Annotated in this window: 405 protein-coding genes, 2 tRNA genes and 14 pseudogenes (1 of these 421 only partly in view); 213 read left to right on the plus strand and 208 right to left on the minus strand. The window is 62.7% G+C overall.

All coding sequences use genetic code 11. The features are described from left to right. Positions 1 to 306: the beginning of a non-homologous end joining protein Ku gene (gene ku, locus HCN58_RS00505; RefSeq protein ID WP_171577430.1), read on the minus strand. The gene continues 579 nt to the left of window position 1, outside the view; 306 of the gene's 885 nt are visible here — the first part of the coding sequence; its start codon is at positions 304 to 306; its stop codon lies beyond the left edge, outside the window. Between the two features lie 97 nt (positions 307 to 403). On the opposite strand from ku, the gene ligD reads away from it, so the two are divergent. Continuing rightward, on the plus strand, positions 404 to 3,085 hold the full coding sequence (gene ligD / locus HCN58_RS00510) for a DNA ligase D (protein WP_171577431.1): 2,682 nt from the start codon (positions 404 to 406) through the stop codon (positions 3,083 to 3,085). Positions 3,086 to 3,307: 222 nt separating this feature from the next. On the opposite strand, the gene HCN58_RS00515 is transcribed toward ligD, so the two are convergent. Then, positions 3,308 to 3,472, minus strand: coding sequence for a DUF3309 family protein (locus tag HCN58_RS00515; protein WP_065752791.1), 165 nt, complete (start codon positions 3,470 to 3,472; stop codon positions 3,308 to 3,310). A gap of 167 nt (positions 3,473 to 3,639) precedes the next feature. Between HCN58_RS00515 and HCN58_RS00520 the strand changes: the two genes are divergently transcribed. Then, complete coding sequence (locus HCN58_RS00520) at positions 3,640 to 3,948, plus strand: polyhydroxyalkanoic acid system family protein (RefSeq protein WP_171577432.1); 309 nt, start codon at positions 3,640 to 3,642, stop codon at positions 3,946 to 3,948. 3 nt (positions 3,949 to 3,951) lie between these two features. Here HCN58_RS00520 and treY read toward each other — a convergent pair whose 3' ends face one another. The 5 genes from treY to treS are packed head-to-tail and all read right to left on the minus strand — an operon-like array spanning position 3,952 to position 16,013. Beyond that, a complete protein-coding gene (gene treY, locus HCN58_RS00525) occupies positions 3,952 to 6,741 on the minus strand; it encodes a malto-oligosyltrehalose synthase (RefSeq protein WP_171577433.1) in 2,790 nt (929 codons plus the stop codon). Between the two features lie 4 nt (positions 6,742 to 6,745). After that, complete coding sequence (treZ, locus tag HCN58_RS00530; protein ID WP_171577434.1) at positions 6,746 to 8,497, minus strand: malto-oligosyltrehalose trehalohydrolase; 1,752 nt, start codon at positions 8,495 to 8,497, stop codon at positions 6,746 to 6,748. Then, the gene (glgX, locus tag HCN58_RS00535; protein WP_171577435.1) at positions 8,494 to 10,569 is read right to left on the minus strand and encodes a glycogen debranching protein GlgX; all 2,076 of its coding nucleotides are present in this window, start codon (positions 10,567 to 10,569) and stop codon (positions 8,494 to 8,496) included. Before glgX ends, treZ begins: the two co-directional genes overlap by 4 nt. A gap of 3 nt (positions 10,570 to 10,572) precedes the next feature. Then, complete coding sequence (gene glgB / locus HCN58_RS00540) at positions 10,573 to 12,720, minus strand: 1,4-alpha-glucan branching protein GlgB (protein ID WP_171577436.1); 2,148 nt, start codon at positions 12,718 to 12,720, stop codon at positions 10,573 to 10,575. After that, the gene (gene treS, locus HCN58_RS00545; RefSeq protein WP_171577971.1) at positions 12,717 to 16,013 is read right to left on the minus strand and encodes a maltose alpha-D-glucosyltransferase; all 3,297 of its coding nucleotides are present in this window, start codon (positions 16,011 to 16,013) and stop codon (positions 12,717 to 12,719) included. Before treS ends, glgB begins: the two co-directional genes overlap by 4 nt. Before the next feature lie 294 nt (positions 16,014 to 16,307). On the opposite strand from treS, the gene malQ reads away from it, so the two are divergent. After that, positions 16,308 to 18,254 (plus strand): 4-alpha-glucanotransferase, encoded by a 1,947-nt coding sequence (gene malQ, locus HCN58_RS00550; protein WP_171577437.1) that lies wholly within the window; start codon positions 16,308 to 16,310, stop codon positions 18,252 to 18,254. Positions 18,255 to 18,324: 70 nt separating this feature from the next. After that, entirely contained in the window at positions 18,325 to 20,124 is a 1,800-nt protein-coding gene (locus HCN58_RS00555; protein ID WP_171577438.1) for a glycoside hydrolase family 15 protein, read from the plus strand. Between the two features lie 369 nt (positions 20,125 to 20,493). Here HCN58_RS00555 and HCN58_RS00560 read toward each other — a convergent pair whose 3' ends face one another. From HCN58_RS00560 to HCN58_RS37325, 8 genes and pseudogenes are all read right to left on the minus strand, one after another. Next, positions 20,494 to 21,297: a Cof-type HAD-IIB family hydrolase gene (locus HCN58_RS00560; protein ID WP_171577439.1), complete on the minus strand. Its 804-nt coding sequence runs from the start codon at positions 21,295 to 21,297 to the stop codon at positions 20,494 to 20,496. Continuing rightward, on the minus strand, positions 21,294 to 21,782 hold the full coding sequence (locus HCN58_RS00565) for a gluconokinase (RefSeq protein WP_171577972.1): 489 nt from the start codon (positions 21,780 to 21,782) through the stop codon (positions 21,294 to 21,296). The genes HCN58_RS00560 and HCN58_RS00565 overlap by 4 nt, the downstream gene beginning before the upstream one ends. A 22-nt stretch (positions 21,783 to 21,804) precedes the next feature. Then, positions 21,805 to 22,560, minus strand: coding sequence for a 6-phosphogluconolactonase (gene pgl, locus HCN58_RS00570; protein WP_171577440.1), 756 nt, complete (start codon positions 22,558 to 22,560; stop codon positions 21,805 to 21,807). Between the two features lie 3 nt (positions 22,561 to 22,563). Then, positions 22,564 to 24,075 carry a glucose-6-phosphate dehydrogenase gene (gene zwf / locus HCN58_RS00575; protein WP_171577441.1) on the minus strand — a complete coding sequence of 504 codons (1,512 nt, stop codon included), beginning with the start codon at positions 24,073 to 24,075 and terminating at the stop codon, positions 22,564 to 22,566. A 6-nt stretch (positions 24,076 to 24,081) separates the two neighbouring features. Next, a complete protein-coding gene (gene gnd / locus HCN58_RS00580; RefSeq protein ID WP_171577442.1) occupies positions 24,082 to 25,077 on the minus strand; it encodes a phosphogluconate dehydrogenase (NAD(+)-dependent, decarboxylating) in 996 nt (331 codons plus the stop codon). A 12-nt stretch (positions 25,078 to 25,089) separates the two neighbouring features. Continuing rightward, positions 25,090 to 27,936 carry a bifunctional transaldolase/phosoglucose isomerase gene (locus HCN58_RS00585; RefSeq protein WP_171577443.1) on the minus strand — a complete coding sequence of 949 codons (2,847 nt, stop codon included), beginning with the start codon at positions 27,934 to 27,936 and terminating at the stop codon, positions 25,090 to 25,092. 544 nt (positions 27,937 to 28,480) lie between these two features. Then, positions 28,481 to 28,928: pseudogene (locus HCN58_RS37010) on the minus strand (DsrE family protein). 89 nt (positions 28,929 to 29,017) lie between these two features. After that, positions 29,018 to 29,155, minus strand: coding sequence for a hypothetical protein (locus HCN58_RS37325; protein WP_376701129.1), 138 nt, complete (start codon positions 29,153 to 29,155; stop codon positions 29,018 to 29,020). Positions 29,156 to 30,056: 901 nt separating this feature from the next. Here HCN58_RS37325 and HCN58_RS00600 point away from each other — a divergent pair. Genes HCN58_RS00600 through HCN58_RS00610 form a run of 3 tightly spaced genes read left to right on the plus strand, consistent with a single transcriptional unit; the run spans position 30,057 to position 34,832 of the window. Next, on the plus strand, positions 30,057 to 32,000 hold the full coding sequence (locus HCN58_RS00600) for a PrkA family serine protein kinase (RefSeq protein ID WP_171577444.1): 1,944 nt from the start codon (positions 30,057 to 30,059) through the stop codon (positions 31,998 to 32,000). A 13-nt stretch (positions 32,001 to 32,013) separates the two neighbouring features. After that, positions 32,014 to 33,291 carry a YeaH/YhbH family protein gene (locus HCN58_RS00605; protein ID WP_171577445.1) on the plus strand — a complete coding sequence of 426 codons (1,278 nt, stop codon included), beginning with the start codon at positions 32,014 to 32,016 and terminating at the stop codon, positions 33,289 to 33,291. Continuing rightward, positions 33,288 to 34,832, plus strand: a complete 1,545-nt coding sequence (locus HCN58_RS00610; protein ID WP_171577446.1) for a SpoVR family protein — start codon at positions 33,288 to 33,290, stop codon at positions 34,830 to 34,832. The genes HCN58_RS00605 and HCN58_RS00610 overlap by 4 nt, the downstream gene beginning before the upstream one ends. Positions 34,833 to 35,036: 204 nt before the next feature. Here HCN58_RS00610 and HCN58_RS00615 read toward each other — a convergent pair whose 3' ends face one another. The 4 genes from HCN58_RS00615 to chrA form a co-directional block, all read right to left on the minus strand. Then, entirely contained in the window at positions 35,037 to 36,092 is a 1,056-nt protein-coding gene (locus HCN58_RS00615) for a 2-oxoacid:ferredoxin oxidoreductase subunit beta (protein ID WP_171577447.1), read from the minus strand. Then, positions 36,089 to 37,939, minus strand: a complete 1,851-nt coding sequence (locus HCN58_RS00620; protein WP_171577448.1) for a 2-oxoacid:acceptor oxidoreductase subunit alpha — start codon at positions 37,937 to 37,939, stop codon at positions 36,089 to 36,091. The genes HCN58_RS00615 and HCN58_RS00620 overlap by 4 nt, the downstream gene beginning before the upstream one ends. After that, positions 37,909 to 39,708 carry an FAD-dependent oxidoreductase gene (locus HCN58_RS00625; RefSeq protein ID WP_171577449.1) on the minus strand — a complete coding sequence of 600 codons (1,800 nt, stop codon included), beginning with the start codon at positions 39,706 to 39,708 and terminating at the stop codon, positions 37,909 to 37,911. Before HCN58_RS00625 ends, HCN58_RS00620 begins: the two co-directional genes overlap by 31 nt. Positions 39,709 to 39,961: 253 nt before the next feature. Beyond that, positions 39,962 to 41,164, minus strand: coding sequence for a chromate efflux transporter (chrA, locus tag HCN58_RS00630; protein ID WP_235983286.1), 1,203 nt, complete (start codon positions 41,162 to 41,164; stop codon positions 39,962 to 39,964). A 93-nt stretch (positions 41,165 to 41,257) separates the two neighbouring features. On the opposite strand from chrA, the gene HCN58_RS00635 reads away from it, so the two are divergent. Beyond that, the gene (locus tag HCN58_RS00635) at positions 41,258 to 41,473 is read left to right on the plus strand and encodes a hypothetical protein (RefSeq protein WP_171577451.1); all 216 of its coding nucleotides are present in this window, start codon (positions 41,258 to 41,260) and stop codon (positions 41,471 to 41,473) included. Between the two features lie 147 nt (positions 41,474 to 41,620). Next, positions 41,621 to 42,733, plus strand: a complete 1,113-nt coding sequence (locus tag HCN58_RS00640; RefSeq protein WP_171577452.1) for an acyltransferase family protein — start codon at positions 41,621 to 41,623, stop codon at positions 42,731 to 42,733. A gap of 98 nt (positions 42,734 to 42,831) precedes the next feature. On the opposite strand, the gene HCN58_RS00645 is transcribed toward HCN58_RS00640, so the two are convergent. From HCN58_RS00645 to pqqA, 7 genes are all read right to left on the minus strand, one after another. After that, positions 42,832 to 43,497, minus strand: a complete 666-nt coding sequence (locus HCN58_RS00645) for a DUF4286 family protein (RefSeq protein ID WP_171577453.1) — start codon at positions 43,495 to 43,497, stop codon at positions 42,832 to 42,834. An 11-nt stretch (positions 43,498 to 43,508) separates the two neighbouring features. Then, a complete protein-coding gene (gene pip, locus HCN58_RS00650; RefSeq protein ID WP_171577454.1) occupies positions 43,509 to 44,498 on the minus strand; it encodes a prolyl aminopeptidase in 990 nt (329 codons plus the stop codon). Continuing rightward, positions 44,488 to 45,696 (minus strand): pyrroloquinoline quinone biosynthesis protein PqqE, encoded by a 1,209-nt coding sequence (gene pqqE / locus HCN58_RS00655; protein ID WP_171577455.1) that lies wholly within the window; start codon positions 45,694 to 45,696, stop codon positions 44,488 to 44,490. Before pqqE ends, pip begins: the two co-directional genes overlap by 11 nt. After that, positions 45,693 to 46,004 (minus strand): pyrroloquinoline quinone biosynthesis peptide chaperone PqqD, encoded by a 312-nt coding sequence (gene pqqD / locus HCN58_RS00660; RefSeq protein ID WP_171577456.1) that lies wholly within the window; start codon positions 46,002 to 46,004, stop codon positions 45,693 to 45,695. The genes pqqE and pqqD overlap by 4 nt, the downstream gene beginning before the upstream one ends. A 20-nt stretch (positions 46,005 to 46,024) precedes the next feature. Beyond that, complete coding sequence (pqqC, locus tag HCN58_RS00665; protein ID WP_171577973.1) at positions 46,025 to 46,780, minus strand: pyrroloquinoline-quinone synthase PqqC; 756 nt, start codon at positions 46,778 to 46,780, stop codon at positions 46,025 to 46,027. A 20-nt stretch (positions 46,781 to 46,800) separates the two neighbouring features. Then, entirely contained in the window at positions 46,801 to 47,730 is a 930-nt protein-coding gene (gene pqqB / locus HCN58_RS00670) for a pyrroloquinoline quinone biosynthesis protein PqqB (protein ID WP_171577457.1), read from the minus strand. 142 nt (positions 47,731 to 47,872) lie between these two features. After that, positions 47,873 to 47,953, minus strand: a complete 81-nt coding sequence (gene pqqA, locus HCN58_RS00675) for a pyrroloquinoline quinone precursor peptide PqqA (RefSeq protein ID WP_171577974.1) — start codon at positions 47,951 to 47,953, stop codon at positions 47,873 to 47,875. 294 nt (positions 47,954 to 48,247) lie between these two features. Between pqqA and HCN58_RS00680 the strand changes: the two genes are divergently transcribed. The 7 genes from HCN58_RS00680 to HCN58_RS00710 all read left to right on the plus strand — a co-directional run bounded on the left by HCN58_RS00680 (position 48,248) and on the right by HCN58_RS00710 (position 54,464). Continuing rightward, positions 48,248 to 48,505 carry a DUF6894 family protein gene (locus HCN58_RS00680; RefSeq protein WP_171577458.1) on the plus strand — a complete coding sequence of 86 codons (258 nt, stop codon included), beginning with the start codon at positions 48,248 to 48,250 and terminating at the stop codon, positions 48,503 to 48,505. Positions 48,506 to 48,761: 256 nt separating this feature from the next. Further along, positions 48,762 to 50,084, plus strand: coding sequence for a PQQ-dependent sugar dehydrogenase (locus HCN58_RS00685; RefSeq protein ID WP_235983287.1), 1,323 nt, complete (start codon positions 48,762 to 48,764; stop codon positions 50,082 to 50,084). A gap of 114 nt (positions 50,085 to 50,198) precedes the next feature. After that, on the plus strand, positions 50,199 to 50,765 hold the full coding sequence (locus HCN58_RS00690) for a c-type cytochrome (protein WP_171577459.1): 567 nt from the start codon (positions 50,199 to 50,201) through the stop codon (positions 50,763 to 50,765). A gap of 203 nt (positions 50,766 to 50,968) precedes the next feature. Beyond that, positions 50,969 to 52,360 carry an amidase family protein gene (locus tag HCN58_RS00695; protein ID WP_171577460.1) on the plus strand — a complete coding sequence of 464 codons (1,392 nt, stop codon included), beginning with the start codon at positions 50,969 to 50,971 and terminating at the stop codon, positions 52,358 to 52,360. A 67-nt stretch (positions 52,361 to 52,427) separates the two neighbouring features. After that, positions 52,428 to 52,904, plus strand: coding sequence for a glutathione peroxidase (locus tag HCN58_RS00700; protein ID WP_171577461.1), 477 nt, complete (start codon positions 52,428 to 52,430; stop codon positions 52,902 to 52,904). Positions 52,905 to 52,921: 17 nt separating this feature from the next. Beyond that, positions 52,922 to 53,170, plus strand: a complete 249-nt coding sequence (locus HCN58_RS00705) for a DUF3297 family protein (RefSeq protein WP_057861239.1) — start codon at positions 52,922 to 52,924, stop codon at positions 53,168 to 53,170. Positions 53,171 to 53,294: 124 nt separating this feature from the next. Beyond that, positions 53,295 to 54,464 (plus strand): mandelate racemase/muconate lactonizing enzyme family protein, encoded by a 1,170-nt coding sequence (locus HCN58_RS00710; protein ID WP_171577462.1) that lies wholly within the window; start codon positions 53,295 to 53,297, stop codon positions 54,462 to 54,464. A gap of 178 nt (positions 54,465 to 54,642) precedes the next feature. On the opposite strand, the gene HCN58_RS00715 is transcribed toward HCN58_RS00710, so the two are convergent. The 4 genes from HCN58_RS00715 to HCN58_RS00730 form a co-directional block, all read right to left on the minus strand. Continuing rightward, a complete protein-coding gene (locus HCN58_RS00715) occupies positions 54,643 to 55,074 on the minus strand; it encodes a GNAT family N-acetyltransferase (protein WP_171577463.1) in 432 nt (143 codons plus the stop codon). Next, a complete protein-coding gene (locus tag HCN58_RS37015) occupies positions 55,071 to 55,571 on the minus strand; it encodes a DUF418 domain-containing protein (RefSeq protein ID WP_311966753.1) in 501 nt (166 codons plus the stop codon). The genes HCN58_RS00715 and HCN58_RS37015 overlap by 4 nt, the downstream gene beginning before the upstream one ends. A gap of 728 nt (positions 55,572 to 56,299) precedes the next feature. Then, on the minus strand, positions 56,300 to 57,652 hold the full coding sequence (locus HCN58_RS00725) for a malonyl-CoA decarboxylase (protein WP_171577464.1): 1,353 nt from the start codon (positions 57,650 to 57,652) through the stop codon (positions 56,300 to 56,302). A 186-nt stretch (positions 57,653 to 57,838) separates the two neighbouring features. Continuing rightward, positions 57,839 to 58,639 carry an AraC family transcriptional regulator gene (locus HCN58_RS00730; protein ID WP_235983289.1) on the minus strand — a complete coding sequence of 267 codons (801 nt, stop codon included), beginning with the start codon at positions 58,637 to 58,639 and terminating at the stop codon, positions 57,839 to 57,841. Between the two features lie 68 nt (positions 58,640 to 58,707). Here HCN58_RS00730 and HCN58_RS00735 point away from each other — a divergent pair, with 68 nt between their 5' ends. The 5 genes and pseudogenes from HCN58_RS00735 to HCN58_RS00755 form a co-directional block, all read left to right on the plus strand. Further along, on the plus strand, positions 58,708 to 59,889 hold the full coding sequence (locus tag HCN58_RS00735) for an MFS transporter (RefSeq protein ID WP_171577466.1): 1,182 nt from the start codon (positions 58,708 to 58,710) through the stop codon (positions 59,887 to 59,889). A gap of 166 nt (positions 59,890 to 60,055) precedes the next feature. Further along, complete coding sequence (locus HCN58_RS00740; protein WP_235983290.1) at positions 60,056 to 60,472, plus strand: hypothetical protein; 417 nt, start codon at positions 60,056 to 60,058, stop codon at positions 60,470 to 60,472. Next, entirely contained in the window at positions 60,472 to 61,143 is a 672-nt protein-coding gene (locus HCN58_RS00745) for an OmpA family protein (RefSeq protein ID WP_171577467.1), read from the plus strand. The genes HCN58_RS00740 and HCN58_RS00745 overlap by 1 nt, the downstream gene beginning before the upstream one ends. Before the next feature lie 113 nt (positions 61,144 to 61,256). Further along, positions 61,257 to 62,003 (plus strand): ABC transporter substrate-binding protein, encoded by a 747-nt coding sequence (locus tag HCN58_RS00750; RefSeq protein WP_376701137.1) that lies wholly within the window; start codon positions 61,257 to 61,259, stop codon positions 62,001 to 62,003. Between the two features lie 40 nt (positions 62,004 to 62,043). After that, a pseudogene (locus tag HCN58_RS00755) lies at positions 62,044 to 62,151 on the plus strand (IS630 family transposase); the annotation flags it as partial. A 55-nt stretch (positions 62,152 to 62,206) separates the two neighbouring features. Here HCN58_RS00755 and HCN58_RS00760 read toward each other — a convergent pair. Next, positions 62,207 to 62,857: a glutathione S-transferase family protein gene (locus HCN58_RS00760; protein ID WP_171577469.1), complete on the minus strand. Its 651-nt coding sequence runs from the start codon at positions 62,855 to 62,857 to the stop codon at positions 62,207 to 62,209. Positions 62,858 to 63,550: 693 nt separating this feature from the next. Here HCN58_RS00760 and HCN58_RS00765 point away from each other — a divergent pair. Both HCN58_RS00765 and HCN58_RS00770 read left to right on the plus strand, forming a co-directional pair. Further along, the gene (locus HCN58_RS00765; RefSeq protein WP_171577470.1) at positions 63,551 to 64,363 is read left to right on the plus strand and encodes a formate/nitrite transporter family protein; all 813 of its coding nucleotides are present in this window, start codon (positions 63,551 to 63,553) and stop codon (positions 64,361 to 64,363) included. Between the two features lie 161 nt (positions 64,364 to 64,524). Beyond that, the gene (locus HCN58_RS00770; RefSeq protein ID WP_171577471.1) at positions 64,525 to 66,264 is read left to right on the plus strand and encodes a bifunctional protein-serine/threonine kinase/phosphatase; all 1,740 of its coding nucleotides are present in this window, start codon (positions 64,525 to 64,527) and stop codon (positions 66,262 to 66,264) included. A gap of 152 nt (positions 66,265 to 66,416) precedes the next feature. On the opposite strand, the gene HCN58_RS00775 is transcribed toward HCN58_RS00770, so the two are convergent. Together HCN58_RS00775 and HCN58_RS00780 are read right to left on the minus strand one after the other, a co-directional pair. Continuing rightward, complete coding sequence (locus HCN58_RS00775) at positions 66,417 to 67,211, minus strand: substrate-binding domain-containing protein (protein WP_171577472.1); 795 nt, start codon at positions 67,209 to 67,211, stop codon at positions 66,417 to 66,419. A 269-nt stretch (positions 67,212 to 67,480) separates the two neighbouring features. Further along, positions 67,481 to 68,704 (minus strand): polyhydroxyalkanoate depolymerase, encoded by a 1,224-nt coding sequence (locus HCN58_RS00780; protein WP_171577473.1) that lies wholly within the window; start codon positions 68,702 to 68,704, stop codon positions 67,481 to 67,483. Positions 68,705 to 68,883: 179 nt separating this feature from the next. Here HCN58_RS00780 and HCN58_RS00785 point away from each other — a divergent pair, with 179 nt between their 5' ends. From HCN58_RS00785 to HCN58_RS00795, 3 genes are all read left to right on the plus strand, one after another. After that, positions 68,884 to 69,537 carry a glutathione S-transferase family protein gene (locus HCN58_RS00785; protein ID WP_171577474.1) on the plus strand — a complete coding sequence of 218 codons (654 nt, stop codon included), beginning with the start codon at positions 68,884 to 68,886 and terminating at the stop codon, positions 69,535 to 69,537. Between the two features lie 307 nt (positions 69,538 to 69,844). Continuing rightward, complete coding sequence (locus HCN58_RS00790) at positions 69,845 to 70,279, plus strand: cupin domain-containing protein (RefSeq protein WP_171577475.1); 435 nt, start codon at positions 69,845 to 69,847, stop codon at positions 70,277 to 70,279. Positions 70,280 to 70,284: 5 nt separating this feature from the next. Then, entirely contained in the window at positions 70,285 to 70,422 is a 138-nt protein-coding gene (locus HCN58_RS00795; protein WP_171577476.1) for a hypothetical protein, read from the plus strand. Positions 70,423 to 70,501: 79 nt separating this feature from the next. Here HCN58_RS00795 and HCN58_RS00800 read toward each other — a convergent pair whose 3' ends face one another. Continuing rightward, positions 70,502 to 70,735, minus strand: coding sequence for a hypothetical protein (locus tag HCN58_RS00800; protein WP_171577477.1), 234 nt, complete (start codon positions 70,733 to 70,735; stop codon positions 70,502 to 70,504). A gap of 197 nt (positions 70,736 to 70,932) precedes the next feature. On the opposite strand from HCN58_RS00800, the gene HCN58_RS00805 reads away from it, so the two are divergent. Beyond that, positions 70,933 to 71,328, plus strand: a complete 396-nt coding sequence (locus HCN58_RS00805) for a hypothetical protein (RefSeq protein ID WP_376701130.1) — start codon at positions 70,933 to 70,935, stop codon at positions 71,326 to 71,328. A gap of 14 nt (positions 71,329 to 71,342) precedes the next feature. Here HCN58_RS00805 and HCN58_RS00810 read toward each other — a convergent pair whose 3' ends face one another. Beyond that, positions 71,343 to 72,449, minus strand: a complete 1,107-nt coding sequence (locus HCN58_RS00810; RefSeq protein ID WP_171577478.1) for a mandelate racemase/muconate lactonizing enzyme family protein — start codon at positions 72,447 to 72,449, stop codon at positions 71,343 to 71,345. 118 nt (positions 72,450 to 72,567) lie between these two features. Between HCN58_RS00810 and HCN58_RS00815 the strand changes: the two genes are divergently transcribed. The 6 genes from HCN58_RS00815 to HCN58_RS00840 all read left to right on the plus strand — a co-directional run bounded on the left by HCN58_RS00815 (position 72,568) and on the right by HCN58_RS00840 (position 78,385). Continuing rightward, entirely contained in the window at positions 72,568 to 73,401 is an 834-nt protein-coding gene (locus HCN58_RS00815; RefSeq protein WP_171577479.1) for an AraC family transcriptional regulator, read from the plus strand. 293 nt (positions 73,402 to 73,694) lie between these two features. After that, on the plus strand, positions 73,695 to 74,621 hold the full coding sequence (locus HCN58_RS00820) for an SMP-30/gluconolactonase/LRE family protein (protein ID WP_171577480.1): 927 nt from the start codon (positions 73,695 to 73,697) through the stop codon (positions 74,619 to 74,621). A gap of 114 nt (positions 74,622 to 74,735) precedes the next feature. Beyond that, a complete protein-coding gene (locus HCN58_RS00825) occupies positions 74,736 to 75,329 on the plus strand; it encodes a GNAT family N-acetyltransferase (RefSeq protein WP_171577481.1) in 594 nt (197 codons plus the stop codon). A 25-nt stretch (positions 75,330 to 75,354) separates the two neighbouring features. Beyond that, positions 75,355 to 76,998, plus strand: coding sequence for a GMC family oxidoreductase (locus HCN58_RS00830; protein ID WP_171577482.1), 1,644 nt, complete (start codon positions 75,355 to 75,357; stop codon positions 76,996 to 76,998). Positions 76,999 to 77,014: 16 nt separating this feature from the next. Continuing rightward, entirely contained in the window at positions 77,015 to 77,440 is a 426-nt protein-coding gene (locus HCN58_RS00835) for a hypothetical protein (protein ID WP_171577483.1), read from the plus strand. A 156-nt stretch (positions 77,441 to 77,596) separates the two neighbouring features. After that, positions 77,597 to 78,385, plus strand: a complete 789-nt coding sequence (locus tag HCN58_RS00840; protein WP_171577977.1) for a Crp/Fnr family transcriptional regulator — start codon at positions 77,597 to 77,599, stop codon at positions 78,383 to 78,385. A gap of 387 nt (positions 78,386 to 78,772) precedes the next feature. On the opposite strand, the gene HCN58_RS00845 is transcribed toward HCN58_RS00840, so the two are convergent. Next, on the minus strand, positions 78,773 to 79,312 hold the full coding sequence (locus HCN58_RS00845; RefSeq protein ID WP_171577484.1) for a DUF2380 domain-containing protein: 540 nt from the start codon (positions 79,310 to 79,312) through the stop codon (positions 78,773 to 78,775). 18 nt (positions 79,313 to 79,330) lie between these two features. Between HCN58_RS00845 and HCN58_RS00850 the strand changes: the two genes are divergently transcribed. Beyond that, positions 79,331 to 79,654, plus strand: coding sequence for a hypothetical protein (locus HCN58_RS00850; RefSeq protein WP_171577485.1), 324 nt, complete (start codon positions 79,331 to 79,333; stop codon positions 79,652 to 79,654). Positions 79,655 to 79,659: 5 nt separating this feature from the next. Continuing rightward, positions 79,660 to 79,932, plus strand: coding sequence for a lysozyme inhibitor LprI family protein (locus tag HCN58_RS37330; protein ID WP_376701138.1), 273 nt, complete (start codon positions 79,660 to 79,662; stop codon positions 79,930 to 79,932). Between the two features lie 128 nt (positions 79,933 to 80,060). On the opposite strand, the gene HCN58_RS00860 is transcribed toward HCN58_RS37330, so the two are convergent. From HCN58_RS00860 to HCN58_RS00870, 3 genes are read right to left on the minus strand one after another with little or no spacing between them, the layout of a single operon-like run. Next, positions 80,061 to 81,041 (minus strand): PDR/VanB family oxidoreductase, encoded by a 981-nt coding sequence (locus tag HCN58_RS00860; protein WP_171577487.1) that lies wholly within the window; start codon positions 81,039 to 81,041, stop codon positions 80,061 to 80,063. 9 nt (positions 81,042 to 81,050) lie between these two features. After that, positions 81,051 to 81,803, minus strand: a complete 753-nt coding sequence (locus HCN58_RS00865) for a GntR family transcriptional regulator (protein ID WP_171577488.1) — start codon at positions 81,801 to 81,803, stop codon at positions 81,051 to 81,053. A 4-nt stretch (positions 81,804 to 81,807) separates the two neighbouring features. After that, positions 81,808 to 82,857: an aromatic ring-hydroxylating dioxygenase subunit alpha gene (locus HCN58_RS00870; protein WP_171577489.1), complete on the minus strand. Its 1,050-nt coding sequence runs from the start codon at positions 82,855 to 82,857 to the stop codon at positions 81,808 to 81,810. 333 nt (positions 82,858 to 83,190) lie between these two features. On the opposite strand from HCN58_RS00870, the pseudogene HCN58_RS37335 reads away from it, so the two are divergent. After that, positions 83,191 to 83,436, plus strand: a pseudogene (locus HCN58_RS37335) (methyltransferase family protein); the annotation flags it as partial. A gap of 124 nt (positions 83,437 to 83,560) precedes the next feature. Beyond that, positions 83,561 to 84,205, plus strand: coding sequence for a methyltransferase (locus tag HCN58_RS00875; RefSeq protein WP_171577490.1), 645 nt, complete (start codon positions 83,561 to 83,563; stop codon positions 84,203 to 84,205). 53 nt (positions 84,206 to 84,258) lie between these two features. Here HCN58_RS00875 and HCN58_RS00880 read toward each other — a convergent pair whose 3' ends face one another. The 3 genes from HCN58_RS00880 to HCN58_RS00890 all read right to left on the minus strand — a co-directional run bounded on the left by HCN58_RS00880 (position 84,259) and on the right by HCN58_RS00890 (position 87,027). Continuing rightward, the gene (locus HCN58_RS00880) at positions 84,259 to 85,761 is read right to left on the minus strand and encodes a flavin-containing monooxygenase (RefSeq protein WP_171577491.1); all 1,503 of its coding nucleotides are present in this window, start codon (positions 85,759 to 85,761) and stop codon (positions 84,259 to 84,261) included. Between the two features lie 81 nt (positions 85,762 to 85,842). Beyond that, a complete protein-coding gene (locus tag HCN58_RS00885; RefSeq protein ID WP_171577492.1) occupies positions 85,843 to 86,685 on the minus strand; it encodes an AAA family ATPase in 843 nt (280 codons plus the stop codon). A gap of 99 nt (positions 86,686 to 86,784) precedes the next feature. Further along, positions 86,785 to 87,027, minus strand: a complete 243-nt coding sequence (locus HCN58_RS00890) for a GlsB/YeaQ/YmgE family stress response membrane protein (protein WP_171577493.1) — start codon at positions 87,025 to 87,027, stop codon at positions 86,785 to 86,787. A 141-nt stretch (positions 87,028 to 87,168) separates the two neighbouring features. On the opposite strand from HCN58_RS00890, the gene HCN58_RS00895 reads away from it, so the two are divergent. The 3 genes from HCN58_RS00895 to sseA all read left to right on the plus strand — a co-directional run bounded on the left by HCN58_RS00895 (position 87,169) and on the right by sseA (position 89,872). Next, complete coding sequence (locus tag HCN58_RS00895; protein WP_171577494.1) at positions 87,169 to 88,344, plus strand: vWA domain-containing protein; 1,176 nt, start codon at positions 87,169 to 87,171, stop codon at positions 88,342 to 88,344. Between the two features lie 136 nt (positions 88,345 to 88,480). After that, positions 88,481 to 88,894, plus strand: a complete 414-nt coding sequence (locus HCN58_RS00900; RefSeq protein WP_171577495.1) for a rhodanese-like domain-containing protein — start codon at positions 88,481 to 88,483, stop codon at positions 88,892 to 88,894. 123 nt (positions 88,895 to 89,017) lie between these two features. Continuing rightward, complete coding sequence (sseA, locus tag HCN58_RS00905; RefSeq protein WP_171577496.1) at positions 89,018 to 89,872, plus strand: 3-mercaptopyruvate sulfurtransferase; 855 nt, start codon at positions 89,018 to 89,020, stop codon at positions 89,870 to 89,872. Positions 89,873 to 89,890: 18 nt separating this feature from the next. On the opposite strand, the gene HCN58_RS00910 is transcribed toward sseA, so the two are convergent. Continuing rightward, positions 89,891 to 90,712, minus strand: coding sequence for a hypothetical protein (locus HCN58_RS00910; protein ID WP_171577497.1), 822 nt, complete (start codon positions 90,710 to 90,712; stop codon positions 89,891 to 89,893). A 345-nt stretch (positions 90,713 to 91,057) separates the two neighbouring features. On the opposite strand from HCN58_RS00910, the gene HCN58_RS00915 reads away from it, so the two are divergent. Further along, positions 91,058 to 92,341 (plus strand): L,D-transpeptidase, encoded by a 1,284-nt coding sequence (locus tag HCN58_RS00915; protein ID WP_171577978.1) that lies wholly within the window; start codon positions 91,058 to 91,060, stop codon positions 92,339 to 92,341. A 198-nt stretch (positions 92,342 to 92,539) separates the two neighbouring features. Further along, positions 92,540 to 93,508 (plus strand): NAD-dependent epimerase/dehydratase family protein, encoded by a 969-nt coding sequence (locus tag HCN58_RS00920; protein WP_171577498.1) that lies wholly within the window; start codon positions 92,540 to 92,542, stop codon positions 93,506 to 93,508. Positions 93,509 to 93,520: 12 nt separating this feature from the next. Here HCN58_RS00920 and HCN58_RS00925 read toward each other — a convergent pair whose 3' ends face one another. Continuing rightward, positions 93,521 to 94,480, minus strand: a complete 960-nt coding sequence (locus tag HCN58_RS00925) for a D-2-hydroxyacid dehydrogenase family protein (RefSeq protein ID WP_171577499.1) — start codon at positions 94,478 to 94,480, stop codon at positions 93,521 to 93,523. Between the two features lie 191 nt (positions 94,481 to 94,671). Beyond that, entirely contained in the window at positions 94,672 to 94,884 is a 213-nt protein-coding gene (locus tag HCN58_RS00930) for a hypothetical protein (protein WP_171577500.1), read from the minus strand. A gap of 232 nt (positions 94,885 to 95,116) precedes the next feature. Between HCN58_RS00930 and ettA the strand changes: the two genes are divergently transcribed. The 3 genes from ettA (at position 95,117) to HCN58_RS00945 (ending at position 98,871) form a co-directional block, all read left to right on the plus strand. Then, positions 95,117 to 96,766 carry an energy-dependent translational throttle protein EttA gene (gene ettA, locus HCN58_RS00935; protein ID WP_171577501.1) on the plus strand — a complete coding sequence of 550 codons (1,650 nt, stop codon included), beginning with the start codon at positions 95,117 to 95,119 and terminating at the stop codon, positions 96,764 to 96,766. Positions 96,767 to 97,013: 247 nt separating this feature from the next. Next, positions 97,014 to 97,604 carry a TIGR00645 family protein gene (locus HCN58_RS00940; RefSeq protein WP_171577502.1) on the plus strand — a complete coding sequence of 197 codons (591 nt, stop codon included), beginning with the start codon at positions 97,014 to 97,016 and terminating at the stop codon, positions 97,602 to 97,604. A 73-nt stretch (positions 97,605 to 97,677) separates the two neighbouring features. Next, positions 97,678 to 98,871: a lytic murein transglycosylase gene (locus HCN58_RS00945; protein WP_235983328.1), complete on the plus strand. Its 1,194-nt coding sequence runs from the start codon at positions 97,678 to 97,680 to the stop codon at positions 98,869 to 98,871. Positions 98,872 to 99,054: 183 nt separating this feature from the next. On the opposite strand, the gene HCN58_RS00950 is transcribed toward HCN58_RS00945, so the two are convergent. Together HCN58_RS00950 and HCN58_RS00955 are read right to left on the minus strand one after the other, a co-directional pair. After that, positions 99,055 to 99,327 carry a hypothetical protein gene (locus HCN58_RS00950; protein ID WP_171577504.1) on the minus strand — a complete coding sequence of 91 codons (273 nt, stop codon included), beginning with the start codon at positions 99,325 to 99,327 and terminating at the stop codon, positions 99,055 to 99,057. Positions 99,328 to 99,560: 233 nt separating this feature from the next. Continuing rightward, a complete protein-coding gene (locus HCN58_RS00955; RefSeq protein ID WP_171577505.1) occupies positions 99,561 to 99,872 on the minus strand; it encodes a hypothetical protein in 312 nt (103 codons plus the stop codon). Between the two features lie 76 nt (positions 99,873 to 99,948). Here HCN58_RS00955 and HCN58_RS00960 point away from each other — a divergent pair, with 76 nt between their 5' ends. The 3 genes from HCN58_RS00960 to bfr all read left to right on the plus strand — a co-directional run bounded on the left by HCN58_RS00960 (position 99,949) and on the right by bfr (position 101,411). Next, complete coding sequence (locus HCN58_RS00960; RefSeq protein WP_210265822.1) at positions 99,949 to 100,332, plus strand: hypothetical protein; 384 nt, start codon at positions 99,949 to 99,951, stop codon at positions 100,330 to 100,332. Positions 100,333 to 100,510: 178 nt separating this feature from the next. After that, a complete protein-coding gene (locus HCN58_RS00965) occupies positions 100,511 to 100,786 on the plus strand; it encodes a (2Fe-2S)-binding protein (RefSeq protein WP_171577506.1) in 276 nt (91 codons plus the stop codon). A gap of 139 nt (positions 100,787 to 100,925) precedes the next feature. After that, complete coding sequence (gene bfr, locus HCN58_RS00970) at positions 100,926 to 101,411, plus strand: bacterioferritin (protein WP_171577507.1); 486 nt, start codon at positions 100,926 to 100,928, stop codon at positions 101,409 to 101,411. 163 nt (positions 101,412 to 101,574) lie between these two features. On the opposite strand, the gene HCN58_RS00975 is transcribed toward bfr, so the two are convergent. Together HCN58_RS00975 and HCN58_RS00980 are read right to left on the minus strand one after the other, a co-directional pair. Further along, the gene (locus HCN58_RS00975; RefSeq protein WP_171577508.1) at positions 101,575 to 102,177 is read right to left on the minus strand and encodes an MSMEG_1061 family FMN-dependent PPOX-type flavoprotein; all 603 of its coding nucleotides are present in this window, start codon (positions 102,175 to 102,177) and stop codon (positions 101,575 to 101,577) included. 180 nt (positions 102,178 to 102,357) lie between these two features. Then, positions 102,358 to 102,711, minus strand: a complete 354-nt coding sequence (locus HCN58_RS00980; RefSeq protein WP_171577509.1) for a hypothetical protein — start codon at positions 102,709 to 102,711, stop codon at positions 102,358 to 102,360. A gap of 371 nt (positions 102,712 to 103,082) precedes the next feature. Here HCN58_RS00980 and HCN58_RS00985 point away from each other — a divergent pair, with 371 nt between their 5' ends. Then, positions 103,083 to 103,748 carry a hypothetical protein gene (locus tag HCN58_RS00985; protein WP_171577510.1) on the plus strand — a complete coding sequence of 222 codons (666 nt, stop codon included), beginning with the start codon at positions 103,083 to 103,085 and terminating at the stop codon, positions 103,746 to 103,748. Between the two features lie 257 nt (positions 103,749 to 104,005). Here HCN58_RS00985 and HCN58_RS37020 read toward each other — a convergent pair. The 3 genes and pseudogenes from HCN58_RS37020 to HCN58_RS01000 all read right to left on the minus strand — a co-directional run. After that, positions 104,006 to 104,230: pseudogene (locus HCN58_RS37020) on the minus strand (hypothetical protein); the annotation flags it as partial. Then, the gene (locus HCN58_RS00995; protein WP_171577511.1) at positions 104,166 to 105,230 is read right to left on the minus strand and encodes an alpha/beta fold hydrolase; all 1,065 of its coding nucleotides are present in this window, start codon (positions 105,228 to 105,230) and stop codon (positions 104,166 to 104,168) included. The gene HCN58_RS00995 and the pseudogene HCN58_RS37020, both read right to left, overlap by 65 nt. Positions 105,231 to 105,345: 115 nt before the next feature. Beyond that, positions 105,346 to 105,585 carry a DUF2188 domain-containing protein gene (locus HCN58_RS01000; RefSeq protein WP_171577512.1) on the minus strand — a complete coding sequence of 80 codons (240 nt, stop codon included), beginning with the start codon at positions 105,583 to 105,585 and terminating at the stop codon, positions 105,346 to 105,348. Positions 105,586 to 105,715: 130 nt separating this feature from the next. Between HCN58_RS01000 and HCN58_RS01005 the strand changes: the two genes are divergently transcribed. Further along, positions 105,716 to 105,982: a DUF2277 domain-containing protein gene (locus tag HCN58_RS01005; protein ID WP_171577513.1), complete on the plus strand. Its 267-nt coding sequence runs from the start codon at positions 105,716 to 105,718 to the stop codon at positions 105,980 to 105,982. A 9-nt stretch (positions 105,983 to 105,991) separates the two neighbouring features. Here the strand turns inward: HCN58_RS01005 and HCN58_RS01010 are convergent, their stop codons facing one another. The 3 genes from HCN58_RS01010 to HCN58_RS01020 all read right to left on the minus strand — a co-directional run bounded on the left by HCN58_RS01010 (position 105,992) and on the right by HCN58_RS01020 (position 108,379). Continuing rightward, complete coding sequence (locus HCN58_RS01010; protein ID WP_171577514.1) at positions 105,992 to 107,164, minus strand: cytochrome P450; 1,173 nt, start codon at positions 107,162 to 107,164, stop codon at positions 105,992 to 105,994. A 7-nt stretch (positions 107,165 to 107,171) separates the two neighbouring features. Next, positions 107,172 to 107,939, minus strand: coding sequence for an SDR family NAD(P)-dependent oxidoreductase (locus HCN58_RS01015; RefSeq protein ID WP_171577515.1), 768 nt, complete (start codon positions 107,937 to 107,939; stop codon positions 107,172 to 107,174). 185 nt (positions 107,940 to 108,124) lie between these two features. Then, positions 108,125 to 108,379 (minus strand): hypothetical protein, encoded by a 255-nt coding sequence (locus tag HCN58_RS01020; RefSeq protein ID WP_171577516.1) that lies wholly within the window; start codon positions 108,377 to 108,379, stop codon positions 108,125 to 108,127. Positions 108,380 to 108,558: 179 nt separating this feature from the next. Between HCN58_RS01020 and HCN58_RS01025 the strand changes: the two genes are divergently transcribed. Beyond that, positions 108,559 to 109,107, plus strand: coding sequence for a DUF2380 domain-containing protein (locus HCN58_RS01025; RefSeq protein ID WP_171577517.1), 549 nt, complete (start codon positions 108,559 to 108,561; stop codon positions 109,105 to 109,107). Between the two features lie 78 nt (positions 109,108 to 109,185). Here HCN58_RS01025 and HCN58_RS01030 read toward each other — a convergent pair whose 3' ends face one another. After that, a complete protein-coding gene (locus HCN58_RS01030; protein WP_171577518.1) occupies positions 109,186 to 109,575 on the minus strand; it encodes a RidA family protein in 390 nt (129 codons plus the stop codon). A 373-nt stretch (positions 109,576 to 109,948) separates the two neighbouring features. On the opposite strand from HCN58_RS01030, the gene HCN58_RS01035 reads away from it, so the two are divergent. Further along, positions 109,949 to 110,389 (plus strand): hypothetical protein, encoded by a 441-nt coding sequence (locus tag HCN58_RS01035; RefSeq protein ID WP_171577519.1) that lies wholly within the window; start codon positions 109,949 to 109,951, stop codon positions 110,387 to 110,389. 132 nt (positions 110,390 to 110,521) lie between these two features. Here HCN58_RS01035 and HCN58_RS01040 read toward each other — a convergent pair whose 3' ends face one another. Both HCN58_RS01040 and HCN58_RS01045 read right to left on the minus strand, forming a co-directional pair. Continuing rightward, positions 110,522 to 111,025 (minus strand): DUF1993 domain-containing protein, encoded by a 504-nt coding sequence (locus tag HCN58_RS01040; RefSeq protein WP_171577520.1) that lies wholly within the window; start codon positions 111,023 to 111,025, stop codon positions 110,522 to 110,524. Positions 111,026 to 111,254: 229 nt separating this feature from the next. Next, entirely contained in the window at positions 111,255 to 112,601 is a 1,347-nt protein-coding gene (locus tag HCN58_RS01045; protein WP_171577521.1) for a lytic murein transglycosylase, read from the minus strand. A gap of 358 nt (positions 112,602 to 112,959) precedes the next feature. On the opposite strand from HCN58_RS01045, the gene HCN58_RS01050 reads away from it, so the two are divergent. The 5 genes from HCN58_RS01050 (at position 112,960) to HCN58_RS01070 (ending at position 118,156) form a co-directional block, all read left to right on the plus strand. After that, positions 112,960 to 113,829, plus strand: a complete 870-nt coding sequence (locus HCN58_RS01050; protein ID WP_171577522.1) for an FAD binding domain-containing protein — start codon at positions 112,960 to 112,962, stop codon at positions 113,827 to 113,829. A gap of 3 nt (positions 113,830 to 113,832) precedes the next feature. Beyond that, on the plus strand, positions 113,833 to 114,309 hold the full coding sequence (locus tag HCN58_RS01055; RefSeq protein ID WP_171577523.1) for a (2Fe-2S)-binding protein: 477 nt from the start codon (positions 113,833 to 113,835) through the stop codon (positions 114,307 to 114,309). Between the two features lie 18 nt (positions 114,310 to 114,327). Next, positions 114,328 to 116,610, plus strand: coding sequence for a xanthine dehydrogenase family protein molybdopterin-binding subunit (locus tag HCN58_RS01060; protein ID WP_171577524.1), 2,283 nt, complete (start codon positions 114,328 to 114,330; stop codon positions 116,608 to 116,610). Between the two features lie 139 nt (positions 116,611 to 116,749). Further along, on the plus strand, positions 116,750 to 117,316 hold the full coding sequence (locus tag HCN58_RS01065) for a DinB family protein (RefSeq protein ID WP_171577525.1): 567 nt from the start codon (positions 116,750 to 116,752) through the stop codon (positions 117,314 to 117,316). A gap of 396 nt (positions 117,317 to 117,712) precedes the next feature. Then, positions 117,713 to 118,156, plus strand: a complete 444-nt coding sequence (locus tag HCN58_RS01070; RefSeq protein WP_171577526.1) for a VOC family protein — start codon at positions 117,713 to 117,715, stop codon at positions 118,154 to 118,156. A 143-nt stretch (positions 118,157 to 118,299) separates the two neighbouring features. On the opposite strand, the gene HCN58_RS01075 is transcribed toward HCN58_RS01070, so the two are convergent. The 3 genes from HCN58_RS01075 to HCN58_RS01085 form a co-directional block, all read right to left on the minus strand. Continuing rightward, entirely contained in the window at positions 118,300 to 118,575 is a 276-nt protein-coding gene (locus HCN58_RS01075; protein ID WP_171577527.1) for a hypothetical protein, read from the minus strand. Between the two features lie 403 nt (positions 118,576 to 118,978). Continuing rightward, the gene (locus HCN58_RS01080) at positions 118,979 to 119,233 is read right to left on the minus strand and encodes a hypothetical protein (protein ID WP_171577528.1); all 255 of its coding nucleotides are present in this window, start codon (positions 119,231 to 119,233) and stop codon (positions 118,979 to 118,981) included. Between the two features lie 756 nt (positions 119,234 to 119,989). Further along, positions 119,990 to 121,435, minus strand: a complete 1,446-nt coding sequence (locus tag HCN58_RS01085) for a helix-turn-helix domain-containing protein (protein WP_171577529.1) — start codon at positions 121,433 to 121,435, stop codon at positions 119,990 to 119,992. A 209-nt stretch (positions 121,436 to 121,644) separates the two neighbouring features. Between HCN58_RS01085 and HCN58_RS01090 the strand changes: the two genes are divergently transcribed. From HCN58_RS01090 to HCN58_RS01100, 3 genes are all read left to right on the plus strand, one after another. Further along, positions 121,645 to 123,282 (plus strand): isocitrate lyase, encoded by a 1,638-nt coding sequence (locus HCN58_RS01090; protein ID WP_171577530.1) that lies wholly within the window; start codon positions 121,645 to 121,647, stop codon positions 123,280 to 123,282. Positions 123,283 to 123,373: 91 nt separating this feature from the next. Further along, positions 123,374 to 123,583: a DUF4170 domain-containing protein gene (locus HCN58_RS01095; protein ID WP_028347002.1), complete on the plus strand. Its 210-nt coding sequence runs from the start codon at positions 123,374 to 123,376 to the stop codon at positions 123,581 to 123,583. Between the two features lie 320 nt (positions 123,584 to 123,903). Next, positions 123,904 to 124,458, plus strand: coding sequence for a hypothetical protein (locus HCN58_RS01100; RefSeq protein WP_171577531.1), 555 nt, complete (start codon positions 123,904 to 123,906; stop codon positions 124,456 to 124,458). Here the strand turns inward: HCN58_RS01100 and HCN58_RS01105 are convergent. Then, positions 124,455 to 125,345, minus strand: a complete 891-nt coding sequence (locus HCN58_RS01105) for a metallophosphoesterase family protein (RefSeq protein WP_171577532.1) — start codon at positions 125,343 to 125,345, stop codon at positions 124,455 to 124,457. The two genes, HCN58_RS01100 and HCN58_RS01105, sit on opposite strands and share 4 nt — an antisense overlap. Before the next feature lie 95 nt (positions 125,346 to 125,440). On the opposite strand from HCN58_RS01105, the gene HCN58_RS01110 reads away from it, so the two are divergent. From HCN58_RS01110 to HCN58_RS01125, 4 genes are all read left to right on the plus strand, one after another. Further along, on the plus strand, positions 125,441 to 125,929 hold the full coding sequence (locus HCN58_RS01110; protein WP_171577533.1) for an NUDIX domain-containing protein: 489 nt from the start codon (positions 125,441 to 125,443) through the stop codon (positions 125,927 to 125,929). Positions 125,930 to 125,989: 60 nt separating this feature from the next. Next, positions 125,990 to 127,141: a hypothetical protein gene (locus HCN58_RS01115; protein WP_235983291.1), complete on the plus strand. Its 1,152-nt coding sequence runs from the start codon at positions 125,990 to 125,992 to the stop codon at positions 127,139 to 127,141. Between the two features lie 46 nt (positions 127,142 to 127,187). Further along, positions 127,188 to 128,123: a glycosyltransferase family 2 protein gene (locus tag HCN58_RS01120; RefSeq protein ID WP_171577534.1), complete on the plus strand. Its 936-nt coding sequence runs from the start codon at positions 127,188 to 127,190 to the stop codon at positions 128,121 to 128,123. Positions 128,124 to 128,192: 69 nt separating this feature from the next. Then, entirely contained in the window at positions 128,193 to 128,705 is a 513-nt protein-coding gene (locus HCN58_RS01125; RefSeq protein WP_171577535.1) for a GNAT family N-acetyltransferase, read from the plus strand. A 31-nt stretch (positions 128,706 to 128,736) separates the two neighbouring features. Here HCN58_RS01125 and HCN58_RS01130 read toward each other — a convergent pair whose 3' ends face one another. The 3 genes from HCN58_RS01130 to HCN58_RS01140 all read right to left on the minus strand — a co-directional run bounded on the left by HCN58_RS01130 (position 128,737) and on the right by HCN58_RS01140 (position 133,582). Continuing rightward, positions 128,737 to 130,533 (minus strand): cation:proton antiporter domain-containing protein, encoded by a 1,797-nt coding sequence (locus tag HCN58_RS01130; RefSeq protein WP_171577536.1) that lies wholly within the window; start codon positions 130,531 to 130,533, stop codon positions 128,737 to 128,739. 129 nt (positions 130,534 to 130,662) lie between these two features. Continuing rightward, entirely contained in the window at positions 130,663 to 132,975 is a 2,313-nt protein-coding gene (locus HCN58_RS01135) for a TonB-dependent receptor (RefSeq protein WP_376701131.1), read from the minus strand. 187 nt (positions 132,976 to 133,162) lie between these two features. Further along, on the minus strand, positions 133,163 to 133,582 hold the full coding sequence (locus tag HCN58_RS01140) for a DUF2946 family protein (RefSeq protein ID WP_171577538.1): 420 nt from the start codon (positions 133,580 to 133,582) through the stop codon (positions 133,163 to 133,165). Between the two features lie 268 nt (positions 133,583 to 133,850). Here HCN58_RS01140 and zigA point away from each other — a divergent pair, with 268 nt between their 5' ends. After that, the gene (zigA, locus tag HCN58_RS01145; RefSeq protein ID WP_171577539.1) at positions 133,851 to 135,059 is read left to right on the plus strand and encodes a zinc metallochaperone GTPase ZigA; all 1,209 of its coding nucleotides are present in this window, start codon (positions 133,851 to 133,853) and stop codon (positions 135,057 to 135,059) included. Positions 135,060 to 135,083: 24 nt separating this feature from the next. Here the strand turns inward: zigA and HCN58_RS01150 are convergent, their stop codons facing one another. Genes HCN58_RS01150 through HCN58_RS01165 form a run of 4 tightly spaced genes read right to left on the minus strand, consistent with a single transcriptional unit; the run spans position 135,084 to position 141,906 of the window. Then, a complete protein-coding gene (locus HCN58_RS01150; protein ID WP_171577540.1) occupies positions 135,084 to 137,147 on the minus strand; it encodes a hypothetical protein in 2,064 nt (687 codons plus the stop codon). 3 nt (positions 137,148 to 137,150) lie between these two features. Continuing rightward, on the minus strand, positions 137,151 to 139,961 hold the full coding sequence (locus HCN58_RS01155) for a DUF4159 domain-containing protein (RefSeq protein ID WP_171577981.1): 2,811 nt from the start codon (positions 139,959 to 139,961) through the stop codon (positions 137,151 to 137,153). Then, entirely contained in the window at positions 139,961 to 140,905 is a 945-nt protein-coding gene (locus HCN58_RS01160; protein WP_171577541.1) for a DUF58 domain-containing protein, read from the minus strand. Before HCN58_RS01160 ends, HCN58_RS01155 begins: the two co-directional genes overlap by 1 nt. Continuing rightward, complete coding sequence (locus HCN58_RS01165; protein WP_171577542.1) at positions 140,905 to 141,906, minus strand: AAA family ATPase; 1,002 nt, start codon at positions 141,904 to 141,906, stop codon at positions 140,905 to 140,907. Before HCN58_RS01165 ends, HCN58_RS01160 begins: the two co-directional genes overlap by 1 nt. Before the next feature lie 259 nt (positions 141,907 to 142,165). Between HCN58_RS01165 and HCN58_RS01170 the strand changes: the two genes are divergently transcribed. The 5 genes from HCN58_RS01170 to HCN58_RS01190 are packed head-to-tail and all read left to right on the plus strand — an operon-like array spanning position 142,166 to position 145,752. Further along, entirely contained in the window at positions 142,166 to 142,807 is a 642-nt protein-coding gene (locus tag HCN58_RS01170; RefSeq protein ID WP_171577543.1) for a DUF1285 domain-containing protein, read from the plus strand. An 8-nt stretch (positions 142,808 to 142,815) separates the two neighbouring features. After that, positions 142,816 to 143,478, plus strand: coding sequence for a CoA pyrophosphatase (locus tag HCN58_RS01175; protein WP_376701132.1), 663 nt, complete (start codon positions 142,816 to 142,818; stop codon positions 143,476 to 143,478). Then, positions 143,475 to 143,738 (plus strand): DUF6111 family protein, encoded by a 264-nt coding sequence (locus tag HCN58_RS01180; RefSeq protein ID WP_171577545.1) that lies wholly within the window; start codon positions 143,475 to 143,477, stop codon positions 143,736 to 143,738. The genes HCN58_RS01175 and HCN58_RS01180 overlap by 4 nt, the downstream gene beginning before the upstream one ends. After that, positions 143,735 to 144,994 carry a CCA tRNA nucleotidyltransferase gene (locus tag HCN58_RS01185; RefSeq protein ID WP_171577546.1) on the plus strand — a complete coding sequence of 420 codons (1,260 nt, stop codon included), beginning with the start codon at positions 143,735 to 143,737 and terminating at the stop codon, positions 144,992 to 144,994. The genes HCN58_RS01180 and HCN58_RS01185 overlap by 4 nt, the downstream gene beginning before the upstream one ends. Further along, positions 144,991 to 145,752 carry a TSUP family transporter gene (locus HCN58_RS01190; RefSeq protein ID WP_171577547.1) on the plus strand — a complete coding sequence of 254 codons (762 nt, stop codon included), beginning with the start codon at positions 144,991 to 144,993 and terminating at the stop codon, positions 145,750 to 145,752. Before HCN58_RS01185 ends, HCN58_RS01190 begins: the two co-directional genes overlap by 4 nt. Before the next feature lie 227 nt (positions 145,753 to 145,979). Here HCN58_RS01190 and HCN58_RS01195 read toward each other — a convergent pair whose 3' ends face one another. The 8 genes from HCN58_RS01195 to HCN58_RS01230 form a co-directional block, all read right to left on the minus strand. After that, positions 145,980 to 146,708, minus strand: a complete 729-nt coding sequence (locus HCN58_RS01195) for an HAD family hydrolase (RefSeq protein ID WP_171577548.1) — start codon at positions 146,706 to 146,708, stop codon at positions 145,980 to 145,982. Positions 146,709 to 146,852: 144 nt separating this feature from the next. Then, entirely contained in the window at positions 146,853 to 147,098 is a 246-nt protein-coding gene (locus tag HCN58_RS01200; protein ID WP_171577549.1) for a YodC family protein, read from the minus strand. 69 nt (positions 147,099 to 147,167) lie between these two features. After that, on the minus strand, positions 147,168 to 148,055 hold the full coding sequence (gene hemF / locus HCN58_RS01205) for an oxygen-dependent coproporphyrinogen oxidase (RefSeq protein WP_171577550.1): 888 nt from the start codon (positions 148,053 to 148,055) through the stop codon (positions 147,168 to 147,170). Between the two features lie 6 nt (positions 148,056 to 148,061). Further along, a complete protein-coding gene (locus HCN58_RS01210; RefSeq protein WP_171577551.1) occupies positions 148,062 to 148,427 on the minus strand; it encodes a 6-carboxytetrahydropterin synthase in 366 nt (121 codons plus the stop codon). A gap of 15 nt (positions 148,428 to 148,442) precedes the next feature. Continuing rightward, positions 148,443 to 149,075 carry a 7-carboxy-7-deazaguanine synthase gene (gene queE / locus HCN58_RS01215; RefSeq protein WP_171577552.1) on the minus strand — a complete coding sequence of 211 codons (633 nt, stop codon included), beginning with the start codon at positions 149,073 to 149,075 and terminating at the stop codon, positions 148,443 to 148,445. Further along, a complete protein-coding gene (locus tag HCN58_RS01220; RefSeq protein WP_171577553.1) occupies positions 149,072 to 149,557 on the minus strand; it encodes a tRNA (cytidine(34)-2'-O)-methyltransferase in 486 nt (161 codons plus the stop codon). Before HCN58_RS01220 ends, queE begins: the two co-directional genes overlap by 4 nt. Before the next feature lie 5 nt (positions 149,558 to 149,562). Further along, positions 149,563 to 149,847 (minus strand): type II toxin-antitoxin system RelE/ParE family toxin, encoded by a 285-nt coding sequence (locus HCN58_RS01225; protein ID WP_171577554.1) that lies wholly within the window; start codon positions 149,845 to 149,847, stop codon positions 149,563 to 149,565. Further along, the gene (locus HCN58_RS01230; protein WP_171577555.1) at positions 149,844 to 150,074 is read right to left on the minus strand and encodes a hypothetical protein; all 231 of its coding nucleotides are present in this window, start codon (positions 150,072 to 150,074) and stop codon (positions 149,844 to 149,846) included. Before HCN58_RS01230 ends, HCN58_RS01225 begins: the two co-directional genes overlap by 4 nt. A gap of 418 nt (positions 150,075 to 150,492) precedes the next feature. Here HCN58_RS01230 and petA point away from each other — a divergent pair, with 418 nt between their 5' ends. From petA to HCN58_RS01250, 4 genes are all read left to right on the plus strand, one after another. Beyond that, complete coding sequence (gene petA, locus HCN58_RS01235) at positions 150,493 to 151,023, plus strand: ubiquinol-cytochrome c reductase iron-sulfur subunit (protein ID WP_171577556.1); 531 nt, start codon at positions 150,493 to 150,495, stop codon at positions 151,021 to 151,023. Positions 151,024 to 151,089: 66 nt separating this feature from the next. Beyond that, the gene (locus tag HCN58_RS01240; protein WP_171577557.1) at positions 151,090 to 153,162 is read left to right on the plus strand and encodes a cytochrome c1; all 2,073 of its coding nucleotides are present in this window, start codon (positions 151,090 to 151,092) and stop codon (positions 153,160 to 153,162) included. 276 nt (positions 153,163 to 153,438) lie between these two features. Beyond that, positions 153,439 to 154,113: a dienelactone hydrolase family protein gene (locus tag HCN58_RS01245; RefSeq protein WP_171577558.1), complete on the plus strand. Its 675-nt coding sequence runs from the start codon at positions 153,439 to 153,441 to the stop codon at positions 154,111 to 154,113. A gap of 45 nt (positions 154,114 to 154,158) precedes the next feature. Then, positions 154,159 to 155,061, plus strand: coding sequence for an NAD-dependent epimerase/dehydratase family protein (locus HCN58_RS01250; RefSeq protein WP_171577559.1), 903 nt, complete (start codon positions 154,159 to 154,161; stop codon positions 155,059 to 155,061). Between the two features lie 165 nt (positions 155,062 to 155,226). On the opposite strand, the gene HCN58_RS01255 is transcribed toward HCN58_RS01250, so the two are convergent. Continuing rightward, positions 155,227 to 156,228 (minus strand): VOC family protein, encoded by a 1,002-nt coding sequence (locus tag HCN58_RS01255; protein ID WP_171577560.1) that lies wholly within the window; start codon positions 156,226 to 156,228, stop codon positions 155,227 to 155,229. A 326-nt stretch (positions 156,229 to 156,554) separates the two neighbouring features. On the opposite strand from HCN58_RS01255, the gene HCN58_RS01260 reads away from it, so the two are divergent. Together HCN58_RS01260 and HCN58_RS01265 are read left to right on the plus strand one after the other, a co-directional pair. After that, positions 156,555 to 158,720 carry an anthranilate synthase component I gene (locus HCN58_RS01260; protein WP_171577561.1) on the plus strand — a complete coding sequence of 722 codons (2,166 nt, stop codon included), beginning with the start codon at positions 156,555 to 156,557 and terminating at the stop codon, positions 158,718 to 158,720. A 15-nt stretch (positions 158,721 to 158,735) separates the two neighbouring features. Further along, the gene (locus tag HCN58_RS01265; protein WP_057841738.1) at positions 158,736 to 159,275 is read left to right on the plus strand and encodes an adenine phosphoribosyltransferase; all 540 of its coding nucleotides are present in this window, start codon (positions 158,736 to 158,738) and stop codon (positions 159,273 to 159,275) included. A gap of 149 nt (positions 159,276 to 159,424) precedes the next feature. On the opposite strand, the gene HCN58_RS01270 is transcribed toward HCN58_RS01265, so the two are convergent. The 9 genes from HCN58_RS01270 to HCN58_RS01310 all read right to left on the minus strand — a co-directional run bounded on the left by HCN58_RS01270 (position 159,425) and on the right by HCN58_RS01310 (position 169,660). Further along, entirely contained in the window at positions 159,425 to 159,757 is a 333-nt protein-coding gene (locus HCN58_RS01270; protein ID WP_171577562.1) for a GIY-YIG nuclease family protein, read from the minus strand. 97 nt (positions 159,758 to 159,854) lie between these two features. After that, entirely contained in the window at positions 159,855 to 160,523 is a 669-nt protein-coding gene (locus HCN58_RS01275) for a P-loop NTPase family protein (RefSeq protein ID WP_171577563.1), read from the minus strand. 59 nt (positions 160,524 to 160,582) lie between these two features. Then, entirely contained in the window at positions 160,583 to 161,335 is a 753-nt protein-coding gene (locus HCN58_RS01280; RefSeq protein ID WP_171577564.1) for a P-loop NTPase family protein, read from the minus strand. A 165-nt stretch (positions 161,336 to 161,500) separates the two neighbouring features. Beyond that, the gene (locus tag HCN58_RS01285; protein WP_171577565.1) at positions 161,501 to 162,694 is read right to left on the minus strand and encodes a M48 family metalloprotease; all 1,194 of its coding nucleotides are present in this window, start codon (positions 162,692 to 162,694) and stop codon (positions 161,501 to 161,503) included. 145 nt (positions 162,695 to 162,839) lie between these two features. Continuing rightward, on the minus strand, positions 162,840 to 163,400 hold the full coding sequence (locus tag HCN58_RS01290; protein WP_171577566.1) for a LemA family protein: 561 nt from the start codon (positions 163,398 to 163,400) through the stop codon (positions 162,840 to 162,842). A gap of 215 nt (positions 163,401 to 163,615) precedes the next feature. Beyond that, positions 163,616 to 164,584 (minus strand): small ribosomal subunit Rsm22 family protein, encoded by a 969-nt coding sequence (locus HCN58_RS01295; protein WP_171577567.1) that lies wholly within the window; start codon positions 164,582 to 164,584, stop codon positions 163,616 to 163,618. Positions 164,585 to 164,715: 131 nt separating this feature from the next. Continuing rightward, positions 164,716 to 168,180 carry a chromosome segregation protein SMC gene (gene smc / locus HCN58_RS01300; RefSeq protein ID WP_171577568.1) on the minus strand — a complete coding sequence of 1,155 codons (3,465 nt, stop codon included), beginning with the start codon at positions 168,178 to 168,180 and terminating at the stop codon, positions 164,716 to 164,718. Between the two features lie 226 nt (positions 168,181 to 168,406). Then, complete coding sequence (locus HCN58_RS01305) at positions 168,407 to 169,063, minus strand: DsbA family protein (protein WP_171577569.1); 657 nt, start codon at positions 169,061 to 169,063, stop codon at positions 168,407 to 168,409. Between the two features lie 117 nt (positions 169,064 to 169,180). Then, a complete protein-coding gene (locus HCN58_RS01310) occupies positions 169,181 to 169,660 on the minus strand; it encodes a DUF721 domain-containing protein (RefSeq protein ID WP_171577570.1) in 480 nt (159 codons plus the stop codon). Positions 169,661 to 169,830: 170 nt separating this feature from the next. On the opposite strand from HCN58_RS01310, the gene mutY reads away from it, so the two are divergent. Further along, positions 169,831 to 170,928 (plus strand): A/G-specific adenine glycosylase, encoded by a 1,098-nt coding sequence (mutY, locus tag HCN58_RS01315; RefSeq protein WP_171577571.1) that lies wholly within the window; start codon positions 169,831 to 169,833, stop codon positions 170,926 to 170,928. Positions 170,929 to 170,969: 41 nt separating this feature from the next. Here the strand turns inward: mutY and HCN58_RS01320 are convergent, their stop codons facing one another. Next, the gene (locus tag HCN58_RS01320) at positions 170,970 to 171,239 is read right to left on the minus strand and encodes a DUF2798 domain-containing protein (RefSeq protein ID WP_171577572.1); all 270 of its coding nucleotides are present in this window, start codon (positions 171,237 to 171,239) and stop codon (positions 170,970 to 170,972) included. A gap of 287 nt (positions 171,240 to 171,526) precedes the next feature. On the opposite strand from HCN58_RS01320, the gene HCN58_RS01325 reads away from it, so the two are divergent. Beyond that, the gene (locus tag HCN58_RS01325) at positions 171,527 to 171,982 is read left to right on the plus strand and encodes a PaaI family thioesterase (protein WP_171577573.1); all 456 of its coding nucleotides are present in this window, start codon (positions 171,527 to 171,529) and stop codon (positions 171,980 to 171,982) included. On the opposite strand, the gene HCN58_RS01330 is transcribed toward HCN58_RS01325, so the two are convergent. Then, on the minus strand, positions 171,951 to 173,237 hold the full coding sequence (locus HCN58_RS01330; protein ID WP_171577574.1) for a flavin-dependent oxidoreductase: 1,287 nt from the start codon (positions 173,235 to 173,237) through the stop codon (positions 171,951 to 171,953). The two genes, HCN58_RS01325 and HCN58_RS01330, sit on opposite strands and share 32 nt — an antisense overlap. 168 nt (positions 173,238 to 173,405) lie before the next feature. On the opposite strand from HCN58_RS01330, the gene HCN58_RS01335 reads away from it, so the two are divergent. Next, on the plus strand, positions 173,406 to 174,023 hold the full coding sequence (locus HCN58_RS01335) for a glutathione S-transferase family protein (protein WP_171577575.1): 618 nt from the start codon (positions 173,406 to 173,408) through the stop codon (positions 174,021 to 174,023). A 205-nt stretch (positions 174,024 to 174,228) separates the two neighbouring features. Here HCN58_RS01335 and HCN58_RS01340 read toward each other — a convergent pair whose 3' ends face one another. After that, on the minus strand, positions 174,229 to 175,149 hold the full coding sequence (locus tag HCN58_RS01340; RefSeq protein ID WP_171577576.1) for a LysR family transcriptional regulator: 921 nt from the start codon (positions 175,147 to 175,149) through the stop codon (positions 174,229 to 174,231). 89 nt (positions 175,150 to 175,238) lie between these two features. On the opposite strand from HCN58_RS01340, the gene HCN58_RS01345 reads away from it, so the two are divergent. Further along, positions 175,239 to 175,670 carry a nuclear transport factor 2 family protein gene (locus tag HCN58_RS01345; protein WP_171577577.1) on the plus strand — a complete coding sequence of 144 codons (432 nt, stop codon included), beginning with the start codon at positions 175,239 to 175,241 and terminating at the stop codon, positions 175,668 to 175,670. A 210-nt stretch (positions 175,671 to 175,880) separates the two neighbouring features. Here the strand turns inward: HCN58_RS01345 and HCN58_RS01350 are convergent, their stop codons facing one another. The 3 genes from HCN58_RS01350 to HCN58_RS01360 form a co-directional block, all read right to left on the minus strand. Continuing rightward, positions 175,881 to 176,567, minus strand: a complete 687-nt coding sequence (locus HCN58_RS01350; RefSeq protein ID WP_171577578.1) for a glutathione S-transferase family protein — start codon at positions 176,565 to 176,567, stop codon at positions 175,881 to 175,883. Between the two features lie 127 nt (positions 176,568 to 176,694). Further along, the gene (locus tag HCN58_RS01355) at positions 176,695 to 176,991 is read right to left on the minus strand and encodes a hypothetical protein (protein ID WP_311966754.1); all 297 of its coding nucleotides are present in this window, start codon (positions 176,989 to 176,991) and stop codon (positions 176,695 to 176,697) included. A gap of 274 nt (positions 176,992 to 177,265) precedes the next feature. Beyond that, positions 177,266 to 178,399, minus strand: a complete 1,134-nt coding sequence (locus HCN58_RS01360; RefSeq protein WP_171577580.1) for a site-specific DNA-methyltransferase — start codon at positions 178,397 to 178,399, stop codon at positions 177,266 to 177,268. A 278-nt stretch (positions 178,400 to 178,677) separates the two neighbouring features. On the opposite strand from HCN58_RS01360, the gene ypfJ reads away from it, so the two are divergent. Together ypfJ and moaB are read left to right on the plus strand one after the other, a co-directional pair. Continuing rightward, entirely contained in the window at positions 178,678 to 179,613 is a 936-nt protein-coding gene (ypfJ, locus tag HCN58_RS01365) for a KPN_02809 family neutral zinc metallopeptidase (protein ID WP_171577581.1), read from the plus strand. A 140-nt stretch (positions 179,614 to 179,753) separates the two neighbouring features. After that, positions 179,754 to 180,317 carry a molybdenum cofactor biosynthesis protein B gene (gene moaB / locus HCN58_RS01370; protein ID WP_171577582.1) on the plus strand — a complete coding sequence of 188 codons (564 nt, stop codon included), beginning with the start codon at positions 179,754 to 179,756 and terminating at the stop codon, positions 180,315 to 180,317. Between the two features lie 95 nt (positions 180,318 to 180,412). Here moaB and HCN58_RS01375 read toward each other — a convergent pair whose 3' ends face one another. Next, a complete protein-coding gene (locus tag HCN58_RS01375; protein ID WP_311966755.1) occupies positions 180,413 to 181,342 on the minus strand; it encodes a bifunctional helix-turn-helix transcriptional regulator/GNAT family N-acetyltransferase in 930 nt (309 codons plus the stop codon). A 132-nt stretch (positions 181,343 to 181,474) separates the two neighbouring features. Then, positions 181,475 to 182,047, minus strand: coding sequence for a glycosyltransferase family protein (locus HCN58_RS01380; RefSeq protein WP_171577584.1), 573 nt, complete (start codon positions 182,045 to 182,047; stop codon positions 181,475 to 181,477). A 190-nt stretch (positions 182,048 to 182,237) separates the two neighbouring features. On the opposite strand from HCN58_RS01380, the gene HCN58_RS01385 reads away from it, so the two are divergent. From HCN58_RS01385 to HCN58_RS01405, 5 genes are all read left to right on the plus strand, one after another. Then, complete coding sequence (locus tag HCN58_RS01385) at positions 182,238 to 183,398, plus strand: PA0069 family radical SAM protein (RefSeq protein WP_171577585.1); 1,161 nt, start codon at positions 182,238 to 182,240, stop codon at positions 183,396 to 183,398. 136 nt (positions 183,399 to 183,534) lie between these two features. Then, positions 183,535 to 183,984 carry a VOC family protein gene (locus HCN58_RS01390; RefSeq protein ID WP_171577586.1) on the plus strand — a complete coding sequence of 150 codons (450 nt, stop codon included), beginning with the start codon at positions 183,535 to 183,537 and terminating at the stop codon, positions 183,982 to 183,984. Positions 183,985 to 184,160: 176 nt separating this feature from the next. Next, on the plus strand, positions 184,161 to 184,559 hold the full coding sequence (locus tag HCN58_RS37340; RefSeq protein ID WP_376701133.1) for a GNAT family N-acetyltransferase: 399 nt from the start codon (positions 184,161 to 184,163) through the stop codon (positions 184,557 to 184,559). 75 nt (positions 184,560 to 184,634) lie between these two features. After that, entirely contained in the window at positions 184,635 to 185,420 is a 786-nt protein-coding gene (gene rnhB / locus HCN58_RS01400) for a ribonuclease HII (RefSeq protein ID WP_171577588.1), read from the plus strand. An 80-nt stretch (positions 185,421 to 185,500) separates the two neighbouring features. After that, positions 185,501 to 187,003 carry a glycosyltransferase family 39 protein gene (locus HCN58_RS01405; protein WP_171577589.1) on the plus strand — a complete coding sequence of 501 codons (1,503 nt, stop codon included), beginning with the start codon at positions 185,501 to 185,503 and terminating at the stop codon, positions 187,001 to 187,003. A gap of 170 nt (positions 187,004 to 187,173) precedes the next feature. Here HCN58_RS01405 and HCN58_RS01410 read toward each other — a convergent pair whose 3' ends face one another. Continuing rightward, entirely contained in the window at positions 187,174 to 187,998 is an 825-nt protein-coding gene (locus HCN58_RS01410; protein WP_171577982.1) for a uracil-DNA glycosylase, read from the minus strand. Positions 187,999 to 188,131: 133 nt separating this feature from the next. Between HCN58_RS01410 and HCN58_RS01415 the strand changes: the two genes are divergently transcribed. The 3 genes from HCN58_RS01415 to HCN58_RS01425 all read left to right on the plus strand — a co-directional run bounded on the left by HCN58_RS01415 (position 188,132) and on the right by HCN58_RS01425 (position 192,751). Then, positions 188,132 to 189,790, plus strand: a complete 1,659-nt coding sequence (locus HCN58_RS01415) for an electron transfer flavoprotein-ubiquinone oxidoreductase (protein WP_171577590.1) — start codon at positions 188,132 to 188,134, stop codon at positions 189,788 to 189,790. 267 nt (positions 189,791 to 190,057) lie between these two features. Continuing rightward, the gene (locus HCN58_RS01420) at positions 190,058 to 191,839 is read left to right on the plus strand and encodes a tetratricopeptide repeat protein (protein ID WP_171577591.1); all 1,782 of its coding nucleotides are present in this window, start codon (positions 190,058 to 190,060) and stop codon (positions 191,837 to 191,839) included. Between the two features lie 27 nt (positions 191,840 to 191,866). Continuing rightward, a complete protein-coding gene (locus HCN58_RS01425) occupies positions 191,867 to 192,751 on the plus strand; it encodes a 4-(cytidine 5'-diphospho)-2-C-methyl-D-erythritol kinase (protein ID WP_171577592.1) in 885 nt (294 codons plus the stop codon). 94 nt (positions 192,752 to 192,845) lie between these two features. On the opposite strand, the gene HCN58_RS01430 is transcribed toward HCN58_RS01425, so the two are convergent. Next, positions 192,846 to 193,475 carry a LysE family translocator gene (locus tag HCN58_RS01430; protein ID WP_171577593.1) on the minus strand — a complete coding sequence of 210 codons (630 nt, stop codon included), beginning with the start codon at positions 193,473 to 193,475 and terminating at the stop codon, positions 192,846 to 192,848. Positions 193,476 to 193,578: 103 nt separating this feature from the next. Beyond that, the gene (locus HCN58_RS01435) at positions 193,579 to 194,589 is read right to left on the minus strand and encodes a polyprenyl synthetase family protein (RefSeq protein ID WP_028346936.1); all 1,011 of its coding nucleotides are present in this window, start codon (positions 194,587 to 194,589) and stop codon (positions 193,579 to 193,581) included. A gap of 133 nt (positions 194,590 to 194,722) precedes the next feature. Between HCN58_RS01435 and HCN58_RS01440 the strand changes: the two genes are divergently transcribed. From HCN58_RS01440 to HCN58_RS01470, 7 genes are all read left to right on the plus strand, one after another. Next, the gene (locus HCN58_RS01440; protein WP_171577594.1) at positions 194,723 to 194,950 is read left to right on the plus strand and encodes a putative signal transducing protein; all 228 of its coding nucleotides are present in this window, start codon (positions 194,723 to 194,725) and stop codon (positions 194,948 to 194,950) included. Next, positions 194,943 to 195,710 (plus strand): tRNA1(Val) (adenine(37)-N6)-methyltransferase, encoded by a 768-nt coding sequence (locus HCN58_RS01445; RefSeq protein ID WP_171577595.1) that lies wholly within the window; start codon positions 194,943 to 194,945, stop codon positions 195,708 to 195,710. Before HCN58_RS01440 ends, HCN58_RS01445 begins: the two co-directional genes overlap by 8 nt. A 243-nt stretch (positions 195,711 to 195,953) precedes the next feature. Continuing rightward, on the plus strand, positions 195,954 to 196,859 hold the full coding sequence (locus HCN58_RS01450; protein WP_171577596.1) for a S49 family peptidase: 906 nt from the start codon (positions 195,954 to 195,956) through the stop codon (positions 196,857 to 196,859). 111 nt (positions 196,860 to 196,970) lie between these two features. Then, the gene (locus HCN58_RS01455) at positions 196,971 to 197,162 is read left to right on the plus strand and encodes a hypothetical protein (protein ID WP_028346932.1); all 192 of its coding nucleotides are present in this window, start codon (positions 196,971 to 196,973) and stop codon (positions 197,160 to 197,162) included. Between the two features lie 205 nt (positions 197,163 to 197,367). Next, positions 197,368 to 198,303 carry a glycine--tRNA ligase subunit alpha gene (locus HCN58_RS01460; protein WP_171577597.1) on the plus strand — a complete coding sequence of 312 codons (936 nt, stop codon included), beginning with the start codon at positions 197,368 to 197,370 and terminating at the stop codon, positions 198,301 to 198,303. Next, a complete protein-coding gene (gene glyS / locus HCN58_RS01465) occupies positions 198,303 to 200,402 on the plus strand; it encodes a glycine--tRNA ligase subunit beta (RefSeq protein WP_171577598.1) in 2,100 nt (699 codons plus the stop codon). The genes HCN58_RS01460 and glyS overlap by 1 nt, the downstream gene beginning before the upstream one ends. Before the next feature lie 3 nt (positions 200,403 to 200,405). After that, complete coding sequence (locus tag HCN58_RS01470; RefSeq protein WP_171577599.1) at positions 200,406 to 201,008, plus strand: class I SAM-dependent methyltransferase; 603 nt, start codon at positions 200,406 to 200,408, stop codon at positions 201,006 to 201,008. A gap of 269 nt (positions 201,009 to 201,277) precedes the next feature. On the opposite strand, the gene HCN58_RS01475 is transcribed toward HCN58_RS01470, so the two are convergent. Next, a complete protein-coding gene (locus HCN58_RS01475; protein WP_171577600.1) occupies positions 201,278 to 201,640 on the minus strand; it encodes a DUF1236 domain-containing protein in 363 nt (120 codons plus the stop codon). A 235-nt stretch (positions 201,641 to 201,875) separates the two neighbouring features. Here HCN58_RS01475 and HCN58_RS01480 point away from each other — a divergent pair, with 235 nt between their 5' ends. The 3 genes from HCN58_RS01480 to HCN58_RS01490 all read left to right on the plus strand — a co-directional run bounded on the left by HCN58_RS01480 (position 201,876) and on the right by HCN58_RS01490 (position 206,753). Beyond that, complete coding sequence (locus tag HCN58_RS01480) at positions 201,876 to 202,031, plus strand: DUF3096 domain-containing protein (RefSeq protein ID WP_083519361.1); 156 nt, start codon at positions 201,876 to 201,878, stop codon at positions 202,029 to 202,031. A 91-nt stretch (positions 202,032 to 202,122) separates the two neighbouring features. Beyond that, entirely contained in the window at positions 202,123 to 204,993 is a 2,871-nt protein-coding gene (gene ppdK / locus HCN58_RS01485; RefSeq protein ID WP_171577601.1) for a pyruvate, phosphate dikinase, read from the plus strand. Positions 204,994 to 205,322: 329 nt separating this feature from the next. Beyond that, positions 205,323 to 206,753, plus strand: a complete 1,431-nt coding sequence (locus HCN58_RS01490; RefSeq protein ID WP_171577602.1) for a cell wall hydrolase — start codon at positions 205,323 to 205,325, stop codon at positions 206,751 to 206,753. A 47-nt stretch (positions 206,754 to 206,800) separates the two neighbouring features. On the opposite strand, the gene HCN58_RS01495 is transcribed toward HCN58_RS01490, so the two are convergent. Next, the gene (locus HCN58_RS01495) at positions 206,801 to 207,019 is read right to left on the minus strand and encodes a hypothetical protein (RefSeq protein ID WP_171577603.1); all 219 of its coding nucleotides are present in this window, start codon (positions 207,017 to 207,019) and stop codon (positions 206,801 to 206,803) included. A 53-nt stretch (positions 207,020 to 207,072) separates the two neighbouring features. Here HCN58_RS01495 and HCN58_RS01500 point away from each other — a divergent pair, with 53 nt between their 5' ends. The 5 genes from HCN58_RS01500 (at position 207,073) to HCN58_RS01520 (ending at position 212,396) form a co-directional block, all read left to right on the plus strand. Continuing rightward, positions 207,073 to 208,320: an MFS transporter gene (locus HCN58_RS01500; protein WP_171577604.1), complete on the plus strand. Its 1,248-nt coding sequence runs from the start codon at positions 207,073 to 207,075 to the stop codon at positions 208,318 to 208,320. Positions 208,321 to 208,363: 43 nt separating this feature from the next. Next, positions 208,364 to 209,350, plus strand: coding sequence for an acrylyl-CoA reductase (NADPH) (gene acuI, locus HCN58_RS01505; RefSeq protein WP_171577605.1), 987 nt, complete (start codon positions 208,364 to 208,366; stop codon positions 209,348 to 209,350). A gap of 107 nt (positions 209,351 to 209,457) precedes the next feature. Further along, a complete protein-coding gene (locus tag HCN58_RS01510; RefSeq protein WP_171577606.1) occupies positions 209,458 to 210,075 on the plus strand; it encodes a hypothetical protein in 618 nt (205 codons plus the stop codon). A 228-nt stretch (positions 210,076 to 210,303) separates the two neighbouring features. Further along, positions 210,304 to 210,537 carry a DUF6894 family protein gene (locus HCN58_RS01515; protein ID WP_171577607.1) on the plus strand — a complete coding sequence of 78 codons (234 nt, stop codon included), beginning with the start codon at positions 210,304 to 210,306 and terminating at the stop codon, positions 210,535 to 210,537. A 170-nt stretch (positions 210,538 to 210,707) separates the two neighbouring features. Next, positions 210,708 to 212,396, plus strand: coding sequence for a methyl-accepting chemotaxis protein (locus tag HCN58_RS01520; protein WP_171577608.1), 1,689 nt, complete (start codon positions 210,708 to 210,710; stop codon positions 212,394 to 212,396). On the opposite strand, the gene HCN58_RS01525 is transcribed toward HCN58_RS01520, so the two are convergent. From HCN58_RS01525 to ygfZ, 5 genes are all read right to left on the minus strand, one after another. Continuing rightward, entirely contained in the window at positions 212,397 to 215,096 is a 2,700-nt protein-coding gene (locus HCN58_RS01525) for a DUF2339 domain-containing protein (RefSeq protein WP_171577609.1), read from the minus strand. It abuts the gene before it with no gap. A gap of 308 nt (positions 215,097 to 215,404) precedes the next feature. Beyond that, the gene (locus tag HCN58_RS01530) at positions 215,405 to 215,911 is read right to left on the minus strand and encodes a tyrosine phosphatase family protein (RefSeq protein WP_171577610.1); all 507 of its coding nucleotides are present in this window, start codon (positions 215,909 to 215,911) and stop codon (positions 215,405 to 215,407) included. Between the two features lie 150 nt (positions 215,912 to 216,061). Next, a complete protein-coding gene (locus HCN58_RS01535) occupies positions 216,062 to 216,673 on the minus strand; it encodes a YfbR-like 5'-deoxynucleotidase (protein ID WP_171577611.1) in 612 nt (203 codons plus the stop codon). Further along, positions 216,670 to 217,296: a DNA-3-methyladenine glycosylase I gene (locus tag HCN58_RS01540; RefSeq protein WP_171577612.1), complete on the minus strand. Its 627-nt coding sequence runs from the start codon at positions 217,294 to 217,296 to the stop codon at positions 216,670 to 216,672. The genes HCN58_RS01535 and HCN58_RS01540 overlap by 4 nt, the downstream gene beginning before the upstream one ends. After that, positions 217,293 to 218,174 carry a CAF17-like 4Fe-4S cluster assembly/insertion protein YgfZ gene (gene ygfZ / locus HCN58_RS01545; RefSeq protein WP_171577613.1) on the minus strand — a complete coding sequence of 294 codons (882 nt, stop codon included), beginning with the start codon at positions 218,172 to 218,174 and terminating at the stop codon, positions 217,293 to 217,295. The genes HCN58_RS01540 and ygfZ overlap by 4 nt, the downstream gene beginning before the upstream one ends. A gap of 150 nt (positions 218,175 to 218,324) precedes the next feature. On the opposite strand from ygfZ, the gene HCN58_RS01550 reads away from it, so the two are divergent. Beyond that, a complete protein-coding gene (locus HCN58_RS01550) occupies positions 218,325 to 219,659 on the plus strand; it encodes a dihydroorotase (RefSeq protein WP_171577614.1) in 1,335 nt (444 codons plus the stop codon). A 140-nt stretch (positions 219,660 to 219,799) separates the two neighbouring features. Here the strand turns inward: HCN58_RS01550 and HCN58_RS01555 are convergent, their stop codons facing one another. The 5 genes from HCN58_RS01555 to HCN58_RS01575 form a co-directional block, all read right to left on the minus strand. Next, a complete protein-coding gene (locus tag HCN58_RS01555; protein WP_171577615.1) occupies positions 219,800 to 220,066 on the minus strand; it encodes a hypothetical protein in 267 nt (88 codons plus the stop codon). A gap of 153 nt (positions 220,067 to 220,219) precedes the next feature. Further along, positions 220,220 to 220,855 carry an HAD family hydrolase gene (locus HCN58_RS01560; protein WP_171577616.1) on the minus strand — a complete coding sequence of 212 codons (636 nt, stop codon included), beginning with the start codon at positions 220,853 to 220,855 and terminating at the stop codon, positions 220,220 to 220,222. A gap of 5 nt (positions 220,856 to 220,860) precedes the next feature. Continuing rightward, complete coding sequence (locus HCN58_RS01565) at positions 220,861 to 221,238, minus strand: TIGR02301 family protein (RefSeq protein ID WP_171577617.1); 378 nt, start codon at positions 221,236 to 221,238, stop codon at positions 220,861 to 220,863. A gap of 61 nt (positions 221,239 to 221,299) precedes the next feature. Next, complete coding sequence (locus tag HCN58_RS01570; protein ID WP_171577618.1) at positions 221,300 to 221,719, minus strand: NUDIX hydrolase; 420 nt, start codon at positions 221,717 to 221,719, stop codon at positions 221,300 to 221,302. A gap of 101 nt (positions 221,720 to 221,820) precedes the next feature. Continuing rightward, a complete protein-coding gene (locus HCN58_RS01575) occupies positions 221,821 to 222,333 on the minus strand; it encodes a hypothetical protein (RefSeq protein ID WP_376701134.1) in 513 nt (170 codons plus the stop codon). 62 nt (positions 222,334 to 222,395) lie between these two features. Here HCN58_RS01575 and HCN58_RS01580 point away from each other — a divergent pair, with 62 nt between their 5' ends. Beyond that, a complete protein-coding gene (locus HCN58_RS01580) occupies positions 222,396 to 223,163 on the plus strand; it encodes an SOS response-associated peptidase (RefSeq protein WP_171577620.1) in 768 nt (255 codons plus the stop codon). A gap of 150 nt (positions 223,164 to 223,313) precedes the next feature. Here HCN58_RS01580 and HCN58_RS01585 read toward each other — a convergent pair whose 3' ends face one another. From HCN58_RS01585 to HCN58_RS01600, 4 genes are read right to left on the minus strand one after another with little or no spacing between them, the layout of a single operon-like run. Then, complete coding sequence (locus tag HCN58_RS01585; protein WP_171577621.1) at positions 223,314 to 223,895, minus strand: NUDIX hydrolase; 582 nt, start codon at positions 223,893 to 223,895, stop codon at positions 223,314 to 223,316. Positions 223,896 to 223,910: 15 nt separating this feature from the next. Continuing rightward, on the minus strand, positions 223,911 to 224,348 hold the full coding sequence (locus HCN58_RS01590) for a GNAT family acetyltransferase (protein WP_171577983.1): 438 nt from the start codon (positions 224,346 to 224,348) through the stop codon (positions 223,911 to 223,913). Positions 224,349 to 224,368: 20 nt separating this feature from the next. Continuing rightward, on the minus strand, positions 224,369 to 225,796 hold the full coding sequence (locus tag HCN58_RS01595) for an FAD-binding oxidoreductase (RefSeq protein ID WP_171577622.1): 1,428 nt from the start codon (positions 225,794 to 225,796) through the stop codon (positions 224,369 to 224,371). A 10-nt stretch (positions 225,797 to 225,806) separates the two neighbouring features. Beyond that, positions 225,807 to 226,799: an L-threonylcarbamoyladenylate synthase gene (locus tag HCN58_RS01600; RefSeq protein WP_171577623.1), complete on the minus strand. Its 993-nt coding sequence runs from the start codon at positions 226,797 to 226,799 to the stop codon at positions 225,807 to 225,809. 69 nt (positions 226,800 to 226,868) lie between these two features. Here HCN58_RS01600 and HCN58_RS01605 point away from each other — a divergent pair. Next, a tRNA-Pro gene (locus tag HCN58_RS01605) sits at positions 226,869 to 226,945 on the plus strand. Between the two features lie 521 nt (positions 226,946 to 227,466). Here the strand turns inward: HCN58_RS01605 and HCN58_RS01610 are convergent. Then, positions 227,467 to 228,198, minus strand: a complete 732-nt coding sequence (locus tag HCN58_RS01610; protein ID WP_171577624.1) for a CPBP family intramembrane glutamic endopeptidase — start codon at positions 228,196 to 228,198, stop codon at positions 227,467 to 227,469. Positions 228,199 to 228,237: 39 nt separating this feature from the next. Next, positions 228,238 to 229,191, minus strand: coding sequence for a LysR substrate-binding domain-containing protein (locus HCN58_RS01615; protein WP_171577625.1), 954 nt, complete (start codon positions 229,189 to 229,191; stop codon positions 228,238 to 228,240). A gap of 182 nt (positions 229,192 to 229,373) precedes the next feature. Here HCN58_RS01615 and HCN58_RS01620 point away from each other — a divergent pair, with 182 nt between their 5' ends. Then, a complete protein-coding gene (locus HCN58_RS01620; RefSeq protein ID WP_171577626.1) occupies positions 229,374 to 231,125 on the plus strand; it encodes an acyl-CoA dehydrogenase family protein in 1,752 nt (583 codons plus the stop codon). 3 nt (positions 231,126 to 231,128) lie between these two features. Then, positions 231,129 to 231,911 carry a 2-keto-4-pentenoate hydratase gene (locus HCN58_RS01625; RefSeq protein WP_171577627.1) on the plus strand — a complete coding sequence of 261 codons (783 nt, stop codon included), beginning with the start codon at positions 231,129 to 231,131 and terminating at the stop codon, positions 231,909 to 231,911. Positions 231,912 to 232,041: 130 nt separating this feature from the next. On the opposite strand, the gene HCN58_RS01630 is transcribed toward HCN58_RS01625, so the two are convergent. Further along, complete coding sequence (locus HCN58_RS01630) at positions 232,042 to 232,356, minus strand: hypothetical protein (protein WP_171577628.1); 315 nt, start codon at positions 232,354 to 232,356, stop codon at positions 232,042 to 232,044. A 228-nt stretch (positions 232,357 to 232,584) separates the two neighbouring features. Between HCN58_RS01630 and HCN58_RS01635 the strand changes: the two genes are divergently transcribed. The 3 genes from HCN58_RS01635 (at position 232,585) to HCN58_RS01645 (ending at position 235,326) form a co-directional block, all read left to right on the plus strand. Next, the gene (locus tag HCN58_RS01635) at positions 232,585 to 232,785 is read left to right on the plus strand and encodes a hypothetical protein (RefSeq protein WP_171577629.1); all 201 of its coding nucleotides are present in this window, start codon (positions 232,585 to 232,587) and stop codon (positions 232,783 to 232,785) included. Positions 232,786 to 233,606: 821 nt separating this feature from the next. Next, entirely contained in the window at positions 233,607 to 233,849 is a 243-nt protein-coding gene (locus HCN58_RS01640; protein ID WP_171577630.1) for a hypothetical protein, read from the plus strand. A 427-nt stretch (positions 233,850 to 234,276) separates the two neighbouring features. After that, positions 234,277 to 235,326 (plus strand): MBL fold metallo-hydrolase, encoded by a 1,050-nt coding sequence (locus tag HCN58_RS01645; RefSeq protein ID WP_171577631.1) that lies wholly within the window; start codon positions 234,277 to 234,279, stop codon positions 235,324 to 235,326. An 8-nt stretch (positions 235,327 to 235,334) separates the two neighbouring features. Here HCN58_RS01645 and HCN58_RS01650 read toward each other — a convergent pair whose 3' ends face one another. The 7 genes from HCN58_RS01650 to HCN58_RS01680 form a co-directional block, all read right to left on the minus strand. After that, a complete protein-coding gene (locus HCN58_RS01650) occupies positions 235,335 to 236,303 on the minus strand; it encodes an ABC transporter ATP-binding protein (RefSeq protein WP_171577632.1) in 969 nt (322 codons plus the stop codon). Beyond that, positions 236,300 to 237,292: an ABC transporter ATP-binding protein gene (locus HCN58_RS01655; protein WP_171577633.1), complete on the minus strand. Its 993-nt coding sequence runs from the start codon at positions 237,290 to 237,292 to the stop codon at positions 236,300 to 236,302. The genes HCN58_RS01650 and HCN58_RS01655 overlap by 4 nt, the downstream gene beginning before the upstream one ends. Beyond that, complete coding sequence (locus HCN58_RS01660; protein WP_171577634.1) at positions 237,292 to 238,212, minus strand: ABC transporter permease; 921 nt, start codon at positions 238,210 to 238,212, stop codon at positions 237,292 to 237,294. Before HCN58_RS01660 ends, HCN58_RS01655 begins: the two co-directional genes overlap by 1 nt. Further along, entirely contained in the window at positions 238,178 to 239,137 is a 960-nt protein-coding gene (locus HCN58_RS01665) for an ABC transporter permease (RefSeq protein WP_171577635.1), read from the minus strand. The genes HCN58_RS01660 and HCN58_RS01665 overlap by 35 nt, the downstream gene beginning before the upstream one ends. Before the next feature lie 26 nt (positions 239,138 to 239,163). Then, entirely contained in the window at positions 239,164 to 240,954 is a 1,791-nt protein-coding gene (locus HCN58_RS01670) for a peptide ABC transporter substrate-binding protein (protein WP_171577636.1), read from the minus strand. Positions 240,955 to 241,213: 259 nt separating this feature from the next. After that, a complete protein-coding gene (locus HCN58_RS01675) occupies positions 241,214 to 242,632 on the minus strand; it encodes a M20 family metallopeptidase (RefSeq protein ID WP_171577637.1) in 1,419 nt (472 codons plus the stop codon). Continuing rightward, positions 242,625 to 243,971 carry a multidrug effflux MFS transporter gene (locus HCN58_RS01680; RefSeq protein ID WP_171577638.1) on the minus strand — a complete coding sequence of 449 codons (1,347 nt, stop codon included), beginning with the start codon at positions 243,969 to 243,971 and terminating at the stop codon, positions 242,625 to 242,627. Before HCN58_RS01680 ends, HCN58_RS01675 begins: the two co-directional genes overlap by 8 nt. Positions 243,972 to 244,209: 238 nt before the next feature. On the opposite strand from HCN58_RS01680, the gene hemC reads away from it, so the two are divergent. Beyond that, a complete protein-coding gene (gene hemC / locus HCN58_RS01685; protein WP_171577984.1) occupies positions 244,210 to 245,196 on the plus strand; it encodes a hydroxymethylbilane synthase in 987 nt (328 codons plus the stop codon). A 158-nt stretch (positions 245,197 to 245,354) separates the two neighbouring features. Here hemC and HCN58_RS01690 read toward each other — a convergent pair whose 3' ends face one another. The 4 genes and pseudogenes from HCN58_RS01690 to HCN58_RS01705 form a co-directional block, all read right to left on the minus strand. Next, on the minus strand, positions 245,355 to 247,889 hold the full coding sequence (locus HCN58_RS01690; protein WP_171577639.1) for a branched-chain amino acid ABC transporter ATP-binding protein/permease: 2,535 nt from the start codon (positions 247,887 to 247,889) through the stop codon (positions 245,355 to 245,357). After that, positions 247,886 to 248,761, minus strand: a complete 876-nt coding sequence (locus HCN58_RS01695; protein WP_171577640.1) for a branched-chain amino acid ABC transporter permease — start codon at positions 248,759 to 248,761, stop codon at positions 247,886 to 247,888. The genes HCN58_RS01690 and HCN58_RS01695 overlap by 4 nt, the downstream gene beginning before the upstream one ends. A gap of 89 nt (positions 248,762 to 248,850) precedes the next feature. Continuing rightward, positions 248,851 to 250,094 (minus strand): annotated as a pseudogene (locus tag HCN58_RS01700) (ABC transporter substrate-binding protein). A 187-nt stretch (positions 250,095 to 250,281) separates the two neighbouring features. Continuing rightward, positions 250,282 to 251,238, minus strand: a complete 957-nt coding sequence (locus HCN58_RS01705) for an IclR family transcriptional regulator (protein WP_210265826.1) — start codon at positions 251,236 to 251,238, stop codon at positions 250,282 to 250,284. A 142-nt stretch (positions 251,239 to 251,380) separates the two neighbouring features. Between HCN58_RS01705 and HCN58_RS01710 the strand changes: the two genes are divergently transcribed. From HCN58_RS01710 to HCN58_RS01720, 3 genes are read left to right on the plus strand one after another with little or no spacing between them, the layout of a single operon-like run. After that, positions 251,381 to 253,180: a thiamine pyrophosphate-binding protein gene (locus HCN58_RS01710; RefSeq protein WP_171577641.1), complete on the plus strand. Its 1,800-nt coding sequence runs from the start codon at positions 251,381 to 251,383 to the stop codon at positions 253,178 to 253,180. A 20-nt stretch (positions 253,181 to 253,200) separates the two neighbouring features. Further along, complete coding sequence (locus HCN58_RS01715) at positions 253,201 to 253,905, plus strand: SDR family oxidoreductase (RefSeq protein WP_171577642.1); 705 nt, start codon at positions 253,201 to 253,203, stop codon at positions 253,903 to 253,905. A gap of 17 nt (positions 253,906 to 253,922) precedes the next feature. Further along, the gene (locus HCN58_RS01720) at positions 253,923 to 254,306 is read left to right on the plus strand and encodes a cupin domain-containing protein (RefSeq protein ID WP_171577643.1); all 384 of its coding nucleotides are present in this window, start codon (positions 253,923 to 253,925) and stop codon (positions 254,304 to 254,306) included. Between the two features lie 38 nt (positions 254,307 to 254,344). Here HCN58_RS01720 and HCN58_RS01725 read toward each other — a convergent pair whose 3' ends face one another. From HCN58_RS01725 to HCN58_RS01745, 5 genes are all read right to left on the minus strand, one after another. Next, complete coding sequence (locus HCN58_RS01725) at positions 254,345 to 254,569, minus strand: hypothetical protein (protein WP_171577644.1); 225 nt, start codon at positions 254,567 to 254,569, stop codon at positions 254,345 to 254,347. A gap of 515 nt (positions 254,570 to 255,084) precedes the next feature. Next, positions 255,085 to 255,480 carry an ester cyclase gene (locus tag HCN58_RS01730; protein ID WP_171577645.1) on the minus strand — a complete coding sequence of 132 codons (396 nt, stop codon included), beginning with the start codon at positions 255,478 to 255,480 and terminating at the stop codon, positions 255,085 to 255,087. A gap of 96 nt (positions 255,481 to 255,576) precedes the next feature. Further along, positions 255,577 to 256,377: an SDR family NAD(P)-dependent oxidoreductase gene (locus HCN58_RS01735; protein ID WP_171577646.1), complete on the minus strand. Its 801-nt coding sequence runs from the start codon at positions 256,375 to 256,377 to the stop codon at positions 255,577 to 255,579. Position 256,378: 1 nt separating this feature from the next. Continuing rightward, positions 256,379 to 256,933 carry a carboxymuconolactone decarboxylase family protein gene (locus HCN58_RS01740; RefSeq protein WP_171577647.1) on the minus strand — a complete coding sequence of 185 codons (555 nt, stop codon included), beginning with the start codon at positions 256,931 to 256,933 and terminating at the stop codon, positions 256,379 to 256,381. A 40-nt stretch (positions 256,934 to 256,973) separates the two neighbouring features. Further along, positions 256,974 to 257,915 (minus strand): hotdog family protein, encoded by a 942-nt coding sequence (locus HCN58_RS01745; RefSeq protein ID WP_171577648.1) that lies wholly within the window; start codon positions 257,913 to 257,915, stop codon positions 256,974 to 256,976. 195 nt (positions 257,916 to 258,110) lie between these two features. On the opposite strand from HCN58_RS01745, the gene HCN58_RS01750 reads away from it, so the two are divergent. The 3 genes from HCN58_RS01750 (at position 258,111) to HCN58_RS01760 (ending at position 263,963) form a co-directional block, all read left to right on the plus strand. Then, positions 258,111 to 261,584, plus strand: coding sequence for an indolepyruvate ferredoxin oxidoreductase family protein (locus HCN58_RS01750; protein ID WP_171577649.1), 3,474 nt, complete (start codon positions 258,111 to 258,113; stop codon positions 261,582 to 261,584). A 141-nt stretch (positions 261,585 to 261,725) separates the two neighbouring features. Next, positions 261,726 to 262,202 carry a class I SAM-dependent methyltransferase gene (locus HCN58_RS01755; protein ID WP_171577650.1) on the plus strand — a complete coding sequence of 159 codons (477 nt, stop codon included), beginning with the start codon at positions 261,726 to 261,728 and terminating at the stop codon, positions 262,200 to 262,202. A 183-nt stretch (positions 262,203 to 262,385) separates the two neighbouring features. Next, positions 262,386 to 263,963: an alkaline phosphatase D family protein gene (locus HCN58_RS01760; protein ID WP_171577651.1), complete on the plus strand. Its 1,578-nt coding sequence runs from the start codon at positions 262,386 to 262,388 to the stop codon at positions 263,961 to 263,963. Between the two features lie 10 nt (positions 263,964 to 263,973). Here HCN58_RS01760 and HCN58_RS01765 read toward each other — a convergent pair whose 3' ends face one another. Continuing rightward, a complete protein-coding gene (locus tag HCN58_RS01765; RefSeq protein ID WP_171577355.1) occupies positions 263,974 to 264,150 on the minus strand; it encodes a hypothetical protein in 177 nt (58 codons plus the stop codon). 232 nt (positions 264,151 to 264,382) lie between these two features. Between HCN58_RS01765 and HCN58_RS01770 the strand changes: the two genes are divergently transcribed. Further along, positions 264,383 to 265,555, plus strand: a complete 1,173-nt coding sequence (locus HCN58_RS01770; RefSeq protein ID WP_171577652.1) for a thiolase family protein — start codon at positions 264,383 to 264,385, stop codon at positions 265,553 to 265,555. Positions 265,556 to 265,661: 106 nt separating this feature from the next. Here HCN58_RS01770 and HCN58_RS01775 read toward each other — a convergent pair whose 3' ends face one another. Beyond that, positions 265,662 to 265,889 (minus strand): hypothetical protein, encoded by a 228-nt coding sequence (locus tag HCN58_RS01775; protein WP_171577653.1) that lies wholly within the window; start codon positions 265,887 to 265,889, stop codon positions 265,662 to 265,664. Between the two features lie 306 nt (positions 265,890 to 266,195). On the opposite strand from HCN58_RS01775, the pseudogene HCN58_RS01780 reads away from it, so the two are divergent. Further along, positions 266,196 to 267,476, plus strand: a pseudogene (locus HCN58_RS01780) (amidohydrolase family protein). A gap of 10 nt (positions 267,477 to 267,486) precedes the next feature. On the opposite strand, the gene HCN58_RS01785 reads toward HCN58_RS01780, so the two are convergent. Together HCN58_RS01785 and HCN58_RS01790 are read right to left on the minus strand one after the other, a co-directional pair. Further along, positions 267,487 to 268,365, minus strand: a complete 879-nt coding sequence (locus HCN58_RS01785; protein ID WP_171577654.1) for a DMT family transporter — start codon at positions 268,363 to 268,365, stop codon at positions 267,487 to 267,489. A gap of 7 nt (positions 268,366 to 268,372) precedes the next feature. Continuing rightward, positions 268,373 to 270,055, minus strand: coding sequence for an FAD-dependent oxidoreductase (locus HCN58_RS01790; RefSeq protein WP_235983294.1), 1,683 nt, complete (start codon positions 270,053 to 270,055; stop codon positions 268,373 to 268,375). A 35-nt stretch (positions 270,056 to 270,090) separates the two neighbouring features. Between HCN58_RS01790 and HCN58_RS01795 the strand changes: the two genes are divergently transcribed. After that, a complete protein-coding gene (locus HCN58_RS01795; protein ID WP_171577655.1) occupies positions 270,091 to 271,077 on the plus strand; it encodes a Bug family tripartite tricarboxylate transporter substrate binding protein in 987 nt (328 codons plus the stop codon). Between the two features lie 158 nt (positions 271,078 to 271,235). On the opposite strand, the gene HCN58_RS01800 is transcribed toward HCN58_RS01795, so the two are convergent. Both HCN58_RS01800 and HCN58_RS01805 read right to left on the minus strand, forming a co-directional pair. Further along, positions 271,236 to 272,477 (minus strand): aminotransferase-like domain-containing protein, encoded by a 1,242-nt coding sequence (locus HCN58_RS01800; protein WP_171577656.1) that lies wholly within the window; start codon positions 272,475 to 272,477, stop codon positions 271,236 to 271,238. Positions 272,478 to 272,558: 81 nt separating this feature from the next. After that, positions 272,559 to 273,101: a DUF3124 domain-containing protein gene (locus HCN58_RS01805; protein ID WP_376701136.1), complete on the minus strand. Its 543-nt coding sequence runs from the start codon at positions 273,099 to 273,101 to the stop codon at positions 272,559 to 272,561. Between the two features lie 58 nt (positions 273,102 to 273,159). Here HCN58_RS01805 and HCN58_RS01810 point away from each other — a divergent pair, with 58 nt between their 5' ends. The 4 genes from HCN58_RS01810 (at position 273,160) to HCN58_RS01825 (ending at position 278,647) form a co-directional block, all read left to right on the plus strand. Further along, on the plus strand, positions 273,160 to 274,887 hold the full coding sequence (locus HCN58_RS01810; protein WP_171577658.1) for a cation:proton antiporter domain-containing protein: 1,728 nt from the start codon (positions 273,160 to 273,162) through the stop codon (positions 274,885 to 274,887). Positions 274,888 to 275,106: 219 nt separating this feature from the next. After that, positions 275,107 to 276,183, plus strand: a complete 1,077-nt coding sequence (gene ribB, locus HCN58_RS01815) for a 3,4-dihydroxy-2-butanone-4-phosphate synthase (RefSeq protein WP_171577659.1) — start codon at positions 275,107 to 275,109, stop codon at positions 276,181 to 276,183. 208 nt (positions 276,184 to 276,391) lie between these two features. Further along, positions 276,392 to 277,606, plus strand: coding sequence for an acyl-CoA dehydrogenase (locus tag HCN58_RS01820; RefSeq protein ID WP_171577660.1), 1,215 nt, complete (start codon positions 276,392 to 276,394; stop codon positions 277,604 to 277,606). 120 nt (positions 277,607 to 277,726) lie between these two features. After that, positions 277,727 to 278,647, plus strand: a complete 921-nt coding sequence (locus HCN58_RS01825; protein WP_171577661.1) for an MBL fold metallo-hydrolase — start codon at positions 277,727 to 277,729, stop codon at positions 278,645 to 278,647. Between the two features lie 161 nt (positions 278,648 to 278,808). On the opposite strand, the gene HCN58_RS01830 is transcribed toward HCN58_RS01825, so the two are convergent. Beyond that, on the minus strand, positions 278,809 to 279,657 hold the full coding sequence (locus HCN58_RS01830; protein WP_171577662.1) for a DUF1499 domain-containing protein: 849 nt from the start codon (positions 279,655 to 279,657) through the stop codon (positions 278,809 to 278,811). Positions 279,658 to 280,322: 665 nt separating this feature from the next. On the opposite strand from HCN58_RS01830, the gene HCN58_RS01835 reads away from it, so the two are divergent. After that, on the plus strand, positions 280,323 to 281,336 hold the full coding sequence (locus HCN58_RS01835) for an SEL1-like repeat protein (RefSeq protein ID WP_210265827.1): 1,014 nt from the start codon (positions 280,323 to 280,325) through the stop codon (positions 281,334 to 281,336). A 107-nt stretch (positions 281,337 to 281,443) separates the two neighbouring features. Here HCN58_RS01835 and HCN58_RS01840 read toward each other — a convergent pair whose 3' ends face one another. Beyond that, positions 281,444 to 283,072, minus strand: a complete 1,629-nt coding sequence (locus tag HCN58_RS01840; protein ID WP_171577663.1) for a fatty-acid--CoA ligase — start codon at positions 283,070 to 283,072, stop codon at positions 281,444 to 281,446. Positions 283,073 to 283,149: 77 nt separating this feature from the next. Between HCN58_RS01840 and HCN58_RS01845 the strand changes: the two genes are divergently transcribed. After that, positions 283,150 to 284,298, plus strand: coding sequence for an extensin family protein (locus tag HCN58_RS01845; protein WP_171577664.1), 1,149 nt, complete (start codon positions 283,150 to 283,152; stop codon positions 284,296 to 284,298). A gap of 28 nt (positions 284,299 to 284,326) precedes the next feature. On the opposite strand, the gene HCN58_RS01850 is transcribed toward HCN58_RS01845, so the two are convergent. Next, positions 284,327 to 285,016 carry a L,D-transpeptidase gene (locus HCN58_RS01850; protein ID WP_171577665.1) on the minus strand — a complete coding sequence of 230 codons (690 nt, stop codon included), beginning with the start codon at positions 285,014 to 285,016 and terminating at the stop codon, positions 284,327 to 284,329. Between the two features lie 339 nt (positions 285,017 to 285,355). On the opposite strand from HCN58_RS01850, the gene HCN58_RS01855 reads away from it, so the two are divergent. Continuing rightward, positions 285,356 to 286,333 (plus strand): magnesium transporter CorA family protein, encoded by a 978-nt coding sequence (locus HCN58_RS01855; RefSeq protein WP_171577666.1) that lies wholly within the window; start codon positions 285,356 to 285,358, stop codon positions 286,331 to 286,333. Positions 286,334 to 286,464: 131 nt separating this feature from the next. Further along, complete coding sequence (locus HCN58_RS01860) at positions 286,465 to 286,686, plus strand: hypothetical protein (RefSeq protein ID WP_171577667.1); 222 nt, start codon at positions 286,465 to 286,467, stop codon at positions 286,684 to 286,686. Positions 286,687 to 286,868: 182 nt separating this feature from the next. Here the strand turns inward: HCN58_RS01860 and HCN58_RS01865 are convergent, their stop codons facing one another. After that, complete coding sequence (locus tag HCN58_RS01865; RefSeq protein ID WP_171577668.1) at positions 286,869 to 287,621, minus strand: SDR family NAD(P)-dependent oxidoreductase; 753 nt, start codon at positions 287,619 to 287,621, stop codon at positions 286,869 to 286,871. A 141-nt stretch (positions 287,622 to 287,762) separates the two neighbouring features. Continuing rightward, a complete protein-coding gene (pdxH, locus tag HCN58_RS01870; protein ID WP_171577669.1) occupies positions 287,763 to 288,404 on the minus strand; it encodes a pyridoxamine 5'-phosphate oxidase in 642 nt (213 codons plus the stop codon). A 122-nt stretch (positions 288,405 to 288,526) separates the two neighbouring features. Between pdxH and HCN58_RS01875 the strand changes: the two genes are divergently transcribed. Together HCN58_RS01875 and HCN58_RS01880 are read left to right on the plus strand one after the other, a co-directional pair. Then, positions 288,527 to 288,934: an RT0821/Lpp0805 family surface protein gene (locus tag HCN58_RS01875; protein WP_171577670.1), complete on the plus strand. Its 408-nt coding sequence runs from the start codon at positions 288,527 to 288,529 to the stop codon at positions 288,932 to 288,934. 126 nt (positions 288,935 to 289,060) lie between these two features. Further along, on the plus strand, positions 289,061 to 290,026 hold the full coding sequence (locus tag HCN58_RS01880) for a DnaJ C-terminal domain-containing protein (protein WP_171577671.1): 966 nt from the start codon (positions 289,061 to 289,063) through the stop codon (positions 290,024 to 290,026). Positions 290,027 to 290,475: 449 nt separating this feature from the next. Here HCN58_RS01880 and HCN58_RS01885 read toward each other — a convergent pair whose 3' ends face one another. Next, entirely contained in the window at positions 290,476 to 291,246 is a 771-nt protein-coding gene (locus tag HCN58_RS01885) for an anti-sigma factor family protein (RefSeq protein ID WP_171577672.1), read from the minus strand. 56 nt (positions 291,247 to 291,302) lie between these two features. Beyond that, complete coding sequence (locus HCN58_RS01890; RefSeq protein ID WP_171577673.1) at positions 291,303 to 291,791, minus strand: RNA polymerase sigma factor; 489 nt, start codon at positions 291,789 to 291,791, stop codon at positions 291,303 to 291,305. Positions 291,792 to 291,994: 203 nt separating this feature from the next. On the opposite strand from HCN58_RS01890, the gene fabI reads away from it, so the two are divergent. The 4 genes from fabI (at position 291,995) to HCN58_RS01910 (ending at position 295,963) form a co-directional block, all read left to right on the plus strand. Next, positions 291,995 to 292,825, plus strand: coding sequence for an enoyl-ACP reductase FabI (gene fabI, locus HCN58_RS01895; protein WP_171577674.1), 831 nt, complete (start codon positions 291,995 to 291,997; stop codon positions 292,823 to 292,825). 12 nt (positions 292,826 to 292,837) lie between these two features. Further along, positions 292,838 to 293,437, plus strand: coding sequence for a histidine phosphatase family protein (locus HCN58_RS01900; RefSeq protein ID WP_171577675.1), 600 nt, complete (start codon positions 292,838 to 292,840; stop codon positions 293,435 to 293,437). Positions 293,438 to 293,617: 180 nt separating this feature from the next. Further along, positions 293,618 to 294,703 carry a chorismate synthase gene (aroC, locus tag HCN58_RS01905; protein WP_171577676.1) on the plus strand — a complete coding sequence of 362 codons (1,086 nt, stop codon included), beginning with the start codon at positions 293,618 to 293,620 and terminating at the stop codon, positions 294,701 to 294,703. A 75-nt stretch (positions 294,704 to 294,778) separates the two neighbouring features. Continuing rightward, on the plus strand, positions 294,779 to 295,963 hold the full coding sequence (locus HCN58_RS01910; RefSeq protein WP_171577677.1) for an adenylate/guanylate cyclase domain-containing protein: 1,185 nt from the start codon (positions 294,779 to 294,781) through the stop codon (positions 295,961 to 295,963). Between the two features lie 313 nt (positions 295,964 to 296,276). On the opposite strand, the gene clpS is transcribed toward HCN58_RS01910, so the two are convergent. The 3 genes from clpS to HCN58_RS01925 all read right to left on the minus strand — a co-directional run bounded on the left by clpS (position 296,277) and on the right by HCN58_RS01925 (position 297,942). Continuing rightward, positions 296,277 to 296,582, minus strand: coding sequence for an ATP-dependent Clp protease adapter ClpS (gene clpS / locus HCN58_RS01915; protein ID WP_171577678.1), 306 nt, complete (start codon positions 296,580 to 296,582; stop codon positions 296,277 to 296,279). Positions 296,583 to 296,628: 46 nt separating this feature from the next. Then, positions 296,629 to 297,471 (minus strand): SEL1-like repeat protein, encoded by an 843-nt coding sequence (locus HCN58_RS01920; protein WP_171577679.1) that lies wholly within the window; start codon positions 297,469 to 297,471, stop codon positions 296,629 to 296,631. Between the two features lie 78 nt (positions 297,472 to 297,549). Beyond that, positions 297,550 to 297,942 carry a hypothetical protein gene (locus HCN58_RS01925; protein ID WP_171577680.1) on the minus strand — a complete coding sequence of 131 codons (393 nt, stop codon included), beginning with the start codon at positions 297,940 to 297,942 and terminating at the stop codon, positions 297,550 to 297,552. Positions 297,943 to 298,177: 235 nt separating this feature from the next. Between HCN58_RS01925 and HCN58_RS01930 the strand changes: the two genes are divergently transcribed. Next, the gene (locus HCN58_RS01930; protein ID WP_171577681.1) at positions 298,178 to 299,050 is read left to right on the plus strand and encodes a DUF1194 domain-containing protein; all 873 of its coding nucleotides are present in this window, start codon (positions 298,178 to 298,180) and stop codon (positions 299,048 to 299,050) included. Between the two features lie 105 nt (positions 299,051 to 299,155). Here HCN58_RS01930 and HCN58_RS01935 read toward each other — a convergent pair whose 3' ends face one another. From HCN58_RS01935 to HCN58_RS01975, 9 genes are all read right to left on the minus strand, one after another. Then, a complete protein-coding gene (locus HCN58_RS01935; protein WP_171577682.1) occupies positions 299,156 to 300,403 on the minus strand; it encodes a class I SAM-dependent RNA methyltransferase in 1,248 nt (415 codons plus the stop codon). After that, entirely contained in the window at positions 300,396 to 301,151 is a 756-nt protein-coding gene (locus tag HCN58_RS01940) for a TlyA family RNA methyltransferase (RefSeq protein ID WP_171577683.1), read from the minus strand. The genes HCN58_RS01935 and HCN58_RS01940 overlap by 8 nt, the downstream gene beginning before the upstream one ends. Positions 301,152 to 301,153: 2 nt before the next feature. Further along, positions 301,154 to 301,717, minus strand: a complete 564-nt coding sequence (locus tag HCN58_RS01945; protein WP_171577684.1) for a nucleoside 2-deoxyribosyltransferase — start codon at positions 301,715 to 301,717, stop codon at positions 301,154 to 301,156. Positions 301,718 to 301,970: 253 nt separating this feature from the next. Continuing rightward, a complete protein-coding gene (gene dxs, locus HCN58_RS01950; protein ID WP_171577685.1) occupies positions 301,971 to 303,896 on the minus strand; it encodes a 1-deoxy-D-xylulose-5-phosphate synthase in 1,926 nt (641 codons plus the stop codon). A 349-nt stretch (positions 303,897 to 304,245) separates the two neighbouring features. Next, positions 304,246 to 305,544: a hypothetical protein gene (locus HCN58_RS01955; protein ID WP_171577686.1), complete on the minus strand. Its 1,299-nt coding sequence runs from the start codon at positions 305,542 to 305,544 to the stop codon at positions 304,246 to 304,248. A 148-nt stretch (positions 305,545 to 305,692) separates the two neighbouring features. Beyond that, positions 305,693 to 305,944, minus strand: coding sequence for an exodeoxyribonuclease VII small subunit (locus HCN58_RS01960; protein WP_028346794.1), 252 nt, complete (start codon positions 305,942 to 305,944; stop codon positions 305,693 to 305,695). 127 nt (positions 305,945 to 306,071) lie between these two features. Then, positions 306,072 to 306,998, minus strand: coding sequence for a histone deacetylase family protein (locus HCN58_RS01965; RefSeq protein ID WP_171577687.1), 927 nt, complete (start codon positions 306,996 to 306,998; stop codon positions 306,072 to 306,074). An 88-nt stretch (positions 306,999 to 307,086) separates the two neighbouring features. Further along, a complete protein-coding gene (locus HCN58_RS01970; RefSeq protein ID WP_171577688.1) occupies positions 307,087 to 308,751 on the minus strand; it encodes a bifunctional metallophosphatase/5'-nucleotidase in 1,665 nt (554 codons plus the stop codon). 139 nt (positions 308,752 to 308,890) lie between these two features. Beyond that, a complete protein-coding gene (locus HCN58_RS01975) occupies positions 308,891 to 309,655 on the minus strand; it encodes a crotonase/enoyl-CoA hydratase family protein (protein ID WP_171577988.1) in 765 nt (254 codons plus the stop codon). A gap of 130 nt (positions 309,656 to 309,785) precedes the next feature. Between HCN58_RS01975 and HCN58_RS01980 the strand changes: the two genes are divergently transcribed. Then, on the plus strand, positions 309,786 to 310,739 hold the full coding sequence (locus HCN58_RS01980) for a ring-cleaving dioxygenase (RefSeq protein ID WP_171577689.1): 954 nt from the start codon (positions 309,786 to 309,788) through the stop codon (positions 310,737 to 310,739). Between the two features lie 101 nt (positions 310,740 to 310,840). On the opposite strand, the gene HCN58_RS01985 is transcribed toward HCN58_RS01980, so the two are convergent. Further along, on the minus strand, positions 310,841 to 311,056 hold the full coding sequence (locus HCN58_RS01985) for a hypothetical protein (protein ID WP_171577690.1): 216 nt from the start codon (positions 311,054 to 311,056) through the stop codon (positions 310,841 to 310,843). Between the two features lie 714 nt (positions 311,057 to 311,770). On the opposite strand from HCN58_RS01985, the gene HCN58_RS01990 reads away from it, so the two are divergent. Together HCN58_RS01990 and HCN58_RS01995 are read left to right on the plus strand one after the other, a co-directional pair. Continuing rightward, positions 311,771 to 311,962 carry a hypothetical protein gene (locus tag HCN58_RS01990; RefSeq protein WP_171577691.1) on the plus strand — a complete coding sequence of 64 codons (192 nt, stop codon included), beginning with the start codon at positions 311,771 to 311,773 and terminating at the stop codon, positions 311,960 to 311,962. Then, a complete protein-coding gene (locus HCN58_RS01995; protein ID WP_171577692.1) occupies positions 311,959 to 313,059 on the plus strand; it encodes a hypothetical protein in 1,101 nt (366 codons plus the stop codon). The genes HCN58_RS01990 and HCN58_RS01995 overlap by 4 nt, the downstream gene beginning before the upstream one ends. 166 nt (positions 313,060 to 313,225) lie before the next feature. On the opposite strand, the gene HCN58_RS35265 is transcribed toward HCN58_RS01995, so the two are convergent. Continuing rightward, the gene (locus HCN58_RS35265) at positions 313,226 to 314,491 is read right to left on the minus strand and encodes a ribonuclease E domain-containing protein (RefSeq protein ID WP_210265829.1); all 1,266 of its coding nucleotides are present in this window, start codon (positions 314,489 to 314,491) and stop codon (positions 313,226 to 313,228) included. Between the two features lie 376 nt (positions 314,492 to 314,867). On the opposite strand from HCN58_RS35265, the pseudogene HCN58_RS02005 reads away from it, so the two are divergent. Then, positions 314,868 to 315,056: pseudogene (locus HCN58_RS02005) on the plus strand (IS110 family transposase); the annotation flags it as partial. Between the two features lie 177 nt (positions 315,057 to 315,233). Here the strand turns inward: HCN58_RS02005 and HCN58_RS02010 are convergent. Further along, positions 315,234 to 317,015, minus strand: a complete 1,782-nt coding sequence (locus HCN58_RS02010; protein ID WP_171577693.1) for an acyl-CoA dehydrogenase family protein — start codon at positions 317,013 to 317,015, stop codon at positions 315,234 to 315,236. Between the two features lie 280 nt (positions 317,016 to 317,295). Here HCN58_RS02010 and HCN58_RS02015 point away from each other — a divergent pair. Further along, positions 317,296 to 317,370 (plus strand) — tRNA-Gln (locus tag HCN58_RS02015). A 7-nt stretch (positions 317,371 to 317,377) separates the two neighbouring features. On the opposite strand, the gene HCN58_RS02020 is transcribed toward HCN58_RS02015, so the two are convergent. From HCN58_RS02020 to HCN58_RS35270, 4 genes are all read right to left on the minus strand, one after another. Then, positions 317,378 to 317,863: a hypothetical protein gene (locus HCN58_RS02020; RefSeq protein WP_171577694.1), complete on the minus strand. Its 486-nt coding sequence runs from the start codon at positions 317,861 to 317,863 to the stop codon at positions 317,378 to 317,380. A 281-nt stretch (positions 317,864 to 318,144) separates the two neighbouring features. Beyond that, positions 318,145 to 318,594 (minus strand): hypothetical protein, encoded by a 450-nt coding sequence (locus tag HCN58_RS02025; protein WP_171577695.1) that lies wholly within the window; start codon positions 318,592 to 318,594, stop codon positions 318,145 to 318,147. Positions 318,595 to 319,591: 997 nt separating this feature from the next. Next, the gene (locus HCN58_RS02030) at positions 319,592 to 322,213 is read right to left on the minus strand and encodes an ATP-binding protein (RefSeq protein ID WP_171577696.1); all 2,622 of its coding nucleotides are present in this window, start codon (positions 322,211 to 322,213) and stop codon (positions 319,592 to 319,594) included. After that, entirely contained in the window at positions 322,210 to 323,583 is a 1,374-nt protein-coding gene (locus tag HCN58_RS35270; protein WP_210265830.1) for a BTAD domain-containing putative transcriptional regulator, read from the minus strand. The genes HCN58_RS02030 and HCN58_RS35270 overlap by 4 nt, the downstream gene beginning before the upstream one ends. A gap of 245 nt (positions 323,584 to 323,828) precedes the next feature. Here HCN58_RS35270 and HCN58_RS02040 point away from each other — a divergent pair, with 245 nt between their 5' ends. The 5 genes from HCN58_RS02040 (at position 323,829) to HCN58_RS02060 (ending at position 327,687) form a co-directional block, all read left to right on the plus strand. Further along, positions 323,829 to 324,992 carry a helix-turn-helix transcriptional regulator gene (locus tag HCN58_RS02040; protein WP_171577697.1) on the plus strand — a complete coding sequence of 388 codons (1,164 nt, stop codon included), beginning with the start codon at positions 323,829 to 323,831 and terminating at the stop codon, positions 324,990 to 324,992. 363 nt (positions 324,993 to 325,355) lie between these two features. Beyond that, complete coding sequence (locus HCN58_RS02045) at positions 325,356 to 326,303, plus strand: bile acid:sodium symporter family protein (RefSeq protein ID WP_171577698.1); 948 nt, start codon at positions 325,356 to 325,358, stop codon at positions 326,301 to 326,303. Positions 326,304 to 326,432: 129 nt separating this feature from the next. Further along, a complete protein-coding gene (locus HCN58_RS02050) occupies positions 326,433 to 326,654 on the plus strand; it encodes a hypothetical protein (RefSeq protein ID WP_171577699.1) in 222 nt (73 codons plus the stop codon). Positions 326,655 to 326,728: 74 nt separating this feature from the next. Continuing rightward, positions 326,729 to 327,076 carry a hypothetical protein gene (locus HCN58_RS02055; RefSeq protein ID WP_171577700.1) on the plus strand — a complete coding sequence of 116 codons (348 nt, stop codon included), beginning with the start codon at positions 326,729 to 326,731 and terminating at the stop codon, positions 327,074 to 327,076. Positions 327,077 to 327,159: 83 nt separating this feature from the next. After that, positions 327,160 to 327,687, plus strand: a complete 528-nt coding sequence (locus HCN58_RS02060; protein ID WP_171577701.1) for a DUF6647 family protein — start codon at positions 327,160 to 327,162, stop codon at positions 327,685 to 327,687. 14 nt (positions 327,688 to 327,701) lie between these two features. Here the strand turns inward: HCN58_RS02060 and HCN58_RS02065 are convergent, their stop codons facing one another. Together HCN58_RS02065 and HCN58_RS02070 are read right to left on the minus strand one after the other, a co-directional pair. Further along, on the minus strand, positions 327,702 to 327,917 hold the full coding sequence (locus HCN58_RS02065) for a hypothetical protein (RefSeq protein ID WP_171577702.1): 216 nt from the start codon (positions 327,915 to 327,917) through the stop codon (positions 327,702 to 327,704). Positions 327,918 to 328,447: 530 nt separating this feature from the next. Continuing rightward, entirely contained in the window at positions 328,448 to 328,723 is a 276-nt protein-coding gene (locus HCN58_RS02070) for a tyrosine-type recombinase/integrase (RefSeq protein WP_235983296.1), read from the minus strand. On the opposite strand from HCN58_RS02070, the gene HCN58_RS35515 reads away from it, so the two are divergent. Continuing rightward, positions 328,637 to 328,876 carry a hypothetical protein gene (locus HCN58_RS35515; RefSeq protein ID WP_235983355.1) on the plus strand — a complete coding sequence of 80 codons (240 nt, stop codon included), beginning with the start codon at positions 328,637 to 328,639 and terminating at the stop codon, positions 328,874 to 328,876. The genes HCN58_RS02070 and HCN58_RS35515 overlap by 87 nt on opposite strands. Before the next feature lie 67 nt (positions 328,877 to 328,943). On the opposite strand, the gene HCN58_RS02075 is transcribed toward HCN58_RS35515, so the two are convergent. The 10 genes from HCN58_RS02075 to coxB form a co-directional block, all read right to left on the minus strand. Further along, on the minus strand, positions 328,944 to 329,306 hold the full coding sequence (locus HCN58_RS02075) for a c-type cytochrome (protein WP_171577703.1): 363 nt from the start codon (positions 329,304 to 329,306) through the stop codon (positions 328,944 to 328,946). A 132-nt stretch (positions 329,307 to 329,438) separates the two neighbouring features. Next, positions 329,439 to 329,801 carry a c-type cytochrome gene (locus HCN58_RS37025; protein WP_311966758.1) on the minus strand — a complete coding sequence of 121 codons (363 nt, stop codon included), beginning with the start codon at positions 329,799 to 329,801 and terminating at the stop codon, positions 329,439 to 329,441. Positions 329,802 to 330,073: 272 nt separating this feature from the next. Further along, on the minus strand, positions 330,074 to 330,871 hold the full coding sequence (locus HCN58_RS02085) for a substrate-binding domain-containing protein (protein WP_235983341.1): 798 nt from the start codon (positions 330,869 to 330,871) through the stop codon (positions 330,074 to 330,076). Positions 330,872 to 330,896: 25 nt separating this feature from the next. Next, positions 330,897 to 332,777: a methanol/ethanol family PQQ-dependent dehydrogenase gene (locus HCN58_RS02090; protein WP_171577706.1), complete on the minus strand. Its 1,881-nt coding sequence runs from the start codon at positions 332,775 to 332,777 to the stop codon at positions 330,897 to 330,899. A 107-nt stretch (positions 332,778 to 332,884) separates the two neighbouring features. Next, entirely contained in the window at positions 332,885 to 333,634 is a 750-nt protein-coding gene (locus HCN58_RS02095) for a GlcG/HbpS family heme-binding protein (RefSeq protein ID WP_171577989.1), read from the minus strand. Between the two features lie 85 nt (positions 333,635 to 333,719). Continuing rightward, a complete protein-coding gene (locus HCN58_RS02100; RefSeq protein WP_171577707.1) occupies positions 333,720 to 334,652 on the minus strand; it encodes a cytochrome c oxidase assembly protein in 933 nt (310 codons plus the stop codon). After that, on the minus strand, positions 334,640 to 334,993 hold the full coding sequence (locus HCN58_RS02105) for a hypothetical protein (RefSeq protein ID WP_171577708.1): 354 nt from the start codon (positions 334,991 to 334,993) through the stop codon (positions 334,640 to 334,642). The genes HCN58_RS02100 and HCN58_RS02105 overlap by 13 nt, the downstream gene beginning before the upstream one ends. Beyond that, positions 334,990 to 335,589: a cytochrome c oxidase subunit 3 gene (locus HCN58_RS02110; RefSeq protein WP_171577709.1), complete on the minus strand. Its 600-nt coding sequence runs from the start codon at positions 335,587 to 335,589 to the stop codon at positions 334,990 to 334,992. The genes HCN58_RS02105 and HCN58_RS02110 overlap by 4 nt, the downstream gene beginning before the upstream one ends. Then, positions 335,586 to 337,505 (minus strand): cytochrome c oxidase subunit I, encoded by a 1,920-nt coding sequence (gene ctaD / locus HCN58_RS02115; protein WP_171577710.1) that lies wholly within the window; start codon positions 337,503 to 337,505, stop codon positions 335,586 to 335,588. The genes HCN58_RS02110 and ctaD overlap by 4 nt, the downstream gene beginning before the upstream one ends. Continuing rightward, a complete protein-coding gene (gene coxB, locus HCN58_RS02120; RefSeq protein ID WP_171577711.1) occupies positions 337,502 to 338,512 on the minus strand; it encodes a cytochrome c oxidase subunit II in 1,011 nt (336 codons plus the stop codon). The genes ctaD and coxB overlap by 4 nt, the downstream gene beginning before the upstream one ends. Positions 338,513 to 339,222: 710 nt before the next feature. Between coxB and HCN58_RS02125 the strand changes: the two genes are divergently transcribed. From HCN58_RS02125 to HCN58_RS02140, 4 genes and pseudogenes are all read left to right on the plus strand, one after another. Then, complete coding sequence (locus HCN58_RS02125; protein WP_171577712.1) at positions 339,223 to 339,900, plus strand: trimeric intracellular cation channel family protein; 678 nt, start codon at positions 339,223 to 339,225, stop codon at positions 339,898 to 339,900. 684 nt (positions 339,901 to 340,584) lie between these two features. Further along, entirely contained in the window at positions 340,585 to 340,863 is a 279-nt protein-coding gene (locus HCN58_RS35520; RefSeq protein ID WP_235983298.1) for a tautomerase family protein, read from the plus strand. 24 nt (positions 340,864 to 340,887) lie between these two features. Further along, positions 340,888 to 341,369 (plus strand): annotated as a pseudogene (locus HCN58_RS02135) (YybH family protein). Between the two features lie 1,284 nt (positions 341,370 to 342,653). Further along, positions 342,654 to 345,086, plus strand: coding sequence for a bifunctional diguanylate cyclase/phosphodiesterase (locus HCN58_RS02140; RefSeq protein ID WP_171577990.1), 2,433 nt, complete (start codon positions 342,654 to 342,656; stop codon positions 345,084 to 345,086). A gap of 800 nt (positions 345,087 to 345,886) precedes the next feature. On the opposite strand, the gene HCN58_RS02145 is transcribed toward HCN58_RS02140, so the two are convergent. Continuing rightward, the gene (locus HCN58_RS02145; RefSeq protein WP_171577713.1) at positions 345,887 to 346,621 is read right to left on the minus strand and encodes a YbaY family lipoprotein; all 735 of its coding nucleotides are present in this window, start codon (positions 346,619 to 346,621) and stop codon (positions 345,887 to 345,889) included. 498 nt (positions 346,622 to 347,119) lie between these two features. Between HCN58_RS02145 and HCN58_RS02150 the strand changes: the two genes are divergently transcribed. After that, on the plus strand, positions 347,120 to 347,578 hold the full coding sequence (locus tag HCN58_RS02150) for a TerB family tellurite resistance protein (protein ID WP_171577714.1): 459 nt from the start codon (positions 347,120 to 347,122) through the stop codon (positions 347,576 to 347,578). Between the two features lie 315 nt (positions 347,579 to 347,893). Then, the gene (locus tag HCN58_RS02155) at positions 347,894 to 348,616 is read left to right on the plus strand and encodes a tellurite resistance TerB family protein (RefSeq protein WP_171577715.1); all 723 of its coding nucleotides are present in this window, start codon (positions 347,894 to 347,896) and stop codon (positions 348,614 to 348,616) included. 724 nt (positions 348,617 to 349,340) lie between these two features. Here HCN58_RS02155 and HCN58_RS02160 read toward each other — a convergent pair. The 3 genes from HCN58_RS02160 to HCN58_RS02170 form a co-directional block, all read right to left on the minus strand. Beyond that, positions 349,341 to 349,550 carry a sodium/glutamate symporter gene (locus HCN58_RS02160; protein WP_235983299.1) on the minus strand — a complete coding sequence of 70 codons (210 nt, stop codon included), beginning with the start codon at positions 349,548 to 349,550 and terminating at the stop codon, positions 349,341 to 349,343. 61 nt (positions 349,551 to 349,611) lie between these two features. Further along, positions 349,612 to 351,774: an alkyl/aryl-sulfatase gene (locus HCN58_RS02165; protein ID WP_171577716.1), complete on the minus strand. Its 2,163-nt coding sequence runs from the start codon at positions 351,772 to 351,774 to the stop codon at positions 349,612 to 349,614. A gap of 231 nt (positions 351,775 to 352,005) precedes the next feature. Further along, positions 352,006 to 353,019: a SphA family protein gene (locus HCN58_RS02170; RefSeq protein ID WP_171577717.1), complete on the minus strand. Its 1,014-nt coding sequence runs from the start codon at positions 353,017 to 353,019 to the stop codon at positions 352,006 to 352,008. Positions 353,020 to 353,337: 318 nt separating this feature from the next. Here HCN58_RS02170 and HCN58_RS02175 point away from each other — a divergent pair, with 318 nt between their 5' ends. From HCN58_RS02175 to HCN58_RS02185, 3 genes are all read left to right on the plus strand, one after another. Further along, positions 353,338 to 354,093, plus strand: a complete 756-nt coding sequence (locus tag HCN58_RS02175) for a carbonic anhydrase family protein (RefSeq protein ID WP_171577718.1) — start codon at positions 353,338 to 353,340, stop codon at positions 354,091 to 354,093. Positions 354,094 to 354,465: 372 nt separating this feature from the next. Further along, positions 354,466 to 357,654 (plus strand): ABC transporter substrate-binding protein, encoded by a 3,189-nt coding sequence (locus HCN58_RS02180; protein ID WP_171577719.1) that lies wholly within the window; start codon positions 354,466 to 354,468, stop codon positions 357,652 to 357,654. Positions 357,655 to 358,114: 460 nt separating this feature from the next. Next, positions 358,115 to 360,415: an MHYT domain-containing protein gene (locus tag HCN58_RS02185; RefSeq protein WP_171577720.1), complete on the plus strand. Its 2,301-nt coding sequence runs from the start codon at positions 358,115 to 358,117 to the stop codon at positions 360,413 to 360,415. A 63-nt stretch (positions 360,416 to 360,478) separates the two neighbouring features. Here the strand turns inward: HCN58_RS02185 and HCN58_RS02190 are convergent, their stop codons facing one another. The 3 genes from HCN58_RS02190 to HCN58_RS02200 form a co-directional block, all read right to left on the minus strand. Further along, the gene (locus HCN58_RS02190; RefSeq protein WP_171577721.1) at positions 360,479 to 361,714 is read right to left on the minus strand and encodes an Nramp family divalent metal transporter; all 1,236 of its coding nucleotides are present in this window, start codon (positions 361,712 to 361,714) and stop codon (positions 360,479 to 360,481) included. Positions 361,715 to 361,971: 257 nt separating this feature from the next. Then, positions 361,972 to 363,168 carry an acetyl-CoA C-acyltransferase gene (locus HCN58_RS02195; protein ID WP_171577722.1) on the minus strand — a complete coding sequence of 399 codons (1,197 nt, stop codon included), beginning with the start codon at positions 363,166 to 363,168 and terminating at the stop codon, positions 361,972 to 361,974. A gap of 355 nt (positions 363,169 to 363,523) precedes the next feature. Next, the gene (locus HCN58_RS02200; protein ID WP_235983300.1) at positions 363,524 to 364,378 is read right to left on the minus strand and encodes a response regulator transcription factor; all 855 of its coding nucleotides are present in this window, start codon (positions 364,376 to 364,378) and stop codon (positions 363,524 to 363,526) included. Positions 364,379 to 364,717: 339 nt separating this feature from the next. Between HCN58_RS02200 and HCN58_RS02205 the strand changes: the two genes are divergently transcribed. The 3 genes from HCN58_RS02205 to HCN58_RS02215 all read left to right on the plus strand — a co-directional run bounded on the left by HCN58_RS02205 (position 364,718) and on the right by HCN58_RS02215 (position 368,227). Then, on the plus strand, positions 364,718 to 364,882 hold the full coding sequence (locus tag HCN58_RS02205; RefSeq protein ID WP_171577356.1) for a hypothetical protein: 165 nt from the start codon (positions 364,718 to 364,720) through the stop codon (positions 364,880 to 364,882). A gap of 667 nt (positions 364,883 to 365,549) precedes the next feature. Beyond that, positions 365,550 to 367,547, plus strand: coding sequence for a VTT domain-containing protein (locus tag HCN58_RS02210; RefSeq protein ID WP_235983301.1), 1,998 nt, complete (start codon positions 365,550 to 365,552; stop codon positions 367,545 to 367,547). Further along, complete coding sequence (locus tag HCN58_RS02215) at positions 367,547 to 368,227, plus strand: endonuclease/exonuclease/phosphatase family protein (RefSeq protein WP_171577723.1); 681 nt, start codon at positions 367,547 to 367,549, stop codon at positions 368,225 to 368,227. The genes HCN58_RS02210 and HCN58_RS02215 overlap by 1 nt, the downstream gene beginning before the upstream one ends. A gap of 13 nt (positions 368,228 to 368,240) precedes the next feature. Here HCN58_RS02215 and HCN58_RS02220 read toward each other — a convergent pair whose 3' ends face one another. Beyond that, positions 368,241 to 368,432 carry a hypothetical protein gene (locus HCN58_RS02220; protein ID WP_171577724.1) on the minus strand — a complete coding sequence of 64 codons (192 nt, stop codon included), beginning with the start codon at positions 368,430 to 368,432 and terminating at the stop codon, positions 368,241 to 368,243. A gap of 201 nt (positions 368,433 to 368,633) precedes the next feature. On the opposite strand from HCN58_RS02220, the gene HCN58_RS02225 reads away from it, so the two are divergent. Then, the gene (locus HCN58_RS02225; protein ID WP_171577725.1) at positions 368,634 to 370,223 is read left to right on the plus strand and encodes an alpha-amylase family glycosyl hydrolase; all 1,590 of its coding nucleotides are present in this window, start codon (positions 368,634 to 368,636) and stop codon (positions 370,221 to 370,223) included. Between the two features lie 78 nt (positions 370,224 to 370,301). After that, complete coding sequence (locus tag HCN58_RS02230) at positions 370,302 to 371,921, plus strand: alpha-amylase family glycosyl hydrolase (RefSeq protein ID WP_311966759.1); 1,620 nt, start codon at positions 370,302 to 370,304, stop codon at positions 371,919 to 371,921. A gap of 190 nt (positions 371,922 to 372,111) precedes the next feature. Here the strand turns inward: HCN58_RS02230 and HCN58_RS02235 are convergent, their stop codons facing one another. Beyond that, entirely contained in the window at positions 372,112 to 373,137 is a 1,026-nt protein-coding gene (locus tag HCN58_RS02235) for a YihY/virulence factor BrkB family protein (RefSeq protein ID WP_235983302.1), read from the minus strand. 122 nt (positions 373,138 to 373,259) lie between these two features. Beyond that, positions 373,260 to 374,189, minus strand: coding sequence for a dihydrodipicolinate synthase family protein (locus HCN58_RS02240; protein WP_171577727.1), 930 nt, complete (start codon positions 374,187 to 374,189; stop codon positions 373,260 to 373,262). 108 nt (positions 374,190 to 374,297) lie between these two features. Here HCN58_RS02240 and HCN58_RS02245 point away from each other — a divergent pair, with 108 nt between their 5' ends. The 5 genes from HCN58_RS02245 to HCN58_RS02265 all read left to right on the plus strand — a co-directional run bounded on the left by HCN58_RS02245 (position 374,298) and on the right by HCN58_RS02265 (position 382,042). Further along, the gene (locus tag HCN58_RS02245) at positions 374,298 to 375,482 is read left to right on the plus strand and encodes a CaiB/BaiF CoA transferase family protein (protein ID WP_171577728.1); all 1,185 of its coding nucleotides are present in this window, start codon (positions 374,298 to 374,300) and stop codon (positions 375,480 to 375,482) included. 932 nt (positions 375,483 to 376,414) lie between these two features. Continuing rightward, positions 376,415 to 377,176, plus strand: a complete 762-nt coding sequence (locus HCN58_RS02250) for an SDR family NAD(P)-dependent oxidoreductase (protein ID WP_171577729.1) — start codon at positions 376,415 to 376,417, stop codon at positions 377,174 to 377,176. Between the two features lie 33 nt (positions 377,177 to 377,209). Then, positions 377,210 to 378,046 carry an enoyl-CoA hydratase family protein gene (locus HCN58_RS02255; RefSeq protein ID WP_171577730.1) on the plus strand — a complete coding sequence of 279 codons (837 nt, stop codon included), beginning with the start codon at positions 377,210 to 377,212 and terminating at the stop codon, positions 378,044 to 378,046. A 178-nt stretch (positions 378,047 to 378,224) separates the two neighbouring features. Beyond that, entirely contained in the window at positions 378,225 to 380,573 is a 2,349-nt protein-coding gene (locus HCN58_RS02260) for a bifunctional salicylyl-CoA 5-hydroxylase/oxidoreductase (RefSeq protein WP_171577731.1), read from the plus strand. 215 nt (positions 380,574 to 380,788) lie between these two features. Continuing rightward, on the plus strand, positions 380,789 to 382,042 hold the full coding sequence (locus HCN58_RS02265) for a flavin-dependent oxidoreductase (RefSeq protein ID WP_171577732.1): 1,254 nt from the start codon (positions 380,789 to 380,791) through the stop codon (positions 382,040 to 382,042). Positions 382,043 to 382,062: 20 nt separating this feature from the next. Here the strand turns inward: HCN58_RS02265 and HCN58_RS02270 are convergent, their stop codons facing one another. Both HCN58_RS02270 and HCN58_RS02275 read right to left on the minus strand, forming a co-directional pair. Beyond that, on the minus strand, positions 382,063 to 382,518 hold the full coding sequence (locus HCN58_RS02270) for a cupin domain-containing protein (protein ID WP_171577733.1): 456 nt from the start codon (positions 382,516 to 382,518) through the stop codon (positions 382,063 to 382,065). Between the two features lie 19 nt (positions 382,519 to 382,537). Further along, a complete protein-coding gene (locus tag HCN58_RS02275; RefSeq protein ID WP_171577734.1) occupies positions 382,538 to 383,713 on the minus strand; it encodes an ABC transporter substrate-binding protein in 1,176 nt (391 codons plus the stop codon). 213 nt (positions 383,714 to 383,926) lie between these two features. Between HCN58_RS02275 and HCN58_RS02280 the strand changes: the two genes are divergently transcribed. Both HCN58_RS02280 and HCN58_RS02285 read left to right on the plus strand, forming a co-directional pair. Then, entirely contained in the window at positions 383,927 to 384,421 is a 495-nt protein-coding gene (locus tag HCN58_RS02280; protein WP_171577735.1) for a MarR family winged helix-turn-helix transcriptional regulator, read from the plus strand. Between the two features lie 24 nt (positions 384,422 to 384,445). Further along, positions 384,446 to 385,270 (plus strand): alpha/beta hydrolase, encoded by an 825-nt coding sequence (locus HCN58_RS02285; RefSeq protein WP_235983303.1) that lies wholly within the window; start codon positions 384,446 to 384,448, stop codon positions 385,268 to 385,270. Here the strand turns inward: HCN58_RS02285 and HCN58_RS02290 are convergent. Continuing rightward, positions 385,267 to 385,395 (minus strand): annotated as a pseudogene (locus tag HCN58_RS02290) (helix-turn-helix domain-containing protein); the annotation flags it as partial. The gene HCN58_RS02285 and the pseudogene HCN58_RS02290 overlap by 4 nt on opposite strands. Between HCN58_RS02290 and HCN58_RS35275 the strand changes: the two are divergent. The 3 genes from HCN58_RS35275 (at position 385,342) to HCN58_RS02300 (ending at position 387,820) form a co-directional block, all read left to right on the plus strand. Further along, on the plus strand, positions 385,342 to 385,482 hold the full coding sequence (locus HCN58_RS35275) for a hypothetical protein (protein WP_210265864.1): 141 nt from the start codon (positions 385,342 to 385,344) through the stop codon (positions 385,480 to 385,482). The pseudogene HCN58_RS02290 and the gene HCN58_RS35275 overlap by 54 nt on opposite strands. Before the next feature lie 162 nt (positions 385,483 to 385,644). After that, positions 385,645 to 387,336 carry a benzoate-CoA ligase family protein gene (locus HCN58_RS02295; protein ID WP_171577736.1) on the plus strand — a complete coding sequence of 564 codons (1,692 nt, stop codon included), beginning with the start codon at positions 385,645 to 385,647 and terminating at the stop codon, positions 387,334 to 387,336. A gap of 25 nt (positions 387,337 to 387,361) precedes the next feature. After that, on the plus strand, positions 387,362 to 387,820 hold the full coding sequence (locus HCN58_RS02300) for a RidA family protein (protein WP_171577737.1): 459 nt from the start codon (positions 387,362 to 387,364) through the stop codon (positions 387,818 to 387,820). 8 nt (positions 387,821 to 387,828) lie between these two features. Here the strand turns inward: HCN58_RS02300 and HCN58_RS02305 are convergent, their stop codons facing one another. Further along, on the minus strand, positions 387,829 to 389,349 hold the full coding sequence (locus tag HCN58_RS02305; RefSeq protein ID WP_171577738.1) for a mannitol dehydrogenase family protein: 1,521 nt from the start codon (positions 389,347 to 389,349) through the stop codon (positions 387,829 to 387,831). Positions 389,350 to 389,473: 124 nt separating this feature from the next. On the opposite strand from HCN58_RS02305, the gene HCN58_RS02310 reads away from it, so the two are divergent. The 6 genes from HCN58_RS02310 (at position 389,474) to uxuA (ending at position 395,612) form a co-directional block, all read left to right on the plus strand. Then, entirely contained in the window at positions 389,474 to 390,211 is a 738-nt protein-coding gene (locus HCN58_RS02310; RefSeq protein ID WP_171577739.1) for a FadR/GntR family transcriptional regulator, read from the plus strand. Positions 390,212 to 390,278: 67 nt separating this feature from the next. Then, entirely contained in the window at positions 390,279 to 391,271 is a 993-nt protein-coding gene (locus HCN58_RS02315) for a sialic acid TRAP transporter substrate-binding protein SiaP (RefSeq protein WP_171577740.1), read from the plus strand. A gap of 86 nt (positions 391,272 to 391,357) precedes the next feature. Further along, positions 391,358 to 391,936, plus strand: coding sequence for a TRAP transporter small permease (locus HCN58_RS02320; protein WP_171577741.1), 579 nt, complete (start codon positions 391,358 to 391,360; stop codon positions 391,934 to 391,936). A 4-nt stretch (positions 391,937 to 391,940) separates the two neighbouring features. Then, positions 391,941 to 393,347 (plus strand): TRAP transporter large permease, encoded by a 1,407-nt coding sequence (locus HCN58_RS02325; RefSeq protein ID WP_171577742.1) that lies wholly within the window; start codon positions 391,941 to 391,943, stop codon positions 393,345 to 393,347. Then, positions 393,344 to 394,390: an L-idonate 5-dehydrogenase gene (locus HCN58_RS02330; RefSeq protein ID WP_171577743.1), complete on the plus strand. Its 1,047-nt coding sequence runs from the start codon at positions 393,344 to 393,346 to the stop codon at positions 394,388 to 394,390. The genes HCN58_RS02325 and HCN58_RS02330 overlap by 4 nt, the downstream gene beginning before the upstream one ends. Before the next feature lie 31 nt (positions 394,391 to 394,421). Beyond that, a complete protein-coding gene (gene uxuA, locus HCN58_RS02335) occupies positions 394,422 to 395,612 on the plus strand; it encodes a mannonate dehydratase (RefSeq protein WP_171577996.1) in 1,191 nt (396 codons plus the stop codon). A 109-nt stretch (positions 395,613 to 395,721) separates the two neighbouring features. Here uxuA and HCN58_RS02340 read toward each other — a convergent pair whose 3' ends face one another. Then, positions 395,722 to 396,564 (minus strand): HD domain-containing protein, encoded by an 843-nt coding sequence (locus HCN58_RS02340; RefSeq protein WP_171577744.1) that lies wholly within the window; start codon positions 396,562 to 396,564, stop codon positions 395,722 to 395,724. A 353-nt stretch (positions 396,565 to 396,917) separates the two neighbouring features. On the opposite strand from HCN58_RS02340, the gene HCN58_RS02345 reads away from it, so the two are divergent. Beyond that, positions 396,918 to 398,186 (plus strand): SulP family inorganic anion transporter, encoded by a 1,269-nt coding sequence (locus HCN58_RS02345; protein WP_171577745.1) that lies wholly within the window; start codon positions 396,918 to 396,920, stop codon positions 398,184 to 398,186. On the opposite strand, the gene HCN58_RS02350 is transcribed toward HCN58_RS02345, so the two are convergent. The 4 genes from HCN58_RS02350 to HCN58_RS02365 form a co-directional block, all read right to left on the minus strand. Beyond that, the gene (locus HCN58_RS02350; protein ID WP_171577746.1) at positions 398,183 to 398,764 is read right to left on the minus strand and encodes a DUF2889 domain-containing protein; all 582 of its coding nucleotides are present in this window, start codon (positions 398,762 to 398,764) and stop codon (positions 398,183 to 398,185) included. The two genes, HCN58_RS02345 and HCN58_RS02350, sit on opposite strands and share 4 nt — an antisense overlap. Positions 398,765 to 398,793: 29 nt before the next feature. Beyond that, positions 398,794 to 399,771 (minus strand): NADPH:quinone oxidoreductase family protein, encoded by a 978-nt coding sequence (locus HCN58_RS02355; RefSeq protein WP_171577747.1) that lies wholly within the window; start codon positions 399,769 to 399,771, stop codon positions 398,794 to 398,796. 84 nt (positions 399,772 to 399,855) lie between these two features. Beyond that, positions 399,856 to 400,929: an LLM class flavin-dependent oxidoreductase gene (locus HCN58_RS02360; RefSeq protein ID WP_171577748.1), complete on the minus strand. Its 1,074-nt coding sequence runs from the start codon at positions 400,927 to 400,929 to the stop codon at positions 399,856 to 399,858. 80 nt (positions 400,930 to 401,009) lie between these two features. Further along, the gene (locus tag HCN58_RS02365; protein WP_210265831.1) at positions 401,010 to 401,768 is read right to left on the minus strand and encodes a FadR/GntR family transcriptional regulator; all 759 of its coding nucleotides are present in this window, start codon (positions 401,766 to 401,768) and stop codon (positions 401,010 to 401,012) included. A 155-nt stretch (positions 401,769 to 401,923) separates the two neighbouring features. On the opposite strand from HCN58_RS02365, the gene HCN58_RS02370 reads away from it, so the two are divergent. From HCN58_RS02370 to uraD, 8 genes are all read left to right on the plus strand, one after another. Continuing rightward, on the plus strand, positions 401,924 to 403,288 hold the full coding sequence (locus tag HCN58_RS02370; RefSeq protein ID WP_171577749.1) for an ABC transporter substrate-binding protein: 1,365 nt from the start codon (positions 401,924 to 401,926) through the stop codon (positions 403,286 to 403,288). Next, on the plus strand, positions 403,285 to 404,184 hold the full coding sequence (locus tag HCN58_RS02375; RefSeq protein WP_171577750.1) for a carbohydrate ABC transporter permease: 900 nt from the start codon (positions 403,285 to 403,287) through the stop codon (positions 404,182 to 404,184). Before HCN58_RS02370 ends, HCN58_RS02375 begins: the two co-directional genes overlap by 4 nt. Positions 404,185 to 404,192: 8 nt before the next feature. Beyond that, on the plus strand, positions 404,193 to 405,020 hold the full coding sequence (locus HCN58_RS02380) for a carbohydrate ABC transporter permease (protein ID WP_171577751.1): 828 nt from the start codon (positions 404,193 to 404,195) through the stop codon (positions 405,018 to 405,020). A 5-nt stretch (positions 405,021 to 405,025) separates the two neighbouring features. Beyond that, positions 405,026 to 405,817, plus strand: a complete 792-nt coding sequence (locus tag HCN58_RS02385) for a shikimate dehydrogenase family protein (protein WP_171577752.1) — start codon at positions 405,026 to 405,028, stop codon at positions 405,815 to 405,817. Positions 405,818 to 405,977: 160 nt separating this feature from the next. Then, positions 405,978 to 407,120: a mechanosensitive ion channel family protein gene (locus HCN58_RS02390; RefSeq protein WP_171577753.1), complete on the plus strand. Its 1,143-nt coding sequence runs from the start codon at positions 405,978 to 405,980 to the stop codon at positions 407,118 to 407,120. Positions 407,121 to 407,260: 140 nt separating this feature from the next. Continuing rightward, positions 407,261 to 407,674, plus strand: coding sequence for a DUF3830 family protein (locus HCN58_RS02395; protein WP_171577754.1), 414 nt, complete (start codon positions 407,261 to 407,263; stop codon positions 407,672 to 407,674). A 1-nt stretch (position 407,675) separates the two neighbouring features. Next, complete coding sequence (puuE, locus tag HCN58_RS02400) at positions 407,676 to 408,614, plus strand: allantoinase PuuE (RefSeq protein ID WP_171577755.1); 939 nt, start codon at positions 407,676 to 407,678, stop codon at positions 408,612 to 408,614. A gap of 11 nt (positions 408,615 to 408,625) precedes the next feature. Continuing rightward, complete coding sequence (gene uraD / locus HCN58_RS02405) at positions 408,626 to 409,507, plus strand: 2-oxo-4-hydroxy-4-carboxy-5-ureidoimidazoline decarboxylase (RefSeq protein ID WP_171577756.1); 882 nt, start codon at positions 408,626 to 408,628, stop codon at positions 409,505 to 409,507. 143 nt (positions 409,508 to 409,650) lie between these two features. On the opposite strand, the gene HCN58_RS02410 is transcribed toward uraD, so the two are convergent. After that, complete coding sequence (locus HCN58_RS02410; protein ID WP_171577757.1) at positions 409,651 to 411,045, minus strand: nucleobase:cation symporter-2 family protein; 1,395 nt, start codon at positions 411,043 to 411,045, stop codon at positions 409,651 to 409,653. A gap of 169 nt (positions 411,046 to 411,214) precedes the next feature. Here HCN58_RS02410 and pucL point away from each other — a divergent pair, with 169 nt between their 5' ends. Both pucL and HCN58_RS02420 read left to right on the plus strand, forming a co-directional pair. Beyond that, a complete protein-coding gene (gene pucL, locus HCN58_RS02415; RefSeq protein ID WP_171577758.1) occupies positions 411,215 to 412,057 on the plus strand; it encodes a factor-independent urate hydroxylase in 843 nt (280 codons plus the stop codon). Between the two features lie 55 nt (positions 412,058 to 412,112). Next, positions 412,113 to 413,393: an allantoate amidohydrolase gene (locus HCN58_RS02420; RefSeq protein WP_171577759.1), complete on the plus strand. Its 1,281-nt coding sequence runs from the start codon at positions 412,113 to 412,115 to the stop codon at positions 413,391 to 413,393. Between the two features lie 5 nt (positions 413,394 to 413,398). Here the strand turns inward: HCN58_RS02420 and HCN58_RS02425 are convergent, their stop codons facing one another. Beyond that, positions 413,399 to 414,004 (minus strand): YybH family protein, encoded by a 606-nt coding sequence (locus HCN58_RS02425; RefSeq protein WP_235983305.1) that lies wholly within the window; start codon positions 414,002 to 414,004, stop codon positions 413,399 to 413,401. Between the two features lie 100 nt (positions 414,005 to 414,104). Here HCN58_RS02425 and HCN58_RS02430 point away from each other — a divergent pair, with 100 nt between their 5' ends. The 3 genes from HCN58_RS02430 to HCN58_RS02440 all read left to right on the plus strand — a co-directional run bounded on the left by HCN58_RS02430 (position 414,105) and on the right by HCN58_RS02440 (position 417,642). Beyond that, positions 414,105 to 415,106, plus strand: a complete 1,002-nt coding sequence (locus tag HCN58_RS02430) for a LysR family transcriptional regulator (RefSeq protein WP_171577760.1) — start codon at positions 414,105 to 414,107, stop codon at positions 415,104 to 415,106. A gap of 176 nt (positions 415,107 to 415,282) precedes the next feature. Further along, on the plus strand, positions 415,283 to 415,993 hold the full coding sequence (locus tag HCN58_RS02435) for a cysteine hydrolase family protein (protein ID WP_171577761.1): 711 nt from the start codon (positions 415,283 to 415,285) through the stop codon (positions 415,991 to 415,993). Beyond that, a complete protein-coding gene (locus tag HCN58_RS02440; RefSeq protein WP_171577762.1) occupies positions 415,990 to 417,642 on the plus strand; it encodes a regulator in 1,653 nt (550 codons plus the stop codon). Before HCN58_RS02435 ends, HCN58_RS02440 begins: the two co-directional genes overlap by 4 nt. Positions 417,643 to 417,754: 112 nt before the next feature. On the opposite strand, the gene HCN58_RS02445 is transcribed toward HCN58_RS02440, so the two are convergent. Next, a complete protein-coding gene (locus tag HCN58_RS02445; protein ID WP_171577763.1) occupies positions 417,755 to 418,609 on the minus strand; it encodes a VOC family protein in 855 nt (284 codons plus the stop codon). A gap of 73 nt (positions 418,610 to 418,682) precedes the next feature. Here HCN58_RS02445 and HCN58_RS02450 point away from each other — a divergent pair, with 73 nt between their 5' ends. After that, a complete protein-coding gene (locus HCN58_RS02450) occupies positions 418,683 to 419,987 on the plus strand; it encodes an NAD(P)/FAD-dependent oxidoreductase (RefSeq protein WP_171577764.1) in 1,305 nt (434 codons plus the stop codon). 48 nt (positions 419,988 to 420,035) lie between these two features. On the opposite strand, the gene HCN58_RS02455 is transcribed toward HCN58_RS02450, so the two are convergent. Genes HCN58_RS02455 through HCN58_RS02470 form a run of 4 tightly spaced genes read right to left on the minus strand, consistent with a single transcriptional unit; the run spans position 420,036 to position 425,117 of the window. Next, positions 420,036 to 421,667, minus strand: a complete 1,632-nt coding sequence (locus HCN58_RS02455) for an ABC transporter ATP-binding protein (RefSeq protein WP_171577765.1) — start codon at positions 421,665 to 421,667, stop codon at positions 420,036 to 420,038. After that, complete coding sequence (locus tag HCN58_RS02460) at positions 421,664 to 422,494, minus strand: ABC transporter permease (protein ID WP_171577766.1); 831 nt, start codon at positions 422,492 to 422,494, stop codon at positions 421,664 to 421,666. The genes HCN58_RS02455 and HCN58_RS02460 overlap by 4 nt, the downstream gene beginning before the upstream one ends. A gap of 4 nt (positions 422,495 to 422,498) precedes the next feature. Beyond that, on the minus strand, positions 422,499 to 423,476 hold the full coding sequence (locus HCN58_RS02465; protein ID WP_171577767.1) for an ABC transporter permease: 978 nt from the start codon (positions 423,474 to 423,476) through the stop codon (positions 422,499 to 422,501). Between the two features lie 24 nt (positions 423,477 to 423,500). After that, positions 423,501 to 425,117 carry an ABC transporter substrate-binding protein gene (locus HCN58_RS02470; RefSeq protein WP_171577768.1) on the minus strand — a complete coding sequence of 539 codons (1,617 nt, stop codon included), beginning with the start codon at positions 425,115 to 425,117 and terminating at the stop codon, positions 423,501 to 423,503. Positions 425,118 to 425,543: 426 nt separating this feature from the next. Here HCN58_RS02470 and HCN58_RS02475 point away from each other — a divergent pair, with 426 nt between their 5' ends. Continuing rightward, positions 425,544 to 425,843: an HU family DNA-binding protein gene (locus HCN58_RS02475; RefSeq protein WP_057851696.1), complete on the plus strand. Its 300-nt coding sequence runs from the start codon at positions 425,544 to 425,546 to the stop codon at positions 425,841 to 425,843. Between the two features lie 191 nt (positions 425,844 to 426,034). Here HCN58_RS02475 and HCN58_RS02480 read toward each other — a convergent pair whose 3' ends face one another. Then, positions 426,035 to 426,802, minus strand: a complete 768-nt coding sequence (locus HCN58_RS02480; protein WP_235983307.1) for an SDR family oxidoreductase — start codon at positions 426,800 to 426,802, stop codon at positions 426,035 to 426,037. A 297-nt stretch (positions 426,803 to 427,099) separates the two neighbouring features. Between HCN58_RS02480 and HCN58_RS02485 the strand changes: the two are divergent. From HCN58_RS02485 to HCN58_RS02525, 10 genes and pseudogenes are all read left to right on the plus strand, one after another. Then, positions 427,100 to 427,957 (plus strand): annotated as a pseudogene (locus HCN58_RS02485) (ABC transporter substrate-binding protein); the annotation flags it as partial. Beyond that, positions 427,955 to 428,513, plus strand: a pseudogene (locus HCN58_RS02490) (ABC transporter permease); the annotation flags it as partial. The pseudogenes HCN58_RS02485 and HCN58_RS02490, both read left to right, overlap by 3 nt. After that, positions 428,507 to 429,303: pseudogene (locus HCN58_RS02495) on the plus strand (ABC transporter ATP-binding protein). The pseudogenes HCN58_RS02490 and HCN58_RS02495, both read left to right, overlap by 7 nt. Then, a pseudogene (locus HCN58_RS02500) lies at positions 429,297 to 429,896 on the plus strand (acyl-CoA dehydrogenase family protein); the annotation flags it as partial. The pseudogenes HCN58_RS02495 and HCN58_RS02500, both read left to right, overlap by 7 nt. A gap of 7 nt (positions 429,897 to 429,903) precedes the next feature. Beyond that, positions 429,904 to 430,050, plus strand: a pseudogene (locus HCN58_RS37350) (ABC transporter substrate-binding protein); the annotation flags it as partial. Between the two features lie 193 nt (positions 430,051 to 430,243). Next, a complete protein-coding gene (locus HCN58_RS02505; protein ID WP_171577771.1) occupies positions 430,244 to 431,089 on the plus strand; it encodes a CmcJ/NvfI family oxidoreductase in 846 nt (281 codons plus the stop codon). 216 nt (positions 431,090 to 431,305) lie between these two features. Further along, complete coding sequence (locus HCN58_RS02510; RefSeq protein WP_171577772.1) at positions 431,306 to 432,541, plus strand: MFS transporter; 1,236 nt, start codon at positions 431,306 to 431,308, stop codon at positions 432,539 to 432,541. A 143-nt stretch (positions 432,542 to 432,684) separates the two neighbouring features. Then, on the plus strand, positions 432,685 to 434,349 hold the full coding sequence (locus tag HCN58_RS02515; RefSeq protein ID WP_171577773.1) for a hydantoinase B/oxoprolinase family protein: 1,665 nt from the start codon (positions 432,685 to 432,687) through the stop codon (positions 434,347 to 434,349). Positions 434,350 to 434,351: 2 nt separating this feature from the next. After that, positions 434,352 to 436,394: a hydantoinase/oxoprolinase family protein gene (locus HCN58_RS02520; RefSeq protein WP_171577774.1), complete on the plus strand. Its 2,043-nt coding sequence runs from the start codon at positions 434,352 to 434,354 to the stop codon at positions 436,392 to 436,394. Between the two features lie 228 nt (positions 436,395 to 436,622). Next, complete coding sequence (locus tag HCN58_RS02525) at positions 436,623 to 437,864, plus strand: ABC transporter substrate-binding protein (RefSeq protein ID WP_171577775.1); 1,242 nt, start codon at positions 436,623 to 436,625, stop codon at positions 437,862 to 437,864. 106 nt (positions 437,865 to 437,970) lie between these two features. Here HCN58_RS02525 and HCN58_RS02530 read toward each other — a convergent pair whose 3' ends face one another. Further along, positions 437,971 to 439,185 (minus strand): mandelate racemase/muconate lactonizing enzyme family protein, encoded by a 1,215-nt coding sequence (locus HCN58_RS02530; protein WP_171577776.1) that lies wholly within the window; start codon positions 439,183 to 439,185, stop codon positions 437,971 to 437,973. Positions 439,186 to 439,447: 262 nt separating this feature from the next. Further along, complete coding sequence (locus tag HCN58_RS02535) at positions 439,448 to 440,689, minus strand: amidohydrolase family protein (RefSeq protein ID WP_171577777.1); 1,242 nt, start codon at positions 440,687 to 440,689, stop codon at positions 439,448 to 439,450. Between the two features lie 152 nt (positions 440,690 to 440,841). Here HCN58_RS02535 and HCN58_RS02540 point away from each other — a divergent pair, with 152 nt between their 5' ends. After that, entirely contained in the window at positions 440,842 to 441,261 is a 420-nt protein-coding gene (locus HCN58_RS02540) for a nuclear transport factor 2-like protein (protein WP_171577778.1), read from the plus strand. Positions 441,262 to 441,359: 98 nt separating this feature from the next. Here the strand turns inward: HCN58_RS02540 and HCN58_RS02545 are convergent, their stop codons facing one another. Then, the gene (locus tag HCN58_RS02545; protein WP_171577779.1) at positions 441,360 to 442,118 is read right to left on the minus strand and encodes a GntR family transcriptional regulator; all 759 of its coding nucleotides are present in this window, start codon (positions 442,116 to 442,118) and stop codon (positions 441,360 to 441,362) included. A 206-nt stretch (positions 442,119 to 442,324) separates the two neighbouring features. On the opposite strand from HCN58_RS02545, the gene HCN58_RS02550 reads away from it, so the two are divergent. The 5 genes from HCN58_RS02550 to HCN58_RS02570 all read left to right on the plus strand — a co-directional run bounded on the left by HCN58_RS02550 (position 442,325) and on the right by HCN58_RS02570 (position 450,121). Continuing rightward, complete coding sequence (locus tag HCN58_RS02550) at positions 442,325 to 443,188, plus strand: ABC transporter ATP-binding protein (RefSeq protein WP_171577999.1); 864 nt, start codon at positions 442,325 to 442,327, stop codon at positions 443,186 to 443,188. Between the two features lie 2 nt (positions 443,189 to 443,190). Continuing rightward, positions 443,191 to 443,967 carry an ABC transporter permease gene (locus HCN58_RS02555; protein ID WP_171577780.1) on the plus strand — a complete coding sequence of 259 codons (777 nt, stop codon included), beginning with the start codon at positions 443,191 to 443,193 and terminating at the stop codon, positions 443,965 to 443,967. A gap of 44 nt (positions 443,968 to 444,011) precedes the next feature. Beyond that, positions 444,012 to 445,037, plus strand: coding sequence for an ABC transporter substrate-binding protein (locus tag HCN58_RS02560; protein WP_171577781.1), 1,026 nt, complete (start codon positions 444,012 to 444,014; stop codon positions 445,035 to 445,037). 115 nt (positions 445,038 to 445,152) lie between these two features. Continuing rightward, positions 445,153 to 446,595: an amidohydrolase family protein gene (locus tag HCN58_RS02565; protein WP_171577782.1), complete on the plus strand. Its 1,443-nt coding sequence runs from the start codon at positions 445,153 to 445,155 to the stop codon at positions 446,593 to 446,595. A gap of 205 nt (positions 446,596 to 446,800) precedes the next feature. Beyond that, positions 446,801 to 450,121, plus strand: a complete 3,321-nt coding sequence (locus HCN58_RS02570; protein WP_171577783.1) for a carboxyl transferase domain-containing protein — start codon at positions 446,801 to 446,803, stop codon at positions 450,119 to 450,121. Positions 450,122 to 451,122: 1,001 nt separating this feature from the next. Here HCN58_RS02570 and HCN58_RS02575 read toward each other — a convergent pair. Further along, positions 451,123 to 452,751, minus strand: a complete 1,629-nt coding sequence (locus tag HCN58_RS02575; RefSeq protein ID WP_235983308.1) for a flavin-containing monooxygenase — start codon at positions 452,749 to 452,751, stop codon at positions 451,123 to 451,125. A gap of 169 nt (positions 452,752 to 452,920) precedes the next feature. Between HCN58_RS02575 and HCN58_RS02580 the strand changes: the two genes are divergently transcribed. Next, a complete protein-coding gene (locus tag HCN58_RS02580; protein WP_171577784.1) occupies positions 452,921 to 454,519 on the plus strand; it encodes a GMC family oxidoreductase in 1,599 nt (532 codons plus the stop codon). A gap of 7 nt (positions 454,520 to 454,526) precedes the next feature. Continuing rightward, positions 454,527 to 454,976, plus strand: a complete 450-nt coding sequence (locus HCN58_RS02585) for a gluconate 2-dehydrogenase subunit 3 family protein (RefSeq protein ID WP_171577785.1) — start codon at positions 454,527 to 454,529, stop codon at positions 454,974 to 454,976. Positions 454,977 to 455,007 lie beyond the last annotated feature (31 nt).

The raw sequence follows: 455,007 nt of genomic DNA on the forward strand, positions 1-455,007 counted from the left end.
ATCCCTAGGCACGAAACTGTCGATCTCGATCGTGTGATTGCTCTCGATCTGGACGGCTTCCAGTTCCTCCTTTTCGATCTCGACATATTGGCCCTTTTTCAGCTCATAGCCGCGTCCTTTTTGGTCGCTCTCAACGATGTCGCCGGTCTCGGCATCGATCATCTGCTGTTTCAGCCGGTTGCCGGTCTCCTTGTTGATCATGTGAAAACGGGTTTTCTCGACCGATGTCGAGGCCGGATACAGCACGACCGGGCATGACACCAACGAGAGTTTTAGCGAGCCTTTCCAGTAGGCGCGGGGGGCCATTGCAATCTCCGGGCGCGGTTGGGTTTGGGAACTTCAACGGTTAGTATGGGTTTTCGTTCCGGGTGTGCCGCGGGGCGGTTTTGATTGAGGTGTGGCCGTGGCGTTGAAGAAACTCAGCACGTACCGCAAGAAGCGCGATTTTGGCAAAACGGCGGAGCCCTCCGGCGACGTCAAGGTCGCGCCCGCCCGAGAGCGGCGGTTCGTGATTCAGAAGCATGATGCAAGCCGGCTGCATTACGATCTCAGGCTGGAATTCAACGGCGTGTTCAAATCCTGGGCCGTCACCAAGGGGCCGTCGCTCGACCCCCACGACAAGCGGCTGGCGGTAGAGGTCGAGGACCACCCGCTCGATTACGGTGACTTTGAAGGCACCATTCCGGAAGGCCAATACGGCGGCGGCACCGTGATGCTGTGGGATCGTGGCTACTGGGAATCCGATGATCCCGACCGCGGCTTCAGAAAGGGTGACCTGAAATTCACCCTGCATGGCGACAAACTGCATGGCAGCTGGGTGTTGGTGCGGATGAAAGGCGACCGCTATGGCGGCCAGCGCACTAACTGGCTCCTGATCAAGCATCGCGACGAATTTGTGAAGGAGGGTGAGGCCAACGATATTCTCGACCAGGACCGTTCCGTCGCCTCGGGACGGACGATGGAGCAGATCGCGCAAGGCAAGGGCAGGGCGCCGAAGCCGTTCATGCTGGTCGGAAAAACCAAGGCCGACGCGGTCTGGCAATCGAACCGTGGCGACGCCGCCGAGGCGCGGACCGTGCGGAAGACAGCCGCCTTGCGGGCCGCGCCGGAGATCAAGACGCGCGCGCCCGCGCCGGCCGTAAAGCCGAAGAAGGTCGCGGCGATGCCGGATTTCGTCGCGCCGCAGCTTTGCACGGTGGTCGAGCGGCCGCCTAGCGGCGAGGGCTGGTGTCATGAGATCAAGTTCGACGGCTACCGAGTACAATTGCGCGTCGAAAATGGCGATGCGGTGCTCTATACCCGAAAGGGTCTCGACTGGACTGACAAATTCAAGGCGATCGCGGAGGAAGCGAAATCGCTTCCCGACGTGCTGATCGACGGCGAGATCGTCGCGCTCGACCATAACGGCGCGCCCAATTTCTCGACCCTCCAGGCGGCGCTATCGGACGGCGACAGCGGGAGCCTGATCTTCTATGCGTTCGACCTGCTGCTTGCCGACGGCGAAGATCTTCGCAGGCTGCCGCTCGGCGACCGCAAGGCGCGGCTGAAGGAATTGCTGGAGGCGCAAAAGGGCAAGGACAAGCAGATCCGCTATGTCGAGCATTTTGAAAGCGGGGGCGACGCCGTCCTGCAATCAGCCTGCAAGCTCGAACTGGAAGGCATCGTCTCCAAGAAGCTCGATGCGCCCTATCGCTCCGGCCGCACTGAAAGCTGGACCAAGGCGAAATGCCGCGCGGGGCACGAGGTGGTGCTGGGCGGCTGGAAGACCACCAACGGCAAATTCCGCTCGCTGATGGCTGGCGTCTACCGCGGCGATCATCTCGCCTTTGTCGGCATGGTCGGCACCGGTTTCGGGCAGGACAAGGTCCGCCGCATCATGCCGGCGCTGAAGGCGGCGGCCTCCGACAAGAACCCGTTCGGCGGCAAGAACGCGCCGAAGAAAACCCGCGACGTGCATTGGCTGAAGCCCGAACTGGTCGCCGAAATCGAATTCGCAGGCTTTACCGCGGACGGAAATATTCGTCAGGCCGCGTTCAAGGGCCTGCGGCAGGACAAACCGGCCGAGGAAGTGGAGGCGGAGACCCCGTCCAAGGCGGGCATCGCGCAGCCGAAGCCGGGAAGATTGAAAGCCAAGGTCAAGACCAAGGCCAAGACCGCGACCGCGCGGCCTGCGGCCGACAAGGCCGCCGAAGCCATGGGCGTGGTGATCTCGAAGCCTGACAAGGAGATGTGGCCCGATGCCGGCGACGGCGAGCCCGTGACCAAGCTCGATCTCGCCAAATATTTCGAAGCCGTTGGCGAATGGATGATCGGCCATCTCAAGGGCCGCCCTTGCTCCATCGTACGGGCGCCGGACGGCATCCACGGCGAAAAATTCTTCCAGCGGCATGCCATGCAGGGCATGTCCAACCTGCTCGATCTCGCCAACGTCTCAGGCGACCGCAAGCCCTATGTGCAGATCGACCGCATCGAGGGGTTGGCGGCGGTGGCGCAGATCGGCGGCCTGGAGCTGCATCCCTGGAATTGCGCGCCCAATGCCTACGATACGCCGGGCCGGCTGGTGTTCGATCTCGATCCTGCTCCAGATGTCGACTTTGCGGAAGTGATCGAGGCGGCAAAAGACATGCGCCAGCGCCTGACCGCTGTTGGCCTCGAAAGCTTCTGCAAGACCACCGGCGGCAAGGGGCTGCACGTGGTGACGCCGCTGCTTCATGGCGCACGGGACAAGGTCTCGTGGAAGGAGGCCAAGGCGTTCGCGCAAGGTATTTGCCGGTGGATGGCGAACGATGATCCCGAGCGCTATCTGCTCAATATGTCGAAGAAGCTGCGCAAGGGAAAGATCTTCCTCGACTATCTCCGCAACGATCGGATGTCGACCGCGGTCGCTGCCTTGTCGCCACGTGCACGCGAAGGTGCCACCGTATCGATGCCGCTGACCTGGACTCAGGTGCGCGGCGATCTCGATCCGAGGAAGTACACGATCCGCACCGTGCCGTCGTTGCTGGCGAAGACGAAAGCGTGGGACGGCTACGATGACGCGGCAACGTCGATCAAGCCGGCGATCAAGAAGCTGGCGGGGAAGTAAACTTGTCATGCCCCGCGAAGGCGGGGCATCCAATACGCCGCGGCCGCTCGATCGACCAAGAACGTCTCTGGAATACTGGATCACCCGCTTTCGCGGGTGATGACGGTCTTCGTGGCTTCCGTAGGGGAGGCAAAGCGAAGCGTGCCCACCACTGTCCGTGCAACAAGAAAGGTGGGCACGGCGCTAGCGCGCCCTTGCCCACCCTACGATTCTGCGCGTTGTCTACAGCTTGCCAAGCAGCAGCAGGATCAACAGGATCACAATCACCAGACCCAGTCCGCCGCCGCCGTAATAGCCAGTGCCATAGAACGGACCGCCGCCGATGCCGCTGAAGCCGCCAAGCAGGGCGATGATGAGAATGATCAGGATGATGGTGCCGATGGACATAAACCTCTCCTCAGCCCGAACGGGGCGTTCTGCACATTCTGCCCTTCACAGGGAACAACGGCCGTGAGTCATCTAAGTTCCGTTTTGCGTTGCGATAATGCGTGCGGTCCTTACTTTCGAACTGCGTGGAAATTACATGCTGTTAAATCGAGGAGGATTTTTCAGCGATGACCAAACCGCTCGTGGTATCCATTCCGCATAGTCTTGGTCGCGAGGAGGCGATGCGCCGCCTCAAGACAGGACTTTCACGCGCCGCTTCCAGCGTGCCGATGCTGACCGTCGACGAGGAGCGCTGGGAAGACAACCGCATGATCTTCCGCGTGCGCGCCCTTGGGCAAGGCGCGGTAGGCCATGTCGACGTCGCCGAAGATCATGTGCAGGTGGAGGTCGTGTTGCCGTGGTTGCTGCAGCGCTTTGCGGAAGTGGCTCAGGCCGCGATCCGCAGTCGCGGCCAACTGCTGCTGACAAAGAAATAAACGCTAGGCGCCCTTGCGCTTCCGCGCCGGTGCCAGCGCGCCATTGAATCTGGCCTTCAGTGCGGCCACCGGCAGATGTGTCAATAGATCGGACAGACGTAATTGCGTGGCATCGGCGTCGGAAAATCCCTCGATCGAATAGCCGCCGATGTTCAAGGCTGCGTCATAGGTCTCCGGCCGCGGCCAGCTTCGACCGTTGTCGGTAAATGGTGCGAACCACCGCGTGACAACCGTGATCGCAGCCTCGCGGCCTCGCCGCCGAGCGAACGCGATGAAATGGTCGCGACGCGGTCCGCCGACTTCCAAAGGTTCATAGTCGCCATCGGTGAATACATCGGCGAGCTCGGTTCGCAGCTGCAGCAGATACCGTGTCCAGGCCAGTTTCAGATGACCGCTTGGCCATTTCTCGACCAGTCGATCCAAATCGGGATTCTTGAGCGCGTCCAGGCGCCCCGCGCGTTCGGCAAAGTCGACGGGCCGCCGGTTGTCGGGATCGACCAGCGAAAAATCCCAAAGTTCCGTGCCCTGATAGAAGTCCGGCACGCCCGGTATCGTCGCTTTCAGCGTGATCTGGCTGAGCGAGTTCAGCGCGCCCAGCAACGAGAGCCGCGGCGCCAGTGTCTGCAGGGAGCTCAGGAATTCACCCGAGAGCGAAGGATCGAGAATTTTCGCAATGAAGCTCTTGACGCCCGCCTCGTAGGCCGCGTGGGGATTGAGCCAGCTCGTTTCCTGCTTGCCCTCGCGCGCGGCCTTCAGCGCATATTCCTGCATCCGGTCCACAAACGACGCGTCGTCCGGCTGCCATGCGCCCGCCAGCGCTTGATACAGCATGTATTCGAATGTCGCCGACGGCGCGCGCAAATCGCCATCGACGAGCAGATGCGGCGCGTTGAGCAGCTTCCATCGCGCTACCGTGCTGGTCCATTCCCCCGGAATTTCCGAAAGCGCCGTGATGCGCGCACGCGCATCCTCGCCGCGCTTGGTGTCATGCGTCGCCGTCGCCGTCATGCCGTGCGGCGATGCGCCGTCGCGAGACCGCATCATCCCATGAAATTCGTCGGCCGAAAGCGCCTGTGCCGCGGGGTCGCCGCCGACCTCGTTGAGCGCGAGCAGGCGGTGGTAGCGGTAGAACGTCGTGTCCTCCAGCGACTTTGCCATCATTGGTCCGGTGAACTGTTGCACCTTCAATGCAAACCGGCGCACCCGCGGCGCGCTGTGGCGCGTGCGTCCGGGCTTGGTCAGGTCCATTGTCAGGGCGTCGCGCAGGAAGTCGAAGATGCCGTCGTCGGCGGCAAACCAGTCGGCGCGCGCCCGTTCGATCGTCCCCGATATCAACTGGCGATCATGCGCGGACGGGCCCGACGCTGTCAGGTAGGTGCGGTACACCGGAAAGTGCAGCACGTAGAGTTCGAGCGCCTGCCGCAGGCCGTCGGCGGAATAGTCGCGGGTGGAATAATGCCCGCTGGCAATCCGCGCCAAGAGGCGCGTCAGCACCGTGAACTCGCTGGTCAGCAGCGTCTCCAGCACGCGTCGCTTGGCTTCCCGCAAGATCGGTTCGAGCTGCGGCGAACGGTTGCTGATCTGCCGCCATATCTCGTCGAGCGGCTCCAGGCCGCTTCCATTGGTCAGCACACGGGTGATCGCGTTCAGCCACTCATAGCCGGTGGTGCCGTGAACGCCGGCGAACGGCGGCAGCGTTTCGTGCTCGCCGAGAATTTTCTCGACCACCACATAGAAGGGCCTGCTCCGCCCGCCGTGCGCCTCGCGAATCAGCCGGCGCAGGCGCTGGCAATACTGGACGGGATCGCGCAGGCCATCGATGTGATCGAGCCGCAACCCCTGAAGCTTTCCCTCCGCAATCAGTCGTTTCACCAGGCGATGGGTCGCCTCGAAGGTGCCGGCGTCCTCGACGCGCAAGCCCGCCAGTGTGTTGATGTCGAAGAAGCGTCTGTAGTTGATGTCGCTGGAAGCGAGCCGCCAGTGGCCGAGCTTGTAGTGCTGACGTTCGAGCAGATGATGCAGCGCAAGCGTCGCAGCGGCGCGATCGGGTCCGGCGCGATAGGCCGCAAGCCCACGCGCGATGATCCCGGCGGCTTCAGTGATGCCCTTCAATTCGGACTTGAAGACAGGTGCTTCCCTGCGGTTGGGACGTCGCGGTCCCTGATAACGGGAGGCCAGCGCAAGCATGGCCCTGGCAGGCGCGCTTTCCTCCGCGCCCGCTTCCTTGACGATCATACGCAGGATTTCGCCATAACGTTCCGGCGCGATCGGCAGCCGATGCTCAAAGTACCAGGCCGAAAAACTGCCTTCGCCGGCGTCATAGCGCAATTCGATCTCGCCGTTTTCCAGCGCCTGACCGTAGGACGAGCCGATGATGGGCAGCAGCACCCCGCCGCGGGCGCGATACGGCAATTGTTCCCAGTCAATATCGAAGGAGGCCGCGTGCGGCGAGGCGGGACCCCATTCCAGCACGTCGAGCCACCACGGATTATCAGCGCAATGCACGCCCACGTGGTTGGGTACGAAATCCAGGACCAGCCCGAGATCGTGTTGCCGCAGCGTAGCGCTCAGCCGCTCGAAGCCGGGTCCGCCGCCGAGCTCGGGATTGAACTGGGCGTGGTCAATGACGTCGTAGCCATGTGCGCTGCCCTTGCGGGCGCGCATGAAAGGCGACGCATAGAGATGGGTGATGCCGAGCGCCTTCAGGTAGGGTACCACGGCAGCGGCGGCGTCGAAATCGAAATCCGCCGACAGTTGCAGGCGGTAGGTCGCGATCGGGATCGCCGGGGGCATTTTCCTATCCGATGCGCCAGTGCACCGTCCATGGCGGGACGCTGTCGCCCAACTCGCTGCCCCAGATCAGGGTTCCTGCAGCTTCGCCGTGGCTGACAGCTTTTTCCGACGGGTTGGCGGTGAGGCGAAGCGTCGTGCCATCGCCCATGCGCCAGTCGGCTGTCAGCAATCCGTTGCTTTCGGCGTCTGCTCTTCCAAAGGCTGCACCCGTCAGCCGCGGTACAATCTCCTGCCGCCGGACCTGCAGCAGTTTTCGCACCATGGTCAGACGCTTCCGTCCCGCCGGCGCGTCGCGGCCATCCCAGTCGAGCACGGCGGAATCCCGTGTCGAAGCGGCAAGCGCGTCGGGGACTTCGTCGCCATATTCTGCATAGGCCCAGGCCAGTTCGACGCGGCGGCCCTTCCGAACCGCGTCGGCGAGTTCGCCGCCGAAATCGCAGAAGAACGGGAAGGGGACGGTTGAACCCCATTCCTCGCCCATGAACAGCATGGGGATGTGCGGCGCGATCAGCAGGACCTGAAGCGCCGCCTCGATCATCCGCGCGTCGGCGTTGCCTTCTAGCCGGTCGCCCAGCGCACGATTACCGATCTGGTCGTGGTTCTGCAGGAAGTTGATGAAGGCGGTCGGCGCCAGATGGCCGCTTGGCTCGCCACGCCTGACGCCGCGAAAAGCGGATGGCTCGCCCTGGTAGACGAAACCTGATGACAGCGAGCGGGCGATATCCGAGATCGGCGAACGCTGATAGTCGCCATAATAGCCCTGCTTCTCGCCGGTCATCAGCACGCGCCAGGCGTGATGGTAGTCGTCGTTCCATTGTGCGCGGTATTTGCCTTGTGGTGGGTCCCCCACCGGGTCCAGAATGCTGGCGCGGTTGTCGCCGTTCTCCAGCACGAGGTGAATGTGCCGGCCGGTTTCCGCGGCCAATTGGCCGGCAGCAGCGCTGATGTCGTGCAGCAGTGACAGCCCGCCCGGCTCGACGATCGAGTTGACGGCATCGAGCCGCAGTCCATCGAAGCGATAGTCGCGCAGCCAGGAGAGCGCGTTCTCGATCGCAAAGGCGCGGACTTCCTTCACGCGATAGTCGATCGCGTTGCCCCACGGCGTATGCGCTTCGGTGAAGAAGGAAGGCGCATAGCGGCCGAGATAATTTCCCTCGGGGCCGAAATGGTTGTAGACCACGTCGAGCATCACCATCAGCCCGCGCAGATGCGCCTCGTCGATCAGCGCCTTGAGATCTTCGGGACGGCCATAGGCGCTGTCGGGCGCGTACCACAAGACGCCGTCATAGCCCCAGTTGCGGGAACCGGCGAAATCCGCCAGCGGCATCAATTCCAATGCGGTGATCCCGGTAGCCACGAGGTGATCGAGCCTGTCGATCATCGCGCGATAGCTGCCTTCACGGGTGAAGGTGCCGACATGGGCCTCGACGATAACCGCCTCCTGCCACGGCCGTCCGCGCCAGCTTGCGGCCCGCCACGGATAGGCGTCATGGTCGATCACTTCGCTCGGGCCGAAAATGTCCTCGGGCTGAAACAGCGAAGCTGGATCGGGGACATCGAGTTCGTCATCGATGCGGAATTTGTAGCGCGCGCCGGCCTTGACACCGGCAATATCGACCGTGAACCAGCCGTCCTCGCCGCGCCTCATCGCGTGAGGTTGCTCCAGCATCACCTCGACGTGTTTCGCCGCCGGCGCCCACAGCCGAAACCGCGTGCCGTAGTTTGTCAAAAGCGGGCCGAATTGCCGGTCATTCATGCCGCGCCCGCAAAGGCAAGCACCGACCGCGGCGGCGCGCTGGTTTCGGCGCCCGAAGCGAATTCGGCGGCGGCCAGCACGTTCTCGGTGGTGTTCAGTATCTGCTGCCAGTTCTTGTATTCGGGCATCTGCGGCAACTTGAAAGCAATCTCTTCGGGCGCAGCGTTCAGCACGATAAAGATCGGCGGCTGCCCTTGTTCCAAGGGCCCCAGTACGTAGGCGAGGAACCGTCCTTCCGGAAAATTCCAGTCGGCCTCCTGCATCTCCTCGGCCGCCGGCGTCAGCCACAGCACGCCGTAGGAGCCGTCCTTGCGTCGCCCGGAGAGCCAGCGCTGGTAGCGCAGTTGCGGGAAGCGCCGGCGCAGCGCGGTCATATGACCGACGAAATCAGTGAGGTCGTCGCCTGGCTTCCCGAGATTGTCCCAATTGACCCAGCCGATCTCATTGTCCTGGCAATAGGCATTGTTGTTGCCGTTCTGCGAATTGCCGACCTCATCGCCGGCCAGCAGCAGGGGCGTCCCCTGCGCGAGGAACAGGCAGGCGAGCTGGTTCTTGCGAAGCTGCCGGCGCAGCGCCACGATCGCGGCGTCGGTGGTCGGGCCCTCATGGCCGCAATTGTTGCTGTGGTTGTCGTTGGAGCCGTCGCGGTTGTCCTCGCCGTTGGCCTCGTTGTGCTTCTCGTTGTAGCTGAACAGGTCGGCCAGCGTGAAACCGTCATGGACGGTGATGTGGTTGATGCTGGCACGGGTTGCGCGGTTATCGTGGTGGAACAGATCGGATGAGGCGGTCATGCGGCGCGAGACGTCGCCGATCAGGCTGCCTTCGCCGCTCCAGTAGCGCCGCAACGCGCTGCGATAACGGTCATTCCATTCCGACCATTGCGAGGGAAACGCGCCGACCTGATAGCCGCCCAGGCCGAGATCCCACGGCTCGGCGACGAGCTTGGCGGTTGCCAGCACCGGGTCCTGCCGCACGGCCGTGAGGAACGCAGAATTGCGGTCGAAACCGTTCGGCCCGCGCGCCAGCGTGGTGGCGAGGTCGAAGCGGAAGCCATCGACGTGGCAAACCTCGACCCAGTAGCGCAGCGAATCCATCACCATCTGCAGCACGCGCGGATGGGTGAGGTTGACCGAGCTGCCGCAGCCTGTGAAGTCGTCATAGTAGCGCGGATGCTCCTTGTTGAGCCAATAATAGGACGCGTTGTCGATACCGCGGAAACACAGCGTCGGGCCGAGATGATTGCCCTCAGCAGTATGGTTATAGACGACGTCGAGCATCACCTCGATGCCGGCGTCGTGCAGCCGCGCCACCGTGGTGCGGAACGCATCGAGGGCGTTGTCCTGCGCATAGCGCGGCTCCGGCGCGAAGAACGCAAGCGTGTTGTAGCCCCAGTAGTTCGCAAGCTTCCGTTCCACCAGCACCCGGTCGTCGATCAGCCCGTGGATCGGCAATAACTCGATGGTGGTGACGCCGAGCTTCTTGAGATGGCCGATCATCGCCGGCGAGCACAGCCCGCCATAGGTGCCGCGCCAGCCCGGCGCGACATCGTCGCGCTTCTGTGTCAGGCCTTTGACGTGGGCCTCGTAGATGATGGTGTCTTCCCAGGCGATGTTTGGCCGAATCTCGCGGCGGCCCCAGTTGAAGCTCTCGTCGACCACGACCGCCTTCGGCATGCCGCGCGCATTGTCGCGGCGGTCGAACGAAAGATCCTCGCGCGCGCTCCCCGTTCGATAGCCGAAATGCGCGTCGCTCCACACCAGCCGGCCGGCAAGCCGCTTGGCATAGGGATCGAGCAACAGCTTGTTGGCGTTGAAGCGGTGCCCCCGCTCGGGCGCGTAGGGACCGTGGACGCGGTAGCCGTAGAGCTGTCCGGGCGAGACGTCGTTGAGATAGCCGTGCCAGACGTCCTCGTTGCGCTCGGGCAATTCGATCCGCTCGAGCTCGCGGCGGCCCTGGCCGTCGAACAGGCAAAGCTCGACCTTTTCCGCGTTGGCCGAGAACAGCGCAAAGTTGGTGCCCCTGCCGTCCCAGCTTGCTCCGAGGCGGGCGGGGCTTCCCGCGGACAATCGCATGCGTCAGCTTTCCGGTACGAGAAAGATCGCAGCCAGAGGCGGAATGGTGAGGCTGAGTTCGGGGATGTTACCTTCCAGGGTCTGGACTTCGCCGACGTTGCCGACATTGCTGCCGCCATAGTGCGCAGCGTCGGAATTGAGCGCTTCCTTCCATTTACCGGCGAACGGCACTCGGACGCGGTAATTATTATAGACGTTCGGCGAGAAGTTCACGACCACGAGGCAGCGCGCGTGCGCATCGAAACCCTTGCGCAGCCAGGCAAAGACGTTGCCGCCGGAATCATGGGTGATGACCCACTCAAATCCCGCCTGGTTGCAATCCATCTGGTGCAGCGCCGGAACGCTGCGATAGAGCCGGTTGAGGTCGCGGATCAGGTTCTGGATGCCGCTATGGCGGTGCTGCGCCAACAGGTGCCAGTCAAGCGAATGATCGTGATTCCATTCGCGCTCCTGGCCGAATTCGCAGCCCATGAACAGGAGCTTCTTGCCGGGATGGCCGAACATGAAGCTGTAATAGGCGCGCAAGTTCGCAAAGCGCTGCCATTCGTCGCCCGGCATACGGCCGAGGATCGACCGCTTGCCGTGCACGACTTCGTCGTGGGACAGCGGCAGAATGAAATTCTCTGAAAATGCGTAATGCAGGCCGAACAGCACGTCGCCGTGATGATGCTTCCGGTATATCGGATCCTTGCCGATATATTTCAGCGTGTCGTGCATCCAGCCCATGTTCCATTTGAAGCCGAAGCCGAGCCCGCCATATTCGACCGGCTGCGAGACCTGCGGCCATGCGGTGGATTCCTCCGCAGCCGTGGTGGCTTCCGGAAAATGCCCAAACACTTCGATGTTGAAGCGGCGCAGGAACTCGATAGCTTCGAGGTTTTCTCTCCCGCCATGCCGGTTCGGAATCCACTCGCCGGCGGGCCGGCTGTAGTCGAGGTAGAGCATCGAGGCGACGGCATCGACGCGCAGGCCGTCGACACCGTAGCGATCGAGCCAGAACAGCGCGTTGGAAACCAGGAAATTGACCACTTCGGTGCGGCCGTAATTATAGATCAGCGTGCCCCAGTCGAGATGGCGACCCTGCAGCGGATTCGCGTGCTCGTAGAGCGCGGTGCCGTCGAAATAGCCGAGCCCATGCGGATCGTCGGGAAAATGTCCGGGCACCCAGTCGAGCCATACGCCGAGCCCCTCGCGATGGCAGGCATCGACGAGAGCGGAAAAATCTTCCGGCGTGCCGAACCGGCTGGTCGGCGCGTAGAGGCCGGTCGGCTGATAGCCCCAGGAGCCATCGAACGGATGTTCGCTGACGGGCAGAAACTCGAGATGGGTAAAGCCCATATCCTTCGCGTAGGCCGGAAGCTGTTCGGCGAGGTCGCGATAGCTCAGCCATTCATTGCCGTTCTTGCGCCGCCAGGAGCCGAGGTGAACCTCGTAGATCGAGATCGGCGCCTCCAGCGCGTTGATGCCCGATGGCGCCGGGCGCGGATGCGGAATTCTGCTTTCGTCGACGACGATCGAGGCCGTCGAGGGCCGGACCTCCGCCGCAAAGGCCACCGGATCGGATTTCAGCGGCAGATGCCGTCCGTCGGAACCGGTGATGTCGAACTTGTAGCGGTCCCCGGCACGGGCATGGGGCACGAACAGTTCCCAATAGCCGACGCCGCGCACCCGCATTGGATGCCGCCGCGCATTCCAGAAATTGAAATCGCCGACCACGTTGACGCCCTTGGCGTTCGGCGCCAGTACCACGAATGCCACGCCGTCGACGCCGTCGAGCATCATTGGATGCGCGCCGAGCTTGTCGTAGATCCGCCGGTGGGTGCCTTCGCCCAGGAGATAGAGGTCGAAGTCGCTGAGCACAGGCGGGAAGCGGTAGGGGTCGTCGAGATCAACGACGTTTTCGCCGAAGCGGGCGCGGAGCTGGTAGCGTTTCGATCCGTTCGGCAGCGCGCCCGCAAACAGCCCGGCATCGTGAATCCGCTGCAGCGGCGCCGTCTCGCCATGCTCGCAGATCGCCTCCACGTTGGAAGCTTCGGGGATGAAAGCGCGCACCACGCTGCGGCCGTCTTCACTGTGCAAGCCGAGGTAATGAAACGGATCGGAATGCTTGCCTTCGATGATGGCGTAGGCCTCGGCGGGTAGCTTGGTCATGAGGCCTCGAAAGACGGTTGCGACAACATTCTGATGATTCCGGCCAGTGGCACGCGCAGCCATTCCGGCCGGAATGACAGTTCGTGTTCGATCTCGCTCAAGGCCTTCTCGAGCAGGAAGAAGGTCAGCAGGCTCTCTGCCGTCGTCGGATTGGCAGGCCACAGCCGTTGGTCGGTCATGGCTTCACGGTAGGCGACGAGAAATGCGGTTGTTGCCCGGTCCCGCCAGTCGCCAAGCGCCGCGCCGAGCTTGCCGGGCTCATCGTGGGCTACTTTGAGCGCGCGCTCAAGGGCTGCGGTTGCCGAATAATCGATCGAGCGGATCAGGCTTGCGATGTCGCGTGCTGCAGGCGCCTTGCGGCGGCGTTCGGCGATACTGCGCCGCGGCGCGCCTTCGAAGTCGACGATGAAGATGTCGTCCTTGACGATCAGCAACTGACTGAGATCGAGGTCGCCATGGCAGCGGATGTTGGCGGCGTCGGCCTCGCGTAGCAGCAGCGTTTCCAGCCAATCCGGCAGGACCGGCTGCAACGCCAGCACCTGGTCGGCCAGCGCTCGATCGGCTTCCTTCAGCGTGTCTCGCCGCTGCCGAAGCGCATCGAAAACGCGCCCGGCGCTGAGCATCAGATCGTCGATCCAGAGCTGCACGTCGTCGCGGCCGGTCGGCTCCGGCGCGAATTCGGCCAGCTCTCCGTTGCTGGCGAGCGCAACATGCAGCTCGGCCACGCGCCGTCCGGCCTGCGACATGTAACGCAAATAGGGGATCTCTTCCTCGCGCTCCCCGGGATGCACGCTGGTCGCCAATAGACGCTGCTCCTCGACGAAACGATCGAGGTAGGCCGCACTCACGGTCCAGAGGTCGCCCTGATTGGCGATGAAGGCGTGAACGACGCCGACCGCGCTCTTCTCATTGCCCTCGACCAGTTCGACGCTGCCGAGCAGCGCCGGTGTGTTGGCAAAGTTGACGGTATCGGTGAGGAAGCGCCCCATCTCGATCTCGGGACTGATGCCTGGCTGAAGCGTGCGGTAGATCTTCACCACATAGTCGTTGTCCACCAGGGCGGTGCTGCGCGGCTGCTCGGAATCGACGGTGCGGATGTGCTCGGGCTGCCGGATCGGCTTGTCGCCGAAGCGGCTGGTCGGCCGGAACTCGAGCCGCAAACCCTGTTCGCTCTCATCGACCGTCAGCGATTGCTGCAGGTTACGCAAAAATAACGCAACGAAGATCGGGTCGGTAGCGACGTCGAGCAGCGTACCCTCGCGCGCGCCCTGGCGAACAGCGGCCAGCGCATGCGGATTGTAGCGCTCGCGGTCGAAGCGCACCCATTCGATCTGCATCGGCAGCACGTACCGCGTGGTAACACCGCGCTGCGTCGTTTCGAAAAAGGCGAGCCATGGCCGGTTGTCGCCGATGTCGCAGAACGGAATTGCCGACGTCAGTTTCGGATGGATCGCCTTGGCCGAGCGTTCCGGGTACCAGCGGCTGCGCGCCAGATGTCCCGGCAGCACGTCGCGCTCGAACACGCCGCGCTCGCGCGCCAGCGACACCCAGGTCGCGTTCAGCGGCACGACCAACGTCTCGAACTCGGGGACCGCGCGCTGCGGCACCGGCGCCGATTTGTCGCGCTCCTGCAGTTCGAACCAGTAGAAGCCGTAAGGCGACAGCGTGATCATGTAGGGCAACTCGCCGATCGCGGGGAAGCGGGTGCGTCCGAGCATTTCCAGCGGGATACGGTCCTTGAAGGCGGAGAGATCCAGTTCGGTCGCCTGAGCCGATCGCGACAGGTTGGCGACGCACAGGATCACCTCGTCCCGGTACTGGCGCACATAGCACAGTACCGAGCGGTTCTCCGGGCGGATAAACGTCATGCTGCCGCGGCCGAAGGCCAGCGTCGATTTGCGGACCGCGATCAGCCGCTTGGTGGCAGAAAGCAGTGAGGAGAGGCTGCGCGACTGCGCCTCGACGTTGACGGACTCGTAGCCATAGACCGGGTCCATGATGGTCGGCGCGTAGAGCCGCGCGGGGTCGGCACGGGAGAAGCCGCCATTGCGGTCCGGCGTCCACTGCATCGGGGTGCGGACGCCGTTGCGGTCGCCGAGATAGATGTTGTCGCCCATGCCGATCTCATCGCCGTAATAGATGATCGGCGTGCCCGGAAACGAGAACAGGAGCGAGTTCATCAGCTCGATCTTGCGCCGGTCGTTGTCCATCAAGGGCGCGAGCCGCCGGCGGATGCCGACATTGATGCGGGCGCGGGGGTCGTTGGCGTAGGTCGACCACAGATAGTCGCGCTCGACGTCGGTGACCATTTCCAGCGTCAATTCGTCATGATTGCGCAGGAACAGCGCCCATTGGCAGTTGCTCGGGATATCCGGCGTCTGGCGCAGGATGTCGGTGATGGGAAATCGGTCTTCCTGCGCGATCGCCATGTAGATGCGCGGCATCAGCGGAAAGTGATAGGCCATGTGGCATTCATCGCCACGGCCGAAATATTCCTGCACGTCCTCGGGCCATTGATTCGCCTCGGCCAGCAGCACCTTGCCTTTTGCGTAGGCATCGAGTTCGCTGCGCAGCCGCTTGATGACGGCATGCGTCTCCGGCAGGTTCTCGTTGTTGGTGCCGTCGCGCTCGCAGAGATAGGGAATGGCGTCGAGACGAAAGCCGTCGACGCCGGTGTCGAGCCAGCGCTTCATCACCTGCACCAGCGCGCTCACCACGCGCGGATTGTCGAAATTGAGGTCCGGCTGGTGCGAGAAGAAGCGGTGCCAGTAGAACTGGCCGGCTTCCGGATCCCAGGTCCAGTTCGACTTCTCTGTATCAGTGAAAATGATCCGCGTGCCCTGGTATTTCTGGTCGGTATCGCTCCAGACATACCAGTTGCGGGCGCTCGACTTCGGGTCCGAGCGGCGGGCGCGCTTGAACCAGTCGTGCTGGTCGGACGTGTGGTTGATGACGAGTTCGGTGATCACGCGCAGGCCGCGCTTTTTGGCTTCCTGGATGAAGCGCTTGAAATCCTTCATCGTCCCGAAATCGGGATTGATGTCGCCGTAGTCGGCGATGTCGTAGCCGTCATCGCGGCCGGGGGAGGGGTAAAACGGCAACAGCCACAATGTGGTGACGCCAAGATCCTGCAGATAGCCGAGTTTCTCGGTCAGCCCGGCGAAGTCGCCGATGCCGTCATTGTTACTGTCCGCGAACGCCTTGACGTGGAGCTGGTAGATGATGGCATCCTTGTACCAGAGCTCGTCGGTGGCGGTGTCGGCCGCTGGTATTTCCTTTGCTTCCAGCAAAATCTCGCCGCCTTTATCCAGCGGATAGGTACCGTCGATAGTAAGGGAGACGCCGGCGTTGGAGCTCTCGGCGGTTTGCGCTTTTTTGTTCACGGTGATGCCATTGCCATGGAAATGACGTCCCCGTTTCGTTTGCAGAAAGGGAGACGTTCCGGACATAGATAGAAAGCCACTCGCCCCGCTTTGGTTCCAGTGGAACCGTTGGCGGGCCCGAGCGTTACACAGCTTCTATCTCCTTCCCGTAATTGGACAATTTCGCGACATCGGTTTGATGTTTGCGTGCAAAGTACGTGCCGAATGGATCTTTTTGCTCAAGCCAAGGCCCAGGGAATCCAGACCGAGTTCGTGGATGGTCAGGGCCGTCGCCGTGTGACAGACGCCGCCGCTCTCAAAATTATCCTGGATGCCCTGCCGCCGCAGGTGCCGGGGCCGCTGGTTGGCCACCCGGTCGTGGTCCGGTCCGGACGGCCGTCGCGAACCGAAATCCCTGCAGCCAGGCTCCCGGTGGAGTGGAAAATCGTGGCGGATTCAGGAGTTATCGCCAAGGGCGAGAACTCGGATCATGCCATCGACTGGCCCAGGGACCTGCCGCTCGGCATCTACCGGCTGCAGGTGAGCGATACCGCGAGCGCGGAGAATGTGCCGCTGATTTCGGCGCCGGAACGGGCGTTTGGCGGCGAGTTCGACCGCTGCTGGCTGCTCGCGGCCCAGCTTTACGCCGTTCGCTCGGCGCGCAATTGGGGCATGGGCGACTTCACCGACCTTGCGAGCTTGATCGAACTCGCCGATCAACTCGGCGCGGACGGCGTCGGCCTCAATCCGCTACACGTCCTGTTCGACGATCGCCCGGGCGATTGCAGCCCGTATTCGCCAAACAGCCGGTTGTTTCTCAACGCGCTCTACATCGACGTCGAAAAGCTTCCCGAATACCAGCTCGATTCCGAAACAAGCGAGGCGCTGGCGCCGTTGCGGGCAGGCGACATCGTCGATTATGTCGGCGTCGCCGGTTTGAAGTGGCGCGCGCTTCGTTCCGCCTTTGCTGCCTTCAAGGCCGACGCCAAGCCGGCCCGCCAACAGGATTTCGACCAATTCCGCACCGAGCGCGGCACATTGCTGTCACACTTTGCCTGCTTCGAGGTACTCCGGCACAAATTCGGCAAGCCGTGGTGGCAATGGCCCGAAGAGTGGCGTCAGCCGGACGATGCCAGATGCGCCGCCTTGCGCGAGGGCGCGGACGCCGGTGAAATCGAATTCGTCGAATTTGTGCAGTGGACCGCCGACCGGCAGCTCGGCGCTGCCAGCGATCTGGCGAAGAAGCTCGGCATGAAGGTCGGGCTCTATCTCGATGTCGCAGTCGGCGTGCAGGCCGACGGGTTCGATGCCTGGAATGAACAGGTCGCGATCTCCCGCCATCTGGGCGTCGGCGCGCCACCCGATCCGCTCAACACCGCCGGCCAGAGCTGGGGCCTCGCCGGCTTTAATGCGGCAGGGCTCGAGCGGCAGTCCTTTGCGCCGTATCGCGACATGCTGCGCGCCTCGATGCGGCACGCCGGCGCGATCCGGCTGGATCATGTGCTGGGCCTGAAACGGCTCTATCTGGTGCCGCAGGGCTTCACCGCACGCGACGGTGTCTATGTGCAGATGCCGTTCGAGGCGCTGCTCGCGGTGACCGCGCTGGAAAGCCTCGCCCATCGCTGCGTCGTGATCGGCGAAGATCTCGGCACGGTGCCGGAAGGATTTCGCGACCAGATCGCCGATTGGGGCATCTGGTCATATCTCGTGATGATGTTCGAGCGCGACGACCACGGATCGTTCCGCAACATCGATCATTACCTGACCAATGCGCTCGTCACCTTCAACACCCATGATCTCTCGACCTATGCCGGCTGGCGCTCGTTCGGCGATCTCGAGCTGAAGCGCTCGCTCGGGATCGATCCGGGCGAGAGCGACGAGGCGCGCTGGCACGCGCTTGCCATGCTGGACGACGTGCTGCGGCATCACGCCATCGACCGCAACGATCTTTATTCGGTCGCGAATTTCCTGGCGCGGACCAAATCGCGGCTGCTCGCGGTCTCACTGGAGGATCTGCTCGGGGTGGTCGACCAGCCCAATATCCCCGGCACCGTCAACGAGCATCCGAACTGGCGGCGGCGGCTTCCGGTGCCGATCGAAGAGATGGCGTCCACAGTCGACGTCGTCGCACTCAAGGCGGCAACCCATGAGCGGTCACGCGCCGCGATCTGACGAGCTCGAGGACGAGGTAAGCGGGATGACAGTTGGAAGAAATGCCGTTCCGCTCTGGTGGTGAATCATCTTGTCGTGCCGGATCGAAGACTACGGGTTGATCGGCGATTGCGAGACCGCGGCACTGGTCGGCCGTGACGGATCGATCGATTGGCTGTGCTGGCCGGCCTTCGATTCCGACGCGTGCTTTGCGGCCCTTCTCGGTACCCACAAGCACGGCCGCTGGCTGATCGCACCAGCGGAGGAGGTCACCGGCACGTCGCGGCGCTATTGGGACCATACTCTGATCCTGGAGACACGGTTCGAGACGGCTGACGGCGCGGTCGATCTGATCGATTTCATGCCGCCGCGCGGCAACGCCTCCGATGTGGTGCGGCTGGTGCGCGGCGTGCGCGGGCGGGTCAGGATGCATATGCAACTGGTGATCCGCTTCGGCTTCGGCATCGACATTCCCTGGGTCAAGAAGAGCGAGGACGGCTCCGCGTTGCTCGCGATCTGCGGGCAGGACATGACGGTGTTGCGCACGCCGGTCGAAACCCGCGGCGAGGATTTGACGACGGTGGCCGATTTCGAGGTCGGCGAGGGCGATACCGTTCCCTTCGTGCTCACCTACGGTCCGTCGCATCTGCCGGTGCCGAAGCCGATCGACCCGTCATATGCGTTGAAGGATACCGAGGCGTTCTGGAGCGAATGGTGCAGCCGCTGCAGCTATCAAAGCGAATATCGCGATCTCGTGATGCGCTCGCTGATCACGCTGAAGGCGCAGACCTATGCCCCGACCGGCGGCATCGTCGCTGCGCCGACGACCTCGCTGCCGGAAAAGCTCGGCGGCGCCAGGAATTGGGATTATCGCTTCTGCTGGCTGCGCGACGCCACCTTCACGCTGCTGGCGCTGATGAACTCGGGTTATACCGAAGAAGCCTCCGCCTGGCACCGTTGGCTGCTGCGGGCAGCGGCGGGTTCTCCCGCCAACATGCAGATCATGTACGGAATCATGGGACACCGGCGTCTGCTGGAATGGGAGGCCACGTGGCTGCCCGGCTATGAAGGGGCACGTCCCGTGCGGGTCGGCAACGCCGCGCATGCGCAGCTACAGCTCGACGTCTACGGTGAATTGATCGACGCCTTTCACCAGTGGCGTGTGGCCAAGCTCGAAATGGATGAAACCAGCTGGGCGTTGGAATGCGCCGTGCTGCAGCACCTTGCCGGACGGTGGGACCAGCCGGATCACGGCATCTGGGAGCGCCGCGGCGCGGGCAAGCATTATGTCTCATCGAAGGTAATGACCTGGGTGGCGTTCGACCGCGGAATCAAGAGCGCCGAGACGTTCGGCCTCAAGGCGCCGCTGGTGAAGTGGCGGGTGCTGCGCGACGCCATTCACCGCGACGTCTGCGCCAAGGGATTTGATCCCGAACTGAACGCGTTCGTCGAGTCATACGGCTCAAAAATGCTCGACGCCAGCATCCTGTTGCTGCCGTCGGTGGGATTTCTGCCGCCTGAAGATCCCCGCGTGCGGGGCACGTTGGAGGCGACCGAACGGCATCTCATGCGCGATGGCTTCGTGCTGCGGCACGATCCTCGTGAAGCGGAGAAACAGCCGGCTGAAGGCGCGTTCCTCGCCTGCACGCTGTGGCTGGCGGATGCCTATGTTCTGGCGGGTGAGTTCGCCAAGGCGCAAGACCTGTTTGACCGCGTCGTCGCCGTCGCCAACGACCTCGGCCTCCTGGCTGAGGAGTACGATACGGCGGCCCGCCGCCAGACCGGCAATTTCCCGCAAGCCCTCACGCATATCGCGCTGATCAACACCGCGCACAATCTTAGCCTAGCGAAGAAGTCGACCGAGAAGCCGGCGATGCAGCGCTCGAAATAGCGGTCGAGGCCGGTAGGGTGGGTAAAGGCGCGCAGTGCCGTGCCCACCATCTCACGTCTTGCTCGAAAATGGTGGGCACGCTTCCGCCTTCCTCGTTGAGCTACGGTCGACAAGTCGCTTTGCCCACCCTTCCGCGCTCGCTATGACGGTAAGGCCGCGCGGTGGCGGCCACGAAAGTCGCGCGAGCCGGCACCCGTCTTCGCCGCGGCAGGTTCGGGCTGGGGAGCCTGCCTTCATGGGAGGAGACGGCGGTCGGGCACCGGCTCGCGCTTGCCGATCGTGCCGGCCGACAGAAACGGATTCGCCGCGCGAAGACTTTGAGAATTGCGCGATTTGTCCTTGAGGCGGGCTTGATACGCCGGCTCTTGCCTAACCGAGCCGCAGCACCGTCTCAATCGCGCGCGCAAACCCGTCGTGCTCGTTACTTTCGGTTACATGCGTCGCGTGCTTCTTGATGCCTTCGGCCGCGTTGCCCATCGCAAACGAGATGCCGCTTCGGGCAAACATCGGAAGGTCGTTCTCCATGTCGCCGATGGTCGCGACCGCTGCGGCCGAAATGCCGAGCCGCCTGATCATGGCGTCCACGAAGGTGCCCTTGTCCTGACCGGGCGGCGTGACGTCGAGATAATAGGTCTGCGAGCGGACCGCGGTCGCCGCCCGGCCGACGGCCTCCTGCATCGCCACCTCGCAGCGCTGCAACAGCTCGGCGTCCGAACTGGCACCGACGATCTTGCAGGCTTCCGCGAGATGCGGCTTGAAGTCGGCGATGATCGTCGGGTCGGCCTTGATGGCCCGCTTCTCGTGCGGGACATACTCGCCATCGGGATTGCGCGTGTACCAGCGCTGATTGGTGAACAGCCACATATCGACGCCGAAGGCATTGAGCACGTCGAGGCTGCGCTGCGCCACGGTTGCGCCGATCAGATGCTGCTCGATCGGCTTCAATTTGTCATCGACGATCGAGCTGCCGTTAAAGGCACCGACCGGAAGCGTGATCGAAAGCGGCTCGATCAGAAAGCCCATGCCGATGGTCGGCCGGCTGGAGACGATGGTGAAACCGATGCCGGCCGCATGCAGCTTGCGCACGGCCGCCTTGGCGCCATCGGTCAGGACCTTGTCGTGCGTCAACAGGGTGCCGTCGACGTCGGAAACAACGAGCGCAATACGTGTCATTGGGGGACCAGGTTCAATTGACCGACGATGTCATCCACGATGTTCTCGACCGTAGCATCGATCGATACCCTGATCGGCCGCTCGCCCGCGCCCGGCGGCTCCAGCGTCCTGAACTGGCTGGCGAGCAGGCCCGGCGGCATGAAATGTCCCTTGCGGGTGGCAAGCCGGGCCGCGATCAGATCCTGCGTTCCATCAAGAAAGACGATGCGAACATCGTCGCGGCCGTGTACGAGGATATCGCGATAGGCGCGCTTCAACGCCGAGCAGGCGATCACGGCATGCTCGCTGGATGCGCAAACGCGGTCGATCTCGTCGGCAATCGCCTGCAGCCATGGCCAGCGGTCTTCGTCGGTCAGCGGATGGCCGGCGCTCATCTTCGCAACGTTGGCTGGCGGGTGGAATTGGTCGCCGTCCTCGTAGCGCCAGCCGAGGCGCCTGGCGAGATGAGCGGCGATGGTGCTCTTGCCCGAACCGGAAACGCCCATCACCACCAGCGCGCAAGGAGTCCTATCGCCCACCAAAATCCTCCGGAAGCGCTTCCCGGTCCACCAGCCAGACCGTCTCGCCGGTGGATCGCGCGCGGTTGGCAGGCAGGTTCTCGCGGGCAAAGAGGCGCGTCAAGATCGCGCGCTTCCCGGCGCCCGCAATCTCGAACAGCATTTCGCGGCAGGAGCCAAGGATGGGCAGCGTGAGGGTAATCCGCGGGACGAACGGCTCGACATTCGCGCGTGGCACGCCGACTACCCAGCGCGCGGTCTCCTCGAGCGCCGGATCGCCGGGAAATAGCGAGGCGGTGTGGCCATCGGGACCTACACCCATCAGCACGAGATCGAACACGGGGCGGCTTTGATCGAGCGTGTCTGCCCCATAGAACGATTGCAGTTCCTGTTCGTACAGCGCGGCGCACCGGTCGGGATCCGCCGGGTCGGCGGTCGCGGTCGGAATCAGATGGATGTTCGCCGCCGGCGCGCATCGATCCAGGAAAGTCCTCCGCGCCATGCCCATGTTGTTGAGTGGATCGTCCGCCGGCACAAAGCGCTCGTCGCCGATGAACCAGTGCACGCGCTGCCACGGGATGCGGCTTCGATAGGCGTCGGTGGCGAGCACTTGATAAAGCTGTCTCGGGCTCGATCCGCCAGTCAGGCAAATCGCCACGCGGCCGCTATTGGCCCCGATCCTGGCCAGCACGCGTTCGGCCGCGGCCTCGGCCAGTGCGGCCGGATCGGCGACCGCAATCACGCGGCGATTGTCGTTCGCTGTCATCGCTCACCCAAGCTTTCGCCAGCTTCGGCCGTCGCGTTCAAGCAAATCGTTGGCTTCTTCCGGTCCTTCGCTGCCGGGTTCGTAAACCTTCAGTCCTTTGCCGCCGGCCTTCTTCCAGGCATCGAGGAACGGCTGCACCGCCTGCCACCCGGCCTCGACGCTGTCGGCGCGCTGAAACAGGATGTTGTCGCCGATCATGCAGTCGTAGATCAGCGTCTCGTAGCCGGTGGAAGGCTCGGCCTTGAAGTAGTCCTTGTAGCGGAACTTCATCTCGACCCCGTCGATGTTGATGTTCGGCCCCGGCACCTTGGTGTTGAATTGAAGCGCGATCCCCTCGGTCGGCTCGGTCGAGATGATGAGATAATTCTGCGACAGCCGGTCCACTGGCGTGTCCCGGAACATCGCAAACGGCGCCTGCTTGAACTTGATTGCGATTTCGGTGCGCTTGACGCCGAGCGCCTTACCGGTGCGGAGATAAAAAGGCACGCCGGCCCAGCGCCAATTGTCGATGGTCAGCTTCAGCGCGGCATAAGTCTCGGTGGTGCTGCCAGGCTTGACTTCGGGGGTCTTGCGATAGTCCTCGATTTCGACATCGCCGATCTTGCCGCCCCGATATTGACCGCGCACCGAATTCTGCAACGCCTCTTGCTCGCTCTGCATCTGGATCGCAGCGAGCACATCCGCCTTTTCCGTGCGAACCGAATGTGCATCGAACCGGATCGGCGGCTCCATGGCGACGAGCGAAAGCAACTGAAAGAGATGGTTGGGCACCATGTCGCGCAATGCGCCGGTAGCATCGTAGAAACTGCCGCGATGGCCGACGCCGAGCTTTTCGTCGACCGTGATCTGAATATGGTCGATGTGGTTGCGGTTCCAGATCGGCTCGAACATGCCGTTGGCAAAGCGCAGCACCAGAATGTTCTGCACCGTCTCCTTGCCGAGATAATGGTCGATCCGGTAGATTTGGTGCTCATCGACGAGCTTGAGCAGTTCACCGTTGAGCGCTTTTGCCGAAGCGAGGTCGGTGCCGAACGGCTTTTCGACCACCAGTCGCCGCCATGCGCCGTTCTCCGCCAGCATGCCTGTGCGGCCAAGCTCGCGGCTGATTGGCAGGAAAGCGTTGGGCGGCGTTGCGAGATAAAAAAGGCGATTGCCGCCGGTATTGCGAGCGGCTTCCAATTTATCGAGCTGTTTGCTCATCGCATCGAACGAGGCCGGGTCTTTGGGATCGGCCTCGATACAAGTTACGCATTCAAGCAGACGTTGCGCAATTGCATCGTCCACCGGTCGCGTCGCGAACTGGCGCAAGCCTTTCACCAGGCTGCCACGAAGTTCATCGTTTGTCATGCCCTTACGGGCAACGCCGACCACGCAGAACTTGTCCGGCAGCAGATTGGATGCCTCGAGGTTATAGAGCGCGGGGATCACCAGCCGATGCGTGAGATCCCCGGTGACGCCGAAAATGACGAAGGAGCAGGGATCGGGCTTCTTCTGTGTCGTTTGACCCATCTCCATGACTGCTCACGCCTTCAAAGTGGGCTTCTTCGGCGGCTCCTTGTGGCCACCGAAGCCGGCCCGCATCGCGGAAAGAATCTTTTCCGCAAAGGTGTGATCCTTGCGCGAACGGAAGCGCGCATAGAGTGCCGCCGTCAGCACTTCCGCCGGCACGGCCTCGTCGATCGCAGCGTTGACCGTCCATCGGCCTTCGCCGGAATCTTCGACAAAGCCGGAGTAGGTGTCGAGTGTCTGGTTTTCCGCGAGCGCGGAAGCGGTGAGATCGAGCAGCCAGGAGGGGATCACGCTGCCGCGCCGCCACACCTCGGCGATGTCGGCCATGTCGAACTCGAAGCGATGCTCAGGCGGCAGCGCGTCGATATTGGCGTTCTTCAGGATGTCAAAGCCCTCGGCATAGGCCTGCATCAGGCCGTATTCGATGCCGTTATGGATCATCTTGACGAAGTGTCCGGCGCCCGACGGGCCGGCGTGGATATAGCCCTGCTCGACGCGCGGGTCGCGGCCCTCACGCCCCGATGTGCGCGGGATGTCGCCGACGCCCGGCGCCAGCGTCTTGAAGATCGGATCGAGCTGGTCGACGACCGTCTTGTCGCCGCCGATCATCATGCAATACCCGCGCTCGATGCCCCAGACGCCGCCGCTGGTGCCGACGTCGAGATAGTGGATGCCTTTTGCCTTCAGTGCCGCGCCGCGGCGGACGTCGTCCTGCCAGAACGTGTTGCCGCCATCGATGATGACGTCGCCGGGCTGCATCAGCTTTGCGAGCGCCTCGATGGTTGCCTCGGTGATCTTGCCGGCCGGCAGCATCACCCAGGCCGTGCGCGGCTTCTCCAGCTTCGCCACGAAATCTTCCAGCGTGTCAGCGCCGGTTGCGCCTTCGCCGGCGAGGCTGGCCACCGCCTTGGCGTCCTTGTCATAGACCACAGCGGTGTGGCCGTTCTTCATCAGCCGGCGGACGATGTTGCCGCCCATCCGGCCGAGGCCGATCATGCCGAGTTGCATAGCTTGACTTCCCTAGCTGAGCGCTTCTGCGATTGCGGCATCGAGCGCAGACAGCCCCGATCCGAGATCGCCCTTGAGATGGACGCGCAGCGCACGCCTGCCGCGTTCGGTGAGCACGTCGAAATCGCCACGCGCCTGCGCCGCCTTGATGATGCCGAAACTCGCCTTCTGTCCGGGTACCGGCAAGTCGTCCGCGTCGTCGGCCGTGATCTGCAGGAACACGCCGCTGTCGGGACCGCCTTTGTAGGCCTGCCCGGTCGAGTGCAGGAAGCGCGGGCCGAATTCGGCGCAGGTCGCCAGATGATGCGTGTCGCGCACCGCAAGCCGCATCTTTTGCAACGAGCCGATCGTGCCGGGATTGCGCGCGATATAGGCGAGCAGGGCGACATAGTCGCCGGTGTCGGAGCGTGAAAGATGCGCTTTGATCCAGGAGCCGAGCGTGCCGTCGGCGCCGGCCTTGCGCAACTCGGCCGCGTTGTGCTCGTCGGTGTAGAGATCAGCCTCGTCGGTCGAAATGACCGGCTCCTCCGCCGGCAGCGATCCGGTCTTCTCGAACGCACCCGTCAACTCGCGGGTCTTGATCTTGGCCGCTTCCACATCGGGCTGGTTGAACGGATTAATGCCGAGGATCGCACCCGCGACGGCGGTCGCCATCTCAAACCGAAAAAATTCCTGGCCGATATGGTCGATCGACTTCATGACGATGCGGACCACGGGATGCCCGGCCGCCTCGAGTGCCTTAAGCCTGTCGTCATGCGAGGCATCGTCCTCGCCTTCGGTCCGGATATCGATGAAGAAGCGGTCGTCGCCGTAAAGTAAGGGATCGCCCAGCGGCTCGCCGTCGATCGGGATCAGGCCCTTCCCCTCCTTGCCAGTGGATTCGGCGATCAGTTGTTCGGCCCAGGCGCCAAAATCGGCGACCTTCTCCGACGAGGCAATCGTCACCTTGTCGCGGCCTTCGAGGCCGGCGAGGCCCAGCGCCAGTCCTAGCTGCACGCCCGGATTTTCATGCGGCGGCACATCAGCGCCGCAGGAGCGCACCATCGCGAGCGCGTGCGTGACCAGACTGCGAACGTCGATGCCGGCGGCAGCCGCCGGCACCAGTCCGAACGGCGACAGCACGGAATAGCGTCCGCCGATCGTGGGATCGCCGTGAAATATCCGCGCAAAGCCCTGCTTGATCGCCATCTTCTCCAGCGACGATCCAGGATCGGTGACCGCGATGAAGCGATGGCCGGCCTTGTCCTTGCCGATCGTCTTGGAAATGCGATCGAAGAAATAATCCTTCATCACGTTCGGCTCGGTGGTGCCGCCGGATTTGCTGGAGACGATGAACAGCGTGTGGGCGAGATCGATGGTATCCTCCATCGCGCGCACCTGTGCGGGATCGGTCGAATCCAGCACATGCAGCTTCGGAAAGCCGGACTTCTTCGGGAACGTTTCCGCCAGCACTTCCGGCCCGAGGCTCGAGCCGCCCATGCCGAGCACGACCGCGTCACTGAAATTCTGCCCCTTCACGCGGCGGGCAAAATCCTCGTAGTCGGCGACGTTGGCGGCAGCCGCGCTGTTCAGCCAGCCCAACCACTTGTTCTCGTCGTCATCAGTCCAGACCGATTTGTCCTTCTGCCACAGCCTTCGGATTTTGGCCGACGCGCGCCACTCCTCGGCGCTCTTCTCGACAGCCTTGCGGATGCCATCGCCGAGCGCGAGTTGCTGCTGGTCGATGCCGCCGCCGAGCGAGGTCGCGCGCTTGTATGCGACCGCGCCATAGAGCTTGTCGGCAGAGTCCGCGAACAGCTTGACACCGTCCTTGACCAGCTCGGCCGTGATGGCGTCGAGCGAGACGCCGGATTTTTCGAGCTCTTCCAGCACGCGGCTCGCATCTTCTATATTCTCTTCGAGGCTGTCCCTCACCTTGCCATGGTCGCGGAACGCATCGAGCGTTGCCGGCGGCACGGTGTTGACGGTGTTGGGACCGATCAATTCCTCGACATACAGCACGTCGCTGTAGTCCTTGTTCTTGGTGCCGGTGGACGCCCACAACAGCCGCTGCGGCTTGGCGCCCTTGGCCGCAAGCTTCTCCCAGCGGTGCCCTGCGAACCGCCGCTTGTAGTCCTGGTAGGCGAGCTTGGCGTTGGCGATCGCGACCTTGCCCTTCAGCGCGCTCAGCCGCTCCTTTTCGCTCGGGTCATTGGCTTTCGCAATCTTCTCGTCGAGCTGCTTGTCCACCGCGGTATCGATGCGGCTGACGAAGAAAGAGGCGACGCTGGCGACGGATGCGGGATCGCCGCCCTTGGCGACGTATTTTTCCAGGCCGGCGATGTAGGCCTCCGCCACCTCGCGATAGACGTCTTGCGAGAACAACAGTGTAATGTTGATGCTGATGCCTTCGCCGATCAGGTGTTCGATCGCGGGCAGCCCTTCCGGTGTGGCCGGCACCTTCACCATCAAGTTCTGACGCTTGACGTCCTTCCAGAGCCGTTGGGCTTCCGCAATAGTCCCCTTGGTGTCCATCGCCAGATAGGGCGAGACCTCGAGGCTGACGAAACCGTCATTGCCGTTCAAACGGTCGTACACCGGGCGCAGCACATCGGCGGCGTTCTGGATGTCCTCGACGGCGAGCGCCTCGAACAGGGCGGCGACGGGGCGGTCGCCCGCTTTCAGGGCGCGGCTGATGGCGCCGTCATATTCGTCCGAACTGCCGATCGCTTTTTCGAAGATCGAGGGATTCGACGTCACGCCCTTGACGCCGTCGGTATCGATCAGCGCCTTGAGGTCGCCCTTATCGACGAAGCCGCGGGCGAGGAAGTCCAGCCAGATTGCCTGGCCATGATTTTCGAGTGCTTTGACGGGATTCATGGTGCCTGTTCTGTTCGATCGGTCGATTTTTGGGCTTCCGGCAGCTTTCGGGGGCAGGGCCGGAAAGTCAACATTTGGTTGGGTATGCACCGGATGGAAGGGGGCTGTCCGGGACAATAACGCCATTCGCTCCGGTTCGATCCCGGAAAATGGCTGCTCTTGCCCGCGGCGATACTGGCGGATCGGTCGAACCAGCCTTCGAAATGGCGACATCAACGGGCAGATGCACGAAGTCGTGAAGGAGGCGTCATGAGCCGTCCTTTCTCGCCCCCGGGACTGTCTCGCGATTTTGTGCGGCCTGATTGCCCTCGGCCCGACCACGGCAGAAGCGGCCGGTACATTTGCGGGTTCACGCGCAAAATATTCCGCAAGCCGTTGCAGGGGAACGCATCCCACATGTCGGCGTGCGAGCGGGCGCGCCGGCGTCGTCGCAACTGGATCAGAACACAAGAAGTATTCAGCGCGATGGAGCGGGCGAAAGTGCGGCGACCAAATTGTCCAAATGAGCGATTGACGTGAATTGTTCGCGTCAATCGGCGGCGTCTCAAGGCCTCAGGTAAGGATAGTCCTGCATTGCAGCTCGGCGATCCGCACCACGCCGCCACGATCGGCGGCAATAAAGCCCGGCAGCAAATCCTTCAGCGCGACGTTCTGCGACTTCATGGAGTTGCCACAGGCAGCGAGCTTACTCCCGGCCTTGGAGAATTGACCGACACGCCGGGAAAGGTCGGGATTGACGGAAGCCGAATGAAACGCGCGCAGCGCCTGGCCGTGTAATCACCAGCGCGATCGTGACATGGTCGGGACCCCGACCCCATCGAGATGATTCTGGATGTTGCCGAGCACGAAAATGACCTTGTCGAGATCGTTGAGGTGATAGACGACTTTCAAATTTGCCGAAGGTGCAGCTTCGGTAGTCGCGCCGGCGCGAGAGGCGGCAAAGGCTGCACCGAGCGCTGAATCGCGCCCCACAGGATATTGCGCCGGTGCATGGCATCCTCCCAGCTCGAAGAATGTGGCTTCTATTTGTGCCTGAGGGCCGCAAGTTCCTTGTGATCGGTCACCAGTTCGACGCATTCGTTCAAGTCCGCGCGATCGACACGAAAAATACTGTCGTCAGCGCCAGCAACCAGATCGTTGCTGGCATTGTCGCCGACTTGTTGCGCTCCCAGATCCTGAACCGCTCCAACCGGATCAGCGCGGATCTATCGTCCTTCATCGCCACTTCAATGCCGCCGCCTTCGCAATCGACGCCGCAGCGGAGACGAATTTCGCCGCCAGTGTTTTCGGCGACAATGTGATTGCAATAGCCGCTGGAATCGAAATTGCCCGCGCGGTGGCGCTATTTGAAGCCGAGGCGGAAGGAATAATTGACGGTCTTGTCTTTCCGGCGCGTCTTCGGCCGTCACCAAAAGCTTCATCGTGCTGACTTTCTGCTTCGGATGCTGCGCCAGATGGTTGGCGTCATAACGATGCACGAAGCAGGTATACGTCTTTTGGCTGAGCAGGCCGCCGAACATCCGCCCGCCGCATGCGGTGGCCCTGGCTTTGACGCCATCCTGGGCGTGACGGGCATTGGCTCCGACGGAGGCGACGGCGGCGACAGTGATATTTTATGGCAGACTCGGATTAAACGCGCGGCCCCTTACTTTAGTTGCAGGTGGGCCGGGATGCGTTCAACGCCAGATTCACGGAATGAACGGGTGTTAATCTCGGCCTTTGTGGCTGACCGGCCCTCCGGACATGACAAAAAAGGCCGCCATTCTCGCACGTTTGGGCCGCTCAGAATCCGGAATTCCTCCGCTTTGTCCTGTCAGATTTGCCAGTCCGCCGCCGATTCGAGCAGCGCAGTGCTCAGAATCCCTAAAAAACCCCTTGCCGTCTGCTCGGTACTAGCCCGGTGCTGAATGTTGCAGCACGGATACATCAGGAGTGAAATGGCACCGTATCATTACGAGGCTGAGGCCGGTAGCACGACTATTGCATTGCATTGTGAAGTCGCTCGCGTGTCCAATCGTCATATGTGCTGATGGTGATTCGCGAACGGAAGCTGTGACGCTCCGATACTGGAACCCTAGTGGTGCGTCCGGCATTTACAGGTGACCATGGAGAGACGGATCATGTACAACGATTCTCTGTTCAATGCTTTCGCCCGGTCCTTCGAAGCTAGAAGCCAGACCGATATGTCGATGGCGGAATATCTCGAGTCGTGTCGAAACGATCCGATGCGATATGCCAATGCGACCGAACGACTACTAGCTGCGATCGGCGAGCCTCAGATGATTGACACGGCCAAGGACCCTCGCCTTGGCCGCATCTTTTTGAATCGCACGATGCGGCTCTATCCGGCCTTCGCGGGCTTCTACGGCATGGAAGACACGATCGAGCGCATCGTCGGGTTCTTCCGCCACGCGGCCCAGGGCCTCGAAGAGCGCAAGCAGATACTCTATCTGCTCGGGCCAGTCGGCGGCGGAAAGTCGTCGCTTGCCGAGCGTCTCAAATCATTGATGGAAGTCCATCCCATCTACGTCTTGAAGGCCGGCGACGAACTTAGCCCCGTGTTCGAAAGCCCGCTCAGCCTGTTCGATCCGGATTCACTGGGTCCGATGCTCGAAGAGAAGTACGGCATTCCGCGCCGCCGCCTCAGCGGCTTGATGAGCCCGTGGTGCTACAAGCGCCTTGAATCCTTTGGCGGCGACATCTCGCAATTCCGCGTCGCCAAGATCCAGCCGTCGCGGTTGCGGCAGATCGCGATTGCAAAGACCGAGCCCGGAGATGAAAACAACCAGGACATCTCGTCACTGGTCGGCAAGGTCGACATCCGAAAGCTGGAGACCTTCGCCCAGAACGATCCCGACGCTTACAGCTATTCGGGCGGCCTCAATCGCGCCAACCAGGGCATTCTCGAATTCGTCGAGATGTTCAAGGCGCCGATCAAGATGCTGCATCCGTTGCTGACGGCGACGCAGGAGGGCAACTATATCGGGACTGAGAATATCGGTGCGATCCCCTTCACCGGCGTCATTCTCGCCCACTCCAACGAGGCCGAATGGCAAAGCTTCAAGGCCAACAAGAACAATGAGGCCTTCATCGACCGCATCTGCGTCATCAAGGTGCCGTACGTCCTGCGGGTTACAGAAGAACAGAAGATCTACGAGAAGCTGATCCAGAGCTCCGAACTTGCCACCGCACCGTGCGCTCCGGCCACGCTGGAAACGATGGCGCGCTTCTCGGTGATGTCGCGGTTGCGCAAGCACGAGAATTCGACCGTGTTCGCCAAGATGCGGATCTACGACGGTGAAAGCCTGAAGGAATCCGATCCGAAGGCGCGCAGCGTTCAGGAATACAGGGATGCTGCAGGCGTTGATGAAGGCATGGACGGCGTTTCGACCCGCTTCGCCTTCAAGGTTCTCGCCGCGACCTTCAACCATGACACCAACGAGGTCGGGGCCGACGCGGTCCACCTGATGTACACGCTGGAGCAGGCGATCCGGCGCGAGCAGCTTCCCGACGAAGTCGAGAAGCGTTACCTCGAGTTCATCAAGGCCGAACTGGCGCCGCGCTACGCCGAATTCATCGGGCATGAGATCCAGAAGGCCTACCTGGAATCCTATGCGGATTACGGCCAGAACCTCTTCGATCGTTACGTCGACTACGCCGATGCCTGGATCGAGGATCAGGACTTCAAGGATCCCGACACCGGACAACTGCTCGATCGCGACCTGCTCAATCAGGAGCTGACCAAGATCGAAAAGCCGGCCGGGATTGCCAATCCCAAGGACTTCCGCAACGAGGTCGTCAAGTTCTCGCTGCGGTCGCGCGCCCAGAACGGCGGCAAAAACCCGTCTTGGACCAGTTACGAGAAGATCCGGGAAGTGATAGAGAAGCGGATATTCTCCCAGGTCGAGGACCTGCTTCCCGTCATTTCATTCGGCTCCAAGAAGGACGGTGAGACCGAGAAGAAACACGGTGAGTTTGTCGCGCGCATGGTCGAGCGCGGCTATACCGAGCGGCAAGTCCGCAGACTGGTCGAGTGGTACATGCGCGTAAAACAGGCTGGCTGAGGCGGATGAAAAAGTGGCCATTCACATCGTCGACCGGCGCCTGAATCCGGGCAGCAAGAGTCTTGAGAATCGCCAGCGCTTTCTGCGCAGGGCCAAGGCGCTGGTCCAGGGGGCCGTTAAGAAATCGTCGCAGAGCCGGGACATCAAGGATGTCCTGGAAGGCGGCGAGGTCAGCGTCCCGATCGACGGCATGGACGAGCCGCGCTTTCGCCGCGAAGGCGGCACGCGCGACATGGTGCTGCCTGGAAACAAGAAGTTCGTCGAAGGCGATATCCTGCCGCGCCCGAACCAGAGCGGCGGCAAAGGAAGAGGCGCGGGCGAGGGCGACAGCGAAGATACGTTCCGCTTCGTTCTCAGTCGCGACGAGTTTGTCGACCTGTTCCTGGATGACCTGGAATTGCCTGATCTTGCCAAGCGAAAGCTGGCCGAGGTGGAGAGCGAAGGCATTCGCCGGGCGGGGTACACGACATCCGGATCGCCCGCCAACATCTCGGTGAGCCGAACGGTAAGCCGTGCCCTGGCGCGGCGCGTCGCGCTACGGCGGCCTCGGCCGGAGGTGCTGGAGACCCTCGAAGCGGAGCTTTTGAATTGCAGCGAGGAGCGTCGCGCCGAGCTCATGGCCGAGATCGAGGCCCTGAAGACCAAGATGCGCCGCATACCGTTCATCGACCCGATCGACATCCGCTACCGGCGTTTCGAGACGGTGCCGAAGCCCGTGGCGCAAGCCGTCATGTTCTGCCTGATGGACGTCTCCGGTTCAATGACCGAGCATATGAAGGATCTCGCCAAGCGCTTCTATATGCTGCTCTACGTCTTCCTGAAGCGGCGGTATCGCCACGTCGAGATCGTCTTCATCCGGCATACCGACCGGGCCGAAGAGGTCGACGAGCAGACATTCTTTTACGGGCCGGCTTCCGGCGGCACGCTGGTCTCGAGCGCGTTGCAGGCGATGCATGATATTGTACGGTCGCGGTTCAAGCCGGCGGACTGGAACATCTATGCCGCGCAGGCTTCCGACGGCGACAATTCCTACGCGGACGGCGAGGTTACGGGTCGGCTCCTAACCGACATGATCCTGCCGGTCACTCAGTTTTTTGCCTATCTGGAAGTTGGCCAGGAAAACGGCTTGTCCTACGACATGCCTAATTCGGCGCTGTGGACCCTTTACGAGGGCCTGCGCGCCAGCGGCGCGCCGCTGTCGATGCGCAAGGTCAACGAACGCAGCGAGATCTTCCCGGTGTTTCACGATCTCTTCCAGCGTCGTGGCCCGCAGGAAAGGACAGCATCATGACCGCGACCGACCAGTTGCTGTTTGAGGGCGCCGACTGGGACTTCCGGACGCTGCAGCGGATCTGCGACGCCTGCGAGCAGGTTGCGCGGGACGAATTGGGGCTCGACGTCTATCCCAATCAGATCGAGGTCATCACCGCCGAGCAGATGCTGGATGCCTATTCGTCGGTCGGCATGCCTCTGTTCTACAAGCATTGGTCGTTCGGCAAGCACTTTGCCTTTCAGGAGGCGTCCTATCGCAAGGGGCTGATGGGGCTGGCCTACGAGATCGTGATCAACTCGTCGCCATGCATTTCCTACCTGATGGAGGAAAACACCGCGACGATGCAGGCGCTCGTGATCGCGCATGCCGCCTTCGGTCACAATCACTTCTTCAAAAACAACTATCTGTTCAAGCAGTGGACCGACGCCGACGGCATTCTCGATTATCTCGAATTCGCCAAGCGCTACGTGGCGCACTGCGAGGAGCGCCATGGCCGGCAGGCGGTTGAGCATACGCTCGATGCCGCGCACGCCTTGATGTCGCACGGCATCGATCGCTATCCCGGCAAGAAGAGTCTCGACCTTCGCGCGGAAGAAAAGCGGGCGGGAAGGCGCCGTGCCCACGAGGAGAGCGCCTTCAACGATTTGTGGCGCACCGTTCCGACCGGTCCGGCCAAGAGCGGCGCGGTACTGGACGTCGAGCGCCGTCGACAGATGCTTGGTCTGCCGCAGGAAAACCTGCTGTATTTTCTCGAGAAGACGGCGCCGCGGCTGAAGCCCTGGCAACGCGAGATATTGCGGATCGTGCGGCACATCGCGCAGTATTTCTATCCGCAGAGTCAGACCAAGGTGATGAACGAGGGCACGGCGACGTACGTGCATTATCGCATCATTAGTCGGCTGCACGAGCAAGGGCGGCTGACGGACGGCAACTTCCTGGAATTCCTGCAGTCGCACACCAACGTCGTGTTCCAGCCCGAGTTCGACGATCCGCGCTATTCCGGCTTCAACCCGTATGCGCTGGGATTTGCGATGATGCAGGATATCGAGCGGATCGTTACCGATCCGGACGACGAGGATCGCGAGTGGTTCCCCGATATCGCCGGTAAGTGCGATGCGATGGGCGTGCTGCGCGACATCTGGGCCAATTATCGTGATGAGAGCTTCATCAGCCAGTTCATGAGCCCGCGGCTGATGCGGCACTTCCGCCTGTTCCACCTGCATGACGATCCGGAGGATCGCGCCGGTATTCTGGTCGACGCCATCCACAACGAGCGCGGCTACCGCCGGCTGCGGCGCGAATTGGCGCGGCAGTACGACGTCGGTTTCATCGATCCCAACATCGAAGTCGTCGATGTCGATCTTGCAGGCGATCGTCGCCTGATGTTGCGCCATACCGTGGTAAAGGGTGCCCAGCTCACGGAGGCCGACACCAAGCGCGTGCTGCAGCACCTTGCCGATCTCTGGAGCTACGACGTGTCGCTCGTCGAGGCCGATGCGTCCGGCACGGTCTTGAAGGAGTATGTCGCAAACCCGCGGAAGGTCGCCGCGGCAGCCTAGCTCGCTTTACTGCCTCGTGAGTCCCTCATGGTGAGGAGCGCCAACGGTCCGCGCGGCGCGGCCCGATGACAGTCTCCGCGCGTCTCCGGACGATGTTTCGCATCGCTCGGAGCCCATGAGGTCCCGCGTGTGGCCTGCATCCTTCGAGACGCCCGCTCTGCGGGCTCTCAGGATGAGGGGTTGAGCAGCTTTGACGCAGTAGAGCTACCGCAGGCTGGCGTTGATCTTTTCCAGCGCCGCCGAGCCGGGGCAAAGGTCCTTGGCTTCCAGCTTGTTGAGCGGCGTCTCGACGGTTTCGAGATGGGCATGCAGGTCTTCCGCGTCGGGATCGACATAGAGCAGCCCAGTGACGACCTGACCCTTGGCGGCATGTTTCTGCAGGAAGGTCATGGCCGCCAGCCGGTCGTTGGCGTCGTAATCGGCGTCGATCTTGCGCAGCGCGAGCCGCGTGCCGTCGTGTTGTTCCACCACTTGCACCGTGCCCGGCGCATATTCGACTGTGATCGGGTCGCGGCCGGTGAGCACGTCGAGACGGTTCACTGCGTCATTGTGCTCGCGGACGTAATCAAAACTCTTGGTCGAGCCGGCATGGTTGTTGAAGGCGATGCAGGGGCTGATGACGTCGATGAACGCCGCGCCCTTGTGCCGGATGGCGGCTGCGATCAGCGGCACGAGCTGGCTCTTGTCGCCGGAGAAGCTGCGCGCCACGAAGCTCGCGCCGAGCTGAAGGGCGATCGCCACCAGGTCGATGGCGTTGTCGGTGTTCATCACGCCCTTTTTCGACTTCGAGCCGCGATCGGCGGTCGCCGAGAACTGGCCCTTGGTCAGGCCGTAGACGCCGTTATTCTCGACGATATAGGTCATGTTGACCCCGCGCCGGATCGAATGCGCGAACTGGCCGAAGCCGATCGAGGCGCTATCGCCGTCGCCGGACACGCCGAGATAGATCAGATCGCGGTTGGCGAGGTTGGCGCCAGTCAGCACCGACGGCATGCGGCCATGCACCGAATTGAAACCGTGCGAATTGCCGAGGAAATAATCCGGGGTCTTCGACGAGCAGCCGATGCCGGAAATCTTGGCCACCCGGTGCGGCTCGATCGATAGTTCGTAGCAGGCCTCGATGATCGAGGCGGTGATCGAGTCGTGGCCGCAGCCGGCGCACAGGGTCGAGATCTTCCCCTCGTAATCGCGGTGGGTATAGCCGAGCTCGTTCTTCTTCAGGCCGGGATGATGGAACTTTGGCTTTGCAATGTAGGTCATGACACGGCCTTGCGGAGAGGGGTCACTTTCAGATGGTCCTGGTGATCGCCGATCGCGTTGGCGATGAAGCGCGCGGTGATCGGGGTGCCGTCATAGTGCAGGATCGGCACCAGCCGGACTGGATCGATGCCGTTCTCGTTGACGATCAACTGCCGCAACTGGGCGTCGCGGTTCTGCTCGACGACGTAAACGAAATCATGATCGGCGATGAAGCTCGCAACGCTGGAGTGGAACGGGAAGGCGCGGATGCGCAGGCGATCGAGCTGATGCCCGCGCGCCTCCAATAGTCCGATCGCCTCGTCCATCGCAGGCGAGGTCGAGCCGAAATAGATCACGCCATATTTGGTCGGCTTGGCGGCATTGGCCTGCAACGGCCGCGGCACCATGTCCTGCGCGGTCTCGAACTTGCGCACCAGCCGCTGCATGTTGTCGGCGTAGATGGCGCCTTCTTCCGAATAGCGCGCGTAACGGTCGCGCGAGGTGCCGCGGGTGAAGAACGAGCCCTTGATGGGGTGCGTGCCCGGATAGGTGCGGTAGGGAATGCCGTCGCCGTCGACATCGAGATAGCGGCCGAAGTCGCGGCCAGGCTCATCGAGCATCGCAGCGGTCATCACCTTGCCGCGGTCATACTGCCTCGCATCGTCCCATTTCAGCGGGCGGCACAGCCGGTGGTTCATGCCGATGTCGAGATCGAGCATCACGAAGATCGTCGTCTGCAGCCGCTCGGCGAGATCGAACGATTGCGCCGCGAATTCGAACGCTTCGGCCGGGTCTTCCGGGAACAGCAGGACGTGCTTGGTATCGCCATGCGAAGCGTAGGCGCAGGCGATGATGTCGCATTGTTGGGTGCGCGTCGGCATGCCGGTCGAGGGGCCGGCGCGCTGGATGTTCATGATCACGGCCGGAATTTCCGCGAAATAGGACAGGCCGATAAATTCGGTCATCAAGGAAATGCCGGGACCGGAGGTTGCGGTGAAGGCCCGCGCGCCGTTCCAGGAGGCGCCGATCACGATGCCGATGGACGCGAGCTCATCCTCGCCCTGCACAATCGCGTACTTCGCCTTGCCGGTCTCGGGGTCATGCCGCAGCTTCTTGCAGTGGCTCGTGAAGGCTTCCGCCACCGACGAGGACGGCGTGATCGGATACCAGGCGCAGACGGTGGCGCCCCCGTAGACCGCGCCAAGCGCCGCCGCGCTGTTGCCCTCCATGAAGATGCGGTCGCCGACCTTGTCGGACTTCTTCACCTGCAAACCGATCGGGCATTTCAGGTTCTGCAGCGCCCAGTCGCGGCCGAGATGCAGCGCGTGGACGTTCGACGACAACAGCTTTTCCTTGCCTTTGTACTGCTCCCCGATCAGTTGCTCGACCAGTTTCGGGTCGAGGTCAAGCAGCGCGCAGAGCGCGCCGAGATAGATGATGTTCTTGAAGAGCTGGCGCTGGCGCGGATCGGTATAGGTCGAGTTGGTGATCGCGGTCAGCGGCACGCCGATCACGGTGATGTCGCTGCGGAATTTCGACGACGGCATCGGCTTGGTGGAATCGTAGAACAAATAGCCGCCGGGCTCGATCGAAGCGACGTCCTTGTCCCAGGTCTGCGGGTTCATAGCCACCATCAAGTCGACGCCGCCGCGGGCGCCGAGATGGCCGGCTTCGGTCACCCGCACCTCGTACCAGGTCGGAAGTCCCTGGATGTTCGAGGGGAAGATGTTGCGCGGAGAAACCGGCACGCCGTGGCGCAGGATCGAGCGCGCGAACAGTTCGTTGGCGCTGGCCGAACCGGAGCCGTTGACGTTGGCGAAGCGGACGACGAAGTCGTTTACGCTGCTGATCGGGCTTTGGTCTGGCATGTTGATCCCGCGAGAGTCATGTCGATGAGATACTTTTGCATGTCCCAGGCGCCGGTGGGGCAACGCTCGGCGCACAGCCCGCAATGCAGGCAGACGTCCTCGTCCTTGACCATGACGCGGCCGGTCTTGAGACCCTCGGCGACATAGAGCGCCTGGTCGTGATGCGGCGACGGCGCTTTCAGCCGCTGCCGCAGGTCCTCTTCCTCGCCGTTCTCTGTGAACGTGATGCAGTCCATCGGGCAGATATCGACGCAAGCGTCGCATTCGATGCAGGCCGGCGCCGAGAACACCGTTTGCACGTCACAATTCAGGCAGCGCTGCGCCTCGCCAAGCGCGAGCTTGACGTCATAGCCGAGCTCGACCTCGGTCTTGATGTCTTTCAGCGCGATCACCTTGTCGCGATGCGGCACCTTGTAGCGCTTGTCGCCGGAGACGTCGTTGTCGTAGCTCCACTCATGGATGCCCATCTTCTGCGAGGAGACATGCACCTCGGGCAGCGGACGCTCGTTGATGTCTTCGCCCGAGAGCATCTTGTGGATCGACAGCGCCGCGTCGTGGCCGTGCGCCACCGCCCAGATGATGTTCTTCGGGCCGAAGGCGGCATCGCCCCCGAAGAACACTTTCGGATTGGTCGATGCAAAAGTCTTGGGATCGACCTGCGGCATGTTCCACTTGTCGAACTCGATCCCGCAGTCGCGCTCGATCCAGGGGAACGCGTTCTCCTGGCCGACGGCGACCAGCACGTCGTCGCAAGGGATGGTCTGGTCAGGCTCGCCCGAAGGCACCAGGTTACGTCGGCCCTTGGCATCGTATTCGGCCTTCACCTTCTGGAAGGTGACGCCGATGAGCTTGCCGTTCACATGTTTGAATGCGATCGGCACCATGTAGTTGAGGATCGGGATATCCTCGTGAAGGGCGTCTTCCTTTTCCCAAGGGCTTGCCTTCATCTCCTCGAAGCCGGAGCGCACGATCACTTTCACGTCCTCGCCGCCGAGCCGGCGCGCGGTGCGGCAGCAATCCATCGCGGTGTTGCCGCCGCCGAGCACGATCACGCGGCGGCCGATCTTCTCGACATGGCCGAACGAGACTGAAGCCAGCCATTCGATGCCGATATGGACGTTGGCGGTGGCTTCCTTGCGGCCGGGGAGATCGAGCTCGCGGCCGCGCGGTGCGCCGGAGCCGATGAAGATTGCGTCGTAGTTCTCGCCCAGCAGCTTCTTCAGGCTGTCGACGCGGTGGCCGCCCTTGAACTCGACGCCGAGGTTGAGGATGTAGCCGGTTTCCTCGTCGATGACCGTGTCAGGCAGGCGGAATTTTGGAATCTGGCTCCGCATCATACCGCCCGCCTTCGGATCGGAATCGAACACGGTGCAGTGATAGCCGAGCGGCGCGAGATCCCGCGCCACCGCAAGCGACGCCGGCCCGCCGCCGACCAGCGCGATGCGCTTGCCGTTCTTCGCGAGTGGCTTCGGCATGCGGTGCTTGACGTCGTCCTTGAAATCAGCGGCAACGCGCTTCAGGCGGCAGATCGCGACGGGAGTTTCCTCGACGCGGCCGCGCCGGCAGGCCGGCTCGCATGGACGATCGCAGGTGCGTCCCAGAATTCCGGGAAATACATTCGATTGCCAATTGATCATATAGGCGTCGCTATAACGCCCCTCGGCAATCAAACGGATATATTCGGGAACCGGTGTGTGTGCGGGGCAGGCCCATTGGCAATCAACCACTTTGTGAAAGTAGTCTGGCGCCGAGATATCAGTCGGTTTCATTCCTACCTTGTCCGCGCAAGCTTAGGGAACGCGGCCTTATTTTGCCTGCGAACGCTTAATGAGCGTTCTTGTGGTTTTTGAATTGGATCATAGGCTTATCTTATTAGAGCCATTCCAGACGCGGCACAAAGGCAATTTTGCGCGATCTCCAGCTTTCAATCGCATGGAGACGTGGACTTAGCGTCGCAGCGTTAATGCGGCACTGCAGCATGTGCAGTGCAGCTTTGATTTAATGCTGACGAACGGCCAGACGTCAGATCAGTCGCAGCGCAGCTCCAACCGACGCAAGAATGACGACGACAATCCATGGCGGCAGCTTCCAGACCGTCAGCAGCAGGAAACCCGCCAGCGCCACGGCGAAGTCACGTGGCGTGAGCACGGCGCTGGTCCAGACCGGATTGTAGAGCGCGGCGCCAAGGATGCCGACGACAGCGGCATTGGTGCCACGCATCGCGGCCTGGGCCGTGGGGCGCAGGCGTAGCGCGTCCCAGAACGGAAGCATGCCGTAGACCAGCAGCAGTCCCGGCAGGGACAAGGCGATGAGCGCAACCGAAGCGCCGGCGAGCCCATTGGGGGCGGGCTCTGCGACGGCACCGAGATAGGCCGCAAAGGTGAAGAGCGGTCCGGGCACCGCCTGCGCCATGCCATAGCCAGCCAGGAAATCCGCGTTGCTGACCCAGCCCGGCGTCACGACTTCTGCCTGCAACAGCGGCAGCACGACATGGCCGCCGCCGAACACCAGGGCGCCGGAACGATAGAAGGCATCGAACAGGGCAAGACCTTGCGAGCCGGTCTTGGCGGCCACCAGTGGCGTGACCAGGAACAGCACCATAAAAATCACGAGCGCGATTACGCCATGTCGATGCGATACCGAAAAGCCGAGATGGCCGGAAGGCGCGGGCCGCCCATCTCTCCGGCACAGCCAGAGTCCGGCCAAGGCTCCGAGCGCGATGGCGCCGATCTGTCCGAACGATCCACCGACGAAAACCACGATGGCAACGACGGCGAGTGCGATTGCGGCGCGTTCGCGGTCCGGCGTCAGGCTGCTCGCCATACCCCAGATGGCCTGTGCGACAACAGCAACCGCCACCAGCTTCAGTCCGTGGAGAATGCCTTCGGCAAGCGGGCCAGTGAGGACGCTCGCACCGAGCGCGAAGGCGAAGAGAATGATTGCCGAGGGCGTGGTGAAAGCGAACCACGCCGCTAACCCGCCGAGCAGGCCGTTGCCGCGCAACACGCCAAGCGTGAAGCCGACCTGGCTGGACGCCGGGCCCGGCAGGAATTGGCAGAGCGCAACGATATCAGCGTAACTGCTTTCGCTGAGCCATTTCCGCCGTTCGACGAATTCCGTCCTGAAGTAACCGAGATGTGCGATCGGCCCGCCGAACGATGTGAGCCCCAGCTTGAGGAAAGCGATGAAAACCTCGGCGACAGTGCCCGCGGACTTTTCCGCCATGCATCTCAACTCCATGGTCGCCCGAAGATATCGGGAACCGGCAATGTCACCAAGTGTTTGTTCAGAAGACCTTTAGCAAAGGAGTAACTGCGCATGGCATCCTCAGCCGATCGGTCGCCCCAGCACCATACCCAGAAGATGAAGAAGCGCTTTCAGGAGACCATCACGCATTTGAGAGAAGACATCGGGAAGGTCGATGAACCGCAATTGAAAGCGATGTTCGAGACTTCGGCGGAAGTTCTCACCGGACTTGCGAAGGCCTTCGACGACTACGAGAAGAAGAACGAAGCCGCTTGGCGCAAGCACTAGTCTTCTAGCGCATATTCGAGCCGAGCAATCCTTGCCATAAACCAACCTCGGCCGCCGGTTTACTCGATATTGCGTTAACACGGCCTTCACGGGTGGTTTCTACGGTCGCGACATTGCCATTTGTTCCCGTTCTGGAACGTTCCGACCATGCCGCCATCAGCTACCCCAACTTCGCGTGTCGAAGCGCTCGATCTGCTGCGGCTCGTCGCGGTGTTGGGCGTCGTGCTGTACCATTTCGGTTTCTGGGGCCCGGCCTCGCATGGCGTGCCGCAGGTGGCGCTCCCTTGGCTGACGCCGATTGCCAAATACGGCTTTCTCGGTGTGCCGGCCTTCTTTGTCATCTCTGGCTTCGTGATCGCCTATTCGGCCGAGGGCCGCACGGCAACCGGTTTTGCCATCGCCCGGTTCAGCCGCATCTATCCGACCTTTGTCTTTTGCATGACGCTGACCTTCCTGGTCATCGTGTTTCTTGGGCCGCCGCACTTCGACGCCTCCGCCCAGTGGCTCGCCAATCTGTTCATCGCGGCGCCCGCCCTCGGTCCGCCGTATATGGATACGTCGTACTGGTCGCTGGTGATCGAAGTGATGTTCTACGGATGGGTCGCGCTCCTGATCGCGGCCGGATTGTTTCCGCGCAGGATCGATACGATCATTCTGGTTGGGCTTGGCATCACCTTCGCCAACAAGCTAACCATGAACGCGCCGCTCATCGAAAAGCTGTTCTTGACGGACGATAGCGGCTTCTTCGCCGTCGGGCTTTTGATCTATCAATTCTACCGCGGGCGTCGCGGCCCGATTCTCTACGGCATGCTCGCGCTGTCGATCAGCACTGCAGTCTTTCAGTCCATCCACAAGCTCGTGAAGCTGGCTCCGCACACCGGTGGCACCTTCAGTGAATGGGCGGTGGCAGCGATCTGCCTTGGATCGATCGCGGTGATATTCCTGGCAACGCAGGTTCGCCGCGTGCCGCTGCCTGCAGGCGTTACGCTGGCCGTGGGCGGCCTGACCTATCCGCTCTACCTGCTGCACATGCAACTCGGCTACGTGCTGTTCGATCGTTGGGCACCAGCCAATTCCGTGCCATTGGTCGTGACGATCGTTCTGACCACGACGCTGCTGGCATGGGCCGTGTGGCGTTATGTCGAAGGACCGGCGCAGCGCTGGACGAGGGAATTCCTGACGGGGCAGGCCAGCAGACTCGGATGGCCTCTGAAGCTGCGCACAGCGGTCGGAAGCGGGGCAGGTGGCGGAGCCGCCTAGAGCCATTTCCGTTCCGATTGAATCGGAACGGGGCTCTAGATTGTCGGTTAGACGCGTTTTCCTGACGCGGACCGGTCGCCACACCGCTGGAAAACGCTCTAGCGGCCGATATCGCTCTTGGCGATATCCCACATCAGCCGGTAAACACCGCTCGAGATCATGAGCGGCTTCAATGCCGCGTTGTCCACAAATCGCGCGACCGCGGGCGGGATTGCGCTCTCGTCGGTGCCGTCGATCAGCACAAACCAGTCGCCGGCGCCGGGATTGGGCGTTGATGGATCGTCGGTGATCGGCTTCGACAGCGCCGGATCGCTCTCGAGCAGATGCAGGGAGATGATCCCGTCGAGTTGAGCGGGATCGAGCTGCTCATGCAACGCGGCGCGCAACTTGTCCTCGCCTCCCGAAGGTCGCAGACGGATGATGCCGAGCGCCGCGCCGCGGCCGGTGCCTTGGCTGATCGTGATGCGAGCGACCGCGCGGATCATGTTCTTGAAGCGAGCGATGTTGGTCATCGACCACGCGGTCTGGTTTGCCAGCGCGGCACGGTAGGCCGGGCTGTCCAGCACCTCAAAAGTTTCGGTGGAATAGAGGCTGAGATATTTCGGATTGCCGTCATGCGCGACATAGCGGCGCGCCTCGAGAAAGCCATCGATGGCAACGCGCTCTTCGAGGTGTTCGCGGTCGTACCAACGATTGAACTCGGCTTCGTGCTCGGCATCGATATTCATCGACGTCAGCAGCATGCCCTTTCCGGCAATCGGCATTTTCTTGTTTCCTATTTGTTGCCAGTTCTCGAAGCTATGTCCGCGATCGCCTTCATCACGGCGTCGCGGACGCCGGTATCGTACAGCGTGTGGCCGGCGCCCTCGACCAAGCGGACTTCGGCTTCCTGCCACACGGCGGCAAGCGCATGCGAGGTCGCAGGCGGGCACAGCAGATCGTAACGGCCCTGCACGATGATGCCGGGAATGCCGGCAAGCCTGGCCGCTTCGGCCATCAATTGATCCGGCTTCATGAAGCAGTCATTGGCGAAGTAGTGCGCTTCCATGAAGGGGGTGGCGGGCATGTTACGCGACGAATTCAGCGCCGCCAGGTCGAGACGTGTGCGGTTCGGCGTGTGTTCGGAAAGAATGCGTTCGGTTTCGCCCCATGCAAGCGCGGCAGGAATATGCACGTCGGGATTGGAATTGAGGATGCGACGGAAATAGGCCGGCAGCGGTTGCGCACGATCCTCTTCCGGCAACACGCTCATGAAGTCGTCGTAAAGCCCGGGATAGAACCGCGGCAGCACTTTTAAAAAGCCGTTTTCGATTTCCGCGATCGTGCCGAGGAAAGTGGCGCGAAGCACGATGCCGCTGACGCGGTCGGGATGGGCTTCCGCATACGCCAACGCCAGCGTGGCGCCCCAGGAGCCGCCAACGATCATCCAGCGCTCAAACCCGAATTTCTCGCGGATCATTTCCATGTCCGCGATCAGATGCGGCAAGGTATTGGCTTCGCGGCCTCCCTTCGGGCGGCTGCGGCCGGCACCGCGCTGGTCGAACAGCACGGCGTGGAAGCGCTCCGGATCGAACAGCCGGCGATGGTCCGGCTGGCAGCCGCTGCCGGGCCCGCCATGCAGATAGACCGCGGGAATGCCACTGAGCCGGCCGACGCTTTCAACATAGATATCGTGCCCGTCGCCGACCGCGAGCTGCTCCGACGTCAGCGGCGCAAAGGGGTCGGCGCGTTTGATGGATTTGCCGGCATCGGCATCAGGCGCCATGCTCGCCTTCTGTCTCCAGCGTGCCGCCGGCGAAATTGCGGTAGAGGAAGCGGTCCTGATGCGCGGCAGCCTCGCGTTCGGCATCCTTGAAAATCTGCTCGTGCATCGGCGACAGCGTGCAGGCGGGATCGGTATTGCCGGCGTCACCCGTCAGCGCAAATGCCTGGCAGCGGCAGCCGCCGAAATCGATCTCGCGAAACTCGCAGCTCTTGCACGGCTCGGGCATCCAGCCGGTGCCGCGGTAGCGGTTGAAGGCTTCGGAATTCTGCCAGATCCAGGCGATCGAATGGTTTGAGCGGACGGATTCGAATTCGAGCCCGGTGATGCTCTCGGCTGCATGGCAGGGCAGAACCTTGCCGGCGGGCGAGATGTTGAAAAACTGCCGGCCCCAGCCGCCCATGCACTTCTTCGGCCGCAGCGCGTAATAATCCGGTACCACATAGTCGATGGCGAGAATGCCCTTCAGGCGCGTCGCGGCTTCCTCGACGATGCGGCTAGTCTCCTCGATCTGTTCGAGCGTCGGCATCAGGGCGGCGCGGTTCTTCAAGGCCCAGCCGTAATACTGGACGTTGGCGACTTCCAGCCGGTCGGCATCGAGATCGACCGCCATCTGGATGATGTCGGAAAGCTGGTGCAGGTTCTGGCGGTGCATGACCGCGTTGACCGTCAGCGGCAGGTCGAGCTCGCGCGTCCACTTCGCGGCTTCGATCTTCTTCTCATGCGCATTTTTCAATCCGGCAACGCGGTCGGCCACCTGGGGCTCGTTGCCCTGGAAACTGATCTGCACGTGGCAGAGGCCGGCATCGGCGAGCGCCGATAGTTTTTCCTTGGTCAGCAGCACCGCCGAGGTAATGAGGTTGCTGTACAGCCCGACATCGGTTGCGTGCTGCACCAGCTCCACCAGGTCCTTGCGCGCGGTCGGCTCGCCGCCGGAGAAATGAAGCTGCAGCACGCCGATTTCGGCCAGCTCGCTTAGAACCCTCTTCCATTCCTCGGTGGTGAGTTCGCTGCCGCCGCGGTCGAGTTCGATCGGGTTCGAGCAATAGGGGCACTGCAGCGGGCAGCGGTGTGTCAGTTCGGCGAGTACGGCAAGCGGAATGCCGAACGTCTCCGCGGTCGAACGCTTCTGCTCGAGCACCGCGAGCCCGTCACTTGGCGCGGCGCTGGCTGTTTTGCCGTCTGCGAAAATATCGCTCATGACGTCTTCTCACGCGCTTCGGTCAGAAAGCCCTTGTCGGCGAGGTCCTGCAGCATGGCGACGACGTCGGTTAAAATCGCCTCGCGTGGGGCGGTGTATTTGGCTGCAAGCTGGTCGACCATATCTGCAACGCTGCGCACGCCGTCGCAAAGTTGCAGCACTTCCACTGCGATCTCATCCGGCGCCAATACCCGCTCCGGCGCCAGAAGTACCCAGACCTGCCGCGTCTCATCGAACTTCAGCCGGGCGTGCCGCGGCAATTTCGGCCGGCTCGCCTCGCTGACGCTGATGTTGCGGCTCAAAGCCATCGATCACTAGTCCCTTCTTATCAGTCCCCTTTGGGCACGAACGCGCCGGGCGGTATATGGCCGTCGACATAGGCGTGATACAGCGCGTCGAGCTGGACCCATAGCACATTGGTCTTGAAGATCAGCGCGTTGCAGACCGCCTCGCGTTCCGCCGGCGTCTTCGCGTTGGCCTTGACATAGTCCAGCGCGAAGCCCGCATCGCGCGGGGCCTGCGTCAGGCGCCGGCTGAAATAGCTCATGATGTCGGGGTTGACGAAATCATAGTGCTGCAGCATCCCGGAGATGCGCTCCTCATGCAGGTTCGGCGCGAACAGTTCGGTAAGCGAGGAGGCGATCGCCTCCAGCGGCGTCTTGTCGCGGCAGAAATGCACATAGGCCTCCACCGCAAACCGCGTTGCCGGCAGGATGCCTTCGGTCGATTCGACATAGGCGCTGTCGAGGCCGAGGCCTTCGGTCAGCTTCAGCCAGCGCTCGATGCCGCCTTCGGTACCCACGTCCCCATCGTGATCCTCGATCCGGTGCCGCCATTCGATCCGGGTCGCACGGTCGCGAAACCGCGAGATCACCATCGCATCCTTCAACGGGATCGTGCTCTGGTAATAATAGCGGTTCAGCGCCCAGGCCTGCACCTGTCCCTTGTTGAGCTTGCCGCCGTGCAGCAGCCGATGGAACGGATGCAGGCTGTGATAGCGCGTCGCACCGATATGGCGGAGCGCCGCCTCCAGTTCCTCGGCGCTGTTGAGCGTGATGCCCTTGCCGATCGATAGGGCGGTCATTCCGGGTGCAGCGACGACGTTCACAGATTGATCTCCGTTCCGTCAGCGGGGATGTGCCAGCCCGCCTGTTCCACGGCCTTGCGCTCGTCCGAACCGCGCAGCAGAGCGGGGTTGGAGTTATTGATATGCAGGAACACCTTCGTTCCGACGTCGAGACCGGCGAGGCTCTCGATCGCGCCATGATTACCCGACATCGAAATATGGCCCATGTTTTGTCCCGTCTTGGTGCCGAGGCCTTGGACGATTAATTCATCGTCGCGCCACACGGTGCCGTCGAAAAACAGCAATGCAGCGCCCGAAAGCCGCGATTTGAGATCGTCGGTCACGCGTGCGCAGGCGGCCAGGAAAAAGAAATACTTGCCGCTTCGTTTGTCCAGAATCCGCAAGCCCAGCGTGTCGCCCGCGCCGTCGCCGCCTGCCGGATGCGCCTTGCCTTCGAGATACCACGCGCCCTTGCCGGGAACCGCGAACGGAAGCACCTCAATGCCTGACGGCTTACCGTTGGGCAACGCCGGCTCGAATGCCCTCTCGACCTCGATCGGCCGCTGCTTCACGTTTTGCTCGTTCAGCACATTGAAGATGCTGTTGGATTTGAGAATCGCAAGTACCCGTTCATGCGCATAAAGCGTGAAGGGTGAACCTTCGCGCATCGACAGCAGCCCTGCGACCGCATCAATTTCGCCGTTGGTCAGGATCACGCCGGCAATCGGGCTGTGCCTGAGCTGTCCCGCTCGGGGATGAAGCTGCGGCGTTGCGGTCACCTGCTGACGCAGGTCTGGTGAGGCGTTGACGAGAAACCAGTGCTCGCCATCGGCGCTGACCGCGATCGAGGCCTGGGTGCTCCGCAATTCGGGATGGTCGCTTCGTGCTTTCCGGCACACCGGACATCCGCAATTCCACTGCGGAACGCCGCCGCCAGCCGCGGCGCCCAGGACGACGACGCGAAGCATGATCCGTCTCCTGGAGATTCGATACTTACCGATGCAAACCAAAAACGTCACGAGGTGGCTGCCGGCCTCGGACACGGCTCCGCACTCGGGAACGTGTCAGGCCCGGAAGTCCACCTGCGTGAGATTTGATGCGCGCTGCCGCTTACTTGCGGGTGGCGCACATGTACATGTTGATTTCCATGCCGACCGAAACTTCGGCGATTCTCGGCGCTTTCCAGGCCATTTGTCTCTCCCTTTGCTGCCGGGCGTACTCCGCCCTCGCCCGTTAACCTAACCCGGATCGGAAACTTCGCCAGTTAAATTTCACAGGGAACTCCGATACTTTATGCTGCGTCGCGAAAGAGTTTCACGGAGTCGTGTGGGGCTCCCGGTCAAAACAATGTGGGATCAAGCAGTTTCGTGGTTGTCCGGATCGTCGCGAACAACAATTCTCCCGATGGAGCGCACCGGCTCCAGACAATTTGTGAGGAATGGGCCTTCGGTCGCGGGCCCAAAAGCGAAGTTTAAGGTTCCGCCGATGCCGCGATATTACTTTAACACCCGTATCGGCGATGAGCTGATTTCCGATCCCGACGGCGAAGTGCTCAGGGATCCCGACCGCGCCTGGGAAATGGCGCGCGCCATGATCCGGGAACTGCTCAAGACCGATGGCGCCGACGGTGCGCTGCTCAGCGCCACCATCGAAGTCACCGACGACGACGGCGAGATCGTGCTGGAGTTTCCGTTCGCCGAAGCGATTCTCGATGCGCCCGGCGGTTCGGTCACGAGGCATTAGCCTGGGTCATCCCGGGGCGCGCGAAGCAGGAATCTCGAGATTCCGGGTCTGGTTCTTCGGACGATCCCGGAATGACACGGGCCAGTGTCGACACCGCTCATGTCGCTCCAAGTCCGACCGCGCAACTTCCGTGGGCCATGTTTTCCGGGTTGCACTTCGACGGGAAAATATCGGAGAGTGCCGGCCGGGAAAGCCTCCGGCGCCGGCATCATGCGAGCCCGCGCGAAGAGAAAGGCTTCCGCCAGGGAGAACGCCCATGATAAGTTATTTATCGGTGCCGCGCAGCCTGTTGCTGTCCGGTGCATTCTTCACTGCCCTCACGCTAAGCGCCGCTGCCCAGCAGTCCGCCGAACCGCCGGCCGCCGCCCAGCAGCCGCCCGCCCAACTTCCGGCCGCCGGCGCGCCGCCCGCCGGTACTGCGGCCTCGCCCTCGCTTCCGCCGGGATCGCCGCTGCTCGGACGTCCCGCGGGCAGCGATGCCGCCGCCAAGCTGGCGCCGATCGCACCGCCGCCGATCCCCGCGGCGCCGGACAAACTGCCGACGGCGAAGCTCAAGGTGCCGGCCGGTTTCAACATCGAGGTCTATGCCGCCGGCATGGCGAATGCCCGCTCGCTCGCGGTCGGCGACAAGGGCACGGTGTTCGTCGGCAGCCGCCTCGTCGACAAGGTCTATGCCATCGTTAACAAGGACGGCAAACGCGAGGTCAAGGTGCTGGCTTCCGGCCTCTACCGACCGAACGGCGTCGCTTTCAAGGATGGCACGCTCTACATCGCCGAACTGTCCAAGGTCTCCAAGATCGAAGAGGTCGAGGACAATCTGGATAACCCGCCGAAGCCGACCGTGATCTTCGACAAGCTGCCAAAGGACGAAGCCCATGGCTGGAAATTCATCGGCATCGGTCCAGACAACAAGCTCTACGTTCCGGTCGGTCAGCCCGGCAACAACGTGCTGCATGACGACGATCACGGCCTGATCCGGCGGATGAATCTCGACGGTTCGGGCGCGGAAGTGATCGCCCGCGGCGTGCGCAACACTGTCGGCTTCGACTGGCATCCGGAGACCAAGCAGCTCTACTTCACCGACAATGGCCGCGACTGGATGTCGGAGGACGTGCCGGAGGACGAGCTCAACCGCATGACCCAGGTCGGCGACCATTTCGGCGCGCCGTTCTGCCTGCAGGGCAACATCGTCGATCCCGAATTCGGCTGGGGTAAATCCTGCAGCGAATACACCGCGCCCGTCGGCCTGTTAGGCCCGCATTCCGCGGCGCTCGGCATGCGCTTCTACACCGGCAACATGTTCCCGAAGGCCTACAAGAACGTGGCCATCATCGCCCGGCACGGCTCATGGAACCGCTCCAAGAAAGTGGGCGGCGATGTCGTCATTGCCAAGCTGAACAAGGACGGCACCATGAAGTCGCTGGAGCCGTTCATCACGGGCTTCCTCGAGGACAACAAATATAACGGCCGCCCAGTCGATGTGCTGCCGATGAAGGACGGTTCGCTGCTGGTCTCCGACGACTACAACGGCGCCGTCTATCGCATCACCTACGGCAAGCAGAAGATGGCGGGGAAGTAACCCAGCAAAAACCGTCATTGCGAGCGAAGCGAAGCAATCCATTCCTCCACTTGCGGAGACGTGGATTGCTTCGTCGCTGCGCTCCTCGCGATGGCGGAGTTGCGGAGTAGGTGGATGCATAAAACCATAATGGCACTTGCGTTTGTCGTGATCACAACATTCGCGTCCGCCGAGCCCATCGAACAACGCATCGCGCCGTGCCTTGCCTGTCACGGTGAAAAGGGCCAGTCCGAAACCGAAAACACGCCCTCGCTCGGCGCGCAGCAGGCGCCTTATGCATTGATCCAGCTTTTCATGTTCCGCGAGAAGCTGCGCGTCTTCGAGCCGATGAACGAAATGGCGAAGGCGCTGACTGACGAGGATCTCCGCCTGTTTTCCGACTTCATTGCCAAGATGCCGAAGCCTGTGCCGCCAGGAGAAAACGGCGAGCCGGCGCGGATGCAGCGCGGCCAGGCGCTGGTGCAGCAGCACCGCTGCGACAGTTGCCACAACCCCGACCTCTCCGGCAAGGAAAACGTCCCGCGCATCGCCAACCAGCGCGAGGACTACCTCGCTAGGACACTTGGCGAGTACAAGGACAACAGCCGCCACGGCTATGACGCCAGCATGGCCGACGTGATGGCGCCGATTTCGCCGGAGCAGATCGCTGATCTCGCCTATTTCATCGCCCGCATGCGCTAGTTTTTAGTCACCTCGCCCCGTTCTTGCGGGGAGAGGTCGGCGCGTAGCGCCGGGTGAGGGGGCTCTCCACTGCGGGGCTCGCGGATAGTGCCCCTCCCCCCGCAAGAGCGGGGCGAGGGAGCACTGCTCGCCCGCAGTGCACTCCCCCGCTGGCATTGCCCTGCGCCCGGCGCTACAAGGGCGGCAATCGGATGGAGTTTTGCATGCAGGATTTATGGCGCCTGTCGGCGGCGGAAATGGCCGCGCTGATCAGCTCGAAAAAAGTCTCCGCCAGGGAAGCGGCGGCCGCGGCGCTGGCGCGGCTCGATGCGGTCAATCCCAAAATCAATGCCGTCGTCGACCACAGGCCCGAAGACGTGCTGGCGCAGGCTGGCGCTATCGATGCTGCGATCGCGCGCGGCGAAGATGCCGGTCCGCTGGGCGGCGTGCCCGTTACGGTGAAGGTCAATATCGATCAGCAAGGCTTTGCCACCACCAACGGGCTCAAGCTGCAGCGCGACGCCATCGCGAAAGCCAATAGCCCGGTGATCGACAATTTGCGCAAGTCCGGCGCCGTCATTCTCGGGCGCACCAATTGCCCGGCGTTCTCCTATCGCTGGTTCACCACCAATCTCATCCATGGCGACACCAAGAACCCGCGCGACCCCGGCATCACCCCGGGCGGCTCGTCCGGCGGTGCGGGCGCTGCGGTCGCGGCCGGCATCGGTCATATCGCGCACGGCACCGATATTGCGGGATCGATCCGCTATCCCGCCTACGCCTGCGGCGTGCACGGTCTGCGACCGACCATGGGGCGCATCGCGGCGTTCAACGCGGCGCTCCCCGAACGGCCGATCGGGCCGCAGATCAGCGCCGTGTCAGGCCCGCTGGCCCGCACCATCGGCGATATCAGGATCGCGCTGGCGGCGATGTCGGCGCGGGACTATCGCGATCCCTGGTGGGTGCCGGCGCCGCTCGAAGGGCCGGCGATGCCGAAGCGCGTCGCGATGTGTCTCAACCCTGACGGCCTTGATCCCGTACCTGAAGTGAAAGCCGCGGTGGCGGACGCCGGCAAGCGGCTTGAGCGCGCGGGCTGGACTGTTGAGGAAATCGCCGACACGCCGCCGCTGCGCGAGGCCGCCGATCTCCAGACAAAACTTTGGCTCGGCGACGGCTATGAGGCGCAGCTGGAAGCGGCCGAGCGCGAAGGCGATCCGGGCGCACTGGCCTGCCTGCGCGGCAACCGCGCCAAGGTGTATCCGTTCGACCTGTCGAAAGCGCTGACGCGGCGCGCGACGCTGACTCGCGAATGGCTGGCGTTTTTCGAACAATATGCCGTGCTGCTGATGCCGGTCTCAGGCGAACTGCCGTTCCCCGATCAGCTCGACCGCAAGGACGACGCGTCGTTTACGCGCGTCTGGCATGCGCAATTGCCGCAGATCGCCATTCCCTTCATGGGGCTGCCCGGGCTAACGGTTTCGACCGGGCTAGTGGGGCGCGTTCCCGTCGGCGTGCAACTGGTTTCCGGGCGTTACCGCGAAGATCTGTGCCTCGCTGCGGGCGAAGCGATCGAAGCCGGTGGGACGCCCTCGGCGGCGATCGATCCTGCCGGCTAGAGCGTGATCCCGAAAAGTGGGTACCGGTTTTCGGATAAGATCATGCTCCGGTAACAAATGGAAGGCCATGCCAGGCGTTTATGATTTTACGGCGCAGTCGCTTGCCGGCGAAGACATTCCGCTGAAGCGGTTCGAGGGTCAGGTGCTTCTGATCGTCAACACCGCGAGCGCCTGCGGGTTCACGCCGCAATACAACGGCCTGGAGCAATTGCATCGTGAACTGGCGTCGCGCGGCTTTGCGGTGCTCGGCTTTCCCTGCAACCAGTTCGGTGGGCAGGAGCCGGGCGACGCCAGGCAGATCGAGCAATTCTGTGCGGGCAAATATGGTGTGACATTTCCGATGTTCGCCAAGATCGACGTCAACGGCAGCCATGCGCATCCGTTGTTCAACCATCTGAAAAACGCGAAATCGGGATTGTTGGGCTCGTCGATCAAATGGAATTTTACCAAATTCCTGGTCGACCGGTCGGGTAAGGTGGTCGGGCGTTACGCGCCGACCGCGACGCCCGAGGGAATCAGAAAAGAAATCGAGGCACTGCTGTGAGCGAGACCAACAAAGCGATGAGCGATCAATTCCCCGACCGTCTCTCGGTCGATCCGAACAGCCCATACTACAATGCCGAGATCCTCGCGCGCGACGTCGGCATTCGCTTCAAGGGCGTCGAGAAAACCAATGTCGAGGAATATTGCATCAGCGAGGGCTGGGTGCGGGTCACCGCGGGCAATGCAAAGGACCGCTACGGCAATCCGCTGACGATCAAGGTGCACGGCCCGGTCGAGCCGTATTTCCGCGACAAGGCGAAGTCCTGAGCCGAGTCCATATCAAACGTCATTGCGAGGAGCGAAGCGACGAAGCAATCCATCCATCCCTGCGCGCGGCCCGATGGATTGCTTCGCTTCGCTCGCAATGACGGCAGCGACTGAAAGCCGAACCATGTCCGTCCGCATCGTCGACGTCCGCGAAATCACAAAACCGATCTCCTCGCCGATCCGCAACGCCTATATCGATTTCACCAAAATGACGACGAGCCTCGTTGCCGTCGTCACCGACGCTGTTCGCGACGGCAAGCGCGTCGTCGGCTACGGCTTCAATTCCAACGGCCGTTACGGGCAGGGCGGTCTGATCCGCGAGCGCTTTGCGCCGCGGCTGAAGGAGGCAGATCCCAAGAGCCTGCTCGATGCCTCCGGTAGCAATCTCGATCCTGACAGGGTCTGGACGGCCATGATGTCGAACGAGAAACCCGGCGGCCATGGCGAGCGCTCGGTCGCGGTCGGCACCATCGACATGGCGGTGTGGGACGCAGTGGCGAAGATCGCGGGCAAGCCGCTGTTTAGATTGCTCGCCGAGCGACATGGCCGCGAGGCCAATCCGCGCGTGTTCGTCTATGCCGCTGGCGGTTACTATTATCCGGGCAAGGACCTGTCGGTACTGCGCGGCGAGATGCGGGGCTATCTCGACCGCGGCTACAATGTCGTGAAAATGAAGATCGGCGGCGCGCCGATCGCGGAAGACCGCGAGCGCATCGAAGCCGTGTTGAAGGAGATCGGCAAGGACGCGCAGCTCGCCGTCGACGCCAACGGCCGGTTCGATCTGGAAACGGCGATCGCCTACGCAAAGATGCTGCGGGAGTATCCGCTGTTCTGGTACGAGGAGGCGGGCGATCCCCTCGATTTCGCGCTGCAGGCGGCGCTCGCCGAATTCTATCCCGCACCCATGGCGACCGGTGAGAATCTCTTCAGCCATCAGGACGCCAAAAATCTGATCCGCTATGGCGCCATGCGGCCCGATCGCGACTGGCTGCAGTTCGACTGCGCGCTATCCTATGGTCTGTGCGAATACCAGCGCACTCTGGCGGTGCTGAAAACGCACGGCTGGTCGCCGAGCCGCTGCATTCCCCACGGTGGCCACCAGATGTCGCTCAATATTGCCGCCGGCCTTGGCCTCGGCGGCAATGAGAGCTATCCCGACCTGTTCCAGCCCTATGGCGGCTTCCCGGATGGTGTCCGCGTCGAGAACGGCCACATCACCATGCCCGATCTGCCGGGCATCGGGTTCGAGGGAAAATCCGATCTCTACAAGGAAATGAAGGCGCTGGCGGCCTGAGCAGGCTGTCATCGTCCGCGAATTGTGCGCCGTAGCTCGTCAGAGCGAAGGCGGACGATCAGTACGCCGCAGCCTCTCCGTTCTACCTCTGACGCCAGCGATTATTGGATGCCCGCTGGAGCCTGTCATCGGGCCCGCCGAAGGCGAGACCCGGTGGCGGGCATGACGAGGCTCACGATCAGTTCTCCGACAACAGCCCTTTCTCGATGGCTGATTGCCGGTTCCTGAAGATCGCCATGGCCGTCTTCATCCGCAGGAAGCCGAACTTCGCATACAACGGCTCGCGGCCCGCGACCGCATAGAGAATGATCTTGGCGTGTGACTTCGATTGGGCAAGCAGTCTTTCGATGATCTGCTTTCCGAGGCCGAGCCCCTGATGGCTGGGCAGCACGGCAACGTCGCAGAGATAGGCGCAATCGCGTCCGTCAGCCAGAACGCGGCCGGCGCCGACGAGGCGGCCGTTGTCGCGGGCAAAGCAGCAGAACATGCTGTTGCCGAACACCACTTCGAGATCGTCCGCATTCTTGTTGCCGAGCGGCGCGGCCCGATAGAGCGCTTCGAGTTCCTGCCAATCCACGCCCGCCCGGTCGTCGGTCCAGATGATCGTCATCGCACGGCCTCAAGTTTCAACAGCGACATCGGTTGCGGCAGTCCATACATCAGCGTGCGCCACAGCCACTCGACAGGGCCGTATCGGTAATGACGCAGCCACCAGGCGCTGAAAAACACCTGTCCGATGTAGATGGCGATACCGATCGCGAGCGCGTGGGCAACACCGAGCCGGCCGAACAGGCCAAGGCCGTAGCCGTAGAAGACCCAGCCGAAGATGAGGGATTGCATGAGATAGTTGGTGAATGCCATCCGCCCCAACGGCGCAGCCCAGCCGAGCAGCCTCTTTCCGCTGTTGAGGCGATGCCGATGATACCAGCGCCATAGCCCAGCGCCAGCAGAACCGTGCCGAGGGGTTCTACCAGGGCGCCGATCCGGCCGGCCGCGATAAAGCCGGCGGCGTGGCAAAGGGTCAATGCCGCGCCAAGGCCGATGCAGCCGGCGGCGATCGAGAAGAGCAGATGGCGAGGCGGCTGTCGCAGAATGCCAGTGCGCCATGCGAAGGCTCCGAGCAGAAACAACCCGATGGTGCGCGGAAAGATATAGGCGTGCAGGGGAACGAAAAGGGGAATCTCGCGGAGCCGGAGCGCCAGCACGTCGAGGAAGCTGCCCGTCGGATAGATGCGATGCGCCTCGGCGACGGCCTGCGTCATCGCGGCTGCGCTGGGCCACAATCCTGACACCGGAAAGGCCTGCATCGCCAGATACAGCCCGAGAGACGCCAGCGCGGCGACACCCACCAGCCAGCGCGGTCCGAACAGCAACGGCAGGACAATCAGGCCGGCGAGCGCATATTCGGTGAGAATATCGCCATTCCAGATCAGACACAGAAGGAGCCCGAACGCCAGCAACACGGTGAGCCGGCGCACGAGAAGCGCCGTGCGGCGCTCGCTGTTCGCAAGCCGCTCGAACTGGATAGCAAGGCCTGTGCCGAACAGCAGCGAAAACAGTGCAAACGCCTTCATCTCGACGGCGAACGTCAAAATCGTTTCGATGGCGTGATCGACCGGCGATGCCGCGGGCTCGCGGGCAACAAATTGCTCGAGGATCGAAACGCGAAATTCCGTAACGACGTTGATTGCCATAACGCCGAGCAGGGCAACGCCGCGCAGCACATCAATGGCGTCGATCCGCTCCGAGGGGCTTATCGGCCGGGGAGATGCGCCGCCATCGGAAGCCATTGCAATACGATTTCAATTCAGCGGCCAATGGAATCCGCGGCCGGTCTACGACAGCCGCATATCCAGCAACCGCCGTCCCTCGGTCTTGAGCAGTTTCTTCACCGCGCTGGAGGCGGCGATTTCGCCCTGATTGGCGTAGGCCTCGTGGTTCTTCTCGATGTCCTCCAGCCGGTAGAGGTAATTGACCATGATGCCGGCGGATTCCCGCAGGCCCTTGGGCGAGAGATCGCCGAGCCAGTCGATCTTCTCCAGCCGCGCGCCGTTGCCGATGTGGAAGCGGGCCACCGAATCGACCAGCCGGCCCTTCGGTGTACGGGCCTTCAGGAAATAATGCGCCGCCAGCGGCTCCAGCACGGCGCGCAATTGCGCAGTCAGTTCGGCATTCTCGAACCAGTCCGGCTTGTCGAGGGCTTCCAGCAGCGTCCGCTCCTCGTCGCTGACCGGAACATCATCGGCCTGTTTCAGCCATTGCATGAAGCCCGGCACCGGCGACAGCGTGATGAACGTATCCAGCTTCGGCAATTCGCGCCGCAACTCTTCGACCACCTGCTTGATCAGGAAGCTGCCGAAGGAAATGCCGCCAAGCCCCTTTTGCGTGTTCGAGATCGAATAGAACACGGCCGTGCGCGCACGCTCGATCGGCACCGGCTGACGCTCGGCCGCAAGCAGCGGCGCGATCGCAGTCGGAATCGTCTCGGTCAGCGCGACCTCGACGAAGATCAGCGGCTCGTCGTTGAGCTGGGGATGGAAGAAGGCGTAGCAGCGCCGGTCGGCCGGGTCGATGCGGCGGCGCAAATCGTTCCAGTCGCGGATTTCGTGCACGGCCTCATAGCGAATGATCTGTTCCAGAATATTGGCCGGCGTCGACCAGTCTATCCTCCGCAGCACGAGAAATCCCCTGTTGAACCAAGAAGACAGCAAATGCACCACGTCGCGGTCGAGCGCGGCCAGATCCTTGTTGCCCTTCATCAGGGAAAGCAGGTCGGCGCGCATCGCCACCAGTTCGCTGGTGCCGCCGGGCGCGCGGTTGAGGCGGCGGATCAGCTCCTGCCGGCGCGGCTCTGAAGCAAAATGAAGGTCGCTGGCATCGCTGTCGTTCGGCTGGCTGCGCCAGCTCTCGATCGCCTGCGACAGCTTCTCGCGGTCGGGGCCGAAGTTGCGGGCCAGCGTTTCGAAAAAGGTGAGCCGGCCTGCAGCGTCGAGGTCGTGGTAGCGATCGAGCACCTCGCGGGCCATCGCGGTACCGGAGGCTTCGCCGCGGCCCGACAATAGCGCCTCGCATAATTCGATCAGCTCCGAAGCATCCTGGCCGTCGTCGGACGGCCCGGTGCGCCGCAGCAGCGTGCGGCCGCGTTCAGATATTGTCGCGAGAAGATCGGAGAAAAAGGCGTTGGCCATGTGGCAGGTCGAATCCAGCGGGGGTTTTGCGGAATCTTACATCGGATTTAGGCCGGTGCCGATCACAATCAAGATGATCGGGTCGTCATACCCCGCGCATGCGGGTATTCAGTACGGTTAATCATCGTCCCTCGAATACTGGATTACCCGCTTCGCTGACAATGACGACAATACAATGTCGTTACCTCACTCTTTGCCGGCGAATTCCGTCGGCGTTTTGCCGGTAACCTGCCGGAAAGCGTGGGAAAACGCCGGCACGCTGGCATAGCCCAAATCCGAGGCAAGCTGCTTGACCGAGACGACGGCATCGGTCGACAGCTTTTCGATCGCCGTCGCAATCCGGGCGCGCTGGCACCAGCTCTTGAAGCTCAATTGCGTCTCCGACGAGAACAGCCGCGATAGCGTCCGCACCGAGGTGCCGACCTCGCGCGCCAGCGTTTCGATTTCATGGTCGGCGGTTGGGTCGTTAAGCACGATGTCCGCGACGCGCCGGCAGCGCGGCTCGCGCGGCAGCGGGATGAAGGTCGTGGAATCTTCCGCCTGGTCGAGCTCCATCATGGCCAGTCGCAGCAGAAGCTCGGTTCGCTCGCGATCGCCGCGATCGTCGAACAAAGCGAGGATAGTCTGGTGCAGCAGCGGCGACACCCGCACCACGAACTCCGCATCCAGGCCGTGGCTGCGCACTTCGCGCTGCAGCCAGTCGAGTTCGAAATAGAGCGTCCGCATCTCAATATCGGCGAGCACGTCGATCGCGTGCTCCGCTAGCGCGGGGACCCACACTGCGCGGTCCGGCGGCACCAGCCAGCGGCCCTTCGGCGTCGTCACCTGCATCGTGCCCCTCGCCGCGTAGACGAGCTGCGCCTCGCGGTGCATGTGGGTGTCGAGCCGGATGCCCTTCCTGTAGCTGTTGGCGATCATGTGGATGCCGTCACCTGTCGAGATGCGGCGCCCGATAATGGCGGCAATTGGCTTTTCGGCGATATTCATTGGCGACATCCCGTCAGGACTACCCCGTATAACCTATTTCGGAAAATTGCGGGATTCGGGAATCGACCATGAACAGCCCCAGCCGGGTGATCACTTTCGTCAACGCCGCCCATTTCATCGACCATTATGCGATGCTGATCTTTGCCGCCGCCGTCATCATCATGGGCCCGGCGCTCGGCATGGCCTATTCGGAACTATTACCTTACGCCACCCCGGGATTCGTCGCGTTCGGCGCGGGCTCGCTCGTTACCGGCTGGCTCGGCGATCGCTGGAGCCGGCGGCACATGATGGTGATTTTCTTTTTGGGCATCGGCGCGTCGATGATCGCGGTCGGCTTCGTGCAAACGCCGCTGCAACTCGGCGCAGCGCTGCTGGCAATCGGCCTGTTCGCCGCGATCTACCATCCGGTCGGTACTGCGATGATTGTGTCCTATGCCGACAGGCTCGGCCGCGAGATGGGCCTGAACGGCGTCTGGGGCAATCTCGGCGTGGCGTCCTCGGCGCTGGTCACCGGCGTGATCGGGCAATATCTCGGCTGGCGCTGGGCCTTCATCGCGCCGGGAATCGTCACAATCCTGATCGGCGCGGCCTTTGCGCTGATGGTCGTGCACGAGGACCGGACCGGCAGCAAGCAGGCGGCGGCGCAGGCGCGGGTGGCGAAGCAGGATATGTGGCGGGTGTTTTTGGCGCTATTGATCGTGGTGATCGCGATATCCACCACCTTCAACGCCATCACGGTCGCGATGCCGAAACTGTTCGCCGAGCGGCTGGCCGGCATGACCAACAGCCCGGCGCTGCTCGGGGTAATCGCGGCCGGCGTCTATGTGTTCGGCGCGATGACGCAATATACCATCGGCAAGCTGATCGACCATTATTCGCTGAAGACCGTGATGCTGCCGCTGTCGTTTCTGCTGGCGCCGTTCATGTATTTCGCGGCGACGCTGTCGAACCTGCCGCTGATCATCGCTTCCATCGGCATCGTGATGGGCGCGTTCGGCCAGGTCACCGTCAACGACGCCATGGTCGGCAAGTACACCACCGAGGAATGGCGCTCGCGCGCCTATTCGGTGCGCTACTTCGTCGGGTTCACCGCAGCCGGCGCCTCCGTCGGCCTGGTGGCCTGGCTCTATGAAAAGGGCGGCTTCGTCACCATGCTGCAGGCGTTCGGCGCGCTGTGCCTTTTGGTGATCGTGGCGGCGATCATCCTGCCGCGCGAGATCAAGGTGCCGGCGGCGCAGACCGCGCCGTGACGGCATTCGACACCATGCAGATGGTGGTTTGGAACCTCCCTCGCGCAAGGGGGCGCGTGCTTGCGCCGCCCGCGACGATTTGTTGCGGCGCAATAGCCCGCCTGAGCGGCCGTGAACTCAAATAGAGCACTTGACCATCGCCACCCTCCTTGTGTGAGGTGAGCGCATGACCCGAATCCGGCTTTTCCTTTGCATCATTGCGATATCAGCGCCTTCGCTGGCGGCGGCGCAGTCCATGAAATTCGAGGAGGCCGCGGCCATGCTGGCCGCGAGCTGCGGCAAGGACATCGACGACAATTGCCGTGGCGTCAATCTCGACGCGACGCGCCTGAAGGAGTGCCTGGGTCGAAATCAGGACGTGGTATCAGCGAAATGCAAGGCCGATTATCCCCAGGCTTTCGGCGCCATCCAGCAGCGCATTACCGCGCGCACCTCCCTTGTAAAACTGTGCAATTGGGAATTGAACCATCTGTGCGGCGACGTCCGGCAGGATCCCGTCAAGGGACTGCAGTGTCTGCTGGATTCGACCAAGAAGGCGACCCCGAACTGCAACAAGGCGATCAGCGCTGCGGGGTATCGCTGATGCGTTCGGGAAGAAAGCTGCGCGCCATCGGCCTGTTGTTGGGCGCCTTGTGCCTGGTTGCCTGGCCAATGGCTGCGGCGCGCGCGCAAACGGCTGCGTCGACGGCCGATATCATTGAGAAGCTTGCCGTTGAAGCCGAGTCGGATATCGATCTGGCCGCCCTGCGCCAACAGGCCGCCGACCGCATCAAAGCAAGAGCGGACGCCCAGCCGCAAAAGCGGCCGCCGATCGCGCCTCAATTGTCGAAATTGCCGCAAATCCGTTTCGACGTCGTATTCGACCAGGACTCCTCGCTGATCCGGCCGGCCTCCTATCAGACCATCGGCAGCATCGCCGACGCGCTCACAGATCCGAAGACGCGCCCTTATCGCTATCTGATCGTCGATCATGTCGAATCCGCCGGAAGGCGCGACCACAACCTCATCCTGAGCCAGCGGCGCGCCGAATCGATCCGGGACGTGCTGGTGAACACCTTCAAGGTGTCGCCGAAACGGCTTCAGGCGCTGGGACTCGGCGAGGAACAGTTGCAGGATATCAATCGCCCGGCGTCGCCTGCCAATGCGCGCGTCCAGATCATTGCGATCGGCAAGTTCGAAACGGCCGAGCCGGCCAAGCCGGCGACGCCGGCGGCACAAAAAGGACCGGCTGCGGCAAAGAAAAAGAAGCGCTGATCATCCGTAAAACGGGTAAGCGCGCCGCCAGCCATCGGCTGGGGAAGGAGCTCCCGATGTTCAATCAACTCTCGCCGGCAACGGCTACTCTCTTTCTGGGATTGACGGTGATGATGACGATGCCCGCTGCAGCGGATGCCTTGAAGGACGAGATCGCGCCGACCGGCAAGCTGCGGGTGGCGATCGCGATCAGCCCGGCCGGCGGCGCGTTCTGGTCGACCAGGACCGAAACCGGCTATGCCGGCGTGCCGGTCGATCTCGGCAGGGAGATGGCGGCGCAGCTCGGCGTCCCCGTCGAATATGTCGTGCACAACAATTCCGGGCAGATCGTCGATGCGGTGTCAAAGGGCACCTGGGACATCACCTTCCTGCCGAAAGATCCCGAACGCGAGGGCAGGATGTCGTTTGGGCCGATCTACGAGGTTGCGGACGCGACCTACATCGTCAAGCCAGGCTCGACGGTCACGAATTTCGCATCGTTGGATCAACCCGGGATCAAGGTCGCCGCGGTCAACAACACGACCACGATGCGCGGCGCGATCGCGCATCTGAAGAATGCTGAGGTCACCGGCTACCAGACCTATGACGAAATCTTCGGCCTGCTCAAGAACGGCGAGATCGACGCGTTCGCGCTGTCGCGCGACCAGCTTAACGCCATGGCAAAGCAGATTCCGGGCACGCGCGTGCTGGACGAAACCTTCAAGCAGACCGTGACGGCGGTGGCAGTGCCGCCCAATCATCCGCTGTCGCTGGCGTTTGCGCTCAAGTTTCTGAACGAAGCGATCTCCGACGGCACGCTGCGCAAGGCCTACGACAATAACGGACTTAAGGATCGGCCGGTGCGGACGCAGACCAAATAGCTGGGACTCGCCTCCTGACGGCGATCTATCCCCACGTCACTTGGAAGGCAGGGTCATTGGCCGCTGCATGCAGCGCCACCGCCATCAGGAGTTCATCCGCTTTCTGAACACCGTCGAGCGCGAGGTCCCGGCCGGCAAGGCTGTGCCCGCCATCGCTTCACGGCCTTAAGGTGACGGAATCTTTGACCCTGAGCGGACGGCTATCAGCCGCTCGACGCGGCGGTGAAAACCGCCAATTGAGCGTCGAAAGCACGCTTGAAGGCGGGCCGCGCTTCGCCGCGGGCGACATAGGCGGAGAGGTTCGGATATTCGTCCAGTATTCCCGATCCCTTCGACCTGAACAGCACCGCCGCCATCAGAAGGTCGCCCGCGTTGAACGCGCCATCGAGCCATTCGGCATCGCCAAGGCGAATGGAAAGTTCGCCCAGCGGTTTACGGGCGCGATCCTCGACAATACGCAGGCGCGCCTCGTACCAGGACTTGTCGCGCTCCTCGCGCATGGCGATTTCGCGATCGACAAGCGGCGGCTCCACCGTGTTAAGCGCGGCAAACATCCATGAGATCGCGCGCGCCCGGGCATTCGCATCGTCTGGCAGCAGGCCCGCATGGCGCTGCGCGATATGAAACACGATCGCCCCCGACTCGAACAGAGCGAGATCGCCTTCTTCATAGGTCGGAATCTGCCCGAAAGGATGCAGCGCAAGATGCGCGGGTTCCTTCATCTCACGGAACGAGACAAGACGAACGTCGTAGGGCTGGCCCACTTCCTCAAGCGCCCAGCGAACGCGCATGTCACGCGCCAGGCCTCTGCCGCGATCGGGCGACTGCTTGAAGGCGGTGATGGTGGGGGTCATCGGGAGGCTCCGGGCGACGGCATGATGCCGTCCAGCGTGACATGGGTGATGGCGATGATCTTCCGCATTGTCTCTCTCCGGGTTCTGCGTACCCGAGGACGAACGACCGGCGGGCCTCACGACACGCGCTCGAATTTTTCTCGCGGGCCGCCAACGCCCGCAAACCACCCATCTCGGTCCCCTGGAGGGTCCGCTCGTCGGCTGGGGATCATCCGTCAGATTCTCAGCACTAGTGAGGCGGCACGCCAGGCGCCAACATCTGTGCAACTGCACAAATACAAGGCATGTCGCCTGTCCCTGGGCCGCGCAACTGTGGATTAAACTCGTAGAATCACGAGGTATTTCCGAGCTAACCCCCGAAATCGGGGTTGGCACATCGATTGCTTATTTGCTTCTCAGTCAATGACGACTGCCGTCCTACGGATGCCGAAGCCAGCGTTGGCGAAGGCACAGGGATCAAGCGACCTCACCGAGGCGCTTGGAGCAGTCATCGGGACCATTTGCCACGAATTGCGCATCTCTGTTTCTGATCGAGCGTGACCGTGTCACCGGCCGTGCCGAGGCAGACCTGTTTGGTCCTGCGGAAGGCGACGCCCGGCACGCGCGCGAGGACGGCTTGGCTCACTTTACATCGGCGCGGCTGTGGTCGCCGGCGCTGGATTGAACCGTTTTTTGCGAACAAGGGGAACTGTAATGGCCTATCTCGTGCCTTCGGAATTCGTGACCAAGATGGTCGATGCCGGAGAATCCAAGATCTTCATGTCGACGCGCGACACGGTCATCCGCGCCTACATGGCGGGAGCCATTCTGGCGCTCGCCGCCGCCTTTGCCGTTACGGTCAACGTGTCGACCGGCGTTCCGATCGTCGGCGCCGCGCTGTTTCCGGTCGGCTTTTGCATGCTGTATTTGTTCGGCTTCGATCTCCTGACCGGCGTGTTCGTTCTGTCCCCGTTGGCCTGGATCGACAGGCGTCCGGGCGTGACGCTGGGCGGCGTGCTGCGCAACTGGACGCTGGTGTTCATCGGCAATTTTCTCGGCGCCTTCACCGTCGCCGTGATGATGGCGATCGTCTTCACTTTCGGTTTCACCTCACCACCCGACAAGGTCGGCCAGGTGATCGGAACGATCGGCGAGGGCCGCACCGTCGGTTACGCGGCGCATGGCGCAGGCGGCATGCTGACGCTGTTCGTTCGCGGCATGCTGTGCAACTGGATGGTCTCGGCCGGCGTCGTCGGTGCGATGATTTCGACCACTGTCAGCGGCAAGGTGATCGCGATGTGGATGCCGATCATGCTGTTCTTCTTCATGACGTTCGAGCATTCGATCGTGAACATGTTCCTGTTCCCGTCGGGCCTCCTGCTCGGCGGCAAGTTCACGATCATGGATTACCTGATCTGGAACGAGATCCCGACCGTGGTCGGCAATCTCGTCGGCGGCCTCGCCTTCACCGGCCTGACGCTCTACGCCACGCACGTCAAGACCGCGCCGAAGCGCGTCGCCGCCTGACCGGCGATTGACTCGAGCGGGCCTCGACCGTCCATAGCGTTTTCGAGCGAAGTGGATACCGGTTCGCGTGAAGAAAACGCGTCAAAACAGAAGTCTAGAGTTCGGTTCTGATTCAATCAGAACCGAAGCACTAGTCGAGACCCTGCTCACTGGTCGTGAACATGCCGCGCGAACTGAAAATCTCGGTTGGGCAATATTCTGACAAAGGTCGCAAGGAGACCAATCAGGATTTTCACGGCGTTCTGATTCCGGAAGAGCCGCTCCTCAGTCTGAAGGGCATCGCCATCGTGCTGGCGGACGGGATCAGCAGTAGCAGTGTCAGCCGGGTCGCGAGCGAGTCGGCTGTCAAAGGATTTCTCACCGACTATTACTGCACCTCGGAATCCTGGTCGGTGCGCACGTCGGCGCAGCGCGTGCTGGAGGCAACCAATTCCTGGCTGCACTCTCAGACCCGGCGAAGCCAATACTCCTATGACAAGGACAGGGGATACGTCTGCACGCTGAGCGCAATGGTCCTCAAGTCGACCACCGGCCACATCTTTCACGTGGGCGACAGCCGGATCTACCGCCTGTCCGGTAACTCGCTCGAACAATTGACCAACGACCACCGCGTCGTCATTTCGTCCGAGCAGAGCTATCTCGGCCGCGCGCTCGGCGTGAACCCGCAGGTCGAAATCGACCATCTTACGTTCAGGATCGAGAAAGGCGACACTTTCGTGCTGGTCACCGACGGCATCTACGAGTATGTCGGCGACCGCGTCATTGCAAGGGCGATCAACGATAGCGCCGCCGATCTCGATCAGGCGGCCAAGGCGATCGTCGAAATGGCGTTCGATCTCGGCAGCACGGACAATCTCACCGTCCAGATCGTCCGCGTCGATGAGGTGCCGGACGGCGGGGCGAGCGAAGTGTTCGCGCAACCGCATGAACTGCCGCTGCCGCCGCTTTTGGAGGCGCGGGCGGTGTTTGACGGCTACCGAATTGTCCGCGAGCTGCACGGCTCCAGCCGCAGCCACATCTATCTGGCCGTCGACATCGAAACCGACGCGGTGGTCACCATCAAGATCCCGTCGATCGATTTGCGCGATGATCCCGCTTACCTGAAGCGGTTCATGATGGAGGAGTGGGTGGCGCGGCGGATCGACAGCCCGCATGTGCTGAAACCGTGCCTGCTGCAGCGCAAGCGCAACTTCCTCTATGTCGCGACCGAATACATCGAGGGGCAGACGCTGACGCAATGGATGATCGACAATCCGAAGCCAAGCCTGGAAACCGTGCGCGGCATCGTCGAGCAGATCGCCAAGGGCTTGCGCGCCTTCCACCGCAAGGAGATGCTGCACCAGGACATCAGGCCCGACAACATCATGATCGACGCCACGGGAACGGTGAAGATCATAGATTTCGGTTCGACGAAGATCACGGGCGTAGTCGAGGCCGAGCCATCGGGCATGCGCAATGACATTCTTGGTACCCAGCAATACACCGCGCCCGAATATTTTCTCGGCGAGCCGGCGACGATGCGCTCCGACCTGTTTTCACTCGGCGTCATCACCTATCAGATGTTGACCGGAAAACTGCCCTACGGTGCGCAGATCGCAAACGCGCGGACGCGCTCGCAATTCAACAAGCTGGTCTACCGCCCGGCGTCCCATGGCGACCGAGAATTGCCGCAATGGATCGACGGCACGCTCGAGAAAGCCGTGCACCCCAATCCCAACAAGCGCTACGACAGCTTCTCCGAATTATTGTTCGACCTGCGCCATCCCAATGCGAACTATCTCTCGACGTCATCGACGCCGCTGATCGAGCGCAATCCGCTGCTGTTCTGGAAAAGCACAACGGTGGTGCTGGCACTGGCCGTGATCGTGCTGCTCGCCATCCAGCACGGCGTGCACTGGTAGCGTCTGATGATTCTTCACTGAAATTGTCTCCTGTCCCGGACGCGGTGCAGCGTGAAACGCTGCTCCGCAGAGCCGGGACGGATCAGCAGCGCATCACGCCGCAAGAGCGGCGCCCTGCGCAGCATCCGGGGAACGCATCCGGCTTCAGGAGTTTAATTCGTGGTCCCCGCCGCAATCGGGTCCATGCCGCTCTTGACGATCTCGGTACGCGCGGTGGGTGAGGCGAGGAACTTGATCAGCGCCTTGCCGGCGTCGGGCTCCTTCGAGACCGTGGCGATTCCTGCGGAGAACACCGTGATCTTCTGCAATTCGTCCGGCAGCGGGCCGACGATTTCGATGCCTTCCACCGGCTTCAATTCGCTGATCTGCTGGAAGCCGATCTCGGCGTCGCCGCGCGCGACGATCTCGCCGACCGGCGTGGCCGGGATTTTCCGCGCCTTGTCCTTCATCTCGTCGGCAATGCCGAGCTTGCCGAACATCTCGGTCGAGACATAGACGCCGCTGGCGCTGTCGGAATAGGCGACCGTCTTCACCGCGAGCAGGACGCGCTTGAGCGCGTCGGCCGTGCTGATATCGGGCTTCGGCATGCCCGACTTGACCGCAACGCCGATCGGCGACTTGACGAGATCGACTTTGCTGTCGGCGATCGCCTTGCCGTTCTTGACGAGATCGTCGAGCGCATAGCCGACCATGATCAGGACGTCCGCAGGCTCGCCGCGCTCCAGCCGCACCGGAATGGCATTGGTCGTCGTGCCCATCGACGGCCCGTACGCGGTCAGCACCTTGTGGCCTGTGGCGCGCTCGAATTCGGGCACTAGCGCCTTGTAGGCAGCCGTCAGCCCTCCCGAGATCATCACCCGTACCTCGGCGGCAGAGGCTGTGGCAGATAGCAGGATGGCGCTGAGAATGCCGAGTGTGAGCGCGCGGAGATTTGCAGAAAGTCGCATGGTGGTTCCTCCCGGACGACTCTTGAACGTCGGCCTTGAGAGGATGTTAGCGTGAGGAGCAAAGGACAGCTAGTTCGTCAATGGTGGTCCGTTCCCTCTCCCGCTTGCCGGCCGCTTGCCGGGGAGGGCTAGGGTGGGGGTGCCGCCTCATAACGGATGCCGGCATTCCGCGAGAGATTTCCCCCACCCGCCGTGCTCTTCGAGCACGTCGACCTAACAGCGAGCTTCGCTCGTCTCGACCGCCCGCAAGCGGGAGAGGTGTATACAGATCACGCATTCACATGCACGAAATCCCTGAGCAGCGGGTAGATCTCGTTGTTCCAGCGCTTTCCCGAAAACACGCCGTAATGGCCGACGCCGGCCTGCATGTGGTGCACCTTGCGATAGGCGCGCACGCCGGTGCAGAGGTCTTGCGCGGCCAGCGTCTGGCCAATCGAACAGATGTCGTCCTTTTCGCCTTCGACCGTCATCAGCCCCATGCGCCGGATCGCGGCCGGGTTCACCGGCCGGCCGCGATGCATCAATTTGCCCTGCGGCAACAGGTGCTCCTGGAACACGTCGCGCACGGTCTCGATGTAGAACTCAGCGGGCAGGTCCATCACGGCGAAATATTCGTCATAGAAGGTCTTTATGATTTCGGCCTTTTCCTTCTCGCCCTTGGCGAGATGATTGGCGAGCTCGATATGCTGCTTGATGTGGCGCTCCAGATTCATCGAGACGAAGGCGGTGAGCTGCACGAAGCCGGGATAGACTTTTCGGAACGCGCCCTTGCACTGCACCGGCACGTAATTGATCAGGTTCTTTTCGAACCAGTTGATCGGCTTGCTCTTGGCGAACTCATTGACCTTTGTGGGCTGGATCCGCGTGTCGATCGGGCCGGCCATCAGGGTCAATGTGGCCGGGCGGGCAGGGTGATTGTCTTCCGACATCACGGCGGCGGCGGCCAGCGCCGATACCGACGGCTGGCAGATCGCTACCACGTGCGCGCGGGGGCCGATCTTGTCCAGGAACGTGATCACATGGTCGGTGTAATCCTCCAGCCCGAAGCGGCCGGCATGAAGCGGAATGTCGCGCGGGTTGTGCCAGTCGGTGATGTAGACGTCGTGGTCCTGCAGCAGCGTTTTCACGGTGGCGCGGAGCAGCGTCGCGAAATGCCCGGACATCGGCGCCACCAGCAACAGCCGCGGCTGCTCCGGTGCGTTCTCCTTCTTGAAGTGCAGCAGCGAGCCGAACGGGGTGGCGAAGGTAACTTCCTCAGTTACTTCCAGCTCCTGATTGCCGACCAGCAGCCGGTCGATGCCATAGGCAGGCCGGGCATAGGTGAGGGAAGAGCGCGAGATCAGTTCGAGCGAGGCAGCCAGTCGTCCGAACAATTTGTCCGAGACACCCTGCGGCACGAGATTGAGATAATTCAGGGTCGCCGCGGCCCCGGTCCGCCATGGCGCCGTCAGGTCCATGTGGTTCTGATAGGCCTGGTACATCATTGACATCATTCACATCAGCCCCTGTCCGGTGATGCCATGCAATATCGACGCCACAGTCGGCCCGGCCGCCTCTAAAACTGGCACGTGGCTTGCTGCGCAAATGCCCGACGCACAGGCATTGGGCGGCGGCGCGGTCGGCCGTCCTCGCCTCGGCAAAGGCATTTTGGGGTTCGAGGGGAAGGGGCCATATGGCAAAGACCACGCTGACCATCTCCAGCAAGAATTACTCGTCCTGGTCGCTGCGCGGCTGGCTGTTGGCGAAATTCTCCGGCCTGGAGTTCGAGGAGGTCGTCACCGCTCCCGACGATGCGTCGGCGCGGGCTGAAATCCTGTTGCTGTCGTCGTCAATCCTGGTGCCGTGCCTGCGCCATGACGGGGCCACCGTCTGGGACACGCTGGCGATTGCCGAATACCTCAACGAAATCATGCCGAACGCCGGCCTGGTGCCCGCCGACCGCGTCCAACGCGCCCATTGCCGATCGATCTGCGGCGAAATCCATTCCGGCTTCACCACGCTGCGCGCCTCGCTGCCGGTCAACCTGAAAGGCCATTTCCCGGGCTTCAAGATCTGGTCGCGCGCGCAGGCCGATATCGATCGGGTTTGCACCATCTGGGGCGAATGCCTCGCGGAATCAGGCGGGCCGTTCCTGTTCGGCGAGCGCACCATGGCGGATGCGATGTACGCGCCCGTCGTCACCCGTTTCATGACCTATGACGTGAAGCTCGAACCCGCGCTCGCGGCCTATGCCGGGACCATCATGGCAATGCCGGAAATGCAGGCATGGATCGAAGCTGCCAAGGCCGAGCCCGCCGATATCGAAGAACTCGAGGTCGAATATTAGGCAGGCCCGGCGCACCCTTGCCCGCCTGAAGGGCTCAGGCAACGGGCAGGCTTGCTCAACCCCGTGTCGGTCGTGACCTGTGTGCGGCCGGCCCCTTGGCCACTTTCGCACGTCGCTGAAGCCGGATTTCTGTCTCCACCCAAGCGGTTCACTGCGTGGATGCCGACTCGGTAGCTCCATAGCAACGCGACTGGCGCGGATTTCGCATAGCAACATGCAGCCGTGAACGCGACGATGCGAGGCTGCCGAAAATTTGGACGCTCTCCGCCTGGCCGCGTTCTCGCGAACAGGAACCGTGGAGGCTTCAATGAACAAGCAGGCTGTCGTCAGCAAATTTTCTCACGTCAAACCCGGGGATACCGAATTCAAAGGCGGAGGTCTGCGCGACTTCTTCCTGTATCGCGATCTCGGCATCGCCGACGCCACCGGCGGGCAGGTGATCTGTCATCTGGTCAAGGCCAATCCCGATTTGCCGCCGGAAGAGGGCACCGGCTGGCACAAGCACGAATGCGAATTCCAGATCGTCATCATGACCAAGGGCTGGGCGCGCTTCATGTATGAGGACAAGTCGACCTTGGTGCAGGCCGGCGATGTCGTGCACCAACGGCCCGGCATCATGCATTACCTCTACGATTATTCGGAGGACATGGAGTACCTCGAGATCGTCAGCCCCGCCGACTTCAAGACCGTCGACGTGCCGCCGGCCGCCGACAAGGTGCCGCCGCCCACTCCTTGGAGGTGACCGCCATGTCATCCCCTGAGGAATTAACCTTTGTCGTCGGCCGCTGGCTGCGGCCGATCGTTGTGGTGCTTGATGTGGTGCGCCGGCTGGGATGGCGTCCGGTATCTAGCCGTGAACAGGAGCGTACGGCCTTAAATCAGTGATTCGGGCGCGGTTCGTTCCATCGCTGTTCCGAACCTTAAAGCTCCGCGCGCGCCCGTCGCGTTTTGACACATTGGCGGCTCAGGGCCTGTCTGCGGCGTTTTCAGATCTCGGCCGCGGCAGCCGCCAGCCGACCACAGTGGCCTCGACCATGCCGCCGGTCCTGTCGTTGCGCCATTGACCGTCGATCCAGCGGCAGGCGAAGGGCAGTTGATAGGTTCCGCTGTGATCCTCGCAAAGAACTTCCACCGGCAGGTTCGGCGGCGGGTCCCCGTTGCCGTCGAACTGTGCCAGTCGTTTTTCACGCGTTGCCATACAATCAATCTCCACTGCCGCAGCCGGCAAACACACCAGTTCGAGGTCGCGGCGAAATCCATCCATTGTTAACGGGATGAAGCACAACGCCGGAATGAGGTATCAGTATGGTATCTCTGCAGACGGGGGTTTGCTTCGTGCAAATTGCCGTGATGGACGTTCCCCCTGCGTGAGATGCTTTTGGAACGAGGATTTTGATGATTGCTCCGACGCCCAGGATCACCATCGTCGCTTTCGCGCTGCTGATGGCTTTGTTGCCAGCGACCGTCCACGCGCAGGACGTTCCCGGCATCGAGATCTGCACCGTCGAAAAAACCATGGAACGGCGCACCTCTTGCCTGCAGAGCAATGTCGATTTCCTGCAGAAGACGATCACCAAGCTGACGACCGACCATCAGCAGAAGCTGGATGCCGCCAACCGGCAGATCGAGGCGCTGAAGAACGCGGTCATTGGCTTGCAGAAGCTCGTCGTCGAGTTGCAGGTGGCGCAGAACAAGGCGGCGGAGGATGCCAAGAAGGCCGCAACGCCGGCTGCGAAGGATGCCGCACCTGCTGCAAAGGATGCGGCGCCGGCGAAGGACGGCACGAAGTAGCGGCCATCGGGCGGTTATGACACGCAGTATTGCTCCATGACGGCCTTGTCCGGCTCATAGCCGAGCCCCGGTCCCTGTGGCACTTCGATGTTGCCATTGGCATCGACGTCGATGCGGCCGCGCCACAGGCATGCGGCGCGTTTCATGGAGAACACTTCGACAAAGGTCGCGTCGTCGCGCAGCGACATCAACTGCAGCGTCGCCAGGAAGCCCGGGCCGAAATACGGTGAATGCGGTGCAAGCCTGACGCCGAGTTCGTCGGCCAATGCAGCTACCTTCAGATATTCGGTGATGCCCCCGACCTTTATGACGGAGGGTTGCGCATGGCTCACCGCGCCGGCCGTTATCATCTGCCTGAACTGATGAACGGTGCAGGCATTCTCGCCGGCCGCCACATTAAGCCCGCCCTTGATCCGCACTTCGGCCAGTGCTGCAAAATCCTCCGGGGGCCAGACCGGTTCCTCAAGGAACATCGGCGCAGCGTCGCGGCAGGAATGCGCGAAGGCAATTGCATCCTCGCCATTCAGCGGACAGTTCAGGTCGACCATCAGCGGAACTCCGGGACCGATCTCCTGCCGTGCAGCAAATACCGCAGGCGTTGTGGTCTCATGAAGCTTGATCGCCTTGTAGCCCTGCCGCAGCACCGTCTCGCATTCGCGTGCGATCAGCTCGGGCTTGCCGATCCGCAACAGGCTTGCATAGGCGGGAATCCGCGTGCGCCTGGCCTCGCCGATCAGCCGGTACAACGGCACGCCCTTCGCCTTGGCGGCAAGGTCCCACAGGGCAATATCGAGCGCCGATATCGCGAACATGGTGATGCCATAGCGGCCGAACAGATGCAGGTTGCGCTGGATCTGTTCCATGAAGGCGGGAATGCCCGCCGCTTCGGGAACCTCAAGGCCCATCGCCTGCGGCGCGATCATTTCCTCGATGGCGGCGTAGCTGGTTCGCGGGCAGACATAGGCAAAGGCATCGCCCCAGCCGGTGATGCCGGCATCGGTGGAAACCTCGATCATGACGATTTCCAGCGCCGAGATAGCAGAAGCGCCTTGCTTGAAACTAGCCACCCCAGCGTCATACGGAATCCGGATGTGGTGGGCCCGAACCTTTGTGATGAGCATGGTACCCTCCCAAAGCGTTCCCTACCTTGTCAGTGGCACGATCGAAGAGCAAGGACTGTCAAATGAAGCGGGGCGCAACGGCCGATAATACGAAAGCTTCGCATGAGAGCTGTCAGTCATGAATCCAGCCCAGAAAGCGCTCTGGTACATCGAAAGCCATCTCGCCGAGCCGCTGACGCTCGACGACATCGCCGATGTTGCCGGCGTCTCGCGTTTCCATCTGGTGCGGGCGTTTGCCGCCGCGACCGGCTTTTCGGTCATGCGTTATGTGCGCGTCCGCCGTCTGACCAAGGCCGCGCAGGCGCTGGCCGCCGGTGCGCCCGATATTCTAAGTCTTGCGCTGGATGCGGACTACAGCTCTCACGAAGCTTTCACCCGCGCGTTCCGCGACCATTTCGGAACAACGCCCGAAGCGGTTCGCGCCGCAACGTGCCTTGATCATCTCAAGCTTCGGGAGCCAATCATGATGGATTCAACCCTGCTCGATACGCTCACGCCACCGCGTTTCGAAACTTCCGAGCCGTTGCTCATCGCCGGCATCAGCGAACGCTGCACGCACGAGAACGGCGGCGCCGGCATTCCGAACCAGTGGCAGAAGTTTCACCAAACCGTCGACGCCATCCCGGATCGGGTCGGCAAGGTAGCCTATGGTGTCTGCTGCAATGGCGACGATTCCGGCTTCGATTACATCGCAGGCGTCGAAGTCGCCGATTTCTCCGACCTGCCGCGCGAGTTCGCCCGCGTGCGCATTCCAGAGCAGAAGTATGCGGTGTTCACCCACGCGGACCACATCTCGACCATTCGCCGCACCGTCAACACGATCTGGAATCACTGGCTGCCGGTGTCCGGCATGAAGGCGGCAGATGCGCCGAGCTTCGAGCGGTATGACGAGAATTTCGATCCGGCCACCGGCAATGGCGGGCTGGAGATCTGGATTCCGGTGCGGGAGTAGGCAAGGGCAGTCGTAGGATGGGTGGACGACTTGTCCGCCGTAGCTCGCTAGAGCGACGGCGGAAGCGATACCCATCACCCCTTGCGGGCCGCGATTTGATGGGTTTCGCTTGCGCTCTACCCATCCTACGCTGGTGTCGGACCAATCTTCCGCATTGCTGCCCTGCGCCGCAGGATTGCCCGCGGTTGCTTGGCAAGCGATATCGACTTTGCCATAACATCCGCAACGAAATGTTGCGCGTGCGGGATCGAACCTGAAATCCGCCTGCAGCCAAGAGCCAGCCGGGAGGATTCATGGCCGATATCCGCGTTCTCGCCACCGATCTGGAGTTTCCGGAAGGCCCGGTCGTCATGCCCGACGGCTCGGTAGTGCTGGTCGAAATCCGTGGGAAACGGCTGACGCGGGTTCATCCAGACGGGCGCAAGGAGGTGGTCGCGCAAATTCCCGGCGGCCCCAATGGCGCCGCGCTTGGCCCCGACGGCAAGATGTACATCTGCAACAATGGCGGCTTTAGCTGGATTCCGACCGGCAAGATGATCATGCCGGGCCCGCAGCCCGACGACTATCAGGGCGGCTCGATCCAGCGGGTGGATCTGCAGAGCGGCAAGGTCGAGACCGTCGTCGATAGATGCGGCGAGCACGCTCTGCGGGGGCCCAACGACCTGGTGTTCGACAAGCACGGCGGGCTCTGGTTCTCTGACCTGGGCAAGCGCCGCGCCCGCGAGATGGATGTCGGCGCGTTCTATTATCTCAAGCCGGGCATGAAGGAGATCGTCGAGGCCGTGCACGGCGTGCTGCCCGCCAACGGCATAGGTCTGTCGCCGGACGAGAAGACGGTCTACATCGCGGAGACGCCGACGGCGCGGCTGTGGGCCTACGAAATTTCCGAGCCGGGTACCATCAAGCCGCGCGATGTGATCTATCGCGGCGAGCGCGGCAAGCCGATCGCGGGGCTTGGCGGTTATCAGATGTTCGACTCGATGGCGGTGGAGGCAAACGGCAACGTCTGCGTGGCGACGCTGGTGTCGGGCTGTATCTCGGTAATCGCGCCTGACGGTACGCTGGTCGAGCAGGTTCCGACCGGCGACCGCGTCACCACCAATATCGCCTTCGGCGGGCCGGAGCTGAAGACGGCGTATATCACGCTGTCGGGCAAGGGCGAACTGATCGCGATGGATTGGGCGCGTCCGGGGCTTCCGCTGAATTTTTTGAACAGGTGAACCATCCACGCCATTGCGAGCGCAGCGAAGCAATCCATGCCGCCACACGGGGATGGATGGATTGCTTCGTCGCTTCGCCCCTCGCAATGACAGTGGAGAAGGCGGAGTAGTAAAATGGCCTTTCTTGAACCGGCTACCCTCCAGGGCAAGTACGCCCGGCTGGAGCCGCTGTCGCACGATCACATCGACGGGCTCACGGAAGCCGTGAGGGACGGCGAGCTGTGGAAGCTCTGGTACACCGCCATTCCGACCACCGAAAACATGAAAAAGGAAATCGATCGCCGGCTCGGCCTGTTCGCGGCCGGCACGATGCTGCCGTTCACGGTGTTCGACGCCGAGGGCAAGATCGCGGGCATGACAACCTATATGAACGTTGATGCCGCCAACCGCCGCGTCGAGATCGGCTCGACCTGGTACGCCAAGCGCGTGCAGCGCAGTGCGGTCAATACGCAGTGCAAATTGCTGCTGCTGACGCATGCGTTCGAGAAGTTGAATTGCATTGCGGTGGAGTTCCGCACGCATTTCTTCAATCACCAGAGCCGCCGCGGCATCGAGCGCCTCGGCGCCAAGCTGGACGGTATCCTGCGCAGCCACCAGATCGCGCCAAACGGCACGTTGCGTGACACCGTGGTTTACAGCATCATTGCCAGCGAATGGCCGACGGTGAAGGCGCATCTCACTTATCAACTCAACGAAAAGCCGCGGTAAGTAAAGGCACGCCAGAAAAGAGACGATGGAAACGTTCGATTATGTGATTATCGGCGCGGGCTCCGCAGGCAGCGTGCTCGCCAACCGGCTTAGCGAAGATCCCGGAAGCCGCATCTGCGTGCTCGAAGCGGGCGGCAAGGATTGGCATCCCTACATCTATCTGCCGGCCGGCTTCATCAAGACGTTCCACATGAAGAGCGTCAACTGGGCCTATCAGCAGGAGCCGGGGCCATGGACCGGCGGGCGCAGCATCTACGCGCCGCGCGGCAAGACGCTTGGCGGCTCCTCGTCGATCAACGGCCATATCTACAACCGCGGCCAGCGCCAGGATTTCGACACCTGGGCGCAGCTCGGCAATCGCGGCTGGGGCTATCCGGACGTGCTGCCCTATTTCAAGCGGCTGGAGTGCCGCGTCGGCGAATGCGACGAGACCTATCGCGGACGCGAAGGCAGCCTGACCGTCACCACCATGGATTGGCAGGATCCGCTGTGCGAGGCGTTCATGGAGGGCGCCGTCAGCCTCGGCATCCCCAAAAATCCCGATTACAACGGCGCGATCCAGGAGGGCGTCTCCTATTGCCAGCGCACCATCCAGAATGGATTGCGCATGAGCGCGGCCAAGGCGTTCCTACATCCGGCGCGGAAGCGGGGGAATGTCGATGTGCGGACGCACGCGCACGTCACCAACATCATCTTCGAGGGCAAGCGCGCGGTCGGCGTGCGCTATCTCAGAGGCGGCAAGGGTGGCGTGCCCGTCGAGGTGCGCGCCAACAAGGAAGTCATTCTGTCCGGCGGCGCCTATAACTCGCCGCAGGTGCTGCAATTGTCCGGCGTCGGCTCGCCGGAATTGTTGCAGGCGCACGGCATCGAAGTGCGCCATGCGCTGGCGGGCGTCGGCGAGGGCTTGCAGGATCATTACGCGCCGCGATCGGTGGCGCGGGTCAAGAACATCAAGACCATCAACGAACTTCGGCGCGGATTGAGCCTCTGGGTCGAGGCGCTGAAATGGGCGACGACACGGCGTGGGCTGCTCTCGTTGTCGCCGACCATGGTATATTGCTTTTGGCACTCCGGCGAGACCACCGAGAGCTCCGATCTGCAGCTCACCTTTACCCCGGCAAGCTACAAGGAAGGCGTGCAGGGCCAGCTCGAGGACGAGCCCGGCATGACGGTTGCCTCATGGCAGCAGCGCCCCGAGAGCCGCGGCTATGTCCGCATCCGCTCCGCCGATCCATTCGCGCCGCCGATCATCCAGACCAATTATCTGGTGGAAGAGCTCGACCGCCGCGTCGTCGTCGCCGGCATGAAGCTGGCGCGCCGGCTGCTCGCGTCCAAGCCGCTCGCGCCCTATTACGCCTATGAGGATTTCCCGGGACCGAAGGTGCAGAGCGACGACGAGTTCCTCGCCGCCGCCACCGAGCGCGGCACCACCACGTTCCATCCCGGCTGCACCTGCCGCATGGGTCCGGCAGACGCCAAATGGGCCGTGGTCGATGACCAGTTGCGCGTGCACGGACTGCAGGGCCTGCGAGTCGTCGATGCCTCCATCATGCCGCGCATGATCTCCGCCAATCTCAACGCCTCGACGCTGATGATCGCAGACAAGGCGTCGGATATGATCCGCGGGAAGACCGCGCTGGAGGCGGTCAGGTTCCGGGTGTCGGCCTAGCCTTGGCACGAGGCGCATGGCGTTCGCGGTCAAGGCCGAGATTTCCGATCCGCAGCGGAAGACGTTCGCGTTCACGGCACAAAAGACCATGTATGGCGGCAAGCACATCGCAGCAGGCGACACGGTTTTCGTGTTCGCGAGCCAGAACGAGGGCGGGCAGGGCCTTATTGCGCGCGGCGTTGTTATTTCGGCCGAAGCGATCGCCAGGAAGCGTGGCATCGTCAGGCAAACACCGCGTGTCAGTGTCACTCTCAGACGCACCGCGCTTGCGAAGCGGCCGCTGGGGCGGCGCGAACTCAAGCATTTCACCGACTGGAATGACGGCCGGCCCGAGACCGAACTCAATTTCAAGTTCTATCGTCAGGCAACGAACAAGATCGCCGGCATCTCGGACGAAGCGGCGGCGTTCCTCGGCGAGTTCTTCCAGGACGTGTACTCGTAAAGACGTAGATGTCCGCTTCTGACGGCCAAGCGGAATGCTTCGGATCGGTTACAGCATTACCGCTCGTGACCCCATCTCGGAAGTGGGGTGGCCAAGTTTGCTGCGCTGCGAAAAACAACTTCCGGTAAGCTGGCCTCACCGGCTCCAAAAGGAGATATGTCCATCATGCTGGACCGCATTCTCGATGCAGCAACCGACAACCTCAGGTTCGCGAAGATTCTTGTCCAAATGGGTCTCGATCCGAACAACGTGACCTGGGACGCCATCTTCAACCGCCTGCTGGAACTCTTTCTGCACAACATCACGCTTGCCAATATGTTCGCCCTGGTCGGCGCGATCTTCTTCGTCGCTACATTGCTGACGCACACGATGGTGCCGCTGCGGGTCGCGAACATGATCGGTTGCGCATTCTTCGCCATCTTCGGTGCGCTCACCGGAGCCGTCACGACCTTTCTTCTTTATCTCCTGATGATTCCCATCAATGCCTACCGTCTCCGTCAAATGCTCGCTCTCGTGAAGAAGGCGCGCACCGCAACACAGGGCGACATGTCGATGGAGTGGCTCAAGCCGTTCATGACCGACCGCAAGTATCGCAAGGGTGATATCTTGATGAAGAAAGGTGACGCAGCCAACGAAATGCTGCTGACCGTTACCGGCAAATTCCGGGTCATCGAAATCAACGTCGAACTTCCGCCGGGGCGTTTGATGGGCGAGCTTGGTTTCCTCACGCCCGACAACCGCCGGACCGCGACGATCGAATGTATCGAGGATGGCCGCGTCCTGACTATCAGCTACGAAAAGCTGCTCGAGATCTACTTCCAAAACCCGCAGTTCGGCTATTATTTCCTTGTCTTGACCAGCCAACGCCTGCTGGAAAATCTCGCGCGAGCCGAAGCCATCATCGCGCAGAACAAGATCGCGCCGCAGACGCCTTTCGCCAACTAACAGCGGTCCGGGGCGATTGATCCCGGCCGTCGCGTGCTCCGCCGCCGGCGTCCTAATTCCCACTGGCTTTGCGCGCATGGCGCAGAACTTGAATTCGGGATCTTTCCAAACGGATCGAGCGCCACATTGGTGAGCAGATTGGCAACAGTCCTCCCGCTCATCCTTCGCTTGGGAGGGCTTGAAGTCCGATCATTGCACGCTGCCCGCGGCCATCGCCGCTAAAGCGAAGCCGAAAACAAGAGCGTCTTGTTGCAGTGCATGAGCCTGTTGTTGGCCCTCAGCCGAACTGTCTATGAGCCGCCGCAAGGGCCGCTCTCGGGGGAGAAACGGACCTGACGAGCTGAGCGTTCGGATCGCTGCTTGTGACCCATTGCAGACGCGCGCGGCCTATTGCTGCGATCTGCTTTCAAGCAGCCGGTCGCGGACCTCCTCCGATACAAAGCGCTCCGCCCGCTGCCATGCCTCGTCATTGTCGCCGCGGAACGTGAAGAACTTCCGGAACAAGACGCGCTGGGATGTCGTATCGACGGCAACAGTCCACACCACCTGCACCAGCGTGCTCCTCTTATGAACGATGCCGATAATCAGGATCTGCGTGCCGGCCTGTGACGCCGCGCGCAGCCGATCGCCCAACGCGGGTCCCTCGGTCGGACAATTTGATGTGCAGGAGGAGGGCACGAGCTCAAAACGGCGGTCTGCCGTGACGTCGTCCCGCAGCGCGGTCATGAAAGCCCGCAATCGCTTTTCATGCGCGGCCGTCTGATCGGTGGGCTCGTTCGACGTGTCGATATAATTGAAATCGTCGACGGAGACAGCCAAGGCGTGGTCGGCGGTCGCGGCGGATGCATCTGAGATGAGGCTGGATCCGAACAGACCGGTGAACAGGCCGGCTGTGGTAAGAGCGTGCAACAGGGAGGCGTGGCGCATGGCGATGGCTCGATCTCCGTGGCTGAATTGCGTTGCGACTACAACCCTTTCCAAGCATCAATTGCTGCATTCCCTGCCGCTATCCGGCACCGTCGTTCAGACCAAGTCGCGCAAAATGTCCAAAGCGGATTTGACCAGAACATTAGAGGTCGCCAGCGGAAAGTCAGCTTACAAGTTAGTCATTCAAGGCTGTTTGAAGTGCTCGCATTGAAAGCGCCGACCAAATACGAGCTGGTCGTCAACCTCAAGACCGCTAGAATGCTCGGCCTCGACACTCAGCCAGGCAATATCAACGAGATGCGTTGCGCGATCGAAGCCGATAAGGCTGTCGATACCTATTGAACAGGTTGTATGGAAAGATCGTCGCGAAGCTCAAGCAGACCGAAGATCCTGACCATGACATCGAAGAACGAAAGGAGCTCTTAAAGCGGTTGGTTACGTCAGAACGCGCGTGGATCGCTTACCGCGAGGCAGAATGCTCTCATGCATCTGCCGCCATGTTGGGTGGAAGTGGACAAGGAACGATGCTTGCACAATGCAGGCTTTCGATGAGGGCGGATCGCGTCAACAACCTCTTTCGATTTTATAAGATCAGATTTCCCGACATCGCGAAAGAATAGTGGGCTATCGAAAGCGACAGGGTTCTTGTCACCGTCTGCTTTTGGCCGACTCGGGCCTCATCCGCGCCTGACTACGGCGCGGATTTATGAGTACGCGGCCTAGGCAAGACCGGCACCCGATCCAGGCGCTAGACGGCCTCAGGCCGGTACAGCGTATCGATGGTGACGACGCCGATCGCGCGCGATACGCACGGACATATCTTGCGGTTGTCCTGCTTCTGCTGATCGCTGAAGAACACGTCGCGGTGGTCGATCTCGCCTTCGACGGCGACGACGTCGACGGCGCAGACGCCGCATTCGCCGCGCTGGCAGTCGGATATCACCTCGAAGCCGGCGCCGTTCAGCGCATCCAGCATCGAGCTATTTTGCGGCACGACAAGCTCGGTCTCCGTATCCTTCAGCCGCACACGGAATTCCGCGGTTGGCTTCAGCCCGCTGGAGCCGAAAGTCTCGTAGCGCAGGTCGGCCGGCGCGCGTCCCGCATCATTCCAGGCCCGCTGCGCCGCCTCCAGCATCCGCATCGGCCCGCAGATCATGGCGATGGCATCCTCCGGCAGCGCGCGAAAGGTGGCGTCCAAGTCAAGCCGCGCGCCTTCGTCAGTGGCGTGCACCATCAGTCGATCGCCGAGCAGCACCGTCAATTCGTCGAGGAAAGCGGCATCGCCGCGTGATTTAACGGCGTAGTGCAGCGAGACGTCGATATTTCTCCGGCGCAACGCGGCAGCTATACCGGTGATCGGCGTGATGCCGATGCCACCGGCGATCAGGCAATAGTTCTTCCTGGTCCAGTCGATCTCGAGCAGCGACGTCGGATTTGAAGTCTCGATCCGTGCGCCAGCTTGCAGATTCCACATGCCGCGCGAGCCGCCGCGGCTGTCCGGGGCCAGCCGCACCGCGATCCGATAGTTGCTGGCATCGCTGTTCTCCACCAACGAATAGGAGCGCCGCGCCGGCTGCCCGTCGATCAGCACGGTGACGCCGATGTGGCTGCCGGCCGAGTAGGGTACCACCTGGCGGCTTTCCGGACGCAGGCGGAATTCGCGGATCGTCGGCGTCACGTCATTGACGGCATCGACTGTGCACCAGCTCCATTGCTCTGCAAAACGCATGGGCGATCCCTATTCGGCTGACGATTTGAGCAAGGCGAGAGCAGGCAGTAAATCGAGATTCGTGCGATTGCGAATGGCCAGCCGCAAATTGCGCGCGGCGAGGCGGGAATGCTCGCGCATCACGGCTTCGGCCCGCGCGCCTTCGCGGTTCTCGATAGCATCGACCACGATGCGGTGATGATCCTGCGCGATCAGCAGGATCTGGTGCGCTTCCGGCAATGCCGACTGCGCCATCACGAAAGCGCTTGGCGAGGCGAACGGCAGCGCGGAGACACGGTCGATCTCACGGATCAGCGGCGCGCTCGCCGACAATTCGTTGAGCAGCGCGTGAAAGCGCGCATTCATGGTCACATAGGCTGAAAACGCCTCGACTGAAATCGGATCCTGCCGAACCAGTTGGTCGAGATCGGCAAGGCACTCCTTGAGCGGCTCAAGGCTGCGCGCGCTGACGCCGCGCTCGGCGGCGAAGCGGGCGGCGAGGCCTTCCAGCGTGCCGCGCAGCTCGATCGAATCCAGAATGTCGCGCTCGGTAAACGCCTTCACCATGAAGCCGCCGGAAGGGATCGCCTGCAGCAGGCCTTCGTCCTCCAGCCGCACCAGCGCCAGCCGCACCGGCGTCCGCGACACGCCTGTGATATCGACCGCCTGCAGTTCGGAGATGCGTTCACCCGGGCGCAGCCGCCCCGACAGGATCAGGTCGCGCAGCGCGAGTTGCGCGCGCACGGTCTGCGAGACGGAGCGCTCAGCGTCGCGTTCGCTCATGGCCTCACTCCGCGGCTTGTGCGTTTTGCGGTGCCTTCTCGCGCGCGACCATGCGGTCGATCACGCGCCGCGCCCACATCGCTCCCGCATCGATATTGAGATTGTAGAAGGTACGGTCTGGATTTTCGTCCATCGCGCGCTGCTGCGCTTCGAGGATGATCTCGTCCTCGCGGAAGATATTCGAGACGCCTTCGCGGATTTCGGTGGTCAGCTTCTGCTCCGATGTCCGGTAATTGCGGACAAAAGCCCAGAAATAGTGACAGGTGGTCTCGGTCTCCGGCGTCATGGTATTGAGCACAAAACCGTTGACACCCTGCGAGCGGTCGCCCTCCGGGGCACCTGTACCGGCTGGCGCGACGCCGACGTCGATATTGACGGTGCCGGGGGCTTGAAAATGGATGATCTGCCAGCGGTCTACCGGCCCCGGCTTCTGCAACTGTGCGGCCCAGAACGGCGGCGCGTCGATGCCCCTCATCCAGCGGCTCACGGTGACCGTCTTGTCGCCATGGGTGACGTCAAATGGAGCTTCGGCGACGTGATCGTTGCCGATGCTGGAGCCATGCACGAAGGCTTCGTGGGTGAGATCCATCAGGTTATCGACCACGAGGCGGTAATCGCACTTTACGTGAATGGTCTTGCCATCGCCGGCCCAGGCGGGATCGTCGTTCCAGTGCATGTCAGACACCAGCGCGGGATCGGCCAGCGCCGGATCGCCCATCCACAGCCAGATGAAGCGGTGGCGCTCGACCACGGGATAGGAGCGCACGCAGGCGGAAGGATTGATGGTATCCTGCGAGGGCATGTAGGTGCAGCGGCCCTGCGCGTTGAATTTCAGCCCGTGATAGCCGCAGACCACGGTGTCGCCGTCGAGCCGTCCCTTCGAGAGCGGCACCAGCCGGTGCCAGCAGGCGTCCTCCAGCGCGCAGACCCGCCCGTTGGACTGGCGGTACATCACGACATGCTTGCCGCAGATCGTGCGCGGAAACAGCGCGTGCTTGATGTCGACATCCCAAGCGGCAGCGTACCAGGCATTGAGCGGGAATGAGGACGGCATGGCTGCACTCCTTACTGAGTGCAGGATGTATACAACAACGGCGCGAAGCCGGCAAGTACAGTGATATTAAGGTTATCTAATACCACCTACGTATACATTATGTTTGTGAATTGTCTCATTTTGCGAAGCCCAGTTAGCCGTCACCTTGATCGCAAGTCGACCGCGCAGCTTGACGGGCTTGCATGCGTGCTCGGCGCGAATAACAACTCCCGGCCGCGCTCCAGCGGCGACCAACGAAAGCGGTGTCGCCAATCGGCTCAGAGCGGCACGCGGCAAACTCGCAGGGGAGATCTCAGTCGAGGTTCGCAACAGCCCCACGGCAAAGGCGGCACGATGGCATCTCAAGTATCGGCCCACAGGCTATTCGATCTGATCCAGTCGCACCGTGTAACGGCGGTGATCTACGTGGCGGCGAAACTTGGACTTGCGGAGCTGTTGCGGGACGGCCCGCAGATGCCAGGCGCGCTCGCAAAGGCAACCGGCGCGGATGAACGTTCGCTCGGGCGTCTGCTCACCGCGCTCTCCACCATCGGCATATGTTCGCGAACCGGCGAAGGCGGCTACGCCTTGACGGAGGTGGGCGCCTGCCTCGACGGCGAAGCGGAGCAATCGTTCAAGGGCTGGGCGATCCTTGAAGCCGAGATGCTTTCAAAATCCTGGAGCGGGATGCTTGAATCCGTAATGACCGGCAAGACCTTCGGAATTGCAGGGCGTTGCCGACAGTTTCGAACTGATGGGGCGAACGCCTGGAAACGTCGACAAGTTCAATCTCGCGATGACCGAGCTCACGCGGCTGGTGACACCGGATATCCTGCGTTCCTACGATTTCAGCGGGATATGCCACCTGATGGACGTCGGCGGCGGCTCCGGCGAGCTGCTCGGCGCGATCGCGCAGCAAAACCGGAAAATGCGCGGCACCGTTTTCGACCTTCCGAGGTGCGCCGAGGCCGCCGGCAAACATCTTCGGCAGATCGGCGTCAGCGATCGCATCGAATTCGCCGCCGGCGATTTCTTCAAATCCGTCCCGGCCGTCGCTGACGCGATCATTCTCAAGAGCATAATTCATGATTGGAATGATGCGCGCAGCATCTCGATCCTGCGCAACTGCCATCAGTCGCTGCCTGACGGAGGCAAGTTGCTGCTGGTCGAGCGGCTGACGCCGGAGACGCCAACTGCCACGGAGGAGGACAAGGCGCACGCGATGAGCGATCTGAACATGCTTCGCGGGCCCGGAGGACTCGAGCGCACCAAGAAGCAGTATCGCGAATTGCTCAACCAAAGCGGCTTCGATCTGACCGGGGTTTATCCAGCCGGCCGCTTCAACGCGATGGAGGCGCGTCCCCGATGACATCTATCGAGTGACGGGATGTTGCGGTCACTCAGATCATCAGCCGACCGGCCTCAGCCGTAAGCGAACGCGTTGTCCTTCAGGTCGATCGCCGGAAATTCGTCCTTTTCCGCCCAGTAGTCCTGGTTGTGCTGCCATTCCGGCTTGTCGCCGCGCTTGGGCAGCAGGTGCATACCGCGCATCATGTAGCCGGGGTTGAAGTTCTCCGGATCGATCCAGGGCAACAGCGGCATGTTGTGGTCTTCGGGGCGAAGCTGTGGCGTCACCTTTTTCGCGCCGGTCTCTTTCATATGCGTGAGCAGCCGGCAGACGAAATCGGCGACCAGATCGACGCGCAGCGTCCAGCTCGCGCGGAAATAGCCGAACACCCAGACGAGGTTCGGCACGCCGGTGAACATCATGCCGCGATAGGTCACGGTATCGGCGAAGTCGAGCGGCTTGCCGTCGACAGCAAACTCGATGTCGCCGGTGGCGCAGAGATTGAAGCCGGTTGCGGTCACGATGATGTCGGCTTCCAGCTCCTTGCCGGATTTCAGCAGGATGCCCTTTTCGGTGAAGCTCTCGATCTCGTCGGTGACGACGGAAGCCTTGCCGGATTTGATGCCCTGGAACAGGTCTCCATCAGGAATGAAGGCGATGCGCTGCCGCCACGGCCGGTATTTTGGCGTGAAGTGGGTCGCGATGTCGTAGTCCTTGCCGAGATAGGCCTCGACCGCCGACAACAAATCCTTCTTCGCCGCTTCCGGCTCATGGAACGTCTTGCGGGTAAAGGCGTCCTGGTCGAACAGGATCTTGCGCCGGGTGATTTCGTGAATCCACTTTTCATCCACCTGCAATTGGCGCAGTTGCTCGGCGATCTCGATCGCATTGCGCCCGGTGCGAAAATAGGTCGGCGAACGCTGCAGCATGGTGACGTGCGCGCAATCGGGAGCGAGCGCCGGGATCAGGGTCGCCGCGGTCGCGCCCGAGCCGATCACGATGATGCGCTTGTTCTTGTAGTCGAGATCCTCGGGCCATTTCTGCGGATGGACGATCAAGCCCTTGAATTTGGCCATGTCCTTCCACTCCGGCGTATAGCCCTCGGTATGGCGGTAGTAGCCCTGGCACATCCAGAAGAAATTGGTGGTGAAGCGAAGCTGCTCGCCGGTGTCGGTGCGCGTGGCCTCGATGGTCCAGAGGTTTTCCTCGCTCGACCATTTGGCTGAAGTGATGGTGTGCTGGTAGCGGATGTGACGGGCGAGATCGTTCTCCTCGATCACTTCGCCCATGTATTTGAGAATTTCCTTGGCGCTCGCGATCGGTGCTGTCGTCCACGGCTTGAACCGGTAGCCGAAGGTGTGCAGATCGCTGTCGGAGCGGATGCCGGGATAGCGGTGGGTGGTCCAGGTGCCGCCGAATGTCTTCTGCGCCTCCAGCGCCACGAACGTCGTCCCCGGGCATTGCGTGGTGAGGTGATAGGCCGCGCCGACGCCGGAGATGCCGGCACCGGCGATCAGGACGTCGAAATGCTCGGTATGACCGAGTGATGTCTTATCGATCTGGGTTTGAACGTTCATCTTCCCTGTTCTTTTGTCATTTGTTGTTTTCCAAAACGAAACGCCAGAACCTTAGGTTCTGGCGCCGCAGTCGTCAGCGAATTACACTTCGCGGCGGCTGAGGAATGCCAGCCGTTCGAACAGGTGCACGTCCTGCTCGTTCTTGAGCAACGCGCCGTGCAGCGGCGGGATCAGCTTGCGCGGATCGCGCTCCCTGAGCATTTCCGGCGTGATGTCCTCGTTGAGCAGCAGCTTCAGCCAGTCGAGCAGCTCCGAGGTCGAAGGCTTCTTCTTCAGCCCCGGCACTTCGCGCACCTCGAAGAAGATGCGCAGCGCCTCTTCCACCAGGCGCTTCTTGATGCCGGGGAAGTGCACGTCGACGATCCGGACCATGGTGTCGGCGTCGGGAAACTTGATGTAGTGGAAGAAGCAGCGGCGCAGGAAGGCGTCCGGCAATTCCTTTTCGTTGTTCGAGGTGATCATCACGATCGGGCGCAGGCTCGCCTTGATGTTCTCGCCGGTCTCGTAGACGAAGAACTCCATGCGATCGAGTTCGAGCAGGAGGTCGTTCGGAAATTCGATGTCGGCCTTGTCGATCTCGTCGATCAAGAGCACCGGGCGCTTCTCATGGGTGAAGGCTTCCCACAACTTGCCGCGCTTGATGTAGTTCGAGATATCGGAGACGCGGGGGTCGCCGAGCTGGCTGTCGCGCAGCCGCGACACGGCGTCATATTCGTAAAGGCCCTGCTGCGCCTTGGTGGTCGACTTGATGTGCCAGGTCAACAGCGGTGCGCCGAGCGCTTTGGCGACTTCTTCCGCCAGCACGGTCTTGCCGGTGCCGGGCTCGCCCTTGATCAGCAGCGGGCGCTCGAGCACGATCGAGGCGTTGACGGCGACCTTGAGGTCGTCGGTGGCGACATAGTCCTTGGTGCCGGTAAATTTCATCTATTCGTTTGCCTTGTTGTTCGTTCGTCAGCCGCTGGCGGCCTGAACAGTAAACGACCGCCGGTCCGGCGGTCGCGATTGGAATTGAGGCGCTTGTCCTCAGCGTCTGATCAGCGACAGGATCACCAGAATGATCACCCCGCCGATCGTGGCGTTGACGATGTCGCGGACCCAGCCATGGCCGAGGCTGACGCCGAGCTGCGGCAGCAGCCAACTCGCCAGCAGCGCGCCGATGATGCCGATCAAGATATTGCCGATCAGCCCGAAGCCTGCGCCGCGTACGATCAGCCCGGCAAGCCAGCCCGCAATACCGCCGATGATCAGCGCCGCAACGATGCCCATTGAATTTCCCCAGCCGGAATAAACCCTTTACGGCTCAATTGTAATTGAAAAAGCCTCCCGGTCTAGGCCTGACAGCTATGCGCTGGCCTTTGGCATGCGTCGGCCCTTGACGTGTGCGGCCCGGCGGGCAATCTGTATCCCATGTTCCTGCAATTCTTCACATCGTTGCGCGACGCGCAGGTCCCGGTGACGCTGCGCGAATATCTGACGCTGATGGAGGCGCTCGACGCCGATCTCGCCGATCAGACGGTGGAGAATTTCTACTATCTCTCCCGGGCGGCGCTGGTGAAGGACGAGCGCAACCTCGACAAGTTCGACCGCGTTTTCGGCACCGTGTTCAAGGGGCTGGAAAACCTCTTGGACGCCATGGACAAGGCTGAGATCCCCGAGGAGTGGCTGAAGAAGCTCGCGGAGAAATACCTCACCGAGGAAGAGAAGAAGCAGATCGAAGCCATGGGCTGGGACAAGCTCATGGAGACGCTTCGCAAACGGCTTGAGGAACAGAAGGGCCGCCACCAGGGCGGCAATAAGTGGATCGGCACGGCAGGCACCTCGCCGTTCGGCGCCCATGGCTACAATCCGGAAGGCGTCAGAATCGGGCAGGAGAAGAACCGCAACAACCGCGCCGTGAAGGTCTGGGACAAGCGCGAATTCAAAGATCTCGACGGCAATGTCGAGCTCGGCATCCGCAACATCAAGATTGCGCTGCGCCGCCTGCGCAAGTTCGCCCGCACCGGCGCGCCCGACGAGCTCGATCTGGACACCACGATCCGGGAGACCGCCAACCACGGCTACCTCGACGTGCACATGCGGCCCGAGCGGCGTAACGCGGTCAAGGTTTTGGTGTTCTTCGATATTGGCGGCTCGATGGATTCCCACATCGAGCAGGTCGAGGAGCTGTTCTCGGCGGCGAAATCCGAGTTCAAGCACATGGAATATTTCTACTTCCACAATTGCCTCTATGAAGGCGTCTGGAAGCAGAACAAGCGCCGCTTCACCGACCGCACGCCGACCTGGGACGTGCTGCATAAATATCCGCACGACTACAAGGTGGTGTTCGTCGGCGACGCCTCGATGTCGCCGTACGAGATCATGGTGCCGGGCGGCTCGGTCGAGCACGTCAACGAGGAGGCCGGCTCGGTCTGGCTGGAACGTATCACGCGCACCTATCCGCATACGGTCTGGCTCAATCCGGTAGCGCAGAAGCACTGGGATTATTCGGAATCCACCACCATCATCCGCCGGCTGCTTTCGGATCGAATGTATCCGATCACGATCGAAGGCCTCGAAGGCGCGATGAAGGAATTGGTGCGGTAACGGCGGTTGCTGTCATTCCGGGGCGATGCGAAGCATCGAACCCGGAATCTGGAGCGAGTGAAATAACCTCTGGATTCCGGGTTCGCGCTGCGCGCGCCCCAGAATGACAGATCAAGAAGAACGAAAGGCGCAATCAATGCCCCAGACTATTCGCCGCGGCATCAAATCCCTGCTCGACGAAGCCAACGCCGCGATAGAAACCGTCAGCGCCGCCGACGCCATCAAGGCCGCGCAAGACCCCAACGTCGTGATCGTCGATATCCGCGATCCCCGCGAGATCGAGCGCGAGGGCAAAATCCCAGGCGCGTTCTCCTGCACCCGCGGCATGCTGGAATTCTGGATCGATCCGCAAAGCCCCTACGCCAAGCCGATCTTCCAGGAAGACAAGAAGTTCATTTTCCACTGCGCCGGCGGCCTCCGTTCGGCGCTCGCCGCCAAGACCGCGCAGGACATGGGCCTGAAGCCAGTCGCCCATATGGGCGGCGGCTTCGCCGCCTGGCGCGACGCCGGCGGCCCGGTCGAGAAGTGGGAGCCGAAGAAGAAGGGGTAACCGCCTCCAGTCATTCCGGGGCGCGCGAAGCGCGAACCCGGAATCTCGAGATTCCCCGACGCGCAATTGCGCATCTGAGGTCTGGTCCTTCGGACCATCCCGGAATGACAACAAGGAATTCTCATGCCCACTACAACCGACCCGCTCGTCTCCACCGAATGGCTCGCCGCGCACCTGAACGATCCGAACGTCAAGGTGGTCGACGCCTCGTTCAAGATGCCGGGCGTGCTGCCGCTGCCGAAGGACGATTATCTCGCCTCGCATATTCCGGGCGCGGTGTTCTTCGACGTCGACGCGGTGTCCGACCATTCCAACCCGCTGCCGCACATGTTTCCGTCCGCCGAGCAATTCGGCCGCGATGTCGGCGCGCTCGGGATCGGCAATGACGACACCGTCGTGGTCTATGATTCCGGCGGCTGGGTCGCCGCACCCCGGGTGTGGTGGATGTTCCTGTCGTTCGGCAAGGACGTGCGCGTGCTCGATGGCGGCTTGAAGAAGTGGATCGCGGAAGGCCGCAAGGTCGATAGCGGGCCGGTCGCGCCGAAGCCTTCGACGTTCAAGGCGACGTTCGATGCGCGGCGCGTGCGCAGCATGCAGCAATTGATCGCCAACCTCGCAACCCGCGCCGAGCAGGTGATCGATGCACGCGCCAATGAACGCTATCAGGGCAAGGTCGCCGAGCCGCGCCCGGGCCTTCGCTCCGGCCATATCCCTGGCAGCCTCAGCCTGCCCTACAACAATTTGTTCGACGCCGCGACCGGCACGATGAAGCCGCTCGACGAGTTGCGCGCCGCGTTCGCCGGCGCCGGCGTGAAGCTCGATGCGCCCACCGTCACGAGCTGCGGATCCGGCGTCAGCGCCGCCGTGCTGACGCTGGCGCTCTATCGTCTCGGTGTCGAGAACCCGGCGCTGTATGACGGCTCGTGGACGGAGTGGGGCGCAGCCGACGGCCCGCCGGTCGCGACCGGCCCGGCCTGATCCTTAAATTTTTGGACGCTACCTCGTCGCGCGCATCACCGGGAGCGGTAAGAACGGATTGGGTTGTTGCTGCTGCAGGGTCAGCGCTGCCTCACGTGCCAGACGCGCGCGGCGCGCCGCCGCAATTCGCCGTTTTTCGCGAGCCCGCTGTGCGGCAAGTTTCTTGATTGCGCGGCGGTCGGTTTTCGCGTCCGTGATAGATGTCTTTTCATTGATGAGAACAGCGGGACCGCCGAGCGTCGCGATCCTCGTCACAGCGGGGCTGCTTTCAGGTGAAGCCGCTTCCGTCGGCTCGGCCGGGGACGACGTCGCCACGGCCGAAGGTCCGGGCGTTTCCGCGACAGCGGCTAGCTTCACTTCCGTATTGGTTGCGGGCGCGTCGGTTGCCGCCGGAGAGACCGGCGCGGGCGGTGTGTCCGCGCTTGCCTCCTGCGCCGGAGGTTCCGGCTTGGTGGCTTCCTTGGTAGCTTCCTTGGCGGCTTCGGCCTGCATCGGCTCTGCCGGTTTCAGCACAGCCAGATTCCCAGACTCTACCGGACTGGCTTCCGGAGTTTGCCCGACGGCCGCCGGCGAGTCCGAGGCTGTTTCCGGAACGGTGGCGGCCGGGACATTGTCCGCGGGCTTTTCCACGGCCGGCGGCTCGACGCGCAGCAACGCCAATGTCGGCAGCGGGTCGTCGTTCTGGCGGGCGAACATGGGCTCGGGCGCCGCCCGCCGTGAGGGAAGATTGGCAAATTCCTCATGCGCGGCCCGCAACAGGGCGGCAGCGCCAAGACCAAAAACCAAGACCGACATCGAAAGCACGATCGCGGTGAACAAGAAACGAAAGCCGGGAAGCATGGACGCGAGTTCCACCCCTCCTTGATCGCTGGAGGGTTATTGATTGCCAAGGGGAACGCGGTGACCACTATGCGGCCGGATGCGCCGGGGCGGGGGCGCGCGCGAATCAAGCCGATTTGAGAGTATCTCAACGCCCGGCGGCTTTTTGTTACAAAATCTGCGTTTGAAGTCGCGCACTACACGCGAATGGCGATTTCCGGCGCGCTGAGGCATCTTTGCCGCAGCCTGGCAGCAATCACAAATGGCTGGTGCGGGCCGAATTTCGCGGATTTGTCTTGAATGCGCCGCGATCTTCCGTCATCTGCCGTTAACCGTCCGGTGGGGCTTGGGGTCTATACAAAGGCGATGATGAACAACCGCATTTTGACGATTTGTGCCGCCATGGCCGCTGGCATGGCGGGAACTTCGCTCGCCCACGCTCAGCAGGGCTATCCGGCGTCTCCGGGCCAGGTTTATTCGGCTACTCCGGGACCGTACGTGCCCGGTGGCTATGCGGTTGACGAACGCCGCCCCGGCGAACCTGATTTCGACGCATTGGAAGACGACGAGGCGCCGAACGCGCCGAGTTCGGCCGCGTTGCCGCCGCCCGGCCCGGTGCTATCGCCCAGCGATCCCCGCTATGGCCGCCCGGCCGCTGCCCCGGTCTATTCGGACCGTGGCGCCCCGATGCCCACGGGCCCGATCCTTTCTCCCGACGATCCGCGTTACGGCCGCCCTGCCGGTCCGCCGCCGGTGATCTATGCGGACCGCCCGCCCGGTTCGCAGCCGCCGGTGTATTCGGATCGCGGCGATACCCGCATTCCGGGCGCCGGTATCGTCTATCCGAACGACGACCGCGCTGGCCTGCGCCCCCCGGGGGCGATCGGCGCCGCACCGGCGCCCGCCGCGACCGGCGCGCTGCCGCAACCGCAGCAACCCGCCGCCGGCGCCCCCGCCGTTGGAGCCGATGGCAGGCCGGTGCAACTCGCTGCGCTGCCGCCGGAAGAACAGCCGGAAGTCGGCCCCGCGCAGCTTCCGCCGCACCTGCGCCGTCAGGAAGTGGCCTTTGCAACCAAGGAGCCCGCGGGCACCATCGTCGTCGATACCGCCAATACCCACCTCTATTACATCCTCGGTGGCGGGCGTGCGATCCGCTACGGCGTCCGCGTCGGCCGCGACGGCTTCACCTGGAACGGCGTGCAGAAGATCTCCCGCAAGGCCGAGTGGCCGGACTGGCATCCGCCGACCGAGATGATCGAGCGCCAGCCCTATCTGCCGCGCTTCATGGCCGGCGGCCCCGGCAACCCGCTTGGCGCGCGCGCGATGTATCTCGGTTCGACCGTCTACCGTATCCACGGCACCAACCAGCCCTCGACGATCGGCAAGTTCGTCTCCTCGGGCTGCATCGGCATGCTGAACGAGGACGTCTCCGACCTGTTCGAGCGCGCCAAGGTCGGCACCCGCGTCGTGGTGCTGCCTGGTGGCCCGCCGCCCGCCAACACCGCAACCGCGTCGGCCGCACCGCCGCCGCCGGGTGGCGCGCCGGCTGCCACAGCGGCCCCCGGACCGGCACAGGCCCAACTGGCGCCCGGCCCCGGCGGTCAGCCGACCGTCGTGCCGCCGCTGCCCGCGCCGGTCACAATTCGCTAGGTCCTCAGTCACAACGACGTTTCGAAGGCGCGCCCACAGCGCGCCTTTTCTGTTATCGATCCGCGCGCGATGCGGCTTGGCGTTTGCGGAACAAGCCCGGACTGAACCGCGGCCTTCAGCCACATTCGTGCGCTTGAATTCACATTTCCTTCTACTACCTGCCGGCCAGAATTGTGGGCAGCAACAGGAGGATTCCGTATGCGGATTTTCGTTGCAGGCGCCACTGGCGCCGTGGGCCGTCCGCTCGTCGCCGCGCTGATCGCGGCAGGTTACTCGGTCGTGGGAATGACGCATAGAGCTGGTAAGGCCGAGGCCATCAAACGGATGGGGGCGGAACCCGCCGTTGCCGATGGCCTGGATGCCGCGGCCGTTGAGGCTGCGGTCGCTTCCGCCAAGCCCGATATCGTCATCCATCAAATGACGGATTTGGCGGGCCTCACGGATTTGCGCCATTTCGATCGCGCCTTCGCCAAAACCAACGAGTTGCGTACACAGGGCACCGACATTCTTCTCGCCGCAGCGCGCAAGGCGGGCGCGAACCGCTTCATTGCCCAGAGTTTTGGCGGATGGGCCTACGACCGCAGCGGCGGCTCGGTGAAAACCGAGACAGACCCGTTTGATGCGGAGCCGCCGCAGGAGCTGCACCGGACCTTGCAAGCGATCCAGTATCTGGAGCAGACCGTCACCGGCTCGACGCTGCCCGAAGGCATCGCGCTGCGATACGGATATTTCTATGGCCCCGGCACCGGCATGCTCGCTCCCGCAATGCTCGACCAGTTGCGCCGCCGCCGTGTGCCCGTCATCGGCGATGGTGGCGGCTGGTGGTCGTTTATCCACGTCGACGATGCTGCGTCCGCAACCGTTGCGGCCATCGAGCATGCGAGGCCCGGCAACATCTACAACATCGTCGACGATGAGCCGGCCGAGGTTAAGGTGTGGCTGCCGGCCCTCGCGGCTACGGTCGGCGCCAGACCGCCATACCGTGTGCCGGCCTGGCTCGGCCGATTGCTGGCCGGCGAACACATGGTTGCGATGATGACGCAGGTGCGGGGAGGATCGAACGCCAAGGCCAAACGCGAGCTCGGCTGGCAGCCGGCGCATTCGTCCTGGCGTCAAGGATTTGCGGAAGCCGCCAGACAATCCACGGACCACAAAGCCGCGGCTTGAGAGCGGGCGCGCTCAGGCCAGCCGCTGCTTCGGCTCGCCCTTGAACCAGGCGTCGATGCCCTCGACCATCTGCTGATAGTGGTTTCGAAAACTGTCCTCGGTAACGTAGCCGAGATGTGGCGTAAGCACGATGTTGTCGAGCTTGCGGAACGGATGGTCGACCGGCAGCGGCTCGACCGAGAATACGTCGACCCCGGCGCCGGCGATCTTCCTTTGCGTCAGCACTTCCAACAGCGCGCCTTCATCGACGATCGGCCCGCGGGCGGTATTGACGAGGTAAGCGGTCGGCTTCATCCGCGCGAGATCGGCAGCCCCGACCAGCCCGCGCGAACGCTGGCTCAGCACCACATGGATGGTGACGATGTCGGCGGTCGAGAACAGCTCTTCCTTGCTCACATAGGTGACGCCGACTTCCTTGCATTTTTCCGGCGTCAGGTTCTGACTCCACGCGATCACGTTCATGCCGAAGGCCTGCGCCAGCTTTGATACTTTGGTGCCGAGCTTGCCGAGGCCGATCACGCCGAGCGTGCGGCCCTCGATTTCCACGCCGACGAATTTCTGCAGGGGCTCACCGGCATGCATGCGGGCGTTTTCGCGGCCGATATTGCGGGTCAGTTCCAGGATCAGGCCCATGGTCAGCGGCGCGGTTGGATCGCGGCCCCATTGCGTGCCGCACACCACCACCTTGCGGTCCTTGGCGGCTTCCATGTCGATCGCGGCATTGCGCAGGCCCGAGGTGATCAGCAGTTTCAGTTTGGGCAGGCTTGCAAACATGGTGCGCGGGAACGGGGTGCGCTCGCGCATCGCGCAGATGATCTCGAAATCCTTCAGCGCGCCGGCCGCGGCTTCCTCGTTCGCAAACGGCTGGTTGAACACCGTGACGTCGACGCGATCGATGACTTTGGACCAGTCGGCGACCTTAAGCGCCACATTGAGATAATCGTCGAGGATTGCACAGCGCAGCCGCGTCATTTGAGAGGTCCGTTGATGGCGAATATGACGGCGGATTGACCGTCAGGGCAGGTGGCCATGGTTGCGCGCAATCGAAAAGGGCGCAAGCGGACAAATAGCGTTTTCAAGCGAAGCATGCCCTCGGATTTGATTCGGGGGTGGGTACCGGTTCGCGTGAAGAAAACGCGTCAAAAAATGAGCTGCGGGCCGCCTCAATTAACCGGAAGAGCTCGGGTCGAATGGCCGAGATGCTTGGCGCGCCAGGCCGGTCCCGGGCCGCGCATGTAGTGCAGTTCCGGGCGGTAGGGGTTGAACGCCTTGGCAACGAACTGGCGCCAGAAAGCGCGGAGCTCTGCCACCGGTTTTGCCAGTCCGGCGTGTGCGTGAGCCGGGGCGGAAAGGGATGCCGAACCGATCGTAGCCATGACGGGGGGCCCTTGTTTTCAAAACGCCTTTTTCGGCGCTGAAAACGATTTTTCGCCCGATTTATTAAAAGATAGTTTCAATTGTCGGGATCTCGGCGGACATGGTGACCATCCCGTATTCATCCGTGGTGAACGGATGGAAAACGCCCTCCTGCGGTTGCCCTTTGGTGGCTGCGCCGCTACATCAGCGGCAGCAAATCTCCGCAAAATCCAACAGGTTCCAGGGATCGCGATGGCTCGCCAATTCATCTATTTCATGCAGGGTCTGACTAAGAGCTACCCGACCCGAAAGGTGCTCGATAACGTCCATCTGTCGTTTTACCCCGATGCCAAGATCGGCGTGCTCGGCGTCAACGGCTCCGGCAAGTCGACCCTGCTGCGGATCATGGCCGGCCTCGACAAGGAATATACCGGCGAGGCTTGGGTGGCCGAGGGTGCCCGCGTCGGTTATCTCGAGCAGGAGCCGCATCTCGACCCCAAGCTGACCGTCCGCGAAAACGTCATGCAGGGCGTCGCCAAGCAGAAGGCGATCCTCGATCGCTACAACGAGCTGGCGATGAACTATTCGGACGAGACCGCCGATGAGATGACCAAATTACAGGACGAGATCGAGGCCCAGGGCCTCTGGGATCTCGACAGCAAGGTCGACCAGGCGATGGACGCGCTGCGCTGTCCGCCCGACGATTCCGACGTCACGAAACTCTCCGGCGGCGAGCGCCGCCGCGTCGCACTGTGCAAATTGCTGCTGGACCAGCCAGATCTTTTGCTGCTGGACGAGCCGACCAACCATCTCGACGCCGAGTCGGTATCGTGGCTGGAAGGTCATCTCCGAAATTATCCCGGCGCGATCCTGATCGTGACCCACGACCGCTACTTCCTCGACAACGTCACGGGCTGGATCCTCGAACTCGACCGCGGCAAGGGCATTCCTTACGAGGGCAATTATTCGTCCTGGCTGGTGCAGAAGCAGAAGCGCCTCGAGCAGGAAGGCCGCGAGGAAGTCGCGCATCAGAAGACGCTGGCCCGCGAGCAGGAGTGGATCGCCTCCTCCCCGAAGGCGCGTCAGGCAAAGTCCAAGGCGCGCTATCAGCGCTATGAGGACTTGCTCAAGCAGGCGAGCGAGAAGCAGACCCAGACCGCGCAGATCACCATTCCCGTCGCCGAACGCCTCGGCCAGAACGTCGTCGATTTCGAAGGCCTCACCAAAGCTTTCGGCGACCGTATGCTGATCGAGGATCTCACCTTCAAGCTGCCGCCGGGCGGCATCGTCGGCGTGATTGGCCCCAACGGCGCCGGCAAGACCACGCTGTTCCGCATGATCACCGGTCAGGAAAAGCCGGACAAGGGCACCATCACTGTCGGCGAGAGCGTACACCTCGGCTACGTCGACCAGTCGCGCGACGATCTCGACGGCAAGAAGACGGTGTGGGAGGAGATTTCCGGCGGCAACGAACTGATCCTGCTCGGCAAGCGCGAGGTCAACTCGCGCGGCTATTGCTCCTCGTTCAACTTCAAGGGCGCCGACCAGCAGAAGAAGGTCGGCGCGTTGTCAGGCGGTGAGCGCAACCGCGTGCATCTGGCCAAGATGCTGAAATCAGGCGCCAACGTGCTGCTGCTCGACGAACCGACCAACGACCTCGACGTCGATACTCTGCGTGCGCTGGAAGAGGCGCTGGAGGACTTTGCCGGCTGCGCCGTGATCATCAGCCACGATCGCTGGTTCCTCGACCGTATCGCGACCCACATCCTGTCCTTCGAGGGCGACAGCCACGTCGAATGGTTCGAAGGCAACTTCCAGGATTACGAAAAAGACAAGATGCGCCGGCTCGGCCAGGACAGCATCATTCCGCATCGCGTGAAGTACAAGAAGCTGACGCGGTGAGTTCGGCAGGCGCTGAACGCCGCTGCATCGTCTTTGCATTCCCAACGCGGTCGTCTCGATCGCGAGATCAGGCTTGGGCAAACTTTTCACGCCGGCGCGTGCAAGACCGCCATTTTGCCGTGAAAGTCCGCTTAACGTGACGATCCCGTAATATGCGCTGCGGCCAGTTGTCGCTTCACAGCGCGGTCAGATTGCGTAGATATAGGCCTCCTTCCGGAATTCGAATCCCCGCAGTGAGCCCTCCTGAATGTCCCTTACGCCCGAAACGCCCATGCCGCCCGAAGCTCAGGGGAAGGCATTGCGTCCGATCCCGCTGCTGATCTTCAGCTCCCGCTGGCTGCAACTGCCGCTTTATATTGGCCTGATCGTCGCACAGGGCGTCTATGTGGTGCTGTTTCTGAAGGAGTTGTGGCACCTGTTCGCCCACGCCTTCGATTTCAGCGAGCAGCAGATCATGCTGGCGGTGCTGGGCCTGATCGACGTGGTGATGATTTCCAACCTGCTGGTGATGGTCATCGTCGGCGGCTACGAGACGTTCGTCTCCCGTCTCAATCTGGAAGGGCATCCCGATCAGCCGGAATGGCTCAGCCACGTCAACGCCAGCGTGCTCAAGATCAAGCTCGCGATGGCCATCATCGGCATCTCGTCGATCCATCTGTTGCGCACCTTCATCGAGGCCGGAGGATTGACCTCGGGCAAGAGCGGCTACACCGAAACCGGCGTGATGTGGCAGACCATCATCCACACGGTTTTCATTCTGTCGGCGATCGGCATTGCCTACGTCGACAAGTTGTCGAATGTTTCCACCGAACACGCCAAACAGGCCGTCTTGCATTGATGGGCGGCATGTCGATCGACAGGATTCCGGTTTGCGACAGAGGTTGATAGCCGCGGTTCTGATACTGGCAGCGATGACGCCAGGCGCGGTGCGCCCGGCCCACGCCGCCGACGCCGCCTTCACCCAATTCATTGCTTCGCTGTGGCCGGAGGCGCAGGCGGCCGGCGTGTCGCGCGCGACGTTCGACGCGGAGACGAGGGGGCTTGAGCCCGATTACAAATTGCCCGATCTCTTGCTGCCTGGCCGGCCGCCAACCGGCGCGCCGTCGCAGGCCGAGTTCGTGCAGGTGCCGGCCGATTACGTCAAGGAAGCTTCCATCGCGCGGCTGGCGGCGGAGGGGCAGAAGCTGATGCAGAAGCATCGCGCCGCGCTCGCCGAGATCGAAAAGCGCTTCGGCGTGCCCGCAAGCATTGTGCTCGCGATCTGGGGCCGCGAAACCGATTACGGCCGCTACCGGCTGCCTTACGACACGCTGCGCGTAGTCGCGACGCAGGCCTATGTCGGCCGCCGCAAGGACCAGTATCGCACCGAATTCATCCTGGCGCTCAAGCTGCTCGGCGAGGGCGCCGTGGCGCGCAGGGATTTTCGCTCATCCTGGGCCGGCGCCACCGGCTACACGCAATTCCTGCCGTCCGAATATTACAACCACGGCGTCGATCTCGACGGCGACGGCCGGGTCGACATCTGGCACTCGGTGCCGGACGCGCTGGCCTCCGCTGCGCGGCAGCTCGTCAACAAGGGTTGGCAGGCGGGCGTACGCTGGGCCTATGAGGTGAAGGCGCCCGCCAATGTCGATTGCACCATGGGCGTGCCCGAGGTGACCAAGCCGATCGCCGAATGGCTGCGCGCAGGATTTGTGCCGGTGCGCGGGCAGAAGTTGAGCGCGGCCGAGCAGGCGCAGCCGGCCTCGCTATTGCAGGTGGAGGGCATCTACGGCCCGTCGTTCCTGACCACGAAAAACTATTTTGTCATCAAGGAGTACAATTTCTCCGATCTGTACGTGCTGTTCGTCGGCCATCTCGCCGACCGCATGGTAAGCCCGCTGCCCTTCGCAACCCCATGGTCGGCCTCGACGCAATTGCGCTCGGCCGATGTCGAGGCCATGCAGCGCCATTTGACGCGCATCGGTCTCTACAAGGACAAGCTCGACGGCAAGGCCGGCATGCAGACCCGTGCGGCGCTCGGCGAGTATCAGAAGTCCGCGGGCCTGAAGGTGGATTGCTGGCCGAGTGAAGCGGTGCTGCGCTCGATGAACGGGGCGAGATAGCGCTGCTTTCCCGTAGCCCGGATGGAGCGTAGCGCAATCCGGGACAATTTCATCCGTGGATGAACCTACCCCGGATTTCGCTTCGCTCTATCCGGGTTACAGGTCGCGACAAACAAAAAGCCCGGCCGAAATATCGGCCGGGCTTCGGATCATGACGCGCGGCTCGCGCGCCGATCGATCAGATCAGTTGCAGACCTCGACGCGGCGAAAGCGCCACTCGTAGCCGTCCCAGAAGCGCTCGCGAACCATGCGGCACGCCGGATAGGGCGCTTCTTCCACATACACCGGACCGCCATAGGCCGGGCGGCTGGAGGCGATCGCGCCACCGATGATCGCGCCGCCGAGCAGGCCGGCCGCCACGCCTGCGGCAACGCCACGCTGTGCGCTCGCGGGCGTCGAGGCAAGCGAACCGGCAATCGTTGCAACCGCGACGAAGGCAGCAAATGTCTTCTTCATGTCCTGGGCTCTCCTGGAGTGACGCCTTCGGGCGCCGGGTTTAGGGGTGACTCACACGCTGTTTCGAACTGCCGCTTCGCTAAAAAGCGCACATGGGTCAATCGAAAGTAAACGTTCGCAGATGATTGTCGAAAAAAACGGTTTTTTCGGGCCGGAAATGATACGCATCCCCGCAAAGGCGGCGCCCTTCCGGGGTGTTGAGCGCAATTTAATGAAGATGAACGGCCGCTACGCTAGTCGCAGACCCTGACGTTGCGGACCCGCCAGCCATAGCCATCCCAGAACCGTTGCCGCTGCCAGATGCAGGACTCGCCGTAGCCGGGATCGACGACATAGGCCGGGCCGCCATAGCCGGGCGCGTAATAGCCCGGGCCGTAATAGTAGCCGTTCTGCGAAGCAATCGCGCCGCCGACAATGGCGCCGCCGATCAATCCGGCTGCGACCCCCGCGGCAACGCCGCGCTGCGCCTGGGCGGGAGCGGGAACAGCGACGGCCGAAACGGCCAACGCAGCGGCAGCGCCGAGCGCCATCAATGTCTTCTTCATGGCCTCACCTTTCTCGTGGAGCAAACGACATTAGGTTTTGTCCCGGCAAAAGTTCCACATTTCGCTTGAATGATCAATGAACGGCTCTGCCTCCGCGGGCGACGAAATGGTGAAGGGTCGGCGGATTTGCGGTGCAAAAATACCGAAAATTCCCCTGCCGGCGCTGAACAAGGGCGCGATGATGAACGGTTTTGCGGCATTCATGGTGGCGGCCGGCGGTGGGACGCTGATCTGCTACCTGCTGATGAGCCGGGTGCAAAACCGAAAACCTCGGCGCGAGAGCGCGGGCGGCGACACCTACGGCACAACATCCAGCGACAGTTCCTGCGGCGATGGCTGGAGCCTGCTGTCCTGGTTCGGCAGCGACACTTCGTCGTCGCATGATTCCAGTTCTTCCAGCGACAGTTCCGGTGGGGACAGCGGAGGAGGTGGCGGCGATGGCGGTGGGGGCGGCGATTGACGCCGGATCGCCGGCCAGTCAGCGCCGGTTTGATTTACCACAATACCGGGCTTTAGATTCATTCCAGTATTTCCCCGGCATCAGTTTGGAATTGCTTGAAAATGCGGCTTTTCCTTTTGCATCTCGGCGCGCTCTTAAATATCGATGAGGCCGCATCACCGAAGGTCCCACTGGTTTCATGATCGTCTGTTCCTGCAACGTATTGAGCGACCACGATGTCCGTAATGCCGTAAGTGCAGCTTCGGACCTGCCGCGAAATCCCAAACAGATTTACGGTTGCCTCGGCTGCAGCGCCGAATGCGGCCGCTGCGCCCGCACCATCAAAACCATTATCGACGAAGCGCTCGGCGCCTGCGCCAAGGAATGCTGCTCCGGTTGCCCTCATACGCGCCATGCCGCCAACGACGAGCCCGCGCAGGAAACCGCTTCGTCGTTCGCCCTCGCGGCCTGCTGAAAACCCTCTGCATCCATCGATTTCCGTCGTTCCCCACCGCTTTTTTTGCGGAACGGTTGCCCTTGGCTCCAAACTGATTTAGAAGCGTTCTAAATACAGGTGTCAGGCTGCGTTTGGCCTGAGGAAATCGGAGTGGACCATGCAGGGCGATCCCAAAGTCATCGACTATCTCAACAAGGGCCTGCGCAGCGAGCTCACCGCGATCAACCAGTATTGGCTGCACTACCGGCTCCTGAACAATTGGGGCCTTTTGGATTTTGCCAAGGTCTGGCGCAAGGAATCCATCGAGGAGATGGAGCACGCCGACAAGTTCACCGACCGGATTTTGTTCCTCGACGGCTTTCCCAACATGCAGGTGCTCGATCCCCTGCGCATCGGCCAGAACGTCAGGGAAATCATCGAATGCGATCTCGCAACCGAGATGACCGCGCGCACGCTCTATCAGGAAGCGGCGACCTACTGCCATGGCGTGAAGGATTACGTCTCGCGCGACTTGTTCGAGAGCGTGATGAAGGACGAGGAACATCACATCGACTTCCTCGAAACCCAGCTCGACCTGATCCAGCGCATCGGGCTCGAGCTCTACACGCAGAAGCATGTCGGCGGCTTGGAGAACGGGGACTAGCCGACATCTCGGAACAGGTTTCAGCCATGTCTCCGGGCTAAACAGAAGTGTGGGGATCCAGTTATTCCAGAGCGTCAGTAACTGAACCGAAGAGCCGCAGCGTACTGGATACCCCGCCTTCGCGGGGTATGACGACCGGATTCGGGTCACCAAAGATATCGCACTACAACTGCGTCCTGTAGCGCTCGTAAATCACTTCCTGGCTCTCGCGCTCGCCGAGCCCGGTCTGGTCGTGGATCACCTCGCCGATGCTCGGCATCACCGAACGCTCGACCTGCGTGGCCGCCCACAGTTTCGAGCGCATCAGCGCCTTGCCGCAGTGGAAATAGGCTTCCCGGACCTCGATGCGCAGCACCGCGCGCGGCGGCTTGCCGAATTCGATCATCGACGCCATCAGCTCCGGATCGACCGAGAGGCTGCCCTTGCCGCCGACGCGCAGCGTCTCGTCGATCCCGGGTACGAAGAAGATCAACTGCACGAAGCCCGAGCCCTCGACGATATTGCGAAAGCTGTCGATGCGGTTGTTGCCGGAGCGATCCGGCATCAGCAGCAGGTTCGGCCCGGCGACATGGACGAAGCCGGGATTGCCGCCGCGCGGCGACGCATCGACGCTGCCGTCCGAGCCTGATGTGGCCAGCACGCAGAACGGCGACATGCCGATGAATTTCTTCGCGTGGGCGTCGATCTCCGGCCGCGCCTTGGCGATCACGCGGGGCGTCGGAGCGGGATAGATCGTGGCGAGGTCGGAAGCGGCAAGATCGGACAAGGGATTCCTCCGGTCGATTTTTGACAGACTACCATCCCCGCATTTTCACGTCATCCCCAGGTTGGAAGGCTTCTGGCTTCTGGCTCCGTCATTGAGAGCGAAGCGAAGCAATCCACCTCTCCGCGCGGGATAGATGGATTGCTTCGTCGCTATCGCTCCTCGCAATGACGTTTCCTACCGTCAAACCGCGTCCGCCGGCACGAAGCAGTTGATGATGATGCTGCCGCGGTGGTGCACGTACCACACCACGGCTTCGCCGATCGGGTTGCCCTGGTCGCGAATGACCGCGCGCTCGGGCACCTGCATCCATTGGCCCTCGATCGGCACCCAATAAGTGCCGCCGCGAACGTCGTAGCTGGTGCGATGGCCGTCGGAAATATCGCAACAGGGCACGCCGCTCGGCGAGACCACCCGCTTGAACCACGCGCGGATATCGGGCGGGACATGATCGAACTGGCCCCTGTCGAGGGCGAGCGCTGTGCTGCCCAGTACCGAAAGGCAGACAAGCAAGCCGAATGGCGCAAGCCTTCGCATCCGATCCTCCGCTCTGTTTGTCTTGTCCGGGCGGGCACGCCACCCACGATTCGTAATCCGAGGACAATTCAAGCGGAGCCGGCTTGGGGATGCACGCTCAAATAATGAGCGATGTGTCGTTGCGAAATTGGTGCATGCGACATTCGGACTCTCTCGCTCGTCGCCCTGTACACAGTCTGATGCGAGCCACGGCTGGCTCAACCGTTGCACCGAACTGATTGCTGCATTGAAGTGTAGGAAAAGCACGAACGTGCTATCGATCTTGCGTGTGGATTCGTGGTGAGCTGCCGGGCGCAGCAAGCTGCCTAACATGCGGTCTAGTGGTTGGTGGAAGGAGCCGCTCTACGGTCATCGTCACGATTGGAAACGCGTTGGATACGAACAAGATTGCGATAGGCCTGCTTTCACCCGTGGGATTGCTGTTTGCGCTCCCCATATTGCTTTGGGCCTTCAGCTTCACCGAACTCTTCGGGCAGGAGAAATGCAGCATCGGTTCCATTAGCGACATCGAATACCAACGCATTCTGTCTCGGGCCGGCGCTCAAGGCTGGACGGTATGGCCCGGTCTGTCGAATGGGGCGTTTTGGCCGTCGGATAGTGGATTTCGAGGTCCGACAGCATCTTTCAACAGCAATCTCAATGATCAGCTTCTCTCATATGTCAGAGAGCTTGCTGGATCCGACGCGTCCATCGATCGCCAACTGGCTTCGGGCCATGCTGTTATGCGCAGCATGGGCGCAGAATACGTCCAGACTCAAGAAGTGCCGGACATGCGCCGGGATCGCGCCGCTTCGCGCGTTCGTTTCACATACTACCTGCCGCAGGTTCGGTTCGCGCCTGCATGTGTTCTTTGCCTGATATGGTGGTACACCACCATTGACCTGATCTTTTCTCATGACCTCGCCACCGATCGATACGAGTTGCAGGCAGTGAACGTTCTGCACGCTGGGCTGAAAGGTAGTCCCGACAAAGAGCGCGCGCGCAACGTCCCGTGGGGTAGTTGCCCCGAGTTTCGAAAATCCGGTCGCAATGGATGATTGGATTGAGCAATGTTAGCTGCGGGACCGCAGGTCGATGCGCGCGAAATCAAGGCTCCTTTGTCGCGCGCCGTTTGGTGGAAGCCTTCGGCGCGACATTCTCCCACGCCATTGTCAGCGCGCTTTTCAGCGTCGCCGCATCGGCCTTGGCGAGGCGCACATTTGGTGTAGCCCTGCTTGCCCCAACCGCCCGGTACTGGGCGGAAAATTTCGGGCTCCGCCTCAACCAGCATCGATTGTTGCTCAGGCGTCAGCTTCACCGTGCCCCAGTCTTCGTCGGGATGGCCTAGCGTTGCGAAGATGCGCTTGCCGACGCGGAAATCAGCCTTGCCGTGATGCGCGCTCTCCACCGCATCGAGAAGCGCGAGTGCGGTCCGGCGAAAACGGCTGGTTGACATGGCACGCTCGCTGCCGGGCCTACATCGCCCGCTGCGGCGCGCTCCGCAGCAACTCCTGCAGTTCCTGCTTGTAGAACTTCGCATTGGCCGTCGTGAGATGGCCGCGCGTCTCGCTGGAGGCGGGGATCAGTAACAGGCGGCCGTTCTTGACGCGCTTCATCGCCGCCTCGGTGACGCCGGTTTCCGGCGGATTGCGCTCGTCGTCGGCGGCATTTATCAGGAGCAGCGTGGCCTCGATCTTCTCCAGCGAGGGCGCCGGATTGTAATCGTGCGAGGCTTCCCACTGGTAGATGAAGTCGTTGGCGTCGGCGGTAACAGCGGTTGCCAGCCGGTCGTCGACCATCTTGTCGGCTTTCGCCGCCGTCGGCGCCAGTGCCTGATAGGCCAGCGTGCCGCCGCCGGTCGCGATGCCATAGGCGTTGATGGCATATTTCATCATGCGCGGCTGGGCGGTGTAATTGCCACCATTGTAGTCGGGATCGTTCCGGATGGTCTCCAGCATCATCCGCCGCAGCATCCAGTTGCGCGCCGCCATCTCGGTCGGCTGCGAGGCCATCGGCACCAGCGCGTCCATGAATTGCGGATATTTGCCGCCCCAGATCCAAGTGTGCATGCCGCCCATCGAGTTGCCGATGACGAGCCGCAGATGCTTTATGCCGAGTCCTTCCGTGACGAGGCGATGCTGCGCATCGACCATGTCCTCGTAATTGTATTTCGGAAACGTGGTTTTCAGGCCGTCGGAGGGCTTTGACGATTTGCCGTGGCCAACGCTATCAGGGATGATGATGTAGTGTTTCGTGACATCCAGCGGCTGGCCGGGGCCGAACAACTCGCCGCCGAAACCAGCCGTCAGCATGCTGGCCGCCGAGCCGCCCGAGCCGTGCAACACTAGCACCGGCTGCCCGGTCGGCTCGCCGATGGTGGTGTAGTGAAGCCGCAGCTCCGGCAGCGTTTCGCCGGTGTGGAATCTGAAATCTTTGGCGATCCATTCGCCCTGCTTGGGTGCGGGATAGTCGGCGGCGAAAGCAGTGATGGTGGTGAGGGCCAATGCGGCGGCCGAAAAGGCGGCATGCGAAAAATTCATCATGGTCTCCCCAAGGCTTACAGTTTTCCAAGCCTGCGGCTATCTTTGCGAACCGCTTGGTCGGGGAACCTAGCACACCGGCGATTTCTCCGTCACCACATTGCCGAACAATGCATTAGCCCTCCACCTCGGTTTCCGGCCGGTCGTTGCCCGCGGCGGTTTCCGAATGCCATCTTCCGTCAGCGGTTTCGTATTCGATCACCTCCGTACGACCCGGCACCCGCTGCTCGGCGGCTACGCGCCGGGCGGCTGCCAGCGCCGCGGCACGGTTCGGAAACGGCTCGGAAAACACGCCGTTGACGGTGTAGGCCCAGCCACCGTCATGTTCGACGATCTTGTAGGTCACATGGGTCATCGGGAACTCGCTGCTTGCAGGTGCCGACAGGGGTGAACGCGCCGCGTGTTTCATGACAGAATAGGCCACGCCGTCGGATTTTGCACCGGCCGTTCGTCCTTGATCGAAGACCTCTGCAGAAGAGAGAACCATGTGCCGCAACATCAAGACCCTGTTCAATTTCGATCCCCCAGCCACACCTGCGGAGATCCATGCTTCCGCCCTGCAATTCGTGCGAAAACTCTCCGGCTTCAATTCGCCGTCGCAGGCGAACGCCGAGGCGTTCAACCGCGCGGTTTCCGAAGTCTCCGACAGCGCGCGGCGCTTGCTGGCCTCGCTGCAGACCAACGCGCCGCCACGCGACCGCGAAATCGAGGCCGAGAAGGCGAGGGAGCGCTCGCGGGCGAGGTTTGGTTAGAGCTAGATTTCACCCTGCGTCCCACTTCACCGGCAAATTGAGCAACCCCCGAAACGCCCAGCCGCCGATCCGCACCGGTTCGCGCTCGTCCAGCTGCAGGCCTTTCAGCCGCGCGAACAGGCTCGGCAGCGCGACATCGGCCACCATCGCGCGGGAAGCAAACGCGCCGGCGCAATAATGCGGGCCGGCGCCGAAGGCGATGCTCTTCTGGTTATCGCGGTTTATGTCGAAACGATCCGGGTCGCTGAAGCAGGCCTCGTCGCGGTTGGCCGAGCCGAACATGAAAAACACGCGGTCCTCCGGCTCGAACTCGACGCCGTGATAATTCCACGGCTTTGCAACGCGGCGCGGCGACATCTGGATCGGCGCGATCCAGCGCGCATATTCCTCGAACACGTCGATCCACTTCGCTTTGCCCTCGCGCACCAGCGCGAGCTGCTCGGGATGCGTCAGCAACGCCCAGGTCGCGCCTGATATCGCATCGCGCGGCTCGTTCTGGCCGCCGGAGATCGCAAGCTTGATGTTGGCGCGGATGCTTTCCATGTTCTGGCCTGAAGCCAGCAGCACGCTCAGGATCGAGGTGTTGGGGTGTTTCTTCACCACCGGAATCATGTCGTCGATCGCGGCATCGATGCCGGCGGTCGCCGCATGGCAGCGCGCCTCGACTTCCTTGTTGCCGGTATAGTTGGCAATGCCGTCGATCATCGCCTGAGACCACGCGTCCATGTCCTGATAGCGCATGTTGGTCAGGCCGGTGACGTCCTTCAGGCATTCGGCCGACAGCGGCAGCGCGAACGCCTTGCAGAGATCGGCTTCGCCCTGCTGCGCGAGCTCGTCGAGGATGCGGTCGGCATGGCCCTGAAACTGCCGGATCCAGGTGTCGCGCACCGTGCGCGGCGACACGGCGGGAAACATCGCCTGCCGCTCTGTCATATGCGCCTCGCCGTCCTTGCGCATCATGTTGTGGCCCATCAGCACGTTCATCAGCCCGTTCGGCTGGTGCGAGGAGAATATGTCGATGCGCTTCTCCTGGGTGAAGATGTCATCGCGCCGGGTGAATACGGTCGAGCCGAGCTGCGGTACGAACGCGATCGGCGCCTCTTTGCGCATCTTCGCCAGCGCGGGATAGGGATCGGCCCAGAAGGCGGGGACATCGATGTCGAAATGCGGGGCGTTGGACATGATGACCTCACACCGCTCGATAGCCGCCGTCGACCATCACGATCGACCCGGAAACGTAAGCCGAAAGATCGGACGCCAGGAAGATCGCGGGCCCGACGATGTCTTCCGCGGTGCCGGCACGTCCCAGCGGCGTGTGATCCATGAAGGTTTTCACCAGTTCCGGGTTGTTGGCGCGGGCATTGGCGTTCAGTGGCGTTGCGATGAAGCCCGGGCCGATCGCATTGACGCGGACGCCTTCTTTGCCGAGTTCGGCGGCGAGCGCTTTGGTGAAGCCGAGCACGCCGTGCTTGGAGGCGGTATAGGCCGGCGAACTCGGCGTGCGCACATGCACGAAAGACTGTATCGAGCCGATATTGACGATGCGCCCCTTGCTCGCGCGCAAAGGTTCGAGGAAAGCATGCGTCACGTTGAAGACGCCGGTGAGGTTGATCGCGATGATGTCTTCCCAGTCGTTGATGACAGCCTCAGCCGCGCCCAGCATGCCGTTTCGGCGGACGATGCCGGCATTGTTGACGAGGATAGAGACCTGTCCGACCTTGTCGGCGATCCGCTTCGCCATCGCGACGCAATCCTCGCGTTTGGCCACGTCAAGCGCAAAGCTGTCTGCATTGCCGCCGGCGTCGCGGATCTCCTTCGCAGCCTCAGCCGCCGCCATCTCGTCCCTGTCGAGCAGCACGACCCGCGCGCCCTCGCGGGCGTAGCCGATCCCGATCGCGCGCCCGATACCGGAGCCTGCGCCGGTGATGACGGCGATGTGATTTTGGAGAAGTGGCATGGAGCGTTCCTCTTGCTTGGTTTTGCCAGAGGATAGCAAGCGCGCCCGCTTGTACAAGGTGGGAAGCGGAGACCACGTCACGACTTGTAGGGTGGGCAAAGCATCAGCGTGCCCACCATTCAGATCATCGGTTGGAGTGGTGGGCACGGCGCAAGAGCGCCTTTGCCCACCCTACACATGCCGGCTCAGAACGAACAGGTCCCGTTGCGCAACAGACCATCCTTGAACACCAGCGCATCGCCGAAAGTCGGCACTTCGCTGCCTATGATCACGATGTAATTCGCGGGATACGGCGCGGTCGGGATACTCTGGTCCCAGATCTGGCAGAAGCCGGTGTCCTGCCAGCGGATCAAGTTATACGAGGCCTGGGCCGGGCTCGAGGCGGCGAGCGCGGTGAAACCGATAGCGGCAACGGCGCAAAGAGCAAGAATGCGATGCATCTTCAATCTCCTGTTTGAAATACGGGGCTCAGCGCCCGATCACCGATTGAGTAGCGACGAGGGCGACAAGGTTCAAAGACGGAGCCGCGGAATGGGTTAGCGAAATCATCAACCCCTTGTTACAGTTCGGCCTCGTTGGCAGCGGAGCGATGCTGACTCGGAGTTGAAGGAGGCCAGACATGACGCAAACGGCAACCGGATGGCGCGCGTCGCGCCGGCGCAACGGCGCCAGCGCCGTGCTGACGATGCTGTGGGCGGTAGCCGCGCTGTCGTTTGCATCGGGCGGGTCGCCGGCCGCCGGGCCGATCGCGGTGGCCGTGGCGGATTTCGATTATTTTGATACCTCCGGCGAGGTTTTGGACCAGAGCGCGGAACATCAGGCCCGCGTGGCGTCGTTTGCCGCGTTGCTGCGCGACAATCTGGCAGCGCAGGGCGATTATCGCGTGGTGCCGATCGAGTGTCCCGATCATCCCTGCACTGCTACCAGCATGTCGCAGGACGTTTTCATCGCCGCCGCACGGAAGGCCGGCGCGCGGCTCGTGGTCTATGGCGGCATCCGCAAGATGAGCACGCTGGTGCAATGGGGCGAAATCCAGTTGCTCGATCTCGAAGCCGAGAAACTGTTGATGCGGCGAACGGTGACTTTCCGCGGCGACAACGATGCCGCCTATCGCCATGCTGCCGATTTCGTCGGCAATACGCTGAAGGAATCTATGCCGAAGCCGTGAGTATCTCGTAAGGCGGGTTAGGCGAAGCCGTAACCCACCGACAATCGGGAAGGCGGACTACGCTGGCGCTAATCCGCCCTACACTTTCGCCACTGATGCAACAGCCTCGATCTCGATCAGCATCTTCGGATCGGGCAGCGCCTGCACCACGCAGGTGGTGCGGGCGGGGTAGGGCGCGGGCCCGAACGCCGACGCATACAGTACGTTCATCGTGGCGACGTCGGATGCGCGTGTCAGCAGCACGTTGACCTTGACGAGATCGCGAAACGTAGCACCCGCCTCGTCGAGCACGCGCTTGATGTTGGCGACGACGAAGCCGAACTGCGCCTCGAAACCATCGGCCAGCGCGCCCTTGTCGTCAAAACCCGGAATGCCCGAGACGAACAGCAGGTCGCCGGTGCGGGTGGCAAAGGAGAGCGGCGGGGCCTTTACGCCGGCAGGCGGCGCAAAATGCTGGATGGGGGGCATGGGACACCTCATGAATGGGTCGGTGCCTTGAGCCTAACGCGCCGCTGCCTCGCTGGAAAGGCAGCGGCGCGCGCGCTTCACGACCCGCCGATAGGTTTGAAGGTCCCGCCCGTCAGGGAAGTTCGCTGGAGAGGAAATAGCGGGATATGAGAGCTGTGAGGGTAATGCAGTTCACAGGGCCCGAGTTTTTTGTTCGTGCAATCGTGATCAAATTGTGTCGGGCGCACGGCGCGGCAAGCGGTGCGCCGCGCTGGGCGCGAATATGCTTTGCCCCTTGCGCCGATCGGATACAATCCGATAGCTGCGACTCAATCTGCGCCGCAAAGCCCGCCCGACACTTTTCCGATTTGCAAGCCCTCCGGAGATACGATCCATGAAAATGCCATCCGCCGTTCGCGCCACCTTGCTTGCGTTTGCGGCCTTCGCCGGCGTTACCCTGTCCTCCGCCGCGCGTGCCGATGAAGGTTTCGTACAGCTCACGATCTACAAGGCGGGATGGATCATCGGCGGCTCCGGCGGCAGCGGTGTTCTGAATTTTCACGGGCGACGCTATCCGCTGTCGACCGGCGGGCTCGACTACGGCCTGGTGTTCGGCGGATCGAAGACGGTGCTGCGCGGCCGTGTCAGCAACATTTATCGCCCCTCCGATGTCGCCGGCGTTTACGGCGCGGCCGGCGCGGGCCTTGCGGTCGGCCGCGGCGCGCGGGCGATCGTGCTGACCAACCAGAAGGGCGCGGTGCTGGAATTGGCCGGGCACCAGGTCGGCTTGATGGCGAACGCCGATCTCAGCGGCCTCGCGATCACCATGCGGTAGAATTCGTAGGGTGGGCACGGCGCTTCGCTTTGCCCACCCTACGGCGCCGCTGCGTCGGGAACGACCGATGACCTCGTTGCGTTGATGGCGCAGTCGCCGCACCCTGCGGCGCACTCGCAGCGACGGCGATGATTACCTCACTCCGAGAAAATCCCGCTTGCCGATCTCCACGCCGTTGTGACGCAAAATGCCGTGGGCGGTGGCGGCGTGGAAGTAAAAATTCGGGAAGGCGAAGTTGACGAGATATTGCTGGCCCTTCACCGTCATGGTGTTGCTGGGGCCGATCGGGAAGGTCACCTCGCGCGTGTCGCTGCCGTCGAACTGCGACGGCTTGAACGCCTTCACATAATCGACCGTCCTCGCGATCCGCTGCTGCAATTCCTCAAAGCTCTTTTCGGTGTCGGGCGTCGACGGCACTTCGCTGCCAGTGAGCCGTGCGCAGGTTTTCGCGGCGAAATCGCAGACCGTCTGGATCTGGCGCGTCAGCGGATACATGTCGGGATAGAGCCGGGCATTGAGCAGCACTTCGGGCTGAATGTTCTTTGCCTTGCAGTGCGCTTCCGCCTTGGTGAGCAGGCCGGAAAGGCTGCCGAGAATCTGCAGGAAGGCCGGCACGGTTAGGTCGTGGAAAGACATGCGATGCTCTTTTCGTGATGTGGGAAATCACCTCAAGACGATGAGGTGTTGTTCGAGATGGGAGGGCGGGCGGCAAAATTCAACGCTTGCTGAGCGCCGAACGGGTCAATTATTCCCTCGCTGTCATCGCCCGCGAAGGCGGGGCGACCCTGTATTCCAGAGCAGTTGCGATTGAGCGGATCGGCCACGGCTTACTGGATTCCCCGCCTTCGCGGGGAATGACAGAGAACTACCGCGCCGGCATCACCAGGCCAGCGGGCTGCGCCTGGACGCTGGGCCCGCGCATCCGTGCCATGAGCTCCGCCGTCGGCCAGGAATCCGCAGGGAGTCCGTATTTGATCTGCATCGCCTTGACAGCCGTGCGGCTCAACTGCCCCATCACGCCGTCGACCTTGCCGACACTGAAGCCCGCGCGCACCAAAAGCTGCTGCAGCTCCTTCAGCTCGTTCAACGGCAGTTGCGCGACCGGCGCCGACGGCTGCCGCATCGGCGGGGCGCCGCCGATGCGGGTGGCGAGATAGCCGGCGGTGGTCGAATAGATCAGCGAGTTATTCCACTCGGTGTAAACAGCGAAATTCGCATACGCCAAAAACGCTGGCCCGGTGCGGCCCATCGGCAAGAGCAGCGAGGCCGGCAGGTCGTCGTTCGGCAGTGGCCGCCCGTCGGGATAGGTGACGCCGAGCTGGGCGAATTTGGCGCGCGGCAGTTTTATCGTCAGGTCAGCCTGCTCCCATGGAAAATTTTGCGGCGCGCGCACTTCCTGCAGCCACGGCTCGCCGCGCCGCCATTTCAATCCGTTGGCGATATAGTTCGCGGTCGAGCCGATCACGTCGGGCGCGCTGCGCAGCAAATTGCGATGGCCGTCGCCGTCATAGTCCACCGCGTAGTTGAAGTAATGCGTCGGCAGAAACTGGGTCTGCCCGAGCTCGCCGGCCCATGAACCGATCATCTCGCTTGCCGTAAGATCGCCGCGATCGATGATTTTCAACGCGGCGATGGTTTCCTTCTGAAACATCTCGGAGCGGCGGCAGTCGTAAGCCAGCGACACCAGCGAGCGCAGCGTATGCAGATTGCCTAACTCGGCCCCAAAACTGCTCTCCAGCCCCCAGAACGCGGCGATCACAGCCGGCGGCACGCCATATTCCTTCTCGGCGCGGTTGAACGCGGCCGCATGCATCCGGATTCGCGCCTGCGCATTTTTTGCCGCGCCATCGGACGCCCTGTTCCGTGCGAACTCGGTGAACATCTGGCCGAACACGCGCTGGCCGCGGTCGCGGTTGACGATGCCTTGGTCGTAGACGAGATAGGGCGCGGCTTCCGCCAGCGCGCGTTGCGACACGCCCTCCGCGGCGGCCTGCTGTTTCAGGTCGGCCAGGAAGCGGTCGAACGATAGGCCGTTGTGGCAGGCCGCCGCACGCGGCGAGCGCGGAGCGGCCGCCGGTTGCGGCTGGCCGGGTGCCGGCGCGACCACAGGTCTCGGTGCAGGACGGGTTGGGGCGGGGGCTGGTTGGGCGATGGCGAGGGATGAAAGGAACAGTGACGCCGCGGCAGCAAGGAGGAATTTCAAAAGCGGCATCCATGTCCCCGCGAAAATCGTGAATCCGAAGCTAAGTTTTAAACCGGCGGGGCGGATTAGCCAACGGGCCCTGTCAATTGCGAGCGCAAGCGAAGCAATTCATGCCTCAGCGCGGGGATACCTGGATTGCTTCGTCGCTGGCGCTCCTCGCAATGACGGATGGGGCGGGTTTCCGGCTCCCGCCTCGGAGCAATCCGCCGCGCAAGCCCCGTCGCGCGCATAGGAGCCTGCCGTATCAACCTGATCTCGCAGGCTGTTCCAACCGCTTTTCCCCGTGTAGGCTTGCCGTCTGCCCGACTTTTGAAGGTGAGCCGACAATCACTGGGGTGGGCGGAACGAGGGAGATGGCGGAAAGACCATGACGGAACTCCGATATTTGGCACCTGGCACGCTTGACGAAGCGGTCGGTGCATTCGCCGCGGCGGGCAGCGCCGCGCGCATCCTGGCCGGCGGCACCGATCTTCTGGTGCAGATGCGATCCGGGATTTTGAAACCCGGCGTGATCGTCGACATCAAGAAGATTCCTGAGATGACCGCGATCGAAGAGACCGCCGATGGTGGCTTTCGCATCGGCGCCGCCGTCTCCGGCATGGCGCTCGCCGAGCACAAGAATTTCGGCAAAGTCTGGCCCGGCGTGCTGGAGGCCGTCAACCTGATCGGTTCCAAGCAGGTGCAGGGCCGCGCGTCCGCGGGGGGCAATCTCTGCAACGGCTCGCCCGCCGGCGATAGTGTGCCGGCGATGGTCGCGGCCGGCGCTATCGTCACCGTGCAGGGCCCGGACGGCCGCCGCGAGATGAAGGTGGAGGACGTGCCCGCCGGTCCCGGCCGCACCAATTTTAAGCCCGGCGAGATCCTCGTCAGCTTTACGCTGCCGCCACGCCCGCCCGGATCGAGCGATGCTTACTTGCGCATGATCCCGCGCACCGAAATGGACATCGCGGTTGTCGGCTGCGGCGTCAGCCTCACCATGAAGGACGGCACCGTCACATCAGCCCGCGTCGGTCTCGGCGCAGTTGCGCCGACCGTGCTGCTGGTGGAGGACGCCGCAAAGGCGCTGATCGGCTCCAGACTCGACGACGCCGCGCTCGCGAAAGCAGCCAGCGCATGCTCGGCCGCCTGCCGCCCGATCGACGACAAGCGCGGCACCATCGCCTATCGCACCAAGGTAGCCGGCGTGCTGCTCAAGCGCACCGCTGCGATTGCCGCCAAACGCGCTACAGGAAAATAATTCATGGCCAAAGTTCACGTCACCACTACTATTAATGGCGAGCCGATGGAATTTCTGTGCGAGCCTGACGACACCATGCTCGACGCGCTGCGCGGGCCACTTAGCCTGACCGGCTCCAAGGAAGGCTGCGCGTCTGGGGATTGCGGTGCCTGCTCGATTACGCTCGACGATCGCCTCGTCTGCTCGTGCCTGATGCTCGCAGTGGAATCCGAGGGTCACGAGATCAGGACCATCGAGGGCCTGGCGCAGGGCGACAGACTGCATCCGCTGCAGCAGAAATTCCTGGAGATGGCCGCGCTTCAGTGCGGCATCTGCACGTCCGGCATGCTTGTCGCCTCCGACGCGCTCCTCAAGAAGAACCCCGACCCGACCGAGGAGGAAGTCCGCTTCTGGCTCGCCGGCAACCTCTGCCGGTGCACCGGCTATGACAAGATCGTCCGCGCGGTGATGGAAACCGCCGCCGAAATGCGCGCGCAATAAGTTTCGGGAGATAGCCCAATGAACCTCGTCACCAACAACAAGTGGATCGGCCAGCGCACCATCCGTCCTGACGGCATGGACAAGGTCACCGGCCGCGCCCAGTTCGCCGCCGACACCACCATGCCCGGCATGATCTGGGGCAAGATCTTGCGCAGCCCGCATCCGCATGCGCGCATCCGATCGATCGACACTTCGAAAGCCGAGAAGCTGCCGGGCGTGAAGGCGGTTGTCACCTCGAAAGACATCGTCGATTTCCCGATCGAGAAGGGCGCGGTGATGCTGGGCATCCAGGACATGCGCTGGATGTGCCGCAACGTGATGGCGCGCGACAAGGCGCTGTTCCCTGGACATCCCGTTGCGGCGGTGGCCGCGACAACTGAGGCGATCGCGGCGGAAGCCTGTAACCTGATCGAGATCGATTACGAGGTGCTGCCGTGGTCGATCGAGATCGATGACGCGATCAAGTCCGACGCGCCTGTTCTGCACGAGTTCAACAAATTCGACGGCAAGCCGTCCAACATCGTCGGCCGCCTCGAGCACAAGAAGGGCGACATCGCGGAAGGCTTCAAAAAGGCCGACATCGTCATCGAGCGCACCTTCACCACGCGGCCGGTGCACCAGGGCTATATCGAGCCGCATGCCTGCCTGATTTCGGTGGCGCCCGACGGCAAGACCACGATCTGGAGCTCGAGCCAGGGCCAGTTCATGGTCCGCGCGATGACGTCGATGCTATCAGGCATCCCGCAGAGCGACATCCGCGCCATCCCCGCCGAGATCGGCGGCGGTTTTGGCGGCAAGACCATCGTCTATCTCGAACCGCTCGCGACGCTGCTGGCGAAAAAATCCGGCCGCCCGGTGAAGATGGTGATGACGCGCGAGGAAGTGATGCGCGCGACCGGCCCCACATCAGGCTCGAAGAGCACGGTCAAGATCGGCGCCACCAGGGACGGCAAAATCGTCGCCGCACACGGCACCTTTTATCTGCAGGCTGGCGCCTTCCCGGGCTCGCCGATCCGCGGTGCGGCGGGTTGCAGCTTCACGCCATACGACATCCCGAACCTGCTCTCGGAAGGCTACGACGTTTGCTCCAACCGCTCCAAGGTCGCGGCCTATCGCGCGCCGGGCGCGCCGATCGGCGCCTATGCCGTGGAATGCGTGATGGACGAAGTCGCAGAACGCCTGAAGATGGACCCGCTCGACTTCCGCCTGAAGAACGCCGCGAAGCAAGGCACCAAAGCCGCGCACGGCCCGGTCTTCCCGCGCATCGGCTATATCGAGACGGTGGAAGCAGCGAAAGCCTCGCCGCATTACGCCGCGCCGCTCGGCGACGGCCACGGCAAGCTCAGGGGCAGGGGCGTCGCCTCCGGCTTCTGGTTTAATGCCGGCGGCGAATCCTCCGCGCAAGTCAACATCACGGAAGACGGCAACGTCGTCGTTACCACCGGCCACCCTGATATCGGCGGCTCGCGCGCCGGCATTGCCAACATCTGCGCCGAACTTCTTGGTATTGATTACCGTCGCGTCTCCGTCATCATCGGCGACACGCAGACCGTCGGCTTCTCCAATCTCACTGGCGGCAGCCGCGTGCTGTTTGCGTCGTCAATGGTGGTGACGCAGTCGACCGAAAAGATCATCCAGACCCTGCGCGAGCGCGCGGCCAAGATCTGGGAGATCGATCCCGAAGCGGTGAAGTGGGAGAACGGCGCGGCGCATCCGGTGAGCCCGAATGCCGGCCAGTTCGAACCGCTAACGCTGGAACAGCTCGCCGAGAAGGCGCCCGCGATGGGCGGACCCATTGGGGCCGGTGTGCAGCTCAACACGCAAGGCGCGGACGGCGGCTTCGGCACGCACATCTGCGACGTCGAGGTCGACGTCGATCTCGGCATTGCGCGCGTGATCCGCTACACCGCCGTGCAGGATGTCGGCCGCGCCATTCACCCCGGCTATGTCGAGGGCCAGCTCCAGGGCGGCGTCGCGCAGGGCATCGGCTGGGCGCTGAACGAGGAATACATCTACACGAAGGAAGGCAAGGTCGATAACCCCGGCTTCCTCGACTACCGCATGCCTGTCTGCTCGGACCTGCCGATGATCGACTGCATCATGGTCGAGATTCCAAACCCAAAACACCCGCAAGGCGTCAAGGGCGTCGGCGAAGTGCCGCTGGTCCCGGTGATGGCGGCGGTGGCGAACGCCATCTACAACGCGCTCGGCAAACGCTTCTACGCGCTCCCGATGTCGCCGCCGAAGGTGCTGGAGAAGCTGGAAAGCGCCGATGCCGCAGGCTGCGGAGTAGAAGCGTAGGGCGGATTAGCGATAGCGTAATCCGCCGCTCGCTATAAGAACAACGCCTAGCCCGGATGAGCGAAGCGATATCCGGGACCTTGACCATCCATTCCCCGCATATCGCTGCGCTCATGCGGGCTACTGGCTGGTAACGCAGATGAGCGACGTGCTTCCCTTCCGCGCCATGGCGTACAACAACGCCTGGGCAAACCACCGGCTGCTCACCGCCTGTCTCAGGCTGTCGCAGGATGAATTCACCGCGAAACGAACCGGCTTCTTTCCGAGCCTGCGCGCCACGCTCAACCACATCCTGATCATCGACCACTTCTACGTCGACGCGATGGAAGGTGGCGCGCTCGGGCCAGCCGCCTGGGCGGACGAGGAACCTTGTGCAACGGTTGCCGCGCTAAAGGAAGCGCAGGCCGCGGTCGATCGGCGTTTGCTCGGGGTTGTCGAAGCGCTCGACGCCGCCGGTTTGCAGCGCATCGTCTCGGTGCATCGCGGCGCCTCCATCCAGCGCGAACAGATGGACCGCTTGTTGCTGCATCTGTTCCAGCATCAGGTGCACCATCGCGGCCAGGCTCACGCCATGCTCAGCGGCACGTCGGTGAGCCCGCCGCAACTCGACGAGTTTTTCGCGGTGGGTGAGGCGCCGCTGCGGGCGGCGGAGTTCGCGGAGCTGGGTTGGACGGAGAAGAGGGTCTGGGGCGAGGCTGAAGGTTGAGCCGTTCCGATGAGACGGTCGGTGGGCAGCAGTAAGCAGTTTGCGTAGCCCGGATGAGCGAAGCGACATCCGGGATTCCACCGCTTCCGCATGTCGCTGCGCTCATGCGCCCTACTTGCTAAGTTTCTTCGGGTAATTCTTTCCGTGTGCCATTGCCATTGCGTTCGCGCCCAAGTTGAGATTGGATATCTCCGACACAGGTGGTTTAATCACAGCCGGCGCGCAGTGTGCCTATGCAGTGGATGTGTGTTCGGCCCCGATAAGAGATTCGATTGGGGTGGGCGCGCATTGGCGAGCGAATCTGGGCTCGCTCACAACGGCCAGCAAGCGTAGCCCGAATGAGCGCAGCGGCACCGGCTCTTTGCTCTCCCGGTCCCCGCATATCGCTGCACGCATATGGGCTACGTCCCGAATGAGAAAACAATCGTGAACGATCAAAATCCCCCTTCCACTTCCCCCTTCCACTCCATCCGCGCCGTCGACTACACCGTCATCTTCGTGCGCGACATGACCGCGATGCGCCGCTTCTATGAGGGCGTGCTCCGCTTTCCGCTGACGCGCGAATTGTCGGCGGGCTGGATCGAATATCAGATCGGCTGCAACACGCTCGCGCTGGCGCGGCCGAGCCGGACGGCGAAGGATGCGTCGGTGCCTACGGGGAGCGCTTCGCTGCAGCTTGCTTTCAAGGTTGCCGATGATGATGTCGACCGCTGCGCCGACGAGCTGGTGCGATATGGCGTCGATCTGCTCGAGCCGCCGACCGACCAGCCGTTCGGCCATCGCACGCTGTTCTTCAGGGATCCCGATGGGAATTTGCTGGAGGTGTATGCGGAGATCTAGCGGCGTACTGGAATGCGTAGTGCGGATGAGCGAAGCGATATCCGGGATTCACTGGTCCCGCATGTCGCGGAGCCTGCCATTGGGCGCGCATTCGCGCGACCGGTTGGCTCATGCGGGACTACAACAGCCTACTGCCGCAGCCCTCAGTTCAGCGTCAGCCACACCAGGTTAACGTCGCGCTGGCAGGTATTGCAGTGCGCTGGCTGATTAAAAGTGTTGGCGAGCTGCCATTCCTGCGCTTCGTTGCTCCATTGCGCCGTGGCGTGGCAGATGATGTCGTCGGAACCGCAGGCGTCGCAGACCGGCGTGGAGCGGGCGGCGCGATTCACCACCTTGCGCTCGATCGGCTGCGGCCGCTCCGGCGCAATCCGGTCCTGGACGATTTCGAACGGGTTCATCAGCTTGACGCGTCGCAACATAGGCCCTGCATCCATTCTCGCGAGTTTTGATTCGCTTTTTTCAAAACTAGCGAATCGGCCCGGCCGTTCCATCGCTAAATTGTGCAATACCCAAGATTTAACTTTGTCGTTTCGGAGAGGATTTCGTGCAAGCCGACGGCGAAAAGAGGCAAGCTATCGCTGGCGCCTTTCGCCAGCTCGTGTCCCGGGCGCGATGCCGCGCGCAGCGCTGCGCCGCAGAACCGGGACCTATACATCGCCGGGCAAGATAAATGGGCCCGGCTCTGCGGTGCACTACTTTGTGGCACACCGCGTCCAGGGCACGTAGCGGCGATGTCACGCCGTCAGCGCAAGCGATGCGGCCTTGCGAACGCGCGAAAAGCAAAACGGCCCGGCAGTGGCGCCGGGCCGGTCCATAAGCCGACTAATACTTCTTCTTGGTCGTGGCCGATCCAGTCGTCGTCTGATGACCCGGCGCGCTTTCCGAATGGCCGGGGCCCTTGGCGGTATTCTTCTGGTGTCCCGGCGCGTATTCCGACGCACCCGGCGCTGTCGAAGTCTTGCTCTTCTGCATCTTGTGTCCCGGGGCGTACTCGGATGAACCCGGCGACTTCGTGCCCTGCGCAAACGCGGCTGTCGTGAGCAGCACGGTCGAAATGGTAATCAATGTCTTCAGCATTGGTTGTTCTCTCCTGTTGCAGGAAACCAAGCAACGCGTCTCTCGCAGCGGTGTTCCACTTTTTCCCGCTTGGGTGTGGAAGACGCAATGCTGATGAACATTCCTTCATCTTTCTCGCTGGACTTCTATCCGACCTCATCCTGAGGAGGCGCGAAGCGCCGTCTCGAAGAATGTAGCCAAGATGTGGCAGCGGGGGCCTGCATGGAGACGGCGCGGAGCCTATCATCGGGCCGCGCTGCGCGGACCCGTTGGCGCCTGCTCACATAAGGGTTTAGAGCCCCACGGCCGTTTGCGCGTAAACAGAAGTTCTTCAACTCTTTCAACGCGAGTTGCCCTGTCCAGTCCTGCGCGAAAAAAGAAACCTGTTCTCGCGCGCCGCAAATCAGTCCTACAACTCGCGCCATCCCGGCCCGCAAGAGGGGCGTTGGCCATCGTATCACGAACATTGGGCCGGGCTGCGGTGAACGCGAAAGCGCCGGACGCGTGACAGGAATCGCAGGGCCGTTTTCCCGTGAGCGATGCCAGCGCGTCAGACGAACGGCGCTTGCTTCCGCCTTCGCTTGAGAGATCGACGGGCGGGTACCAGGCCCGGCGAAGTCTATAGGCCATATCCATCCGTCGTCCCTGCGAACGCAGGGACCCATAACCACAAATGTTCATGTTCTGCGAGGAGTGGCTACAGCTCTTCTCACGACGTCCGCCGGCGGCTATGGGTCCCTGCGTTCGCAGGGACGACATGGTGAGAGAGCGTGGCCCTCACAACTCCCGTGCGTTCGAAAACGCAAACGACGATACCCGCCGCGTGTTCTCGTCGAGGATCAGCGTCCGCGTGATCGGCGGCTCGGCGCGCTGGCTGCAGTTTTCGCGCTCGCAGAGCCGGCAGTTGACGCCGATCGGCGTCCCTTCCGCCTTCTCCAGATCCATCCCCGCGGCGTAGACGAGTTTGGACGCATGACGGATTTCGCAACCCAAACCGATCGCAAAGCGCGGCTGCGGTTGCGGGTGCGGGGCGATCGGCCGCCGCACCATCTGAGCGATGGAAAAATACCGCGTGCCGTCGGGCAGCTCGATCACCTGCTTGAGCAGGCGGTCCGGCGTGTCGAAGGTCGAATGCACGTTCCAAAGCGGACAGGTGCCGCCGAACTTCGAAAACGGGAACGTGCCGGAGGAGAATCGTTTGGAGACATTGCCGGCATTGTCGACGCGCAGCAGGAAGAACGGCACGCCGCGCGCGTTCGGCCGCTGCAGCGTGGTGAGGCGATGGCACACCTGCTCGAAGCCGGCATTGAAGCGCTGCGCGAGCACATGCACGTCGTAGTTCAGGTTTTCCGCCGCGGTGTGGAACGGCTGGTACGGCATCATCACGGCGGCCGCAAAGTAATTCGCCAACGTAATGCGGTAGAGCCGCCGCGGCGTGTCGTCGAGCGGGCCGGCGCGGTTGACGATCGCGTCGATGGCCGCGCTGCATTCGGCCAAACCGATCTGCAGCGCGAGTTGGAACGCGCGGCCCGAGCCGTCGACCAGTTCGGAGATCAAAAGCTGGCGACGATGGCGGTCGAAGCGGCGCAGCGTCTCGCGCATCACATCGACAGGCATGATGCGGGTGACGATCGAATGCTTTTCGCGCAAGCGCGCCGTGAGCGCTGCAAACAGCTCCTCCGCGGAGGCGTGAAGTTCGTCGCGCAAAGTTTCCGCGGCCTGTTCGAGCTCCGGAAAATAATTGCGGTTGGCTTCGATCAGGTCACGCACGCGCTCGATCGGGTTGGCCTCGAAGCGGGCGCCCTCGTCGCGATCGGCCATCTGCGCCGCGACCAAGGTCTCGCCGCGGCGCGCCTCGGTATAGGCCGCATAGAGCCGCTGCAGGGAATGCGTCACGCCCGGGCAGAGTTCGGCGAGGTCGCGCAGTTCCTGTTTCGGCAGATCGATCTGCCGGAACAGGGGATCGGAAAAAATCTCGTTCAGTTCCGCAAAGAACCGGTCCTCGTCGGCGGTAGCGAGATCGCGCAGGTCGAGGTCATAGGTCTCGGCCAGCCGCAGCAGGATCTGCGCCGTGACCGGGCGCTGGTTCCGTTCGATCAGGTTGATGTAGCTCGGCGAGATCCCGAGCCCCTCGGCGATCTGGGTCTGCGACAGCCCAAGCTGCTGGCGGATCCGTCGGAAACGGGGGCCGACGAACAGCTTCTTTCCGGATTCGGCGGCCATGGCAGGTTGCCCTATGACAAAATTTACAAAGTTACATTTACGACAAGTATGGATGTTACATGACATCACCAATAAAGATCAAGTACTCTATGCCTAAACGCGATTCTGGCGTTTAGCTCTCGGTACGTTCGCAATGCACTGTCAAGAATGTCGCAGAAGAGCAGCGAAGCCAACGCTGCAGATTTGTCGACACCGAAAGGATCATGTACATGAATTACCAGCCACGCGGGATCAGCGACCGGGCTATCCAGGGACCGGCTTCCTATCTGAGCGAGATCGGCGCTGCCGAGGCGCTCCTCAAGACCCAGCCGACCTGGAACGGCGTCACCGCCGAAGCCGTGGCGCGCATGCGTCTGCAGAACCGCTTCAAGACCGGCCTGGACATCGCTCGGTACACCGCGGCGTTGATGCGCAGCGATATGGCTGCCTATGACGCCGATCCCACCAAGTACACCCAGTCGCTCGGTTGCTGGCATGGCTTCATCGCGCAGCAGAAGCTGATTTCGGTCAAGAAGCATTTCGGAACGACCGATCGCCGCTATCTGTATCTCTCCGGCTGGATGATCGCCGCGCTTCGCTCCGAGTTCGGACCGCTTCCTGATCAGTCGATGCACGAGAAGACCTCGGTGCCGGCGCTGATCGAAGAGCTCTACACCTTCCTCCGTCAGGCGGATTCCCGTGAGCTCAACGATATCTTCCGCGCCCTCGACGCCGCTCGCAAGGCAGGCGACCAGGCGAAGGAAAAGGCGCTGATCGAAAAGATCGACAACTTCCAGACCCATGTCGTGCCCGTCATCGCCGACATTGACGCCGGCTTCGGCAATGCCGAGGCAACCTACCTGCTCGCCAAGAAGATGATCGAGGCGGGTGCGTGCGCTCTGCAGATCGAAAATCAGGTCTCCGACGAAAAGCAGTGCGGTCACCAGGACGGCAAGGTGACTGTGCCGCACGAGGTGTTCCTGGCGAAGATCCGGGCCTGCCGCCATGCCTTCCTCGAACTGGGTGTCGAAGACGGCATCATCGTGACCCGCACCGACTCGCTGGGTGCCGGTCTCACGCAGCAAATCGCTGTGAGCCACAAGCCCGGCGACATCGGCGATCAGTACAACAGCTTCCTGGATTGCGAGGAAGTGACAGCCGCCAACGCCAGGAATGGCGATGTCATCATCAGCCGCAACGGCAAGATGATGCGTCCGAAGCGGCTTGCCAGCAACCTCTATCAGTTCCGTGCCGGCACTGGCGAAGATCGCTGCGTGCTCGACTGCATCACCTCGCTGCAGAACGGTGCCGACCTGCTGTGGATCGAGACCGAGAAGCCGCATATCGAGCAGATCGCCAAGATGGTTGACCGCATTCGCGAGGCGGTTCCGAACGCGAAGCTGGCCTACAACAACTCGCCGTCGTTCAACTGGACGCTCCACTTCCGTTGGCAGGTGTACGACGCGATGAAGGAAGCCGGCAAGGATGTCAGCAAGTACAATCGAGCCGACCTGATGAAGCCGGAATATGACGATACACCGCTGGCCATTGAAGCCGACGAGCGCATCCGCACCTTCCAGGCCGATTCAGCAAAGCGTGCTGGCATCTTCCACCATCTGATCACGTTGCCGACCTATCACACGGCAGCTCTGTCGACTGATAATCTCGCGAGGGAGTATTTCGGCGAGCAGGGCATGCTGGGCTATGTGAAGAATGTTCAGCGCCAGGAGATCCGTCAGGGCATCGCCTGCGTCAAGCATCAGAACATGGCCGGCTCCGATATCGGCGACGATCACAAGGAATATTTCGCCGGTGAAGCCGCTCTGAAGGCGGGCGGCGTCCACAACACGATGAACCAGTTCGGCTAACGGTGGAATTGATCAGTCTGGGGTCTGATCGGATTGCAGACTGACTTTCATGCGGCTGGAGTAAGGTCAGCCGGACAACAGGAGACTGACAATGACCAAAGGCAGCAATTTCTGGGTGATCGGCGGCGAGTTCGGTTCGATGAACTTCCACAAGCTCGTCGAAGGCTCGGCCCAGGTCAGAGGCCCGTTCAAGACCCGCAAGGAAGCCGAAGAGTGCTGGAAGGAGGTCTCGGAAGAGAGCCGCCACAAGGCCGGCGTACGCTTCTCGATCGTCGAAGAGCCCTCGCGCGTCTCGGCCTGACCGGCTGCTGCCGACCCATCAGAAGAAACGTCCAAGGACAGGCGGCCCCATCCGGAATTCCGGCTGGGGCCGCTTGCGGTTTGCATGGGGACACTCTTCGCCGTCTCCCGCTCGCGGGACGCTCGCGGGCGAGAGCATAGGCGGCCTGCGGCCGCACGTCCTTGAAGAAAAACGCCGATGCGGAGCATCCGCTGCGGGGGTGCCGCCGCGGGGGATAAAGCCCGAGGGGTAACCCCTTGAAAATAAACAACCATTGCGCAAGGCATGGTTACTGCTAGGTTAAGCCCAGGCTAACCCTTGCAGGACAAAGGCGACTACCGATGTCAGATGCGCAAAATACCGGCAACGAAGCCCGCGACATGCGACCGACGCGGCTGCGCGATGCGCTCCGCCAAGCCCGCATCGAGGCCGCGGACAGGACCGGCGTCGTCGTCGAACTGCGCGATGCCGAGGTCGCCCGGCTCGAGATCCTGAACGAGGCGCTCGATCCGCTGTTCGCGGAGATACCGGAGCAGGTCGACCTGTTCGATCGGGGTGTCAGCCAGGGCGAGACGCCGCGGCTGTGGATCGACGTGGTCGCGCATATCGTGATGGGACGCGACAAGCGCATCTATCGCTTCGTGCAGGATACGCGCTTCGGTCGCATCGTGCTCGCCGAATCGCATGACGTGCCCGTCATCGTCGACGCCGTCACCGGCTACGTCGCGCGCCGCATGATCGAGCGCGAGCACGCGATGGTGGCGATGCCCGTTGCCGAACCCGTCGTGGAAAAGAAGCCACGCCGCCGCGGCTTCGGCATGTTCGTGTTCGGCTTCGTGCTGGGCGCGGTGGCGCTGTTCGCCCTCGCGCTGTATGCGAGCCTGAAAAACTTCTAAAGCAGCGTCGCCTGCTTGATCTGCTTGACACGGAAGTCGGCGTCGACGGCACGCACAGTCTGCACGCAGTGCCATTTGCCGCCATCGCGCGTGATCGAAAACAGGTTGTAGGCAGCGGCCGGATAATGCCGGTGCGCCAGCGCCGATGCCGAGGGCACGCCGACCGCAGGGATTTGGCGGCCGGCGCCTTCGAGCCACATCGTCGAATGGACGTGGTCATGGCCGTGCAGGACCAGTTCCGCGCCGCGCCGCTTCAGCACGGCGTGCAGCGCCTTCGAGTCGGTCAGCCGCTTGATCCGCGAAGTCGAATACAGGGGATGATGAACCAGTAGTACCCGGAATGCTTCATCCGGCGGCAACTGGGCAAGCTCGCGGTCGAGCGCATCAAGTTGCGCGCGGCCGAGCCGGCCGGTTGCCATCAATGGCAGCGTCGGCACCGCCGAGGAGACCCCGATCAGCACCAGCGGACCGCGCCGGCGCACGAATGGAAACGGCGTACCGTCTGCCGCGGCATCGCCACGCAGATATTGCTCGAATGTCGCGCCGAAATGATGCCGCGTCGCCCGCACATAGGCGTCGTGATTGCCGGGAACGACTGTCACCTGTTGCGGCGTGCCAACGCTTTCGAGCCAGGCCTGGGCCGGGATGAATTCCGCCTCCAGCGCCAGGTTGACGAGATCGCCGGTCACCGCGATGTGGTCCGGCCGCTGCGCCTGCATGTCGGCGACCAGTGCGTCCAACACCTCGCGACGGTGATATTTATGGCGGTTGCGCGTCCAGTTGAGATAGCCGAGCGCACGTTTGCCCGCGAGCTCGCGAAGCCGCGCCGCGGGCAGCGGCGGGAGATGCGGGTCCGACAGATGCGCCAGCGTGAAGGTATCGGTCATTCGCGCTCGGCCGCATTCTCTGTGATATAGAGCCATCGCATGATCATGTCGGCGATATAAGGATCAAACGTGATAGCTGTCCATCCGAGGCTTGCGTGACGGCGCTGCAGCACTTGCGAAAACGTCTGGAGCCGCAATTGCGGCGCGCCTTCCACCTTTATTGGCGAATGGCCCGCGGGATGACGCTCGGGGTTCGCGGCGTCGTGCTCGATGGCGACGACAAGGTGTTCCTGGTCAGGCACAGCTACGTCGTCGGCTGGCACCTGCCGGGCGGCGGCGTCGAGGTCGGCGAAACCTTTCTCGATGCCTTGCGAAGGGAGCTGGTGGAAGAGGGGCGGATCGAGCTGACCGGGGAGCCGGTGCTGCACGGCCTGTTCTTCAACGGCCACGTCTCCCGCCGCGACCATGTCGCGGTTTATGTCGTCCGGCAGTTCCGGCAGGACCGCCTGCCGGAGCCCAACCACGAGATCGTCGAGTGCGGGTTCTATGCGGCCGGCGCGCTGCCGCCGGAGACGACCAGGGGCACGCGGCTCCGGATCGCCGAAGTGCTCGACGGCACGAGGCCGATCGCGACCTGGCGCTGACACGTGGCGTAGTTGCTTCGCGCCATTGCAGCGCCTAGAAGCGGATAAACAGGATTCGACATGGTTAGGATGAAACTCTTCAGGCTCCTCTGCGGCTTCGGCTTGCTTGCGGTGCTGGCGAGCAATGTCTGGACGATATCGCGCTGGAGCGAAAGCCGCGGGGTTTATGACGACGTCTGCTATCTGCGGCAGGCGCATCTGTTCCAGAAATATGGCCTCGGCGGCATCGACACCAACGTCATCTTCGACGGCGACGACTACCTCAAGAACAAGCTGAAGGCGATCGACTACGCGGAATGGAACGATGTGAAGCGCGCCCCCTGCCACACCTGGATTCCTGCGACCGATAAATATGTCATGCAATACCCGCCGGGCACCGGGTTTGCACTGGCGCTGTTTCGCGAGGAGCTTCAGGTGATCTCGCTCTATGTGGTGACGAACGTGACGATCCTTGCCTTTGCGCTGCTTGCATTGTTTCGGGCACGCGACCCGGCTTCGCTCGCGCTGGCTGCGGTATTTGGCTTCGCAGCGCTCTACCTGATGATCAACCCGAGCAAGGCGAGCTATTCGGTGCCGCCGACCATGATGCTCTGCGCGGCCGCGGGCTTCCTGACTGCTAAGTATTTCGTTGAACGACCGCAGCGTAGGCTGCTGCTGATCACACAGCTGGGGCTGCTGGTCGGCCTCTCCGTCAATTTCCGTCTGCCGAACCTGTTTCTCGCCGCAGGCTATTGCCTTTATCTTTCCGGCGCGTTCCTGCTGGCGCGCAGCAAGGAGACTTTCCTGCGGGGGCTATCGTTCGGCATCGCTTTCCTGATCGGGATGGCGCCGACGTTGATCGCGAACGCGATTAATGCAGGTAGTCCGTTCTCGACCACCTATGGCGGCGTTGACGTCGTGCCGCCTGAGCTGAATCGGAGCGTACTCTTGAGCTATCTCGTTGATGTTCAATTCACCTTGCTGGCGATCTCTGTCGCCTGGACCGTCTGGCTCTGGCGTTTCGATCAGGGCCGCGCCAGACAGGTCGCCCTTCTGGTCGCCATAAACCTCGCGGTAAATCTGATTTTCTTCATGACCCATCCGATATTTACGCCATATTATATCATTCCGATCGACATGCTCTCGCTCTGGACCTTGCTGTTCGCAACGCTCGATCGGCGCGGCGAACGGGCCGCCGACAGTACGGCGTTTCCCCAACCGGCCAACGCCTGATTGCGATAAAGCGCGCTATGAACAGACTTAATTCGGTGAGCCGGCAATGACGACACCAACGCTGCGGATCGCGGTTCTGGTGCCCTGCTTCAATGAGGAAGCCGCAGTCGCCGCCGTGGTCTCCGATTTCCGCAAGGCGCTGCCTGCGGCTCAGATTTTCGTCTACGACAACAATTCCAGGGACCGCACCATCGAGGTCGCGCGCGCGGCCGGCGCCATCGTGCGCAGCGAGCGCCGCCAGGGCAAAGGGCATGTGGTACGGCGCATGTTCGCCGATGTCGACGCTGACGTCTATGTCCTGGTCGATGGCGACGCCACCTATGATGCGCCGAGCGCACCGCGCATGATCGATGCGCTGGTCAACGAGCACCTCGACATGGTGGTGGGCTTTCGCGTCGATCAATCGGTCACGGCCTACCGGCCCGGTCACCGCACCGGCAACTGGATGCTGACGAGCTTCCTCTCCGCGGTATTCGGCCAGGCGTTCAAGGATATCCTTTCCGGCTATCGCGTGTTCTCGCGCCGTTTCGTCAAATCCTTTCCGGTGCTGTCCGATGGTTTCGAGATCGAAACCGAGCTCAGCGTGCATGCGCTCGAACTGGCGCTGCCGGTGAAGGAAGTCGAGACGCCGTATTATGCCCGCCCCGAGGGATCGTTCAGCAAACTCAACACCTGGCGCGACGGTTTCCGGATCCTCGGCACCATCCTGAAGCTGTACCGGTCGGAAAAGCCGCTGCGGTTCTTCACGGTGATCGGCATCTTCCTGATGCTGGTCTCGATCGGCCTCGCGATCCCCGTGATCATCACCTATCTCGAAGAGGGCATCGTTCCACGGTTACCGACGGCGGTGCTGTCGATGGGCCTGATGATCGTGGCGGTGTTGTCGGTAAGCTCGGGGCTGGTGCTGGATACGGTGACGCGCGGCCGCCGAGAAATGAAGCTCCTGGCCTATTTGTCCCAGCCCGGTCTTGTCAGGGATTGAGGCAATACAGGGATTGCCATCTTCCAGCGATGGACCGCGCCGTCGCCAGATGCTATCCCGCGCCCCATCATGAGCGAACTTGACGTCACCATCCTGGCCGAAACACCAAAGGACGCGCAGGCGATCGAACGGCTGCACGAGCGCACGTTCGGTCCCGGCCGTTTCGTGCTGAGCGCCTACCGCCTGCGCGAGCATGTCGATCACCTGCTGGACCTCTCATTCACGGCGCGGATCGGCACATTGCTGGTCGGCTCGGTGCGCCAGTTGCCGATCTGCATCGGCGACACGCCGGCCCTGATGCTCGGGCCGTTGACGGTCGAGCCGCCGTTTCGCAGCCGCGGCGTCGGCCGAATGCTGCTCGATCGTTCGCTGCGGGATGCCAAGGCCAACGGCCATCGGTTGGTCATTCTGGTCGGCGACGAAGCCTATTACAGTCGCGTCGGCTTCAAGGTCATACCGAAGGGCAGGGTGATCATGCCGGGTCCCGTTGATTACAGCCGCCTGCTGGTGGCGGAGCTGGTTGAGGGCGCGTTCGACGGCGTGTCTGGCAATATCCGGCCGGACTGGAGCAAGGCGCGGTAGGACCTTTGGCGCGCGCTGCCGTCGTGATCCGTTACAAAAGCCGACGCCTTTTGGTACCGGTCGTCCGAATCGGCGCGGATCCTGCGCTTCCCGCCGCCTTCTGCAGTTCGTGCCGGAACTCCTCGCGCTTCTCGTGGATGGAGGCGACGACATGTCCCATCGCCACCCCGAGCCCGATCAGGGCAGCTTCCGACAACAGCAAGCTTGCCTCGATGGTCTCCGGCACGGCGTCGGTAACGCCAATCCGGTAGAGATGCCGCGCATGGTCGGCGTCGCGGGCGCGCGAAACCACCAGCATATCTTTCCTCAGCGCGCGGACCTGCGCGACAATTTCGTCGATGCCTTCAGGTTGGTTGATAGTGACAATGACCGCGGCGGCTTCCATGAGGCCGCAGCTCTTCAAGAACTCCGGGTTTGTCGCGTCGCCGTAAAAGACGGTGCGCCCCTGCCTTCGCTGCTCGGGGACAGCAGCAGCATCATTGTCGACCGCGATATATTTGAACTGGTGACGCTCGAGCATCGTGCAGACGACCTGTCCAACCCGGCCGTGCCCGACGACAATGGCATGACCACTGCCTCCGCTTGGCGCAACGGCGAGTTCGGGGTCGAGCGGCTTGTCTTCGCGCATCATCGGCGCCAGCCGTCGCGCGACATGAGACAGCGCAGGGGTGAGCATCATGGTCAGCGATGTCAGCGCGACCGTGAAGCTCGATACGTTGGCATCGATCAGACCGAGCGTCGTCGCCATTCCGATCCCCAAGAAAGCGAATTCGCCGCCGGGTCCCAACAGCAGCCCGACTTCGATAGAGGCCGGCCATGAGAGCCGAAACATCCGTGCCAGGAAGATAAGGATGATGGATTTTGCAGCGATCAGCCCGGCCGCACCCGCTATCAGCCAGACCGGGTCGCGCGCGAGTTCGCGGAAATCGATGTTCATACCGACGGTGAAGAAGAACAGGCCAAGCAGGAGGCCCTTGAACGGATCGATGGCGGTCTCGATCGCCTTGCGGAATTCCGTCTCGGCAAGCAGCAGTCCGGCGACAAAGGCGCCGAGCGCCATGGAGAAGCCGGCCACGGCAGCAGCAACTCCCGTTCCGACGATCACGAACAGCGTCGTGGCGACGAACAGGTCGCTCATGCCCACTGACGCCACCAGACGGAACAGGGGTCGCATGACGACGCGGCCGACGACGACGATCACTGCGAGCGCGATGGCTGCGTTGGTGAGCGCGAGAACTAGCGTCGCAACGACCGAACCGGATTCGCTCGCGCCAAGAATGGAGATAAAAAGCAGGAGAGGGGCGACCGCCAGGTCTTGCGCCAGCAGCGTCGCGAAGCTTGCCCGCCCCGCACTTGTGCTGAGTCGTCGTTGCCTGGAAAGGATCTCGACGACAATGGCTGTCGAGGATAAGGCAAGGCAGGCGCCGAGGATGAGGGCTACCGGAGCTTTGTTGCCTACAACGGCCGCGACCACGCCGATCGCTGCCGTGGAGAGTACGATCTGCAGGCTGCCCAGGCCAAATATCAGGCGGCGCATCGCCTTCAATCGATCGTAAGGTAGCTCCATGCCGATCAGGAACAGCAGGAACACGATGCCGAGATTTGCAATGCCGGAAACGTTTTTGGGATCGACTACGGTGAACCAGTAGAGAAGCGGAAAACTCTCGATGAACGATCCCAGTCCGAGAGGACCCAGGATGGCGCCGGCGCCGAGATAGCCGAGAACCGGATTGAGGCCGAACCGCCGCACCAAGGGAATGACGACGCCCGCGGTGCCGAGCAGAACGAGCGCATCGCTGTAGACGTGAACATTGATGGACAATGTCATCTATTCGTTGTGCATCCGCTTCCGGTGGGCGGGGGACACTGACGCAGGATTGCGACTGGTATCCCCCGTCATTCCCACCTGGACGTTAGCTGGTAGCACCAGCTAACGCCACCCGTCTGCGCATGCGGCTTAAAACTTCAGATTGGCAAACGCCCGCACGCCGAGGCCCGGCATCAGAACTTCGTCCTTGGTGTAGGAGACGTGATTGCGAATATTTTCGTTCAGGAGGTTGTTGCCGACCAGCCCGACCGTCATTTCCCGCGCGCCGAACCAGGACGGATCGAGCTTGGTCCGGTAGCTGACCTCCGCCTTCAGCAGGTTGTAGCCTGCGGTCGGCGTCTCGCCGATCGGGGCGATGTCGTTCTGCGCGAAGGCGTGCAGTAGGTTGATCCGCGTCAGCCAGTTGGCATCGCGCCAGAACAGCCCACCGCCGACACGCACCGGCGGAATCCGTGGAACATTGGTGCCGTCACTGAAGGTCGCGCGCACGACATCGAACTGGTTCTCGATGCCCCAGATGCCGCCATGGAGCGGCCCGACGTCCAATTGGCTCTGGAACTCGCCGCCGCGGAAGGTGGCGTCGCGTTGCGAATAGATCGCCTGGTTCAGCTCGAGTGGAAAGGCCGGATCGGCTGGGCCGACGCAGGCGACTTCCTCGCAGGTGTTGCCGGTGAGGCGGCGGTAAATGAAGCCATTGAATTTGGTGTAGTAGGCCGTCGCTTCGAATCTGAAGGGTCCGGTTGCCCGCCGCAATCCGATCTCGATCGTCTTGGCGGTTTCGAGACCCAGATTGGGATTGCCGATGTCGAAAGTCGCGGTTGCGTCATGTGCGCCACGCGAAAACAATTCGGCCGGCTTCGGCGCGCGCTCGACATATTGGGCGGTGATGCTGGCTACCAGTTCGCCTGGAAGATTCTGGATCAGGCCGATGCTCGCGCTCTTCGGCGTGAAGTTCAGGTTGCGCGCTACCGGCGGCCCGATGTCGCCCGGATTAGCGTTGAGGTCGAACACGTCAGGAATGAACGAAGGCGTCGTTCCGCTGAGGCTGACATGCTCGATGCGCCCAGCGATCTGCGCTTTTGTGGTCTCGGTGAACTTGAGTTCGTTGAAGACGTAGCCGGCAACCTTGGTGTTCTTGTTGGGGTCCCACAATCCGTTGAGCGGACTACCCGGATCATCCGGGCTCGGCGCCGTCAGTTGTTGGTGGCTCGCCTGCAGACCGAACGCCGTCGTGACTGCGGCAAAACGCGCATTGAATGGCGCCATCTGCACCTCGACGCGGCCTTCCTGCTCCTTGTTGGTGAAGGTCTGCCGCACGCCGAGACTGGAAGGGTCGGCCGGATCGGCAAGACCGATTTCGTTGTGCTTGTAATCGGTGGCGCCTGCCCAGAACCTGATGGCGTCGATCGCCGCCGCATCCGGCCGGTATTCGCCCTTGGCCGTGAACTTGGTCTGGCGCGCGTCGATGCGGGTCTGGTGATCCGAGCCGTCGATACCCGGAATCCGGTAGAGCGAATCGTTCTGCGTGACCGCAGCGCCGATGAAGCCGCCGTCGAAGATATAGGAGCCGCCGATCGAGGCGCCGTCGGATTGAGCGGATGAATTCGGTTGGCGGCCGTTCACCGGTCTCGTCTGGTCGAACAGGTAGGGATAGCCGGGGATGCTGTAATCGCCAGCCTTGCGGCCATAGGCATCGGCATGCAGCGCAAAATTGCCGCCGCCGGCATCGAGCAGGATGCCGCCCTCGACGCCGCGATCGACCGAACTGACGGCGGTCCGCGTCTCTACGGTGACGCAGGATGCGGATTGCGCATTCGCTAGCGGCGCTTTGACCGGCAGGCCGTAGCTCTGGAACGGCGCTGCCGGGCAGGAGGGCAGGGCTTCCGGAATTCGGTTATTGGTCGCGCTGACGACACCGCCGATCGAGGTCGAGCCGTAGCGCAATGCCGCGGGACCGCGCACGACTTCGACCTGATTTGTTGACAAGGGATCGATGGGGACAAAATGATCCTCGCCGAGATCGGAGGCGCCGCCGCCGCCGGTGCCGTTTTCGACGATGCCCACGCGGTTGACATCGAGTCCCCGGATGATCGGCCGGCTCGATGCGCCTGGCGCGAAGCTGGAGCCGGTGATGCCGGGCTTGGAAAACAGAAGATCGCCGAGCGTCGCGCCGCCGGAACGGCGGATTTCCTCGTTGGGCACGACGGTAACGGTTGCGAACTGGTCGGTCACGACGGGCAGCACGCCCTGCTGGGGCGCGGCGGCAACAGGTGCTGGTTGCGGCTCTGCCGCGCGCTCGCGGTTCTGGCCGGGCGCTGCGCGGGCGACGCGCGCCGGCGTTCGTGTGGGCACGGGTTTGCGCCGCACGATCGGGCTCGGCGCCGTCACGGTAATTTCGGGCAGTTGCGTCGAGGAAGGCGGCGCGGCCGCATCCTGAGCCATCGCACCATTGCCCATCGTGCAGAGCAATAGCCAACTTGCTCCACCGAAATGGAACGCTCGTTTCTTCTTTAATACCATTTGTTCCGATCCTGATCCCGTCGATGTGCGACGGACCGATTCCGATTTTCCCTCAGAAAACCGCGCCTGACGCGGCAATCTCTTGGGGAGTGAATTAATTCAATCGGCGTCAGGAGGCGGGTGGTGCGCGAGACTGAAATGCGAGATGGATCGAGCCGAGATGCACGAACTCGGCGCCGGTGGTCAGGTACAGAAGTTCGACAGCCCCCGGCAACTCCAGCACAGGCGGCGTGACGAACAGGAAATTCTTGGCCAGGGAGAGGACGGCGCAGACCGCGCAGACATTGGCCGTGTGCTGGTCGTCGTCGTGGCCCGCAGGCTGCTGCGGCTGAGCGGCTTCGGAGTGCGCATCTTGTGCCGCAAGAGGCGCGGCGGTCCCAAGCTTGGCGTCGGTCAGCCCGCTTTGAACGGCCGGTGTTGCCTGCATGGCCGCCGCGTGAAAATGCCCGCACGACAGCGCAAACTGGATCGCGAGCGCAAACAGCGCCAGCCGCGAGCCGTGCTTGAGGTGCTTTCGAAACCAGTTCACGACGATTGACGCCTTGTCCCCGGGGCCGGCTCAGGCATCTCGCCGTCCCAATGTTACATTATAACGTCGCGAAGCCAGCCGAGTGTCAATCGACATCCCGGCTGGCGTCGTGCAGGAGCCCTGACAATTTCGCCAGGTGTGAGATTCACGCAACATCAGCGCTTTCGCCCCGCGCACCTGCAACATGATCCGTCACCAACAGGGCCCCCTTGCATGCGTCTTCCTCCCCGGTTCGGGCCCCGTGAGCTAAAAAGGCTTTTCGATCTCCATGCGAAAACTCCCCGTCACCGTCTTGTCCGGCTTCCTCGGGGCTGGAAAGACAACTTTGATGAATCACGTGCTCAACAATCGCCAGGGCCTGAAGGTTGCGGTGATTGTGAACGACATGGGCGAAGTCAACATCGACGCAGACCTGGTCCGCGATGGCGGTGCGAACCTCTCACGGACTGACGAAAAGCTGGTCGAGATGACCAACGGCTGCATCTGCTGCACGCTGCGCGACGATTTGTTGAAGGAGGTGCGGGCGCTCGCCGAAAGTGAGCGGTTCGATTACCTACTGATCGAATCCACCGGCATCTCGGAGCCGCTGCCGGTCGCGGCGACCTTCGATTTCCGGTCCGAAGACGGAGAAAGTCTGTCGGACGTGGCAAGCCTCGATACGATGGTCACGGTCGTCGATGCCGTCAACCTGCTGAGGAACTATTCCTCTACCGTTTTTCTGGCGGATCGCGGCGAGTCGCTCGGGGAAGGCGACAGGCGGACCCTGGTGGATCTGCTCGTCGAGCAGATCGAATTTGCCGATGTGATCGTGCTCAACAAGATCGATGCGGCGTCGCCGGGAGAACGCGATTCTGCCCGAATGATTCTCCGCTCCCTCAATCCCGAGGCCGATATCATCGAGACCAATTTTTCCCATGCGCCGCTGCAGCGCATTCTCAATACCGGCCGCTTCGACTTCGCACGCGCGCAGCAACATCCGATGTGGTTCAAGGAACTCTATGGTTTCGCAGACCATAAGCCCGAGACCGAAGAATACGGCGTCAAGAACTTCGTCTATCGCGCGCGACGGCCGTTCGAGCCTGCGAAATTTCACCAATTCCTGAGAGAAAGCTGGCCGGGCGTCATTCGCGCCAAGGGACATTTCTGGATAGCAACGCGCCCGCAATGGCTCGGCGAGTTGAGCCAGGCCGGTGCCATCGTCCGAACCGAAGGGCTGGGCTTCTGGTGGGCGAATGTGCCGGCAGATCGCTGGCCGGACGATCCGTTCTGGCGACAATCGCTCAAGAAGAACTGGAGCGAGGCCTACGGTGATCGCCGGCAGGAGATCGTGTTCATCGGCACGAATATGGATCAGGACGCGATCACGGCGCGTCTCGATGCGTGCCTTGTTTCGGGAAAGCCGGGAATGCACATTGCGGAATGGTCCGGGCTTGCCGATCCATTTCCGAAATGGCGACGCGCGGACGAGGCTGCGTAGGACCCATCGACCAGACAGGCGCCGTCAGCGTCCTTCGCGCACCCAGGTCGCAGCGAACGCGCCGAGTAGCAGCAACAACCCGACCAGTCCCGCAAACATCGGCAGCACGCCGACGCCTTTGACCACGCTGGCGTCGCGCATTTTGACGCCCATCCAGCCGTCGCCGTGGAAGATGCCGGAGGCGCGCACCGGCACGACGCGGGGCAGGTCGACGCTTCCGCTATCGGCGACGCGGCGGGCGTCGCCGCCGGTGGCCTGCGCCAAGGGCTTCAGCATTTCGGTCGTCGAGGTGACTTCCGAAAATTCCTTCGGGTTGGTCGGCCCGACATTGATCAGGGCTTTCAGCGCGCCGTCGGTTGCCTGCCACAGCCCGAGCTCGTTGGCGGGAATGGTCGAGCGCCAGGTACCGGGCTCGCTTGCCGTCAGCGTCAGCTCCTTGGTGGCGCCGCTCGGCGAGGTCACCGTTACCGGCGGCACGTTGTCGGCCATGGTCTGGCGCAGCACCACAAGGTCCTTGCCCTGGATTTGAAGACGCAGCGCTTCCTCGTCGAGATCAGGCTGCTTCATCAGCCAGTGCGACATCCGCCGCAATAGGTCCAGATGCGGGCCGCCGCCCTCATAGCCGCGCGCCCACAGCCAGATGTGGTCCGACAACAGAAGCGCGACGCGGCCTTCGCCGAAGCGCGACAGCAGCAGCAGCGGCTTGCCGTCAACGCCGGTCATCACGGGGGAGCCGATCGCGTTGCGCGTATCGACGGTACGGAAGAAGCGGCTCCAGCGCGGTGGCTCGCTGGCGGAGCCTTCGAGGCCGCGCGTCACCGGATGACGCTTACCGGCGTCGCTCAGATGCGCGTAGAACGGCTTTTCGGTGACGCCGACCGGCTCGGCCGGCAGCACCGTATCCAGCGGCGTGCGCCAGATGCTGGTGGTGGAGGCGTAATCGGGACCGGCCGATACCAGCACCGCACCGCCGGCGCGGACATAGCGCGCGATATTATCGAAATAGGCGATCGGCAGCACGCCCTGACGGGCGTAGCGGTCAAAGATGATCAACTGGAATTCGTTGATCCTCTGCTGGAACAATTCGCGCGTCGGAAACGCAATCAGCGACAATTCGTTGATCGGCGTGCCGTCCTGCTTCTCCGGCGGGCGCAGAATGGTGAAGTGCACAAGATCGATACTGGCGTCCGACTTCAGCAAATTGCGCCAGGTGCGTTCGCCGGAATGCGGCTCGCCGGAAACCAGCAGCACGCGCAGCTTGTCACGCACGCCCTCGATCGCGACCACCGCGCGATTATTCACCAGCGTCAGCTCGTTCTCGATCGGCGAAGCCTCGATCTCGACGATGTTGGGGCCGGCATGCTTGATGTCGACCTCGACATTGGAGGTCTGGCCGCTCGAGAGATTGCGCTCGCTGATCACCTCGCCGTCGCGGCGAATGACGACCTTTGCGCGCTGGCCGGTGACGCCCTGGTCGTCGAGTCGGTAAGTGATGGTCTGCGGCTGTCCGACGATGCCGAAACGCGGCGCGGCCGAAATCGCGATACGGCGGTCGCGCTCGTCCTTAGCCCCGGTGATGAGCGCATGCACCGGCGCCTGGAAGCCGACGGCGGCGGCGTTAGCTGGAATGTCGTGCACCCGGCCATCGGTGATCAGGAACGCGCCGGCGACGCGGTCGACCGGAACGTCCGACAGCGCCGAGGCCAGCGCGCCGAACAGTTTCGTGCCATCGGTTTCGCCGTCGGCCTGTCCGGCCTCGACGACGCGGACTTCAAGCCCCTTGATCTTCTTCAGCGTGTCGACCAGCGCTTCCTGCGCCTTGGCCGTCTCCTGGTTGCGCGTGCCGAAATTCTGGCTGGGGCTCTTGTCGACGACGACGGCAGCGACCGAGGACAGCGGCTCGCGGTCCTCGCGGGTGAAGGAGGGATTGGCGAGCGCCAGCAGGATCAGCGCCAGCGCCGCGACGCGCACCGCGGCCCCGCGCGCGCGGCCGAGCAGCAGCAGCGCCGATATCGCGACGATCGCAGCCAGCGCGATCCAGAGCACGAGCGTCGGAACGAGGGGCGTGAACGCGATACCGTACTGCATGCTCTATTGCCCCAATCGCTCGAGCAGGGCGGGCACGTGGACCTGGTCGGCCTTGTAGTTGCCGGTCAGGGTGTACATCACGATGTTGACGCCGGATCGGAACGCGAATTCGCGCTGGCGCGGCTCGCCCGGTGTCAGCGGCAGCATCGGCTGTCCATCCGGACGGTGCGCCCAGGCGCCGGCGAGATCGTTCGAGGTGATGATGATGGGCGAGACGCCGTCGCCGCCGCGCGCCGGACGCGAGGCTGCGTCGTCGTCATCCTCGCGCGGCAAAGTCTCGACCCAAGTCTGGCCGGTGTTGAAGCGACCGGGGAAATCGCGCAGCAGGTAAAACGTCTTGGTCAACACGTGCTCGCGCGGCACCGGCTCGAGCTCGGGCACGTCGAGCGAGGAGAGAATTTCACGCAAGGTTTGCATGCCCGGCGTCTGCGACGCGCCGTTCTCGCCCGGCGGCGCCTCGACGGCGTCGCGGGTGTCGAACAGCACCGTGCCGCCCTGTTTCATATAGGCGTCGATGCGGTTGATGGCGTCCTGCGGCGGCTTCGGCGCGCCCGGCACCACCGGCCAGTAGATCAGCGGGAAAAACGCCAGTTCGTCCTTTGCGGGATCGATGCCGACGGGATCGCCGGCCTCGAGCGCCGTGCGCTGCGCCAGGAATAGCGTCAGTCCGGCCATGCCAGCCTTGACGATGGAATCGACATCGGCATTTCCGGTGACGACATAGGCAAGGCGCGTCTGCGACACCGACTTGATGGCGAACTCATCATTGCTCTGGGCGCGCGTTGGCGAAGGCGCGATCGAAGTCACGGACAGGATCAGGGCCAGCAGAACAGTGGCAGCCGCGGCGCGCCGCCGCCACAGAGCGGCAAGGCCCGCGCCCAGCATCGCGACCACGACCGCGTCGATCAGGAATAGCACCAGCGACGACGACAGCAGGATGCCGCGCAAGTCACGCGGTTCGGCATTGGTGTAGCTGGCGCGCTGCGCGCGCAAGGAGGATGTATCGAGCGGCGCGATGCGATCGGCCGCGGCCAGCGTGTTAACCGCGATCGGGCCATCGGCCGGGCCGTAGAAACCCGGTGGATGTTCTGAAGTAGCGCGGTCGCGATAATCCGCTGGCATCGGTTTGGCCGTGGATGGCGGTGGGCCGAATGCGCCGAAACCGTCGAGTGTGCGCAGCGGCGCCACGGTCTCGACACTGGTCGCCTCGCTCGCAACGCCAGCCCCGGGCTTCGAGGTGTAGCCGGACATGTCAACCAGCCGGCGCAGCATTTCGACGAAGCTGCCGGACATCGGCAGGTCCGACCAGCGCGAGTCGGCGCCGACATGGAACAGGCTGAGGACGCCCCTGCCGCGATGCTCGCCGGTCACCAGTGGCGTGCCATCTTCCAGCGACGCCCAGGTCTTGGTGGCGAGCACCGCATCCGGCTCCGCCAGCACCTGCCGGTTCACGGTGACATCCTTGGGCACTGCAAGACCCGCGAACGGAGCGTCGGCGGCGAAGGACGCCAGATGCTGCGGCTTTTCCCAGGTCAGGCTGCCGCCGAGAATGCGGCCGCCGCGACGCAGTTTCACCGGTACCAAATCGTCATCGGCCTGCGCCAGGCGCGGACCTGCGAAACGTACCAGCACGCCGCCCTGGTCGATCCATGCGTTCAGCCGCTCGCGGATTTCCGGCGACAGGGTGCCGACATCGGCGAGCACGATCATCGGCAGCCGTTGATCGAGGAATTGCGCGATCACCTGTTGCGGCGCGCCGCGGTCGCCGAGCCGCACGTCGGCGAATGGCGACAAGGCGCGGGTAAGATAGAAGGTCGATGCCAACAGCGGCTGGGCGGTATCGCTGGTGGCGCCGGTGACGACGCCGACGGCGCGCCGCCGCCATCGTTTGTCGAGCAATTGCACCGCGCCGGCCGATCGTTCACCCGAAATTTCCAGCCTCGAAATGTCGTTGCGCAGTTCGACCGGCAGATCGAACGCCGCTTCGCTTTCGCGATCCTGCATGCCAAAAGCGTAGCGCGCTTCGCCGATCGGGGAGCCCTTGGCGTCGATCGCACGAACCACGCCGGCGGCGACGCCGCTGGTGGTGCGCAGCACTTTGACCGTCATCTTCGCCGCGGCGTTTTCGGCGGCGACCAGGGCCTGCGCAGGCGCCGCGCCGCCCTCGAACACCGTCAGTTTGCGCTCGCCAATGGTTTTGGCGAGATTTTCGACGAATTCGGCGCCGCGCCCGGTATCGACGCCGTCGGACAGCCACGCGATCTCGGCATCTCCGGTGGCCTTCAGGAAGCGGTCGAGCGCGCCAAGCGTGTCGACGCGGTCGATCGAATGGGGCTTTGGCGCGATCTGGCGCAGTGCGACGCGCGCAGTGCCGGCCGGCATCAGCGTAATATCGCGCGCAGGCTCGGAGAGCGGAACCAGCGCCACGCCACGGCGGTCGTTCTCGGCGTTGGCGATCAGTTCGTCAGCGGCCTTGATCCGCGTGTCCCAGCTTGCTGCCGCGCTCCAGCCGTCGTCGAGCAGAATCACCAAGGGCGCATTGCTGCCGCCAACCCCGGTCTGCGGATTCCAGATCGGGCCTGCGGCCGCAAGAATGACCAGGGCGGCGGCGGCGAGGCGCAGCGCCGTCAGCCACCACGGCGTCCGCGATGGGGTTTCTTCCCTCGGCCTGATGTCGAACAGCAGCCGTGTCGGCGGAAATTCGATCCGCCTCGGCCGCGGCGGCATCACGCGCAACAGCCACCACAGCACCGGCAGGCTCAACAGGCCCAACAGAAGCAGTGGTTGCGCAAAGCTTAGGGGGATGCCCGCTATCATGCGCTACGCCCCGCCTTTACAGTTGAGCCGCGCCCGCTTCCCTTGGCGGCCATCATGCCCGAATGCAGGAACAGCAGCAGTTCGGCGGCGGACCGGCTGGTGGTGTGGGTCGAGAACAACCAGTCGAGCCGGTTGGTCTCGCTGCGGATCTCGTCGCGATGCAGTGCGACCCGCGCGACATAGTCGCTGACCCAGCTCTCGGCGCGGCCGGCGGTGATGACGCCAAAACCTTCCGGCTCGACGAATTCGACCCGGCCGGCATAGGGAAAGGTTTCTTCGGCAGGATCGACGACCTGGATCAGCGTGCCATGGGCACCGGATGCTGAAAGCCCTGCAAGCATCGTCCTGATTTCGCTCATCGGCGACCAGAAGTCGGACAGCACGACAATTTCCGCCAGCGCCGACGGCACGAAAGAGGGCGGCAGGCTGGCGCGCACCGCATCGTCGTGCAGCATCGCCTGCGCCATCTTGTCAATCACGTTGCGGCTGGCGGTCGGGGTCATCAGGCCGGGAATGCCGACGCGTTCTCCGCCCGCAACCAAGAGCTCGGCGAGCGCAAATGTAACGATCAGGCCACGCTCCAGCTTGGAGTCGCGGGCACCCTTGGATGCAAACGCCATCGACGGCGAGCGGTCGGGCCACAGCCAGATCGTATGCGCAGCCTCCCATTCCTGCTCGCGGACGTAGAGATGATCGTCGCGCGCCGAGCGCCGCCAGTCGACGTTCTGCGACGGCTCGCCGGAGACGAAGCGGCGGTATTGCCAAAAGCTCTCGCCGGCGCCGGCGCGGCGCCTGCCGTGCAGGCCATGGATCACGTTGGCAGCGATGCGGCGGGCGTCGAGCACGAGACGAGGAAGCGATGCGGCGAGCATTCGGCTTTCGCCATCGGCACGTCGGATCGCAACAATCTCCCTGCTCTCGTGGCTGGTCTCTGCGGCCATCAACCAATCCGCGTCTTCAATTGTCTGATTACGTCGGGAATGGTGCGGCCCTCCGCGCGCGCCGAGAAGGTCAGCGCCATGCGGTGCTTGAGGACGGGTTCGGCGAGATCGAGCACGTCGTCGATCGAGGGCGCAAGGCGGCCGTCGAGCAAGGCGCGCGCACGGACCGCCAGCATCAGCGATTGGCTGGCGCGCGGACCAGGGCCCCAGGCGATCAGCTTGTCGCCGCCGTCTTCCGTGTTGGGACGTGCGGCGCGCACCAGCGACAGGATCGCCTCAACGACGCTGTCGCCGACCGGCAGGCGCCGCACCAGCCGCTGGGCCGCGATCAGGGTTTCCGCGTCCATCGAAGCCTTGGCGAGTGTCTCTTCCGCGCCCGTCGTTTCGAACAGGATTCGGCGTTCGGCGTCACGGTCGGGATAGTCGACGTCGATCTCCATCAGGAAGCGGTCGAGCTGCGCCTCGGGCAATGGGTAGGTGCCTTCCTGCTCCAGCGGGTTTTGCGTGGCGAGCACGTGGAACGGTTTTGGGAGATCATGCCGCGCGCCTGCAACAGTGATGTGCTGTTCCTGCATGGCTTGCAGCAGCGCCGATTGCGTGCGCGGGCTGGCGCGGTTGATCTCGTCTGCCATCAGGAGCTGTGCAAAGACCGGTCCGGAGATGAAACGGAACGACCGCTTGCCGGAATTGCTCTCGTCCAGCACCTCGGCGCCCAGAATATCCGACGGCATCAGGTCGGGCGTAAACTGGATGCGCTTGGCGTCCAGCCCGAGCGTGATGCCCAAGGTTTCGACAAGCTTGGTCTTGGCGAGGCCGGGAACACCGATCAACAGCGCGTGGCCGCCGGACAGGATCGTGACCAAGGTGTTTTCGATCACCCGCTCCTGGCCGAAGATGACGGTGGAGATCGCTTCCTTCGCGGCGCGGATCTGGCCGGCGACCTGCTCCGCCGACCGGACGATCGCGTCCTCGAGTTTCTCGACACCGTCTGCACCCGCCATGACTTTCTCCTTCAACCACCTAATCGCTTCATGACACCGCTGGTTGCGTCGTCATGCCACGAACTCATGCTAAACCTGTGCAAAGGCCATGCATTCGTTGAATTAAACTATCCCCACATTATCGGTATTTCGGGGTATGAACGGCATCACGATGTGGCGACTTGATCGGCAATAGTACGGACACAAATCGCCGGGAACACATATCTCGGTATATGTGCACCAATCGTGCCAATCGGGGCGCCGAGACTCAGGGCAAACAATGGCGAAGCAAGGGCAAACCAGCGGCCAGCGGCACGGGGGCAAGGATTCTGACAGCAAGGATCTCGAAGGGCTGACGGTCGCCGCCAGGGAAGCGGTCAATCGCACCCCGGCCGGAAAGGGACTGCCTCCAGTCCATCTGTGGAATCCGCCGTTCTGCGGCGATCTCGACATACGAATCGCCAGCGATGGTACGTGGTTCTACATGGGGACGCCAATCGGGCGGCCGGCGTTGGTGCGGCTGTTTTCGACCATCCTCAAGCGCGAGGAGGGCAAGCACTTTCTCGTGACTCCCGTCGAGAAGGTCGGTATCCGCGTCGACGATGCGCCGTTCCTGGCGGTGGAGATGCAAAACGAGGCCGGCGATCGCGGCCGGCTGTTGCGCTTCCGCACCAACGTTGACGACTGGGTGCTATGCGATTCCGCCCATCGCCTGCGCTTCGAGATGGCCGACGACGGCGGGCTGACGCCCTATCTGCACGTCCGCGCCGATCTGTGGGCGAAAGTGACGCGTGCGCTCTATTACGATCTGGTTGACATGGGAGAAGAGCGGGTGGTCGATGGTCAGCCGATGTTCGGCATCGAGTCCGGCGGCGAGTTCTTTGCCATGGCGGACGCGAAGCAGGTGAGGGACGCGGTTTGAACGAGCCGATGCTGAAGAAGATGGAGGCGGCTCCGATCAACTCGACGGAGTTCTTCGCGCGGACCAAGACCCGGTTAAACTTCGACGTGCCGCCCGGCCTGGTCGATCCCAACATCATTCCGAAGACGGGCGATGCGGGCAACGACCGCATGCTCGAGATCGTGGCGCGCGAGCAGCCGGTCCGTCCGGCGGCGGTCTTGATCCCGGTAGTCAATCACCGCGAGCCAACGGTGTTGCTGACGCAGCGCTCGCCGCATCTTTCCAGCCACGCTGGCCAGATTTCCTTTCCGGGCGGCAAGATCGATGCAACCGACGCTTCCCCGCTCGACGCCGCCTTGCGCGAGGCGGAAGAGGAAATAGGCCTCAAGCGCGAGTTCATTGAGCCGATCGGCTATCTCGACCTCTATGGAACCGCCTTCGGATTTCGCATCCTGCCGACGGTGGCGCGTGTGAAGCCCGGCTTTGACCTGACGATCAACGAAGGCGAGGTGGTCGATGCCTTCGAGGTGCCGCTGGCGTTTCTGATGAATCCCGAGAACCATCAGATCCATGCCAAGGAATTCCGCGGCATCGAGCGCTCCTTTTACGCCATGCCGTTCGCCGAGCGCTACATCTGGGGCGCGACCGCAGGAATCTTGCGCGTGCTGTATGAGCGGATTTATCTCGCATGATCCGTCCGATTCTGACCGAAATCGGAATTTTCCTGATCCCGTTCGCGGTCTATGCGCTGTTCCTGGTTGCCACCCGTTCCGGCGTCTTCGCGTCCTCCTCCTGGCCGGTGCATCTTGTCGCCAAACTGGTGCTGGGATCGCTGCTCTTGGTCGTGATCAGCTTCGTCCTGCTCGCGCAATTCTCCGGCGCGCCGCCGAATTCGACCTACATTCCCGCGCATATCGAAAACGGCAAGCTGGTTCCCGGAGTTGAGAAATGAGCGAGGCACGCGTGCTGTCGGACGCGCCCTGGCTCAGATCAGGTCCAGCCGCGCGCGTGCTTGCGTTGCTCAATGGCGATGGCGAGGAAGCCCGCGTGATCGGCGGCGCCGTGCGCAATGCGCTTCTGAAAATTCCCCTCGGCGACATCGATATCGCGACGACCGCGTTGCCCGACGAGGTCGTCCGCCGCGCCAAGGCGGCCGGCATCAAATGCGTCCCGACCGGGATTGACCACGGCACGGTCACGCTGGTCGTCGAATCCCATCCATTCGAGGTCACGACCTTGCGCGAGGATACCGAGACCTTTGGCCGCAAGGCCAGGGTTGCGTTCGGGCGCGACTGGGTTCGCGACGCGGAACGGCGCGACTTCACGATCAACGGGCTTTCGGTCGATGCCGAGGGCGTCGTGCATGACCATGTCGGCGGGCTTGCCGATATCGAAGCCAAGCGCGTGCGCTTCATCGGCGATGCCGGCCAGCGTATTGCCGAGGATTATTTGCGCATCCTGCGCTTCTTCCGCATGCATGCCGCCTACGGGGCGGGCGAGCCCGACCGTGCCGGATATCTCGCGTGCATCGACGGGCGTGCGGGGCTTTCCAACCTTTCCGCCGAACGCGTGCGCATGGAGATATTGAAGCTGTTGGTCGCTGAAGGAGCCGCGGTTGCGTTGCAGGCGATGGCGGATGCCGGCCTGCTGCTGCTGATCTTCGGCGGCGTCACCTACACGGCGACGTTCGCGGCGATGATCGCGGCCGAACGGGCGCTGGGGCTGTCGCCGAGCGCCGTGCGTCGGCTCGCTGCGCTCACGGTCGCCGTTACCGAGGACGCCAGGCGCGTCTCGGCACGGCTTCGTCTTTCCAATGCGGAAGCCAAAGCGCTGGATTCGATGGGCCATCGCTGGTGGCGGCTTGCGAGCAAAGACGACGCGCGAGCGCGGCAGCTTCTCTATCGGCTCGGCGAGGATCCCTATCGCGACCGGCTTATGCTGGCATGGGCGCGGGCAGGCGGCGTCGGTTATGGTGCCGCGCGATGGCATGAGCTCGCAACGTTGCCGCAGCGCTGGAGCGCGCCGAAATTTCCACTGAAGGCGGCCGACTTTATCTCCCGCGGCATTGCCGAGGGTCCCGGCCTTGGTCACGTGCTGACGCTTGCGGAAGACGCCTGGTTGGCCGCGGATTTTCCGCTTGAACCATCGGCGCTTGCCGCAATTGCCGACCAGGCCGCCGCCCGTTTCACCCGAGATCACCGGTTGTGAATATTCTGGGCGGCTTCGCCGACATTTCGCTCGGTCAACTCGTGCTGGTTGGCGGCATAGCGCTATTGGCCTCCGTTGTCGGCGGGCTTGCCGGCTATGGCACCGGCGCCTTGATGCCGCTGGTGCTGGTGCCGCTGGTTGGCGCCGAGCCGGTGGTGCCGATCATCGCGATCTCAGCGATCTTCACCAATATCAGCCGCTTCGTGGCGTATTTCCGCTACGCCGACCGGCGGCGCGCGTTGATCGTGGTCGGCGGCGCCATGCTGAGTACGGCGCTCGGCGCCTATGGGTACACGCGGCTGACCAGCGGCGGCGCGGCATTCGTGATCGGCAGCATGCTGATCCTGAGCGTGCCGCTACGCCGGCTGGCCAAGCACCGTGACATCAGGATCGGCGATACCGGCCTCGGTGTCAGCGCAGCAGGTTATGGCGTGGTGGTCGGCGGCACATCCGGTTCGGGGGTGATCCTGCTGTCGTTATTGATGGCGTCCGGTCTTGAGGGGGCTGCCGTGATCGCTACCGACGCGGTGATCTCGGTCGTGACTGGTCTGATCAAGATTTCGGTGTTCGGCCTTGCAGGCGTCGTTACCGCGCAAGTATTGGCTTTCGCCCTCCTGATCGGCGCCATCGCGATTCCCGGCGCGTTCCTCGCCAAGGCCTTCGTCGAGCGCATGCCGGTGCATGTCCACACCGCGATCCTGGACGCCGCCGTGATTGTCGGCGGCGTCGTTATGATAGCCGCGGCGCTGCGGCACTGAAGGGGTCAACGCATGAGCGATGCCGTGCGGATCGGGAAGCAGTTGATGTTCGGTAAGTTGCGGACCAGCGCAACGCTGCACAGGAAGCCGACCGGACGGTACTTCACCCGAATTCGTTCCATCTGATGCAGCGCCAGGCTGCTGAACGCGCTGACCCGGCTGGCCAGATCGTCCAGTTGAGCATGTGATGGCGGCGGCGAGCCGACAACGGAATTTCAGACGCTCTGCTAGCCCCTGTAGGGCAGAAGTTCCGTCAGCGAGCGGATGATGCGGTCGGGCTTCACGGTTGAATCCGGCGGCAGGCCATCGCCATGCACGTCGATCCAGATAGCATAGATGCCGAGCCGCTGCGGCGCCACGACTTCCCATTCGAGGTTGTCGCCGATCATCCAGGTCTCGGGCGCGGTGACGCCGAGCGCCTGCATCGCGTGCAGATAGGCGCGCTCGTCCGGCTTGCCGAACCCATGCTCGCCCTCGATCTGGATGTGATCGAAGCGGTGCGACAGCGCAAAGCGTTCGACCTTGGCGCGCTGCGCGCCCGCGGCGCCGTTCGTCACCAGCGCCAGCTTGACGCCGCGGGCCTTCAGTTCGTCGATGGCATCATGCGCGCCGGGGAAGACGAACATTTCTTCTTCGCGGTAGGCGGTGAAGCGATCGGCGAGCCGTATCGCGAGGTCTTCAGGCAGCACGTGGCCGCCCTCGGCGAGCGCAGTAAATCCGTTCCTGACGGTGACGCGCCGCGCCTCATCCAGTTTCAGCCGCCATTCGGCTTCGGCAACGGCCCAGAATTTGCGCGCTGAATCCAGAACGGCGGCGGCGACCTGCTGCGAGGTCAGCGGCCCGAATTCGGCGGCAAATTCGGACGTTACATTGTGCCAGGCGATCTCGGGACGTCCATAGGCCGACAGGATGGTGTCGTCCATGTCGATCAGCATCGCGCGGGGCAGGTGGGTCATTGTTTGGCGGTCATCTCACTTCGAGCGGCATCGGCCGCGGCAAGCAGCGGCGGACTTGCCGCGAATATCAGATCACCCGCACCGGGTCCAATTCCCCGAAACGACGCCGCCGGACCATTAAATCCCGGCGGCGTCAAAAGTCCCTTACGCAACCTTGTTGGCTCGGTCGTCCTCTTCTTCGTCTTCCTCTTCGTCTTCGTCGTCTTCTTCCTCGTCGTCGGACGTCTCGGCTTCGGCGAGCTCTAGGACGGCAAGCGGCAGCGTCTCGCGGAACAGATCCCCTTCATTGCCCATCCATACGCACGCAACGTTGCCGTCTTTGACCTCCACCACAGTGAGAGGATGGCCGCCGGACTTCAGAATGACGACGTCGCCTGGTTTCAAATCCATGATCTACTCCTTGGATTGCATGACACGAATCGCACCCTAGCGATCAGTCATGACAACGCGATCATGCGATCATGGCCACTTTACCTCTGGCGGCATCGACGAGAGAATGGAATCCACATTGCCGCCGGTCTTTAGCCCGAAAATCGTGCCGCGGTCGTAGAGCAGGTTGAACTCGACGTAGCGCCCGCGCCGGATCAACTGTTCCTCGCGCTCGGCAGCATTCCAGGGAAGGGCGAAATTGCGGCGGACCAGTTCGGGATAGATTTTCAGGAAGGCGCGGCCGACCTCCTGGGTGAAGGCAAGGTCGGCGTCCCAATCGCCGGAATCGTGCCAGTCGTAGAAGATGCCACCGATACCGCGCGCTTCCTTGCGATGCGGCAAATAAAAATATTCGTCGCACCATTTTTTATATTTGTCGTAGTCGGCGACGCTGTTCGATCCGCCGCAGGCCTCTTTCATCGCCTTATGGAAGGCCAGCGTATCGGGGTCTTTCTGCGTGCGCCGGCGGTCGAGCACCGGCGTCAGATCCGCCCCGCCGCCGAACCACGCCTTGGTGGTGACCACGAAGCGGGTGTTCATGTGCACCGCCGGCACATGCGGGTTGCGCATGTGCGCGATCAGCGAAATGCCCGACGCCCAGAACCTGGGATCGTCGGCTGCGCCCGGAATTTGTGCGCGGAACTCGGGTGCGAACTCGCCATGCACGGTCGAGCAGTGCACGCCGACTTTTTCGAACAGCCGCCCGCGCATCATTGACATCAGGCCGCCGCCGCCGGGCTTGCCAGTGTGGTCGGTGCGATCCCAGGGCGTGCGCACGAAGCGCCCAGCCTCGCCGGGATAGAGGGCAGGCGGCGCGTCGACTTCGAGCCGCTCGAAAGCCGCGCAGATGTCGTTGCGCAATGCTTCGAACCAACTCCGCGCCTTCGTTTTGCGGTCCTCGATGAGGGACATATCCATTGGCGTTCAGCCCTGCGGTCCGAAATAAGTGCAGCTCTCGTTACAACTGTCGCGGTGAACGCTGACGCGTGTGACCTTGCCGGCGTGCTGGACCCGCTCGAAGATGTAGCGTGAAATATTTTCCAGCGTCGGCGTCCCCACCGCCTCGACCTTGTTGAGGAGCTTGTGGTCGAGTGCTTTCCGGACCTCTTCCATGCTGCGCTCCAGCAGGCCGAGATCGAGCACCATGCCGGTTTCCGGGTCGGGCGTTCCACGCACGCTCACTTCGGCGCGAAAAGAGTGGCCGTGAATTTCCTCGCTGGCCGCGCCGAAGGTCGTGCCCTTGAGGGAATGCGCAGCTTCAAAGCGAAACGATTTCGTCAGTTCCCACATCTGAAAATCTAAATCCTATCTGATGCCGAGTGTCTTGTGCGTCTGCAGGCTGAGGCGCCATTGCGGATGGCGCAGGCAGTAGTCGATCGCACGCGCGGTGTTTTCGAGCACGTCGGGTCCATCCATCGGCTGCAGCGAAAAGCGCTCGAAATCGAGCCTCGCAAAATCATCCGGCGCCGCGCCTGCCTGAGGATAGACCAGTTTCAATTCGTGGCCGCGGCGCACCACGAGATCGGCGCCGACCTTCGGGCTGACGCAGACCCAGTCCATTCCCTCGGGCGGTTCGATCGTGCCGTTGGTCTCGATGCCGATCGCAAAGCCGCGCGCATGCAGCGCATCGATGAAGGGCGGATCGACCTGCAGCAGGGGCTCGCCGCCGGTCAGGACCACGTAGCGGTTGGTATTCTCGCCGGTCCATTGCCCGGCGATGACATCGGCGAGTTCATCCGCTGTGGCATAGCGGCCGCCGAGCGTGCCGTCGGTGCCGACAAAGTCGGTATCGCAGAACTGGCAGGTGGCGCTCACGCGGTCTTGTTCGCGACCGCTCCAGAGGTTGCAGCCGGAAAAACGGCAAAACACTGCCGCGCGGCCGGCATGCGCGCCTTCGCCCTGCAACGTCAGAAATATTTCCTTGACCGCGTAGCTCACACCTTCTCCTCGGACCCGATCTCGCCAGCAATCGGATGACCTGTCTGACGCATCGCCTCGCCTAATGCCATGGCGGCCGCCATCGCCACATTGAGCGAACGCAAGCCCGGCCTGATCGGGATCACCAGCCGGGCATCGGCCGCAGCGACGACCTCGTCGGTAACTCCTGCGGATTCCCGCCCGAACAGCAGGACGTCGTCACTTCGATAGCGGAAATCCAGATAGGAACCGGCTGCTTTGGTCGTAAACAGCACCAAGCGGGAACCAGCCTCGTTACGCCATTGCTCGAATTTTGACCATGAGTCGTGGCGGATAAGGGCGACGTGATCGAGGTAGTCCATTCCCGCCCGGCGGAAATGCCGGTCGGACGTCGGGAATCCCGCCGGCTCAATGATATGGGCGGTCGCGCCCAGGCAGGCACACAGGCGCAGAATCGTCCCGGTGTTCTGGGGGATATCGGGTTGGAAAAGCGCGATGTGCATTCGAATCAAATTTGCTCATCCACAGGACGGCGCGCGGAATGCCGGATGTGAACGATCCAGACATTGGCGTCCTCGACGAAATAACCGGTACGGATATCGCGCGACCAGGCGGCTCCGCAATTCCGGCGCTCTTGCATTGCGAATTCCCAGATAAGGCCGCGCGGCGATAAAGCGCATGTGTCAAATATCGCTAGACCCACCCGGTCAGCGGCGGCCGGATTCTCATTCGCGATATATTCCATGATTTCCCGGAGGTCGTCCCGCGCGCGGGGCGTAAACCGGAGCGTCATGAACCGTGTTGCTTGAAAAGAGCGGCGATCTCGCCTGCCGATACGGCCTCACCACGCTTGGCTTGGGCGACGCCCTCTTGAATCGCCGCCCACTCGTCGTCATCGGGACGATAAAGCTCGCCCTCGCGGGCTTCCAGAGCAAGCAACATCTGGGCGGCATCTTCCTGCCGTTCCCGCGGCCAGGTCAGCACACGCTCGATAACCTCTTTCACCTGATCCTCTGTCATAGCCAAATCTTATCATGCAGTCTGTCGGCGGTACATATTCCTGGGCCGAGCCGAGGAAGGAAACCGGCCGCTGGCTGCCGGATTCGCAAGAAAATTCTGGATCTCCGGGTATCTCGAAGTCGGCCATATCATCCGTACGGCGCGAGGCCGCCCGGCGGGTTTCATGAAATGACTGAATAATCACGCTCCGGCGCGGATTTAGTGCATTGCACGCTTGCGAGCCGATAGCGGGCTTGCGCTCTCACGGCAAGGGTGCCAATAGAACGATTCTGGACTGCTTGTTCCGCCGGAATGGGGGAGGAAAAGCGGTTTTTTCTGCCGCCGCGGGGGCCGCGGGCGCCGGCAGCCTCTTCCGGACCGCGCCTTCCGCGCCTCCGGGGCGGTTCCGCTGGCTGCAGATAAGAAAGGGCTTGGAATCGTGACGACAGCGTCTTCGGCGGACCATCCGACACGCCGTGATTTCCTTTTTGTTGCAACGGGAGCCGTCGCCGCCGTAGGCGCCGCTGCCACGGTGTGGCCGCTGGTTTCCCAGATGAATCCGGATGCCTCGACGATCGCGGCCGGCGCGCCGATTGAGGTCGACCTGACCCCGATCGCCGAAGGACAGGACATCAAGGTGTTCTGGCGCGGCAAGCCGATCTACATCAGCCACCGGACCAAGAAGCAGATCGAAGAGGCCCGCAAGGTGCCGGTATCGAGCCTGCCCGATCCGCAGAGTGACGAGCAGCGGGTCAAGTCGGGCCATGATCAGTGGCTGGTGGTGGTCGGCATCTGCACGCATCTCGGCTGTATCCCGATCGCCCATGAGGGCGCTTACGACGGCTTCTTCTGCCCTTGCCACGGTTCGGTGTACGACACCTCGGGCCGCATCCGTCAGGGACCCGCGCCGGCCAACCTGGCGGTGCCGCCTTATTCATTCGTTTCCGACACCAAAATCCAGATCGGCTAAGGGCTCGGACGCCAGTCCGAGACCCCTTATGTCGTCGCGTCGTCTTACTTCCTCAGGATCGCATCAATGAGCGGACCATCCGATTTCCAGCCGACCAATCCCGCCTTGAAGTGGATCGAACGGCGCCTCCCGATCATGGGACTCATGCATTCCTCGTTCGTGGCGTATCCGACGCCGCGTAACCTGAACTACTGGTGGACCTTCGGCGCCATCCTTTCGATGATGCTAGGTGTGCAGATCCTGACCGGCGTGATCCTGGCGATGCACTACACGCCGCATGCCGATCTCGCGTTCAAATCGGTCGAGCTGATCGTCCGCGACGTCAACTATGGCTGGCTGCTGCGTAACATCCACGCCAGCGGCGCCTCGATGTTCTTCTTCGCGGTCTACATCCACATGTTCCGCGGCCTCTATTACGGGTCGTACAAGGAGCCGCGTGAAGTGCTGTGGATCCTTGGCGTCATTATTTATCTCCTGATGATGGCGACCGGTTTTATGGGCTACGTGCTGCCGTGGGGCCAGATGAGCTTCTGGGGCGCCACCGTCATCACCAACCTGTTCTCCGCCGTGCCGTATTTCGGCGAGAGCATCGTGACGCTGCTGTGGGGCGGCTATGCCGTCGGCAATCCGACGCTGAACCGCTTCTTCTCGCTGCACTATCTGCTGCCGTTCGTGATCGCCGGCGTGGTCGTGCTGCACATCTGGGCGCTGCATGTGGCGGGCCAGAACAATCCGGCCGGCGTCGAGGCGAAGACCGAAAAGGACACGGTGCCGTTCACGCCTTACGCGACCATCAAGGACATGTTCGGCGTCTCCTGCTTCTTGCTGTTCTTCGCCTGGTTCATCTTCTACATGCCGAACTATCTCGGCGATGCCGACAACTACATCCCGGCCAATCCCGGCGTGACGCCTGCGCACATCGTCCCGGAATGGTACTACCTGCCGTTCTACGCGATCCTGCGTTCGATCCCGAACAAGCTGGCTGGCGTCGTCGCGATGTTCGGCGCGATCATCATCCTGGCGTTCCTGCCCTGGCTCGACAGCGCCAAGACGCGCTCGTCGAAGTACCGCCCGCTGGCCAAGCAGTTCTTCTGGATGTTCGTGGTCGTCTGCATCGGGCTCGGCTATCTCGGCGCCCAGCCGCCGGAAGGCATCTATGTGATCGTCGGCCGTATTCTGACTGTCTGCTACTTCGCCTATTTCCTGATCCTGCTGCCGCTGCTCTCCCGGATCGAGAAGCCGCGTCCGGTGCCGAATTCGATCGCCGATGACGTGCTCGCCAAGACCGGCGGCAAGGCGGCGCCGATGGTGTCGACCGTAATCGCGCTGATGGTTGCCGGCGGATTGCTCGTCGGCGGTGCGCAGAATGCGCGCGCTGAGGACCACGGCGACAAGCCGCCCGGGCAGAAGTGGTCGTTCTCCGGTCCCTTCGGCAAGTTCGATCGCGGTGCCTTGCAGCGCGGCCTGAAGGTCTACAAGGAGGTCTGTTCCTCCTGCCATGGCCTGTCCTATGTCGCCTTCCGCAATCTCGCCGAAGCGGGCGGTCCCGGCTATTCGGTGGCCCAGGCCCAAGCGTTCGCTTCCGACTACAAGATCAAGGACGGCCCGAACGACCAGGGCGAGATGTTCGAGCGGCCGGGCCGGCCCGCCGACTATTTCCCGTCGCCGTTCCCGAACGAGCAGGCTGCGCGTGCCGCCAATGGCGGTGCAGCACCGCCGGATCTCTCGCTGATCGCCAAGGCGCGTTCCTACAAGCGCGGCTTCCCGATGTTCCTGATCGACTTCTTCACCCAGTATCAGGAGCAGGGCCCGGACTACGTTGCCGCGGTGCTGCAGGGCTATGAGGACATGCCGCCGGCCGGCTTCACACTGCCGGAAGGGTCGCACTACAACAAATATTTCCCCGGCCATGCCATCAAGATGCCGAAGCCGCTGAACGACGGCCAGGTCACCTATGACGACGGCTCGCCGGCAACGGTTGCGCAATACGCCAAGGACGTCACCACGTTCCTGATGTGGGCCGCGGAGCCGCATATGGAGGCGCGCAAGGCGCTCGGCATGCAGGTGTTCGTGTTCCTGATCCTGCTCACCGTGCTGCTGTACTTCACCAAGAAGAAGGTTTGGGCCAACGCCCACTGATAGACGCTCTTCATTGCGAAATTCGGAAAAGCCCCTGCGGGGGCTTTTTTGTTGTCGGGCACAAAGTTCGAGTCCCGGACGCGGTGCAGCGCTTCTTGAGCGGTGCACCGCAGAGCCGGGATCCACATTTTCATTGCGGCCATCGGCCCCGGCTCTGCAGCGCATGGCTTTCGCGCTGCGCAGCGTCCGGGGCACGAGAGATAGCAACCGGATTGCGTCCTGACGCCACTGCGGACAAAATGCCGGCAATCGGTCAGACATATCCCGGAGGAACTCATGGGTACTACCATCACCTTCAAGCGCCCGGACGGTAAAGATGCCAGCGGCTATCTCACCAACGCTGCGCGCGGCAATGCGCCGGGCGTGGTCGTGATCCAGGAATGGTGGGGCCTTCAGGACCAGATCAAGGGCTTGTGCGACCGGTTTGCCGTGGCGGGCTTCGATGCGCTTGCGCCGGATCTCTACAACGGCAAGGTGGTGCCGTATCACGACACGGATGCCGCCGGCAAAGAGATGAACTCGCTGGATTTCATGGATGCCACTACGCAGACCGTGCGGGGCGCCGCGCAATATCTGTCGCGCAACGGCGCCAAGGTCGGGCTGACCGGCTTTTGCCTCGGCGGCGCGGTGACCATCATCGGCGCCACCAAAATTCCGGAGCTTGCGGCCGGCGTGGTGTTCTACGGCATTCCGCCGGAGCAGGCGGCAAAGCCTGCGGACGTGAAGATTCCGCTGCAGGCGCATTTCGCCGACAAGGACGACTGGTGCACGCCGCAGGTGGTCGATGCCTTCGAGCAGAGCATGAAGGCCGCCGGCAAGTCGCTCGAACTGTTCCGCTATGACGCCGAGCACGCTTTCGTCAATGAGCAGCGGCAATCCGTCCATGATCGTCAGGCCGCAGAACTCGCCTGGGGCAGGGCCACGGAATTCTTCAAGAAGCATCTGGGATGAGACGCCCGCTCCGATTCGCCAAAAAGGCGCGCTTGAGGTTCAGGAATGAAAATCTTCTGCACGGGCGCATCGGGCTATATCGGCGGATCGGTTGCGGCTCATCTCATCGCCGCCGGACATCAGGTGACCGGATTGGTTCGCTCGCCTGAAAAAGCGGAAGCGGTTCGTGCGCGAGGCGTCCATCCCTTGCTGGGAACGCTCGACGACAGGGACATCCTGACGCAAGCCGCGCAGCGCGCCGACGTGGTTGTCAATGCTGCGAGCGCCGATCACGGAGACGCGGTCGAGAGCCTGCTCGGCGCGCTCGCCGGAAGCGGCAAGCCACTGATCCACACATCGGGATCGAGCATCGTCGGCACGCGCGCCAAGGGCGAGCGCTCCGATGCGATCTTCGATGAAGACACGCCAAATACCCCATCGCCCGCGCGCGCGGCGCGAGTTGCGCTGAACGAGTTCATTTTGTCCCATCGCGATAAGGGATGTCGGCCAGTCATCATCTGCCCGAGCCTGATCTATGGCCCAGGCCTTGGCGCGGGACCTGATAGCGTGCAGGTGCCGTTGCTGATTAATCTCGCAAAAAAGCGCGGCAACGCGGCACATGCGGGGCCCGGCGAGAACATCTGGTCAAACGTGCATATCGACGACCTCGTGACGCTCTACGCGCTTGCGATCGAGAAGGCTCCGGCCGGCGCGTTCTATTTCGCCGAGAACGGCGAGAATTCGATGCGCGAGGCATGCGAGGCCATCAACCGCATGCTGGGTTTTGCGGAACTGCCAACGGCGATGTCGATGCAGGAGGCTGCCGCCGAATGGGGCGAGCGCACGGCAGAGGATACGATGGCGTCGAACAGCCGTGTGCGGGCAAAGCGCGCGCGGCAAGAACTCGGATGGCAGCCGGCCGCACGTGGCCTAATCGAGGAGATCGAGCACGGGTGCTATCGGGAGTAGCACCGCAGACTCAACTATCATCACTGCGAAAGCAGGACCCATACGCCGCGGCCTGTTGTTTTGGAAAATGCTTTTCGACGACTTCGCGCAACGACTACTCCATATGGTTATGGGTCCCTGCGTTCGCAGGGACGACGTGGGGTCGTTCGGCGGCGCTTCCGGCCGCTAATTCTTCCCGCGCACGCCGTCCCACCACGCGCACGTCCCCGACATCAGCTTGTAATTGCCCTCCATCACCTGCACGGGCGCACGCAGTCCTGATGCGGCGGCGCGCAGGCGCATCTCGCGCGCGACCGCGCGATCTTCCGGCGGCAGCCAGATGCGCTCATGTCCCCACAGGCTCGGGCCGTCATGCATCTCGACCGGCTGCCACGTCGCGGGATCGATCTCGCGGCCGCCCCAGCCGCATTCGATCATGAAGGACGACGGCGTTTTGGCGTAGAACGAGGTCATGAAATCGTTGGTGTGACGGCCGAGCGTGACGCCGACGCGGTCCTCCTGCGTCAGCGCGATGTCATAGCATTGGCCGACGTCGTCGAGCGAGAACAGCTCCACCATCAGATGGTGCATGCCGTTCCTGCCGGTCTCGATCAGTGCGAGGCTGTGATGCCTTGCGTTGACGTGGAAGAAATAGGCGCGGAACGGTTTTGAGATGTAGTCGGAAAGTCCGAAGCCCAGCACGTCGACGTAAAACGCCATGACAGGCTCGATGTTCTCGACCGTCAGCACGGCATGTCCCAGCCCAAGCGGGCCGGTGCGGAAGCCCGAGATCGAACGCCCCGGCACGAACGGGGCGTCGTCGATCTCGGCGCCGTAAAACGCCTCCAGCCGGTTGCCGGCGGGGTCGCGAAACGAAATCAGGCTGCGCACGCGCCGCGCGTCGGCCAGCGTCTGCGGTTCGGCCACGACATGCACGCCGGCCTGTTCTAGCCTGGTCGCCAGCGCGTCCAGCGCTGTGCTGTTAGCGACCTCCCAGCCGAAGAAGCGCGTGCCTTCGCCCATCGCGCGGTCGATGACGATGCGCTGCTTGCGGTCGTCCATTCGGAACGCCAAGAGCGAATTGCCGCGCTCGACCGCCTGCAGGCCGACGAGACCGGTCCCGAACTGCCGCCAGTCCTCGAGATCGGCCGATCCGAAACCGGCATATCCCAGAGCCTGCAGTGCCATCCGTGCCTCCATGGTTTGCAATCTTTGCGCGTTGTAAGCGCCGATGCTTGCTCAAATCCTACGCAAGTTTGGCGCCGACCGACACCCAAAGTTGGGCTGGGGGCGGGCGTTCCGGCCCGTCCCTCCCTTGACATCGCCCCCGCCGGATGGTGATTAGGCTTCCATGAGCACCGTTGCTACCCCCTCCCGTCTGTGGTGGCGCACCTCTTAAAGAGGTGGCCGGTGCGATTTCATTTTTTCAATCGTCGAAGGTCGCCATCGCAGTGCGACGGTCCCTTCGTTTGTCCTGTGTGGCGCTCCCTCCCGAAGTTTCGTAAGAGGATCACATGAACAGGACAGCCTTCTCCCTGCCGGAACACAGCGAATACCGGACCAGCGGCGGCCTCGCGATCTCGCGCGCCGTCGAACAGTTCACCGGCAACGCCAAGCGGCTGGACGAATTGATCGAACTGCTCGATCGCCGCCGTGGCGTGGTGCTTTCCTCCGGCACCACTGTGCCGGGCCGCTACGAAAGTTTTGACCTCGGCTTTGCCGATCCGCCGCTGGGGCTGGAAACGGCTGGCTCGAACTTCTCTCTGAGCGCGTTGAACGCGCGCGGCGAGGTGCTGATCGCGTTTCTGGGCGACGTGCTGCGCGAGCCCTGCGTCGTCATTTCGGAGCGAAGCCCGACGCGGCTGGCCGGCCACATCATCCGCGGCGCCGCACCGGTCGAGGAAGACCAGCGCACCCGCCGCGCCAGCGTGATGTCGCTGGTGCGCGATCTCGTCGCTGCGCTGTCGGCCAATGACGATCCGCTGCTCGGCCTGTTCGGCGCCTTTGCCTACGACCTTGTGTTCCAGATCGAGGACCTCGTGCAGAAGCGGGCGCGGGAGGCCGACCAGCGCGACATCGTGCTCTACGTGCCGGATCGCCTTTTGGCCTACGACCGCGCCACCGGCCGTGGCGTCGTGCTGAGCTACGATTTCTCTTGGAAGGGGAAGTCCACCCAGGGGCTGCCGCGCGACACCGCCGCGAGCGTTTACGCCAAAACGCCGCGACAGGGATTCGCCGATCACGCGCCCGGCGAATATCAAGCAACGGTCGAGGTCGCGCGTGCGGCGTTTGCGCGCGGCGATCTGTTCGAGGCAGTGCCCGGGCAACTGTTCGCCGAGCCGTGCGAGCGCTCGCCGGCCGAAGTGTTCCAGCGGCTGTGCCGCATCAACCCGTCGCCCTATGGCGCGCTGATGAATCTCGGGGACGGCGAATTTCTGGTGTCGGCCTCGCCGGAAATGTTCGTGCGCTCCGACGGCCGCCGCGTCGAGACCTGCCCGATTTCGGGCACCATCGCGCGCGGCGTCGATGCGATCGGCGATGCCGAGCAGATCCGGCAATTGTTGAACTCGGAGAAGGACGAATTCGAGCTCAACATGTGCACCGACGTCGACCGCAACGACAAGGCGCGCGTTTGCATCCCCGGCACGATCAAGGTGCTGGCGCGGCGGCAGATAGAGACCTATTCGAAGCTGTTCCACACCGTCGACCATGTCGAAGGCATGCTGCGGCCTGGCTTCGATGCGCTGGATGCGTTCCTGACCCATGCCTGGGCGGTCACTGTGACAGGTGCGCCGAAATTGTGGGCCATGCAGTTCGTCGAGGACAATGAGCGTTCGTCGCGGCGCTGGTACGCCGGCGCGATCGGCGCGGTGAATTTCGACGGCAGCATCAATACCGGCCTCACCATCCGCACCATCCGCATGAAGGATGGGCTGGCCGAAGTGCGCGTCGGCGCCACCTGCCTGTTCGATTCCGATCCGGCGGCCGAAGACCGCGAGTGCCAGGTCAAGGCGGCCGCGCTGTTCCAGGCGCTGCGTGGCGACGCGCCGAAGCCACTCTCGACCTTTGCACCCGACGCCACCGGTTCGGGCCGCAAGGTGCTCTTGATCGATCACGACGACAGTTTTGTTCATATGCTGGCGGATTATTTCCGGCAGGTCGGCGCAAGCGTAACCGTGGTCCGGCACGTGCATGCGCAGGAGATGCTGAAGCGGAAGGGCTGGGATCTCCTGGTATTGTCGCCGGGCCCGGGTCGCCCTGAAGATTTTGGAATCGCGAAGACCATCGGAACGGCGCTGGACAGAAAACTGCCGATCTTCGGCGTCTGCCTCGGCGTGCAGGCGATCGGCGAATATTTTGGCGGCCAGCTCGGTCAGCTTACCCAGCCAGCGCACGGACGGCCGTCGCGGGTTCAGGTACGCGGCGGACGGCTGATGCAGAACCTGCCGAATGAAATCGTGATCGGCCGCTATCATTCGCTCTATGTCGAGCGCGGCAGCGTGCCCGATGTTCTCGAAGTCACCGCGACCACCGAGGACGGCGTCGCGATGGCGATCGAACACAGGACCCTGCCGGTCGGCGGCGTGCAGTTTCACCCGGAATCGCTGATGTCGCTCGGCGGCGAGGTGGGGCTGCGTATCGTCGAGAACGCCTTTCGTCTGAACGTACCCGTTAATTGAGATTGCGAGAGACCGATGACATTCGATCACGACATCAAGGCCACCGTCCGCACCATTCCGGATTACCCGAAAAAGGGCATCCTGTTTCGCGACATCACGACGCTGCTGGCGGATGCGCGCGCCTTTCGTCGCGCCGTCGATGAGCTGGTGCAGCCCTGGGCGGGATTGAAAATCGACAAGGTCGCCGGCATCGAGGCGAGGGGCTTCATCCTCGGCGGTGCGGTGGCGCATCAGGTGTCCGCTGGCTTCGTGCCGATCCGGAAAAAAGGCAAGCTGCCGCACACCACCGTGCGGATCGCCTATTCGCTGGAATACGGCCTCGACGAGATGGAAATGCACGCCGACGCCGTCCATCCCGGCGAACGCGTCATCCTGGTCGATGATCTCATCGCCACCGGCGGCACCGCGGAGGGCGCGGTGAAGTTGCTGCGCCAGATCGGCGCCAACGTGGTCGCGGCCTGCTTCATCATCGATCTGCCCGATCTCGGCGGCGCCGCCAAGCTGCGCGCGATGGAAGTGCCGGTGCGTACGCTGATGGCGTTTGAGGGGCATTGAGCTTCGAAGGCGGTTGGCACGTTCCCCGGATGCTGCGCAGCGCGCCGCGTTTGCGGCGTGGTGCGCTGCTGATCCGGGGTCTCCCGACAGGTGTGGTCCCGGCTCTGCGGAGAAGCGTTGCACGCTGCACCGCGTCCGGGACACGATCATCAAACCGCTTCGGCGCCGAACTGCGATCGCCAATGCAGCGCGCGCTCTTTCAAAAGCGCGTCGCGGATATAGGGCGTCTCGTCCTCTTCCAGGCGCTCGCATGCCTCAAACGTCAGGCTATCGGGTCCGTGCGCGGCCCAGGCCGCCTGCAGGCTGCGGCAGGTGTGGCTGCCCTGCCGTAGCGAGAACCAGATGCGGTTCTGGATTTTTTCGAGATTAGGCGCCTGGCCGACCCACGTCTCGGAAGTCGCCCTGCAGCGGATGACGAAGACGCCCGCGATGGTCTGCCGCTCCTTGTAGGCGGCAATGGCTGCCTTTCTATCCGATGTCACGGGATGCCTCGTGGATGAGCTCGGGTCCGGCGAGGCAATAACAAACCGGCGGTCTGGCGTCAATATTACCCGGGTAATATTTGGACTTGCGAACACCTCACGATCGCTGTGGGAACAGGCTGAACTCAAGCTCCCGAAAACTGGTGTAGTTCCTGCGGATCCACTGGTGCAGCTCGCTCGACGAGTCCCGCTCGTTGCGCAAGTAGTCGGTGAAGGAAAAGGTCAGCCGGTCGACATAGGTCTTCAGGAACGAGGGCAGCGCCGATATGCGCAGCACCCGCCCCAGGCCCATCGCCTCGGGCAGTTCGCCACGCACCACATACTCGTTGTCGACCGCAATCAGCGCTTTCAATGGGATCTGCTCGCGTAACGTTGGATAGGCACGTGCGGAAACACGGTCGGTATCGGCCACGAACAGGATGATCGGCGCGACACCACGCCGTGCGGCCTCTTTGAGAAAGCCGATCTCGTTGGTCATCTTGAAGAACTCGTCAAACGCATGAAAGCCCAAGTCGATCACCTTGGCGATGCCGTCGTTGACGATCAGGCGGTCCATGAGCTGCATCTTGCCATAGGTGTCCATCACGTCGGCTGTCTCCGTGATGCGCGGCAGATATTCGAGCAGCGATGGTTCCTTCAGGTTGATGTCGAAGGAAGATACCGTCCCATCCTTCAGCAGCAGGAACTCGCTCAACAGGCGCGCGAGCAGAGTCTTGCCGACCAGCGGCCGGGGCGAGCAGATGATATAGACAGGCGTGGCGCTCATCACCCGCTATATCAAAGGAATTTTTCGGCTAATCCAGCCCCGTCGCGGCGGCTATCCGACTATTTTTCGCCGCCGCGCACGCCAGGCTTAGCGCCGACGAGATCGGTCAGCTTGATGCGGTCGAACTCGCTCCAGACGTTGGCGAGCCAGTGCCGGACATAGCCGCGCAGCACGAACGAATAGTTCGCGGCCTCGTCGTCCTTGCCTTTGTTGGCGACGAATTTGAGGAACGGCACCGAGGAAACCTCAACCTGCTCGTAGGCCATTTCATTGAGCTTGGGGATCGTGAGGTCGGTAGCGTCCTTGATACGGTGAAAGTAGGAGTTGTAGGTCGATTGATCCCACTGGAAGAACTGGGTGTCGTTGATGAAGTTCTTCACCAGGAAATATTTGGCGCCGTGCATGAAGTTCGCGGTCTCGGCGATTTCGTCCAGCGAGGCGATCGAGGGGCCCAGTATATGGAACACGGCAAAGGTGATCTGACCGGCCTTCGCAGCATCGAGAAAGCCGATGTCGCGCAGCGAGGCCAGCGCCGGCGACAGCAGTCCGGCGCGGACGTCGATCACGGTGACGGAGGGGCTGACCGCGTTCAGCGTATCGAAGATCTTCATCTGATCCGACGTCGTCGTCATGTCGACGATCTCGGTGATGTCGGGGTGGAAGCGCTTCAGGGTGCCGCGGGGCGATTCGGTGTCGAATGCCCGGGTCGGCACGTTATTGGCGCTGAAATAATCCAGGAGCGTCCGCGACACGGTCGTCTTGCCGACTCCGCCCTTGTCCGCGCCCACCACAATCACGACTGGCTTTGCCATGGAATTCCCTTGAACAGCAGTTCCGACCGCGGGAGCGGCCGGCATGCCCCATTGCCTGCTTTGGGCGCGAACATGGCAGAAACAAGGGAGAATTCAATTCATTAGACGGCCGTTGCCACTATTCGCACGGAATTTGTTAATCCGGCGCGTCGGCAGGGTGGCTGTTTAGCGATGCGGGCCCCAAGGGCCCTCCGAGGGGCCGGGACGCGCGCCCGGAACGCCGGCGGGCTCGCCGGCGTCGCCCCACGGGCCGCGGGAAACCGGCGATTGGAGTTGCTCCGTGGCCGATTCCTCCGACTCATCGGAGTCATCCGCCGGACCCGACGGGAGAGGGAGCAGGCCGGGATCATGGCCACCGGCAAACTGCACCAGCGCTTTCACGCGTGCATCCACCGATGGATGGGTCGCGAACAGGTCGGCAAACCCTTCACGCGGATTGTCGACGCAGAGCTCCATTACCGCAGACGTTGCGCCCGGCAGCTCGCCGCGATTCTCGATCTTGCGCAGCGCCGTGATCATCGCGTCGGGGTTCTTAGTCAGTTCGACCGAGCCGGCGTCGGCCAATAGTTCGCGCGACCGTGACAGCGCCAGCTTGACGACTTGCGACAACAGCCAGGCCAGCAGGATCAGCACCACCGCGATGATGATCGCAATGATGGCGCCGCCGCCGCCCTTGCTGTCGCGGTCGGACGACGATGAAGAGGACGACGAGGAAGACGACGATGACGACCAGTCGCTTCCGCTCGAATTCCACGACAGGTTGGTGAACATGCGAAAGAACAATTCGCCGAAAAAGCCGATCACGCCGGCGATGATGACGGCGACCACCATCAGCTGTACGTCGCCATTGCGGATATGCGTGAGCTCGTGGCCCAGCACGGCCTCGATTTCCTGGTCGTTGAGCGCCTGCAGAAGGCCCGATGTTACCGTGATGGAATATTGCCGCCGGTTGAGGCCGGTGGCGAAGGCGTTCAGTGCCGGGCTGTCCATCACCTTCAGCTTCGGCATCGGGATGCCGCGCGAGATGCAGAGATTTTCCAGGAGATTGTAGAGCCGCGGCTGCTGCTGCCGCGTCACGCTCTCGCCGCCGGTCACGGCATCGATCATGTTCTGGTGGAAGAAATAGGCGATTACGATCCACAGCGCGGCGGCGATCGTGGCGTAGGGGAAGGCTGCGATCAGGTCGCGCGACGCATACATCAGGTAATAATCGAGCGATTTGTCGCTGTGCATCAGCGCTTCTGCGACCAGTGCGCCGGCAAAGACCAATACATAGATCAGTAGAAACAGACCGGCGAGCAGCAGCATCGAACGAAATTTGTTCGATGCGATATGCGTGTAGAGACCATACGCCGCCATAATGCGTTACCACGCGTCATTCCGGGGCGATGCGGAGCATCGAACCCCAATGTGCAATTGCACATTGTGGAATCTCGAGATTCCGGGTCTGGTCCTTCGGACCATCCCGGAATGACGGAGAACGAGGGTCATGGGCCGTGGTGTCCTAGAACTTCACGCTCGGCACCGTCTCGACTTCGGTGCGGCTGGCGCCGAGGTCGAAGAATTCCTTGCGGGTAAAGCCGAACATGCCGGCAAACAGTGCCGCCGGAAGCTGCTGGATGCCGGTGTTGTATTCCTGGACGGCGTTGTTGAAGAAGCGGCGGCTCGCCGCGATCTTGTTTTCGAGGTCGGAGAGTTCACTGGCGAGCTGCTGGAAGTTGGCGTTGGCCTTGAGGTCCGGATAGGCCTCCGACAGCGCGATCAGGCGCCCTAGCGCACCGCTCAACTGATTCTCCGCGGCCGACACCTGCGCCGGTCCCTGCGCCGACATCGCGGAATTGCGGGCCTTGATGACGTCGTCGAGCGTGCCGCGCTCGTGCGAGGCGTAGCCCTTCACGGTCTCGACCAGGTTCGGGACCAGATCGTGACGCTGCTTGAGCTGCACGTCGATGTCGGCAAAAGCCTGGCCGACGCGTTGGCTGAGCGCGACCAGGCGGTTATATGCAGCGAAGGCAAACAGCACGATGATGACGATGACGCCGAGAATGATCCAGCCGGTCGACATGACAGACAGCTCCTGTGGGACGAAAAGACAGGGAAACTAGACGAAAAACCGGGCGTGCGGCGGCCCGGCTGCAGGTGGGGCATGCGTTAGTCGGAAATGGGACGGGATTAGTTCAAGGGGCAACACTCCGCGGTCGTTCCGGGGCGATGCAAAGCATCGAACCCGGAATCTCGAGATTCCGGGTCTGCTCCTTCGGACCATCCGGAATGACAGCGTCAAGTGATGGCGTCGCCCCATCGCCAGCGGCGGGCACTGGCATAGTCGGCCTTGGCGCGGCGGGGCACTTTTCTAAAGGCGAGGCCATCCGGTGTGCAAAGCTTTGCCGTTACGTCCACCTTGCTGACGACGGGTTGCGCAAGCACCCGCGACGCGCGCCTGACAACCGCCGCGCGCGTCAGCGCGACATAGGCGAATTTTTCGTCCTCGTACGGCAGCGCCGCGCCCTTGACCTGCTTGTGCGCGCGGGAGCGCTGCAGGCGCTGGGTGAAATGGCACCAGTCCGGCGCTTGTAGCGGGCATTGGCTGTCGTGCGGGCAGGGGGCGGCGACATGTGCGCCCAGCGCGATCAGGTGCGCGCGCAGCGCGATGATCCGCGCATACCCGGCAGGCGTGCCGGGTTCGACCACGAGCAGCGTATCATGGGTCTTCTGCCACATCAGTTCGGCAAGCGCGCGTTGCTCGGCGTCGCCGATCTCGCCGATCATGTAGCTTGCCACGACCAGGTCGGCTGCATCCGCTTTGACAAGCGCGGCGCGGGCTTCGCCGCGTTCGTAAGCGATGCCGCGCAGCCGGGTGCTGTCGCGGACAAGATCCAGCGCCAGCGTGCGCAGCGCGTCGTTGGCGTCCAGCAGCGTGAAGTCCGTCAGCGACCGGAATGCTTCGGCGGCTGACCAGGTCGCCGTTCCCGGCCCGGCGCCGACATCGAGCAAGCTTCCGGGGGCGAAGTCAGGTCTGTTTTCTGCGAGCGCATTCAGGCTGGCCGTGACCGCGGCATAGGTTGCCGGCATCCGCGCCAACGCATAGGCGAGCGCATCCGTCCCTGAGCGGATGGTAGTGGAGCCGCCGCCGTCGCGGTAGGTTTTCGAGATGGCGGCTGAGCGGCCAGCCGCGTCAGTGCGCGAAAAGCCCCGCAGCTTGCCGTCGAGTGCGGCTTTTAGTTCGGCGGGAAGCTCGGGTGAGGTCATGGTTCTCGTCATGCCCCGCGAAGGCGGGGCATCCAGTAAGCCGTGACAGTAGAGCGCTTCCACAGAGAGCGCGGCGCACTGGATCATCCGCCTTCGCGGATGATGACGTCAACAGGGTGAGGCGACCTGCCTCACGCCACGTTCTGATCCAAAATCTTCACAGCGTCGTCGAGGCCGACCGAGACCAGTTGCGAGACGCCGCGCTCGGCCATGGTGACGCCGAACAGCCGGTTCATCCTGGCCATGGTGATCGGGTTGTGCGTGATGATGATGAAGCGGGTTTCCGTCGACGATGTCATCTCGTGCAGCAGGTTGCAGAACCGCTCCACGTTGTGGTCGTCGAGCGGCGCGTCGACTTCGTCCAGCACGCAAATCGGCGACGGGTTGGTGAGGAACACGGCGAAGATCAGCGCCAGCGCCGTCAGCGCCTGCTCGCCGCCCGAAAGCAGTGACAGCGTCTGCGGCTTCTTGCCAGGCGGTTTCGCGATGATTTCGAGGCCGGCCTCCAGCGGATCGTCGCTCTCGATCAGATGAAGCGCCGCTTCGCCGCCGCCGAACAGTTCGACAAACAGCCGCTTGAAGTGGTCGTTGACGGTCTCGAACGAGGTCAGCAGTCGCTCGCGGGCTTCCTTGTTGAGGCTCTGGATGCCCTGGCGCAGCCGCTTGATGGCTTCGACCAAGTCGTCGCGCTCGGTGGTCAGCGCCGTATGCTGGGTCTCGACCTCGCGCAGTTCTTCCTCGGCGCGCAGATTGACGGCCCCAAGGCGCTCGCGGTCGCGCCGTAGCTTTTCGAGGTTTTCCTCGATTTCGGAAAGCGGCGGCAATTCCGCGCCGGGCTCGATCTCGGCCAGTGCCGCTACCGCGTGCGGCTCGACTTCAAGCATGTCGTGGATTTCGCGCTCGATGTCGGAAAGCCGGCGCTTGGTGCCTTCCATGCGTTCCTCGGCGCGGGCGCTGGCTTCGCGGGAAGAGGAGAGCGCTTCGAGCGACGCCTTGGCGGCGCGGTCGGTTTCCGCCATCAGGCTTTCGGCGGCGGCGAGCGCGTCGGCGGCGAAGCGGCGGGCGCTTTCGGCGGACTCGATCTCGTTGATCAGCGCGCGGCGCTTTTCGGCAAACACGGCCGGCGCATTTTCAAGCTCGGCGCGTTCGGCCGTTACTTCGGTGATGCGCGCCTCGACCGTGGCGACCTGGGAGGCCGAGCTCTGCTTGCGATTCTGCCATTCGGTGCGTTCGGCGGTGATCGCCTGCACGCGCTTGTCGGCCAGCTCCGCTTCGCGTGCCAGTGCCTGGGCTTCGGCCCGCACCTGCGCGGCAAAGCGGCGGTGTCCGTCGATCTCGGTGCGAACGGCGCTCAGTTTCGCTTCGGTCTCATCCGTCGGCGGCAGTTCGGCCAGCGCGGCAGTAGCGCTCTCATGCGCGGCTTCCGCTTCGCTTCGGTCCGCGGCAAGGCGGGTATGGGCTTCGGTCAGCGCGGATTTGCGCGCGGCGTGGCGGCTGATCTCGCGCTCGGTCGCGGCATGGCGCTCGCGCGCCGCATCGGCCTCGCGCTGCGCGGCCCGCCACGCCTCGCGGGCGGCGGTTTCGGCGGCAGATGCCCCCTTCAGTTCGGCCTCGGCGTCTTCCAGCGCCTGCCGCTTGGCGGCGGCATCAGTGCGGGCCTGCTCCAGCTCGTGTTCGATATCGACGAGGCGGGCACGTTCGGCGAGACGCCGCGCGGCGCCGGTCGGCGCATGTGCAGCGGCGACAAAACCATCCCAGCGCCAGACGTCGCCTTCCAGCGATACCAGCCGCTGGCCGGTCTTCAATTGCGAGACGAACTCCGCGCCGCGCTCCTTCGGCACGACGCCGATCTGCGCGAGACGGCGTGCCAGTTCGGCCGGCGCCTCGACATGCGCAGCCAACGCCTCCACGCCGTCCGGCAGCGTCGGATCGTCGAAGCTCGCGCCGGCGTTGGTCCAGCGCATCGGCGCCGAGGGATCGATGGGTGCGTCGAGGTCGTCGCCGAGTACGGCGCCAAGCGCCTTCTCGTAGCCCTTGGCGACGGTGACACCGTCGATGATCGGCGGCCACAGATTCTTGGTCTCGACATTGACGAGTTTTGAAATCGTGCGCGCTTCGGTCTCAAGCCGCTGCACGCGCTTTTCGGCCTCGGTGAGCGGGGCGCGGGAAGCTTCGAGCTTCTGCCGCGCGGCGATGTGACCGGTCTCGCTGGCTTGCGCTGCCGCTTCGGATACCGCCAGCGTTTCCTGCGCGGTCTCCATGGCGGCGGCGAGCGCGTCGATGTCGCCGAGATTGCTGGTCTCAGTGCTGAGTTTCTGCTCGTCGGCCGCGACGCTGGCGATTTCCTGATCGAGCCGGGCCAGCCGGTCGCGATGGGTGCGCACGCCGGCCTCTAACTGGTTGCGCTTGGCGGTGAGGTCAGCGAGCGCCGTGGTCAATTCGCCGAACATACGCTCGGCCGCGGCCAGCGTCGCTTCCGCCTCCGACACGCGCTCGTCGACGCCGGAGCGCTTTTCGACGCGCGATTTGATCTCTTCCTTGATCTCCGCGTCTTCGGTGTCGAGTCGCTGCAGCGCGATCTCGGCATCGGATGTCTGCTGCTGCTCGCGCGCGATATCGGCGACGAACTGATTCAGCCGCCGGTCGAGCTCTGCGACACGCTCTTTGGCGCGCTCTTCCTCGCGGTCGAGCTGTTCGCGCGCATTGGTGAGGCGCTGCAGCCCGGCCGCGGCGCGAGCTTCACCTTCGCGCAGCGCAGGCAGTTCGGAGGCGCGGATCGCCTGGATGCGAGCGGCTTCGGCCTGCTCGCGGGTGCGCTCGGCCATCTCGCGCACGTTGATGTCGTGCGTATGCGCGGCTTCCGCGACGTCGGCATTGGCCTCTAACCAGCGTAGGTGGAACAGCGTGGCTTCCGCCTTGCGCACCTTGGCGGCGACTTCGCGAAACCGGATCGCCTGGCGCGCCTGCTTCTTTAGTCCGTCCATCTGGCTGGAAAGTTGACCGATCACGTCCTCGACGCGGGTGAGGTTGGTTTCGGCGGCCTTTAGCCGCAACTCCGCCTCGTGCCGACGGGCATGCAGGCCGGCGACGCCGGCTGCGTCTTCCAGCACGCGGCGGCGCTGTTCCGGCTTGGCCTGAATGATTTCGCCGATCTTGCCCTGGTGAACCAGCGCCGGCGAACGCGCGCCGGTGGCGGCATCGGCAAACAGGATCTGCACGTCGCGGGCGCGGACGTCGCGGCCGTTGATGCGATAGACCGAGCCGGCCTCGCGCTCGATGCGGCGCGAGATTTCCAGCACATGGCTGTCGTTGACCGCGGCAGGCGCCGTACGATCGGCATTGTCGATCGTCATGGTGACTTCGGCGTGGTTGCGCGCCGGACGGTTGCCGGAACCCGCGAAGATCACCGCATCCATGTCGGCAGCGCGCAGCGATTTGTGCGAGGTCTCGCCCATCGCCCAGCGCAGCGCCTCGACCAGGTTCGACTTGCCGCAGCCGTTCGGTCCGACTACGCCGGTGAGGCCGGGTTCGATCATGAAATCAGTGGGTTCGACGAACGACTTGAAACCGTGGAGGCGAAGGCGCGTGAGTTTCATGAACACAAATCTCTGTTGGCCGGGCGCGAATCTCCCTGCCGTGACAATACCATAGAAGGCAATGTCGGTGTGGATGAGCCGCCCGTTGCGGCGCTTATGAGCCGCGACAATGGCGAGGCCGAGGCCGGAGAGCAACGCCCCCGCGGGGCTTTTCCCAAGGGATTTGAGGCGCTTGTGTGGCGCCTTTTGCTGGACTTATGAGCGCGAATGAATCCGATCGCGCGAATCAGCTCTTCAGCATCGCATTGATGCGCTTTGAGAACTCTTCGAAGCTCTGCTCGCCTTTGAGCATCTCGCCATTGATGAAGAAGGTCGGCGTCGAACTCACCTTCAGCACGTCGGCGGCATATTTCTGGTCGGCGGCGATTTTGTCGAGCAGCGCCTGATCCTTCAGGCAATCCTCGACCTGCGCTTGCGTGAGGCCGGCCTGCTTGCCGATCCGGGTCAGCGTCTCCGTGGTGTTCTTCACCACCCAGTCGTTCTGCTGTTTGAACAGGAGATCGACGACGGCGAAATATTTCGGCGCATCGTCCTTGGCGATGCAGCGCGCCAGCATCGACCCGGCAGCCGCCTTGATGTCGAGCGGGAATTCGCGGAACACGAACCGGATCTTGCCGCTGTCGATGAATTCCGACTTGATCTTCGGGAATACTTTTTCGGTGAATGCCGCGCAATGCGGGCAGGTCATCGAGGCGTATTCGGTGATGGTCACCGTGGCGTTGGCGGGCCCGAGCGCCATGTCGGGCAGCGACTGCGGCTTGGCGACGTCAGCGGGGCTCTGCGCCATCGCGTTCTCGATCAGCCGCAGCGGCGAGAAGCCGGCGAGCAGGCCAAGCCCGGTCAGCGAGAGAGCGGCAGTGAAGGCACGGCGCGTGATCATCAAAGTCTGCTCCCGAATGGCGCGTTCACGCCCGAAAGAAGTACGAAAAAGAAGCCTTCGCTAGCTTGAAACGCCAGTTGTGGCAATGGTGGGTTGCGCGGGGCGAGCCGCGCAAGAGCCTCAATTTCGCTTGATCGCCGCGCCGAGCCGCGCCAGCGCGGCGCGCAGTTCCTCGTCCTCGACCGCCGACAGCGTCTCGGCGACATCAGCCACGGATTTCGGGTCCGGCGCGCGGGGCAGCGCGGGGCGATTTCGGCGCGACAGCGGTGCCTGCCGCAGCGCCAGCCGGCCGACCGCGTTCCAGCCGAAGAAGCGGTTGACCCGTTGCAGGATTACGTCGGAGGAATGCTGGATCTCCAGTGCCATCGGGCCCTCCACCCGCAGCACCAGGGTCGCCGGTTCCTGCGGCTGGCCCTCCACCGGCCGCGGCCATTGCATCTTCAAGGGCTCGGAATGGGCGGCGATGTCGGGTCCGGCAATGTCAGCCCAGCGCGTCACCAACTCGCGCGCGGCAAACCCCTGCTTGGCGTAGGCGTCGGAAAAGACGTCGCTGAGCAGGACGGAAAGCGGTTTTGCGGAGATCGGACCGGGTTTGGACATGGGGCACCATATATCACCTCGTGTGATGGGCGGAACCACCTCCGGTATTATCGCCGGGCTTGTCCCGGCCACCCACGTCCTCCACTGCAGCGGCGAAGAAAGACGTGGATGCCCGGGACGAGCCCGGGCATGACATGGAGAGATCTGCGCTCCCACACTAAAGTGCAGCTATGAGTCCTGCGGTCGCCAAAATCGAACGACAAGAAAAACCTGTTGTGGCGGAGTCCCGCCCCGCGCTGCTGCTCGACTGGTACGACCGTCATCGCCGCCGGTTGCCGTGGCGGGCGGCGGCCGGCGAGCGGACTGATCCGTACCGGGTCTGGCTGTCGGAAATCATGCTGCAGCAGACCGGCGTCAAAACGGTCGGGCCGTATTTCGAGAAGTTTTTGGCGCGCTGGCCGGATGTCACCGCGCTCGGCCGCGCCTCGCTGGATGACGTGCTGCGGATGTGGGCCGGGCTCGGCTATTATTCGCGCGCGCGCAATCTACATGCCTGCGCGGTCACGGTGCTGCGCGACCATGCCGGGGTGTTTCCCGACACCGAGGAAGGCCTGCGCCAATTGCCGGGGATCGGGCCTTACACGGCAAAGGCGATCGCCGCGATCGCTTTCGACATCCGAACCATGCCGGTCGACGGCAACATCGAGCGGGTGGTGTCGCGGCTTTACGCGATCGAGGAGCCATTGCCGCAGGCGAAGCCGCGCATCCAGGAATTGGCGGCGACGCTGCTGGGTCCCTCGCGTGCCGGCGACAGCGCGCAAGCCTTGATGGACCTAGGCTCCTCGATCTGTACGCCGAAGAAGCCGGCTTGTACGTTGTGCCCGCTCAACGATGATTGCTCCGCTCGCCTGCGCGGCGATCAGGAGACGTTTCCGCGCAAGGCGCCGAAAAAGCCGGGAATGCTGCGCCGCGGCGCGGCCTTCATCATCACGCGCGGCGACGAACTCCTCGTTCGCACCCGCGCAGAAAAGGGCCTGCTCGGCGGCATGACCGAAGTGCCTGTTTCGGACTGGCTCGCCAGACAGGACGACAAGGTGGCGCTGGAGCAGGCGCCTGACCTCAACGGCGTGGCGCGCTGGCATCGCAAGGCCGGCGTCGTCACCCACGTGTTCACGCATTTTCCGCTCGAGCTCGTGATCTACACCGCTGATGTAGCCGCTCGCACGCGCGCGCCGGAAGGCATGCGCTGGGTGCCGATCGCAACGCTCGCAGACGAGGCGCTGCCCAATGTGATGCGCAAGGCCATCGCGCACGGGCTGGGTGAATGACGGCATGCGCCGCCATCTGGCGACGCACGCTGACCTTGCGATTAGTTGGTCCGAGATGCCTCGACCGCGAACGCTACGATCCGTCGCACCAGGGGCAGCACCGCAAGCAAGGTCGGAAACGCCACCAGCCAGGATATCGCCCATGCGGTGGGCCACGTCGCGACAAAGGCAGGTGTAGGTCCGAGGCTCCTCAGCGTCGAGATCGCAGAGACGACGAACGTCATCAGCACTGACAACACCAGCGGCATGATGATCGCCGCGTAGCGCGCAGGCAATTTTCCGCGGCGATGCGGAGCAGGAGAGGATATCATGATTTCACTCTTCGGAATTTCGGTCGGTCAATCACCGGCGTGCATGGCGCATCCTCCGGGGGTCGAGCCGACCGGTTGAATGCGTTGCCTGACGTGAGACGCTTACGGCGCGCATAGCGCAACCCCAGCTTCATAACGGCGGCGGGGTATGGGCACCAGCCGAAATCCACCGCGCTCGTTTGGAAGTTGTCAAAAGCGGCGAGCCGGGCTGGCGGGCGACGTGCACACCCTGCTGACACCATGTTGGCAGCAGGCCTGCGCTAGGTAGGAGCCTCACGGAGATTCCCATGATCAGCACCGTCTTCGACAATTTCACCGCCCCGCCGTCCTCCAAATTGCTCGGCTGGCATCTGCTCGACGCGCGGCCGAGCGACGGCTGGATCCGCATCGGCTTCGACGGCAAGCGGGATTTCTGCAATCCCGCCGGTTTCGTGCAGGGCGGCATTCTGTCGGCAATGCTCGACGACACGATGGGACCGGCGGTGTTCGCCATGACCGAGGGAAAACTCTACACCGCGACCATCACCATGACGGTGAATTTTCTGGTGCCGGCCAAGCCGGGGCCGATCACCGGTGAGGCCAAGGTCACCCAGCTCGGCAAGACCGTGGCTTTCGTGGAGGGACGGCTGATGGCCGAGGATAGCACCGTGCTGGCGATGGCTACGACCAGCGCGCGACTGGTCGAGACGGCGAAGGCGATTGCCGCCCCGGCTAGCTCGCGGCCCGCGGCGCTTCCCGCATGATCTGGACGATCGGAGGCTTGGCGTTGAGCCCCTCGACCTGGAAGCCGGCGACGCGCTTGTAGTTGGCGGCGATGTCTTCTAGCTCTTGCAGCGAGAGCACGTCGGTGACGACGTTATAGCCGTTCGGCGCGCGCTCTTCGACGAGCTGCATCACCTGCTCGGGCCCGTTGCGGCGGTTGAGCATCACGAGGTCGGTGGTGGCCGGCCGACGCTCGGCCTCATACGCTGATAGCGCGGCGTTGGTCGTGCCCTTCGCCAGGATCTCGCGGGTGATGACGCGTGCGTCCAGAATGGCCTGCGACGCGCCGTTGGAGCCGATCGGGTACATCGGATGCGCGGCATCGCCCATCAGCGTGACCCGGCCGAACGTCCATTGCGGGATCGGATCGCGATCGACCAGCGGATATTCGTAGGCGTGCGGGCAATTCTCGATCAGCCCGGGCACGTCGAGCCAGTCGAACTTCCAGTCCGTGAACCAGGGCAGAAACTCTTCGAGTTTTGCGGTGCGATTATAGTCCTCGCGCCGCCATTGATAGGTCGGCGGCATGTGCCGCTCGGCCACCCAGTTGATTCTGAATTTGCCGGCGCTGTCGGCCTGCTTCGAAATCGGATAGCAGACGAATTTCAGGATCTCATGCCCGGCCATGATCATGGAGCGGCCGGACAGGAAGGCGTCGCTATCGGTGATGCCGCGCCACAGGATGCGCCCGTTCCAGATCGGCGGACCTTCGTCTGGATAGAGCTTTTCACGGACCGCCGAATGGATGCCGTCGGCCGCGATCAACAGCGCGCCGTCGTGAACGCCTTTCGATTTTCCAGTCGCCTTGTCGATGAATTCGGCGCGGACGCCGTTTTCGGTTTCGGTCCAGCCGGAGAGATGATGGCTGGTCAGAATATTTTCTTTTCCCAGCCGTTCCATCGCGGCGTCGAGCAGGATCTGCTGCAGCGTGCCGCGATGGATCGAGAACTGCGGCCATTTGTAACCGGCCTCGATGCCACGCGGCTCGCTCCAGATCGGCTTGCCGTGCTTGGAAAAATACGCGAGCTCCTTGGTGCGGACGGCGGCCGCATCGAGCACATCATGCAGGCCGAGCTCGATCAGCTCGCGCACCGCATGCGGCAGCACGTTGATGCCGACGCCGAGCGGCCGCAGTTCGGGCACGCTCTCGAATACTTTGGCAGGTACGCCGATCTGGTGCATGCTGAGCGCCAGCGTCAGCCCGCCGATGCCGCCGCCCGCAATGAGAACAGTCATTAATAAGCCCTCGACACACCCTGCGATAATCTGGATTTACATTGTCATGACATGGCGGCGTGGCCGTGGGCAACCGGGAAAAGCCGGCATTTGCCACTGGCGCCCGGCCGGGATGGACGGCGGATCGCCGGGCCGTTAACCTGCCGCGCCACCACCGTGAGGACAGCCATGCTCAAGCTCTACTACGCCCCTGGCACCTGCGCACTCGCATCGCATATCGCTCTGGAGGAGGCCGGCGCCTCCTACACGGCAGAGCGGCTCGACTTCAAGAACAGCCAGCAGACCACCCCGCAATATCTCGCGATCAACCCCAAGGGACGCGTGCCTGCGCTGGTGACGGACCGCGGCACCCTGACCGAAACGCCGGCGATCCTCGCTTTCATTGCGAGCAGCTTTCCGGAAGCGAAGCTGGCGCCGGAAGATCCCTTCGCCTTCGCGCAGGCGCAGTCCTTCAACAGCTATCTCTGTTCCACCGTGCATGTCTCGCACGCGCACAAGATGCGCGGCTATCGCTGGGCGGCCGAGGAGTCCTCGTTCGCCGACATGAAACGAAAAGTAGCGGAAAACATGGGGGCGGGCTTTGCGCTGATCGAGCGCGACATGCTGACGGGGCCGTGGGTGATGGGCGAGCAGTACACGATCTGCGACCCCTATCTGTATACGATCGCGGGCTGGCTGGAGGGCGACGGCGTCGATCTTGCGACGCTGCCGAAGCTGGCCGCTCACCGCAAGCGGATGTCGGAGCGGCCGGCCGTGCAGAGGGTGCTGGCGGACGAGAAGAGCTGAGAGCATGTCCGACCTCATCCCTGAGGAGCCGCGAAGTGGCGTCTCGAGGATGAATGGCACCAGCGGGGCCTCGTGGTTCGAGACGCGCTACGCGCCTCCTCACCATGAGGGTTTGGCCTGTCGGGTGGGCAAAGCGATAGCGTGCCCACCATTCAAGTTCACGCCTGATGGAGAGGCGGTGGGCACGGCGCAAGTGCGCCTTTGCCTACGCAGTCTTTTTCCCGCGCTCCATTTCGCGGCCAATGCTTAGCACGATGTTGCGCAGCCAAATTGAGCCGGGGTCCATCTGCGCGCGGGTTGGATAGAACATGAATTGCTCGTCGATCCCGGGGTCGAGCGGCGGCGTGACGGTTGCGAGCGACAATTGCCTGGACAGCGCGCCGATCAGGCGGCGCGGCACGAAGGCGACGAGATCGGTGCGCGCGGCAATATGCAGCGCCTCGATATAGCCGGGCACGACCAGCGCGATCCGCCGCTCGATGCCCTTGGGGCGCAACCACATGTCGATCAGGTCCTCCCTCTGGCCGCGGATCACCACCGCGACGTGACGCGCGTCGAGAAAGGCTTCGATCCGCTTCAGCCGCGCGCCGGCGGGATGACCGCGCCGGACGGCGAGCGCGTCGCTGTCGGTGTAGAGCCGTTGCCGGTGAAATCCAGTGAAGGCGTTGCCGATCGAGATCACAAGATCGATGGTGCGGGCGAACTCCGCGGCGAAGATTGCCGGCCCGCGCCATGGCACCACGTCGATCCGGACGTTCGGCGCTATCCTGGTGATCTTCTCCATCAGCGACGGCATCAAGAGTTCAACCGCCAGATCCGGCATCATCAGGCGAAACTGACGTTCACTCCTCGCCGCGTCGAACTCATCGGCGATGAACAGCGAGCGCACCTGGTCGAGCGCCTGCGCCAACGGCGCTCGCAAAGCCTGCGCCCGTGGAGTCAATTCCATGCGCGCGCCGGTGCGCACCAGCAGCGGATCGCCGATGAGGTCGCGCAGCCGTTGCAGCGCGTGGCTCGCCGCCGGCTGCGACAGCCCGATCCGCATCGCGGCACGGCTGACGCTGGTTTCTTTCAACAGTGCGTCGAGCGCCACCAGTAGATTGAGGTCAAGCGAATTCAAATTCATGCAGTGAATATATATCATATCCGCTATCGATTGGAAGAATGACACGCGGCGCGCGATGATTGCGCTACCGCATCAAAGGAGAAGTCGCGATGAGCGCAGCAGCAAACAAGAAACTAGTGCAGCAGGTCTATACGGAGTCCGCCAACCGCAGCGGGACCACATTCGTCGACAATCTGGCCGAGGACGCGACCTGGATCGTCACCGGGCAGTATTCGTGGTCGCAGGAGTTCAAGGGGCGTGAAGCGATCCAGAATGGCCTGATGGGGCACGTGCGATCGATGCTCGGGGCGCGGCCGCGCACGCTGGCGTTCAACTTCATCGCGGAAGGCGATTATGTCGTGGTCGAAGCTCGCGGCGACAACGTCACCAAGGCGGGAATTCGCTACGACAATCAATACTGCATGGTCTGGCGCATCGAGGACGGCAAGATCAAGGAGATCAAGGAGTATTGCGATTCCGCATTGACCGAGCGTGTGCTCGGGCCGTTTCCGGCCGAACGCAAGCTTGCCGCCGCGGGTTGAGAGTTGAGCAGTGTTTGCACAGAGCAGTTCGTTAGGGTGGGAAAAGCGACTTGTCCCCCGTAGCTCGAAGAGCGAAGGCGAAAGCGTGCCCATCAATTCTTCGAACCTCCAAGCCGAAAGGCGGGCACGGCGCAGGAGCGCCTTTGCCCATCCTACGAAGTAAACGAAAACGGCGCCCGCGAGGGCGCCGTTTCATCTATCGCGCCACGCTCAGGCAGCTTTCACCGAGAGATGCTTGAACATGTTGCTGCGGGCTTCGTCGTCCATCTCCGCCTTGAACTTGAAGTTATCCTTCAGCGCAATCGCTTTCGCCGCCGCAGGCCGTGCCGAGATCTCGTCGACCAGCCGCTTGACGTTGGAATATTTCGCAACCGCGTCCTCGCCGAGGACGAAGGGGATCATGCGAGCCCAGCCCCATACGTCCATGTCAACGATGGTGTAGGTGTCGCCGACCATGTAGCGGCGGCTGGCGAGATGGTCGTTGAGAATGCCGAAGTGCCGCTGCGCCTCGAACTGGTAACGGTTATTCGCGTAGTCCACTTTTTCCGGCGCGAAATGCTTGAAGTGGACGGCCTGGCCGGAGAATGGGCCGACGCCGGTAGCCACGAACATCAGCCAGGACAGCAATTCGCCGCGATTGGCCGGCGTGTTCGCTGGCAGAAACTTCCCGGTCTTTTCAGCGAGATAGAGCAGGATGGCGTTGCTGTCGAACACTGTGATGCCGTCATCGTCGATCGCGGGCACCTTGGCGTTCGGATTGATGGCGAGATATTCCGGCTTGAACTGGTCGCCCTTGCGGGTGTCGATGGCGACCGGCTGATAGGCGATGCCGGCTTCCTCGAGGAACAGCGCGACCTTGGTCGGGTTGGGCGATCCGTTGAAATAGAATTTGAGCATTTTGGAATTTTTCCCCATTGCTTCTTGCAGGCAGGAGCTTCGGACACGGCGGCAATGCCACCGGAGCACGTGCATGCTCAAATTTTTGCGGGGTGCGCAAGCGACGAGTTCGTGAAAGGGCGGGCCTTTACGATATGGCCAGCCCGCCGATGCCGGCGACCGCAAGGGCGGCGCCCGCCGCGATCATCACCGCGGCAAAACGAATTTCCGAACGCAGCGCGGTACGTTGCCCCGCGCGTTCCGATCCTCGCGCATAACCGTGGACGATGATCTGCTCGCTGAAGGTGCCGCTGGCGTCCAGAATGTCGGTCAAACCCGCGCAGGCGACGAGGATGCCGAGGATGACCAGCCCGGCAGGGCCGAGCAAGCTCAGCAGCAGCATGGGAAATAGGCCGACCAGGAAGATCGGCAGTAGCGGCAGCACAATGAAGGACTCGGAGCCTCGCGTGCGCATGGAAGTAATCTCTTAATGGAAATGAATGCAACTCTTATACGTTCAAATAAGGGCGAAAAGGCGCAAGGCTACCTGCAAGCATGGCGCGGCTGCCATGCCGGCCGATCAAGCCGGCTGCGCAGGACGTGGGCAAGCGGCATTTGAGCCATGTCGGCCCGCAAGCCGTACGCACGTTGCGGTGCTTTGGCGCGGTCCCTGCCATCGGCGGCGCACCTGGATTCCTCGTGGTGAGGTGAACTAAGTCTTAACCTGCCGCCATTTCGGAACGGATTTCGGCGCGCAGCTCGTCGATCAGCTTGAGGCCGTTCTTGGTCTCGACATGCCAGAAGGTCCAGCCGTTGCAGGCGCCGGAGCCCTGCGCCACCGCGCCGATGCGGTGGATCGAGCCGACCTTGTCACCGAGCATAATGGCGCCGTCGGCGCGGACCAGCGCGCCGTGGCGCTTTTTGGAATCGACCAGTTTGGTGCCGGGCGGAATCATGCCGCGCTCGATCAGTTCGGAGAATGCGACGCGGGGGGCGTCGCGCGCGGTCATGAACGGCGCCAGCGTCGCCTCGGGCAGCGGTTCGACCGCGGCGATACGTTCTTCGGCCGCAGCCGCATAGGTCTTATCGCGCTCGAAGCCGATGTAGCGCCGGCCGAGACGTTTTGCCACGGCGCCGGTGGTGCCAGTGCCGTTAAAGGGATCGATCACGAGATCGCCGGGTTTTGACGACGACAGCAGCACGCGCGCCAAAAGGCCCTCGGGCTTCTGGGTCGGGTGTACTTTCTTGCCGTCGGCGCCCTTGAGGCGCTCTTCGCCGGTGCAAAGCGGGATCAGCCAGTCGGAACGCGCCTGCACGTCCTCATTGGCGGCCTTCAGGGCCTCATAGTTAAACGTATAGCCCTTGGCCTTCTCGTCGCGCGCCGCCCAGATCATGGTTTCATGCGCATTGGTGAAGCGGCGGCCGCGGAAATTCGGCATCGGATTGGTCTTGCGCCAGACGATGTCGTTGAGGACCCAGAAGCCGAGGTCCTGCATGATCGCGCCGACGCGGAAAATATTGTGGTAGGAGCCGATCACCCACAGCGTCGCCGACGGTTTCATGACGCGGCGGCAGGCAAGCAGCCAGGCGCGGGTGAAATCATCGTAAGCGGCGAACGACGAAAACTTGTCCCAGTCGTCGTTGACGGCATCGACGTGGGATTCGTCGGGGCGCTTCAGATCGCCCTTGAGCTGCAGGTTGTACGGAGGATCTGCGAACACCAGATCGACCGAACCGGCCGGAAGCTTCGACATCTCGGCGACGCAATCGCCGACGACGATGCGAACGCTGGACTCAGACTCAAATTTAGTGCGGGGCGCCCTTGCAGACGCCCCGCGACGCGACACAACCATGACTCAATTACTCTGACTCAGGCGACGCTGTCGGCGACGCGGGACTAAACAACCGACTGGCGATACATTGACCGGGCAAAGTAAAAATCGACTTAACCAAGAAAGTCATCGACGCAGAATGCGAAGAGAGATCATCGACAAAACTGCCAGCAGAGATTGCGGCGGCTTGCGCACTAGGCAATTTTTGCCGGGCGGGTTATTGATTAATGAAATGGAAATTTTACGTGATTGCCGCGTTGGGTATTCTGGCCAACAGCCGGGGATGAGGAAATAGCGCCATGCGTTACGATGATTTCCGCCGCAGCGACGATATCGAAGACCGTCGCGACGAGGGCGGCGGTGGAATGGGTGGCGGCGGCGGCTTTGGCCTGCCGATGGGCGGCGGCGGGCTCGGCATCGGCACCATCATTGTGCTCGGCCTCGTCGGCTATGCCTTCGGAATCGATCCGCGCATCCTGATCGGCGGCGCTGAAATCCTGACCGGCGGCGGTCAGGCGCCGACCTACCAGACCGATCGCAGGTCGGGACCGGCCAAGACCGGCGCGCCGAAGGACGAAGTCGGCAGCATGATATCAGGCATTCTCGGCGAGATCGACGACCGCTGGAGCGAGATCTTCCAGTCCAGCGGCCAGAATTATACCGGGCCGCGCATCGTGCTGTTTCGCAACGCCACGAACGGTGGTCGCTGCGGCATGGCGCAGTCCGCGATGGGACCGTTCTACTGCCCGCCGGACAAGCAGATCTTCCTCGACACCAGTTTCTTCCGCGAAGTCGAGACGCGGTTTCGCGGCTGCTCGGGCAGTGCTTGCAAGTTCACGACGGCCTACATCATCGCGCACGAAGCGGGACATCATATCCAGAATCTGCTTGGCATCCTGCCGCGCGTGACACGGCTGCAGCAGCAGGCCGGCAGCAAGGCGGAAGCCAATGCGCTGCAGGTCAAGGTCGAACTGCAGGCGGATTGTCTTTCCGGCGTCTGGGTCAATCGCGAAGAGAAGAAGCGTCCGGGCTTCATCGAGCCCGGCGATATCGACGCGGCACTGAAAACGGCAACTGCAATCGGCGACGACACGCTGCAGCGGCAGTCGACCGGCAGGGTGGTGCCCGACAGCTTCACTCACGGTTCGGCAGCGCAGCGCAAGCAATGGTTCATGACCGGCTACCAGCAGGGCACGGTACAGGCCTGCAACACCTTTGCTCAGGGAGCGTTGTGACGATCTCGTGCCCCGGATGCTGCGCAGCGCGTCAGCGGTGCGCTGCTGATCCGGGGCCCATGTCGCCAAGGAAAGAATAGATCCCGGCTCTGAGGCGCATCGCTACGCGCTGCACCGCGTCCGGGACACGGGAAGCACAGATGTCCTCCATCGACGAAACAAAACAATTCGTGCCGCTCAACATCGCGGTGCTGACGATCTCGGATACCCGCTCGCTGGCGGACGATAAATCCGGCGCCACGCTGGCGGATCGGCTGACGGCGGCCGGTCATCATCTTGCCGCGCGCGAGATCATCGTCGACGACGTCGATGCGATCCGCATCATTATCAAGCGCTGGATCGCCGATCCTGATGTCGATGCGATCATCACCACCGGTGGCACCGGTTTCACTGGCCGTGACGTGACACCGGAAGCGATCGAGCCGCTGTTCGAAAAGCGGATGGATGGTTTTTCCATCGCCTTCCACATGCTCAGTCACGCCAAGATCGGCACGTCGACGGTGCAGAGCCGCGCTACCGCGGGCGTTGCGGGGGCGACCTTCATCTTCTGCCTGCCAGGATCGCCGGGCGCTTGCCGCGATGCATGGGACGGCATCCTCGCAGCTCAACTCGACTACCGCACGCGCCCCTGCAATTTCGTCGAGATCATGCCGCGGCTGGATGAGCACCTGCGGCGGCCTAAAGCCAAGGGCGCGTCGGCTTAGCTCTTGCACTCATTCCGGGGCGCCTCGAAGAGGCGAACCCGGAATCTCGAGATTCCGGTTCCGGTCCTTCGGACGGTCCCGGAATAACGAACCAACTACAACTTCAATTCCCAAGTTTCGCCGACGAGATCAACGCCAAAGCTATGGTGCGGCTCTTCCTTGACGCGACAGAAGCCTGCGGCCTGATAGATACCGCGCGCGGCGACAAGGATGCTTTGGGTCCACAGCGTCATCTTCTTATAGCCCTTCTCGCGCGCCGCGCGGACGCATTGCTCGACGAGCGCGCGGCCGACGCCGAGCCCGCGCGCCTTTTTCTCCACTAGCAACAGCCGCAGCTTTGCGACGTCATCACTGCCCTTCACCAGAAAGATCGAGCCGACCGGCTGGCCGCCTGCTTCCGCAATCCAGCAATGCTCGCGCGAAGCGTCATAGGTCTTGATGAACTGCGCGCAGATCTCGGCGACCAGTGCCTCGTAGCTGATGTCCCAGCCATACTCCTCAGCATAGGCCTTTGCCTGGCTCGAGATCACCCAGCCGATGTCGCCGGGTCGGTGGCTGCGCAGGATAAACGCAGCCGGCTTCGCCGTCGGGCGCTCCAGCGTCTGTTCGATTGTCGTCATCGCGCTGACGACGGCGTTGCGCTGATTGTCGTCCAGCACAGCGAGCAGGCTTCCAACTTCCTCGCGCGCGCGGCGCTCGAGCTCGGCCTGGGCGGAGCGCCCCTTCGCGGTGAGCGAGAGTTCGTTGACGCGGCCGTCGTCCTTTGAAGGCTTTCGCGTCACGATCTGGCGGCGCTGTAGCCCCTGCAAGGTCCGGCTCAGGAAGCCGGGATCGAGGCCGAGGTCACGGGTGAGGTCGGTGGCAGTGCAGGCCGGGCGATGCCTGATCTCGTACATGATGCGCGCTTCCTGCAGCGTGAACGGGCTGTGCAGAAGCTTCGGCTCGATGATGCCGAGCTTGCGGGTATAGAAGCGGTTGAAGGCGCGAACGGCCGCGACTTCTTGTTCGGAATTCATCTGAGACACCTCGATATTTGCTATTGTCAAAGATATATTTGATTTTGGCAAGTATATTCTGGCCGCGGCATCCGGCAAGGCGCGCCAGCGCCCGTTCTACTTTGCATGGGGTTGTTTTCGATATTTTGTGGCTGGGCCGCCCTAGGCGATGACCATGATCCGGCTGCGCAACTGGGTGCGCGCCGAGCGGCCGAGCTGGCGCAGCAGCCGCGTCTCGGAACGGCGGGAGCCAGGCCGGTGACCGCCAAGCCGCTCATAATGATCGCGGCCGATCAGCAGCCCCTGTTCCGCCGACGGCCCGGTGATCATGCGGGCGACGAATTTAAAGCCGTCGCGCAACCGCGTCTCGGCATACGGCGAGCGGGCATAGCGAAACACCCCGGCGCGGGGCCGGCCGCTACCCGATACGTTCTGGATGAACTGCGTGGTCTCTTCGATCCAGCTGCTGTCGAGCACCGCGCCGGCGTGCAGGAACATCAGCCATGGCGAGCGCGCCGCCCGCGCGCCGGCGGCCAATGCCGCGGCGCGTGTTCCCTCAAACTTGAGAAAGCGGCAGCCGGCCACGTCGGCCACCCGCTCGATCACGCCGTTGCCGGTTCCGTCGACCAGCAGCACCTCCGAGATAACGCCGGCTGCAGCGCCGGGCACCAGCGCCGCCAGCGTTGCGACGGCGGGCTGTTCTATTCCTTCGGTCGGAACGATCACGCTCAACATGAGTGAGGCTTCGGTGGCTCAAACGGTGAAAAACGCCGCACTGTTATCACCTTGTCACAATCAAAGCAGCCGTTTGCGCGGATATTTTTGCGGCACGGCGACGCCGGCTCGCTTTCCGGCATTTGCGCTTCCTCTGAAATGCTGTCGATGATGTTCTTGATTTGTTCTCGATGCGTGCTATGTTGGCTTCATGAGCCGAGCATCCTCTCATGCCCTCAAGCACCCGCCGGTCACGGCACCCTCCGAGCCGGTGGGTGCGACACCTTTTCCCGAACTTGCCGTTGCCATCGAACGCCAGCGGCGGCGCGGCCGCGGCGCGCAATCCAACCAGAGCGGCCGGTTCGAGGCAGAGGCGCGGGTCGCCTTCGACGATGGCTGGCAGAGCCTGGACGACCTGCCGCCGTTCAAGACGACGGTGTCGCTGGATACCTCGCGCAAGGTCATCACCCGCAACGACTCGCCCGATATCGGGTTTGACCGCTCGATCAATCCCTATCGAGGCTGTGAGCACGGTTGCGTCTACTGCTTCGCGCGGCCGACCCACGCCTTTCTCGGGCTGTCGCCCGGGCTCGATTTTGAATCCAAACTGCTCGCCAAGCCGGATGCGCCGGAATTGCTCGAGAAGGAACTGGCGGCGCCCGGTTACGAGCCGCGAATGATCGCGATCGGCACCAACACCGATCCCTATCAGCCGATCGAGCGCGAGCACAAGATTATGCGCGGCATTCTCGAAGTGCTCGATCGCGCCGGGCATCCCGTCGGCATTGTCACCAAATCGGCCCTGGTGACGCGCGACATCGACATTCTGCAGCGAATGGCAAGGCGCAATTTGGCCAAGGTCGCCATTTCCGTGACCACGCTCGACCCCAAGCTCGCCCGCACCATGGAGCCGCGCGCCTCGACGCCGCCGAAGCGGCTGGAGGCGCTGCGGCAATTGTCGCAGGCCGGCATCCCCGCAACCGTAATGGTTGCACCCGTCATCCCCGCGCTGAACGATTCCGAGATCGAACGCATTCTCGATGCCGCGGCTCACGCCGGCGTCAAGGAAGCAAGTTACGTGCTGCTGCGGCTGCCGCTGGAGGTGCGCGACCTCTTTCGCGAATGGCTGATGGCGAACTACCCCGATCGTTACCGCCACGTATTCACCCTGATCCGCGACATGCGCGGCGGGCGCGACTATGACTCGCAATGGGGGACGCGGATGAAGGGCACCGGCCCGATGGCCTGGATGATCGGGCGAAGATTCGAAATCGCCTGCGAGAAGCTCGGCCTCAACAAGCGGCGCTCGAAATTGACGACCGATCATTTCGTCAAGCCGAAGCGGAACGGACAGCAACTGAGTTTGTTTTGATCGTCATTGCGAGCGAAGCGACGCAATCCATCTCGCCACGCAAGGAAAGAATGGATTGCTTCGTCGCGGAGCCTGTCATCGGACGCGCATTCGCGCTACCCATTGGCTCCTCGCAATGACGGGGAGAGAGAGTCGCATGAGTGCTAGTAAGCCAGTCCCCCGGTTCACTGTCATCACGCTCGGCGTCAGCGACATGCGCGCCAGTATCGCTTTTTACGAAGCGCTCGGCTTTGCCCGAAAAATGCGCGCGACCGGTGAGGCCGTCGCTTTCTTCGATACCGGCGGCACGGTGATCGCGCTTTTCCCATGGGATCAACTCGCCCGCGACGCCACGCTGCCCGATCAGCCGCGGCCGAAAACCTTTCGCGGAACGACGCTCGCCTGGAATTGCAGCTCCGTCGAGGAAGTCGACACCGTGCTGGATTTCGCAGTCTCCTGCGGCGCTTCGCTGTTGAAGCCCGCGCACAAGACCGACTACGGCGGTTACTCCGGTTATTTCGGCGATCCCGATAATCATCCTTGGGAAGTCGTGGTCGCGCCCGGCATCGAGGTCGGCGAGGACCGGCGGGTGCATCTGCGGGATTAGAACGCGCGACATTACGGCGGCGCCGCTTCTCTCTGCCGGTGAATTGCCGTATTGCCGCTTGATGAGCCGGAAACCCGCGCCAGTATCGGAAAAGCAGCCGCTCGTCATTCTGGCAAAGCCGCGCCTGATTTTTCAGCGATAGCGAGGTAATGCGCTTTGCATTTGCCGGAGCGCCGATGGCAAGGGATGCTGCCGAGGATTTCATTCGGCGATTCTTCACCTTTGGCGCCAGCCTCACGGGGATGGCGGTTCTGGCGGAAAAGCCCGTGGGCGAAATCATCGGCTTTGCCGGCTTGTCGCCATGCGGCGCGTTGGGAACTGACGATTTTGAGATCGGGTTTGTCCTTGCGCGCCGGGTATCGGGCCGGGGGATCGCGACCGAAATCGGGAAGGCGCAGCTCGCTTTTGGGTTCGACCAACTCAAATGCAGCAGATTGCTTGGACTGGTCGATCCGAGCAACGCACCATCCATTCATGCCCTCGAGAAGCTCGGAATGCGTTATCTGCAGACGATTGCGGACCCCAGGCGCGGCAGCCGGAGCGTTTATGTGATTGAGGCCGGGGAGTGGCGATGAGGTTTCGCTGAATAACGGGAATTGTGCCGGGTTCCCGGTTGCGCGCCGCCGCGCGCTGGCGCACGAATCCCGGCCATGATTCGGGACAAGTCCGCCAAAAAAACTGACGGGAAATCAGAGAAGAAAGCCGGCAAGGAGCAGGCCGAGCCGCCCAAGGGCGTGATCGCGGTTGCCCCGCCGAGCTTTCGCCGCGAGCGAGCGCTGATCAAGCGCGGCGTCTGGCCGGTCGCCGGCTGCGACGAGGCCGGGCGCGGTCCGCTGGCGGGACCGGTAGTGGCGGCCGCGGTCATCCTCGATCCCAAGCGAATCCCCAAAGGCATCGACGATTCCAAGCGGCTGACGCCCGAACGCCGCGAAGAATTGTTCGAGGAAATCTGCGCGACCTCGTCCTTTGCGGTCGCCTTTGCCTCAACCGCGCGGATCGACCGCGACAATATCCTGCGCGCTTCGCTCTGGGCGCTGGCGCGTTCCGTGCACGCGCTGCCCGAGATGCCGAAGCATGTGTTCGTCGACGGCCGCGACAAGATCGATGCGCCCTGCGACTGCGAGGCGGTAATCGGCGGCGACGGCATCATCATGTCGATTGCAGCAGCCTCGATCATCGCCAAGGTGACGCGCGACCGCCTGATGAGCGCATTGGCGCTGGATTGCCCGGGCTATGGTTTCGAAACCCACAAGGGCTACGCGGTGCCGGAACATCGCGAAGCGCTGGACCGGCTCGGCCCGAGCATCCACCACCGCCGGTTTTTTGCACCCGTCATTGCCGCGCGGCAGAAACACTTCCCCGAGACGGTCGAAGTCGAACCCGATCTATTCACGGTGGATGGGGAGATCGATTCCGATATCTCGGTCACGATCTGAGATCGGTTGCCTCCACGGCTCCTGCGCTCTATCAAACGTCCCCAAGGACAAGGCTGCCCGGCCCGGCATTCGGACGTTTCATGCGCTTCACCTCGCTCGTTGTCGAACTGATCCGCGCCCGCCCACGGCTGGTGGTCTGGCTCGTGGTGTTGGTGCAGGCCGCACTTTGGCTGCTCCTGCCGATGCTGCTCTACCGCAGCCCGCCCGGCGACCTAGCGACTGCGCTGGCTTTCGGACGGGAATACCAGGTCGGAACCTGGCTCGGCCCGCCGCTGGCGTTCTGGCTGACCGACATCGCCTTTCGCGCCGCCGGCAACCACATGTTCGGCGTCTATCTGCTGGCGCAGGTCTGCGCCGTCGTGACCTTCTCGATCTACTATCAACTGGCTCGCGCGATTGTCGGCGGGCAGCAGGCGGTACTTGCGGTGCTGCTCTCGATGACGGTGGTGGCCTTCAGCTCGCCCGGCGTCGAGTTCGGCCCGCTGGTGCTGGCGCGGCCGTTGTGGGCGCTGCTTTTGCTGCATTCCTGGCAATTGATCGGCCAGAACCGGCGTAATGCGTGGTTCGCTTGGTCGATTGAGGCCGGGCTTTTGTTGCTGATCACGCCGGCGGCGCTCGGATTGTTGCTGCTGCTCGCCGGATTTGCCGTTGCCACTGCGCGGGGGCGGCGCGTGCTGATGTCGCTCGATCCGCTCTATGCGCTGCTCGTGATCGCCGTCTTGGTCTTGCCGTATCTGATCTGGTTGCTCCGCGCCGATGCGCTCGCGATGCCGCCGTGGCCCGCGATCTCCGATCTCGGCGCGCGCGCCCTGCACTGGGGCTGGCTGCTCGTCGGCCTCGTGCTCGCGATCTCCGCCATCGTGCTGCTGGCGATCCTCAACTCCGGCTGGTTCGCCCGCAATGCCGGGGAGGCGCCGATCATCTACCGGCCGCCGGTCGATCCGCTGGCGCGCGAGTTTGTCTATTTCTTTGCGCTTGCGCCAGCGCTGCTCGGCAGCCTGATCGCGGGCATCTTCCACCTCGATCATGTCGCCGGCGGGGCGGGCGTCGCCTTGCTGATGTCGGGGCTGGCGGTGATCGTGGCGAGCGGCGATCTGATCCATCTGCGGCGCCAGCGCCTGTTGCGGACGGTGTGGGCGGGCGCGGTTGTCGCGCCTGCCGTGGCGACGATTGCGGCGACGCTGTTTTTGCCGTGGACCGCGAACGAAGTGCCGACCTCGCTGCCGGCAAAGGCGATCGCGCAATTCTTCGGCGACAATTTCGAACGGCGGACCAACCATCGGCTGCGTGCGGTCGCCGGCGATCCGCAACTAGCGAGCTTCATCGCCATGAACCGCGGACGTCCGCATCTGTTGCTCGATACCACGCCGGAGCGAACGCCGTGGCTATCGATCGCGAAGTTCAACGAGACCGGCGGCGTCGTGGTCTGGCGCGCCTCTGATACTTCGGGCACGCCGCCGCCCGATATCGCGCAACGCTTTCCCGGGCTGGTACCGGAAGTGCCGCGCGTCTTCGAGTGGATGGTGAACGGCCGCCAGCCATTGCTGCGGATCGGCTGGGCGATCGTGCGGCCGAAGCAGTAGCGTCGCATCCCGTGGCCCGGATGCAGCGCAGCACCGAAAGCGCGTTCACGCGCGTCTTCGACGCGCTATGGTGATGCGCTGCTGATCCGGGGTCCGTCGTCTTGCGCTGATGGAGGTCCCGGCTCTGCGGTGCATGGCCGAGAGGCGCTGCACCGCGTCCGGGACACCAGCTAATTCGCCTGCTCCAGCGCCTTCGCGATCGCGCGCAGGTCCTGCCACGACATCCGCTTGTACGACGGCGAGCGCAACAAATAGGCCGGGTGGAATGTCGCCATCGCGCGGATCGTGCGGGTGCCGGTGTCGTAGTCGAACCACCGGCCGCGGGTCTTCATGATGCCGTCGCGGGTCGACAGCAGCGTTTGCGTCGAGGGGTTACCGAGCGTCACCAGCACGTCGGGGTTCACCAGCTGTATTTGGCGCTGGATGAAAGGCAGGCAGATTTGCGTTTCCTGCGGCGTTGGCGTTCGGTTGCCGGGCGGTCGCCAGGGGATCACGTTGGCGATGTAGGCCTTGCTGCGGTCGAGGCCGATTGCCGCGATCATCCGGTCCAGCAACTTGCCCGAGCGGCCGACGAAGGGCAGGCCCTCGATGTCCTCGTCGCGTCCGGGTGCTTCGCCGACGAACATGATGCGAGCTTGCGGATTGCCATCGGCAAACACCAGCCGCGTCGCAGTGTTTCGGAGCGCGCAGCCTTCGAAATTTTCCAAAAACGTACGCAGCGCTTCCAGCGTCGGCGCCGTTCGCGCCGCCTCGCGCGCGAGAGCGATGGCCGCTTCCGGCGCGGGCACTATTTCGCTGCGCGGAACTGCCGGCATCGCGGCCGGCATTTCCCTGGCGGAGCGGGGTGGCGCGGTCTCGCGGGCAGGGGCGGGGACTGCAGGGGTGTCGGGCTCGGCAAGCCGATCGACTGGTTCCTCCGTCAACGCGCAATCGACCCCGGCCTCCAGATAAAAAGCCAGCAATTGCCTGACATTAGGCGCGGGTTCAGGGATCAAATCCATTATGCCAATCTAATATGGATCGAGCCGGCGTGAAACGCCTCGCATTGCATTTCCATGGTTGTCCTCCCCGCAAAAATCGGAAACAACGAGCCTTTAGAGCCGTTCTCAATTGGGCTGAGACCAGATCATGAGTGCAGAAGAACTTCCTCCCCGGGAATCCATGGAATTCGACGTCGTGATCGTCGGCGCCGGGCCGTCAGGGCTGGCTGCGGCGATCCGGCTGAAGCAGCTCAATGCCGATCTCAGCATCGTCGTGGTGGAGAAGGGTTCCGAGGTCGGCGCGCACATCCTGTCGGGCGCGGTGATCGATCCGGTATCGCTCGACAGACTGATTCCGGATTGGCGTGAGGACGCCGATTGCCCGCTGAAGACAGAGGTCAGGGACGACCGCTTCTACTGGACCACCGCGACCAGCGCGATCCGGCTGCCGAACTTCATGATGCCGCCGCTGATGAACAATCATCACTGTTATATTGGCTCACTCGGCGATGTCTGCCGTTGGCTGGCGCCGAAGGCGGAGGCGCTGGGTGTCGAAATCTATCCCGGGTTTGCCGCGGCCGAGGTGCTGTACGACGACAACGGCGCGGTGCGCGGCATTGCGACCGGCGACATGGGCATTGCCCGGGACGGCAGCCACAAGGACTCGTACACGCGCGGCATGGAGCTGCTCGGCAAATACACGCTGTTCGCCGAAGGTGCGCGCGGCAGCCTGAGCAAGGAGTTGATCGCGAAATACTCCCTCGATGCCAAATGCGAGCCGTCGAAATTCGGCATCGGGCTGAAGGAAGTCTGGGAGATCGAACCCGCCAAGCACCAGAAGGGCCTGATCCAGCATTCGTTCGGCTGGCCGCTCAACAATTCGACCGGCGGCGGCTCGTTCCTCTACCATTATGACGACAACAAGGTCGCTGTCGGCTTCGTCGTGCATCTCAACTACGACGATCCGTATCTCTCGCCGTTCGACGAGTTCCAGCGCTTCAAGACCCATCCCGCGATCCGTACCGTGTTCGAAGGCGGCAAGCGTATCTCCTATGGCGCGCGCGCCATCACCGAGGGCGGCTATCAGTCGGTGCCGCGGCTGAGTTTTCCGGGCGGCGCGCTGATCGGCTGCGCGGCGGGTTTTGTCAACGTGCCGCGCATCAAGGGCGTGCACAATGCGATGGGCAGCGGCATGCTCGCCGCCGAGCATGTCGCCGCTGCGCTCGGTGCCGGCCGCGCCAATGACGAGCTAGTCGAATACGAAAACGCCTGGCGGGATTCCGCCGTCGGCCGAGACCTGCACCGGGTCCGCAACGTCAAGCCGCTATGGTCGAAGTTCGGCACCATCATTGGCGTGGCGCTCGGTGGCTTCGACATGTGGTGCAACACACTCGGCTTCTCGCTGTTCGGAACCCAGTCGCACGCCAAACCCGATCGCAAGACGCTGGATCCGGCGAAGGCGCATGCGCCGATCGCCTACCCCAAGCCGGACGGCAAGCTCACCTTCGACAAGCTGTCCTCGGTGTTCCTCTCCAACACCAACCATGAAGAGGATCAGCCGGTTCATCTCAAGGTCGCCGACATGAACCTGCAGAAGACATCTGAGCACGATGTCTATGCCGGTCCGTCGAACCGCTATTGCCCGGCCGGCGTCTATGAATGGGTCGAGGAGACCTCCGGTCCGCGCTTCCAGATAAACGCCCAGAACTGCGTCCACTGCAAAACCTGCGACGTGAAGGACCCGAACGGCAATATCACCTGGGTTCCGCCCGAGGGCGGCGGCGGGCCCAACTACCAAGGTATGTAAAAGGACGTATAGACCACGATTGCGTGAGTTGGAGGAGGGCGATACCGCCTCCGGCCACGATACCGCCACAGTAAAAGCGTTTCCGGGTTGGGCTGGCTATATCGAAGCCCTGAGGGCCTAATCTGCCAATCGATTCGCCAACCCGTATCCTTGCGGTTAAGGGCCAAACGCGGCATTGTCGCTGCCCGAGATGCCGCCGCTTGGGTTTGCATTCGAGACCGATCGTAACGATCCCGCCATACATATCCTGGAGCTAGGCGAACCGTGATGCTTTCCACTCGCATGAATCGTTGGACCATCGCCGCAATTACTGTTGCCAGCCTGGCCGCGCCTGGCGTGGCCTGGGCCCAGACGCCCGAACATACGGCCGACAACGGCGCGCAATTCCCCACCAAGTCCGATCTGAAATCGCTGACGACGGCAGGCAGTTATCTCGCCGCGCGGCACGCCAGCGTCGAACGCGACGCCGCTTCCGCTGCGGCATTCTATCGCTCCGCGCTGCGCACCGATCCGAAGAACAACGAACTCCTGGACCGCGCCTTCATCTCTTCGCTCGCCGATGGCGATATAGATGAAGCGGTCAAGCTCGCCGATCGCATCCTGACGCTGGACAAGGCGAACCGCGTCGCGCGGCTGGTGGTCGGCGTCCGCGATCTTAAGCAGAAGAAATATGCGGCCGCGCAGCTCAACATCAACCAGTCGATCCGCGGACCGATTACCGACCTCGTGGCCACGTTGCTGTCGGGATGGGCGAGCTACGGCGCCGGCGATCCCAAGGCCGCGGTCGCCAATATCGACAAGCTGACCGGCCCCGAATGGTATCCGATCTTCAAGGATCTCCACACCGGTATGATCCTGGAGATCTCGGGCAAGGACAAGGATGCCGGCACGCGGTTCGAGCGCGCCTACAAACTTGACGATTCGATGCTGCGCGTATCCGACGCCTATGCGCGCTGGTTGTCACGCAACAAGGATGGCGCGGCGGCGGCCGGCATTTACGAGGCGTTCGACAAGAAACTGCCGCGGCATCCGCTGGTGCAGGAAGGCCTGCGCGAGACCAGGGCCGGCAAGAAGATGTCGCCGCTGGTCGATTCGGCGCAAGCAGGCGCGGCCGAGGCGCTCTACGGCATCGGCGCCACGCTGACCCGCCGCGGCGGCGAGGATCTGGCGCTGGTCTATCTGCAGCTCGCGCTCTACCTGCAGCCCAGCCATCCGCTGGCGCTGTTGTCGCTCGCCGATCTCTATGAGTCCGTGAAGAAGCCGCAGATGGCGATCAAGGTCTACGAGCGCATGCCAGCTAGTTCGCCGCTCAAGCGCAACGCGCAGATCCAGCTCGCCACCAATCTGGACGCCGCCGACCGCAGCGAAGAGGCGATCAAGATCCTGAAGGGCGTTACCGCGGAGGCGCCGAAGGACATCGAGGCCATCATGGCGCTCGGCAACATCGAGCGTGGCCGCAAGAAATTCAACGATTGCGCCAACACCTACTCGCTGGCGATCGATGCGATGCCGGGGGTGACGGACAAGAACACCTGGGTCACCTATTACTATCGCGGCATTTGCGAGGAGCGCTCCAAGCAGTGGAGCAAGGCAGAGGCCGACATGCGCAAGGCGTTGGAACTGCAGCCCGAGCAGCCGCATGTCCTGAACTATCTTGGCTATTCCTGGATCGACCAGGGCATCAATCTCGACGAAGGCATGAAGATGATCAAGCGGGCCGTCGATCAGCGCCCCGATGACGGCTACATCGTGGATTCGCTGGGCTGGGCGTTTTACCGGATCGGCAATTTTGAAGACGCAGTGAAGAATCTTGAGCGTGCGATCGACCTCAAGCCCGAGGATCCGACCATCAACGACCATCTTGGCGACGCCTATTGGCGCGTCGGGCGGACGCTGGAGGCCAAATTCCAGTGGGCCCATGCCCGCGACCTCAAGCCCGAGGCGGAGGAATTGCCGAAGATCGAAGCCAAGATTGCCAACGGCCTGCCGGACGACACTTCCTCCGCGGCTTCCGCCGACAAGAAGAAAGAAGACGGCAAGGGTGGCTGACGGAAGGACCTTGGGGGCTGGTCGGCAATGCCGCTATTGAATGATGAGGCGCGCGCCAAGGTCAATCTGACCTTGCGGGTGAACGGCCGCCGTACCGACGGCTACCATGATCTCGAAAGCGTGGTGGCGTTCGCCGATTGCGCCGATCGGCTGACGCTGACGCCGGGTTCGGATCTGGACTTGAAGATGTCGGGACCGCTGGCGCAGGCCTGCGGCGAGACCTCGGACAATCTGGTGCTCAAAGCCGCGCGTCTCCTGAGCGAGCGCGTACCCGGCATGAAAACCGGCAATTTTACACTCGACAAGGTCTTGCCGGTCGCGGCCGGAATCGGTGGCGGTTCGGCCGATGCCGCGGCGGCGCTGCGGTTGCTAGCGCAGTTGAACGGGCTCGCGCTCGACGATCCCCGCATCATCGAGGTCGCGCAACTGACCGGCGCCGATGTGCCGGTCTGCGTCCAGTCATGTGGCTGCGTCATGACCGGCGTGGGCGAAACGCTGCAGCCGCTCAGCCTGCCGAAAATGCCGTGCGTGATGGTCAACCCCGGTGTTGCCGTCGCGACCCGCGACGTTTTCAACGCGCTCGGCCTGCGCAATGGCGAATTGCTGGTCGGCGTCACCGACGTGCTGCTGCGGGACCGCTGGCCGGACGAGAAGGCATCGCTGGAAGATTGGGTCGAAGCGCTCGCCGCCAACTCTAATGATCTGGAAACGCCCGCGATGCGCGTCCAGCCCGTGATCGGCGAAGTGATCGCGGCGCTCAATGCGACCAACGGCGCCTGGCTGGCGCGGATGTCCGGATCCGGCGCCACCTGCTTTGCGATCTACGAGAACACCGTCGAAGCAGGACGCGCGGCGGAGCAGATCCGGCGCGATCACCCCGGATGGTGGGTGCATGCGGGAACGCTGAGCTGAGCGCAGTTGCGTAGGATGGGGGGAGCGAAGCGATACCCATCGACTTACTCGAACAAGGTGATGGGCTTCGCTGCCGCTCTACCCATCCTACGGGTTAGTTCGCGGGCCGCCGCGCCAGCGCCAGCGAAATACCGAGGCCTGCAATGAACAGCCCGGAGCCCTGTCGCAATCCTTGAAGCAAGTTCGGTCTGCGCGTGAGACTACCGCGCGCCGTGGCGGCCATCATCACCACGACGATATCGACAAGCGTGTTCAGCGCGACCGAGATCAGGCCCAACGCCATGAACTGGAGCGCCGGATAGCTGCCGGCCGGGTCGAGGAATTGCGGAATGAAGGCCAGGAAGAACGCCGCAGTTTTTGGATTGAGCGCTTCGACCAGCACGCCTTCCCGAAACGCGCGTTGCGTACCGACCGTGACGGCCTGTTGCGGCAGCAGATTGCGCGCCTCGCGAAACGTCTTGAGGCCAAGCCAGACCAGGTAGAGCGCGCCCGCGAATTTGAGCGCGGTGAACAGTTCGGCGCTGGCCAGGATGATCGCCGAGACGCCAAAGCCGCCCGCGATCACATGCACGAGCCCGCCGAGCGTCGTTCCAAATGTCGAGGCGATACCGGCGCTTTTGCCGCCCGACAGCGTCCTTGCCGCGACGTAGAAGATTCCGGGACCAGGGACCGCGGCGATGACCAGCGCGGCCAAGAGGAACAACGTGAAATTGGTGCTGTTCAATGCGACGTCTCTTGTAGGATGGGTAGAGCGAAGCGAAACCTATCAGCCGGCGCGAATGGCGTGAACGATGGGTATCGCTTCGCTCCACCTATCCTACCGACGGTTAATGCGATCTCGCCAGACAGAACGCCACCACCTGTTCGAGCGCGGTTTTCATCGGTGACGCCGGGAATAGCGCCAGCGCATCCACCGCCATCGCGCCGTAATGCTGCGCGCGGCTGATCGTGTCTTCCAGCGCACGGTGCTTGGTCATCAGGCCAATGGCATGATCGAGGTCGCTGTCGCCGATCTCGCCGCGCTCCAATGCCTTGATCCAGAACTTGCGCTCACTGTCATTGCCACGGCGGAACGCCAGCACCACCGGCAGCGTGATCTTGCCTTCGCGGAAATCGTCGCCGATGTTCTTGCCGAGTTTCGCAGCCTTGCCGCCATAATCCAGCACGTCATCGACGAGCTGGAATGCAATGCCGAGATTCATGCCGACCGAGCGGCACGCGGTCTGCTCGGCCTTCGGCCGGTTGGCGATCACGGGCCCGACTTCGCAGGCGGCGGCGAATAATTCGGCGGTCTTGCCCCGGATCACGGCGAGGTATTCGTCCTCGGTGGTCGCGGTGTTCTTGGCCGCCGCAAGCTGCATCACTTCGCCTTCGGCGATGGTGGCGGCGGCCGAGGAGAGAATGTCGAGTGCGCGCAGCGAGCCGACCTCGACCATCATGCGAAAGGCCTGGCCGAGCAGGAAATCGCCGACCAACACGCTGGCTTCATTGCCCCACAGCATCCGCGCCGACAGCTTGCCGCGGCGCAGCTCGCTCTCGTCGACCACATCGTCATGCAGCAGCGTTGCGGTGTGCATGAATTCGACGGAAGCCGCGAGCTTGATGTGACCATCTCCGGAATAGCCGGCGAGGCCAGCCATCGCCAGCGTCAGCATCGGGCGGAGACGTTTGCCGCCGGAGGAGATCAGGTGATTGGCCACTTCCGGAATCATGGTGACTTCCGATCCCGTGCGCGACAGGATCGTGGCGTTGACCCGCTCCATGTCGGCGGCGACCAGCCCGACCAGCGCATCTATCGAAGCGTTTGACGGGCTTTCGAAGGGTACAATAACCGCCACGCGGGTCTCCAATTTTGGCCAATTCGCACTATCCTTGTTCTACAATAGAAAGTGCCGGCTTAAGCGGCAAGGGCACGTAGCGGTTGACAGACCCGGTGCCGTCTTCGCGCCGGGGCGAAAAGGAGAACACCACTTGCGGGAATTAGTCAGGACAAACGATATCGTGCTGGTTTCCGCAGTCGGCGCCCTGCTCGACGGCGCCAATATTCATCATCTGGTTCTGGACCAGAACATGAGCGTCATCGAAGGATCGCTCGGCATCCTGCCACGCCGCATCCTGGTTCATGAGGATGACAATCGCGCAGCCCGGCAGTTGCTGGCCGAGGCTGGTCTGGCTCACGAATTGCGCGCCGATGACTGATCCCGTTCTCGAACTCACCGAGGATGCGTTTCTCGGCGGGCAATTGCGTCTGAAGCAACTGAAATCGGGACATCGCGCTGGTCACGATGCGGTGCTGCTGGCGGCAGCGACCGCGGCCCGGTCGGGCGACCGCGTGGCTGAATTCGGCGCCGGAGTCGGTGCCGCGGGCCTTGCGCTGGCCAAGCGCGTGGCAGGTATCGATCTGGTTCTGGTCGAGATCGATGCTGTGCTCGCGGGCCTTGCGCGTGCCAATGCGGAGGCGAATGCGATTCGAGCCGACGTGATCGTGCTCGATGTCGAAGCTGATGCCACCGTCTTTGCCGTTGCCGGACTCCTTCCTGATAGCCTCGATGCGGTGCTGATGAATCCGCCCTTCAACGATCCGGCGCGGCATCGCTCCTCACCGGACACGGCGCGCGGCATCGCGCATATGGCGACCGCAACGACACTCTCAAAATGGGTGCACGCGGCGCGCCGCTTTCTCAAATCGAAGGGAGCGCTGACGCTGATCTGGCGCGCCGACGGAATCGCCGAGGTGCTCTCGGCACTCGATCACGGTTTCGGGAGCCTACAGGTGCTGCCGGTTCACGGCGATGCCCGTGGGCCTGCCAATCGCATCCTGATTCGCGCCACCAAGGGTGGGCGGGCGCCAACGCAAATCCATCCCGCCCTGATGCTCAATGACGAGCCAGGCGTGCCCAACCAAAGGGTGCAGGAGATTCTGGCCGGAAAGGGAACCTTGCCGCTCGCCAGCCCGTAAGGGTGGCTCGCACGTCCCAATCCCCCGAGCAGGACGCTATTGCGGAAGCGTCTCTGACTGTTGTTTGGGCGCCGATGTAAAGTGGATCGCGGCCAGAAGGCTGCCGATGAGCATTATCAGCAGGTAGATTTTCATGTCAGTCTCCGCTGCGCCATTGCAGCTTTAACATCTGCAATGCAAAAGGCGTTCCGACCTTTGCAATGACAGTGGCGCGATAAAAAATGGTTAATTCGAGGTAACGGCATGAATGAACAAATAAGTGATCGCGCGGGATTGCCGAAGCTCATTGACCGGATGAAACAATTCATTCCGGCAAAATTCCGGCCCGACGCTGCGGTCGTCCCGGTGGTGCGCCTGTCGGGCGTCATCGGCGCGGTCACGCCGTTGCGGCCGGGCCTCACGCTGGCCGGCATTGCCAAGACGCTCGAACGCGCCTTCGCCACCCGCCACGCCAAGGCGGTAGCGCTGGTGATTAATTCGCCCGGCGGCTCGCCGGTGCAGTCGCGGCAGATCTACTTGCGGATCAGGCAGCTTGCCGCGGAAAAGAAGCTGCCGGTGCTGGTGTTCGTCGAGGACGTCGCGGCATCCGGCGGCTACATGATCGCCTGCGCGGGCGACGAGATCTTTTGCGATCCGTCATCGATCCTCGGCTCGATCGGCGTGGTCGGCGGCAGTTTCGGCTTTCAGGACTTGATCAAGAGGATCGGCGTCGAGCGGCGGCTTTACACGGCAGGCGAGCACAAGGCGATGCTGGATCCGTTCCTGCCCGAAGACCCCGACGACGTGGCGCGCCTGAAGACGCTTCAGCGCGAGATCCACGCCATCTTCATCGCGCTGGTCAAAGGCAGCCGCGGTGTGCGGCTCAAGGGGGCCGACGACGTGTTGTTCACCGGCGAGTACTGGGCGGGCGAGAAGTCAGTGTCGCTCGGCCTTGCCGACAAGATCGGCGATCTCCGCTCGACGCTGCGCGAGCGCTATGGGGAAAAGGTGCTGACGCCCGTCATCGCGCCGGCAAGCGGGATGCTGGCCGGTCTGCTGGGCCGGAGATCGCCGGGCGCGGGCTCGCTGGCCGAAGGCATCGGGGGATTGCCGGATGAGCTGATTTCGGCGCTGGAGACAAGGGCAATTTGGGCCAAATTCGGGTTCTAGGCCGGGCGGCGCCCGCGCCATTTAGTCCCAAAAGCGGAATTGCGGCGCAGGCCGGCATCGGCGAGAATACAACCCATTGGGGGCTGAGACGTGAACGACAAGGATTGACCGATGCCGCCGCTGATCGCATTTGCGGGTGCCCTGGGAGGGCTCGCCGTGGTCCGCTGGGCCTACAAGACTGCTGTCCGGATCAATAGGGAACTCGAGGAGGCGCGTCTGGCGCGCGTCGCCGAGGCCACCCAGACGGCCGATATTCCGACCCTCCGCCGCGACCCCGTCACCGGCGCCTATCGGCCGGGCTAACCTCCCGGCCCTCATCCTGAGGAGCGGGCGTAAGCCCGCGTCTCGAAGGATGGCCGCACAATTCGGGACCTCATCATTCGAGACGCGCGGCTTTGCCGCGCTCCTCACCATGAGGAATACAGGGCGCCATCGCCTTGATTCCCTGTCCCTACGCCGATACGGTCCCGCGCACTTCAAACCCCCCTTCGCGAGACCGATTCTGCCGATGGACGCTTTGCCTGCCCATATGCGCCCGGAACGTTCGTTCCAAGGCTTCATCCTTGCTCTCCAGCGGTTCTGGGCGGAGCAGGGCTGCGTGATCCTGCAGCCCTACGACATGGAAATGGGCGCCGGCACCTTCCATCCCGCGACGACATTGCGCGCGCTGGGGCCGAAGCGCTGGAATGCGGCCTATGTGCAGCCCTCGCGCCGGCCGAAGGACGGCCGCTACGGCGAGAACCCGAACCGGCTGCAGCACTATTATCAGTTTCAGGTGATCATGAAGCCTTCGCCGCCGAACCTTCAGGATCTGTACCTGAAGTCGCTGGCAGCCATCGGCATTGATTCCAGTGTACACGACATCCGCTTTGTCGAGGATGATTGGGAAAGCCCGACGCTCGGCGCCTGGGGGCTGGGATGGGAGTGCTGGTGCGACGGCATGGAAGTCAGCCAGTTCACTTACTTTCAGCAAGTCGCGGGCGTCGAATGCGCGCCGGTCTCCGGCGAGCTTACCTACGGGCTCGAGCGCCTTGCGATGTACGTGCAGGGCGTCGACCGCGTCTACGATCTCAACTTCAACGGCCGCGACGGCGCCGACAAGGTCACCTATGGCGACGTGTTCCTGCAGGCCGAGCAGGAATATTCCCGGCACAATTTCGAGCACGCCGATACGGCAATGCTGTTCGAGCAGTTCAGGATGGCGGAAGACGCCTGCAAAAAATATCTCGCGGTCGGATGGAAAGAGGGCGGCAATCAGAAAGAACATCTGATGGCGCTGCCGGCTTATGATCAGTGCATCAAGGCGAGCCATGTCTTCAATCTGCTCGATGCTCGCGGCGTGATCTCGGTGACGGAACGGCAGAGCTACATCATGCGCGTGCGCGAACTGGCAAAGGCCTGCGGCGAAGCCTGGGTTCACACCGAAGCGGGCAGGGCGGTCTGATGCCTGATCTTCTGCTGGAATTGTTTTCCGAGGAAATCCCCGCGCGCATGCAGGCGAAGGCGGCGGACGATCTGCGCCGCATGGTGACCGACAGACTGGTCGCCGAGGGCCTTGTCTATGAAGGCGCGAAAGCGTTCGCGACTCCGCGGCGGCTGGCGCTGACCGTGCATGGCATTCCCGCACGGCAATCCGATTTGAAGGAGGAGCGCCGCGGCCCGCGCGTCGGCGGCCCTGATGCTGCGGTCCAAGGATTCTTGAAGGCAACCGGTCTGGCCCGGATCGAGGACGCCAAGATCCAGACCGACCCGAAGAAGGGCGACTTCTACATAGCGCTGATCGAAAAGCCGGGCCGCGCCACCATCGACGTGCTCGCCGAGATTCTGCCGGTCATCATCCGAACCTTCCCGTGGCCGAAATCGATGCGCTGGGGCGGACGTTCGGCCAAATCAGGCTCGCTCTCCTGGGTGCGGCCGCTGCATTCGATCATCGCCACTTTTGGTCTGGAGACCGAAGAGCCCGACGTGGTGAAGTTTGCCGTCGACGGCATCGAGGCCGGGCAGACCACGGTCGGCCACCGATTCATGGCGCCGGCTGCGATCTCCGTGCGCCGCTTCGAGGATTACGAAGCTAAGCTGAAGGCGGCGAAGGTCGTGCTCGACCCGCAGGCGCGCAAGGACACCATCCTCGCCGACGCCAAACAGTTGGCTTTCGTGCAAGGCTTTGAGCTGGTCGAGGACCAGGTGCTGCTGGACGAGGTCGCCGGCCTCGTCGAATGGCCGGTGGCGCTGATGGGGTCGTTCGACGAGGAATTCCTGTCAATCCCCGATGAGGTGATCCGCGCCACCATTCGCAACAACCAGAAATGTTTTGTGGTGCGCGATCCCAAGACCGGAAAGCTCGCCAACAAGTTCATTCTGACCGCTAATATCGAAGCGGCCGATGGCGGCAAGACGATCGTGGCCGGCAACCAGCGCGTCATCCGCGCGCGGTTGAGCGACGCAAAATTCTTCTACGAGACCGACCTGAAGACAAAGCTGGAAGACCGGCTGAAGAAGTTCGACCAGATCGTGTTTCACGAGAAGCTCGGCACGCAGGCGGCGCGAATCAAGCGGATCGAGCGTTTGGCTGCGGAGATCGCACCGCTGATCGGCGCCGACGTCGCAAAGGCCAAGCGCGCCGCCCATCTGGCAAAAGCCGATCTGTTGACTGAAGTCGTCGGCGAATTCCCCGAACTACAGGGTTTGATGGGAAAGTACTATGCGCAGGCGCAAGGCGAAGACGCCTCCGTCGCCGCCGCAAGCGAGGAGCATTACAAGCCGCAAGGCCCTACCGATCGCGTGCCGATCGATCCAGTGAGCGTGGCGGTCGCGCTGGCCGACAAGATCGACACGCTGGTTGGCTTCTGGGCGATCGATGAAAAACCCACCGGGAGCAAGGATCCTTATGCGTTGCGGCGAGCGGCGCTGGGGGTCATCAGGCTGATCGTAGATAGTACGCTCCGGCTGTCGATCTTGAACGTGGCGACGTCCGCCATGGTTGGTTTGCCGGAGAAGGGCGACGCCCAGAAGCTGCCGGCCGACCTCCTTTCCTTCTTCGCCGACCGGCTGAAAGTCCAACTCCGCGACCAAGGCGCGCGTCACGATCTTGTAGATGCCGTGTTTTCGCTCGGTGGCCAGGACGATCTGCTCCTGGTCGTCCGCCGCGTCGAGGCACTCGGCAAGTTCCTCGACACCGACGACGGCAAGAACTTGCTTGCAGGGACCAAGCGCGCGAGTAACATTCTCTCGATCGAGGAGAAAAAGGACAAGCGCACGTTCGACGGTGCGCCGGATGCCGGGCTCTACACGCTTCCGGAAGAAAAGGCGCTCGCCAAAGCTATAGACCAGGTCAAGAGCGAGGCCGGAGCCGCAGTGCAGAAGGAAGATTTCGCCGCCGCGATGAGCGCGATGGCGAAGCTGCGGCCCGCAGTCGATGCGTTCTTCGACAAGGTCAAGGTCAATGACGATGAACCCAAGGTGCGCGAGAACCGACTAAAGCTTCTGAATGAAATCCGCGCGGCGACCCGCGCGGTTGCGGATTATTCCAAGATCGAAGGCTAGACCATGGATCGTCAAACGCTCGCCGCTTATGACCAGGATGCGGCGGCGTTCGCGAAGGACTGGCTCGGTCAGCCGGCGCCCGTCGACCTGCAGGAAATCGTTGAGCGGTTTTTCGTGCGTGGCGGCAATTCGGCCGATATCGGTTGCGGCTGCGGCCGCGAGGTCGCCTGGCTTCACGCGCACGGTTTTTCAGCCGTGGGTTTCGACGCCTCCGAAGGCCTGCTCAACGAAGCGCGCCGGCGATATCCCTCGTGCAAGTTCGCGCATGCCGAACTGCCCGATCTGCGCGGCATCGGCACCTTCGACAACGTGCTGTGCGAAACCGTGATCATGCACCTCGACCGCAAGCAGATTGCAGCATCGGTCCGCCGCCTGCTCGATATCGTCAAGCCCAGCGGTATTCTCTATCTGAGCTGGCGCGTCACCGAAGGCGCCGATCAACGCGACGCGCAGGGGCGGCTTTACGCCGCGTTCGATCCCGCGGTCGTGTCGGCGGAGCTGAAGACCACGACCGTATTGCTCGATGAAGAAGTCGTCAGCGCCTCATCGGGAAAGAAGATCCACCGGCTCGTGGTGAAGAAGCCGGGACTGGAAATCAGGGAATAGTTACCGGTTGGTCATCGCCTGCTGGACCTCATCCCTGAGGAGCGCGTCTTCGCGCGGCTCGAAGGATGAATGGCACCACCGGAGGGCTCGTGGTTCGAGACGGCGCTTTCGCGCCTCCTCACCATGAGGATTCAAGGTTTGCTACGCTTCAGCTATGTGCAAAAACAAAACCCCGCCCGGAGGGGACGCCGGGCGGGGCTATTGTCCGGTCGTATCTCGCGCACATCCGCTTGCGCGGCGCCCGGACCAATCGTTCAGGCTACTGAAGGTCAATCGACCACCTGAACGATCCGACGCGAACGCGGTTCGACCAATATCGTCTGGCCGTTCACCACGGTGTAGCGATAGGGCGTCATCCCGAACGATTGCGGCACGTCGTAGTAGGTCACACCGGTTTCCGGTAGCACGGCGCCAACTGTCACACGCTCGGAAATCGTGTAGTTCGGCACGCGTTCACGCACGATATATTCGCGGAAGGCCGGACGCTGGTCGGCAGCGATGCCTTCGTGTTCACCGATGACGACCGTGCTGCCGCCGGCTGTGCCGGTGGTGATCGTGGTCTGCGCCTGAGCCGCGATCGAGGCGGTCATCGCGCCAGCGATCGCCGCAGTGGCAATTAGTCTATTCCGCATGGTCAACTCCTTCGAGAAGAGGCGCCGGCTTTCGCCAGCGCACACTATGCGGGCCAATTCATCGCTTGAGGCATTGTTCCGGAAAAGCGCGGCCTCATCCGCGGCATTTCTGGGGAATTGTTGCGGAGGATGGAACCCGTTGAAGTGGTTGGGCGTCTTGCTATTCCCAAACCGCGCCAGCGGTTAAGTTGCCACGCTCGATTCGATTTCCCACCCCACGTCACCGGAGGTTTCAATGACCATCACTGCCGCGCATGTTCCCGCGATCGTTGCCCTTCTCGCGGGGATATTCATCCTGATCATGCCGCGGCTGCTCAACTACATCGTCGCTATCTACCTGATCTTCGTCGGGCTGGTAGGTCTCGGCGTGCTTAAGATGTTCAGGTTCTAGCGCCGGAAGCGGGGTTTCGCGGCTTGCGCGGAACCCCTCAAAATGGTGTAAGGCGCGCAATCTTCTTCCCTTTTTCGGATAGTTGGAATCCATGGCCAAAGCCGTCGCGAAGTCCAAGAAGGCTGCAGTTAAATCTGTAGCGAAATCAAAGCCATCCGCCCGGCCGAAGGCCGCGCCGCAGGTCTCGGCCCGCAAAGCGCTGAAGAAGGCCCCGGCCAAGCCGGTCGCCAAGGTCGCGGCCAAGAAGGCTGCCGTCCGCAAGCCTGCCCCCGAGGCGGCAAAATCCGGCAAGTGGGTTTATACCTTCGGCGACGGCAAGGCGGAGGGTAAAGCGGGTCTGCGCGACCTGCTTGGCGGCAAGGGCGCCAACCTCGCCGAGATGGCCAATCTCGGCCTGCCGGTGCCTCCGGGCTTCACCATTCCGACCTCGGTCTGCACTTACTTCTATGCGCATGACAAAACCTATCCGCCCGCTCTGAAGACGCAGGTCGAGAAGGCGCTCGAGTATGTCGGCAAGTTGACCGGCAAGGCATTCGGCGATTCGAAGAATCCACTGCTGGTGTCGGTCCGCTCCGGCGGCCGCGCCTCGATGCCGGGCATGATGGATACCGTCCTCAATCTCGGCCTCAACGACAAGACCGTCGAAGCACTCGCAGAGCTCTCCGGCGATCGCCGTTTTGCCTATGACAGCTATCGCCGCTTCATCACGATGTATTCGGACGTGGTGCTCGGCTTCGAGCATCATCACTTCGAGGACATTCTCGACACCTTCAAAGACAGCCAGGGCTATACGCTCGACACCGACCTCAGCGGCGACGACTGGGTCGAACTGGTCGGCAAGTACAAGGAAGCGGTGGCGCGCGAGACCGGCAAGGATTTTCCGCAGGACCCGCACGAGCAATTGTGGGGCGCGATCGGCGCGGTGTTCTCATCCTGGATGAATACGCGTGCGGTCACTTACCGCCGCCTGCATGACATCCCGGAATCCTGGGGCACTGCCGTCAATGTGCAGGCCATGGTGTTCGGCAATATGGGCGAGACGTCCGCGACTGGCGTTGCGTTCACGCGCAATCCCTCGACTGGCGAGAGCAAGCTCTATGGCGAATTCCTGATCAATGCGCAGGGCGAGGACGTGGTGGCGGGCATCCGCACGCCGCAGGACATCACCGAAGCCGCGCGCCAGGAATCCGGTTCCGACAAGCCGTCGATGGAAACCGCGATGCCGGAGGCGTTCAAGGAGCTGACCCGCATCTACACGATGCTCGAAAAGCACTACCGCGACATGCAGGACATGGAGTTCACGGTCGAGCAGGGCAAGTTGTGGATGCTGCAGACCCGCGGCGGCAAGCGCACGGCGAAAGCGGCGCTGCGCATCGCGGTCGAACTCGCCAATGAAGGCCTGATCTCGAAGAAGGACGCGGTGATGCGGATCGATCCGGCGTCGCTGGATCAATTGCTGCATCCGACCATCGATCCGCAGGCCAAGCGAGACGTGATCGCGACCGGCCTGCCGGCTTCGCCCGGCGCTGCATCCGGCGAGATCGTGTTCTCGTCCGATGAAGCCGCCAAGCTTCAAGCCGATGGCCGCAATGTCATTCTGGTGCGCATCGAGACCAGCCCGGAAGATATTCACGGCATGCACGCCGCCGAGGGCATTTTGACCACCCGCGGTGGCATGACCTCGCACGCCGCGGTGGTCGCGCGCGGCATGGGCAAGCCCTGCGTCTCCGGCTGCGGCGCCATTCGCGTCGATTACGGCCGCGGCACCATGAGTGTCGGCTCCCGTACCTTCAAGACCGGCGACGTCATCACCATCGACGGCTCGCTCGGCCAGGTGCTGGCCGGCAAGATGCCGATGATCGAGCCAAAACTGTCGGGCGAGTTCGGCACGCTGATGGGCTGGGCCGATGCGGTCCGCAAGCTCGGCGTCCGCGTCAATGGCGATACGCCCGATGACGCGCGCACGGCCGTCAAGTTTGGCGCCGAAGGCATCGGGCTGTGCCGCACCGAGCACATGTTCTTCGAGGAAACCCGCATCCGCACCGTGCGCGAGATGATCCTTTCCGAAGACGAGCAGTCGCGCCGTGCGGCGCTGTCAAAACTGTTGCCGATGCAGCGCGCCGATTTCGTCGAACTATTCGAGATCATGAAGGGCCTGCCCGTCACGATCCGCCTGCTCGATCCGCCGTTGCACGAGTTCCTGCCGCACACCCAGGCCGAGATCGAGGAAGTCGCGCGCGCGATGAATACCGATCCGCGCAAGCTCGCCGATCGCGCCCGCGATCTCGCCGAGTTCAACCCGATGCTGGGCTTCCGCGGCTGCCGTCTTGCGATCGCCTATCCTGAGATCGCCGAGATGCAGGCGCGCGCGATCTTCGAGGCGGCGGTCGAAGCCGAGAAACGCACCGGCAACGCCGTTGGTCTCGAGGTGATGGTGCCGCTGATCGCGACCAAGGCCGAGTTCGACCTGGTCAAGGCGCGGATCGACGCCACTGCGCAATCGGTGATGAAGGAGACCGGCAAGAAGCTCGCCTATCAAGTCGGTACGATGATCGAGCTTCCGCGCGCGTGCCTGATGGCCGGCGACGTCGCCCAGACCGCGGAGTTCTTCTCCTTCGGCACCAACGACCTGACCCAGACCACCTACGGCATCAGCCGCGACGACGCCGCGAGCTTCCTCGGCACTTATGTGAGCAAGGGAATTCTCGAGATCGATCCGTTCATTTCGGTCGATCGCGATGGTGTCGGCGAATTGGTGAAGATCGGCGTCACCCGCGGTCGCAAGACGCGGCCCAATTTGAAGGTCGGCATTTGCGGCGAGCACGGCGGCGATCCGGCCTCGGTGGCGTTCTGCCACGAGATCGGTCTCGACTACGTCTCCTGCTCGCCGTATCGCGTGCCGATCGCGCGACTTGCCGCCGCGCAGGCGGCGCTCGGCAAGACGGTGGTGAGCCAGGCGTAGGGCCTCTTCAATACGACAACCAACACGCCGTGATGCCCGGGTTTGTCCCGGGCATTTGCGTTTTGGCGCACATGTCGCCATGACTCTTGGCGCGCATCGCGCGCAAAAATTTCTTCATCATGTTCGTTGACGAGATATTTACCACTTTCATCGCGCGCCTGTTTACCAACACTTCTCATGCGTTCGGCGAAAACAGCGCAATCTCTTGCGTGTAGCGCGCAGGCCACGCCGATTAACTCCCCGGCAACCTAAATTCGATACCAACAAAAAAGGTCGAATTGCACGGATGTACTGACGTTCGATCGTGTAAGCGTTGCGTGAGCGTATCGATGTTTGTGTTGCGTAACCAGCCGAAGGGCGCGCGGTTCGCGTCCTTCGGTCTCGGTCTCTGCGTCTTCGCATTGATGCCGACCGAGATCGGATATCAGGATATCGCCTCGCTGCTGGCGCGCCAGCCGGGCGTCGCCGAGCGCTGGCAAAAGCGCGTATTCTCCTCCGCCGGCACCATTCAGGTTGCGACGTTCTCCTTCGGCCGTCCGATCGGAACCTCGTCGCCGCAAACCGCGACTTACCGGCTCGCCAGCCTCGACAAGCAGGGCATCGACATCACGGGATCAGTGACGCGTAACCCGCTTGTTGCACCGCCGCCGCGCTATCACGCGGCCGATTTTCCCAGAGTCGATCGCACGCTGAAAGGCGATCGTCTCGTCGTGACGCCGCCTCCGCCGGCGGCGGAGACGACAGGCCCAGCCGAGCGAGCGCCCGCGAACGAAGATCCTTCGACGTCGCATCGGTCGGTTGCCGGCTCAAAGACTGCCGAGGCGGCGCCAGCTGTCGAGCGTGCACCGCTCGATCCTGAGCTGCAGGCCGCGCTAAGCGCGCCGCCGCTGGATATGTCGCTGTCGCTTGAGAGCAAACCGCCGGACGATCTCAAGGCTACGCCGAAGGCGGCCACGCCGCCGCGCGATGGTTTCGCCTTCAAGACCTCGAGCCTGTTCTTTGGATCCTCGCTCGGCTCGCCCGAAAGCATCGAACGCTGGCAGCCCGGCGAAGAGCCTATCATCGTGGTGCCCGCCGCGCGTCCGGATCCCGACATGAAGGTGATGGCCTCGCTCCCGGTCGATGCCGATGGGCCGGTGCGGGCCGGCGAGATGGGCGAGAGCGTTGCGCCGAAGGGCGAGGTCAACGCCGACAACCAGCGTGCCAAGACGCCGGCCGAACGTCTCGGCCTGTTCGACGAGAAGTCTCGCGCCAAGTCCGAGAAGTGCCTGGCCGAAGCCGTGTACTTCGAGGCCCGCGGTGAAGCGGTGCGGGGCCAGATCGCGGTCGCGCAGGTGGTGCTGAACCGCGCCTTCTCCGGCAAATATCCGGAGACCGTTTGCGGCGTGGTCTACCAGAACAAACATCGCCACCTGGCGTGCCAGTTCACCTTCGCTTGCGACAACAACAAGGACGTCATTCGCGAGCCCGATATGTGGGAGCGGGCGAAGAAGATTGCAAAGGCGATGCTCGACGGCCAGCTCTGGCTGCCGGAAGTCGACAAGTCGACGCACTACCACGCCTATTGGGTGCGGCCGTCCTGGGTCAATGAAATGAAGAAGACGTACAAGTTCGGTGTGCACACCTTCTACCGGCCCCGCGCCTGGGGCAACGGCAGCGACGCGCCGAGCTGGGGTACCGCCGCCGAGACCGCGGCGATCTCCGCCAAGCTCGCGGAAGCCGCGCAAAGCTCGGCCGAGCAGGCGAGCGCCAAGAGGTAGCTTTCTCCGTCGTCCCTGCGTACGCAGCGACCCATAACCACCGGCGGCTATTGTTGATAGAAGCCGAACGACTGGCTCTTTTTCAAATTGCGCGGCTTCAAATTGCGCGGCCGCGGCGTATGGGTCCCTGCGTTCGCAGGGATGACAACCTCGCTGAGGTGCCACAGCCCTGCAATTGCACTCATTGCTCTCGCCAATTTTGCAGAGCTGCCCTGCAGCGGAAAATTTTTCTCTTCTGCCCTCTTGGGATTTTCATGCATCTGCATTAACTCATCGTAACGTTTCGCCCGGCCGTCCGGGCGCCGTCCAGGGGGAAACCATGGCTTTAACGACTGACCTTCGTACATCCTCCGGTCTCGGCACCTGGCGCACGCCGCTCGTCATCATCATCTGCGGCTGTGCGATCGCATTGTTGAGCTTCGGGCCGCGCTCCAGCCTCGGCTTCTTCGTTCAGCCGATGAGCCGGGAATTTGCTTGGGGCCGCGACGTCTTCGGCCTGGCGCTGGCGCTGCAGAACCTGCTGTGGGGACTGGGGCAGCCGATTGCAGGCGCTATCGCCGATCGCTTCGGCATTCTGCGGGTGATGATTGTCGGCGCCTTGCTCTATGCCGCCGGCCTGTTTCTGATGCGTTATTCAACGGCACCGTTGTCGCTCGATCTCGGCGCCGGCGTCCTGATCGGCTTCGGTCTTTCAGGCTGTTCGTTCAATCTCGTGCTGTCGGCGTTCAGCAAGCTATTGCCGCTGGAGAAGCGCGGCATTGCGCTCGGCGCCGGCACCGCGGCCGGCTCGTTCGGGCAGTTCCTGTTCGCACCGTTCGGCGTCGCGATGATCGACAATTTCGGCTGGCAGCCGGCGCTGACGGTATTTGCGCTTCTGATGCTGTTGATCGTGCCGCTGTCGCTCGCGATCGCGACGCCGCCTTCGACGTCGTCGAATGAGCCTGTCGGGGATGAGCAATCGTTCAAGACCGCGCTGGCGGAGGCGTTCGGCCATCGCTCCTACGTTCTCCTGGTGCTCGGCTTCTTCACCTGCGGCTTCCAGCTCGCCTTCATCACGGTGCATCTGCCGGCCTATCTCGCCGATCGCGGAGTTTCGTCGCAGACCGGTGGCTGGGTGGTCGCGGCGATCGGCCTGTTCAATATCATCGGTTCGCTCAGCGTCGGCTGGCTGCAGAACAAGTATCCAAAGCGTTACATTCTCTCCCTGATCTATCTTACCCGCGCCCTCGCGATCGTCGCGTTCATTTCGTTTCCGATCACGACGTTTTCGGCGATCATGTTCGGTGCCGTCTCCGGCCTGACCTGGCTCTCGACGGTGCCGCCGACATCGGCGCTGGTGGCGCTGATGTTCGGCACAAGGTGGTTCGCGACGCTGTACGGCTTCGCCTTCGTCAGCCATCAGGTCGGCGGTTTCCTCGGCGTCTGGCTCGGTGGCATCGTGTTCGAGCAGTTCGGTTCCTATACGCCGATCTGGTGGCTCTCGATCCTGTTCGGTGTGCTGTCGGCGCTGATCAACCTGCCGATCGTCGAGCAGCCGGTCGCGCGCCCGGTTGCACAACCCGCCTGATGCGGTAAACATTCCCGACAGAGAAAAGTCCGGGGAGTTTGCCGTGGGAACGTTCAAGGCCATCAGGATCGACAAGGCGGACAAAGGCACCACCGCCGCGCTGACGCAGTTCGACGAAGCCGAGTTGATGGAAGGCGACGTCACTGTCGCAGTCGAGTGGTCGACGCTGAACTATAAGGATGGTCTTGCCGTCACCGGCAAGGCTCCCGTCGTGCGGCGTTTCCCGATGATCGCCGGCATTGATTTCGCAGGCACCGTCCAACAATCCTCTCATCCGTCGTGGAAAGCCGGCGACAAGGTCGTGTGCAACGGCTGGGGCATGGGCGAAACCCATCTCGGTGCCTATGCCGAAAAAGCGCGCGTCAAGAGCGACTGGCTGGTGCGCCTGCCGGGCGGAATGTCCACGCGCGAGGCGATGGCGATCGGCACCGCCGGCTACACTGCGATGCTGTCGGTGCTGGCGCTGGAGAAGCACGGCCTGACGCCTGCGAGCGGTCCGGTCGTGGTGACGGGCGCGGCTGGTGGCGTCGGCTCGGTTGCGACCGCGGTGCTTTCGAAACTCGGCTACCACGTCATCGCCTCCACCGGGCGGATGTCGGAGGCGGATTATCTCAAAGCGCTCGGCGCGGCCGAGGTCATCGATCGCGCTGAACTCGCAGGGCCCGCCAAGCCGCTGGCGAAGGAACGCTGGGCGGGCGGCGTCGATAGCGTCGGATCGACCACGCTCGCCAACCTGCTTTCGATGACCAAATATGGCGGAGCCATTGCCGCCTGCGGCCTTGCCGCCGGTATGGATCTGCCGTCCTCGGTCGCGCCGTTTATTTTACGCGGAGTGTGCCTTCTCGGCATCGACTCGGTGATGTGTCCGATCGAGCAGCGCAAGCTTGCCTGGAATCGCCTCGCCGGCGATTTAGACAAGGGAAAACTAGCTGATATTACTCACGAAATAGGTTTGGACCAGGTGATCGGCGCAGGCGCTGAAATCCTCGCTGGGAAGGTCCGCGGTCGAATCGTGGTAAAAATTCTCTAACGGTGTTCAGACTTTACCAACCAACCTGCTCCAATGTTGCCACGGTTGGTATGGTAAGCAGCGGGTAAAGGCGGGCGCCCGCGCTCTTGTTAAGTTGGAGTAGCTGCATGCTTGCGCGTTTGGTTCTGGGGGCCGTCACGGCCAGTGCGATGATCGTTCCTGCGCTGGCCGGGATGATGAATGCCGACGAGGCGCGCAGGTTCGTAAGCGGGAAGATTTTCGCGTTTACCTGCTTTGACGGCACCCGCGGTGCGGGCCGCATCCTCGATGATCTCGGTGCAGCCGGTTCTGTCCAATTCAGCGGCTCGGGGCCGATCCGCCATGTTCGCTTGCCCGGCAACACGCTGCAGATTCGTGGTCAGGCCGTTTGCGCCTCCATCAAGGGCCTGCCGTTCGAGCCGTGCTTCAATCTCGATAAGCGTGACGATCGCTCGTTCCGCGGCTCCGTCTCGGGCATGGGCTTCGCCTATTGCGATTTCCGCCATCAGGGCGCCTCGCAGATGCTGATGGCGCGCTCCGTGGCGCGACCGCGCTCGGTGCACCGTCGGGAGGAGTCGTCGCGTGCGGCGGCTGATGCACGTGCCGAAGTAACCGCGCGGGTCGAAACGCCTGCGGTCGAGAGCGCCAAACTCGAGCCTGTGAAACCCGAGTCGAAGGCGGAGCAGGCCAAGCCCGAACCGGCGAAGGCCGAGAGCGCCCCGGAACTGCGCCGTTCGACCGATTGATCGCGGAAAGCGCGTCTGAGCCGGATCGTAGCAGGTTGCCGTTCGGTATGGATCGGGCTACGGGTCCGGGGCCCCGGCGGGCGGTCCCCGCATAGCCGCAATCCCTCTCAGCGAACTCAAAGCCCGTAGTCATACGGGCTGGCGCATTCATGTCCTGGTAGCGAATCTCGTTCCAATTGGTGATCGGCAGAGAAGGCCGGGAGGCGGCCCAAACACATGAGATCAATCATGCCGCTGTATTTTTTTCGGATTAGCCACGGTCGCTACGCAGGCGCGTCCGATCAGGGGTCGGAATTCGAAAGCCGCGAGGCCGCCTGGGCCGAGATGACCAAGGTCTGCGGTAACCTACTCGGCAGCCTTTCGCGCAGCCTGAAACAGAACGCCGAATGGCAGATGGAGCTTCTGGACGAAACCAAGAAGCCGGTATTCAGGATTCGTCTTGTCGCCGAATCCGTCGGTTAGCACGCCATCCGGCGAAAGCCGCGCATCCGGGTAATTTTACGGATCCCCGAATTAACGGTCGCTTGGAAACTGGCGCTTACGGTTGCCGAATATTCCCGGCGCATCGAAGATTGACGGTAATCCTTCATAATTCAGCGGCGCCAGTCTCCAACGTTTGAGAGAGCCGAGCCATGTCCGCACTTTCCATCCGTGCCAAAGTCATCGCCGTGATCGCATTCATGTTGCTCGCGATGTCCGGCATGGGCCTGCTGGCGATCCGCAGCATGCAGGTGATCAACGCCCACACGGTGGAGATCGCCTCGAGCTGGCTTCCGAGCGTCCGGGCGCTTGGCGAATTGCGCGCGGATATCAACCTGTTCCGTGTTGCGCTCCGCGCGCATGTCATGGCGGAAACGCTGGAGGCGAAGGCCGCCAACGATAAGCGACTGGCCGGCATCCTCGAGCGGATCGCGAAAGATCGCAAGGTTTATGAGCCGCTGATTTCCACGCCCGAAGCGCGCTCGATCTACGAGAACTGGGCGCGCGCCTGGGACAGATACATGACGGGCGTCCAGGAAGTCGTCGAATTGTCGCGCCAGAGTATCGGGCGCATCCCGCATGAGGCGAGCGAGGCCATCTCCAAGAAGGTCGCGGTCATCGCCGCCGAATCCGATGCATTCCTGGAAAAATCCATCAATCTCAACAATGCGGGTGCGGATACCGCGACCCGGCAGGCCGCGGAAGGTTACAATTTCGCATTCTGGACTGTCTTGGGCATTGTCGCTGCCGTCATCATCTGCGGCGTCGGCGTCGGAATCTATCTGGTCCGCGATCTCTCGAGCGGGATCAGCTCCATCGTGAAGCCGATGCAGGCGCTCGGAAGCGGCGATCTGACCGCCGAAGTGACGCGCCGCGGCGAGAAGACCGAAATCGGCGTCATGGCCGACGCCTTGCAGGTGTTCAAGGATGCGCTGATTGCCAAGAAGGCCGCCGATGAAGCCGCCGCGCGCGATGCCGAAGCCAAGATCGAGCGCGGCCGTCGTGTCGACGGCATCACGCGTAAGTTCGAAGCCATGATCGGCGAGATCGTCGAAACCGTATCGTCGGCCTCGACTGAACTTGAGGCGTCTGCGGGCACGCTGTCATCGACCGCGGAACGTGCGCAGGAACTTGCGACCACCGTATCGGCAGCCTCGGAGGAGGCTTCCACCAACGTGCAGTCGGTCGCATCCGCCACCGAGGAAATGGCGTCCTCGGTCAACGAGATCAGTCGGCAGGTGCAGGAATCGGCGCGGATGGCGAGCGATGCCGTGGATCAGGCTTCACGCACCAACGATCGCGTCGGCGAATTGTCGAAGGCGGCCGCCCGCATCGGCGACGTGATCGAGCTGATCAATACCATTGCAGGCCAGACCAATTTACTCGCCCTCAACGCGACGATCGAGGCGGCGCGCGCCGGTGAGGCCGGCCGCGGCTTCGCGGTCGTTGCGTCGGAGGTGAAGGCGCTGGCCGAACAAACCGCAAAGGCGACCGGCGAGATCGGTCAGCAAATCACCGGCATCCAGGCTGCGACACAGGATTCGGTCAGCGCCATCCAGGAGATATCGGGCACCATCTCAAAGCTGTCTGAAATTTCCTCGGCGATCGCGGCCGCCGTGGAAGAGCAGGGCGCGGCCACGCAGGAAATTTCGCGTAACGTGCAGCAGGCGGCGGCTGGGACGCAGATGGTCTCCGCCAACGTCACCGACGTGCAGCGCGGTGCGACCGAGACGGAGACCGCCTCGTCGCACGTTCTCACCGCGGCGCAGTCGCTGTCGGGCGACAGCAATCGCCTCAAGCTCGAGGTCGCCAAATTCCTCGAATCGGTGCGCGCCGCCTGATCAACTCCCCGCCGGCGCGACCGGCGCGGCCGCTTGCCTGCGGAACAGGATCCGCTGGTACAGCCAGCCGATCGCCACCAGCACCAGGCCGAGGCACATGAAGGACAGTGCGCGATAGACGCCGGTTAGCGTCGACATGTCGATCAGGAAGGCTTTGAGGATCGTCAGCCCAATGACGATCGCAGACGCCAGCCGCGCGCGCTGCGAGTTGAAGAGAATGCCGATGCCAAGCAGCGCCACGCCAAAGGCAAGGTATGCGATCGAATAGGTGTATTGTTCGGCGCCGCTGGTCGGGCCGACCGAGATGGCCGGGTCGTGATAGATTCTCCTGATCTCGAACGTCACATAGGCAAGCGCGAGAATGAGCGCTGCCGCCGCGATCGTGTTGGCGTAGGCGACCGGGCGGCGTCCTGCGACGGCATAGGACAAGAGCAACGCCAGCACTGCAGGCAAGGCATAGCCAAGCAGCAAGAGGTTGATGACGATGCCGCCGACGTCGATCCATTGCAGCATCGGGTTCTCCAGCAGCAACAACCCGAACACCGTCGCGAGGCCGGCAAAGGCCGTGAGCAGGATCGCGCCGGCATTGTGAATGATACTGCCGGTGCGGACGCGCAGCCGCTCCAGCCCGATCGCCATCGCCAGCGTTACGCAGACCTGCAGCGCGACTTCGGTGAGGCCGGCGCTCGGCCGGTACACATCGCCATTGTTGACGGCGTGACGTATTTCCATGAACGCCAGCAGCACCGTGAACAGGATCGCCGCTGATTCCACCGTGCGCAGTGACGCGTCATCGCCACCGCGGCGCAGGAAGATGCTGCCGGCCCAGAACGACGCTGCCGGAATGCCGTAGCCCCACAGCAGCCAGTTGAAGATCGGCGTGGTGCCGACGGCTTGACCGACGATGCGCGGCTCGTAGCCGATCCGCAGCACCACAATGCCGGCCAGGATGGCAGCGAGGGCGCGCAGGAACGGAATCGGCCGCTGCGTGGATATCCAGGCAGTGCCCGCCGACATCAGTGCCAGGGCGATCGTCAGCCAGCCCTTTTCCAGCGCAAAGGTCAGCGCCAGCGCTAGCGCTGCGAGCGTGCCGGCGGCAAACAGCGCGATCGAGGCCTGCAATCCCGGACGATCCTCGCGCTTGCTGAGTATCTCGGTCGCGGCGGCATAGGCCGCGGCGAGCACTACCGCGAGAATCGCAAACGGAATCGAGCGGTCGAGATGCGCGATACGGGCGTAGAGTGCGACCAGCAGCGCCAGCGGCGTGAACACCGCGGCGGCCGACCAGATCACCGGTGTCACCGGCCCCGCGAAGCGGCCCTGCGCGAAGAATCCCGCGACGCCAAAGCCAGCGGCGAAGATCGCGGCCGAGATCAGGTGCAGCGACACCGATCCGTCCGTGGCGCTCGGCCCGATGCCTTGCAGCGGCCCACCGGGCAACACCAGCATGTCGGGATTGGCGCGAATGGCCCATTCGGCGAACACGACAAAGACCAGCGCGGCGGCGGCTCCGACGGCGCCAGCCGCGGCATCGCTGCGCCAGGCAACCGCGAGGCTGCCGGCCACCAGCAGGCCGAACACGATCATCGCGGTGTCGGCATGAAAACTGTTCAGCACGATCAAGGTCACGCCAAGCAGATAGGCGGCAAGCGAGCCCGACGAGATCGGCTCGACCTCGCCCTCATTGGCGGGCGGGCCGAACATGAAGCCGCACACCACGAGTAGCGCTGCGAGAATGAAGCCAGCGAGCACGTGGAAGGCATGCGGGCCGACCATCGATGGGCCACATTGCAGACAGGGGAATGTCCATAGCAGCCCGAACGCGATCGTGGTGACCGCGAGCCAGCGCCATAGCCTGACGCGCGCCAGACCGAAAGCCGCCATAGTGACAATGGCGAGATAGACGTAAAGCGCCCAGTAGTCCGGCTTGTCGGAGGAGACCAGGACCGGCGTCACGAAGGCGCCGACGACGCCAAGGCCGGCCAGCGCCGGGCCGTGCAGAAGTGCCGCGGCGAGCGTGCCCAGCGCCACCAGCCCGAGCATGATGAACGCGGTTGCCGGCACGAGGAAGCCGTACAGCGCGTAGGCTGCATAAACCGTGGCAAAGGCCACGGCTGTTCCGGCCGCGGTCAGGATGGCAGGGATATCGGCGATCGGCAGGGCATCGATCGTGGAAATGCTTTCCTTGCGCCGCGTCCATTCGCCCGCAACCAACAAGGCGAGCGCGAACAGGCCGCCGACGATGGTGCGCACGCCGGGGCCGAGCAGACCGGCCTCGATCGAATAGCGCACCATGAAGAATCCGCCGAGCGCCAGCGTCAGGCCGCCGATCCACACCACCCAACGCGTGCCGACGGTTTCCTCGAAACCGCGATCGGCCGGTGGCAATGGAGGCGGCGGCGCCCCGCTGGCGGCTTGCTCGGCCATCTCCCGGCTGGCGGCCGGCGTAATGGAATCCGTGTCGGTTGCGATCGGCGGAGGCATCGGTGTGGCCTCGGTCGAAGCCGGCGGCAGGCTCTGCTCGAACGCTTCAAATGGTGTAAGGGGCGGGGGTACGGCTGCAGCCGCGGTCGCCGGCGTGGCCTGCATCGCCTCCAGGCGCTGGCGCAACTCCGCGACCTGATTCATGGCCTTCCGCGCGAAGATCAGGGCGACGATCGCGATCACAAGCGAAAAGAAAACGAAGGGGTCGTCGAACATCGGGCCTCCAGGCGGGCGCGTCAGAGCGTTAACCGGCCGCGTCCGCGGCTCGGTTGCAAGCCTGTGTGCACTGTTGTCCGCTAAAAGTTCAAATGGCTTGCGTCGTCAGCACGCTTTCCGTGTCCCGGACGCGGTGCAGCGTGCAACGCTGCTCCGCAGAGCCGGGACCAACCGCCAGTGCGTGGACCCCGGATCAGCAGCGCACCACGCCGCAAGCCATAGCGCGTCAAGACGCGCGCGAACGCGCTGATGGCGCTGTGCAGCATCCGGGGGACGTCGGCAGGCGCTTAAGCTCAACGGATGTCGTACTATTCCAGATCAACACGGAAGGGCCGGCCTTCGACCATCATGCTGCCCGGACCCATTTGGTCCAGCGCACGCAGCATCCGTCCTTCGCGTCCCAGCGCCTTGTCGGCGAGGCTGACGATCAGCCGGTTCGGCGACGCGATCGGCGAGCGGGCGCGAATCTGTCGGGCGATCTCGATCTCGGCGCGATGCGGATTGAGGGCACAGGCGGCGGCAAAGGCGCTCGCCGTCGAGCGGCTGATGCCGGCATAGCAATGCACTACCATCGGTGCGGTGCGATCCCAACTGCGGACGAAGTTCAGCACTCTTTCGATATGGTGATACGCTGGCGCGACAAAGCCATCCATCTCCTCGATGATGTCGTCCATCGAGATTTTCAGATGGTTGGCCTCGAGCACCGAGGCCGGGCGCTGCACCTGGTCGATATTGGCCATCACGGTGAGGATGTGGCTGGCGCCGGTGGACCTGACGGTATCGGGAAGTGCGGCAAGCGAGCAGACGTGGAGCATGGCGATCCCTGGGTAGTCTTTGGTCAGCAATATAACCGGAGCTGTAGGGTGGGCAAAGGCGCCTTTGCGCCGTGCCCATCATCTTGCTTCCGGGGGCAATAATGGTGGGCACGCTTCACTTTGCCCACCCCGACAACGCAACGGCCTCATTCAACCCAGCAGCAGGTTGAATCGCGCCAAAAACTGCTTCTCGGCCCGGGCCGCGGTCCATGGCGTCAGGTAGTCGCGCACCGTAGCTTCGGGCAGGCCGGGATCCCTGCCGAACAGCCGCTTCGCCTCGCTTACCGAAAATCCCGCCAGATGGGTGGCTTCGAGATAGGCCGCGCCGCGGTCTGCCGCCTTGATGGCCTTGGTGATTTCATCGGCGAGAATTGGCGGGAGGCCGAAGCGAATATGGATCGCTGCCAGCAGGCGCTTCTCCACCACCTTGTAGTCGCCGCCGAGCACCGCCTTAAACGGCGAAATCATGTCGCCGATGACATATTCCGGCGCGTCGTGCAGCAGCGCCGCGAGCCGGAAGCTGACGTCTACGCGCGGCATCTGCTCGCGCATCACCGTTTCAACCAATAGCGTATGCTGTGCCACCGAGAAAATGTGCGCGCCGCTGGTCTGCCCGTTCCAGCGCGCGACGCGCGCCAGGCCATGGGCGATATCGGCGATCTCAATGTCGAGCGGGGAGGGATCGAGCAGATCAAGCCGCCGCCCCGACAGCATCCGCTGCCAGGCGCGGGTGGCGATGCTGGACGATGTTCGCGCCGTCATTTGGTCTTGAGGCGGGGCTTGCGAAGTTTGCCGCTGCAGGTCTCATGGCAGAAGCAGGTGACCAGATGATCGTTGACCATGCCGGTGGCCTGCATGAAGGCGTAGACGATGGTAGGGCCGACGAACTTGAAGCCGCGCGCGCCGAGTTCCTTTGATATCTTGACCGAGACCGGCGTCGAGGCCGGTACGCTCGCGGTGGTCTTGAACTGGTTGACGATGGGCTTGCCGTCGACGAAATCCCACATGAATTTGGAGAAGCCCGGGCCTTCTTCCATGATCTTCAAATAGGCCTTGGCGCTGTTGACGGCGCCTTCGATCTTGGCGCGGTTGCGCACGATGCCCGCATCGTTCATCAGCGCGTGGATTTTCTTGGCATTGTAGCGCGCGATCTTTTCCGGCTGGAAATCATCGAACGCTTTGCGAAAATTTTCGCGCTTGCGCAAGATCGTGATCCAGGACAGTCCGGCCTGGAAGCCATCGAGGATCAGCTTTTCGTAGAGAGCGCGGTCATCATACTCCGGCACGCCCCATTCGGTGTCGTGATAGGCCATGTAGAACGGGTCTTCGCCGGGCCACGGGCACCGTGTCTTGCCGTCGGCATGCAGGCGTGCGGATCCGCTCATGCGACGGTCTGCTTCGGTGGGACGCGAACGTCGTTCGGATCGGTCAGCCGGATCGCAAGGCCGCCGGCCGTCAACGTCAGTCCGGCATCGAGTGCATCGGCAACGCGGTCGATCCGGACCAGCGCGAGGCCGTGGCCGGCTGCGGTCGATCCCATGGTGCCGACCTGCTTGTCGCCGCCGAGAATCGCGACGCCGGTTTCCGGCGAAAAGTCTTCGAGCGTGACGCGCACGATCCGTGTGCGCGTGGTGCCGCGATGCTGCATGCGCGACACCACTTCCTGGCCGACATAGCAGCCCTTGTCGAAATCGACGCCATGCAGGCGGTCCATGTTGGTCTCGTGCGGGAATGCATCGCCGTACATGAAGTCGAGCCCGCCGCGTGGCACGCCCAGGGCGATGCGATGTGCCTCGTAGGCGTCGCTGTCGACGAAGTCGGCGCCGATCAGATCGGCCACCTTCTGCTTGAGCTCTTCGGGGGCGAGAATGCGCCAGCCGAGAGCTTCATGCCGCGGATCAGCAAAAGCCAGATCGGGCTTCATCGCAGGCTCGCGGTCCCAAACCGCGAGCACGCCCATGCTGTCGGAGATGTTTTCCACCGCGACTTTGGCGCGCAGCTTGTAGAAGCCGAGCTTGTCGGCGAGATTCTGCGCCAGCACGCGGGGGGCATCGATCAGAAAGCCGCCGCCGTGGCCTGCTGGGGCTTCGGTGATCAGGAAGTCCGTCGTGATTTTTCCCTGCGGCGTCAAGAGCGCGCCGAACCGGCCAAGGCCGGGCTGCAGCAGCGTGATGTCTGTGGTGACGAGGCCGTTGAGGAAATTGCGGGCATCCTCGCCCGTGACCTTGACCACGCCCCGGTCTGGAAGAAACGCTGCTTTCATTAGGTAAAACGGCCTCTTTTGCAGTGCGGTTTGAAGTTAGCTTTCAAGTTCCTGGGAAAACGCAGGAGCCGGATATCACATGAGAACGTAAGGCGCTAAGGTGCTGTCAACAAGGCCTTAAAGCGAGCGCCAGAGGACCATGAAGCACCGATGAATCAGCGATTTGATACCATTCTAAAATCCGGCACCGTGGTCAATCAGGACGGTGAGGGTATCCGCGACATCGGCATCTCCAATGGCCGGATCGCCGCCATCGGCGGGCTCGGACAGGCTTCCGCCGCCGAGACGATCGACTGCAAGGGTCTGCACATCCTGCCCGGCGTGATGGACACGCAGGTGCATTTTCGCGAGCCGGGGCTGACGCACAAGGAGGACCTCGAGACCGGCTCGCGCAGCGCCGTCATGGGCGGCGTCACCGCGGTGTTCGAGATGCCGAACACCAATCCGCTCACGGTCACCGAGGAGACGTTCACCGCCAAGGTCAACGCCGGCCGTCATCGCATGCATTGCGACTTTGCCTTCTTCATCGGCGGCACCCGCGAGAACGTGAACCATCTGCCCGAACTGGAACGCGCGCCGGGTTGTGCCGGGGTAAAGGTGTTCATCGGCTCTTCCACCGGCGCGTTACTGGTCGAGGACGACGAAAGCCTGCGGCGCATCTTTCAGGTGATCCGCCGCCGCGCCGCTTTTCACGCCGAGGATGAATATCGCCTCAATGACCGCAAGTCGCTCCGCATCGAGGGCGACCCGCGCTCGCATCCGGTGTGGCGCGACGAGACTGCGGCGCTGATGGCGACCCAGCGGCTGGTCAATCTTGCGCGCGAGACCGGCAAGCGCATCCATGTGCTGCACATCTCGACCAAGCAGGAGATCGAGTATCTTAGGGATCACAAGGACGTCGCGTCCTGCGAAGCGACGCCGCATCATCTCACCATGGCCGCGCCGGAATGCTACGAGCGGCTCGGCACGCTTGCGCAGATGAACCCGCCGGTGCGCTCGGCCGATCACCGCGAGGGGATCTGGTATGGCATCGAGCAGGGTATTATCGACGTGCTCGGCTCCGACCACGCGCCGCATACGCTGGAAGAGAAGGCCAAGACCTATCCGGCCTCTCCATCGGGCATGACGGGGGTGCAGACGCTGGTGCCCGTGATGCTCGATCACGTCAACGCTGGCCGGCTGTCGCTACAGCGTTTTGTCGATCTCACCAGCGCAGGTCCGGCGCGGCTGTACAACATCGCCTGCAAAGGCCGCATTGCTGCGGGCTACGACGCCGACTTCACCATCGTCGATCTCAAGCGCAGCGAGACCATCACCAATAAATGGGTGGCCTCGCGGGCGGGGTGGACGCCCTATGACGGGGTGCGCGTCACCGGCTGGCCGGTCGGCACCTTCGTGCGCGGCAAGCGCGTGATGTGGCAAGGTGAGGTAACGACGCCGTCGACCGGCGAGCCGGTGCGGTTCCTGGAGACGCTGAAGGCGTAGCTCAGAGGTCGTTCCAAACACCACTGTCGTCGCCCGGCTTGACCGGGCGATCCGGTCTTCCAGAGACGTTGGTATGCTGTCGAGAAGCCGCGGCGTACTGGGTCACCGCCTTCGCGGGTGACGACGCCCGGAGTTTGCCGCTACTGTTTCGCCAGCGTGAGCGAAAACTCGCCGTTGCGGACGCGGGCCGACAGACCTTCCGCGAATTTCGCCACCGCGTCCTCGCCATAGGTCGAGACCAGTTCGGCGAGCGCCGTGAACAGGCTCGCCTGCGCCAGGCAGTCACCGTCGACGCCATCGTGCCGCGCTTCGGCCCAGGCCTCGCTCAAATAGCTCAGGGCAGTCTGCTTCTGCTCGAAGTCCGGAAGCGGGTCGTGGGCGATCGGGGAGGAGGCTGGGCGGCTCATGAAGCTCAACGAAATCTGCGCGCGAACCAGGGCGGAACGCATCCTAACGCGACAAGCTGTAGCACGCGGTGCGGCCCCGCCTAGGCCACATCTTTAGGAAAGGTTAACGGCACTGCCGATATTTCGAGCGGCGGTTCCACGCGTTTGCTGACGTCAAGAGATGCAGCCGAGGATGGCCCCGGGCGTGGCACAGACATGGTGCGCGCCAGCGTCAATCAGCTCGTCCCGGCTGCCGTAGCCGTACAACACGCCGATGCCCTTCATGCCGTTATTTTTCGCACCGACCATGTCGTGGCTGCGGTCGCCGATCATGAGCGTTTTGGACGGATTGACGGAGACTTCCTTCAGCGCGTATTCCAGCAAATGCGACTTGTCGGCGCGGGTGCCATCGTACTCGGCGCCGAACACGCGCTCGAAGTGTTTGCGCAAGCCGAAATGGTCGATGATCCGTTCGGCGAACACGTGCGCCTTGCTGGTCGCGACGAACAGCCGGTGGCCGGACGCGCGGAGTGCCGTCAGCACCTCGTCGATGCCGTCGTACACGCCATTTTCGTAGAGGCCGATGTCGGAAAATCGCTCCCGGTAGAGCGTCACCGCGCGGTCCGCGGCGTGATCGCCGAGCAACTTCACAAAGCTTGAGCGCAGCGGCGGGCCGATGCACCAGGTCAGCTCGTCCTCGGTCGGGATCGTCGGATGATCGAGCCTTTGCAGCGCATATTGGATCGATCGGGTGATGCCCGGCTTGGGGTCGGTCAGCGTTCCGTCGAGATCGAAATAGATCGCGTCCATCGGCTTCAGTTCGCGTAGCGCGCGGTGAGATCGCGCGAGATTTTGGAACCTTCCTCGATATATCTCCGGATCGCAACCGAGGCTGCCGGCGTGCAGGTCCGGTAGGTCTGCTGAAATCCGTTATAGCCGCGGTTGAAGCCCGCGATCATGCGGGCGCGGCGGTCGCCGGAAGGGGTTTCAGCATCGATCAGCGCCTGCATCTCGTTGCGCCATTTCGCCCCTTCATTGGCGCCGCAAATACCCCGGAGGTAATGCAGCGTGCCGAGAATCTCGGCCAGCCGCTGCAGGTCGCCGTCAAACGGCGCCGCGGCATCCTGGGCCCGTGCGGGGGCCACAGGGCATGCCGAAATGAGGATGAGGGCGGCGAGGGCGTGCTTGAACATTTGGGGCCGATATGCCCCCTCAAGGCGCCTGAGGCAAGACATGAGGTGCTGAACGAGCCGCCTAGACCAGCTTCCGGGCGGCCTCGATGACGTCCAGCAGGCCGCCGGTCACCTTGAGATCGCCGAGCCCGTCCGGCGCCAACCATTTGAAATCGTCGTGCTCGTCGTTCAGGACCGGCTCCCGGGCGGTCCAGCGCGCCGCGAACGACATGATCAAATAGTGCCCGCCGCCGCTGGCCCCAGGCAGCACCTCGCGCCAGCCGGCCAGGCCCAGAATCTCGATTCTTAAGCCCGTCTCCTCGTCCACCTCGCGGTGGAGCGCGGTATGCAGGGATTCGCCGAATTCGACCCGGCCGCCGGGGAGCGAGTAGAAGCCCTTGCCCGGCGAGCGGGCGCGGCGGACCAGCAAGACCTTGCCGTCACGAAAAATCGCGCCGCTGACGGCGAGTTGGGGGCGGGTCGGCTGGATGGGGGAGGTCAAGGGGTGATCCGGGTAAACAGGGAACTTGCTGTCGGACCGATCATGCCCGATCGGCCAGCGCAGGTCTAATTGCAGCGGGCTGCGGCCAACGCGTCCGGCGGCTAGTTCGACATCACCGCTTCCACGTCGGCCTCGGCATTGCCGTTGATGACGCCGCCGGCCAGCGCCACCAGCGGCTTGACCCAGGCGGTGGCCTGCTCGGCCAGCGTGGCGCGGGTTTTGTCCTGCTGGGCTTCGCGCATCGCCTTGCCCACCGCGGTCAGGATCGAGGTCATGGTCGCCGTGAGCTTGTCGAAATCGGCACGGACCTTGGGGTCGGCGCCTTCATAGGCCTCGATCGCGAGGTCGCGGGCCTTGAAGTTGGAGGCCCAGAAATGCTCGGCGTAGGACAGCGGGGTCCAGGTGAGAAAATCCTCCGCGCATTCCGGCATGTCCGGAACCATTTCGAGCAGCATGATGGCTTCGTTGAAATGATTCAGATAGTCCGTGGCGAGCCCGGTGCGGGGATTGATATTGGCGGCGCGCAATTGCTCCGCGCGAGCCTCATCTATGTGGCTCGTCGGTGGCGGCATCGGAAAATCGGATCGCAACTCTGTGGCGGCCGTGGAGGTCATCCATCCCACTGTTAACATCTGGGGTTAACACCCGTTAAACAGAAGCTTATGTTGGTCAGATAATGTGCGGACGCTTCGTCATTACCTCGCCGCCGGAGGCGCTCCGGCAGACCTTCGGCTATATCGAGCAGCCCAATTTCCCGCCGCGGTATAATATCGCGCCTACTCAACCGATTCCGGTGGTCATTCTGGAGAATGGCGGCCGCCACTTTCGGCTGATGCGCTGGGGCCTGGTGCCGGCCTGGGTAAAAGACCCGCGTAAATTTACGCTCCTGATCAACGCGCGCTCCGAGACGCTGCTGGAGAAGCCCGCGTTCAAGAACGCCATCAAGCGACGGCGCTGCCTGATCCCGGCGGACGGCTATTACGAGTGGCAGGACGCCAGCGGCCGCAAGCGGCCGTTTTTCATCCATCGCCGCGACGGCCATCCCGTTGGCTTTGCTGCGCTGGCGGAGACCTGGATGGGGCCGAACGGCGAGGAGGCTGACGGCGTCGCCATCGTCACCGCACCCGCCAGCCGCGATCTCGCCACGCTGCATCACCGCGTCCCCGTGACGATCGCGCCTGATGAATTCGAGCGTTGGCTCGACGGCCGCAGCCACGACGCCGACGAGGTCATGCCGCTGCTGCGCGGGCCGACTGAGGGCGAGTTCGCCTGGCACGAGATTTCCACGCGCGTCAATCGCGTGGTCAATGACGATCCGCAATTGCTGCTGCCGGTCACCGAAGAGCAGCGCGCGGCGGAGGAGCCGAAGCCCACGAAGCGTGCTGTGCCGCGTAAGGTGGCTTCAGTGGAGCCGGAGGATGATGGGCAGGGTTCGTTGTTTTGAGGCGAATCGTTGTCGTCCCTGCGAACGCAGGGACCGATAACCACTGATCTTGGTGTTGAACAACACTGGAGCCACGTTCGCATAATCCACAACTAACATATGGGGTTGCGGGTCCCTGCGTTCGCAGGGACGACGCGTTGATGGAGTCATCTACCGGAAAATATGCAGCGCCGCGTATTGCAGCAGCATGATCGTCTTGGCGTCGACGATGCGGCCGTCCGATATCATCGCGAGCGCCTGGTCGATCGGCAATTTCAGAACCTCGATGTCCTCGCCTTCGTGGGCCAATCCGCCGCCGTCGCCGACCCGCATCGCAGCTTCGTACTCAGCGACGAAAAAGTGCAGCTTCTCCGTGACCGACCCGGGACTCATGAAGGCCTCGAACACCTTGCGCACATCGTGCAGCCGGTAGCCGATTTCCTCTTCCGCCTCCGCACGAATCCGATTTTCGGGAGTCTCGTCGTCCAGCATGCCGGCGGCGGCCTCGATCATGAAATCGTCGTGACCGGCACGATAGGGCGGCAGGCGGAACTGCCGCGTCAGCACAACGCTGCGGCTTGCGACATTATACGCCAGCAGCGCCGCGGCATGACCGCGGTCGAAGACTTCGCGCTTCATCGTCTGCCATTCGCCGTTGCCGCGGCGATAGTCGAACTCGACTTCCTCCAGCCGATAGTGTCGGTCGGAGAGCACGCTGACGTTCTTGACGCGGACACGATCTGCAATACTCATGGCAAATCCTTCAGCTCACCGCGGCGGCTCGCGGCCGTCGAGCCATTTGGTCAAGAACAGGATTTGTTGTTCGCCGAATCCGATCGACTGATAGAACGCGGCGACGCCCGAGTTTTCCGGCCGCACCAGCAACTGCAGTTTCGGTATGCCCACTGCGCGGAGCCAGTCCTCGGCCGCGTTCATGATAGCGCGGCCATAGCCTTTGGCGCGGCGATCGGGATCGGTCGCGACGTAATAGACCCAGCCGCGATGACCGTCATGGCCGACCATCGCGGTCGCGACGATCGCACCACCGTCGCGGCCGATCAGCACGGTCGAATTCGACCCGCGCCGCGCGAGGGCAATATCACTGGCTGGATCGTTCCATGGCCGCGTCAGGCCGCAGGCCTGCCACAGCGCAATCACCGTAGCCACATCCGCATCTGCAATGTCGGCGATGGCGAGCGCAGGAATTGTCTTCGCAGCGGGCGCGGTCACAGCACCTTGCCGGGGTTCATGATGCCAAGCGGATCGAGCATCGCCTTGATGCCGCGCATCAGTTCGATCGCGACCTTGTCCTTGACTTCGGGGAGTTCGTCGCGCTTGAGCACCCCGATGCCGTGCTCGGCTGAAATCGATCCACCCATCCGCAGCACGATCTCGAACACCACCTCATTGACCTCATGCCAGCGCGACATGAAATCGGCGGTATTACCGCCGACCGGCTGACTGACATTGTAGTGAATGTTGCCATCGCCGAGATGGCCGAAGGGCACCGGGCGCGAGCCGGGGATAAGTTTCACCACCGCCGCATTGGCCTCCTCGATGAAGGCGGGCACGGCCGCAACCGGCACTGAGATATCGTGCTTGATCGAGCCGCCTTCCGGCTTCTGCGCCGCCGACATTTCGTCGCGCAGTTTCCAGAACCCGGCGCGCTGGGATAGATTCGCCGCGATCACGGCATCATCGACGATGCCCTCCTCCATGCCCTTGGCAAGGATCGTTTCCAGCGCGGCACGCGCGTCGTCGCGCGAGGACGACAATTCCATCAGGACGTACCAGGGGTGCCTGGTCGAGAGCGGATCGCGGATGTCGATGCCGTGGCGCAGGCTGAAATCGACCGCGATGTCGGCCAGCAATTCGAAACTGGTCAGGCTGCCGGCGGCCTCGTTCTGCGCGATCGACAACAGTTTTAGCGCCTGCGCCGGCGATTGGAGGCCGACATAGGCGGTCTCCACCGCGCGCGGTTTGGGAAACAGTTTTAGCGTCGCCGCCGTGATGATGCCGAGCGTACCCTCGGCGCCGATGAAGAGGTTGCGCAGGTCGTAACCAGTGTTGTCCTTCTTCAGTTTGGACAATCCGTTCAGGATCCGGCCATCCGCTAGGACCACTTCCAGTCCGAGCGCCATCTCGCGCGCTACGCCATAGGCCAGCGCGGCGGTGCCGCCGGCATTGGTGGAGAGATTGCCGCCGATGGTGCAGCTTCCCTCCGCGCCGAGCGAAAGCGGGAACAGGCGGTCGACTTCGGCCGCGCGCGCTTGCGCGATCTGCAGCACCACGCCGGCCTCGCACGTCATGGTGTTGGAAGCGGGATCGATTTCGCGAATTTTATCCAACCGTCGCATCGAGACGACGACCTCGCCATGATGCGGGGTCTGTCCGCCGACCAGCCCGGTGTTGCCGCCCTGCGGCACCAGCGCGATTTTGTGTTCGCTGGCGAGCTTGCAGATCGCGGACACCTCCGCCGTCGAGCCCGGCCGCAGCACCAGCGGCGAGCGGCCGTGGAACAGGTCGCGTTCCTCGGTGACGTAGGGCGCAATATCGGCGGCATCGGTCACCGCATATTTATCGCCGACGATGGCGCGAAATTTTGCGATCAGCTCGGCGGGCAGCGGCGGCACGGAACCCTGAACGATATTCATTTTCTTCTCTTCATTCCCGCCCCACGGCTGCGCGGCGCAGCCGGTCGTTGATGGCTTCGCCCAATCCGTCGTCCGGAATCGGCATCACCGCGATGGTGCGCGCGCCCTTGGCGTCGAGCGCGCGAAGATGGCCGAACAGGTTGGCGGCGGCCTCGTCGAGATCGCCGCGCTCCGACAGATTCATCACGTGAGAGGCGGCGTCAATTCCCGAAATTGCTCCGAGGCCAAACGCGAGCAATGCCTCGCCCGGCTCGATGGCGACCGCATTGAGCCGCACGCGCGCGCGTGGCGCGTAGTGCGAGGCCAGCATGCCCGGCGCCAGCGGCTGCCCGTTGTCGCTTTCGGCATTCGCCGGCGGCTGCACCAGCGCGCGGCCAAGCACGCGCTCGATCTCGGCGCGCGGCAGACCGCCGGGGCGCAGCAGCATCGGCGCGCCAAGGCAGCCGACGATGGTCGATTCGACGCCGACCTCGACCGCGCCGCCATCGACGATCAGGTCGATCCGCCCTGCGAGGTCGCTCTGCACATGGGCTGCAGCGGTTGGCGAGACGTGGCCCGAGATGTTCGCGGATGGCGCCACAACCGGCCCGCCAAATTCGCGCAGGATGTCGCGTGCCACCGGGTGCGCCGGGATGCGGACCGCGACGGTATCGAGGCCGGCGGTCGCGAGATCGGCGACTGCGCAACCTTCCGTCTTCGGCAGCACCAGCGTCAGCGGCCCGGGCCAGAAGGCTTCGGCCAGCGCCGTCGCAGCCGCGTCAAAACGGGCGATTTGCCGCGCGGCCACGATGTCGCCGACATGGGCGATCAGCGGGTTGAAGGCCGGCCGGCCCTTGGCCTGATAAAGGTGGGCGATCGCGGCCGGATTGGTGGCATCGGCGCCGAGGCCGTAGACCGTCTCGGTCGGGAACGCGACCAGCCCGCCTTCGGCCAAGGCCCGCGCCGCAGCCGCCACGGCGGCCTCGCCGGCGCGCATAATCTGGGTTTTGAGACCAACATTCACTGTGATTAATTTCCTTAATTCGGCTGCTTGCGGTCGCCGAAACCCAAGGCTATAAGCCGCGTTCCAAGTCGGAGTGTGGCTCAGCCCGGTAGAGCACTGCGTTCGGGACGCAGGGGTCGCAGGTTCGAATCCTGCCACTCCGACCAATATTTTTGCGAACTATTCTTGCCATTCATTTTTCAGGGCTTTTTTGTGATTGGTGGCGGTTCCCAAGTCAACCGCCGATTCCCTTTCCAAAGCCGAGCACAGGTCTGCGTTCCCGCGGCGCATGGCTTCCGGGATTTGCTGGGCTGACCCTCGAAAATCGAGGGTGCAGGGAATGCCGGGTGCTCGCTGCACCCGCGGTCTCGTGTGCGGATATGGAAGAAAATGCACACGAGCATACAGGTACAGCAGGAGCAGTCCGGCATTCCCTGCGCAATGCTTGACGGCTTACTTCGCGCTCCCCGGAGACGAATTCCTTTTGCCTCCGTCGCGCCGTTAGCCGCTCACGAGTTTGATCTCGCCCTGCAACCACCTTGCGCGCCGCCCTCGCGTCCACCACATCCCGCCTCGCGTTCGTGACGACCGCGATACGCCCCTCTTAGATTTTTCGCGCAGCGCTTTTCTGCCTCGCACCGCAGGTTCGAATCCGGTCACTCCGCGCGGCAGCCGCCCGGGCTACCCGCTAAGTACCGGCTCCGCTTATCGCGGCGATAAAGCCGGCCGCGTTGAATGCGCCGTGAATGATGATACCTACCGACGTGTTTTGTCGGCGCTGCACGATCCAGGGCAAGAGTAGCGTAACCGGAAGCAACGTCACCATGATCGGCCAGCCGAAACTCCAGTGAAACAAGCACCACAGGATTCCGTTTAGCAGCCATGCGATGCGGCCAAATCCTGCCTCTTGGCGGGGCAGAAGGTAACCGCGCCAGCACAGTTCCTCACCCAGGATATTGGTGACAAACAAGGGAATCCATGCCGCAACTACCGAGGCGTGCCAGCCGTGGGGCTGCAGCAGGAACCAGGGCGAGGGGCGGAAACTCGGGTCGAAGTAACGCGCCAGCGCCAAGATCGCAGCGGTGGTGGTCGCAATGGCGAAGAGGCCGCCAGTGGCCCAAATGACGTCGCCACGATTCATCGTGTTCAACCTCAGGCGCTTTCGCAGTGAAACCAGGTCACGTTTTGGCAGCTCTCGCCAGGCCATCAGACAGCCAACGATCAGCATGGGAACGAGTAGGAGCGCCGTGCCGCTGACGTACCAGCCAATGATCGGCGAAATGTCGAACGCGTCGCGCAGCCACGGAATCACGGCCATTACTATCAGCCACAGCAGTATTGAGAACGCGCCAAACATCGAGGTCGAGGCGGCGAGCCCTATCGGTGGCGGCATTTCCGTTTGCGCCTGCATGAACGGCATTCAGTTATCTTCATCGATCTGTGTCGATGAACGCTTCGCTCACGTGAGCAACCGCCGACTGACAGCATCAAACACCGGCGTGCCGCAATCGTTCTTGGTCGCTGATGTCTGAATTAACAACTCGCCGCGCGCGTCGTTCAGCCAGGCGACGAAAGCGGTCACGGCCGGATCATCAGCCATGCGCTGCTCGTATTCGAGCACGAACTGCCGGCGTGTCGGACGAACGGTCGGATGGACCTTAACGAGATTGCCGCGTGCGAGGTCCGGCGCGAGAAGGCCGTCGATCGCGATGGCGACGCCCATGCCGGCGGCCGCGGCTTCAATGGTCAAGCTGAGGCTTTCAAAACTGCTGCCGCCCTGCACCGGCACGTCGGCGAACTGCGCGTGATCGAGCCAACGCCGCCAATCGTCCGGGCGAGGCCGCGCATGCAGGAGAGGAACGGTTGCAAAATCCACAGCGCCGTTCTTCATGAACTGCGGCGCGCAGACCGGCACCGTCGCGATCGGCATTACCGGATGGGTGACGAGCCCGGCGCGAGGTTGGCCGTCCGAGACGGCGATCACCGCATCGAAGCGGCTGGCGAGAAGGTCGAGCGGATTGGAGCTCGTATGCAGGTCGACTTCCAGATCGGGATAGGCCGCATTGAGGGTAGGCCAGATCGGCAGCAGGAAGCGCGAGACGAAGAAGCCATAGACCCCGACCGAAAGCCGCCGGAAACGCCGCAACCGCAACCCGTCGGCGGCATCTGCGATCCGGTCCAGTGCTTCGCGCGCGGAGTCGGCAAATGTCTTTCCTGCGGAGGTGAGGACCAGACCGCGCGAGCCGCGCAGGAAGAGGGCGGTCCCCATTCGCGCTTCCAGGGCGCGGACGTGCCGGCTCACGGCGCCGACCGTCACGTTCAGTTCGTCGGCTGCCCGGGTGATCGAGAGGTGCCGTGCGGCGGCCTCAAACGCCCGCACCGCATGCAAGGGAGGAAGTCGTCGTGATGCCATTGCGCGAGCTTAGTTCAAAAGGAGTGGCGGGCAAACGGGGGAACCGCAGCGTTTGAGTCTGGCTCAAGCCGCCGACCCAAGAAGTCGTTTGCACGGACGGTCCACGGGTCATACGCCGATATTTTCCGCCGATATTGTCCTGGCCGGTTCGGTCCAGGCAGGCGAAGCCGAGGAAGATGCCCATGACCGTCCATGTCGATCTGACCGGCCGCGAGGCGGCAGCCCGGCGCTCCAAAGCGTTGGCGCCCACCTGTCGCGGGCTGAACTATTATTCGCTCGACCGAAGCCTGCGCGACCTCTTGCCCCATTACATGGAGGCGCCGCTGCTGGCGCATCTCGCGCCGCATCTTTCGGAACTTGGCGAACTCGCTGGAGGCGGGTTGCATGACCTGTCGGACCAGGCCGAGCGTCACCAGCCGGTGCTGCATCCGCGCGACGGCTACGGCCGCGATGAGGAGTGGGTCGAATATCACCCCGCCTATCGCGAGATGGAAGAGATCGCGTTCGGAAAACTCGGCATGCATGCGATGTGCAATCGTCCCGGAGTGCTGGGCTGGCCTTCGCCTATGCCGCCGATCGCCAAATACGTCTTTCATTATTTGTTTGCGCAAGCCGAGTTCGGCCTGCTTTGCCCGGTCAACCTCACCGACAGTTCCTCGGAGCTGGTGCGCCGTTTCGGCACCGATGAGCTGCGCCAGCGCTATCTCGAGCGCATGTGGAGCCAGGATCCCGCCACGTTGCTCAAGTGCGCGCAGTTCATGACGGAGAAAGCCGGCGGCTCCGACGTTGGCGCCGCCGAACTCGTCGCTGTCAGCGACGGCCAGGATTGGAAGCTGTGGGGCGAAAAGTGGTTCTGTTCGAATGTCGACGCCGAACTGGCGGTGCTGCTCGCCCGGCCCGAAGGCGCTGCGGCCGGCGGGCGCGGTCTCGGCCTGTTTCTGATGCCAAAAGTTCTTCCCGACGGGCGACGGAATTCATACCGGATCCTGCGGCTGAAGGACAAGCTCGGCAGCCGCACCATGGCAAGCGGTGAGATCGTTTTCGAGGGCGCCACAGCCTACCAGCTCGGTGAGCTGGAGCAGGGCCTCAAGCACATGCTGGTCATGGTGAATTCGAGCCGCGTGTCGCATCTTGCGCGCGCGGCCGGCATGATGCGGCGATGCCTCAATGAAGCGATGATCGCCGCCCGGCATCGCAATGCGTTCGGGCGCGCGGTGATCGACCATCCGCTGATGCGCCGGCAATTGCTCAAGCTGATGGTCCCGACCGAACAGGCGCTGTCGGCGCTACTGTACGCGGCAACCGCATCCGACAAGGTACTGCGGCTACTAACGCCGATCGCAAAATTCCGGGCGTGCCGGGACAACGTCTCGGTCGCCACCGGCGCGATGGAAGCCCGCGGCGGCAACGGCTACATCGAGGACTGGCCGAACGCGCGGCTCGTTCGCGATGCCCATCTCGGCTTGCTGTGGGAAGGCACCAGCAATATCAACGCGCTGGATGCGGTCCAGCGCGCGGTCGCGAAGGCGCGCGGCCACGAAGCGTTGCGCGAGGATCTCGGCCGCCGGCTGGAGGACGTAAGCGGGATGCCGGGTCAGTTCCGCACGCGGCTTTCCGGCGCGCTGGCGGAGGCCATACGGTTTGCGGAAGAGGTTGCGGCCGATCCGCAGAACGAGCGTTTTTGCAGGATCGCCGCCGGAAAACTCTACCACGCGACGACCGCCGCGCTGTTGGCAGCCGAAGGCACGCGCCTCGGCAATGGCGGCGGCGATGCGCGCCGCCTGCTGCTTTCGCGTTTCGTGCTCGAGCATCGCCTTTCCGAACATTCCTCCGCCAATCTGCAGGCGCAGCATTGGGAGAACGACGCAATCAATCTCTTGCTCGGCGATGCGCCGGTCTCGATGCGCGAAGCTGCCGCGCTGGTGCAGGGCTAGGTCATGGACATCGCACTTCAACGCGAACTCGCCCGCCTGCTTGCGACACGGCGCCGTGAACGACGACCGCAGAGCGGCCTCGATCAACGGCTGGTGCCGCCTGACAAGGCGACAGCCTATCGCGTCGCCGGCATGGTCGCGGAAGAACTGGGCTGGGAGGTGGTCGGCTGGAAGATCGCCGCCATGAAGGAGGCACTGCAGCGCCAGCTTCGCACGGATTCGCCGATTTATGGCCGGGTGTTCGCACCTATCGTGGAATCGCCGGCCAGTGTTGAGCACGCCAAACTCTGCAGCCCGATTCCCGAAGTAGAGTATCAAGCGCGTCTGGGGGCCGATCTGCCGCCGCGCGAAAAGCCCTACACGCTGGCTGAGGTCACCGAGGCGGTGGTGTCGCTGCATCCGGGAATCGAACTCGCCGAATGCCGCTTCGTCCACGACGCCGCGTTTCCGCCGCTGCCCGCGATCCTCGCCGACGGCGCGGGAAGCGGCACCATCGTCTGCGGGGCCGCTATCCCCGATTGGAAGACGCGCGACATCGCCGGACAGGAAGTATTGTTGAGCAGCAACGGCATGCTGCGCCGAAAGGGCACGGCCGGCGAAGCGCTCGACCATCCCATGGTGCCGCTCACCTGGCTTGCCAACGAGCTCTCGCGCACCGGCATCGGTATGAAGGCGGGACAGATTGTCAGCACGGGCACCCTGACAGGCATGTTGCGCCCAAAACCCGGCGAGACTTATGTCGCGGATTTCGGCCCGTTCGGGAGCGTCACCGCGACTTATGCGTGATCCGCGGGGGCAAGACGGAGCCTGCTCCACTGCACTATCCCCGTCATTTCAGGAATAAGCGCACTTGCGCTCGTTCCGGAGGTGACGGATCACATTGGGGAGGTCCGCGGTCGCGGCACCAGCCTCGATCTCACTTGCCCCGTTCGGGAAGATCGCCAAGAAGATTCGACAGCCTGACCGCAAGCCTTCGCAGCCGGGTATTCTCCTCGAGCAGCACCAGAAGGTTATCGGTTTCCTGCTGCCGTGCGTCATCTCCCCGAAGGCCATCGACTTCGTCCAGTAGGGGAGACAAGGCGGCGAGCAGTTCGTCGCCCTGATGCGGCGCTTCATCCGCCTGACGCGCGTCACGGCCTTCATGCAGCGGCACGACGTTGTCGCGACGTCCAGCATTCCGAAATGCATCGACGCGGGCCTGTCTGTCGCGCGGTGGATGTTCGGTACTCATGACAATTTCCTGATCACAAGGTGGCACAGTCGCCTTTCAAACGACGAGCTTTCCATTGAGTCCGGGGCAAATTTGCGTCGGAAAGGCAACGGCGAAAAGGCTCGCCGGATAGCTCGCGCGCCGTTCGAGTCACACGGCAGAGCGGATTAGGCCAAATTTTTGACGTATCGCCGTCCTTTCTGGCGTCTCGGGGTGGGCTGGGGAGCGAACCACCTTAGGGGCGTAGCGATGACGGATTTCCTGACCAATGCGGATCACTGGCGCAAGCGCGCGGAACGAACAAGGGCGTTGGCTGCGATTGCCGTCAAGGACCAGGGGCGCCTGCTCAAGGTGGCGGAAGAGTACGATCGCCTGGCGACGCTCGCCGAACGGCGGCGAAGTGCGCCGGTCCCGGCCGGTTCCTACGTTCCCGCGGGCCGGCCTGAATAAATCTTCAATCAAAAAACCGTCGTAAGAGGCGGGCATTTCCGCTTCCGCAGGCGCTTGGCTGCATCATCGCGGCGGAGAAATGCGCCGCCATACCCAGATGTGTGACCTCTAAAACACAACCGCCGAACAACGTTCAAACCATTGTGATCGCGCGATTGCAGTCGAATCAACGAATCACCTAGACGGTTAACGGGGCTGGGAAGCGGAGAGTTAGTATGAGAGTCGCTTCCTTAGAAAGTGTACTGACGGCGGCTACGCTGGTATTGGCCATCGTCATCGTGCTGTGGGGAATCAAAATTTTCCACGGCGTGTGAACAGGCGAGCTGGCGTCGAACCAGAGACCTCCGGTCAAGAAGAGGCTCGCGACAAAGGCAGAGGCAAAGGCGTCACTTCCGCGGCGGCGGAGGCCTTTTATTCCTGGTTGCCCGACGCATAGTTCGCCGGAGGCTTGTCCCTTCCGACGCGTATCGAGTTTGGTTTACGGTCTGGCGCGATTCCGCACGGGCCGCGAGAGGCATTGGTTTCAAATTCCGCATGCATTTTGGTTATTATCTGATGATCGCAGCCCTCGTTCTCATGGGGCTGGAAGTTCTTTACGCGCTCTATCAATTGTCGACGTTTCTCTAAATCGCACGCGCAGGATGCCGTTTTGCCCCGCGCGGGCTGTACGACTTGCCGCAATCACGCCGCTTTAGCGCCGGGGTCGTCTCCGCACGATTCCAATTTTAGTCGCAAATTTGCCTGCCGACTCACCTCATTCTCCGCGCGCGAGACAAGGTGACTGGGGGCACGTTCCGCTTTTTAAAATTGGAGTATCAATCATGCGAGTAGACCATCCGCAGCTTAATAAGCGAGACCGCCGCGCTGAACCTACATTTTGGGTTGAGGAACCGACCGACGACGCTCTTTCACTGCTTGAGAATGCCCTTCGCGGCGACGAGCCCGCCCTTCGTCGCAACGAGCAGGCTGACGAAGCCCACGCGCTGATCGAGGAGAATGCAAGGCTTCGGGAGCTTTTGTCCCAGCTCTCGGACCTGATCCGCAAAAACGGTGTTCAAAGGTGATTGCTCAATAATTTACTCTGTCAGCTGTCTTGAGTGCCCGGCGACTGCAAGCCCTCGTGGACGAACAAGGCAGCTGACTTCTGCAATTGCTCCGGAACGGAGGGACCGCTTCCGGGCAACGGCGCTCGATTTGTTGAGAAGCATGCATTGCGATTGAAAGGGCGCGGCGTCGTTCAACCTCGGCGTCATCATTTTGAAGAGTGACGCTTCCGGAAACAAAGCGTATCTTTGCCGGATGCTGATCAGCGGCCACAACGCGCTGAGCACAAACTCGCGAATGGTGCGGGAACGGCGAGCAGCTGTCCACACAAGCCAGTGGTGAAGCAACATATAGTTCGCGCTGCGCCGAGCCAGCGCAGGAGCCCAATCGCGAAATCGCGCAAGCTGCGACAAGAAATGGCGGTGTTCTCGAAGAGGAGGAACTTCCATGAAATTTCGCGCAACATTGTTCTTTGCGGCGGCACTCGCCGGCGTCGCTGCCATAATTGCCCCTGCTGGAATGGCCGTGGCCGAGCCAAACAGCCGTATCACGATCCTCTATGACGCTTTCGGCACCGATGCCGCGATGAAAAAGGATTGGGGCTTCTCCGCCCTCGTGGAGCTGGCCGGCAAGCGTATCCTGTTTGATACCGGCAATGATCCGGACATCTTCGCAGCTAACGTCAAAGCCAAGAACATTGATCTTACCAGTATCGATTTCGTCGTGCTGTCGCATCGCCACTCCGACCACATGGCTGGCCTGAGCTATGTTCTGAGCGTGAACCCAACCGTGAAGATCTACGCACCTAAGGAAGGATTCGGCATTTTCGGCTCGTGGCTGCCATCGAGCTTCTACCGAAAGGACGAAACCTTGCCGCCACAGATGCGCTACTATGACGGCAAGCCGCCCGAAGTGATGAAATTCGGCACTGCATGGCAGGGAGCCAACATCGAGGCGATAGATAAGACGACGGAAATCGCCCCGGGCATTACGCTGATAGCACTTGTGTCCGATGCGCCCGGCACGAGGGAGCTCAAAGAATTGTCGCTGGCCGTCAACACCCCGGAAGGTATGGTGCTCGTCGTCGGTTGCGCGCATCCGGGGATCGAAAAGATCGTCGAGACTGCGGCGGCCATCAATCCCAAAATTCGCTTGATCGCCGGCGGATTCCATCTCGTCGTTGCATCGGACGAAGTCATTGGCAAGGCCGTGGCAGCGCTCAAGGACACGTTCAAGGTAGAGATCATCGCACCTGGCCACTGCACAGGTGAGCCGACCTTCACTGCGTTGAAGCGGGCTTTCGGCGACCGATACCTTTACGCGGGGGTTGGCACCTCGTTGCGGTTGGGACCAAGCACGGGCTCTGTCGGACGACGTGGTGAGGGGCCGGTGTTCCAAGAAGACGACCTGACCACCTACCGAAAGCTAGCCGGCCGCGAAGATCCCTTTGGCATCATGAAGGCGCGGGCTCTGCGATCAAAGCTTTCGCAGCTCTGAAGACAGTATCAGCTCAGATGACAGGCGACGAAATGCCCGTCGCTGCCTTGCTTCAATTCGGGCGCGCTCTCCCGGCAGCGGGGCTCGGCGATCGGGCAGCGGGTGTGGAAATGGCAGCCGCGCGGTGGGTCCATCGGGCTTGGCACGTCGCCCTGCAACCTGATCCGCTTGCGCTTGACCTTCGGATCCGGCACCGGCACAGCAGAAAGCAGCGCCTGCGTATAGGGGTGTCGGGGATTGCGGTAGAGGTCGCTCGCGCTCGCCAGCTCGACGATGCGGCCGAGATACATCACCGCGACGCGGTTGGAAATGTGCTCGACCACGGAGAGATCGTGGGCGACGAACAAATAGGTGAGGTTCAGCTCCGCCTGCAGGTCTTCCAATAGATTGATCACCTGCGCCTGAATGGAAACGTCAAGCGCGGAAACCGGCTCGTCGCACACGATGAACTTCGGCTCCACCGCGAGCGCCCGCGCGATCACGATGCGCTGGCGCTGGCCGCCGGAAAATTCGTGCGGGTAGCGGCGCATGTGCTCGGCCTTCAACCCGACCTTAACCAGCAGGCTCGCCACCCGGTCCTCCCGTTCGCTTGCCGAGGAGGCGAGCTCGTGGATGGTGAAAGCTTCGCCGAGGATCGCGCCGACGGTCATCCGCGGATTGAGCGAGGCAAACGGGTCCTGAAAGACAATCTGCATGTTGCGCCGCATGGCGCGCAGGTCGCCGCCGGAAAGGCCCCGCACGTCGTGTCCGTCGAACACGATCTCGCCTTCGCTGGGTTCGACCAGGCGCAGCACGCAGCGCGCGGTGGTGGATTTGCCGCAACCGGACTCGCCGACCAGCCCGAGCGTTTCGCCGCGATTGACCGCAAAGGACACGCCGTCCACCGCATGCACGCGGCCGACCTCGCGCGACAGGAGTCCGCCCTTGACGGGAAAATGCTTCTTCAGGCCGGTGACGCGCAGCAGGGGTTCGCTCATGGTGTCACTCCTTGCTTCTCTCCAAGGTGACACGCCATGCGATGGCCCGGTGCGATCTCGCGCAGAGCCGGTTCCTTTTCGGCGCAAAGACCAAACGCGTAGCGGCAGCGCGGCGCGAAGCGGCAGCCGGGGGCGGGATCGATCAGGATCGGCACCGAGCCGCCGATCGCCTCCAGCCGGGTCTTGTGCGCGCTGTCGAGATCAATGCGCGGGATCGAGCGGATCAGGCCCTGCGTGTAGGGATGGCGCGGACTTTCGAACAGGCTGTCGACATCGGCCTCTTCGACCACCTTGCCGGCATACATGACGACGACCCGCTGCGCGGTTTCGGCCACCACGCCCATGGCGTGGGTGATCAGCATCACCGCCATGCCGAAGCGTTCCTTCATGTCCTGCAACAAATCGAGGATTTGCGCCTGGATGGTCACGTCGAGTGCGGTGGTCGGCTCGTCGGCGATGACGAGCTTGGGCTTGCAGGCGAGCGCCATCGCGATCATGACGCGCTGGCGCATGCCGCCTGAGAACTGGTGCGGGTAATCATGGACGCGGGCTTCCGCGTTGGGGATCTGCACCAGCTTGAACATCTCGACCGTACGGGCGAGCGCGTCCTTGTTCGACAGGCCCTCGTGGCGGCGCAGGCTCTCGGCGACCTGTTCGCCGACTGATAGCACCGGGTTGAGCGAGGTCATCGGCTCCTGGAAGATGAAGCCGATATCCTTGGCCCTGATGTCATCGAGTTCGCGGCTGGCGAGCGGCACGAGGTCGCGGCCCTCGAACAGGATCTGGCCCTGGACGATACGGCCGGGAGGCATCGCGATCAGCTTCAGGATCGACATCGCGGTGACGGTCTTGCCGCAGCCGGACTCGCCGACCACGCATAGCGTCTCGCCCTTGTTGAGCGTGATGTCGATGCCGTCGACCGCCCTCAGCATGCCGTCGTCGGTGGCGAAGTGGGTTTTCAGGCCCTTGATTTCGAGCAATGGGGCCATCAGATCACCCGCCGCGCGTCGAGCGCGTCGCGCAGGCCGTCGCCGATGAAATTGATCGCGACGACCGCGATGAAGATGGCGCCGCCCGGAAACAGCGCCCAATGCGCGGCGATGTCGAGATAGTCCTTGGCGTCAAACAGCAGCCGCCCCCAGGTCGGCGTATCCGGCGGAAAGCCGAGGCCGAGAAAAGAAAGTGTCGACTCCGCGATAATGGCGGCGGCGACGTCGATGGTGCCGGCGATGATCACCGGTCCCACCGCATTGGGCAGGATGTGCCGCACCACCTGGCGCACGGGGCTGGCGCCGAGCGCGCGGGCGGCCTCGACGAACTCCTTTTCGCGCAGCGAGAGGAACTGCGCGCGCACCAGGCGGGCAACCGGCATCCAGCGCAGGCCGCCGATCACAAGCACGATGAGGATGAAAATGCCGCCCTCGGGGCCGAACAACGATTTAAGGCCGTCGCGGAACAGGTAGATGAGCAGAAGCAGCAGCGGCAATTGCGGCAGCGAGAGGAAGAGGTCGGTCAGCCACATCAGCGCGTGGCCGAGCGCGCCGCGCGACATGCCGGCGAGTGCGCCGATCAACGTGCCGACAATCACGGAAACCGCCATTGCGGCGAGGCCGACTGCGAGCGAGATACGTCCGCCATAGATCATGCGGGCGAGAATATCCTGCCCGAGATCGTCGGTGCCGAAGGGATGGGCGAGCGAGGGACCCTCGAGGCGCGCGGTGAAATCGATGTCGTTGATGGCGATGCGCCAAACGAAGGGACCGAGCACCACTGCGGCTGCGAGACCAATCAGCAGCACGGCGCTGACCACGGCGAGCTTGTGCCGCCGGTAGCGCCGCCAGGTCTCGCGCCAGGGTGAATAGGGAAGCCGCCGCTCAGCGGAAGGAGATGCGAGGGTCAAGCCAGCCATAGAGGACATCCGCGATCAGGTTGAAGAGCACCACAAGGCAGGCAAAGACGAAGGTAACCGCCATCACGACCGGCGTGTCGTTGGAGAGAATGGAGGAAATCAGCAGCGAGCCGATGCCCGGAATCCTGAATATCTGCTCGGTGACGATGGCGCCGCCGAACACCGCCGGCATCTGCAGCGCGATCAGTGTGACGACCGGGATCATGGCGTTGCGCATCGCATGCTTGACGATCACCCTGGCTTGGCCGATGCCTTTGGCGCGCGCGGTGGTGACGTAGTCGAGGCGGATCACGTCCAGCATGGCCGAGCGCACGAAGCGGGTCATGGAGGCCGCCTGGAACAGCCCGAGCACCATCACCGGCATGATGGCCTGCCTTATCTGCTCGAACAGCCAGCGTATGCCGGTCCCCTTGACATCGGTCGAATAGACAAAGGGCAGCCAATCCAGCGTCACCGAAAAGATCAGGATGAACAACAGCCCGGTAAAGAAGGTCGGCAGCGAAAAGCCGATGAAGGCGAGGGTGTTGGCGATCTGGTCGAAGATCGAGTACGGCCTGGTGGCGGCATAAACCCCGACCGGAATCGCAATCGCGAGCGCCAGCAGTTGAGCCGATCCGATCACGTAGAGCGTGGTTGGCAGGCGCTGCAGGATCAGCGTGTCGACGTTCATCCGGCTGACAAACGAAAAGCCCCAGTCGCCCTGCACCATGGCGGCGAGCCAGCGGAAGTAGCGAAGATAAACCGGATCGTCGAGGCCGAACTTGGCCCGAAGCGCGAGCGCGACCTCGGGCGGCACGTTCGGATTGGTCGCGAGTTCCGCGAAGGGATCGCCCGGTGCAAGTGCCAGTACGGTGTACAGGACCACCGAAATGCCGAGCAGGCTCGGCACGGCAATCAGCAAGCGACGCAGGATATACTGCCGCATGAGGATCAATCCGCCTATGCCGGCTCTCAGGCCTCTCGATACCAGTCCTGGAGATTGTCGGTGTCATTGGTCCAGCCGCTGAGCGCCGGACGTAGCGAGTTGGCGGCCGCGCCGACTTTCAGGCGGTGCATCACCGCGATGACGACCGTGTCCTGCCACATGATGTCGTTGGCCTTGATATAGAACGCAGCCCGCTTGACCGGATCGATTTCCGCCTCGGCCGCGTCGATCGCAGCATCGAAGTCCTTGTTGACCCAGCGCGGGAAGTTCCGGCCCTGCCACTTGTTCTCCTTGGTGGCCACGAACCGCGAATGAAAGCGCCGCATGTGCTGCGCCGGGTCGGGCTGGGTCATCGGGGTCTGGAACATCTCGATGTCGGCATAGAATTTGGAATAGGTATCGGGGTTGGCGACGTCAGAGGAGAAGAACACCGAGGCCACGACCGATTTCAATTCGATATCGATCCCGGCCTTCTGACAGGCCTGCTTGATAATGGCCTGGGTCTTCTGGCGCGGGCCGTTGATCGAGGTCTGGTAAACGATCTTCAGCCTTTTTCCATCTTTCTCGCGGATGCCATCCGCGCCTGCCTTCCATCCGGCCTCCTCCAGCAGCTTTGCCGCTTTCTCGATGCTGAACTCCCATTTCGTGTTCTTGGACACGAACTGTGCAGGTCCGTTGAGGTAATTGGCTGAGGTGCGTCCGGCGCGGCCGTAAATGTGCTTCTGAATGGCATCGCGGTCGACGAGCAGCGCCAGCGCCTTGCGCACGGCCGGATCGGAGAATAACGGATGCTTGGTCTTCATCGAGGACCGTTCGCCATCAATCTCGGTGTTGGGATCGGTGAAATTCAGCGCAATAAATTCGATATCGCCGCCGGTCGAGTAGACGGTCTTGCCCTTGCCGCCCTTCTCCAGGCGCAGCAGGACTTCGTCTTCCACCTGCATGTTCCAGGCATAGTCATATTCGCCGGTCTGAATCACCGCGCGCGCCGCCGAGACGGCGTCGCCGCCGCCCTTGATTTCGATGGTGTCGAAGTGGGGACGGTTCGGCATGTGGTAGTCGGGATTGATTTCGCCGCGCACGAGATCGCCGGGCTTGAATTCAACGAATTTATACGGACCGGTGCCGACCGGCTTCAGATTGTTCGGGGCGTCGCGGGATTTATCGCCCTTGTAGTCCGCGAACAGATGTTTGGGCAGGATGCAGCCGACCACCGCGACAAAGGCGTCGGCCCAGAATGGGGTAGGATTCTTGAACAGGATCCGGACCGTGAGGTCATTGACCTTTTCGACGGAGATGTCCTGGTAAACGCCGATTGTCAGCGCCGCGGTCGCAGGATCGCGGGCGTATTCCCAGTTGAACACGACGTCATCGGCCGTGAAGGGCTTGCCGTCGTGCCATTTGACGCCGGGCTTGAGCTTCCATGTCACCGACTTGCCGTCGGCAGCGAGACCGCCATTCTGGATCGACGGAATTTCGGCTGCAAGGATCGGATTGAGATTGCCGTCCGCGTCCCAACTGGCGAGCGGTTCATAGAACGGACGCGAGCCGTCCTGGTCCTTGGTGCCGGTGGCGAAGTGCGGATTGAGCAAGGTCGGCCCTTGCCACCACAGCAGTTTCAACGGGCCACCGCCGCCGCGTTTGGTCGGTTTATAGGGGGCGGGGCTCTGGGCCATGGCAACGCCACCGACGGCGAGAAGCTGCGTCGCCATCGGCGCGGTGAGTCCAAGGGCGATCATGCGCTGAACGAAGGCGCGGCGATCCATGCGCCCGTCCTTCACCCCGTCGATCATGGTTTTGAGTTCAGTGTCCAGCATTGTCGTCCCCAAAGGTTGCGCAGCGCCGCGGGCGGCACCTTGTGTCCCTTGGTAAGATGGCACACCAAATACCCCTGAGGTCAACGTCCAGGGTGCCACAGTCCCTTCGAAGCAAGCGGCTTCTGATTTCTACTTGGGCAGAGCCCGCGCTGCGGCGCACACGGTTTCGGCAATCCGGCGCGTTTCATGCTCCAAACGCGGCCCGAATTGCAAAAAGTTTGTTCGTCAGATCAGTCCCGCGAAACAGGGACGGCTTCGCTCAGGTCAGCGACATGTCCAGGGGCGGCCCAACGCTGTCCGGCAGCGGGCAGACATAAGGGGTGCGGGTGGTGCGCCTCTTCAGGTCGGCCCTGGCGGCGGCGATCAGCTCCGGTTCCGTCAGCGCCCGGACGCCGAGCCCCGCCATCGCCTTGGCGGCCTGCACCATGGCCTTGTGGGCGTGTGGGCTCTTGCCCTGCGCCACCACCTGCCAGGTATGCAAGGGGGTGCCAATGGCAATGGTCGGGGCGTGAACCTGGACCGTCGGCACGACCCAGCTCACATCGCCGACATCGGTCGAGCCGATCAGCGGGTTGCGGTTGGCGTCCAGCGGCACGATGAAATCGGCCAGCGGCCGGTCGGTCGGCTCCATGCCGATCGTATGATAGACGGTGGCAATATCCTTCTCGGTCAGCGTCGCGCGGATTTTTTGCGCGAAATCCTTGTCGGCATCGTCGAAATGCGGAGGGCCGAGTTCCTCCATGATGCCGTGAAGGGCCTGTTCGAGCGGGGTGTTGGGCAGCAAATTGGAGACGGCGGAAATGATCCGCATCTCAACACTCGTTTCGGTCATCAGCGCCGCGCCCTGCGCGATCTTGCGGACGCGCTCCACCAGTTCGTTCATCCCGGGCAGGTCGCGCGCGCGGATCGAATAGCGCACGCGCGCATGGGCCTGCACCACGTTGGGGGCGATGCCGCCGGTATCGAGCAGGGCATAATGTACACGCGCATCGCTCGGCATGTGCTCGCGCATGTAGTTGACGCCGACATTCATCAGCTCGACCGCATCCAGCGCGCTGCGGCCGAGATGCGGCGAGGCCGCGGCATGCGAGGTGCGTCCGGTGAAGATGAAATCGGCGCGGGTGTTGGCGAGCGAGGGGGTCACCACAACCTCCCAGAAGCTGTGGGGATGCCAGGTGATCGCGATGTCGGCGTCATCGAAGGCGCCCGATCGGACCATGAAGGTCTTCGCAGCGCCGCCTTCCTCCGCGGGGCAACCGTAATAGCGCACGCGCCCCGGCACCTTGTGTTCGGCGAGCCAATCCTTCACGGCAGTGGCCGCGAGCAGGGCGGCGGAGCCGAGCAGATTGTGGCCGCAGCCATGGCCATGGCCGCCTGTTTCCAGCGGCCGAGGCTCGGCGACGCCAGCCTCCTGGCTGAGGCCGGGCAGGGCGTCATATTCACCTAGGAAGGCGATCACGGGTCCGCCTTCGCCCCATTCGCCCATCACGGCGGTGGGAATGCCTGCGACCTTCTCGGTGACGCGAAAACCCTGATGACGCAGCTCGGCGAGATGCTCGGCGCAAGAACGCGCTTCGGTGTAGCAAACTTCAGGCATCGCCCAGACCCGGTCGCTCAAGTCTAGGAAGCGCGGCTTGATGGTGTCGACGCCACGCCAGATGCTACTGCGGTTATCCATGTTCCAATTCCCGATACTGAAGGCGGTGCGAGTAATTGCTATCAGCTTCGCCAGATGACGCCCAGCGCAGGGCAGGCTCTGCCATGCTCATCACACCTTCACGCCGTTGTGGCCTGAACAGCCGGCCTTTCTCCACCACCAGCACCACGGCGAGGGCGGCCAGCGTGCAGAGCAGGAAGCCGGTCGCGAACGGCACCAGCGTGCCGTCGTAATCCTGGCCGATGGTGGCGCCGACGCCGATGCCGAGCAGGGTGGTGATCGATCCGTACAGCGAGGCGGCAGTACCGGCGATGTGGCCCTGCGGCTCCATCGCAAGCGCGGTGAAATTGGCGATCATCAACCCGAACGCAAACATCATCGATACCGAAAGCACCATGAACAGCGGCAAGGGCAGCATCTGCAATTGCGCGGCCGCCAGCATGGTCGCGGCGATGACCACGAAGCCGATCAGCGCAGCGTGGGAGATCACGCGCATGCCGAGGCGGCCGACGAGGCGGGAATTGACGAAGCCGGCGATGGCGGTTCCGACGGCGACGCCCGCAAACGCAATCGGAAAATAATGCCCGAGCCGGTAGGTGCCGGTGAACACCTGCTGCGCGATGAAGACGTAGGCGAACAGCGAGCCCAATACGCCTCCGGCCACCAGTGCATAACCCAGCGTCTGGCGATTGGTCACGGTCTGGCGGAATGCATCAAGCACCTCGCCGACGGCGAGCGATCTGCGATTGGCCACCGGCAACGTCTCCGGCATCCGAAGCGCGCTCCAGATCAGCGCCACCACGCCATACAGCATCAAAGCAATGAAGATGCCGCGCCATTGCGTTAGCAGCAGCACGGCCTGGCCGAAGGCCGGCGCGACGACAGGCACGGCAATGAATATCATCATCGCCAGCGACATCACGCTCGCCATGCGCCGCCCGGCATAGCAGTCGCGCACGATCGAGGTTGCGATCACACGCGTGGCCGAGGTGCTGAGGCCCTGCAGCGCGCGTGCCAGCAGCAGCGTTTCGAACGAGGGGGCTGCGATCGCGAGCAGGCCGGCAGCGCAATAAACAGCCATGCCACCGAGCAAAACAGGCCGCCGGCCAAACCGGTCGGACAGCGGCCCCATCACGAACTGGCCGACGCCGAAGCCGACCAAGAAGATCGACAGCACCATCTGCGGCCGGTTGGCCGAGGTGATGTGGAAGGCGGACGCGATGTCCGGCAGCGCCGGCAGCATCATGTCCATCGCGAGCGGATTCAGCGCCATGATCGACGCGATCACGATGACGAATTCGGGAAAGCCCATCGGGCGGTGGCCTGAAGCGGCCAAGGCATCGGCACTGGTATCGGACAACGAAAAAACCCTCTTGCGGAGCGCAATCTATTCGTGGTGCTGCGGCGCACAATCTGCGTTTTGGAATAGCAGCCCGGCAGCATCGGAGCCGGTAGGCACGATTTGCACACACAGGCGGCAAACGCGTTCCGCTGCCGGCCAAAGTCATTGTTCTGGTGGGCCGCTTGTTCTATCCCGTACGGCTGGAAACGACAGCCGTGGATCGCGTTCAAACGGAGACCTTGTGTCAGGACAAATTTTGAAGATCGGCACGCGCAAGAGCGCGATGGCGCTGGCGCAGACGGAAGCGATTGCGCGGCTGTTGCGCGTGGCCGATCCCACGCTCGATGTCGAGATCGTCAAGTTCGAAACCCGCGGCGACCAGGACCAGACCAGCAAGCTGCTGCGCCATGGCGGCAAGGGCGGGGCCTTCGTCGCTGAAATTCGCGAGGCGATGCGCGGCGGAGAACTGCAGGCGGCGATGCATTCGCTCAAGGACGTTCCCGGCAACGAGGAGACGCCGGACCTGATCATCGCCGCGACCCTGCCGCGCGATGCCGCCAATGACGCACTCGTGCTGCGTCCGGGGCTTTCGCTGGATGTGTTTCGCGCATCGAGTGGAAAGGGGTTCAAGATCGGCACCAATGCGGTGCGCCGCGCCGCCTATCTGCGCCGGTTGTTCCCCGAGGCGACCGTCATTCACTTCCGCGGCGCGGCCGACAGCCGCGTGGCAAAACTCGATCGCGGCGACAAGCAGCGGCTTCCCGACGGCGGCGAGGTGGGGCCTGCGGATGCGCTGGTGATGGCGCGATCGGGGCTCGAGCGCATCGGCATGGCTCCACGTATCGTCCATGATTTTTCCGTGCGCGAGATGCTGCCGGCGGTAGGGCAGGGAATCGTCGCGGTGGAATGCGTCGAGAAGGATTGGGTTACGCGCGGCCGTCTGGCGAAGATTGAGGATGTGCAGTCACGGCTCTGCGCGGAAGCCGAGCGCGAGGTGCTGTGGGTGCTGAACGGCCACTGCAACTCGCCGATTGCCGGCCATGCGACGTTGGCGGGTAATGAGATGACACTGACCGCTGCGGTGCTGGATGAAGCTGGCGACCGCTTCATCGAGGTTTCACTGCAGGGCGCGGCAGATCGCCCCCGCGAACTCGGCCGTGCGGTCGGTCTCGATCTGCTCGACAAGGGCGCCGCCGAGATCATCGCGCGCACGCGGCCGGAGGAGGATTCGCTTCTCGCGTGAGGGACGTTCCCCGGATGTTGCGCAGCGCGCCTTTGATCTGAACAGGTCCAGCCCGCGTCAGAGCTGTCATTGCGAGCGCAGCGAAGCAATCTATATCAACGCTTGCGAAGACATGGATTGCTTCGTCGCTACGCTCCTCGCAATGACGGAGGTGAGTGTTACAGCCACAAAATCTTCTTCCTGTATTCGAGGTCGGTTAGCAGCGGCTTTGCCGGTCCCTGGTGAAACACCGCGCCGCGCTCCAGCGCGAAGACGCGGTCGGCGAGCGCCAGCACCAGATCGAGATTATGTTCGACGATCACGATGGAGATGTGCTGCCGCAGCCGGTCAAACACCTTGAACAGCTCGACGATTACCGCCGGCGCCAGTCCCTCGAAGGGCTCGTCGAGCAGCAGGAGTTTTACGTTCCCCGACATCGCGCGGGCGACCGCTACCATTTGCTGCTCGCCGCCTGAGAGATAATCCGCTGCGACGTCCATGCGCTCTCGCAGGCGCGGGAAATAGTCGAGGATCTGCGCCTCGTCCCACACCACGCCGTTGCTGCCGTCGGTCTTGCGGGCGAGTCGGCCTAGCGAGAGATTTTCCCGCACCGTCATCCCGGCGAACAGGCCGCGGCCCTGCGGCACATAGCCGATGCCGGCCCGTGCAATGTCGGGCGCGGGCAGGCGGGAGATGTCCATGCCGGCATATTCGACCGCGCCCGAGGACAGCGGCACCAGGCCTGCGAGCGTCTTCAGCAGCGTGGATTTCCCGGCGCCATTGCGGCCGAGCAGGGCAACGATCTCGCGCTCGCGCACATCGAACGTGGCGGCGTGCAGGATATGGCTCTTGCCGTAGAACGTATTGACGCGCTCGAAGCGCAGGATCGGCACTGTGCCCTCGCGGGCCTGCTCGCTCGTGATGTGCTCGACCTCGGGAACTCCGGTGCCGGTGTAGATCTCCTGCACTTTGCGGTCGGCGCGCACCGCCTCGGGCGTGCCGGTCATCAGCACTTCGCCCTGGTTCATCACGGTGACAGTGCGGGAGAAGCCGAGCACGCGGTCGATGTCGTGCTCGACGATCAGGACAGGAATGTTGGCGGCGATGTTCTTGACGAGGTTGGAGACGCGCTCGCGCTCGGCGGCGGCAAGCCCGGCGAGCGGCTCGTCCAGCAGCAGCACCTGCGGCTTGGAGCCGAGCGCGATGCCGAGATCGACCAGCCGCTGCCCGCCATACGAGAGCTCGCCGCCTTCGATTGTCTCGATGCCTTCAAGGCCGAGGAATTTGATCAGCTCCGCGGTCTCGGCGTGGATATCCCTGTAATGGTCGATGTCGCGCCATAGGTTGAAGCGACCGGAGTTCTGCGCCTGCAACGACAGGCGGAGATTTTCGTAGATCGAAAGGCCCTTGAACAGGTTGGTGATCTGGAACGAACGCGCGAGCCCCCGATGACAGATCAGGTCCGACGGCACGCCCTGGATCTCGCGGCCGTTCAGCTTGATGGTGCCGCTGTCGGTCGGATAAAGGCCGGAGACCAGATTGAACAGCGTGGTCTTTCCGGCGCCGTTCGGCCCGATCAATGCGTGGATTTCGCCGGCGCCGACCTGCAGGCTCGCGTCGGTCACGGCGCGGATGCCGCCAAAGCTCTTCGAGACGCCGTGCACGTCGAGCACGGTGCCCTCGAGCGCTTTCGGCCGCAGGAACGCCGGCAGCGACAGGCCCTCGTAGATTTTTCGCCTGCTCATCGCGGCGGTTTCTTCCGGCGGCGGCCACCGGCGTTTTGAAATTGTTGCCCAGATGCCGACGAGGCCGCCCGGCGAGTACAGCACGAACGCGACGAAGACGAGGCCGAACCACAGCAGCCAGTTCGGCGTCCAGATCGAAAACAGTTCGCGAAACAGAATGAAGAACAGCGCGCCGATCGCCGGCCCCAGCATGCTGCGCATGCCGCCGATCACCACGATGGCGAGCAGTTCGCCGGAGAACGGTACCGAGACAGCTTCAGCTGACACAAGGTAATTCTGGAATCCGATCAGCCCGCCGGCGAAGCCGGTCACGACCGCCGAGATCACGAAGATCCCAAGCTTATAGCGCTCGACCGGATAGCCCTGAAACCTCGCACGCAACTGGTTCTCGCGGATCGCCATCAGCACATGGCCGAACGGCGAGCGGACCAGCCGCAAGAGAAGATAGAGCACGCCGAGGCAGAGCACGGAGACGACGACGTAATAGTTCAGCGCGTTGTCGAGGCTGAACGGGCCGAGATGGCCGCGTTTCAGGCCGCCGAGGCCGTCCTCGCCGCCGGTCACTGCGGTCCAGCGGAACGCGATGGTGTAGGTCAGCGCCGACAGTGCCAGCGTCAGCAGCGAGAAATAGACGCCGCGCCGGCGCAGGATGATGAAGCCGACGAAGGTGGCGATGACAGCGACGACGATGGCGGCAAGCAGCAGCGGCAGGAAGATGTCGCCACCGAACCAGTTGCGCTGGATCAGCCCCGCCGCATAAGCGCCGATACCGAACCAGGCGCCGTGGCCGAACGATACTAGCCCGGTATAGCCGATGCAGAGGTTGAGCCCCATCGCGGCAATCGCAAGCGCGACCACCACGGTGCCGGTGTTGAGCGAGAGGCCGAGCAGATAGAGGCCGAAGGGAAGCGCGATCACGGCGAGCGTGGCCGATAGCAACGGACGATATTTGGCGGCGATCGTGATCATTCGAACTTCTCGATACGTTCGCCGAGCAGGCCGCGGGGCCGCACCATGAGCACCAGGAACATCAGCACGTAGATCGAGGCCTCGCCGGCAGCCGGCGCGAAGTGAATGGTGATGCCCCTGACGACTCCGACGAGCAGGGCCGCAATCACCACGCCCCAAAAACTGCCGAGGCCGCCGATCACGACCACGACAAAGGCGACCGTGATGATCTCGGCGCCCATCGCAGGATGCACGATCGTGATCGGGGCAAAGAACGCACCGCCGAGCGCGGCCATGCCGACGCCGAGCATGACGATCGCGGTCATGTGAGGCTGTAGCCTGATGCCGAGTGCGGCGACCATGTCCGGCCGCTGGATGCCGGCGCGTACCACGCGGCCGAAGGACGTCTTGTGCAGCAGCAGCCAGACGCCGATCAGCACCGCGGCGACGACGGCGAGGATGAGCAGGCGATAGCGCGAGAACAGGAAGTCGCCGAGAAATACCGAACCGCGAAATTCTTGCGGGATCGCCGCCGAGATCGGCGGCGCGCCCCAGATAATGCGGATCGCCTGTTCGGTGACCATGGCGAGGCCGAACGTCACCAGCAAACTGAGAATCGGATCGGCGTCGTAGAACCTTCGCAGGATGAACCGCTCAAACAGAATGCCGAGCAGCGCGACCGCGACCGGCGACAGCACCACCGCCGAGCCGAAGCCGAGATATCTCGTGATCTCGACGGAGATGTAGGCGCCCAGCGCGTAGAATGCGCCATGCGCGAGGTTGACGATGCCGCCGACGCTGAAGATCAGCGACAGGCCGAGCGCAATCAGGAGGTAATAGCCTCCGAGCACCAGGCCATTCACTACCTGTTCAAGCAAGAATCCGAACTGCATGTGCGATCCGCGGAGCTTAAAGAAAAACGGCGCCGGCGCTTGTCTGCCGGCGCCGCAACGCCAGTCTGCCCGACGCCCGTATCGGGCTTCTATGCCTTCATGTTGCAGGGATTTTGCGTCTTCGTCGGGTAGATCGATTCCAGTTCCGCGCCGGCCCCCGGCACGGCTTCGCCGAGCACCAGCATGTCCCATTTGTCCTTCATCTCGCCCTTCGGCTTGACTGTGAACGGATAGGCCTCCTGGACGAGCTGATGGTCCCAGGAGCGGAAATAGGCCTTGCGCGACTTCATGATGTCGAACTGCGTCTGCTTCTCGAAATAGGCGATCAGCGCGTCGCTCTCGGTCGACTTGGTCTCGTTGATTGCCTGCGCGATCATCTTGAGTGTGATGTATTCAATCCAGGCATGGTTCTCCGGCGGCTTGCCGTATTTCTTTGTGAAAGTCTCAACGAAGGTCTTTGAGGCCGGATTGTCGAGCGTGTGATACCAGACCGTCGGCCAGGTGCCGCTTAGATTGCCTTCGCCCATCGCCCAGGCGTCGCCGGTATTGAGGTTGAAGCCGACGAGGGGGTACGGGAAGCCAAACTCGGCATATTGCTTGACGAGATTGGTAACCTGGTTGCCGGCGAGGTTGCAGCACACGACATCGGGCTTGGCCTGCCGGACCTTCAGGAGATACGGGCTGAAGTCGGTGACATCTGTGGCGATCAGTTCGTCTCCGATCAGCGTGGCGTCGTTGGCGCTGAAGAAGGCTTTGGCAGCCTTCAGAAGGTCGTGACCGAAAATATAGTCCGCGGTCAACGTGACGAATTTTTTGCCCTTCACCATGCCCTTCTGCTTGAGCGCGGTGCCGACGGCGTTGACCATCACGGTATTCGGGATGTCGCAATGGAAGGAGTAGCGGTTACAATCCTTGCCGCGCAGCGCGTCCGAGCGGGCGCCGGTGGAGAAGAACACCTTCTTGTTGCGCTCGGCGACCTGCATGATGGTCAGCGACGAGGCAGAGGAGATTTCGCCGAACAAGAGCACCGCGCCGTCCTGCTCGATCATGCGCTGCGCCTTGGTCGAGGCGGTCGCCGGATTGACCGAGTCTTCCGACATCAGGTCGATTGGCTTGCCCAAGATGCCGCCGGACGCGTTGATTTCCTCGGCCGCCATCTTCACGCCGAGTTGGGCGTAGCTGCCGATCGCGCCGAGAAAGCCGGTCAGCGGCACGAGATGGCCGATTTTTATCGCGCGGCTTGCGCGCGGACGATGGCGGGAGATCCGATGGCGGGTACGCCGGCCAAAGCGGCGCCGGCTTTCAACAGAGTGCGTCGGCTAAAGCGGGTCATGACTGATCTCCTCCCGAGAGGTCATCGCGACGTTCTCCCTCCAATTCTCGCCCATGCGACAATGTGAGAGACGTTCTTTTATTATTGTATAATATTTCCGGACGCGGCGTCGGCTGTCAACGCCAAATGCATTTCAGGCGCGCGGCATCGCGCGCCGAGGTGGTTCAGAAAGAATGAAGTCAGGAAATTAAGGGGATTTCGCGAGATCGCGGGCGCCGAACTCGGCGGACAGCCGGTTGGCTGCGGCGTGCACCAGCTTGGCGCGGTTCTGCAACGCCTGGTCGGTCATCCGCCAGATCGGGCCGGAGATGCCGAGCGCGCCGATCACTTCGCCGGTGAAATGATAGACCGGCACCGCGACACAGCGGACTTCCGCGTTGAATTCGCCGTCATCGAAAGCAATCGCGCTGCGCCTAATTTCGGCGATCTCGCGCAACAGCACGGCGGGGTCGGTGATCGATTTTTTCGTCGATGGCTTCAGTTCGACCCGTTCGAGAAAGCGCTTCAACTGGTCGGGGCGGAGCGAAGCCAGCATGATCTTGCCGAGTGCGGTGCAATGCGCCGGGCGCACCACGCCCACGCGATCGGTCAGTTGGAACGCGCCGGCCCCGCTGGTGCGGGCAATCACGACGACCGCGTCACCCATACGCACGGCAAAATGCCCGCTTTCGCCGGTTTCCCTCGACAGGTCTTCCAGGATTGGCGTTGCGAGATTGACCATCTCGATTTCGTCCAGCGCGCTGGCGGCGAGCGCAAACAGCGGCCGGCCGACGCGGTAGCGTTTCGAATCGCGCTCCTGCCTGAGATAGCCGAGCGAGACCAGAGTCTTGGCGAGGTGGAAGGTGGTGGAATTGTGCAGGCCGACCAGCTTGCTGAGATCAGCTAGTCCAATGCCCTCGCGGTGACGCGCGACTTCTTCCAGGATCGAAAACGCGCGCCCGAGCGACTGCACGCCGCCGCGCGCGCGCTCCTCGGCCTCATCATCGATGTTTGGTTCGTTAGACGGCACCAGCCTTGCGATCGAAACCTTGCGTGGACTTGCCGGCTTGTCGCTGGTCTTTGGCTTGGTGCGCGGTTTCACGGAATCAGTTCTCCAGGTCGGCGGGGCGAACTCTAGCAGGCCGCCCTTACTCTTCAACAGCATCACCCCCGTCGAAGGCGCTATCCGAAACATACCACAATAGCAATTGACGTACAGTATTATGAGAAATAGGTTCGCGGGGCTGCCGACTGCGCGACGCCAAGACGCGGAGGCGAATTCGTTGAGCTCAGGGAGAGAGTGGTCGATGTCGCGTAACATGCTCAACGGCGCCCAGGTCATCGTCGACTATCTGATCCAGGAAAAGGTGCCGCAGGTGTTCGGCCTGTGTGGCCACGGCAACATCCAGTTCATCGATGCGCTCTACGAGCGTTCCCACGACATCAAGACCATCTCGGTGCATCACGAGAGCGTCGCCGGCTTCATGGCCGACGTTTACTACCGCGTCTCAGGCCGGCCGACGGCGACCTTCACCTCCTGCGGGCCCGGCTCGGCGAACCTGCCGATCTCGCTCGCCAATGCATTTCTCGATTCCGTGCCGTTCATGGCGGTGACCGGCAACGTGCCGACCAGCCAGTTCAACCGCGGCGCCTTCCAGGAGATGTACCGGCACCATCAGGCGGATTTTCCGTCCACCGTGCGCACGATCTGCAAGAAGGTGTTCCAGCCGACGCGCGGCGAAATGGTGCCGCTGGCGGTGCGGCAGGCCTGGAAGACCATGACAACGGGCCGCCCCGGGCCCGTCGTTCTCGACGTTCCCTTCGACGTGTTCATGGAATCGGCCGCCGAGGAGGCGCCGAGCGCGATCGAATGGAATGCCAATATATCGAGCCGCTGCGGCGCCGATCCGGAAGGTGTGGTGAAGGCCGTCGACATGCTGCTTACCGCCGAGCGGCCGGCGATCATTGTCGGGCAGGGCGTGCGCTATGGCGGCGCGGCGGACGAACTGTTGCGGCTCGCCGAGCGGCTGCAGATTCCGGTCGCAGCATCCGCCAGCGGCCTCGGCGCGATCGATTGCAACCATCCGCTGGCGCTCGGCCTCGTCGCGCGCGCCGGGCACTATCAGGCCAACCACGCAACGCGACAGGCCGACGTGCTGCTGGCGATGGGAATGCGGTTCGACGACCGCACGTCGAGTTCGTGGATCCCGGGCTATTCCTTCACCATTCCGCCGACGCGGTTGATCCATGTCGACATCGATCCCGAAGAGATCGGCCGCAACTATCCGGTCGCGCTCGGCCTGATGGCCGATGTGCGCACCTTCCTGCGGCAGGTGCATGCCGAACTCGATCGCCGTGCTGACCTGACGAAGAAGGCCGATGCGCGCAAAAAATGGCTGGCGCAGATCGATGGCTACCGGAAAGAGTGGGACAAGTTCGTCGCGCCCGGATTGTCCGACGACACCACGCCGATCAATCCGCAGCGCGCCGCGCTCGAAATCGACAAGGCGCTGCCGGAGGATGCCATCCTCGTCAGCGACATCGGCGTGCATCACAATTGGCTGCTCGGCTTCTGCAAGCCGCGGCGGCCGGATTCGCTGATCGGCTCGATGGGGTTCGGCCCGATGGGCTTTGGCGTCGCGGGCGTGATGGGCGCGAAGTTCGCCGCGCCCGACCGGCCCTGCGTGTCGGTGTGCGGCGACGGCGCGTTCTTCATGCACGCCAACGTGCTGGGAACGGCGGTCGAATATAATCTGCCCGTGGTCTGGGTGGTCTGGAACAACTACGCCTATGCCTCGATCCGGGGCCTGCAGCGCGGCTATCTCGGCGGCCGGGAGCTCGCGACCGATTTCCACGATCCCAACACCGGCGCGCGCTACAATCCTGATTTCGCCGCGATGGCGCGCTCCTGCGGCGTCGAGGGCGTGCGGGTTGATCGCGCCGGCGATCTCGGCGAGGCCATTCGCAAGGGCATCGCCGCCAACAAACCCTATCTGATCGACGTCGATATCGCCGCTGACATCAATCCGGTCGGCGCCGGCATCTGGGAGTTGCCCGGGCTCGGCCAAAGCAAGGCCGGCATCGGCACGCGCTATCAGCCCGCCTGATCTCACGCGAGGGAAATCCCATGTTGCTTGCAGGCAAGAAAGTCGTCGTCGTCGGTGGTTCGTCCGGCATTGGTCTTGCGACCGCCGAGATGGCGAAGCGCGAAGGCGCTGACATCATCATTGCGTCGCGCAATGTCGAGCGGCTGGACAAGGCGGCCGAAAAGCTGAATGCGATCGCGATTCCGGCTGACGTGACCAGCGACGCCAGCGTTGCAAAACTGTTCCAGCGTTGCGGCCCGGTCGATCATGTCGTGGTGACGGCGGCGCAGCTTCGCACCGGTCCGTTCAAGACGGTGGCGATGGAGGATGTTCGCGTCACCATGGAAGGCAAGTTCTGGGGCGCGTGGCGTGTCGCGCGCGAGGCCGAAATCTGTCCCGGCGGGTCGCTGACCCTGGTGTCGGGATTTCTCAGCGTCCGTCCGCGGCCGAATTCGGCGATCGTCAGCGCCGCCAATGGCGCGCTGGAATCGCTGGCAAGGGCGCTGGCGCTTGAACTCGCGCCGGTGCGCGTCAACGCCGTCTCGCCCGGCGTGATCGACACCCCGATCCGCGCCGCGATGCCGGAGGAGGCGCGGCGCGACATGCTGGCGAAGACGGCCGCCGCATTGCCGGTCGGCCGCGTCGGCGCGGCCGAGGACATCGCGCGGCAGATTTTGAGTTTCATGGCGAACGGGTTTGCGACGGGATCGATCGTCTATATCGACGGCGGGGCGCTCGTCATCTGACCGGCGGAGGAAGCATCATGGCTTCAGAAAACAACGGCGCGTTCATCCGCAACATCGCCGAGGTGCCTTGGCGCGAATTCCCCAATCACTTTGGCGGCGCGCTGTCAAAACCGCTCGTCATGCCGGAGACCGCGGGCTCCCGTCATATCGACTACCGCATCTCGATGTATCAGCCGATGGCCCATGTCGCGCGCCACAAGCATCTCGTGCAGGAGCAGATCTATCACGTGCTCGAAGGCGAAGGGCTGATGGAAATCGCCGGGAAGAATCACGTGGTGCGCAAGCACGACTTCATCTTCCTTCCGCCGGGCGTCGAGCACGCGATTTCGAATTCCGGGCTGGTCGATCTGGTGTTTTTGGTGATCACCTCGCCGGTGACGGATGAGGAAAAGCCGGTGTGAGGCGCAGGAACGGACTCACGCCAGCGCTTCAAGACGAATCAAGCCGCCAGATCCTGCAACAGCAGCGACGAGCCGCGAATCAGCACCTTGCGTCCCTTCGCCGTGATGGCGGGCGCATCGCCGTTCATGGTGGCAAGTTCGAGCGCGATCAGGCCGTCGATCGTGTAGCGGCTCATGCGCGGCAGCAGCAACGCGGGCGATCGCAATGCCTTCAACGTTTCCCATTGGGACGGCGTCAGGTCGTAGTCGAATTCTTCGTTCATGGTGCCTCGGCATTCTTGCAGCGCTCGCCACAATTCTTGTGCCGCGTAATAGCGAGCGCACGTGAAATTCGTGCGACCGCAACGAGTCGGTATTTCGACAAGCGACGATGCGCTGTCACATCATCGTGTCAATGGAATCGATTGAATGTGTCGAATCACACAGATGCCCGAATAAAAACGCCGGCGCAAAATTGCGTGAGTACGGGCGTCAAAAAGACCGCCCAATCGCCGCAACCCTTAAGAGAAAGTTACTAACCAAAGGTAAATTTGCGGGCAGGAGGAGGACGGTCGTTCCTTCGATCGCGTGCCTGCGACCCTTTAGACCCTCATGATGAGGAGGCGCGTAAGCGCCGTCTCGAACCATGCGGCCCGGCTGGTGCTATCCATCCTTCGAGACGTCGCTGCGCGGCTCCTCGGGATGAGGTCTGGCAGCGAGCTGCCATAGGGTGGGCGTGCCCACCATCCTTTTACGCCGATAGAACGGTGGGCACGGCGCAAGTGCGCCTTTGCCCACCCTACCATTTTTTGAGCTGAGCTTCGATAGTCGCCTTGTCTACGACCGACCAGACTTCGCAAATCTTTTCTATTCGAAATTCGTAGAAGACGTTCTCAGTGAACGAAACTTTTTTGCCGGCTACATGAAGGTCCAGGAACGTTCCCTTCGGCGTACAGTCGAAGCCCAGCCGGCTCGCCACATAGGGCGGATCGGAAATCAGCATCCGGATACTGAAATAGAGGTCCGGAATATCCTCAAAGTCTCTCTCCAGCATTTGGCGGTAACCCGAAAGCCCGAGCCGCCGGCCGTTGTGAATCACTTCATCATCAACGAACTGTCCCAGCTCCCGCCAGTCCTGCCTATTCAGGCAGGCAATGTAGTTTCTGTAGACGTGGGAGAGTTCGATTTTAATCACGGCAATTGTCCTCTTTTTACAAGGTCTCTGCAGCCAAGCGTAATACTTCAGCCGGCCGTAGAGTGAGCAAAGCGTAAGCGTGGCCACCCCACGGTTCTATCCCCGCCGCACGCTGGCGCCGCCGTCCACCGGCAGCGTCACGCCGGTAATGAAACTTGCTTCGTCGGACGCAAGAAACAGCGCGGCGTTGGCGACGTCCCAGCCGGTGCCCATCTTGCGGCGCAGCGGCACTTTTGCGTCGCGCTCGGCCTCGACCTCGGCGCGGCTCTTCTTGAATTCGCGCGCGCGGGTATCGACCGCCATCGGCGTGTTCATCAGCCCGGGCAGTATGACGTTCGCGCGGATGCCGTATTGCGCATTCTGGTAGGCAAGCTGTTCGGTGAAGGCGATCATGGCCGACTTGGTCGCCTTATAGGCAACGTAGGGGTAGGTCGTGATCGCGGCCATCGAGGAGATGTTGATGATGGCGCCGCTTCTTTGCTGGCGCATGATCGGGATCACGTGCTTGGCCGCCCACACGCAGCTCTTCAGATTGATCGCGACGCAGCGGTCGAACGCTTCCTCTGAGATGTCGAGCAGTTCGGCGTCGCCGCCGGCCAAACTGACGCCGACATTATTATGCAGCACGTCGATGCGGCCCCAGCGTGCCTGCGCGTCCGCCGCCATCGCCTTCAACTCGGCGTTCTTGGTGACGTCGGCCCTGAACGCCGCCGCGACGCCGCGCCTCTCGGCGATCATGTCGGCGGTTTCCTGGGCAGAGGCTAGATTGTGATCGACGCACAGCACTTTAGCGCCTTCGCGCGCAAAAGTGAGTGCGGTGGCACGGCCGTTGCCGATACCTTCGCCGGGGCTCTGCCCGGCGCCGACGACGATGGCGACACGATCTTTCAGGCGCATGTCACTCCACTCCCGGGATCGGGTACTGTCGCAGTACCTCTTTGTAATAGGGTTCGTTGTCGATCTTCATCGTCGCCAGCACGCGCACCACGGCGCAATAGAAGGCGATGGTGAGCACGAGATCGACCATGTGCTCGTCGGAAAGTTTTTGCTTGATCTCGGCAAAAGTCGCCTCCGACATCGCAAGCTCTCGCACCATTTCGCGCGCACCACGCAAAATCGCTTTCGCCAGCGGCTCGAGCTTGGATGGTCTGCCATCGGTCTCGGCCATCAGCCCTTCGACATCTTCATCGGTGACGCCGAATTCCCTGCCGATCTTCACGTGATGCGTGAATTCGTATTCGGACTTCTCCAGCCAGCCGACCTGGAGAATCGCGAGTTCGCGCAGGCGCGGGTCCAGTTTGCTCTTGAAGCGGATGTAGTTGCCGATGCCGTTGAAGGCGCGCGCCATATCAGGCGAGTTCACCAGCAGCTTATGGAGGTTGGTGTTGCGCTTGAGCATGTCGCGATATTCGGGGGCGACCTGGTCGGCTTCGAGATAGGACAGGCGGGCCATTTTGTTGTTGTCCTTGTTGGCGATAGCAGATCAGGCTCGCCTAACCGTAGAGCGCTTTGTGCTCCCCCTCATAATCGGCGTAAGAGTCCTTGATGCTCGCCATATTCAACAGCATGGTGGCGACTGGCGTATCGTCCTTTGCGAACACGGTCGTGCGGACCCAGACGCTTTCGGTACGCCGGCTGCCGCTCAGCGCAACCACTTCGCGCTCGGTCGCATAGCTCTCGCCGACGAATAGCGGCCCGCGCAGCAGGCGGACTTCCTGATCGGCGAACAGGCCGACCGCCGGCCCGCGCACCGGCAGCCGGTCCTCGCGGGCGCGGTATTGAAACAGCACGCTCAGCATCTCGAAGGGAATAATCGCCCGACCCCAGGGATTGAACTCCTGCGAATAGTAGGCCGAAGGTTCGGTGATCACTTTCAGCTTCTCGGCAAGTGAAAACGGATAAAGGTCGCCCATGTGCTGGTCGAAATCCATTTTCACCGTCGGGCGCGGCGTCTTCATGCCCACTTTGACGTCGGCGAGGATGACGGGATCGGCCAGCGGCTTCGTTTCGCCGAGCCGCCGGCTTAACGCCGTTTCCATCACATCCCCGACGGAAGCCGTGCCGCGCAAAATCTCGGTGCCGTTGCGCTTGGTCATGCCGATCGCGCAAGTCGTCTGCCCCGGCTTCGGCTTTTCGATGTTGGCCTGCACTTCCTCGCCCTCGAAGACCGGGTTGCGGTAATGCGCGGACAGGCATCCGGTCTCGAACCAGGCCTGGCCCCAGATCCGTTCGCACAGCGGCGCGAACTGGCTGAAATGGGTCGGGCCCTCGATGGTGCCACCCTGAAAGCCGAGTTTCTGCGCGGTCGCATCGTCATGGATCGAGGCGTGCGAGTCATAAACCTGCGCGTGGAGCATTTGCCTCGGGCTCCGCCACGGCCCCACCAACAGATTGCCGCTCTCCAATATCTCGGTCCTGAACGCCGGTTCTGTCATCCCTGGTGTCTCCCTTTGGCGCGCAGCGTTTCAAAGAAGGCTGGCCCCAGCAAGAGGCCGGCCGATCCACAGGTGGGTGAGATATGCCCTGCGGCCATGAATTCACGCTGGGCACGCATAGCAAAATCGGTGCATGCTGTTCGCAATTAGACCGGTTTCAAATAACCGGCGGAACGTGCGACGGGAGCGGACGAAATGGCGTTGATGGAAGTGGGTCTGGACGACAAATACCGTCTGGATGCGAAGCGGATTTTTCTGTCCGGTACGCAGGCGCTGGTCCGGTTGCCGATGTTGCAGCGCGAACGCGACCGCGTGCAGGGGCTCAACACCGCAGGCTTTATCTCCGGCTACCGCGGCTCGCCGCTCGGCATGTACGATCACGCGCTGTGGCGCGCCAAATCTTTCCTCAAGCAGCATGACATCGAGTTCTCGCCGGGTCTCAACGAGGACCTTGCGGCGACCGCTGTGTGGGGGAGCCAGCAGGTCGGCATGTTCCCAGGCGCCAAGGTCGATGGCGTGTTCGGCATCTGGTACGGCAAAGGCCCCGGCGTCGACCGCTCCGTCGACGCGCTGAAGCATGCCAACTCGGCGGGCACCTCGCCGAATGGCGGCGTGATTGCGCTCGCCGGCGACGACCATGGCTGCCAGTCCTCGACGCTCGCCCACCAGAGCGAGCAGGTGTTCGCCGCTGCGCTGATGCCGGTAGTCAACCCGGCAACGTTGCAGGATTATCTCGATCTCGGCATTTTGGGCTTTGCGCTGTCGCGCTATTCCGGCTGCTGGGTCGGGTTCAAGGCGATTTCGGAGACGGTCGAAAGCTCGGCCTCGATCGTCAGTGATCCCGACCGCATCAAGATCATCATGCCTGACAATTTCGAGATGCCGCCGGGCGGGCTTTCCATCCGCTGGCCCGATGCACCGATCGAGCAGGAGCGGCGGCTGCACGGACCCAAGATGCAGGCGGTCGCTGCGTTCGCGCGCCTCAACCGCTTCGACCGCATCGTCCTGGATTCAAAGCCCGCGCGGCTCGGCATCATGGCGACCGGCAAGGCCTATCTCGATCTGCGGCAGGCGCTGGCCGACCTCGGCATTACCGATGCCGAGGCGCAGGCGCTGGGCTTGCGCATCTACAAGGTGGCGCTGACCTGGCCGCTGGAGGAATCCGGTGCACGTGCGTTCGCCGAAGGCTTGCAGGACGTGCTGGTGGTCGAGGAGAAGCGCGGCTTTATCGAGGATCAACTGGTCCGCATCCTCTACAACATGGACGCCGCGAAGCGGCCTTCGGTGGTCGGCAAGCGGGACGAGACCGGCGCGCCGCTGCTGCCGAGCGAAGGCGAGTTGACGCCGACCATGGTGGCGGCGGCCGTTGTGGCGCGGCTGCGCAGGCTTGGGCATCGCAGCCCGGCGCTGGAACAGCGTCTCGCCAAACTCGAAGCTTTCGACCGGCCGGCGGAAGGCCTTGGCGCCGCAAAACTGCAGCGCACGCCGTATTTCTGCTCGGGCTGCCCGCACAACACCTCGACCAAGATTCCCGAGGGCAGCCGCGCGATGGCTGGCATCGGCTGCCACGGCATGGCGCTGTCGGTGCCGAACCGCCGGACGCAAACGATCTCGCATATGGGCGCGGAAGGCGTCACCTGGATCGGGCAGGCGCCGTTCACCAGCGAACCGCATGTGTTCCAGAATCTCGGCGATGGCACCTACACCCATTCCGGCCTGCTGGCGATCCGCGCAGCGGCGGCCGCCGGCGTCAACATCACCTACAAGATCCTCTATAACGATGCGGTGGCGATGACCGGTGGCCAGCCGGCCGAAGGCGGCCTGACGGTGTCGCAGATCGCGCACCAGGTCTCGGCGGAAGGCGCCAAGCGCCTCGCCATCATCTCCGACGATCCGGAAAAGTATCCGTCGAATTATTTCCCGTCAGGCGCGACCGTTCATCACCGGCGCGAGCTCGACGCGGTGCAGAGGGAGCTCCGCGAGATCAAGGGCCTCACCGTCCTGATTTACGACCAGACTTGTGCGGCGGAAAAGCGCCGCCGCCGCAAGCGCGGGCTCTATCCGGATCCGCCGAAGCGCGTCTTCATCAACGAGCGCGTCTGCGAAGGCTGCGGCGACTGTTCTTCTGTTTCCAACTGCGTCTCGGTGCAGCCGCTGGAGACCGAGTTCGGCCGCAAGCGGCGGATTGATCAATCGAACTGCAACAAGGACTTTTCCTGTATCGAGGGCTTTTGCCCGAGTTTTGTGACCGTGCACGGCGGACGCGTGCGGAAAGCAGATCGCGCGGCGGCCGATCCATCCGCGCTGTTCGCCGATCTGCCGACTCCGGCCACACCGGCGCTCCATGGCGCCTACAACATTCTCATCACCGGCATCGGCGGCACCGGCGTCATCACGATCGGCGCGCTGCTCGGCATGGCAGCCCACGTCGACGGCAAAGCGTGCTCGACGCTCGATTTCACCGGCCTGTCGCAGAAGAACGGCGCGGTCATGAGCCATGTCCGCATCGCGCCTGTTGCGGATGACCTCTCGACCGTCCGCATCGCGCCCGGCGGCGCCAACCTCATCCTCGGCTGCGACATCGTGGTCGCCACCAGCATCCCCGCGCTGAGCCGGGCCGAACGCGGCGTCACGCGCGCGGTCGTCAACGCCGACCTGCTGCCGACCGCAAGCTTCGTCATCAATCCCGATATCGACTTCGAGGCGGGAACGATGCGGGATTCGCTGAACGAGGCTGTCACTGCCTCCGATCTCGACATTCTCGATGCCACCGGGCTGGCCGCCGCACTGATGGGCGACAGCATCGCGACCAACGCGTTTATGCTTGGCTTCGCGTTCCAGCGCGGCGCGATTCCCCTTTCGCTGGAGGCGATTATGAAGGCGATCGACCTCAATGGTGCGGCGATCGAGATGAACAAGCTCGCCTTCTCCTGGGGCCGGCTCGCCGCGCACGATCTGCCGCGCGTTGTCACTGCTGCACGCTTCAAAAGTTCGGGCGCGGCGCCGGTGCGGCGGACGCTCGACGAGAGCATCGCCTTCAGGGCAAAATTCCTGACCGAGTACCAGAACGAGGCCTATTCGAAGCGCTATCTCGCTGAAGTCGAGCGCGTCCGTGCCGCCGAGGCAAAAGGCGCGTCCGGTGCGCACGATCTCACCGAAGCCTTCGCAAAGGGTCTGTTCAAGCTGATGGCCTACAAGGACGAATATGAAGTCGCCAGGCTTTATTCCGACGGCGAGTTTGCGAGGGCGCTGAAGGAACAGTTCGACGGCGACCCCGGCGTCAGGGTCAGCCTCGCGCCGCCGCTGCTGGCGTCACGCGACAAGGTGACCGGGCATTTGCGCAAGCGCGAATTCGGCGCCTGGATATTCAGCGCCTTCGATGTTCTCACCCGGTTCAAGTTCCTGCGCGGCACCGCGTTCGATCCGTTCGGCTATACAACCGAGCGACGGATGGAGCGGGCCTTGCCCAGCGAATATTCCGCGATGATCTTCCGCCAGCTCAACAGGGCAAAGCCGCATGACTGGCCGCGTCTGGTGGCGTTGGCGAAATTAGCGGAACTCGTTCGCGGCTACGGCCACGTCAAGGAAGCCAATGTCGCGAAATATCGCGCCGAATGCGTGCGCATTGAACGCGCGATCGGTCAGCCCGTCGCGCAGGCCGCCGAATAGGTTCCATCCACACCGGCCGTGATCTATTTCGCTGATGGATCGCTGCGATAACCTTGTGGCCGCGAGCCGCTGGCATTATCCGGCCGGTTTCCTACATCATGGCCGCAGTTTCGCGTTTTGGTTGATTTCAGGAGGCCTGCGATGGTCCTGAAAAACGTTTTTGCCGCCGCGCTTGGCACGGGGCTCCTGATGTTGGGCAGCGCCGCGCTGGCGGACGAGTATCGCGCGGGTGAGCTCTTCGGCCTCGATCCCTCCCAAGCCATGCTCTCACCGAAGCGGCTCGGCCCGGAGACGCGATTCGCCCCGGTCCGGATCGAGGCCAGAACCGACCGCAAGCAGGTGAAGACGGAGCGCGTGGTCGTGCCCGAGGTTGCCGCCGTGCCCAAGACTGTTGCACCCAAGACGGCTGCACCCAAGACGGCTGCACCCAAGACGGCTGCGCACAAAACTGTCGCGCCCAAGACTCACGTGGCGCATGAGCGTGTGCAGAAACCGCGCAGCGCTGCCCGCACCAAGTTGGCGCAGCGCCACAGCAATCCGCTCGATGCGCAGGCGCGTGACATGCGGATTCAGACCTGGCCGTGCAACTCCGGCGGCATCTGCGACTGGCAGCGGTAGAGTAGATTGTAGGATGGGTGGAGCGAAAGCGATACCCATCATGCCTCCGCGCAAATATTGATGGGTTTCGCGGCGCTCTACCCATCCTACGATTCCCCAGCGTCATCCACCTGTCGTAAAACCTTCGGCCAGCGTTCAAATTGCTCGGGCACACCTTCGTCGTGATTCGACGAGGGTGCTTCGATGCAAATTCCGATACGCGCCAAGCATGGCCTGACACGGCGTCAACTGCTGATCCGCTCCGCCGCGACAGTCGCCGTCGCCGGTCTCGGCGGCCTTGCCAGACCCCACCTCAGCCGTGCCGTGGATCGTCCGCTCATCGCAAGCGGGATTCAATCGGGCGACGTCTCGGCCAATTCCGCGGTGATCTGGGCGCGCGCCGACCGGGCGGCGCGGATGCGGGTCGAATGTTCGGCCAGCGAAGAATTCAAAACCATCATTGGCACGGCTTCGGCCGATGCATTGCCGGACCGCGATTTCACCGCGAAGGTTCTGCTCGGCGGTCTGCCATCCGGGCAGGCTATCTTCTATCGCGTGCGGTTTGAAAACATCGACGAACCGGAGATCGCAGGTGAGATCCAGGTCGGGCATTTTCGCACCGGGCCCACGGCACGGAGCAACGTATCGTTTGTCTGGTCAGGCGATACGACGGGGCAGGGCTGGGGCATCGACGAAAGCCGTGGCGGCATGCGGACTTACCGGACCATGCTCGACAACCGTCCCGACTTCTTCATCCATTCCGGCGACCACATCTATGCGGATTGCCCGGTGGAGCGGGAATTAAAGCTGCCCGATGGCGGGGTCTGGCGAAACATCGTCACCGAGGAAAAGTCCGTCGTCGCCCAAACCCTCGCGCAGTTCCGCGGCAATTACAAATACAACTGGCTCGACCAAAGCTTCCGCGCCTTCCATGCCGCCGTTCCCTTGTTCGCGCAATGGGATGACCACGAGGTGACGAACGACTGGGCGCCGATCGGCACGGCCGACGAGACCGGCTATGCCGAGGACGGCACCTCGCATCTGGTGGCGCGGGCGCGCCGCGCGTTCCATGAATTTATGCCGATGCGCGCGACGCCCGCGCAGGACGGCCGCATCTACCGCAAGATCGCCTACGGCCCGCTGCTCGACGTCTTCATGATCGACATGCGCAGCTACCGCGATTCCACTGGGAACAGGCGCGACGACCACCGCGACACCTGCATTCTAGGCGCTTCGCAACTGGCCTGGCTGAAGCGCGAACTGGTGGCTTCCGATGGCACCTGGAAGGTGATCGCTGCCGACATGCCGATCGGCTTGATCAGCGAGGACGCGATTGCGCTCGGTGACGGCCCGCCGGAGCGCCGCGAGCACGAGATTGCCGATCTGCTGTCGTTCATAAAGCGCGCCGGCATCCGCAATACGGTCTGGCTGACCGCCGACATGCACTACACGGCCGCGCATCATTACGATCCGAACCGCGCGGCCTATCAGGATTTCGAGCCGTTCTGGGAGTTCGTCTCTGGCCCGCTGCATGCCGGCACCTGGGCGCCCGCCCCGCTCGACAATACGTTCGGGCCGAAAGCGATGTTCCAGAAGGGGTGCAGCGGCGAGAATCTCGCGCCCTGTTTCGGCATGCAGTTTTTCGGCCGCGTCGACATTGACGGCAAGACCGGAGTCATGACCGTGACATTGAAGGACGTCGACAATCGCGACCTCTGGTCGGTCGATCTCGAGCCCCGCCCGGATGCCCGGCCCGGCCAAGTCATGGCGCAGCACATCTGAGCCGACGTCCTTAGGGCGTCACCAGCAGATAGCCGCCGACAACGATCAGCACCGAGAGCGCAATGATCACCCCGAGCACGGCCGTGACGATCGCGGGAAGCTCATGAGTGTCCAGCCACTGTCGTAATGCCCTTACCATCGCACCCCTGACCTGATCCCGCCGCACGCCTTGTGCGGGCGATCTCAATAGCGGTCAATTTCGCTCAGTGAAATAGCTGGAGCATGCGCCTTTCGTCGCGCATCGCCTGCGTCGCCCCGGAACGCCAAGCGCGGCCTTGCCGAAGGACAAGCGTTATGCAAATCCCGGCTTCGAGCCGGCTTGCGGGGGAATTCTTTTCCGCCGGCCGGAATTCGGGTTTTCGCTACACACGGGCGCGGCTCCAGTCCATACTGGATCGCATCAAAGGGAGGTCTTTCAAATGCGTGAAGCTGTCATCGTTTCCTATGCACGTACGGGACTGGCGAAGTCCGGCCGCGGCGGGTTCAACATCACCCCGCCGATGTCGATGGCGGCTCACGCCATCAAGCACGCCGTGGAACGCGCCGGCGTCGAGAAGGAATATGTCGAAGACTGCTATCTCGGCAATTGCGCGCATGGCGCGCCGAATATCGGCCGCCAGGCCGCGCTGCTCGCGGGATTGCCGAAGTCGACCGCCGGCGTATCCGTGAACCGCTTCTGCTCCTCGGGCCTGCAGACCATCGCGATGGCCGCCAACTCAATCCGTTCTGACGGCGCCGATTGCATCGTGGCCGGCGGCGTCGAGAGCATCTCGATCCCCGGTGGCGGCTCGCCCAAGGAATCGATCGATCCCGATCTGCTCAAAGTCGCACCCGATATCTTCATGGCGATGATCGACACGGCGGATATCGTTGCCGAACGCTACAAGGTCAGCCGCGAATACCAGGACGAGTATTCGCTGGAGTCGCAGCGCCGCATGGCCGCCGCCCAGCAGGCCAACAAGTTCAAGGACGAAATCGTCCCGATGAAGACCAAGATGAAGGTGGTGGACAAGGCGACGAAGGCGGAAAGCGTCGTCGATTATACTGTCGACCGCGACGAGTGCAATCGTCCCGACACCAGCATGGAAGGCCTTGCCAAGCTTGAGCCGGTCAAGGGCCCGGGCAAGTACGTCACCGCGGGCAACGCCAGCCAGCTCTCGGACGGCGCCGCCGCCGTGGTGCTGATGGAAGCCAAGGACGCTGAAAAGCGCGGCCTCAATCCGATGGGCCGTTTTGTCGCCTGGGCTTCCGCAGGCTGCGAGCCGGACGAGATGGGCATCGGCCCGATCTACGCCGTGCCGAAGCTGTTGAAGCGCCACGGCCTGAAGATCGACGACATCGATCTCTGGGAGCTCAACGAAGCCTTCGCCAGCCAGTGCCTCTATTCGCGCGACAAGCTCGGCATCGATCCGGAGAAGTACAACGTCAACGGCGGCTCGATCGCGATCGGCCACCCCTTCGGCATGACCGGTGCGCGTCTCACCGGTCACATCCTGCAGGAAGGCCGCCGGCGCAAGGCCAAGTGGGGCGTCGTGACGATGTGCATCGGCGGCGGCCAAGGCGGCGCAGGCCTGTTCGAGATCTATAGCTGATTGCCTTCCACACGTCGTGACGAGCAATCGCCACGCTGCCGGAAAAGAAATGGCCCCGTGAGGGGCCATTTTGCATTTGAGGTGTCTTGTGTTCGAGGCGCTGGCCTCAGTAGCGATGCTTCTTGATGATCACGACCTTGTCGCGATGGCCATGTCGCCATCCGCGATGGTAGCCACGGTCGCGATGCCCGCGGAATTCGGCGCGCGCGCCGTAGCCGTGGTGGTGGCCGTGATAACCGCCACGCTTGATCACGACGGTCTCGGCACTCGCGATCGAGGGTGCCGCGATGATAAGCGCGCCAAGCGCAGCGATAACGTATCCAAGCTTCTTCATTCCAATCCTCCTCAATTGAGCGAGGAGAAAACATCACATCACAAGGAACGTTCCGGCGGAACTTCAAGAGAATTCTGAACGCCTGTTCAGACACTCACGTTGTGCGTTGCTCTGATCTCTCGGCCTTTGGCGCGAGCGGCGTGGATCGTGGTTTGCTCCGGGGCCGACGGGGCGCGGTGCAGCCCACTCAACTGGTATGCGGCACTGCCGTCGGTTTTGCGTGGGCCGGCCGCGACGCTGCTTGCGGAATGCCAACACCCGGCGCATCATCGCCGCATAAGAAATCATATCAGGGGGAGCGCCGCGATGACCGGATATTCACGCCGTGATTTTCTAAGCCTGACCGGATCGGCCGCTGTCGCCGCGATGGCCGGACCTGCCAATGCTGCGATGGGATCGAACGACAAGTTCGACCTTGTGATCAAGAGCGGCGACGTGCTGGACCCGAGCCAGTCGCTCAGGGGCAAGCGCGACATCGGCATTCGCTGGGGCGTGATCGAAGCTGTCGAGAACGAAATCCCGGCCGCGCGCGCCGCCAAGACCATCGATGCGTCAGGCAAGCTGGTAACGCCCGGCCTGATCGACCTGCATTCCCACGTCTATCCCTACGGTTCGGCGATCGGTATTCCCGCCGACGAACTGGTGCAGGCGCAGGCCACCACCACGGTGGTCTCGGCCGGGGATGCCGGCGTCAACAATCTCGCGGCGCTGCGGCGGTAAATCGTGGCGCAATCGCGGGCGCGGATTTACGCCTTCGTCCACATCGCCAACAACGGCCTGTCCGGCTTCCCGGTCGCCGAGCTCTACAACATCGACTACGCGCAGGTCGAAGCCTGCGCGATGGCGCTGGCGGAAAATCCGGATTTCCTGCTCGGCGTGAAGGTGCGGATGTCGGAGAACGTCATCGCCAAGCACGGCCTTGAGCCGCTCAAGCGCGGCATCAAGGCCTGCGAAATGTGCGGCTGGCCGGCCAAGATGATGGTGCATATCGGCGGCGTCGAGACCAAGGAATTGATGTCTGACATCCTCGACCTGCTGCGGCCGGGTGACGTGCTGACCCATTGCTACTCCGGCGCGCCAAATATCGCGGGCGTCTTCACCAATATCGTGCAGGACGGCAAGCTGTTGCCGGCGGCGCTATCGGCCAAGCAGCGCGGCGTAATGTTCGATGTCGGCCATGGCGGCGGTAGTTTCGACTTTACGGTGGCCGAGGTGGCGATTCCCGCCGGCTGCGGGCCGGACACGATCTCCTCCGACATCCACGTCTTCTCCGGCAACTCGCCGGGCATGCCGTATCTACCGAACGTCATGAGCAAGTTCATTCTGCTGGGATATACGGTGGAGCAGGTGGTGGCGATGGCGACCACGGCGCCGGCGAAGATCATCAATCGCGCGCCCAAGATCGGCACGCTGCAGATCGGCGCGCCCGGCGACGTCGCCATCATGGATCTCGTGGAAGCGCAGACCTCGTTCGTCGACACCCGCAACAACAAGCGCGAGGGCAAGCTGCTGCTCAAGCCGGTGCAGACGGTGATCAACGGCGTGCCGTTCGGCCGGCCCTACCAGGCGCCGTTCGCGGTGCGCTAGCTTCGCCCATTCACTTTGATAATCGCTGCGTGCGGATATCGCCGACGATGTCGGCAATGACGGCGCCCATCACCAGGGCGCCGCCGGCCAGCACCCGCAGCGTCGGAAACTCGCCAAATCCCACCCATATCCAGAACGGCATCAGCGGTGTCTCCAGCGTGGAGATCAGGGCGGCCTGGCCGGACGGCAGCAGGCGCGAGCCGAGGAAAAACAGGGTCAGCCCCAGCGCGACCTGAAAGCATCCGAACATCGCGAGAATGAGCAGGTCGAACCCGGTTATCGCAGCTATTCCGTGGGCGAAGGGCATGCTGATAACGCTGCCCAGGATGTTCGACATCGCTGCAGCGGCGACCATCGGCGTATTCTTGTGCCGCCGCACCATCACTGTCATCGCAGCGATCGCCAGCGCCATGAAGCAGGCAAGGGCGATTCCGAGAATGTCGGAACCGGCGCGCGCGTTACCGACGATGATCATGACGCCGCCGAGCGCCACGATGCTCGCCAGCATGGTTCGCAGTTGTGGGATTTCCCGCAACCACACCCAGGCAAGCGCGGCCGCGAGGAAAGGACCCGTTGCGATGATGATCGCGACATTGGACACGTTCGTGAGCTGCAGCGAAGGGATGAAGGCGATCATCGCCAATGTCGAGAACGACGCGACAAGCCAGCCGTTTTTGTCCATCCTGGTCAGATCCCGCAGGCCGGCGCGACCTTGCAACAGCACCATCAAGATAATGATGAGGCCGCCGCCGAACAATCCGCGCCAAAACAGGATGGTCCAGGAGTCGTAGGGAAGCAGCCGTGTAAAAAACGGCGCGGTGCTCCAGGCAATGGCGGCGGCGACGACGAGGGCAATGCCTAGGCGATGCTGGGAGCGCGCCTCCGTCATCAGGGAATCAATCCGGGCTGGGGGTGAGGCTTCGGCCGATCAGATTGCTGATGAGGCGTTCGGGATTATCCGGGATCGCGTCGCCGCGCCAGGCGACGTGCTGATCGGTGCGCGCCAGGATAAGTTTGCGGTCGCCGCCCCCGGAAACATCGACGATGTTGAACGGGACGCCGTTGCCGCGCATCGCATCGGTCAAGGGCGCAACCAAAACATCCGGATCGTACCGCAAAAGCGTATAGCCCGGCCCCAGCGCATCATAGACCGGCCGGCCATCGGCTAGTTTCGCGAACGGAAGCCGGCATCCCGGCGTCGAAGACGGCGTGAAGTCCGCCATCGTGAAACCCGGATGTTCGGCACCGTCATAGGCGATGATCGGGGAGCGGTCGTAGAAGTAACCAAAGTTGAGGCCGGCGCAGCAATATTGTTGCACGTTCAGGTCATAGGCCGCTTGCCCCACCTGCTTGCGGACGGCATCGCCCTCCGGCCCCGGCTGCTCGATCTCTTCGGGAACAGCGCGGCGTTGGCTCAGGACCTTGCCCGCCATCTCCATCGCAAAGCGGGACACCTGTTCGGTGATCGGAAGGCGCTCGGCCTCATAGGCCTCGAGGATGGCAATGTCGGCCCATCCTTGCAGATAGGCCGCGAGCAGCCAGGCGAGGTTGGTGGCGTCCGCGATCCCGGCATTCATGCCGTAACCGGCATAGGGCATCCACAAATGCGCTGCGTCCCCGCAGATGAAGGCGCGGCCCTTGCGAAACCGGTCGGCGACGAGGCGGCGGCCGACCCAGTCTTCCTTGCTCAGAATCTCGTATTCGAAATCGGGGCCAACGCCGAGGATGGCGCGGATCGAGGCGTCGCGATCGACCGACTCGAATGTCTCGTCTTCGCGATTGAGATGGTTGTGGATCAACCATTTCTCGCTGCCGTCAATCGCGACCACCGTGCCGCAGCGCCGCGGATTGAGCGACAGCGTCATCCAGGCGGGCCGGTCCATCAGGCAGAGCAGGGCGGGCGCGTGGATATAGGTCGATTGCACGCGCTGGATGATCGGCGTTCCCTGCAGATTGGCGTCGATAGCCTTGCGAACCAGCGAACGCGCGCCGTCGCAGCCGACGAGGAAGTCGGCGCGAATCTGAAAGGCGGCTCCGGTATCGAGATTCCGGACGGTCGCAACGATGCCGTCATCGGCTTCGCTGAAATCCTCGAACGCGGTGCGGCTCAGAATCTGCAAGCCCTCGATGCCTGTAGCATGGGCGAACAGCACGGGTTCCATGTAAATTTGATTGATGCGGTGTGGCGGCTCGGCGGTCGGCCAATCGGTATCCGGCCCCCCCGTGGCGGTATAACGATCGCGCCGGCAAGGAATGGGGATGCGCGAGAGCTCGATGCCCGTTGCTGTGGTGCGGTAAGAGCAATCGTTCGGGTAATCGGCCGGCAGTCCTGCGTCGCGCAGCTTTTGCGCCAGTCCGAGCCTGCGGAAAATCTCCATCGAGCGCGACGAAACGTGATTGCATTTCACGCTCGGCGCCTCGCCGGCGGCGCGCGTCTCCACGACAGTGACGGAAATTCCCCGCGTTGCGAGGTCCATTGCCAGAGTGAGGCCAACCGGGCCGGCGCCGACCACGAGAACGCTGGTCTTCACCATGTCACTTGCCGCCTTGTCGCTTGCTGCGTTGGGACGATCATGCATTACTGAACGCCACAGAGATCATCGGGGGACCCTGAATGTTTCCGTCGATCCGGCAAGGCATGATCCGCGCCCTTGTTGTTGTTTTGTCGCTGTCGTTATCGGCAATTGAAACAGCAAACGCATATCCCGATCAACCCATCAAGATCATCGTGACGTTTCCGCCCGGCGGCAGTGCCGATATCGTGATCCGCGCACTGCAGCCGGCGCTCGCGGAAATGCTGCGTCAGCCGATCGTTATCGAGAACCGGGCGGGCGCGGGCGGCAATATCGGGATCGGCGCGGTGGCGCAGGCGACGCAGGATGGCTACACGCTCGGCGTGGCCGCGGCCGGCGTGCTGACCGTCAATCCCCATCTCAACCGCGCGGCGATGTCGTTCGATCCGATCAAGGATCTGGCGCCGGTCACCTTGCTGGCGGAAATCCCGTTCGTGCTGGTGTCTTCGCAACAATCGGCTATTGGTTCCGTCGCCGATCTCATTGCAAAGGCCAAAGCTCAACCGCAGGGCCTGTCGATCGGCCATGGCGGCAACGGAACGGCGATGCACCTGACCTCGGCGTTGCTTGCGCAAAAAGCTGGTATCGGAATTCAATTGATCGCCTACCGCGGCACCGCGCCGGCGACCACGGACGTTCTTGCCGGCCACGTCCCGCTGGCCGTGCTGGATATTCCTGCTTCCAAGCAGTTGATCGGCGACGGCAAGTTGAAGGCGCTCGGCGTCTCTGCCGCAAAACGCGTGGCCTTCCTGCCCGACGTTCCCACGCTGGCGGAGCAGGGCCTCTCCGGCTTCGAATCCATCGGCTGGTTTGGCATCGTCGCGCCCGCCGGCACGCCGCCCGAGATCGTCAACACGTTGAATGCTGCCTTCGTGAAGGCATTGAGCGATCCCGCCGCGATCGAGAAAATCCGCGTTCTCGGCGCCGAACCCGCGCCCACCTCAGCCGAAGCCTTCGCCATATTCATCCAGAGCGAGAGTGCCAAATGGGGCAAGCTGATTGCCGAGGCCGGCATCAAGGCTGAATAGGGCATGTCGCGCCGCGACTTCGCGCGTCCGTCCGGCATGTCCGAGCGCTACGGCCCAGCGAAGCGGGCAAGGTCAACCTGTCAATCGTGCGCCTGTCGCGGATTGCGCTGGTGTTTCGCTGCGACAAGGGCTTCGTGCAACCGGGTAGCGAGACGCGCTCAGCTCCGAGCTCGCTTCTCTACATTCGCGATTCGAGCCGGCACGCCGAATTCCTTGCGGCAGACTTCGGCGAGTACGGCGACGCCTTCGCGAATCTGTTCATGCGACGGGCTGGCAAAGCACAGCCGCAGCCGGCTGCCGGCATAGGCCTTGTTGGTCGACCACTCCGGTCCGGGGTTGATGGCGACGCCTGCGGCGAGCGCGGCCTGGTAGAGATTCAGCGTATCGACGTTGTCGGGAAGCTTCAGCCACAGAAAGATACCGCCCTCGGGCTCCTCGAATTCAGCCGCGGTGCCGAACTGCTCGTTGAGCGCTTCCATCAGCGTGTCGAGCTTGGCGCGCAGGCCGCGCGTCAATTTCGGCACATGGGTCGAAAAGTGCGGTGCGCAATATTCCGCCAGCACCATCTGCTCCAGCGCGCCACTTCCGGCGTCGGTCTTCAGCGCCAGCATCCGCGACATCATCTCCCAAGGTGCGACGATGAAGCCGACCCGCAGGGCAGGAGCGATCGACTTCGAGAACGAGCCGATGTGGATGACGCCGCCGTGCTGGCTCATGGCATAGATCGCGGGCGGCCGCTCGCCCTTCCAGATCAGGTCGGCGTAGCAATCGTCCTCGAAAATCGGCACGCCGTATTGCTGCGACAGCTTCAGCATCTCCGCGCGGCGTACCTGCGGCAGGATGCTGCCGGTCGGGTTCTGTACCGTCGGGATGGTATAGATATATTTCGGCGTGATGCCGCGGCTTTTGTGGGCGGCCAGGGCTGCCGCCAGCGCGTCCATCCGCATGCCCTGATCGTCTAGGGGAATGCCGACCGTCTTGACACCGAGCCGGGTCAGCCGGGTCAGCGCACCCTGATAGGTCTCCTGTTCAACCAGCACAGTGTCGCCGCGCGCAAGCAGGGTCTGATTGACGAGATCGAGCGCTTGCAGCGAGCCGGAGACGATCATGATGTCGTCGGCGATGCAGGCGATACCGGCATCGCGCTTGAGTTTCGCGGCGAGGAATTCGCGCAAGGGGCGATAGCCCTGCGGGCCGCTGGCGAGGCCATAGGTCGCGAGCGTCTTGCCCTCGCGCCGAAGCACGGTATTGACGGCGTCGATCAGGCCTTCGACCGGCACCTGCTCGGGATCATTGTTGCCGCCGACGAAGCTGTATCTGGCAAGGCCGGTCCACCGCGCTGCCGGCGCTGGCAATCCGGCGGGCAGCAAGGGCGCAAAATCGAAGGAAGCGGTAGACATGAATGTTCACTCCATTTTGTTTCTTGTTGAGAGGGCCGACCGGGCGGCTCTCTATCTCGTGTTCAGCCTAATTCTTGCAACCTAGTTCTTGCCGACGACCCTGATCGGCCGCCCCTGGCTGATGAAGGCATAATGTCCGGCCCCGACGCCGCCGACCATAAACGCCTCGACCGTGGGCTCGGCGATCTCGCCGGTGGCCGCCCAGTCGACCACGAAATTGGCTCCCGTTCCGCCGCGCACGTCATTTGCGGCGATGAAGACCTCGACGGTCGCGAACGGTTTTAGCGCAATCGGGGATTTGAGGTAGCTCTCCACCATCCTGCCTGCTGTGTCGAAATAGACGATCCGCTTCAATACCAGGGGGCGGGTTTCAGAGGCATTGTGGACGCTCAGCGTGACCGAAAAATCGGCCCGCAACTTGCCTTGGCTCATCGAGACGCTGGAATAGACCGGCACGTAGAATGCGCCTGATACGGAAAGGCCTTCCGCAGGCATCGCCGTAAGGGAGTTTGCGAAATTCTGTTCGATTGCGCCCGCGGTCTGGGCGCTGGCGGTGGGGCCGCACAGGATCGACAACGTAGCTAGAATCGCGAGAAAAGCCCCCTTTCTACGGCTGTGACACATTGCTTGTTTGACCCTTGCGCCGGGACCTCTAGGTTGCAGGAGGGGGAAGTCCGGAACCATGCACGAGCTTATTCGCGATATCACCTTATGCATCCTGTTCGCTTGGGGGCTCGGCCTGCTGGCGCATTTTTCTCGGCAGCCGTTGATCCTGGCCTACCTTATCGCCGGGTTCTTCATTGGTCCATTCGGCATGGAGTGGGTCAAGTCCCGGGAGTCGATCACCGTCATCTCCGAACTCGGCCTGATCTTCATGCTGTTCATGATCGGGTTGGAAATCGACCTGAAGAAGATCGTGCGCGCCGGCAAGGTCATCCTGTTTGCCGCGGGCGGGCAACTGATCGGCGGCTGCCTGCTCGGACTGTTGTTCTTCATCGGGATCGGCCTGTCGATAGGCAGCGGGGATTTCGACGCGCTCTATCTCTGCGTCGCTTGCGCGCTGTCGAGCACGGTCATCATCGTCAAGGTGCTCTACGAGAAGCGCGAGCTCGACACGCTGCCGGGGCGGATTACGCTCGGCGTGCTGGTGTTGCAGGATATTTTCGCCATCCTGTTCCTGGCGGTGCAGCCGAGCCTCGATAGTCTGCAAGTGAGCGTGATCCTCTTATCGATCGCCCGGGTCGGCGTGCTGGTGGCGACGGCGCTCGTGCTCAGCCGCTATGTGCTGCCGTGGCTGTTCCATCAGATCGCGCGCCGGCCGGAATTGATCCTGCTCGGCGCACTGGCCTGGTGCTTCCTGATCGGCGAGATCGCGGAGAGGCTGCACCTGTCGCGCGAGATGGGCTCGCTGGTAGCGGGGGTTTCGCTGTCGACTTTCCCCTATGCGCTCGACGTCACCGCCAAGGTGACGACGCTGCGCGACTTCTTCATCACGCTGTTTTTCGTTTCAATCGGCATGACGATCCCGATCCCCGGTGCGTCGGTGATCGGGCTGGCGCTCGCGATCGCGGCCTTCACCGTCATCAGCCGTGTGGTGACGACGTTCACGCCGCTCTATCTGATGAAGCAGGGCCTGCGCGCCAGCCTGTTGCCGGCGATCAACCTGGCGCAGATCTCGGAATTCTCGCTGGTCGTGATCCAGACCGGCGTGATGGCGGGTCACATCAGGACCGAGACGTCGAGCGCGGCATCGTTCGCCTTCGTGGTGCTGGCGGTCCTGAGCACCTTTGTCATGGGCCGCAGCGACCAGGTCACGCGCAGCCTGATCGGCCCGCTGAAGCGGATCGGGTTTCGCGATCTCGATCACAAGCATGAGGCCGACGGAGGGCGTGAGGGCGGGCACGGGGAGGCGCGCCGGATCGTCATTCTCGGGTTCTTTCGCGCAGCCAGCGCGCTGGTTGCCGAGATCGAGCGCCTCAATCCGGCGGTGCTGGAGCAGATCACCGTGATCGACTTCAATCCGCTGGTGTTCCGCACCTTAACGGATCGCGGCATGCACGTGGTCTACGGCGATATCAGCAACGTCGATACACTGGTGCACGCCGGCGTCGGCAAGGCCGAGCTGATCATCCTCAGCATCCCGGACTCGCTGTTGAAGGGCGCCGACAACGAAAAGCTGGTGCGCCACGTCCGCTCGCTCAATCCGACCGCCAAGATCGTCGCCACCGCGGAGATCCTGGCAAATGTTGTCGACCTCTACGAGGCCGGAGCCGATTACGTGACGGTGACCAGGCTCAGCGACGCCCACGAGCTTTACAAGGTGATCGAAGCGGCCCAGGCTGGGCTTTTGGCGGACAAGCGGGCCGAGACCGACGCGCTGCTCAGCGAGCGCCGCGAGGTGCTGCCGTAAAAATGGCCCTGCGTAGCGTGCGTAGCCCGGATGAAGCGCGGCGAAATCCGGGACTCTCGCAAACGGGGGCGCCTTCCCCGGATTGCGCTGCGCTCCATCCGGGCTACGGGCTGGCATTCTGGTATGCCTGCGGACGCCGTTCTGCCCCGCGTATTGACGCTGGCGCAGGACATTGAGTCCGGCTAATGCACTGGCTGAAGATAGCGAGATCCAGAGAAAATGGCCGATACCATCCAGGAAGTTCTGCAAGCCTTTGCCAAGGGCGAACTCGTCGTCGTCACCGACGATGACGACCGCGAGGGCGAGGGCGATCTGATCGTCGCGGCCTCGCTCTGTACCGCGGAGAAGATGGCATTCATTATCCGCCATACCTCCGGCATCGTCTGCGCGCCGATCACCACCGACGACGCCAGGCGGCTGCGGCTCGATCCGATGGTGGCGCATAACGAATCCAATCACACCACCGCCTTTACCGTCTCGATCGACTACAAGCCCGACGGCGGCACCGGCATTTCGGCCGAGGAGCGCGCCTCCTGCTGCCGAGCGCTCGCCAATCCCAACGCGGGCGCCAACGACTTTGCCCGGCCCGGCCACATCTTCCCGCTGATCGCCCGCGACGGCGGCGTGCTGCTGCGCTCCGGCCATACCGAGGCTGCAGTCGATCTTTGCAAGCTCTCCGGCCTGCCGCCGGTCGGCGTCATCTCTGAACTGATGAACGACGACGGCACCGTGATGAAGGGTGAGCAGGTCGCGCGCTTCGCCGCCGCCCACAAGCTCAAGCACGTCACGATCGCCGACATGATCGCCTACCGCCAGGCGCGCGAGAAGCTGATCGAACGGGTCGCGACGTTTACGACCGACAGTCCCATCGGCCCGCTGCAGGGCTATGCCTATCGCTCGCCATTCGACGAGATCGCGCACGCCGCCTTCGTCTATAACGGCATCGGCGACGGCAAGAACGTGCTGACGCGGCTGCACAAGCCCAACATCGTCAAGGATCTCTTCACCGGCCAGGCGCGAATGCAGATCGTGCTCGATCATTTCAAGAAGGCTGGCCGCGGCGTGCTGGTGTACCTGCGCGATGGTGCGGCCGGAGTTCCCGTCGAGCCGGTCGGCGAACAGAAAACGGCAGAGGCCGATCGCCACCGGCAATGGCGTGAAGTTGGCGTCGGCGCCCAGATCCTGCGCGATCTCGGCATTACCTCGATCGTCAACCTCACGTCCTCCGTGCACGACTACAAGGGATTATCCGGGTTCGGCATCGAGATTGTCTCCAACGAGAAGTTGGAGGGATAGTCGTCATTCCGGAATGGTGCGTCAGCACCATATCTCGGATGCGCAATTGCGCATCGGGGAATCTCGAGATTCTCGGGGGCGCAAAGGGCGCCCCATAGTTCATGCTTCGCATGCCCCGGAATGACATGGTGAAACATTTGCGCTTCCGCCGATAGCGCACTATTTTGTCGACAATTTCCAACAGGACAGTGATGCGAAAGGGATTTTCATGAGCGTGCGCCCTCAAACCAAGGACAAGCCGGATGCGGCTTCCTTCCAGTGGGACGATCCGTTCCTGCTCGACGACCAGCTCACCGAAGATGAGCGCATGATCCGCGATACCGCGCGCGCCTATGCGCAGGACAAGCTCTTGCCGCGCGTCATCAACGCGTATCTGGAAGAGAAGACCGACCGCGAGATATTCAACGAGATGGGCGAGCTCGGCCTGATCGGCGTCACGCTGCCGGAAGAATATGGCTGCGCCAACGCGAGCTACGTCGCCTATGGCCTGGTGGCGCGCGAGATCGAGCGGGTCGATTCCGGCTATCGCTCGATGAACTCGGTGCAGTCGTCGCTGGTGATGTACCCGATCTACGCCTATGGCGATGAGAACCAGCGCAAGAAATACCTGCCCAAGCTTGCCACCGGCGAGTGGGTCGGCTGCTTCGGCCTGACCGAGCCGGATGCCGGCTCCGATCCTGGCGGCATGAAGACGCGCGCCGAAAAGGTGTCCGACGGCTACCGGCTGACCGGCAGCAAAATGTGGATTTCCAATGCACCGATCGCCGACGTGTTCGTGGTCTGGGCCAAGTCGGCCGCGCATGACAACCAGATCCGCGGCTTCGTTCTCGAAAAGGGCATGAAGGGCCTATCGGCGCCGAAGGTCGGCGGCAAGCTCTCCCTGCGCGCCTCGATCACCGGCGAAATCGTGATGGATGGCGTGGTGGTGCCGGAGAGCGCGTTGCTGCCCAACGTGTCGGGTCTCAAGGGGCCGTTCGGCTGTCTCAACCGCGCCCGCTACGGCATCTCCTGGGGGGCGATGGGCGCTGCCGAAGACTGCATGCACCGCGCGCGGCAATACACGCTCGACCGCAAGCAGTTCGGCCGGCCGCTCGCGGCAACGCAACTCGTGCAGAAGAAGCTCGCCGACATGGAAACCGAAATCGCGCTCGGCCTGCAGGCCTCATTGCGCGTCGGCCGCCTGATGGACGAGGGCAAGATGGCGCCAGAGATGATCTCGATCGTCAAGCGCAACAATTGCGGCAAGGCGCTCGACATTGCGCGTGTGTCCCGTGACATGCACGGCGGCAACGGCATCCAGATCGAGTACCACGTGATGCGCCACACCGCGAATTTGGAAACCGTGAACACCTATGAAGGCACCCACGACGTCCACGCCCTGATTCTGGGCCGGGCGATCACGGGGATACAGGCGTTTTCGTAAGCCGCACGTCGTGGGATGGGTAGAGGGAAGCGAAACCCATCCTATCACCCACCATGCGTTGCGTGATGGGTTTCGCTGCGCTCTACCCATCCTACAAGACCGGATCCCGGGCAGCTGGCAATGGCCGACAACGACGACATCCCATTCAACCGCGACTTTCCGCTGAAGCCGGGCGTGGTCGATGAAGCCCGCCCCGGCGTGCGGCGCGTTCTCTGCAACAACCCGAGCCCGTTCACCTTCACCGGCACGGTCAGCTACATCGTCGGCCAAGGCAATGTCGCGATCATCGATCCCGGACCGGATGATGAAGCACATGCTAAAGCGCTGCTCGATGCTGTGCGCGGCGAGACGGTGACGCATATTCTCGTCACCCACACCCACCGCGATCATTCGCCGAACACCGCGCGGATCACGGCCGCCACCGGCGCGCCGGTTTATGCCGAGGGGCCGCACCGCGCCTCGCGGCCGCGTTTCGAGAGCGAGAAGCACAGTCCGGAATCCGGCGCCGACCGCGATTTCAGACCCGATATCCAAGTGAAGAACGGCGACGTCATCGAAGGGCAGGGCTGGGCACTGGAGGCGGTCGCAACCCCAGGCCACACCGCCAATCATCTGGCGTTCGCGTGGCCCGAGCGAAAGATCAATTTCGTCGGCGACCACGTGATGGGCTGGTCAACCTCGATCGTGGCGCCCCCGGACGGCTCGATGATCGACTACATGGCCTCGCTGGCGCGGCTGGAAGCCCGTGAGGAGGATCTGTACTTCTCGGGCCACGGGCCGGAAATTCCGGAAGGGCCGCGTTACGTCCGCTTCCTGACGCGCCACCGCCAGGCACGCGAGGCCTCGATCCTGCATCGCCTTGCCAAGGGCGAGGCCGACATCCCGACCCTGGTGCGCGCGATCTATATCGGCATCGATCCCCGGCTGACCAACGCCGCGGGCTTTTCCGTGCTGGCGCATCTGGAAGACCTGGTCGCCCGCGGCATCGTCGCCACCGACAGCGATCCGGTGATCGGCGGGACGTACAGGTTGGCGAGTTAGGGGCGCCGTCATTCCGGGGCATCGCGCAGCGATGAACTATGATACGCAATTGCGTACCTGAGAATCTCGCTAGGTGTTCTTGTCCCTCACTTCGAGATCCTCAGGTGCGCAATTGCGCACCATAGTTCGCGCTTAGCGCGCCTCGGGATGACACTGACGCGTCACTTCTTCACGTTCTTTGCCTGCGTCTTGGCCGGCGTCTGCGGCTTTTTCGGCGCCGCCGGTTTGGCGTCGACGGCCGCGTTGATGTCCTCGATCAGCTTACTGACGCGGGCGGCGTTGCTGCCGAGATCGCTTTCGAAATAGCGCGAGGAGGAGCGGATATCGACGCGCGATTCCTCGCCGTCGGGCGTGATGCGGATCGAGATGTCCTCGCGGAATCCCATGATCGGCGTCCGCGCCACCGCCTCGATGCGGCCGATGCGGCGCGGCGGCTGCGGCGGCCGTTCGTCGATCACGAGCCATTTGCGCTTGTTGACCAGCGCCAGCGTCACTTCGTAGGCCCGCTGCGGCGGCACTTCGAGCTCCACGGTCTCGATGTCGGGGTAGGCGATGCGCTGCTGTTCGGCCGAATAGAGTCCGGCATAGACGGCGGAGTTGGCGCCTTCGCCGCTGCGCAGCCGCGCCAGTGCCTCGAAGCGCGGCGGATCGATCGGATCGGTGGTGATGTCGTGGATCGGCGGCAGCTTGCGGTATTGCAGGGCAAGGTAGGCCGGATAGGCGAGCAGGAGGGCGTTCATCAGGAACGCCAGCAGGATCCGGCCCATGCCGCGCGAACCGGTTTGCCAGATCGAGGCAAAGGCGGCGAGGCCGACCAGGATCGAAAGTACGGCCAAACCGAGCGCGCCGAAGAAGGTCGCGAGCGCCGGTTTCACCTCCAGAAACCCGAAGCGCACGATGATGATCGACACCACCACTGCGACCACGGCGAAGATGGCCAGGTTGCGCGACCAGGTGGCGAGGCTGGACACGGGCTCCGACTGGTAGGGAGCGGAAAACCTTCGGGCCATCGGTGAATCTGCCGGGTTTTGAAATCTGTCTGGCCGCCGGTAGGGCCGGGCTGCAAACTCGCAAGCTTGAGACCACGGCGCGGCGCGAATTTCAAGGTTTGCAGGCGATACTAATCGGGGCAATGCGTCGCGCGGTGCAACCTCACGGGTTAACTATCCCCGTAAATTGATTATTAGTTGTAGATTGAAGTTGGTCCAATTTTCGTCTACCTCTCGCCGCTGGGTTGTCGTATTTGCCGTAACACGGGACTGTCCTGCACGGGACGCCGGCGAACGCCAGCCAAAGGGGAAACGGCGGGCGTCAGCCGGAAGCGCTGCAGGATGATCTCAACTCCTGGTCCTTGTTGCCGGGCGGAGCCGCAAAAAAATTGCGGTTGCGCCCCCGGAGTTCTAGGATCGCATAGGGCGCAATCGGCATACGTCCGCGGGGCTGGCGGAAGGCCCCATGAGGGCGAGTGTTCAGTATGAGTGATACAAAGCACGAAGGATATGTCGGCCCGAACGATCCGGCATATTATGCGCCGCGTGAGCTGAGGGAACGGACGAGCAGCGATCAACCGGGCACGATGCTCATGCAGAACGACGATGGTTGGCGTCCGCGAATGCCGACGGAAGTACCGCCCTTGCAGCCCTTCAGCAAGCCGCCACGCCGCCAGGATTCCGAAATGTTCACCAAAGCCGTGGCCCAAGCCATGCAGGAGGCGCGGGAGACCGCGCCCGTCGAAGCGCCATCCGTGCTCCGCGACCTGTCGGGACGCCGTGCGCTGCTTCAGCAGGTCATCCGTTTCTCGATCGCGGTGGCGATTGCGGCGAGCATCGCGATGCTCCTCGTCATGGCCATTCCGTCGTCGCAGCGCCCCGGAAACCAGGATAACGCGTCGCTTTCGGCTGCCTGGCAATCGGTGAAATCATCGGTCCTTCCGGTGCCGCAGCCGCAACCGGCGAGGCGTACGGCGACCTTGGCCGTGCAGGACGGCACCGGGTTTGCCAACGATCCTGTGCCGCTCGGAATTCATGTCGGCGCTCCGCCGCCTGACGCGTTCGTATCCATCAATGGACTGACTGCCGGCGCACGGCTGACGTCTGGCAAGCGTGTCGGTCCGAGCGAGTGGCGCGTGCCGGCAACGGAGATTTCAGGCGTTTCGGTCATTCCGCCGGACGGCTTCACCGGCCAGATGCTGGTGACGGCGGAACTGCGTGACGGTAATGGCGTGGCGCTTACCGGCACCTCCACGCGGCTGACTTGGACGCCTGTGCCGACTGCCGCTCCGCCGCTGGTTGCCGCGCCAGCCCCGGTGGCTGCAGCGCCGGTCGCCGCACCGCCGCCGCCGGTAGCCGTGGCCGCAGCCGTGCCGGTGCCAGCCGCGCCGCGGCAGGCGGAGGTCGTACGCAGCCTCGATCCGAAGGAAATCGCTGCCCTGATCAAACGCGGACAGGACCTGCTCGCCGCCGGCGACGTGCAGTCGGCGCGGTTGTTGCTGATGCGCGGAGCGGAAGCGCGGGATGCGCGCGCGGCGCTGCTCGTCGGCACCACCTACGATCCGGCGCGGCTCAGGCAAATGGGCGCCGATGGCCCGCTGGCGGACGTCGCGCAGGCCCGCACCTGGTATCAGCGGGCAAAGGAATGGGGCGAACCCGACGCGCAGCGACAGCTCGACGCGCTGGCGCTCTCGCGCTGATCTTGAACCGGCGTGTTGCACGCGCCGCTTGAGCAAGACTTTTCAGGAAAAGGCCGCCTCCCGCTTTGCCGGAAGGCGGCCTTTTTGAATCGAGCGCGGGCTTCGCGTCACGCCGCTGCGTTCGGGAAGCGGTAGCTTTTGAACTGCTCGCGCAGGGCGGTCTTCAGGATCTTGCCGGTCGCGGTGTGCGGGATGCCGTCGACGAAGACGACGTCATCGGGCATCCACCATTTCGCGATCTTGCCATCCATGAATTTCAGGATGTCCTCGCGGCTCGCCTGCTGGCCGGCCTTGAGTTGGACGATCAGCAGCGGACGTTCATCCCATTTGGGATGGTAGACGCCGATCACGGCTGCCTCCGCGACCGCCGGATGGCCGACCGCGAGGTTTTCGAGGTCGATCGACGAGATCCATTCGCCGCCGGACTTGATGACGTCCTTGGAGCGGTCGGTGATCCGCATGTAGCCGTGCTGGTCGATGGTGGCGACGTCGCCGGTGTCGAAATAGCCTTCGTCGTCGAGGATGTCGCTATCGACCTTGAAATAGGCCTTGGCGACCGCGGGCCCGCTCACCTTGAGGCGGCCGAAGGTCTTGCCGTCCCACGGCAGTTCCTTGCCCGCATCGTCGGTGATCTTCATCTCGACGCCAAACGGCGGGTAGCCCTGGGTCTGCAGGATGTCGAGGCGCTCCTCGCCGGTGAGTTCGGCAAACGGCGGCTTCAGCGCGGCCACGGTGCCGATCGGGCTCATCTCGGTCATGCCCCAGGCGTGGCGTACGCGCACGCCCATATCGACGAACGACTTGATCATCGATCGCGGCATCGCCGAGCCGCCGCACACCACGCTCTTCAGGTGGGGTAGTTTCAGATTGTTGGCCGACATGTGGTTCAGCAGCATCAGCCACACCGTCGGCACGCCGGCGGTGTGCGTGACCTTCTCGGTGTCGAGAAGTTCATAGACCGAAGCACCATCGAGCTTGGCGCCGGGCATCACGAGCTTGGTGCCCATCGAGGGCGCGGAGAACGCGATGCCCCAGCTATTGGCATGGAACAACGGCACCACCGGCAGCATTGTCTCGGCGGCGCTGGTGCCGAGAGCGTCGACATTGTTGGCCATCAGCCCGTGCAGCACGTTGGAGCGATGCGAATACAACACGCCTTTGGGATCGCCCGTGGTGCCCGAGGTGTAGCACATCGCGGCCGCGGTATTCTCGTCAAAGTCCTTCCATTTGAACTTGCCGTCCACTTCCGCGATCCAATCCTCATAGGCGACCGCGTTCTTCAGCGTCGTCTGCGGCATATGCGCCTTGTCGGTCAGCACGATATAGCGCTCGACGCTCGGCAGGTTGGCCGCGATCTTTTCCAGGATCGGCACGAAGGTGATATCGGTCATCACCATGCGGTCCTGCGCATGGTTGATGATCCAGGCGATTTGGTCGGGGAACAGCCGCGGATTGACGGTGTGGCAGATCGCGCCGATTCCCATGATGCCGTACCAGCATTCGAGATGGCGCCAGGTATTCCAGGCAATGGTAGCGACGCGGTCACCGAGCTTGATGCCGTCGCGGTCGAGCCGTTGCGATACTTTCAGCGCGCGTGCATGAATTTCGGCGTAATTGGTGCGATGAATGGGACCTTCGATCGATCGCGTGACGACTTCTTGCGTGCCGTGATACTTCGCCGCGTGTTCGATAATCCGATGGCAAAGCAAAGGCCAATCTTGCATCAATCCGAGCATACGCACTTTCCTCCGATGGTTTGTTTGTTGCCGCACGATCCGCCGACTGGATCGGCGGGTGGGTTCATGGAATTGACATGAACTTTACCGTGCGGAAAGCAAGCCGAAAATGGGCTACTGGCGCCATTGGCCGCATCGAACCGGCAATGGTTACCGCTGCCGCAGTGGCGCTCCTGCTTGGCATGCCGACCGGGCCGGCCATCGCGGCGAAAACGTCTCGCTCGGCGCCGTGGGCAGACCTGTTCAGGGATGCTTCTCCAAGGCCGCGGGCGACGGCACGCCGGACGGCTGTGCCGCTGCCGAAGCCACGCCCGGCCGATGCTCCGTCAGCCGGGCGCGACAAGCCGGACAAGGAGCAACAGGCGTCTCCCCCGAACGGCAAGCCCAGTGAGCAGGCTGAGCCCGCACCGCAGCCCACCCCACAACCATCCGCCTGCCGGCTGGCGCTCACCGAGGCCATCGCGATTGCGCCCTCGATTCCCAATATTCGCGGGGCCGGCGGCTGCGGGGGCGAGGATCTGGTGCGGCTGGAGGCGATCGTGCTGCCGGACAAGCGGCAGGTTTCGGTGAAGCCGGCGGCGATCCTGCGTTGTACCATGGCGTCCGCGATCGCCGACTGGATCCGCAACGACATCGCGCCGCTGGCGGAGCGCCTCGGCACCACCGTCTCCGATCTCGACAATTTCGATTCGTTCCAATGCCGCGGCCGCAACCGCATCGTCGGCGCGCAGCTCTCCGAACATGGCCGCGCCAACGCGCTCGACGTTCGCGCCTTCAACCTCGCTAATGGCCGCACGATTTCGCTGACCGATCGCACCGTGCCGCGGGAATTGCGCGAGACCGTGCTGCATTCCGTCTGCGCGCGGTTCTCGACGGTGCTGGGTCCGGGCTCGGACTGGTACCACGAGGATCATATCCATCTCGACCTGATGGAACGGCGCAACAATTACCGGATCTGTCAGTGGGATGTGTGGGATCCGCTGCCGCAGACAGCGCCGCTATTACCGGCCGAACGGCCCGGGGAGGCGCCGCCGCGCGAGGTCGCCGCCAAGCCCGACGACGCCAAGTCTGACGCGAACAAGTCTGATGCGAACAAGTCTGACGCGAAACCCGATGCTGCCAAGCCGGATGCTGAAGAATCGAATGCCGCGAAACCGGATAAGGCCGAGCCGCCGCGCGAGGAGAAGTCCGCAACAAAAAAGCGCCGGAAAAACCGGCGCTCTTGATCTTCAATTACGGTCTGGCCGATGCCGGCTATTGCGCCATCGGGCCGCTGTTGCCCCCGCCTTGCAGCGCCATCTTGGAATTGAACGGCGAGTCGCCCTGCTTGGGCTCGAGCACGACGACCACCGTGCCCGTCTTTACCCGGCTGTAGAGGTCGATGACGTCCTCGTTGGTCATCCGAATGCAGCCCGAGGAGATCGAGGCGCCGATATATTCCGGCTGGTTGGTGCCGTGGATGCGGAACAGCGTGTCGCGGTTGCCCTGGTACAAATAAAGCGCGCGGGCGCCGAGCGGATTGTCCACGCCGCCGGGCACCGAGGCAGGTAGGCCTTCTATCCGCTTGTGAATGTCGGCAGTCGGCGTCCATTTCGGCCATTCGGCCATGTTGCCGACGCGCGCGATGCCGGAGAATGCGAGCGCTTCCTCGCCGACGGTGACGCCATAGCGGATCGCCTTACCACCGTCCTGGACCAGATAGAGGTAATGGTTGTCGGAATCGACGACGATGGTACCGGGCAGTTCCTTCCGGTGATAATCGACGATGGCACGGCGGAACGGTTCCGCCGGCGGAACGGCGGCGTAGCGTGCTTTGGCGAGCTGCGCCTTGTCGTTCGGCTTGAGGGTGGCTTCAGGGGCGGCCTGATAGGTGGTTGCCGGCATGCAGCCGGATAACGCAAGGCCGGCGGCGAGCAGCCCCAAGATAACTTTCAGCGACGACATGGCACACTTCCAATCGAAAGTCCGGCGTTCGCAAGCCGCAATCTTGCGCCTCAAACGCGACGATTCCATTAATCCCATTATCCGCAAAAGCCGGCTGATATGCCAGCATTTGCACGCCCCTTCGGCGCTGCGGAAGGCCAGCTGTGGCTTTTGTGCCGCAAATTTTGCGAGTTCCGGTTGATTGGCGGGCAGGGGGTGTGTCGAGGCCGAATTGAAGCCGCACTGGCGCCGTCCCGCTGCCATAAATATGGACCGCCGATTAATGCGCGGGTCATGAAGCGCTTGCCAGAATCGGGTTTAGTACCCCTGGGTGGATTTCTGCCCGTTCCGGAGTTGCCCATGTTTTCGGTGTTTGTTCCCTCCGAATCCTCCCTGAAGAAGCTCCCGGCCGCGGACCCGGCGGCATTGCCGGACAATGCGGTCTGGATCGACCTGTTGAACCCGACGATGCAGGAGGACCGCGCGGTGGAGCGGCTGGCTGGGATCGCGGTGCCGACCCGGGAAGACATGCAGGAGATCGAGATTTCCAGCCGGCTCTATATCGAGAACGGCGCCCGCTACATGACCGCTACGCTGATGTGCCAATCCGACACCGATATGCCGAGGACCACGGCCGTCACCTTCATCCTCGCCGGTCACCGTTTGGTGACAGTGCGGTACGACGAGCCGAAGCCGTTTGCTCTCGTTGAGCACAAGCTGGCGCGTTCATGCCTGCCGGGGATATCAGGCGAAATGGTGCTGATGGAACTGCTCGACGCGGTAATCGACCGCTGCGCCGACATTCTGGAGCGCGCCGGCGCCGAGGTCGATCAGGTCTCGCATGATATCTTCGAGCCCGAAAGCGAGCGCCACGGCCAGGCCAAGCGATACTCGCAGATATTGATCGCAATCGGGCGCAAGGGGGATCTGGTCTCCAAGATCCGCGAAAGCCTGGTCTCGATCGGCCGCGTCGTCACCTTCCTGTCGGCGGTGATGGAAGGCGTCAAATGGTCCAAGGACATGCGCGAACAGCTCAAGACCATGCAGCGCGACGTCGGTTCCCTGACCGACCACGCCTCCTATCTGTCCAACAAGATCACGTTTACGCTCGACGCCATGCTCGGCGTCGTCAATCTCGAGCAGAACAACATCATCAAGCTGTTCTCGGTGATGGCCGTCGTGCTGATGCCTCCGACGCTGATCGCCTCGATCTACGGCATGAACTTCAAGATGATGCCGGAACTCGAATGGCCGCACGGCTACCCGATGGCGCTTATCATGATGCTCATGGCAGCCGTGCTGCCCTACTTCCTCTTCAAGTGGAAGAAGTGGCTGTAGGGCGGCGGTTCCCCGCGGTTTCTGGACGTGCGAAAGATCGGCTCAATCTCACCGCTAAAATTTGAGCAGTGGACTGAACGAATGGTCGAAACTTGTCTGCGATAACGCATCTCTCACGCCGCGAGGATCCCATGGTTGAGAAACTCATAATGTCGCCACGCAACGTCATCGATCTTGCGCGCTATCAGCAGGGCCGCGTCGTTGGCAAGGCGCCGGCGTTCTCGACGCGGCTTTGCCGGCACTGCGGTGCTGTGCTGGCGGACGGCGAGAACGAGGACGAGTGTTCGAGCACGTTCAACGTCGCTGCGGTGACTGCGCTACGCACGGCGCAGCGGAAATTTTACGCGGAGTGAACGTTGTCTCCGCAATGACCGACCTCATCCTGAGGAGCGCGCCTTTGCGCGCGTCTCGAAGGATGGGCCACGGGCCTCGTCGTTCGCTCGGCGATGTGGAGCATCGTCCGAAGACGGCGCTAACGCGCCTCCTCACCATGAGGGTCTGACGGCTTCGATGGCTTCGATGGCGGCGCTCAACACTAAACGTGCTGGCCGCCGTTGATGTGGATCTCGGCGCCGTTCACGTAGGAACTGGTTTCCGTGCACAGCACATAAATGATTTTGGCCACCTCGTCCGGCGTGCCGAGGCGATGCATCGGAATCTGTTGCTCGACGATCTTCTCGGTACCCGGCGACAGGATCGAGGTGTCGATCTCGCCGGGCGCGATCGCATTGACGCGGACGCCGACACGGCCGAAATCGAACGCCATCTCGCGCGTCAGCGAGGCAAGCGCCGCCTTTGACGTCGCATAGGCCGCGCCCGCGAACGGGTGCACGCGCGAGCCCGCGATCGAGGTGACGTTCACCACGGCGCCCCTGGCGTGTTTCAATTCCTCGATCAGTCCGCGCGCGATCATGATCGGTGCGAAGAAGTTGACGTGAAAGACGTGGCTCCAGGTCTCGACGTCGGTGTCCATGGTACCGAGCCGACCGCCGTCCGGCGCCTTCGGCGAGATCGCCGCGTTATTGACCAGCGCGTGCAGCTCGTCATTCTCCAGCCGCCTGCGAATCTCGGAAATCGCGCGCACGGTGTCGTCGTGGCTGCCGAGGTCGACCTCGATGTGATCCTCCGGGCCTGCGCCCCACGGGCAGACTTCCGGGAAGGCATGCCGCGAACAGGTAATGACGCGCCAGCCGGCCGAGGAAAACCGGATCGCGGTGGCGTGGCCGATGCCGCGGCTGGCACCGGTCAGAAGCAGCGTGCGCCGCGGCGCGTTGGATGAAGCGGGCATCTAGGTTCTCTCGTTCTCCGTCATGCCCGGGCTTGTCCCGGGCATTCACGTCGTGCTTGGTCACAGCGTGGGACGTGGATGGCCGGGACATCCTACACGGAGACTCGCTTCGCGGTTTGGCCCGGCCATGACGCTCTGAGTTTAGGGATAGAGCCGCACCTTGTTCCAGGCTTGTGACGGCGCATCGCGGCGGAATTCGATGCGATCGTGCAGGCGGAACGGGCGGTCGTGCCAGAACTCAAAGCGGGACGGTTGAATGCGCCAGCCGCTCCACCCCGGCGGCCGCGGCACTTCGCCGATCACGTATTTGGCTGCGACCTTGGCGATCGCCTGCTCGAAGGCGAAGCGGCTCTCCAGCGGCTGCGACTGTTTGCTGGCCCAGGCACCGATCTGCGCCTGCTTCGGCCTTGTGGCGAAATACGCGTCGGCTTCCTGGTCCGTCACCGGCGACACGTTGCCGCGGATGCGCACCTGACGGCGCAGCGACTTCCAGTGGAACAGTAAAGCCGCCTTGGGATTTGCGGCGAGTTCGCGGCCCTTCTGGCTGGCGATGTGGCTGTAGAATACGAAACCCTCTGCATCATAGCCCTTCATCAGCACCATCCGGACATCCGGCAGCCCGTCGGAATCGACGGTTGCTAGCGCCATCGCGTTGGGATCGTTCGGCTCGGACTTCACGGCTTCCGCAAACCACTCGGCGAACAGCGCAAACGGTTCCTCGGCGGCGGTAAAATCACCCGATGTTAACGGTGTCGGGTGTTTGATGGAGGTCGTGTCCGTCATGGCAGGAGTCCCAGTTGCGTACCCTCGCGTCCCAGAGCGCGTTGCAGCCCCGATGCGGGCTCGCCCTATATAGGGCATGGGGACGCGTTGGCCTATCGGCGATCGGGCCGAAGGGCGCTGTGATGGCGTTGATTTTGATTGGTCTCGGCTCGGGTGGCTGCAGCCTGTCGCGCCCGGATGCCTACGCCAGGATGGATGCTGCCGACGTCACCGGCGCGTTGGGCAAGCCGCCGACCAACCCGGCCGTGCCGACCGAGAGCGATCTCGCCTTTGCCCGCACCGCCGCCTCCGACGTGCTGACCAAGGGCGACAGGGATTCCAGCCAGCCCTGGGAAAATCCGGAGACCGGCGCGCGCGGCTCGGTGACGCCGCTGTCCCAGGCCTACTCCGCCGAAGATGGGCGCACCTGCCGGGATTTTTTGGCAAGCTACGTCAACGGCCGCTCGGAAAGCTGGCTGCAGGGCGCCGCCTGCAAGGCCGGCCATGGCCGATGGGAAATCCATACAATCAAACCGTGGACGAGGGGATAACGCCTCACGGCGCTTTCGAGCAGAATGGGCTAGTTGCAAAAATGCAACTGGCTCCCCAGATGAAGCCAAAGCGGGCAGATTGCCCTAAGCTTCAGAAACCGAATTTCCGTGAAGGAGACGTGACGGATGCGAGACCCCTATGAGGTCTTGGGGGTGCCGCGGGGCGCCAGCGCTGCGGCGATCAAGAGTGCCTATCGCAAGCTCGCCAAGAAGCATCACCCGGACAACAACAAGAACGACCCGAAGGCGGCTGCCCGCTTTTCCGAGGTCAATTCGGCCAACGAGATTATTGGCGACGAGGACAAGCGCAAGCAGTTCGACCGCGGCGAGATCGATGCCGAGGGCAAGCCGCGTTTTCAGGGCTTTGGCGGCGGCCCAGGCGGCGGCCGCGCTGGTGGACCCGGCGGCTTCGAATCGTACACCTTCCGCACCGGCGGCGGGCCCGGCGGCATGGGCGGCGGGGCGGGCTTTGAGGATATCCTCAACAGCATGTTCGGAGGCGCGGCGAGGGGCGGACGTCCCGGCGGCAGCGGCCGGACGTTTGAATTCGACACCGGCGGAATCGGTCTCGACCTCGATCTGAACGTCGCCATGACGGTGTCGCTGGAAGAGTCGGTCAAGGGCGGGGAAAAACGCGTCCGTCTGCCGACCGGCAAGGAGCTTAACGTCAAGATCCCCGCAGGCGTCACCGCCGGTCAGCAGATCCGGCTAAAGGGGCAGGGCGAAACCGCACCGGGCCACCCGCCGGGTGATCTCCTGATTACGGTCAGCATCGCCCCGCATCCTTTTTTCAAGGTCGAGGGCAGCGATTTGCGCCTGGATCTGCCCATCACGCTTTATGAGGCGGTGTTGGGCGGCAAGGTCCGCGTGCCCACGCTCGGCAGCGCGGTCGAGCTCTCGATCCCGAAAAATACCTCGAGCGGTCGCACCTTCCGCCTCAAGGGCAAGGGCCTGCCCAAGCCCGGGGGAACCGGGGACCTGTTCGTCAGCGCCCGAATTATCTTGCCCGACGGGAACGACAGCGAGCTTGAGGCATTGATGCAGAAGTGGCGCGATGGCCACCCCTACAATCCGCGCAGCGATTTTGGCTGATTCGGCTAGGTTCGCGGCGCAGATTTTGCGTGGAATTAGATAGCGGGGTTCCGAGCAGGAGTTTCCCAAAAAAGCGCGTTTCTTTCCTGGAAACAAAGGGTTTCCCGGGAAAAGGGCGGCCTCGAAAGGGGGACCAGCGCGGTACCAAACCCCAATCGAGGCCGCTTGCGCCGATCGGCGGATCGAACGCTACTCATTTTCGCGTGATCACCCGGTGCTTTAATGAGACGCGCCGGTGTTTTGATTCCAGATTTTCGATGTCAGAATTTGGACAAGTGGCGCGGTGTTGCCGATCCGCCGCTTTTCTTGCTGCCGCGCGTAGCTTTTTTGCCGCAGCGCATCGCCTGGATGGAGCGACCGGTAGCCCGGATGGAGCTAAGCGCAATCCGGGAACGCTCCATCTCGTCGCGGCGATCCCGAGTCTCGCCGCGCTTCGCCCGGGCCGCGGGTTAGCCCTTCTTTTCCATCTGATCGTAGACAGCTTGGGCGATCTGGGTCAGTCGTCCCCGGTCGACGCCAGTGGACACCACCGCGTAAACGACGCCGTCATCCGCCCAGAACAGCGTACTCTCCTTGCCTTCCGCGGCGTAGCGCATCTGCGTCGCCTCGGCGTCGGATTTGGCGGTGTAGATCGTGAAACGTTCGCCCGAGGCGCTCTCATACATCATGAAGGATGCCGGGCCTGCGGAACCCGGCAACAGTCGTCCGCCGACGAGTTTCAATCCGGCCCCCGTCAGCTCGGGCGCGCGGACAACCCAGCCGCAGCGCTTGGTCAGCCACTGCTGCAGATGACTGCGTTCGCTGCCCGGCACCTCGACGGGATGCCGCACCTCGACCACGTAAAGCCGGTGCGCTTCGATCGCGTGCACCGTCAGATTCTGGAAAGCCGAGGGGGCAGTTGCTGCGCCGCGCGCGAACCAGCCGGTGCCGCCGCCGACGATGAACGCCGCCAGCGTGGCCGCCACCGCGCCGTACACCCATTTGCGCGGCTGTTGCACCAGCCGCTCGATCTCGAGCCGCTTCGGCACCGTCTCGTCGATCACCGAATCGTACCGGGCATGCAGCGCTTCCGCCATCGCGCGCCACGACTGCACCCGTGCGGCATCGTCGGGATGCGCGGCGAGCCACGCCTCGACGTCGCCGCAGCGTTCCGCCGGCAACTCGTTGTCGACGTAAGCATGCAGCTCGTCTTCGGTGACGGGGATGTTGCGGTCGGTCATTGTCGTCTCTGCCTAATCCTGCTCTGTCTATGCGTAACGCGTTTCATGCGCCTTCGTCATTTCACCCGCCTGAGTGCCGTCCGTTCGCCCTCGAGCGAAGCCTTGACATGGGCGCGTGCGCGGGCAAGCCGGGACATTACGGTGCCGATCGGCACGCCCTGGATGTCGGCGACCTCGCGGTAGCTCAGCCCTTCCAGCATCACCAGGAGCAGCACCGAGCGCTGTTCTTCCACCAGCGTCGCCAGCGCCCGCGCGATGTCGCGGCCCTCCGCCTCGGTGCCGCTGGCGTCCGGGTTGTTGTCGAGCAGCGGCATGAATTGTGGCCGCCGCGCCAAGGACCGCCGCCGGTTCTTGTTCAAATTGGTAAGGATCGTATAGAGCCAGCTCCTGACGTCGCCGCCGAGAAACAGCCGTTCCGAACGCAACGCACGCACCAGCGTATCCTGCACCAGGTCGTCGGCGATGTCGGCATCGCGCGCGAGTGCACGTGCATAGCGGCGGAGCGCCGGAATCATGGCTTCGACACTTTGACGAAACGCGCTCATCGGCACCGAAAGCAAGAGTTGCAGGAGTCATGAGGCGCGAACGCCTTACCCAACATAACACCCAATTGACGTGTCTATTCCAGCCATTGAGCCGCACCCGAAACAGCGTTAATCCGGGACGGAATTGGCTCGACCGCGCGGGAGTGCTGGTGTACCTCCAACCCCGAATGGAAAGCCCGGATGGCAGCGCGATTGGAAAGCAGATGTCGCAAAAATCAGGTCTGATGCACGGCAAGCGCGGGGTGATCCTCGGCGTCGCCAACAACCGCTCGATCGCCTGGGGTATCGCCAAGGCATGCCACGACGCGGGCGCGGAAATCGCGCTCACCTGGCAGGGCGATGCGCTAAAGAAACGGGTCGAACCGCTGGCCAAGGAGTTGGGTGGCCTCCTGCTGGGCCATTGCGACGTCACCGATGACGCGACGATCGATGCGGTGTTCGATGTGCTCCGCGAAAAGTGGGGCAAGATCGACTTCGTGGTTCACGCCATCGCCTTCTCCGACAAGGACCAGCTCGACGGCCGCTATCTGGAGACGACGCAGGACAATTTCTCCAGGAGCATGCTGATCTCCTGCTATTCGCTGACCGCGATCACGCAGCGCGCCGAGAAGCTGATGACCGAAGGCGGCTCGATCCTGACGCTGACCTATTACGGCGCGGAAAAGTGGATGCCGCACTACAACGTGATGGGCGTCGCCAAAGCAGCTCTCGAAGCCAGCGTGCGCTATCTCGCAGCCGACCTCGGCGAGAAGAACATCCGCGTCAACGCCATTTCGGCGGGGCCCATCAAGACGCTCGCCGCATCCGGCATCGGCGACTTCCGTTATATCCTGAAGTGGAACGAATACAACGCGCCGCTGCGCCGCACCGTTTCCATCGAGGAAATCGGTGACAGCGCGCTGTACCTGTTGTCGGACCTGTCGCGCGGCGTCACCGGCGAGGTGCATCACGTCGATTCCGGCTATCACGTCGTCGGCATGAAGCGTCCCGATGCGCCCGACATCGCGCTCTCCAATTCGGTAGCTAAGGAATAGCGTGATAGTCCGATGCCCGCGCCGGTGATCTACTACATCCGCCATGGCGAGACGTCGTGGAATGCGGAAGGCAGGCTGCAGGGCGCGCAGGACGTTCAGCTGAACGATCTCGGCCGCAAGCAGGCGGCCCACGCCGGCAAGGTCCTCGCCGAGCTTCTCGCGCGCGATGGCCGCGATAAGTCCGCGCTGCCGTTCGTTGCAAGCCCGCTTTTGCGCGCGCGGGCGACGATGGAATTGGTGCGCGGTGCCTTAAAGCTCCCGGCGGATGGATACGCGCTCGATGATCGCCTGCGCGAGATCGGCTACGGCGTCTGGGAGGGTTCGACGCTGGCCGAGATGCAGGCCGCCGACCCGGTGCTGTATGCCAAGCGGCTGACCGCGAAGTGGACGATGGCGCCGGAAGGCGGCGAGACCTATGCCGAGGTGGAGGACCGGATGCGCGACTGGTATGATTCCTTGCGCGCGGATACCGTCGCGGTGGCCCATGGCGGCACCGCGCGGGCGCTGATGGTGGCGCTCGGCATGGAGACGCCGGCCAGCGCCGCCGATCTCGTGATCGAGCAGGGCGCCGTCTACGTGTTCCGCGACGGGGACTTGCGGAGGTATAGTTAAGGGCGAAGTTACTAACGCGGGCATTCCGGGCGGTCCGCAGGACCGAACTGGGGTGCGCAAGGGGCGCACCCTAGTTCGATGCTTCGCATCGCCCCGAAATGACGGTTGCCGGTTTGACCGCCGTGCCGGCGCGCGTTACGACAAGTCAGAATTGGCTTACTTTGGCGAGCTACGCAGCAGATGTCCTTCAACACCTTCGGCCACCTCTTCCGCGTGACGACTTTCGGCGAAAGCCACGGGGTCGCGATCGGCTGTGTGGTTGATGGCTGCCCGCCGCTGATCCCGCTGACATCAGAGGACATCCAGCATGATCTCGATCGCCGCCGTCCGGGACAATCGCGCTTCACCACGCAGCGCCAGGAGCCGGATACGGTAAAGATCCTGTCCGGCGTGATGGCGCATCCCGAAACCGGCGTGCAGGTGACGACGGGAACGCCGCTCGCGCTGTTGATCGAGAACACCGACCAGCGCTCCAAGGACTATTCCGAGATCAAGGACAAGTTTCGCCCGGGGCATGCCGACTTCACCTATGAGGCCAAATACGGCCTGCGCGATTATCGCGGCGGCGGCCGCTCGTCGGCGCGCGAGACCGCAACCCGCGTTGCCGCCGGCGCCATCGCACGAAAGATCCTGCCTGATGTGAAGGTGCGCGGCGCGCTGGTGCAGATGGGCCCGCACAAGATCGACCGCGACAAATGGGATTGGGACGAGATCGCGCGCAATCCGTTCTTTTGTCCCGACAAGGACAAGGTCGCGTTCTTCGAGCAGTATCTGGACGGCATCCGCAAGAGCGGCTCCTCGATCGGCGCGGTCATCGAAGTGGTCGCCGAAGGCGTACCCCCAGGATGGGGCGCGCCGATCTACGCCAAACTGGACGCCGACCTGGCGGCTGCCATGATGAGCATCAATGCGGTGAAAGGCGTCGAGATCGGCGCAGGCTTTGGCGCGGCTGAATTGTCCGGCGAGGAAAACGCCGACGAGATGCGGACCGGCAATAACGGCACGCGCTTCTTGTCCAACCATGCCGGTGGCGTGCTCGGCGGCATCTCGACCGGCCAGCCGGTGGTGGTGCGCTTTGCGGTCAAGCCGACCTCGTCGATCCTCTCGCCGCGCAAGACGGTGGATCGCGCTGGCGCCGATACCGACATCATGACCAAGGGCCGCCACGACCCCTGCGTCGGTATCCGCGCGGTGCCGGTCGGCGAGGCGATGATGGCCTGCGTGCTGGCGGATCACTTCCTGCGCCATCGCGGGCAGGTCGGCTGACGCCGGACGCCTCTCAACGTCAAGCGTTCGTCTTGCCTTGACGCGCGCTTAACTTGCGCGGCAAATACCGGCGTGATGAATGTCTCCGAACTGCAGAAGCTGACGGACTGGCTGATCGACGGCGGGCGAACCGCGACAAGCCCGCGCCGATTTATGGCCGAGTGCTGCGAGCGAATGGTCATGGCCGGCTTGCCGCTGTGGCGCGTCGGCGTCTTCGTTCGCACCCTGCATCCGGAGATCTACGGGCGCAGCTTCGTCTGGAAGCCGGGTGCCGAGGTCGAGATCGGCACGGTCGATTACAAAATTCTGGAATCGCCAGATTTCCATTCGAGCCCGCTGATCATCGTGTTCCAGCAGGGCATCGAGGTTCGGGCTCGCGTCGACGATCCCGCCAGCAAGCGCTTTCCGATCATCGAGGACCTGCGTGCCGAAGGCGTCACGGATTACGTCGCGCTGCCGCTTCCTTTCGTTGGCGGCACGGTCAACGCGTCGAGCTGGACCACGAAGCAGCCGGGCGGGTTCACCGACGAGCAATTGGACGCGCTGCGCGGACTGGTGCGGCCGCTGGCGCGCGTCGTCGAGATCCTCAGCCTCAACCGCATGGCTGCGAGCCTTTTGGACACCTACGTTGGCAATAGCGCCGGCGAGCGGATCATGGGCGGCCAGATCAGGCGCGGCCACACCGAGACGATGAATGCCGCGATCTGGCTCTCCGATCTGCGTGGCTTCACGGCGTTGTCGGACCGGCTGCCGGCCGAGGCCGTCGTGGACATTCTGAACCGTTATTTCGATTGCCAGGTCGCCGCGATCAAGAAGCACGGCGGCGACGTGCTGAAATATATGGGCGACGGGCTGCTCGCGGTATTTCCGATCGACGAATATGTCGGCGACGAGCAGCAGGTCTGCTCGCACGTGCTGGAGGCCGCTCACGAATCCCGCGCCAGCGTGGCCGACCTGAATTATCCGATCGGAGACGCGGTCGAACGTTTTCGTTTCGGCCTCGCGTTGCACGTGGGGCGAATTCTCTACGGCAATATCGGCGGCGGAAACCGGCTCGACTTCACCTGCATCGGTCCCGCGGTGAATCTGGCGGCGCGGCTGGAGAAGATCGCTAGTCAACTCAGACGCACGGTCGTGGCGTCAGAAGGTTTCGCCGGCATCTGCCGGGGAGGATGGAGCGATCTTGGCGAGTTTCCAGTCGCCGGTTTTTCGAAGGCCGCGCGCGTCTATGGCCTGGCTGACGAAACGTCGGCGGGTTAACCCCGTAGCCCGGATGGAGCGAAGCGAAATCCGGGGACTGGCTCTATGGTCCACTATCGGAGCAACTTCGCCCCCGGCGGGACGTTCTTCTTCACAGTCACGCTGGATGATCGAAGATCATCCGCGCTGATTGAAGCACCGACTGGCAAGGTCGCCATCCGATTGGCCGTTTTCCTCGCTGCATCGCTATGTCCGCGCCGGCGTTTTGTCACCGGATTGGGGCGGCGACGGGAGTATCGACACAAGCAATTTTGGTGAGCGGAGGGACTGACCCCGGATTTCGCTTTGCTCCATCCGAGCCACGCGTTGACGGCTATTCCTCCGGCTCGGTCGTGAACAGGAGCGGATAGCCTTTGGCGCGGCCGGCGTCGGTGGCGCGGGTCGCCTTGGTCTCGGCGACGTCCTTCGTAAACACGGCGACGACGCAGACGCCGCGGCGGTGCGCTGTTATCATCACCTTGTGGGCCTGGTCCTCGGTCATGCGGAATTCGGCTTTCAACACGGTGACGACGAATTCGCGCGGCGTGTAGTCGTCATTGATCAGGATGACCTTGTGCAGGCGCGGCCGTTCGACCTTGGTTTTGATCTTGGTTTTTGGCGCAACGACGGTGTCTGCCATTTCCAGCTAAGTCCCGAAGCGAACGAACTCAGACGGTCGGCAGCGCTTAGTTGGCGCGGCAATCCGCCAGACGCTGCGCCATGGTCTGATCGCCGCGGCTGACGGCCGTCTCGATCAGTTTACAGGCTCCGGGCCGGTCCTGAAACTGGGCGTTTGCCGAGAGTTTCAGCTCGATCAGGGCTTTCATTGCGCCGGGTTCGTCGAGTTCCGCGGCCTCCACGGCGGCGTAAAGCGTTATCTCGGGATGGCTGATCCGCGTTTGCGGGTTTTCGGCGAGCAGCCGGATGACCTGCGTGCGGGCATCGAAATCCCAGGTGCTGGCGCGGTCGATCAGATTGACCGCCTCCTGGATGTCACGCGGCAGCAGCTTGCCCTCGAGGGTGAGCTGTCCGAGCATTCCCTTGGCCATCCAGCTATCGGACACGCCCTTCAGCAACGACACGGCGCGCTTGGGGTGGGCCGGACCGCCTTCGCCTGCGATCAGCATTTCGGCAAGCGGGACGATGGCGCCGCCGGGATCGGGACGGCGGGCTTCTTCGAGCAACTCGCGTGCGCGCACCGGGTTGTCTTTGCGGATTGCGATCGCCAGTTCGCGCTTGGCGCCGAACACGCCGGCCTGTGCCGTTCTTTCCAAAATGTCGAGGCCGCGGGCCCGCTCGTCGGGCTTGTCCGACGTCGCCAGCAGACGACCGAGCGTTACCAGCATGCCTGCCTTGCTTGCGTCGTTCGCAGGATGGGCGACGGCACGTTCTGCCCAATATCGCGCGGCGACGCCATCGCGTTTGACGATACCACCGTCCTCAAGACCGCGCACCAAGGTCAGCATCGAACGCGGATGGCCGAGTTCGGCGGCCCTGTGCAGGGCCCGATCGGCTTCGCCGCGCGTCACGAGCGGTACCCGGTCGAGATGGCCACGATCCCAGGATCGATGATGCTCGTAGAGTTGGTAGTAGGCCTCGGCACTGCCCTACGATGCCGCTTCACGAAACATGGCAACCGCCTCGGCCTTGCGCTCATAAGGCAGGCTGCGCGCATACGCGGCCTTGAGTTCTGCGTTCGCAGGGGTGGCCTCGAACGCCATCTTGCAGCTGTCGCGCCGCAGGTCCCAGCGCCGGCGTTTGGCGGCGTCGTCGATATACTCCTTCGGCTCGTCAAAGAGCTGCTGGCAGAGTTCGACGGCATTCTCCGGCGTCAGCACCGGTTCCGGCTGCGCCACTTTCGGCTCGCCGGGACCAGAAAACACCAAAGGCAGCGACAGCACCGTCACGACGAGCGCTGCGACTATCCCGGCCCAGATCACGATCGGGCGCATCGCTGGCGGAATACTGTCATTTGCTGGAATTTTCGGCGGCGTGACCATGATCGTGCCAATGCGGCCGTTCCGGGCCGGCTGCACCGCATCTGTCGCGCCGAGCGCTCCATTCGTTCAATTCGGAGCCGGATACCGGATAGGTCAATCGCGTCACGGAACCGGCCAAGAAGATCTCCTGTGAACGAAGCCGATCCTAACCCGAATGTGAAGGACAAATGATTTCAGCGCTTTGCGTCGGCCATTTTGCGTGTCACCATCGCTGCCGTTCGACGGGAGGGCCGCAATGCGCTGGTATGTCTCGATCGGGGTCGTGCTTGTAGCCGGCGTGCTCGCTGTCGGCGATGTGGCAGGGGTTGCCGCGCCGAACCCAACGAACGGGGCGGGCCATCAGGCAAACGCCGCTGGCCGTCAGCTCACCGACAAGGAAGCCAATCCGACCGTGGACATCGAGCTCGTCCTTGCCGTCGACGTCTCCTATTCGATGGACATGGATGAACTGGCGCTGCAGCGGGAGGGCTATGCGCAGGCGATCGTCTCCAAGGAGTTTTTGCAGGCGCTGAAGAGCGGCCCGAACGGCAGGATCGCGATCACCTATTTCGAGTGGGCGGCCTCCACCGATCAGAAGATCATCATCCCGTGGCGCGTGATCGACGGGCCCGAGACGGCCGATGCCGTCGCCAACGAGATCATCAAGACCCCGATCCGCCGGGCGTCGCGCACCTCGATTTCGGGTGCGATCAACTTCGCCATGCCGCTGTTTGACGAGAACCCGCATCGCGGCCTGCGGCGGGTGATCGACATTTCCGGCGACGGCCCGAACAACAACGGCGCGCCGGTCGTCATCGCGCGCGATGCCGCTGTGGAAAAGGGCATCGTCATCAACGGCCTGCCGATCATGGTGAAGGAGCCGTCTTACTCCACCATGGATATCGACAATCTCGATTTTTATTACGAGGACTGCGTCGTCGGCGGCCCCGGCTCGTTCGTGGTGACCATCAAGGACCGCGACAAGTTCAAGGAAGCGATCCGCACCAAGCTGCTCTTGGAAGTCGCCGGCCGCACCCCGGAACGTCCGGTGGTACCTGCCGCGGGCCGCGAGCCGCGGGTCAATTGCATGATCGGGGAGAAGATCTGGCAGGATAGGTGGGGGAGATGAGTATTTTCGTAGCCCGGATGGAGCGAAGCGAAATCCGGGAATACCGTCGCCATCTGCACCAGCCCCGGATTGCGCTGCGCTCCATCCGGGCAACGGGTTACGAGCTCACCTGTTAAACCGCGCCACCAGCTCCACATGCGGCGTGTGGCGGAACTGGTCGACGGGTGTGACGCCTTCGATGCGGTAGCCGCCGTCGATCAACATCTTCGCATCGCGTGCGAACGTCGTGACGTTGCACGAGACCGCAACCACCGCCGGTATTTTGCTCGCCGCAAGCTGCGTCGCCTGCGCCTGCGCGCCCTGCCGCGGAGGATCGAACACCACCGCGTCATAGTCGCGTAGTTCCTGCGGCATCAGCGGACGGCGAAACAGGTCGCGCGGCTCGACCTTGACCGGCTTCAGTCCTGAGGTGGAAGTCGCAGCCTTCTGCAAGGCTGCTACCGCGCCGGCGTCACTGTCGAAGGCGGTTACCCGCGCTTTCGCCGCAAGCCGCAGTGCGAAGGGACCGACGCCGCAGAAGAGGTCGAGGATGTGTTTGGCGCGCCTGGAATGATTGGACACCAGCGCGGCCAACGTTTCCTCGCCCGCCACGGTTGCCTGCAGGAAGGAGCCGGGCGGCAGCACGACCTGCGCCGCGCCGATCGAAATCACGGGCGGCGTTCGCATCAGCAACAGTTCGCCATGGCGCGTCAGCCGTGCCAGCCGGTGCTGTTCGGCGATGCGCGACAGAAGCGCGATCATGGCTGACGATACCGGCCCGGAGCCACGCACATCGACGTCGAGGCCGCTATTGGTCGCGGTGATCTGGATGTCGAGTGGCTTGCCCATCGCAATCAACGGCTCGGCGATGGCCCAGGCGGCCTCGATCGCGCCGCTCAATTGCGGATCGAGGATCGGGCAGCGGTCGATCGGAACGACGTCGTGCGAACCCGCCGCCGCATAGCCGACCTTGAGCACGCCATGCGTTCCCATCCGCCCGTGCAGGGTGATGCGCCGGCGGCCCGCGCCATGGGCATCGACCAGGGGCGCGACGTCGCAATCGATCCCCGCCTGCGAAAGCGTCGTCACCACGAGCTCGCGCTTCCAGGCGCGATAGGGCTCGGCGTCCCAGTGCTGGATCGCACAGCCGCCGCAGACGCCGAAATGCGGACAGAACGGCGCGACCCGCGCCGGGCTTGCGGCCTCGACTTTGAGCAAACGCCGGCGGTCGGGATGGTGGCCGGGCACCGGACCGGCCTCGATTGTTTCGCCGCCGAGCGCGTACGGCACATAGATATTGCCGCCGCCTGATATGGCGACGCCGTCGCCGTGATGGCCGACATGGTCGATGACGAGGCGTTCGCTGTCAGCCACGGCGCGCGCCCATGAAGAACTCGATATTGCCGTCGCCGCCTTTGATCGATGACGGAAACACCTGGATATCGGTGCAGCCGAGAGAAGCGGCGAACGCCGAGATGTCGTCGCAGATCGCCTGATGCACCATCGCGTTGCGGATGATTCCGTGCTTGGAATGTTTCCGCTCCGCCTCGAACTGCGGCTTAATCAGCGCGAGCAGATGCATCGGGGCTGCGGCCAGCGACAGTGCCACCGGCAGCACCGCCTTCAACGAAATGAAGCTGACGTCGATGACAACGATATCGGGCCGGGCGGGCAGGCGCTTGCCCTCGAACTTGCGGATGTCGGTTTCTTCCATCGACACGACCTTGGGATGGTTCTGCAGCGAGGGATGCAACTGGCCGTGACCGACATCGATGGCAAAGACGATGCTCGCGCCGTTCGCCAGCAGCACCTCGGTGAAGCCGCCAGTGGACGCGCCGACATCGAGGCAGACGTGGCCTTCGACCTCGATCGGATACTGCTCCAGTGCGCCGGCGAGCTTGACGCCGCCGCGTGAGACGTAAGGGTGCGCGGGCTGGGCAGACAATTCGGCACTGGCGGCGATCATCTCCGACGGTTTCAACACGGGCCTGCCGTCGGCCATCACGCCGCCGGCCTCGATCGCGGCGCGCGCGCGGGCGCGGCTCTCGAACAGGCCGCGCTCGACCAGCAGCACGTCCACGCGCGTGCGGGGAGAAGTTTCGCTGTCGTTCTTGTCAGCCAAGTTCAGTCCGATTTGCCGGTGGCGCGATCCGCCGCCAGAGCGACGCAGGCCTCAAAGGAGGTGAGATCGTGCCAGATTTTTTGAGACCGCTGTTGCGGCGTCACCAGTCTAGCACCATGCAGATCGAGCGTGTGGATCATCATGAGATTGTCGGGCAGGCCGAAATCTTCCACCGTCAGCCCGTCGCCGTCGATCAGATGGCCGGTGGCGGATTTGGTCACGTCGTAGTTCCGTTTTACGCGCTCAAGATAGGCTGCGGGGTCGTTGCTGTAGGCCAGACAGAGTTTGCCGCGGCCGGCCATGTAGCCGAGTTCATAGACCGTGCCGGCGTCGGCACTGGGGCCGCGAAACGGCGTAAGATTGGCAATGATCGCATCCGCCGCATCCATCATTGCTTCATTGCCCTTGAAGATCGCGAGCGAGGCATCGGGGGCAGTGAGGTTGATTACGTTATCGAGCGGGTAAAGGCCGGTTAGCCCATAGTGCGCGCAGATCGCGGCCTTGCGGCGGCCGATCTCAATGGCATCCGGCAGGAACACGTCGGGACCTGCCAGATAGATCTTCATGGAATTACCGGCGCCAGGACGTGATGGGGTCAGTCGAATAGCCGATCACGGCGGGACTGCGCTCCCTCTCCCGCTTGCGGGGGAGGGCTGGGCTGGGGTGCATCCGCGATGCGTACTGTTCGAGTGGGAGAGCTTCCCCCACCCGCATCGCATCGATGCGACCCAAAAGCGAGCTTCGCTCGTCTCGATCCCCGCAAGCGGGAGAGGTGGAACGAGGCCGCGGTCAAACCGATCAAATCGACGGAGCTTGCCCTCAGGCGAGCTTGACGGTCTCGGTCTTGTAGTCCTTGCCGAGCGCATCAAACACCTTGGCGACGATGCCCTTGGCGTCAAGGCCGGCATGGGCGTACATCGCGTTCGGCGTATCGTGGTCGATGAACTCGTCGGGCAGGATCAACGCGCGCATGCGCAAGCCGCCGTCGAGCATGCCGTATTCGGCCAGCGTCTGCATGACGTGCGAACCAAAGCCGCCGATCGAGCCTTCCTCGATGGTGAGCAGCACCTCGTGGTCGCGGGCCAGCTTCAACAAGAGATCGACATCGAGCGGCTTCATGAAGCGCGCATCGGCGATGGTGGTGGAGAGGCCATGCGCGGCGAGTTCGTCTGCGGCCTTCTCGCATTCGGCCAGACGTGTGCCGAAGGAGAACAGGGCGATCTTGTTGCCCTGGCGGACGATGCGGCCCTTGCCGATCTCGAGGGGAATGCCGACTTCCGGCATTTCGACGCCGCGGCCTTCGCCACGCGGATAACGCACCGCGCTCGGACGGTCGTTGATCGCTACTTGGGTGGCGACCATGTGCACCAGCTCGGCTTCGTCGGACGCCGCCATGATGACGAAGTTCGGCAGGCAGCCGAGATAGGCGTTGTCGAACGAGCCGGCATGGGTCGCGCCATCGGCGCCAACCAGGCCGGCGCGGTCGATCGCAAAACGCACCGGCAGGCTCTGGATCGCAACGTCATGGACCACCTGGTCGTAGCCGCGCTGCAGGAAGGTCGAGTAGATCGCGCAGAACGGCTTGTAGCCTTCGGTGGCCAGACCCGCCGCAAAGGTCACCGCATGCTGCTCGGCAATGCCGACGTCGAAGGTGCGCTGCGGGAATGACTTGTTGAAGATGTCAACGCCGGTGCCCGACGGCATCGCGGCGGTGATGGCGACGATTTTGTCGTCCTTCTCGGCTTCCTTGACCAGGCTCTGGCCGAACACGTTCTGGTAGGCCGGCGCATTCGGCTTGGCCTTGGCCTGCGCGCCGGTCGCGACGTCGAACTTGACGACCGCGTGATACTTGTCGGCGGAGGCTTCCGCGGGGGCGTAGCCCTTGCCCTTTTGCGTCACGACGTGAACAAGGATCGGGCCGGTTTCCATATCGCGGACGTTCTTCAGGACCGGCAGCAGATGGTCGAGATTGTGGCCGTCGATCGGGCCGACGTAATAGAAGCCGAGTTCCTCGAACAGCGTGCCGCCGTCCATCATGAAGCCGCGGGAATATTCCTCGACGCGGTTGGCGCGGTTGGCGAGGATTTTCGGCAGACGCTTGTTGATCTGTTTGGCCGCGTCGCGCAGCGTGCGGTAGGTCTTGCCGGAATAGAGGCGGGAGAGATAGGCGCTCATCGCACCGACCGGCGGCGCAATCGACATGTCGTTGTCGTTGAGGATGACGATCAGCCGTGAATTCATCGCGCCGGCGTTGTTCATGGCCTCATAGGCCATGCCGGCCGACATCGCGCCGTCGCCGATTACGGCGATCACGTTGTTCTTGCCGCCGGAGAGGTCGCGCGCCACGGCCATGCCGAGGCCGGCGGAGATCGAGGTCGAGGAGTGTGCGGCGCCGAACGGGTCGTAGTCGCTCTCGGTGCGCTTGGTGAAGCCGGAGAGACCGCCGCCGGTGCGCAGCGTGCGGATGCGGTCGCGGCGGCCGGTCAGGATCTTGTGCGGGTAAGCCTGGTGGCCGACGTCCCAGATCAGGCGGTCGCGCGGCGTATCGAAGATGTAGTGGATCGCGGTGGTCAGTTCGACGACGCCGAGGCCGGCGCCGAAGTGGCCGCCGGTCACCGAGACGGCGTCGATGGTTTCCTGGCGGAGCTCGTCCGCGACCTGGCGCACCTGTTCGATTTTGAGCTTGCGAAGATCATCGGGCGTGCGAATGGTGTCCAGAAGCGGCGTTTTACTAAATGTGGTCACAGCGATATTCCAATTTTGCATGTCGGGGCGATAACCCGACGCGAGATGGGGTACGCGTTAACCGCGCAGTGAGAATTCAGATGCCAGGTGCCACCTCGGCGGGCCGGTATCTGATTTGAAAGCCTAGATGCACTCCGGTTCAAACCATGTGATATGCATCACGTTGGTAGCTTTTAACCCTTCCCGGTCAGTTTCCTTAGCGATTTGAAGAACTTGCTGGCGTCGGAAATCAGCGGCAGGCCACTTTCCTCAGCCCATGGAACGGCAAGCTTTACACCAAAGCAGCCGTCAAAGCCAACCCGGAGAGCAGGATCGGTTCCTTGGTAGGTCGCGGAAAAAACCGGATTGTTCAACCGCTGCGGCGGACGGAAGGTTCCATTTTTCCCAAATCAACGGCGCTTCCAGCCGCCATCGGGGCTGATTCGATCCTCTTCCAGGCCCGATCACGCGCCCCGGAGTCGCCGGTGGCAATATCAAGCGCGGCGTCGGGGACGGCCATGCGCGCGCTGAGCGGGAGCGGCCCGCAGACGATCATGAAGAAGTCGTAGGCGTTGGGCAGCTCGTTGGCCATCACGAACTGGAAATGCACGCGGAAGAACTGCCAGCGGAATTTCTTGTAGTGCTCGGGCCGGATGACGTCACGGAAGCGAACCGGCACGATCTTCGGGTTGCGCCGGGCTGCTCCGACATCGATGCCGTGGCTCGTGATCGGATCGAACTGGTAGAAATTCATCACGTCCTTGCGGGCCTGACAGTCGATCCAGTCGACCGACGGCTCGACCGCCAGCATCCGCAGATGCTCGCGAAACTCCGTGGACACGGCGTGATAGCCAACGATCGGGAAATTGCCGCCAATCGTCAGCAGCACGATCCGCGACCCGTGGCGGCCGAGCGCGGGATCGAGCTTGAGCGCGCGCGCCAGCATTTCCGTCGACAGAAACGATCCCGAACTATGGCCGACGATGACGATCTCGTCGGCGTCAGTGCTCTTGGCGACATCGACCAGATGCTGCGCAAACCGGCCGATGCGCTGGTCCCATTCCGGGCGCTCACGGTGCGAGAACTCCCAAGTCCAGATCGTGTCGCACAGGAGATAGAGCACGTAAGTGGCATTCTCGGTGTATTTCAGCACCGTGCCGAGCAGGGCAACGAAGAGGGCGGCCGCGATGGCGATACTGAAAACGTCGGGAATGCCGATGGCGTTCAGACCCTTCTCGAAAACGAAGGCGACGGCGGCGGCACACGCGGCTTCCAGCAACAGCATCAGGTGCGGATAGGTGATGAAAGTTGCAAAACGCCAGTTCGCCTTGCCGAAGCGGGCGATGGTGCCGGCAAAGACAAGGCGCCAGTAAATCCAGACCGCGCTGAACACCGTGCGCCAGATTGGCGACGCCAGGTCTTGCTGGATGAAATCCTCGAACCGGAGGAAGTCGTAGGACGTGCGGGTCTGCCAGTCCTCAGCCTTGGTATCGATGGTCCAGGACGCGATCTCGTCGTCGGACGCCACCTTTGGCCGGCTGATGGTGGCCTGGAGTTGGTAAAGCCGGCCGAACTTGCGCAGCTCGGTCCGGAACATGCGGTAATATTGCGCCAGCCCGCGCGGATCGTAGCCCTGAATATAGATGATATGGCGGTGCTGGACGCGCACGTAGTGTCCCCGAGTGGTGACGGACTATATCAGGCTGTGCGGGGGGCAAAGAACTAATTCGGCCGGTCGGTCTCCCATGGCCGGGAGGGCGGAATTCGCCCAACATTCCCGATTGTTGCACCGAACCCCGAAAGAGCAGACGGCGGGTTTACTGCACGTCGAGCGGCTCGGTCCCCGTGACCTGGCCGTTGGCATCGGTCGTGATCTTGTCGACGCGGGCCTCCGCCTGCCGCAGCAATTCTTCGCAGCGGCGCTTCAGCGCCTCGCCACGTTCGTAGATCGCGACCGATTCCTCCAGCGGCACCTTGCCGTCCTCAAGCCGCTTCACGATCGATTCAAGCTCCTCGATCGCCCGCTCGAAGGAGAGTTTTTTGACGTCCATCTGGTTATTTTCGGCCATATTTAGTTCCCGAATGCGCCCCGTTCAGGCGCGGAATCAAACTATAGCGTTTTCGAGCGAAGTGGATACCGGCTCGCATGGAGAAAACGCGTCAAAACAAAGGCTTTACGGGCCTTTGTGGCGGGGATTACGCGCCCATCAGCGCCGTGACATGCGCCGCCACCGACTCCTTCAGCCCCTGCAGGTCGTAGCCGCCCTCCAGCACCGAGACAACCCGGCCGCTGGCGCTATTGTCCGCCACATCCATCAGCTTGCGGGTGACCCAGCCGAAATCGTCCGCCTTCAGGTTGATCGAGGCGAGAGGGTCGCGGTAATGCGCGTCGAAGCCGGCGGAGATAATGATCAGTTCCGGCGAGAATTTCTGTAGTTGCGGCAGGATCAGGTTTTCGAACGCGGCACGGAATTTTGCGCTGCCGTCTTCGGAAGCCAGCGGCGCATTGACGATGGTGTCATGCTCGCCGCGCTCGCCGCTGGCGCCGGTGCCCGGAAACAGCGGCATCTGGTGCGTCGAGCAATACATCACGGTGGGATCGTGCCAGAAGATGTCCTGCGTGCCGTTGCCGTGATGAACGTCAAAGTCGACGATCGCGGCGCGGCCGATGCCGTATTTGAGCTGGGCGTGCCGCGCTGCGATCGCGGCATTGTCGAAGAAGCAGAAGCCCATTGGCTTGGAGACCTCGGCATGATGGCCGGGCGGGCGCACCGCGACGAAGGCGTTCTGGTGGGTTCCGGCCATCACCGCATCGGTCGCGGTCACCGCGCCGCCGACGCCGCGCATCACCGCTTCCCAGGTGCCCGGCGACATCGAGGTGTCGCCATCGATATAGATCATCCCGCTTTGCGGAGCGATGTGGCGGAGTTCGCCGACATAATGCTCGCCGTGGCACAGCATGACCGAATCGAGACTGCCTTCCGGCGCTTCGCCGCGTGTGAGCGGCTTGAAGCGTTCATCCGCCAGCACCTCGGCGACCGCGCGCAGCCGGTCAGGGCGCTCGGGGTGCCCCGGAGGCGTGACATGGTCGAGACAGGCGGTGTGGGTCAGAAGCAGCGTCATGCAAAATCCTGGCGTAAGGCGCGCGCCGGTAAGGGAGGGCTAATCTAGGCGGTTAGAGGCCGCTCGGAAAGGCCCACGGCCGTTCGCCTTAGTTGATCCTGACGATGCGATCGGCGGCGGTCGGGCTGACTGGGCTGTTCGCCGCAAAGTAGGCGTGCAGCGCGTCGACGTCGTAGATGCCGACCTGCGGCGCGGTTCCTTCCGTGAGAACGGTGAAACCGTCGCCGCCGACGAAAAGGAAATTGTTGACAGTGACGCGATAGCTCGCGGCGGGATCGACCGGTTGCCCGTTCAGCGACATCCGCTCCGCCAGCACGCGTTCGCCGTCAGGCCTCGTAGCGTCCCACGCATAAGAAAATCCCTTCGACACCTGCAGGATCCGCGGCCGCTTCGGATCGAGCCATTGCTGCTCCAGCATGTCCTTGATCTGTTTTCCGCTCAGCGTCAGCGTCACCAGTTGGTTGCGGAACGGCTGGCTGGCGAACAGGTCGGCATAGGTCACCGCGCCATCTTCCTTACGCGTTACGTCGGCGCGCACGCCGCCGGGATTGGTGAAGGCGATGACCGCGCCGCCCTTCGCTTCCGTGCTGGTCGCGGCGAGTTGCGCATCGGCGATGATGTCGCCGAGCGGGCTTTCGCCGGCGGCATTGGGCACGCGCGACAGCGTCGCCGTCACTGAGCCCGCCGGGCGGTTGGCGATCGGTGCGGCAACCCGGTCATAGGCTTCCAGCAGCGCGGTTTGCTGAGCATCTTTCGCCAGCGTTGCGGTGCGGACGATGTTGTTGTCGGCCTTGGCGCTGATGACGTCGCGCGTGACCGGATCGAGCTTGAGATCGATCCCGGTGACGAGCGTGCCGTATTTGTCGCCGGAGGTGACGAGCCGCCCATCGATCTCGCAGACATAGGCGCGGTGGGTGTGGCCGGAGACCACGACATCCACCGCCCTGTCGAATTTTTTGACGATATCGACGATCGGCCCCGAAACGCCGGGACATTCATTGTAATCGCCCGTCGGTAGGCCGCCTTCATGGACCAGCACGACAATGGCCTCGACGCCGCGCGCCTTCAGTTCCGGGATCAGCGCGTTCACCGTTTCCGCCTCGTCGCGGAATTCGAGGCCGGCAATGCCGACAGGTGAGACAAGGCCCGGCGTACCCTTCAGGGTCAGGCCGATGAAGGCGACCGGGATGCCGTCGAACGTGCGGATTTCGTATGGAGGAAACACCGTCTTGCCGCTGCTCTTCTCGAACGTGCTGGCGGCGAGATAACGGAATTTCGCGCCCGCAAACGGGTGTGGCCCCTGGCATTGGTCGACCGGGTGGCAGCCGCCATTCTGCATGCGCAACAGTTCGTCCTTGCCCTCGTCGAATTCGTGATTGCCGACGGAGGAAAGCGCCAGCCCCATCATCGACAGCGCCTCGATCGTCGGCTCGTCGTGGAACATCGCCGATAAAAACGGGCTGGCGCCGATCAGGTCGCCGGCCGCGACGAAGATCGAGTTCTTGTGCCCGTCGCGAAGCTGGCTGACCAGCGTCGCCATATGCTCGGCGCCGCCGGCGGCGACGGTCACCTTCTTCGTCCTGTCCTCGGGATCGGCGATCGTGATCCCGCCCGGCGGCGGGCGGAGATAGCCGTGAAAATCGTTGATCGCGAGAATGCGCAGGTCCACCGGCGCTGGTGCTTGCGCGCGAGATGACGCGGCCGGCGCCAGCATGATCATCAATGCAAGGATAGGACGGAAGAGAATTCTCATGGCACGGATGTACGGGATCAAGGCTGGACTTCGTAGAATGGGCAAAGCGTAGCGTGCCCACCAACACACACTCGAACTTGCTCTAAGTGGAAGATGGTGGGCACGGCGCTCACGCGCATTTGCCCGCCCTACACGATAGCTACCCCTTCTTCCGCTCGAAGAACGCCTTGAACGCAGTCACCGCTTCCTTCGAGCGCAACCGTTCGCCGAACAGATGGCCTTCCTGGTCGATCCGGCGCGTCATGTCCTCCGGCGGCAGTCTTAGCAGTTTGCGCGAGATCGCGACGGCTTCCGCTGGCAACGCGCAAATCTCGCGCGCGACCTTGCGCGCCTCGGCTTCGGTGTGTCCGGGCGCTACCACCACATTGACGAAGCCCGCCTCGCGCGCCTCGTCGGCGGAAAACTTGCGGCCCATAACCAGCATAGCGAAAGCGCGCTGGTGACCCATCGTGCGGGGCATCAACAGGCTGGAAGCGCCTTCGGGCACCAGTCCGAGATTGATGAACGGAGTGGAAAAGATTGCGGTCGTGCTGGCCAGCACATAGTCGCAATGGAACAGCATAGTGGTGCCAATGCCGATCGCGACACCGTCGACGGCGGCGATGATCGGCTTGACGTTGTGCGCCAGCGAGTAAAGCAGTTTTACGGCGTTGGAGGCGGCGCGTGGCAAATCGGTATTCGAAGTACTCTCCTTGAGAAAATCCTCGAGATCGTTGCCGGCGGTGAATACGCCCGAACCGCCTGTGATGATGATGCAGCGGATATCGGGATTGTTCTGTGCGGTGTCGATCGCATCGCTCATCCCGCGATACATGTCCTGGGTGAATGCGTTCTTTTTCTCGGGCCGTCGCAACTTGATTACGCGCGTCGCATCTTCGTCCGACACAATGAGGTGCCCGGTCATGGAGCTGTCCTTGAGGTCACGAGCGGCGACGGTGCCGCTGGCCATTCATCGGGCCATATCCTACATGATCCGGCAAGAGGCCAAACTGTCCCGGGCGATTTTTCCCGGGAAGTAGTGTGAGGATAATGCAATGCAGCTAGGCGGAATTCATCATTTGACCGCGATCTCGGCGAAGCCGCGGGAGAATTTGGCCTTCTACACGGGCCTGCTTGGCATGCGGCTGGTGAAGAAGACCGTCAACCAGGACGACGTCAGCGCCTATCACCTGTTCTATGCGGATGGCAAAGCCAATCCGGGCACCGATCTCACCTTCTTCGATTTCCCGGCCGCGCCCGAGCGGCGCGGAACCAATTCGATCTCGCGTACCGGCCTGCGCGTCGCCGGCGAGAAGACCCTCGGCTACTGGCGGGATCGCCTCAAGAATGCCGGCGCGGCGACCCGCGATATCGTCGAAGTCGACGGCCGCCTGACGCTGCCGTTCGAGGATGGTGAGGGGCAGCGGCTGGTGCTGGTCGATGATGGCGGTGCGGGACCGGCCTCGCCGTGGGAACGCAGCCCGGTGCCGGCAGAGCACCAGATCCGCGGGCTCGGTCCGATCGTGTTGACCGTGCAGGAACTCTCGCGCACCGCCTTCGTGCTGACCGAGGTCATGAACATGCGCCGCGTGCGCGAGTATGCCGCCCACGGCGCGGAGATTCACGTGTTCGAGATGGGCGAGGCAAAAGGAGAGAGTAGTCCAGCCGCCGAACTGCATGTGATCGAGGATAAGTCCTCTCCGATCGCCGGCCAGGGTGCCGGTGGCGTCCACCATGTCGCGTTCCGCACCCCCGACGAGACGCAGTACCACGCCTGGACGCAGCGGCTGAACGAGCTACGCGTTCCCAACAGCGGCGAGATCGACCGCTTCTATTTCCGCAGCCTCTATTTCCGCGAGCCCAACGGCATCCTGTTCGAGATCGCCACCGACAGCCCGGGCTTTGCGACCGACGAGCCCATGGAAACGCTCGGCGAAAAGCTGGCGCTGCCGCCCTTCCTCGAGCCGCGCCGCGCGGCAATCGAGGCCGGGCTGAAGCCGATTGAGTAGATCTGGTAGGATGCGCAGAGCGCAGCGAAACCCATCACTGTTTTAAGGCGCAATTGATGGGTATCGCTTTCGCTCCATCCATCCTACAGGGTTGCGCGTGCTCAGGCTTCGTTCTTCGGAACGTACTTGCCGAGCACGCACTTGTATCGTTGCAATCGCCATTCGCGATATGGTCCCTTCGCGAGCCAATCGGCAATGCCGATCTGCGCGTTGACCGCGCAGGCGTTCATGGTGATGCCGGATTGCTCGCTGGTGGTGACGATTTTTTCGAGACAAAGCTGGCTGTTGCAGAGAACGGCGACAAGAGTGACAAGCATGGTGACCTTCGTTGTTGAATATCCAGTTCACTCACATCATGCAGAGTTCATGCCAGAGTTGGTGCGCGCCGTAGCGTTTGGGGCGTCGCACGGAGGAAATTGGACCGTGAAAATACGCATTTCAGCAGCTGCGTCCTTTTGGACGCAGGACGGCCGATAGAACGCTCAAGGAATACAAATTGCGGCGGACAGTAGAGTCCGGGGGTGGACGATTCGCAAAGCGTAGAACTACGGTGGCCGCGCCGGAATGGCTGTAACTGTCATCATGCGGCAACAGTTCTGGATTGCCTCGCTTCGGCTTGTGCTGACGCCCGCGGCAAGAAATTGCATCCCTCGCAAGATGGGTAGAGCCAACGGGTCCGGCCTTTGGCCGGCCCGATGATAAACTCCGCGAAACCCATGTCTATGCATTGAGCGATATCGATGCTGCGCTCACCGCCCGATGGTTATCGCGTTTGCCCAGCACGGCAGTCGCGAGCAACTCTGCAACTCGCAAGCTGGGCGACTGATGTTGGCTTTGAAATGCGTTTCGGACTCAATCCGAACATCGCGCTGTGCCGTCTGACGTTCCACCTGTAGAGCGGTTCCCTCTGCGAGCCGGATGAGGCATTAGTGCAACAACCATCGTCCTAAATTCCGGAAGGTACATCGTTAAGAAGCTACGGCCTACGCGTGGAGATATAATCGCATCGACGAATCCAGAAGGAGTTTTCGATGTCGAAGTTTGCGATTGGCGAGCAAGTCGAAAACGTCGCCAACGACCACGAGTCCGGCACGGTTGTCGCCGTGTTTCCGACCGTTGATGGAAGCTTTAGATATGCCGTCGACACGGAAGGTTACGGCGCACTCCAGTTCTTCGCCGAGGAGAAGCTGGCTTGCGCCGTTACCAGGCGGGGTGCCACATGACAGGCCGTGCAACCACACAAGCGATCTCCGCGACCGAACTGACGGAGGGCGACAGCGACGCTGTGCGCATAAGGCATCAGCTTGACGCCTGGGCCAATGCTTCAAATCGCGCCCCTAGACTGGTGGCAACACCGGCGGAAGACCTCAGCGTTGAACCATCCGGCAAGGCGCCCCTGGCAGCAAAGAAGCGCAGCCGCTCCTCTTCGGCGGCCGGTCGTACCAAAGCCACCAGGGCGACTAAGGTCATCAAGGCCAAGGAAACGGAGGCAACCAAGGCCAACGTCGAGCCAGAGTCGCCGAGCGCGCCGCTCGAGCCGCCGACGGTTTCCGCTGCGCTCGCCGTGCCGGAGCCCATTCCCGCGCCTCCGGAACGCGAACGCGCCAGCCGCGCCTTTGCCCTTTTTGCGGCTCTCGCGCTGGCGACGGTTGCTGCCTATTTTTCAGTCGCCGGCATGGCCGAAATCTTTCCCGGTGATCCGGTTGGCGTCATGGTGCTCGCCGCCACGATGGAAGCCGGCAAGCTCGTGATCGCCGGATGGCTGGCGGCGCATTGGCGCCGGACCAACTGGAAAATGCGCTCGGTCATGGTCGCCCTCGTTGCCGGCCTTGCGCTGATCAACGCCGCCGGCGTGTTCGGCAAGCTGGTCGAGGCGCATGTCAGCGTCGCGGCCACCGCGCGTTCCAGCGTTACCGAGCGCATTGAATCGCTCGACGCTCGGGTCTCGGCGCAATCGGCTGTCGTTGCCGATTTGGCCGGCCGCATCGCGCAGATCGACCGCGCCGTGGATGAATCGACACGGCGTGGCCGGGTGACGCGGGCGATCAACATCGCAACGCAGGAGCGCGCGACGCGGGACGGGCTGGATACGCAGCGGCAGGCGGCCACCGCGACGCTGGTAGGGCTGCAGGCGCAACGCGCAGCGCTGGCCGGTGAACGTTCCCGCATTGAGGCATCCACAGGACCGATCCGGTATCTCGCGACGATGGTCGGCGCCGCACCCGAAGCCGCAGTTCGCTGGCTGATCATGTTGATGGTGCTCTGCTGCGATCCCGCAGCGATCGCCTTGACGGTCGCTGCGGCCGCTTCGCGACGCTAAAGGAGGCGAGGTGAAAAGGGATCGCCAATTCAAGCTAAGGGCCGGAAGAGCCGACGGGTCGCGTGCCCGATGACAGGCTCCGCGATATCCGGGGCTTCTCCCGCATGTCGCTGCACGCATGCGGGCTACTTGCTCCCGCATCAGCGGGAAGGCGTGCCTCAACCGGCTACATGGTCCTGGCTTTCGACAATTTTGCGGTTCTCGCCTGTTTCGCCACGCCGCGATCGTGCCGCTTGTGATCGTGCCGCGCGGTCACCCGGACGCGCTTCTTGATACTCGCTTGCGCCTCTTGCGTCTTCGTTCCGCCGCGGCGAGAGGCATATTCCTTGCCGTCGATCGGCCCCAGATGGGGCGGATCTCTGTCGAGGTAAGGCCGCCCGATTCCAAATTCCTTGCCGCGTTCATCGATCCATTTCCAGAGCTTTTCCGTGGAGACCCATCGCTGCGCCCGGCTCGCGCCCTTGACGCTCACCACGTCGGCCGCAAGCCCGCGGCCATAGCCGCCGCGCAAACTGCCGCCATGGTAGGATCGATCGCTTGCCGCCTTCAGTCCGCTGGCGATCGATTGACGGTAGTCATCGCGAAACGCGCTGGTGATGCCGGGCGAGAGCCCGGCCTGCTCCGCCGCATGGAGCGTATGAAAGAGCTTTAGCTTGAAGCTCCGATCCATACCGCCGATCACATAGTCCATCATCGCCATGCCGGCTTTTTCCGCGGCCTTCGGGTCCTTCCACGTAAAATCCTCGTCGACGCGCCTGGTAAAGGTTTTGGTGACAGTCACCGTCTTGCCTTTCCTCTTGACCGTGACTTTCCTCCGTTCATGCACCTTGATGGCGTCGATCTTGGGCGCGCGTTCATAGAGGGCCCACAAATAACGATCGATGCAGATCTCCGCGACCAGACATTCCTCGTTGATTTCGAGGGTGCGAACAGCCGGCTGGGCATTGTCGGGTGCGGGATCGGGCGTGATCGTCGTCGCTACCTCGGCGGAGGAAGCTTCGGGCGATAGTACCTCTGCCGGATCGGTCAGCGAGGCCACGACAAAAGTTTTCGGGTCATCCGAGCCTGCGATCGTGTCAGGAGCTTGCGTCGTATCAGGTGCTTTCTCGATCACGGGCGCGGTACGGATCGGCAGATCGATGGCATCAATGGCGGCGCTTGCAACAGCGATCACCGGCGGCGTGTCCGCAGGCTCCGTGCTTGCGGCGAGAGCTGGTTCCTGGTGTTCCACAATTGAAGGCGCAGTGGCGTTCTCAATGGAGGCGTCGGCGTTCTCGGTGGAAGCACCGGTATTCTTGACAGAAGCGCTGACGCGTTCGATGGGGGCCGAACCGAAGCTGGCGAGGCAAACCAGAACCCAGCTCGCGAGCGCCAGGCCCGCGACAAGATTGATGCGGCGCTGCGCCGTCGTCGCCAATTGCCAGGGGTCCATGATCCGGCCTCCCAAGGCTCCGCATGAGCCTGATTACACAAGCACGCGACGGCGTTCATTCTTCGGATTGCGAAATGAATGCGCAACGGCGAGAGACTACGGGATCATCCCTTTTTTCAAGGGTGTTGCTTCAAAACAACGAGCAGCATGATGGAACTTATTGTTTATTTTTGGGACTTGCGTGCCGCTACCCGACAAAGGGCATGCCTATAGATGGGGTAACGGGCCGGCGGGCTCACAGCAAGCCGCTCACTCGCTACGGCGCTGTGTGGTTGCGCGCTCGCTCGCGGCTTGCTGGCGAAGGCGGTCGTCCCTCAAACTGATGGTGTTGAACGGAGTCGGGCAAGCCCGCTCCAAGCATCATTGAGGAACGACCATGAACCACTATGCCGGAATCGACGTGTCTTTGGAATGCTCAAGCGTGTGTGTTGTTGACGCGAGCGGCAATATCGTGCGGGAGGCCAAGGTAGCAAGCGAACCGGAGGTATTGATCGCCTGGTTCCATTCGCTCGGCCTTGATCTTGAGCGGACTGGGCTGGAAGCCTGGCCGCTGTCGCAGTGGCTGTTGCGTTCCGTAGATTGGTCGGCCTATCCTCTTCCAATCCCATCAGGCTGCCCGACCTCATCCCTGAGGAGCGCGTCTTCGCGCGTGTCGAAGGATGAATGGCACCAGCCGGGCCATATGGTTCGAGACGGCGCTGCGCGCCTCCTAACCATGAGGGTTTAACGGTGCTACCAACCGTCACCCCAGCCACACCGCGTCCGCGCCGTTCACCGCTTCGGCGCTATCCGTCACCGTCTTCTCCAGCGATCCCGCCTGCACGGTGATGTTCTCGGCGAAGAACCGCGCGACGGTCACGTAGCGCTGCGGATCGCCGGCATCGCCATGGCTCTTCGCGGCCAGCGCTTCGCCGGCCAGCATGCAGCCGCCGAGTGTGGAACCGAACAGGCGCAGATAGGGCGTGGCGCCGGCAAGCGCATCGTTCGGCGCAGACGCCACTCGCTCGAGTAGCCACTTGCTGGCGCGCTCGAGCGAGCCGAGCGCGTCGCGCAGTTTTGCACCTGTCGTGCCGAAGCCGGGATCGTTCGATGTTTCGACCTGCTTGACGATGCCGTTGAGTTCATCGAGCAGGGCCCATACCGATGCGCCGCCATTGGCGGCGAGTTTGCGCGTGACGAGATCGATCGACTGGATGCCGTTGGTGCCCTCGTAGATCGAGGTGATGCGCGCGTCGCGGTAGTGCTGCGCGGCGCCGGTCTCCTCGATGAAGCCCATGCCGCCATGGATCTGCACGCCGAGATACGTCACCTCGTTGCCGATGTCGGTGGAGAATGCCTTTGCGATCGGCGTCAGCAGCGCGCCGCGCGCGGCAGCATCGGCGCGCACCTTCGGGTCCTTGGCGCGTGCGGAGATATCGAACGCCACCGCCGTCGCATAGCAGATCGAGCGCGCGGCGGCCGTCATGCTGCGCATCTGCAACAGCATGCGCTTGACGTCAGGATGCACGATGATCGGATCGAGCCCGTCGCCTTTCTTGCCGACGGCCCGGCCCTGTTTGCGTTCTTGCGCAAAGGCCAGCGCCTGCTGATAGGCGCGGTCGGCAATGCCGACGCCTTCAAGGCCGACGCCGAGGCGGGCCTGGTTCATCATCGTGAACATGCATTGCATGCCCTTGTTTTCCTCGCCGATCAGGTAGCCGATGGCGCCGCCATGATCGCCCATCGTCATGGTGCAGGTGGGGGAGGCGTGCATGCCGAGCTTGTGCTCGACGCCGGACGGATGGATGTCGTTGCGCGCCCCGAGCGAGCCGTCGGCATTGACGAGTAATTTCGGAATCAAAAACAGCGATATCCCCTTGGTGCCCGCGGGCGCATCGGGCAGGCGCGCCAGCACGAAATGCACGATGTTGTCGGTCATGTCGTGGTCGCCATAGGTGATGAAGATCTTGGTGCCCTTGATGCGATAGCTGCCGTCGCCGGCGCGTTCGGCGCGGGTGCGCAGCGCGCCGACGTCGGAGCCGGCTTGTGACTCGGTGAGCTGCATGGTGCCGGTCCATTCGCCGGACACAAGTTTTTGCAGATAGATCTGTTTCAGCTCGTCGCTGCCATGGGCCTCGAGCGCCTCGATCGCCGAGAGCGTGAGCAGCGGGCAAAGACCGAAGGCGATGTTCGAAGCGCTCCAGATTTCGGTGCAGGCGGCGTTGATGGCCAGCGGCAGGCCTTGGCCGCCAAACGCTTCTGGGCCCGACACTGCGTTCCATCCGGCAGCCGCCCAACGTCGGTAAGCATCGGGCCAGCCCGGCGCGGTCGTCACCTTGTTATCCGCAAGCTTGATGCCCTGTTCGTCGCCGACGCGGTTCAGCGGCGCCAGCACGTCGCCGGCGAATTTACCGGCTTCCTCCAGCACGGCGGCGGCAATGTCGCCGTCGAAATCGCCGTAATGGCCGGCCTGCACGGCTGCCTGCAGGCCGGCGCCGTGGTTGAGCGCGAGCAGGATGTCGGAGATCGGCGCGCGGTAAGTCATGACGATAATCTCGCTTTTTGGGTAATGAGCTGCCGCCGTCTTCCCACGAAACCGGGGTTCTCTCAACTCTCCGGTGGGCCGTATCAGTCCCGCCCGGGGCGCGGAAGTCGGCCCGGGACACCCGAAGCGGTGATCCTTTATAAAGGCTCACATTGATAGAGCCGATTTTGGGTGAAATTCGCCCCCGCTGCCTGTTGAAATGGCGAGACTCCCTCTATAGACCGGCGGTGCCGGGCACGGATCGTGCCGGCCGATCCCCATGTTTTCGGGGCCGGACTATTGGGGCGTAGCCAAGCGGTAAGGCAGCGGATTTTGATTCCGCCATTCGGAGGTTCGATCCCTCCCGCCCCAGCCAATTGAAATCACTCAGCAATCACGCTTTGTTCACGGCCTTCGTTCTGAACGCTTTTCTGCTGCTCATTCTGAACGTCTGTCACCGTTTCGTTCGTCAGCCTATGTGCATGCCGCTTGCGGGTCGCCGCGAGCACTCGCTTCTCGGTACGCTTGGCGTAGCCGACGTAGCTCTGCTGCGTGCGGTGCGCTGACAGCGCGCGGCCCTGTCCGTCGGTCAACTCCGCTTCCTCCAGTTCCGTCATGCCACCGTGACGGCAAGCATCGAACGTGAAGTGCGCCGGCAATCCGAGCTTCACACGCATGCGCTGCACCTTGTGCTGCATTGTGCTGAAGGCGAACGGCTTGGCCTTACCCTTCTCGACCTCGAATAAGATCATCGGCGTGCCGCGACGCTTTAAGTGCGACAGCACTTCCTCAGCTTCCTCGTAGAATTTCCGGTCTTGTGGTGCTCGATCCGGATCGTTGGTTTGGGGCCGGTGCGGTAGCCGCTCCATTTGATGTGTCCGGCGATAACGTTCTCGGGACGCTGCAGCCACTCGAAACAAATCACGGCGACCGCTGCGGCCTCGACCTCGCCGTGCTCGATGCAACCATACGCAAAGTTGTAGACCTCGTCCCGTGTCACCGCCGGCTTTTTCTTTCTCACGCGGGCTTCATAGTAACCCCGATCCAAGGGTTTGGAACGTCTTTGGGAAATTCGTCTGGGAAGAGGCGACGGACGACCCGCCAGGCCTTACGGCAGAGTACGACCAGCTTTTCGCCGGTCCGCAGGCGCTCAACCGGTCTCGCGCTCGATAAATTTGTCGTAGAGCTTGTCGGCGGCACGCGGCGTGATCGTCCTTACAAGGCGGTCGCCGACGCGATCACGCTTCTTGGTGAGCGTGTTGCAGACCTGATCCATCGCCCATTCGTAGTCATCGCGCGAACGCACTGCGACTTTGTCGAGATAGGCCCTGCTGATCTTGTATTCCCGGAAAAGCCAATCAACGGTGCCGTGCTTCGGCATGTTGGGTGCACTGACCGGAAGCCCTTTCCGCTGCGTGTCCCATTCATCGAACTGACCGTTCAAAACATCGGCGCGCTTCGTCATCGCGGCGAAGTCTGTGCCGAGCGGCTCGTTCTGGACCGAGCACTTCAGCTTCCGGTACTTTGTCGGCACATTGTAGTAGTAGGCCGTCTCGCCGCCCGCGAGCCGTTTGGGAATGACGTGCCGAGGTAATTGCACGGTCACAAATCCTCGGCGAGATCGTTTTGCTCCATGCTTGGCGCTATCGCTGCGTCCAGATCGTCGATCAACCATAGCCGTCTACGCCCTTCTGCCACACGAGGCAGAGGATAATCCTTTCCGACCCGTTTGAGGAAGCCGTCTACGGTTGTCTCACCGCAATATCCTGCGGCCATTGCGGCGGACATGCGCCGAGGCCAGCTGCCAACGGGAATGATCGATGGACGGCTTGAGCGCGTCAAAACTCAAACCCTCTCGCGTCTCATCGCAGCGAAAAAATTGGACCTGCGCATTTCCATGATATCTCTTCGGTCGCTCAACCAAACCCCGCTAGTTACGTTCTAAAGCAACGGGTTTCTCGCAAAGTGTGGGCGTCGTACTCGCTTACTCCTTCTAACAAAGCTCCGGCCTCTCGTCCGGCCATCTAACAGGGAGAAGATCCGCCACTAGGAGTCCAGTTTTACCTGAGGCGGCATTTGGCGCCCCTGGCGTAGAAAAAGGATTGTTTGCCGAGACAGCGTCGCCGAGCCGGAGGAATATCGCCGGCCTCCATTCTACATCTTTAACCGACTGCTATGACGCCAGCGACTGGTCGGACGATCGCTAGTCGACAGAGCACAATCTCAGCACTCGCGCTCCGGGTCTCGATTGTGGAGCGAAACGCGAGCGGACCATCCGTGCGGAAATGGTGCCTCGCTGAATTCATTTCCGAAATTGGATTGCTCGAACTTGCATACAGACCGTTATGAGCGACGGGATATCGGTCGGCCTTATTGATTTTGTTGAGCTTTCGTTTGAAATCGATTGCGTTCTGGCTGCTTTGTCGAGGACGTTTCTGGTGCGAAACTGGTGCGGTCCGCGCACGTCGCTCGAGTGGCCGGTCCTCTGAAGGGTTTCGGATGCCGGCCGCAGAAACACGCGGTGCCATCTCCCAAGCGGCCGGCGTCCGAAACACCTCACACAAGTGGCCATTCAGCAATGGGCCATCCAGTCAGACCTATGCTCTCAATTGAGCAAGGAGCGCTTTGGCATCTTCCAGGTCGACTGTGTCGAAGCCCTCGGTGAACCAGCCATAGATAGGCGCAAGTAGATCACGGGCTTCAACATGCCTCCCCTGGTCGTGCCATAGCCGCGCGAGGCTCGTGGCGGCGCGGAGTTCAAACATCCTGGCGCCCTGCGCGCGGCTCACGTCGAGCGCCTTAGCAAAACATTCTTCCACATCGGTCAATGAATGTCCCGCGGCGCGCCGCACCTCGCCTTCATTCCGGTGCAGCTCCGCCTCCCAATTGTATTGTTCAGAGCGCTGCGCTCTTTCTCGCGCATCGATGCACAGAGCCACGGCTGACCGGAAATCGCCAATGCGACCACGAGCTTGGGCCAACAGGCTCGTGAAAAGCGGAACAAAAAATGTCAGGTTCTTGGCGTCGACATCAGCAATGCCCTTTTGCATCAGAGCAATGCCGCTCTCCGGTCCGCCAATCCATGAGACTGCCCAGCCCTCAAAAATGATCCCACTGCTCCGCCATGCCAGCACGCCGTGCTCCGTTGCAAGAGCACTCAAGATTTGCGTATGAGTTAGCACTGCGGCCGCATTCCCGAAAAGCTGCTCAAGCGCGGCTCCCGCTAAAAAGTGAGCGAAACCGCTTGTGTTGACGTGATTGAGTGCGGCTGCGTAGCTGAGAGCTTGTGCCTGCATTCTTGCTGCACGGTCGGGGAAACCTGAAATCCATTCGACTAACGCCAACAATGCTGATGCAGACGCGAATGGATCAGTGATGTACCGGGCCGCAAGGGATCGGTCACGCTCGGGATCGTACAGCGCAAGAGACTGCTCGAATTCTTTCCGAGCCAATTCAAATTTTCCAAGCTGATACAACACAATCCCGATTCCACGGTGTGCCATCAGCTGCATCACCCTGTCGCCTTGGCGGATGCCTAGCGTCTGGCAGCGTTCTGCGAATTCCAATGCCTTGTGAGTGTTGCCGGTCGCATTGCAGTAAGAGAACTGGGCATAGAGCGACGCAAACAGGCGTCCTACGTCATCCAGCTTCTCGGAGAGGATAGTTGCGCGCTCGCACGCAGCTCCTACTTCCGAACTTGTGTATCCACGCACCGCCAGCAACGGTGTACCTGAGGCGATCTGGAAATCGAGCTCAAGGCGATCCCGGTCTGCCGACTCCGGCAGCGTATTGAGGAGCGCTAATCCCCGCTCAAGATGAATGATTGCTTCCTGATCTGCCGAGCGCTTGGCGGCGCGTTGACCCGCATCGAGCCAATAGGTGATCGCCTCGCTCGCAAGCCCCGCCTTGGTGAAATGAAGGGCGACAACCTCAGGTTGGCTTTCGACCAACGCCGGAAACCGTTCGGCCAGCACTTTGGCGATGCTTGCATGCAACTGCCTGCGCCGGCTCTTGAGCATCGTGGCGTAGGCGGCGTCCTGTATCAGTGCGTGCTTGAATGAGTAGCTCGCGTCCGGCGGCGTTCCGCGTCGGGAGATGAGGCCGGACCCGGTCAGCCGCTCAAGGGCCGCGTCGAGCTCCATCGGGGCCAACACCGACACCACCGTGATCAGCTCGTGCGAGAACTCCCGTCCGATCGCCGCGCCGATCTGCGCCACATCCTTGACCGAGGCGAGCCGATCGAGGCGCGCCACCAGTGAGGCCTGAAGTGTTGTCGGTATGGCGAACTCCGGAAGCGGCCCGTCGAGCGCGTAACCGTCGGCAGTCTCGCGGAGGACACCGCCCTCGAGCAGCGTGCTGGTCAACTCCTCGATGAACAGCGGCACGCCGTCTGCGTGCGCCAGGATATGTTCGACAACGGCGTCGGGCAGCGCCTTGTCCTTGGTTATACCGCCAATAATGCCGGCGCTGTCGCGACGGCCGAGGCGGCTCAAGGGCAGCATCGTCACATGCGGTTCGCCGACCCAGGTCGGCTGGACCTCCGGCCGTACCGTGACCACCAGCAGCACCGGCAGGTTGGCGGCGCGGGCAACTATTCGATCGAGCAAATCCTGTGATGTCGGATCAATCCAATGGGCGTCCTCGACCACGATCAGAGCGGGACGCTGCGCCGCCATGCCGGCGAGCTGGTCGAGAAGGGCGGTGAGAGTCATTTCGCGCTTCTGCTGCGGGCTGAGCGCCAACGCCGGGTAGCGCCAGTCCGCCGGCACCCCCAACAGCTCGGCAACGAGCGCCACGTCGCGTAGCACATTTTTCGTCGCGGCCTTGAGCAAGGCCTCCAATTTGTCGAGTTTCACATTGGCGCTGCTCCCCGGTTCGAAGCCCGCGGCCCGCTCGAGCTGCGCGATGAACGGGTAGAGCGGGCTCTGCACATGGTAGGGCGAGCAGAAATATCGAATGCGAGCATGCGGCTCGCTCTCGCGCGCGGCCAGCAGGCTTTCAGCGATACGCGACTTGCCGATGCCGGGCTCGCCCGTGAGCAGCACGACCCGACCCTCGCCGAGCTTGGCTTGATCCCAACGGCGCAGCAGCAGCTCAATCTCTTCCTGTCGGCCAACGAGCGGGGTCAGCGCGCCCGCGCGCCGCACCTCGAAGCGGCTAACGCCGGCCGTCTCGCCGCGCACCTGCCACGCCTCGACCGGCTGCGACAGTCCCTTCACCTCGATGGCACTGAGGCGCGGCAGTCGAACATCCGCCCCGCCAGCCGATGCGTGCTGGTCGCAATAATAACCTCGCCTGGCGGTGCCACGGCTTGCAGCCGCGCCGCCAGGTTTGGCGTCCCGCCGATCGCAACGCGCTGCCCGGTATCGCTCGCCCCCAGTTGCTCGCCAACGACAACCAGCCCTGTCGCGATGCCGACGCTTGCCTGAAAAGGCGTGCTGGAAGATGCCTTCGTTCGAACCGCATCGAGAATGGCAAGACCGGCGCGCACAGCCTGTTCTGTGTCATGCTCATCAGCCGCCGGGTAGCCAAAATAGACGAGCACGCCGTCGCTCAGATACTGGGCGATAAATCCATCGAATCGCGACACTACATCTTCGATCATCTTGTGGAAAGAAATGATCAGATCACGCATATGCTCGGGGTCAAGACGGATCGAAAGAGCCATCGAATCCACGATGTTGCATGCCATGATCGTGAGCTGTCGCCGCTCAGAACCGGCTACGGCCGCAGACGACGCTGCATCGCCCGGCGCTTCGGGGTCGTCCCTCAGATTGGCAAAGGGTGGCGTCGCAACCGATGGTCGTTCGGGCTGCGCCAGCGCGATCTCCTTGACAGCGGGCGACCCGCTCGGCGGCTGTGCACTGTGCAACTCGGCAACGAGCGACCGGGTCGCCGCATCGGGCCCCGTGTTCAGTTCGCGCTTCAGCAGCGCAACGAGATCCTGGTAGTGCTTGAGCGCTTCGGCTTGGCGCCCCGTGGCGGCGAGCGCCCGTACGATCAACCGATGGGCGTCCTCGCGCATGTTGTTGAGCGCGATGGCGCGACGGCCCGCCTTCAGAGCGTGTTCGGCGCGGCCGACGGCCAGTTCCCGATCGCCGAGCCCGACCATGGCGCCAAGGGCGAGCTCCAGCAGCCTCTCGCGTTCACCCGTGAGCCATTCGTTCCAGCCCTCTTCGCCTACAGCAACGTTATCGATCAGCGGGCCCCGGTAGAGGTCCACTGCCGCGCTCAATGCGTCCCGGCTACCCTCCCGGACCATGGCCTCGAACCGGCCGACATCGCATAAAACCACCGCCGCATTGAGCGATACGACCTCGCCGTCGCTCTCCAGAACGTGCGCGCCGAGCACTTTGCGCAGCCGGAAGAGGGCCTGGCGCAGGTTCTGCTTGGCCCGTGCATCGAAGCGCGAGCCCCACAACAGCGTCGACAGCTTCTCACGCGACTGCGGCCGTGGCGCGGCGCAGCCCAGATAGGCCAACAAGCCCGCAAGCTTCTTGCTCGGCAGGTCGACGATGCCGTCCGGTCCAGTCAGCTCGAAGCTTCCCAGCAACGACAGACCAAACCTCGGGGACGGCGCGCCGTCCATTGGCGCACGCGGATTTTGCACGATGAAGCCCCTCCAGGAAGCAATTTCTACGCTTTTCTTGGCGCTCCGAGCAAAATTAACCCCGCTGTCACGCCGGACTGACGCCGGCGACGACGGCGGCAGTGCTCAATTGGCGGGGTACCGGGCATCGGCCGCAAGAATTGGAGGACCATCATGCACTCCTATCGCGATCATTGCATCCGTTGGCGCGCACTATCGCGTGGCGCGGCTAGGGAGGGCTCTACGTGATCGGTTTGGACGGTGTCTCCGCCCGGGAGCTGTCGGACACGATCGGCGCGATCTATGATTGCGCGCTCGATCCAAATCAGTGGCCAGACACTTGCCGGAAGATTGCCGATCTGTGTGAAAGCACAGCGGGCGGGATATGCGTTCATGATATGCGGCACGTGCAAAATGATCAGTTGTTCGTGTTCGGATACCAGCCGGAATTCCTGGAAAAGCTGGGAAGCCAATATGCACAAAGTCCAATGGCAGCAGCGGACATCGTCTCGAAGATCGGTGATGTCAGTGCTCTCTCCATGATGCGCCTCGAATTGTTGGGAAGCCGTTTCGCTCGAGAAGTGCTCGAGCCGTTCGGACTACTGGACATAATCTGGTTCCCGGCGTTGCGGACTGGCGGTCGCATGGCCTCCATGCATGCCTCACGGAGCGGAAAGGCGCCGCATTACCAACAGCTCGAGATCGGGCTGCTCAAGCTTCTTTCCCCGCACGTCTGCCGTGCCCTCGCCATCTCGGATGCGCTCGATATCAGGGCACTGAGGTCGGAGATGCTGGAAAAAACGCTTGATGCACTCGTCACAGGTGTCTTCCTCACGTCACGCGATGGCCGCGTCGTCTATATGAATGCCGCTGCCGAGAGGCAGGTCAAAACCGGCAACTCCATTCGCATCGTGAACAACCGGATTTCTCCCACCGATCCCGCCACGCGCGCTGCGCTGTCGACGGCCATCGACAAGGCGTCGCGCGACGATATCGACTTGGATACGAGCGAGCATTCCCTTGCGATCCCGGATATCGAAGGCGCCGGCTATGTCGCAACCCTGCTTCCGGTCGATCGCGGTCAGCGCAGCGGCATTATCGCGCCATTTGCAGCATCGGTAGCAGTGTTCACAAAGGATCCTGCTGAGGCGCCGCTGATGCCGGGTGAGGCTTTTGCCAGGCTTTACGGGCTGACCGGCGGCGAACTCCGCGTGCTGCTGGCCCTTACCCAGGGGTTGGGTGCCAAGGAAGCAGCCGACATGCTCGGCATCAGCGAACCGACCGCACGCACCCACCTGCAGCACATCTTTTCCAAGACCGACACCACCCGGCAGGCCGATCTGCTGCGCCTTTTGCAGAACTCGACGCCTCAGGTTCGGTCCCCACAGCAGCCTGTTCATTATTCCTGAGGCGGCCTGTTTCTTCATCGGCCCCGGGCCCTGTGGGACCGGCGCAATTGCAATTTGGCCGGGCCCCTTCGCCCGCGAAGACCACATCGCCATCATCCACACTGTCGGGCGGCACGGCCAGCGAAACGGCCGGCCGCGGAGGTGGTTTGCGTGGCCCACGGGCCCGGGCGTTACGATCGGAAGGCTGCGCACAACAACAGTACCAGTCTCATCGGTTCCGATGATGCGGCGGCTGCGGTCGATTGCATAACATCAAGCATCGCCAATCCGGGTGTCATGCGAGCCGTGCGCCGCACATTCCGGTCGCGAGAGTCTTGCAATCCGAAGAAGCAGTTCCGATGCGCACGCAAACGAGGAGCCGATATGTTCGTTGGCAAGATATTGTCCACGCTCGGCGGACAAGGACCGACGCTTCTGGTGATCTCACTTTGTGCGGGGCTGTTGATCCATCCCCTCGCTCATTTCGGCTATGATCTTTTGCCTGTCTCAGCATTCCTCCTGACACTTGGCTCGTTTCTAACTGCCGGTCTCGCTCCGTCCGAAGCCAGGATTCGTCTACCTTTGATAGCCCTAGTGCTTGCTTGGGTTGGCTTGGTGCTTCCTCTGGCTGCGGCCATTCTGCTGTCCTTTCTTCCGCTTGATCCTGCGCTGCGGGCCGGTGTCTTGCTTTCGCTACTGGCGCCGCCGGTCGGAAGCGCTGCCGCGATTGCGGGGATGCTTGGTTTGCGACCACGGCTCGCGCTACTCGCGTCCATTGCACTAACCCTGCTCACGCCGATTTCGATTCCGTGTTTTGCCACAGTGCTCGGACTCGGAATTGCATTCGATATGAGCGCGCTGGCTATCCGACTGCTCACCATCATCGGCGCTGCAGGCTTGGTTGCCTTTCTGACAATACGGTTCCGCCGACATCTGATCCCCGTTCTGCCCGATCAACGCGCTGCCACCGGGATCGCCGTCATTGGACTCATCATCGTCGGACTGGCGACGTCACAAGGAATTCGGGCCCACTGGATCAACAACCCGCTCAGCTTCGATGTAATGCTCGCTGCGGCAATCGTCGCCAACTTCGGACTGTGCGCGCTCGCTACTTTAATGTTCGCGAAACTGGGGCTGCAGACCGCCGGAACGATAGGCCTCGTGACCGGAAACCGTAACGTCACTCTGGTGTGGGCAGCAGCCAGCTTTGGTCTGCCATCTCTCGCGGAGGGCTACGTCGCTGCGAGCGTCATTCCGGTCCTCGCGCTTCCTCTAATTATCAAGCTTTGTCTCAGACTACCTTCCGTCGGCCGTTTGCTCCCGCAAAGCTGATGACTCAAAACGGGCATCCTTCGATCAGCACTCGCACGGGCCTCATTGGTTCCGATGATGCGGTGGCGGCGGTCGATTGCATAACATCAAGCATTGCCAATCCTGGGAATTGCAACCGAAGGAACCTTCATGCGCGCACATCCCGTTATCGCGGTCGTCACACTCATCCTGGTCGGGGTCGGGGTGAAGCTGACTTTCTTCTCCAGTCCGATTGCTGCTGCGGACGCAGGCTCCACCAAAAGCGCGAGCATCGACGTCGCCGGGATACACCGAGAGATCAAAGATCTTCCGGTGGAGAGTTTTCACGACATGACGTTTGTATTTCCAGTGGCGATTGATCGCGCGATCTAGCGCCTCCGAGACGCGGGCGTTGTCTTTCTTATTACTCACACCCGGAGCGGCAATCGATATCGAATGGTGAATATTTGAACGCCTCGGTTTTAAAAATCATCGCGGACCAACTGCCTCAGGAGGTTTTCTTGCAAATTTACAGAAACATGTTTGGTCACGCCGGCCATGACATTGCGCGGCGACGGACCTTTGGCGGGGTCATAGTAGGCGCAGGATTTGCCTCAGGCGACTATGATCTGCGCATCCCGGTGATCTTGGGGCTGCCTTTGACATGGTGGGAGCGCGCCTGCTTCCGGTCAAAACTGCGCGCGGATATCAGGGACAGATCTGATTTTCTACGCGATATCGGCATCGACGTGCTGGAAGCGCATGCTGAAGCGTGCCGCTTTTTCTGGCAACCGATTACGCTGAAGCGGCTATAATCGGTTCCGCGGCATCAGCGAATCCGATGACGCGGCTGACCGCGTCTATTGCCTGACATCGTGCACTGCCAATCCTGGCGCTCATGACCCTGCAACTGCCGCCATCGCGCGGCCAGTCGTCGAGGCCATTGGTTCCAAATATGCTGACAACGCCATCCGCGGCATTGCATCGCGCGGGGATTGCGATCTTGCTGCAGGTCGTTTCCTTGGATAGCCCGATCGCAATCTACATCGCATGGATCGTTGCCCAGACCGGTTTGTCGGCTCCCGATCATCCGCCGATCCACTTCGTGACACCGGCGGAAATGGCAATTCGACATGGCTCGCCGGAAAATAGCGGGCTGGAGTTGCAAGCGCTCTATAATCGCAACGAGGGCTCTATTTACCTGCCGCAGGAGTGGCGAACCAATGATCTGCGGCAGAAGAGCGCCCTGTTGCATGAATTGGTGCATCATGTGCAGCGGTTCAACAAGATGGAGTTGTCCTGTCTCGCCGCGCTTGAGCGCCAAGCCTACGACCTGCAAATCAAATGGCTGCGCGAACAAGGGGTGAACAATCCCTATGATCAAAACAAACGAGCTCAGCATCTACTTGGTAAGCACTTGTCGTGACGGATCATAGCCACTTACGACAAGAGCTGGTTCTCAACGATATCGGCAGGGTGAATTTGAGTGATCGACCGCGCGCGAGCCGGTGCAACTTCAATTGGCCGGATTTTGCCTGCAATCGCGCCGAACAGCCCTCTGTCGGGCAGGCGCAGGGGCGTTTTACAGATGGCGCAATGATCTAGTAGTGCCCGTGATTTGCCCGACGTGTCAAAATGTTTCGCAGAAGCATCCATGCCAGCGACCCCCTGTTACTTTGCATGGGGTTGTTTTCTATGTTTTAGTTCGGAGCGAGTATCGGCTTCGCCCGTAGCTTTGCTTTCGCTTCGCTCAAGCTACGCCGGACCCACGCTTCGCCCTCCAGGCCCCCGCGTGGCTGCGCCACGCTAGCCCGAAGGGCGAAGCGTGATGGGCCCGGCAGGACTCGAACCTGCAACCAGACCCTTATGAGCGGCAGACTATCGGTCACCTTCGTTGATTTTGCTGCGGTTTAGCCTGCGTTCGATCGAGTTGTTGCGTTTCGATGAGGTCATTTCTGGTGCGAAACTGGTGCGGTTGTCAGTTCGCGGTTCGGAGGTCATTGCTCAACAGCTTGGCCGTCGTCCTCTCAAGGCTGAAACAGGGGTTCGATTCCCCTAGGGAGCGCCATTACGCGGTTTCATCATTGTAATCCCTGCCATTTTTTGAGGTTCGTCCCACTTGTGGTTTCGGTGGGACACTGTGTGTACGTGATGTGTTCACATGTGCTGTCGCGCGTTGTGCCTCCTCATTTCAATTTCGACATAGCGGCATCGGCGGTCTTTTTGCGGCTTGCCGCCTTCGTGTAGCGTTCGACCTCCTCCAAAGTTTGGTGTCCCGTGATCGCCATGATCTCGTGCGGCGTCGCTCCGGATTCAGCGAGGGCCGTCGAGGTGGCTTTGCGAACGCCGTGGGCAGAGCAATGCGGGAGATCCGCTTGGCGACACCAGTCCTTGAACTTGTTCCCGAAGCCGTTGGCCGTGAAGGGCTTGCCAAACTGGGTGAGCAAGAAGGTCAGCTGCATATCGACCTTGGCAGCAGCGATACTCTTCGCCAGTTCCGGATGCAGCGGAATATCGATGTCGATGGGATTGCGGTGTTCGTTCTTTACCTGTCGGAAGCGGATTCTATTGTCGCGAATGTGCTGGCGGCCAAGGCGCGGACGAAAATCGGTTGACGGTGAGCGGTTTCTCCTCCTGAAGCAGAACTATCACCGGCCATAGCCGTAGTCTCGCGGCGGCCCATTATTTCAGGGTGTAAAGAAATGCGGTGATATCGCGGGAGTCCTGCGGCGTGATGCCCATCCAAGGCATGGCGTTGCCGGGTAGCGCCTTTTGCGGATCCTGAAGCCAGAGCGACATGTTTTCAGGGGAATTGCTGATAAACCCGGCAATGTAGGTGCGGGTACCGATATGCAGCAGCGGAGGGCCGACATTGCCGGTGGCCTCGGCAATTTTCGGAATCAGGTGGCAGCTGCCGCAGCCATATTGCTTGATCAGCGCGACACCGCGCTCCGGATTTCCTGAAAAGTTCACCGGGCCTTGCTGCGGAATCGCGTCGCACCCGAACAACAGGCATGCGCATGCTGTGGCGACGAGCGGACCCATTGCGTTCGAACAAGCTGCTCGCGATTTCCCCCCATGAAGCCGCTTCGGCAACATTCGCCTCCCGGTCACGATTAAATTGCGCCGTGGGGTCCACATCGTTCCTGATCCCTTGCTTCTCCTCCGCAAAGCAATCTAGGGCTTCTGGCCTGAGCCGAACTTCTTGGTGGCGGACCAAGGATCTGCGCTTGTCACGAGCTCCGCTGGAAGCTGCTCCACGTCCGGCGACAGCGGGGACGGCGCGAAGGTGCGGCCCCATTGCCGGTTCGGCTCATTGCTGATCTTGCCGATATAGGTGACGAGGTCCCAGATCATGGCGTCAGGGAGCACCGCGCCCCAGGCGGGCATTCCGTTCGGCCGTCCCTGATAGATCGAAAGGTAGATGTTTTCAGGGGCCGAACCGTAGATGAAGATGTTGTTGCTCAGCGCAGGCCCCATGCCGCCGCCGCCATTGTCGGCGTGACATCCGACACAATTGAAATTGATGAAATACTGCATGCCCCGGTTCAGTGCGTTGGGATCGCCTTGCGCAGGATTTTTGATCGCTGGACGTATTGGCGAAGCACCAGGCGCGAGATTACTGATAGGCACCTGCATGAAAGTACCGGGTTGCACATTGCCGACCGTCGCCCCGAAGTCAGGGCGCACCGAAACGCTGGGCTGTTGGGCTTGCTGGGATTGGGGGAGGCTTTGCTGGCCCGACGCCGGTGCGCCGGCCAGACCAACAGCAAGCGTGGATAAGGCTAGCTTGAGTGCGGCGCATCCCGAGATCATTGGCGGTCTCCATTAATGGAGGAGAGCCGATCCTGTGCGAGCGGCACGCCATATTCCGCCAGAAGAGCATTGATCTCAGCGCCGTTGCGCGTAATGAAATCGTTCAGCTGATCGTGCAGAGCATGATCGCCCTTGCGAACGCCCATGGCGATGTCGAACTGAAACTGCTGTGGCGCAAACCGCTCACCGCCTACTATTGGCGTCACGGTCAGCGGCACCCTGGATTGCTTTGCCGCATAGCCAGCCAGTGGACCCCACGCAGCCGCGACATCTATCTCACCATTTTCGACGGCTTCGATCAATCTTGCCGGCGGATTGCGCTCGCGGTAGTCGCCGTAGACCATGTAGCCGCGGACCCTTTCGACGATTCCCAGCTGCCCAAGCGCATGCGCGGGAGGCGTGTTGTTGCCGCCATCGCCGATCAGGTGCACACCAATCCTAAACGTGCGCAGCTGCGGGTCGTCGATCGCGTCGAGCTGGAGGTGACGCGCGGTCTGGCTGACAAAGACGTAGGTCGAGCGGTAATAGGGCTGCGTCGTTTCAACGAGATCGTAGTGGGCGGGTACGCCCATCACCAGATCGCAATCGCCGGCTTTTAGCGTGTGTCTGACGAAGCCGCGGCGCTGCGCCCACCAGGTGTAGCTGACGTTCTTGCCGAGACTAGAGGCCACCAACTCGGCAAGCTTGTTTTCGAAGCCCTCGCCTGCGCGATTTGAGAACGGTAAATTGTTCGGATCGGCGCATACGCGCAGCGTTCCCGCGTCTCCGGCAGCAGATGCCTGAGAGTTCAGCATCGCCAACGCGAACAGGAGCACCAAGCTAACGAGGTTGCGCATTGCTATTGTCCTGTGGTGCGGGGCGAGCGGCGTTGGCGGCTGCGCCCGGACCGAGCTTGAACACCAGAAGCTCACTGCCACCAGCGGTATAGAAAGGCAGATCCTGCGTCGCTCCGGCAAAACCCAGCGCGCCGTTGCGCACGCGCGGATCGACCTCGGCGTTCGCGACCACACCGGGCCATCCGCCAACGCCGGACAGGATCGCGACATATTGCTGACCGTCGGACCCCCGATAGGTCACTGGCTGCCCAATAAACCCCGACCCGGCGCGGAACTGCCATAAGACGTTTCCATTCCTGGCATCAACCGCTTTGAAGAGCCGGTCCATCGTGCCGTAGAACGTCACGTCGCCGGCGGTGACGAGCGCGCCGGTCCAGACGGGGAGGTTTTCGTGAATCTCCCATACTTTCTTCTTGGCTACGGGATCCCAGGCCATGAACTCGCCGCGGTAGCCGCCGGGGCCCGCATACATATCGACGGACGCCCCGACGAACGGAGTGCCCGCGATGTAGCCCACCTCGGTCGCCTTGAAATTCATGCACAGGTGCTGGTGCGGCACGTACAACAGTTTGGTCCGGGGCGACCACGCACTGGGCTGCCAATCCTTTGCGCCGGGTGCAGCCGGGCAGATATCGTTGATGGTCTGGCCTAGAAGTGGCGTTTTGTCGTCATTCGGAATGATTTTGCCCGTTTTCCGGTCGACGCCCTTGTAGGAATTTACATGGTCGTAGGCGTCGGCCGAGAGCACCTCACCTGTCGCACGGTCGATCACGTACATATAGCCGTTGCGGCCGGGGTGGATCAGGACCTTGCGCATGGCGCCGTTGATCTCGAGATCGACGAGAACATTCTCATTGATCTCATCATGATCGAACAGATCATGCGGATTGATCTGGTAGGCCCATTTGGCGCGGCCGGTGTCAGGATCACGCGCAAAGATGGCCGTGCTCCAGAGATTGTCGCCGCTGCGCTGGTTGGCATTCCATGGACTGGGATTGGCGGTGCCGTAGTAGATCAGGTTCAACTCGGGATCGTAGGAGATCCAGCCCCAAACGGTGCCGCCGCCGACTTGCCAGCGGTCGGCCGGCCAACTCGTGACGCCGAGATCCTTGCCCTTGAGGTTGTCATAGAAGGGTTTGAAATCATCGCTGATCAGAACGTCGCTATCGGGTCCAGTCGAATAGGCGCGCCACTTGATCGCACCGGTATCCGCGTCCAGTGCGGTGATCCAGCCGCGAACACCCATCTCGCCGCCGCTATTTCCGACCAGCACCTTGCCCCTGACAACCACCGGCGCCATCGTGATTGTCTCGCCGCGATTGATTTCGCCGAGCTTGGTGTGCCAAAGCTCCTTGCCGCTCTTGGCGTCGATAGCCACCGTATGATTGTCCAGCGTGTTCAAAAAGATCTTGCCTTGGTCGAAGGCCAGTCCGCGATTGACCACGTCGCAGCAGGCCACGCCTTTCGCGGCGGGCTCGGGCCGCGGGGCATAGGACCACCTCAACTCGCCAGTTGTAGCGTCTAGCGCAAACACCCGGTTCGGATAGGGGCCATCATAGGGACCAACGACATACATCATTCCGTCAACAATGATGGGCGCCGCTTCCTGTCCGCGATCGGCGCCGACCGAAAACGTCCAGGCGAGCTGGAGCTGTGATGCGTTTGAGGTGTTGATCTGGTCAAGCTCGCTATAGCGAGTATTGGCGTAGTCGCGCGCCGCCATCGGCCACTGGTTGGGGTCCTTCATTCGCGCTGCCAAATCGCCAGAGGGCGTTTGAGCAAACGCAAGGGTCGGAAACCATACCGCTCCGATCGCAATCCAGCCTGCTGCCGACGCTATCTTGCGAAGACAGGTCAAAATCATAAGGTCACTCCGCGCGACGCATCGATAGGTCGGACGGAACCTACAATCCTTCTACTCTGGTTTGGTTCCTCGCGCTGGGAACTATGACGTGAGGCGCGCGAGACGGCTTATCGAACTGCATTTCCCTGAACGCCTGCGCCAAGGTCGACGGCGATCTGATCTTCCTTGCCGTCGCATTTGGGATGACCGAATCCGGATGTGCTTTTCCCGTCCGGGCCGATGTCGTAGATGATCGCATCCTTCATGTTCGGATTGACGCCCGCCGGCACATGATCAAGCCCGAGGAGATGCCGCACTCGCCAAGCCACATTGTGATCGGCGCAGGCGCTGTCGCCGCTCACGCCAAGGCCACCGGCCGGCCCGTTGCTGTCGTAGAGGGCAAGCCCGCCACCGAACGCAATGACGCCGCCGAGCGGCTGGCCCACAAGGGGATCTTGCGATGTCCCGTATTGCGCGGGCTGGCCGGAGTAGAGCGCGGCCGCATTGGGCGGACTGCTCAGGGCGGCGCCGAACAGATAGCCGCCAGGTTGCGACTGAGCGTATAAATTGGCGGTCGCCATTGCCTTGTTCGCCAGGCTGAAAGCGTTTGCGGTGTTGGCTTTCTCCGCAGCGATGGCGCGGCTGCCCGGCCACTGGTCGTCAGCCTTGTTGCCGCTGAAGGCCACAGCGCAAACGATGCCGTCGCGGTTGACGACGGCCGCCCATTCATTGTTGTCGAGCCCACCATTGCTCGGGCCACCAGCCGGCCTAACGCTCTTCTTCAGAATGTCCGCCAAGCGGGCGTGGTCGACGGGGCATGATGGCTTGCCATCTGCGTTGTTCGGGACCTGCGCACTGGAAAACGATGTGCCCAGCATGACAATCAGCGCGATCGCTGCGGACGAAGTCATGGTCTTGTGCATCGGCTAAGCTCCAGGTGAAAAGCGCTCCGTTTGAACAAAATCACTGGACCAACGTTCCTGTTCCGGACAGCCTCGCGGCTGCAGTCCGGCTTGAACGCGAGAGCCAGCGATGCGCGAAAAAAAGCCCGGCGCAGGTATAGAGCGTCCCCATCGGAATCCACATCACCAGTCCCGCCAGTTGCTGATCTTCGAGCGGCGTCAGGCCGAAATCGGCCGCTAATAATCCCTGCTGCGGAAACCAGACGCGCGGTGAAAGCGTAAGGAGGGCGCCCAGCAAGCCGGAGTGCAGCACGGTGACGAACAGACAGGCCACGCTGATACCGTCCCGAATCCGCATGCTGCGTCCAGTTCCGCGTCCGTAGAAGAGTACCCACCAGAACAACAGCGCTGTAAGGAAAAAGGTGATGTGCTGCAGGCGGTGTGCGGCCACGTTTTCGAGGGCAAGCCGGTAGAAGGGCAGCGCATGCCAGAGCCAGAGGGCAAGGCCATGGAGCGCCGTTGCGGTGACAGGATGGCTGATCGCACACCAACAGGCTCCGATCACGCCTGATGTGAGGACGCGGCCGGCGGCGGGCCGCCATCCTCGCGGCAGGCTCCATAACATGGCGCCGTTGATGCGGGCGTAGGCCATCAACGGCGCCGAGACCATCATCATCAGCTCGTGCTCGATCATGTGCGCGCTGAACAATCGCTCCCCGAGCCAGTGCAGGGGAGAGGTGATGGCTAGTCCCAGCACCAGCCATCCCGTCCAGAAGGCTGCGACCTGGCGGACCTGTACCCCGTGCCCAAATCCTGCCGTTTGCCAGATCCGCTGCGTGCCCACATAGAAGCTGATGCCGACGACGTAGAGGGGAGTGAGCAGCCAGGGATCGTAGCTCCATGTGGAATTGAGTACGCCGGACAGGTCATGGGCGGTGGCTGGTGCAGCCGCAAGGACAAGCAAGAAGGTGGAAACAAAACTCAGCGCAGGCATGGATTTATCATCAGCGCCGCGGCCAGCTGATCGACGATAACCAGCGCAAATATGACTCCGGAGCCAAATCCCAGCCAGGCCATGAAGTTTCGCGCGCGTCCACCCTGCGCCTCCGCCCATTCCGCAGCCGCGTCGCGGCGGATCGCTCGAAACGACACTAGCGCGCCGAGCGCAGCGACGAGCGCCATCAGAACTGAGAGGACGACCGCCGGTGAGACTGCGGCATTGCAGGCTTGTGCTGTGATCGCATAGACGGTCTGCTGGTTCACAGCAAAGGCTGCTGGCCCGAGAGCGACGCCCGCCCAGTACAACGGGTTCCGATATGCATCGATCGCGTTCATAGCCGGGGTATCCAGTCCAGCAGAAGATAGAGCGGCAGCCACGCGATTACGACAAAGTTCCAATAAAAAGCGTTGTCGGTCACGTCGCTAAATCGCCTTGCAGTAGCGTGCCTTGTGAACATCAGAATGGTCAACACGATGGTATCGACGACATCAGTTGCAAGATGTGTGGTGTGGAGGCCGAGTACAAACCACACTACCGAGCCGTAGGCGTCCAGATCCCATCGCGTATTAAGGTGTGCGAAGGAGAATCCGCGGACCACCAGAAGCCCCACTCCGATCACTGACATGACGATGAGGCCGATCCGCACGCCGCGCAGATCGAGCCGATGCGCCACGCGGTTGGTGAGTTCGTTCGGAATGACGCTGAGAAGGAAGATGGCCGTTTCAAGCGTCCCGGGCCACAGATCGGGCGGCGCCGAACTGATCGGCCATTTCGGATTCACGGCGTACAGATAAAGATAGGCCGCGATGGCGACCGCAAATCCCATTCCTTCGAGTGCGATGAAGGCCATCGCTCCCCACCACGGCCCACTTTGCGAACCGAAGCCGTAGGTTGGAAGGTCATTGACGCTGCGGACGATGGTCTGCCTCACTCCTCGTCCTCCTTTGTGCCGCTCGGCCAGAACCAGCCGATCAGCGCGGCGGCGATCGGCGGGGTGCCCCAGACCACGGCCCACGGTGTAAAGATCGAGCCGATAAAGAATATTGTGGTGGCGATCGCAGTGAGCAGTGGCCAGATGCTCGGCTCCGGCGAGGATTCCCGGGTGTGCGGTTCGGCATCGGCGACCGAACTCAGCAGCACTTCGCGCCGCTCAACGCTTAATCCAGCAACCACCGGGAGATTGCCGGCGTCTGCCCAGAGCGGGTCACGATGCGTCACCACCGGGATTCGGGAGAAGTTGTACGGCGGTGGCGGCGAACTCGTCGCCCATTCGAGGGTGGAGGCGTCCCAGGGATTATCGCCCGCCAGCTCTCCGCGCCGCAGGCTGTGGATCACGTTGAAAATGAGCAGCACGAAGCTTGTCGCGAACACCACCCCGCCTGTGCTCGAAAGCAGGTTCAGATGATCCCAGCCCATTTCGGGCGTGTAGGTATAGACACGTCGGGGCATCCCCATCAGGCCGAGGATGTGCATCGGGAAAAAACCAATGTTGAAACCGATGAAGGCGAGCCAGAAATTCCAGCGACCAAGCCTCTCGCTGAGCATTCGGCCCGTGATCTTCGGAAACCAGTAATAGAGCGCTCCAATCAGCGGAAATACGGCGCCCCCGATCAGGACGTAGTGAAAGTGCGCCACGACGAAATAGGTGTCGTGGACCTGCATATCGATCGGGACCGAGGCGACCATCACGCCCGACAGCCCGCCCAATACAAAGATAGCAATGAAGCCGAGCACGAACAGCAATGGGGTGCGGTAAACCGGGCGGCCATCCCAGAGCGTCGCGAGCCAGCAGAAGATCTGCAGGCCACTGGGAACGGCGATCAGCATGCTCGATGCCGTGAACATGCTGGCTCCGAGCTGGGGCAGGCCGGTTGCGAACATGTGGTGCACCCACAATCCGAACGAGAGGAAGCCGGTGGCGATCAAGGAAAGAACGATCACCGTGTATCCGACCACCGGCCTCCGTGCGAATGTGGCCACGAGCATCGAGACCATGCCGGTGGCCGGAATGAAGATGATGTAAACCTCGGGATGGCCGAAGAACCAGAACAGATGCTGCCAAAGCAGCACATTGCCGCCCGATGCCGTGTCATAAAAATGGGTATTCACGAGACGGTCCAGGATCAGCGTCGTCGAGGCGATCATGACTGAAGGCATTGCGAAAAGGACAAGAAACGCGGTCACAAGCATAGCCCAGACGTAAATCGGAATGCGATCCAGCGTCATGCCGACCGCGCGCTGCTTGAACACGGTGACGACGATTTCAACCGCTACGGCGAGCGCTGCGACTTCAGTAAACGTAATCATCTGCGCCCAGACGTCGGCGCGTTTGCTCGGGTTGAATTGCAGACTGGACAACGGAACGTAGGCAAACCAGCCAATGTCAGGGCCTGCGTTGAACAAAAAAGAACCCCATAGGAAGCAGCCGCCAAACAGGAATATCCAGTAGCTGAACGCATTCAGCCGCGGGAAGGCGATATTGCGCGTTCCCACCATCAATGGGACGAAATAGACCGCAAAGGCTTTCATCACGGGTACGGCGAACAGAAACATCATCGTCGAGCCGTGCATGGTGAAGACCTGGTTGTACAGATCAGGCGACAGCAGTTTCCGTTCGGCGCCGGAGAGTTGAAGCCGCATCAGCACGGCCAGAATACCGCCGAGCGCGAGGAAGGCGAATGCCGTGAGGATGTACCGCTTGCCGACAACTTTGTGGTCGACGGTGGCCAGCCGGCCAAGCCAGCCCGATGGCGTATGCCATAGCCCAATCAGCCGGGCAGAAAGCTCGGAGTGATCCAAATCGTTGTCGCGCAGCTCTCGGTCGGGCGTGCTGACGAGTTCGCTCACTGCAGCTGCTCCAGATAATGGACGATCGCGATCATCTCGTCGGATTGCAGCGCCATTTTTGGCATAAGATTGCCGGGCTTGATGTGCTGCGGATCGGAAATCCAGGCGGCCAGATTGCCGGAAGTTTTGGGTAGCGTTCCGGCCGCGATCGTATCCCGGCTCGCGACATGGGTGAGGTCAGGACCGAACTGGCCGCCGGCAAGGGTACCGCGGATCGTGTGGCAGAGCCCGCAACCCCTGCCGCGAAACAATTGCTCGCCACGAATACCGAGCGGATCTCCGGGACTTGCCGCGCCCTGGTTCTGGTGATGGCGCCACCGGCTATATTCGTCCGGCGGCAGCGCTCTTACGGTAAAGGCCATGTGCGCGTGCTGTATCCCGCAGAACTCCGCGCATTGTCCGCGATAAATGCCGGCAGTCCTCGCCGTAAACTGGAGGGAATTCCGCTGACCGGTGATCAGGTCCATCTTGCCGGTCAGGCTAGGGACCCAGAAGCTGTGAATCACGTCGGCCGATTCCAACTCGACAGTAACCGGCTTGCCGACCGGAACCCGGATTTCGTTGGCCGTCGTGAAACTCAGATGCGGGCTATCCGCCTGATATTGGACTTCCCACCACCATTGATGTCCCGTCACCTTGATGGTCACCGGATCCGCCTCATTGGCGAACACGGTACGCTGGGCGCCGTAGCTGACGAACGAAAGAGCCAATACGGTGACCGTCGTCAGCAGGCCGGCAATCAGGACGACGCTGCCGGCGCGGCGTTCAAATCCCTCATGAAGATCGAGCGGCTGCTGGTTCTGCCGCTTGCGTCGAAGCATGCCGAAGAACAGGACCACCATCACGCCGATCCAGACCACGGCGGAAACGGCGATGAAGATCAAGAGGAGGCGTCTGATTTCGTCTGCCTGAGGCGCCTGAGCGTTGAATGACGATTGCCATCCCGTACAGGAGGCGAGGACGCAAGCTCCGGCGATCGCCAGACTCAATCTCAGCCAGGACGTCATTTTGGCCCAAACTCGGTTGCACCCGAGCGCAACCCGGTTGAGCTACAAAGGTTCCAACCACCAGGAACGCTCCTTCAGGTCCCGTTTGCCTCCTGAATCCGCCGGCTTCGGGAGCAGCCAGAAACAGTATGGTGAGAGCAATTTTCGAAACGCTCATTGAAACAGTTGAATGCGGATTTTGATTCCGCCGTTCGGAGGTTCGATCCCTCCCGCCCCAGCCAATTGAAATTACCCAGCAATCGGCGCTCTGTTCAGGAGCTTCATTCTGAACGGGTTTCTCCTGCTCTCATCGAACTTAGGTGCGCGTTATCCTTTGTTTCTGCACCTAGCGTCATGAGATACGGCGCGTGGATCAATTGGTACAGGTCGACTACGTGCTCGTCGTAGATTGGGATATTGACGCGTGCAATTTGGACAATCTGAGAGATAGGATCGTATCAGTTTCGAGCTGAAATCGCTTTCTAGGCGAGCAGCACTGAGCCAGCCGCCGCAACTCTATTGCGGAGCCGGCAGAATTGAACCTGCAACGCGGTGGTTCGCGTCTCAGATTGTTAGGGAGGTGTCGATTCGGTCTTCGCCACGGGTCGCCGCTGCCACAGAGCCATAACCCAAATGTTCGGGTAGGGCGTTCGAAGCGCTTCCCGCTACCAAAGCTGCGAGGCGCGGATTTGTAGAGTACGATTTCACCTCACGTGGGGCCGGCGACCGCAATGAACACGCTCCTGTTGGTGCTCGATCTAATCGGGACCTTTGTCTTCGCACTTAGCGGAGCGAGCGCTGCGGTCAAGCGCCGGCTCGACGTCTTCGGCGTTCTGGTGCTGTCGTTCGTGGCGGGAAACTTCGGAGGTATCACCCGCGATCTGATGATTGGCGCGGTTCCGCCCGCAGCGATCAACGACTGGCGATTTTTGGCCGTTTCGCTTCTTGCGGGCGTGCTCACCTTCTGCTGGTTTCCAGGCGTAGATCGGTGGCGCAACTCCGTCCTCCTGTTCGACGCTGCAGGACTGGCGCTCTTCGCCGTGTCCGGCACACAAAAGGCGCTGGCCCTCGGCTTGAATCCGGTCATGGCAGCGCTGCTGGGCATGGTGACGGGAATAGGCGGAGGCATGGTCCGCGATGTCCTCGTCGCCGAGATTCCCACTGTGCTGCGTGCCGATCTTTACGCCGTTGCGGCTTTAGCCGGTGCGGCGGTGGTGGTTGCAGGCAGCCTGCTGCATACTCCCCCAACCGTGACGACGATTGCCGGAGCCGCACTCTGTTTTGGACTTCGCCTGATGGCGATCCGCCGTGGCTGGCACTCCCGATTGCCTGTCCTGGCAAGCATTTCGACAAAGAGCCTTGAGCTGCAGGACAGGATACGGGGCCGGAAGCAAGGCGGTGAAGATTGAGCGTGTTGCCGACTACTCAATTCTCGACTTGTTCCGAGAAACGCAACAACGCATCGGTTTCGTTAGTCGCGAGACCCGAACATGGCATCCCGGATTAAAATGACAGGATGCTTGATTGCGGCCGCGCGCGCATTAACGGGAGTTAGCCGCGAGGATTTCGCGGAAGCTGCGGGAATGCCGGCCGAAGCCATAGCCCTGACAGAGGCAAACGGCAGCGCTTGGCTCTATTCAGAGGGCGACGCCTGTGAGCCGCGCCTTCGAGAAGTTTGGAGCCGGGGCCGTCGAAGAGGTTGGCGATGTGGGAGCTGGTGTCCGATTGAAATTTACTCGCCAGGACGTCAACAGAGCAACCGACTGGAAGGCGAAGGCGGAATCGTTCGTTCGGACGAGGCCACCCGACGTCTGGTGATGGAATGAACTGCGCAGCGCGGCTGGAAACGCCCGCGTAAAATCCGATGTCAGAGAGAGCGGTTTGCTTGTTGGTCTGACAAATTCGATTAGCTTTTCCCAAATGCATTCACGTCCGCCGGCACGTCTCGCTTCTTGCCGCGGAGTCGCCCCAGCTCGTGATATGTTCATAGCCAATTTGTAACTCGGACAGAGCGTTCGCGAACCGCGCGAGCGCTGACGGCGTGAATGAGGCAACACAGGGTATCCGCGACGAAATCCAGGCAAAGAAATCACATGCCACTGCTTCGATTGGATATTTTAGAAGGCCGCAGTCCCGATCAACTCAAGGCCCTCCTGAACGCGACGCACAGTGCTCTTGCCGCGGCGTTTCGGATTCCCGAGCGCGATCGCTGCCAGATCGTACATGAGCATCCGGTTTCCCGAAGCGCGACGATGAGAACTGGCTCAAGCACAGCGTGTGCTGGCCGCGCCCGGCTCGATTACAGGCCGGTACATCTGCAGCCACTGTCGAACGAGGTGCAGGCAATTCCGCCCAAGGAACGGGTCTATTGAGAGTTCACAACAGGGAGAAACACCATGACCGCAAGATTGACGGAAGTTACGGAGCGCGAGGCGCGAGGCGGCAGCGGGGATGCGCTCGACGCATTGATCGATTTTTACAGAGCCTTCAACGCGCGTGACCTTGGCGGGCTTGCGGCGAACTGGGAGCAGGGCGACGCTCCGAGCATGGACAACCCGATGGGCGGCATCCGGCGCGGCTGGAAGCCGATCAGTGAAGGCTACATGAAACTGTTCGGTGGCCCCGCGATCGTCCAGGTAACCTTCCACGGTTTCACCAGCCAAGGCGGCGACGACTGGCATTGTTCGTGGGGCGCGAGTTCGGCACGTGCACGACTTCCGATCGGAAGATAGATGTTCGATTCCGTACAGCGCGCTGGTTTACACGGCGAAACGGCACCTGGCGGCAGCTGCACCACCACGGATCGATTGAGGAACCGGGGATGCTCGCCGCTTACCAGAAGACGATTCTCGGAGCCGCGCTGGGCGAGGCTGCCTGACTGGCGACCTCGACCAATTTCCAATCGCCTCCCGTCGACTCCGATTTGCAACCATCGTCCGTAAGCGGCCATGGCTTCGTCTCTGGGGGAGAGCCCATGGTATCAACGGCATTCGTCGATTCATGCACATCCCTCTCTGGACATTGGCTATCTGCACGTCCCGCTCGCAGGTTCTCAACCGGAGGGAGCTTGTTCCCACGACCGGAATGCAACCCGCTGCTTAAGCTCCGATTGCGAAATTGCCGCCAACTCTACGATCGCGTGGGGAGATCGTAGTCAGATCTAAGCCAAAGAAGTAGCTTGAGGACAGCTGAAGCAGCACGCGTCGCAACGAAGCGGGGCGTTTCTGGTGCGCTGGCCATCGGGGCTGTGATATGAAAAACAGCTAAGCCGTTGATTGCTGGTGGGCCCGGCAGGACTCGAACCTGCAACCGGACCGTTATCAGCGGCAGACTTCAATCGGGTTCGTTGATTTTGCTGTGCTTTCGTTTGATTTCGATGGCGTTTGTTGTCGTTCGGCGGGGTTGTTTCTGGTGCGAAACTGGAGCGGTTTGAGCCTGTAGCCGAAGGGCCGAGACGCCTCTAGGCGGCTCGGTGAGCGCAGCGAGGAGAGCCTGGCGCCGGAGGCGTCAGCCTCCTCACCCAACATCTTTGGGGATTCTATCGGGGGCTCCTGCTCAGCAGCACGTTGGCCGCAGCGCATAAGCCAGTCATCCTCACGGGGTCCTGTGCCGAAGGAGAGATCGGCCTGCGGCAGCAACAAGATCTCGATCCTCCAGTCCCGAACGACTTTCATCCCTATCCGGATGTGAGGCGGGAAAGATCAATCGACCTTTGCGCGAGGCCCAGTCAGCCGAAGTGATCGATGGTAATGGATGCGATCATCTGCTGCGGCAGCAGAAGAGTGATCAGCGCCGCGGGCCCGAAGCTGGTTCGCGACACGCTCCAAAGGTCTGATAAAGATCGCGCCAAACGACCCACCGCTCCAGGCCCACCAGCGAATGCGTGCCACGATTTCCCTGACGGGACAATCCTGATCACACAGTCGCAGAGTTTGCCGAGGAGGCGCACAAGACCGCCAGCGCCTGGCCTATCCAATCTTCGGACAAGTGACGACAATCAACGAGTTTCTGGGGCGCTCGGACCGGTTACCGACGGGCAGTTCGCTGAAAAGAAACCATAGCGTCAGTTGTGTAAGCCTTATTCAGGATTGCGCAAGGCCGATGGCTGCACGGTCCAGCAGAATTGAAAGTATGCAAGATATTTTACCGGGGCGTTATCTCGATGTTTACCATATACAACTGCATCGCTTACGAGCATGACCTGCGACTGGTGGTGCTGGCAGCCGCTGTATGTGCACTCGCGTCCTTCGCAGCAATCAACTTTCTAAATCACGTCCGCAAGACAACTGGCTATATGCGCGATATCTGGTTGTGCGTCGCCGCCACCGCGAGCGGCTTCGGCATCTGGGCGACCCACTTCATCGCTATGCTTGCGTACTCGCCAGGCATTCCAAGCGGATACAACATTATCCTTACCCTACTGTCGCTCCTTGCGGCGATCCTGCTCACCGGCGTGGGTCTTTCAATCGCGTCCGGAACTAGAGTGCCTGCCGGGCGCTGGATCGGGGGGGCGACGGTCGGCGGCGGCATCGCGGCGATGCACTACACCGGAATGGCAGCCTTCGAGATCGCCGGACGGATTCAGTGGGACGCCGCTCTCGTTGTCGCTTCCATAGCCCTGGGTGCCGCAATCGGAGCGACGGCGCTGCCCGCCGGCTTGCGCGACGGGTCGTTGAAATGGAAGGCCATCGGGGCGATGCTGCTCACGCTGGCAATCTGCAGCCATCATTTCACCGCCATGGGCGCGGTTTCAATCATCCCGGACCCGACAGTCGCGGTGTCGGAAATGGCAATCCCTGCCGGCTGGCTTGCGCTCGGCGTCGCGCTCGCGTCGCTGGCGATCCTGTTCCTCGCCTGCGCAGGCCTGGCGCTCGATATCCGTGAACGCCATCGCGCCGAATTGGAAGTCGATCGCATGCGCGGACTTGCCGATGCTTCGGCCGAGGGATTGTTGGTTTGCTATGGCGACAAGATCGTTTCGATCAATTCAAGCCTGACGGAGCTGACGGGTTATGTCCCCGACGATGTAATTGGGAAATCGCTGGCGATCTGCCTGCCCGAGGAGTCTCTCAGGCACAGGCTGGTCACGAGGCCACGGGAGCGCGTCGAGGCTGAGTTGCGCGATGTCAACGGCCAGTTCATTCCTGCTGAATTCATCCTTCGCACGATCGATTTCGCCGGTCAGCCGCATCATGCAATCGCCGTCCGCGATCTGCGTGATCGGAAGAAAGCCGAGGAACATATTCATTTCCTGGCGCACCACGACGCACTAACGGGCTTGCCTAACCGAAATAGCTTCAATGCCCGGCTCGACCACGAAATCGAGGTGCACCAAGTCTCGGGTCAGTCATTCGCCGTGTTCTGTCTCGACCTTGATCGCTTCAAGGAAGTAAACGATCTATTCGGTCATGCGGCCGGTGACGCGCTCCTGAAGAGGGTTGCGAAGTGCGTTACCGCCGTTCTCGATCGGAGCCAGATGATGGCGCGGCTCGGTGGCGATGAATTTGCCATTATCGCAACAAATCTCTCGGGTCCTTCGGCGGCGGGCCGCATCGCCGAGAGTATCATCGACACGCTGCGGATCGAAAATGAATCATCGACCACGGCCTCGTTCGTTTCCACCAGCATTGGCATCGCGATTTTCCCAAACGACGCCCAGGACGGACGGGGTCTTCTCACCCACGCAGATACCGCGCTCTATCGCGCCAAAACCGATGGTCGCGGAGTTTATCGCTTCTTTGAAGCCGAGATGGGCATTGAGGTGCGAGATCGGCGCATGCTGGAACGCGATCTTCGCAGCGCGATTGCACGCCATGAGTTTGAACTGGCTTATCAGCCGCAAGCCCGGCTTGATACGCGCGAGATCGCGGGCTTCGAAGTTTTGTTGCGGTGGCGCCATCCGCAGCGCGGTCAGGTTCCACCGGGCTTATTCATTCCCGTCGCGGAGGAAAGTGGTGCGATACAGCACATTGGCGAATGGGTGCTGAGGCAGGCATGCCAGGAAGCCAGCGGCTGGACTAACCCGCTCAGCGTCGCCGTGAACGTCTCCGCGATGCAACTGCACAATCCGCAGTTTACACAACTCGTTCACGAAATCCTTGTTCAAACCGGGCTGAAGCCGGGACGGCTTGAATTGGAGATCACCGAAACCGCGCTGATCCGCGATTTCAATCGGGCGCTGGCGACATTGCGTCAGCTCAAGGCGCTCGGGGTCCGGATCGCAATGGACGATTTCGGGACCGGTTACTCGTCGTTGTCGAACTTGCGGGCATTCCCGTTCGACAAGATCAAGATCGATGGCTCATTCATCAAGTCGGTCCAGGCCAACGAGCAGGCGGCCACCATCGTTCGGGCGGTGCTCGGCATTGGGCGCGGGCTCAAGCTGCCGGTGTTGGCGGAAGGCGTTGAGACGCGCGAGGAACTCGGTTTCTTGGGTGCCGAGCTGTGCGATCAAGTTCAAGGATATTTGGTGGGGAGGCCGGCCGATATAGCTGGTTTCCGTTACCTCACACATGCCGCGGAGAGCGCACGCGATCTCGACTTTCCTCTACCGCATGCCAGAGAGAGCGTTGCGCTGAAAATCGTCGATCGTTAAGGGGATGAACGCGACAGACCGTGACGATGTCTTGCACCATACCGTCGGCAAAATATTTCTGCTCCGGGTGTCTTGAGCGGTACGCTCGCCGCCAATGCGCGACAATGCTGGAAACGATTTCGGCGCTGTAACCGGAACAACGCAGCAGGCGGTTACTACGTACACAGATTGACTTGACCGACTGCACGTCGCTGTCCTTACCGTCATCAGGCCTTGGAGTTCGGCGATCGGCGGCGCATTCTTGGACTGCTCTACCCATGACTGAGGACAAGCCCGGTTATCTCTGCCGGGCTTTCCTTTCGTGCGTGTGCGGCTTGCATGTTATGCTGCCGCTCCTTCGATTCGGCTAAACCGGCCGGATGGCGTCTTTCGTCATCGCCATCGGCAAACGCGAACTCGCTTGACGATCCGGCGACCGTGATAGCTGCGCTTGATGACCGTGCGCGTCGTGCAGACCCTTCGAGGGTAGCGACGATCCTGGACAGCCATTGCGTCCGAAGACGCAGTTGCGCCAGCAGGTGGCGGAGCCGGAAAGGCAATTGCCGGCGCTGACGCGAAGGGGCTCAAGCCAAGCTACGCGGCAGCATGAAGCAGAGGGCGAGTGTCTTCATAATGGTTCCTCGTTGATGCCCCCGAGAAAACTAGCGGGCGAACTTCAACTGGCCATGAATGGCTCGGTTCCAGCAGACGTCCCCCTGGCGAGGTCTCGCGGAAGCGAGCGCACTACGCGGGGAGGGGGAATCAGCAAGAAAGAACTTCTCACCGTGTTGCGCCAATCTCGCGTTCCGCTCCCCCGAACCTCACGCGGACACCTCGGCGAAGAGCGCGACGCGCTTGTCTCCATCGTCGAGCAGAATAAGCCTGTGTTCCTGCGTATCCACGCGAAAGCGTCGCGTGGCTTCAAGCGCCTGCTGGAATTTGTCTTCTTGCTGCATCGCCGCAGGCGCGCAGGACATTTTCGTGGACGTCAACTGGCGAAAGCTGATGCGCTCACCATCGATGATGGCCTTGCCGCGAAAACGATTACAGCCGCCGCTTCCGGTAACGACACCATCGGGGGCGATCTCCAGGATGGTCTGCAGCCGGTCGATGACGCCACCTCCAAGAATATCCTCGGCCAGCCATTTGCCGACTATCGATACAGTGTGCGCCGCCGTGGCCTCGATCCGGCGCACCAAGATACGTGTGCTGTTGCGGCCGCCGGCGAAGACTGCGTGATGCGACGCATTGATGAACAGGAGACGATCGCCGTCGAAGATGCGCGCCTGCAGCGCGTAACTGTGGTCGAGGTTGATTTGTTGCCGGTCGAATGACAGGCGATAGGGAATTGGGCCGCCGGTGGCGCCGCGGATGCGGTCTTCCGCAATCACCCTGGCTGGCGCGTCCGGCAGCGAGACGTCGAGGAGTTGCACCAATACGAAGGCATTGGGCGGCAGGGCCATGCTTTCGCGATAGTTGACGGTTCCGCGCAACACCGTGATGTCGGCCGAGGCTGATTCCGTCGACAACAGCGCCGCCGTTGCGACCAATGCCACGACTTCGCGCCGGGATATTCTCATCTTCGTTCTCACTGCCTGGGATAGGTCACGTCGCTGAGGCCAGGAAAATAACCTGCTTGTCAGGCCTTGGCAGCGGTTGCGAATGTCGCACGTCACGTCAACTTGCGTCGTAAGTTTGCAAAGCTGTCGCGATTCCATCGCGATCAGGAATTTGTGGCGAATCGCCGCAGCTTCTGCTTTTCAAGTAACCGCGGACGAGTGCAGCCCTGCGATGTTTGCGCGACAGGTGGTCGCAGATACCTTCCATCGTCTTGATTTCAACTAGCTCCTTTCTAGCTGTAGCCATAATAATCGAATCCGGGCCCCTCTGACGAGGACGTCGAATCAAATCGGCCAACCTCGTGATGTCGGATCACCAATCCCGTGCCAGACGCGATGGATCGGCCGACCACAGGGCCCAGAGATGTCATCTGCCTGATCAGGCGATTCGGAGCTCCGGCGCGCAAGTAGCGGCCACGTTTGAGGAGCAATACGATGCCGAGCACGGAACCACGCGCCAACATCCGACACGAGATCATCGATCCCACCGAATGCGATCAACAGGCAGCCGCCGCCCTCGTGACAGCGGCAGCTCTGGTTGCCATTGCCGACAGACATGTAGACACGATTGAGCGCGAAGAAGTTGTACGCTACATCAATGATCGGCAGCTTGTCCCCACGATCGCAACGTCCTGTATCGACAGTTTGTTCGACGAGCGCACACGCCGCCTCGAGCAGCTAGACTTTGCAGACTTTGCTATCGACGTACTTCGGCCCGTCTCGGGACTGTCTCTCGCACCCGATGTCATCGAGATTGCAGAGCGAGTGGCCGCAGCGGATCGTTACCTTCATTCGCACGAGCTGCAGGCAATCAGGCTCATTCGGCTCGTCACGATGTCCCTTCCGAAGTCGAAGGTCATGAGTTGCTCTCGTGGATCACCGAGAAGCGAGTAATCGCTGCCGTACTTGCTGGATCCCGGATCTCTGTCATGACTGGTTTCATCATCACAGCCGATGCGCTGACGATACTGCTCCAGGTGGTCCTAATTGACCTGGCACTTGCAGGCCCATGAAATCGGCAAGCGCCACGCTTATCGCAAATGGAATGGCTCATTGAGGAGATGATCCGGACCGTGTTCCTCGATTCTTTCAAGCTGGGCCGCTCGCGTTTCAGACTCGCGCATTTCATTGCTGTGAAGACCATGCTGAGCGCGTCGAAGCCGAACGTCCTTTCCTTACATCGTCAACGGATCACAAGAGGAGCAGAGAATGGACCCGAGCAAACTACTCGAACAATTCCTCGGCGACAATGCACAGGGAATGCTGCAGCAAACCGGCAGCAAGGCTGGGCAGATAATGGACCGCATGGGCGGTCTCAGTGGGTTTGCTGGCGGCGCAGCGGCCGAAGGCCTGCTGACGCTGCTGCTCGGCAACAAGAAGGCGCGCAAAATGGCTGGCGGGATCGTTGGCTACGGCGGTGCTGCCGCGCTGGGTGCGCTCGCTTACAAAGCCTACGAGAACTGGAGGCAGGGCCAGAACGCCGCATCGGCGCCGGTCGCGACCCCTTCCGACATCCAGCAGACGGATCCCGCGTTTCTGCCAGCGGCGAGACCTGCCGCCAACGGCCAACCGTTCGAACTCGCGCTGGTGTGCGCGATGATCGGCGCCGCCAAAGCCGATGGTCATGTCGACGGGACGGAACAGAAGCTCCTGTTTGAGCAGGTCGACAAGTTGGACCTCGACGCCGAGGCGAAAGCCTTTGTCTTTGATGCGTTGGCCAAGCCGGTCGACATGGCGGAAATCGCAGCTGCCGCACAGAGCCAGGAACAGGCAGCCGAGCTCTATCTCGCCTCGCGTATTGCGATCGATCCGGACCAGGCAGCTGAGAAAGCGTATCTCGAGGCGCTAGCGCATCGGCTGAAGCTGCCGGCTGAGCTGGTCACCCATCTCGATCGACAGGTCCTTGCCGCGCTGCCGGCACCTGCTACCTGAGCTGGTTGTTTTCAAGCCTTATTACAGCCGCCGAACTCAGGTTTATCTTTGACTTTCGCGACATTGATCATGTCGCGATTTGGACGGCGGGCCTTTCAGTATTCAGCTACGGGAGCGCAAGAGCTATTTGGCTGGCCATGCGAACACAGTCATGCGGAAGACTGAAGAAGGCAAGAGCGGTAGTGTTCCCCTGACTCGAACCCATTTAACCCTTTGGTTCGTCGGAGCTGCCCGAATTTCGTACGCGCTTTCCGACCTAGTCTAGTCAGCGGCTCTATCGGAAGTCTCCGCGCTGGAGCGTCTCTCTTCCCGGTCGGCGCGCGCAGCCCGCCTCCTCATCGAGGGCTGCTTTTCATTTGGAAACGGCTCCCACCCTATTGAGATTGCTGGGGCCTGTTTTGAGCATTTTTTCCAAATGCGTCTTGAAAATGTTGAATAATCAAGCAGATTTTGATTCCGCCATTCGGAGGTTCGATCCCTCCCGCCCCAGCCAGCACTTAAGCTGCTGAGTTCGTTGTGTAAGCACCTCTATTCCGCCAAGTTTTTTGGGCGCGTTTGGAAATGGAGCTTCTAATGCGCGAGGTGAAATGGCTACCCACTGTCATTCTCTGGTCATGACCAAGTGAAGCCTGCGGTTTCACCCATGCCTCATTTGCGCCAAGAACGATATGTCGTGTTATGATCAGTCACACGGCTGCGAGGAACAGCCGGACCACGAGCGCATTCACAACATCGATGAAAAACGCCCGACAAGGGGCACGATGAGGAATGCTACGTGCGATCGACCATAACGTTGGGTCACCGTATTCATGTTGGACATGGCCGTGGGGGTCGCGCCGAGGCTGAAGCCTATGAAGCCGGCGGAGACCACCGCAGCATCGTAATTGCGTCCAAGCACCCGGAAACAGACAGCCGCAAATGGGACTTCACCCAATCTGATCTCCCGCATCGCGCGGCCGCCAAATGCGGGCAAAAAGAGCGTCGCCCGATCGGGACTATTCGGCCAAGAATTCTGGCTCGGGCTGCTCGAAGGGATCAACCTGTGCGCTCTGGAGCGGCGTCGCCCCCTTCACTGTGCCGGGCATAAGCTGGAAGGCAGGATTGAACTGCACCACAACCGAGCGCAAGTCAGCTAGCGCCTTGAGATCTCCGCTAAGCTTCGCCTTTCCTGAAGAAACCAGAGCGTCGAAGCTTGATTGTCCCGCCATGACTGTTTCGAGATCAGAGCGGTTCAGAGTCATGGTGAGATCAGGGTTCTTGGCCTGCCGTCCTTTGATATTTGTAAGGGTGGCATTGCTCATCTCGACAAGGTATTGCTCGTTAACATCCGGCATATCGATGTTGATGATGAACTTCATGCCTTCGGCCTTCTTGCTGTCCACACGCACGCCCAGGAAGTCCAGGAAAAGTCCAGTGGTCATGGCGCGAACGACATCCGGACCGGAAGACTTCAGTTTCGCGCCAGGCTGATACCCGTCACGCAACTCTTTCGCTCCGGCCAGAAAACTGTTGCGCAGACTGGGAGATTCGTACTGATAGCCGAGTTGCTCGAAAGTATCGGCGAGCAAATCCTTGGCGTCCTGATTATTCGGTTCGGCATAGACGAGCTTGTTGATGATTTCCATGCCATGGCGGTACATGCCTCGATCGAAGAGCTCGCGACCCTTGGCCATGATCCTGCTCGCACCGCCCATCATCTCGACATAGAGCGGGGCTGAATCCGATGGTGACAGCGGCGTCAGCGTAGCCGGATTGCAGTCCCAGTAACCGATATAGCGGTTGATAACCGCACGCGAGTTGTGAAACTCAGAACCGTGATACGAACGCGCGTACCATTTGTTCTGCAGGCTCTTCGGCGCTTGGTAGACGTTGTGCACCTCGCTGATCGTTACGCCCTGATTGGCAAGGAAGAGCACGTAGTTGTTCAGGTGAGCATATGTATCGCGTTGCCCGCGCAGAACCTCCTGAACGCGGGCGTTGCCGAAGCGCGGCCAGGAGTGGGAGGCGAACATGACCTCGGCTTCCTGGCCGAAGCGCCAAAGCGCCTCGTTGATGTGCTTTGACCACGCAAGGGCATCGCGCACCATCGCGCCGCGCAACGTGTAGATGTTATGGATTGTCGCTGTCACATTCTCTGCCGACCAGAATGCGCGCCATTGCGGAAAATAGGTATTCATCTCTGCTGGCGATTCGGTGCCCGGCGTGTTTTGAAAAACCATTGCAACGCCGTCTATCGTTAGCTCCTCGAACGGCAGCTTGATCTCGATATCTGGCGCAATCAGGCCGACGCTACCCGCCGCGGTCGTCTTGCCGATCGCTTGATCGACGTGGCCATAGGCGCTTGCGGGCAGAACTGCACCATACTGGTAAGCCATGCGCCGGGTCATGGCATTCCCCGCCATGACGTTTTCCGAGACCGCGTGTTCGAGAAAGTGCTCGGGAGCGATGATCTTGACCTTCCCGCTCCTCACGTCAGCTTCATCCACTACGCCCCGAACTCCGCCGAAATGATCTCCATGGGCGTGCGAGTAGACCACCGCAACAACTGGGCGGCTGCCAAGCCTCTCATTTATGAACTCGAGGGCTGCCTTCGCGGTCTCCTTGGCGGTAAGCGGATCGAAAATGATCCAACCGGTGTTCGACTTGATGAAAGAGATGTTGGAGAGATCGAAGCCACGCACCTGAAAGATCGCACCAGGCACCACCTCGTAGAGCCCGTAGCCCATGTTCAAGATTGCCTGGCGTTGCAGTGAGGGATGAATGCTGTCAAAGTCCTTTCCCTGAAGCAGGAAATCGTATTTCCCAATGTCCCAGGCAACGTGGCCGGCTTCCGCTTTGATCTGCCGGTACAGCGGCGCCGCGATGAAGCCCTTTTTTGCCTCCTCGAAATCGAGCTTGTCGTCGAATGGCATTGAATTTCGCAGGGCATTCTGAATGTTGATGGTGTGAGTTGAGGGCGGCTTGCCCTTGGGGTGATAGTGATCTGGTGCGGAGGCAACCGCTTGAGCCGACGACTGCTGGGCACTTGTTGGGATGACGCCAAATGTGGATGCAGCGGCCGCCGCGGTGCCTGCCAAAAGAAGACTGCGCCGATTCACGAGGTGGACCACATCGTCCGTCTCGAGGCTCGAATTGCCGGCAACTTTGTCAACGCCCATAGTGTCCTCCTGTCGCACACCATTGTTTGTGACGCCCAAATCGGATGGCCGCTCGTCGCAGGGTTAGGATGAACCGCAGTGATCAAAGTATCAAAGTAGAGCCTCCGCAACGGCTCGATCGGCGCGGGTCTCTCCGCGCCCTTCAATGAGTGGTCGCCTCCAATCGGCAATCGGAAAAGGGTCTATCGACGAAAATGGCGATGCGCACTTGATGCGCTCCAGCTACGAACGCTACTTGTACACCGCCGGAGCTCGCGACGGCGGTGCACCGGGTGTCGGCGGCGAGATCACGAAGGAGAGCCACACGTTCCAGCCTTGCGGTCGATTGTCGGCGGCGAATTCGTAATATCCCTTCAGGTTGAGATATCCCTGCATCTCGCCAACCGGAAAGATGTATCCAATCTGAGGCCCCGCGGCGGCTACGCGCGATCGGAAGCAGCCAATCCTGTCGCCTCCGCCGCTGTCGCATCCTACCTGCTCGTACAGATATCCGACGAGCCCGACGTGAACCTGTTTGGACAGGAACTGAGACGCGCCCCAGTCGAGATGAAAGTCGACGCCGCTCTGGTAGTCGGTGGTCGGATTTTTGAAGTTGTAGGTGAACCCCGCGACCGCCGAAAGCTCATGGCCTTTCGTCGGGTCGAAGTATGTGTAGCCCGCGCCGGCGTCGATGGCGCCGTGGCCGATGCCGACATTGGACAGGCGGCTCGCATCGTAGGCGCCCACCGGAATGTCTCCTCTCGCATAGACCATGAAATTGTTGACGCCTTGATTCCATTTCAGCGTCGCCATCGGGTAAAGATCGCCGACGCTCGTAAGCTCGTCGCTGTTGCTGATGGATCGCATGAAGGTGAACGGGCCGACCATCGCCGTCAGCGTTCCGTTAATTGAGGTGCTTGTGCGCCCGAAAACGCCGGTCATGCTCACGGCCGCCTGTCCTCCCAGAACCGGCGTTGCAAACGTGTAGGTTGGAGTGAGGAGGAGCAGATCCCCGGTCGCCTTGAGGTTCGCCGCAAGGTTCGCGGTGACGCTCGGGGTGAATTGGCCAATCGTGATCTCACGCGCAGCCGAGACGTTGGCGCCCGCAGTCACCGACGTGTGGTAATAGGTCGATACGGCGGATAATCCGGGTACGGTCGGCACCGCAGCCAGGCTTCCAAACGTTCCTGGCAGCCAGAAGCTGATCCCGTCCTCGTCCGCGCTCGCAGGATCGATCGACCCCAGAACGGCCATGACGACGATCATGGCCGCGGCTCGCGGCGAAAATGCTCGACGACGGAAAAAGGCCGGACACAGAAATTGTTGAACGCATTTCATCGGGCTACCCCTCAAGGGGACCGACCAATCGCTCAATGATGCAATCTCTCGTGGTGCGGGGCAAGCGGTAAAATGGATTAAACTTCCGATTGTGCGATTTGGGCCACGTCCGATATGTAAGTGGAACGTACCTACCCCATGCTGATTGCATCTTGGTCTCGCTCCGCGCTTTGTCGGTGTCATGGGCCTGGGTTAGTATTTCGCCTCGCCGCATTTGTTCAAAAATGCAATTTTTTGGAGAGAGGGATGCCGGTGGATCACAAGTCAGGACATCATCAGGGCTGCAGTTGTTTCGGCCGCCGGGATTTTCTGAAGATCGCGAGCGGAGCGACCGCAGCCGCATTCGGCGGTGGGGGCGTGCTTTTCGCGGATAACGCCCGCGCGGACGCTCTTACAAAAGAACTGCGCGACAAGTTGACCCCTGACCAAATCATCCAGGCCATGAAAAGCGGAAATGCGCGCTTCCGGAGTGGCGAAAGGAAAGAGCGCAACTATCTTCGCGAACAGAAGGCAAGCGCCTCGGGACAATATCCCGCGGCAGCATTGCTCTCTTGCATCGATTCGCGTGCGCCAGCCGAGGTCATCATGGACCTCGGCATCGGCGATATTTTCAATTATCGGGTCGCGGGTAACGTTGAAAGCGCGGATATTCTCGGCAGCCTGGAGTTCGCCTGCAAACTGGCGGGTGCCAAAGTCGTGCTTGTCATGGGTCACACCGCCTGCGGTGCAATCACGGGCGCCATCGATAACGCCGAGTTGGGCAATCTCACTGGATTGCTCGCCAAGATCAAACCCGCAGTTCAGGCAACAGCCTATACGGGCGAGCGCTCGGCGAAGAACTACGCCTTCGTGGATGCCGTTGCGCGCAAGAATATCGAGATGACCGTGGCCGCTATCCGCAAAGACAGCCTCGTTCTGGCTGAGCTGGAGAGTAAGGGTAGCATCAAGATCACCGGCGCCATGTACAACCTCGAAACGGGCGCCGTGGAGTTCTTCGGCTGAAGCTTGTGATGCGGTGGAGCGGGGCCGCCTCGAGAAGATTTGGCTTGTGTCGGCTGTCGCGACCCGAATGGCTGGTACTCTCATCACTGCGGCTCACGATAGTCCGCGAAGTGACTGCACTCGATCAGAGGGTTTGGGCCGGAAACACTGACTTGGGTACTAAGCACTCAGAGCTACCCTTTTGCTGCAGGGCTACGTTCCACGCGAGCCCGGCTTGGTAAGGACTCCTGCCCAATTGAAAAGCCAAGGATGACTTTGAAGGACAACCGAAGCTTGATAAGCTACCAACTGCAATCACTATCTTGAATTGCGTCAAAACTGAATCGACGGGCCTTGCCTGCGAACGGCTGACATATGAGCATAGAGCTCGACATGTCCGCAGCGCGAAGATTGTGTCAGGGGCGCGGCGTCGTGTTCGCGTTTTGCCTGATGGTAGGGCTTGTGCTTTTTTCGCTCGCGCCGGCCTTCGCGCTCGATCAAGTCTCGCTGCAACTCAAGTGGAAACATCAGTTCCAGTTCGCGGGCTATTACGCCGCGGTCGAGAAGGGATTCTATCGGGATAGCGGCTTGGAGGTCGACGTTCGCGAGGGCGGCCCCGGCGTCGACGCGGGCGCCGAGGTGGCCAAAGGAGCTGCCGACTTCGGCGTGTGCACGACCAGCGTACTCGTCAACAGCGCCATGCGTGCGAACAACGTCGTCCTCGGCGTGATCTTTCAGCACTCTGCAGCGATCATCCTGGTGCCGCACCGCGCCGGCATCCATGTGGTCTCTGAGTTGAAGGGGCACCGCCTGATGGATGCTTCCGGTAGCGACGACATTGCGGCGATGCTGAAGCACGAAGGGGTCGACTACGCGAGCCTGCCTCGCGTCACCCACGCCGGCGATCCGCGTGATCTGCTCAGTGGCAAGGCAGGTGCGATGGTGGCCTACAGCACCAGCGAGCCCTATCTTTTCGAAGAGTACGGCACGCCATATTTGTTCTTCTCGCCGCGCGCCTATGGCTTCGATTTTTACGGCGACAATCTCTGCACCTCGAAGCAGCAGGTAGCGAAGCATCCCGAGCGGGTACGGGCGTTTCGCGCTGCAAGCTTGAAGGGCTGGGCCTATGCGCTCGCCCACAAGGAGGAGATTGTCGACCTGATACGACGCAACTACTCCACACAAAAAGATCGGAAGGCGCTGCTGTTCGAAGCGGCGCGGACGGAACTGCTGATTCGGCCGCATCTCATGCCGATTGGCCATCAGAGCATCGAGCGCTGGAAGGCCATCGCCCAGGCCTATGTCGACATTGGAATGTTGAACGAGGCGAAGCTTCCAGAGTGGCTGATCTATGTGTCCGACGATGGAGGGTGGCGAGCACAGCTGAAAGAGCCGCAGCTATGGGGTCTGCTTGCGCTGGCAATTGTCTCCATACTGGGCTTGATCGGCTACCGCCGGAATGCTCGCGTGTTCGGCGAATTGCGGCTTAGCGGGGTGATGTCGGGATTGTTCGTCCTTCTCAGCATTCCCGTGCTGATCTTCATCCTGGTCTACAACTACCAGCAAAACTCCGCAGCGATCAATGCGACGTTGAACGACGTCGTGACCAAAACCAAGCAGGCCAGCATCGAGGACGCAGGAAACCTCATCAATCCGGTTGCAGCCACGCTCGAGTTGCTCGCGACGGTCGCCGCGCAGGATCCCACGACTTTTAAGCAGGAAGAAAGCCGGGAGCTACTCTATCGGGCGCTCACGTCGGCACCGCAGATCGATGCGGTTTATGTCAGCCTGGAGGACGGCTATCATCGGGTCGTGACCCGGATCGATGACGACCGCAGGCGAGCCGACTCCAAGATTCCAGCGTCGGCGAACTGGCATTCGAGCTATATCGACAGCTTTGCTGGATCCCCACGGCGCGTGCGGCACCGCACCTTCTTCGATGCCTGGCCTCGCATCGTGGGCAATTACGACGTCGATACCATACTCGACATCAGGACTTTGCCCGGGTACCAAGCCGCGAAGGAGGTCAGGGCGCTGATCGTCGAGGAGCCCTCGATCAATCCGGATACCGGCTACCCCATCATCTCCGTCAGATTTCCGATCGTCAAAGACGGCGCATTCATTGGCTGTGCCTCGGCGAATATCACGCTCAATGTGCTGTCGCGGTTTCTCACCAGTCACCGCGCCAGTGCTCGTGGCACGACACTAATAGCCAATCCGGCCAACCGGACGATCATCGCGGCGCCAGACCTGCACAAGATCGTCCGAAAGCAGGACAACAGAGTGGAAATTGCTAAACTGGACACCATTGCCGACGAAAACGTGCGCGAAGCCTATCGGCTGCACAGTGAGACAAACAGCGACGACTTCCTGTTCCGCTCGCCGCAGAACGGCGAAGAAATCAGCGCGTCGTTTACGCCGTTTCCGGGCAGTTTCGGCAAGCCGTGGGAGGTCATCACCCTGACGCCGACCGACGACTTTGTCGGCACCCTTAAACGAACGAACCGCCAGATGATCGTGCTGATCACGGCACTGACTGGCATCGAGCTGCTGCTGATCTACGTGTTCTCGCGGCGATTGTCGCGCCCGATCGAAGGCGTGTCGCGGGAATTGCGGCTAGTCGAGGATCTGACGTTCTCGCACGCGGCCCCGGCATCATCCAACATCAAGGAGATCAAGGAGCTGCAAACCGCGGTTTCGCTGTTCGAGACCTCGCTGCGCTCATTCTCTTCGTTCGTGCCACTGGACGTGGTCCGCAAGCTGATCAAGACTGGAACCCCGCTGACGCTCGGCGTCGAAGAGCGCTTCCTGACCGTGCTCTTCACCGACCTGGAGGAGTTTTCCGGTCTCGCTGAACATATGGCGCCCAACGATCTGCTCGCACAGCTCTCGGTCTATTTCGAAGCTGTCTCGCACGCGATCGCCGAGGAGTCCGGCACCGTCGACAAGTTCATCGGCGACGGCATCATGGCGTTCTGGGGCGCTCCGGTCTATCGCGACGACCACGTGCTGCGTGCCTGCTGCGGCGCGATGCGCGCCATGCGAAGGATGCAACTGATCAACGTGGACTGGAGCAGGCAGGGGCGACCGTCCTTGCATCTCCGCATCGGCCTGCATTGCGCGGATGTGCTGGTCGGCAATGTCGGCTCCAGCGAGCGGCTGAGCTACACGGTGATGGGAGACGGGGTGAACGTCGCGGCCCGCCTGGAAGGCATCAACAAGACCTTCGGTACCGCGATCTGCATCAGTGACAGCGTGGTCGAGGCCATCGGGCCAAGTATCGTGGCAAGGCCGATCAAGAAGGTTCAGGTCAAAGGTCGCAAGCGGGAGTTCATGATCTACGAGCTTTTAGGCATCAGGGCTAGCGATGATCCCGAGCTGAAGGCATCGGACGATGCGGTGAGACTGTGCGAATTGACGTTGAAAGCTTCATTGCACTTCGAGCGAGGCGAATTGGATCACGCCGCCCCCCGCTACGACGACATCCTGAGAGCCTTTCCGGACGATGGTGTTGCAAAATCAATGCTCGCCGCGTGCCTTCCGCCGGCCGAGGCCACGACGATCGCGGCGCCAGCAAAATGAGCCGTAGAGGAAAATCCGCGTGTGACGCGACCGAGCGCGCCAAGTGCACCTCCGGGATTTGAACCTGCTTCGCTCGTTCATGGCGATCGGCATTTGCCCGGATCGGCCCGGCGTCGCGCTATAACTGCCGGAAAGGCCAAGCTCTGCTTGCAGACTGAGTACGGAAGTTGCGGCCGGTACTTCGGCGACTGGTTCGTCTCGCAAGGTCGCTTTCATTTGGAAATAACTGCCAAGCTATTGATGTTGCTAGAGTGAAATTCTGCGCTTTTTTCCAAATGCGCCCTGAAATGATTGAATAATCAAGCGGATTTTGATTCCGCCATTCGGAGGTTCGATCCCTCCCGCCCCAGCCAGGCTCTCCGCCGAATTGGCTTCTTCGAGGGATCGCCATTCGGCGCGGGAACAATGCACGGTCGCAAAATCGGTGCTATTGAGATGCTTTCCCTGCGTCGTCAACGGAATGCATCACCATCCAGGCTCACATGATCCCGTTCTTGTCGCGCTGTCAGTCCTGATCGCCGCGCTTTCCTCCTATACGGCGCTGGATCTTGCGACTCGCATGCGGGCTGCTTCCGGCTCCGCCAGCCTGGGCTGGCTCGGGGCTGCGGCCGTCGCCATGGGTGGCGGCATCTGGTCCATGCATTTTGTCGCCATGCTGGCGTTCAGCCTGCCCGGCGTGGAAATCTCCTATGATCCGCTCCTCACGCTCCTCTCGCTTGCCCTTCCTATTTTGGTCGCGGCAGCCGCGTTCGTCGTCGTAAGTCAGCGGTCGAACGCGCTCGTTATTTCCGGCATTGGCATGGGGCTCGCGATCTCCGGCATGCATTACACCGGCATGAGCGCCATGCGGATGGCGGCTTCCATCCACTATGATCCCGTCTGGGTCGTGCTTTCCATCGCCATTGCGATCGGCGCGTCCATCATTGCGCTACGCCTCGCCTTTCACATGACGAGCGTGCTCGAGCGCGTATCGGCGGGGGTCGTCATGGGCGTGGCGATCTCGGGGATGCACTACGCCGCCATGCAGGGCTCCTCCTTCGTTCCCGCGGACGCCGTCCTTGGCCGCGCAGCGCACGGCGCGGTGGGGCAGGCGCCGCTCGCATTCCTGGTCGCCGGCACCACGATTGTCGTCCTCGTCATCGGGCTCGCCGCGGCCGTGTACGACCGCGCCTCGGCAGAACGTGCCGATCGCGAAGCCGAGGCACTCAGGCGAAGCGAGGAGAAATTCCGCCTGCTGGTCGAGGGCGTGGCCGATCACGCCATCTTCATGCTCGATCCCGAGGGACGGGTGGCAAACTGGAATCTCGGCGCGCGCCGGCTGATCGGCTATGGCGACGAGATCGTCGGGACGCACTACGCCATCCTTCACACCGAAGAGGACCGCGACTCCGGAGTTCCCGATGCCGTGCTTCTGGACGCAAAGCGGGAAGGCAAATCGGCAGGCGAGGGCTGGCGCGTTCGCAAGGATGGCAGCCGCTTCTGGGCCGAGGCGACCATACGCGTGGTGCGAAACGAGCATGGCGAGGCCGTCGGCTTCGCCAAGATCGTGCGCGATGTGACGGAACGCCGCCGGTCCCAGGAGGCGCTGGAGCGCACGCGCGACGCACTCGTGATATCGCAGAAGATGGAGACTGTCGGACAGCTTACCGGCGGCGTCGCCCACGACTTCAACAACATACTTGCCGTGATCCTGGGCAGTCTCGAACTGGCGAAGAAGCGCCTCCAGCCGGAAGATCCCAGGATTCACCGGCTGCTCGACAACGCGATCCAGGGGGCGCTGCGCGGTGCCTCGCTGACCCAGCGCATGCTGGCGTTCGCGCGCAAGCAGGACCTCAAGCCCGTCATCGTGGATGTCCCGGAACTGGTGCGTGGGATGGCGGCTCTCCTGAAGTTTGATCCAGCCATCCGGGTCGAGACCCGTTTTCCGATCGAGCTCGCGAAGGTGAAGGTCGATGCCAACCAGCTCGAGCTCGCGATCCTCAACCTCGCCGTCAATGCGCGCGATGCAATGACGGCGAGCGGCGGGACAATCAGCATCGCCGCACGCGAAGAGCATGCCATCGATGGCCTTGCCGAGGGACGATATGTCGCGCTCTCGGTAAGCGACGCCGGGGGCGGCATGGACGAGGAGACGCTCAAGCATGCCCAGGAGCCGTTCTTTACGACCAAGGGGGTCGGTAAGGGAACCGGTCTCGGCCTTTCGATGGTGAAAGGACTGGCCGAACAGTCCGGAGGCGTCTTGCTGCTGAAGAGCCGCATCGGCGAGGGGACCACGGCCGAGATCTGGCTGCCTGCCGCTCCGGACGAAGAGGTGGAGGTGGCCCATGCGGCGGAGCCGTCGCGCTCCGCGCCGCGCAGCAGCCGACCCCTTTCCGTGCTGGTCGTCGATGATGACCTTCTCGTCCTCGACAGCGTCGCTGCGATGCTCGATGATCTCGGCCACGCCGTGATCGAGGCGCGCTCCGGCGAGGAGGCTGTCCAGCTTCTGCGCCGAATGCCGAAGATCGACATCGTCGTGACCGATTACGCCATGCCGGGGATGAACGGACTACAACTTGCCGAGGCCGTGGCCACCGAGCGTCCCGGCACGCCCGTGGTGCTCTGCACAGGATATGCCGAGCTTCTGGGCTCCGCGCAGCCTCATCTGCCACGCATTACCAAGCCGTTCGACCAGGCGGCGCTCGTGGCTGCCATTGAGGAGGTGATGCGCGCACAGGCAGCTTCGCGCTCGGTGTTGACCTTGCACCCGAAGAGAGCCTGACGTTTGATCGGTCTCATCGCGCCTCGATGCATTGCTCTAAGCGGTTGCCGGGCACGAGCTCGTTCACAAGAACCAGGAAACCACCAGACCTGCACTTGCCGAAAAAATCACCGCCACTGTCGCCCAACCCAGCAGATTCGTCCAGGTGCTGTTGGTTTTGTCGCCCATGATCGCATGGCTGCTTGTCATCAGCATGATGAACAGCAGCAATGGCGGTGTCGAAAAGCCTTGCACGATGCCGGAATAAACCAGTGCCTTCATTGGATTGAAGCCGAGGAAATTCATGACGACCGCGATCACCGTAAAGGATGCGATCAGCGCATAGAATTTCCCCGCCTCTTTCGGCTTGGCGTGAAGGCTGCTCTTCCACCCCAGCACCTGGCAGAGATCATAAGCGGCGCCGGTCGTCATGATGGGCACCGCAAGAAAGCCGACAGCTATGATTCCGACGGTGAAAAGCAGCCCCGCGGCATCTCCTGCCAAAGGGCGTAATGCTTCGGCCGCCTGGGCGGCCGTCTCGATATTTTTTTCTCCCGCTTTGTGAAGTGTTGCTCCGGTCGAGAGAATGATGAAGTACATGATCAGGTTGGAGAACAGCATTCCGACCACGATATCGATGCGGGATTGGCGCAGCTCGTCGGATGTTGCGCCCTCCCGCTGCTCCAGCTTGGTGCGCCCTTGTTCGATTTCTTCTTCGACCTCGACATTCGATTGCCAAGTGTAGAGGTAGGCGGAAAGCGTGGTGCCGACAATCGCAACCAGAATGGACAGGAACTCGCGTGAAAATTCGATCGTGGGAACGAACGTGCCGCGTAGCACTTCCGCGAGATCGGGCTTGGCGAGGACGGCCGACCCGACATATGCAAACAACGCGAGAGCCAGCCACCGAAAAATATTGCGAATAAGCTGGTAGGAGCCCCAAATCTGGACGGCGAGAATGGTCGCGGCTACTCCAATGACGATCCACGGGATGGGCAGCGGTATCAACAGGTTCAGCGCGGCGGCCATGCCGCCGAGGTCTGCGGCCGCCTCGATGGTGTTACCGATCAGCACGGCGATCAAGGCGGGCCACAGGATCCAGCCGGGGTAGTGCTCCTTGATGACGTGGAAGAGACCGCGTCCCGTCACCTGCCCAAGTTTGGCGGACAGATACACGACAGCGAACATCATCGGGAAGGTGACGGGTGCGGTCCAAAGCAGCGCGGGGCCGAATTGAGCGCCCGCGCTGGCGTAAGTGCCGATGGCTGAGCAATCGTCGTCGGCGGCCCCCGTGACTACGCCGAGGCCGATCGCGCGCATGAAGCCGCGACGCTTGCCATCTTTCCGAGGTTGGTGACGCGCCTTCGCCGCGGTCTCAGACACAGGACAACACCCTTCGCAGCCACCCAAATGTTCAATCGTGGTTGCGATGGTTGGTTCCTAAGTGCCGTCGCCACGCCTCTCCCTGGAGCAGGGTCGACTAGCCGCAGCAATTCCGGAGCTCGTGCCGTTTGCAGTTTCAAATGCCGCCGCAAACGGCAGCGAGGATTTCGACGATAACATCAATGCTCACCGGATCAGCGTACGATGCGCTCGACGGCGATCGCGGTCGCTTCTCCGCCGCCGATGCACAATGCCGCGACACCGCGTTTCAGGTTCCGCGCTTCCATCGCATGCAGCAGCGTCACGATCAACCGCGCGCCGGTGGCGCCGATCGGGTGGCCGAGCGCGCAAGCGCCGCCATTGACGTTGAGCTTTTCGGCGGCAATGCCGAGATCCTTCTGCGCCGCCATCGCCACCACCGCGAACGCTTCGTTGATCTCGAACAGGTCGACGTCGGAGACAGTCCATCCGACCTTGTCGAGCAGCTTGCGGATCGCCGGAATCGGCGCGGTGGTGAACCACTGTGGCTCCTGGCTGTGGGTGGCGTGGCCCTTGATCTCTGCGAGCACCGGCAGCCCGTCGCGATCGGCGAGCGAGCGTTTTGCGAGAATCAGCGCGGCGGCGCCGTCGGCATTGGCGGAGGAAGCGGCCGGCGTGATCGTGCCGCTACTGCGGAACGCGGGCTTCAATCCGGGAATCTTGGCAGGGTCCACCTTGAGCGGATGCTCGTCATTGGCGACGACACGAGGACCCGCCTTCTCGGACAATGTGATCGGCGCGATCTCGGCCCTGAACGCGCCGCCCTCGACCGCCTTGCGCGCGCGGGTCAAGGTCTCCATCGCGTAGGCGTCCTGGTCCTTGCGGGTGAACTGATAGGCCTCCGCGGTGGCCTCGCCAAAGTCCCCCATCGAGCGGCCGGTCTCGTAGGCATCTTCCAGCCCATCCATCATCATGTGATCGATGATCCGGTCATGGCCTGCGCGGTAGCCGCCGCGCGCCTTGGCGAGCAAATAGGGCGCGTTCGACATGCTCTCCATGCCGCCGGATAGCACGATCGAAGCTGAACCGGCATTGATGATGTCGTGCGCCAGCATGGTCGCCTTCATGCCGGAGCCGCACACCTTATTGACCGTGGTGGCGCCGGTGGCGTCGGGCAGTCCGGCGCCGCGCGCAGCCTGGCGCGCCGGCGCCTGGCCCTGTCCAGCCGGCAGCACGTTGCCCATGAACACCTCCTCGATCCGCTCCGGCGCGAGTTTCGCGCGTTCCAGCGCCGCGCCGATCACGTGAGCCCCGAGCCTGTGCGCGCTGAAGGGGGACAATTCGCCCATGAACCGGCCAAGCGGCGTGCGGGCGGCGGAAAGGATGACGACGGGATCGGGACTTGTGGCCATTGTGGGTTCTCCTGTTCGATCGCTATTATATGATGGTAATCATATATGACAGGATTGCAATGAGATACAGCCGGCTTCGGCAACGAGGGCCCGCCGCCGGACAGACCGGCGGATGGCGAAGGCCCACCAGGCCCAACCCATCCTTCGGAGTTGCTTGCTTCCGCTATCCCGGCAGGAGCGACGAGAACGGAACGGGGAGCGCGAAAGCCTCCGCAGTACCATGTTCTTTAGTGGCCCCTACATCGGAAGGATTTGCACCCATGATCCCACATCCGCTCCAGGCGCTCCTTGTGGAGCCCGATTGCCGATCCAGGATGGTGCAATGGCGGCCGGCCCGCAGTGCCAAACCTCATCGCTAGTGAGATATGGACGACCTGACCGTCATGGGTGGATCTGGAGTAATCAGTTCGATGGGGCGGTCCAAGGAGACGCGCGCCGCGGCGATTGCGACCTGGGTCCGGTTACTCACGCCCAGCTTACGCATGATTTCGCGGACATGGACTTTCACTGTCGTTTCGGTCATGCCGAGCTTGCGACCGATCACCTTGTTGGGGTCGCCTTGGCAGAGACAAGCGAGAACGGCATGCTGCCGCTCCGTAAACTCGGGGGCATGGCGCGCGCCGTTGAAGCCATGGTCGCGCTGCCCGTTGGCCGCCCTGTCGTCGAAAAGGGAGCCTTGCTGGTCGTAAAGGGAGTCCTCCGGCCCGAGAGGGGGCGCCTGCGTCTGTTGTTCAAATCCCGGAAACGCTTGCTCCTGGGTTACGTGCGCCGGCGGGCTGAAGGTCTGGCTGGCCAGGATGGCAGTCGGCGGAAAGTAAGTGCCGCCATGGAGGACGAACGAAAGGGCGTGCAACGCAAGCTCGGGCGCCATGGAATTGCTGAAGTAGCCCCGGGCCCCGCAACGGATCGCGGCGAGAACGGTGGCGGGATGTTCATCGTCGGAGATAATAGCGAGTGCCGCGTCCCGCCGAAGGGTATGTAGCACCTGTATCTCGGTGAATACCTCGTGGGGGGCGGGCGTGCCGACGCTGTAGATCAGCATGTCGCATTCGGTGCGTTCGACAAGCCTCGCATGCGCTTCGCCAGGATTGAGCGAAATCAGCTCGACGTTTTCGTTCTTCGCCCACGGACCTAGGAAGCTCTCGGCTCGAGCTCGTCTGAAGGCCTTCGCGTCTATGAGGAAAACAGTCTTCTTGAATGGGACCGACATAACGCGCCCCTTACATTACGTCTTGTGACTATCGATAGGTTCATTCGGGCCCTTCCGGGTCGCTATGAAACAGATCACTAATATCTTAATTGTGGCACAAGAGTTTACTCTTGTTGAAAGGGAATGCCAATATTGAATGCCAATAGTCGCAGCTGTGACAAGAAGTCGTCGAAAACGAGGGAACTACAGCAAGATAGCAGCGAGAAAGCGACATTTCGTTCCTGCAGCAATTGCAGAAAAGCAGCTTCCCATACGCTAGTATATCTTTCGAAATACACGTCGTTGGCGACGAGGCCGTTACGATCGAATGAATCGACCTGCATCTGCGGACACATTGCCATGTTGGTCAGCAAGCTGCCTCCAAAACCGGACTTCGACCTGCTCGCTGCCGCGGCTCCCGCCTCCGCGGATCGCCGCACATTCGTTCTCGCCCTGATGGGGGACCTGGTCTGCAGCTGGTCGAACAACGAAAGCCTTTTCATCGATGGGTCGGGCGTTGGCTGACCGTCGCGAAGACCTCCGGGACACCACCATTCGTCAACCGTATGGTGCGCCGGTGGATTTCCCGCCATTCATTCGAGAACGAACGCATTTCATCACCGGCACATCGATGAAGGCGGCTGGCCCGAGAACACGATGTCATAAGGGGCTGCCAGAATCGGATGCCGTTGGCCGAACGAAAACGCGTCAGGATGAGCGCGCTCGGCGCGGCGCGATGCCCAAATCTCGCCCGCCGGGAAGGGGTCATCATCGGCTCCGGCCACTAGCGCAGCACTGTCCGCGTCATGTTCGACGGTTTCAAGTCGCCGACATCGCTGCACAGCACCTACATTGAACCCGTGGTCGAGGAAGAAGAATCTCCCACCCGGGCCGGAGCGCGATGCCGGGGTTCTCACTGACGGAGGCAATCCGCGCGAACGCGCGAGGCGGTGATCGGCCGAAGGCGGAGGAACGGCGGCAAGTTCCGCCCGGCTGGAACCGTCCTGCCTTCAAGGCGTTGATTTGTCGTCGGGCGAACATTGGTTCGTGATCCCGCATAGCGTCTCATGTTTTGCCGAGGTGCCGCCTGCTGCAAACCTCATCCATCCTCATTCCTGGCAAAACCGTCTGGAGAAGGTGCAAGGCAGGGCGGCTGACAATCCTCAACGATGCGGCCGCATATTTCGCCGCTTTGCGGGAAGCGCTGCTGCTCGCAACGCGGCAGGTGTACATCATCGGCTGGGACATCCACAGCCAGACCCGGTTCGTCGGACCTTCCGGGTATGCCGACGATGGCTATCCGCAAGAGCTTGGTGCGTTTCTCAAGGCGCTGCTGAAGGCGAAGCCCGAGCTGCGGATCAACATCCTGATCTGGAATTTCCCGGCCCTCTACGCCGCGGAGCGGGAGTGGAATTCAGTCGCCAAGTTCACCGCGCATGCGTCGGACCGGCTTCGTTTTTGTTTCGACTCCAGCCTTCCTTTGGGCTCAGCACAGCATCAGAAGATCGTCGTCATTGACGGTGCGCTTGGCTTCGTCGGCGGTCTCGACCTCACGATCCGGCGCTGGGACACCAGCGCGCACGAACTCCGTCATCCGCTTCGTGTCGATCCCGACGGCAAACCCTATCCGCCGTTTCACGACGTGCAGTGCATGGTGGATGGCGAGGCTGCGGCCAGCCTGACGGAAGTGGCGGAGAACAGGTGGCGCGCCGCCGGCTGCACGATCGAAAAATCCATAGCGGTCACCGGCGAGCGCTGGCCGGCCTCGGTCCCGGTGCAATGCCGGGGCATGACGGCAGGCATTGCTCGAACCGAGATAGCAAGCGCAAGCGGACGCGGCGTGAACGAAGTCGCGCGGCTGTTCGAAGCGTCCATCAACGCGGCCGACCGCTTCATCTACGTCGAGAACCAGTTCACCAGCGCCACCGAGATCGCGCGCCTCCTGGTGCAGCGGATGCTGGACGTGCCGCAGCTTCGCGTTCTGATCGTCACGCCGAAGATGCATTCGTCCTGGCTCGAATCGCAGGCCATGCAGAGCGGGCGCGGTGGATTCATTGCCCGATTCGTGGCGGGAGCCGTCATGGATCGGGTCCGCTTTCTCTATCCATCGACGCGGGATGCCGAGCAGGCGGCCGCGATCATGGTGCACAGCAAGGTGATGATCGTCGACGATCACATCCTGCGCGTGGGATCGGCCAACCTCAATAATCGCTCGATGGGGGCGGACACCGAATGCGATCTGGCCTTCGAGGCCACGTCCGACGCGCATTGTGAATATATCGCCGGGCTTCGCCGCAGTCTGATCGGCCATTTCTGCGGCGTCGATAAACGGGAAATCGAAAGTAACGAAGCCGACCTGTTCGGATTTCTCGATCGCCTGGCGCAGCACGAGGCTGCGAAATCGTTGCAGCCGATCGACTCGGCCGCGTCAGTCGGCGGCATGGCGATCGTGGTGCAACCCGTTGCCGATCCCAGTGAACCGCTTCACCTCGACCGCGCCGCCAATCGCATGTGGACGGCAAAAACCATTTTGGCCGTATCTGGTCTCGCCGCGGCGCTCGCCGGCCTCGCGCTGGCCTGGCAATTCACATCGTTGCGCGATTTCACTGATGTCGGGTTCGTCTCCTCGATCATCTCGCAACCGGCGCGGTCGCAATTCGCGCCGCTATTCGCGATTGCCGCCTTTGTCCTCGGCGGGCTCGTGGTGTTTCCGGTGCTGGTCTTGATCGCCGCGACGTCGGCGGCGCTGGGGCCGTGGATAGGTTTCTTAAGTGCCGGAGCCGGCGTGCTGCTCAGTGCGCTCACGCTGTTTTCGATCGGCCGCGTGCTGGGTCAGGCGCGGTTGCAGCGGCTGCTGGGGCGCCGGGCCGCCCGGGTTCAGAGCCGCATCATCGGCAAGGGCGTTGTGGCGGTTGCCATGATCCGGATGGTGCCGATCGCGCCGTTTTCGATCGTGAATGTGGTGGCGGGTGCCAGCAAGTTGAGCCTGCGCGATTTCATGCTCGGCACGGTGCTTGGCATGGCGCCGGGAATCGCTGTTATGGCCGCGCTTGGCGCGCAGATCGCGGATCTGGCGCGAAACGCCTCTTGGAGCAATGCGCTGCTGCTGTCACTGGCGATCCTCGCCTGGATCGCGGTGTGCCTCGGCGTGCAGTTCCTGGTGACCTGGCTGGCGGGGCGAAGAACGTGATGGCTACGCTTCGCATCATGACGTGGAACGTTCACGGCATCTTCCACCTCAATCCGAAATTCAATCTGGATGGCGTCTGTTCGGTCATCCGGCACTGGTCGCCAGACGTGGTCGCGCTGCAGGAAGTCGATTCGCGCGGACGCACCGATGATCCCTTTGCCCGGCTGGCGGAAGCGGTCGGAGACCACAGCATAGATGCCCGTTCGATCGTCACGCAGGACGGCGATTACGGACAGGTGCTGCTAAGCAAGTGGCCTTTCCTCGAGCCGCCGAAAGTGGTCGACGTCTCGTATCAGGAACGGGAGCCACGCCGAGCTATTTCGGCGCGCATCCGGTCGAATGTGGGCGAGACGACGGTCGTTGCCACTCATCTCGGTTTGAGCATCCATGAAAGACACGCGCAGGCCCATGCCTTGGTTGATCTGGTGCAGCCGAAGCGGACGTTCGTGCTCGGCGATTTTAATGACTGGTTCTGGGTCCGATCGGTGCGGGGCGTACTCGCCCAGACCTGTCCGGTTCGGACGCGGTTGCGGACATTCCCGTCGCGTTTTCCGCTGCTACGGCTGGATCGGATCTATGTCACGCGCGATGGGATGATCCGCTCGGCCTGGACCGACCGCAAGGCCCGGACATGCTCGGACCATCTGCCCGTCATCGCCGATGTCGCGTTCGCGGATTAGGGGGTGCTCGCCGTCACGCCGGTTTCGCCGGGTGTTGAGTCCTGGGATGACGCTCATGCAGCAGGCAGGCGAGGCCATGGCGCAGGTCCTCGCGGTCGCGCATCGCGGTCTCGAACAGCGCTTCCTGGATGTCGCGCGGCATATCGCCCCAAACGGCCATCGCCGCCTCGCCCAGCAGCAAGGCAAAGATCTGTTGTTCCGTCATATCAGTCCTCCCTGATTTTTACGTTTGACCGAAACGAAGGTTCCAGCGTTGGCATCGGTCACGCGGCTCGGAACCGCAGCTACCCCGATGAATTGTTGTCGCGAAGACGCCGGCGGCTGGCGGTCATGAAGATTTCGCCGTCCTTCGGCACCATCATTCGCGGCCCGGCTACGTGGTCCTCGCATCGGAACGATTGACAGCATGAATGGATCGAGGCCGTGGTGGGAATCCGCCGTCATCTATCAGATCTATCCGAGGTCCTTTCAGGACACCAATGACGATGGGATCGGCGACCTCAACGGCATCACCCGGAGGCTGCGCTATCTGGTCGAACTCGGCGTCGATGCGATCTGGATTTCGCCGATCTTCCGTTCGCCGATGAAAGACTTCGGCTACGACATCTCCGACTACGTCGATGTCGACCCGATCTTCGGCACTATGGCTGATTTCGAACGGCTGATTGCCGAGGCGCATGCGCACGGGATCAAGGTGATCCTCGACTTTGTCCCGAACCATTCTTCCGACCAGCATGCGTGGTTTGTCGAGAGCCGTGCCTCGCGCACCAGCCCGAAACGCGATTGGTACATCTGGCGCGATCCGGCCCCCGGCGGAGGTCCGCCCAACAACTGGCTGTCCGAATTCGGCGGCAGCGCCTGGGAATTCGATGCGGCGACCGGCCAGTATTACTATCATGCATTCCTGAATTCCCAGCCCGATCTGAACTGGCGAAATCCGGAAGTCGTGGCAGCGATGCATGACGTGCTTCGCTTCTGGGCGCGAAAGGGCGTCGACGGCTTCCGCGTCGACGTCATCTGGCATTTGATCAAGGACAGGCAGTTTCGCGACAATCCGCCCAACCAAAACTACCACGCGGGCAGGCCGCCGAATGAAGCGCTGGTCCCGCTCTACACCACCGATCTGCCGGAGGTCCACGACGTCATCGCGACGTTGCGCCGGACGATCGACGAGTTTCCCGATCGACTGTTGATCGGAGAGATATACCTGCCGGTCGAGCGCCTGGTTGCCTACTACGGCAGGAATCTCGGCGGGGTGCACCTGCCGTTCAATTTCGCATTGCTTAGTGCGCGTTGGGACGCAAAGCATCTCCAGGCGCTGATCACGGAGTATGAAGGCGCTCTGCCGAAAGGCGGGTGGCCGAACTGGGTGCTCGGCAACCACGACAGGCCGCGTGTTGCCGGCAGAGTGGGGCAACGGCAGGCCGCCGTCGCTGCCATGCTCCTGCTGACGTTGCGGGGAACGCCTACAATTTATTATGGCGATGAACTGGAAATGCCTCAGGTCGATATTCCCCGGCATCGCGTGCGCGATCCCTTCGAGCGCAACGTGCCGGGGATCGGCATCGGCCGGGACGGCTGCCGGACGCCGATGCAATGGGACGGGACCCAGAATGCCGGCTTCAGCAGTGTCGATCCGTGGCTGCCGCTCTCGGACAATTGGCGATCGAACAACGTCGCGAACCTGCGCGAGGATGCCGTTTCGATCTGGAATCTCTACCGCCGCCTGTTGCGCGTTCGCAAGGAAACGCCCGCGCTGTCGCTTGGCTCGTATCGGTCGTACGCTCTCGATGGGGATTTGTTAGTCTATTACCGGGAGCTCGATAATTCCAAGCTGCTCATCGCCCTGAACCTGACAGACCAGCCGCAGGTTCTCACCTTCGAGCCAGGCGCCAGCGGAAAAGTTCTGGTGTCGACTGGCGCAGACCGGGACGGCGAAGCGACAACCGACAGCCTTGCGCTGCGTGGAGACGAGGGTCTCGTCATCGAGCTCTGATGTCTTCGGAACGGGGAACTGATAGGAACAACCATTTAAGCCTCGCGTTTAGCGCTTGAACGGAGCTTTGCTGCACGCGTGCGTAGGAAGGAAATCTCGAGCAAGCCTGCAAGCCCGCGCGACGCCGCGTGGTGGCGCAATGCGGTGATCTACGAGATTGCGGCGATCTCTTTTCAGGACAGCAATGGCGACGGTCAGGGCGATCTTCCCGGCCTGCTGCAACGGGTCGATTATCTGCAATGGCTGGGAGTCGGCGCCGTCTGGCTTGGGCCCATCTGCAAGAGCCCGATGCAGGATTTCGGCTACGACATCGCCGATTTCTCTGCGGTCGATCCCCGCTTCGGCACGATGGAAGATTTCGAACGTGTGGTACGTGCGTTGCACGAAGCCGGCATCAAACTCATTCTCGATTTCGTCCCTAACCATACCTCCGATCAGCATGCCTGGTTTCAGGAAAGCCGCACCTCTCGAGATAATCCGAAGGCCGACTGGTACATATGGGCGGAAGCTGGAGCGAACGGCGGCCCGCCGAACAACTGGCTGAGCCGCTTTGGCGGCAGCGGCTGGGAATGGTGCGAGGCGCGCCGGCAGTTCTACTACCACTCGTTTCTGACCAGCCAGCCCGATCTGAACTGGCGAAACGAACAGGTCCGCCAGGCCATGGCCGACACCATGCGCTTTTGGCTCGACCGCGGCGTCGATGGGTTTCGCGTCGACGCCAGCGCCGTGCTGATCAAGGACGAGCTTCTGCGCGACAATCCAGCCGATCCCGAGGCCGACGGCAACACGCCCCCGCCGCAGAAATATACGCCTGTCTTCACCGATGACCGTCCCGAAACCATGCGCTGCATCGAGTATATCAGGAACGTTCTGGACGAGTATGACGAGAGGCTGCTCTGCGGCGAGGTGCAGGGCAAGACCGATCGCATCGGCCATTTCTACGGCAACAGCAAGCCGCGGCTCCATCTACCGCTCAACTTCGCGCTTTTGGACACGGAATGGAATGCCGTCGCGCTGCAGGCGACGATCGATGCCTATTTCAATGCGATCCCGGATGGCGCCTGGCCCGACTTCGTGATCGGCGGCCACGACAAGCATCGGGTGGCGAGCAAGCTCGGCCAGGCTCAGTCCAGAATTCTGGCGATGCTGCTGATGACGATCCGTGGCACACCGTTTCTGTTTGCCGGCGATGAGATCGGATCGGAGCAGGTGAAGATTCCGCCCGAGAAAATTCAGGACCCGTTCGAGAAGCTGGTGAAGGGATTTGATCTCAATCGCGATCCCGAGCGTGCGCCATTGCGCTGGGACGATACCGCGCGCGGCGGGTTTACCACCGGCGAGCCATGGTTGCCGCTCAGCGAAGATCGTTCGCGCAACATCGAGGCGCAACGGCGCGACGCGCGATCATTGCTGAATCTCTACCGAGAGCTCATCGCCCTGCGGCGCAGGGAGCGATGCCTGTCGCACGGTGAATATCGCCCTCGGCGGGCGCACAACGACATCTTCTGGTTCGCGCGAACCCTCGACGAAACCGAAATCCTGGTCGCTCTCAATCTCTGCAGGGAGCCGAGATTGTTGGAATGGCAGGGCAGCGGCAGCAGGCTGATGTCGACTTACCTCGACCGCGAGGCGGGCAAGGTCGAGGGCCCGACGCATCTGAGGCCGAATGAAGGTGTGATTGTCAAAGTGAGCCGGTGAATCATCTGGTGATCGTGATGCCCGAACCGAGTTGCACCGCCTCGCGCGCAATAGCCAGCCGCAATTCCGCAATCAAAAATGGAGAACGCCCAGCGCGAAAAGCAGGCCGATGGTCACGGCGGCCGAAAGTAGCAGCGAGCCAAGACAGCCCAGCCTGCTCGAGAAAAACAGGAACATTCCGCCTCTGCGCCTATGACTTTGCTTCTCCGATCGTGTCGGCCATCTTCGCCCCGCGCTGCCCCATCGGCCTGTTTCCGCCCTCCGTGCTATCGGCTGCGGTCTGATGTTCGATCTCCGAATTGAGTTCGGCGCCAAACAACACGACGATCGTCGACATCCACATCCACATCATCAAGCCGATCGCGGCGCCGAGTGAGCCGTAAGTCGCGTCGTAATTTGCATAATTGGCGAGATAGAACGATAGCAAGGCCGACCCCGCGAGCCACGTCAGCGTTGCAACCACGCTGCCGACGCTCAGCCAGCGCCATTGCGCCGAACGGCGGCTTGGTCCGAACCGATAGAGCACCGCAAGGCCAAAAAGCATCGTCAGGACCAGGAGTGGCCACCGTCCGATCCGGAACAGGGCATCGGTAACGGACCCGAGCCCGATGGTGGACAGAACGATCGGAAGCGCGACGACCGAGCCGATGGCGAGCAGCACCGCGACCAGCCCGCCAAAGGTGAAGGCGAGGGAAACCGCGTTGAGCTTGAAAAATCCGCGCTTCTCGTCCTCGTCATAAACCACATTGAGCGCATCGATGATGGCCTTGATGCCGCCATTGGCGCTCCACACGGCAAGCAGGAATGAGAACAGAAACGCCAGCCCGAGCTTGACGTCGCCCTTGGCAAGCACGCGGCCGACCTGATCCCTGACGATGCCGAGCGCGCCTTCCGGCAGGATGCCCGCAAGCATCGTCATGTGGTCGTTGATCGTACTTGCATTGGCGAACAGTGCGTAGGCTGAGACGAGGGCGGTGATCGCCGGAAAAAGGGCAAGCAGGCCATAGAAGACGACGCCTGCGGCGACCGCGAGCAGCCGGTCTTCGCTGACCTGCTGGTAAGTCCGGATCAGGATGTCCTTCCATCCCCTCCAGGGAATTTGCCACGGGGACACCGCGCGGCGGCCGCGGCCCTGATCGCCTGGGGCTGCTGACCCGTCCGGCTCGCCCCGGGCCGGATCAAGCTTCGTTTCGTGCAGGTAACTTACATCGCTCATGGCGACCGTCCCGCGCCTCTCCGCCTTAATGCGCAGAGAGCGGCGACGTTCCTCCATCAAGCCGCGGTGAGCAGGCGGTTATGCCGTGCCGGAGAGCGGTGCTGATTGATGGCGGCTATCTATTACCGTCCCCAGCGCAACACCACGGGATCGAGCTGGCGGGCGATCTCGATCAGACCGGCGCGAGCCGCCGGGTGAATCCGTTGCAGGGGGTGACGAACCGCGTCCGAACCGATCACGCCGCCTTCCTTCATCAGGATCTTGGCAGCCTGCAACCCGCACTGGCGGTTCTCGTAATTAATCAGCGGCAGCCAGCGCGCATAGGCCGCCATCGCTTCCTCGCGTCGCCCCGCGAGATAGGGATCGACGATTTGCCGGATGCCGTCAGGGTAGCCGCCCCCCGTCATGGCGCCGGTCGCCCCGGCGTCGAGATCGGCCATCAGTGTGATGGCTTCCTCGCCGTCCCACGGTCCTTCGATGCTGTCGCCGCCGGTCGCGATGAGGTCGCGCAGCTTGGCCGCCGCCATCGGCACCTCGATCTTGAAATAGCTGATGTTCGAAATCTCCCGCGCCATGCGCGCCAGCAGGTCGACCGAAAGCGGCGTCCCGGCAACCGGCGCATCCTGGATCATGATGGGGATGTCGATGGCGTCGGACACGGTGCGGTAGAAGTCGAAAATAGCCTTTTCCGGCACGCGGAAAGTGGCGCCGTGATAGGGCGGCATCACCATCACCATCGCAGCCCCCGCGTCCTGCGCTTGGCGGCTGCGCTCGGCGCAGATGCGCGAGCCGAAATGCGTCGTCGTGACGATCACGGGCACGCGGCCGGCGACGTGCTCCAGCACAGCATGCATCACCTGTTCGCGCTCGGCATCGGTCAGCACGAACTGCTCGGAGAAATTGGCTAGGATGCACAGCCCGTTCGAGCCGGCATCGATCATGAAGTCGATACAGCGGCGTTGGCCCGCGAGGTCGAGCTCGCCCCACTCGTCGAAGATGGTCGGGGCGACGGGGAAAACACCGCGGTAGGGTCGTTGTGCAGTCGAGGTCATTTCTGGATGTTCCGTTCAAAGAGGATCAGCGATTGTATGGTCATCCAATTCATTCATCAACATGATAGAAGTTCGGCATAATCGAGCAGCGAGACAAAGGAAAAATCGATGGGGGGAGTTCTGGAGGGCGTTCGCGTCCTCGATTTCGGGCGTTATATCGCGGGGCCTTACTGTGCGACATTGCTGGCGGAGTTCGGTGCGGAAGTCATCCGCGTGGAAAAGCGCGACGGCAGCGAGGACCGTTTTGTCGCACCCGTCGGTGAGGGCGGCGAGGGCGCGCTGTTCCTGCAGGTCAACCGCAACAAGAAATGCATCACGCTCGATCCGATGAAGCCGCAAGGCCAGGAGGTGATGCGCCGGCTGCTTGCGACATCAGACGTCGTGGTCGCCAATCTGCCGCCGCAGACGCTGCGCGCGATGAGGCTCGACTACGACTCGCTGAAGGCGATCAAGCCGGACATCATCCTGACGACGGCGACCGCCTTCGGTGGGCCAGGGCCGTGGTCCGATCGCGTCGGCTTCGACGGCGTTGGGCAGGTGATGTCGGGCGCGGTGTACATGACGGGCAAGGGCGATCCGCCGTATCGCGCCGCCGTGAATTGGGTTGATTTCGGCACGGCGCTGCATTGCGCCTTCGGTACGCTCGTCGCGCTGATCGAGCGCGGCAAATCCGGGCGAGGGCAGATTGTCGAGGGCGCGCTGCTCGCGACCGCACTCTCCTTCACCAACGCGACCCTGATCGAGCAGGCGGTGATATCAGCCAACCGCGTGCCCACTGGCAATCTTGGCCAGACCGCGGCGCCCGCCGACATCTACCGTACCAGCGACGGCTGGGTGCTGTGCCAGGTCACCGGCCACCCGCTGTTCATCCGCTGGGCCAGATTGATGGGCGAGGAGCACTGGCTCAGCGATCCCCGCTTCGCCGACGACATCAAGCGCGGCGACCACGGACTGATCATCAGCGAACGGATGGCACGCTGGTGCGCCGAGCGCACCACGCAGGAAGCTGTCGATACGCTCGGCCAAGCGATGATCCCAGCCGGTCCGGTCTTGAGCCCGCAACAGGCACTGGAGCATCCGCACATCCGCACCACCGGGTTCATGCAGGATGTCGACTATCCCGGTTTGCCGAACCCCGCGCCCACGGCGCGCGCCGCGGTGCGGCTGTCGGAAACTCCAGGCGAAATCGTTTCGCGCCCGCCGACCCTCGGCGAGCACACCGATCGCGTGCTGGCCGATATCGGCTACGACGCGGCCGCGATTGCAGCGCTGCGGAGAGACGAGATTATCTGATGTAGACGTGTAGGGTGGGCAGGAGCGCTAGCGACGTGCCCACCATTTTTACGTCGAGCGCGCTTCTTGATGGTGGGCACGCTACCGCTTTGCCTACCCTACGGACTGGCGCTTCCTCCGCATGAGGTCTGCCATCTGTGATGTCGTATGTGACTGCCCGACGGGCAAATCACCAAAAGTATGTCCAGCCCTTCCAGCAAAAATATTCCGCTTAACTTCGAAAGCAAATCATCTGCATAACTCCGGCTGTCTCACCCGATTGAGGGGCGGCTCGCGATCGTCACGAACGTGCGGTGAGATGCGATGGACGCAGAGGGCGCGCTAGACGTACGCGCCGGACGCGTACGGCGAAGTCGTGTGGTCCTGGCGCCGCGGTGCTGGCGCTAAGTTTCACGGGTTATCTCGTGGAGCGACGGTGGCAAAAGAGCCGTTCACCGGCGAGAGCTCGAAGTAAGCCGTAAAGCCATTGCGCAGGGAAGGCCGGGATGCTCCCGCTGTACCTGTATGCTCGTGTGCGTGCTCTTAGTGCGCAAGTGCACACGAGACCGCGGGTGCAGCAAGCACCCGGTCTTCCCTGCGCCCTCTGAATGAGAGGGCGGGAATTCTGAAGCAAACCTCGGGCAGATCGTGCCGCGAGATCGCGAAACTATACCCACCGCCATTGCGAGGAGCGAAGCGACGAAGCCATCCATTCCGCGGCATGTGGCGCTATGGATTGGTTCGCTTCGATCGCAATGACGTGGAGAGAGCGGTGGCTACATCCTTCGAGACGGCGCATTCGCGCACCCTAAAGATGAAGTTCTGAGACCCTCAGGGAGGAGCGCGGCAGCGCGTCTCGAACTATGAGGCCCAAACCGAAGCCACGGCCCCTTCCTTGCAAAAGCTTGAGGTTTAAAATATATGCTTGAACCCTCATCCTGGAGGCATAACCGATGTCCCAATTGTCGCGTTCCTCCCATGCGCTCGTCACCGGCGGCGGGCGGGGCATTGGCCTTGCGATATCGGCGGCGCTGTCGAAGGCAGGCGCAACAGTGACGGTGCTCGGCCGCAATCGCGCGACATTGGATGAAGCCGTTGCATCGGGCGCGGCGCAGTTTGCGGCCGTAGCGGATGTCGCCGACCAGGCATCGGTCAAATCGGCGATTGCCGAAGCCGCCGCGCGGCAGCCGATCGATATCCTCATCGCCAATGCGGGCGCGGCGGAGTCAGCGCCATTCGGCCGCTCCGATGCGGCGTTGTTCCAGCGGATGATGGACGTCAATTTCATGGGTGTGGTTCATGCCGCGCAGGCGGTATTGCCGGGAATGGTGGAGCGCCGCCGCGGCCGGATCGTCGCCGTCGCGTCGACCGCTGGCCTGAAAGGCTACGCCTATGTCTCGGCCTATAGCGCCGCCAAGCATGCGGTGATCGGCCTCGTCCGTTCGCTGGCGCTGGAAACCGCAAAGAGCGGCATCACCGTGAACGCGGTGTGTCCCGGCTTCACCGAGACCGATCTGCTCGAAGGCTCGATCGACAACATCATCAAAAAAACCGGCCGCAGCCGCGATCAGGCGATTGCGGAGTTGTCGAAGCACAATCCGCAAGGACGCCTTGTGGCGCCGTCGGAAGTGGCCGATGCCGTGCTCTGGCTCTGCGGCGAAGGTGCCGGCGCCGTCACGGGACAGGCCATCGCGGTTGCCGGCGGCGAGGTCTGACCGACCAACAATATTGCAATACAGGGAGATCTCATGAGCAAGCCTGCCAATCCCGTCACGCTGCCGCTGGCCGACTATTCGCCGAAGAATTTTCTGCTGGCGGTCGTCGATCGCGTCGCCACGGTGACGCTCAATCGTCCCGAGCGCAAGAATCCGCTGACGTTCGAAAGCTATCGCGAACTCACCGACTTCTTCCGCGCCTGCGCGATGGACGATGAGGTCAAGACCATCGTCGTGACCGGCGCGGGCGGCAATTTTTCGTCCGGCGGTGACGTATTCGAGATCATCGGTCCCTTGATTCAAATGGACACCAAGGGGCTCACCGCGTTCACCCGCATGACCGGTGACCTGGTGAAAGCGATGCGGGCCTGCCCGCAGCCGATCGTGGCCGCCGTCGAAGGCATCTGCGCCGGCGCCGGCGCGATCATCGCCATGGCGTCGGATTTGCGCCTCGCGGCGACAGGCGCCAAGGTCGCCTTCCTGTTCAACAAGGTCGGGCTCGCCGGCTGCGACATGGGCGCCTGCGCAATCCTGCCGCGCATCATCGGGCAATCACGGGCGTCGGAACTGCTCTACACCGGCCGCTTCATGACAGCGGAGGAGGGCGAGAAATGGGGCTTCTTCAGCCGCATCGTCACGGCGGAACAGGTGCTGCCGCAGGCGCAATTATTGGCCAAGCAGATTGCGGAGGGGCCGACTTTCGCCAACACCATGACCAAACGCATGCTGGCGATGGAATGGGCGATGTCGGTGGAGGAAGCGATCGAGGCCGAAGCGGTGGCGCAAGCGCTCTGCATGACCACGGAAGATTTCGCGAGGGCGTTCGAGGCGTTCTCGAACAAGCGTACCCCGGCGTTCCAGGGGAATTGACGGACGTTAACCGTAGCCCGGGTGCAGCGAAGCGAAACCCGGGACCACTGCCTCACCTGGCGAGAACCCCGGATTGCGCTTCGCTTCATCCGGGCTACGAACGGGCCCCTTGCCCGAATATTATTTTATGCTTAAAGTAATTTCCGGACTAGCCAGACAGCCTGTTCGGAGGCGGCAGATGAAGATCGCGATTATCGGCGGCGGACCGGCCGGTCTCTATGCCGCGATCCTCTTGAGGAAACAGCGGCCGCAGGCCGAGATCACCGTCTATGAGCGCAACCGCGCCGACGACACCTTCGGCTTCGGCGTCGTCTTCTCCGACGCCACGCTGGATAATTTCGAAAAGTACGATCCGCCGAGCTATCGCCGCATCACCGAGGAATTCGCCTATTGGGACGACATCGCCGTGCATTTCCGCGGCACCGTCCACCGCGTCGGCGGCAACGGCTTTTGCGGCTGCTCGCGCCGCACGCTGCTGTTGATCCTGCAGGAGCGCGCGCGCGAACTCGGCGTGACGCTTTTGTTCGAAATCGACATCGATGACGAGGCCCGCCTCGCCGACGCCGATCTCATCGTGCTGGCCGACGGCATCAACAGCCGCTTCCGCGACAAGCACATCGAGCATTTCCAGCCGCAGATCGATCTCCGCTCCAACAAGTTCGCGTGGATGGGCTCGACCCGGCCACTCGACGCCTTCACCTTCATCTTCCAGGAGACCGAGTGGGGCCCGTTCATCGCGCACGCTTATCAGTATGAAGCCGGGCGCTCGACCTGGATTTTCGAGACCGATGCCGAAACCTTCCAGCGCGCTGGGCTTGAAGGCTTGAACGAACAGCAATCCGCCGATCGCATGGCGGAAATCTTCGGCTGGTACCTCGAGGGCCATCCGCTGCTGATCAACCGCTCGATGTGGCGCAATTTCCCGATGATCCGCAGCCAGCGCTGGGTCAAGGACAACATGGTGCTGCTGGGCGACGCCAAGGCGACCGCGCACTTCTCGATCGGCTCCGGCACCAAGCTCGCGATGGAAGACGCGATTGCGTTAGCCGATGCGATGGCGCAGGCGCCGACCGTCAACGCCGCGTTGCAGAGCTACGAGCAGGGGCGGCGCGAGGAGGTCGAGAAGACCCAGCACGCGGCCGACGTGTCGCTGGTCTGGTTCGAGCATGTCGACCGCTTCTGGGATTTCGATCCCGTGCAGTTCGCGTTCGGCGTCATGACCCGCGCCAAGGCGATCACCTACGATAATTTGACGCTGCGCGCGCCGGAATTCGTCCGTGAAGTCGACAAGGCATTTGCAAAGCAGGTGCGTGCGAAGGGCTTTGACGTTGATCTCGACAAGCCCGTGGCACCGATGTTCCAGCCATTGAAACTGCGCGAGATGAAAGTGGCGAATCGCGCGGTGGTCTCGCCGATGTGCATGTATTCGGCGAAAGAGGGTGTGCCCGGCGATTTTCATCTCGTGCATTACGGCTCGCGCGCGATCGGGGGTGCGGGTTTGATCTTCACGGAGATGACCTGCGTCGGCCGCGAGGCCCGCATCACGCCCGGCTGCACCGGTCTGTGGAACGACGAGCAGCAGGCGGCCTGGACGCGCATCGTCGAGTTTGTCCACGCCAATTCGTCGGCAAAGATTTGCTTGCAGCTTGGCCACGCCGGCCGCAAGGGCGCGACCAAATTGATGTGGGAGGGCATGGACCGGCCGCTGGAAGAGGGCGGCTGGGACGTGATCTCGGCCTCCCCATTGCCCTACTTCCCCGACAGCCAGGTGCCGCGCGAAATGGATCGCGCCGCCATGGACCGCGTCAAGGCCGAGTTCGTGGCGGCGACATTGCGCGGCGTGGCCTGCGGCTTCGATATGCTGGAGCTGCACTGCGCCCATGGCTATCTGCTGGCGAGCTTCGTTTCGCCGCTGACCAACACGCGCACTGACGAATATGGCGGCACGCTCGCCAACCGGCTGCGCTATCCACTCGAAGTGTTCGAGGCAATGCGCGCAGCGTGGCCGGCGCACAAGCCGATGTCGGTGCGCATCTCCGCCACCGACTGGGCCGCGGGCGGCATCACCGGCGACGATGCGGTCGCGGTCGCGCGTGCGTTCGGCGAGGCCGGCGTCGATCTGGTCGATGTCTCCACGGGCCAGACCGTGCGCGACGCCCAGCCGGTCTACGGCCGTATGTTCCAGACGCCGTTTTCCGATCAGGTCCGGAATGAAGCCCGCGTCGCCACCATGTGCGTCGGGAACATCACGACCGCGGATCAGGTGAACACGATTTTGGCCGCCGGCCGCGCCGACCTCGTCGCGTTGGGCCGGCCGCATCTGGTCGATCCGTCCTTCACGATGCGGGCGGCCGCCTGGTATGGCGCCGATATTGCCTGCCCGCCGCAATATTTACCGGGCAAGGAACAGATCTTCCGCAACAGCGTGCGCGACCGGCAGGATTTCGAGGACCTCAAAGTTAAGGCTAAACCGAAAACCCGCGCCGAGCTGAAAGCCGAGGCGACAAAGCCGCTTGCAGCCGAATAGCGTGAATGGCAGGCTCCGGCTCAGTCCCTCCCTCTCCCTGCTCTTCGCGGGGTCGAGACGAGCGAAGCTCGCTGTTAGAGGGGCGGGGTGAGGGGCTGTGACCGTGAGCAGTGAACGCGGTGAGTCGGATACCCCCTCACCCGGATCGCAACAGCGATCCGACCTCTCCCCGCAATCGGGGCGAGGTAAAGAATAGAGCTTGAGTGGAGTAGCGCATGAAAGCGATCATCGTCGGAGGCGGCATCGGAGGCCTTACCACCGCGCTGATGCTGCGCGCCCGCGGTATCGACTGCGAATTGCTCGAGCAGTCCGACAGCATCCGCGAGCTAGGCGTTGGCATCAACACGCTGCCGCATGCGATCAGAGAATTGACCGGCCTCGGCCTCTTGGACCGGCTCGATGCCGCCGCAATCCGCACCGATCAATTGTACTATCTCAACCGCCACGGCCAGGAAGTCTGGCGCGAGCCGCGCGGCCTCGATGCCGGCCACGACGTGCCGCAATTCTCGGTCCATCGCGGCCGCCTGCAAAGCGTGATCCATCGCGCCGTCGAGGAACGTCTCGGCGGCGAGGCGATTCACACCGGTTGCCGTCTCGGCGCCTTTGCGCAGCACGAGGGCGGGGTGGTGGCGCACTTCTTCGACCGCACCGGCGCCCACGTCAAAACCGCGCGCGGCGATATTTTGATCGGCGCCGACGGCATTCACTCGCGGGTGCGCGAAATGCTGTTTCCGGACGAAGGCCCGCCGTGCTGGAACGGCTTGATGCTGTGGCGCGGCGCGCGCGACTGGCCGGCCTTCCTGACTGGCCGCTCGATGATCGTGGCCGGCGGGCTGAATGCCAAGGTCGTGGTCTATCCGATTGCGGAAGGCTCGAGTCCGTCGACCCGGCTGACCAACTGGGCCGTGATGGTGAAGATCGGCGACGGCAATTCGGCGCCGCCGCGCCGCGAGGACTGGTCGCGGCCCGGCAAGCGCGAGGAATTGATGCCGCATGTCGAGCGGTTCAAGGTGCCGTATGTCGACGTGCGCAGTTTGATCTCGGCAACGCCGGAATTTTACGAATATCCATGCTGCGACCGCGATCCGCTCCCGTACTGGACCTGGGGACGGGTGACGCTGCTCGGCGACGCCGCGCACCCGATGTATCCGGTCGGCTCCAACGGCGCCTCGCAGGCAATCCTCGACGCCCGCGCGCTGGCCGATGAACTGGCGCGCAGCGAGCATCCGCGTCAGGCGCTGGTGGCCTATGAGAAGAAGCGCCTGCCGATGACGGCCGAGATCGTGCGCTCCAATCGACGCGGCGGCCCCGAGGGCGTGATCGACGCGGTCGAGCAGTTGGCGCCGGACGGCTTCACCGATATCGAGAAGGTGCTGAGCCACGCCCAGCGCGAGGCGATCGTGCGCGGCTACGCCTCCAAGGCCGGCTTCGCCCCGCCGCCGCTCGGGCTAGCGGCGGTGCGGACATAACGCCACCGGGCTACGCGCGCTCACGCCCCCGGAGGCGGCGGCAGGAAGTGGATGTTGTGTTCGGCCGCCAGCGCTACCACCGCGTCCGGCGTCTGCTCCTTCATGTTGTGGATCGCCCAGAACAGATCATAGAGCCGCCGCGTCGGCGACACCCAGAACAGCGTCTTCGCGGTCCGTCCCGACTTGTTGAAGATGCCGTGCGGCTTGCCCATTGGCAGCCGAACCAGATCGCCGGGCGTCGCCTGGGTGTCGGCGCCGTCGAGGAAGAAATCGAGCTGGCCCTCCAGGATATAAAGATATTCGTCCTGGTCGGGATGGATGTGCGGCGGCACGAACGTCTCGGGCGGGAACGTCGCGTGCCACGAGAAGGAATGCTCGGTGACGTTCTTCGGCACATAGGTCTGGCCGAGAATGCTCCAGGAAATTCCCTGGATGCCTTCATTGGCGCGGGTGATGCCGGCGATTTCGGTCTTCATGTGTTGCTCCCTTCAAACATTATTTCGCGGCCGTGCAATCCTTGGCGTAACGATCGCCGTAGTTGGAAAAAACCTTCTCGACAATCTCGGTCTGGAATTTGCCGTCCGGGCGCTTGGCGACCTTGGTCAGATAGAAATTCTGAATCGGATAACCGTTGGCGTTGAACTTGAAGTCGCCGCGCAGCGAAGTGAACTCGGCCTTTTTCAACGCGGCGGACACCGCGTCCTTGTTTTTGAGGTCGCCCTTTGCCGCCTTCACCGCGCTGTCGATCAGCATGGCCGTATCGTAGCCCTGCATGGCGTAGGTGCCGGGCACGCTGTTATAGGCTGCCTCGTAGGCAGCGACGAACTTCCTGCTCTGCGGATTGTCCATGTTCGGCGCCCAGTTGGCGCCGCCGAACATGCCGACGGCGGCATCCTGCTGCGCGGGCAGGGTCGATTCGTCGACCGTGAACGCCGACAGTACCGGAATTTTGTCGGCAAGCCCGGCCTGCCGGTACTGCTTCACGAGACCGACGCCCATGCCGCCCGGCATGAAGGTGAACAGCGCATCGACTTTGGAGGAGGAGATCTTGGTCAGCTCGACCTGGAAATCCAGCGTGCCGAGCGGCGTGTAGCTCTCCTCGACGATCTCGCCCTTGTAGTCGAGCTTGAATCCGGCCGCCGAATCCTTGCCGGCCTGATAGTTCGGCACCAGCACGTACATACGCTTGTAGCCGCGGTCCTGCGCGACCTTGCCGAGGATCTCGTGAACCTGGTCGTTCTGGTAGGAGGTGACGTAGAAGAACGGGCTGCACTCCTTGCCGGCATAGCTCGACGGCCCTGCGTTCGGGCTGATCAGGAACGTCTTGTTCTCGGTCACCGGCCGGTGAATGGCCTGCAGGATGTTGGAGAAGATCGGCCCGACCACGAAATCGACCTTCTCGCGCTCGAGCAGGCCCTTGGCCTTGTTCACGGCGCCATCGGGCTTGAGTTCGTCATCGACGACGACGACTTCGACGTCCTTGCCGGCCATCTTGCCGCCGAGCTCCTTGACCGCGAGCTGGAAGCCATCGCGGGATTGCTGGCCGAGTACGGCCGCCGGGCCGGACAAGGTCGTGATCACGCCGATCTTGATCTTCTCCTGCGCTGCGGCCGGCCCGGCGGCAACGCCCAGCACCACGGCAAGTCCGGTCAGCTTCAACGACTGCTTCATGTTGTTCTCCGTTCGTCCGCTGTGCGGCCGGCACCCAACGCCACACCAATTGCTCGAAGGTGCAGCTTATTCTGACGGTGATGGCACCTGCAAGCACAACGCATCCATGCAAGCCGTGCGCCAATTGCTTGAAACTTAAAGAAATCTGGACAATGATCCCAAGCTGCGATCTGTTCGGGCTCGCCGAACGTCCAATGCCGACAAGATAGCACCATGACTCTCGATTCAGAGACCAAAGCCGTCGAGCTCCCGGAGCATCATGGCGACGAACTCAGGCTGTGGCTTCGCCTCCTGACCTGCACGACCCTGATTGAGGGCGAGGTACGCAGCCGCTTGCGCGAACGCTTCGATGTCACGCTGCCGCGGTTCGATTTGATGGCGCAGCTCGACAAGGTGCCGGAGGGCATGACGCTGTCCGATGTGTCCAAGCGTATGATGGTTTCGAACGGCAACGTCACTGGCCTCGTCGAGCGCCTGGTCGAATCCGGGCATCTCGACCGGCGCACCTCGGAGGTTGATCGCCGCGTACAGGTGATCCGTCTGACCAAGGCGGGTCGTGCCGAATTCCGCAAGATGGCGGCGGAGCACGAATTATGGATCGCCGATATCTTTGGAGACCTGACGCCGAAGGACGTCCGCGAGCTGATGCGCCTGTTGGCCAAAACCAAGGCGTCGGCGCAGAAGTCCGCAAGGTCGCGGGGCGGCTGAGGCTGATACGGGAAGGGTGATCCGTTGAGCGCGGATGTGGACTACGAGGCCGAATACAACAATCGCGCGCGGGTGCCGGAGCACTCGGCGATCATGGCCGGCTGGTCGCGCGATGCCGCAGCCTATCGCGAAGCGCATCAGGCGCGTCATAAGACAATTGCTTACGGCCCAGGCGAACGCAACCGGATCGATCTGTTTTCGGGCGATGGTGCGGGTCCGATCGTCGTCTTCATCCATGGCGGCTACTGGCAGGCACTCGATGGTTCGGCGTTCAGCCACCTGGCCGCGGGATTGAATGCCCATGGCATCGACGTCGCGGTGCCGAGCTACGATCTGTGTCCCGCCGTTTCCGTCGGCGAGATTATTGATGAGATGCGGGCGGCGGCGCGGGAACTGGCAAAGCTCGGACGGCCACTCGTCGTCAGCGGCCATTCGGCGGGCGGCCATCTCGCGGCCTGCCTGCTGGCGACCGACTGGCGTGCGTTCGATGCGTCGCTGCCGGAGGATCTCGTAACCGCGGCCTACGCCATTTCAGGCTTGTTTGATCTTCGTCCGCTGGTCAAGACGTCTATCAACACCGCGTTGAAACTCGACGACACATCTGCGAGGGCGGTGAGCCCGTTGTTCTGGAAATCGCCGTCGCACGGCATGCTGGACGCCGTGGTCGGGGGCAACGAGAGCGCCGAATATCTCCGGCAGAGCCGCATCATCACGGACGCCTGGGGCGCGGCCGGCATCGCGACGCGATTTGCGACGATTCCCGACGCCAACCATTTTACCGCCATCGCGCCGCTCGCCGATCCCAACTCGCCGATGACGCTGCGGCTGAAGCAACTCGCCGGGCGTTAGTTCATCCCGCGCAGGGTCGCCGATGGCTTTTCGCCGAACTTGGCGCGGTAGGCGCTTGCCATTCGGCTGAGATGAGTAAATCCGAGTTCGAACGCTATGTCGGTGATGCTTTCGTCAGGGGAGGCGATCCGCTGGTGGAGAAATTCACCCCGCCGGACGCCGCAGCCTATGGCCGCTTCCTTGCGGCGGCGCCGGACTACCGGGCCGTCTGAGGGGCAGGTTCCCGCTCGTGGTTAATCGCTCCGGTGGGAAGACGTGATTCCACCCTTGCGAAAAATTGCTTTAAGCCTAAAATGATTTGCAAGACGGCGTTGCCGGGCGTCTTCGATATTGATCTCGAGCCTTTCATAGGTGGAAGCGAGGGGAGATTGAAAATGTCAGGTCCCAGCAGGACCCCTGGTTGGTCTCTTGGCCCGTCCGGTCACGTCGACGATTTTGCGCGGCGAAATCTGCCGTTGCCAGAGCAATGGCCGGATCTGCTGCTCGACCGGCCGGAATTTCAGTATCCCGAATATCTAAACGCCGCAGTCGAACTGACCGACCGGATCGTCGAAAAAGGCTGGGGCGATCGGATCGCGCTGATCGGCAACGGCCGCCAGCGCACCTACAAAGAATTGGCCGATTGGTCCAACCGCCTCGCGCATGCGCTGGTGGAGAACTACGGCGTCAAGCCCGGCAACCGCGTCCTGATCCGCTCCGGCAACAATCCGGCGCTGGTCGCGGCATGGCTTGCCGCCACCAAGGCAGGCGCCATCGTGGTCAACACCATGCCGATGCTGCGTGCCGGCGAATTGGGCAAGATCGTCGACAAGGCGGAGATTGCGCTGGCGCTGACCGACAGCCGTATTGCCGATGAGCTGGTCGCGTGCGCGAAGACCAACCGCTTCCTGAAGCAGGTCGTGAATTTCGACGGCACGTCCAACCATGATGCCGAGCTCGACCGGGTGGCGCTGAACAAGCCGGTGAAGTTCGACGCCGTGAAGACGGGCCGCGACGACGTCGCGCTGCTCGGATTCACCTCAGGCACTACGGGCGAGCCTAAGGCAACGATGCATTTCCATCGCGATCTCATGATCATTGCGGACGGCTATGCCAGGGAAGTGCTTAACGTCACCGAGGATGATGTTTTCGTCGGCTCGCCGCCGTTGGCCTTTACCTTCGGGCTCGGCGGTCTTGCGATCTTCCCTCTGCGGTTCGGTGCGACGGCGACGCTGCTGGAAACCGCATCGCCACCCGAGATGGTCAAGATCATCGAGACCTACAAGGCGACCATCTGCTTCACCTCGCCGACCGCGTATCGTGCGATGATGGCAGCGATGGACAACGGCGCTGATCTGTCGTCGCTGCGGCTGGCGGTTTCCGCCGGCGAGACGTTGCCGGCGCCGGTGTTCGAAAGTTGGACCCGCAAGACTGGCAAGACCATTCTCGACGGCATCGGCTCCACGGAACTGCTGCACATCTTCATCACCAACCGCGTCGGCGATGCGGTGGCGGGAACGACGGGACATCCCGTGACGGGCTACGAGGCCAAGATCGTCGACGACGACATGAACGAATTGCCGCCAGGTACGGTCGGCAAGCTTGCGGTGCGCGGGCCGACCGGATGCCGCTATCTCGCCGATGCGAGGCAGTCGAACTATGTGCGCGCCGGCTGGAACCTGACAGGCGATACCTTTATCCGCGACGCGACCGGCCGACTGTCCTTTGTCGCCCGCTCGGACGACATGATCGTCTCCTCCGGCTACAACATTGCAGGGCCCGAGGTCGAAGCGGCGCTGCTGTCGCATCCGGCCGTCGCCGAATGCGGCGTGGTCGGCGCGCCCGACGAGGCGCGCGGCATGATCGTCAAGGCCTATGTGGTTCTGGCGGGGGGCGCTGCTGCCGACGCTGCGCTGACGCAGGCCTTGCAGGATCATGTCAAGCAGACGATTGCACCCTATAAATATCCGCGTGCGATCGAATATGTCGTGCAACTGCCGAAGACCGAAACGGGCAAGCTGAGGCGCTTTGCGCTGAGGCAGATGGCTGCGGCCGGCCCGGCGTCGCCAAGCGTTGCCGCGGAATAATATGTAACCCGATGGAGAAAAGCCGGTGACCGCCCCCAAAGGCCCCACGCTGAGTGTGGTGCCTCATCCCACGACCGACACCTCGTCGCCGGGCTCGCAAGTGCTGCAGCCGAGCGGCTGGCCGATACCGAAAGGATACGCCAACGGCATGGCCGCCGATGGTCGCCTCGTGGTGACCGGCGGCGTGATCGGCTGGGATACGCAGGGCCGCTTGGAGCCCGATTTCGTCGCGCAAGTGCGTCAGACGTTGAGCAACGTTGCCGAGATTCTCGCCGAGGGTGGCGCCAGACCTGAGCATCTGGTGCGCCTGACCTGGTATGTCGTCGACATCGAGGAATATCTCGCAAGCCTGAAAGAGCTTGGCCGCGTTTATCGCGAGATTTTCGGCGCGCATTATCCGGCAATGGCGCTGGTGCAGGTGGTGCGCCTGGTCGAGAAAGCGGCGCTCGTCGAGATCGAGGCGACGGCGGTGGTGCCGCGCTAGAGTTTGCTTCATCTAGGCTGAAACGTCTGCACCGCCTGACGCGCGCCCAGTGCGTAAAGCTTTGCGAGCGCCTCGGTGACGGCGCTGCGCATGCGAGGATCGTTGCCGAGCGTGCCGAAGATGGAGCTGATCTCCAGCAGCGCGGGAGCAAGCCGCTCCGCCATCGGGCCGGCGCGCTCGGCAATATCAGCCAATTCTCTCGCAAGGGGATCGCGCACGTCGATGGCGCGGCCTTGCTCGTCGGTCCCGGTGACGTAACGCATCCAGCCGGCCACCGCGAGCGCGTGGGTATTGATTGGCAACCCCAGCCGCAGCCGGTCCTGCATGGTGGCGAGCAGCCGTTGCGGCAGTTTCTGTGATCCGTCCATCGCGATCTGCCAGGTGCGATGGTGCAGGGCCGGATTGGAGAAGCGCTGCAGCAGCGATGCGCTATAGGCTGCCAGATCAGTGCCTGCAGGCATCGCCAGCGTCGGCGCTGCGTCTTGCATCACCTGTCGGGCAAATGCCACAAAGCGATGGTCGGTCATGGTTGCGGCGATAGTTTCATGGCCCGCGAGATATCCGAGATAGGCGAGCGCGGAGTGGCTGGCGTTGAGCAGCCGCAGCTTCATATGTTCGAACGGCGTTACATCCGAAACCAGTTGCACGCCCGCGGCCGCAAAATCCGGCCGCCCGGCCGGAAAATGGTCTTCAACGATCCATTGCGTGAACGGTTCTGTGATGATGGGCCATGCGTCGATCATTCCGAGCGCTGAAGAAATCTCCGCCCGGTCGAGCTCGGTCGTCTCCGGTACGATCCGGTCCACCATGGTCGAAGGGAACGCCACCTCGGCTTCAATCCATTTGGCGAGATTGCGCGATCCCAAGGCAGCGAACTGCATCACGATGCGCCCGACCGTCTGGCCGTTGGCGGAAAGATTGTCGCAGGAGAGAACGGTGAAGGGGGCTTCGCCCGCGATCCGTCTGCGCGCGAGCGCGGCTACCAGGAATCCGATGGCCGAGCGCGGCGTGCCCGGATTCTGCAGGTCATGAACGATATCGGGATGATGCTCGTCGAGATCGCCGGTCCGCGGCGTATGGCAATAGCCCTTCTCGGTGACCGTCAGCGACACGATACGTGTGGCCGGGTTCGCCAAGCGCGCAATCAACTGGCCAGGTTTTTCGGTGGCGACGTCGATAGCGAGAACCGAGCCGATGATGCGGTGATCGGTGCCCGCGCCGGAGCGAATGGCCAGCGTGTAAAGGCCGTCCTGCGGGGCCAGGGCGTCGCGTGTCGCCGGATTGCGCAAGCTGGCCCCAACGATTCCCCAATCCATCGTGCCGCCAGCCAAGAGATGGTCGATCACCACCGCCTGGTGTGCCCGGTGGAACGCGCCAATTCCGAGATGAACGACGCCTGGCGAGATCAGCGAGCGGTCATACGCCGGTTGCCGGATCCGGCCCGGAAGCCGATGAAGGTTAGCGTTCGAAAGGCGGAAACTGCCGTCTTTTGGGCCGGAAGGCGGGATTTTTGCCGTTTCGCTTGACATGGCAGGCTCGATCGATCAATCGTTGGTCAATTGGTAAGGCCAATGTTCCCGATTTATTGGCCTTGGGCAAATCAAAGCAAGAAAAATCCGATTCACTTGAGGGGATCGTCAGGGAGAGCCGAGCGTGCCGCTCGAAGCCGTTGAAGCGCGACGCCTTTATCGCCAGGTTGCCGATCAGCTTCGCGCCTTGATCGACAGCGGCGAATACCGTGTGGGCAGTCGGCTTCCGACCGAGCGCGACCTTGCCGAACAGTTGAAAGTGTCGCGCCCGACCGTGCGCGAAGCTCTGATCGCTCTGGAGGTGGAGGGCCGGGTTCGGATCCGAGTCGGCTCCGGAATTTATGTCAGTGAACCAGCGGCGTTGGCTCCGCCTTTGCCATTGACGGCCGAGATCGAAGGTCCATTCGAACTCTTGCGCGCGCGCGAATTCCTCGAAGGCGCCATTGCCGAACAGGCGGCGCGGGTCGCGACAGCCGACGATATCGCGCGGATCGACGCTTCGCTGGACGCGATGGCCACCGTGCAGCATCCCGGCGAAGCCTCGATGATCCACGACCGCGCGTTTCATGTCGCGGTCGCCGGATGTCTCGACAACGCCGTGCTGGTCCGCGTGGTCGGCGAATTGTTCGACCAACGGCTCAATCCCTATTTCGCCAAGCTCGCGCATTATTTCGAAAATCCGGAATCCTGGAATGCAGCGCTGGCCGAGCACCGCGCGATCCGCGATGCCATCGCCGCGCACGATCCGGACGCCGCTCGCATGGCGATGCGCGAGCACTTGGCGCGTTCGCAGGCCCGTTTTGCGCAAAATTTCGGGGCGGAAGCTTCGTCCGCCTCGCGCGTGCGCGCCAGGAGCGGCTGAAACGAGGAGAATTCGAACGGTCCGGCGAAATGTTGGGCCGTTTGAGTAACAAAAGCAAATTGTAACGATGGAGGAAATTCACGTGTTGAAGAAATTGACGATTGCATTTGCGGCGTCTGCGGCTGCGCTGTTGGCGGCGACCACATCGGGCATGGCGCAGAGCAAGCTGAAATGGGCCCACGTCTACGAAACCTCGGAGCCGTTCCACACCGCTTCCGTCTGGGCCGCGGGCGAGATCAACAAGCGCACCAATGGGCGCTACCAGATCGATGTCTATCCGGCCTCACAGCTCGGCAAGGAAACCGACATCAACCAGGGGCTTTCACTGGGCTCCGTCGACATGATCATCTCCGGCTCGAGCTTTGCGGCCAAGAGCTATCCCCCGATTGGCGTGACCTATTATCCCTACACCTTCCGCGATGCCGATCATCTCCTGGCGTACACCAAGAGCGACGTCTTCAAGGAGCTTGCCAAGGGCTACGAGGACAAGAGCGGTCACCACATTCTGGCAGTGACCTATTACGGTGTGCGTCACACCTCGTCGAACAAGCCGATCAAGTCCTGCACCGACATGAAGGGCCTCAAGATTCGCGTGCCCGACGTGCCGGCCTATCTGGCGATGCCGCGCGCCTGCGGCGCCAACACCGCGCCGATTGCGTTTGCCGAGGTCTATCTCGCGCTGCAGAACGGCACCGTGGAGGCCCAGGAAAACCCGCTCACCACGATCGAGGCCAAGAAGTTCTACGAGGTGCAGAAGCACGTCGTGCTGACCGGCCACATCGTCGATCATCTCAACACCGTGGTCTCCGGCGCGCTCTGGAAAAAGTTGTCAGAGGAAGACCGCAAGATCTTCACCGACGTCGCGCAGGAAGCGGCGGCGAAGGCAACCGCCGAGATCAAGACCAATGAAGCCAAGCTGGTCGATTTCTTCAAGCAGAAGGGTCTGACGGTGACCGAGGTCAACAAGGACGAGTTCCGCGACACCGTGCTCAAGACTACGAGCTTCGAGAGCTTCGACTACCGTAAGTCCGACTGGGATCGTATCCAGGCGGTGAAGTAAACGGCTAGGCTTTTCGTCCGTGCCTGCCGCGATTTTCGGCGGCAGGCACGGCGGAAGCCGCGAATACGCCAGCCCGGGGAGGCCGCATGTCGACGGTTGAAGTGCACAAGCAGATCACGGCGGACGAGATCGCCCATACATTCGAGGACGAGGTCCCCAAGGGCGCCGATCTCGGGCAGTATGCGGCGGAGGACTGGCTGGCTCTCGCAATCTTCTGGGTCATGGCGCTCTCCGTGTTCCTGCAGTTCTTCACCCGCTATGTGCTCAACGACAGCTATGCCTGGACCGAGGAGATCGCGACCTATTGCCTGATCGGCGTGGTCTTTATCGGCTCGGCGATGTGCGTGCGGCTGTCACGGCACATTCAGGTCGATCTCGTGTTCCGCTATTTGCCCCATCCGCCGGCGCGCGCGCTTTCGACCGTCATCGACCTGATCCGGATCGCGTTCTTCGGCTATGCGATCAAGCTGGTCTGGCAATTCATCCAGATCATCGGCGACGAGCGGATGACGACGATCAAGCTTCAAAAGGGGTTTGTCTATTACGCCGTGCTGCTCGGCTTCGTGCTGATGTTCGCGCGCTCGATCCAGATCGCGGTCGAGAACTGGCGACGGGGGTTCTCCATCCTGGAGCGACCCGGCGCGTTCGACGGAACGGAAGGGTAGGGCGATGCTGTTGCTGCTTGGGGGATTTCTGCTGCTGATGCTGCTCGGCCTGCCGGTCGCGCTCGCTATGGCGGTGTCGTCGCTCGTCTACATTCTGGTCACCGGCATCACGCCTGACGTGACATTGGCGCAGCGCATGATTGCCGGCGTCGAGAGCTTTCCGCTGCTCGCTGTGCCGTTCTTCATTCTGGCCGGCAATCTCATGAACATCGCGGGCGTGACCGGCCGCATCTACAAATTCGCGGTTGCGCTGGTGGGCTGGATGCGCGGCGGCCTCGGACACGTCAATATCGTCGGTTCCGTGATCTTCTCCGGCATGTCGGGCACCGCGATCGCGGATGCCGCGGGGCTCGGCACCATCGAAATCAAGGCGATGAAGGACCACGGCTATTCGACCGAGTTCGCCGTCGGCGTGACCGCGGCATCCGCCACGCTCGGCCCGATCATCCCGCCATCGCTGCCGTTCGTGATCTACGGCATGATGGCGAACGTCTCGATCGGCGCACTGTTTCTCGGCGGCGTGATACCTGGCGTGGTCATGACGTTGGCCATGATGGCGACGGTCGCCTATTTCGCCCACAAGAACGGCTGGGGCAGTGACTCGCCGTTCTCCTGGCCGCAGCTTGGCTCGGCTGCCATCGAGATCTTCATCGTCCTTGCGTTCCCATTGGTTGTCTGGCTGCTGGTTGTCGGCGGGCTTTCGGTGAACATGGCGGTCGGCATCGGTCTCGTGGCGCTGCTGGCGCTCGACTGGTATTTCGACTTCTCTGCCGTGATGGCGCTGATGGCGCCGGTCATCCTGATCGGCGGCATGACGCTCGGCTGGTTCACGCCGACCGAAGCCGCGGTTGCCGCGGTGATCTGGTCGTTGTTCCTCGGGCTGGTCCGCTATCGCTCGATGACGCTGCAGACGGTCGCGAAAGCAACCTTCGATACCATCGAGACCACGGCGTCCGTGCTGTTCATCGTAACCGCGGCCTCGATCTTCGCCTGGTTGCTCACGGTCTCGCAGGCGGCGCAGACGCTGACGGACGCGATGCTGGGGATCACCCACAACAAATGGGTGTTCCTGCTGCTGGCGAACATCCTGATCCTGTTCGTCGGCTGCTTCATCGACACCATCGCCGCCATCACCATTCTGGTGCCGATCCTGCTGCCGATCGTTCTGAAACTGGGCATCGATCCCATTCATTTCGGCCTGATCATGACGCTGAACCTGATGATCGGCCTCCTTCACCCGCCGCTCGGCATGGTGCTGTTCGTGCTGGCGCGGGTAGCAAAGCTGTCCGTCGAGCGCACGACGATGGCGATCCTGCCGTGGCTGGTGCCGCTGCTCTTGGCGCTCGTCGCCATCACCTACATCCCGGAGCTGACGCTCTGGCTGCCAAAATACATGGGGCTCTCAAAATGACATCGACGGCTTTGGCTGCAACCCTGTTTGGCCCGGAAGATCTGCGCATGATGGAGCGGCCGCTTGATCCGCTTGCGTCAGGCATGGTGCGCATCCGCTTCGGTGCCGGCGGCATCTGCGGCTCGGATATGCATTACTACCGCCATGCCCGCACCGGCGATTTTGTCGTGACTTCGCCGCTTGTGCTCGGCCATGAGATCGCGGGCGAAGTCGTGGAGATCGCGGGCAGCGCCCCGGACCTGAAGGTCGGCGATCGCGTCGCCGTTAACCCGTCGCGCTGGTGCGGCCATTGCAAACCGTGTCTCGAAGGCCGGCCCAATCTCTGCGAAAACATCTTCTTCATGGGATCGGCCTCGAAGACCCCGCATATGCAGGGCGGCTTTTCGTCTTACTTCGACGCAATCCCGGCGCAATGCGTGAAGATCCCCGATCACGTGACGTATCAGGCGGCGGCGCTCGCCGAGCCGCTTGCGGTCTGCCTGCATGCGGTCGCCCGCGCCGGTGACGTTACCGGCAAGCGCGCGGTGCTGTTCGGCGCCGGACCCATCGGCCTCCTGACCATGCTGGCGGCGCAGCGCGCAGGCATCGCGGAGACCACCGTCGTCGACATCGCGGCGGCGCCGCTGGCATTCGCCACGAGGTTGGGCGCGAACCATGTCGTCGACATCTCCGGCGGCGAAGAGGCGCTGAAGGCGCAGGCCGCGGCGCAGCCGTTCGATGTAGCTTTTGAGGTCTCGGGAACGGCGGCGGGCTTGGCCAGCGCCATCGGCGTCGTCAGGCGCGGCGGCGTCGTGGTTCAGGTCGGCAACCTCCCGGGCGGGCAGATCCCGGTGCCGGCGAATGCCGTGATGGCGAAAGAGATTGACCTGCGCGGCTCGTTCCGCTTCGGGGCGGAATTCTTCACCGCGATCGAACTGATTGGCGATGGCAGCGTCGACGTGCTGTCGCTGGTGACCGCACAACGCCCGCTCGCGGTCGCACCCGACGCGGTGCGGCTGGCGCTCGACCGGTCGCAGAGCGTCAAGGTCGTGCTGACGGCTTGATCGCAGTTCTCATTTCAGGAGCTTCCGCATGATGCTGCAGGGGTGGCGGTGGTACGGGCCCAACGATCCCGTATCGCTCGACGACATTCGCCAGGCCGGCGCGACCGACGTGGTGACGGCGCTGCATCAGGTGCCGATTGGGGAAGCCTGGACGCGCTCAGCCGTCGAGGAGCGCAAGAACCTGATCGAGCACTCGCAGCCCGGGCGCTCGCCGCTGACCTGGTCGGTGGTGGAATCGATTCCGGTGCCGGACGACGTCAAGCGGATGGGCGGCAAAGCGACCCGCTCGATCGAGGCCTGGATCGCGAGCATGGAGGCGATCGCTGCCGCCGGCATCAAGATCATCTGCTACAATTTCATGCCTGTGGTGGACTGGTGCCGCACCGATCTCGAATGGGAGCTGCCGAACGGCGCCAAGGCGATGCGCTTCGACCAGGACCGATTCGCGGCGTTCGACCTACACATCCTGCAGCGCCCCGAAGCGCCGGCGGAATATTCCGAGGCCGCGCGGCTTCGTGCGAAGCAGGTCTATTCGGAGATGACGCAGGCCGACATCGACGTTCTCATCACCAACATTGCCAGCGCACTGCCGGGATCGACCACCGATCCGCTGACCATTCCGCAGTTCCGCGACCGGCTGCAGCAGTATCGCGGGATCAATTCCGCGGTGCTGCGCCAGCGTCTCAGCGAGTTTCTCGCACGCATCGCGCCGGTGGCGGAGCAGCTTGGCGTCATGCTGACGCTGCATCCGGACGATCCGCCGCGTCCGCTGTTCGGCCTGCCGCGCATCGCCTCGTCGGCGGAGGATTATCAGGCGCTGTTCGACGCGGTGCCATCCAAGGCCAACGGCATCTGCCTTTGTACCGGTTCGCTCGGCGTGCGCACGGAGAACGATCTGCCCGCGATGGCCAAGCGCTTCGCGCCGCGCATTGGTTTCGCGCATCTGCGGGCGACCAAGCGGGAAGCCGATGGCCTGTCGTTCTTCGAGTCCGATCATCTCGATGGCGATGTCGATATGATCGCGGTGTTGAAGGCTTTACTGGCGGAGAACCGAACGCGTTCGCCGGAAAATCAGATCGTGTTCCGGCCCGATCACGGCCACCGCATGCTCGACGATCTTGCGGACACCAAGCGCACCAATCCCGGCTACACCGCGATCGGCCGGCTGCGCGGCCTAGCCGAGCTGCGTGGTGCCATCCGCGCCATCGAACACGCCGGTTGATTATCCTCAGGCCGGCATTCGCGCCTGCTTGGCGGCCTCGAAGGCCACCAGCCGCTCGGCGAATTTGCCGTTGGTGACCAGCCCGTGATTTGCCGCGGCGCGCTCCCTGTCAGTGCTGCGGCCCCATCAGACGCCGCGCATTCTCCGCGCATAATAGATGGTGGTGAAGATTGGCGATCCATTGACGTCCGGAAGCGGTCAGGTTCAGGTACTTGATGGCCTCATCGAGATGCTCCGAGACGCTGTTCCAGAAGAAATCCGGATATTTTTCCACGAGATCCGCCGGACATGAATATCCAAGCTGGCGATTCATCCCTGTTTCTTCAAATTCGTAAAAAAGTGCGTTGACCTTCCTTGCGTACATCGGGTCGCCAAGTTGCCCGATCAGGTCCGCCGCCTGAACCAGACGGGGTATGTTCGTCTCCGTCGTCTTTCTCTCGGGTGGAGGCGGGAAACGCGTATGTTCGATCGCCTCCACGATGCGCGCGGCGTCCATCACTGGTGAATTTCCAAGCCGCTCCACGGCAAACAGCTTCGAACGGTCGACGTGGTAGGGCATCAGCGCGGCATCGGAGGCTCCGCGAGGCAAGGCAATTCTCCGTCCATCTTCATTGACCACGAACTCGTCGTCGGTATCGCCGCTCAATATGCCGCGAACATAGCCGATGTCGTGCAGCAGGCAGGCAACGATGAGATGCGTGTAGTCGGAAGGTTCGATGCGGCGCGACATCATCAGGCCTTGCAGGATGTCGCGGCCGGCCATCGTAACCAGCCACGTATGCTCATAATTGTGATAGAGAGCGTCGCTTCTTCCAATACATTCGATGGTGATCCGAGCAAGTGACCCGAGGCGCTCTGCCAGATCGTCGTGCGTCGGACCAAAGATTTCGCGGAAGTCTTTGGTCAGGAATTTGCCGAGCTTGCGAGCCGCCGACGCCGTGATGGTTCTCATCGTCACTCTCCGAAGAACCGGAGCCGTTCAGCGGAAGATTATCACAGGTCTGAGCGACTTGGCATGCCGCGGTCGCGGTCTCGCGAACCAAGGCGGCTTCGGGACGCACCGGTATCAGCTTCCGTCCGTCCGGGCAGCGAAAGGAGCCTCGCAGCATCATTGGGGCAGGCGGAAGGGACGAGCGGGAAGCATGTAGTCGCATGCCTGTGTCGCGAGCGGGGATGATTGCTGGCAGCGTTGGTTGAAGCCATGCGCCTGGTCAAATGAAATCGCTTCAGCCCGTATTTTGATCCGGTGGCAGTCCGCCGGGTCTTCAACTATAATCTCCGAATCCAGATTGGTTCGCCCGCCAAATGCCCGACGGCTCCGCCACTGCCCATCATTATCGCCCGAAGCTCGCCACCGTCCTGTCCGAGGGATACGATCTCGGCTGCTTTCGAAAGGATTTGCTGGCGGCTTTGACCGTCGCCATTGTCGCCCTCCCGCTCTCGATGGCGATCGCCGTCGCCTCGGGCGTCTCGCCCGAGCGCGGATTATACGCCGCCGTTATCGGCGGCTTTTTAGTGTCGGCGCTGGGCGGCAGCCGCTATCAGATCGGTGGTCCCGCCGGCGCGTTCATCGTCCTGGTATCGGCCACCGTGACGAGGTTCGGCATCGAGGGGCTGCTGCTGACGGTCTTTATCTCCGGCTTCATGCTGACGCTGATCGGTCTGCTGCGGCTCGGGGCGCTGATCCGCTATATTCCGCATCCGGTGACAGTCGGCTTTACCTGCGGCATTGCGGTCACGATCTTTGCCAGTCAGCTCAGGGATCTCGGTGGCCTCAAGCTGCCTGCGGTCGAACCCGGGCCGCTATTGCCGAAGCTTGTGATGCTCGGCCAATCTTTGCCGACCATCAGTCCGGCTGCGCTGGCGGTTGGCGTGGGGTCGGCGGGCCTGATCTTCCTGCTGCGGCGGCGGGCGCCGAATTGGCCGGGAATGCTGATCGCTGTCACGCTTGCTTCGGCCGCCGCCTCTCTGTTTCATCTGCCGGTAGAGACCATCGGCAGTCATTTCGGACAATTGCCGAGCGGCGTGCCGTCACCGCAGCTACCGTCGATCTCTTATGCTGCGGTGCTTGAGGTGTTGCCGGCGGCGCTTTCCTTCACCCTTATAGGGGCGGTCGAGAGCCTGTTGTCCGCCAAGGTCGCCGACGGTATGACCGGGCGCAAGCACCGCTACAACATGGAGGTGGTGGCGCAGGGCATCGCGAATGTCGCTTCCGCTATATTCGGCGGCATCAGCGTGACCGGAACGATCGCGCGTACCGCGACCAACATTCGCGCGGGCGCCTGCAGCCCGGTTTCCGGCATGGCGCATGCGATCTTCGTTCTGGCTTTCATGCTGGTCGCGGCGCCGTTAGCGAGTTTCATCCCGCTCTCTGCGCTGGCGGGCGTGCTGGTGGTGGTGTGCTGGAACATGGCGGAGAAGGAAGAATTCCTTCGCTTGCTTCACGATTGGCGCAGTGCGGCGGTGCTGATCGCAACTTTCGGCCTCACGCTGATCGAAGACCTGACGTTCGGCATCATCGCCGGATGCGCGCTGGCCGCAGCGTTGGCGATCTACGATCGCGTCCGCGCCTAATCCCTCGCCGGTGGCTTGGTCGCGAACTGCGGAAACATCGCCGCGACGACGGGGCCGTCGGTGCGCCAGGAGTGGCAGCCGCCGATGAAGAACGGGCGCTGGCCCGAGTTCTGCTGGTTCTCCAGCGTATCGCGGCCTTCCGGGTTCATGCCGTAGGACATGGTCTGGTACAGCGTGGTCACGGCGGGACCGAGCAATTCGGCGAGATGCGTGCAGGTCTCGAGCCGGCCGATCTTGCGCCGCACCGTCTCGCGCCAGCCCGGGCCGATCCGCTCGCCGATCAGGCGCTGCAGGACCGGCTCGACCTCGATGCAGGTCGGATACGGCGTCGCGCGCATCATCGCCTCCGCCTCGAGGATGGTCATGCGGTCGTCGATCGCCAGCCGCAGGCCGATGTCGTGCACGGGATCGCCCGGCTTCAGTTCGCCACGGAAACGATCGGCACGCTGGGTGAAGGGTTTTGTATCCCGCAGCCACGCCTCGACTTCCCAGAGTCCGTCGTCGCGCAGAAAGCCTTCGCATTCGACCGACCGCCTATGCATCAAGCGGCGCGATTTGTTGCTATCTTCCAAAGACATCAGTCCGTATCCTGCTTCGACGCGTCGCTTCAACCGAACTTCACGATCATCTTCCCAAGCGCCGATCGCGACTGCATGGTCTTGAATGCCTCTCGGAAATTCTCGAACGGCACGATCTTGCCGACGACGGGCTGCAATTTGCCCGATGCCAGCCAGTCGAACAATTGCGCCATCAGGCGGGCGTGTGTTTCCGGCTCGCGCTTCTGGATCTGGGCGAGATCGACGCCAAGCAGCGCGCCGCCCTTGAGCAGCGGCAGGTTGAACGCCAGCGCCGGAATGGTGCCGGAGGCGAATCCGACGACGAGGTGCCGCCCGCGCCAGGCGATCGAGCGAAACGCCTGCAGCGCTATTTCGCCGCCGACGGGATCGAAAATGACATCCGGGCCATGCCCGCCGGTCAGCGCCTTGAGCGTGTCGCGCCAGTCCGCCTGGGTGTAGTCGATGGTCTGATCGGCGCCGTGACGAACCGCGAAGTCGCGCTTTTCCGCCGTCGAGGCGGCGGCGATCACCCGCGCGCCCATCAGCTTGCCGAGTTGAACCGCGGCGATGCCGACGCCGCCGGCCGCGCCCAGCACCAGCAATATCTCGCCTTCGCGCAGCGCCGCACGGGCCTCCAGCGCATAAAGCCCGGTCAGGTAGTTGGCCTGAAACGATGCGCCGGCCTCGATGGGAACTTGCGGCGGCAGGTGCTGTAGTGCCGCTGACGGTACCGAGATATACTCGGCGAGCGCGCCGGAACGGGCCATTCCAATCACGGGCATGCCCGGCTTGAAGGCGCCGACTTTATCGGCGACGGCATCGACCGTTCCGGCAAACTCCGTCCCCGGCACGAACGGCAGCGGGTCCTTGGTTTGGTAGAGACCCTGCACCTTCAAGCCATCGACGAAGCCGACTGCCGCCGCGCCGATCCTGACGCGGACTTCGCCCGCGGCGAGGTCGGGCGTATCGATCTCCTTGATCGAGATGCCGTCGATCGAATTGTAGTTGTCGACAACGACCGCCTTCATGCAAATTCTTTCATGCGTTTTCTCTTCGTGCGCCAAGATGTTGCGCCGGCATCTTGAGATGCCTGCGGATGCTTGAGGTGAACTCTATTCGGCCGCTTCGGCCTGCCGGTCGATCGCAAGCGCGCCTTGCTTGATGCGTGGAATCAAGTCGCGGCCGATCGCCATCGTGTCGTGCGGATTCTCAAAACCGCGCAGCAGGAAGGAATGAATGCCGAGCCGGTAATATTCCAGCACCGCTGCCGCGATCTGCTCGGGCGTTCCAACCAGGCAGGACGTATTGCCGGGGGCGCCGGTGGCCCGCGCAATCCCCATCCATAGCCGTTCGTCATGGACATCGCCGCGCGCGGCGTAGCCGAGCAGGCGCTCGGCGGAATGATTGGTCGGCTGCGGCGCGGCGCCGGTCTTGCGTTCGACGTCCGCCAGCAGGGCGTTCGCCTTGTCCCACGCCGCACCTTCGGTATCCGCCATGACCGGCCGCAGCGACATGTTGAAGCCCACCTGGCGCCCGAAGACGGCGGCGCGCCGGCGGAAATCCTGCACCCGTTCCCGCGTTTCCTTCAGCGGCTCGCCGAAGATCGCGAACACGTCGCAATGCTTGGCTCCCATCGCCAGCGCGCCCTCCGATGAGCCGCCGAAGAACAGCGGAGGAAAGGGTTTCTGATAGGGCTTGATATCGGAGAAACCGCCCTCGACGCGGTAGAACTCGCCCTTATGATCGATCGGGTCGTCGCTGGTCCAGAGTTTCTGCATCACCTCCAGATATTCGCCGGCGCGGCGATAGCGGTCGTTCTTGGGCAGAAAATCGCCTTCGCTGGCCTGGTCCGCGTCGCTGGTGCCGGCGATGATATGCAGCGCCATCCGGCCCTGCGTGAGTTGGTCGAAGGTCGCGACCTGCCGCGCGGCCAGTGCGGGGGCCACCGAGCCCGGCCGGTGCGCAATCAGGAACTTGATCCGCTCGGTGTGGTCGGCGGCATAGAGCGCAATCGCAAACCCTTCGGCGGCGGAGGCGTAATATCCGACCAGGACGGAATCGTAATTCCACTGCTCATGCAGCCGGGTGAAATCGACTACCCATTGCCGCGATATCTGTCCCTTGATCAGGTGAACCGCGGCGCCCTCCTGCTGGGTGCCGATCATTCCGATGATTCTCGCGGGCATGAGTGTTTCCCCGGCGCTTGATGCTTGACGGGAATGAAACGCGCAACACCAAGGGAAAGCAAGCGTTTAGGACTGTTCCGTTACGCGTCGTGTTCACGGCTGGCATCCGCTGCCGCGATCGCTTCGCCATGCCGGCGTGACAAGGCCAAAGTAATGTTGCGCTCGGTCAGGTCCATCAGGCGATGCATCGCGAGCCGCGCGCCGTCGGGATTGCGCGCCCAGATCTCGTCGAGGATGGCGCGGTGATAGGGCAGGCTCTTGCGCGGCGCGCCCGGGTTCAGCGTCGAGAGATCGAACGACATCCGAAGCGCCGCCTCGACGGTGGCGCCGAAGGCGACCAGAAAGTCGTTGCCGGTCGCTGTCAGGATGCCGCGATGGAAGCGCAAATCAGGCTCGGAATAGGCGCGGCTGTTCATCCCGGCGGCGTCCATCTCACGATAGGCCCGTTCGATCCGGGCGAGGTCGGCATCCGAACCGCGCTCGGCGCAGATCGCGCAAGCCTCGGGTTCGACGATCCGGCGCACCTGCGTGAGCTGGCGGGCGAACTCTTCCGTGGGACGCAGCGCCCACGTCCACTCCAGAAGCTCTGCATCCAGCATGTTCCAGTTGATCCGCTCGCGTACATGGGTTCCGGCCTTCTGCCGCGCCGCGATCAAACCTTTTGCCTTGAGGATGGACAGTGATTCCCGGATCGAGGTTCGGCTGACACTGAATTGCGATGCGAGCTCGATCTCGCGCGGCAGCGTCCTTCCCTCCTGCCATGCGCCGGAGACGATGAGCTTGGCGATTTCGCGCGCGACGTGGGTGTTGGACTGGCGGAGCTCGACTTCCCTGGGCAAATGATGACCCTCAAACCTTTGAAATAATATTGTCTGCTTTATTGCGATACGATGTCAATTGATAACGCCAAAACAGCGATTTTGAGAGAAGCCTCCTTTTGACAGTAGATTTTATGTCGGTCATATTGTCGAAAAAGACCGTCAGGGAGGGCGCCATGACCAGGAAGAATTCGAGCCATAAACCCGCGGGCCTCAGCCGCCGAACGCTGCTCCGGGCCAGCGCCGCCATCCTCGGCGCGGTCGCATTTCCCCTACCGGCCATTGCACAAACCAAACCGTTTGCCGGCGTCACGCTGCGCGGCGCGTCCTTCCAGCACCGCTTCTTCACGTTGCTGCAGAATTACATTCCGGAGTTCGAGGCGCAGACCGGCATGAAGGTCGATCTGCAGCTCTCGGCGTTTCCGGTCTACAACCAGCAGGCCAATCTCGAATTGTCGTCGGGCGGCTCGGCATTCGATTTCGTCAACGTCACCTTCATCCTTGCCGCGCGCTGGGTAGCAGCGGGGCTGCTCGCCAATCTCGACGAGTTCACCGGCGATCCCAACCTGACTCCGGCGGAATGGAATCCGAGGGATTTTGTCGAAGGCGCGCAGGTGCCTTACCGCGACGCCAAGGGCGCCACCTACGGCTATTCCTGGGAAGGCGGCGCCATGGTGATGGGCCTGTCGCGCATGGACGTGATGGAGAAGCGGGGACTGAAGATTCCGAAGACCTTTGCCGAGCTGGAGCAGGTCTGCGCCGCGATGAATGGCGCCGACAATGTCAACGGCATCGTCAGCTTCCAGCTTCATCACTGGTGCTTGCCGCCCTACATCCGGGGCTTTGGCGGCAACATCTTCCGCAACCCGCCCACCGACATCATGCCGACGCTGAACTCGCCGGAAGCGATTCAGGCCGTTGAATATTACGCGAACCTGCTGAGGAACTACGCGCCGCGCGGCGTGCTCACCTACACCGAGGATCAGGCGCGGCAATCGCACATGACCGGCCGCTCCAACATCTTCATTCATTCCAGCGCCTGGATTACGCCGATCCTGCTCTCGAACGACAGCAAGGTGAGAGACACCTCGCGCGTCGTCAGAATGCCTGCAGGCCCCGTGCATGATTTCCCGGCCGCGAACAGCCAAGGTCTCGGCATTCCCAAGAACGCCAAAAACAAGAAAGCGGCCTGGGAATTCATCAAATGGGCGCTCAGCCCCGAAATCTCGATGCGGCTCGTCAAGGAGCACGGCCATTCTTCGGTCTGCCGCAGATCCGTGATCGAGAGTGAGGAATACCGCAAGCTGAACACCGTCAACGGCCAGGACCTCGGCGCGCTCTATCTCGAAGTGCTAGGGCTTCCGGCCAAGGGCGAGAACTACATGGCCTATCGCACGGTGAAGGAGTTTCCGATCATTGGTGATGTCCTGAACAAGGCATTTGAACAAGTGGCGACCGGGCAGCTTGCGGCGGCAGCGGCGATGAACGCGGCGCAGGAGCAGGCGGTGGCCAATCTCCGCCGGGCCGGGACCGCGCTTTGAGCGGAAAGGGACTGGTCGACGCCGAGCGCCGCCGCTTCAACCGCCTGGCGCTGGCGCCGAGCCTGATCGTGCTGTTCGTGATTGCGGTGCTGCCCGCGATCTATCTGGTAGTAACCAGCCTGACGCCGTTCCAACTGGTCAATCCGGGATCGTCGACCGATTTCAGCTCACTCTTGCGCAATTATCGCCTGCTCCCCGGCGACCCTCGCTTCGTCAATTCGCTGTGGGTGCAGGCCAAGCTGTCGTTCTGGGGCGTGCTGTTGCAGGTCCTGCTCGGCATGCTGTTGGCGCTATTGCTGCACACGCAGTCGCGCGTCGTGGAATTCGCCCGCACCCTGTTCCTGATTCCGATGGTGCTGCCGCCGATCGTCGTGGCGATTATCTGGAAGCTGATCTATACGCCCGACATCGGCCCACTCTACTACGCCGCTAGCCTGCTTAACGTGACCATGCCGTCGCTGACCTCGAGCGTCGATTTCGCGCTGACCGCTATCATCATCGCCGATACCTGGGAATGGATGCCCTTCACCTTCCTGATGGTATTGGCCGCGCTGCAGACCATTCCGGAGGAGTTTTCCGAAGCCGCTCTGGTCGACGGCGCCAACCGGCTGCAGATCTTCTTCTACATCACGCTGCCCTTCATCACCCCGATTCTGGTCATCTCGGGCATGTTTCGCCTGATCGACAGCGTCAAGGCATTCCCGCTCGTGTTCCTTTTGACCGGTGGCGGGCCGGGCAGCGTCACAGAGGTCACGAACTATTACGCCTATCTGCTCGCATTCGACTTCAACGAGATCGGCTATTCCTGTTCGGTCACCATCGTGATGCTCTTGCTCGTCGTTGCGGTCAGCCTCGGCGTGGTGTGGATGGGCCGCCGCCGCGAAGCCATGGCATGAGCGGGAGTATGACAGGCCCGGTCCGCCGTTCGGCCAGCGCGCGCCGGCTTGTTGCGATCGGCGTGACGCTGATCGTGCTGCTGTCGCCGTTCCTCTGGCTTCTGCAGATGAGCTTCAAGTCCAACGACCTGATCCTGCAGTTTCCGCCGCCCTTGATCTTCACGCCGACGCTGGAAAATTATGCGTCGTTGTGGCGCAGCGCGTTTGCGGCCTCGTTCGGCAACAGTCTGATGAGCGCCTCGTTCTCGACCGCGCTGGCGCTGTTGCTCGGCGTGCCTGCGGCCTACGCGTTGTCGCGATGGGCGGGGCGGGGGAAGCACGCGCTGAGCTTTGCGATCCTGGTAACGCGGATGGCGCCGCCGATCGCGTTCACGATCCCGTTCTTTCTGTTCTATCGCTGGATCGGGCTGCTCGACACTGTCACTGGGCTGGTGCTGGTCTACACCAGCTTCAACCTGCCGCTGGTGATTTGGATGATGCAGCCGTTTTTTGAAACTGTGCCGCCGTCGCTGGAAGAGGCGGCGCTGGTCGACGGCGCGTCGACACGCGTGGTATTCCTGGAAATCGTGCTGCCGATGGTCGCGCCCGGTATCGCCGCCACCGCGATCCTGTGCTTCCTCTACGCCTGGAACGACTTTTTCTTTGCGCTGATCCTGACGCGGACCAACGCGCGCACGGCGCCGGTCGCCGTAGTCAACTTCATGAACTACGAGGGATGGGAGTGGGGCAAGATCGCCGCGGGCGGCTCGCTGGTGATGGCGCCGGTCCTCATTTTCTCGCTCGCGGTGCGCCGTTATCTGGTGAGCGGGCTGACAGCCGGCGCCGTGAAAGGATAAGAGCGATGCGGCTTCCGACCGGTGCTTCACGATTTGTATTCATCTTTGCCCATCCGGCCGGACACGTCGGCGCGCCCCGCCATTACACGCCTTACTTCCACGGCAACGGGCTGGACTGGCACATGGTGCCGCTCGACATAGCGCCGGAACATTTTTTCGAAACGATCCGCGCGCTCGCGAAATCGCCCAGCGTCGCCGGCTTCAATCTTACAATGCCGCATAAGCCGGCGGCGTTCGAACTGTGCGATGCGGTCGGGCCGGCCGCCGAGTTCGAAGGTGTCGTAAACACGATCCGGATCGAGGCCGGTGGTCGGCTGGTCGGCGAATCCTTCGATGGCGGCGGCTTTTTGAATGCCGCGCGCGAGGCGGGGATCTTCGATCCCGACCGCCGTTGCGTCGTGATCGGAGCGGGCGGCGCCGGCCGCGCGATCTGCCACGCGCTGGCTGCCGCAGGTGCGAGGCGGCTGCGAATCCTGAACGAAACGCCAGCGCCGGCCGAAATCCTCACCCGAAAACTCCGCAGCCGTTTCGTCGATCTTGAGATCAGCCTGGACGAAAAATTCGACGACGCCGGCCTGCTCGTCAACGCCACCTCGCTCGGGCTTCGCGAGACGGACACCCTGCCGATGGATCCCGCGAGGCTGCCGGATGATTGCGCCGTGTTCGATATCATCGCGGCACGCCGGACCGAGTTCATGCAGGCTTGCGCCGCGCGCGGCCTGAAGATGGTCGATGGCGTCGCAATGATCAAACACCAGCTGCCCCTGCAGACCGCATTCTGGCGCGGCGAATCCTGAGCGATCGCGCGCCGCAACCGCGTACCATCAAGGCAAAGTTCCCGTTCGCCGATTGATTTTCGCGATGCGCTTAGCGAATTGCTGCGCTGCGTCAGGTGTGGGAGCAATGCAAGGACCAATGCGTTAGCGGCCGAACGGTGCTGCGCAGCGGGGATCCGGCATGGAAGATCTTCTGTCAAAGTTCGAGCAGATGTTTGGCTGGGTGCCACAATGGCTGGTGGGGCTCGGCCTCGTCGTCGGCGCCGTTGCCGTGGCACTGTTCGTGCACAGCATTGCCGCAACAATCATTAAACGCGCGATCGGGATGCGCTGGCCCGCTGTGACGTTGCTTCTGCAACGCGTCGCCGGCCCGGCGCGGCTCGCGCTTTGTCTCGTCGCCGTAGCGCTGGTGCTGCCGCTGGCGCCTTTGAACGACGTGCTGCGCGAACAGCTCAGGCACTTCTTTGTCGTCGCCGTGATCGCGCTGACCGGATGGATTACGGTTCGCGCCGTGGACATGGGGGCCGCGCGTTATCTGCAGCGCTTCCGCCTCGATACCGATGAGAATTTTCTCGCCCGCAAGCACGTCACCCAGGTTCGTGTCTTCAAGCGCGTAATCGATACCTTGATTGTCATCATCGCCGTTTCCACCGCCCTGATGACCTTCGAATCCGTCAAGCAGTACGGTGTCAGCCTGTTCGCCTCCGCCGGCGCCGCCGGCCTGATCGTCGGCCTTGCCGCGCGGCCGCTGCTCTCAAACCTCATCGCCGGCGTGCAGATCGCAATCACGCAGCCGATCCGGATCGAGGACGCCGTCATCATCGAGAACGAATGGGGGTGGGTTGAGGACATCGCCTCGACCTATGTTGTGGTCCGGCTGTGGGACTGGCGCAGGATGGTCGTCCCGCTGTCCTATTTCATCGAGCGCCCTTTTCAGAACTGGACCCGCGACACCCAGTCGCTGATCGGCGCCATCACTTTTCACGTCGATTACTGCACCGACGTCTCGCGGATCAGGCAACGGTTAGAGGAGGCCGCGCGTGAGTCAAAGTTGTGGGATGGCGCCGTGGTCAATCTCCAGGTGATCGAGGCCAGCCCGCGATCGATCGAGCTTCGCGCATTGGTCAGTGCCAGATCCGCGCCGCAATCCTGGGATCTCCGCTGCGAGATCAGGGAAAAGCTGCTCGCCTTCATTCGCGAGGAGATGCCCGAAGCCTTCCCGCGTGAACGCGCCATGATATCGCCGCCGCTCGCCGACTTCAGCGGCGCTTTCGAGCGTGGCGAGGCGCAGCCCCACCCGGTGCCGGCGAGGGCCCATAGCTAGGTCCTGCACAGGCGAGTTCGCGGCTCCGATGTCCTCGCCGAAACTGCCGGACGGGGCCGGAATCGGCCTTGCGTCCGCTTGTTCGGGCTGTAATGGATACGGCTGAGCCACTTCCGCAATACATCCAGAAGAAGAGATCGATGAGCCAACTGATTGTCCGCGCCGGCGAATTCACTTTCCATGCCCGCTTCGAGGAGCAGCTGGCGCCCAAGACGGTTGCCGCCTTCCGCAAGGCGATGCCGTTCGAGAGCCAGGCGATCCACGTCCGCTGGAGCGGCGAGGGTGTTTGGATGCCGCTCGGCGATCTCGATTTCGGCGTCTCCTACGAGAACCACACCAGCTATCCCGCGCCGGGCCAGATCATTCTCTATCCCGGCGGCATCAGCGAAACCGAAATTTTGCTGGCCTATGGCGGCGTGCATTTTGCGAGCAAGATGGGCCAGCTCGCCGGCAACCATTTCGTCACCCTGACTTCGGGTCTGGAGAACCTGACTGCGTTCGGCAAGACGGTGCTGTGGAAGGGTGCGCAGAAGATCCGCTTCGAGGAAGTCTGACGTGGCCGCGCCGACCTACCCGCGCGACTTCCGCGGCTACGGCCGCAACCCGCCCGATCCGAAGTGGCCCGGCAATGCGCGGGTCGCGGTGCAGTTCGTGGTGAATTTCGAGGAAGGCGGCGAGAACAATGTCCTCGACGGCGATCGCGCCTCGGAGGCTTTTTTGTCCGACGTATTGGGCGCGCAGCCCTGGCCCGGACAGCGCCACGCCAACATCGAATCGATGTTCGAATATGGCTCGCGCGCCGGTTTCTGGCGGCTGTGGCGGATTTTCGCCGAACGCAATTTGCCGGTCACGGTGTTCGGCGTCGCGAAAGCGCTGCAGCGAAATCCTGAGGTGGTTGCCGCCATGAAGGAGGCCGGCTGGGACATCGCCAGCCATAGCCTCAGATGGATCGAGCACAAGGACATGTCGGAAACTGAGGAGCGGACCGAGATTGCGGCGGCGATCCGCGTCCACACCGAGGCAACGGGGCAGCGCCCGCTCGGCTGGTACACTGGACGCTCTTCGATCAATACGCTGCGGCTCCTGATGGAAGTCGGCGGTCTGCTTTATCTCTGCGACTCCTATGCCGATGACCTGCCATACTGGATCAAGGCGCGCGGCTCCAAGCCGCATCTGGTCATCCCCTATACGCTCGATGCCAACGACATGCGTTTTGTCAACGCGCAGGGCTTCGGCGACGGCGAGGAGTTCTTCACGTACCTCAAGGACAGTTTTGACGTTCTTTATGCGGAAGGCGAGAGTGCGCCGAAGATGATGTCGGTCGGCCTGCATTGCCGGGTCGTCGGCCGCCCCGGCCGCGCCGCGTCGCTGATGCGCTTCCTCGATTACATCGGAAAGCACGAGCGCGTCTGGATACCGACGCGGCTGCAGATCGCGCAGCACTGGCACGCCAACCTCTCGGACCTCGCCGATGACGCTTTCGATATCGGATAGGCAGGTCGATCTTGAAAGAGCTTTCCGATCTAAATCATTGCAGCCAGGACGAGTTCGTCGCCGCGCTCGCCAACGTTTTCGAGCATTCGCCGTGGGTGGCCGAGGCGGCAGCCGTGCTGCGGCCGTTTGCAGGCATCGGCCCGCTGTTCGCGGCGATGACGGCTGCGGTCGACCGCGCGCCGCACGAGGCGCTGATGACGCTGATCCGGGCGCATCCCGATCTCGCCAACAAGACCCAGCGCGCCACAGGCCTCACCGCGGAATCCTCCGCCGAGCAGGACAGCGTCGGCCTCGACCGGCTGTCGGATGCCGAATATGAGGCCTTCGAGCGCGCCAACAGCGCCTACCGCGCCAAATTCGGATTTCCCTACATCGTCTGCGTCCGCCGCCACACCCGCGATTCCATTCTTCGCGATTTCGAGCGCCGTCTGCCGAACGACGCGAAAGCCGAGATGCGGACGGCGATTGCGGAAATTTGCCGGATTGCGGCGCTCCGCCTAGACCAGCTTGTGGTTTCCGATGACCGGCTGCCGGTGCATGGACGGCTGTCGACCCATGTGCTGGATACGCACAGCGGCAGGCCCGCGGTGGGGATTTCGATTGAACTCACGGAATTATCCGAACTCGGCACGTCACGCGTCGTGGCGCGGGCCCTCACCAACAGCGATGGCCGCACCGATCAGCCTCTGATCGGCGGGCGCCCGGTGCCGATCGGGCGCTACGAGCTCATGTTTCGCGTGGGCGGCTATTTTGCCGGCCGCAATGTGCCGACCTCCGATCCCCCGTTTCTCGATCGGATTCCCTTACATTTTTCGGTGAGCGATCCCGAAGGCCATCTCCACGTGCCGCTGCTGGTAACGCCTTGGAGTTATGCGACGTATCGGGGGAGCTAGAGTCGTAGGGTGGGCAAAGCCAACGGGTCGCGCGAACGCGCGCCCGATGACAGACTCCGCGTGCCCACCACTCAAGAAGACGGTTGCGGACATAGGGCGGGTACGGCGCAAGTGCGCCTTTGCCAACCCTATGAACCGCCACACTAGTGCGTCGCGGTTGCCGCCGCTGTCGCAGCATCCGCCTCCGCTGCCGTCTTGCCGCCCACTCCGTTGAAGAACGCGTTCAGCGTCACCGCCACCATCGCGCTGAGCAGGATACCCGACTCGAGCAGCGGGTGGAGTTCGTGCGGCAAGTTCTTGAAGAAATTGGGCGAGACCAGCGGGATCATGCCGAAGCCGACCGATATCGCCACTACGAACAGATTATAGCGGTTGTTCTTGAAATCGACCGCGGTGAGAATCCGCGCGCCGGTGGCCGCCACCATGCCGAACATCACGAGGCCGGCGCCGCCGAGCACCACCAGAGGCACCGCCTCGACCAGCGCCGCCATCTTCGGCACGAGCCCGAGCAGCAGCAAAATGCCGCCGCCGGCGATCGTCACCCAGCGCGAGCGCACCCCGGTGACGCCGACGAGTCCGACATTCTGCGAGAACGACGTGTAGGGAAAGGTATTGAATAGCCCGCCCAGGAGCGTGCCGACGCCGTCGGCCCGCAATCCGCGGGTCAGCGCCTCGCGATCCAATATCTTGCCGGTGATCTCGCCAAGCGCCAGGAACATGCCGAGCGATTCGATCATCACCACGATCATCACGATGCACATGGTGATAACGGGGACGAGTTGGAATTTCGGCAGCCCAAAATGCAGCGGCAGCACGATCGCCGCCCATGGCGCAGCAGCGACCTTCTCGAAATGCATCACGCCGAGCGCGGCTGCGAGGATCGCGCCGGCGACGATGCCGAGCAGCACCGCGACATTGGCGACGAAACCGGAGCCCCATTTGATCAGGCCGAGGATGACGAGCAGCACGAACAATGCAATGCCGAGGCCTCGCAACTGGCCGTAGCCGGGATTGGGGAATGCGCCCGGCACGCCATCGACGATCTTGGTCAAGGTCGGCAGGCCGCCGCCGGCCCAGTTGATGCCGACCCGCATCAGCGAAATGCCGATCACCAGGATGATGGTCCCGGTCACGACGGGCGGAAACAGCGGCAACAGCCGGCTGATGAACGGCGCGGCAAGGATGGCGAAAATTCCGGCCGAGATCACCGAGCCGTAAATGCCGAGCAGGCCGATGTCGGGCGCGGCAGCCATCGCCAGCATCGGGCTGACGGAGGCAAAGGTGACGCCCATCATCACCGGCAGGCGGATACCGACGCCGGGGAAGCCGACGCATTGCACGAGGGTGGCGATCCCGCAGGCGAAAAGATCCGCGCTGATCAGGAACGCGACATCTTCCGGCGGCAGCTTCAGCGCCCGGCCGATGATCAGCGGCACGGCAACCGCGCCGGCATACATTACCAGCACATGCTGCAGGCCGAGCGCCAGCAAGCGTGGCGTCGGCAAAATCTGGTCGACTGGATGGACTTCGCTGCTCATGTTCGGACCCCCCTGATGCAGGCCTCCCGGCCCGCCTTAACCGATACAAGGCTCGTGCCAGAAGCTCGTCCCCGGAGCCTTGCCCTGTGGCACGAAGGTTGCTCAATATTGCAACCATACCGGGCGATCGTAGTCCCGGCAAATTTCCGCGTTGAACGGGAGGCCCCGCATGCCGCTGATCAAGAACCGATACGGGAAGGGCCGCGTCCGGGTCATGCGGATTCACCGGGACGGCGACCGCCATGAGGTTAGCCAGCTCAGCATCAAGGCGATGATGGAAGGCGACTTTGCCCGCGCCTACACCCGTGCCGATAATTCCACCTCAGTGGCAACCGACACCATCAAGAACATCGTCAATGTCGTCGCGCGCGAGAACACCGGCCTCTGCACCGAGGAATTCTGCCAGGTACTGGCGAAGCGATATCTTGACACCTATCCGCAGATCGCCTCGGTTGCGATATCAGCCCATGAGACCAAATGGCGTCGCTTGAGCTTTGGCGGCAAGCCGCATCCCCACAGCTTTGTGCTCGACAACAATGGCAGGCCGTTCGTCGAGGTCGCGGCCGCGCGGGTCGGGCCGTCGACCTTGGCCTCCGGCATCGACGGGTTCGCCTTCATGAAGTCAACGCAGTCCGGCTGGGAGAATTATCCGCGGGATCGCTACACCACGTTGCCGGAAACCGCCGACCGCATGTGCGCGACCAGCATGGTCGCGTCCTGGAAATGGTCGGGCAAGCCGTCGAACTATCCGGCGGCCAACACGAAGATTATGGATACCGTGCTCGAAGTGTTCAGCACGACCTACAGCATGAGCGTGCAGGACAGCCTCTACCGGATGGGCGAGGCGGCGCTGGCGGCGGTGCCCGAGATCTCGGAAATCAGCATGGCATGCCCCAACATGCACTTCATCCCGATGAACCTGTCGGCTTTCGGGCTCGATAACAACAACGACGTTTTCCTGCCGACCGACGAGCCCCATGGCCAGATTGAGTGCACGGTGGGAAGGGGTTAAAAGGCCCCTCCACAATTTCGGAAGGCGCCGCTCGCGGCGCCTTCATTGGAACAGCATGAACGAGATACAGACGGCCAGTGGCGGGACGGCGCGATCACGGCTCGGCGATGAAATCGTAAGCCGGATCAACCAGCTCGGAATGATTTCCGAGACACCGGAGCATCTGGCGCGGATCTTCCTCTCGCCTGAGCATCGGACCGCCGCCGATCTCATTCTGTCCTGGATGCGGGATGCCGGAATGGAAGCGCATCTCGATGCCATCGGCAATGTCTGCGGCCGTTACGAAGGCGACCGCCCAGGACTGCCCTGCCTGATGCTGGGTTCGCATTACGATACCGTGCGCGACGCCGGCAAATGGGATGGGCCGCTCGGCGTGATCACGGCGATTGCCTGTGTTGGTGACCTGAACCGGCGCGGCGTGCGGCTGCCATTCGCGATCGAAGTCGTCGGTTTCGCCGACGAAGAGGGCGTCCGGTTTGCCTCCACGCTGCTCGGCAGCCGGGCGGTCGCGGGCACCTTCGACGCAAGCGTGCTCGACGCGCGCGATCGTGACGGTGTCTCAATGCGCGACGCGATGGTGCAGTTTGGCCTCGATCCTGGCCAGATCAGTGCGGCGGCGCGTACCCGCCGCGAATTGCACGCCTATGTCGAGCTGCACATCGAGCAGGGGCCGGTGCTGGAAGCACAAGACATTCCTGTCGGCGTGGTGACGGCGATCGCAGGCGCCACGCGGCTCGCCGCAAGTCTCTCCGGCATGGCCGGCCATGCCGGCACGGTCCCGATGGCGCTGCGGCGCGATGCGCTGGCGGGCGCTGCCGAATGCATCGTCGCGGTCGAGCAGTTCTGCAAGGCCGAGGGCGCGGGCCTGGTCGGCACCGTCGGCGTCATCACCGCCCTGCCGGGCGCGACCAACGTGATCCCGGGACGGGCGTCGTTCACGCTCGACATCCGCGCGCCGACCGATCCGCACCGCACGCGCGCCGTCGCCGAGATCATGCGGCAGATCGAGGCGATCGCGAAGCATCGAGAACTGTCGCTACAGATCGACGTCACCCATGAAAACCGCACGGTGCCCTGCGCGCCGTGGCTGAAAGCGCAGGTCGCGGAAGCGGTTGCGGCCGAAGGCTATGGCGTGTTCGAACTGCCGAGCGGGGCGGGGCATGACGGCATGGCGATGATCGATATCGCCGATGTCGCCATGCTGTTCGTCCGCTGCCGGGGCGGCATCAGCCATAACCCGGCCGAGCATGTCGAACTTGCCGACGCGGACGGCGGCGCCCGGGTATTGCTGCGGCTGATCGAGAATTTCCGGCCACTGGAGGCAGCAAGGACCTGAACTTGTTACCGCCCGTCGAGATTTGCGCCGCGGGCCAGCGCGGCCGCAGTCTCAAGCCCGACAGGGCGAACGAGCGGGTCGGCATGGCGGTGAACCAGCCACCACTCCGCGCCTTGCCTGCGGTAGACCTGCGTCACGCGCAGCGACCAGTCCTGGTCCGGCAAGCCGCCGACTTCCCCGTGCTCACGTTCGATCATCGCAAGCACGACTAGATTGCCTGACGCGTAAGTTTCGACGAGTTCGAGTTTGGCATCGCCATTCCTGAAGTAGCTGGCCAGCCGCGCCAGCCGCTCGGGACTCATTTCGAAGCCCCGGCTGGCTTCACCGCCAAACGGCTGCATCAGGGTAAAGTCATCAGGGATGCGCACCAGGCCGGACCATCTGTCCACGTCGCCACGCATGAAGGCCGAAGCCTGAGCTTCGGTTTTCCTGACCAGATCGCCAAGTTCCTGCTTCGAAATTGGCGAAACTGGCTCCTGGGCAGCACTGGCGGACAGCGGCATTGCGAGCGCGGCCTTGAGCGCTGTGCGCCTCCAGAAGCCGTTCTCCCAGAAGCGGCCGGGCTTTCTTTTGGGCCGGCCGCGATTCATCCAATGGCCCGATTTGAACATTTTCGGTATCCTTCCAATCAAGTTGGGCCGGCGACTGACCGGCGATACGTCCCAAATCTCATTTCAATCATCTTGAATCCAGTGATATGATTTCAGCATTATGCTGAACCAGATTGACCTCTCGCGGATCGATCTCAACCTGCTTGTGCTGTTCGAGATCGTCTTTCAGGAGCGGCATGTCGGCCGGGCGGCGGAGCGGTTGCACCTTTCAGCGTCGGCCATCAGTCATGGCCTTGGCCGGCTGCGAGCGCTGCTCGGCGATCCCTTGTTTCTTAGGACTCCGAAGGGCGTCGTTCCAACGGAGCGTGCCTGCCAGCTCGCAACGTCGGTGGCCGAAATCCTCGCGCGTATCCGCGGCGTTGTTTCGACAGCCACTCCGTTTGATCCGCGGCATTCAACCCGCCGCTTCGTCATTGGCGCGCCGGACGGGATTTCGTCGGTAATCCTGCATCCGCTGCTGGAGACGCTGCGTGAAGTGGCGCCGGGAGTCGATGTGGGCATCCGGCAGCTCCTGCCGGCGCAAGGCTTCACCGCGCTCCATCTTGCGTGGAAGGACGCGGTGAAGGAGGTCGAAGACCGGACAATCGATATCGCGATCATACCTCTCGACGACGTTCCGGTCCGTTTCCATAAGCAGACCCTGTACGAGGAAGAGTTCGTCGTTGCCGTGCGCAAGGGCCATCCGTTCCAGCGCACTCCGACCCTGAAGCGCTATTGCGAGATGGAGCATCTCGTCGTTTCGCACACCGGCGATGTTTCCGGTTTCGTGGATGTCGAGCTCGCAAAGCTAGGCCTGACGCGGCGCGTGGCCCTGACCGTGCCAAATTTCACTTTCGCAGTTTCCGTGCTGGCCGGAACTGAGATGGTCTCCGCGCTGCCGAGACGGTTTCTGGAGGTCCATGGCGCCCGCTTCGACGTCGTGGCCATCGAGGCGCCGCTGCCATTGCCGCGCTTCTCGATCAACATCGTCCTTCCGAAAGTGGCGATGATGGATACCGGTCTTGCCTGGCTGGTCCAGTTGCTCGCGCAGGTGCGAACAGGAAAGGGTGGATCGTCGGTCCGTCGATCGGGCAAGCGTCATCGTAGCTTGCACAGCGAATGAGCAACTGCTCGCCTGCGATGCGCTCGATGAAGGCGACACGCGATCAGTATCAGCGGATAACGGACTGACATTACAACCGATTCTTTCCAGGCTCATCGCCGGGCGCCATTGTACACAATGGCACGCGCCTTGCTTGACCAGCCCCAACGAGTTCTCTCGTTCGGGGCGCGCACGTCATGGCGAACTCAGCAAAGCTCGCAGCGGAGCCGGAGCCGATCGAACTCGATTGGGCGGCGACCGCGCTTCTCATCATCGACATGCAGCGCGACTTCTTGGAGCCGGGCGGCTTCGGCGAGACGCTCGGCAACGACGTCAGCCAGCTTGCGCGAGCGGTGAAGCCGATTGCCGCGGTGCTGGATGCGGCGCGCGCGACCGGCATGCTGGTCATTCATACCCGCGAAGGTCATCTGCCCGATCTGTCGGATGCACCGCCGGCCAAGGTCGAGCGCGGCGCGCCGTCCTTGCGCATCGGCGATCCCGGCCCGATGGGCCGCATTCTCGTTCGCGGCGAACCCGGCCACGACATCATTCCCGAACTCTATCCGCTCGACAGCGAGATCGTGATCGACAAGCCGGGCAAGGGCGCGTTCTACGCCACCGACCTTGGCATCGTCTTGCAGCGCTACGGCATCGAGAACCTGTTGGTCTGCGGCGTCACCACCGAGGTCTGCGTCAACACCACCGTGCGCGAGGCCAACGACCGCGGCTATCGCTGCGTGGTGCTATCAGATGGCTGCGCGTCCTATTTTCCCGAATTCCACGAGATGGGCCTGAAAATGATCAAGGCCCAGGGCGGCATCTTCGGCTGGGTCTCGGACTCGGCCGCGGTGCTCAGGGCAATTTCACCGGAGATTTCGACAACGGCAGTAACGGGGGGATTGCGATGAGCACGACGGGTACGGCAACGACATCAGGTTTCAAGCCAGCCTTGTGGACGTCGGGCGACTGGAACGCGCTGTTCGGTTTCGGCACCAACATCCTCGTCAACATGCTGGTGCTGACCGGGCTGTTGCGCTTCGTGCTGAAGATGCCTGATACGATCGTGTTCGGCCGCATCCTGCCGGCACTCGGCCTGATGATGTGCCTGTCGACGTTCTATTACGCGTATCTCGCCTACCGGCTGGCGCAGAAGACCGGGCGCAACGACGTCTGCGCGCTGCCGTCGGGCGTCAGCGTGCCGCACATGTTCATCGTCACCTTCGTGATCATGCTGCCGATCACGCTCAAGACCGGCGATCCCGTCAAGGGCTGGTCGGCGGGCCTGGTCTGGGTGTTCTTCCAGAGCTTTATCCTGATGATCGGCGGTTTCATCGCGCCGTACATTCGCAAGGTCACGCCGCGCGCGGCGCTGCTAGGCACGCTCGCCGGAGTCTCCGTCACCTTCATCTCAATGCGCCCGGCGCTGGAAATGTACATGACGCCGCAGATCGGTCTGGTGTGTTTTGCCATTATTTTGGTGAGCTGGTTCGGTGGTGTGAAATATCCGAAGGGTATTCCGGCCGGCCTTGTCGCCATCGCCGTCGGCATGCTCATCGCCTGGGGCTCCAACCTGTTCGGCCTTGGGCTCGGCGGCCTGAGCCTGACGGGCGTCGGCGATGCCTTTGCAAATTTCGGCTTCTCGGTGCCATTGCCCGCCTTCGGCCATGTCTTCTCCGGCTTCGAATTCCTCGGCATCATCCTGGTGACCGCGATCCCGTTCGGCATCTACGATCTCGTCGAAGCCATGGACAATGTCGAAAGCGCGGAAGCGGCCGGCGACGAATATCCGACCACGCGCGTGCTCACCGCCGACGGCGTCGTCAGCCTGATCGGCTGCCTGATGGGTAATCCCTTCATCAACGCGGTCTATATCGGCCATCCCGGCTGGAAAGCGATGGGCGGGCGCATCGGCTATTCGGCGGCGACCGGCATCATGGTGGTGCTGCTAAGCTGGTTCGGCATCATCTCGGTCTTGCTGGCGCTGGTGCCTGTCGTCGCGATCTCACCGATCTTGCTTTATATCGGCATGCTGATCGGAGCGCAGGCGTTCCAGACCACACCGGTCAAGCACGCGCCCGCCATCGTACTGGCGCTGACGCCGCATCTCGCCGCGTGGGCAAAACTACAGATCGATACCATGCTGGGATCGACGATCGCGGCCGCGCAGGCCGTCGGCGGTCTCGCCGCCGACAAGATCGACGCGGTCAAGGCCGCGGCTATATCAGCGCTGCCCCAGCAAGGCGTACTCTATCGCGGGCTGGAGGTGATGGGCGGCGGCTCGATCCTCGCCGGCCTCGTGCTCGGCGCGATCGGCGTGTTCGTGATCGAGCGCGACTTCATGAAGGCGTCAGTCTTTGCGCTGGCCGGCGCGGTCATGACCTATTTCGGCTTCATGCACGGCGAAGCGGTCGGCGTCGGCGGCGGTCTCGGCGTGACACCGGGCGTGGCGCTTGCTTACGCTGTGATGGCGACGGGGTTGTTTGCGCTGGCGAAGACCAATCCGAGTACGGATTACAGAGCGCATCCGCAGGTGCCCGCAGCGGCGCCGGCGGAGTGATCGCTACCCTCATGGTGAGGAGGCGCGCAGCGCCGTCTCGAACCATGAGGCCCGGCTGGCGGCCTCATCCTTCGAGACGCGCTTCGCGCTCCTCAGGATGAGGCTCGCACGTTCACGCCTTCACGAACACAAGCATCGTGCCGTTGCCTTCGGCCGGCGGCACCACCACGCCATCAGCGCTCTTGACGCCGACAGCGCCGAGCGCCTTCTCCGCGGCTGCGAGATCGGCCTCGATCACCAGCCCGGCGCCGCCGCGCTCGGGCAGGCCTGCCAGCGATACGCCCGGATAGCGTGTGCCGAGCTGGGTCTTTGTGAGGAATACGAAGTCGGCACGGTCGCCGCCCGAGGGGACCGCAATGACGCCGTCCGGTTCGACCCGTGCCTCACGATCGATCATGCTCGCGAGTTGCGCGGCGTCGTCTGCCGGCTCCGGGGTGACGATCAGCACCTGCTTCAGGCGCTTGGCACCGTTGGCATGCTGCATCAGTTCGGGAATCCACACCGTCTCGCGCGTCTTGTGCTGGCAGGCAAAGATGCGCACGCCGCCCGGCGCCTCCGCCGTCGGCCATTGGAACGTGCGAAACTTGGCCGCAGATATCGTGCCATCGGGCATCGTCACCGGCCGTTCGAAATCGGTCGGTCCAATCGGTGGATAGCCGCGCGCGCGAATTTCTTCCGCGCCTAAAGCCGAATCCACCGCCGTGAACGCGATGCGCTCGATGCCCTCGCCATTCTTTTCCAGATACGCCCGCGCCGGAGCATTATGTTCTGTCGGCGTCAGCACGCCAAGCAATTCCATATAGTCGGGGTCAAACATGATGGTGTAGTTGCCCGATCCCATATGCGCGCTGTGGGTGCCGCGCGGCGACACGGTGAAGCCGAGCCGCTTGTAGTTTTCGGCGGCTTTGTCGAGATCTCTCACCATGACCACGGCGTGATCGATTCCGATGACGTTTTTGAGTGCCACTCTTTTGTTCCCCGGCATGATTAAGCGTATTAAGCTAAGCAGAACGATCAGGCGCCTGCAAGAAAGGATCACAATGAATACGAGCAACGTCCGCTGGCCCGACTCACTGTGGGCAGCCGTGATGCCATCGGGGCCTGATTTACCGGAACTGATCGGCTCGCAGCAGGCCGATGTCATCGTGATCGGCGGCGGCTTCACCGGTCTTTCCACCGCGCTGCATCTGCGCGAGGCGGGCGTCGATGTCGCAATCGTCGAAGCTGCAGAGCCGGGCTGGGGCGCGTCCGGGCGCAACAATGGCCAGGTGATTCCGACGCTGTCTCGGCCTGATCCAGAGGACATTGTCAAAAAACACGGCGCGGCCGGCGAACGTTTCGTCGGCATGTTGCGCGACAGCGCTTCATACCTGTTCGACGTGACGAGGCGCTACAATATCGCCGCCGAGGGAGAACAGGCCGGTTGGGTTCAACCGGTGCATTCGCCCGGCCGCATCAAGATTGCGGAACGGCGCGTGCGGCAGTGGTCAAAATTCGGCGCGCCCGTGGAGTTGCTGTCGCGCGAGCAGACGCGGGACATGCTCGGCTCCGATGCATGGTTCGGCGGCTTCTGCAACAAAACCGGCGGCCACATCAATCCGCTGGCGCTCGCCCGCGGTCTCGCGCGCACCGTGCTCGGCCTCGGCGGCCGCATCTACGCGCGCTCGCCGGCGGAAAGTTTTGAGCGACGGGGCGACCGCTGGGTGGTCAAGACAGCGAAGGGCGAGATTTCCGGCCGGGCACTTGTCGTGGCGAGCAATGCCTATAGCGGCGAGTTCTCGAAATCGCTGGTACCTGAGATTGCGCGCGAGGTGATGCCGGTGCTGTCCTGGCAAATGGCGACGCAACCGTTGTCGGATAACGTCCGCAAGACCATTATTCCCGGACGGCAGGCGATGTCGGATACCCATGGTGAACTGTATTTCGCGCGCTATGACGCGCGAAACCGTCTCGTCACCGGCGGCGCGGTGATCGGCCCCGGCAACAAGGTGCAGCGGATCAAGGCGCGCGTCACCGAGCGCTTGCAACGGCTATGGCCGCACATCGGCGAGGTCTCGTTCGACTACGTCTGGAATGGCTATGTCGGCATGACCACTGACTTTTTGCCGCGCATCCACAAGCTCGGCCCTAATGCCTATGGGTGGACCGGCTGCAACGGCCGTGCGGTGGCGCTGACCATTCCGCTCGGCAATGAACTGGCCAAGGCCGTCCGCGGCGTGCCGGAGAACGAACTGGCGTTGCCGTTTACCGAGCCAGTGCCCGTCGTCGCCCACGGCATCCTGCGCAAGCTCGCGCCACTGATGCTGCTGGTCTATCGCCGCCGCGACGCCAAGGAGATGGCGTGACTTGCTACTCCCTAGCCCCGATCTTCGCAGGGAGAGGGATTAGATGCGCTACACCGCCTCCGTCGCATGTTCGCGCGCGAACGCACCCCCGGGAATCGAATCGAGCAGCGCCCGCGTATACGGATGCTGCGGATTCCCGAACACTTCGCCCGCGAGTCCGTGTTCCACGACTTCCCCATCCTTCATGACAGCGACGAGGTCGCAGATTTGCGCGGCGACGCGCAGATCATGGGTGATGAAGACGATGGAGAGTCCGAGCCGCTGACGCAATCCAGCAAGCAGCTTCAGCACCTGCGCCTGCACCGAGACGTCGAGCGCCGACACCGGCTCGTCGGCGATCAGCACGTCCGGCTTCAGCGCCAGCGCACGTGCCAGCCCGATGCGTTGGCGCTGGCCGCCGGAGAATTCGTGCGGATAGCGGTCGCCGGCAGAAGGATCGAGCCCGACCAGCGCGAACAGCTCTTTGGCATCCGCAATTGCCTTTGCCCGCGGCGTGCCGTGCACGATTGGCCCCTGCGCTACCAGTTCGGCCGCCTTGCGGCGCGGATTGAGCGAGGCGAACGGGTCCTGAAACACCATTTGGATATGCCGCGTCTCGCGGCGCACTTCTTCACGCGGCATTTTTGCCCAGTCGCTACCGTCGAGCACGATGGAGCCGACATCCGGATCGATCAGCCGCACGATGCAGCGCGCCAGCGTCGATTTGCCCGAACCGGACTCGCCGACGATGCCGAGCGTCGCGCCGCGCGGCAGGTTAAGCGACACGTGCTTCACGGCCGCCGTCACCCGCGCGCCACGCCCGAGAAAACCGCCGGTGCGATAGGTCTTCGAGACATCTGTGATCGTCAGGATGTTGTCGGAGGCAAGCGCCCGCGGGGGAGGCGCGTTCAGTGGCGGCACGGCGGCGATGAGCTGTTTGGTATAGGCGTGCTGGGGATGGTGCAGCACGTCGGAAGCCGTACCCTGCTCGACAATAACGCCGTGCTGCATCACCACGACGCGGTCGGCGATCTCAGCCACTACGCCGAAATCATGGGTGATGAACATGACCGCCGTCCTGCGGCGCTGCTGCAGGTCGCGGATCAGTTTTAGGATTTGCGCCTGCGTCGTGACATCAAGGGCCGTGGTAGGTTCGTCGGCAATCAGGAGTTTCGGGTCGAGCGCCAGCGCCATCGCGATCATGGCGCGCTGCCGCTGGCCGCCGGAGAGTTCGTGCGGGTAGGCTTTCGCCGCCAGCTTCGGATCGGGAATCCGCACGTCGGCGAGCAGGGCCAGTACTTTCGCGCCGATCTCCGCCTTCGACAATTCGGTATGGATCGAGAACATCTCGGCGATCTGGTCGCCGATGGTGCGCAGCGGATTAAGCGCCGTCATCGGCTCCTGGAAAATCATGGCAATGCCGGCGCCGCGTACCTCGCGCATTTCCGCGATCGACGCCTTGCAGAGATCGCGACCCTCGAACATCACCCGGCCGCCGTCGATCGTCACCTCGTTGGGCAGCAGCCGCATGATCGCATTCGCCATCATTGACTTGCCGGAGCCGGATTCGCCGACCACGCAGAGGATCTCGTTCGAGGCGATTTCGAGTGACACGTTCGACAGCGCATGCGCGCGGTCGGCGCCGCGGGGCAGGCGTACGCCCAACTGCTCGAGCGACAGGATGGTCTCTGTCCCGCTCATCGGCCCTTCAACCTCGGGTTAAGCGCGTCGTTGAGGCCCTGGCCGACCAGCGACACCGCGAGCACGGTGACCAGGATGGCGATGCCGGGGATCGCCGAGACGTACCACTGCACCCGCAGCACGTCGCGGCCGAGGCCGATCAAATTACCCCAGGATGCCACGTTGGGATCGGAAAGGCGCAGGAAGGCGAGAGCGCTTTCGAGGAGTATCGCGACCGCCATCACCACGCTGGCATAGACGATGACCGGGGGCAGCGCATTGGGCAGGATCTCGCCGAAAATCAGCTGAATATTCTTCATGCCGAGTATCCGGCCGGCCTGGACGAATTCGCGGTTGCGCAGCGACAAAAATTCCGCGCGGGTCAGCCGCGCCGGCGCCGGCCACGACACCACGCCGACCGCGATGGTGACCGTCGTCAGCGTCGAGCCGAACACCGCGACCAGCACCAAAAGCAGCACGAAATTCGGCAGCGTCTGGAATGCTTCGGTGATCCGCATCAAGACGTTGTCGACCCAGCCGCCGTAATAGCCGGCGAAGGCGCCGACCAGGATTCCGATCAGGATCGCAATTGCGGTTGCGACGCCGCCGATCAACAGCGAGATCCGCGCGCCGTAGAAAATCTGGGCGGCGATGTCGCGGCCGGAATTGTCGGTGCCGAGCAGGAACCGCGGATTGGAGAACGGCCAGATCAGCGGCCGGCCGGCGAGCGCCAGCGGATCGCGCGGATAGAGCCAGCCCGCCGAGATCGCCATCGCGACCACGATCACGAGCAGGATCAGGCCAGCGACCGCGGCGGGACTTCGGAAATAGCGCTTGACCGCATCCATGGCGTCAGCCCTCGGCCGTGATGCGCGGATCGAGCCGCGCATAGATCAGGTCGACGATGAAGTTCACGGTGATGACGAGCAGCGCCGAGACGAAGACGATCCCGAGCAGCGTGTTGAGGTCGCGCTGCACCACGGACTCGTAGGCGAGCCGCCCGAGCCCCGGCAGCGAGAACACGCTTTCGACCACGACCGATCCGCCGAGCATCGTTCCGGCCTGCAGTCCGATCAGCGTGACCATCGGCAAGAGCGCATTGCGCAACACGTGCCGCGTCACCACGCGCGTCTCGTCGAGACCTTTTGCGCGTGCAGTTCGGACATAATCGAGGTTCAGCACTTCCAGTATCGAGGCGCGCATGATGCGCAAATAGATCGCCAGAAAAATCAGCCCGAGTGTCAGCGTCGGCAGCACGAGGTGGCTCGCGATGTCGAAGACGCGCCAGATGCCGGTCCGGACCGTTCCGATGTCCTCGAACCCTCCTGGCGGCAGCCATTGCAGATAGACCGAGAACACAACGATGGCCATCAGGCCGAACCAGAATGAGGGCGTGGCGTAGAAGATCAGGCCCAGCGTGGAGATCAGCGTATCCGGCCAGCGGTTGACGCCGCGCGCGGCAATCACCCCGAACACCAGCCCGAAGAAGAACGCGAACGACAGCGAAGCGGTCATTAAAAGGATCGTCGGCGGCAGCCGCTCCAGAATGACGGTGGCCACCGGCTTGCCATAGATCGAGGAGAAGCCGAGGTCGAGCCGCACCAGCCGCCAGAGATAATTGCCAAGCTGGGCGGGAATCGAAAGGTCGAGCCCATAGAATTTGCGCAGCTCCTTGGCGGTCGCGGCATCGCCGCCGCCCATCTGCGCCATCATGGCATCGACCGTGTCACCCGGTGCGAACTGCAGCAGCAGAAACACGCCGATCAGGATCAGGATCAAGGTCGGGATCGAGGCGGCAAGCCGCCGCCCCGCAAGGCCAAGGATGCGCATAGACCTATCTTGGCTGATATCGGCTTAAGCCGAAAGCCAAAGATCGTGCCAGCTCGTCGAACCCCAGCGCGGGGTGTTGGAATGATTGCGTGCCTTCGCCGTAATCGTGGTGACGAAAATCTGCTCGATCGGCATCCAGACCGGCAGCTCCGTATTCACCTCCTTGACGAACTGGGCGTAGAGCGCCTTGCGCTTGGCCGGATCGACTTCGGTCGCGGCATCATCGATGGTCTTGTCGACATTCGGGTCCTGCCAGCCCCACTGGTTGGTCCAGGGCGCGCCCTTGGGCTGGCCCGAGCGATACCAGACCGTGGTCGAGACGGCAGGATCGTTGCGGTACTGGTGCCAGCCAGTGGCGAGATCGAAGGCGTGCTCGTCATAAACCTGCTTGAGGAAGCCGCCGCCGTCGTTGCGCACGATCTCGATCGGGATGCCGACCTCGCCGAGCGATTGCTGGATGAAAGTCGACCACAGCGAGATGTCCTCGCCCCACGGCGCAGGCAACAGTTTTAGCGTGAAGCGCGTGCCGCCCGTGCCCGGCTTGAAGCCGGCTTCATTCAGCAGCGCGACAGCCTTGGCCTTATCGTAGGGATATTGCGGCGTGTTCGGCCCCGGATAGAAATCGGTCGAGGTCGAAGGGATCGGCCCGGTGCCTAGCTTGGCGAAATCGCCGAGAAAGTTCTCGATGAAGAACGGCACATTGATCGCATGCGCGATCGCCCGGCGAACCCTGATGTCGGACAGTTCCTTGCGGCGGAAGTTGAACTCCAGCGTATTGGTCCGCGCGTTGCCTTCGTTGCCCTTGGTCGAGACGATGAAGCGCTTGTCCTTGGAAAGCCGCGCCAGGTCCGAGAGAGTCAGCCCGGAGAACGGCGAGTAATGCAGCTCGCCTGCTTCCATCTGAGCCGCCGCCGCGGAGCGGTCGGTGATCACGCGCCACACGATGCGGTCGAGATAGGGCGCGTTGGGACGCCAGTAGTTCTCGTTGCGGTCGGCGATGACATATTGCCCGCGCTCATATTTGACGAACTTGAACGGCCCGGTGCCGACCGGCGCGAGGTTGGTCGGGTTCTGCCTGATATCGCCGCTCCCATAGAGGTGCTTGGCCGAGATATAGCCGAGGTCGGGCAGGGCGCGGAGCAGGAGGTTCAGCGGCATTGGCCGCTCGTATTTGAAAATCGCGGTCTGGGCGTCCGGCGTTTCCACCGCGGTGAGGAAGAGCTGTAGCGTCGATCCGTAATTGAGGATCTTCTTCCACATGTTCATGGCGGTGAATTCGACGTCGGCCGAGGTGAACGGCTTTCCGTCGTGCCAGGTAATGCCCTTGCGCAGCTTGAATATCACCGTCTTGCCGTCGGGCGAGGCTTCCCAGCTTTCCGCCAGCACGCCGACCGGCTGGCCGTTGGCGTCGAGATCGACGAGGTTCTCCTGGATCTTGCCGCCGATGATGTAGACGCCGGTGGAAGCCTGGATACTGGGATTAAGCTGGCGCTGCTCGGCGCCGTAATGGACGTTGAACACGCCGCCCTTGCGCGGCGCTTCCTGCGCAAAGGCCCGCATCGGATTGACCACGTTGGTCGCGATGGCCGCCGACGTCAGCAGTACGTTGCGGCGATTGATCTCAAGGCGCGTCAGATCCATGCGAAGTCTCCGAACAAGTATTAGATGGCGGACCGTTCACGCGTCCGCCTTGGGCCGGATGTTACGATGGAAGCGGAACGCGAGTCATTTTCAAATCGCCGCGCGGCCCGGAAAATCCTTCCAGAAAACAACGTGCTCACCGGCTGATCGAGTTGCCTATTTTCGCGCGTGGAAACCATATCGCGGCTCGCCAGAATAGAGGTGGAGCGGCGGGAGCAGTCTGGGATTGCCGGGAAAGCGCCCGAACAAGGTGCCTCAAACCCCTTAAAAACAGGCTCCTGCGGCTCCGGAGGCCTGAAATTCAGCGAAAAATTGGACGAATCACTGCAACTCGACTAGCGAGATAGTTGTGCAGAATGTCGGAAACCCTGTTTTTTAGGCGTTTTCCGCCATATCGTCGCCTGTGCCAGAATCAATGGAGCAACCATGGCCACCCAAATGTCTAAGTCGCAGCTCATCGAGAAGATCGCGACCACCACCGAAGTTTCTAAGAAAGAGGTCAAGAACGTGATGGACACGCTCGTTGACGTCGGTCACAAGGAACTGAAGAAGAACGGGGTATTCCTCGTCCCCGGCTTCGCGAAGTTTGTCGTGGTCAAGAAGCCGGCGACCAAGGCTCGGAAGGGCACCAACCCCTTTACGGGCGAGGAAATGATGTTCAAGGCCAAGCCGGCCCGCAAGATCGTCCGGGCCCGGCCGGTCAAGGCTGCCAAGGACGCGGTTTAATCTTGAATCTCCCTCGCCCGCTCTTGCGGGGAGAGGGTTGGGGTGAGGGGCTGCCTCCGCGATCTCTCTAGGAGAGGTGTTCGCGGAGAGTCCCCCTCACCCGAAATTCAAGCTGCGTTTGAATTTCGACCTCTCCCCGCGGGCGAGGCGAGGTCGATCTGAGCGTGTCGCGCCTTCAGCGCCTAAAGCGCCTACACCACCGGCGACCGGCCGCCATCGACATTGATGGCGGTGCCGGTGATGAACGATCCCTGCTCGGAGGCGAGGAAGCAGGCCAGGTTGGCGAATTCCTCCGCCGTGCCGATGCGCCCGAGCGGGGTGCCCTTGGCGAGGTTCTTGGCAAACACCTCGAAGTCCATATCGGGCGCCTGCGCCGCGTGCCGCTTCACCCATTGATCGCTCATGATCAGGCCGACCAGCATGGCGTTCACCAGAATGTTGTGCTCGCCGCCTTCGCTCGCCATCACCTTGGTCAGCGCCATGCCGGCTGCCCGGGAGACCGAGGTCGGCGCCGACGAGGCCGCCGGCGCCTTGGCGTAGGTGTTGAGCACGTTGATGATGCGGCCCCATTTGCGCGCCTTCATGCCCGGCCAGACCAGCCGGCTGAAGCGGACAGCGGCGAACAATTTGAGGTCGAGGTCCTCCTGCCAGGCCTCGTCAGAGATGTTCTCGAACGCCATCGTCCGCGCCGTGCCTGCGTTGTTGACGAGGATGTCGATGGGGCCGAGGTCGGCGACAATCTTTGCATGCGCCTTCGCAATGTCTGATGCCTTCGAGACGTCGCAGACGTAATCGCGCACTTTGAGACCGTCTTTGGCGAGCAGCTCCCGCGCCGCCGCCAGGTCGGCTGCGCCGCGTGCGAGGATCGCGACTCTCGCGCCGGAGGCGGAAAATCGCCGCGCGACGGCGAGCCCAATTCCCTTACTGCCGCCGGTGACGACGGCGACTCTGTCCTTCATCGTGACTTGCATGTTGTTCTGCCTGTTAATTGAGCTGGAAGTCGTCGCTCGAAAACCGTTCGAGCGTCGGAGGTAAGGAACAGGGAGATAAACTTTCTCTCCGTTTCAACATTCAAAATTCCATTTTATTGACGATCCCATTGTTGCCGCGCATCATCGCAGCGTCAACTTCAGCGGAACGAGAAGCAGAAACTCTCGTCGGGACTGAAGCAATTTCAACAAATCACGGTGCCAGGCGGCAGCGCGCTTGCGCGTTGCGCGAGCGTGATCGCGCGCTTGCTGCAAAGGAGAAGAAGAATGTCGCAAAACAAGCAACACGGCAGACAGGCGCTGAACCGGCGCGCGCTGTTGCGCTCCGGCGCAGCCGCAGCCCTGGCGGCGCCGCTCGGCGTTTCGGCGCGCAGGCATTTCCGTTCCGCCCCGCAACGCCGGCGATCGACTTCTCGCAATTTCCCATCTGCAGAACGGCATCGGATACGCCGCTATCAGGCGCACCGCGCAAGCTGAAGCTTTCATGGAATGCGGGCGCGGTTTGCCTCGCGCCGGTTCCCGTCGCAATCGATTACGGCTTCTTCCAGAAGCAGAACCTCGACATCGAACTCGTCAATTACAGCGGCTCGACGGACCAGCTCCTGGAAGCGATCGCCACCGGCAAGAGCGATGCTGGGCTTGGCATGGCGTTGCGCTGGCTGAAGCCACTCGAACAGGGCTTTGACGGCCGGTACGCATGGCGGCTGCATGCGCGTCCTGACACGGACCAATTCCGGCGTGGACAAGCTCGCCGATCTCAAGGGCAAGATCGTCGCCGTTGGCGATCTCGCCGGCCCCGACAAGAACTTCTTCTCGATCAAGCTTGCCAAGCTCGGCATCGATCCCAACAAGGACGTGGACTGGCGGCCTTACCCCGGCAATCTTCTCAATCTCGCGGTCGAGAAGGGTGAGGTTCAGGCGTTCCTGGCGTCAGACCCGCTCGCCCATCTCTGGCTGAAGGACATCCAGTACAAGGAAGTCGCATCCAACCTCGACGGCGAATACCGCGACAAGAGCTGCTGCATCGTCGGCATTCGCGGCAGCCTGGTTCGGGATGAGCCGCAGATCGCCCGTGCGCTCACACGGGCGCTGCTGGATGCCGCGATGTTCACCTCACAAAATCCGGAGCTCGGCGGCTATATCATCGGCGCCACCATCGGGTTTCTGACCGGCGTTTCGATCGGCTGGTCGCGAAGCGTCGGCTATTGGGTGCACCCGGTGCTGCGCGTCATCGGACCACTGCCGGCAACCGCATGGCTTCCGATCGCCTTCTTCACCTTTCCATCGAGCTGGAGCGCGAGCACGTTCCTGATTGCGCTCGCGACCGGCTTTCCCGTGACGGTGCTGACCTGGTCGGGCGTCATTACGACGTCGCGCGCACACTCGGCGCCAAGCCGTCCTTCCTCGTGCTCAAGGTCGCGATTCCGGCGGCGCTGCCGCATGTGTTTGTCGGCCTGTTCATGGGACTCGGATCGTCATTCGCCGTGCTGGTCGTGGCGGAAATGATCGGCGTCAAGGCCGGGCTTGGCTGGTATCTGCAATGGGCGCAGGGCTGGGCGCCTACGCCAACATGTACGCGGCGCTGATCGTGATGTCGCTGTTGTGCTCCGGCGCGATCACGCTTTTGCTTCGGACGCGGGATCGCTTGCTCGTCTGGCAGAAGGGAGTCGTCAAATGGTAGCGCATTCCGCTGCCGAGGTGGTCGCATATCCCGCCGCCGGTGCCGAACTCGATATCGAGAAAGTCAGCCACGCCTTCGATATCGATGGAGCCGCGCTGCCTGTCCTGGAAGATGTCAACCTCTCGATCGAGCCGGGCGAATTCGTCGCGCTGCTCGGTCCTTCCGGCTGCGGCAAGTCGACATTGCTGCGGCTGGTTGCGGGACTGGAAGCGCCGCGCAGCGGGGTGTTGCGCGAGGACGATGTCCGCATCAAGGGGCCGCACCCCTCGCGTGTCGTCGTATTCCAGGATCCGACGCTGTTTCCATGGCGTTCGGTCTGGGACACGTTGCCCTGGGCTTGGAGGCGCAGGGCATCCTGAAAAGCCAGCGTCAGCGGGTCGATGCGGCCATCGATCTGGTCGGGCTTTCCGGCTTCCGCAATGCCTATCCGCATCAGCTCTCGGGCGGCATGGCCCAGCGCGTCGCGCTGACGCGCGCGCTCGTCAACGATCCCAAAATCCTCGTGCTCGACGAGCCGCTCGGCAAGCTCGACTCGCTGACGCGGATCACCATGCAGGCCGAAATCGTCTCGTTGTGGCAACGCAAGCGCTTTACGACACCGCTCGTCACCCACGACGCGGAGGAGGCCCTGTTCCTCGCCAATCGTGTGGTCGTGCTCAGCGACCGGCCGGCGCGCGTCAAGGCGGATATCGCGGTGGAACGGCCTTATCCGCGTCACCGGGGCGACCCCTACCTCGCAGACCTGCGCAAGCAGATCCTTGGCCTGCTCGGACTGGACGCCACATGGTGACAGCGTCGGGCCATATCGCGAGAGAGCCGCAACGGCAGGCTGAGCCGGACCATGTCGCGCGTGCTTCGCTTCTGGCCAAGGCCTTCGCGGAGCGGACGCCGGTCTACGACCGCGACGGCAGTTTTCCGTTCGCTAATTTCGAGGATCTGTCCGAAGCGGGGCTGCTGGCGCTGACGGTCTCGGCAGCGCTCGGCGGGGCCGGCGCGGGCGCCGCGGAGGCGGCACGCATTCTCGGCATTATCGGCAAGGCCGATCCGTCGACCGCTCTGGTGCTGTCGATGCACTACATCCAGCACCTCGTGATGGCGCGCAGTTCGCGCTGGCCCACTCGTCTGTCGCGCAAGCTTGCCCGGGAGACGGTCGACGGCATCGCCCTGATCAACGCGCTTCGCGTCGAACCTGAACTTGGATCGTCGGCGCGGGGAGGACTGCCCGCGAGCATCGCCCGCCGCACCGAAACCGGTTGGCGGCTGGGCGGCCGCAAGATCTATTCGACGGGCGCGCCGATCGGATTCTTTCTTGTTCCGGCAGGCCGTCCGGGAACGCGAATCGTGGAGACCTGGGATCATCTCGGCCTGCGCGCCAGCGGCAGCCAAGGTCACGCCGATTGACGATGGCGTCGCCGCTGACGAGCAGAAGACCATCGATCTCTATTTCCGCTCGGGACTGATCAAGCAGAACCTTGACGCGACCGATATCGTCGGTCGGTCATTTTCCGAGGCCATCGGCAAGGGAGCGGGCCGGTAACGCGAAGCTCTCGCGCGATGACGAACGCGTGAGCGCCGGAAATACCATCCGGTTTGGCAGGCATCCTCGACAAGGATTTTTCCCGTTTGCCGCGGTTGGGAACGGCAATGTTGCTATTTTCGAACGCGCCTTGTGGGACTCGGCGGCCGCGCCAAGATCAAGCAGAACAAACAATGGAGTCCCGGAGACCACCATGGGCCTGCAGCAAGCAAAACTCGAATCGCTTCCCTTCGTCACGGCCGAACTGAACTATCTCGCGCCCACGCCGGGAAAGCCCCGCACCTACGCCTTCGATCCGCCGCCGGGCGAGCCCAAATCCACCGCGCTTCCCGAACCGCACAACGTCCCGATCTTCGACGCGCGCCTGATCGCGGCCAACCTCTCTTTGGACCGCGAAGGCTTTGCGCTGGTCCGCCATCCCACCATCGTCAGGAATTTCTATGACGACAAGGAAGTAACCGGCGTCTACTTTCCCGCCGTGGAAGCCTTCCTGAAGGCGACACTGAAAGCCGATCGTGTCTTCATCTTCGACCATACCGTGCGCAAGCGCGTGGAGGGCGCCGCTGATATCAGGGGCGCCGGCCCACGGCAGCCGGCCACGCGGGTCCATGTCGACCAGACCCACAGATCAGGCGCCAACCGTGTTCGCGAACACCTGCCCGACGAGGCTGAGGAACTTCTGAAGGGGCGGGTGCAGGTCATCAATCTCTGGCGGCCGATCCGCGGGCCCGTGCTGGATGCGCCGCTTGCAATGTGCGACGGCCGGACGGTTGAGCCGGGCGATCTCGTCGCCTCCGACCTGATCTATCCGAACCGCAGCGGCGAGACCTATTCGATGAAGTATAATCCGAACCATCGCTGGTACTACATTCCGGAAATGCGGACCGACGAGGCGCTGCTCTTGAAGTGCTATGATTCCGCGACCGACGGTCGCACGCGGTTCGGGCCGCATACGGCATTCACTGATCCGACCACGCCGGCCGATGCGCCGCCGCGCGAGAGCATCGAACTGCGAACGCTCGTGTTCCACAGGAACTGACCGCGGCGAGCGGGCGGATTCGCGTTCTCATCTCGTCATTGCGAGAAGCAAAGCGACGAAGCATTCATAGCTCTCGTGCGGCACGATAATGCTTCGCGGAGCCTGTCATCGGGCGCGCATTCGCGCGACCCGTTGGCTCGCAATGACGATCCTTGCTTTCCCCTGAGCCATATTGGTGCTACCTCGCCCCGAAACAGTTTTGGAGCGAGACGGCTCATGGACGACGGCAAGGCCGACGGCGCGGATGTCAATTTCCGCGCCCTGATTTTTGCGCTGTTGGCGCTGGCCTGCGGTCACATGCTGTCGACGCTGCTGCGGACCATTCCGGCCATCAGCCTCGACGTGATGGCCGCGGATTTCAGAACCTCGCCGCAGACGCTGGCGAGCCTCACCTCGGTCTACCATTTCGCCTTTGCCGCCTCGCAAATTCCCGTCGGCGCGGCAATGGATCGCTTTGGCGTGCGGCCGGTCTCGCTCGGTCTGCTGGCGGGAACCATCGTCGGCGCGTTGGCATCGGGACTGGCGACCGGGCCGGAGAGTTTTCTGTTCGGCCAGTTCCTGCTCGGGGTCGCCACCTCGGGCATGCTGATGTGCCCGATGACATTGGCCGCGAAACAGATGTCGGCAGCGCGCTTCGGCCTGTGGTCCGGCATCATTCTCTCGATCGGCAATGTCGGCATGTTGCTGTCGTCGAGCCCGCTGGCCTTTGTCGTCGAGCACTGGGGGTGGCGGGCCGGATTCTGGATTTCCGCGGGCTTCGGCGCGGTGGTAGCGGTCGCCGTGTTTGCGCTGGTGTCGAGACAGCCGGCCGCGCATGCCGATGATTCCTCGCCGCTGTCGCAAATGGTCGAGGTCCTGCGCATCGGCTTGTCGCGACCATTACGCGGCCTGATCGCGTTGTCGCTGGTCTCGCTGGCGGCTTCGCTGGTGCTGCGCGGATTATGGGGCGGCCCGTGGCTGATGGAGGTCAAAGGGCTCGGCCGCATCGAGGCCGGCAACGCGCTCGGCCTGTTCACGTTGGCGTTGATCGTAGGTCCCTTGTTGATCGGAATCCTCGACCGCAATATCGGCCACCGCCGCGAGGTGCTGGCATCAGCGCACGCGGTTGCCGCACTGCTACTCGCGCTGATGGCGGCCGGCGCGCCGCATTATCCGGTCTCGGAGCTGTTCGGCGTTGCCGCCATCCCGGCGCAGTTCGACACCGTGCTGTTCGTCCTGATCGGCATCGCCATCTCCGCGCAGCCGCTGCTCTACGGCATGACGCGGCAACTGGTGGACGCGCAGAACGCCGGTAAGGCGCTGTCGGCGATCAACCTCGCGTTCTTCCTCGGCGCCGCGCTGATGCAGTCGGCAACCGGCGTGGTCGCGGCAGTCTATGGCTTGCCCGCGGTGCTGCTGTTCATGGCGGCGGCCTTGATCGTCGGGATCATCATGTTTTTGCTGTATACGTAGAATGGGGGGAGCGGCTTGTCCGCCGTAGCTCACGAGCGTAGGCGGAAGCGATACTCATCAATGTTGGCCGAAGGTGATGGGTTTCGCACGGGCTCAACCCATCCTACACTCCGGCGCTGAACAACTGACAACAACGGGTAACCATGTCCGCCAGGATCGATCCCATCACGCGCTCCGTCGTCCAGCACCGCCTCAGCTCGATCGTGAAGGAAATGGGCGAGGCGATGCTTCGCACCTCCTATTCGCAGATACTCAATTCCAGCCGCGATTTTTCGCTGGCGATCTGCGACACTGCGGGACGGCTGATCGCGCAGGCCGATCACTTGCCGGTTCATGTCGGCGCGCTGCCGTGGGCGACGCTGGCGGTAGAGGATCGGTTCAAAGACGTTAGATCAGGCGACGTGATCCTCCTCAACGATCCCTATCACGGCGGCAGCCATCTGCCTGATTTGACCGCCTTCGTACCGGTGTTCGACGGCGAGCGGCGGCTGCTCTGGACCATCGTGCGCGCACACCAGAGCGACATCGGCGGCGCCACCCATGGCGCCTATAACCCCGCCGCCACCGAGATCTATCAGGAAGGCCTGCGCGTCCCGCCGATCAAGCTCTATGAAGCCGGCAAGCTGCGCGACGATTTGCTCGATCTGCTGGCGCTGAACATCCGCAACCCCCGCGAATTCCGCGGCGACCTCGCGGCAATGCTGGGGGCTGCGCATCTTGGCGAGCGGCGGCTGTCGCGATTGTTTGCGGAGTTCGGCGCGCCCGTGGTCGAATCGGCAGTTGAAGCCATCCTCGACGCGACCGAGCAGCAGACCCGCGCCGTCGTTTCGACCTGGAAGGACGGCGTGTTCTACGGCGAGGCACTTCTCGATGATGACGGCCACGGCAGGACCGATATCCGCATCGCTGCGAAGGTCACCAAGAAGGGCAGCGACGTCGAGGTCGATCTCTCCGATTCCGATCCGCAGTCGACCAGTTTTGTAAACTCCTCGCACGCCAACATGCAGGCCGCGGTCGCGATGGCCTTTGCCTATCTGATCGACGCTGAAATTCCCAAGAACACCGGCGCGCTGCGACCGCTGAAGGTGATTGCAAAGCAGGGCACGGTAGTGTGGGCCGATCCCGGCCGGCCGGTGACGCTGTGCACCAGTCATCCCTCGAACGAAATCGTCGAGGCGATCGTAAAAGCTTTGTCGGCATCCTGTCCCGAACGTGCGATGGCTGGCTGGAGCCGCAGATTCCGGATCGCAATCCAGGGCGAGGATCCGCGCACCGGCAAGAATTTCATCTGGCACCTGTTCCAGGCGCGTCCCGGCGGCGGCGCATCATCCGGTGGCGACGGCTGGTCATCGATCGGCGAGTGGCATTCGGTCGGCGGGCTGAAGTTCGGCAGCCTGGAGGTCGCCGAAGTACGCTTTCCGCTGCACTTCCGCACGCATGAATTCCGCCCCGGCTCCGGGGGCGACGGCCAGTATCGTGGTGGCCTCGGTGTGGCGCTCGATCTGGTGTTGGAGACGGAAAAGCCCGCAAAGGGCAATACCGCCGGCGATGGCGCGCGGCATGGTCCCTGCGGCATGCTCGGCGGCGAGGATGGCAAGCCGCATCATTATCGTCTGCTGTCTGAAGGCCGCGAGCCGCGGGTGTTGCGCACCAAGGAGGTCGACATCGAACTTCGCCCCGGCGATTGCCTCGAGATACGTTCCTCCGGCGGCGGCGGCTGGGGACCGCCCGCCAAGCGATCGGCGGAAGCGCGGAGGCGCGACCGCGAGCAGGGCCTCACTCAAGCCGCGGCGGAGCAGCGTAGCTAATCATGTTCAGAATAGGCGTTGACGTCGGCGGGACCTACACCGATCTGGTGGCCACGGACGAAACCGGGCGGACCATTTTCGCAAAATCACCCTCCACCCCGGCGGATCAATCCATCGGCGCGATGGCGGGGCTGGAAGAGCTGGCGCGGCGGCTGAATGTCACGCGTGCGAAAATGCTCGCCGCGACCGACCGCCTCGTGCATGGTACTACGGTTGCGACCAATGCGCTCTTGGAGCGCAAGGGCGCCAAGGTCGCGCTGATCACCACCGAAGGGCATCGCGACGTCATCGAGATGCGCGAGGGTCTGAAACCCGATCGTTACGATCTCCGCTCGCCGCCGCCTGCGCCTTTAGTACCGCGCGACCTCCGTTTCGGCGTGAAGGAACGGCTCAGGGCGAGCGGCGAGGTCCTGATTCCGCTCGATGCAAAATCGCTCGATGACGCGATTGCCGGCATCAGGCAGTCGGGCGCGACCTCGGTCGCGGTGTGCTTCCTGCATTCCTACCTCAATCCGGTGCACGAATTGGCAGCCGTCGAAAAACTGAAGCAGGCACTGCCCGGCATCAGCATCTCGCGCTCCAGCGACGTACTGCCGCAGATCAAGGAATATGAGCGTATCTCGACCACGATCGTGAACGCTTATGTCGAGCCGATCGTGCGGCGCTATCTCACCAATCTCGAAACGCGGCTCACCGAGGCCGGTTTCAAGGGCAGCCTCTTTGTCGTGCTCTCGCATGGCGGCATGGCGCCGGTCGAGGAGGCCTCGCGGCTGGCCGCGGGCACCGTGCTGTCGGGACCGGCGGGCGGTATGTCCGGCGGACGGCGCTGTTCTGACCTGGTCGGTATTCCCGATCTGGTGCCGTTCGACATGGGCGGCACCTCTACAGACATCTCGCTGATAACAAGAGGGCAGGCCTCGCTCTCCGCCGACGGCATCCTGGCCGGCCAGCGCATCGCGCTGCGCAGCCTCGATATCGCGAGCATTGCCGCCGGCGGCGGCTCGATCGCGAGCGTCGATACCAGCCGCACCCTCCGTGTGGGGCCGGAAAGCGCGGGCTCGGTGCCGGGCCCAGCCTGCTACGGCAATGGCGGAGAGGCCGCCACCGTGACCGATGCCAATGTCGTGCTCGGCTATCTCGATGCTTCCGCCTTCATGGGCGGCAAGCGCCCGCTCGACCGCACGGCGTCGGACGCAGCCGTCGATCGCGTCGCCGTCGCGATGGGGCTGTCGCGCGTAGAGGCCGCCGCCGGCATCTACCGCATGATCAACCTGAACATGGCGGACGGCATCCGCCTGATGACGCTGCGCCGCGGTGTCGACCCGCGACGCTTCGCGCTGTTAAGTTTCGGTGGCGCGGCGGGCCTGCACGCGGCGGAGGTGGCGCGCGAACTCGAGATCAAGCGCATCATCGTGCCGACAGTGGCCTCGGTGCTGTCGGCCTGGGGCATGCTGACCAGCGATCTCCGCTACGAGGTCAGCCGCACGCATTACGGCGCCGGTGCGCACATTGCGGCCGATGAGGTGCGCGAACTCTTTGCCGGACTTGAGCAGCAGGCCGCCGGCCGGCTGCGCTCGTGGTTCAACGGCAAGATTGCAATCGAGCGCTCCGCCGAAATGCGCTACGGCGAACAGATCTTTGAGATCGACGTTTCGCTCGACAGCCTCGACTGGAGCGCTGCCGATCTCGTCGAGCGGATCGAGAACCGCTTCCACGTCAGGCACGAGGAATTGTACACCTACGCCTCGCGCGGCCAGGAAGTCGTGTTCGTCAACGCGCGCGTGGCGGCGGTCGGTGAAGTCGCGCGACTGGATTCAGATAAGAAACCTGTGTCGTCATCGGTCGCCTGCGCACCGCGCAGCCAGCGGCAGGCCTTCTTCGGCGGCTGGCGCGACGTTCCGGTCTACACGCTTGACGACCTGCAGCCGGGCCACAGCCTGACCGGCCCCGCCATCATCGAAGCCGAGACCACGACGGTGCTGGTTGATGCCGGTGACCGCGTGACGGTGAATGCGCTGGGATGGCTGGATATTTCGTTGCGCTGATTGCCAAACACTCAATTGTCATCGCCTGCGAAGGCGGGCGATCCAGTAGCCTGAGACGGCAGTGATCAACGGATAGAGTGCGGCGTACTGGATACCCCGCATTCGCGGGGTATGACAATCGGGGCTGCTCCAACATTTGATTTCAATAAGCCCATTTCGGCGGTATCATCGCCACGGCTGGGTTAGGCGACACAAGCTCCCGCGAGCTTGGCGTTTGAGGCCACCTTGATGCAAACAATAACAAAAACAAGGCTGATACCCGCCTTCTTCGCCTTCGCCGCAGTGGTGTTGGCGTCCGTTCTGGCGATCTCGCAGCCGGCCTGGGCTGCCGGCGTGACCGACACCGAAATCCGCATTGGCAACATCATGCCGTACACCGGCCCGCTGGCGGCGTTCGCTTCGATCGGCAGGGCGGAGGCCGCTTATTTCGACATGATTAACGAGCGCGGCGGCATCAACGGGCGCAAGATCAGGTTCATCTCCCGCGACGACAGCTCCAATCCGAGAACGGCGGTCGAGCACACCCGCGAACTGGTCGAGCAGGAACGCGTGCACCTGATGTTCGGGTCGTTCGGCACGCCGAGCAACCTGGCGACGCGAGCCTATCTCAACGAGAGAAACGTCCCGCAGCTCTTTGTCGCCTCCGGCGACGAGGAGTTGGCGCAGCCGAAGCGATTTCCATGGACGATGGGCTGGCAGCCGACATTTCGTGCCGAGGGCCGGATCTACGCCAATTACATCCAGGCCTCCTATCCAAGCTACAAGATCGCTGTGCTCTGGCAGAACGATCAGTTCGGCCGCGATCTGTTCCGGGGATTGCAGGAGGGGCTCGGCATCACGGCCAACATGATCGTTGCAGACATTGCCATTGATGCGGATATGTCGATCGATACCCAGGTTGAGATCTTGAAGAGCTCCGGCGCTGAAGTGCTCGTGCTCAATTGCGCGCCGCCGATCTCGGCGCGTGCCATCCGTAGAGCGGCCGAACTGGGTTGGCATCCAGTGCTGCTGCTGGTCAATGCGGCGGCTTCGATCGCGAACGCGCTGAGACCGGCGGGGCTTCAGAATTCCGTCGGCGTGATCTCCACTTCGTACCTGAAGGATGCCAGCGACACGACGTGGAAAGAAGACCCTGCGATCAAGGCGTGGCTTGCGTTCATGGACAAGTACTATCCCGACGGCGACAAGGAGGATGGCTACGCCATCTTCGGCTACGCGGCGGCCGAAACCCTGGTCCAGGTCTTGACCCAGTGCGGCGACGATCTGTCGCGCGAGAACATCATGCGGCAGGCCGCGTCGCTGAAGGGCTATCAAAGCCCGGTTGTCCTGCCGGGCATTGCGATCAATACCGGACCGGCCGACTTCTACCCGATCGAGCAGATGCGGCTGGTGCAGTTCGACGGCAGCGCCTGGCAGCCGATCGGCGACGTGATCGAGAGCGCGTTCGCGGCGAGGCCGAGCGATAATTGAGCGACGACCATGTAGGATGGGTATCGCTGCAGCGATACCCATCAGCATCTTGCACCAGATTTGATGGGTATCGCTGCCCTCCACCCATCCTAAGGAATATCGGCGCTTACCTCTTTTGCCCGTAATTCAACAGCCCGCCCTTGCTCTTCGGCGGATGGGCGCGAAGGCCTTCCTCGTTGGGCTCGGTGCCCCAGCCCGGGCGATCCGGTATCACCAGGTGACCATCAACGATCTCGGGCACGTGCGTGAACAGCTCGTGGTCCCATGCGAGCCGATCGATATCGGTTTCCATGATTCGCAAGTTTGGCACCACGGCCGAGAAATGCGCGTTCTGCATGGTGCAGAGATGGCCATAGAAGTTATGCGGGGCGACGTTGACCTCGAAATGTTCGGCGGCGGCGGCGATCTTCATCGATTGCCACACCCCGTTCCAGGGCGTGTCGATGATCGCGACATCCATCGCCTGTTCGTTGAAATAGGGCAGGAACTCGCGCAGCCCCAACAGCGTCTCGCAGGATGAGACCGGATGCGGGCTCTGGCGGCGGATGTAGCCCAGCGCCTGCGGGTTGAAGGTGTCGATCTCCACCCAGAACAGATCCATGTCCTTGATGGCCCGCAGTATCCTGAGGTAGCCCTCGGTCTTGGCGTTGAAGTTGAGGTCGAGCAGCAGATCGACATCGGGGCCGGCACCGTCGCGGATCGCTTCCAGGTGCATGCAGAGGTTTCGCAGCACCTTGCGATCGACGTTGATCTCGGGCTCGAAGGGCGAGCCGAAGCCGGGCCGCCAGCCCTGCGGCTTTCCGTCGGTATAGACGAAGATGTTGGTCTTCATCGCCGTAAAGCCTTTTTCGCGCACCTCGCGCCCGATCGATTTGACGCCGTCGAGATCGGTAATGGCAGGCTTGAACCAGTCGGGATGGTTGATGCGCCAGGTCGCACAGTGCGACCAGTAGACGCGGATGCGGTCGCGGATCTTGCCGCCGAGCAATTCGTAGCAGGGCACGCCGAGCGCCTTGGCCTTGACGTCGAGCAGCGCGTTTTCGATCGCGCCAAGCGCCAGCGCGACCACGCCGCCCGCGGCCGGCCGCGTCGCGGCAAACAGTTCGGCATAAATCCGCTCGTGCTGAAACGCATTCTTGCCGACGACGCGCGCCCCAAGCCGCTCGATTGCCGCCGTCACGCCGGGGGCTCCAAAACCCTCGTCGTATTCGCCCCAGCCGACGATGCCGTCTTCGGTCGTGATCTTGACGAAGTGATAGTTGCGCCATCCGGCGTCGCAGGCGAGCGTTTCGACGCTTCTGACAGTGGTGGCCTTTTTCATGATTTCCTGCCCCGGGCTTGTTGTTGTTGATCGATAACAACAACGGATCGGCGGGGAGGTCAATCGCAGGGCAGCGCAGACCGTCAATGCAGATCGTGCCCTATCCGGCGCGCCGTGGCCGCATGGTTCGCCCGGCGATGCGAAGCATCGTCCGGAGACGGGCGGCTTCGCCGCGCTCCTCACCATGAGGGTCTCAGACCTCATCCCTGAGGAGCGGCGCTCGCGCCGCGTCTCGAAGGATGAAGCCACTGAATTCGATCAGCTAGCCCGGCGGCGGAAACAACCTCGGCTTCCGCCGCTCGAACACCTGCCGCCCGTTCTTGAATCCCATCAGCACATCAGGCAATTCCGCAATCGCGTTCGTCCCACTATCGGTATCGAGAATGATCAGGTCCGCCGGATTGCCCGGAGCGATGCCGTAATCGCGCAGGTTCATCAGCCGCGCCGGCAACTCGGTGACGAGATCGAGGCAGGTGTCGAACTCGCTGATTCCGGCATGCGCGACATTGGCGTAGAAATTCGCCATCCGCAGCAGCGAGGCGTCGCCGAATGGCGTGAAGGGATTGAGCACATTGTTGGTCGCGACCGAACAGAGAACGCCGTCCGCAACGAGCTTGTGCGCCATCGTCAGCCCGCGCGGCGCATTATGCGTGGCGTCGCGGCCCATCAGATAGAGATCGGTCGAGGGCAGCACGGTGACGGCGACGCCGGATTTTGAGAGACGCGCGGTTACCGCCTTCAGCCGGTCCGGCGGCAGCGCCGACAATTTGGTGGCGTGGCCGATCGCGACGCGGCCCTGATAGTTGCGCCGCTCGGTCTGGCGGCAGACTTCTTCGAGATGCCACCACGACGGATCGAGATCAAAATCGAGGTGCAGGTCGATATCGACATCGAATTCCCGCGCCAGGTCGAAAATCTTTTCGAGATGCGCGTTCGGGTCGGTGTCCATATAGGGACAGCCGCCGATCGCCTCGCCGCCATCGCGCAGCGCCGCAATGAGCAGTTCCTCGGCGCCGGGATCGTTGGTCAGGCCCTCCTGTGGAAACACGCAGATCGAGAGATCTAGCGCCCAGGTGTAGTCGCGCTTCAGCGCCTTGACCGCCTCGAATCCGCGCAAGCCGATCCGTGGATCGATTTCCACGTGGGTGCGCATCCGCGTGGTGCCATGCACGATGGCGCGCTCGATCACGCGCCCGCCGCGGGCGTAGACGTCTTCGACCGTGAAATCGCGCTTCATGGCGGCGACCGCGGCAATGGCTTCACTGACGCTGCCATGATCGTGCGCGCAGCGACCGAGCAAGCAGGCCTTGTCGAGATGAATATGCGTATCGACGAAGCCGGGCAGGACGAGACTCCCACCGACATCGATTTCGGCCGCTTCGCAGGCGAGGCGGGGTTCGATGGCGACGATGCGTCCGCTCGCGACGCCGATATCGACCGGGATGATGGCGGATCGCGTCCTGGCATTGCGGAAGATCAGGTCAAAGGCGGTTTTGGTGTTCATCGGGCGTGAGGCTGGAGAAGCTCTCAACCTATCGGAAGCGGGAGCGCCGGGCAGCCCCAGATTGTGTGCAATTTGGAGGCTTAACTGTTCAAATTATATGCATGCAGTTTGTGGGCTGGACTGTAGTATTCCCCACATGAGGAGAAACCGCCATGTCCGTCGCCGCCAAAGCCGAATGTAAGGGAATGTCTGACGCCGAGGTGGTCGAGGCCTATCTTACGGCCTCGATGATCCCGGATCCCGATGCCGCGTCGGCCTACATGAAATCAGGCACGATCATCACCTTCACCGGCGGCCGGGAGTTCGACCACCCGCGCGGGCCGACCGCCTTCAACGCCCGGCGCTATCGTTGGGTCAAGAAGAAGATGGACCGTTTCGACGTCTGCCCCGGCGCGGACGAAACCGTCGTCTACAGCATCGGCACGCTTTACGGCGAATGGATCGACGGCACGCCGTTCGAGGGCAACCGCTATGTCGATCGCTTCGTCGTCAAGGACGGCCAGATCCTGAAGATGGACGTCTGGAACGACAGCGCCGAGCGGCTTCTGGTGCAAATGGGAATTGAGGCGTGAGGTTTTCGTCATTGCGAGCGCAGCGAAGCAATCAATCGCGCGGTAAAGTAAGTATGGGTTGCTCGTCGCTGCGCTCCTCGCAATGACGGAGGGCGGCGCTACCGTCCCCTTACTACCTTCGGCAACTTCACCACCCGCGCGCCGTCGCCTTCCTCCGCATAGGGCGCCAGAATATCCAGCAAATCGCGGCCGCGCGGCGGGGCAGGGGCTACCAGCGCCCGGCTGGCCACTGAGTCCAGATGGCTGTGCATCAGGCTCATCACCTTGGCCTCATCGCCCTTGACCAGCGCGGCGATGATCGCGCGGTGCTCGTTGATCGCGCATTCCGACGAATGCGGGCGGCTGTAGAGCGATAACGTCAGGCAGCAGCGATAGGCGACCTCGCTGACGTAACGCACCAGGATCGGGCTGTTCGTCATGTTGGCGAGCAGGATGTGGAATTCGGTCGCGAGGCGAATAGAGACCGCATCCGAGTCGTCTCGCGCGCGGTCCTCGGCATCGACATGGGCATTCAGTTCGGCAATCTGGCTCTTCGTCAGCTTGCCGGCGAGCTGGCGCACCACCAGGCGTTCGAGCTCGATCCTGATGTCGAACGCATCGCGGGCTTCCTGCCAGCTCGGGGTTGCCACCACCGCGATCCGATTGCGGCGAAGCTCGACCAGTCCTTCCGCGGCGAGCTGGCCCAGCGCATGCCGCGCAATCGTGCGGCTGACGCCGAAGCGTTCTCCCAGCGAATCCTCCGGCAATTTCGCGCCGGGCTCAAGCGCCTGCTCGATGATGGCGCGGCGCAGCGCGCGGCAGATCACGCTGACCTTGTCGGACGGTTCAGCGGTCTTGCTGGCGGGGCGAGGCGCCATTGGCGAATCCTGACGGGGTGCTTCGAATGGTGCTCTCATATCACAATTCTCGCCTGATTGTGCGTCCCAATTGCATGCAGTTTGAGGTTGGAATTGCACAAAAGGAATCCGCCGGATGGGGCGGCAAACCGAAGGATCACCGAAGGATCCTTGATTCCAAAGGCAAGTTTTGGCTGGCATCCCGCTTGCATGCACTTCCAGCCATGATGCGCATGCAGCCACATTCCGAATTTCAGGGCACGCTGGTTCCGGGCTTCGCCGCGCCGATTGCCATCGAGCTCTCGGAAGCCTCCGTTACGTTCGGCCGCGGCGCTCGCGCCGTGCCGGCGCTGTCCATGACGACGCTGCGGATCGCCGATGGCGAGTTCGTCGCGCTGGTCGGTCCTTCGGGCTGCGGCAAGTCGACCATTCTGCGGCTGGTGAGTGGTCTCGTGCAGCCGACATCAGGCGTTGTCATTGTCGGCGGCCGGGAAGTCGCCGCCCGCGCCTTGCGCGTCGGCATGGCGTTTCAGAATCCGACCATGCTGCCGTGGATGTCGATCGAGCGGAACATCATGCTGCCGCTCAAGATCGTCGAGCCGTTCCGCTCGCAATTCCGAAAACTGCGCAAGACCGAATTCCGCGACAAGGCCAACGCGCTGCTGGAGCAGGTCGGCCTCAAGGGTTTTGCCAACCGCTACCCCTGGCAGCTCTCCGGCGGCATGCTTCAGCGCGCGAATCTGTGCCGCGCGCTGATCCACGAGCCGCGCATGCTGCTGCTCGATGAGCCTTTCGGCGCGCTCGACCAGTTCACGCGCGAAGAGCTGTGGTCGATCCTGCAGGATCTCTGGATCGCCCACAGGCCGACCGTGCTCTTGGTGACCCATGATCTGCGCGAGGCCGCATTCCTCGGCAGCCGCATCTGCGTGATGAGCGCGCGTCCGGGCCGCATCCTTGACGACAGTCGCGTCGACTTCGCCCGTCCGCGCACCGTCGCCATGACCTTCGAGCCCGATTTCGTCGCGCTCAACCAAAAACTCCGCGCCTTCATCGTCGATGCCCGCACCGCCTCAGCACAGGGAGCGGCCTGACCATGCCCGATCTCGATTACCGCCAAAAGGTCTGGTCGGCGGCACTGATCATGCTGTTCTTCGTCGCCTGGGAATTGTTCTGCCTCGTGACAGGCATGTCCGACCTGGTGCTGCCGCGTCCGTCGCAGGTGTTCGTCACGCTGTTCGAGAAATTCCCGATCCTGTGGCCGCATATCCTGCAGACGCTGGCGACGACGATGATCGGATTTGTCCTTGGTGTCGGCCTCGGCGTTGTGTTGGGCGCTGTCATTGGCGTCTCAAAGACCGCCTATGATACCGCCTATCCGCTGCTCGTCGGCTTCTCCTCGATCCCGAAAGTCGCCGTCGTGCCGATCTTCGTCTTGTGGTTCGGCTCCGGCACGGTGCCGGCGGTGCTGACCGCGCTCTCGATCTGCTTCTTCCCGATCGTCGTCAACATCGCGACGGGACTGGCGACCACCGAACCGGAACTCGAAGACGTGCTAAAAGCGCTCGGCGCCAGCAAGTTCGACATTCTCTGGAACGTCGGGCTGCCTCGCACCATGCCGTTCTTCTTTGCATCGCTGAAGGTCGCGATCTCCTACGCCTTTGTCGGCGCGGTGCTGTCGGAAACTGTCGCCTCGAACCGCGGCATCGGCAACGTCATGATGACGGCGTCCTCGAATTTCAACGTGCCCTTGGTCTTCGCGGGGCTATTCGTGCTCGCCGGCCTCGGCGTCGCGCTCTACGTGATCTTTTCGGTAATCGAGGGCCGCATCACCGGCTGGGCCACCCGCAAGAGCGATGTGATCGCGACGTGAAAGTTTTTGCGACCCGTTATCCACCCCTTATCGAGGAGAACAAGATGTTAGCCAGAGTAAGCGCCGCGCTGTTGGGAATTGCCTTGTTCGCCGGCGCCGCCGGCGCCCAGGAAACGACGATCAAGTTCACGCTGGGCTGGAAGACGCAGGGGTCCGACGCCGCGTTTTTCTATGCCAAGGACCACGGCTTCTTCAAGGAAGAAGGGCTGAACGTCGTGATCGACCAGGGCGAGGGCTCCGGTGCGACGGTGACGCGCATCATGTCGGGGGCCTATGATGCCGGCTTCGGCGATGTCAATGCCATCATCCAGAACGCCTCGACTAAGCCGCAGGACGCGCCGGTGATGGTCTACATGATTTGGAACCAGCCGCCGTTTGCGATCGTCACCAAGAAGACCAGCGGCATCAACACCATCAAGGACTTTGAGGGCCACACGCTCGGCGGCGCGCAGGGCACGCCGACCACGCGGCTATTGCCGGTGTTTGCGCAAAAGAACAAGCTGGAGGGCGAGAAGATCAAGATCTCCAACATGGCGCCGAACCTGCAGGAGCCGATGCTGATCAAGGGCGACATCGACGCAGCGCTGGTGTTCAACATCACGAGCTACTTCAACCTGGTGCTGAACCGCCAGGATCCCGACAAGGACTATAAATGGTTCTCGTTCGGCGACTATGGCCTCGATCTCTATTCCAATGGCGTAATGGTTTCGCGCAAGCTGCTGGCGTCCAATCCGAAGGTCGTCGCCGGCCTTGTTCGCGCCGTCAACAAGGCCATGATCGCGATCGCCAAGGATCAGAATGCGGGCATGAAGGCGGCGGTGAACTACGACAACCTCATCAATATCGAGGTCGAGAAGCGCCGCCTGCAGTTTTCCTTCGACAAGCTAATCGTCTCGCCCGAGATGAAGGAGATCGGCGTCGGCGACGTTAAGGACGACCGCATGGCCCGCGCCATCGGCATCATCGTCGAAGGCTACCAGCTCGCCCGCGCGCCGGCACCGTCGGAGATTTTCTCCCGCGAATTCCTGCCGCCGCGCGCGGAGCGGGAGCTGGTGTATACGGCGAACTGACGGCGGTGCTTTATCAGCTCGTCATTGCGAGCGAAGCGAAGCAATCCATGCCTCCGCACGGGGAAAGATGGATTGCTTCGTCGCTGCGCTCCTCGCAATGACGGAGCGCCCTATCGTGGCCGCCGAAGTTGCCGCAGATAGCCTGTTCTCCGGTCCCGATCGCGGCCTGCTCGAAAACGCCGTGCTCCATCACGACAATGGCCTCATCACCTCCATCACCGAGGCATCGCCGCCCATGACGGGCCCGCGCTCTCTCATTCTTCCAGCCTTCGTTAACGCCCACGACCACGCCCGGCCGACCGCGTCCTCGTTCGGTGCACTCGGCATGCCGCTGGAAAGCTGGATCCTCCGCTCCGCGCTGGGGACGCCGGTCGATCCCTATCTGACCGCGGCCTCGGCATTGGCGCGATCGGCTCGTGCCGGCTGCGCGGCGATGATGGTGCACTACACCCGGCCGAGCGGCACCATGCCGCTGGTCGAGGAGGCCAAGGCGATTGCGCGGGCGGCGTCCGACGTCGGCATCCGCATCGCGTTTGCGCTCGCCGTGCGCGACCAGAACCCGGTGGTCTATGGCGACAGCGAGCCGGTGCTGTCGCAGCTTTCCAGCGACGACCGCAGGACGATTGAGGAATTGTTTGTCCGCGCGCCGATGTCGCCAAAGACCTATCTCGAACTCACGGATGCCATCGCCTCGGCCATCGCAGGTCCAAAGATCGATGTTCAACTCGGTCCTGCCGGCGTGCAATGGTGCTCAAGACCTTTGCTCGAGGCAGTGGCAGAGAATTCGGCGCAGACCGGTCGATGCATCCACATGCATCTGCTGGAGACCATCCATCAACGCGCCTGGGCCGACGCGAATTTCCCTGGCGGGGTGGTCAGCTATCTCCGCGACATCGGTTTTCTGTCGGACCGGCTGACCCTGGCCCATTGTATCCATGCCCGTCCCGACGAGATCGAGATGATCGCCACTTCCGGCGCGCGCATCGTCACCAATTTCTCCTCCAACCTGCATCTGCGCTCCGGCCTTGCCCCGATCGCCGCGGCGCACCGATGCGGCTGCGCCATCGCGGTCGGCGTCGATGGTCTCGCGCTCGACGAAGACGACGACATCCTGCGCGAGATGCGGCTGGTGCAGATGATGCACGGCGGCCTTGGCTTTGAGCGAACCTGGACCGCTTCCGAATTCCTCGCACTCGCCATCGCCAATGGGCGGAAGGCGACCGGCGCGCCCGGGAGCGGCGCGCTGATGTCAGGCGCACCGGCCGACTTCGTCACGGTCGATCTCGACCGGCTCGATCGGGACCAGATCATGCCGGTCGACCCCATCGATCTCCTGTTCGCGCGCGGCAATGCCTCTGTCTTGCGCGACGTGGTCGTCGACGGTCGGCTGATCGTCAGCGAAGACCGATGCACCGGTGTCGATCTTTCCGCGATCGAGCGGGAGTTACGTGGGATCTACCGCGCCAACGCAAGGCAACTCTCGCCGTTTGAGCGGGCTTGGCCGCCGCTCTCGGCGTCGCTGCACAGCTGGTTCGAAGCCCAGCTCGATTGCCGATAGAGCGCTAAGCGTCTCAGTCTACGGTGCAAATTCCGTAATGTGGAACGAAATTCCACTTGCGCAGAATCTCGGCAACGGTTCATGTCGAGTAAACAAGAAACTGCCGGTAGCCGCATCGCGCTGCTGATTGGGGTATCGGAAGCAAGCGGGGCGAGGTGAGCCGATCGCCGCATCATTTCGCGCTGATGTCCAGACGGAACCGTTCATGTCCTTCAATAAATTGCTGATCGCTAACCGCGGCGAGATCGCCATCCGCATCGCGCGCGCCGCGGGGGACGCCGGGCTCGCTACCGTCGCGATCCATTCCGCCGACGATGCGCAATCGCTGCATGTCCGCGCCGCCGATGCCGCGCATGAAATCCCCGGACGCGGCGCGCGGGCCTATCTCGACATCGAGGCCGTTATATCAGCCGCCAAGGCAACCGGATGCGACGCCGTGCATCCCGGCTACGGCTTCCTCAGCGAGAACGCCGCGCTCGCCCGGCGCTGCATCGAGGAAAGCATCGTCTTCGTCGGCCCGTCGCCGGAAGCGCTCGATCTGTTCGGCGACAAGGCGCAGGCCAAGGCCCTGGCAAAAAAATGCGGCGTGCCGGTCATCGAGGGCACCGGCGGGGCAACCAGCCTCGATGAGGCCGAAGCCTTCCTTGAATCCTTGGGCACGGGCGGTGCCATCATGATCAAGGCCATCGCCGGCGGCGGCGGCCGCGGCATGCGCACCGTCGATGACGTGGGCCGGCTGGAGGAGACCTATGCGCGCTGCCAGTCCGAGGCGATGGCGGCCTTCGGCAGCGACGGCGTCTATGTCGAGCGCCTGATTCGCAATGCCCGCCATATCGAGGTGCAGGTCATCTGCGACCACCACGGCGCAATCAGCCATCTGTGGGAGCGCGAATGCACGATCCAGCGCCGCAACCAGAAGCTCATCGAGGTCGCGCCAAGCCCGTCGCTGAACGATGCCTTGCGCACGCGCATCATCGACGCCGCCAAGGATCTTGCGGCGGCCGCGAACTACGACAATCTCGGCACCTTCGAATTCCTCGTCGATAACGACGCCAGGAGCAGCGACAAGGCGTTCGCCTTCATCGAGGCCAATCCGCGGCTGCAGGTCGAGCATACCGTCACCGAGGAAGTGCTCGGCCTCGATCTCGTGCAGTCGCAGCTCGCGGTCGCGGCCGGCGCCACGCTCGGTTCCCTCGGCCTCGCCCAGGGCTATATCCCCCGGCCGCGTGGTTTTGCGATGCAGCTCCGCGTCAACATGGAGGTGATGCACGAGACCGGCGCGACCAGACCGACGGGCGGCACGCTGGCCGTGTTTGACTTGCCGTCCGGCCCCGGTGTGCGTGTCGACACCTTTGGCTATTCGGGCTACCGGACCAGCGCCGCCTTTGATTCGCTGCTCGCCAAAGTCATTGTGCATTCGCCGGGCGGTAACTGGACCGACGTGGTGCACAAGGCCTCGCGGACGCTACGTGAGTTCCGGATCGGTGGCGTTGCCACCAACGTCCCGTTCCTCGCAGCGATTCTGGCGCATCCGGATTTTGTCGAGAACCGCCTCAGCACCGGTTTTATTGACAAGCATGTCGCCGATCTGGTTGGCGAAACCAATACGACGGCGGAGACGGAACTGGTCGAATCCGGCAGCGCTGCCGATGACGAGACGCTCGCGATCGCGGTCGCGGCATCTGCAACCGGCCCAGCGGGTTCGGTCGCGGTGCCAGCGCCGCTGCAAGGCACGATCGTCGCGATAGACGTTGAGGAAGGAGACCTTGTTCGCTCCGGTCAGCAGATTGCGGTGCTCGAATCCATGAAGATGGAGCATCTGGTCACGGCGCCGCATGGCGGCCGGGTGACGCAGATCGCGGCCGAAGCCGGCGTCACGCTGATGCAGGACGAGCCGATTCTCTATCTGGAGCCTGCCGAAATCGACGCCCATGATATCGCCGAGGAAGAGGATGTCGATCTCGACCACATCCGTCCCGATCTGGCCGAATTGATCGAGCGTCACGCCATCACGCTCGACGAAAACCGCCCGGCCTCGGTCGAGCGGCGGCGCAAGACCAACCAGCGCACCGCGCGCGAGAATATCGCGCACCTCGTCGATGAGGGATCGTTCGTCGAATATGGTTCGCTCGCCATCGCCGCCCAGCGAAGGCGGCGCACGGTCGACGACCTCATTCGCAACACGCCGGCCGACGGCCTGATCTCGGGCGTCGCGACGGTGAACGCGAAAAAATTCGGCGCGGATGCCGCCCGCTGCATGGTGATCGCCTACGACTACACCGTGCTCGCCGGCACCCAAGGCCATATGAACCACAAGAAGATCGACCGCATGCTGGGCCTTGCCGAGCAATGGCGGCTGCCGCTGGTGTTCTATGCCGAGGGCGGCGGCGGCCGGCCCGGCGATACCGATCGGCTCGGCATGACCGGGCTCGACGGGCCGTCCTTTGTGCAGTTCGCCAAGCTCTCAGGATTGGTGCCGGTGATCGGCGTCGTCTCCGGCTATTGCTTCGCCGGCAACGCCGCGATGCTCGGCTGCTGCGACGTGATCATCGCGACGAAGAACGCCTCGATCGGCATGGGGGGACCTGCTATGATCGAGGGTGGCGGGCTCGGCATCTATCACCCGGCCGAGGTGGGTCCGGTATCGTTCCAGTCGCCGAACGGCGTGATCGACATTCTGGTCGAGGATGAGGCGGAAGCGACGATCGCGGCACAGAAATATCTCTCCTACTTCCAGGGTGCGGTTGCCGACTGGAAAGCGCCGGACCAGCGCCTGCTGCGCCGGGCAATCCCGGAAAACCGCCTGCGCGTCTATGATATCCGCAACGTCATCGATCTCATGGCTGACGAAGGCTCGGTGCTGGAAGTCCGACGCGACTTTGGCGTCGGCATGATCACCGCCTTTATCCGCATCGAAGGAAAGCCGTTCGGCCTGATCGCCAACAACCCAAAACATCTCGGCGGCGCGATCGATGCGCCCGCCGGCGACAAGGCCGCGCGCTTCATGCAGCTGTGCGATGCCTTCGACATTCCCATCTTATCGCTCTGCGACACGCCGGGCTTCATGGTCGGCCCTGAAGCCGAAAAGACTGCGATCGTGCGCCATGTCGCGCGGATGTTCGTGACCGGCGCGAGTCTCACCGTGCCGCTGTTCGGCATCGTCCTGCGCAAGGGCTACGGCTTAGGGGCGCAATCGATGATCGGCGGCGGCTTTCACGCCTCCTTCTTCACGGTGGCCTGGCCGACCGGCGAATTCGGCGGCATGGGCTTGGAAGGCTATGTCCGCCTCGGCTTCCGCAAGGAAATGGAAGCAATCGAAGACCCGGTCGAGCGCGAAGACTATTACAAGGCCAAAGTCGCCGAGCTCTATGCCAACGGCAAGGCGGTCTCGATCGCGTCGGTGCTGGAAATCGACGAAGTGATCGATCCCGCCGACACGCGGCACTGGATCATGTCGGGCCTGCGCTCGGTGCCGAAGCCGGAAGCGCGCGCGACAAAGAAGCGGCCGTGCATTGATGCGTGGTAGTACACCGTCGTCCCTGCGAAAGCAGGGACCCATAACCACAGGGTTGCGTCGCCAAAGACGGACGTTGACCCCCGCGCTCAACAATGACGGCCGCGGCGTATGGGTCCCGGCTCGCGCTTTGCTTGGCCGGGACGACGGGCAAATCCGCAGGCTGGGCAAAGGCGCGATAGCGCCGTGCCCACCATCCGTCCTCGAGCGCATTTCGCGATGGTGGGCACGCGGAGCCTGTCATCGGGCGCGCATTCGCGCGACCCGTTGGCTTTGCCCATCCTACGGGGACTGACATATGTGATCTCGTATGTGACTGCTCGACGGGCAAATCACTTCTGATTTTCCGAAATCACGTCAAGCCCCGGAATCAAAAATAATCCGCTTTCGTTCTCACCCAAATCACGCGCATAACTCCACCCGTCTCACCCGATGGAGGGACGTTGGCCATCGTCACGAACGTGCGGTGAGATGCGGTGGACGCTGAATGCGCAAGACGTACGCGCAGGAAGCGTACGGCGAAGTCGTGTGGTCCTGATGTCGCGGTGCTGGCATCAAGTTGCGCAAGGGGTCACGCCCTACGCAGCGACGGTGGCAAGAAAGCCGTTCGCCGGGGAGAGCTCGAAGTAAGCCGTAAAGCCACTGCGCAGGGAAGGCCGGGATGCTCCCGCTGTACCTGTATGCTCGTGTGCGTGTTCTTTTGCGCACTTTGCACACGAGACCGCGGGTGCGGCGCGCACCCGGTCTTCCCTGCGCCCTCTGAACAAGAGGGTGGGAAGTTGAGAGCAAACCTCGGACGCAATGCGCCGCGAGAATGCAAATTTATGCTCGCACGACAGCAGCCGCGTCCTCGAAAGCCTCTCCCGCGCGCGGGGGAGGCCGACGCGCGCGCAGCGCGCGGGGGGCGGGGGAAGCTCTATCCATTCGGTGCGCACGTGATGCGGAGATACCCCCACCCCGGCCCTCCCCCGCAAGCGACCCGCAAACGGAAGAGGGAGGAGCGGCACCGTATGCTACCCCAGCCTCAACTCATCATACCCCTTCGCCGCCACCTCATCGCACCTGGCACGGTAGGCCGGCGCGCTGCCGCTGTAGCGGGCCACGATACGGGTCTGCTTGCCTTCGACGTTGGAATTGATGCCCGTCATCCAGGAGTTGATCTCGTTGGACAGCAATCCCTCGCCGAGCGCCTTGACGTGATCGGTCCACGATTTCACGCCCTCCGGCGTCGCTTCCAGCCGCGTCAGCCCCTTTTCCATCGCAAACATGATCAGCCCGGTGACCCAGTCGACGCTATACTCGATGCTACGCGGAATGTTACCGAGCGCAGTGTGCGGCCCCATCAGCATCAGCATGTTCGGAAATTCATGCACCATGATGCCGAGATAGGTCTCGGGTCCTCGCTTCCATTTGTCCTTCAGCCGCGCGGCGCCGGCGCCGCGGAAATCGATCTTGTCGAAACTGCCGGTGATGGCATCGAAGCCGGTCGCGTAGATGATGATGTCGAATTCGTATTCCGTCGCACTGGTCTTGATGCCGGCGGGCGTGATCCGTTCGATCGGCGTCTCGTTGATATCGACCAGCTCGACGTTGTCCTGGTTATAGACCTCGTAATAGAAGGTCTCGAGCGGCAGCCTGCGGGTGCCAAAGCCATGGTTCTTCGGAATCAGCTTCTCAGCCACCGCCTGGTTCTTCACGCGCTGGCGAATTTTTCGTGCGACGAAATCGGAGATCGTGACGTTGGCCTTGCGGTCGATCAGGATATCGCGAAAATTGCCCTGCCAGATGCCGAAGCCGCGCTCGCCATAGAGCTTTTCATAGAATGCCTCGCGCTCCTCGTCCGACACCTCGAACGCGCCGCGCGGGTCCGGCGTATGCAGGAAGCAAGCGAATGTCTCCTGGCAACGCTTGAAGATTTCGGGATAGCCGGCTTTGATCTTACGCTGCGTTTCGGCATCGATCCTGCCGTTGTGCAGCGGCGCGCACCAGTTCGGCGTGCGCTGGAAAACCGTGAGATGGCCGACTTGCCCGGCAATGGTCTGAATGGTCTGCACGCCGGTGGCGCCGGTGCCGATCACGGCGACGCGCTTGCCGGTGAAATCCACCGGCTCTTTCGGCCATCGCGCGGTGTGAAAGGATGCGCCCTGGAAATCGTCGCGTCCCTCGATCCGCGGCAGCGTCGGCGTCGACAGCGGTCCGATCGCGGTGATCAGGAATCGCGTGCTGAAGCGGCTGCCGTCCTCGAGCGTGATGGTCCAGCTCCGCGTATCTTCCTCGTATACGGCCGCTGTCACCCGGCTTCGAAACTGGATATCGCGGCGCAAATCGAACTTGTCGGCAACGTAGTTGAGATAGCGCAGCGTCTCCGGCTGGCCGGCAAAATGCTCCGACCACTCCCATTCCTCCAGCAACTCCTTCGAAAACGAGTAGCCATAGGAATAGCTCTCCGAATCGAAGCGCGCGCCGGGATAACGGTTCCAATACCAGGTGCCGCCGACCTCGGTGCCAGCCTCGAACACGCGCACCCGCAAACGCTGTTCGCGCAGCCGGCAGAGCTGGTACAGCCCCGACATGCCCGCGCCGATGATGATGGCGTCGTAGTCAAAAATAGGCGTCGCTCCCGAGCGAATGGTTTGCTGCAAGGCTATCCCGGCTTGCGCCAGGGGCAAACCCGTATGAGGGCGTGGCAGGGTTGCGCGTTTATCCCGCCAGACCCGTCTCGCTCAGCTTTACGGCAGACTGCCTCTGCGCTTATCGTGGAGCCCAGATCACCTTCAAGGTGACGCTAATTCAGGGAGCGAAGCGACCGCAATGAACGATCCCGTTGACGTCCTGATCATCGGCGCCGGTGCGTCCGGCGCGGCGGTGGCGTGGAGCCTGGCTGAAACCAAGATGCATATCCTCTGCCTCGATCAGGGCGGCTGGATGAAGCCGTCGGAATATCCGAGCACCGGGCGCGACTGGGAGGCGAAGTTTTATGGAGACTGGTCGACCAGCCCGAACGTCCGCGGCCGGCCGGAGGATTACCCGATCAACGACGACAACTCGCCGATCAAGGTCGTGAACTTCAACGGCGTCGGCGGCTCGACGGTGATGTACACCGCGCATTGGCCCCGGCTGCATCCGTCCGATTTCAAGGCGAAGACGCTCGACGGCGTCGCTGATGACTGGCCGATCGACTATGACACGCTGGTGCCCTTCTTCGAAGAGAACGACCGCATGATGGGCGTCTCGGGCCTGTCAGGCGACCCGCTGTCGCCGCTGACGCACCCGCCAATGCCGCCGCAGCCGCTCGGTCTTTCCGGCCCGCTGATCGGCAAGGCCATGAACAAGCTCGGCTGGCATTGGTGGCCGTCGGATACGACCGTCGCGACGATGGATTACGAGGGCAGGGCGCGCTGCATAAATCTCGGCCATTGCACGCCGGCCTGCGCGCAAGGTGCCAAAGCCTCGACCGACATCACCTATTGGCCGCAGGCGATCCGCGCCGGCGTCGAGCTCAAGACCAATTGCCGCGTGCGCGAGATCCTGACCGACGAGCATGGCATGGCTTCAGGCGTCGTCTACTATGACAAGGATGGCGTCGAGCAGTTCCAGCCGGCCGAGGTCGTCATCATCGCCTGCAACGGCGTCGGCACGCCGCGGCTGCTGTTGAACTCGGTCTCCGGCCGCTTCCCGAATGGGCTGGCCAATTCATCCGGTCTGGTCGGCAAGAACCTGATGTTCCATCCCTATGCGCAGATCTACGGCTACGTGAAGGAGCCGACTGACTCGAATCGCGCGCCGCCGACCTGCCTCTGGAGCAAGGAATTTTACGACACCGATCTCTCGCGTGGCTTCGTCCGCGGCTACGGCATCCAGTTCGTCCGCGGCGCAGGGCCGGTGTTCGAGGCCGTCGCGAGCGAGCAGAAAGGCATTCTGCCGTGGGGCGCCGATCATCACCGCGTGTTCCGCAAGCTCCACGGCCATCGGCTAGGCGTCTCCGCAATCTGCGAGGATCTCCCGGAAGAGCACAACCGCGTCACGCTCGATCCCGTCTTGAAGGACAGTCACGGGATCCCTGCGCCGAGGATCGACTACACGATCAGCGAGAACAGCTGGAAGATGATGGAGCATGGACTGGCGCGCGGCCGGGAGATTCTCGAGGTCGCCGGCGCCACAGACATCTGCACCAATAGTCCGATCCCCTGGGGAGGTTGGCATCTGCTCGGCACGGCGCGCATGGGCACCGATCCGGCGTGCTCCGTGGTCAACGAATGGGGCCGCTCGCACGACGTGAAGAACCTCTTCATCGTCGATGGCAGCGTGTTCGTCACGTCAGGCGGCGTGAACCCGACCTCGACCATCCAGGCGATTGCGCTCTACGTCGCCGACCAGATGAAGCAACGCCTTGCCAACCTCTTCGATTGAGACCGCGATGTCCGCAGCCAATGAACTGACGTCAATTCAGCGCGACGATCTCCGCACCGTCGCCGCGATGATCATTCCCGCCAGCGACGAGTACGAGGTGCCCGGCGCCGACGATCCTGCGATCCAGGCCGACATGCTGGCGACGTTCGGCCGCGACACTGCGATGGTGCGTGCCGCGCTGGACCATTTGGCGCGCCTCGCCGGCAGACCGCTGGCCGAACTCGATACGGCCAGACGTGATGCCGTCGCGCAGGAGTTCCGCGCCACGGGCGGAGTTGCGGCTGCGACGCTCGTCCGCGTCGTCCTGCAATGCTACTACCGCGATGACCGCGTGCTGCGGTCGCTCGGGCTCGAGCTGCGCGCCCCGTTCCCGAAGGGTTACACGCTGGAGCATGGCGACTGGTCGCTGCTCGATCCCGTCAAGGCGCGGCCGGCGAAGCTCAGAGGGGCGCCATAGCGGGCCAGCCCTGCACTGAATGGGACCTTGC

This window comes from Bradyrhizobium australiense (assembly GCF_013114825.1).
Lineage (GTDB): Bacteria > Pseudomonadota > Alphaproteobacteria > Rhizobiales > Xanthobacteraceae > Bradyrhizobium > Bradyrhizobium australiense.

Bases quoted from the DNA above. Each gene is read 5' to 3' on its own strand.
- HCN58_RS00515 (WP_065752791.1), bottom strand. From the start codon at position 3,472: ATGTCCATCGGCACCATCATCCTGATCATTCTCATCATCGCCCTGCTT.
- HCN58_RS00520 (WP_171577432.1), top strand. From the start codon at position 3,640: ATGACCAAACCGCTCGTGGTATCCATTCCGCATAGTCTTGGTCGCGAG.
- treY (WP_171577433.1), bottom strand. From the start codon at position 6,741: ATGCCCCCGGCGATCCCGATCGCGACCTACCGCCTGCAACTGTCGGCG.
- treZ (WP_171577434.1), bottom strand. From the start codon at position 8,497: ATGAATGACCGGCAATTCGGCCCGCTTTTGACAAACTACGGCACGCGG.
- glgX (WP_171577435.1), bottom strand. From the start codon at position 10,569: ATGCGATTGTCCGCGGGAAGCCCCGCCCGCCTCGGAGCAAGCTGGGAC.
- glgB (WP_171577436.1), bottom strand. From the start codon at position 12,720: ATGACCAAGCTACCCGCCGAGGCCTACGCCATCATCGAAGGCAAGCAT.
- malQ (WP_171577437.1), top strand. From the start codon at position 16,308: ATGGATCTTTTTGCTCAAGCCAAGGCCCAGGGAATCCAGACCGAGTTC.
- HCN58_RS00560 (WP_171577439.1), bottom strand. From the start codon at position 21,297: ATGACACGTATTGCGCTCGTTGTTTCCGACGTCGACGGCACCCTGTTG.
- HCN58_RS00565 (WP_171577972.1), bottom strand. From the start codon at position 21,782: ATGGGCGTTTCCGGTTCGGGCAAGAGCACCATCGCCGCTCATCTCGCC.
- pgl (WP_171577440.1), bottom strand. From the start codon at position 22,560: ATGACAGCGAACGACAATCGCCGCGTGATTGCGGTCGCCGATCCGGCC.
- zwf (WP_171577441.1), bottom strand. From the start codon at position 24,075: ATGGAGATGGGTCAAACGACACAGAAGAAGCCCGATCCCTGCTCCTTC.
- gnd (WP_171577442.1), bottom strand. From the start codon at position 25,077: ATGCAACTCGGCATGATCGGCCTCGGCCGGATGGGCGGCAACATCGTC.
- HCN58_RS00585 (WP_171577443.1), bottom strand. From the start codon at position 27,936: ATGAATCCCGTCAAAGCACTCGAAAATCATGGCCAGGCAATCTGGCTG.
- HCN58_RS37325 (WP_376701129.1), bottom strand. From the start codon at position 29,155: ATGAAGGACGATAGATCCGCGCTGATCCGGTTGGAGCGGTTCAGGATC.
- HCN58_RS00600 (WP_171577444.1), top strand. From the start codon at position 30,057: ATGTACAACGATTCTCTGTTCAATGCTTTCGCCCGGTCCTTCGAAGCT.
- HCN58_RS00610 (WP_171577446.1), top strand. From the start codon at position 33,288: ATGACCGCGACCGACCAGTTGCTGTTTGAGGGCGCCGACTGGGACTTC.
- HCN58_RS00615 (WP_171577447.1), bottom strand. From the start codon at position 36,092: ATGACCTACATTGCAAAGCCAAAGTTCCATCATCCCGGCCTGAAGAAG.
- HCN58_RS00620 (WP_171577448.1), bottom strand. From the start codon at position 37,939: ATGCCAGACCAAAGCCCGATCAGCAGCGTAAACGACTTCGTCGTCCGC.
- HCN58_RS00625 (WP_171577449.1), bottom strand. From the start codon at position 39,708: ATGAAACCGACTGATATCTCGGCGCCAGACTACTTTCACAAAGTGGTT.
- chrA (WP_235983286.1), bottom strand. From the start codon at position 41,164: ATGGCGGAAAAGTCCGCGGGCACTGTCGCCGAGGTTTTCATCGCTTTC.
- HCN58_RS00635 (WP_171577451.1), top strand. From the start codon at position 41,258: ATGGCATCCTCAGCCGATCGGTCGCCCCAGCACCATACCCAGAAGATG.
- HCN58_RS00640 (WP_171577452.1), top strand. From the start codon at position 41,621: ATGCCGCCATCAGCTACCCCAACTTCGCGTGTCGAAGCGCTCGATCTG.
- HCN58_RS00645 (WP_171577453.1), bottom strand. From the start codon at position 43,497: ATGCCGATTGCCGGAAAGGGCATGCTGCTGACGTCGATGAATATCGAT.
- pip (WP_171577454.1), bottom strand. From the start codon at position 44,498: ATGGCGCCTGATGCCGATGCCGGCAAATCCATCAAACGCGCCGACCCC.
- pqqE (WP_171577455.1), bottom strand. From the start codon at position 45,696: ATGAGCGATATTTTCGCAGACGGCAAAACAGCCAGCGCCGCGCCAAGT.
- pqqD (WP_171577456.1), bottom strand. From the start codon at position 46,004: ATGGCTTTGAGCCGCAACATCAGCGTCAGCGAGGCGAGCCGGCCGAAA.
- pqqC (WP_171577973.1), bottom strand. From the start codon at position 46,780: ATGACCGCCCTATCGATCGGCAAGGGCATCACGCTCAACAGCGCCGAG.
- pqqB (WP_171577457.1), bottom strand. From the start codon at position 47,730: ATGCTTCGCGTCGTCGTCCTGGGCGCCGCGGCTGGCGGCGGCGTTCCG.
- pqqA (WP_171577974.1), bottom strand. From the start codon at position 47,953: ATGGCCTGGAAAGCGCCGAGAATCGCCGAAGTTTCGGTCGGCATGGAA.
- HCN58_RS00680 (WP_171577458.1), top strand. From the start codon at position 48,248: ATGCCGCGATATTACTTTAACACCCGTATCGGCGATGAGCTGATTTCC.
- HCN58_RS00685 (WP_235983287.1), top strand. From the start codon at position 48,762: ATGATAAGTTATTTATCGGTGCCGCGCAGCCTGTTGCTGTCCGGTGCA.
- HCN58_RS00690 (WP_171577459.1), top strand. From the start codon at position 50,199: ATGCATAAAACCATAATGGCACTTGCGTTTGTCGTGATCACAACATTC.
- HCN58_RS00695 (WP_171577460.1), top strand. From the start codon at position 50,969: ATGCAGGATTTATGGCGCCTGTCGGCGGCGGAAATGGCCGCGCTGATC.
- HCN58_RS00700 (WP_171577461.1), top strand. From the start codon at position 52,428: ATGCCAGGCGTTTATGATTTTACGGCGCAGTCGCTTGCCGGCGAAGAC.
- HCN58_RS00705 (WP_057861239.1), top strand. From the start codon at position 52,922: ATGAGCGATCAATTCCCCGACCGTCTCTCGGTCGATCCGAACAGCCCA.
- HCN58_RS00710 (WP_171577462.1), top strand. From the start codon at position 53,295: ATGTCCGTCCGCATCGTCGACGTCCGCGAAATCACAAAACCGATCTCC.
- HCN58_RS00715 (WP_171577463.1), bottom strand. From the start codon at position 55,074: ATGACGATCATCTGGACCGACGACCGGGCGGGCGTGGATTGGCAGGAA.
- HCN58_RS37015 (WP_311966753.1), bottom strand. From the start codon at position 55,571: ATGGCGCACTGGCATTCTGCGACAGCCGCCTCGCCATCTGCTCTTCTC.
- HCN58_RS00725 (WP_171577464.1), bottom strand. From the start codon at position 57,652: ATGGCCAACGCCTTTTTCTCCGATCTTCTCGCGACAATATCTGAACGC.
- HCN58_RS00730 (WP_235983289.1), bottom strand. From the start codon at position 58,639: ATGAATATCGCCGAAAAGCCAATTGCCGCCATTATCGGGCGCCGCATC.
- HCN58_RS00735 (WP_171577466.1), top strand. From the start codon at position 58,708: ATGAACAGCCCCAGCCGGGTGATCACTTTCGTCAACGCCGCCCATTTC.
- HCN58_RS00740 (WP_235983290.1), top strand. From the start codon at position 60,056: ATGACCCGAATCCGGCTTTTCCTTTGCATCATTGCGATATCAGCGCCT.
- HCN58_RS00745 (WP_171577467.1), top strand. From the start codon at position 60,472: ATGCGTTCGGGAAGAAAGCTGCGCGCCATCGGCCTGTTGTTGGGCGCC.
- HCN58_RS00750 (WP_376701137.1), top strand. From the start codon at position 61,257: ATGACGATGCCCGCTGCAGCGGATGCCTTGAAGGACGAGATCGCGCCG.
- HCN58_RS00760 (WP_171577469.1), bottom strand. From the start codon at position 62,857: ATGACCCCCACCATCACCGCCTTCAAGCAGTCGCCCGATCGCGGCAGA.
- HCN58_RS00765 (WP_171577470.1), top strand. From the start codon at position 63,551: ATGGCCTATCTCGTGCCTTCGGAATTCGTGACCAAGATGGTCGATGCC.
- HCN58_RS00770 (WP_171577471.1), top strand. From the start codon at position 64,525: ATGCCGCGCGAACTGAAAATCTCGGTTGGGCAATATTCTGACAAAGGT.
- HCN58_RS00775 (WP_171577472.1), bottom strand. From the start codon at position 67,211: ATGCGACTTTCTGCAAATCTCCGCGCGCTCACACTCGGCATTCTCAGC.
- HCN58_RS00780 (WP_171577473.1), bottom strand. From the start codon at position 68,704: ATGATGTCAATGATGTACCAGGCCTATCAGAACCACATGGACCTGACG.
- HCN58_RS00785 (WP_171577474.1), top strand. From the start codon at position 68,884: ATGGCAAAGACCACGCTGACCATCTCCAGCAAGAATTACTCGTCCTGG.
- HCN58_RS00790 (WP_171577475.1), top strand. From the start codon at position 69,845: ATGAACAAGCAGGCTGTCGTCAGCAAATTTTCTCACGTCAAACCCGGG.
- HCN58_RS00795 (WP_171577476.1), top strand. From the start codon at position 70,285: ATGTCATCCCCTGAGGAATTAACCTTTGTCGTCGGCCGCTGGCTGCGG.
- HCN58_RS00800 (WP_171577477.1), bottom strand. From the start codon at position 70,735: ATGGCAACGCGTGAAAAACGACTGGCACAGTTCGACGGCAACGGGGAC.
- HCN58_RS00805 (WP_376701130.1), top strand. From the start codon at position 70,933: ATGATTGCTCCGACGCCCAGGATCACCATCGTCGCTTTCGCGCTGCTG.
- HCN58_RS00810 (WP_171577478.1), bottom strand. From the start codon at position 72,449: ATGCTCATCACAAAGGTTCGGGCCCACCACATCCGGATTCCGTATGAC.
- HCN58_RS00815 (WP_171577479.1), top strand. From the start codon at position 72,568: ATGAATCCAGCCCAGAAAGCGCTCTGGTACATCGAAAGCCATCTCGCC.
- HCN58_RS00820 (WP_171577480.1), top strand. From the start codon at position 73,695: ATGGCCGATATCCGCGTTCTCGCCACCGATCTGGAGTTTCCGGAAGGC.
- HCN58_RS00825 (WP_171577481.1), top strand. From the start codon at position 74,736: ATGGCCTTTCTTGAACCGGCTACCCTCCAGGGCAAGTACGCCCGGCTG.
- HCN58_RS00830 (WP_171577482.1), top strand. From the start codon at position 75,355: ATGGAAACGTTCGATTATGTGATTATCGGCGCGGGCTCCGCAGGCAGC.
- HCN58_RS00835 (WP_171577483.1), top strand. From the start codon at position 77,015: ATGGCGTTCGCGGTCAAGGCCGAGATTTCCGATCCGCAGCGGAAGACG.
- HCN58_RS00840 (WP_171577977.1), top strand. From the start codon at position 77,597: ATGTCCATCATGCTGGACCGCATTCTCGATGCAGCAACCGACAACCTC.
- HCN58_RS00845 (WP_171577484.1), bottom strand. From the start codon at position 79,312: ATGCGCCACGCCTCCCTGTTGCACGCTCTTACCACAGCCGGCCTGTTC.
- HCN58_RS00860 (WP_171577487.1), bottom strand. From the start codon at position 81,041: ATGCGTTTTGCAGAGCAATGGAGCTGGTGCACAGTCGATGCCGTCAAT.
- HCN58_RS00865 (WP_171577488.1), bottom strand. From the start codon at position 81,803: ATGAGCGAACGCGACGCTGAGCGCTCCGTCTCGCAGACCGTGCGCGCG.
- HCN58_RS00870 (WP_171577489.1), bottom strand. From the start codon at position 82,857: ATGCCGTCCTCATTCCCGCTCAATGCCTGGTACGCTGCCGCTTGGGAT.
- HCN58_RS00880 (WP_171577491.1), bottom strand. From the start codon at position 85,761: ATGAACGTTCAAACCCAGATCGATAAGACATCACTCGGTCATACCGAG.
- HCN58_RS00885 (WP_171577492.1), bottom strand. From the start codon at position 86,685: ATGAAATTTACCGGCACCAAGGACTATGTCGCCACCGACGACCTCAAG.
- HCN58_RS00890 (WP_171577493.1), bottom strand. From the start codon at position 87,027: ATGGGCATCGTTGCGGCGCTGATCATCGGCGGTATTGCGGGCTGGCTT.
- HCN58_RS00895 (WP_171577494.1), top strand. From the start codon at position 87,169: ATGTTCCTGCAATTCTTCACATCGTTGCGCGACGCGCAGGTCCCGGTG.
- HCN58_RS00900 (WP_171577495.1), top strand. From the start codon at position 88,481: ATGCCCCAGACTATTCGCCGCGGCATCAAATCCCTGCTCGACGAAGCC.
- sseA (WP_171577496.1), top strand. From the start codon at position 89,018: ATGCCCACTACAACCGACCCGCTCGTCTCCACCGAATGGCTCGCCGCG.
- HCN58_RS00910 (WP_171577497.1), bottom strand. From the start codon at position 90,712: ATGCTTCCCGGCTTTCGTTTCTTGTTCACCGCGATCGTGCTTTCGATG.
- HCN58_RS00915 (WP_171577978.1), top strand. From the start codon at position 91,058: ATGATGAACAACCGCATTTTGACGATTTGTGCCGCCATGGCCGCTGGC.
- HCN58_RS00920 (WP_171577498.1), top strand. From the start codon at position 92,540: ATGCGGATTTTCGTTGCAGGCGCCACTGGCGCCGTGGGCCGTCCGCTC.
- HCN58_RS00925 (WP_171577499.1), bottom strand. From the start codon at position 94,480: ATGACGCGGCTGCGCTGTGCAATCCTCGACGATTATCTCAATGTGGCG.
- HCN58_RS00930 (WP_171577500.1), bottom strand. From the start codon at position 94,884: ATGGCTACGATCGGTTCGGCATCCCTTTCCGCCCCGGCTCACGCACAC.
- ettA (WP_171577501.1), top strand. From the start codon at position 95,117: ATGGCTCGCCAATTCATCTATTTCATGCAGGGTCTGACTAAGAGCTAC.
- HCN58_RS00940 (WP_171577502.1), top strand. From the start codon at position 97,014: ATGTCCCTTACGCCCGAAACGCCCATGCCGCCCGAAGCTCAGGGGAAG.
- HCN58_RS00945 (WP_235983328.1), top strand. From the start codon at position 97,678: ATGACGCCAGGCGCGGTGCGCCCGGCCCACGCCGCCGACGCCGCCTTC.
- HCN58_RS00950 (WP_171577504.1), bottom strand. From the start codon at position 99,327: ATGAAGAAGACATTTGCTGCCTTCGTCGCGGTTGCAACGATTGCCGGT.
- HCN58_RS00955 (WP_171577505.1), bottom strand. From the start codon at position 99,872: ATGAAGAAGACATTGATGGCGCTCGGCGCTGCCGCTGCGTTGGCCGTT.
- HCN58_RS00960 (WP_210265822.1), top strand. From the start codon at position 99,949: ATGAACGGCTCTGCCTCCGCGGGCGACGAAATGGTGAAGGGTCGGCGG.
- HCN58_RS00965 (WP_171577506.1), top strand. From the start codon at position 100,511: ATGATCGTCTGTTCCTGCAACGTATTGAGCGACCACGATGTCCGTAAT.
- bfr (WP_171577507.1), top strand. From the start codon at position 100,926: ATGCAGGGCGATCCCAAAGTCATCGACTATCTCAACAAGGGCCTGCGC.
- HCN58_RS00980 (WP_171577509.1), bottom strand. From the start codon at position 102,711: ATGCGAAGGCTTGCGCCATTCGGCTTGCTTGTCTGCCTTTCGGTACTG.
- HCN58_RS00995 (WP_171577511.1), bottom strand. From the start codon at position 105,230: ATGAATTTTTCGCATGCCGCCTTTTCGGCCGCCGCATTGGCCCTCACC.
- HCN58_RS01000 (WP_171577512.1), bottom strand. From the start codon at position 105,585: ATGACCCATGTGACCTACAAGATCGTCGAACATGACGGTGGCTGGGCC.
- HCN58_RS01005 (WP_171577513.1), top strand. From the start codon at position 105,716: ATGTGCCGCAACATCAAGACCCTGTTCAATTTCGATCCCCCAGCCACA.
- HCN58_RS01010 (WP_171577514.1), bottom strand. From the start codon at position 107,164: ATGTCCAACGCCCCGCATTTCGACATCGATGTCCCCGCCTTCTGGGCC.
- HCN58_RS01015 (WP_171577515.1), bottom strand. From the start codon at position 107,939: ATGCCACTTCTCCAAAATCACATCGCCGTCATCACCGGCGCAGGCTCC.
- HCN58_RS01020 (WP_171577516.1), bottom strand. From the start codon at position 108,379: ATGCATCGCATTCTTGCTCTTTGCGCCGTTGCCGCTATCGGTTTCACC.
- HCN58_RS01025 (WP_171577517.1), top strand. From the start codon at position 108,559: ATGACGCAAACGGCAACCGGATGGCGCGCGTCGCGCCGGCGCAACGGC.
- HCN58_RS01030 (WP_171577518.1), bottom strand. From the start codon at position 109,575: ATGCCCCCCATCCAGCATTTTGCGCCGCCTGCCGGCGTAAAGGCCCCG.
- HCN58_RS01035 (WP_171577519.1), top strand. From the start codon at position 109,949: ATGAAAATGCCATCCGCCGTTCGCGCCACCTTGCTTGCGTTTGCGGCC.
- HCN58_RS01040 (WP_171577520.1), bottom strand. From the start codon at position 111,025: ATGTCTTTCCACGACCTAACCGTGCCGGCCTTCCTGCAGATTCTCGGC.
- HCN58_RS01045 (WP_171577521.1), bottom strand. From the start codon at position 112,601: ATGCCGCTTTTGAAATTCCTCCTTGCTGCCGCGGCGTCACTGTTCCTT.
- HCN58_RS01050 (WP_171577522.1), top strand. From the start codon at position 112,960: ATGACGGAACTCCGATATTTGGCACCTGGCACGCTTGACGAAGCGGTC.
- HCN58_RS01055 (WP_171577523.1), top strand. From the start codon at position 113,833: ATGGCCAAAGTTCACGTCACCACTACTATTAATGGCGAGCCGATGGAA.
- HCN58_RS01060 (WP_171577524.1), top strand. From the start codon at position 114,328: ATGAACCTCGTCACCAACAACAAGTGGATCGGCCAGCGCACCATCCGT.
- HCN58_RS01065 (WP_171577525.1), top strand. From the start codon at position 116,750: ATGAGCGACGTGCTTCCCTTCCGCGCCATGGCGTACAACAACGCCTGG.
- HCN58_RS01070 (WP_171577526.1), top strand. From the start codon at position 117,713: ATGGGCTACGTCCCGAATGAGAAAACAATCGTGAACGATCAAAATCCC.
- HCN58_RS01075 (WP_171577527.1), bottom strand. From the start codon at position 118,575: ATGTTGCGACGCGTCAAGCTGATGAACCCGTTCGAAATCGTCCAGGAC.
- HCN58_RS01080 (WP_171577528.1), bottom strand. From the start codon at position 119,233: ATGCTGAAGACATTGATTACCATTTCGACCGTGCTGCTCACGACAGCC.
- HCN58_RS01085 (WP_171577529.1), bottom strand. From the start codon at position 121,435: ATGGCCGCCGAATCCGGAAAGAAGCTGTTCGTCGGCCCCCGTTTCCGA.
- HCN58_RS01090 (WP_171577530.1), top strand. From the start codon at position 121,645: ATGAATTACCAGCCACGCGGGATCAGCGACCGGGCTATCCAGGGACCG.
- HCN58_RS01095 (WP_028347002.1), top strand. From the start codon at position 123,374: ATGACCAAAGGCAGCAATTTCTGGGTGATCGGCGGCGAGTTCGGTTCG.
- HCN58_RS01100 (WP_171577531.1), top strand. From the start codon at position 123,904: ATGTCAGATGCGCAAAATACCGGCAACGAAGCCCGCGACATGCGACCG.
- HCN58_RS01105 (WP_171577532.1), bottom strand. From the start codon at position 125,345: ATGACCGATACCTTCACGCTGGCGCATCTGTCGGACCCGCATCTCCCG.
- HCN58_RS01115 (WP_235983291.1), top strand. From the start codon at position 125,990: ATGGTTAGGATGAAACTCTTCAGGCTCCTCTGCGGCTTCGGCTTGCTT.
- HCN58_RS01120 (WP_171577534.1), top strand. From the start codon at position 127,188: ATGACGACACCAACGCTGCGGATCGCGGTTCTGGTGCCCTGCTTCAAT.
- HCN58_RS01125 (WP_171577535.1), top strand. From the start codon at position 128,193: ATGAGCGAACTTGACGTCACCATCCTGGCCGAAACACCAAAGGACGCG.
- HCN58_RS01130 (WP_171577536.1), bottom strand. From the start codon at position 130,533: ATGACATTGTCCATCAATGTTCACGTCTACAGCGATGCGCTCGTTCTG.
- HCN58_RS01135 (WP_376701131.1), bottom strand. From the start codon at position 132,975: ATGGCTCAGGATGCGGCCGCGCCGCCTTCCTCGACGCAACTGCCCGAA.
- zigA (WP_171577539.1), top strand. From the start codon at position 133,851: ATGCGAAAACTCCCCGTCACCGTCTTGTCCGGCTTCCTCGGGGCTGGA.
- HCN58_RS01150 (WP_171577540.1), bottom strand. From the start codon at position 137,147: ATGCAGTACGGTATCGCGTTCACGCCCCTCGTTCCGACGCTCGTGCTC.
- HCN58_RS01160 (WP_171577541.1), bottom strand. From the start codon at position 140,905: ATGGCCGCAGAGACCAGCCACGAGAGCAGGGAGATTGTTGCGATCCGA.
- HCN58_RS01165 (WP_171577542.1), bottom strand. From the start codon at position 141,906: ATGGCGGGTGCAGACGGTGTCGAGAAACTCGAGGACGCGATCGTCCGG.
- HCN58_RS01170 (WP_171577543.1), top strand. From the start codon at position 142,166: ATGGCGAAGCAAGGGCAAACCAGCGGCCAGCGGCACGGGGGCAAGGAT.
- HCN58_RS01175 (WP_376701132.1), top strand. From the start codon at position 142,816: ATGCTGAAGAAGATGGAGGCGGCTCCGATCAACTCGACGGAGTTCTTC.
- HCN58_RS01180 (WP_171577545.1), top strand. From the start codon at position 143,475: ATGATCCGTCCGATTCTGACCGAAATCGGAATTTTCCTGATCCCGTTC.
- HCN58_RS01185 (WP_171577546.1), top strand. From the start codon at position 143,735: ATGAGCGAGGCACGCGTGCTGTCGGACGCGCCCTGGCTCAGATCAGGT.
- HCN58_RS01195 (WP_171577548.1), bottom strand. From the start codon at position 146,708: ATGACCCACCTGCCCCGCGCGATGCTGATCGACATGGACGACACCATC.
- HCN58_RS01200 (WP_171577549.1), bottom strand. From the start codon at position 147,098: ATGGATTTGAAACCAGGCGACGTCGTCATTCTGAAGTCCGGCGGCCAT.
- hemF (WP_171577550.1), bottom strand. From the start codon at position 148,055: ATGGATATGTCCCTCATCGAGGACCGCAAAACGAAGGCGCGGAGTTGG.
- HCN58_RS01210 (WP_171577551.1), bottom strand. From the start codon at position 148,427: ATGTGGGAACTGACGAAATCGTTTCGCTTTGAAGCTGCGCATTCCCTC.
- HCN58_RS01220 (WP_171577553.1), bottom strand. From the start codon at position 149,557: ATGCACATCGCGCTTTTCCAACCCGATATCCCCCAGAACACCGGGACG.
- HCN58_RS01225 (WP_171577554.1), bottom strand. From the start codon at position 149,847: ATGACGCTCCGGTTTACGCCCCGCGCGCGGGACGACCTCCGGGAAATC.
- HCN58_RS01230 (WP_171577555.1), bottom strand. From the start codon at position 150,074: ATGACAGAGGATCAGGTGAAAGAGGTTATCGAGCGTGTGCTGACCTGG.
- HCN58_RS01240 (WP_171577557.1), top strand. From the start codon at position 151,090: ATGAGCGGACCATCCGATTTCCAGCCGACCAATCCCGCCTTGAAGTGG.
- HCN58_RS01245 (WP_171577558.1), top strand. From the start codon at position 153,439: ATGGGTACTACCATCACCTTCAAGCGCCCGGACGGTAAAGATGCCAGC.
- HCN58_RS01250 (WP_171577559.1), top strand. From the start codon at position 154,159: ATGAAAATCTTCTGCACGGGCGCATCGGGCTATATCGGCGGATCGGTT.
- HCN58_RS01255 (WP_171577560.1), bottom strand. From the start codon at position 156,228: ATGGCACTGCAGGCTCTGGGATATGCCGGTTTCGGATCGGCCGATCTC.
- HCN58_RS01260 (WP_171577561.1), top strand. From the start codon at position 156,555: ATGAACAGGACAGCCTTCTCCCTGCCGGAACACAGCGAATACCGGACC.
- HCN58_RS01265 (WP_057841738.1), top strand. From the start codon at position 158,736: ATGACATTCGATCACGACATCAAGGCCACCGTCCGCACCATTCCGGAT.
- HCN58_RS01275 (WP_171577563.1), bottom strand. From the start codon at position 160,523: ATGAGCGCCACGCCTGTCTATATCATCTGCTCGCCCCGGCCGCTGGTC.
- HCN58_RS01280 (WP_171577564.1), bottom strand. From the start codon at position 161,335: ATGGCAAAGCCAGTCGTGATTGTGGTGGGCGCGGACAAGGGCGGAGTC.
- HCN58_RS01285 (WP_171577565.1), bottom strand. From the start codon at position 162,694: ATGGCGGCGTATGGTCTCTACACGCATATCGCATCGAACAAATTTCGT.
- HCN58_RS01290 (WP_171577566.1), bottom strand. From the start codon at position 163,400: ATGTCGACCGGCTGGATCATTCTCGGCGTCATCGTCATCATCGTGCTG.
- HCN58_RS01295 (WP_171577567.1), bottom strand. From the start codon at position 164,584: ATGACCTCACCCGAGCTTCCCGCCGAACTAAAAGCCGCACTCGACGGC.
- smc (WP_171577568.1), bottom strand. From the start codon at position 168,180: ATGAAACTCACGCGCCTTCGCCTCCACGGTTTCAAGTCGTTCGTCGAA.
- HCN58_RS01310 (WP_171577570.1), bottom strand. From the start codon at position 169,660: ATGTCCAAACCCGGTCCGATCTCCGCAAAACCGCTTTCCGTCCTGCTC.
- mutY (WP_171577571.1), top strand. From the start codon at position 169,831: ATGAGTCCTGCGGTCGCCAAAATCGAACGACAAGAAAAACCTGTTGTG.
- HCN58_RS01320 (WP_171577572.1), bottom strand. From the start codon at position 171,239: ATGATATCCTCTCCTGCTCCGCATCGCCGCGGAAAATTGCCTGCGCGC.
- HCN58_RS01325 (WP_171577573.1), top strand. From the start codon at position 171,527: ATGATCAGCACCGTCTTCGACAATTTCACCGCCCCGCCGTCCTCCAAA.
- HCN58_RS01330 (WP_171577574.1), bottom strand. From the start codon at position 173,237: ATGACTGTTCTCATTGCGGGCGGCGGCATCGGCGGGCTGACGCTGGCG.
- HCN58_RS01335 (WP_171577575.1), top strand. From the start codon at position 173,406: ATGCTCAAGCTCTACTACGCCCCTGGCACCTGCGCACTCGCATCGCAT.
- HCN58_RS01340 (WP_171577576.1), bottom strand. From the start codon at position 175,149: ATGAATTTGAATTCGCTTGACCTCAATCTACTGGTGGCGCTCGACGCA.
- HCN58_RS01345 (WP_171577577.1), top strand. From the start codon at position 175,239: ATGAGCGCAGCAGCAAACAAGAAACTAGTGCAGCAGGTCTATACGGAG.
- HCN58_RS01350 (WP_171577578.1), bottom strand. From the start codon at position 176,567: ATGCTCAAATTCTATTTCAACGGATCGCCCAACCCGACCAAGGTCGCG.
- HCN58_RS01360 (WP_171577580.1), bottom strand. From the start codon at position 178,399: ATGGTTGTGTCGCGTCGCGGGGCGTCTGCAAGGGCGCCCCGCACTAAA.
- ypfJ (WP_171577581.1), top strand. From the start codon at position 178,678: ATGCGTTACGATGATTTCCGCCGCAGCGACGATATCGAAGACCGTCGC.
- moaB (WP_171577582.1), top strand. From the start codon at position 179,754: ATGTCCTCCATCGACGAAACAAAACAATTCGTGCCGCTCAACATCGCG.
- HCN58_RS01380 (WP_171577584.1), bottom strand. From the start codon at position 182,047: ATGTTGAGCGTGATCGTTCCGACCGAAGGAATAGAACAGCCCGCCGTC.
- HCN58_RS01385 (WP_171577585.1), top strand. From the start codon at position 182,238: ATGAGCCGAGCATCCTCTCATGCCCTCAAGCACCCGCCGGTCACGGCA.
- HCN58_RS01390 (WP_171577586.1), top strand. From the start codon at position 183,535: ATGAGTGCTAGTAAGCCAGTCCCCCGGTTCACTGTCATCACGCTCGGC.
- HCN58_RS37340 (WP_376701133.1), top strand. From the start codon at position 184,161: ATGGCAAGGGATGCTGCCGAGGATTTCATTCGGCGATTCTTCACCTTT.
- rnhB (WP_171577588.1), top strand. From the start codon at position 184,635: ATGATTCGGGACAAGTCCGCCAAAAAAACTGACGGGAAATCAGAGAAG.
- HCN58_RS01405 (WP_171577589.1), top strand. From the start codon at position 185,501: ATGCGCTTCACCTCGCTCGTTGTCGAACTGATCCGCGCCCGCCCACGG.
- HCN58_RS01415 (WP_171577590.1), top strand. From the start codon at position 188,132: ATGAGTGCAGAAGAACTTCCTCCCCGGGAATCCATGGAATTCGACGTC.
- HCN58_RS01420 (WP_171577591.1), top strand. From the start codon at position 190,058: ATGCTTTCCACTCGCATGAATCGTTGGACCATCGCCGCAATTACTGTT.
- HCN58_RS01425 (WP_171577592.1), top strand. From the start codon at position 191,867: ATGCCGCTATTGAATGATGAGGCGCGCGCCAAGGTCAATCTGACCTTG.
- HCN58_RS01445 (WP_171577595.1), top strand. From the start codon at position 194,943: ATGACTGATCCCGTTCTCGAACTCACCGAGGATGCGTTTCTCGGCGGG.
- HCN58_RS01450 (WP_171577596.1), top strand. From the start codon at position 195,954: ATGAATGAACAAATAAGTGATCGCGCGGGATTGCCGAAGCTCATTGAC.
- HCN58_RS01455 (WP_028346932.1), top strand. From the start codon at position 196,971: ATGCCGCCGCTGATCGCATTTGCGGGTGCCCTGGGAGGGCTCGCCGTG.
- HCN58_RS01460 (WP_171577597.1), top strand. From the start codon at position 197,368: ATGGACGCTTTGCCTGCCCATATGCGCCCGGAACGTTCGTTCCAAGGC.
- glyS (WP_171577598.1), top strand. From the start codon at position 198,303: ATGCCTGATCTTCTGCTGGAATTGTTTTCCGAGGAAATCCCCGCGCGC.
- HCN58_RS01470 (WP_171577599.1), top strand. From the start codon at position 200,406: ATGGATCGTCAAACGCTCGCCGCTTATGACCAGGATGCGGCGGCGTTC.
- HCN58_RS01475 (WP_171577600.1), bottom strand. From the start codon at position 201,640: ATGCGGAATAGACTAATTGCCACTGCGGCGATCGCTGGCGCGATGACC.
- HCN58_RS01480 (WP_083519361.1), top strand. From the start codon at position 201,876: ATGACCATCACTGCCGCGCATGTTCCCGCGATCGTTGCCCTTCTCGCG.
- ppdK (WP_171577601.1), top strand. From the start codon at position 202,123: ATGGCCAAAGCCGTCGCGAAGTCCAAGAAGGCTGCAGTTAAATCTGTA.
- HCN58_RS01490 (WP_171577602.1), top strand. From the start codon at position 205,323: ATGTTTGTGTTGCGTAACCAGCCGAAGGGCGCGCGGTTCGCGTCCTTC.
- HCN58_RS01495 (WP_171577603.1), bottom strand. From the start codon at position 207,019: ATGCAGATGCATGAAAATCCCAAGAGGGCAGAAGAGAAAAATTTTCCG.
- HCN58_RS01500 (WP_171577604.1), top strand. From the start codon at position 207,073: ATGGCTTTAACGACTGACCTTCGTACATCCTCCGGTCTCGGCACCTGG.
- HCN58_RS01510 (WP_171577606.1), top strand. From the start codon at position 209,458: ATGCTTGCGCGTTTGGTTCTGGGGGCCGTCACGGCCAGTGCGATGATC.
- HCN58_RS01515 (WP_171577607.1), top strand. From the start codon at position 210,304: ATGCCGCTGTATTTTTTTCGGATTAGCCACGGTCGCTACGCAGGCGCG.
- HCN58_RS01520 (WP_171577608.1), top strand. From the start codon at position 210,708: ATGTCCGCACTTTCCATCCGTGCCAAAGTCATCGCCGTGATCGCATTC.
- HCN58_RS01525 (WP_171577609.1), bottom strand. From the start codon at position 215,096: ATGTTCGACGACCCCTTCGTTTTCTTTTCGCTTGTGATCGCGATCGTC.
- HCN58_RS01530 (WP_171577610.1), bottom strand. From the start codon at position 215,911: ATGCTCCACGTCTGCTCGCTTGCCGCACTTCCCGATACCGTCAGGTCC.
- HCN58_RS01535 (WP_171577611.1), bottom strand. From the start codon at position 216,673: ATGACGGCGCGAACATCGTCCAGCATCGCCACCCGCGCCTGGCAGCGG.
- HCN58_RS01540 (WP_171577612.1), bottom strand. From the start codon at position 217,296: ATGAGCGGATCCGCACGCCTGCATGCCGACGGCAAGACACGGTGCCCG.
- ygfZ (WP_171577613.1), bottom strand. From the start codon at position 218,174: ATGAAAGCAGCGTTTCTTCCAGACCGGGGCGTGGTCAAGGTCACGGGC.
- HCN58_RS01550 (WP_171577614.1), top strand. From the start codon at position 218,325: ATGAATCAGCGATTTGATACCATTCTAAAATCCGGCACCGTGGTCAAT.
- HCN58_RS01555 (WP_171577615.1), bottom strand. From the start codon at position 220,066: ATGAGCCGCCCAGCCTCCTCCCCGATCGCCCACGACCCGCTTCCGGAC.
- HCN58_RS01560 (WP_171577616.1), bottom strand. From the start codon at position 220,855: ATGGACGCGATCTATTTCGATCTCGACGGAACGCTGACCGACCCCAAG.
- HCN58_RS01565 (WP_171577617.1), bottom strand. From the start codon at position 221,238: ATGTTCAAGCACGCCCTCGCCGCCCTCATCCTCATTTCGGCATGCCCT.
- HCN58_RS01575 (WP_376701134.1), bottom strand. From the start codon at position 222,333: ATGACCTCCACGGCCGCCACAGAGTTGCGATCCGATTTTCCGATGCCG.
- HCN58_RS01580 (WP_171577620.1), top strand. From the start codon at position 222,396: ATGTGCGGACGCTTCGTCATTACCTCGCCGCCGGAGGCGCTCCGGCAG.
- HCN58_RS01585 (WP_171577621.1), bottom strand. From the start codon at position 223,895: ATGAGTATTGCAGATCGTGTCCGCGTCAAGAACGTCAGCGTGCTCTCC.
- HCN58_RS01595 (WP_171577622.1), bottom strand. From the start codon at position 225,796: ATGAATATCGTTCAGGGTTCCGTGCCGCCGCTGCCCGCCGAGCTGATC.
- HCN58_RS01610 (WP_171577624.1), bottom strand. From the start codon at position 228,198: ATGCCGTTCATGCAGGCGCAAACGGAAATGCCGCCACCGATAGGGCTC.
- HCN58_RS01615 (WP_171577625.1), bottom strand. From the start codon at position 229,191: ATGGCATCACGACGACTTCCTCCCTTGCATGCGGTGCGGGCGTTTGAG.
- HCN58_RS01620 (WP_171577626.1), top strand. From the start codon at position 229,374: ATGACCGTCCATGTCGATCTGACCGGCCGCGAGGCGGCAGCCCGGCGC.
- HCN58_RS01625 (WP_171577627.1), top strand. From the start codon at position 231,129: ATGGACATCGCACTTCAACGCGAACTCGCCCGCCTGCTTGCGACACGG.
- HCN58_RS01630 (WP_171577628.1), bottom strand. From the start codon at position 232,356: ATGAGTACCGAACATCCACCGCGCGACAGACAGGCCCGCGTCGATGCA.
- HCN58_RS01635 (WP_171577629.1), top strand. From the start codon at position 232,585: ATGACGGATTTCCTGACCAATGCGGATCACTGGCGCAAGCGCGCGGAA.
- HCN58_RS01640 (WP_171577630.1), top strand. From the start codon at position 233,607: ATGCGAGTAGACCATCCGCAGCTTAATAAGCGAGACCGCCGCGCTGAA.
- HCN58_RS01645 (WP_171577631.1), top strand. From the start codon at position 234,277: ATGAAATTTCGCGCAACATTGTTCTTTGCGGCGGCACTCGCCGGCGTC.
- HCN58_RS01650 (WP_171577632.1), bottom strand. From the start codon at position 236,303: ATGAGCGAACCCCTGCTGCGCGTCACCGGCCTGAAGAAGCATTTTCCC.
- HCN58_RS01655 (WP_171577633.1), bottom strand. From the start codon at position 237,292: ATGGCCCCATTGCTCGAAATCAAGGGCCTGAAAACCCACTTCGCCACC.
- HCN58_RS01660 (WP_171577634.1), bottom strand. From the start codon at position 238,212: ATGGCTGGCTTGACCCTCGCATCTCCTTCCGCTGAGCGGCGGCTTCCC.
- HCN58_RS01665 (WP_171577635.1), bottom strand. From the start codon at position 239,137: ATGCGGCAGTATATCCTGCGTCGCTTGCTGATTGCCGTGCCGAGCCTG.
- HCN58_RS01670 (WP_171577636.1), bottom strand. From the start codon at position 240,954: ATGCTGGACACTGAACTCAAAACCATGATCGACGGGGTGAAGGACGGG.
- HCN58_RS01675 (WP_171577637.1), bottom strand. From the start codon at position 242,632: ATGGATAACCGCAGTAGCATCTGGCGTGGCGTCGACACCATCAAGCCG.
- HCN58_RS01690 (WP_171577639.1), bottom strand. From the start codon at position 247,889: ATGATCACGATCGCCGCCAAATATCGTCCGTTGCTATCGGCCACGCTC.
- HCN58_RS01695 (WP_171577640.1), bottom strand. From the start codon at position 248,761: ATGCAGTTCGGATTCTTGCTTGAACAGGTAGTGAATGGCCTGGTGCTC.
- HCN58_RS01705 (WP_210265826.1), bottom strand. From the start codon at position 251,238: ATGCTGTTGAAGAGTAAGGGCGGCCTGCTAGAGTTCGCCCCGCCGACC.
- HCN58_RS01710 (WP_171577641.1), top strand. From the start codon at position 251,381: ATGTCGCGTAACATGCTCAACGGCGCCCAGGTCATCGTCGACTATCTG.
- HCN58_RS01715 (WP_171577642.1), top strand. From the start codon at position 253,201: ATGTTGCTTGCAGGCAAGAAAGTCGTCGTCGTCGGTGGTTCGTCCGGC.
- HCN58_RS01720 (WP_171577643.1), top strand. From the start codon at position 253,923: ATGGCTTCAGAAAACAACGGCGCGTTCATCCGCAACATCGCCGAGGTG.
- HCN58_RS01725 (WP_171577644.1), bottom strand. From the start codon at position 254,569: ATGAACGAAGAATTCGACTACGACCTGACGCCGTCCCAATGGGAAACG.
- HCN58_RS01735 (WP_171577646.1), bottom strand. From the start codon at position 256,377: ATGCGCCTGAAAGATCGTGTCGCCATCGTCGTCGGCGCCGGGCAGAGC.
- HCN58_RS01740 (WP_171577647.1), bottom strand. From the start codon at position 256,933: ATGGCCCGCCTGTCCTATCTCGAAGCCGACCAGGTCGCCCCCGAATAT.
- HCN58_RS01745 (WP_171577648.1), bottom strand. From the start codon at position 257,915: ATGACAGAACCGGCGTTCAGGACCGAGATATTGGAGAGCGGCAATCTG.
- HCN58_RS01750 (WP_171577649.1), top strand. From the start codon at position 258,111: ATGGCGTTGATGGAAGTGGGTCTGGACGACAAATACCGTCTGGATGCG.
- HCN58_RS01755 (WP_171577650.1), top strand. From the start codon at position 261,726: ATGGTCCTGAAAAACGTTTTTGCCGCCGCGCTTGGCACGGGGCTCCTG.
- HCN58_RS01760 (WP_171577651.1), top strand. From the start codon at position 262,386: ATGCAAATTCCGATACGCGCCAAGCATGGCCTGACACGGCGTCAACTG.
- HCN58_RS01770 (WP_171577652.1), top strand. From the start codon at position 264,383: ATGCGTGAAGCTGTCATCGTTTCCTATGCACGTACGGGACTGGCGAAG.
- HCN58_RS01775 (WP_171577653.1), bottom strand. From the start codon at position 265,889: ATGAAGAAGCTTGGATACGTTATCGCTGCGCTTGGCGCGCTTATCATC.
- HCN58_RS01785 (WP_171577654.1), bottom strand. From the start codon at position 268,365: ATGACGGAGGCGCGCTCCCAGCATCGCCTAGGCATTGCCCTCGTCGTC.
- HCN58_RS01790 (WP_235983294.1), bottom strand. From the start codon at position 270,055: ATGCATGATCGTCCCAACGCAGCAAGCGACAAGGCGGCAAGTGACATG.
- HCN58_RS01795 (WP_171577655.1), top strand. From the start codon at position 270,091: ATGTTTCCGTCGATCCGGCAAGGCATGATCCGCGCCCTTGTTGTTGTT.
- HCN58_RS01800 (WP_171577656.1), bottom strand. From the start codon at position 272,477: ATGTCTACCGCTTCCTTCGATTTTGCGCCCTTGCTGCCCGCCGGATTG.
- HCN58_RS01805 (WP_376701136.1), bottom strand. From the start codon at position 273,101: ATGTGTCACAGCCGTAGAAAGGGGGCTTTTCTCGCGATTCTAGCTACG.
- HCN58_RS01810 (WP_171577658.1), top strand. From the start codon at position 273,160: ATGCACGAGCTTATTCGCGATATCACCTTATGCATCCTGTTCGCTTGG.
- ribB (WP_171577659.1), top strand. From the start codon at position 275,107: ATGGCCGATACCATCCAGGAAGTTCTGCAAGCCTTTGCCAAGGGCGAA.
- HCN58_RS01820 (WP_171577660.1), top strand. From the start codon at position 276,392: ATGAGCGTGCGCCCTCAAACCAAGGACAAGCCGGATGCGGCTTCCTTC.
- HCN58_RS01825 (WP_171577661.1), top strand. From the start codon at position 277,727: ATGGCCGACAACGACGACATCCCATTCAACCGCGACTTTCCGCTGAAG.
- HCN58_RS01830 (WP_171577662.1), bottom strand. From the start codon at position 279,657: ATGGCCCGAAGGTTTTCCGCTCCCTACCAGTCGGAGCCCGTGTCCAGC.
- HCN58_RS01835 (WP_210265827.1), top strand. From the start codon at position 280,323: ATGTTCACCAAAGCCGTGGCCCAAGCCATGCAGGAGGCGCGGGAGACC.
- HCN58_RS01840 (WP_171577663.1), bottom strand. From the start codon at position 283,072: ATGCTCGGATTGATGCAAGATTGGCCTTTGCTTTGCCATCGGATTATC.
- HCN58_RS01845 (WP_171577664.1), top strand. From the start codon at position 283,150: ATGAACTTTACCGTGCGGAAAGCAAGCCGAAAATGGGCTACTGGCGCC.
- HCN58_RS01850 (WP_171577665.1), bottom strand. From the start codon at position 285,016: ATGTCGTCGCTGAAAGTTATCTTGGGGCTGCTCGCCGCCGGCCTTGCG.
- HCN58_RS01855 (WP_171577666.1), top strand. From the start codon at position 285,356: ATGTTTTCGGTGTTTGTTCCCTCCGAATCCTCCCTGAAGAAGCTCCCG.
- HCN58_RS01860 (WP_171577667.1), top strand. From the start codon at position 286,465: ATGGTTGAGAAACTCATAATGTCGCCACGCAACGTCATCGATCTTGCG.
- HCN58_RS01865 (WP_171577668.1), bottom strand. From the start codon at position 287,621: ATGCCCGCTTCATCCAACGCGCCGCGGCGCACGCTGCTTCTGACCGGT.
- pdxH (WP_171577669.1), bottom strand. From the start codon at position 288,404: ATGACGGACACGACCTCCATCAAACACCCGACACCGTTAACATCGGGT.
- HCN58_RS01875 (WP_171577670.1), top strand. From the start codon at position 288,527: ATGGCGTTGATTTTGATTGGTCTCGGCTCGGGTGGCTGCAGCCTGTCG.
- HCN58_RS01880 (WP_171577671.1), top strand. From the start codon at position 289,061: ATGCGAGACCCCTATGAGGTCTTGGGGGTGCCGCGGGGCGCCAGCGCT.
- HCN58_RS01885 (WP_171577672.1), bottom strand. From the start codon at position 291,246: ATGACCGACCGCAACATCCCCGTCACCGAAGACGAGCTGCATGCTTAC.
- HCN58_RS01890 (WP_171577673.1), bottom strand. From the start codon at position 291,791: ATGAGCGCGTTTCGTCAAAGTGTCGAAGCCATGATTCCGGCGCTCCGC.
- fabI (WP_171577674.1), top strand. From the start codon at position 291,995: ATGTCGCAAAAATCAGGTCTGATGCACGGCAAGCGCGGGGTGATCCTC.
- HCN58_RS01900 (WP_171577675.1), top strand. From the start codon at position 292,838: ATGCCCGCGCCGGTGATCTACTACATCCGCCATGGCGAGACGTCGTGG.
- aroC (WP_171577676.1), top strand. From the start codon at position 293,618: ATGTCCTTCAACACCTTCGGCCACCTCTTCCGCGTGACGACTTTCGGC.
- HCN58_RS01910 (WP_171577677.1), top strand. From the start codon at position 294,779: ATGAATGTCTCCGAACTGCAGAAGCTGACGGACTGGCTGATCGACGGC.
- clpS (WP_171577678.1), bottom strand. From the start codon at position 296,582: ATGGCAGACACCGTCGTTGCGCCAAAAACCAAGATCAAAACCAAGGTC.
- HCN58_RS01925 (WP_171577680.1), bottom strand. From the start codon at position 297,942: ATGGTCACGCCGCCGAAAATTCCAGCAAATGACAGTATTCCGCCAGCG.
- HCN58_RS01930 (WP_171577681.1), top strand. From the start codon at position 298,178: ATGCGCTGGTATGTCTCGATCGGGGTCGTGCTTGTAGCCGGCGTGCTC.
- HCN58_RS01945 (WP_171577684.1), bottom strand. From the start codon at position 301,717: ATGAAGATCTATCTGGCAGGTCCCGACGTGTTCCTGCCGGATGCCATT.
- HCN58_RS01960 (WP_028346794.1), bottom strand. From the start codon at position 305,944: ATGGCCGAAAATAACCAGATGGACGTCAAAAAACTCTCCTTCGAGCGG.
- HCN58_RS01965 (WP_171577687.1), bottom strand. From the start codon at position 306,998: ATGACGCTGCTTCTGACCCACACCGCCTGTCTCGACCATGTCACGCCT.
- HCN58_RS01970 (WP_171577688.1), bottom strand. From the start codon at position 308,751: ATGAGAATTCTCTTCCGTCCTATCCTTGCATTGATGATCATGCTGGCG.
- HCN58_RS01975 (WP_171577988.1), bottom strand. From the start codon at position 309,655: ATGACCGGGCACCTCATTGTGTCGGACGAAGATGCGACGCGCGTAATC.
- HCN58_RS01980 (WP_171577689.1), top strand. From the start codon at position 309,786: ATGCAGCTAGGCGGAATTCATCATTTGACCGCGATCTCGGCGAAGCCG.
- HCN58_RS01985 (WP_171577690.1), bottom strand. From the start codon at position 311,056: ATGCTTGTCACTCTTGTCGCCGTTCTCTGCAACAGCCAGCTTTGTCTC.
- HCN58_RS01990 (WP_171577691.1), top strand. From the start codon at position 311,771: ATGTCGAAGTTTGCGATTGGCGAGCAAGTCGAAAACGTCGCCAACGAC.
- HCN58_RS01995 (WP_171577692.1), top strand. From the start codon at position 311,959: ATGACAGGCCGTGCAACCACACAAGCGATCTCCGCGACCGAACTGACG.
- HCN58_RS35265 (WP_210265829.1), bottom strand. From the start codon at position 314,491: ATGGACCCCTGGCAATTGGCGACGACGGCGCAGCGCCGCATCAATCTT.
- HCN58_RS02010 (WP_171577693.1), bottom strand. From the start codon at position 317,015: ATGACTTACCGCGCGCCGATCTCCGACATCCTGCTCGCGCTCAACCAC.
- HCN58_RS02020 (WP_171577694.1), bottom strand. From the start codon at position 317,863: ATGGAGCGGCTACCGCACCGGCCCCAAACCAACGATCCGGATCGAGCA.
- HCN58_RS35270 (WP_210265830.1), bottom strand. From the start codon at position 323,583: ATGGACGGCGCGCCGTCCCCGAGGTTTGGTCTGTCGTTGCTGGGAAGC.
- HCN58_RS02045 (WP_171577698.1), top strand. From the start codon at position 325,356: ATGTTCGTTGGCAAGATATTGTCCACGCTCGGCGGACAAGGACCGACG.
- HCN58_RS02050 (WP_171577699.1), top strand. From the start codon at position 326,433: ATGCGCGCACATCCCGTTATCGCGGTCGTCACACTCATCCTGGTCGGG.
- HCN58_RS02060 (WP_171577701.1), top strand. From the start codon at position 327,160: ATGACCCTGCAACTGCCGCCATCGCGCGGCCAGTCGTCGAGGCCATTG.
- HCN58_RS02065 (WP_171577702.1), bottom strand. From the start codon at position 327,917: ATGGATGCTTCTGCGAAACATTTTGACACGTCGGGCAAATCACGGGCA.
- HCN58_RS02070 (WP_235983296.1), bottom strand. From the start codon at position 328,723: ATGCAGCTGACCTTCTTGCTCACCCAGTTTGGCAAGCCCTTCACGGCC.
- HCN58_RS02075 (WP_171577703.1), bottom strand. From the start codon at position 329,306: ATGGGTCCGCTCGTCGCCACAGCATGCGCATGCCTGTTGTTCGGGTGC.
- HCN58_RS37025 (WP_311966758.1), bottom strand. From the start codon at position 329,801: ATGCAGTATTTCATCAATTTCAATTGTGTCGGATGTCACGCCGACAAT.
- HCN58_RS02085 (WP_235983341.1), bottom strand. From the start codon at position 330,871: ATGCTGAACTCTCAGGCATCTGCTGCCGGAGACGCGGGAACGCTGCGC.
- HCN58_RS02090 (WP_171577706.1), bottom strand. From the start codon at position 332,777: ATGATTTTGACCTGTCTTCGCAAGATAGCGTCGGCAGCAGGCTGGATT.
- HCN58_RS02095 (WP_171577989.1), bottom strand. From the start codon at position 333,634: ATGCTGGGCACATCGTTTTCCAGTGCGCAGGTCCCGAACAACGCAGAT.
- HCN58_RS02100 (WP_171577707.1), bottom strand. From the start codon at position 334,652: ATGCCTGCGCTGAGTTTTGTTTCCACCTTCTTGCTTGTCCTTGCGGCT.
- HCN58_RS02105 (WP_171577708.1), bottom strand. From the start codon at position 334,993: ATGAACGCGATCGATGCATATCGGAACCCGTTGTACTGGGCGGGCGTC.
- coxB (WP_171577711.1), bottom strand. From the start codon at position 338,512: ATGACGTCCTGGCTGAGATTGAGTCTGGCGATCGCCGGAGCTTGCGTC.
- HCN58_RS02125 (WP_171577712.1), top strand. From the start codon at position 339,223: ATGAACACGCTCCTGTTGGTGCTCGATCTAATCGGGACCTTTGTCTTC.
- HCN58_RS35520 (WP_235983298.1), top strand. From the start codon at position 340,585: ATGCCACTGCTTCGATTGGATATTTTAGAAGGCCGCAGTCCCGATCAA.
- HCN58_RS02140 (WP_171577990.1), top strand. From the start codon at position 342,654: ATGTTTACCATATACAACTGCATCGCTTACGAGCATGACCTGCGACTG.
- HCN58_RS02150 (WP_171577714.1), top strand. From the start codon at position 347,120: ATGCCGAGCACGGAACCACGCGCCAACATCCGACACGAGATCATCGAT.
- HCN58_RS02155 (WP_171577715.1), top strand. From the start codon at position 347,894: ATGGACCCGAGCAAACTACTCGAACAATTCCTCGGCGACAATGCACAG.
- HCN58_RS02165 (WP_171577716.1), bottom strand. From the start codon at position 351,774: ATGGGCGTTGACAAAGTTGCCGGCAATTCGAGCCTCGAGACGGACGAT.
- HCN58_RS02170 (WP_171577717.1), bottom strand. From the start codon at position 353,019: ATGATCGTCGTCATGGCCGTTCTGGGGTCGATCGATCCTGCGAGCGCG.
- HCN58_RS02175 (WP_171577718.1), top strand. From the start codon at position 353,338: ATGCCGGTGGATCACAAGTCAGGACATCATCAGGGCTGCAGTTGTTTC.
- HCN58_RS02180 (WP_171577719.1), top strand. From the start codon at position 354,466: ATGTCCGCAGCGCGAAGATTGTGTCAGGGGCGCGGCGTCGTGTTCGCG.
- HCN58_RS02185 (WP_171577720.1), top strand. From the start codon at position 358,115: ATGCATCACCATCCAGGCTCACATGATCCCGTTCTTGTCGCGCTGTCA.
- HCN58_RS02190 (WP_171577721.1), bottom strand. From the start codon at position 361,714: ATGCGCGCGATCGGCCTCGGCGTAGTCACGGGGGCCGCCGACGACGAT.
- HCN58_RS02195 (WP_171577722.1), bottom strand. From the start codon at position 363,168: ATGGCCACAAGTCCCGATCCCGTCGTCATCCTTTCCGCCGCCCGCACG.
- HCN58_RS02200 (WP_235983300.1), bottom strand. From the start codon at position 364,378: ATGTCGGTCCCATTCAAGAAGACTGTTTTCCTCATAGACGCGAAGGCC.
- HCN58_RS02205 (WP_171577356.1), top strand. From the start codon at position 364,718: ATGTTGGTCAGCAAGCTGCCTCCAAAACCGGACTTCGACCTGCTCGCT.
- HCN58_RS02215 (WP_171577723.1), top strand. From the start codon at position 367,547: ATGGCTACGCTTCGCATCATGACGTGGAACGTTCACGGCATCTTCCAC.
- HCN58_RS02220 (WP_171577724.1), bottom strand. From the start codon at position 368,432: ATGACGGAACAACAGATCTTTGCCTTGCTGCTGGGCGAGGCGGCGATG.
- HCN58_RS02225 (WP_171577725.1), top strand. From the start codon at position 368,634: ATGAATGGATCGAGGCCGTGGTGGGAATCCGCCGTCATCTATCAGATC.
- HCN58_RS02235 (WP_235983302.1), bottom strand. From the start codon at position 373,137: ATGAGCGATGTAAGTTACCTGCACGAAACGAAGCTTGATCCGGCCCGG.
- HCN58_RS02240 (WP_171577727.1), bottom strand. From the start codon at position 374,189: ATGACCTCGACTGCACAACGACCCTACCGCGGTGTTTTCCCCGTCGCC.
- HCN58_RS02245 (WP_171577728.1), top strand. From the start codon at position 374,298: ATGGGGGGAGTTCTGGAGGGCGTTCGCGTCCTCGATTTCGGGCGTTAT.
- HCN58_RS02250 (WP_171577729.1), top strand. From the start codon at position 376,415: ATGTCCCAATTGTCGCGTTCCTCCCATGCGCTCGTCACCGGCGGCGGG.
- HCN58_RS02255 (WP_171577730.1), top strand. From the start codon at position 377,210: ATGAGCAAGCCTGCCAATCCCGTCACGCTGCCGCTGGCCGACTATTCG.
- HCN58_RS02260 (WP_171577731.1), top strand. From the start codon at position 378,225: ATGAAGATCGCGATTATCGGCGGCGGACCGGCCGGTCTCTATGCCGCG.
- HCN58_RS02265 (WP_171577732.1), top strand. From the start codon at position 380,789: ATGAAAGCGATCATCGTCGGAGGCGGCATCGGAGGCCTTACCACCGCG.
- HCN58_RS02270 (WP_171577733.1), bottom strand. From the start codon at position 382,518: ATGAAGACCGAAATCGCCGGCATCACCCGCGCCAATGAAGGCATCCAG.
- HCN58_RS02275 (WP_171577734.1), bottom strand. From the start codon at position 383,713: ATGAAGCAGTCGTTGAAGCTGACCGGACTTGCCGTGGTGCTGGGCGTT.
- HCN58_RS02280 (WP_171577735.1), top strand. From the start codon at position 383,927: ATGACTCTCGATTCAGAGACCAAAGCCGTCGAGCTCCCGGAGCATCAT.
- HCN58_RS35275 (WP_210265864.1), top strand. From the start codon at position 385,342: ATGAGTAAATCCGAGTTCGAACGCTATGTCGGTGATGCTTTCGTCAGG.
- HCN58_RS02295 (WP_171577736.1), top strand. From the start codon at position 385,645: ATGTCAGGTCCCAGCAGGACCCCTGGTTGGTCTCTTGGCCCGTCCGGT.
- HCN58_RS02305 (WP_171577738.1), bottom strand. From the start codon at position 389,349: ATGTCAAGCGAAACGGCAAAAATCCCGCCTTCCGGCCCAAAAGACGGC.
- HCN58_RS02315 (WP_171577740.1), top strand. From the start codon at position 390,279: ATGGAGGAAATTCACGTGTTGAAGAAATTGACGATTGCATTTGCGGCG.
- HCN58_RS02320 (WP_171577741.1), top strand. From the start codon at position 391,358: ATGTCGACGGTTGAAGTGCACAAGCAGATCACGGCGGACGAGATCGCC.
- HCN58_RS02325 (WP_171577742.1), top strand. From the start codon at position 391,941: ATGCTGTTGCTGCTTGGGGGATTTCTGCTGCTGATGCTGCTCGGCCTG.
- HCN58_RS02330 (WP_171577743.1), top strand. From the start codon at position 393,344: ATGACATCGACGGCTTTGGCTGCAACCCTGTTTGGCCCGGAAGATCTG.
- uxuA (WP_171577996.1), top strand. From the start codon at position 394,422: ATGCTGCAGGGGTGGCGGTGGTACGGGCCCAACGATCCCGTATCGCTC.
- HCN58_RS02340 (WP_171577744.1), bottom strand. From the start codon at position 396,564: ATGAGAACCATCACGGCGTCGGCGGCTCGCAAGCTCGGCAAATTCCTG.
- HCN58_RS02345 (WP_171577745.1), top strand. From the start codon at position 396,918: ATGCCCGACGGCTCCGCCACTGCCCATCATTATCGCCCGAAGCTCGCC.
- HCN58_RS02350 (WP_171577746.1), bottom strand. From the start codon at position 398,764: ATGTCTTTGGAAGATAGCAACAAATCGCGCCGCTTGATGCATAGGCGG.
- HCN58_RS02355 (WP_171577747.1), bottom strand. From the start codon at position 399,771: ATGAAGGCGGTCGTTGTCGACAACTACAATTCGATCGACGGCATCTCG.
- HCN58_RS02360 (WP_171577748.1), bottom strand. From the start codon at position 400,929: ATGCCCGCGAGAATCATCGGAATGATCGGCACCCAGCAGGAGGGCGCC.
- HCN58_RS02370 (WP_171577749.1), top strand. From the start codon at position 401,924: ATGACCAGGAAGAATTCGAGCCATAAACCCGCGGGCCTCAGCCGCCGA.
- HCN58_RS02380 (WP_171577751.1), top strand. From the start codon at position 404,193: ATGACAGGCCCGGTCCGCCGTTCGGCCAGCGCGCGCCGGCTTGTTGCG.
- HCN58_RS02385 (WP_171577752.1), top strand. From the start codon at position 405,026: ATGCGGCTTCCGACCGGTGCTTCACGATTTGTATTCATCTTTGCCCAT.
- HCN58_RS02390 (WP_171577753.1), top strand. From the start codon at position 405,978: ATGGAAGATCTTCTGTCAAAGTTCGAGCAGATGTTTGGCTGGGTGCCA.
- HCN58_RS02395 (WP_171577754.1), top strand. From the start codon at position 407,261: ATGAGCCAACTGATTGTCCGCGCCGGCGAATTCACTTTCCATGCCCGC.
- HCN58_RS02410 (WP_171577757.1), bottom strand. From the start codon at position 411,045: ATGAGCAGCGAAGTCCATCCAGTCGACCAGATTTTGCCGACGCCACGC.
- pucL (WP_171577758.1), top strand. From the start codon at position 411,215: ATGCCGCTGATCAAGAACCGATACGGGAAGGGCCGCGTCCGGGTCATG.
- HCN58_RS02420 (WP_171577759.1), top strand. From the start codon at position 412,113: ATGAACGAGATACAGACGGCCAGTGGCGGGACGGCGCGATCACGGCTC.
- HCN58_RS02425 (WP_235983305.1), bottom strand. From the start codon at position 414,004: ATGTTCAAATCGGGCCATTGGATGAATCGCGGCCGGCCCAAAAGAAAG.
- HCN58_RS02430 (WP_171577760.1), top strand. From the start codon at position 414,105: ATGCTGAACCAGATTGACCTCTCGCGGATCGATCTCAACCTGCTTGTG.
- HCN58_RS02435 (WP_171577761.1), top strand. From the start codon at position 415,283: ATGGCGAACTCAGCAAAGCTCGCAGCGGAGCCGGAGCCGATCGAACTC.
- HCN58_RS02440 (WP_171577762.1), top strand. From the start codon at position 415,990: ATGAGCACGACGGGTACGGCAACGACATCAGGTTTCAAGCCAGCCTTG.
- HCN58_RS02450 (WP_171577764.1), top strand. From the start codon at position 418,683: ATGAATACGAGCAACGTCCGCTGGCCCGACTCACTGTGGGCAGCCGTG.
- HCN58_RS02455 (WP_171577765.1), bottom strand. From the start codon at position 421,667: ATGAGCGGGACAGAGACCATCCTGTCGCTCGAGCAGTTGGGCGTACGC.
- HCN58_RS02460 (WP_171577766.1), bottom strand. From the start codon at position 422,494: ATGGATGCGGTCAAGCGCTATTTCCGAAGTCCCGCCGCGGTCGCTGGC.
- HCN58_RS02465 (WP_171577767.1), bottom strand. From the start codon at position 423,476: ATGCGCATCCTTGGCCTTGCGGGGCGGCGGCTTGCCGCCTCGATCCCG.
- HCN58_RS02470 (WP_171577768.1), bottom strand. From the start codon at position 425,117: ATGGATCTGACGCGCCTTGAGATCAATCGCCGCAACGTACTGCTGACG.
- HCN58_RS02475 (WP_057851696.1), top strand. From the start codon at position 425,544: ATGGCCACCCAAATGTCTAAGTCGCAGCTCATCGAGAAGATCGCGACC.
- HCN58_RS02480 (WP_235983307.1), bottom strand. From the start codon at position 426,802: ATGAAGGACAGAGTCGCCGTCGTCACCGGCGGCAGTAAGGGAATTGGG.
- HCN58_RS02505 (WP_171577771.1), top strand. From the start codon at position 430,244: ATGGGCCTGCAGCAAGCAAAACTCGAATCGCTTCCCTTCGTCACGGCC.
- HCN58_RS02510 (WP_171577772.1), top strand. From the start codon at position 431,306: ATGGACGACGGCAAGGCCGACGGCGCGGATGTCAATTTCCGCGCCCTG.
- HCN58_RS02515 (WP_171577773.1), top strand. From the start codon at position 432,685: ATGTCCGCCAGGATCGATCCCATCACGCGCTCCGTCGTCCAGCACCGC.
- HCN58_RS02520 (WP_171577774.1), top strand. From the start codon at position 434,352: ATGTTCAGAATAGGCGTTGACGTCGGCGGGACCTACACCGATCTGGTG.
- HCN58_RS02525 (WP_171577775.1), top strand. From the start codon at position 436,623: ATGCAAACAATAACAAAAACAAGGCTGATACCCGCCTTCTTCGCCTTC.
- HCN58_RS02530 (WP_171577776.1), bottom strand. From the start codon at position 439,185: ATGAAAAAGGCCACCACTGTCAGAAGCGTCGAAACGCTCGCCTGCGAC.
- HCN58_RS02535 (WP_171577777.1), bottom strand. From the start codon at position 440,689: ATGAACACCAAAACCGCCTTTGACCTGATCTTCCGCAATGCCAGGACG.
- HCN58_RS02540 (WP_171577778.1), top strand. From the start codon at position 440,842: ATGTCCGTCGCCGCCAAAGCCGAATGTAAGGGAATGTCTGACGCCGAG.
- HCN58_RS02545 (WP_171577779.1), bottom strand. From the start codon at position 442,118: ATGGCGCCTCGCCCCGCCAGCAAGACCGCTGAACCGTCCGACAAGGTC.
- HCN58_RS02550 (WP_171577999.1), top strand. From the start codon at position 442,325: ATGCGCATGCAGCCACATTCCGAATTTCAGGGCACGCTGGTTCCGGGC.
- HCN58_RS02555 (WP_171577780.1), top strand. From the start codon at position 443,191: ATGCCCGATCTCGATTACCGCCAAAAGGTCTGGTCGGCGGCACTGATC.
- HCN58_RS02560 (WP_171577781.1), top strand. From the start codon at position 444,012: ATGTTAGCCAGAGTAAGCGCCGCGCTGTTGGGAATTGCCTTGTTCGCC.
- HCN58_RS02570 (WP_171577783.1), top strand. From the start codon at position 446,801: ATGTCCTTCAATAAATTGCTGATCGCTAACCGCGGCGAGATCGCCATC.
- HCN58_RS02580 (WP_171577784.1), top strand. From the start codon at position 452,921: ATGAACGATCCCGTTGACGTCCTGATCATCGGCGCCGGTGCGTCCGGC.
- HCN58_RS02585 (WP_171577785.1), top strand. From the start codon at position 454,527: ATGTCCGCAGCCAATGAACTGACGTCAATTCAGCGCGACGATCTCCGC.